This is a genomic window from Natrinema versiforme (genome assembly GCF_005576615.1).
GTDB classification, from domain to species: Archaea; Halobacteriota; Halobacteria; order Halobacteriales; family Natrialbaceae; genus Natrinema; species Natrinema versiforme_A.
This window is the reverse complement of sequence record NZ_CP040330.1, coordinates 3,361,868-3,747,116: the sequence shown is the minus strand read 5'-3', so window position 1 is coordinate 3,747,116 and position 385,249 is coordinate 3,361,868. Positions and strand designations below refer to the sequence as shown.

At 65.0% G+C, this 385,249-nt stretch carries 361 protein-coding genes, 12 tRNA genes, 1 other RNA gene and 6 pseudogenes (1 of these 380 only partly in view); 183 read left to right on the top strand and 197 right to left on the bottom strand.

Going from position 1 to position 385,249, the window contains the following annotated elements:
* Positions 1 to 111 precede the first annotated feature (111 nt).
* The 5 genes from FEJ81_RS18550 (at position 112) to FEJ81_RS18535 (ending at position 3,366) form a co-directional block, all read left to right on the top strand.
* The gene (locus tag FEJ81_RS18550; protein WP_138246677.1) at positions 112 to 750 is read left to right on the top strand and encodes an Era-like GTP-binding protein; all 639 of its coding nucleotides are present in this window, start codon (positions 112 to 114) and stop codon (positions 748 to 750) included.
* A 5-nt stretch (positions 751 to 755) separates the two neighbouring features.
* On the top strand, positions 756 to 1,157 hold the full coding sequence (locus FEJ81_RS18545; RefSeq protein ID WP_090618424.1) for a DUF2073 domain-containing protein: 402 nt from the start codon (positions 756 to 758) through the stop codon (positions 1,155 to 1,157).
* Positions 1,157 to 2,182: an OapC/ArvC family zinc-ribbon domain-containing protein gene (locus tag FEJ81_RS18540; protein ID WP_138246676.1), complete on the top strand. Its 1,026-nt coding sequence runs from the start codon at positions 1,157 to 1,159 to the stop codon at positions 2,180 to 2,182. Before FEJ81_RS18545 ends, FEJ81_RS18540 begins: the two co-directional genes overlap by 1 nt.
* 309 nt (positions 2,183 to 2,491) lie before the next feature.
* Positions 2,492 to 2,581 carry a hypothetical protein gene (locus FEJ81_RS24540; protein ID WP_463605658.1) on the top strand — a complete coding sequence of 30 codons (90 nt, stop codon included), beginning with the start codon at positions 2,492 to 2,494 and terminating at the stop codon, positions 2,579 to 2,581.
* Positions 2,581 to 3,366, top strand: coding sequence for a DUF7089 family protein (locus FEJ81_RS18535; RefSeq protein WP_138246675.1), 786 nt, complete (start codon positions 2,581 to 2,583; stop codon positions 3,364 to 3,366). The genes FEJ81_RS24540 and FEJ81_RS18535 overlap by 1 nt, the downstream gene beginning before the upstream one ends.
* A 195-nt stretch (positions 3,367 to 3,561) precedes the next feature.
* Here FEJ81_RS18535 and FEJ81_RS18530 read toward each other — a convergent pair whose 3' ends face one another.
* Positions 3,562 to 4,140 (bottom strand): DUF7090 family protein, encoded by a 579-nt coding sequence (locus tag FEJ81_RS18530; RefSeq protein ID WP_138246674.1) that lies wholly within the window; start codon positions 4,138 to 4,140, stop codon positions 3,562 to 3,564.
* 337 nt (positions 4,141 to 4,477) lie between these two features.
* Between FEJ81_RS18530 and FEJ81_RS18525 the strand changes: the two genes are divergently transcribed.
* Entirely contained in the window at positions 4,478 to 5,158 is a 681-nt protein-coding gene (locus FEJ81_RS18525; protein WP_138246673.1) for a class I SAM-dependent methyltransferase, read from the top strand.
* 183 nt (positions 5,159 to 5,341) lie between these two features.
* Here the strand turns inward: FEJ81_RS18525 and FEJ81_RS18520 are convergent, their stop codons facing one another.
* Both FEJ81_RS18520 and FEJ81_RS18515 read right to left on the bottom strand, forming a co-directional pair.
* Positions 5,342 to 5,917 carry a DUF1684 domain-containing protein gene (locus FEJ81_RS18520; protein ID WP_138246672.1) on the bottom strand — a complete coding sequence of 192 codons (576 nt, stop codon included), beginning with the start codon at positions 5,915 to 5,917 and terminating at the stop codon, positions 5,342 to 5,344.
* Positions 5,918 to 6,065: 148 nt separating this feature from the next.
* Positions 6,066 to 6,302, bottom strand: a complete 237-nt coding sequence (locus FEJ81_RS18515) for a DUF7127 family protein (RefSeq protein WP_138246671.1) — start codon at positions 6,300 to 6,302, stop codon at positions 6,066 to 6,068.
* 214 nt (positions 6,303 to 6,516) lie between these two features.
* Between FEJ81_RS18515 and FEJ81_RS18510 the strand changes: the two genes are divergently transcribed.
* Together FEJ81_RS18510 and FEJ81_RS18505 are read left to right on the top strand one after the other, a co-directional pair.
* Positions 6,517 to 8,892 carry an ATP-dependent DNA helicase gene (locus tag FEJ81_RS18510; protein WP_138246828.1) on the top strand — a complete coding sequence of 792 codons (2,376 nt, stop codon included), beginning with the start codon at positions 6,517 to 6,519 and terminating at the stop codon, positions 8,890 to 8,892.
* Positions 8,893 to 9,065: 173 nt separating this feature from the next.
* Positions 9,066 to 10,937, top strand: coding sequence for an SLC13 family permease (locus FEJ81_RS18505; RefSeq protein ID WP_138246827.1), 1,872 nt, complete (start codon positions 9,066 to 9,068; stop codon positions 10,935 to 10,937).
* Positions 10,938 to 10,943: 6 nt separating this feature from the next.
* Here the strand turns inward: FEJ81_RS18505 and FEJ81_RS18500 are convergent, their stop codons facing one another.
* The 5 genes from FEJ81_RS18500 to FEJ81_RS18480 all read right to left on the bottom strand — a co-directional run bounded on the left by FEJ81_RS18500 (position 10,944) and on the right by FEJ81_RS18480 (position 15,743).
* Positions 10,944 to 11,132 carry a hypothetical protein gene (locus FEJ81_RS18500; RefSeq protein WP_138246670.1) on the bottom strand — a complete coding sequence of 63 codons (189 nt, stop codon included), beginning with the start codon at positions 11,130 to 11,132 and terminating at the stop codon, positions 10,944 to 10,946.
* A gap of 154 nt (positions 11,133 to 11,286) precedes the next feature.
* Positions 11,287 to 11,598 (bottom strand): DUF4198 domain-containing protein, encoded by a 312-nt coding sequence (locus FEJ81_RS18495; protein WP_138246669.1) that lies wholly within the window; start codon positions 11,596 to 11,598, stop codon positions 11,287 to 11,289.
* Positions 11,599 to 11,669: 71 nt separating this feature from the next.
* Complete coding sequence (locus FEJ81_RS18490; RefSeq protein WP_138246668.1) at positions 11,670 to 12,707, bottom strand: ABC transporter ATP-binding protein; 1,038 nt, start codon at positions 12,705 to 12,707, stop codon at positions 11,670 to 11,672.
* Entirely contained in the window at positions 12,704 to 14,617 is a 1,914-nt protein-coding gene (locus FEJ81_RS18485; protein ID WP_138246667.1) for an ABC transporter permease, read from the bottom strand. The genes FEJ81_RS18490 and FEJ81_RS18485 overlap by 4 nt, the downstream gene beginning before the upstream one ends.
* 4 nt (positions 14,618 to 14,621) lie before the next feature.
* Positions 14,622 to 15,743 carry a thiamine ABC transporter substrate-binding protein gene (locus FEJ81_RS18480; protein WP_138246666.1) on the bottom strand — a complete coding sequence of 374 codons (1,122 nt, stop codon included), beginning with the start codon at positions 15,741 to 15,743 and terminating at the stop codon, positions 14,622 to 14,624.
* Between the two features lie 108 nt (positions 15,744 to 15,851).
* On the opposite strand from FEJ81_RS18480, the gene FEJ81_RS18475 reads away from it, so the two are divergent.
* From FEJ81_RS18475 to FEJ81_RS18465, 3 genes are all read left to right on the top strand, one after another.
* Entirely contained in the window at positions 15,852 to 16,976 is a 1,125-nt protein-coding gene (locus FEJ81_RS18475; RefSeq protein ID WP_138246665.1) for an AI-2E family transporter, read from the top strand.
* Positions 16,977 to 17,084: 108 nt separating this feature from the next.
* On the top strand, positions 17,085 to 17,297 hold the full coding sequence (locus FEJ81_RS18470) for a hypothetical protein (protein WP_138246664.1): 213 nt from the start codon (positions 17,085 to 17,087) through the stop codon (positions 17,295 to 17,297).
* A gap of 85 nt (positions 17,298 to 17,382) precedes the next feature.
* Positions 17,383 to 17,961, top strand: a complete 579-nt coding sequence (locus FEJ81_RS18465) for a DUF5518 domain-containing protein (protein WP_138246663.1) — start codon at positions 17,383 to 17,385, stop codon at positions 17,959 to 17,961.
* A gap of 36 nt (positions 17,962 to 17,997) precedes the next feature.
* On the opposite strand, the gene FEJ81_RS18460 is transcribed toward FEJ81_RS18465, so the two are convergent.
* The 3 genes from FEJ81_RS18460 to FEJ81_RS23425 are packed head-to-tail and all read right to left on the bottom strand — an operon-like array spanning position 17,998 to position 20,243.
* Positions 17,998 to 19,326 carry an ABC transporter permease gene (locus FEJ81_RS18460; protein WP_138246662.1) on the bottom strand — a complete coding sequence of 443 codons (1,329 nt, stop codon included), beginning with the start codon at positions 19,324 to 19,326 and terminating at the stop codon, positions 17,998 to 18,000.
* On the bottom strand, positions 19,323 to 20,084 hold the full coding sequence (locus tag FEJ81_RS18455; protein WP_138246661.1) for an ABC transporter ATP-binding protein: 762 nt from the start codon (positions 20,082 to 20,084) through the stop codon (positions 19,323 to 19,325). The genes FEJ81_RS18460 and FEJ81_RS18455 overlap by 4 nt, the downstream gene beginning before the upstream one ends.
* A 21-nt stretch (positions 20,085 to 20,105) precedes the next feature.
* Positions 20,106 to 20,243: a hypothetical protein gene (locus FEJ81_RS23425; protein ID WP_175416474.1), complete on the bottom strand. Its 138-nt coding sequence runs from the start codon at positions 20,241 to 20,243 to the stop codon at positions 20,106 to 20,108.
* A 135-nt stretch (positions 20,244 to 20,378) separates the two neighbouring features.
* On the opposite strand from FEJ81_RS23425, the gene FEJ81_RS18450 reads away from it, so the two are divergent.
* Genes FEJ81_RS18450 through rpiA form a run of 3 tightly spaced genes read left to right on the top strand, consistent with a single transcriptional unit; the run spans position 20,379 to position 22,908 of the window.
* Positions 20,379 to 21,317 (top strand): ABC transporter ATP-binding protein, encoded by a 939-nt coding sequence (locus FEJ81_RS18450; RefSeq protein WP_138246660.1) that lies wholly within the window; start codon positions 20,379 to 20,381, stop codon positions 21,315 to 21,317.
* Positions 21,314 to 22,150, top strand: coding sequence for an ABC transporter permease (locus FEJ81_RS18445; protein ID WP_138246659.1), 837 nt, complete (start codon positions 21,314 to 21,316; stop codon positions 22,148 to 22,150). The genes FEJ81_RS18450 and FEJ81_RS18445 overlap by 4 nt, the downstream gene beginning before the upstream one ends.
* Positions 22,151 to 22,200: 50 nt before the next feature.
* Complete coding sequence (gene rpiA / locus FEJ81_RS18440) at positions 22,201 to 22,908, top strand: ribose-5-phosphate isomerase RpiA (RefSeq protein ID WP_138246658.1); 708 nt, start codon at positions 22,201 to 22,203, stop codon at positions 22,906 to 22,908.
* A gap of 26 nt (positions 22,909 to 22,934) precedes the next feature.
* Here rpiA and FEJ81_RS18435 read toward each other — a convergent pair whose 3' ends face one another.
* The 3 genes from FEJ81_RS18435 to FEJ81_RS18425 all read right to left on the bottom strand — a co-directional run bounded on the left by FEJ81_RS18435 (position 22,935) and on the right by FEJ81_RS18425 (position 24,131).
* On the bottom strand, positions 22,935 to 23,357 hold the full coding sequence (locus tag FEJ81_RS18435) for a hypothetical protein (RefSeq protein ID WP_138246657.1): 423 nt from the start codon (positions 23,355 to 23,357) through the stop codon (positions 22,935 to 22,937).
* An 18-nt stretch (positions 23,358 to 23,375) separates the two neighbouring features.
* Positions 23,376 to 23,831, bottom strand: coding sequence for a hypothetical protein (locus FEJ81_RS18430; protein WP_138246656.1), 456 nt, complete (start codon positions 23,829 to 23,831; stop codon positions 23,376 to 23,378).
* A gap of 132 nt (positions 23,832 to 23,963) precedes the next feature.
* Positions 23,964 to 24,131 (bottom strand): DUF1931 family protein, encoded by a 168-nt coding sequence (locus FEJ81_RS18425; protein WP_004267503.1) that lies wholly within the window; start codon positions 24,129 to 24,131, stop codon positions 23,964 to 23,966.
* A 289-nt stretch (positions 24,132 to 24,420) separates the two neighbouring features.
* Here FEJ81_RS18425 and larB point away from each other — a divergent pair, with 289 nt between their 5' ends.
* The 4 genes from larB to FEJ81_RS18410 all read left to right on the top strand — a co-directional run bounded on the left by larB (position 24,421) and on the right by FEJ81_RS18410 (position 26,858).
* Positions 24,421 to 25,179 carry a nickel pincer cofactor biosynthesis protein LarB gene (gene larB, locus FEJ81_RS18420; RefSeq protein WP_138246655.1) on the top strand — a complete coding sequence of 253 codons (759 nt, stop codon included), beginning with the start codon at positions 24,421 to 24,423 and terminating at the stop codon, positions 25,177 to 25,179.
* A 119-nt stretch (positions 25,180 to 25,298) separates the two neighbouring features.
* Positions 25,299 to 25,448 (top strand): DUF7563 family protein, encoded by a 150-nt coding sequence (locus FEJ81_RS23420; protein WP_175416473.1) that lies wholly within the window; start codon positions 25,299 to 25,301, stop codon positions 25,446 to 25,448.
* Positions 25,449 to 25,520: 72 nt separating this feature from the next.
* A complete protein-coding gene (locus tag FEJ81_RS18415; protein ID WP_138246654.1) occupies positions 25,521 to 25,769 on the top strand; it encodes a GIY-YIG nuclease family protein in 249 nt (82 codons plus the stop codon).
* Positions 25,770 to 25,868: 99 nt separating this feature from the next.
* Positions 25,869 to 26,858: a hypothetical protein gene (locus FEJ81_RS18410; protein ID WP_138246653.1), complete on the top strand. Its 990-nt coding sequence runs from the start codon at positions 25,869 to 25,871 to the stop codon at positions 26,856 to 26,858.
* 51 nt (positions 26,859 to 26,909) lie between these two features.
* Here FEJ81_RS18410 and FEJ81_RS18405 read toward each other — a convergent pair whose 3' ends face one another.
* Positions 26,910 to 27,503, bottom strand: coding sequence for an NADPH-dependent FMN reductase (locus tag FEJ81_RS18405; RefSeq protein WP_138246652.1), 594 nt, complete (start codon positions 27,501 to 27,503; stop codon positions 26,910 to 26,912).
* 149 nt (positions 27,504 to 27,652) lie between these two features.
* Here FEJ81_RS18405 and FEJ81_RS18400 point away from each other — a divergent pair, with 149 nt between their 5' ends.
* Both FEJ81_RS18400 and FEJ81_RS18395 read left to right on the top strand, forming a co-directional pair.
* On the top strand, positions 27,653 to 29,047 hold the full coding sequence (locus FEJ81_RS18400) for a phosphoglucomutase/phosphomannomutase family protein (RefSeq protein ID WP_138246651.1): 1,395 nt from the start codon (positions 27,653 to 27,655) through the stop codon (positions 29,045 to 29,047).
* A 161-nt stretch (positions 29,048 to 29,208) separates the two neighbouring features.
* Positions 29,209 to 29,883: a TIGR00266 family protein gene (locus tag FEJ81_RS18395; RefSeq protein ID WP_138246650.1), complete on the top strand. Its 675-nt coding sequence runs from the start codon at positions 29,209 to 29,211 to the stop codon at positions 29,881 to 29,883.
* 44 nt (positions 29,884 to 29,927) lie between these two features.
* Here FEJ81_RS18395 and cysE read toward each other — a convergent pair whose 3' ends face one another.
* The 3 genes from cysE to FEJ81_RS18380 all read right to left on the bottom strand — a co-directional run bounded on the left by cysE (position 29,928) and on the right by FEJ81_RS18380 (position 32,032).
* Entirely contained in the window at positions 29,928 to 30,443 is a 516-nt protein-coding gene (gene cysE / locus FEJ81_RS18390; RefSeq protein ID WP_138246649.1) for a serine O-acetyltransferase, read from the bottom strand.
* A gap of 255 nt (positions 30,444 to 30,698) precedes the next feature.
* Positions 30,699 to 31,367 carry a metallophosphoesterase family protein gene (locus FEJ81_RS18385; protein ID WP_138246648.1) on the bottom strand — a complete coding sequence of 223 codons (669 nt, stop codon included), beginning with the start codon at positions 31,365 to 31,367 and terminating at the stop codon, positions 30,699 to 30,701.
* A gap of 77 nt (positions 31,368 to 31,444) precedes the next feature.
* On the bottom strand, positions 31,445 to 32,032 hold the full coding sequence (locus FEJ81_RS18380; RefSeq protein WP_138246647.1) for an IMP cyclohydrolase: 588 nt from the start codon (positions 32,030 to 32,032) through the stop codon (positions 31,445 to 31,447).
* A gap of 115 nt (positions 32,033 to 32,147) precedes the next feature.
* Between FEJ81_RS18380 and FEJ81_RS18375 the strand changes: the two are divergent.
* From FEJ81_RS18375 to FEJ81_RS18370, 3 genes and pseudogenes are all read left to right on the top strand, one after another.
* Positions 32,148 to 32,943: pseudogene (locus FEJ81_RS18375) on the top strand (homing endonuclease associated repeat-containing protein).
* Positions 32,944 to 33,070: 127 nt separating this feature from the next.
* Positions 33,071 to 33,143 (top strand) — tRNA-Gln (locus tag FEJ81_RS23415).
* Positions 33,144 to 33,271: 128 nt separating this feature from the next.
* The gene (locus tag FEJ81_RS18370; RefSeq protein WP_138246646.1) at positions 33,272 to 33,982 is read left to right on the top strand and encodes a rhodanese-like domain-containing protein; all 711 of its coding nucleotides are present in this window, start codon (positions 33,272 to 33,274) and stop codon (positions 33,980 to 33,982) included.
* Between the two features lie 3 nt (positions 33,983 to 33,985).
* On the opposite strand, the gene FEJ81_RS18365 is transcribed toward FEJ81_RS18370, so the two are convergent.
* From FEJ81_RS18365 to FEJ81_RS18340, 5 genes and pseudogenes are all read right to left on the bottom strand, one after another.
* On the bottom strand, positions 33,986 to 35,347 hold the full coding sequence (locus FEJ81_RS18365) for an oxidoreductase (RefSeq protein ID WP_138246645.1): 1,362 nt from the start codon (positions 35,345 to 35,347) through the stop codon (positions 33,986 to 33,988).
* Positions 35,348 to 35,423: 76 nt separating this feature from the next.
* Positions 35,424 to 35,936, bottom strand: coding sequence for a KEOPS complex subunit Cgi121 (gene cgi121 / locus FEJ81_RS18360; protein WP_138246644.1), 513 nt, complete (start codon positions 35,934 to 35,936; stop codon positions 35,424 to 35,426).
* The gene (locus tag FEJ81_RS18355; RefSeq protein ID WP_138246643.1) at positions 35,936 to 38,308 is read right to left on the bottom strand and encodes an ATP-dependent DNA helicase; all 2,373 of its coding nucleotides are present in this window, start codon (positions 38,306 to 38,308) and stop codon (positions 35,936 to 35,938) included. The genes cgi121 and FEJ81_RS18355 overlap by 1 nt, the downstream gene beginning before the upstream one ends.
* 534 nt (positions 38,309 to 38,842) lie before the next feature.
* Positions 38,843 to 39,292: pseudogene (locus FEJ81_RS18345) on the bottom strand (inorganic phosphate transporter); the annotation flags it as partial.
* 79 nt (positions 39,293 to 39,371) lie between these two features.
* Entirely contained in the window at positions 39,372 to 40,328 is a 957-nt protein-coding gene (locus tag FEJ81_RS18340) for a class I SAM-dependent methyltransferase (protein WP_229504739.1), read from the bottom strand.
* A 114-nt stretch (positions 40,329 to 40,442) separates the two neighbouring features.
* On the opposite strand from FEJ81_RS18340, the gene FEJ81_RS18335 reads away from it, so the two are divergent.
* Positions 40,443 to 40,688 (top strand): ferredoxin, encoded by a 246-nt coding sequence (locus tag FEJ81_RS18335; RefSeq protein WP_006432085.1) that lies wholly within the window; start codon positions 40,443 to 40,445, stop codon positions 40,686 to 40,688.
* A gap of 66 nt (positions 40,689 to 40,754) precedes the next feature.
* Here FEJ81_RS18335 and mdh read toward each other — a convergent pair whose 3' ends face one another.
* Positions 40,755 to 41,669 carry a malate dehydrogenase gene (mdh, locus tag FEJ81_RS18330; protein ID WP_138246642.1) on the bottom strand — a complete coding sequence of 305 codons (915 nt, stop codon included), beginning with the start codon at positions 41,667 to 41,669 and terminating at the stop codon, positions 40,755 to 40,757.
* A 236-nt stretch (positions 41,670 to 41,905) separates the two neighbouring features.
* Here mdh and FEJ81_RS18325 point away from each other — a divergent pair, with 236 nt between their 5' ends.
* The 4 genes from FEJ81_RS18325 to FEJ81_RS18310 all read left to right on the top strand — a co-directional run bounded on the left by FEJ81_RS18325 (position 41,906) and on the right by FEJ81_RS18310 (position 45,364).
* Positions 41,906 to 42,382 carry a TIGR00725 family protein gene (locus FEJ81_RS18325; RefSeq protein ID WP_138246641.1) on the top strand — a complete coding sequence of 159 codons (477 nt, stop codon included), beginning with the start codon at positions 41,906 to 41,908 and terminating at the stop codon, positions 42,380 to 42,382.
* A gap of 71 nt (positions 42,383 to 42,453) precedes the next feature.
* Positions 42,454 to 43,140 (top strand): helix-turn-helix domain-containing protein, encoded by a 687-nt coding sequence (locus tag FEJ81_RS18320; RefSeq protein ID WP_138246640.1) that lies wholly within the window; start codon positions 42,454 to 42,456, stop codon positions 43,138 to 43,140.
* A gap of 239 nt (positions 43,141 to 43,379) precedes the next feature.
* Entirely contained in the window at positions 43,380 to 44,132 is a 753-nt protein-coding gene (locus tag FEJ81_RS18315) for an Sjogren's syndrome/scleroderma autoantigen 1 family protein (protein ID WP_138246639.1), read from the top strand.
* A 374-nt stretch (positions 44,133 to 44,506) separates the two neighbouring features.
* Positions 44,507 to 45,364, top strand: coding sequence for a phosphatase PAP2 family protein (locus tag FEJ81_RS18310; RefSeq protein ID WP_138246638.1), 858 nt, complete (start codon positions 44,507 to 44,509; stop codon positions 45,362 to 45,364).
* Positions 45,365 to 45,447: 83 nt separating this feature from the next.
* On the opposite strand, the gene FEJ81_RS18305 is transcribed toward FEJ81_RS18310, so the two are convergent.
* On the bottom strand, positions 45,448 to 47,898 hold the full coding sequence (locus FEJ81_RS18305) for a DEAD/DEAH box helicase (protein ID WP_138246637.1): 2,451 nt from the start codon (positions 47,896 to 47,898) through the stop codon (positions 45,448 to 45,450).
* A gap of 42 nt (positions 47,899 to 47,940) precedes the next feature.
* Between FEJ81_RS18305 and FEJ81_RS18300 the strand changes: the two are divergent.
* Positions 47,941 to 48,249, top strand: a pseudogene (locus tag FEJ81_RS18300) (TspO/MBR family protein); the annotation flags it as partial.
* Between the two features lie 37 nt (positions 48,250 to 48,286).
* Here FEJ81_RS18300 and FEJ81_RS18295 read toward each other — a convergent pair.
* The 4 genes from FEJ81_RS18295 to FEJ81_RS18280 form a co-directional block, all read right to left on the bottom strand.
* Positions 48,287 to 49,507 carry an MFS transporter gene (locus FEJ81_RS18295; RefSeq protein WP_138246636.1) on the bottom strand — a complete coding sequence of 407 codons (1,221 nt, stop codon included), beginning with the start codon at positions 49,505 to 49,507 and terminating at the stop codon, positions 48,287 to 48,289.
* 120 nt (positions 49,508 to 49,627) lie between these two features.
* Positions 49,628 to 50,212, bottom strand: a complete 585-nt coding sequence (locus tag FEJ81_RS18290; protein ID WP_138246635.1) for a diacylglycerol/polyprenol kinase family protein — start codon at positions 50,210 to 50,212, stop codon at positions 49,628 to 49,630.
* Between the two features lie 350 nt (positions 50,213 to 50,562).
* Positions 50,563 to 52,341 (bottom strand): glycine--tRNA ligase, encoded by a 1,779-nt coding sequence (glyS, locus tag FEJ81_RS18285; protein WP_138246634.1) that lies wholly within the window; start codon positions 52,339 to 52,341, stop codon positions 50,563 to 50,565.
* Positions 52,334 to 53,188, bottom strand: coding sequence for a CBS domain-containing protein (locus tag FEJ81_RS18280; protein ID WP_138246633.1), 855 nt, complete (start codon positions 53,186 to 53,188; stop codon positions 52,334 to 52,336). The genes glyS and FEJ81_RS18280 overlap by 8 nt, the downstream gene beginning before the upstream one ends.
* Before the next feature lie 132 nt (positions 53,189 to 53,320).
* On the opposite strand from FEJ81_RS18280, the gene FEJ81_RS23410 reads away from it, so the two are divergent.
* Both FEJ81_RS23410 and FEJ81_RS18275 read left to right on the top strand, forming a co-directional pair.
* The gene (locus FEJ81_RS23410; RefSeq protein ID WP_175416472.1) at positions 53,321 to 53,482 is read left to right on the top strand and encodes a DUF7556 family protein; all 162 of its coding nucleotides are present in this window, start codon (positions 53,321 to 53,323) and stop codon (positions 53,480 to 53,482) included.
* A gap of 237 nt (positions 53,483 to 53,719) precedes the next feature.
* Positions 53,720 to 54,232 carry a hypothetical protein gene (locus FEJ81_RS18275; protein ID WP_138246632.1) on the top strand — a complete coding sequence of 171 codons (513 nt, stop codon included), beginning with the start codon at positions 53,720 to 53,722 and terminating at the stop codon, positions 54,230 to 54,232.
* A gap of 171 nt (positions 54,233 to 54,403) precedes the next feature.
* On the opposite strand, the gene FEJ81_RS23405 is transcribed toward FEJ81_RS18275, so the two are convergent.
* The 6 genes from FEJ81_RS23405 to FEJ81_RS18250 all read right to left on the bottom strand — a co-directional run bounded on the left by FEJ81_RS23405 (position 54,404) and on the right by FEJ81_RS18250 (position 60,988).
* Complete coding sequence (locus FEJ81_RS23405; protein WP_175416471.1) at positions 54,404 to 54,559, bottom strand: hypothetical protein; 156 nt, start codon at positions 54,557 to 54,559, stop codon at positions 54,404 to 54,406.
* Positions 54,560 to 54,752: 193 nt separating this feature from the next.
* Positions 54,753 to 56,087 (bottom strand): ABC transporter ATP-binding protein, encoded by a 1,335-nt coding sequence (locus FEJ81_RS18270; RefSeq protein WP_138246631.1) that lies wholly within the window; start codon positions 56,085 to 56,087, stop codon positions 54,753 to 54,755.
* Positions 56,080 to 57,261 (bottom strand): ABC transporter ATP-binding protein, encoded by a 1,182-nt coding sequence (locus tag FEJ81_RS18265; protein WP_138246630.1) that lies wholly within the window; start codon positions 57,259 to 57,261, stop codon positions 56,080 to 56,082. Before FEJ81_RS18265 ends, FEJ81_RS18270 begins: the two co-directional genes overlap by 8 nt.
* A gap of 2 nt (positions 57,262 to 57,263) precedes the next feature.
* Positions 57,264 to 58,298 (bottom strand): ABC transporter permease, encoded by a 1,035-nt coding sequence (locus FEJ81_RS18260; protein ID WP_138246629.1) that lies wholly within the window; start codon positions 58,296 to 58,298, stop codon positions 57,264 to 57,266.
* Positions 58,299 to 58,300: 2 nt separating this feature from the next.
* The gene (locus FEJ81_RS18255) at positions 58,301 to 59,302 is read right to left on the bottom strand and encodes an ABC transporter permease (RefSeq protein WP_138246628.1); all 1,002 of its coding nucleotides are present in this window, start codon (positions 59,300 to 59,302) and stop codon (positions 58,301 to 58,303) included.
* 105 nt (positions 59,303 to 59,407) lie between these two features.
* Positions 59,408 to 60,988, bottom strand: a complete 1,581-nt coding sequence (locus tag FEJ81_RS18250) for an ABC transporter substrate-binding protein (RefSeq protein WP_138246825.1) — start codon at positions 60,986 to 60,988, stop codon at positions 59,408 to 59,410.
* Between the two features lie 376 nt (positions 60,989 to 61,364).
* Between FEJ81_RS18250 and FEJ81_RS18245 the strand changes: the two genes are divergently transcribed.
* Together FEJ81_RS18245 and FEJ81_RS18240 are read left to right on the top strand one after the other, a co-directional pair.
* Positions 61,365 to 61,784 (top strand): PPC domain-containing DNA-binding protein, encoded by a 420-nt coding sequence (locus FEJ81_RS18245; RefSeq protein ID WP_138246627.1) that lies wholly within the window; start codon positions 61,365 to 61,367, stop codon positions 61,782 to 61,784.
* A 1-nt stretch (position 61,785) separates the two neighbouring features.
* Complete coding sequence (locus FEJ81_RS18240) at positions 61,786 to 65,427, top strand: DNA polymerase II large subunit (RefSeq protein ID WP_138246626.1); 3,642 nt, start codon at positions 61,786 to 61,788, stop codon at positions 65,425 to 65,427.
* Between the two features lie 228 nt (positions 65,428 to 65,655).
* On the opposite strand, the gene FEJ81_RS18235 is transcribed toward FEJ81_RS18240, so the two are convergent.
* Positions 65,656 to 66,567 (bottom strand): alpha/beta fold hydrolase, encoded by a 912-nt coding sequence (locus FEJ81_RS18235; RefSeq protein ID WP_138246625.1) that lies wholly within the window; start codon positions 66,565 to 66,567, stop codon positions 65,656 to 65,658.
* Positions 66,568 to 66,882: 315 nt separating this feature from the next.
* On the opposite strand from FEJ81_RS18235, the gene FEJ81_RS18230 reads away from it, so the two are divergent.
* Together FEJ81_RS18230 and FEJ81_RS18225 are read left to right on the top strand one after the other, a co-directional pair.
* Positions 66,883 to 67,221 carry a DUF7130 family rubredoxin-like protein gene (locus tag FEJ81_RS18230; RefSeq protein WP_138246624.1) on the top strand — a complete coding sequence of 113 codons (339 nt, stop codon included), beginning with the start codon at positions 66,883 to 66,885 and terminating at the stop codon, positions 67,219 to 67,221.
* Between the two features lie 276 nt (positions 67,222 to 67,497).
* On the top strand, positions 67,498 to 68,406 hold the full coding sequence (locus tag FEJ81_RS18225; RefSeq protein ID WP_138246623.1) for a ketopantoate reductase family protein: 909 nt from the start codon (positions 67,498 to 67,500) through the stop codon (positions 68,404 to 68,406).
* Between the two features lie 118 nt (positions 68,407 to 68,524).
* Here FEJ81_RS18225 and FEJ81_RS18220 read toward each other — a convergent pair whose 3' ends face one another.
* The gene (locus FEJ81_RS18220; RefSeq protein WP_138246622.1) at positions 68,525 to 68,890 is read right to left on the bottom strand and encodes a NifU family protein; all 366 of its coding nucleotides are present in this window, start codon (positions 68,888 to 68,890) and stop codon (positions 68,525 to 68,527) included.
* A gap of 95 nt (positions 68,891 to 68,985) precedes the next feature.
* The gene (locus tag FEJ81_RS18215) at positions 68,986 to 69,303 is read right to left on the bottom strand and encodes a DUF5783 family protein (RefSeq protein WP_138246621.1); all 318 of its coding nucleotides are present in this window, start codon (positions 69,301 to 69,303) and stop codon (positions 68,986 to 68,988) included.
* A 217-nt stretch (positions 69,304 to 69,520) separates the two neighbouring features.
* Here FEJ81_RS18215 and FEJ81_RS18210 point away from each other — a divergent pair, with 217 nt between their 5' ends.
* On the top strand, positions 69,521 to 69,910 hold the full coding sequence (locus FEJ81_RS18210) for a hypothetical protein (protein WP_138246620.1): 390 nt from the start codon (positions 69,521 to 69,523) through the stop codon (positions 69,908 to 69,910).
* 42 nt (positions 69,911 to 69,952) lie between these two features.
* Here FEJ81_RS18210 and FEJ81_RS18205 read toward each other — a convergent pair whose 3' ends face one another.
* Positions 69,953 to 70,753 (bottom strand): DUF7260 family protein, encoded by an 801-nt coding sequence (locus FEJ81_RS18205; protein WP_138246619.1) that lies wholly within the window; start codon positions 70,751 to 70,753, stop codon positions 69,953 to 69,955.
* Positions 70,750 to 71,682 carry a DUF7551 domain-containing protein gene (locus FEJ81_RS18200; RefSeq protein WP_138246618.1) on the bottom strand — a complete coding sequence of 311 codons (933 nt, stop codon included), beginning with the start codon at positions 71,680 to 71,682 and terminating at the stop codon, positions 70,750 to 70,752. The genes FEJ81_RS18205 and FEJ81_RS18200 overlap by 4 nt, the downstream gene beginning before the upstream one ends.
* Before the next feature lie 1,260 nt (positions 71,683 to 72,942).
* Here FEJ81_RS18200 and FEJ81_RS18195 point away from each other — a divergent pair.
* Entirely contained in the window at positions 72,943 to 73,698 is a 756-nt protein-coding gene (locus FEJ81_RS18195; RefSeq protein WP_138246617.1) for a PHP-associated domain-containing protein, read from the top strand.
* Between the two features lie 37 nt (positions 73,699 to 73,735).
* Here the strand turns inward: FEJ81_RS18195 and FEJ81_RS18190 are convergent, their stop codons facing one another.
* From FEJ81_RS18190 to hemC, 4 genes are all read right to left on the bottom strand, one after another.
* Positions 73,736 to 75,316, bottom strand: a complete 1,581-nt coding sequence (locus FEJ81_RS18190) for a single-stranded-DNA-specific exonuclease RecJ (RefSeq protein WP_138246616.1) — start codon at positions 75,314 to 75,316, stop codon at positions 73,736 to 73,738.
* Between the two features lie 93 nt (positions 75,317 to 75,409).
* Positions 75,410 to 76,153 (bottom strand): uroporphyrinogen-III synthase, encoded by a 744-nt coding sequence (locus tag FEJ81_RS18185; RefSeq protein WP_138246615.1) that lies wholly within the window; start codon positions 76,151 to 76,153, stop codon positions 75,410 to 75,412.
* Positions 76,150 to 76,953 carry a uroporphyrinogen-III C-methyltransferase gene (gene cobA / locus FEJ81_RS18180; RefSeq protein WP_138246614.1) on the bottom strand — a complete coding sequence of 268 codons (804 nt, stop codon included), beginning with the start codon at positions 76,951 to 76,953 and terminating at the stop codon, positions 76,150 to 76,152. Before cobA ends, FEJ81_RS18185 begins: the two co-directional genes overlap by 4 nt.
* A gap of 14 nt (positions 76,954 to 76,967) precedes the next feature.
* A complete protein-coding gene (hemC, locus tag FEJ81_RS18175) occupies positions 76,968 to 78,107 on the bottom strand; it encodes a hydroxymethylbilane synthase (RefSeq protein ID WP_138246613.1) in 1,140 nt (379 codons plus the stop codon).
* Between the two features lie 183 nt (positions 78,108 to 78,290).
* Here hemC and FEJ81_RS18170 point away from each other — a divergent pair, with 183 nt between their 5' ends.
* From FEJ81_RS18170 to FEJ81_RS18160, 3 genes are all read left to right on the top strand, one after another.
* Positions 78,291 to 78,656 (top strand): group I truncated hemoglobin, encoded by a 366-nt coding sequence (locus FEJ81_RS18170; protein ID WP_138246612.1) that lies wholly within the window; start codon positions 78,291 to 78,293, stop codon positions 78,654 to 78,656.
* A gap of 209 nt (positions 78,657 to 78,865) precedes the next feature.
* Positions 78,866 to 81,184, top strand: a complete 2,319-nt coding sequence (locus tag FEJ81_RS18165; RefSeq protein ID WP_138246611.1) for a nitric-oxide reductase large subunit — start codon at positions 78,866 to 78,868, stop codon at positions 81,182 to 81,184.
* Positions 81,185 to 81,305: 121 nt separating this feature from the next.
* Positions 81,306 to 82,505, top strand: a complete 1,200-nt coding sequence (locus FEJ81_RS18160; protein ID WP_138246610.1) for a sensor histidine kinase — start codon at positions 81,306 to 81,308, stop codon at positions 82,503 to 82,505.
* Between the two features lie 5 nt (positions 82,506 to 82,510).
* On the opposite strand, the gene hemL is transcribed toward FEJ81_RS18160, so the two are convergent.
* The 3 genes from hemL to hemB form a co-directional block, all read right to left on the bottom strand.
* Complete coding sequence (hemL, locus tag FEJ81_RS18155) at positions 82,511 to 83,857, bottom strand: glutamate-1-semialdehyde 2,1-aminomutase (protein WP_138246609.1); 1,347 nt, start codon at positions 83,855 to 83,857, stop codon at positions 82,511 to 82,513.
* Positions 83,858 to 84,196: 339 nt separating this feature from the next.
* Positions 84,197 to 85,897, bottom strand: a complete 1,701-nt coding sequence (locus FEJ81_RS18150; RefSeq protein ID WP_138246608.1) for an ammonium transporter — start codon at positions 85,895 to 85,897, stop codon at positions 84,197 to 84,199.
* A 493-nt stretch (positions 85,898 to 86,390) separates the two neighbouring features.
* Positions 86,391 to 87,404 (bottom strand): porphobilinogen synthase, encoded by a 1,014-nt coding sequence (hemB, locus tag FEJ81_RS18145; RefSeq protein WP_138246607.1) that lies wholly within the window; start codon positions 87,402 to 87,404, stop codon positions 86,391 to 86,393.
* A gap of 244 nt (positions 87,405 to 87,648) precedes the next feature.
* On the opposite strand from hemB, the gene FEJ81_RS18140 reads away from it, so the two are divergent.
* From FEJ81_RS18140 to FEJ81_RS18130, 4 genes are all read left to right on the top strand, one after another.
* Complete coding sequence (locus FEJ81_RS18140) at positions 87,649 to 88,821, top strand: MFS transporter (RefSeq protein ID WP_138246606.1); 1,173 nt, start codon at positions 87,649 to 87,651, stop codon at positions 88,819 to 88,821.
* Between the two features lie 106 nt (positions 88,822 to 88,927).
* Positions 88,928 to 89,077: a hypothetical protein gene (locus tag FEJ81_RS23400; protein WP_175416470.1), complete on the top strand. Its 150-nt coding sequence runs from the start codon at positions 88,928 to 88,930 to the stop codon at positions 89,075 to 89,077.
* 64 nt (positions 89,078 to 89,141) lie between these two features.
* Positions 89,142 to 89,942 carry a TrmB family transcriptional regulator gene (locus FEJ81_RS18135; RefSeq protein WP_138246605.1) on the top strand — a complete coding sequence of 267 codons (801 nt, stop codon included), beginning with the start codon at positions 89,142 to 89,144 and terminating at the stop codon, positions 89,940 to 89,942.
* A gap of 121 nt (positions 89,943 to 90,063) precedes the next feature.
* Positions 90,064 to 90,387 carry a 4Fe-4S dicluster domain-containing protein gene (locus FEJ81_RS18130; RefSeq protein ID WP_138246604.1) on the top strand — a complete coding sequence of 108 codons (324 nt, stop codon included), beginning with the start codon at positions 90,064 to 90,066 and terminating at the stop codon, positions 90,385 to 90,387.
* A gap of 8 nt (positions 90,388 to 90,395) precedes the next feature.
* Here the strand turns inward: FEJ81_RS18130 and FEJ81_RS23395 are convergent, their stop codons facing one another.
* Positions 90,396 to 90,560, bottom strand: coding sequence for a DUF6757 family protein (locus FEJ81_RS23395; RefSeq protein WP_006183007.1), 165 nt, complete (start codon positions 90,558 to 90,560; stop codon positions 90,396 to 90,398).
* A 307-nt stretch (positions 90,561 to 90,867) separates the two neighbouring features.
* On the opposite strand from FEJ81_RS23395, the gene FEJ81_RS18125 reads away from it, so the two are divergent.
* A complete protein-coding gene (locus FEJ81_RS18125) occupies positions 90,868 to 92,103 on the top strand; it encodes an RNA-guided endonuclease TnpB family protein (protein WP_138246603.1) in 1,236 nt (411 codons plus the stop codon).
* A 72-nt stretch (positions 92,104 to 92,175) separates the two neighbouring features.
* On the opposite strand, the gene FEJ81_RS18120 is transcribed toward FEJ81_RS18125, so the two are convergent.
* Complete coding sequence (locus tag FEJ81_RS18120) at positions 92,176 to 92,955, bottom strand: PHP domain-containing protein (RefSeq protein WP_138246602.1); 780 nt, start codon at positions 92,953 to 92,955, stop codon at positions 92,176 to 92,178.
* A 157-nt stretch (positions 92,956 to 93,112) separates the two neighbouring features.
* Between FEJ81_RS18120 and FEJ81_RS18115 the strand changes: the two genes are divergently transcribed.
* A complete protein-coding gene (locus FEJ81_RS18115) occupies positions 93,113 to 93,400 on the top strand; it encodes a DUF5789 family protein (protein ID WP_138246601.1) in 288 nt (95 codons plus the stop codon).
* Between the two features lie 245 nt (positions 93,401 to 93,645).
* Here FEJ81_RS18115 and FEJ81_RS18110 read toward each other — a convergent pair whose 3' ends face one another.
* Positions 93,646 to 94,653 carry a DUF5784 family protein gene (locus FEJ81_RS18110; protein ID WP_138246600.1) on the bottom strand — a complete coding sequence of 336 codons (1,008 nt, stop codon included), beginning with the start codon at positions 94,651 to 94,653 and terminating at the stop codon, positions 93,646 to 93,648.
* Between the two features lie 180 nt (positions 94,654 to 94,833).
* Here FEJ81_RS18110 and FEJ81_RS18105 point away from each other — a divergent pair, with 180 nt between their 5' ends.
* Entirely contained in the window at positions 94,834 to 95,007 is a 174-nt protein-coding gene (locus tag FEJ81_RS18105; RefSeq protein WP_229504785.1) for a DUF5786 family protein, read from the top strand.
* A gap of 148 nt (positions 95,008 to 95,155) precedes the next feature.
* On the opposite strand, the gene FEJ81_RS18100 is transcribed toward FEJ81_RS18105, so the two are convergent.
* A complete protein-coding gene (locus FEJ81_RS18100) occupies positions 95,156 to 96,244 on the bottom strand; it encodes a YkgJ family cysteine cluster protein (protein WP_138246598.1) in 1,089 nt (362 codons plus the stop codon).
* Between the two features lie 121 nt (positions 96,245 to 96,365).
* On the opposite strand from FEJ81_RS18100, the gene FEJ81_RS18095 reads away from it, so the two are divergent.
* Positions 96,366 to 96,611, top strand: a complete 246-nt coding sequence (locus tag FEJ81_RS18095; protein WP_138246597.1) for a DUF7561 family protein — start codon at positions 96,366 to 96,368, stop codon at positions 96,609 to 96,611.
* A 151-nt stretch (positions 96,612 to 96,762) separates the two neighbouring features.
* On the opposite strand, the gene FEJ81_RS18090 is transcribed toward FEJ81_RS18095, so the two are convergent.
* Positions 96,763 to 96,851, bottom strand: a tRNA-Gly gene (locus tag FEJ81_RS18090).
* A 199-nt stretch (positions 96,852 to 97,050) separates the two neighbouring features.
* On the opposite strand from FEJ81_RS18090, the gene FEJ81_RS18085 reads away from it, so the two are divergent.
* On the top strand, positions 97,051 to 98,916 hold the full coding sequence (locus FEJ81_RS18085) for a helicase C-terminal domain-containing protein (RefSeq protein ID WP_138246824.1): 1,866 nt from the start codon (positions 97,051 to 97,053) through the stop codon (positions 98,914 to 98,916).
* A gap of 74 nt (positions 98,917 to 98,990) precedes the next feature.
* On the opposite strand, the gene FEJ81_RS23390 is transcribed toward FEJ81_RS18085, so the two are convergent.
* Genes FEJ81_RS23390 through FEJ81_RS18075 form a run of 3 tightly spaced genes read right to left on the bottom strand, consistent with a single transcriptional unit; the run spans position 98,991 to position 101,647 of the window.
* On the bottom strand, positions 98,991 to 99,167 hold the full coding sequence (locus FEJ81_RS23390) for a hypothetical protein (RefSeq protein ID WP_175416469.1): 177 nt from the start codon (positions 99,165 to 99,167) through the stop codon (positions 98,991 to 98,993).
* Positions 99,151 to 100,521, bottom strand: a complete 1,371-nt coding sequence (locus FEJ81_RS18080) for a class I SAM-dependent methyltransferase (protein ID WP_138246596.1) — start codon at positions 100,519 to 100,521, stop codon at positions 99,151 to 99,153. Before FEJ81_RS18080 ends, FEJ81_RS23390 begins: the two co-directional genes overlap by 17 nt.
* Positions 100,514 to 101,647 (bottom strand): 60S ribosomal export protein NMD3, encoded by a 1,134-nt coding sequence (locus tag FEJ81_RS18075; protein ID WP_138246595.1) that lies wholly within the window; start codon positions 101,645 to 101,647, stop codon positions 100,514 to 100,516. Before FEJ81_RS18075 ends, FEJ81_RS18080 begins: the two co-directional genes overlap by 8 nt.
* Positions 101,648 to 101,854: 207 nt before the next feature.
* Here FEJ81_RS18075 and FEJ81_RS18070 point away from each other — a divergent pair, with 207 nt between their 5' ends.
* On the top strand, positions 101,855 to 102,814 hold the full coding sequence (locus FEJ81_RS18070; RefSeq protein WP_138246594.1) for an AEC family transporter: 960 nt from the start codon (positions 101,855 to 101,857) through the stop codon (positions 102,812 to 102,814).
* A 243-nt stretch (positions 102,815 to 103,057) separates the two neighbouring features.
* Entirely contained in the window at positions 103,058 to 103,516 is a 459-nt protein-coding gene (locus FEJ81_RS18065) for a hypothetical protein (RefSeq protein WP_229504738.1), read from the top strand.
* A gap of 74 nt (positions 103,517 to 103,590) precedes the next feature.
* Here the strand turns inward: FEJ81_RS18065 and FEJ81_RS18060 are convergent, their stop codons facing one another.
* The 6 genes from FEJ81_RS18060 to rpl18a form a co-directional block, all read right to left on the bottom strand.
* A complete protein-coding gene (locus FEJ81_RS18060) occupies positions 103,591 to 105,327 on the bottom strand; it encodes a Coenzyme F420 hydrogenase/dehydrogenase, beta subunit C-terminal domain (protein ID WP_138246593.1) in 1,737 nt (578 codons plus the stop codon).
* Positions 105,317 to 107,017, bottom strand: a complete 1,701-nt coding sequence (locus tag FEJ81_RS18055) for a nitrite/sulfite reductase (protein ID WP_138246592.1) — start codon at positions 107,015 to 107,017, stop codon at positions 105,317 to 105,319. Before FEJ81_RS18055 ends, FEJ81_RS18060 begins: the two co-directional genes overlap by 11 nt.
* A gap of 364 nt (positions 107,018 to 107,381) precedes the next feature.
* Positions 107,382 to 108,017 (bottom strand): hypothetical protein, encoded by a 636-nt coding sequence (locus FEJ81_RS18050; RefSeq protein WP_138246591.1) that lies wholly within the window; start codon positions 108,015 to 108,017, stop codon positions 107,382 to 107,384.
* Positions 108,018 to 108,084: 67 nt separating this feature from the next.
* Positions 108,085 to 109,767: a signal recognition particle-docking protein FtsY gene (ftsY, locus tag FEJ81_RS18045; protein WP_138246590.1), complete on the bottom strand. Its 1,683-nt coding sequence runs from the start codon at positions 109,765 to 109,767 to the stop codon at positions 108,085 to 108,087.
* Between the two features lie 28 nt (positions 109,768 to 109,795).
* On the bottom strand, positions 109,796 to 110,248 hold the full coding sequence (gene pfdA, locus FEJ81_RS18040; RefSeq protein WP_138246589.1) for a prefoldin subunit alpha: 453 nt from the start codon (positions 110,246 to 110,248) through the stop codon (positions 109,796 to 109,798).
* Positions 110,245 to 110,421 (bottom strand): 50S ribosomal protein L18Ae, encoded by a 177-nt coding sequence (gene rpl18a / locus FEJ81_RS18035; protein ID WP_006432150.1) that lies wholly within the window; start codon positions 110,419 to 110,421, stop codon positions 110,245 to 110,247. Before rpl18a ends, pfdA begins: the two co-directional genes overlap by 4 nt.
* Positions 110,422 to 110,572: 151 nt before the next feature.
* Between rpl18a and FEJ81_RS18030 the strand changes: the two genes are divergently transcribed.
* Positions 110,573 to 110,884: an ASCH domain-containing protein gene (locus FEJ81_RS18030; protein ID WP_138246588.1), complete on the top strand. Its 312-nt coding sequence runs from the start codon at positions 110,573 to 110,575 to the stop codon at positions 110,882 to 110,884.
* Between the two features lie 19 nt (positions 110,885 to 110,903).
* Here the strand turns inward: FEJ81_RS18030 and FEJ81_RS18025 are convergent, their stop codons facing one another.
* The 6 genes from FEJ81_RS18025 to thpR all read right to left on the bottom strand — a co-directional run bounded on the left by FEJ81_RS18025 (position 110,904) and on the right by thpR (position 114,290).
* Positions 110,904 to 111,215 carry a hypothetical protein gene (locus FEJ81_RS18025; RefSeq protein ID WP_138246587.1) on the bottom strand — a complete coding sequence of 104 codons (312 nt, stop codon included), beginning with the start codon at positions 111,213 to 111,215 and terminating at the stop codon, positions 110,904 to 110,906.
* Between the two features lie 166 nt (positions 111,216 to 111,381).
* Positions 111,382 to 112,047 carry a translation initiation factor IF-6 gene (locus FEJ81_RS18020; protein ID WP_138246586.1) on the bottom strand — a complete coding sequence of 222 codons (666 nt, stop codon included), beginning with the start codon at positions 112,045 to 112,047 and terminating at the stop codon, positions 111,382 to 111,384.
* Positions 112,048 to 112,049: 2 nt separating this feature from the next.
* The gene (locus FEJ81_RS18015) at positions 112,050 to 112,328 is read right to left on the bottom strand and encodes a 50S ribosomal protein L31e (protein ID WP_138246585.1); all 279 of its coding nucleotides are present in this window, start codon (positions 112,326 to 112,328) and stop codon (positions 112,050 to 112,052) included.
* A gap of 2 nt (positions 112,329 to 112,330) precedes the next feature.
* Complete coding sequence (locus FEJ81_RS18010; protein WP_004267621.1) at positions 112,331 to 112,483, bottom strand: 50S ribosomal protein L39e; 153 nt, start codon at positions 112,481 to 112,483, stop codon at positions 112,331 to 112,333.
* 126 nt (positions 112,484 to 112,609) lie between these two features.
* Positions 112,610 to 113,593 (bottom strand): hypothetical protein, encoded by a 984-nt coding sequence (locus FEJ81_RS18005; RefSeq protein ID WP_138246584.1) that lies wholly within the window; start codon positions 113,591 to 113,593, stop codon positions 112,610 to 112,612.
* Between the two features lie 139 nt (positions 113,594 to 113,732).
* Entirely contained in the window at positions 113,733 to 114,290 is a 558-nt protein-coding gene (gene thpR, locus FEJ81_RS18000) for an RNA 2',3'-cyclic phosphodiesterase (protein ID WP_138246583.1), read from the bottom strand.
* Positions 114,291 to 114,422: 132 nt separating this feature from the next.
* Between thpR and FEJ81_RS17995 the strand changes: the two genes are divergently transcribed.
* The 3 genes from FEJ81_RS17995 (at position 114,423) to FEJ81_RS17980 (ending at position 117,552) form a co-directional block, all read left to right on the top strand.
* Positions 114,423 to 116,195, top strand: a complete 1,773-nt coding sequence (locus FEJ81_RS17995) for a hydroxysqualene dehydroxylase (protein WP_229504737.1) — start codon at positions 114,423 to 114,425, stop codon at positions 116,193 to 116,195.
* Positions 116,196 to 116,282: 87 nt separating this feature from the next.
* Positions 116,283 to 117,254 (top strand): tetratricopeptide repeat protein, encoded by a 972-nt coding sequence (locus FEJ81_RS17985; protein ID WP_138246582.1) that lies wholly within the window; start codon positions 116,283 to 116,285, stop codon positions 117,252 to 117,254.
* 4 nt (positions 117,255 to 117,258) lie between these two features.
* The gene (locus FEJ81_RS17980; RefSeq protein WP_138246581.1) at positions 117,259 to 117,552 is read left to right on the top strand and encodes a DUF424 domain-containing protein; all 294 of its coding nucleotides are present in this window, start codon (positions 117,259 to 117,261) and stop codon (positions 117,550 to 117,552) included.
* Between the two features lie 56 nt (positions 117,553 to 117,608).
* On the opposite strand, the gene FEJ81_RS17975 is transcribed toward FEJ81_RS17980, so the two are convergent.
* From FEJ81_RS17975 to FEJ81_RS23385, 3 genes are all read right to left on the bottom strand, one after another.
* Complete coding sequence (locus FEJ81_RS17975) at positions 117,609 to 118,484, bottom strand: ABC transporter permease subunit (protein ID WP_138246580.1); 876 nt, start codon at positions 118,482 to 118,484, stop codon at positions 117,609 to 117,611.
* Entirely contained in the window at positions 118,481 to 119,452 is a 972-nt protein-coding gene (locus FEJ81_RS17970; RefSeq protein ID WP_138246579.1) for an ABC transporter ATP-binding protein, read from the bottom strand. The genes FEJ81_RS17975 and FEJ81_RS17970 overlap by 4 nt, the downstream gene beginning before the upstream one ends.
* An 82-nt stretch (positions 119,453 to 119,534) precedes the next feature.
* A complete protein-coding gene (locus FEJ81_RS23385; RefSeq protein ID WP_175416468.1) occupies positions 119,535 to 119,789 on the bottom strand; it encodes a hypothetical protein in 255 nt (84 codons plus the stop codon).
* Between the two features lie 334 nt (positions 119,790 to 120,123).
* Between FEJ81_RS23385 and FEJ81_RS17960 the strand changes: the two genes are divergently transcribed.
* From FEJ81_RS17960 to sufU, 4 genes are all read left to right on the top strand, one after another.
* Entirely contained in the window at positions 120,124 to 121,371 is a 1,248-nt protein-coding gene (locus tag FEJ81_RS17960) for an aminotransferase class V-fold PLP-dependent enzyme (RefSeq protein ID WP_138246578.1), read from the top strand.
* A gap of 201 nt (positions 121,372 to 121,572) precedes the next feature.
* Positions 121,573 to 122,022 (top strand): response regulator, encoded by a 450-nt coding sequence (locus FEJ81_RS17955; protein ID WP_138246577.1) that lies wholly within the window; start codon positions 121,573 to 121,575, stop codon positions 122,020 to 122,022.
* Positions 122,023 to 122,210: 188 nt separating this feature from the next.
* Positions 122,211 to 122,459, top strand: a complete 249-nt coding sequence (locus FEJ81_RS17950) for a hypothetical protein (protein ID WP_138246576.1) — start codon at positions 122,211 to 122,213, stop codon at positions 122,457 to 122,459.
* 208 nt (positions 122,460 to 122,667) lie between these two features.
* Positions 122,668 to 123,090, top strand: coding sequence for a Fe-S cluster assembly sulfur transfer protein SufU (gene sufU, locus FEJ81_RS17945; protein ID WP_138246575.1), 423 nt, complete (start codon positions 122,668 to 122,670; stop codon positions 123,088 to 123,090).
* Between the two features lie 92 nt (positions 123,091 to 123,182).
* On the opposite strand, the gene FEJ81_RS17940 is transcribed toward sufU, so the two are convergent.
* The 12 genes from FEJ81_RS17940 to htpX all read right to left on the bottom strand — a co-directional run bounded on the left by FEJ81_RS17940 (position 123,183) and on the right by htpX (position 139,396).
* Positions 123,183 to 125,069 carry an IucA/IucC family protein gene (locus FEJ81_RS17940; RefSeq protein ID WP_138246574.1) on the bottom strand — a complete coding sequence of 629 codons (1,887 nt, stop codon included), beginning with the start codon at positions 125,067 to 125,069 and terminating at the stop codon, positions 123,183 to 123,185.
* A 3-nt stretch (positions 125,070 to 125,072) separates the two neighbouring features.
* The gene (locus tag FEJ81_RS17935; RefSeq protein ID WP_202979389.1) at positions 125,073 to 126,617 is read right to left on the bottom strand and encodes a lysine N(6)-hydroxylase/L-ornithine N(5)-oxygenase family protein; all 1,545 of its coding nucleotides are present in this window, start codon (positions 126,615 to 126,617) and stop codon (positions 125,073 to 125,075) included.
* Positions 126,610 to 127,275, bottom strand: coding sequence for a GNAT family N-acetyltransferase (locus tag FEJ81_RS17930; RefSeq protein WP_138246573.1), 666 nt, complete (start codon positions 127,273 to 127,275; stop codon positions 126,610 to 126,612). The genes FEJ81_RS17935 and FEJ81_RS17930 overlap by 8 nt, the downstream gene beginning before the upstream one ends.
* Positions 127,272 to 129,188, bottom strand: a complete 1,917-nt coding sequence (locus tag FEJ81_RS17925; RefSeq protein WP_138246572.1) for an IucA/IucC family protein — start codon at positions 129,186 to 129,188, stop codon at positions 127,272 to 127,274. The genes FEJ81_RS17930 and FEJ81_RS17925 overlap by 4 nt, the downstream gene beginning before the upstream one ends.
* Positions 129,185 to 130,783: a pyridoxal phosphate-dependent decarboxylase family protein gene (locus FEJ81_RS17920; RefSeq protein WP_138246571.1), complete on the bottom strand. Its 1,599-nt coding sequence runs from the start codon at positions 130,781 to 130,783 to the stop codon at positions 129,185 to 129,187. The genes FEJ81_RS17925 and FEJ81_RS17920 overlap by 4 nt, the downstream gene beginning before the upstream one ends.
* Positions 130,780 to 132,153 (bottom strand): diaminobutyrate--2-oxoglutarate transaminase, encoded by a 1,374-nt coding sequence (locus FEJ81_RS17915; RefSeq protein ID WP_138246570.1) that lies wholly within the window; start codon positions 132,151 to 132,153, stop codon positions 130,780 to 130,782. The genes FEJ81_RS17920 and FEJ81_RS17915 overlap by 4 nt, the downstream gene beginning before the upstream one ends.
* A 481-nt stretch (positions 132,154 to 132,634) precedes the next feature.
* Positions 132,635 to 133,666, bottom strand: a complete 1,032-nt coding sequence (gene radA, locus FEJ81_RS17910; RefSeq protein WP_138246569.1) for a DNA repair and recombination protein RadA — start codon at positions 133,664 to 133,666, stop codon at positions 132,635 to 132,637.
* 208 nt (positions 133,667 to 133,874) lie between these two features.
* Complete coding sequence (locus tag FEJ81_RS17905) at positions 133,875 to 135,083, bottom strand: outer membrane protein assembly factor BamB family protein (protein ID WP_138246568.1); 1,209 nt, start codon at positions 135,081 to 135,083, stop codon at positions 133,875 to 133,877.
* A gap of 102 nt (positions 135,084 to 135,185) precedes the next feature.
* Positions 135,186 to 136,805, bottom strand: coding sequence for a receiver/sensor box histidine kinase (locus FEJ81_RS17900; protein ID WP_138246567.1), 1,620 nt, complete (start codon positions 136,803 to 136,805; stop codon positions 135,186 to 135,188).
* A gap of 440 nt (positions 136,806 to 137,245) precedes the next feature.
* Positions 137,246 to 137,896: a PspA-associated protein PspAB gene (pspAB, locus tag FEJ81_RS17895; RefSeq protein ID WP_138246566.1), complete on the bottom strand. Its 651-nt coding sequence runs from the start codon at positions 137,894 to 137,896 to the stop codon at positions 137,246 to 137,248.
* Positions 137,897 to 137,979: 83 nt separating this feature from the next.
* Positions 137,980 to 138,351: a hypothetical protein gene (locus FEJ81_RS17890; RefSeq protein WP_205522422.1), complete on the bottom strand. Its 372-nt coding sequence runs from the start codon at positions 138,349 to 138,351 to the stop codon at positions 137,980 to 137,982.
* Positions 138,352 to 138,508: 157 nt separating this feature from the next.
* On the bottom strand, positions 138,509 to 139,396 hold the full coding sequence (gene htpX / locus FEJ81_RS17885) for a zinc metalloprotease HtpX (RefSeq protein WP_138246564.1): 888 nt from the start codon (positions 139,394 to 139,396) through the stop codon (positions 138,509 to 138,511).
* A gap of 611 nt (positions 139,397 to 140,007) precedes the next feature.
* On the opposite strand from htpX, the gene FEJ81_RS17880 reads away from it, so the two are divergent.
* From FEJ81_RS17880 to FEJ81_RS17865, 4 genes are all read left to right on the top strand, one after another.
* On the top strand, positions 140,008 to 140,613 hold the full coding sequence (locus FEJ81_RS17880; protein WP_138246563.1) for a GNAT family N-acetyltransferase: 606 nt from the start codon (positions 140,008 to 140,010) through the stop codon (positions 140,611 to 140,613).
* 77 nt (positions 140,614 to 140,690) lie between these two features.
* Positions 140,691 to 141,356: a thiamine phosphate synthase gene (gene thiE, locus FEJ81_RS17875; protein WP_138246562.1), complete on the top strand. Its 666-nt coding sequence runs from the start codon at positions 140,691 to 140,693 to the stop codon at positions 141,354 to 141,356.
* Positions 141,353 to 142,183 carry a hydroxyethylthiazole kinase gene (gene thiM, locus FEJ81_RS17870; RefSeq protein ID WP_138246561.1) on the top strand — a complete coding sequence of 277 codons (831 nt, stop codon included), beginning with the start codon at positions 141,353 to 141,355 and terminating at the stop codon, positions 142,181 to 142,183. The genes thiE and thiM overlap by 4 nt, the downstream gene beginning before the upstream one ends.
* A 94-nt stretch (positions 142,184 to 142,277) precedes the next feature.
* A complete protein-coding gene (locus FEJ81_RS17865; protein ID WP_138246560.1) occupies positions 142,278 to 142,550 on the top strand; it encodes a DUF7553 family protein in 273 nt (90 codons plus the stop codon).
* A gap of 185 nt (positions 142,551 to 142,735) precedes the next feature.
* Here FEJ81_RS17865 and FEJ81_RS17860 read toward each other — a convergent pair whose 3' ends face one another.
* The gene (locus FEJ81_RS17860) at positions 142,736 to 143,368 is read right to left on the bottom strand and encodes a rubrerythrin family protein (protein WP_138246559.1); all 633 of its coding nucleotides are present in this window, start codon (positions 143,366 to 143,368) and stop codon (positions 142,736 to 142,738) included.
* A 154-nt stretch (positions 143,369 to 143,522) separates the two neighbouring features.
* On the opposite strand from FEJ81_RS17860, the gene FEJ81_RS17855 reads away from it, so the two are divergent.
* On the top strand, positions 143,523 to 144,743 hold the full coding sequence (locus FEJ81_RS17855; protein WP_138246558.1) for a polysaccharide deacetylase family protein: 1,221 nt from the start codon (positions 143,523 to 143,525) through the stop codon (positions 144,741 to 144,743).
* Positions 144,744 to 145,381: 638 nt separating this feature from the next.
* On the opposite strand, the gene FEJ81_RS17850 is transcribed toward FEJ81_RS17855, so the two are convergent.
* Positions 145,382 to 146,248: a sulfurtransferase gene (locus FEJ81_RS17850; RefSeq protein WP_138246557.1), complete on the bottom strand. Its 867-nt coding sequence runs from the start codon at positions 146,246 to 146,248 to the stop codon at positions 145,382 to 145,384.
* Between the two features lie 279 nt (positions 146,249 to 146,527).
* On the opposite strand from FEJ81_RS17850, the gene FEJ81_RS17845 reads away from it, so the two are divergent.
* A complete protein-coding gene (locus FEJ81_RS17845) occupies positions 146,528 to 147,331 on the top strand; it encodes a sulfurtransferase (protein WP_138246556.1) in 804 nt (267 codons plus the stop codon).
* A 73-nt stretch (positions 147,332 to 147,404) separates the two neighbouring features.
* Positions 147,405 to 148,215, top strand: a pseudogene (locus FEJ81_RS17840) (aldo/keto reductase).
* A gap of 67 nt (positions 148,216 to 148,282) precedes the next feature.
* On the opposite strand, the gene FEJ81_RS17835 reads toward FEJ81_RS17840, so the two are convergent.
* The 3 genes from FEJ81_RS17835 to FEJ81_RS17825 form a co-directional block, all read right to left on the bottom strand.
* Positions 148,283 to 149,743: a dihydrolipoyl dehydrogenase gene (locus tag FEJ81_RS17835; RefSeq protein WP_138246555.1), complete on the bottom strand. Its 1,461-nt coding sequence runs from the start codon at positions 149,741 to 149,743 to the stop codon at positions 148,283 to 148,285.
* A gap of 88 nt (positions 149,744 to 149,831) precedes the next feature.
* Positions 149,832 to 150,338, bottom strand: a complete 507-nt coding sequence (locus FEJ81_RS17830) for a hypothetical protein (RefSeq protein ID WP_138246554.1) — start codon at positions 150,336 to 150,338, stop codon at positions 149,832 to 149,834.
* A 76-nt stretch (positions 150,339 to 150,414) separates the two neighbouring features.
* Positions 150,415 to 150,636: a type II toxin-antitoxin system HicB family antitoxin gene (locus FEJ81_RS17825; protein ID WP_138246553.1), complete on the bottom strand. Its 222-nt coding sequence runs from the start codon at positions 150,634 to 150,636 to the stop codon at positions 150,415 to 150,417.
* A gap of 138 nt (positions 150,637 to 150,774) precedes the next feature.
* Here FEJ81_RS17825 and FEJ81_RS17820 point away from each other — a divergent pair, with 138 nt between their 5' ends.
* Both FEJ81_RS17820 and FEJ81_RS17815 read left to right on the top strand, forming a co-directional pair.
* On the top strand, positions 150,775 to 152,169 hold the full coding sequence (locus FEJ81_RS17820) for a signal recognition particle protein Srp54 (protein ID WP_138246552.1): 1,395 nt from the start codon (positions 150,775 to 150,777) through the stop codon (positions 152,167 to 152,169).
* Between the two features lie 129 nt (positions 152,170 to 152,298).
* Positions 152,299 to 153,303: a hypothetical protein gene (locus FEJ81_RS17815; RefSeq protein ID WP_138246551.1), complete on the top strand. Its 1,005-nt coding sequence runs from the start codon at positions 152,299 to 152,301 to the stop codon at positions 153,301 to 153,303.
* Positions 153,304 to 153,425: 122 nt separating this feature from the next.
* Here FEJ81_RS17815 and FEJ81_RS17810 read toward each other — a convergent pair whose 3' ends face one another.
* Both FEJ81_RS17810 and FEJ81_RS17805 read right to left on the bottom strand, forming a co-directional pair.
* A complete protein-coding gene (locus FEJ81_RS17810) occupies positions 153,426 to 153,839 on the bottom strand; it encodes an RNA-binding domain-containing protein (RefSeq protein ID WP_138246550.1) in 414 nt (137 codons plus the stop codon).
* Positions 153,836 to 154,420 (bottom strand): AAA family ATPase, encoded by a 585-nt coding sequence (locus FEJ81_RS17805; protein ID WP_138246549.1) that lies wholly within the window; start codon positions 154,418 to 154,420, stop codon positions 153,836 to 153,838. The genes FEJ81_RS17810 and FEJ81_RS17805 overlap by 4 nt, the downstream gene beginning before the upstream one ends.
* Positions 154,421 to 154,834: 414 nt before the next feature.
* Here FEJ81_RS17805 and FEJ81_RS17800 point away from each other — a divergent pair, with 414 nt between their 5' ends.
* From FEJ81_RS17800 to FEJ81_RS17780, 6 genes are all read left to right on the top strand, one after another.
* Positions 154,835 to 155,233 carry a hypothetical protein gene (locus FEJ81_RS17800; protein ID WP_138246548.1) on the top strand — a complete coding sequence of 133 codons (399 nt, stop codon included), beginning with the start codon at positions 154,835 to 154,837 and terminating at the stop codon, positions 155,231 to 155,233.
* A 168-nt stretch (positions 155,234 to 155,401) separates the two neighbouring features.
* Positions 155,402 to 155,476 (top strand) — tRNA-Arg (locus tag FEJ81_RS17795).
* 171 nt (positions 155,477 to 155,647) lie between these two features.
* A complete protein-coding gene (locus FEJ81_RS23830) occupies positions 155,648 to 155,887 on the top strand; it encodes a DUF7563 family protein (protein WP_138246547.1) in 240 nt (79 codons plus the stop codon).
* Positions 155,880 to 156,014, top strand: a complete 135-nt coding sequence (locus tag FEJ81_RS24245) for a hypothetical protein (protein WP_267877917.1) — start codon at positions 155,880 to 155,882, stop codon at positions 156,012 to 156,014. The genes FEJ81_RS23830 and FEJ81_RS24245 overlap by 8 nt, the downstream gene beginning before the upstream one ends.
* Positions 156,011 to 156,307 carry a hypothetical protein gene (locus FEJ81_RS17785; RefSeq protein WP_138246546.1) on the top strand — a complete coding sequence of 99 codons (297 nt, stop codon included), beginning with the start codon at positions 156,011 to 156,013 and terminating at the stop codon, positions 156,305 to 156,307. The genes FEJ81_RS24245 and FEJ81_RS17785 overlap by 4 nt, the downstream gene beginning before the upstream one ends.
* A gap of 2 nt (positions 156,308 to 156,309) precedes the next feature.
* On the top strand, positions 156,310 to 157,929 hold the full coding sequence (locus tag FEJ81_RS17780; protein WP_138246545.1) for a DUF7845 domain-containing protein: 1,620 nt from the start codon (positions 156,310 to 156,312) through the stop codon (positions 157,927 to 157,929).
* A gap of 458 nt (positions 157,930 to 158,387) precedes the next feature.
* Here FEJ81_RS17780 and FEJ81_RS17775 read toward each other — a convergent pair whose 3' ends face one another.
* On the bottom strand, positions 158,388 to 158,996 hold the full coding sequence (locus FEJ81_RS17775) for a hypothetical protein (RefSeq protein WP_138246544.1): 609 nt from the start codon (positions 158,994 to 158,996) through the stop codon (positions 158,388 to 158,390).
* Positions 158,997 to 159,397: 401 nt separating this feature from the next.
* Here FEJ81_RS17775 and FEJ81_RS17770 point away from each other — a divergent pair, with 401 nt between their 5' ends.
* Both FEJ81_RS17770 and FEJ81_RS17765 read left to right on the top strand, forming a co-directional pair.
* Complete coding sequence (locus FEJ81_RS17770; RefSeq protein ID WP_138246543.1) at positions 159,398 to 159,610, top strand: hypothetical protein; 213 nt, start codon at positions 159,398 to 159,400, stop codon at positions 159,608 to 159,610.
* A 216-nt stretch (positions 159,611 to 159,826) separates the two neighbouring features.
* Positions 159,827 to 160,087: a DUF7386 family protein gene (locus FEJ81_RS17765; protein ID WP_138246542.1), complete on the top strand. Its 261-nt coding sequence runs from the start codon at positions 159,827 to 159,829 to the stop codon at positions 160,085 to 160,087.
* Here the strand turns inward: FEJ81_RS17765 and FEJ81_RS17760 are convergent.
* Together FEJ81_RS17760 and FEJ81_RS17755 are read right to left on the bottom strand one after the other, a co-directional pair.
* A complete protein-coding gene (locus FEJ81_RS17760) occupies positions 160,084 to 160,671 on the bottom strand; it encodes a hypothetical protein (protein WP_138246541.1) in 588 nt (195 codons plus the stop codon). The two genes, FEJ81_RS17765 and FEJ81_RS17760, sit on opposite strands and share 4 nt — an antisense overlap.
* 427 nt (positions 160,672 to 161,098) lie before the next feature.
* Positions 161,099 to 161,365: a winged helix-turn-helix domain-containing protein gene (locus FEJ81_RS17755; protein ID WP_138246540.1), complete on the bottom strand. Its 267-nt coding sequence runs from the start codon at positions 161,363 to 161,365 to the stop codon at positions 161,099 to 161,101.
* Between the two features lie 343 nt (positions 161,366 to 161,708).
* Here FEJ81_RS17755 and FEJ81_RS17745 point away from each other — a divergent pair, with 343 nt between their 5' ends.
* Positions 161,709 to 162,761, top strand: a complete 1,053-nt coding sequence (locus FEJ81_RS17745; protein WP_175416466.1) for a site-specific integrase — start codon at positions 161,709 to 161,711, stop codon at positions 162,759 to 162,761.
* A 546-nt stretch (positions 162,762 to 163,307) separates the two neighbouring features.
* Here the strand turns inward: FEJ81_RS17745 and FEJ81_RS17735 are convergent.
* Positions 163,308 to 164,297 (bottom strand): hypothetical protein, encoded by a 990-nt coding sequence (locus FEJ81_RS17735; protein ID WP_138246538.1) that lies wholly within the window; start codon positions 164,295 to 164,297, stop codon positions 163,308 to 163,310.
* Between the two features lie 665 nt (positions 164,298 to 164,962).
* Here FEJ81_RS17735 and FEJ81_RS17730 point away from each other — a divergent pair.
* On the top strand, positions 164,963 to 166,162 hold the full coding sequence (locus FEJ81_RS17730; protein ID WP_138246537.1) for a C45 family autoproteolytic acyltransferase/hydolase: 1,200 nt from the start codon (positions 164,963 to 164,965) through the stop codon (positions 166,160 to 166,162).
* Between the two features lie 97 nt (positions 166,163 to 166,259).
* Here FEJ81_RS17730 and FEJ81_RS17725 read toward each other — a convergent pair whose 3' ends face one another.
* The gene (locus FEJ81_RS17725; protein ID WP_138246536.1) at positions 166,260 to 167,369 is read right to left on the bottom strand and encodes a glutamate--cysteine ligase family protein; all 1,110 of its coding nucleotides are present in this window, start codon (positions 167,367 to 167,369) and stop codon (positions 166,260 to 166,262) included.
* Between the two features lie 324 nt (positions 167,370 to 167,693).
* Here FEJ81_RS17725 and FEJ81_RS17720 point away from each other — a divergent pair, with 324 nt between their 5' ends.
* From FEJ81_RS17720 to FEJ81_RS17710, 3 genes are read left to right on the top strand one after another with little or no spacing between them, the layout of a single operon-like run.
* Entirely contained in the window at positions 167,694 to 168,302 is a 609-nt protein-coding gene (locus FEJ81_RS17720) for an NAD(P)/FAD-dependent oxidoreductase (protein ID WP_138246535.1), read from the top strand.
* A gap of 55 nt (positions 168,303 to 168,357) precedes the next feature.
* Complete coding sequence (locus FEJ81_RS17715) at positions 168,358 to 168,981, top strand: VOC family protein (RefSeq protein WP_138246534.1); 624 nt, start codon at positions 168,358 to 168,360, stop codon at positions 168,979 to 168,981.
* The gene (locus FEJ81_RS17710) at positions 168,978 to 169,631 is read left to right on the top strand and encodes an alpha/beta hydrolase (RefSeq protein ID WP_138246533.1); all 654 of its coding nucleotides are present in this window, start codon (positions 168,978 to 168,980) and stop codon (positions 169,629 to 169,631) included. The genes FEJ81_RS17715 and FEJ81_RS17710 overlap by 4 nt, the downstream gene beginning before the upstream one ends.
* An 18-nt stretch (positions 169,632 to 169,649) precedes the next feature.
* Here FEJ81_RS17710 and FEJ81_RS17705 read toward each other — a convergent pair whose 3' ends face one another.
* The 5 genes from FEJ81_RS17705 to FEJ81_RS23825 form a co-directional block, all read right to left on the bottom strand.
* On the bottom strand, positions 169,650 to 170,069 hold the full coding sequence (locus FEJ81_RS17705) for a universal stress protein (RefSeq protein ID WP_138246532.1): 420 nt from the start codon (positions 170,067 to 170,069) through the stop codon (positions 169,650 to 169,652).
* 81 nt (positions 170,070 to 170,150) lie between these two features.
* The gene (locus FEJ81_RS17700; protein WP_138246531.1) at positions 170,151 to 170,663 is read right to left on the bottom strand and encodes a hypothetical protein; all 513 of its coding nucleotides are present in this window, start codon (positions 170,661 to 170,663) and stop codon (positions 170,151 to 170,153) included.
* Between the two features lie 352 nt (positions 170,664 to 171,015).
* Positions 171,016 to 172,161 (bottom strand): aminopeptidase, encoded by a 1,146-nt coding sequence (locus FEJ81_RS17695; RefSeq protein ID WP_138246530.1) that lies wholly within the window; start codon positions 172,159 to 172,161, stop codon positions 171,016 to 171,018.
* Positions 172,162 to 172,245: 84 nt separating this feature from the next.
* Positions 172,246 to 173,064: a hypothetical protein gene (locus tag FEJ81_RS17690; protein WP_229504736.1), complete on the bottom strand. Its 819-nt coding sequence runs from the start codon at positions 173,062 to 173,064 to the stop codon at positions 172,246 to 172,248.
* 66 nt (positions 173,065 to 173,130) lie between these two features.
* Positions 173,131 to 173,319, bottom strand: coding sequence for a hypothetical protein (locus tag FEJ81_RS23825; protein ID WP_229504735.1), 189 nt, complete (start codon positions 173,317 to 173,319; stop codon positions 173,131 to 173,133).
* A gap of 151 nt (positions 173,320 to 173,470) precedes the next feature.
* Here FEJ81_RS23825 and FEJ81_RS17685 point away from each other — a divergent pair, with 151 nt between their 5' ends.
* Positions 173,471 to 174,487, top strand: coding sequence for a threonine aldolase family protein (locus FEJ81_RS17685; protein ID WP_138246529.1), 1,017 nt, complete (start codon positions 173,471 to 173,473; stop codon positions 174,485 to 174,487).
* A gap of 15 nt (positions 174,488 to 174,502) precedes the next feature.
* Here FEJ81_RS17685 and FEJ81_RS23380 read toward each other — a convergent pair whose 3' ends face one another.
* Both FEJ81_RS23380 and FEJ81_RS17680 read right to left on the bottom strand, forming a co-directional pair.
* Positions 174,503 to 174,649: a DUF7859 family protein gene (locus FEJ81_RS23380; protein ID WP_175416465.1), complete on the bottom strand. Its 147-nt coding sequence runs from the start codon at positions 174,647 to 174,649 to the stop codon at positions 174,503 to 174,505.
* Between the two features lie 401 nt (positions 174,650 to 175,050).
* Positions 175,051 to 175,572 (bottom strand): metallophosphoesterase, encoded by a 522-nt coding sequence (locus FEJ81_RS17680; protein WP_138246528.1) that lies wholly within the window; start codon positions 175,570 to 175,572, stop codon positions 175,051 to 175,053.
* A 157-nt stretch (positions 175,573 to 175,729) separates the two neighbouring features.
* Here FEJ81_RS17680 and FEJ81_RS17675 point away from each other — a divergent pair, with 157 nt between their 5' ends.
* Complete coding sequence (locus FEJ81_RS17675) at positions 175,730 to 176,674, top strand: cation diffusion facilitator family transporter (protein WP_138246527.1); 945 nt, start codon at positions 175,730 to 175,732, stop codon at positions 176,672 to 176,674.
* Between the two features lie 25 nt (positions 176,675 to 176,699).
* Here FEJ81_RS17675 and FEJ81_RS17670 read toward each other — a convergent pair whose 3' ends face one another.
* Positions 176,700 to 177,119, bottom strand: a complete 420-nt coding sequence (locus FEJ81_RS17670; RefSeq protein ID WP_138246526.1) for a hypothetical protein — start codon at positions 177,117 to 177,119, stop codon at positions 176,700 to 176,702.
* A 160-nt stretch (positions 177,120 to 177,279) separates the two neighbouring features.
* Between FEJ81_RS17670 and FEJ81_RS17665 the strand changes: the two genes are divergently transcribed.
* Positions 177,280 to 179,430, top strand: coding sequence for an ATP-dependent DNA helicase (locus FEJ81_RS17665; protein ID WP_138246820.1), 2,151 nt, complete (start codon positions 177,280 to 177,282; stop codon positions 179,428 to 179,430).
* A 14-nt stretch (positions 179,431 to 179,444) separates the two neighbouring features.
* Here the strand turns inward: FEJ81_RS17665 and FEJ81_RS17660 are convergent, their stop codons facing one another.
* From FEJ81_RS17660 to FEJ81_RS17640, 5 genes are all read right to left on the bottom strand, one after another.
* Positions 179,445 to 179,762, bottom strand: coding sequence for a rhodanese-like domain-containing protein (locus FEJ81_RS17660; protein ID WP_138246525.1), 318 nt, complete (start codon positions 179,760 to 179,762; stop codon positions 179,445 to 179,447).
* Positions 179,762 to 180,055 carry a sulfurtransferase TusA family protein gene (locus FEJ81_RS17655; protein WP_138246524.1) on the bottom strand — a complete coding sequence of 98 codons (294 nt, stop codon included), beginning with the start codon at positions 180,053 to 180,055 and terminating at the stop codon, positions 179,762 to 179,764. Before FEJ81_RS17655 ends, FEJ81_RS17660 begins: the two co-directional genes overlap by 1 nt.
* Positions 180,056 to 180,104: 49 nt before the next feature.
* Positions 180,105 to 181,277, bottom strand: coding sequence for a YeeE/YedE family protein (locus tag FEJ81_RS17650; RefSeq protein ID WP_138246523.1), 1,173 nt, complete (start codon positions 181,275 to 181,277; stop codon positions 180,105 to 180,107).
* 228 nt (positions 181,278 to 181,505) lie between these two features.
* Entirely contained in the window at positions 181,506 to 182,006 is a 501-nt protein-coding gene (locus FEJ81_RS17645; protein WP_138246522.1) for a 2'-5' RNA ligase family protein, read from the bottom strand.
* A gap of 72 nt (positions 182,007 to 182,078) precedes the next feature.
* Positions 182,079 to 182,273: a DUF7554 family protein gene (locus tag FEJ81_RS17640; protein WP_138246521.1), complete on the bottom strand. Its 195-nt coding sequence runs from the start codon at positions 182,271 to 182,273 to the stop codon at positions 182,079 to 182,081.
* 86 nt (positions 182,274 to 182,359) lie between these two features.
* Here FEJ81_RS17640 and FEJ81_RS17635 point away from each other — a divergent pair, with 86 nt between their 5' ends.
* The 13 genes from FEJ81_RS17635 (at position 182,360) to FEJ81_RS17575 (ending at position 196,139) form a co-directional block, all read left to right on the top strand.
* Positions 182,360 to 183,496 carry a helix-turn-helix transcriptional regulator gene (locus FEJ81_RS17635; protein ID WP_138246520.1) on the top strand — a complete coding sequence of 379 codons (1,137 nt, stop codon included), beginning with the start codon at positions 182,360 to 182,362 and terminating at the stop codon, positions 183,494 to 183,496.
* Positions 183,497 to 183,869: 373 nt separating this feature from the next.
* Positions 183,870 to 185,102 (top strand): argininosuccinate synthase, encoded by a 1,233-nt coding sequence (locus FEJ81_RS17630; RefSeq protein ID WP_138246519.1) that lies wholly within the window; start codon positions 183,870 to 183,872, stop codon positions 185,100 to 185,102.
* A 1-nt stretch (position 185,103) separates the two neighbouring features.
* Positions 185,104 to 186,660, top strand: coding sequence for an argininosuccinate lyase (argH, locus tag FEJ81_RS17625; RefSeq protein ID WP_138246518.1), 1,557 nt, complete (start codon positions 185,104 to 185,106; stop codon positions 186,658 to 186,660).
* Positions 186,661 to 186,838: 178 nt separating this feature from the next.
* Complete coding sequence (gene lysW, locus FEJ81_RS17620; protein ID WP_006432226.1) at positions 186,839 to 187,003, top strand: lysine biosynthesis protein LysW; 165 nt, start codon at positions 186,839 to 186,841, stop codon at positions 187,001 to 187,003.
* An 88-nt stretch (positions 187,004 to 187,091) separates the two neighbouring features.
* Complete coding sequence (lysX, locus tag FEJ81_RS17615) at positions 187,092 to 187,967, top strand: lysine biosynthesis protein LysX (RefSeq protein WP_138246517.1); 876 nt, start codon at positions 187,092 to 187,094, stop codon at positions 187,965 to 187,967.
* A complete protein-coding gene (gene argC, locus FEJ81_RS17610) occupies positions 187,967 to 189,043 on the top strand; it encodes an N-acetyl-gamma-glutamyl-phosphate reductase (RefSeq protein ID WP_138246516.1) in 1,077 nt (358 codons plus the stop codon). Before lysX ends, argC begins: the two co-directional genes overlap by 1 nt.
* A 1-nt stretch (position 189,044) precedes the next feature.
* Positions 189,045 to 189,917: an acetylglutamate/acetylaminoadipate kinase gene (locus tag FEJ81_RS17605; protein WP_138246515.1), complete on the top strand. Its 873-nt coding sequence runs from the start codon at positions 189,045 to 189,047 to the stop codon at positions 189,915 to 189,917.
* The gene (locus FEJ81_RS17600; RefSeq protein ID WP_138246514.1) at positions 189,914 to 191,062 is read left to right on the top strand and encodes an aspartate aminotransferase family protein; all 1,149 of its coding nucleotides are present in this window, start codon (positions 189,914 to 189,916) and stop codon (positions 191,060 to 191,062) included. The genes FEJ81_RS17605 and FEJ81_RS17600 overlap by 4 nt, the downstream gene beginning before the upstream one ends.
* Positions 191,059 to 192,126, top strand: coding sequence for a [LysW]-lysine hydrolase (locus FEJ81_RS17595; protein ID WP_138246513.1), 1,068 nt, complete (start codon positions 191,059 to 191,061; stop codon positions 192,124 to 192,126). The genes FEJ81_RS17600 and FEJ81_RS17595 overlap by 4 nt, the downstream gene beginning before the upstream one ends.
* A 27-nt stretch (positions 192,127 to 192,153) precedes the next feature.
* Positions 192,154 to 193,083 carry an ornithine carbamoyltransferase gene (gene argF / locus FEJ81_RS17590; protein ID WP_138246512.1) on the top strand — a complete coding sequence of 310 codons (930 nt, stop codon included), beginning with the start codon at positions 192,154 to 192,156 and terminating at the stop codon, positions 193,081 to 193,083.
* A gap of 307 nt (positions 193,084 to 193,390) precedes the next feature.
* On the top strand, positions 193,391 to 194,656 hold the full coding sequence (gene thrC, locus FEJ81_RS17585; RefSeq protein WP_138246511.1) for a threonine synthase: 1,266 nt from the start codon (positions 193,391 to 193,393) through the stop codon (positions 194,654 to 194,656).
* A 138-nt stretch (positions 194,657 to 194,794) separates the two neighbouring features.
* Positions 194,795 to 195,145: a hypothetical protein gene (locus tag FEJ81_RS17580; protein ID WP_138246510.1), complete on the top strand. Its 351-nt coding sequence runs from the start codon at positions 194,795 to 194,797 to the stop codon at positions 195,143 to 195,145.
* Positions 195,146 to 195,239: 94 nt separating this feature from the next.
* Positions 195,240 to 196,139: a transcription initiation factor IIB gene (locus FEJ81_RS17575; RefSeq protein WP_138246509.1), complete on the top strand. Its 900-nt coding sequence runs from the start codon at positions 195,240 to 195,242 to the stop codon at positions 196,137 to 196,139.
* A 160-nt stretch (positions 196,140 to 196,299) separates the two neighbouring features.
* Here the strand turns inward: FEJ81_RS17575 and FEJ81_RS17570 are convergent, their stop codons facing one another.
* On the bottom strand, positions 196,300 to 198,942 hold the full coding sequence (locus tag FEJ81_RS17570) for an ATP-binding protein (RefSeq protein WP_138246508.1): 2,643 nt from the start codon (positions 198,940 to 198,942) through the stop codon (positions 196,300 to 196,302).
* Positions 198,943 to 199,355: 413 nt separating this feature from the next.
* Positions 199,356 to 200,006, bottom strand: a complete 651-nt coding sequence (locus FEJ81_RS17565) for a DUF502 domain-containing protein (protein ID WP_138246507.1) — start codon at positions 200,004 to 200,006, stop codon at positions 199,356 to 199,358.
* A 342-nt stretch (positions 200,007 to 200,348) separates the two neighbouring features.
* On the opposite strand from FEJ81_RS17565, the gene FEJ81_RS23375 reads away from it, so the two are divergent.
* Positions 200,349 to 200,525, top strand: a complete 177-nt coding sequence (locus tag FEJ81_RS23375; RefSeq protein ID WP_175416464.1) for a hypothetical protein — start codon at positions 200,349 to 200,351, stop codon at positions 200,523 to 200,525.
* A 911-nt stretch (positions 200,526 to 201,436) separates the two neighbouring features.
* Here the strand turns inward: FEJ81_RS23375 and fdhF are convergent.
* The gene (fdhF, locus tag FEJ81_RS17560; RefSeq protein ID WP_138246506.1) at positions 201,437 to 204,832 is read right to left on the bottom strand and encodes a formate dehydrogenase subunit alpha; all 3,396 of its coding nucleotides are present in this window, start codon (positions 204,830 to 204,832) and stop codon (positions 201,437 to 201,439) included.
* Positions 204,829 to 206,433, bottom strand: coding sequence for an NADH-ubiquinone oxidoreductase-F iron-sulfur binding region domain-containing protein (locus FEJ81_RS17555; RefSeq protein ID WP_138246505.1), 1,605 nt, complete (start codon positions 206,431 to 206,433; stop codon positions 204,829 to 204,831). Before FEJ81_RS17555 ends, fdhF begins: the two co-directional genes overlap by 4 nt.
* Positions 206,434 to 206,457: 24 nt before the next feature.
* Here FEJ81_RS17555 and FEJ81_RS23370 point away from each other — a divergent pair, with 24 nt between their 5' ends.
* The gene (locus tag FEJ81_RS23370; RefSeq protein ID WP_175416463.1) at positions 206,458 to 206,601 is read left to right on the top strand and encodes a hypothetical protein; all 144 of its coding nucleotides are present in this window, start codon (positions 206,458 to 206,460) and stop codon (positions 206,599 to 206,601) included.
* 442 nt (positions 206,602 to 207,043) lie between these two features.
* Here the strand turns inward: FEJ81_RS23370 and FEJ81_RS17550 are convergent, their stop codons facing one another.
* The 4 genes and pseudogenes from FEJ81_RS17550 to FEJ81_RS17540 all read right to left on the bottom strand — a co-directional run bounded on the left by FEJ81_RS17550 (position 207,044) and on the right by FEJ81_RS17540 (position 210,241).
* Entirely contained in the window at positions 207,044 to 209,167 is a 2,124-nt protein-coding gene (locus FEJ81_RS17550; RefSeq protein WP_138246504.1) for a KAP family P-loop NTPase fold protein, read from the bottom strand.
* 441 nt (positions 209,168 to 209,608) lie between these two features.
* Positions 209,609 to 209,852: pseudogene (locus FEJ81_RS17545) on the bottom strand (DUF7845 domain-containing protein); the annotation flags it as partial.
* On the bottom strand, positions 209,806 to 209,946 hold the full coding sequence (locus tag FEJ81_RS24535) for a DUF7563 family protein (RefSeq protein ID WP_463605657.1): 141 nt from the start codon (positions 209,944 to 209,946) through the stop codon (positions 209,806 to 209,808). The pseudogene FEJ81_RS17545 and the gene FEJ81_RS24535, both read right to left, overlap by 47 nt.
* A gap of 222 nt (positions 209,947 to 210,168) precedes the next feature.
* Positions 210,169 to 210,241 (bottom strand) — tRNA-Pro (locus FEJ81_RS17540).
* Positions 210,242 to 210,323: 82 nt separating this feature from the next.
* Between FEJ81_RS17540 and FEJ81_RS17535 the strand changes: the two genes are divergently transcribed.
* Positions 210,324 to 210,578, top strand: a complete 255-nt coding sequence (locus FEJ81_RS17535; protein ID WP_138246503.1) for a pro-sigmaK processing inhibitor BofA family protein — start codon at positions 210,324 to 210,326, stop codon at positions 210,576 to 210,578.
* Between the two features lie 11 nt (positions 210,579 to 210,589).
* Here the strand turns inward: FEJ81_RS17535 and FEJ81_RS17530 are convergent, their stop codons facing one another.
* Together FEJ81_RS17530 and FEJ81_RS17525 are read right to left on the bottom strand one after the other, a co-directional pair.
* Complete coding sequence (locus FEJ81_RS17530; protein WP_138246502.1) at positions 210,590 to 211,285, bottom strand: DUF7504 family protein; 696 nt, start codon at positions 211,283 to 211,285, stop codon at positions 210,590 to 210,592.
* A gap of 147 nt (positions 211,286 to 211,432) precedes the next feature.
* Positions 211,433 to 213,499 carry a DEAD/DEAH box helicase gene (locus FEJ81_RS17525; protein WP_138246501.1) on the bottom strand — a complete coding sequence of 689 codons (2,067 nt, stop codon included), beginning with the start codon at positions 213,497 to 213,499 and terminating at the stop codon, positions 211,433 to 211,435.
* 184 nt (positions 213,500 to 213,683) lie between these two features.
* Between FEJ81_RS17525 and FEJ81_RS17520 the strand changes: the two genes are divergently transcribed.
* On the top strand, positions 213,684 to 216,032 hold the full coding sequence (locus FEJ81_RS17520; protein ID WP_138246500.1) for a methyl-accepting chemotaxis protein: 2,349 nt from the start codon (positions 213,684 to 213,686) through the stop codon (positions 216,030 to 216,032).
* Positions 216,033 to 216,135: 103 nt separating this feature from the next.
* On the opposite strand, the pseudogene FEJ81_RS17515 reads toward FEJ81_RS17520, so the two are convergent.
* The 9 genes and pseudogenes from FEJ81_RS17515 to FEJ81_RS17480 form a co-directional block, all read right to left on the bottom strand.
* Positions 216,136 to 217,362 (bottom strand): annotated as a pseudogene (locus FEJ81_RS17515) (ABC transporter substrate-binding protein).
* A gap of 67 nt (positions 217,363 to 217,429) precedes the next feature.
* Positions 217,430 to 218,545, bottom strand: coding sequence for an ABC transporter substrate-binding protein (locus FEJ81_RS17510; RefSeq protein WP_138246499.1), 1,116 nt, complete (start codon positions 218,543 to 218,545; stop codon positions 217,430 to 217,432).
* Positions 218,546 to 218,618: 73 nt separating this feature from the next.
* Positions 218,619 to 218,741 carry a hypothetical protein gene (locus FEJ81_RS24240; RefSeq protein WP_267877916.1) on the bottom strand — a complete coding sequence of 41 codons (123 nt, stop codon included), beginning with the start codon at positions 218,739 to 218,741 and terminating at the stop codon, positions 218,619 to 218,621.
* 34 nt (positions 218,742 to 218,775) lie between these two features.
* Positions 218,776 to 219,639 carry an ABC transporter ATP-binding protein gene (locus tag FEJ81_RS17505; RefSeq protein WP_138246498.1) on the bottom strand — a complete coding sequence of 288 codons (864 nt, stop codon included), beginning with the start codon at positions 219,637 to 219,639 and terminating at the stop codon, positions 218,776 to 218,778.
* Entirely contained in the window at positions 219,639 to 220,748 is a 1,110-nt protein-coding gene (locus FEJ81_RS17500; RefSeq protein WP_138246497.1) for a FecCD family ABC transporter permease, read from the bottom strand. Before FEJ81_RS17500 ends, FEJ81_RS17505 begins: the two co-directional genes overlap by 1 nt.
* A gap of 137 nt (positions 220,749 to 220,885) precedes the next feature.
* Complete coding sequence (locus tag FEJ81_RS17495) at positions 220,886 to 221,251, bottom strand: cupin domain-containing protein (RefSeq protein WP_138246496.1); 366 nt, start codon at positions 221,249 to 221,251, stop codon at positions 220,886 to 220,888.
* 93 nt (positions 221,252 to 221,344) lie between these two features.
* Positions 221,345 to 221,821, bottom strand: a complete 477-nt coding sequence (locus tag FEJ81_RS17490; protein WP_138246495.1) for a hypothetical protein — start codon at positions 221,819 to 221,821, stop codon at positions 221,345 to 221,347.
* Between the two features lie 194 nt (positions 221,822 to 222,015).
* Complete coding sequence (locus FEJ81_RS17485; RefSeq protein WP_005554588.1) at positions 222,016 to 222,210, bottom strand: cold-shock protein; 195 nt, start codon at positions 222,208 to 222,210, stop codon at positions 222,016 to 222,018.
* Positions 222,211 to 222,308: 98 nt separating this feature from the next.
* The gene (locus tag FEJ81_RS17480) at positions 222,309 to 222,527 is read right to left on the bottom strand and encodes a hypothetical protein (protein WP_138246494.1); all 219 of its coding nucleotides are present in this window, start codon (positions 222,525 to 222,527) and stop codon (positions 222,309 to 222,311) included.
* Between the two features lie 84 nt (positions 222,528 to 222,611).
* Here FEJ81_RS17480 and FEJ81_RS17475 point away from each other — a divergent pair, with 84 nt between their 5' ends.
* The 3 genes from FEJ81_RS17475 to FEJ81_RS17465 all read left to right on the top strand — a co-directional run bounded on the left by FEJ81_RS17475 (position 222,612) and on the right by FEJ81_RS17465 (position 227,291).
* The gene (locus FEJ81_RS17475; RefSeq protein WP_138246493.1) at positions 222,612 to 223,076 is read left to right on the top strand and encodes an Lrp/AsnC family transcriptional regulator; all 465 of its coding nucleotides are present in this window, start codon (positions 222,612 to 222,614) and stop codon (positions 223,074 to 223,076) included.
* A gap of 278 nt (positions 223,077 to 223,354) precedes the next feature.
* Positions 223,355 to 224,851: a proton-conducting transporter transmembrane domain-containing protein gene (locus tag FEJ81_RS17470; protein WP_138246492.1), complete on the top strand. Its 1,497-nt coding sequence runs from the start codon at positions 223,355 to 223,357 to the stop codon at positions 224,849 to 224,851.
* Positions 224,841 to 227,291, top strand: coding sequence for a DUF2309 domain-containing protein (locus FEJ81_RS17465; protein ID WP_138246491.1), 2,451 nt, complete (start codon positions 224,841 to 224,843; stop codon positions 227,289 to 227,291). The genes FEJ81_RS17470 and FEJ81_RS17465 overlap by 11 nt, the downstream gene beginning before the upstream one ends.
* A 12-nt stretch (positions 227,292 to 227,303) precedes the next feature.
* On the opposite strand, the gene FEJ81_RS17460 is transcribed toward FEJ81_RS17465, so the two are convergent.
* Positions 227,304 to 228,026: a carbonic anhydrase gene (locus FEJ81_RS17460; RefSeq protein ID WP_138246490.1), complete on the bottom strand. Its 723-nt coding sequence runs from the start codon at positions 228,024 to 228,026 to the stop codon at positions 227,304 to 227,306.
* Between the two features lie 132 nt (positions 228,027 to 228,158).
* Here FEJ81_RS17460 and FEJ81_RS17455 point away from each other — a divergent pair, with 132 nt between their 5' ends.
* Entirely contained in the window at positions 228,159 to 229,175 is a 1,017-nt protein-coding gene (locus tag FEJ81_RS17455; protein ID WP_138246489.1) for an NADP-dependent oxidoreductase, read from the top strand.
* 46 nt (positions 229,176 to 229,221) lie between these two features.
* Here FEJ81_RS17455 and FEJ81_RS17450 read toward each other — a convergent pair whose 3' ends face one another.
* From FEJ81_RS17450 to FEJ81_RS17440, 3 genes are all read right to left on the bottom strand, one after another.
* Positions 229,222 to 230,025, bottom strand: a complete 804-nt coding sequence (locus tag FEJ81_RS17450; protein WP_138246488.1) for an ABC transporter permease — start codon at positions 230,023 to 230,025, stop codon at positions 229,222 to 229,224.
* Positions 230,025 to 231,035, bottom strand: a complete 1,011-nt coding sequence (locus FEJ81_RS17445) for an ABC transporter ATP-binding protein (RefSeq protein WP_138246487.1) — start codon at positions 231,033 to 231,035, stop codon at positions 230,025 to 230,027. Before FEJ81_RS17445 ends, FEJ81_RS17450 begins: the two co-directional genes overlap by 1 nt.
* Positions 231,036 to 231,132: 97 nt before the next feature.
* Entirely contained in the window at positions 231,133 to 232,365 is a 1,233-nt protein-coding gene (locus FEJ81_RS17440; RefSeq protein WP_138246486.1) for a site-2 protease family protein, read from the bottom strand.
* 196 nt (positions 232,366 to 232,561) lie between these two features.
* Here FEJ81_RS17440 and FEJ81_RS17435 point away from each other — a divergent pair, with 196 nt between their 5' ends.
* The 3 genes from FEJ81_RS17435 (at position 232,562) to FEJ81_RS17425 (ending at position 234,594) form a co-directional block, all read left to right on the top strand.
* The gene (locus FEJ81_RS17435) at positions 232,562 to 232,792 is read left to right on the top strand and encodes a helix-turn-helix domain-containing protein (protein ID WP_138246485.1); all 231 of its coding nucleotides are present in this window, start codon (positions 232,562 to 232,564) and stop codon (positions 232,790 to 232,792) included.
* Positions 232,793 to 232,895: 103 nt separating this feature from the next.
* Positions 232,896 to 233,426 (top strand): 50S ribosomal protein L16, encoded by a 531-nt coding sequence (locus FEJ81_RS17430; protein WP_138246484.1) that lies wholly within the window; start codon positions 232,896 to 232,898, stop codon positions 233,424 to 233,426.
* A 295-nt stretch (positions 233,427 to 233,721) separates the two neighbouring features.
* Positions 233,722 to 234,594 carry an ATP-grasp domain-containing protein gene (locus FEJ81_RS17425; RefSeq protein ID WP_138246483.1) on the top strand — a complete coding sequence of 291 codons (873 nt, stop codon included), beginning with the start codon at positions 233,722 to 233,724 and terminating at the stop codon, positions 234,592 to 234,594.
* Between the two features lie 29 nt (positions 234,595 to 234,623).
* Here FEJ81_RS17425 and FEJ81_RS17420 read toward each other — a convergent pair whose 3' ends face one another.
* The gene (locus FEJ81_RS17420) at positions 234,624 to 235,025 is read right to left on the bottom strand and encodes an Hsp20/alpha crystallin family protein (RefSeq protein ID WP_138246482.1); all 402 of its coding nucleotides are present in this window, start codon (positions 235,023 to 235,025) and stop codon (positions 234,624 to 234,626) included.
* A gap of 201 nt (positions 235,026 to 235,226) precedes the next feature.
* Positions 235,227 to 236,240, bottom strand: a complete 1,014-nt coding sequence (locus FEJ81_RS17415) for a type II glyceraldehyde-3-phosphate dehydrogenase (protein WP_138246481.1) — start codon at positions 236,238 to 236,240, stop codon at positions 235,227 to 235,229.
* A gap of 238 nt (positions 236,241 to 236,478) precedes the next feature.
* Between FEJ81_RS17415 and FEJ81_RS17410 the strand changes: the two genes are divergently transcribed.
* The 5 genes from FEJ81_RS17410 to FEJ81_RS17390 all read left to right on the top strand — a co-directional run bounded on the left by FEJ81_RS17410 (position 236,479) and on the right by FEJ81_RS17390 (position 240,566).
* On the top strand, positions 236,479 to 237,483 hold the full coding sequence (locus FEJ81_RS17410) for an aminopeptidase (RefSeq protein ID WP_138246480.1): 1,005 nt from the start codon (positions 236,479 to 236,481) through the stop codon (positions 237,481 to 237,483).
* A gap of 138 nt (positions 237,484 to 237,621) precedes the next feature.
* A complete protein-coding gene (locus FEJ81_RS17405; protein WP_138246479.1) occupies positions 237,622 to 238,203 on the top strand; it encodes an LURP-one-related/scramblase family protein in 582 nt (193 codons plus the stop codon).
* 126 nt (positions 238,204 to 238,329) lie between these two features.
* Positions 238,330 to 238,983, top strand: coding sequence for an HVO_0476 family zinc finger protein (locus FEJ81_RS17400; RefSeq protein WP_138246478.1), 654 nt, complete (start codon positions 238,330 to 238,332; stop codon positions 238,981 to 238,983).
* Positions 238,984 to 239,062: 79 nt separating this feature from the next.
* A complete protein-coding gene (locus tag FEJ81_RS17395; RefSeq protein ID WP_138246477.1) occupies positions 239,063 to 239,707 on the top strand; it encodes a protein-L-isoaspartate(D-aspartate) O-methyltransferase in 645 nt (214 codons plus the stop codon).
* Between the two features lie 88 nt (positions 239,708 to 239,795).
* Positions 239,796 to 240,566: a protein-L-isoaspartate O-methyltransferase family protein gene (locus FEJ81_RS17390; protein WP_138246476.1), complete on the top strand. Its 771-nt coding sequence runs from the start codon at positions 239,796 to 239,798 to the stop codon at positions 240,564 to 240,566.
* A 698-nt stretch (positions 240,567 to 241,264) separates the two neighbouring features.
* Here the strand turns inward: FEJ81_RS17390 and FEJ81_RS17385 are convergent.
* From FEJ81_RS17385 to FEJ81_RS17370, 4 genes are all read right to left on the bottom strand, one after another.
* Complete coding sequence (locus FEJ81_RS17385; protein WP_138246475.1) at positions 241,265 to 243,418, bottom strand: bacterio-opsin activator domain-containing protein; 2,154 nt, start codon at positions 243,416 to 243,418, stop codon at positions 241,265 to 241,267.
* Between the two features lie 84 nt (positions 243,419 to 243,502).
* The gene (locus tag FEJ81_RS17380) at positions 243,503 to 243,952 is read right to left on the bottom strand and encodes a group I intron-associated PD-(D/E)XK endonuclease (protein WP_138246474.1); all 450 of its coding nucleotides are present in this window, start codon (positions 243,950 to 243,952) and stop codon (positions 243,503 to 243,505) included.
* 168 nt (positions 243,953 to 244,120) lie between these two features.
* Positions 244,121 to 244,193: transfer RNA gene (locus FEJ81_RS17375), tRNA-Asp, on the bottom strand.
* A gap of 436 nt (positions 244,194 to 244,629) precedes the next feature.
* Positions 244,630 to 244,702, bottom strand: a tRNA-Asp gene (locus tag FEJ81_RS17370).
* Between the two features lie 329 nt (positions 244,703 to 245,031).
* Between FEJ81_RS17370 and FEJ81_RS17365 the strand changes: the two genes are divergently transcribed.
* The 7 genes from FEJ81_RS17365 (at position 245,032) to FEJ81_RS17335 (ending at position 254,938) form a co-directional block, all read left to right on the top strand.
* A complete protein-coding gene (locus FEJ81_RS17365) occupies positions 245,032 to 245,259 on the top strand; it encodes a DNA-directed RNA polymerase subunit H (RefSeq protein ID WP_138246473.1) in 228 nt (75 codons plus the stop codon).
* Entirely contained in the window at positions 245,260 to 246,840 is a 1,581-nt protein-coding gene (locus FEJ81_RS17360) for a DNA-directed RNA polymerase subunit B'' (RefSeq protein WP_138246472.1), read from the top strand.
* A 3-nt stretch (positions 246,841 to 246,843) separates the two neighbouring features.
* Positions 246,844 to 248,673, top strand: coding sequence for a DNA-directed RNA polymerase subunit B (rpoB, locus tag FEJ81_RS17355; protein ID WP_138246471.1), 1,830 nt, complete (start codon positions 246,844 to 246,846; stop codon positions 248,671 to 248,673).
* 3 nt (positions 248,674 to 248,676) lie between these two features.
* A complete protein-coding gene (locus tag FEJ81_RS17350) occupies positions 248,677 to 251,604 on the top strand; it encodes a DNA-directed RNA polymerase subunit A' (protein WP_138246470.1) in 2,928 nt (975 codons plus the stop codon).
* Positions 251,597 to 252,793, top strand: a complete 1,197-nt coding sequence (gene rpoA2 / locus FEJ81_RS17345) for a DNA-directed RNA polymerase subunit A'' (RefSeq protein ID WP_138246469.1) — start codon at positions 251,597 to 251,599, stop codon at positions 252,791 to 252,793. The genes FEJ81_RS17350 and rpoA2 overlap by 8 nt, the downstream gene beginning before the upstream one ends.
* Positions 252,794 to 252,796: 3 nt before the next feature.
* A complete protein-coding gene (locus tag FEJ81_RS17340; protein WP_138246468.1) occupies positions 252,797 to 253,222 on the top strand; it encodes a NusA-like transcription termination signal-binding factor in 426 nt (141 codons plus the stop codon).
* A gap of 204 nt (positions 253,223 to 253,426) precedes the next feature.
* Positions 253,427 to 254,938: an aldehyde dehydrogenase family protein gene (locus FEJ81_RS17335; protein ID WP_138246467.1), complete on the top strand. Its 1,512-nt coding sequence runs from the start codon at positions 253,427 to 253,429 to the stop codon at positions 254,936 to 254,938.
* A 67-nt stretch (positions 254,939 to 255,005) separates the two neighbouring features.
* On the opposite strand, the gene FEJ81_RS17330 is transcribed toward FEJ81_RS17335, so the two are convergent.
* Entirely contained in the window at positions 255,006 to 255,659 is a 654-nt protein-coding gene (locus tag FEJ81_RS17330; protein ID WP_138246466.1) for a 4-vinyl reductase, read from the bottom strand.
* A gap of 444 nt (positions 255,660 to 256,103) precedes the next feature.
* On the opposite strand from FEJ81_RS17330, the gene FEJ81_RS17325 reads away from it, so the two are divergent.
* The 3 genes from FEJ81_RS17325 (at position 256,104) to FEJ81_RS17315 (ending at position 258,369) form a co-directional block, all read left to right on the top strand.
* Entirely contained in the window at positions 256,104 to 256,532 is a 429-nt protein-coding gene (locus FEJ81_RS17325; protein WP_004267302.1) for a 30S ribosomal protein S12, read from the top strand.
* A gap of 2 nt (positions 256,533 to 256,534) precedes the next feature.
* Positions 256,535 to 257,143, top strand: a complete 609-nt coding sequence (locus FEJ81_RS17320; RefSeq protein WP_138246465.1) for a 30S ribosomal protein S7 — start codon at positions 256,535 to 256,537, stop codon at positions 257,141 to 257,143.
* Between the two features lie 236 nt (positions 257,144 to 257,379).
* On the top strand, positions 257,380 to 258,369 hold the full coding sequence (locus tag FEJ81_RS17315) for a hypothetical protein (RefSeq protein ID WP_138246464.1): 990 nt from the start codon (positions 257,380 to 257,382) through the stop codon (positions 258,367 to 258,369).
* A gap of 100 nt (positions 258,370 to 258,469) precedes the next feature.
* On the opposite strand, the gene FEJ81_RS17310 is transcribed toward FEJ81_RS17315, so the two are convergent.
* Complete coding sequence (locus FEJ81_RS17310; protein ID WP_138246463.1) at positions 258,470 to 259,225, bottom strand: DUF5781 family protein; 756 nt, start codon at positions 259,223 to 259,225, stop codon at positions 258,470 to 258,472.
* Positions 259,226 to 259,361: 136 nt separating this feature from the next.
* Positions 259,362 to 260,804, bottom strand: coding sequence for a hypothetical protein (locus FEJ81_RS17305; protein WP_138246462.1), 1,443 nt, complete (start codon positions 260,802 to 260,804; stop codon positions 259,362 to 259,364).
* 350 nt (positions 260,805 to 261,154) lie between these two features.
* On the opposite strand from FEJ81_RS17305, the gene FEJ81_RS17300 reads away from it, so the two are divergent.
* On the top strand, positions 261,155 to 263,341 hold the full coding sequence (locus FEJ81_RS17300; protein ID WP_138246461.1) for an elongation factor EF-2: 2,187 nt from the start codon (positions 261,155 to 261,157) through the stop codon (positions 263,339 to 263,341).
* Positions 263,342 to 263,495: 154 nt separating this feature from the next.
* Here FEJ81_RS17300 and FEJ81_RS23365 read toward each other — a convergent pair whose 3' ends face one another.
* On the bottom strand, positions 263,496 to 263,642 hold the full coding sequence (locus tag FEJ81_RS23365) for a hypothetical protein (RefSeq protein WP_175416462.1): 147 nt from the start codon (positions 263,640 to 263,642) through the stop codon (positions 263,496 to 263,498).
* Positions 263,643 to 263,717: 75 nt separating this feature from the next.
* The gene (serS, locus tag FEJ81_RS17295; protein WP_138246460.1) at positions 263,718 to 265,097 is read right to left on the bottom strand and encodes a serine--tRNA ligase; all 1,380 of its coding nucleotides are present in this window, start codon (positions 265,095 to 265,097) and stop codon (positions 263,718 to 263,720) included.
* Positions 265,098 to 265,220: 123 nt separating this feature from the next.
* On the opposite strand from serS, the gene FEJ81_RS17290 reads away from it, so the two are divergent.
* Together FEJ81_RS17290 and FEJ81_RS17285 are read left to right on the top strand one after the other, a co-directional pair.
* Positions 265,221 to 266,429, top strand: a complete 1,209-nt coding sequence (locus tag FEJ81_RS17290) for a potassium channel family protein (protein ID WP_138246459.1) — start codon at positions 265,221 to 265,223, stop codon at positions 266,427 to 266,429.
* Between the two features lie 521 nt (positions 266,430 to 266,950).
* Positions 266,951 to 267,583, top strand: coding sequence for a hypothetical protein (locus FEJ81_RS17285; RefSeq protein WP_138246458.1), 633 nt, complete (start codon positions 266,951 to 266,953; stop codon positions 267,581 to 267,583).
* Between the two features lie 232 nt (positions 267,584 to 267,815).
* Here FEJ81_RS17285 and FEJ81_RS17280 read toward each other — a convergent pair whose 3' ends face one another.
* From FEJ81_RS17280 to FEJ81_RS17265, 4 genes are all read right to left on the bottom strand, one after another.
* Positions 267,816 to 268,397, bottom strand: coding sequence for a magnesium transporter (locus FEJ81_RS17280; protein WP_138246457.1), 582 nt, complete (start codon positions 268,395 to 268,397; stop codon positions 267,816 to 267,818).
* Positions 268,397 to 268,972, bottom strand: a complete 576-nt coding sequence (locus FEJ81_RS17275; protein ID WP_138246456.1) for a magnesium transporter — start codon at positions 268,970 to 268,972, stop codon at positions 268,397 to 268,399. The genes FEJ81_RS17280 and FEJ81_RS17275 overlap by 1 nt, the downstream gene beginning before the upstream one ends.
* Positions 268,973 to 269,103: 131 nt before the next feature.
* Positions 269,104 to 269,523, bottom strand: a complete 420-nt coding sequence (gene crcB / locus FEJ81_RS17270; RefSeq protein ID WP_138246455.1) for a fluoride efflux transporter CrcB — start codon at positions 269,521 to 269,523, stop codon at positions 269,104 to 269,106.
* Positions 269,520 to 269,927, bottom strand: coding sequence for a CrcB family protein (locus FEJ81_RS17265; RefSeq protein ID WP_138246454.1), 408 nt, complete (start codon positions 269,925 to 269,927; stop codon positions 269,520 to 269,522). Before FEJ81_RS17265 ends, crcB begins: the two co-directional genes overlap by 4 nt.
* A 229-nt stretch (positions 269,928 to 270,156) precedes the next feature.
* Between FEJ81_RS17265 and FEJ81_RS17260 the strand changes: the two genes are divergently transcribed.
* The 4 genes from FEJ81_RS17260 to FEJ81_RS17245 all read left to right on the top strand — a co-directional run bounded on the left by FEJ81_RS17260 (position 270,157) and on the right by FEJ81_RS17245 (position 276,329).
* Positions 270,157 to 271,077 (top strand): cation diffusion facilitator family transporter, encoded by a 921-nt coding sequence (locus FEJ81_RS17260; RefSeq protein ID WP_138246453.1) that lies wholly within the window; start codon positions 270,157 to 270,159, stop codon positions 271,075 to 271,077.
* A gap of 85 nt (positions 271,078 to 271,162) precedes the next feature.
* Positions 271,163 to 272,083: an MBL fold metallo-hydrolase gene (locus FEJ81_RS17255; protein ID WP_138246452.1), complete on the top strand. Its 921-nt coding sequence runs from the start codon at positions 271,163 to 271,165 to the stop codon at positions 272,081 to 272,083.
* Positions 272,084 to 272,302: 219 nt separating this feature from the next.
* The gene (locus FEJ81_RS17250) at positions 272,303 to 274,249 is read left to right on the top strand and encodes an AMP-dependent synthetase/ligase (protein WP_138246451.1); all 1,947 of its coding nucleotides are present in this window, start codon (positions 272,303 to 272,305) and stop codon (positions 274,247 to 274,249) included.
* Between the two features lie 190 nt (positions 274,250 to 274,439).
* Complete coding sequence (locus FEJ81_RS17245; RefSeq protein ID WP_138246450.1) at positions 274,440 to 276,329, top strand: cation:proton antiporter domain-containing protein; 1,890 nt, start codon at positions 274,440 to 274,442, stop codon at positions 276,327 to 276,329.
* A gap of 27 nt (positions 276,330 to 276,356) precedes the next feature.
* Here the strand turns inward: FEJ81_RS17245 and FEJ81_RS17240 are convergent, their stop codons facing one another.
* The gene (locus FEJ81_RS17240; protein ID WP_138246449.1) at positions 276,357 to 276,959 is read right to left on the bottom strand and encodes a magnesium transporter; all 603 of its coding nucleotides are present in this window, start codon (positions 276,957 to 276,959) and stop codon (positions 276,357 to 276,359) included.
* Positions 276,956 to 277,528, bottom strand: a complete 573-nt coding sequence (locus tag FEJ81_RS17235; RefSeq protein ID WP_138246448.1) for a magnesium transporter — start codon at positions 277,526 to 277,528, stop codon at positions 276,956 to 276,958. Before FEJ81_RS17235 ends, FEJ81_RS17240 begins: the two co-directional genes overlap by 4 nt.
* A 96-nt stretch (positions 277,529 to 277,624) precedes the next feature.
* Between FEJ81_RS17235 and FEJ81_RS17230 the strand changes: the two genes are divergently transcribed.
* Positions 277,625 to 278,824, top strand: coding sequence for a potassium channel family protein (locus FEJ81_RS17230; protein ID WP_138246447.1), 1,200 nt, complete (start codon positions 277,625 to 277,627; stop codon positions 278,822 to 278,824).
* Positions 278,825 to 278,850: 26 nt separating this feature from the next.
* Here the strand turns inward: FEJ81_RS17230 and FEJ81_RS17225 are convergent, their stop codons facing one another.
* A complete protein-coding gene (locus FEJ81_RS17225) occupies positions 278,851 to 279,264 on the bottom strand; it encodes an EamA family transporter (RefSeq protein WP_138246446.1) in 414 nt (137 codons plus the stop codon).
* 234 nt (positions 279,265 to 279,498) lie between these two features.
* Between FEJ81_RS17225 and FEJ81_RS17220 the strand changes: the two genes are divergently transcribed.
* Together FEJ81_RS17220 and FEJ81_RS17215 are read left to right on the top strand one after the other, a co-directional pair.
* A complete protein-coding gene (locus FEJ81_RS17220) occupies positions 279,499 to 281,184 on the top strand; it encodes an aldehyde ferredoxin oxidoreductase family protein (protein WP_138246445.1) in 1,686 nt (561 codons plus the stop codon).
* 321 nt (positions 281,185 to 281,505) lie between these two features.
* Positions 281,506 to 282,495, top strand: coding sequence for a hypothetical protein (locus FEJ81_RS17215; protein WP_138246444.1), 990 nt, complete (start codon positions 281,506 to 281,508; stop codon positions 282,493 to 282,495).
* 65 nt (positions 282,496 to 282,560) lie between these two features.
* Here FEJ81_RS17215 and FEJ81_RS17210 read toward each other — a convergent pair whose 3' ends face one another.
* The gene (locus tag FEJ81_RS17210) at positions 282,561 to 283,736 is read right to left on the bottom strand and encodes an MFS transporter (RefSeq protein WP_138246443.1); all 1,176 of its coding nucleotides are present in this window, start codon (positions 283,734 to 283,736) and stop codon (positions 282,561 to 282,563) included.
* A 187-nt stretch (positions 283,737 to 283,923) separates the two neighbouring features.
* Positions 283,924 to 284,241, bottom strand: a complete 318-nt coding sequence (locus FEJ81_RS17205) for a hypothetical protein (protein WP_138246442.1) — start codon at positions 284,239 to 284,241, stop codon at positions 283,924 to 283,926.
* 381 nt (positions 284,242 to 284,622) lie between these two features.
* Between FEJ81_RS17205 and FEJ81_RS17200 the strand changes: the two genes are divergently transcribed.
* A complete protein-coding gene (locus tag FEJ81_RS17200) occupies positions 284,623 to 285,039 on the top strand; it encodes a hypothetical protein (RefSeq protein ID WP_138246441.1) in 417 nt (138 codons plus the stop codon).
* 260 nt (positions 285,040 to 285,299) lie between these two features.
* Here the strand turns inward: FEJ81_RS17200 and FEJ81_RS17195 are convergent, their stop codons facing one another.
* The gene (locus FEJ81_RS17195) at positions 285,300 to 286,436 is read right to left on the bottom strand and encodes a thiolase family protein (RefSeq protein WP_138246440.1); all 1,137 of its coding nucleotides are present in this window, start codon (positions 286,434 to 286,436) and stop codon (positions 285,300 to 285,302) included.
* A 172-nt stretch (positions 286,437 to 286,608) separates the two neighbouring features.
* On the opposite strand from FEJ81_RS17195, the gene FEJ81_RS17190 reads away from it, so the two are divergent.
* Together FEJ81_RS17190 and FEJ81_RS17185 are read left to right on the top strand one after the other, a co-directional pair.
* The gene (locus tag FEJ81_RS17190) at positions 286,609 to 287,343 is read left to right on the top strand and encodes a DUF5806 family protein (RefSeq protein WP_138246439.1); all 735 of its coding nucleotides are present in this window, start codon (positions 286,609 to 286,611) and stop codon (positions 287,341 to 287,343) included.
* Between the two features lie 115 nt (positions 287,344 to 287,458).
* The gene (locus FEJ81_RS17185; protein ID WP_138246438.1) at positions 287,459 to 287,893 is read left to right on the top strand and encodes a hypothetical protein; all 435 of its coding nucleotides are present in this window, start codon (positions 287,459 to 287,461) and stop codon (positions 287,891 to 287,893) included.
* Positions 287,894 to 287,914: 21 nt separating this feature from the next.
* Here the strand turns inward: FEJ81_RS17185 and FEJ81_RS17180 are convergent, their stop codons facing one another.
* The 7 genes from FEJ81_RS17180 to FEJ81_RS17150 all read right to left on the bottom strand — a co-directional run bounded on the left by FEJ81_RS17180 (position 287,915) and on the right by FEJ81_RS17150 (position 295,448).
* Positions 287,915 to 288,169 carry a hypothetical protein gene (locus tag FEJ81_RS17180; protein WP_138246437.1) on the bottom strand — a complete coding sequence of 85 codons (255 nt, stop codon included), beginning with the start codon at positions 288,167 to 288,169 and terminating at the stop codon, positions 287,915 to 287,917.
* Between the two features lie 390 nt (positions 288,170 to 288,559).
* A tRNA-Leu gene (locus FEJ81_RS17175) sits at positions 288,560 to 288,643 on the bottom strand.
* A gap of 304 nt (positions 288,644 to 288,947) precedes the next feature.
* Positions 288,948 to 289,289, bottom strand: a complete 342-nt coding sequence (locus FEJ81_RS17170) for a ferredoxin (RefSeq protein ID WP_138246436.1) — start codon at positions 289,287 to 289,289, stop codon at positions 288,948 to 288,950.
* Positions 289,290 to 289,363: 74 nt separating this feature from the next.
* Positions 289,364 to 290,314, bottom strand: a complete 951-nt coding sequence (locus FEJ81_RS17165; protein WP_138246435.1) for an oxidoreductase — start codon at positions 290,312 to 290,314, stop codon at positions 289,364 to 289,366.
* A gap of 84 nt (positions 290,315 to 290,398) precedes the next feature.
* Positions 290,399 to 294,016 carry a PAS domain S-box protein gene (locus FEJ81_RS17160; protein WP_138246434.1) on the bottom strand — a complete coding sequence of 1,206 codons (3,618 nt, stop codon included), beginning with the start codon at positions 294,014 to 294,016 and terminating at the stop codon, positions 290,399 to 290,401.
* A gap of 117 nt (positions 294,017 to 294,133) precedes the next feature.
* The gene (locus tag FEJ81_RS17155) at positions 294,134 to 294,742 is read right to left on the bottom strand and encodes a peptidylprolyl isomerase (RefSeq protein ID WP_138246433.1); all 609 of its coding nucleotides are present in this window, start codon (positions 294,740 to 294,742) and stop codon (positions 294,134 to 294,136) included.
* Positions 294,743 to 294,929: 187 nt separating this feature from the next.
* Positions 294,930 to 295,448 carry a peptidylprolyl isomerase gene (locus FEJ81_RS17150; RefSeq protein WP_138246432.1) on the bottom strand — a complete coding sequence of 173 codons (519 nt, stop codon included), beginning with the start codon at positions 295,446 to 295,448 and terminating at the stop codon, positions 294,930 to 294,932.
* Between the two features lie 124 nt (positions 295,449 to 295,572).
* Between FEJ81_RS17150 and FEJ81_RS17145 the strand changes: the two genes are divergently transcribed.
* From FEJ81_RS17145 to FEJ81_RS17135, 3 genes are all read left to right on the top strand, one after another.
* Positions 295,573 to 295,917, top strand: coding sequence for a MarR family transcriptional regulator (locus FEJ81_RS17145; protein WP_138246431.1), 345 nt, complete (start codon positions 295,573 to 295,575; stop codon positions 295,915 to 295,917).
* A gap of 2 nt (positions 295,918 to 295,919) precedes the next feature.
* Entirely contained in the window at positions 295,920 to 296,252 is a 333-nt protein-coding gene (locus FEJ81_RS17140; RefSeq protein ID WP_138246430.1) for a type II toxin-antitoxin system PemK/MazF family toxin, read from the top strand.
* 97 nt (positions 296,253 to 296,349) lie between these two features.
* Positions 296,350 to 297,321, top strand: coding sequence for a succinylglutamate desuccinylase/aspartoacylase family protein (locus FEJ81_RS17135; protein ID WP_138246429.1), 972 nt, complete (start codon positions 296,350 to 296,352; stop codon positions 297,319 to 297,321).
* Positions 297,322 to 297,354: 33 nt separating this feature from the next.
* Here FEJ81_RS17135 and FEJ81_RS17130 read toward each other — a convergent pair whose 3' ends face one another.
* Positions 297,355 to 298,113, bottom strand: a complete 759-nt coding sequence (locus tag FEJ81_RS17130) for an SDR family NAD(P)-dependent oxidoreductase (protein WP_138246428.1) — start codon at positions 298,111 to 298,113, stop codon at positions 297,355 to 297,357.
* Between the two features lie 227 nt (positions 298,114 to 298,340).
* On the opposite strand from FEJ81_RS17130, the gene FEJ81_RS17125 reads away from it, so the two are divergent.
* Positions 298,341 to 299,723, top strand: a complete 1,383-nt coding sequence (locus tag FEJ81_RS17125; RefSeq protein WP_138246427.1) for an MATE family efflux transporter — start codon at positions 298,341 to 298,343, stop codon at positions 299,721 to 299,723.
* 529 nt (positions 299,724 to 300,252) lie between these two features.
* Here FEJ81_RS17125 and FEJ81_RS17120 read toward each other — a convergent pair.
* From FEJ81_RS17120 to FEJ81_RS17110, 4 genes are all read right to left on the bottom strand, one after another.
* Positions 300,253 to 301,266, bottom strand: a complete 1,014-nt coding sequence (locus FEJ81_RS17120; protein ID WP_138246426.1) for an FAS1-like dehydratase domain-containing protein — start codon at positions 301,264 to 301,266, stop codon at positions 300,253 to 300,255.
* On the bottom strand, positions 301,256 to 301,426 hold the full coding sequence (locus FEJ81_RS23360) for a hypothetical protein (protein WP_175416461.1): 171 nt from the start codon (positions 301,424 to 301,426) through the stop codon (positions 301,256 to 301,258). Before FEJ81_RS23360 ends, FEJ81_RS17120 begins: the two co-directional genes overlap by 11 nt.
* Positions 301,419 to 302,669, bottom strand: a complete 1,251-nt coding sequence (locus tag FEJ81_RS17115; protein ID WP_138246425.1) for an acyl-CoA dehydrogenase family protein — start codon at positions 302,667 to 302,669, stop codon at positions 301,419 to 301,421. The genes FEJ81_RS23360 and FEJ81_RS17115 overlap by 8 nt, the downstream gene beginning before the upstream one ends.
* 100 nt (positions 302,670 to 302,769) lie before the next feature.
* Entirely contained in the window at positions 302,770 to 303,936 is a 1,167-nt protein-coding gene (locus tag FEJ81_RS17110; protein WP_138246424.1) for a CaiB/BaiF CoA transferase family protein, read from the bottom strand.
* Between the two features lie 147 nt (positions 303,937 to 304,083).
* Here FEJ81_RS17110 and FEJ81_RS17105 point away from each other — a divergent pair, with 147 nt between their 5' ends.
* The gene (locus FEJ81_RS17105) at positions 304,084 to 304,821 is read left to right on the top strand and encodes a 3-hydroxyacyl-CoA dehydrogenase family protein (RefSeq protein WP_138246423.1); all 738 of its coding nucleotides are present in this window, start codon (positions 304,084 to 304,086) and stop codon (positions 304,819 to 304,821) included.
* Between the two features lie 505 nt (positions 304,822 to 305,326).
* On the opposite strand, the gene FEJ81_RS17100 is transcribed toward FEJ81_RS17105, so the two are convergent.
* Positions 305,327 to 306,124 carry an enoyl-CoA hydratase/isomerase family protein gene (locus FEJ81_RS17100; protein WP_138246422.1) on the bottom strand — a complete coding sequence of 266 codons (798 nt, stop codon included), beginning with the start codon at positions 306,122 to 306,124 and terminating at the stop codon, positions 305,327 to 305,329.
* Positions 306,125 to 306,230: 106 nt separating this feature from the next.
* Positions 306,231 to 307,349, bottom strand: coding sequence for an anthranilate phosphoribosyltransferase (locus tag FEJ81_RS17095; RefSeq protein ID WP_138246421.1), 1,119 nt, complete (start codon positions 307,347 to 307,349; stop codon positions 306,231 to 306,233).
* A 169-nt stretch (positions 307,350 to 307,518) separates the two neighbouring features.
* Between FEJ81_RS17095 and ahbB the strand changes: the two genes are divergently transcribed.
* Positions 307,519 to 308,559, top strand: coding sequence for a siroheme decarboxylase subunit beta (ahbB, locus tag FEJ81_RS17090; protein ID WP_138246420.1), 1,041 nt, complete (start codon positions 307,519 to 307,521; stop codon positions 308,557 to 308,559).
* Positions 308,560 to 308,595: 36 nt separating this feature from the next.
* On the opposite strand, the gene FEJ81_RS17085 is transcribed toward ahbB, so the two are convergent.
* The 4 genes from FEJ81_RS17085 to FEJ81_RS17070 form a co-directional block, all read right to left on the bottom strand.
* A complete protein-coding gene (locus tag FEJ81_RS17085) occupies positions 308,596 to 308,796 on the bottom strand; it encodes a helix-turn-helix transcriptional regulator (RefSeq protein WP_138246419.1) in 201 nt (66 codons plus the stop codon).
* Positions 308,797 to 308,823: 27 nt separating this feature from the next.
* Positions 308,824 to 309,477 (bottom strand): hypothetical protein, encoded by a 654-nt coding sequence (locus FEJ81_RS23610; RefSeq protein WP_202979388.1) that lies wholly within the window; start codon positions 309,475 to 309,477, stop codon positions 308,824 to 308,826.
* A gap of 200 nt (positions 309,478 to 309,677) precedes the next feature.
* A complete protein-coding gene (locus tag FEJ81_RS17075) occupies positions 309,678 to 312,755 on the bottom strand; it encodes an FAD-binding and (Fe-S)-binding domain-containing protein (protein ID WP_138246418.1) in 3,078 nt (1,025 codons plus the stop codon).
* Positions 312,756 to 313,430: 675 nt separating this feature from the next.
* Complete coding sequence (locus FEJ81_RS17070) at positions 313,431 to 314,315, bottom strand: 3-hydroxyacyl-CoA dehydrogenase family protein (RefSeq protein WP_138246417.1); 885 nt, start codon at positions 314,313 to 314,315, stop codon at positions 313,431 to 313,433.
* A gap of 663 nt (positions 314,316 to 314,978) precedes the next feature.
* On the opposite strand from FEJ81_RS17070, the gene FEJ81_RS17065 reads away from it, so the two are divergent.
* Positions 314,979 to 316,115 carry a thiolase family protein gene (locus tag FEJ81_RS17065; RefSeq protein WP_138246416.1) on the top strand — a complete coding sequence of 379 codons (1,137 nt, stop codon included), beginning with the start codon at positions 314,979 to 314,981 and terminating at the stop codon, positions 316,113 to 316,115.
* 418 nt (positions 316,116 to 316,533) lie between these two features.
* On the opposite strand, the gene FEJ81_RS17060 is transcribed toward FEJ81_RS17065, so the two are convergent.
* From FEJ81_RS17060 to FEJ81_RS17045, 4 genes are all read right to left on the bottom strand, one after another.
* Positions 316,534 to 317,673, bottom strand: coding sequence for an acyl-CoA dehydrogenase family protein (locus FEJ81_RS17060; protein ID WP_138246415.1), 1,140 nt, complete (start codon positions 317,671 to 317,673; stop codon positions 316,534 to 316,536).
* Positions 317,674 to 317,808: 135 nt separating this feature from the next.
* On the bottom strand, positions 317,809 to 319,428 hold the full coding sequence (locus FEJ81_RS17055; protein WP_138246414.1) for a long-chain-fatty-acid--CoA ligase: 1,620 nt from the start codon (positions 319,426 to 319,428) through the stop codon (positions 317,809 to 317,811).
* Positions 319,429 to 319,536: 108 nt separating this feature from the next.
* Entirely contained in the window at positions 319,537 to 321,750 is a 2,214-nt protein-coding gene (locus tag FEJ81_RS17050; protein ID WP_138246413.1) for a TRAP transporter permease, read from the bottom strand.
* Positions 321,751 to 321,758: 8 nt separating this feature from the next.
* Positions 321,759 to 322,832, bottom strand: coding sequence for a TAXI family TRAP transporter solute-binding subunit (locus tag FEJ81_RS17045; RefSeq protein WP_138246412.1), 1,074 nt, complete (start codon positions 322,830 to 322,832; stop codon positions 321,759 to 321,761).
* Between the two features lie 208 nt (positions 322,833 to 323,040).
* On the opposite strand from FEJ81_RS17045, the gene FEJ81_RS17040 reads away from it, so the two are divergent.
* The 5 genes from FEJ81_RS17040 to FEJ81_RS17020 all read left to right on the top strand — a co-directional run bounded on the left by FEJ81_RS17040 (position 323,041) and on the right by FEJ81_RS17020 (position 327,529).
* Positions 323,041 to 324,204: an acyl-CoA dehydrogenase family protein gene (locus tag FEJ81_RS17040; RefSeq protein WP_138246411.1), complete on the top strand. Its 1,164-nt coding sequence runs from the start codon at positions 323,041 to 323,043 to the stop codon at positions 324,202 to 324,204.
* A 182-nt stretch (positions 324,205 to 324,386) separates the two neighbouring features.
* On the top strand, positions 324,387 to 325,163 hold the full coding sequence (locus FEJ81_RS17035; RefSeq protein ID WP_138246410.1) for an IclR family transcriptional regulator: 777 nt from the start codon (positions 324,387 to 324,389) through the stop codon (positions 325,161 to 325,163).
* Between the two features lie 819 nt (positions 325,164 to 325,982).
* Positions 325,983 to 326,381, top strand: a complete 399-nt coding sequence (locus tag FEJ81_RS17030) for a hypothetical protein (protein WP_138246409.1) — start codon at positions 325,983 to 325,985, stop codon at positions 326,379 to 326,381.
* A gap of 165 nt (positions 326,382 to 326,546) precedes the next feature.
* Positions 326,547 to 326,906: a hypothetical protein gene (locus FEJ81_RS17025; RefSeq protein WP_138246408.1), complete on the top strand. Its 360-nt coding sequence runs from the start codon at positions 326,547 to 326,549 to the stop codon at positions 326,904 to 326,906.
* A gap of 440 nt (positions 326,907 to 327,346) precedes the next feature.
* Positions 327,347 to 327,529 carry a hypothetical protein gene (locus FEJ81_RS17020; RefSeq protein WP_138246407.1) on the top strand — a complete coding sequence of 61 codons (183 nt, stop codon included), beginning with the start codon at positions 327,347 to 327,349 and terminating at the stop codon, positions 327,527 to 327,529.
* 1,233 nt (positions 327,530 to 328,762) lie between these two features.
* Here the strand turns inward: FEJ81_RS17020 and FEJ81_RS17015 are convergent.
* Both FEJ81_RS17015 and FEJ81_RS17010 read right to left on the bottom strand, forming a co-directional pair.
* Entirely contained in the window at positions 328,763 to 329,569 is an 807-nt protein-coding gene (locus FEJ81_RS17015) for an IclR family transcriptional regulator (protein WP_138246406.1), read from the bottom strand.
* Positions 329,570 to 330,001: 432 nt separating this feature from the next.
* Positions 330,002 to 330,901 (bottom strand): polysaccharide deacetylase family protein, encoded by a 900-nt coding sequence (locus FEJ81_RS17010; protein WP_138246405.1) that lies wholly within the window; start codon positions 330,899 to 330,901, stop codon positions 330,002 to 330,004.
* Positions 330,902 to 331,035: 134 nt separating this feature from the next.
* On the opposite strand from FEJ81_RS17010, the gene FEJ81_RS17005 reads away from it, so the two are divergent.
* The gene (locus FEJ81_RS17005; protein WP_138246404.1) at positions 331,036 to 332,349 is read left to right on the top strand and encodes an extracellular solute-binding protein; all 1,314 of its coding nucleotides are present in this window, start codon (positions 331,036 to 331,038) and stop codon (positions 332,347 to 332,349) included.
* 26 nt (positions 332,350 to 332,375) lie between these two features.
* Positions 332,376 to 333,299, top strand: coding sequence for an ABC transporter permease (locus FEJ81_RS17000; protein ID WP_175416460.1), 924 nt, complete (start codon positions 332,376 to 332,378; stop codon positions 333,297 to 333,299).
* Between the two features lie 197 nt (positions 333,300 to 333,496).
* Here FEJ81_RS17000 and FEJ81_RS16995 read toward each other — a convergent pair whose 3' ends face one another.
* Positions 333,497 to 335,257, bottom strand: coding sequence for a TCP-1/cpn60 chaperonin family protein (locus FEJ81_RS16995; RefSeq protein WP_138246403.1), 1,761 nt, complete (start codon positions 335,255 to 335,257; stop codon positions 333,497 to 333,499).
* A 124-nt stretch (positions 335,258 to 335,381) separates the two neighbouring features.
* Here FEJ81_RS16995 and FEJ81_RS16990 point away from each other — a divergent pair, with 124 nt between their 5' ends.
* The 3 genes from FEJ81_RS16990 (at position 335,382) to FEJ81_RS16980 (ending at position 338,174) form a co-directional block, all read left to right on the top strand.
* Positions 335,382 to 336,215: an ABC transporter permease gene (locus tag FEJ81_RS16990; protein ID WP_138246402.1), complete on the top strand. Its 834-nt coding sequence runs from the start codon at positions 335,382 to 335,384 to the stop codon at positions 336,213 to 336,215.
* 91 nt (positions 336,216 to 336,306) lie between these two features.
* Positions 336,307 to 337,275, top strand: a complete 969-nt coding sequence (locus FEJ81_RS16985; protein WP_138246401.1) for an asparaginase — start codon at positions 336,307 to 336,309, stop codon at positions 337,273 to 337,275.
* Between the two features lie 125 nt (positions 337,276 to 337,400).
* Entirely contained in the window at positions 337,401 to 338,174 is a 774-nt protein-coding gene (locus FEJ81_RS16980; RefSeq protein WP_138246400.1) for an SDR family NAD(P)-dependent oxidoreductase, read from the top strand.
* 81 nt (positions 338,175 to 338,255) lie between these two features.
* On the opposite strand, the gene FEJ81_RS16975 is transcribed toward FEJ81_RS16980, so the two are convergent.
* Together FEJ81_RS16975 and FEJ81_RS16970 are read right to left on the bottom strand one after the other, a co-directional pair.
* Positions 338,256 to 339,440 carry an ABC transporter ATP-binding protein gene (locus tag FEJ81_RS16975; protein ID WP_138246399.1) on the bottom strand — a complete coding sequence of 395 codons (1,185 nt, stop codon included), beginning with the start codon at positions 339,438 to 339,440 and terminating at the stop codon, positions 338,256 to 338,258.
* On the bottom strand, positions 339,437 to 340,561 hold the full coding sequence (locus tag FEJ81_RS16970; RefSeq protein WP_138246398.1) for an ABC transporter ATP-binding protein: 1,125 nt from the start codon (positions 340,559 to 340,561) through the stop codon (positions 339,437 to 339,439). The genes FEJ81_RS16975 and FEJ81_RS16970 overlap by 4 nt, the downstream gene beginning before the upstream one ends.
* Positions 340,562 to 340,893: 332 nt before the next feature.
* Here FEJ81_RS16970 and FEJ81_RS16965 point away from each other — a divergent pair, with 332 nt between their 5' ends.
* Positions 340,894 to 341,646 carry an SDR family oxidoreductase gene (locus FEJ81_RS16965; protein WP_138246397.1) on the top strand — a complete coding sequence of 251 codons (753 nt, stop codon included), beginning with the start codon at positions 340,894 to 340,896 and terminating at the stop codon, positions 341,644 to 341,646.
* Between the two features lie 53 nt (positions 341,647 to 341,699).
* Here FEJ81_RS16965 and FEJ81_RS16960 read toward each other — a convergent pair whose 3' ends face one another.
* The 3 genes from FEJ81_RS16960 to FEJ81_RS16950 form a co-directional block, all read right to left on the bottom strand.
* Positions 341,700 to 342,944, bottom strand: a complete 1,245-nt coding sequence (locus tag FEJ81_RS16960; RefSeq protein ID WP_175416459.1) for a M20 family metallo-hydrolase — start codon at positions 342,942 to 342,944, stop codon at positions 341,700 to 341,702.
* Positions 342,945 to 344,082: 1,138 nt separating this feature from the next.
* A tRNA-Ile gene (locus FEJ81_RS16955) sits at positions 344,083 to 344,156 on the bottom strand.
* A 77-nt stretch (positions 344,157 to 344,233) separates the two neighbouring features.
* On the bottom strand, positions 344,234 to 344,833 hold the full coding sequence (locus FEJ81_RS16950) for an FxsA family protein (protein ID WP_138246395.1): 600 nt from the start codon (positions 344,831 to 344,833) through the stop codon (positions 344,234 to 344,236).
* 137 nt (positions 344,834 to 344,970) lie between these two features.
* Between FEJ81_RS16950 and FEJ81_RS16945 the strand changes: the two genes are divergently transcribed.
* Both FEJ81_RS16945 and FEJ81_RS16940 read left to right on the top strand, forming a co-directional pair.
* Positions 344,971 to 346,623, top strand: a complete 1,653-nt coding sequence (locus tag FEJ81_RS16945) for a DUF255 domain-containing protein (RefSeq protein WP_138246394.1) — start codon at positions 344,971 to 344,973, stop codon at positions 346,621 to 346,623.
* A gap of 82 nt (positions 346,624 to 346,705) precedes the next feature.
* Positions 346,706 to 347,509 carry a TrmB family transcriptional regulator gene (locus FEJ81_RS16940; RefSeq protein WP_138246393.1) on the top strand — a complete coding sequence of 268 codons (804 nt, stop codon included), beginning with the start codon at positions 346,706 to 346,708 and terminating at the stop codon, positions 347,507 to 347,509.
* On the opposite strand, the gene mptA is transcribed toward FEJ81_RS16940, so the two are convergent.
* Both mptA and FEJ81_RS16930 read right to left on the bottom strand, forming a co-directional pair.
* Positions 347,506 to 348,432, bottom strand: coding sequence for a GTP cyclohydrolase MptA (gene mptA, locus FEJ81_RS16935; RefSeq protein ID WP_138246392.1), 927 nt, complete (start codon positions 348,430 to 348,432; stop codon positions 347,506 to 347,508). The genes FEJ81_RS16940 and mptA overlap by 4 nt on opposite strands.
* Before the next feature lie 243 nt (positions 348,433 to 348,675).
* Entirely contained in the window at positions 348,676 to 348,879 is a 204-nt protein-coding gene (locus FEJ81_RS16930) for a hypothetical protein (RefSeq protein ID WP_138246391.1), read from the bottom strand.
* A 192-nt stretch (positions 348,880 to 349,071) separates the two neighbouring features.
* Here FEJ81_RS16930 and FEJ81_RS16925 point away from each other — a divergent pair, with 192 nt between their 5' ends.
* From FEJ81_RS16925 to FEJ81_RS16915, 3 genes are all read left to right on the top strand, one after another.
* Positions 349,072 to 349,992 carry a nucleotidyltransferase domain-containing protein gene (locus FEJ81_RS16925; RefSeq protein WP_138246390.1) on the top strand — a complete coding sequence of 307 codons (921 nt, stop codon included), beginning with the start codon at positions 349,072 to 349,074 and terminating at the stop codon, positions 349,990 to 349,992.
* A gap of 362 nt (positions 349,993 to 350,354) precedes the next feature.
* Positions 350,355 to 351,122, top strand: coding sequence for a DNA-directed RNA polymerase subunit epsilon (locus FEJ81_RS16920; protein WP_138246389.1), 768 nt, complete (start codon positions 350,355 to 350,357; stop codon positions 351,120 to 351,122).
* A gap of 126 nt (positions 351,123 to 351,248) precedes the next feature.
* Positions 351,249 to 351,917 (top strand): DsbA family oxidoreductase, encoded by a 669-nt coding sequence (locus FEJ81_RS16915; protein ID WP_138246388.1) that lies wholly within the window; start codon positions 351,249 to 351,251, stop codon positions 351,915 to 351,917.
* A gap of 11 nt (positions 351,918 to 351,928) precedes the next feature.
* On the opposite strand, the gene FEJ81_RS16910 is transcribed toward FEJ81_RS16915, so the two are convergent.
* Positions 351,929 to 352,765, bottom strand: coding sequence for an NAD(+)/NADH kinase (locus FEJ81_RS16910; RefSeq protein WP_138246387.1), 837 nt, complete (start codon positions 352,763 to 352,765; stop codon positions 351,929 to 351,931).
* 393 nt (positions 352,766 to 353,158) lie between these two features.
* On the opposite strand from FEJ81_RS16910, the gene FEJ81_RS16905 reads away from it, so the two are divergent.
* The 5 genes from FEJ81_RS16905 (at position 353,159) to FEJ81_RS16885 (ending at position 357,023) form a co-directional block, all read left to right on the top strand.
* Positions 353,159 to 353,398 carry an amphi-Trp domain-containing protein gene (locus tag FEJ81_RS16905; protein ID WP_138246386.1) on the top strand — a complete coding sequence of 80 codons (240 nt, stop codon included), beginning with the start codon at positions 353,159 to 353,161 and terminating at the stop codon, positions 353,396 to 353,398.
* A 1-nt stretch (position 353,399) separates the two neighbouring features.
* Entirely contained in the window at positions 353,400 to 353,762 is a 363-nt protein-coding gene (locus tag FEJ81_RS16900) for a hypothetical protein (RefSeq protein ID WP_138246385.1), read from the top strand.
* A gap of 80 nt (positions 353,763 to 353,842) precedes the next feature.
* Complete coding sequence (locus tag FEJ81_RS16895; protein WP_138246384.1) at positions 353,843 to 354,271, top strand: universal stress protein; 429 nt, start codon at positions 353,843 to 353,845, stop codon at positions 354,269 to 354,271.
* A 190-nt stretch (positions 354,272 to 354,461) separates the two neighbouring features.
* Positions 354,462 to 355,949: a hypothetical protein gene (locus FEJ81_RS16890; RefSeq protein WP_138246383.1), complete on the top strand. Its 1,488-nt coding sequence runs from the start codon at positions 354,462 to 354,464 to the stop codon at positions 355,947 to 355,949.
* Positions 355,950 to 356,057: 108 nt separating this feature from the next.
* Positions 356,058 to 357,023 carry a transcription initiation factor IIB gene (locus FEJ81_RS16885; protein WP_138246382.1) on the top strand — a complete coding sequence of 322 codons (966 nt, stop codon included), beginning with the start codon at positions 356,058 to 356,060 and terminating at the stop codon, positions 357,021 to 357,023.
* 89 nt (positions 357,024 to 357,112) lie between these two features.
* On the opposite strand, the gene FEJ81_RS16880 is transcribed toward FEJ81_RS16885, so the two are convergent.
* Positions 357,113 to 357,183: transfer RNA gene (locus FEJ81_RS16880), tRNA-Gly, on the bottom strand.
* Between the two features lie 422 nt (positions 357,184 to 357,605).
* Between FEJ81_RS16880 and FEJ81_RS16875 the strand changes: the two genes are divergently transcribed.
* The gene (locus FEJ81_RS16875) at positions 357,606 to 358,400 is read left to right on the top strand and encodes an NAD+ synthase (RefSeq protein WP_138246381.1); all 795 of its coding nucleotides are present in this window, start codon (positions 357,606 to 357,608) and stop codon (positions 358,398 to 358,400) included.
* Between the two features lie 16 nt (positions 358,401 to 358,416).
* On the opposite strand, the gene FEJ81_RS16870 is transcribed toward FEJ81_RS16875, so the two are convergent.
* Together FEJ81_RS16870 and FEJ81_RS16865 are read right to left on the bottom strand one after the other, a co-directional pair.
* The gene (locus FEJ81_RS16870; protein ID WP_138246380.1) at positions 358,417 to 358,947 is read right to left on the bottom strand and encodes a GNAT family N-acetyltransferase; all 531 of its coding nucleotides are present in this window, start codon (positions 358,945 to 358,947) and stop codon (positions 358,417 to 358,419) included.
* Between the two features lie 70 nt (positions 358,948 to 359,017).
* Positions 359,018 to 359,722: an enoyl-CoA hydratase/isomerase family protein gene (locus FEJ81_RS16865; protein ID WP_138246379.1), complete on the bottom strand. Its 705-nt coding sequence runs from the start codon at positions 359,720 to 359,722 to the stop codon at positions 359,018 to 359,020.
* 60 nt (positions 359,723 to 359,782) lie between these two features.
* Here FEJ81_RS16865 and FEJ81_RS16860 point away from each other — a divergent pair, with 60 nt between their 5' ends.
* Positions 359,783 to 360,544: a DUF7114 family protein gene (locus FEJ81_RS16860; protein WP_138246378.1), complete on the top strand. Its 762-nt coding sequence runs from the start codon at positions 359,783 to 359,785 to the stop codon at positions 360,542 to 360,544.
* A 97-nt stretch (positions 360,545 to 360,641) separates the two neighbouring features.
* Positions 360,642 to 360,713: transfer RNA gene (locus FEJ81_RS16855), tRNA-Thr, on the top strand.
* A gap of 27 nt (positions 360,714 to 360,740) precedes the next feature.
* On the opposite strand, the gene gfo6 is transcribed toward FEJ81_RS16855, so the two are convergent.
* Complete coding sequence (gfo6, locus tag FEJ81_RS16850; protein ID WP_138246377.1) at positions 360,741 to 361,820, bottom strand: D-xylose 1-dehydrogenase Gfo6; 1,080 nt, start codon at positions 361,818 to 361,820, stop codon at positions 360,741 to 360,743.
* A 204-nt stretch (positions 361,821 to 362,024) separates the two neighbouring features.
* On the opposite strand from gfo6, the gene nadA reads away from it, so the two are divergent.
* From nadA to nadC, 3 genes are read left to right on the top strand one after another with little or no spacing between them, the layout of a single operon-like run.
* Positions 362,025 to 363,158, top strand: a complete 1,134-nt coding sequence (gene nadA / locus FEJ81_RS16845; protein WP_138246376.1) for a quinolinate synthase NadA — start codon at positions 362,025 to 362,027, stop codon at positions 363,156 to 363,158.
* Between the two features lie 2 nt (positions 363,159 to 363,160).
* Positions 363,161 to 364,747 carry an L-aspartate oxidase gene (locus FEJ81_RS16840; protein WP_138246375.1) on the top strand — a complete coding sequence of 529 codons (1,587 nt, stop codon included), beginning with the start codon at positions 363,161 to 363,163 and terminating at the stop codon, positions 364,745 to 364,747.
* Positions 364,748 to 364,752: 5 nt separating this feature from the next.
* Positions 364,753 to 365,568: a carboxylating nicotinate-nucleotide diphosphorylase gene (gene nadC, locus FEJ81_RS16835; protein ID WP_138246374.1), complete on the top strand. Its 816-nt coding sequence runs from the start codon at positions 364,753 to 364,755 to the stop codon at positions 365,566 to 365,568.
* A gap of 6 nt (positions 365,569 to 365,574) precedes the next feature.
* Here nadC and FEJ81_RS16830 read toward each other — a convergent pair whose 3' ends face one another.
* The 3 genes from FEJ81_RS16830 to FEJ81_RS16820 all read right to left on the bottom strand — a co-directional run bounded on the left by FEJ81_RS16830 (position 365,575) and on the right by FEJ81_RS16820 (position 367,705).
* Positions 365,575 to 366,153: a DUF7529 family protein gene (locus FEJ81_RS16830; RefSeq protein ID WP_175416458.1), complete on the bottom strand. Its 579-nt coding sequence runs from the start codon at positions 366,151 to 366,153 to the stop codon at positions 365,575 to 365,577.
* A gap of 175 nt (positions 366,154 to 366,328) precedes the next feature.
* Positions 366,329 to 366,883: a methyltransferase domain-containing protein gene (locus tag FEJ81_RS16825; RefSeq protein WP_138246373.1), complete on the bottom strand. Its 555-nt coding sequence runs from the start codon at positions 366,881 to 366,883 to the stop codon at positions 366,329 to 366,331.
* A gap of 99 nt (positions 366,884 to 366,982) precedes the next feature.
* Positions 366,983 to 367,705 carry a lipoate--protein ligase family protein gene (locus tag FEJ81_RS16820; RefSeq protein ID WP_138246372.1) on the bottom strand — a complete coding sequence of 241 codons (723 nt, stop codon included), beginning with the start codon at positions 367,703 to 367,705 and terminating at the stop codon, positions 366,983 to 366,985.
* Positions 367,706 to 367,761: 56 nt separating this feature from the next.
* Between FEJ81_RS16820 and FEJ81_RS16815 the strand changes: the two genes are divergently transcribed.
* Positions 367,762 to 368,655: a hypothetical protein gene (locus FEJ81_RS16815; protein WP_138246371.1), complete on the top strand. Its 894-nt coding sequence runs from the start codon at positions 367,762 to 367,764 to the stop codon at positions 368,653 to 368,655.
* 9 nt (positions 368,656 to 368,664) lie between these two features.
* On the opposite strand, the gene FEJ81_RS16810 is transcribed toward FEJ81_RS16815, so the two are convergent.
* Positions 368,665 to 370,110, bottom strand: a complete 1,446-nt coding sequence (locus tag FEJ81_RS16810; RefSeq protein ID WP_138246370.1) for a serpin family protein — start codon at positions 370,108 to 370,110, stop codon at positions 368,665 to 368,667.
* A gap of 161 nt (positions 370,111 to 370,271) precedes the next feature.
* Between FEJ81_RS16810 and FEJ81_RS16805 the strand changes: the two genes are divergently transcribed.
* Together FEJ81_RS16805 and FEJ81_RS16800 are read left to right on the top strand one after the other, a co-directional pair.
* Entirely contained in the window at positions 370,272 to 370,763 is a 492-nt protein-coding gene (locus tag FEJ81_RS16805) for a PaaI family thioesterase (RefSeq protein ID WP_138246369.1), read from the top strand.
* A gap of 191 nt (positions 370,764 to 370,954) precedes the next feature.
* Positions 370,955 to 371,173 (top strand): hypothetical protein, encoded by a 219-nt coding sequence (locus FEJ81_RS16800; protein ID WP_138246368.1) that lies wholly within the window; start codon positions 370,955 to 370,957, stop codon positions 371,171 to 371,173.
* Positions 371,174 to 371,734: 561 nt separating this feature from the next.
* On the opposite strand, the gene FEJ81_RS23355 is transcribed toward FEJ81_RS16800, so the two are convergent.
* Together FEJ81_RS23355 and FEJ81_RS16795 are read right to left on the bottom strand one after the other, a co-directional pair.
* Positions 371,735 to 371,899 carry a hypothetical protein gene (locus tag FEJ81_RS23355; protein ID WP_175416457.1) on the bottom strand — a complete coding sequence of 55 codons (165 nt, stop codon included), beginning with the start codon at positions 371,897 to 371,899 and terminating at the stop codon, positions 371,735 to 371,737.
* 208 nt (positions 371,900 to 372,107) lie between these two features.
* Positions 372,108 to 372,680, bottom strand: a complete 573-nt coding sequence (locus FEJ81_RS16795; RefSeq protein ID WP_138246367.1) for a cysteine hydrolase family protein — start codon at positions 372,678 to 372,680, stop codon at positions 372,108 to 372,110.
* A gap of 121 nt (positions 372,681 to 372,801) precedes the next feature.
* Between FEJ81_RS16795 and FEJ81_RS16790 the strand changes: the two genes are divergently transcribed.
* From FEJ81_RS16790 to FEJ81_RS16780, 3 genes are read left to right on the top strand one after another with little or no spacing between them, the layout of a single operon-like run.
* Positions 372,802 to 374,523 carry an Hvo_1808 family surface protein gene (locus FEJ81_RS16790; protein ID WP_175416456.1) on the top strand — a complete coding sequence of 574 codons (1,722 nt, stop codon included), beginning with the start codon at positions 372,802 to 372,804 and terminating at the stop codon, positions 374,521 to 374,523.
* Between the two features lie 54 nt (positions 374,524 to 374,577).
* The gene (locus FEJ81_RS16785) at positions 374,578 to 376,107 is read left to right on the top strand and encodes an Hvo_1808 family surface protein (RefSeq protein WP_138246366.1); all 1,530 of its coding nucleotides are present in this window, start codon (positions 374,578 to 374,580) and stop codon (positions 376,105 to 376,107) included.
* 30 nt (positions 376,108 to 376,137) lie between these two features.
* Complete coding sequence (locus tag FEJ81_RS16780; protein WP_138246365.1) at positions 376,138 to 377,298, top strand: nicotinate phosphoribosyltransferase; 1,161 nt, start codon at positions 376,138 to 376,140, stop codon at positions 377,296 to 377,298.
* Between the two features lie 530 nt (positions 377,299 to 377,828).
* On the opposite strand, the gene FEJ81_RS16770 is transcribed toward FEJ81_RS16780, so the two are convergent.
* Complete coding sequence (locus FEJ81_RS16770; RefSeq protein ID WP_138246364.1) at positions 377,829 to 378,428, bottom strand: TIGR00296 family protein; 600 nt, start codon at positions 378,426 to 378,428, stop codon at positions 377,829 to 377,831.
* A 248-nt stretch (positions 378,429 to 378,676) separates the two neighbouring features.
* On the opposite strand from FEJ81_RS16770, the gene rnpB reads away from it, so the two are divergent.
* Positions 378,677 to 379,125, top strand: an RNA gene (gene rnpB / locus FEJ81_RS16765) — RNase P RNA component.
* A gap of 84 nt (positions 379,126 to 379,209) precedes the next feature.
* Complete coding sequence (locus FEJ81_RS16760; protein ID WP_138246363.1) at positions 379,210 to 379,605, top strand: hypothetical protein; 396 nt, start codon at positions 379,210 to 379,212, stop codon at positions 379,603 to 379,605.
* A 322-nt stretch (positions 379,606 to 379,927) separates the two neighbouring features.
* Here the strand turns inward: FEJ81_RS16760 and FEJ81_RS16755 are convergent.
* Positions 379,928 to 380,000 (bottom strand) — tRNA-Arg (locus tag FEJ81_RS16755).
* 391 nt (positions 380,001 to 380,391) lie between these two features.
* Between FEJ81_RS16755 and FEJ81_RS16750 the strand changes: the two genes are divergently transcribed.
* From FEJ81_RS16750 to FEJ81_RS16740, 3 genes are all read left to right on the top strand, one after another.
* Entirely contained in the window at positions 380,392 to 381,885 is a 1,494-nt protein-coding gene (locus FEJ81_RS16750; protein ID WP_138246362.1) for a single-stranded DNA binding protein, read from the top strand.
* A gap of 66 nt (positions 381,886 to 381,951) precedes the next feature.
* Positions 381,952 to 382,383, top strand: coding sequence for a histone (locus FEJ81_RS16745; RefSeq protein ID WP_138246361.1), 432 nt, complete (start codon positions 381,952 to 381,954; stop codon positions 382,381 to 382,383).
* A gap of 4 nt (positions 382,384 to 382,387) precedes the next feature.
* Entirely contained in the window at positions 382,388 to 383,419 is a 1,032-nt protein-coding gene (locus FEJ81_RS16740) for a histone deacetylase family protein (RefSeq protein WP_138246360.1), read from the top strand.
* An 18-nt stretch (positions 383,420 to 383,437) separates the two neighbouring features.
* Here FEJ81_RS16740 and cca read toward each other — a convergent pair whose 3' ends face one another.
* Positions 383,438 to 384,877 (bottom strand): CCA tRNA nucleotidyltransferase, encoded by a 1,440-nt coding sequence (gene cca / locus FEJ81_RS16735; protein WP_138246359.1) that lies wholly within the window; start codon positions 384,875 to 384,877, stop codon positions 383,438 to 383,440.
* A 95-nt stretch (positions 384,878 to 384,972) separates the two neighbouring features.
* On the opposite strand from cca, the gene FEJ81_RS16730 reads away from it, so the two are divergent.
* Positions 384,973 to 385,078 (top strand) — tRNA-Asn (locus FEJ81_RS16730).
* Positions 385,079 to 385,205: 127 nt separating this feature from the next.
* Positions 385,206 to 385,249, top strand: partial view of a MogA/MoaB family molybdenum cofactor biosynthesis protein gene (locus FEJ81_RS16725; RefSeq protein WP_138246358.1) — the start only. Its footprint extends 541 nt past the window's final position; 44 of the gene's 585 nt are visible here — the first part of the coding sequence; the start codon lies at positions 385,206 to 385,208; its stop codon lies off the right edge, out of view.

Sequence of the window (385,249 nt, the reverse complement as noted above, 5' to 3'; positions counted from 1 at the left end):
CGGCTACTAACAACTCTTTCACATCGAATTGTCTACATGTCTGACGTAGGCTTAAGTGAGTCCAGTTTGTAGTACGCGCAACTGCACCCCGCGGTGCTGGAGGCCCCCACGATGGGACTGTTCACAGAACTCAAAGATAGTATCTCTCGGGCTACGGATCGCCTGTTTTCGGAACAGGAGCCCAAACGAATCGGTATCTACGGTCCGCCGAACGCCGGCAAGACGACGCTCGCGAACCGGATCGCGCGTGACTGGACTGGTGACGCGGTCGGCGCGGAGAGCCACGTCCCTCACGAGACGCGTCGCGCACGCAGAAAAGAAAACGTCGAGATCGAACGGAACGGGAAGACGGTGACCATCGACATCGTCGACACACCGGGTGTGACGACGAAGGTCGACTACGAAGAGTTCACCGATGAGATGGAGAAAGACGACGCCATTCGACGCTCCCGCGAAGCGACCGAAGGTGTTGCCGAAGCGATGCACTGGCTGCGGGAGGACGTCGACGGCGTCATCTACGTGCTAGACAGCGCGGAGGACCCGATCACACAGGTCAATACGATGCTAATCGGCATCATCGAGTCCCGCGATCTCCCCGTCCTCATCTTCGCGAACAAGATCGACCTCGACGAATCGAGCGTCAAGCGGATCGAGGACGCCTTCCCGCAGCACAAGACGGTGCCGCTGTCCGCGAAGGAAGGCGAGAACATGGACGAAGTGTACGACAATATCGCGGAGTACTTCGGGTGATTACGATGCCAAAAGCTACCAATGCGGATGATTCGGACGCACCCGACGGCGTGCAGATCGACCTGATCAGCGGCGAGCGCATGGACGGGATGGCGACGATGGAGAAGATCAGGATGATCTTGGACGGCGTCCACGACGGCAACATCGTCATCCTCGAGGAAGGGCTCACTCCCGACGAGGAGAGTCGGCTCATCGAGGTCACGATGGCCGAGATCAGCCCCGACGAGTTCAACGGGATCGAGATCGAGACGTACCCCAAATCCGAGACCCGCGACTCGTCGCTGCTCGGCCGCATCATGGGGGGTGACGAGACGGAAGCGAAGCTGACGGTGATCGGCCCGGCGAATCAGATCGAGACGCTCCACAAGGACGAAACGCTCATCAGCGCGCTCGTGTCCCGTAACTAATGCCGCATCAGTGTACGAACTGCGGCCGGACGTTCGCCGACGGCTCCAAGGAGATGCTGTCGGGCTGTCCCGACTGCGGCGGGAACAAGTTCCAGTTCGCGCCGACCGCGACGGCCGCAGCCGAATCGTCCGCCGGAACCGAGACGGACACCGACGACTCGGGATCGGTCGACACCGCGAGTACTTCGGCACAATCCTCGGCCGGCGAGTCGGACGGCGTCGCGACTCGAGCCGCGGAGACGGTTCGCGACTGGATGTCGACCGGTTCCGGCGACGAGCCGACGACCGACGCCGCCGAGCGATCGCGTTCGGACGACTCGACCGCGACGTCGGCAGCCGCAGCGAATCAGTCGTGGCCTGCGAGCGAGGACGCCGCCGCTCCGGAGTCGGACACGTCGCCGGACGGCGAGTTCGACGAGTGGCCGGAGACGGCTCGACGCCCCGAGGATCGATCCGGGTCGCCGGACGAGACGGCCGCTGACGCGGCGACCGAGGCGGGGTCGGCCGATCGAACGCGGTCCGACGGCGACTGGCCGGACCAACCCTCGAGCGGGCCGACGGCTACGATGGCGGACGACGAGAATTCGGCACAGGCCGACGCCCGGAGCGCAGTCGTTCCCTCGGACGATCTTCCGTCACATTCCGAGACGCCCGGTCGTGATTCCGAGACGTCCGGCCGAGACGGGTCCGAACGCGATCCCGACGCCGGACGTATCGCCGATACGCACACCGAAACCGGACCCGAGACCGAAGCCGCGACCGGAACTGGGGCCGACGACGACCAGCCCCCGGAGCACGGGCGCGTCGTCAGCGAACCGAGCGGCCAGCGCCCGTCGATCGAAGAACTCCGGGCGGAGCTCAACGAGCAGTTCGAGAGCATCAAGATCGTTCGCCCGGGACAGTACGAACTCAACCTGATGGAACTCTACAACCGCGACGAGTACATCATCTCCTTGCAGGAAGACGGGCGGTACGTGATCGACGTGCCGGATTCGTGGCACGCCGGCGACGACGGCGAGGACTGAGCGGCCCGGTTCACGCTCCGCTCGCTGCCCGCATCAACTTCGCCGCGGACGCCGTCGTGTCTCCGGACGGCTCGTGAGAACACCGGAGCGTTTCGACTGCGCTTCTCCGTTGATCGATCGGGACAATCCGTCTCCGCAAACGGTTCGCTCCACACGAAATGACGGCCAGTTCACATCGCCGACTCCCCTGCGTCCGACTCGCTCGAGCGCTCGAGCGAAACCGAGGAGAGCGCTCTCGTGGCGCACGGAGAGGCGGCACACTGAGCGGAGACAGATGGATTTAAGCGACGCGGAGACGACCCCACGCACATGAGCACCGCAACCAAGGTCGTTCTCACCACGGTCGCCGCATCGGCGCTGCTGTCGATTCTGCTCGTCTTCCAGAACGCGTTCGCCTGATGTTCGAGGCTCGAGCGCTCTCGGACCGGGTCGAGGCTGTCCGGGAGGCCCGCGTCCCCGACGTACAGGTCCTCGACTGCGAGCGCGACTTCGAGACGCTGAACCCGGCGCTCGCCGAGGATCTCGGGCTTCTCGTCGACGCACTCGAGCCCGCGAGCTATCCCGCCGAGTGGTTGCCCGACGACGCCCCGGCGTTGCTCGCCCGCTACGCCGGGTCGGATCTCACGATCGGGATGCCGGGCGACGGCAGCGTCGTCTGGACCCGACAGACCCAACCGCCGGTCGTGCTGGTCAAACCGCGCGTCGAGGGCTCTCCCGACGCGTTCGTTGACTTTCTGATCGCCGAGGCGCTCGTCCAGGTCGATCTCGATCTTCCCGAACACTTCGTCGGCTTCTTCGAGGAATCGTACCGCGACTTCGACCGGGCGGTCGAGCTCGATCCCAACGGCACCTATCAGGTCGCCGCGGCGCTGTACGACGGCTGGGTCGGGCTCCAGACCCGCGAGGTCTTCGCGGAGTGGCACGACGACCATCCCGAACTCGCCGACGCGTGGCAGGACGCGGGGACCCGACTCGAGGACCGCGTCTCGGGGCTTCCGCGTGCGGTCGCGCGCGGCGACACCGAGTTCGCGGACGCGACGGAACTCGCGTGTGCCGCGATCAAACACGCGATCGAACTACCGGCCCCCTTCGCCGCACTGGACACCGAGGCCTATCTCGACCACGGCCCCGAGTACGCGATTCGGTGGGCCGAGAAGACGTTCGACTCCCTCGCGGACGAGTAACCGACGACAGTTCGCCGTTTCTATCGTCGTTTTTCGACCGGGCGTATCCGAGCACCGACGATCTGTGAGTCCAGTGTTCTCGTACGGATCGCACTCGGAAAACGGGACTCTCGCTATCGTGGTGGCGGAAATCGCTACGGGGTAGATTCAGTTGCCGTGGCAGGTCGGACCCTGAGAATCGCGTGGCGCTCGCGTTCAGAACTCGGCGTCGACGCTGCCGTCCTCGTCGAGGTCGATGATACCGTCGAACAGTCCGCGGAACTCGTCGACGACCGCCTCGTCGTGGGGTTCCTCCGAGAGATGAAAGAGACCGACCGCGTCGTGGTCCGCGAGCAGTTCGAGAATTCGCTCGACGGCCTCGAGCGCCTGTTCGTCGCCGGCGTAGTAGGCGAGTTCGGTGACGGAGTCGAAGCTGATGCGGAGTTTGCCGTCGTGGTCGTCGAGGAAGCCGTCGATGTGTTCGACGATGCCGTCGATGTCGTCGGGTGCGGCGACGTAGTGGACGGTCTCGCTCGAGCGCCGCGAGTAGCCGCGTTCGATGCTGAGCGTATCCAAGATTTCGGCGCACTCCTCGTCGACGTCGTAGTGCTCGAGTTTCTGTCTGACTTCGCGGGCGGTGGTTCGCGTGGAGATGACGAGGAAGTTGTCGGTATCGGTCTTGAGGAAATCGGTGTCGATGCGGTCGGTCTCTCCGGTGCTCGGGTGGAGGAGGAGCACGCCGGTCCCGCCCGGTATCGTGTCCGGGGTGCCGTCTATTTCAAGCGTGTAGTCCATATTGGCGTCAACAACTTTGGGAACTCCCTTAAGCGTGCGGATGTCCGTTCCGACGGAGTCGCGGCTGACGGTCGGCGTGGGAACTCCGGTGAGTGGAGGAAGGGTCTGAAAAACTGGCGAGGGGTTGGGACAGCGGACTCACCGAGCGTGACACGAAATCCGGATGCCCGCGGATTTCGAGTACCGACGACCCTTCACCTCCTAGTTTTTAGGCTAGCCTAAAGTATCTATCGGTGGTTCTCCGCTCGGTGAGAACGGTGGGGCTGACTCGAGTGGCGCGGCCGAGTGGCGCGGCCGATGGGAACGCGTTTAGGCCCGCGGGGCCCATGTTTTCCATATGAGCGTACGCGAGGAGTTCGACGACTGGGCGGCGAGCGGCCGCGATAGAGGAATGGAGGAGCGCCACTGGCACACCGCAAAATACGCGCTCGCCCGGATGCCCGTCGAGTCCGGCGACACCGTGCTCGATCTCGGCTGCGGGAGCGGCTACGCCGGCCGAGCGCTCCGGGATACCAAGGGCGCCGGCCGGATCTACGGCCTCGACGGCTCGCCGGAGATGGCCCGCAACGCCGCGGGCTACACGGACGATCCGAACGTCGGGTACCTCGTCGGCGACTTCGACGAGTTGCCGTTCGCTGACGACTCCATCGATCACATTTGGAGCATGGAGGCGTTCTATTACGCGGCGGACCCCCACCATACCCTCGAGGAGATCGCCCGCGTCCTCCGACCCGGCGGCACGTTCTACTGCGCCGTGAACTACTACGAAGAGAACGTCCACTCCCACGAGTGGCAGGAGTTCATCGCGATCGAGATGACCCGCTGGGATCGCCGGCAGTACCGCGAGGCCTTCCAGGATGCGGGGCTGGCCGTCGCCGAACAGGACAATATCCCCGATCGAGAGATCACTATCCCCAGCGAGGCCGAGTTCCCCACTGAGGACTGGGACAGTCGCGAGGACATGGTCGAACGCTATCGCGAGTTCGGGACGTTGCTCACCGTCGGCGTCGCCCCGTGAGCATTTCGTACTCGGTCGTTGTCACCGACCTGTCAGCGAAAACCCCCTGATTTCGACTCGAGCCTTCGATTCGCCGCGTACAGCCCGTAACACGTCCGGTGGTTCGAGTCGAAACGCCCCTCGCACACACGTAATCGAGAGTCACTCGAGTTGCCGTCTCGTTCCCGAGGCCGGTCGCTCGCGCTAGTCGTCCCGTTCGCCGGCCGGAATCGTTACCTCGAGCCAGTTCTCCTCGGGAGGGAGCGGACAGTCGAAGGTATCGCTGTAGGCGCAAAACGGGGAGTACGCGAGGTTGAAGTCCACGACGATTTCGTCGCCGTCCGCGAGGTCGCCCGTCGGCTCGAGTTCCATGTACCGGCCGCCCTGGTAGGTCTGCTGGCCCGTCGTCTTGTCGCGGAACGGGACGAACAGCGGCTGTTCGTTCGGGCTCTCCTGCCGGTAGGCCGCCAATTCGAACGTGCCGTCTTCTAGGTCCTCGTTTTCGCGGTCGAGGTCGAACTCCAGCGTCGCGACGCGGAGATAGCGCATCTCGCGGCCCGCGGTGGTGTCGATCAGCACGACCTCGGGCTCTTCGTGGACTCGCGCCGTCGCGGTCACGCGGTAGGTCGGGTCCGGGTCGAAGTAGTCGAGCCCCTCGAAGTCCTCGCGCTCTTCGGGCGGGATCGGCGACTGGGGATGGTCGGCGAAGAACTCGTCTTTCTCGGCGCGTTTCGACTCGAGTTCGTCGCGCCAGCGGTCGACGTCGATAGAATCGCTCATAGCCGAAGTAGTCGACGGACCGGGGAAGGCGTTGCGCTTCGGTCCCGTTTCGAAATACCAGCCGGCTCGGTCACGGGTCGACCCGGTCAAAACACAAAACAGTGGCCAATCGATCGCTCGTCCTCGCCGCAGTCGGTCGTAGCGGTCGCTACTCTTCGATCGTGAGGACGCCGTTTCGCGCGGAGACATCGCTCGCCTCAGGCGGGAGCTCGAACTCGAACTGCTCGCCGTCCGCCACGATGATCGCGGTCGAGCCGACGATGTCGACCGAGGTGTCTGCGGCCGAACTACCGAAATCGACCGCGATGATGCTACCGTCGCCGTACTCGAACGTACGGATGACCGCGTCTTGGTCGACGTTCTCGAGGGATTGGGGAACCTTCACAGACGGCCGTAGGAACTCTGGTGGTTAAAGGGTCACGCTGGCAGCAACCGGTGCGTGGCGTCGGTGGTACTGTCGGACCGTCGTTTCGAGTCGCCCGAGCAACCGCCGACAACTCGATACTCGCTCCCGACATCCGCTCCGGACATTTATCCCACATGACGCGGCTATTCGAGTCCGTCAACGCTATGGACGACCGACGATGAGTACGGAGAGAATGACGAATTGGCGGACGGTGTTCGGCCACACCCAGCCCTACGAGCCGCAGGTCGACGGTATCGAGACGGCCATCGACACCGGCCGAGAGGGCGGCTACACCGTCATCGAAGGGGCCTGTGGCACCGGGAAGACGATGATCGCGCTCACCGCGGGGATCGACCTCGTGCGCGATCCGGACACCGACTACGAACGCGTGCTCGTGCTCACGAGCGTCAAACAGCAACTGCGCCAGTTCGAAGCGGATCTCGAGACGATCAACGACAACCTGCCCGCCGACTGGGACCCGATTTCGGGACTCACGCTCGTCGGGAAGGCCGATGTCTGTCCGTACAACCGAGAGAACGCGGCGGGGATCGACGACGGCAACGTCTACGACCGCTGTGAGACCCTGCGGGACCGAACCCGCGATCTCACCGGCGAGGCCGGCGACACGACGGCCAAAAACTTGGCCGCCCGCGCCCGGAGCCAGCAGATCGGGCTGGCCGACAGCGGTAGCCGGTCGAAAAACACGTTCCTCGAGACGGCGGGCGAACCCACGCCGTACCCGCCAGATCTTCCGGAGTACGGCGAGGGCGGCCCCGTCGGGGCCGAAACCGAGTACTGTCCGTTCTACGCACAGTATCTCGAGGACCTGCCCGAAGAGGAGGAGGACGGCTCGGCCGCGGAAGCGGTTCCCTACGATTTCACCGACGCGGGAATGGTCACGCCCGAGGAACTGGTCGCTCGCTCGGTCAAACACGGCACTTGTCCGCACTCCGTGATGGGGGCCGCCCTCGGCGAGGTCGAGGTCGTGATCGGGAATTATTATCACGCCTTCGATCCCCGGACGGTCGGCTCCTTTACTGGCGCACTACTGGACGAGTCGACGTTCGTCGTCTGCGACGAAGCCCACATGTTAGAGCCCCGCGTTCGCGATCTGGTCAGCGAAGGGATCGCCGACCGCACCCTCCGTGACGCCGAAACCGAACTCTCGCGGGTCATCCAGCCGATCACGTTCGAACGCGAGGGCCGACAGGCCGAAGGTGGCTCGAAAACCGCCGATGCCGACCTCGTCCGCGGGGAACTGAACGACAGCGACGTCTCGTTCGAGGAACTCAATCGAACCCTCGAGTTCGTCCAGGACCTCCGCGAGGAACTCGACCGGCGGGTCACCGCACACCTCGACCGGAACTACCGGGGCTGGCAGTCGAACCTGAACGATCTCCGCGACGAGGAGATCCCGCTCCGCGATCCCGGTGTCCCCACCGAAGACGAACTCACGGAGTGGGCGAAGAACGCGGGACACGGCGACGCGGAGTGGGTCCGCGCCGAGGCCGTCGGCGCGGTCGTCGAGCGGGTCCTGAACGAGGCCGAAGACGAGGACCGAACCCGCGCCGCGCCCGCCGTCGGCCGCGTGCTCGGCGAGTGGTACCGCCGGGGTCACACCGACTACTTCCGGGAGATCGAACTCGAGCGGACGTGGGACGACACCGAGCCGCCGGACTCGTGGCGACGAGCCTATAACGCTCGGCTCGCCCTGCACAACTGCGTGCCCAGCGACGCGATCGGTGACCGGCTCGGCATGTTTGGCGGCGGGATTCTGATGAGCGCGACCCTCGAGCCGATGGACGCCTTCACCGAGGTGACCGGACTCCAGTACCTCGAGCGTGAGGAAGACCGGCCGGTCGTCGAGCGCCGATACGGGCTCCACTTCCCCGCGGAGAACCGCGAGAGCTTCGCCGTCGCCGCGCCGAAGTTCACCTACGACAATCGCGGCGGCCGGGACGAAGACACGCAGACGCGCCGGTCCTACGCGAACGCGATCGCGAAAGTCGCAGGGCTCCCCGGGAACGTCCTCGTCGGGATGCCCAGCTATGCCGAAGCCGAGTGGGTCGCCGGCGAACTCGAGGACCGCGTCGACAAGCCGGTCCTGCTCGACGCCGCCAGCGACGACGAGACCACCCAGTCGCTCAAAGACGAGTTCTTCGCCGGCCAGGGGAAGGTGCTCGTCACGAGTCTCCGGGGCACGCTGACCGAGGGCGTCGACTACAGCGGCGACCGCCTCGCCGCGGCCGTCGTCTGCGGTGTTCCGATCGTCAACACCTCGAGCCCGCGGACCAAGGCTGTTCGCCGGGCCTACGACGACGAGTTCGGCGACGGTTTCACCTACGCGCTGACGGTCCCCGCGGTGCGGAAGGCCCGGCAGGCGATCGGCCGCGTCATCCGCAGTCCCGACGACGTCGGCGTTCGCGTCCTGCTCGACGAGCGCTACGCCCGCGATAGCTGGGACTCCGTTCGGCCGTACCTGCCCGAGGACAGCGAGTTCCAGCCGGTCAGTCCCGACATGCTCGACGTGGGCCTCGAGCGGTTCCGCTCGCGACTCGCCTCGCAGTAGCGGGCATCGAACCGCGGGCCGGGCTTAGGCCCGGCTACAGCCGTCTCGAACCGGGGGCTTCAAGCGGGGCCGGCAGGGAATCCATCCTGGTAACTGTGTCCGGACTGCCCCCGTCAGCTATCGGTGTCGCTCCGCTGGTCGCCGATTCCGGCGGCCTCGAGGTGACGCCCCAGATGCTGGTCGTGTTCGGAATTATCGCCATCGCGCTGGTGCTGTTCATTACCGAGTGGCTGCCAATCGACGTGACCGCCATCCTGATCATGGTCCTGTTGATGGTGCTCGGGGCCGACGGCGTGGTGAACTTCACCGAGATTTCGACGGGCGAAGGGACCTCGGGGTTTTCCAATTCGGCGACGATCACCGTCCTCGCGATGCTCATTCTCAGTTCGGGGATCAGCCAGACCGGCGTCGTCCAGATCCTCGGCCGCAAGATGTCCGCGTTCGCGGGCGACGACCTCGACAAACAGCTGCTCGCGACGATCAGCGTCAGCGGTCCGATCTCCGGTTTTATCAACAACACGCCGGTCGTCGCCATCCTCGTGCCCGTCATCTCCGATATCGCCCACAAGGGGAAGACCTCTCCCTCGAAGCTCCTGATTCCGCTCTCCTACGCCTCGATGTTCGGCGGGATGCTCACTCTCATCGGCACCTCGACGAACATCCTCGCGAGCGACGTCTCCGCGCGCCTGCTCGATCATCCATTCTCGATGTTCGAGTTCACCAAACTCGGAATCATCGTGTTGCTCGTCGGCAGCGTCTATCTCATGACGATCGGCCACCGACTGTTGCCCGAGCGCGTCCCCGTCGAGGAGGACTACGTACAGGAGTACGCGATCGAGGAGTACCTGACCGAGGTCGTCGTCAACGACGACTCGCCGATCGTCGACACGACCGTCGCGGACGCCATCGATCACGTCGAGTTCGACGCCGACATCATCCAGGTCGTCCGCGACGACGAGGAGTTCATCGAACCGATCGGTCAGAAGACGATCCGGGCCGGCGACCTGCTCCGACTGCGGGCCGACCGCGACACCGTCCAGCAGTTCGTCGACCGGGAAACGCTCACCCTCTCGGGCAGTCCCGAGACCGCCGACGACTTAGAGCCCGACGAAGTGCCGGATCGGACCCTCGTCGAAGTGGTCGTCCCCCGCGGCTCGTTCCTCGTCGGCGAATCCCTCGAGAGTTCGACGTTCCGCCAGCGCTACGATGCGACCGTGCTGGCCTTCCGCAGCCGGGGCGAGACGGTCCGCGAGGACATGGACGAGCGCCGCATTCGCGTCGGCGACACGCTGTTGGTGCAGGCAGCCCCGGACAGCATCGATCGCCTCTCGCAGAACGACGACTTCATCGTCGCACACGAACCCGAAGAGCCGGACTACCGGACCGAGAAGATTCCCCACGCGGCGGCGATCATGGCTGGCGTCATCGGCTTCGTCGCCGTCCCGTGGGGGGCGGTCGGCGCGACCCTCGCCGGCGCGACCGGTATCGCCGGGCTCGAGGCGATGTCGTCGCTCTCCTTGCCGATCCTCGTGACCGCGCTCGCGGGCGTCGTGGCGATGGTCGCGACGGGCGTCCTCAAGCCGACCGAGATCTATGACGCCGTCGAGTGGGACGTGATCTTCCTGCTGGCCGGCATCATCCCCCTCGGCATGGCCCTCGAACAGACCGGCGGCGCGGACCTACTTGGGAGTCTCGTCGCCGCAACGGGGGCCTATCTGCCGGTCCTCGGCGTCCTCTGGGTGTTCTACCTCGCGACGGGGCTCATCACGGGCGTCATCTCCAACAACGCGAGCGTCGTGTTGATGCTCCCCGTGGCCGTCGAGACCGCCGACCAGATCGGCGCGAACCCCTTCGCGTTCGTGCTGGCGGTGACGTTCGCGGCCTCGACGGCGTTCCTCACGCCCGTCGGCTACCAGACGAACCTGTTCGTCTACGGCCCCGGCGGCTACAAATTCATGGACTTCGTCCGCGTCGGCGCGCCGCTGCAGTTGCTGCTCTCCGTCGTGACCGTCTTTGGAATCGCGTTCTTCTGGGGCCTGACGTAGCGACTCCTACTCCTCCGTCGCATCCTCTTCGTCCCGCTCATCTCCGTCGGAGTCGACGTCTGCCTCACGCGTCTCCTCGTCGAGCGGCGGCTCGTCCTCGTCGTCTCGCTCGAGGGCCTCCTCGAGTTCCCGCTCGCGCTGACGCTCTTCGGCGTCGTCGGCTTGATCGTTCCGACTGTCCTTGGTGTCTGCCATGCTATCGTATACGGTGGCGGCCGGGATAACGGTGTGCCATGCCAATCCGTCGCTCATCCGAGACGGGCGTTCGACCGTCTGCTCGTGTTCGGACGACTGAACGCGTCTCGAGCCCCGAGACGAGTCGCTGGGCCGGTCGCGCGATGCGATCACCTCATCGGGAACCCACGTGCCGACGCGGACGGCGTCTGGACGCGCTCGGCACCACCCGAACGAGCGTCGACGCCGGCTCGTACGCGACGCGCTCGCTCGGGGACTTCGCCGCGACGAGCTTCCAGTATCCGGGCGAGTCGATCCGCAGTCGACACAGCCCCCGCTCGTCCGTCCGTATCGATTTCGTCTCGGTCGTCACGAGGGCCCCTTCGACGGGCTGTCGCCGGTCATCGCGGACGCGAACGGTGACTTCGGTCCCGACCGCGATCTCTCTCCGCTCGACGGCGATCCGGAGCTGACGAGTGATTTTCATGCGGGTGTATAGCACACTCGAGCGGAAAAGCGATCACCTGCGAGTTCCGGCGAGCGTCTCCCTGCGCCGGCTCAGCGCCGAGCGACGACGTGTGCGCCCTCGGGCGCGAACCCGACCGTCAGTTCGTCGCGCTCCGGGACGGACGGCCGCTGGAGGACGATTTCGGTGCCGTTCCACCGGCCGTTGACGCGGACGGTTTCGCCGAGGAACTCGCTGGTCTCGACGCTCACCGTCAGCCGGTTTCGCTCGGCGGACTGCGAGAGCGCGCCCGGGCGCACGCAGATCGTGACCCGGTCGGTTCCCTCAGGGAGCGACGGCACCGCGAAGGTCTCGCCGCCGATATCGATCTGTGAGTACTCGCCCTCGCGGCTGCGGACCTCGCCGTCGAAGACGTTGTTGTCCCCGACGAACTCGGCGACGAACCGGGTCGCGGGCTCGCGATAGATCTCTTGCGGTCGGCCGACCTGCTCGACTCCGCCGTCGTTCATGACCGCGAGCCGGTCCGAGATCGCCAACGCTTCGGCCTGATCGTGCGTGACGTAGACCGTCGTGATCTCGAGCTCCGACTGAATCCGCTTGATTTGCCGGCGTAGCGACTCCCGAAGTTGCGCGTCGAGCGCGCTCATCGGTTCGTCGAGCAAGAGGAGATCCGGCGCCGGGGCGAGCGCTCGAGCGAGCGCCACCCGTTGGCGCTGGCCGCCCGAGAGCTGCTCGGGGCTGCGCTCGCCCATCTCCTCGAGATCGACCAACTCGAGGAGGTCGGCGACGCGGTCGTCGACCGTCGCCCCGTCCGGCGGGTCCCGGAACTGGAGCCCATAGCCGACGTTTTCGGCGACACTCATGTGGGGGAACAGCGCGTAGCTCTGGAAGACCACGCCGACGTCTCGCTGCTCGGGCGGTACGCCGGTCATCTCCCGGCTATCGAAGCGGACCGCGCCGTCGGTCGGCTCCTCGAAGCCGGCGATCGTCCGCAGCGTCGTCGTCTTCCCGCAGCCGGAGGGCCCGACGAGGGTGAAAAACTCCCCGTCGCGAACGGTGAGATCGACGCCCTCGAGGGCGACGGTGTCGCTGTAGGCCTTCGAGACGCCCTCGAGGCGAAGCGCTGTCATCGTTCGAACCTCCCGCCGACGCGGTCAACGACGACGAAACTCGCGGCCGTGACGGCCAACAGCACCGTCCCCATGGCGATGGCGGGGCCGGAGCGGTGATCGAGGTAGCGCTCGACGGCGACGGGCATGGTGTAGGACTGGCTGCCGCCCGCCAAAATCACCGTCGAAGAGAACTCGCCGATCGAGATGGCGAAGGCGAAGGCCGCGCCGGCGACGATGCCGCTAGCCACGAGCGGCAGTTCCACGTCACGGAGTGCACGGTACCGAGAGGCTCCGAGCGCGCGTGCGGACTCGACCATCGCCGGGTCGAGGGTCGACAGGAGCGGCGAGACGTTCCGGGTGACGAAGGGGTAGGCTGCGACGGCGTGGGCGAAGACGATGGCGACCGCGCCCGTCACCTGAAACCGCCAGCCGCCGGGCAGCGGAATCCCGAAGACGAGCCCCTGCAGGAGTCCGATCCCGAAGACGACCCCGCTGACCGCGAGCGGCACCATCGCCAGCGTGTCGACGATCGCGCCGCCGCGGCCGGCACGCACCGTCACGACCGAGACGACCACGCCCATCGGCACGGCCACGGCCAGCGTCGCAACCCCGAAGACGAGCGAGTTCCGGATCGCGACCCACGGCAGCGTCTGGTAGTCGGCCCCCTCGAGTTGGCGCTCGAGCAGGAACGCGTAGTGATCCAGCGTGAACCCGTTCCCGCCGGTGACGCTTCCGATGACGAGACTCGCCATCGGGCCGACGAAGACGACGAGGGCGACGAGCCCGTAGCCGACGATCGCCAGCCGTCGCGGCGAGAGCACAGTCCAGAAATCCGGAAACAGCGGCTCTCTGTCGGGGTTGCTGGCTCCGCGAGCCAGCCCGGACCGGGCGGATTCGTACCGGAGGTAGGCGTAGGTCAGGGCAAGCGAGAGGATCGTCTCGAGGACCGCGAGCGTCGCGGCCTCGGCGTAGGCCAGCCGGCGGACCCGATCGTAGATCCAGACCTCGACGGTCGCGAGCTGTAGCCCGCCCAGCGCGAGCACGATAGGGAAGGTCATGAAGGTGAAAATGAACGTCAACAGCGCGCCGGTCAGGACCGCCGGCAGGAGCTGCGGGACGACCACGTCCCGGAACGCGCGGCGCGGACTCGCCCCGAGGCTGCGGGCGGTTTCGACGGTCCGAGCGTCGACGGACTCCCACGCGGCGACGGTGACTCGCGCCACCAACGGCGCGTTGTAGAACGCGTGGGCGACGATGACGATCGCGAGCGGATTCCACTCGATGAAGGGGTACGGCCCGAGTCCGGCGACGCCGAGCAGTCCATTGAGCGTTCCCGTGCGACCGAACATCGCGTAGAAGCCGACCGCGACCATGATCCCCGGCAGCACGAACGGCAGGATCGTCAGCGAGCGCAGCGTTCGCCGCCCCCGGAACTCGTAGTTCGCGAGCACGTACGCCGCCGGCAGGCCGAGCGCGACGCTCGCGACCGTCGACAGCGCGGCCTGATAGGCGGTGAAGCCGAACAGCCCCGTCCGCACCCCCGGCGTCTCGAGGCCTGGCACTGGAACCGGGAGCGGGACGCCGGGAAGCGGGTACTCGAGCGAAATCGACACCGAGACGGCCGCGAGCCAGCCGGTGATCGACTCGAGGTGGTGCCGGACCGCAAGCGGCTCCGCGAAGACGTCCGCGAGCGCCCCGACGTAGAACGGATCAGTGAGGACCTCGCGAAAGAACGCGAGCGTCGCCCCGCCGTCGTCGACCACGGCGTTGACGAAGACGACGCCGATCGGGAGATAGAGCATGACGGCGAGGACGGCGGCCGTCGCGAGCGCCGTCAGGGAAAGGGCGTGGCGCTCGAGCCAGCCGCGAGCGGCGGCGGACCCTCGTCGAAGCCGGGCGAACCGGCCGGACCGATCCGATCGGAGCACGGGCCTATCGGCCGGCGAACTCGCGGGCCCAGTCCTCCGTCCAGCCGTCGAGGTTCCCCCGAAGGTCGTCGTAGCCGACCGTCACCGCCTCCGGCGGAACGTGGGCGTACTGGTCGAACTCCTCGTCGAGGTCGACGTATGCCGACTCGACCGCCGGGAACTGGACGTTGCGCTGGGCGATGACGGCCTGGGCGTCGTTCGAGAGGGCGAAGTCGAGGAATTCGTAGGCGAGATCGAGTTCGCTCGCCCGTTCGAAGATCCCCATCCCCTCGGGGTTGGCGTACCCCTGATCGTTTGGGAACGCGATCTGATGACGGCTCATGTCGTAGCCGTACTCGTTGGCGAACACTTGATCGGTCGAGTAGGAGACGACCATCGGCCGCTCTCCGTTCATGTAGGACGCGTTGTACGATTCTCGCCAGTCTTCGAGGATACGAACGCCGTTGTCCTCGAGGTCGCGCCAGTAGTCGAGATAGCCGTCCTCGCCGGCGGCGTCGATCGTCCACAGCAGGAACGCTTGGCCCGGATCCGAACGCTGTGCGTTCTGGGCGAGCAGCGCGTCTTCGTAGGCCGGTTCGGTCAGCGCCTCGAGCGTCTCGGGTTCGTCGACCACGTTCTCGTCGTAGACCAGACAGATGTAGCCCGTGTCGTAGGCGAGCACACGGCCGTGTGGATCGCCCATATCGAGTCCGTCCCGGATGCGCTCGGCGTTGTCGATCCGGTCGATGTTGAGTTCTCGGAGGAGGCCGCCGTCGTCGAGCGTGTCGTCGATCCGGACGAGGTCGTCGATGTTGGCCCCGAGATAGACGTCGGCGTCGAGATCGGCGTTCTGCCGTTCGCGATCGATGTAGTCGTTGATGCCGTTCTCCGGGAGCGTCCAGGTCAGTTCGGCGTCGGGGTAGGCCTCCTCGAAGGCCTCCTTCAGCCACGGACCGGCCGGATTCTCCCCGTTGACCATCGAGTCGTACGTCGCGATCCGAAGCTCCCCCTCGAGGTCCGGGTTCTCCGGTTCTGGATCGCCGTTTCCGCCCTCGTTCTCCGAACCGTCCCCATCGCGAGTCAGACAGCCGGCGACGCCGGCGACCGCGCTTCCGCCGACCGCGCCGACGAACGTTCGTCGTTTCATTACGCGGTGGTTGTACCGGGTGGTCTTAAGGCCCCTGATCGACGCCGTTCCGTTCGGTCGCCGTCGCTCGAGCCGAAAGACTTTATTCTCCGGGTAAGATTCACTGCTGTGACTGGACCGACGACCGGGACAAACTCGAGCGCGAACGGACGCCGCCGGTACATCCTCGCGGGAATCGTCGTCCTCCTCGGCGCCATTACGGCCGGTATCCTGCTCGAGGTCCTCGGGACGATCCTGTTCGCGCTCACGGTCGCCTACGTCCTCATGCCCGTCCAGCGCTGGCTCGTCAGGCGGGGCCTCTCTGAGTGGCTGGGCGCGCTCGCGGCGACCGTCGTCGGCTTCGTGGCCGCGATCGCGGTCTTCTCGCCGATCGTCGTGACCCTTTACTTCCGCACCGAGCAGGTGCTCGACGCCGTCGAGGGGCTCCCGCGGGAGCTGTCGATCACCGTTCTCGAGGCGACGTACTCGATCGAGGCCGGCGAGGTACAGGCGCTGGCGGTCGGCTATCTCAGGGACGCTGCAACCACGTTCGCGCTGGCACTGCCGGTGCTCGCGATCAAGTTCGCGCTGTTCGTCGTCCTCCTCTTCGGCCTTCTGCTCAAGGGCAAAGAGGCGGGCCGGGCCGCCGTCGCGCCGATCCCCCACGACTACCGGGATGTCGTCTACGCGCTCACGACGCGGGCCCGCGAGACGCTGTACGCGATCTACGTCCTGCAGGTCGCGACCTCGATCGCGACGCTTCTCATCGCCTACCCGCTGTTCTGGGTGCTCGGCTACGAGGGGGCCCTGACCCTCTCGATCGTCGCCGCGGTGTTGCAGTTCGTCCCGATCATCGGTCCGAGCATGCTCATCGCCCCGATCGCCGTCTATCACGTCGCCGCCGGCGACATCGTCGCGGCGACCCTGATCGGCGTCTTGGGGCTCGGACTCGTCGCGTGGCTCCCCGATATCGCCGTCCGGCCGCGGCTCTCCCGCCGCTCCGCCGGCCTCCCCGGCAGCCTCTACTTCGTCGGCTTTACCGGCGGCCTCTTCACGCTCGGTCCGATCGGAATCGTCGTCGGGCCGCTGCTCGTCGCGGTCTTCGTCGAGGCCGTCGACCTGCTCGCCGACGAGGTCAACAGCGACGCCACGTTCGGCGAGATCATCGAGTCCGACCTCGAGGACCCCCCGAACGAGACCGCCGACACGGAGACGACCTTCGAGGAGTCGAGTTCGTCGGTCGCCGACGACTGACCGTCGAACGCTCCGATTCCCGTCTCGGCTCCGTGCGACCGGCCGAGATATGAATATGGACTCACTTATGTCCATTAAATTAATGGCCTCAGAAGAGAACGTCCACGTATGCGCCGCCAGACCTCGTTCCCGGTCGCCCTCCTCGTTACGGGGATCGCAGTTCTCTGTATGGTCGTGATCGCATCCGGCTTTCTCGACCCCGACTGGATGCTCGAGACCCTCGGGTTGGAGGCCTATCTCGGTGCGATCGTCGTTCTGCTGATCTGTACCGTCCTGTCGTTCCGGTTCGATCTCGCCGGGGCACTCCGACGGAACCCGTAGTCGGCGACACGACGTTGGGTTCTCGATGTCGGATAGCGATCCCGTAATCCCCCTCTATTTTCACGCTCCCCACCGTTCGTTCAGTATGGCCAGCAGTCGAACGCTCATCAACGCGATCATCGGAGCCGTTGTCGGCGTCGTCCTCTCGTTCATCCCCTTCTCGACCGTGCTCGCCGGGGCGATCGCCGGCTTCCTCGAGGGGCCGGACGGCCGAGCGGGGGCGATCGCCGGAACGCTGGCCGGAGCGATCACGTTCCTTCCGATCGCGGGTGGCGCGGTGCTCGTGTTCGGGTTCCTCGGGTTGGGACTCGGCTTCGGTGTGCCGTTCGAGGGCGTCGCGTTCCTCTGGGTCCTGCTCGTCGGCGGCATGCTGTTCCTCCTCTTCTATACCGTCGGCCCGGCGCTCTTGGGCGGCTATCTCGGCGCGTACCTCGCACGCGAGTATCCCGACCAGCGACGGCGCACGCGGGAGACGATCCGGCTCGATACGGAATCGAGGCGGCCGTCACGTCCGACCGAGACGACGGGTGTCAGCGGTCGCGAGCGGGATCAGGGTCGGGGTCGGGATCGGGATCGAACCACGTCGGGCGGTCTCGAGGGCGACCGTTATCCGGACCGCGACCGGGACCGAGAGCGCGGTCGCGAACCCGATCGGGAGTCATAGGCGGGGCGGTCCACGTCGGTGGCGTCGGCGCTCGAGTCACTCGTATCTGAGCGCGTCGATCGGGTCCGTCCGCGCCGCCCGCCACGCGGGATACAGCCCCGCGAGGATCCCGACGAGGACGCCGACGGCGATCGCGAGCGCGACGTACTCGAGGGGGTAGACGAGCGGAATTTCGATATACTGCGCGCCGAGATAGCCGGCGAGGAGTCCCAGTCCGGTCCCCAAAATCGCACCGATGACGCCGAGGATCACCGCCTCGGTCAGGAACAGGCCGAGCACGTCGCGGTTCTGCGCGCCGACGGCTTTCATGATGCCGATCTCGCGGGTCCGCTCGGTGACGCTGACGAGCATGATGTTCGCGATGCCGATCGAGCCGACCAGCAGGGAGATGGCCGCGATGCCGACGATGAAGTTCCGCAGGAGATCCAGGATGTCCTGCAGCTGTTGGAGTAGTTCCGTACTCGTCTGGAAGGTGACCGCGAGGTCGTCGCCCAGCAACTCGCTCGCGTCGGAGTCGTCGCTCTCGAGGTAGGCGGTCGCGCTCTCCCGGGCGGCGTCGATGTCGGACTGGTCGGTCGATTCGGCTTCGACGATGATCGCGAGGAAGCGGGCGTCGTCGCCGCTCTCGTCGGTACTCTCACCACCACCAGCGCCGCCATCGCCACCGCCGTCTCCGCCGTCTCCGCCCTCTCCGCCGCCGATCCCCAGCCCGGACGCCTGTTCGGCGTAGTAGGGATCGGTCGGCACGTAGACCCGCGGCGAGGACTCGAACCCTTCGAACGGGCTCAGTCCCTCGTTGGTGTCGGTGATGCCGACCACCTCGAGGGTCGTCCGCTCGCCGCCGAGGATCGTCACCGCGAGTTCGTCGCCGACGGTGACGTTCTCCTCGAACTGGTTCGCCGCCGCGGGGTTGATCACCGCCTCGCGTTCGCCCATCTCGAACTGTCTGCCCTCCGTTACCCGTTCCTCGCGGATGTACGACGGCCCCGAGGCGATCAGTCCGTTCCCCTGTGCAACCTGCTCCTCGCCGTTCGAGATCGCCTGCGTCTGAATCGTCGCGTAGCCGTAGGCTGCCTCGACGTCCTCGAGGTCCTCGACCGCCTCGAGGTCGTCCTGCGTGAAGACGGGTTGCGCGCCCGCCAGCGGGCCGCCCTCGGTGTCGGGGTCGGCGGCCCACCCGTAGACGTTTCGCTGGTCGTCGGGACTGATGTCGCCGATGAGTCCCGCCTGCAGGCTCGCCCCCAGCGTGACGAAGGCGATGACCGCCGCGATGCCGATCACGATCCCCAGCGTCGTCAGCGCCGACCGGAGCTTGTGGCCGCGAATGGATCGCCACGAGAGGCGCAGGCTCTCGAGCGGGTTCATTCGGCATCACCGCCCGACTCCGACTCTCGACCCGTCGCCGGATCCGTCGTCGACGCGCCGTCGACGGCTCCGTCGAGGGCTTCGATCCGCTCGAGTCGCCCGTCGAGCAGGTGGACGATCCGGTCGGCTCGCTCGGCGACGTGGCGCTCGTGCGTGACGACGAGCATCGTCGTCCCGCCCTCGTGAAACTCGTCGAAGAGGTCCAGAATGTCCGCTTCGGTGTCGGTATCGAGGTTTCCCGACGGCTCGTCGGCCAGCACGATCGCGGGATCGTTGACCAGTGCCCGCGCGAGCGCGACCCGCTGGCGCTGGCCCCCCGACAGTTCGTTCGGCAGGTGATCAACCCGATCACCCAGTCCGACGCGCTCGAGCAGGTCCCGCGCCCGCTGCCGGCGCTCCGTCCGGTCGACGCTCTGGAACAACTGCGGGAGCGCCACGTTCTCGAGGGCGTTCAGCCGCGGCATGAGATTGAACGTCTGGAAAACGAAGCCGACCGCCGTTCCGCGGAGCCGGGTTCGCTCGCGGTCCCCGAGCGCCCCGACTTCGCGACCCCCCACGACGACCTCGCCCGCCGTCGGCGTGTCCAGACAGCCCACCAGGTTCATCAGCGTCGACTTTCCGGAGCCGCTGGGCCCCATGATGGCGGTGTAGGAGCCCTGCGGGACCTCGAGGGAGACGCCGTCGAGCGCGTGGACGGGCTCGCCCAACTGGTAGGTCTTGCGGACGTTCGAGAGGCGGACCGCCGTCTCCCGTGCCATGCTGGGTCGTCCACGGACGGTTCAAAAAAGGTTCCCCGCGACGGAACGCCGCTCTCGACGGACGATAGAGATGCGTAGCGGGACCGCTATTCCCGCGTCGTAGTACGGCATCGTCTCCTCGCTGACCGCCTGCAGCGGGACGAGCGCCACCTCCGACATGGTCTCACCCCGCTCGAGCCATAGATTCGTTCGGAACCCCGCTCGAGTCGTCGGTGGATCGTCCGGAACCAAGTAGTGATAGTTTCCCAACAAGATATTTGTGTGAGGGAATTGAATAGTGTTTCAAATCAAACTATGGCCGCAATCGATATCTCCGGTGTGACGAAACGGTACGGGAGCGAAACGGCGCTCGACGGTTTAGATCTCTCCGTCGAAAACGGAGACATCTACGGCTTCCTCGGCCCGAACGGTGCGGGGAAGTCCACGACGATCAACCTCGTGCTCGATTTCATTCGGCCGACACAGGGAGACGTGCGGGTGTTCGACCTCGACGCGCAGGCGGACAGCCTCGAGATCCGCAACCGAACCGGCATCCTCCCCGAGGGTGCCGAACTCTACGATCGCCTGACCGGCCGCCAGCACGTCGAGTTCGCGATCGAATCGAAACGGGCCGACGACGACCCCGACGAGTTCTTAGCGCGGGTCGGTATCGCCGACGCGGCCGAGAAGAAAGCCGGCGGCTACTCGAAGGGGATGGCCCAGCGACTCATGCTCGCGACGGCGCTGGTCGGCGAGCCCGACCTGCTGATTCTGGACGAGCCCTCCACCGGACTCGATCCGAACGGGGCCCGCGAGATGCGCGAGATCATCCGCGAGGAGAACGAACGGGGCGCGACCGTCTTCTTCTCCTCGCACGTCCTCGGGCAGGTCGAGTCGGTCTGTAACCGCGTCGGCATCCTCCGAGACGGGCACCTGATCGCGGAGGACACCGTCGAGGGCCTCCGCGACTCCATGCCGAACCAGACGCGACTCCGGGTGACGCTCGACCGAATCCCCGACGACTCGTCGGCCGCCCTCGAGACGATCGAGGCCATCGAGGGCGTCTCGTCGGTAACGCCGGAGGGGAGAACCCTCGTGGTCGCCTGCGAGGACAGCGCGAAGACGCGCGTGTTGCGGGCGATCGAGGACATCGGCGTGTCCGTCGAGGACTTCGCAACCGACGAGTCCTCGCTCGAGGACCTGTTCCTGGCGTACACGTCCGACGGTGCCAACGGGACGGAGGTGGTCCGATGAGTTCGATCGTCGTCGCGAAGAAAGACTTTCAGGACGCCATGCGATCCCGCGTGCTGATCGCGCTGACCGTCGTGTTCGCCCTGTTTACCGCCGGCGGTTCGTTCCTCGCGTCGCGGGCCTCGTCGCTGTTCGGAGCGGGCGGCGGCGATTCGACGGTCGATCTGATCCTCGCGTTGCAGACGCCAGCGAGCTTTCTCGTGCCCGTCATCGCGCTTGTGGTCGGCTACGGCGCGATCGCCGGTGAACGGGAGAGCGGGAGCCTGAAGTTCCTGCTCGGTCTTCCCCATCGCCGCCGCGACGTCGTCCTCGGGAAGGTACTCGGGCGGACGGCAGTGGTCGCCGTGTCGATTCTGATCGGCTTCGCCGTTGGGCTACTCGGCCTCTTCGCGTTCGTGGGTGAGGTCGCGCCGGGTACGTACGTCCTGTTTACCCTCGTGACGGTCCTGTTCGGGTTCGTCTACGTCTGCATCGGCGTCGGTCTCTCCTCGATGACGCGGTCGACGACCCGGGCGGCGGTCGGTGCGTTTGGCCTGATCATCTTCTTCTGGTTCCTCTGGGGCGTCATCGGGCAGCTCTTGCTCCGGGTGATCGAAGGCGAATTCCTCGTCCAGTCGTACCCCGACTGGTATCTGGCCTACCTCTCGCTGACACCGGACACCGCTTACGGCTCCGCGATCGGGGCCGTTCTCGGCGAGAATCAGCTCACAATGGTTACCAACATCGAGAACATTCCGCTCGTCGCCGAGCCGTGGTTCGGCTTCGTCCTCCTCGCTCTCTGGGCGCTCGTGCCGCTCGGACTCGGCCTCTTGCGGTTCGACCGCGTCGACCTCTGAACCGCGGCCGAGTTACAACGTTTTTCACGTCGCCGCTCGCTTGAGAAACCATGAAGACGGAGGGCGGTTCCGACGCAGCGAAGCGCCACGCCGGCGAACGCGCGGCCGAGGCAGTCGAGGACGGGTTCGTCGTCGGGCTCGGCACCGGGTCGACGACCGCCCACGCGATCCGGGCGATCGGCCGGGCCGTCGACGACGGCCTCGAGGTCCGCGGGATTCCGACCTCGTTTCAGTCCCGTCAGGTAGCCCTCGAGGTCGGCATCCCCCTGACCGAACTCGACGCGGTCGACGGCGTCGACCTCGCGATCGACGGCACTGATCAGGTGGTCGACGACCCCGACGCCGCCGCTCACGGCGCGCTCATCAAGGGCGGCGGTGCGGCCCACGCGCGCGAGAAACTCGTGGATACAGCGGCGGACCGGTTCGTCGTCGTCGCCGATCCCTCGAAGCTGACCGACCGGCTCGAGCGGTCGGTGCCGGTCGAGGTGCTTCCCGATGCCCACACCACCGTGGCGGGCCGAATCGAAGCGATGGACGGCGAACCGGCACTTCGAACCGCAGAGCGAAAGGACGGCCCGGTCGTGACCGACAACGGCAATCTGGTGCTCGACTGTGCGTTCGGTCCGATCGACGACCCCGACGCGCTGGCGACGCGGCTCTCGGGACTCCCGGGCGTCGTGGAACACGGCCTGTTCGTCGGGGTGGCCGACGCGACCTATATCGGCACCGACGACGGTGTCGAGGTCCGCCGCTACTAACAGTTCTTCGCCCGTCGCCGACCGGCTCAGACTCGGTCGTCGCGTCGCGTTGCTTCGTCTGCCGGTGTGCCGACCGGCCGTGCGAACAGTCCGGCGATCACGTACATCGCCCCCAGTAGGCGGGTCGCGGGCACGACCCATCGTTTCAACTCGAGCTCGTCTGCGTTCTCGTAGGTCACCTCAAGACTGCGTTCGACGACCGTTCGCGGGACCAGCGCCAGTACGAACCCGACGACCGCGAGCGCGGTCTCGATACGTGCTGGGACGCCGTCGTCACGACTGAGCAGCCAGACGAACGCCACCCCCTCGAGTCGAGCCATCGGAACCGTCCACGGTCGCAGCCGTCCTGCGTCGGAATCTGTGAACGCGATCCGCTCGCCCATCTCGATGATCGGTCTCGGGGCGACGATCTCGAGGACCGCGAACCCGATCGCCAGTAATCGTCGCATGGCTCGTGACGATCGTCGTCAACTCGAGCGGAGCCGTAGCCGGCTCGAGGACGGGTCCGCGTCGGTCTCGCTCGCGGACGCCGTCGGCTCCTCGCCCGTGCTCCGCGAGAGCAGGGTCACAGTAAGATAGAGCACGCCGAGCAGCCGCGCCGCGGGCACGACCCACGGCTGCAGTTCGAGATCGTCGGTGTTCGCGTAGACCAGATACTGACTGAGTTCGATGATCGGCTGCGGAATCAAGACGAGCGTCAGGCCGGCGAGCCCGAGCACTCCGGTGACGAGCGTCGATCCCTTCCGGCCGCGGACCAGCAGCCAGACGAAGAGCAATCCCTCGAGTCGCGCGCCGGTACGCGCCAGCGGTCGTCGCCGGGTTTCCGACGGGTTTCGCAGTCCGATCCGTTCGCACAGTCCGATGATCGGTTCCGGCTTGGCGATTTCGGCGAGTCCGAAGCCGATCAGGAGTTTGCGCAACATGTATCGCACCTACCACGGCGAGTGGCAAAAAACTCGAGCCGGCAGCCGGGTGCCAGACCGCCGAACGTCCCGTGGCCGACTGGACGCGTCGCTATCCGAGTAGCGTCCGAAAAAATCGCAAGCGATCGTGCCTTACAGGTCGCGGGGCTGGACCGTCTTCCGGTCGTTGGCCTCTGCGCGTCGGGCAGCGTCTTCGAGCAGTTCGTCGACTTCCTCGTCGAGTGCGTCGTAGAAGTCCGAAGCTACGTTTTTGTCATCGAGCGCTTCCTTGACGGCGGCTTTGACGATAAGATCTGCCATACGATGTACCCGTTTCGCGCTACCTCATATAACGGTTTTGGTTAGTCGTGGAAATACGGGGGTTGCAGCGGTTGATTCGCCTGTTTCGGGTACCAAAACCACCGGAAAGTATATGTCGGATGAATTGCCGCCCCAAATTTCGGGCCGATCGAGCCTCGGCATTCGGGTCGCGCGCGGGCCTCCGGGGCTGGCGCGCACGTTCAGCGATCCGTACGATTGGGAACGAGTACCGTCCGAGGTGCCGAGCCCGGGTCGACGGATTCGAGTGCGTCGACCGCCGAGGACGACCATGCGCGAACTCCTCGAGGCCGTGGCCGACGGCTCGCTGTCGCCGGCACAGGCCGAAGCCGAACTCAGGGGGTACGTGGTCGGCGAGGCGGGTCGATTCGACGCCGCTCGCGAGCAGCGCCGCGGGATTCCGGAGGCGATCCTCGCGGAGGGCAAATCGGCCGAACAGGTCGCCGCACTCGCCGAGACCGCCCTCGAGACGACGGGTCGGGCGTTGCTTACCCGGCTCTCCGACTCGCAGTTCGACGCCCTCGAGTCCCACCTCGGGGACGCCGTCCCCGACGCGACGATCGATCGCCGGAGCGCGACGGTCCGCATCACGACGCCTGACTACGAGCAGCCGTCGCTGGACGCGACGGTCGGGATCGCCACCGGCGGAACGGTCGACGGGCCGGTCGCCGACGAGGCGGCGGCCGTCTGTCTGGACGCCGGCGCGACGGTCGATCGGGTCGACGACATCGGGGTCGCGGCGCTTTCACGGACCCTCGACCAACTCGACCGGCTCCGCGAGGCGGACGTCCTCATCGTCGCCGCCGGCCGAGAGGGGGCGCTGCCGACCGTCATCGCCGGCCTCGTCGACACGCCGGTCATCGGGGTGCCCGTCTCGAGCGGCTACGGTCACGCCGGCGACGGCGAAGCGGCACTGGCCGGACTGCTCCAGTCCTGTACCGTGCTGTCGGTCGTCAACATCGATGCGGGGTTCGTCGCCGGCGCGCAGGCGACCCTGATCGCGCGGGCGATCGATGCCGCTCGCGACTGACTCGGACACACTCTTTCGGAAAAATCCTTTTCATAACCGAAAAGCCAAACAGTGTATGGAGAAGGTTATTTATTCGTTCGCCCAGTAGTCCGAGGTACCGGCTTCGGCCGGTGTGACCAATGCCCAAGTGTGATCATTGCGGCGCGCACGTCTCCGAACGGTTCGCACGCGTCTTCGCCGACGAACACGGCGAAATCCACGCCTGCGTGAGCTGTTCGGCCAACGCCGGAATCGCGGAAGCCGCAAAAGAGCGCGCCCGCGGCGCCTGACGCATCGCGACCGACAACCACACGCCCCCTCGGACGAGTCGCTTTTTACCGTCCCACACCTGCCCACGAGCGATGGCCGATCACGTCGTCTACGTCCTCGAATGTGCCGACGGCTCGCTCTACACCGGTTACACGACCGATCTCGAGCGACGCGTCGCCGAACACGACGCCGGCGAGGGCGCGAAGTACACCCGCGGACGGACGCCGGTCGAACTCCGATACCACGAGCGGTTCGACTCCAAATCCGCCGCGATGTCCCGCGAGTACGAGATCAAGCAACTGAACCGCGCCCGGAAGGAACGACTCGTCGGCCTCAAGTGAGGCTCCGCTCGCTCGAGGGATGAAGCGCCGCTGTCCGCTATTATATCATCCATTACATCCGAAAAATAGATGTGATCCCGGTGTGATAGGTACCCTGAGATGGAACCCGACATCGTCGACGATCTCAAACAACCCGAGTACACCGGCGAGAACCGGTGTGAACCCTGTACCGTCCTGAACCTCGGTATCGCAGCGGTGGTCAGCACTGCCATCGCGCGCAAATCCCGAGTCGGTGGCCTCCTCGCCGCCGGCATCTCGATCGCGCTGATCTACCTCCGCGGCTACCTCGTTCCGGGCACGCCGACGCTGACCAAGCGCTATCTCCCGCCCGAGGTCCTGCGCTGGTTCGGCAAGGATCCCGAACCCGATGTCGCGAGCGGCCTCGGATCCGTCGATACCGTCTCGGCTGATGCCCCCGAGCCCGCTCGATCCGCCGGCGAAACCGACGCGACGAGCGGCACCGATGCGGCCGACGACGTGACCTCGTTCGACGGGAGCGGTGTTGCCGATACGCCCGACGCGGACGATGCGACTGTCACCACCAGCGATCCCGCTGGCGAACGAGCGGCCCTCGACCTCGAGACGTTCTTCCTCGAGCACGGCGTTCTCGAGCCGTGTTCGGACCGAGACGACCTCTGTCTCACCGACGATTTCGAGACCGCCTGGTTCGACGAAATCGAGCCCCTCGAGGAGTCGGACGTCGACGCCGTGGCGGCCGTCGATGCCTTCGGGTTCGACGCCGATCCCGACGCGTTCGAACTCGAGACCCGTGGCGAGGGCCGCGTTCTCCTATCGCAGTCGGGTGCGGCCGGGCGGTGGCCCTCGCGTGCCGCACTGATCGCTGACGTCGCCGCGAGCCGAACTCTCGAGACGTGGGTCGACGACTGGGATGCCTTCGACCCCGAGACGAAAGGCGAGGTCCTGAACGGTCTCCGCATGTTCCTCGAGACGTGTCCGTCCGGCGGCGACGTACGGATGGGCGAGGAGGTCGTCGAATCCTGCTGTAGCTCCCACGAGGTCGTCGCGGTCACCTGCGAGGAGACGGGCGAGCGACTCTTCGAACAGCGCCTCGCCGACGTCGACGCCTGACTCGCACTGGTCGACCGCTGCTGACCAGTGACCGGCGACTCGAGCCGGAACTCAGTCGTCGGCTGCCGCGGATCGCGACGACGTGACGCTGGGATCGATAAAGGCGTACTCGGCGATCATCCGGCCGAGTTTCTCGACACGATCCCGAAGAGCGGGGTCGCGGAACCGGCGGCCGTCGATCGCGTCCGGATCGGTTTCGAACTTTTCGGACGCGTTTCGGAGCCCGACCTGATGGGGGAGGACCCAGCCGTGGACGCCGCGGACGGTGATCCGGAGGTGATCGAGCGTCGAGCCGTAGCTCCCGCCGCCGGCGGTCGCCAGCAGCCCGACGGTCGTCTCCTCGTACTCGTCGAAGCCGCAGTAGTCGTGGAAGTTCTTCAGTGCGCCCGAGTACGAGCCGTGATAGACCGGCGTCCCGAGGACGACGGCGTCGGCCTCGCGAACGAGGCGGGTCACCGCCTCGCTGTCGCCCTGTTCGCCGATATCGGGATCGTAGACGGGGAGGTCGTACTCTCGCAGGTCGAGGAGCGTCGTCTCGGCACCGGCTTCCTCGGCCGCTCGGAGGACGTACTTCAGCGCCGTTCGCGTGTAGCTCTCCTCGCGGAGGCTGCCGCTGACGGAGACGACGGATGGGGAGGGCGTCATAACCCGCTGTACGCGACCGATTCGGAAAATACTATTGCCGACGTTGTGACGATGCGGACCGACCCATCGAATCCCTCGCGTCACAGTGTCGCTATCGCGTTCTGCCCGCCAGCGTCGCTTTTTTCGCGCCGGCCATCGACCACCGGAGTATGGAGACGATCAGCTTCGGCACCGACGGCTGGCGGGCGACGCTCGAGGAGTTCACCGCTCCCCGTGTTCGGATGGTGGGGCAAGCGGTCGCGACGTATCTCGCGGACGAGGGACTCGAGGGGCCGGTTGCGGTGGGGTACGACGCCAGAGAGACCTCGCGCGGGTTCGCCGAGGAACTGGCGCGGGTGCTGTGTTCGAACGGCTTCGATGTCCTGCTGTCCGATCGCGACCGGCCGACGCCGCTGATCGCCTACGCGATCGTCGACCGCGACCTCGCTGGCGGGCTCGTGATCACCGCCTCCCACAACCCGCCGGAGTACAACGGCGTGAAGTTCATCCCCGAGGACGGCGCGCCGGCCCTCCCCGCCGTCACCGACGCCATCGCGGACCGACTCGCCGAACCCGACCCGCTCCCCGAGGCCGAGCACGGGACCGCTCGCGAGGTCGACTTCGCCGAGCCACACGCCGACGCCGCCCTCGAGTTGGTCGAGTCGATCACCGGCAGCGCCGATCTCTCCGGACTCGGCGTCGCCTACGACGCCATGCACGGCAGCGGCCGCGGGACGACCGACGCCCTCCTCGAGCGCGCCGGCGCCACCCTCGAGCGCTATCGCTGCGAGCGCGATCCCGAGTTCGGCGGCGGCTCGCCCGAACCCGCCGCGGAGAACCTCTCGGACCTGATCGCGGCCGTCACCGACGACGGGAGCGACGCCGATCTCGGAATCGCTAACGACGGCGATGCCGACCGGATCGCCATCGTCACGCCCGAACGCGGCTATCTGGACGAGAACCTGTTTTTCGCCGCCCTCTACGACTACCTGCTCGAGGACGCGTCGGGCGCGGCGGTCCGGTCCGTCTCGACCACCTTCCTGATCGACCGGGTCGCCGAGGCCCACGGCGAGACCGTCCGCGAAGTCCCGGTCGGCTTCAAGTGGGTCGCCGAGGCGATGGCCGACGGCGATGCACTGGTCGGCGGCGAGGAGTCCGGCGGCTTCACCGTTCGCGGCCACGTCCGCGAGAAAGACGGCGTCCTCTTGGCCGTACTCGCCGGCGCGATGCACGCCGCGGAACCGCTCGACGACCGGGTGGACCGGCTGCTCTCCGAGCACGGCACCGTCGTCCAGGACAAGATCAGCATCGACTGCCCCGACGACGAGAAATCGCGGGTGCTCGCGGACCTCGAGGACGTGATCCCCGAGACCGTCGCCGGAACGGCGGTCGAGGGAATCAATACTGCAGACGGGTTCAAACTCCAACTCGCCGACGGCTCGTGGCTGCTGGTCCGGCCGAGCGGCACCGAGCCCGTGTTGCGGGTCTACGCCGAAGCCGCCGACGAGGATCGGGTAGGGGAGTTGCTCGAGGCAGGCGAGGAGTTGGTCGAACCGCTGATCTGAGCGGCCCACGGTGGATAGCAGTAGGGAGTAGCGCGATTTCGGTATTCAGAAACGGGCTGGCACTCGATCCGATCCCGGCGTGTGTAAACTGTTCAGTGGTCGAACCGGGTAGTCGGTAATTTAATTAACACTACGGCGAATCGCTCTGGCAAGACCCTCCAATGGACTACGAGTTCACACATCGACCGTCGTACACACATTTGATCGTGACACTGGAGCCGGGTGAGTCGGTCATCGCTGAACCAGGTGCGATGGTCGGTCACTCTGTGAACATCTCGATGGATACCGGAACGAGTCGAGACGGACTCCTCAGTTCGGCGAAGTCGCTGCTGGGTGGGGAGTCGGCGTTCGCCAACGAATTCACCGCCGAAGACGAACCGGGGACGGTGACATTTGCTCCGCCGTCACCGGGCGACGTCATGCCTCACGAGCTTCGGGACGAGACGCTGTACTCCACTGACGGGGCGTTTCTCGCGGCGACTGCGGGGATCGACATCGACTCAGAGATCGGTGGCCTCAAGTCGATGTTGGGTGAGGCCAGTGTGACGCCACTGGCACTGAAAGGGACCGGAACGGCCTTCATCGACGCATATGGTGGCCTCGAGAAGCTCGAACTGGCGGCCGGCGAGTCCTACGTTTTGGACAACGAACATCTGATCGCCTGGGACGACGAGGTCGACTACTCGGTCCGGCGGGTCGGTAATCTCAAATCGACCCTACTGAGCGGTGAGGGTCTCGTCTTCGAGTTCACTGGCCCGGGGACGGCCTGGTACCAGACGCGTGACATGGACGCGTTGGTGTCGGTCCTCGCTCCGCGCCTGCCCAGTGATAACTGAGAACTCCAAGTCTCGAATCGATAACGGTTGCCGAGAGCATTCGGTTAGTCGACTCGCTCCGCCGGCACGCCGACGACGGTCGCGCCGGGTTCGACATCTTGAGTGACGACCGAACCGGCACCGACGGCGGCATCCTCGCCGATCGTGATCTCGCCCAACAGCGTCGCGTTCGCGCCTAACTGCGCGCCGTCCTCGACCGTCGGATGGCGCTTGACCGGCGCGTTGGTGTCGCCGCCGAGCGTGACGCCGTGGTACATATGGACGTCGTCGCCGATTTCGGCCGTCTCGCCGATGACGACGCCCATTCCGTGGTCGATCGTCACCCGCCGGCCGAGCTCGGCGGCTGGATGGATCTCCACGCCCGTCAACAGGCGAACGAGGTGGGAGAACAGCCGCGCCAACAGGCGACGGCCGGCCCCGCCGCTCCAGCAGCGGTGAGCGAGCCGGTGGGCCCAGACCGCGTGCAGGCCCGGATAGCAGAGGCAGACCTCGAGCCACCCCTGCGCAGCGGGGTCGCGCTCGCGCATCGCCCGCACGTCCTCACGCACGCGTTCGAACATCGCTCTCGATCGGCCTCACAGGAGCGGTCTCGATGCGACGCTGGCCGCGAGTCGACGGACGAGTCGGCGAGCGACAACACCGGCCCACGGCGTAACGAGGACAGTTCCTGTCGGGACGCCCGGTGGGGCCGGTAGATACCATATCCGAACGTAGCAGTGGGGGTAGTGTAAAAAGATTCGTTTCCGGCATCCCGCGGATTCGCGCTCGTACGGCGGGGTCCCGTCCTCGATCTCGTCGGCCTCGACCTCGCTGGGTTACTTGCCTCGAGCGAGTCGCGTCCCGATGCGTTCGGGCAACCCTGCCTCGTCGACCGCCGCTTGGACCGCCTCGATGTCGTACTCGACGCGATAGGTGTCGACGGTCAGCGCGTCGAGATCGAGCACCGCATAGCCCGCTCGCGGATCGCCGTCGCGGGGCTGGCCGACGCTACCCGGATTGACGACGATCCCCTCCGTGAACTGCTTTGCGCCCTGCACGTGGGTGTGGCCGAGCACTAGCACGTCCTCGTCGCCGAGCATCCGCGGCGAGAACTCCTCCGGATACGTATACCGGGTGTACCGGTCGGGATCGTCCGGGTGGCCGTGGACGAGTTTCACCCGGCCGTCACACTCGAGTCGCTCCGCCGGCAGGGAACCGAGCCACTCGAGTCGGTCGTCCGAAAGCTCCTGCTCGGCGTAGTCGACACCTGCCTTTGCCATCCCGTTGAACCGGAAGGGCGTCTCCGCGGCGACGGCGGCGTCGTGGTTTCCCATCACCGTCGGCACGCCCCGCTCTCGCAACTCGTCGACGCAGTCGGCGGGCCACGGGTTGTAGCCGACGACGTCGCCCGCACAGTACAGTTCGTCGACCGGCGGCATGTCCTCGAGGACGGTCTCGAGCGCGACCCGGTTGCCGTGAATGTCCGAAACGAGTCCGACCTTCATGCTCGAGGATAACTGCCTCGAGGGGTTTGTAGGTTAGTCGTTGCCTCGAGCGAACCGGCCGAGCGCCGTCGCGTCGATCAGTCGCCGTTCTCGATCGCCGTTTCGAACCCGTCTTCGGTCCGGGCGACGCCGGCCGCACAGACCGCGTGTTCGAACTCGAGGTCGTAGGCCTCGCTCGCGGCCGCCGCCGCATCGTCGGCCTCGAACTCGAACGCCTCGGGCGAGTCCGTCTCGTAGGTCGCGACCAGCGTCGGCTCGTCGACGGTCTCGACCAGCAGGGCGTCCTTGCGAACGGTTCCGATCAGCGCCTCGCCGTCGCCGATCGTCGCCGCGATCCGGGGCGTGTCGTAGTCGTCTTTCTCGTAATCCAGCGCCAGCAGGCTCTCGGCCAGCGCGTCCCGGGCGGGATATCCCAACTCGAGTTTCTCCGCGATCGGATCGACGTGCGAGCCGTTGCCGAACGCGGCCGTCTCGCCTGTCGGCGTCTCGACGATCCGCAGGCAGTTGTAGGAGACGTAGGGGTTGTCGGTCTCCGGGGCGTCCTCAGTGGGACCCACGGTGAGCGCCTCGTCTCGAGCGGTGAGCTCTCGGTTCGGGAACGACCGCGAAGAGACGCGATACGCGCCAACTTCGGGGCCGACGACGACGAATCGTCCGATGTACATACTCGCAGGTGCGCGAGAGAACGGAAAAGGGGTATCGATTCGCGTTCGCTCTCTCGCTGGTCTCGGAGCGTAGCGCGGACGAGGGTTTATACGGGATGCCGCGGCCAACGGGCGCATGACCACCGAGGCGGAGTGCCTCGAGGCGCTCCGGGAGGCTGCTGAGCGACTGGACGAGTCGCCGACGAAAGCGCAGTACGAGGAGTTAGGCCTGACGCCGGCGTCCGCGACGATCATTCGGACCTGTGGCGGCTGGAACGACGCGAAAGAGATGGCAGGGCTCGAGACGGCTCCGTCTACCGGATCCCGTGTGGAGCCGAAACCGGACGATGTCGAACTGCCACCCGGGCTCGTCTGGGAGGAACTCTCGGTCGACCAACGGTGGCACTACCGAAACGCCGACTGGAATACGGAGCGATCGTTACGCCGCCGTTCACGGCTTCGTTCGTGGCTCAATGATATAAAGAAAGAGCGAGGTTGTTTCCGATGTGGGGCCGACAGCGTTGCGTGCCTCGATTTCCACCATATCGAGACAGCGACGAAGGAGATGGCAGTTGGGAAAATGGTGACCTACGGCTACGGAAAAGACCGGCTCCGTGACGAGATCGAGAAGTGTGAGGTTCTCTGTGCGAACTGCCACCGGAAAAATCCATTACTCGCAGCCGACTCGGGAGCGCCGTCAGTGGATTCACGATCGGAAACGAGAGCGGGGGTGTAACCGCTGTGCGGAGTCCGATCTTGGGTGTCTGGACTACCATCACGACGACACTACGAAGGGGGCGAGCGTCACGAAATTAGTCGCAGACGATCGGCCGAAAGCACGGATACGAGCCGAAATCGAACGGTGTAGCGTTCTCTGTGCGAACTGCCATCGAGCGGAACATTACGAACCACCGATGGTCGACACGTCGTGAACGGCGGCGCCGACTCGAGATGTACTCGACACGCGACCCGTTCTCGGTCCAGTTCGTAACACTCTAATATGCACTCCCACTACTATCTGGTACCTCGTCGGAAATCGGAGACCGGCGAAACATGTCAAGTCCATTAGGGTAGTGGCCAATCCTCCGAGCTTCTGGGGCTCGGGACGCTGGTTCGAATCCAGCATGGACTACTTCTCTGCCGTTTCGACTCGAGTACTTCGCCAGCCCCGTCTCTCGGTTTCCAGTCGAAACGAAGGGGTCTCACGGTAACTCTCGCGTCACCAGAAGTCATATCTCCCTGTCCTCGTTAGCTGTCCGTATGAATCGACGGACGTTCCTCGCCGTTAGCGGGACGACGACGGTCGGCGTGGTCGCGGGCTGTCTCGGTGGCAATAGCGACGCGACAGCGGCCAACGAATTCGACTACGAACTGAACTCGACGCCCAGCGGAGTCGACGTTCCGCTCGTGCCAGTCGAGGATACCTACGAGTGGTACAAAAACGACGAGGCGAAGTTCGTCGACGCGCGCACTCGAACTCAGTACGATGAACGGCGGATCAAAGGCGCCGTCTTCTCGCCGGCAGCGGACGCCGGCGACATCGAGGACGATCCGGTCGAGGAGTGGTCGACCGATACCCGGGTCGTCACCTACTGTGCGTGTCCGCATCACCTGTCCTCTCAGCGTGCCGCCTCCCTGATCGACGCGGGATACGAACACACGTACGCGATCGACGAGGGACTCGGCGGATGGATTAACGGCGGCTACCCGCTCGAGGGGTCGGCCATCGACGCCGAATGGGAACTATACGAGATTGACGGCACGACTGATTCCGAGTACGCCGGTGAGATGGTTCGACTCGATCAGATCGGTGAGAACCGCGTCGAAGTGGCGCCGATCCAGGACGACGGCTCGTACACGCTCCAGTTACACTATGCGGGGTCGACGGACTCGCAGTTCAAAGTCGAAGCGCCCGACTATACCGTCGAGGGAACCCTCGCGGAACTGACCGACGGAACCCTCTCCGGCTGACCGTCACGGCTCGGAGCGGTCGTACGCGCCCTCGCGCTCGAGGTCGCCCCGTTTGCGTAGCACGGCTGGCGTCCGGCAGATCCCCGGCGCGTCGGTCACCTGCGGCACCGTACAGTTGTTGCAACTTTCACAGAGTACGCGCGGATTTTCGGTCTCGGACCCGGTCTCGAGCAGCCGCGCACCAAGCCGCGGTTCGGCGTAGAAGGGCCGGGCCATGCCGACCATGTCGCAGGCCGGTGTCTCGGGATTCTCACTCTTGTTGATCGCACCTCCCAATAGCTGGTCCATCTCTTCGCGCTCGCGAATACCACCTTCCGCCAGCACAGGAATCGAAACCTGCTCGCGAACCCGCCGACAGAAGTCGGCGTTCCACGCGGGTTCGAAATCGTACTGCAGCGACTGAATTCGGTTGGCCAACGAGACGAGTCGCTTTCGCGCCGCGCCGCCGAACGCCGCGTCGTACTCCGCTTGCAGCCCCTCGTTGGTCCACGCCCGCTCGGGGTACTCCCCGCGGACGATGCTCATGTCCCAGACGACGGAGGTCTGGACGGGGACGACCGCGTCGTAGCCGATTTTCTCGAGTCGACGGGCGATCTCGACGCCGTCCTCGAGCGACAGCTTTCGATGGACGACCGGCCGCGGCGGTGCCGGGGTCTCCGCCGGTACCTTGGTCAGCAGCGGAACGTCGCCGGCGCGGTCGCGGATCTCGTCGTGGACGACCGCGAGGAACTGCAGGCGGGCCTCGGGCGAGCCGCCGAACTCGTCGTCCCGGCGGTTGTAAAAGGGGGAGAGGAACTGCTGAACGATCCCCATATTCGCCCCGGCGAGGTGGACCCCGTCGTAGCCCGCCTCGACGGCGCGGGCCGCCGCGCGCCCGAAATCGGCCGCGAGCTCGTACACCTCCGCGGTCGTGAGGACGTGCGGGTCGTACTCGAGGAATCCCAGCCGATCGAGCAGCCGCAACTGCCACGGCGGGCGCGAGACGGCGAGTTGCTCGAGGTCCGGGTGCTCCGCGCGGTATTCGGCGTGCCACGTCTCCATGCTCCGGAGGCCGCCGTGCTCGAGTTGGATGACGATCCGGCTCCCGTGGTCGTGAATCCGATCGGTCAGCCGCGACAGTTGCGAGACGAACGCGGGGTCGTGGACGCGGGTCATCCCCGGCGCGGCACAGCCGCCGTCGCCGCGGACGATCGTCGCGCCCTGACAGATGAGGCCGACACCCGACGCCGCCGCGGGCTCTAAGTCGTCGATCAGCGCGTCGACCGCGTCGGGGCCGTTGCCCGCACACTCGAGCAGCGGCGCACGATAGAGCCGGTTCGGAACCGTCATGCCGCCGATCTCGAGCGGATCCTCGAGGGTGGCCATAGCTAGATGTCGGCAGGGTCGCACAAGAGCGTGCCGTCGACTCTCTCGAGCCGCGGCGGCCGCTCGTCTCCGCCGGCTACTTCTCGACCTCGAGCAGCGCGACGCGCTCGCGGACCAGCGCCGACAGTCCCGCGTCGGTCGCCGCCCGTTCGGCCGCGGGAATCTCGAAGAAGTTGCAGAGTGTCTCGGTATCTCGCGTCTCGAGGGTCGGCGCTCGCCCTTCGAACGCCTCGAGGCGTTCGACCGCGTCGAGTGCGGCCGCTTCATCGGCGTCGCCGTTCCCATCGCCGTCGACGAGCACGACCGCCCGGGTCTCGCCCTCGCCGACGCCCATCTCGAGGGCGCGGTCGATCTGTCGGCGACCGGCGGCGTACAGCAGGATTTCGACGGCGCGGTCCCGGGCGACGTTCTCGCCGCGCTCGATGGCGCGGTCGGCGAACTCGACGGCCCGCTCGAGGTGGGCGCGGTCGGCGACGTAGCGGGCGTCGAACGCTTGAATCGTCACGCCGTGGCGGTCGCCGATCTCGCCGAGGTCGGCCACGAACGCGTCCAGATCGCCGATCTCGAGGCGGCAGTCCAGTAGCTCCATCAGAAATCACCCAGACTCGCCTGACTGTCGTCTTCCGTCGGCGTCTCCTCCGCCGTTCCCTCGGTCTCCGCGTCGTTGCTCGAGTTCGCCGTCGCGCTCTCGCCCCTGTTGTTCGACCCAGCGGATTCCGGCTCGACGCCGTCCATCGAGGGGTCCTCCCGGCCGGCGTTCTCGAGGATGGTCTCGGCCGTCTTCTCGCCTTTGAGGACGGTGAGAACGACCCCTTTGTCTGCAGTCCGGAGGTCGGCGGGTTCCTCGATTCCCGCCGCGTAGAGCCGGCGGGCGCGCTTGCGGCCCACGCCGCCGACCGAGACGAGTTCGAGCAGTTCCTCACCGACGCCGTGTTCGACGCGGGCACGTGCTTCGCGGACGGCGACGGTCCACTCGCTGTCGATTTCGGCGGCCAACGATTCGGCCGCACCGAGCAGCCACTCCGCGGTATCGACCTTGCCGCGCAGGTCGCCCGGCCCGATCTTGTACCGGTCCGTGATCCGCTCTTCGTCCGTTTCGTCGGCCCAGTCCTCGAGCAGTTTGCCCGTCTTGAGCGCGGCGAGCCAGTCCTCGAAGCGCTCTTCCTCGTACTCGCTGGGCGCGTCGCCGAGCAACTCGGCCTCGCGCTCGTAGTAGAGCTCGCCGAATTTCTCGTCCTCGCCCGAGCGCAGGTAGAGTTCGTACATGTCCGGCGTCCGCGAGACGAGCTGGTAGAGCCCCAGCGCGGTCGGGCGTTCGTCGGCGTCCTCGAGGCCGTGGACGATCTCCGCGGCGCTCATCGGATCGAGATAGAGCCGCGAGACGGTGTGACCGAGGCTGGTCGCCTCGAGTTCTTCGTCGCGGCCGCCGCTCTCGCTCTCGAGGTCGGCCGCGGTGGTGAACGCGCCGTCGGCGGCGTCCTCGCCGCCGTCGGTCCCCCCCTCGCGTTCGATAAAGTCGTTCGACTCGAGGTACTCGAGTACCGTGTCGGTGACCGTCTCGAGCCGACCCGGTTCGCTCGACTGGCTGGCATAGAGAGTAGCCTCGAGGAACTCGAGCAGTCCCTCGCGCGTGCGAGCGAAGCCGGAGGCGATGGTCGCGAGGACGTGGGTCCGCAGGGCGGGTTCGGCCGCCAGCTTCGACCGGACAGGTTCGGGATCGGCCCAGATGTAGCGGTCGAACAGTTCCTCGCTCTCGTCGTGGCTCTTGGCGAGCAAGACGGCCTCGCCGTAGGGGTCGAGCCCCGGCCGACCCGCCCGACCCATCATCTGGTGGACCTCGAGGACGTCCAAGGGTGCCATGCCGCCGGCGCTGGGGTCGAAGCGCCGCCAGTCGCGGACGATCACGCGGCGGGCGGGGGTGTTGACCCCCGCGGCGAGCGTCGGCGTCGCCGAAATCACCTTCAGCAGCCGGTCGCGAAAGGCGTCCTCGACGATGGTCCGCTGGCTGCTCGAGAGGCCGGCGTGGTGGAAGGCCGACCCGTGTTCGACGGCCTCGGCCAGATCCCTGCTCGTCTCGGTGTCGCTGTCGTCTCGGATCTCGTCGGCCAGTGCCGCGAGTTCGGTCCGCTCCTCGGCGGTCAGCTCGTTCCGCGAGACCTTCCCTAACCGCCGCGCGGCGGCCTCGGCGTTCCGCCGGGAGTTGACGAACACGAGCGAAGAGCCTTCCTCTTGGAGGATATCGCGGACGAGTGCGGCCTCTTGCTTTTCGCTGCCGTCGACGGGTACCTCGCGGGTCGAGCCGTCGTCGAAGTTCAGGGCGTTGCCGTAGTGGACTCCCATCTGGAGGTCGATCGGCCGCCAGTCGGTGTCGACCAGCGCGGCGTCGAGCCAGTCGGCAATCTCGTCCGCGTTGCCGACCGTCGCCGAGAGCGCGACGACCTGCATCCGCGGGTTGAGCTTCCTGAGTTTGGCGAGGGTCACCTCGAGCGTCGGCCCTCGATTCCGGTCGTCGATCAGGTGGACCTCGTCCGAGACGACGCAGGTGAGATCCGAGAGCCAGTCGGCTCCGTTTCGCACGAGCGAGTCGACCTTCTCGCTCGTGGCGACGATGATGTCCTTCGTCGCGAGCCAGTCGCTGGTACTCTCGTAGTTGCCGGTCGTGACGCCGGTCGTCACGCCGAACTGCTCGTAGGCCTCGAACTCCGCTTTCTTCTCGCTGGCGAGCGCTCGCAGGGGGACGATGTACAGCGCCTTCCCGCCGCGTTGGACCGCCGACAGCATCGACAGTGCGGCGATCATCGTCTTCCCGCTGGCAGTCGGGACGGCGGCCACGAGGTTCTCGCCCTCGGTCGCCCCGGCCTCGACCGCCTCGGCTTGGGGCGGGTAGAGCTCCTCGATGCCCTCGCTCCGGAAGTGGTCGACGGCACCGGGCGGGAGCCCCGTCAGCTCCTCGGTATTCATTATCCGCCCTTGGCGCGTCCCGCGGTTTAAACTATCGTCTCGCTCCACGGCCGGGGCGCTCGAGCCCTCTCACGTCTCACCCAACACCGGCCACCAGCCCGCAGTGGCGCGCGCCGGACCGCGGTGAGCGGTGCGAGGGCGAACGAAGTGACCCCTCGAGAAGCGAACGGGAACGGAGCGACCCGTGAGCCGCCGGTAAACCGCGATTCGATGCCTTGCGACACCCCTTCGCGAGTAGTACGAGTAAAATCTCGAAGGAAGCGATTCTACGGCTCCAGCGGGTCGACGGGATTCCTGCGGCGGTTTCTCGGTCGCGGCATCGCCGCGACGTCGTCGAACGCACCGCGCAACCGGTGACGGTCCTCGAGTAGCCGCCGGCACGCTCGAGGACGAACCCGCGCCCGGATCAGCCCCCGATAACCGTCGCGAACAGTCGGTACAGGCCGTAGCTGACGAGGACCGAACTGCCGAGGGTGAGCAACCAGAAGGTGACCGTGACGCCGATTTTTCGCCGCGAGACCCCGGAGAGCCGCCGGCCAGTCCGCCGGACATGATCGGTACCAGCAGCCAGAAGGACCCGAGCCGCCGGTAGGTCGCCATCGCCGGATCGCCGCCCAGCGAGAGGCCAACGCCGACCATCGCACCGGTCGTCGCGAACGCGGCGGGGATCGGATACCGCGTGTAGATCCCGATCGCCATGAAGCTCGCCGCGGTCAACAGCCCAGCGGTCGCGGCCAGCGGCGTAATCGTGGCACCGTTGATGAGATCCGCGCCGACCGTCTCGGAGATGCTCCCGCCCTGCATGAGTGCGCCGGCGGCCGCGAGGATCCCGATGACGAACGCGGCTTGCCTCGTCGAAATCGCGTTCGCACCGCTCGCGGGGGCAAAGGGCGGCGAGTTGCTGTTGGCTCCGAGCACCCACACCATGAACAGACAGGTCAGGATAGCGACCCCGACGAGGACCCCAAAGGAGAGTGCGACCATTCCGTCTCTCGTACGCCGTCTCCACGACCCCGCGGAAAAGCGTTGGCTCGGCAGACGATCCGCGATCGGAATTCCGTTGCTATCCGGGTTCGGTGCCCGCGGGACCCTGTTTCTCCAGAACTGCGCTGTAATGGCCCGTCCCGTCGGTTCGGCGGACATCGCGGACGGACCACGGCGTCGAGTTCGTCGCCTCGCGGAGCCGTGCAGGCGAACACAGCAGGAACTGGAGCGTCCGCCCGACCTCCCGGTATCGCTCGCCAGCCCTCTCGCGTTCGAACTCGAGGTGGAAATACCGGTGGGCGAGGCCCTCGCGCGGATCGGATCGGTAGCCGAGGAAGTCGTCGTCTAACCGTTTCGGATCGTAGTTGTCGACGACCGCCACCCCGTCGTCGCCAGTGACGCGAGCGAATTCACCGAGTAACTCGCGGATGCCGGCCAGCGACCGGCCGAGCCCGAGCTGGGTGCCGACGGCGTGGACGGCCCCGAACGCGCCCGACTGGATTGGGAGGTCGAACATGTCTCCGACGAAAACGTCCTCGAAGCCGCGCTCCGCGGCTTCGCCGTCTTCTCGCGGGCTGGGGGACGGCGAAGCCGTCCCGTTCGAGGCGGCATCGCCGCCTCGCAGCCCGCTCGAACGGTACGTGGAGCGTTGCTCCACGCAACTTCGCCTCGAGGTCCTGCGGACCTCGCACCGCTCCCGGGCCGTCAGGACGGCGTTCGGGCTCACGTCGACGCCGATGGCTTCGACCCCGTGCTCGGCCCACCACAGGAGGTGTTTCCCCGCTCCGCAGCCCACGTCGAGGACTGGTTCGTGATCGCACAGGCGCTCGAGTCGGTCGACCGTCTTCGGCTCCCACGACTCGGGGCTCGAGAAGTAGAACTCGGCGACGTTACCGTCCTGTGTCTCTGCCCCGTCGCGATAGGTCACCCGTCCCGGATCGTCCCGCCAGTGTGCGAGCATCGCCCGTCCCAGCGGGTCCGCTCGAGTAGACTGTCGGTTCGGTTCTGCGGACGACTCGGTCCGATCCTGCGCCATGTTCGTGTCGATACCGTCTCCGGTAATAACTCTGTGCTGATAAATGATTCCGACTAACACACCACACGGTCGACGACCGCTAACGATTTACCGCGATCGACCGAACCTCCGGCCATGAAAGTCGAATTCGACGAGGACACCTGTATCGGGATGTTCCAGTGCGTCGCGGAGTGGGATGCCTTCGAGAAGGACAAATCGAAGGGGAAAGCGATCCTCGCCGACAGCGAGGAAGTCGAGGACGGGATGTTCGTCCGGGAAGTCCCCGAGGACGCGGAACTCGACGCGAAGTTCGCCGCCCGATCCTGCCCCGTGGACGCGATCGTCATCTACGACGACGACGGCGAGCAACTGATTCCGTAACGACGACTCGAGCGGCGCGAGAAAGAACGAAAGCCGGTCTCTGTCTCGGTCTCGGAACGCCGACGTCTACGAGATTTTGTCGTACTGTTCGGAAAGCTTCTCGGCGGCCTCGCCGAGCTGATTGCGCTCGAACTCGGTGAGGTCCCACTCGACGATCTCCTCGACGCCGTCGGAGCCCAGCTTCACGGGGACGCCGAAGGCGGTGTCCTCGTGGCCGAACTCGCCCTCGAGTTTCACGCTGCCGGGGAGCACTTCGCCGGTGTCGCGCAGGATGGCCTCGACCATGTGGCCGACGCCGGTCGCCGGCCCCCACTGGGTCGCGCCCTTCTTCTCGATGACGTTCATCGCCGAGGTCTGGAGCTCCTCGAGCAGGTCCTCGCGCTCGTCCTCGTCGAACTCGGGGTCCTGCCCGTTGACGCGGACCTTGGAGAAGACGGGGACCTGTGCGTCGCCGTGTTCGCCGAGGATCGTCGCGTCGACGTTCTGGACCGGCGCGTCGAAGCGCTGGGAGATCACGTAGCGAAAGCGAGCGGAGTCGAGCCGACCGCCGAACCCGATCACCTTCTCGCGGGCGCGGTCGCCCGTCTCGTAGAGGTGGCGGTTCAGCAGGTCGACGGGGTTCGACGTCGTCACCGTGATGAAGTCGTCGTTGTGCTCGGCGATCGAGGAGCTGATGTCCTCCATGATCGGGGCATTGTCGCCCGCCAGATCGATCCGCGTCTGGCCCGGCTGGCGCGGGATTCCGGCCGTGATGACGACGACATCCGAGTCTTCGGTGTCCTCGTACCCGCCCTGTCGGATCGTCGTGTTCGAGTCGTAGGCCGCGCCGTGGTTGGCGTCGGCGGCCTGTCCGATCGTGTCGTCTTCCTTGTCCGGAATGTCCACGAAGACGAGCTCGTCCGCGATGTCCCGAAGCGCGATGTTGTAGCCCGCAGCGGCCCCGACGGTGCCGGCCGCGCCGACCACGCTAACTTTCGTCATACCGCGTAATGCTTCCCCATCCCACACGTTAAATCCGTCGAAACCTCTGACTTCGAACCGGTTCGGCGAGAAATATTTCGACGACTGTCGTATCGCGTCCCGATCTCGACGGGCCGATGCGCTGACTCGACCGCGTGGTTCGATATCTCACCTCCGAAACAGGGAAGCGGTTCTCCGTCGACCCGCCGCGACTCGAGACCGAACCGATCATGATCGGCGCTCACGCCTCTCCGTGTATGCGCGTCAGCGTCATCGGCGGCGGAACGATCACGGAGGAACAGGCGGCCCGCGCGGAAGCCGTCGTGCGGGAACTCGGCGCTCGAGGCCACACGGTCGTCTGTGGCGGCCGCGGCGGCACGATGGCAGCGGTCTGTCGCGGTGCCAAGGCGGCGGGGGGCACGACCATCGGGATCCTGCCAAGCGAGCGCCGCGAGCAGGCCAACGACTACGTCGACGTGGCGATCGCGACCGGGCTCGGCCACGCCCGGAACGCGCTCGTCCCGCTGAACGGCGACGCGGTCATCGCGCTCACCGGCGGCGTCGGCACCCTCTCGGAGATCGGCTTCGCCGGCATCTACGACCGCCCCGTCGTCGGCCTCGAGACTCATGATGTCTCCGACCTCGGCATCGATCACGCGCTCGAGATCGAGACCGTCGAGACGCCGGCGGCAGCGGTCGACGCGGTCGAGGCGGCGCTCGAGCGTCGTTCCTGAACGGGCGCCCGGCGGGTCCGAGCGGCGATCTGATGGAACTGATATAGCTGCGGAACTGACTACCGGCCGGTATGGGGCTCGTGGCCGAATTCGACATCTCCTGTGAGCAGCTTCCGCTCGTCGGCGTCGCAGCGGCCGTGCCGGACGCGGCGCTAACGCTCGAGTTACAGTACAATCACGGCGAGCGGCCGCCGTTTCTCGCTACCGTGACCGGTGGCTCGCCGACCGCGATCGAACGCACCCTCGACGACGCCGTCGATGTTGCCGAGTGGACGCTGGTGGGTGAAGCCGGCGACACGCGGCGCTATCAGGCGTTACCGGCGCTCAGCTTCGAGGAGCAACTCGGGGCTCACCTCGACGATCTCGAGGGGCTGAAGGCGCTTGCGACGGCCGACGCCATCATCGAACGAATCGAAGTGACTAGCGAGGGGTGGACGCAGACCGGCTGGTTCGCCGACCGCACGGCGTTCGACGCGTTCCGAGAGTTCTGGCAGCGCAACGACTATTTCCGGCTCCGTCGGCTCACTCGAGACGGTGACCCCGAACCGCCCGGCGACGGGCTCACCGACCCCCAGCGCGAGGCGCTTCGGACGGCCTACGAACTGGGCTATTTCGGCGTTCCGCGGGGTGCGTCGCTCGAGGACGTCGCGGCGGAATTGGGCGTTTCGGCGTCGTCGGTCTCCGAACGCCTGCGCCGCGCCCAGACGCGACTCATCGAGGAGTCGGTCGCCACGATGTGGCCGCCGCTGCACCACTGAGGGCGTCGGTCACGTCGGTATCCAGACGACACCCGACCGGGTCGCGACGGAGCGTCGGACCTTCCGGCAGGAGCAACCGTCACGGGCTTGATCGGCGCTCGGACTGAAACTCGCTTTCGAGGATGTATCGTCGAACTGCGTAGCACTCCGCTCGCCGCCGTTCGGGTGCCGCAGCGTCGACCGTTCGTCCACCCGGCCCCTTCGCAGCTTTTTCGACGGTCCGCCGTCTCTAGACGAATATGAGCGACTTCGACAAGGAAGCCGAGCGCGAGAAACTTCGCGAGAAGTACGAACAGGACAAGGAAGAGCGCGAGGCGACCCAGCGGATGAGCGACCTGCTGCTCAAGGGCGCGACGATGACCAATGCCCACTGTGGTACCTGTGGCGATCCGCTCTTTCAGGAGAACGGCACCACCTTCTGTCCCAGCTGTCACGGGAACCCCGACGCCGTCCAGGGCACCGACCTCGAGGCCCAGCCGGCCGAGGGAGGACAAGCGGGGGCGGCCGACGACGGTGCCGACGCCACGGCGACGGCTCCCGATCAGGCGGATCCAAACCCACCGGCCGACTCTACAGCCGATATCGAGTCGGGGTCCGGGTCGGGGAACGCCGGCCGCGCTGACTCCGCGGTCGACGTCGAGCCGACGACCGATCCCGCGTCGGCGACCGGCCAACGAACCGACGAGCGAGCGCAGTCGACGCGAACTGACGCGGACGCCTCGAACGCTGCGACCGACGATCGACAGCCGCGCTCGACGGCCCGGCCGAACGCCGCGAACGCCGCCGACACCGATTCCGCACGACCCTCCCGCCGCGCCCCCGCCGCGAGTCCGCCGTCGGTCGACGGCGACCTCGAGGCCGCCCGCGACGCGCTCGTCCGGAGCCTCGAGAAGTTCGCTGAAGAGGCCGCCGCGACGGACGATCCCCGCTACGCGACGGAGTGTCTCGAGGCGGCCCGTGAGGCCGGTGAGGCGCTGTCGACGCTGCGCTGACGGCGGGTAACGCCGATCTGCGCTGTTGTGTCGCCCGATCGGGTACGCAACCGGTGGTGCTTCAATTCCGATTATATCCGCTGTTCTCCCGGATATCGGACCTGTCACTCGAACCAGCGTCGCGTTCGACTCGAGTGTCACGCCAGACCAATAGATATAAATTAAATTAAACTACACGTATCGATAACGGACATGCGGTGCTGGGTCGCCACATGGCGGACACCGGATGCAACGACGCCGGTTCCGAGGGTGACTGGACGGGTCGTCCAGTCTCTCGGAACGGTTCATCGCCCTCCCGCGATATCCGGTTCCGCGGCCACCAGACCAACGGCTCGCGACCGCTTGCCACCCTGACTCATGGAGGACCCCTACTGATGGCACTGGGCTACGTCACGTTCATCACAGCGGCGATCGTCTGCATCGGCATCGGAGTCACCTGTACCCTCTGTGTCTCCCCCTCGGCGTTCCGTCGAACGGCCGCTGATCTCAAGAATCGTATCCGCACCGTCGCGCCGTACGTCGGGGTGACGGTGCTGGTGTTGCTGCTCAAACGGTTCACGCACGAACCCCGTCTGGAACTCTCGTATGCGCTCGATTGGGATATCACCGAGGAGATTTATGCCGTCGAAGGACTGTTCGTTGCCCACCTGCAGACGATCGTCCCCGACGCCCTGATCGGGTTCTTCTCCGCGATGTACATGTTCGGGTTCCCGTACCTGCTGGTGACTGCACTCGTACTCTACTTCCTGTTGCCGACCCAGCGCCACTTCAAGGAGCTACTGATCGCCTACGCGCTCAACGCCGCGGTCGGGTCGCTCTTCTACACGCTGTTTATCGCCTACGGCCCGCGAAATCACCTGTCGGCCGTCAGCGGGTTGATGTACGAGTTCTATCCGCAGACACAGGAACTCACGGCGGAGGTCTCGGCGAACACGAACGTGTTCCCGTCGCTGCACACGTCGCTCGTAGTCATCGTCGCGCTGTTCGCGTGGCGGTCGCGCCGGGACTACCCGCAGTGGTTCTCGATCGCGTCGGTCGTGGCGACCCTCGTCGTCATCTCCACGATGTATCTTGGCATCCACTGGTTAGTGGACGTCCTCGCGGGCGTCGTCCTCGGGATCTGGTGTGTCCTCACCGCCGAACGGCTCGTCGCTCGCGCGGAGGGCGAGGCCGACCGCGTTTCTACCCCCGGCGACGGCGAGGAGAGCATCGCGTCCGATATCAGCGATTGACCTGCGCCGAGCCGGGTCGGAGCCATCGTCCGATCTTCGTTCGGTTCCCTCGAGCGCCGACTCGAGCCGATTGCGATCGCCGACTAGCCCGTATATTCGCTCCCGATGACCTCTCGGATGCGCTCGGCGGTCACCGTCCCGACGCCGTCGGCCGCCTGTAACTCGTCCTCGCTTGCGATCATCATCTCCTCGACGGTGCCGAACTCCTCGAGCAGCGACCGCGCGGTGACGGGGCCGATCTCGGCGATCGAGGCGACGACGTACTCCTGTTGCTCGCTCAGTGTCTTGCTGCCTTTCTCGCCGTGGACCGACACCTCGCGGTCGGCGGTCTCCTGTTCGCGACCGCCGATCACCGCCAGCAGGTCGGTCGTGTCGTCCTCGCTCTCGGTCCGCAGGACGCTCGCGCCGAAGTCGACGGCGAGACTCGAGAGCGCGCCCCGGACCGCGTTCGGGTGGATGTCCCGCTGTTCGTACAGCCCCTCGCCCTCGACGACGACGATCGGGCGCGAGTAGTGGCGGGCCATCGCGCCGACCTGCTCGAAGACAGACCGGTCGCCCCCGACCAGCGAGTCCACGAAGTCTGCGACGGATTTGCGCTCGACGACGACCCGATCCGACAGCACGTAGTCGCCCACGTCGAGCGTCTCGAGGCGCACGTCGATCTCCTCGCGTCTCGAGAGGTCCCGCGCGATGTTGGCGTCCATCTCGCGCTGGTCGGCGACGATTTCCACCGTGTCTCCCTCGGCGTGGGGTTCGTGGGTTTCGCCCTCGTCGTCGGCTCCGTCGGAGCCACCCTCGCCGTCCGCCTCGCCGCTCGAGTTTTCAGGGACGAACTCCTGCAGGCCGGGCCGATCCTCGACCCCCTCGCTTCCGCTGGAAGACTCGCCGACGGCGTCGCCTTCGTTTGCGTTTCCGTCCACTTTCACTCCGCTTTCCCCGTCGCCGAAATCGGTCAGCGACTGCTGGGAGTCGTCGAGTTCCTCGGCGAGTTCGTCGGCCATCCCTTTCAGTTCCCGCAGCTCGTTTTCCATCTCCTTCTCGCGGCGGCGCGAGATCCAGAAGTAGGCCTCGTCGCGGGTGTCTTCGGCCATCAGGACGACGACGCGCCCCTCGGACTGGCGGCCGGTTCGGCCCTTTCGCTGGATCGATCGGATCGCGGTCGGGACGGGCTCGTAGAAGAGCACGAGGTCGACCTCCGGCACGTCCAGTCCCTCCTCGGCGACCGAGGTGGAGACGAGCACCTCGAACTCGCCCGCGCGGAACTCGTCTAACACTTCCTGTTGCTGTTTCTGGGTCATACCGTCCGACCCCTCGCGGTCGCCCTGCCCGACGAACCGCTTCGCGTCGAAGCTCTCCGAGAGGAAGTCGGTTAGCGCCTCGGCCGTGTCGCGGGACTCGGTGAAGACGATCACCCGATCGCCGCCCTCGAGCCCCAGCGTCTCGGCCAGCAGCATGCGCGCCTTGCTGTACTTGGGGTGGATCTCGTCGAAGCTCTCGGCCTTGCGCATGGCCTCGCGCACCCGCGGATCGGAGACCATCCGCTGGCTCGCCTTCGACGCGCCCGACGACCGGGCCTGATTCCGTTGGCGCTCGAAGTAGCGACGCAGCGCCTCGACGCTCTGTGTCTCGACGAGGGTGACGGCCTGCCGGAGTTTCATCACTTCCGCGTGAATGGACATCCCCTCGAACCCCTCGGACTGGTCGTTGTTGATCAACTCCTGCAGTTCGGCACGCATCCGATTCAGGTCCTTCTGGGACTGATCGGGCTGGGTCGAGCTCGCGACGCCCAGTTCCTTGAGCTTCTCGAGGCGCTCTTTGATCACCTCGTTCAGCGCGTCACGGATCTCGAGGACCTCCTCGGGGAGGTCGATCCGCTCCCACTCGACGTCGGTATCGTGGGTGAACTCGTCGACGTCGGCGTCCTCCTCGGTCATCACCTCGACTTCGTCCAGCCCGAGGTTCTCACAGACCTCGAGGATGGCCTCCTCATCGCCGCCGGGTGAGGCCGACATTCCGGTGACGAGCGGCCGCTTCGCGTCGGCGTGATAGCGCTCTGCGATGTAGTTGTACGCGTAGTCGCCGGTCGCGCGGTGGCACTCGTCGAAGGTGATGTGGGTCACGTCCGACAGCGAGACGCGGGAGCCGACGAGATCGTTCTCGATCACCTGCGGCGTCGCCATCACGACCGTCGCTTCTTCCCACATCTCGGCGCGGTCGTCCGGGCTCACGTCGCCGGTAAAGACGACGATCTCCTCATCGGGGATCTGCAGGGCTTCGCGATAGAAATCCGCGTGCTGCTGGACGAGGGGCTTGGTCGGGGCGAGCATCAGGGACTTGCCGCCGACCTCCTCGAGTCTGCGCGCCGTGACGAGCAGGCTCACCGTCGTCTTCCCCAGCCCGGTCGGGAGACAGACGAGCGTGTGGTGGTTCGCCGCCGTGCCGGCGAGTTTCAACTGGTAGAGTCGCCGCTCGAGAAAGTCGGGCTCGAGGAGGGGGTGCTCGATAGACGCGATTTCCTCGTCCGTCGTAGCCATTACCGGCCGTTCACCGCCGCCGCGAATAAGGGTTCCCGTACCGCGGTGAAAGTGGTCTCGCGGTCCGACGGGGCCGGGCGCGCCGGGAGGGGAGTGTACGTCCGCCGCCTCGCGCTAGGGTCGTTCGTCGTTCAGATGGCGTTCGACGTCGCGTGGACGCCCGCCTTTTTCGCGCTCGAGGCACCGCTCCTCGCGCTCGGCGTCATCGTCGCGCTCTGGGGACTCGTCGTCGGCACGATCGTCGCGTTTCGTCGGGTCGACACGTGCGCTGCGGCGTTGCTGGTCCCCTCCCTCGCGTGGGTGACGTTCGCGGCCGTGCTCGATTTCGAACTCTGGCGGCTGAACGCCTGACGGCCGCGTAACCGGCCCCATCTGAACCCCGCCGTGGTCACTGCTCCGAGAGCGGCGGGAGCCACCATGTCAACGCCACCGCGACGGCGACGAACCCGGCCAGCACGAGATACGCCTCGTCGAAGTAGCCCCGATCGGCGAGCGCGCCGAACAGCACCGGGCTCATCGCCCCGACGGTCATGTAGACGGTCCGCAGGAAGCCCAGCCCCGTCCCCTGCATGTCCGCCGGGAACGCCGCGGTCATGTACGGCAGCGTGATCGTCCCGTAGCCGAGGATGCTCGAGAGGAAGGCGGTCCCGACGACCACGGGCCAGAATCCCTCGAGGAAGGGGAGCGCGACCAGCGACGCGGCGGCGACGCCCAGCACGGGCGGCAGCGCTTTCCGAATCCCGAACCGGTCGTACAGTCGCCCCGTCAGCGGCTGGACGAGGATACCGGTCGCGAAAAACGCGCTGAACAGCCCGGTCGCGACCCCCTCCGAAAACCCCTTGCCCTCGATCAGATAGGTCGGGTAGAAGCCCGTAAACGACTGCCAGACGCAGTAGGTCAGGATCTGGATCGCGGCCACGGTGACGATTTCGGGTCGGCGGAGCTCCCTGCCGACGTAGCGGACCGTCTCGAGGGAGACGCTGTCGACGGCACTTTCCGCGCTCGAGGTGCGCCCGGGGACGGCGAGCCGGAGTCCGATCGCCACGAGCACGAACGCTGGCACCGCGAGGCCGAAGCCGTACTGCCACGCGAACGCCGAGGCGAGGCCGCCGGCGGCGAGCGGCAGGAGCGTGTTACCGGCCTGTCCGGCCGCCATCGTCACGCCGATCGCGGTGCCGTCGTTGTCGGGATAGATATCCGAGAGCGTCGTAAAGCGGGCGACGCCGTACAGCGCCGTTCCGAACCCGAACGCGCCGGTCGCGACGTACACCACGGGCGCGGAGCCGGCGACGGCAACCAGCCCGAGCGTCACCGCTGAGATCACCGTGCTCGCGACGAGGACGTTCCCCTCGCCGAACCGGTCGGCGAGCAGCCCGCCCGGAAGCTGTCCCAGCGCGTAGCAGAGCCAGAGGGCGGTCAGCAGGAAGCCGGCCGTCGTCAGGTCGAGCCCGTACGCGTCTCGGAGATACGGCAACAAGACGGGGTAGGCGAGTCGAACGCCGATCGAGAGAAACCAGCCGGCGGCGACGGCGATCAGAATGCCGCTGCGGTCGTCGGTCACGACCGATCGCACGGTCGCCAACCGGTTGCGCGTTCCCAGTAGAGACACGAGTAGATTCACCCGTTCGTCGGCGACGGCCTTGAGCGGCCCAGAACGGTACGGCCTTGCCGATATCGGAACCGGCCAGCTTGATCCGCGGTGATCTCCCGACTCGAGCTCGGCTCGGGCCTACACCGGCGCGAACTCGAGTGCGAGAAACGCCAGACAGGCGGCGTAGATCGGGATCGTCAGGTTGTCGTCGACGATGTAGGTCCGGATCTCGAGGGTGATGCCGTCGGCCAGCGTCGCGCCGAGGGCGGCGACCAGCGCCGCCACAACGGGCAGGAACGGGATCGCGATCACCGTCGACACGAGGAACATCGTGCCGAGCACCTTCGGCGGCTTGACTCGCTTGAGCGTGTTGTCCGAGACCGTGCCGCTGATCGGGTCGCCAAGCGCGAGCATCAACATCGCAGGGAGGGCGATATCCGGCTCGAAGACTACCACGACGGCGGCCATGCTGATCAGGTACAGCGCGTAGGCGGCGGGGTTGTCCTGCTCGTACTCGCGGGTGAGCACGTCGTAGAGCCGCCAGTCGAGCCCGACCCGGAGCCGCAGGAACTCGAGGACGAGCGCGCCGGTCGCGAGGACGAGCATGAGAGCCTGAAACCGGGCCCACGTGAGCCCGAGCTCGAGATAATTGGCGAGCAGATAGAGGGCGACCAGTCCCGAACCGCTGGCGTGGACGAGTCGCCGCTTCAGTTCGTCGGCCATCATATCGTGCCTCGAGAGAGGTGACCTTCAGTCCGTCGATCAGTTTCGACCTTTTACGCTGTCGTTCGAGAGAGCTTCGCTCTCTCGTGATCACGAGACGGCTCCGCCGTCTCGAACGACGGTCTGCCGCGCTGACGGCAGCGTAGCTGCCGCACAGCGCGGCGTCCCTCGGTAAAAGGTCGATCAAAAGCACTCCTCCCTCCGTTCACTCGCTGACTCGCGGTTTCACCGCTCGTCCGTTCGCGGCGCGTAGCGCCGCGCAACCGCTCGCTCACATCAGTCGTCGGCCCGCTCGCTCGGCCTACGGCCTCGCTCACGGTCGTAATCGGTGACCTCCGCGGCGAAACGGCCTACAGCTCCTCGAACTCGAGGTCGCCAGCCCGGATCGCCGACAGCGTCTCGGCGAGGTCGTCGATCGGCAGCCGTTTCTGGTCGGTCGAGTCGCGCTCGCGGACTGTGACGCCGCCGTCCTCCTGTTCGATGCTCTCGAAGTCCACCGTCACGCAGAAGGGCGTCCCGACCTCGTCCTGCCGGCGGTAGCGCCGGCCGATGTTGCCCGACTCGTCGTAGGTGACCGACAGCCCGGCCTCTCGCAGTTCCGCCGCGATCGCTTCAGCTTCGGCCTCGAGTTCGTCGTCGGTCTGGAGCGGGAAGACGCCGACGAAGGTGGGGGCGACTTCGGGCTCGAGTTCGAGGAAGGTTCGGTCTTCGCCGGCGACTTCGTCCTCGCGGTAGGCGTGGTGGAGGACGGTGTAGACGAGCCGATCCACGCCGAAGGAGGGTTCGACGACGTGGGGCGTGATGTGCTCGCCGGCCTCGGTCTGTTCCTCGACCGCGAAGCCGGTCTTTTCGACGGGGATTTCGTGGCTCTCGCCCTCGAGGTCGATCTCCACCGTCTCGCCGTCGAATGCGGAGCGATCGCGGGCCGCGAGGGCCTCGAGTTCGTCGACTACCGCTTGAGCGTCGCCGCCGAACTCCGGGCCGAGGTAGCTCATGTCGGGGTCGACGGTGGCGCGCTCGACGGTCTTGGGTTCGTCGTACTGCCGGAAGACGGTAAAGCGGTCGCCGGAGTGTTCGGCGTGTTTCGAGAGGTCGTAATCGCTCCGGTAGGCGAAGCCGGCCATCTCGATCCAGTTGCCGTCGATCTCGCTCTCGGCGTCCCAACAGTCCGCGGCGTAGTGGGCGCGTTCCCCCGAGAGGTGCTGGCGGAACCGGAACCGGTCCATGTCCACGCCGACCGCCTCGTACCACGGCTTCGCGACGCCGAGGAAGTAGGCGACCCACGGGCTGGTGATGACGCCCTCCTCGACGGCCTCGCCGATCGTCGTCTCGATCTCCTCGCCGTCGTTGGCGTTTTGCTCGCTGGCAGGGTACAGCGTCACCTCGACGTCTTCGACCGCCTCGAGGTCGGGTTCGTCTTCCTCGGGGTCGATGAAGTACTCGAGTTCGGCCTGTGTGAACTCGCGGGTGCGGATGATCGAGCGCCGGGGACTGATCTCGTTGCGATACGCGCGGCCGATCTGGGTCACGCCGAAGGGGAGCTGGTTGCGCGCGTACTCCTTGAGCCGGGGGAACTCGACGAAGATGCCCTGTGCGGTCTCGGGGCGCATGTAGCCGGGGTCGGAGTCGCCGGGGCCGATGTTCGTCGCGAACATGAGGTTGAAGGTCTCGACGGCCTGGCCCGCGAGCCCCGCGCCGCAGTTCGGGCAGACGAGTTCGTACTCGGCGATGACCTCCTCGACCTCGGGGATGGGGAGGGTCTCGGCGTCCTCGTACTCCGTATTGTCCTCGACGACGTGGTCCGCGCGGTGGCTCTCGCCGCACTCCGGACACTCGACGAGCATGTCGTCGAAGCCCTCGAGGTGGCCCGAGGCCTCGAAGACGGGTTCGGGCATGATCGTCGGCGCGTCGATCTCCATGTTGCCCTCCGCGACCGCGAAGCGGTCCCGCCACGCGTCCTCGACGTTGCCCTTCAGGGCCGCCCCCTGCGGGCCGAAGGTGTAGAAACCGCCGACGCCGCCGTACGCGCCCGACGACTGGAAGAAGTAGCCGCGCCGCTTGGCCAGTTCAACCAGTTTCTCGCTCGTCGGCTCCGCCTCGCCCGCGTCCGCCTGTGGGTCGTCACTCATACAGCGCCTCCAGTAGATCGACGTCACAGACGATGCCGACCAGTTCCTCGCCCGTGACCAGCGGAATCTGTTCGATGTCGTTGCTGATCATTCGCTGTGCGGCCTCCTGGACCGTCGTGTCCGCCGCGACCGTCACCACGTCGTCGCTCATGAACCCCCGGACCGGCCCCGCCGGGATCTCGATGTCCCGCGTGGGGAGATAGCGGCTGCCGACGGCCTTGATCCCCTCCCACGACCACTCGTCGTCCTGATCGCCGAAATTGTCGCCCGTCTCCTCTTCGCCCTCGACGATGCGAGCGACCTCGAGGATGTCGACTTCCGTGAGGACGCCGCTCATCCGGCCGTCGTCGTCCAGCGCGACGGTGTAGGGGACGTTCGCGTAGGAGAGTTCCCGCTCGGCGACGGGCAGGGGCGTGCCCTCGTAGGTCGTGTTCACGTCCTCGCTCGCGTAGGAGTCGACGGTGCCCTCGGTCGCCTGATCGCCGGCCGCGATCGCGTGAATCACGTCCGTCACCGTGATGATGCCCTCGAATTCCCCGTCCACGACCGGCACGCGGCGTGCCCCTTCCTCGACCATCGTCCGCGCGACGTCCTCGAGCGCGGTCCCGGCGGTCGTCGTCGGAACGTCCTCCTCCATCAGCATGACAAGCTGGTCCTCGTCGGGCTGGTCGATGAGCGTCTCCCGGGAGATCAGCCCCCGGTACTCGAGGCCGTCGTCGGTCGCTTTGACGACCGGGACGGACGAGAACGACTGTTCTTGGATGTACTCGAGGACGTCCGAGCGGGTCCCCGGCAGGTCGGCGGTCACCACGTCTTCGCGGGGCGTCATCGCGTCGGCTACGTTCATATCCCCATGGTACGGCGAAAATGAGTATAAACCCAGTGTTTCACACCCGGTATCGGTTCGATTTCCGATCGGTATCGCGAGTGGACAGTCAAATTCGATGAATTTATATGTAGGTGGGTGTCACTCTCTCACATGGCGACGAACCCCCACGCCATGATGTCCGACGACACGATCGTCGGTTCGATCGATTCGACGGCCGCGAGCGACGAGTACGTCATTGCGGATATCTCCGCGGACGGTGCATGGATGTCCATGCAGGCGGACGACGCACCGACGCTACCGGCCTGGCGATAACTGGGGGTGGGAAATGGGATCGTTCTGCAACGAGTCCGGTCGCGACTCCCGTCGCGGCCGGCAACGGCATACCGACAGTCGCTGCTGACGCCCGCGCGGTCCACCGTTCGTCCGTGCCGGGCGACTGGACGGCTCTAATTACCGGACGGATCACGGCGTCGGCGTCCTCGAGCCGGCGGTTCTCACTGCGGTATGTCACACCCTACCGTTTAGTACGCCGCGCTGGTCGTTTCCCTTATGGGACGGTCTCGACCGCGACGGGGAACGGACGCCTCGAGCGACGAGTTCGGATTCGATCGCGACGCGTCCCGACCGTCCGTCGTCACGTTCCTCGCCGCGCTGGTCCCGGCGGCGCTCGCTCGACGAGCCGTTTCCGTCTCCGTCGCGACCGATCAGGGTGTCTACGAGCGCGACGAACCCGTCGAAATTACCGCCGAATTCAAGAATCGACTCCCGGTGCCCGTCGAACTACCCACGGCCGGACAGCGCCGCTGGGGCTGGCGCGTCGACGGCGATCTCGAGGCCAGCGACGAGCGCCGCTACACCCGCAGTCGGCCCGCGACGTTCGACTTCCGCGGCGGCGAGCGAAAGCGCGTCTCGGTGACGTGGAACGGCCGCCTCGAGCGGACGGCCGACGGGCGACACGAGTCCGTGGTTCCGGAACCGGGCGAGTACGAGATTCGAGCGTTCGTCGCGACGCGAGAAAAGCGGGCTCGGCCCGGCGATTCAACGACGATTACGATCCGCTAACGGGTCGAACGTGGTGTACGGAAGAACGGATCTCGGTCGGAAGCGGGGGCGGACCATCCCCGGACAACCGCTGCGTGGCGTCCGCAACTCGCCGTGTGATTTCGAGCCCCGATTTCGACGGGGGCAACCGGTGGCATCCGGTCGATACGGTCTGGGTGGCTCCGCGCCGGCTTATCCGGTCAGGAACCCGCCGGGAGAGACCTGCGTCGCGGGGCGGCCGTCATCGCTCGTCTGAACGCCCGAGAACGACGGCGAGTGTTCGATCGTTCGCTGTACCTTCGCGCCGAATTTCGTGTGTGCTGCCAGAACGGCGAGTATCTTACTCATACACGAGTTAATAGTTGCGGCAGCCTTGTAAGCCTTTTTGCGATGATAATCCGTGTTGGATAATCGCCGATCGGACCATTAGCGAACGACTCTCACGATCTCGTTGTGTGATGCGATCTCTCGGTCGAACACCGCCAGAAACGTGTTCAGTTCCTCGAGGTGAAATCGGTCTCTCCGCGGCGCTCGCCGGCTCTCACCGGTGGAGGTGACAGGCCGCGAAATGGGTCCCGTCGCCGCGATCGGACTCGAGTTCGTAGGCCGGTCGCTCGCGCGCACAGATGCTTTCCTCGGCGAAAGAGTCGAGCAGGAGGTCGGTCGCCGCTTCCCAGCGGTCGGAGTCGTCGTCGGCCTCGCGACCGGCCCCGCCGTCGGTCGCGACGAGGTCGATCGCCTCCTCGACGATCGATCCCGCCTCGCCCCGCGGCAGAACTCCGTCGAAGAACTCGGCCTCGATCCGGGCGGCCGACATCGACTCGAACGACCGCCGCTTGACCGCTCGCATGAACGCTCGCGTCTGCGCCCATTTCCCCTCGCCCCAGTCGTACGCGTCGGGGGCGATCAGTCGCGGACACCGCGTCCGGAACCGACACCCCGAGGGCGGATCGACCGGGCTCGGTACCTCGCCCTCGAGCACGCCGCGCGCGCCGTTCTCCCGCGGGTCGGGGACGGGGATCGACTCGAGCAGGGCGCGAGTGTAGGGATGTTGTGGGTTCTCGAACAGCTCTTCTTTCTCGGCGAGCTCGACGATGTGACCGAGGTACATCACCGCCACGCGGTCGGAGATGTGGCGGATCACGGAGAGGTCGTGGGCGATGAAGAGGTAGGTCAGCCCGAACTCGTCTTGGAGTTCGTCCATCGTGTTCAGCACCTGCGCCTGAATGGAGACGTCCAGCGCGGAGACGGGCTCGTCACAGACGACGAAATCGGGGTCGACCGACAGCGCCCGCGCGAGGTTGATCCGCTGGCGCTGCCCGCCGGAGAAGGCGTGTGGATGGCGGTTGTAGTGGCGCGGATCGAGCCCGACCTTCTCGAGGAGGTCCTTCGCCCGGGCCTCCCGGCCCTCGTCGTCGAGCAGCCCGTGGGCCCGCATCGGCTCCTCAATGATCTGGCCGACCTTCATCCGCGGATCGAGCGAGGACTGGGGGTCCTGAAAGATCATCTGCATGTCCGAGCGGGTCCGCCGGAGTTCCTCGCCGCTCAGGTCCGCCAGATTCTCCCCCTTGAAGTAGATGTCCCCCTCGGTGGGCTCGAGCAGGCGCAGGATCGTCCGCCCGAGCGTGCTCTTCCCGCAGCCGGACTCGCCGACGAGCCCGAGCGTCTCGCCGGGCCGCACCTCGAGGGAGACGTCGTCGACCGCCTTGACGTGTTCCCGATCGACGCTGATCGGCGGGAACGTATCCGGATCGAACTGCAGGCCCGCGAGCAGTCCCGACTCCTGCGAGAAGTACTTCGTGACGCCCTCGAGTTCGAGCAGCGGCCCCTCCCGGTCGTACCTGCGCTCCTCGTCCAACCGAATGCCGCTACTCACGGCTCCCACCCCCGCTGTCGTCGCCGGTCGGGTTGGCCGCGAGTTCCGAGTCCGCGCCCGAGTCGCCGCTCCCCTCGTCTCTCACGGTCGACTCGCCGCCGTCGGCCCCCTCGAGCGGCGGGCTCTCGTCGTAACCCACGTCGAAGGCGTCGTGTTGCACGCAGGCCGCGCGGTGGGGTTCACCGCCGGCGTCGTCGACCACCTTCGCTTCCGGGTGGACCCGCTTGCATACCTCCCGCGCGTCGGGACAGCGCGGATGGAACCGACAGCCCGACGGCGGGTTGATTGCTTCGGGCATGACCCCCTCGATCGCCTCGAGTTCCGTGACGGTCCGATCGGGGCGAGGGATCGAGTCCAGCAGGGCGTCCGTGTAGGGGTGTTTGGTGTCGTAGAACAGTTCGTCCACCGGCGCTTGCTCGACGATCTCGCCGAGATACATCACGTTCACCCGGTCGCAGATCTCGGCGACGACGCCCAGATCGTGGGTGACCCAGATGAAGCTCGTCCCGTACTTCGCTTGGAGGTCGTCGACCAGATCGAGGATCTGGCCCTCGACGGTGACATCGAGGGCCGTCGTCGGCTCGTCGGCGATGATGAGGCTGGGCTCGCAGGCCAGCGCCATCGCGATGAGCACGCGCTGGCGCATCCCGCCGGAGAACTGGTGTGGGTACTCCTCGTAGCGCTCCTCGGGGTCGGGGATGCCGACCTCCCGGAGCATGTCGATCGCCTCCGCTTTGGCCTCGTCTTCGGCCAGTCCGCGGTTGAGTTCGATGAACTCCCGCAGTTGGCCGCCGACGGTGAAGACCGGGTTGAGCGACTCCATCGGGTCCTGAAAGATTACCGCGATCTCGTTGCCCCGGATTCGGGTCCGTATCTCCTCGTTCGAGAGCATGTCGTCTCGTTCCCGGAGTTCGCCGTCCGGCCCCTCCTCGAGGCCGAAGAGGGTCTCGCCCCGGTAGGTGATCTCGCCGGCGACGATCTCGCCGGGGTTCTCGACGAGACGAAGCAGGCTCATCGAGGCGACCGATTTGCCGGCCCCGCTCTCGCCGACGAGGCCGACGATTTCGCCCTCGCGGACCTCGAAGGAGATGCCGTCGACTGCGCGTACTGTACCGGCTTCGGTGAAGAACTGGGTCTTGAGGTTCTCGACGCGGAGTAGTGGTTCGGAACTCATTGTTAGTCGTCGATTCGCGGGTCGAGGGCGTCCTGCAGGCCGTCGCCGAACAGGTTGAAGCCCATGATGGTGATCATGATCGCGATACCCGGCCAGATCGAGAGCCAGACGTTCGAGTGCATGTAGCCGTGTGCGATGTTGAGCATCTGGCCCCAGTCGGGGGTCGGCGGCTGTGCGCCGTAGCCCAAAAAGGAGAGCCCGGCGACGATGAGGATCGTCACGCCGATCTGGAGCGTCGCGTACACCAGCACCGGCGCGAAGCTGTTCGGCACGACGTGGCGCATGATGATGTGTCGGTCCTTCACGCCGGCCGCCCGCGCCGCCTCGATGTAGTCCATCTCGCGGATGCTCAGGACCCGGCTCCGGATGATGCGGGCGAAGACCGGCACGAACGTGATCCCGACGCCGAGTACGGCGTACCAGATGTTCGCCCCGCCGACGAAGACGGTGAAGACGATGATGAGGATCAGCGGCGGGATCGAGTAGACCGTCTCGACGGCTCGCATCAGGATGTCGTCGGCTCGCCCGCCGTAGTAGCCGGCGACGGCACCGATGACCGTCCCGCCGGCGAGCCCGATGAACGTCGAGACGAGCCCGACGAACACCGACACCTGCGTGCCGTAGACGATCCGCGTGAAGTAGTCTCGTCCGGTGTGGTCCGTACCGAGGGGATGCTCGAGCGTGCCGCCCGCGGGCAGCGGGTTCCACGCCTGCTCGGCGAGCGGGAAGTACGGCGGCATGTGCTGTGTCCCCTCGCCCGGCGGCGGGATGTGGGTCGGGTGATCGAAGATCGGCAGCAGTCGCGCGAACGTGAAGTCCGACAGGAGCCCGAACGTGAGCAGGGAGAGGTTGCTGTCCACAACGGCGTAGATCGCGACGAACAGCACGAGCGTCACGACGTACAGCCCCCAGCGGGCCGTCGTGTCCCGTTTGATCCGCGCGACGGTGTAGCGCCAGCCGACGCGGGCCTCCACTTCCTCCTCGTCCTCGGACGCCGGTTCTCGGCCGCTCTCGAACTGTGATTCACTGACTGCCATGGTTACTCTCGCTCACCGTAGGTGACTCGCGGGTCGACGTACGCGTAGGAGATGTCGGTGATGATGACGCCGATCACGAACAGGAACCCGAGCATCATCGTGATCCCCATCACGAGCTGGTAGTCGTTCGTCGAGATCGCGTTGACGAACAGCCGGCCCATCCCGTTGATGTTGAACACCGTCTCGACCAGCACCGCGCCGCCGATCGCCGTCGACAGGTTCAGTCCGACGATGGTGATGATCGGGAGCTGGGCGACGTTGAAGGCGTGCTTTCGCAGGATCGTCCGCTCCGGTACGCCGTAGGCGCGAGCCAACTTGACGTACTCGCCCTGCAGCGACTCGATCATCTGGGTGCGCTCGACGCGCATGATCGTCGCCATCTGTAAGGTCCCCAGCGCGATCATCGGCAACAGGAGGTGTCTGGCCGACTCGTAGTAGAGCTCGAGGTGACCGTCGATCCCCCGGTAGGAACCCGGCGGCCGCCACGGGTAGATGAGCCCGCTCGAGGGGAGCCAGCCGAGTGTGACCGCGAAGATCAGGATCAGGACGATGCCGATCCAGAACGACGGGGTGCTGACGCCGACGAGCGCGGCGATCCGCGAGACGTGATCGGTCGGCTCGTTCCGCCGGTTGGCGGCGATGATCCCGAGCGGGATCGCCGTCGCCAGCGCGAACGCGTAGGCTGACAGGACCAACAGGAGCGTCGGCCCGATCCGGTTCACCATCAGGTCGGCGACCGGTCGCTGGTGGTGGATGCTCTGTCCGAAATCGCCCTGAAGCAGGCCACCCATGTAGGTCAGGTACCGCTCGTGGAGCGGCCTGTCGAGGCCGTACCGCCGCTCGATCGTCCGGACCAGTTCCTCGCTGTGTTCCTGTCCCTGCAACATCAGACTGACCGGGTCGCCCGGCCCCAGATTCGCCAGCAGGAACGTGATGACGGAGATCCCGATCAGGACGGGGATCGCCTGCAGGAGCCTGTATATCGTGTACTTGAGTAGTTTCATCGGTTCGCGAGTCGGGTTGTCGTCTCGTCGCTACGCTCGGACCACTTCGGACCGTCCGTCGGATCGATTCGCCGACCGCCGAACTCGACCCAACGGTCGGTGTGCTCACTCCATCGACACGTTCGCGTGATCGGCGATGAGGTCCGGGTTTCGCGTGACCTCCGGGTGCGCTTGGAGGTCCTGGACGTAGTCACGGGACGCCATCGTGTTGTCCTGCGTGAACGCCGGAAGCGCCGGCAGTTCCTCGACGATCTCCCGGATGACGGGTTCGTAGAGGTCGTATCGTTCGTCCTGATCGGCCGAGTTACGCGCCTGCGCGATGTCGTCGTGGAAGCCGTCGCTGCCCTCGTAGAAGTGGCCCTGATTGACCTCTGCTTGGCTCTCGTGGAAGAGCGAATAGAGGTAGAAATCGGGGTCCGGGCCGCCGGTCCAGCCCAGCAGGTACATCTGGTAGTCGTCCGCGCTGCCGGTCGTGTACGTGTCGACCAGCGTCGCGAAGTCGAGCACTTGGACGTCCGCCCCGTAGCCGATCTCGTCCAGCCGAGTGGCGATCCGCTCGGCGAGTTGCGCCCGGATCCCCTCCGGGGTGATGATCGTCGGCTCGAAGCCGTCGGGCGCGTGTTCCTCGAGCAGCGACTGGGCCTGGTCGGGATCGTAGTCGGGGAGGAGGTCCTGATACTCGTCCGCGGGGAAGCCCCAGACCTCGTTGACGACCGGCGGGATCGGGCTGTACATCGGCGAGGTCACGTTCGCGCCGTTGGACTCGATGAAGTCCTGCATCGAGAACGAGTGGGCGATCCCCCGCCGCACGTCAGTGTTGGTCGTCGGCCCTTCGTTGCAGTTAAACGCCATGTACATGAACGTCGGGCTCTCCGCCGAGTGGAGGGTCACGCCGTCCTCGCCCTCGAGGACGTCCCAGTCGTCGTTTGGAATGCCCGCGATGGCGTCGGTGTTCTCCGAGCGGATGTCGGAGACGCGGCCGGCCTCGTCGTCGTGGGCCTCGAAGCGGACCCGCTCGAGGTTCGGGTCCAGGTCGCCCCAGTAGTCGTCCCACCGCTCGATCTCGACGTACTCGTTTTCCTGCAGTTCGGCGAAGGTGAACGGCCCCGACCCCACGGGGTCCGTGTTGAACGCGTCGCGGTCGTCGGTCCGGACCGATTCGGGGACCACGGTCACGCCCATCGTCTGGAGTTCGAACGGGCCGTACGGATCCTCGCCGAGGTCGACTTGCAGCTGATAGTCGTCGACGACCTCGGTGCTCTCGATCATGTCGTACTCGGCGGCGTTTTCGGTCTCCTCCTCGACGGGCGCGGTAAACGAGTGTGCCACGTCGGTGGCGGTCACGTCGTCGCCGTTGTGGAACTCCGCGGCTTCTTCGATCTCGAAGATGTACCGGGTGCCGTCGCGCTCGACGGTCGGCTCGCCCGTCGCGAGATTCGGCTGGAGCTCGAGGCCCTCGTCGAACTCGTAGAGCCCGTCGAAGACGAGCTGTATCACCTGAAAGCTGTAGGCGTCGTTCGAGATGACGGGGTCGAACTGCTCCTCGCGCGACTGCTCTTGCGTGAAGTGGAACGCTTCGCCGTCGCCGCTGCCGCCCCCACCGATACACCCTGCGACCACTGCCGCGGAGACGGCGGCCCCCGAAGCGAGGAGTCGCCGCCGCGTCGTTGACTGATTGGACACCATCCTGATGTGTGGTAGCATCCCACCTATTTTGGTATCAACAGGGTAAAACGTGCAAATCGCTTTTTACTGCTCGATAATGAATTCGTACTCTCTCGTGTGAGATCGATTTCTGTACACTAATGCGTCATACTGTACATATTAGCCGATTTCTCTCGCGGCCGAGCGACCGCCGGTCGATTATATAACTGGCTACTAGTTGTACTAGTGACTATTGTGCGTGAGATCGAGGCCGCCTCTCCGGGCACCTGCCCCGAACTCGCGTCGCGCGCAGTCGCTCGCAACGGCGGGCAACCCGACACTGCCGCGATCGACCGCGCTGCACTCGGCCGCGGCGCGACCGGTGGGCTTTTTCTGCCGGCCGTCACAGTAGATGCGTATGAACTACCGAGCCGTCGAAACCACCGAGGAGTACGTCGCCACCCTCGAGCACGGTGCCGACTGGCGGGCCGAGATCGAGTCGCTCGCGGACGAGGTCGAGGCCGACGCCGCCTGGTTTACCGCGCTCGGCGCGGTCCAAGACGCCGAACTCTGGTTCTACGATCAAGAGGAGTGCGAGTACTACCCGATCGAGTTCGACGAGCCGCTCGAGGTCGCGAGTTGCGTCGGGAACGTCTCGCGGCTCGACGACGAGCGCTTCGCCCACACGCACGCGGTCCTCTCGGACGACGAGGGAACCGCCTACGCCGGCCACCTGAACGAGGCCACCGTCTGGGCCGGCGAGGTCCACATGCGCGTCTTCGAGGAGCCCCTCGAGCGCGAGTACGACGAGACCACCGAACTGGACCTCTGGCTCTGATATGCGGCCGGAAGACGAACGGTACTTCGAGGGGCTCGAGGACCAGCTCGACGAGGCCTTAGACGTCGCCGAGCGAGCCAAAGAACGGGGCGGCGATCCGAAACCCGAGGTCGAGATCCCGGTCGCCAAGGACATGGCCGACCGCGTCGAGAACATCCTCGGGATCGAGGGCGTCGCCGAGCGAGTCCGCGAACTCGAGGGGCAGATGAGCCGCGAGGAGGCCGCCCTCGAACTCGCGGAGGACTTCGCCGAGGGGCGCGTCGGCGACTACGAGACGAAAGCGGGCAAGGTCGAGGGTGCGGTCCGCACTGCGGTCGCGCTCCTGACCGAGGGCGTCGTCGCAGCGCCCATCGAGGGGATCGACAGGGTCGAAATCCTCGAGAACGACGACGGGACGGAGTTCGTCAACGTCTACTACGCCGGCCCGATCCGCTCGGCCGGCGGGACCGCACAGGCCCTCTCGGTGCTCGTGGCCGACTACACGCGCGCGCTGGTCGGCATCGAACAGTACAACATCCGCCAAGAGGAGGTCGAACGCTACGCCGAGGAGATCGCCCTCTACGACAAGGAAACGGGGCTCCAGTACTGTCCCAAGGCCAAGGAGGCCAAGTTCATCGCCAAACACCTCCCGATCATGCTCGACGGGGAGGCCACCGGCGACGAGGAGGTTTCGGGCTTCCGTGACCTCGAGCGGGTCGACACCAACAGCGCCCGCGGCGGGATGTGTCTCGTCCTCGGCGAGGGGATCGCGCTGAAAGCACCGAAGATCCAGCGCTACACCCGCAACTTAGACGAGGTCGACTGGCCGTGGCTGCAGGACCTCATCGACGGCAACTACTACGACGACGAGGACGACGCCGCGGACGACACCGATGATGCCGACGCCGACGACACGGACGAGGAGGCTGCGGAGAGCGACGAAGACGAAGTTGCGGAGGACGATGCCGACGGCGACGCGGACGAACCCGACGGCCCGCCCCGCGTCGAAACCTCCGAGAAGTTCCTCCGGGACCTGATCGCCGGCCGCCCCGTCTTCTCTCACCCCTGCGCGAGGGGCGGTTTTCGGCTCCGCTACGGCCGAGCGCGAAACCACGGCTTCGCGACTGCGGGCGTCCACCCCGCCGCGATGCATCTGGTCGACGACTTCCTCGCGACGGGCACGCAGATCAAGACCGAACGCCCCGGGAAGGCCGCCGGCGTCGTCCCCGTCGACTCGCTGGAGGGGCCGACGGTCAAACTCGCCAACGGCGACGTTCGGCGGATCGACGACCCCGAAGACGCCCTCGAGATTCGAAACGGCGTCGAGGCGATCCTCGACCTCGGCGAGTACCTCGTCAACTACGGCGAGTTCGTCGAGAACAACCACCCGCTCGCACCCGCCTCCTACACCTACGAGTGGTGGGTACAGGACCTCGACGCCGCGGGCGCGGACGTTCAGGCCCTCGAGGACGACCCCCGGATCGACCTCGAGTTCCCCGACCCCGAGGAAGCCGTAGCGTGGGCCACCGAGTACGACGCGCCGCTCCACCCCGAGTATACCTCCCTCTGGCACGACATCTCCGTCGACGCGTTCCGGTCGCTGGCCGCGGCCGTCGCGGACGGCCGGATCGAGGGGGACCTCGAGGGCGACTCGACGCTCATCCTCGAGTACAGCGACCCCGTCCGCGAGGCCCTCGAGCGGATCGTCCTCGAGCACCGCCAGCGGCCGGACGAGGACCGCATCGAAATCGACGACTGGCGGCCGTTCGTCCGCACGGTCGGCTGCGAACCGCGACGCACCGCCGCCGACGGCGCGGCACTCGAGCCCGAGGCCCGCGAGCCCGCCGTCGAACTCGAGCGCACGTGGGCCGACGCCGACCTCTCCGAGCGCGCCCGAACGTGGGGCCACGAGGCCGAGGGCGACAACGCCATCGAGGCGGTCAACGAGGTCGCGCCGTTTCAGGTGCGCGAACGCGCCCCGACGCGCGTCGGCAACCGAATGGGGCGACCGGAGAAGTCCGAGCGCCGCGACCTGAGCCCGCCGGTCCACACGCTGTTCCCGATCGGCGAGGCCGGCGGCGCACAGCGCAACGTCGCCGACGCCGCCAAACACGCCGAGACGATGTCCGATACCCCCGGCGTCGTCGAACTGCAGATCGGCCGCCAACGCTGTGAGTCCTGTGGCACCGAGACCTTCAAGAACCGCTGTCCGGACTGTGACGCCCGGACGACGCCGGACTACCGCTGTCCCGACTGCGATCAGCGCCTCGAGCCCGACGAGGCCGGTCGCGTCGAGTGCGACCACTGCGAGCGCGAGGGGACCTGCGTCGAACCCCGCGAGATCGATGTCCACGAGGAGTACCGCGACGCCCTCGAGTCGGTCGGCGAGCGCGAGAACGCCTTCGAGATTCTGAAAGGCGTCAAGGGACTCACGTCGTCGACCAAGATCCCCGAACCCATCGAGAAGGGGATCCTGCGCGCGAAACACGACGTTTCCTCGTTCAAGGACGGCACCGTCCGCTACGACATGACCGACCTGCCGGTCACGTCGGTCCGGGCGAGCGAACTCGACATCGACGTCGGCCAACTCCAGGCGCTCGGCTACGAGGAGGACATCCACGGCGAACCGCTGACCCACGAGGACCAGCTCGTGGAGCTGAAAGTGCAGGACATCGTCCTCTCGGACGGCGCCGCCGAGCATATGCTCCAGACCGCCGACTTCATCGACGACCTGTTGGAGCAGTACTACGGCCTCGAGCCGTTCTACGAGTTCGAGGACCGGCAAGAGCTGGTCGGCGAACTCGTCTTCGGGATGGCGCCCCACACGTCGGCGGCAACTGTCGGGAGAGTGATTGGTTTCACGAGCGCGGCGGTCGGATACGCGCATCCGTACTTTCACGCCGCTAAACGGCGGAACTGCGACGGTGACGAAGATTGTGTTATGCTTCTTCTCGACGGACTTCTCAACTTCAGTAAGTCCTTCCTCCCCGACCAGCGCGGGGGGAAGATGGACGCCCCGCTGGTCATGTCCTCCCGCATCGACCCCTCCGAGATCGACGACGAGGCCCACAACATGGACGTCGTCTCGCAGTACCCCCGCGAGTTCTACCTCGCAACCCGCGAGCAGGCCGACCCGGAGGACGTCGATGTCGAGATCGCCGAGGACACGCTGGGCACCGACACGGAGTACACCGGTTTCGAGCACACCCACGACACCACCGACATCGCGATGGGGCCCGACCTCTCGGCGTACAAGACGCTCGGCTCGATGATGGACAAAATGGACGCCCAGCTCGAGCTCTCGCGCAAACTTGCGGCCGTCGACGAAACGGACGTGGCCGAGCGGGTCATCGAGTACCACTTCCTGCCGGACCTGATCGGCAACCTGCGGGCCTTCTCCCGGCAGGAGACGCGCTGTCTCGACTGCGGCGAGAAGTTCCGGCGGATGCCCCTGACCGGCGACTGCCGGGAGTGTGGCGGCCGCGTCAACCTCACCGTCCACAAGGGGTCGGTGAACAAGTACATGCAAACCGCGATCCAGGTCGCCGAGGAGTACGACTGCCGGGACTACACGAAACAGCGGTTAGAGGTCCTCGAGCGCTCGCTCGAGAGTATCTTCGAGAACGATAAGAACAAGCAGAGTGGGATCGAGGATTTCATGTAGGAAATTTTGCCCTGCGGGCGCGGCTTCGCTGCGCCCTCGGCAAAATTTCCATCAAAAGCACTCCTCCTTCCGTTCGCTCGCGGTGCTCGCTTACATCAGTCGTCGGCCCGCTCGCTCCCTGCGGTCGCTCGCGGCAGATTCGGTGAACTGCCTGCCCTCCCCCGGATCGCACGGCTCTCGCGTTGCTCGAGCCGTGCTCCCGGCCGAACACAGATGAGACGAACGAAACTAGTCGCCGCTGGCTCGAGTCACGCCGGGCATTCCGTCCTTGGTGTACTGCGGCATCGGCGCATCCTGCGGGTCCGGCAGCCACTCGCGGAGCCGCTCGTTGAACCGCTCGGGTCGCTCTCGAGGCGTCCAGTGGCCGCAGTCGTCGATCAGTTCCAGTTCGCTGTTCGGAATCTTCTCCGCCGCGCGGATCGACCACTCGACGGGGACCAGCGGGTCCTGTTTCCCGTGGACGAGCAGCGTCGGGACCGACAGCGACTCGAGGTCGTCGACGAAGTTCGTCGCGACGCGGCCGCTGAAGGAGAGTTCGTTGTCCTGAAACGCCTTGAACGCCTGTATCGAGCCCGGCTCCATCAGCTTTCGTCTGGCGTCGTCGACGAAGCGATCGGGCAACGCGTCGGCGTCTGCGACGAGCGAATCGAGGACCATGCGGACGCTCCTCGTCGTGGTACTGGCGGCGATCTTCCCGAATTCGGTCATTCCGGGGACCTGTGAGAGGGTCTTCCAGGCGAGGGCGCTGGGCAGCCGCCCGCCGAGCCCGTAGCTGTCGACGAGCGCGAGTCGCTCGACGCGGTCCGGGTGCTCGAGCGCGTAGCCGAGGGCGACGCCGCCGCCCATCGAGATGCCGGCCAGCGAGACGCGCTCGAAGGGGAGCGTCTCGAGGAAGCCCTCGAGGATGTCGACGTACGTCTCGACGGAGTGTGTGACATCTCCCGTGCTGTTCCCGTACTCCGGCCAGTCGAGCGCGTAGACTCGATAGTCGTCCGCGAGGGCGTCGATAGTGTGTCGCCACGAGACGGTCGCGTCGTCGATACCGGCACCGTGACAGAGGACGACGGGCGGACCGCTCGTCCCCGCCCGCCGGTAGGCGATCCGACAGTCGCCGACGGGAGCGATACCGGTCCCGCTCATGATCGAATCACGTCATCGTTGGAACGGCCTGCATCCGTATTAGCACACGGATTGCGACTGAGGGGTGTGTCGGGCGGGACGATACTGAGACGAACTATCATAGCACGTGTCTCTCCGAAGACTGTATATTGTTTTCTATTACCACGATGAGAGCTATCATACTCTCGGAGTCCGAGAGACAGCTCATGTGTGCGCTCACGGTATCGACAGACTCCCTCATCTGAAAGCTCCTCTATCGCGCGACTCACACCCTCGAGCGGCCGCTCGCACAATGCGCGCTGTGTCTTTATCGACGTTGCTGGCGTGGACGTTCCCATGGTCGAGACTGGCGAGACACCGACGAAGGAGGGTGACGAGGAGGCCCTCGAGGCGATAGAACACCTCAATTTCGGACAGACGGTCTACGACGAGGACGGGAACGAAATCGGACGCATTCGCGGCTTCGAACAGAGCGGCTTCTTCGTTACCACTCGCGAGGGAGCCGAGGCGATGAGCGTCGAGCACGCCCGTTCGGGCCACGAATTCGGCGAGGCCCACTTGATGTGGCGCTGTATGGAGTGCGGCGAAATGGGCGACATCGAGGGCGGTCTCCCCGACGAATGTCCGAACTGCGACACGCAGCGGGAAAATCTGATGTACTGGACCGAGGACTGACTCGAGGCGGCATCGACCGATCAGTTCGGTGCTCACCCTCACCCACCAATTCTATATATCGAAATAGGATTTATTCTCGCTCGCGGCGTCGATTCGTGCGGGCAATTCGCACGCTCCGCGAGCAGCGACGATTGGGGCTCGAGACGGACACTGTAACCGAAGACGGGCGACACCGGCCTCGAGGACCTGTGTACGGATCGAGGACTGAGCACGGCCGCCTGCCTTCCCGACTCCCAGACGACAACCGTTTTTATTCCGCTCGTTCCACCTCGAGCCATGGACATCGTCGTGTTCGGCGCGGGGAGTCTCGGCAGTCTCGTCGGCGGGCTGCTCGCGCGCGAACACGCGGTCACGCTCGTCGCTCGAGCGGCCCACGCCGACGCCGTTCGCGAGTCGGGACTGCGCCTCGACGGGGTCGGGGACGAGTATCCCGACCGCGTGTTTCCGGCGGCGACGACCGACGGAACGGGTCTCGAGGCGGACCTCGCGATCGTGGCGGTCAAATCGTTTGACACCGCCGCGGCCGCGGAGGCGCTCGCGACAGGGTCGTTCGAGGCCGTGCTCTCGCTGCAGAACGGGATGGGAAACGAGGCGACGCTCGCGGCGCGACTCGAGGCCCCGGTCCTCGCCGGCACGGCGACCTACGGCGCGATCCTGCGGGAACCGGGCGTCGTCGACTGTACCGGCGTCGGCGAAGTCGTGCTGGGCGCTCGGGACGGCGGCCCCTCGGACACCGCGGATCGGGTCGGCGAGGCGTTCGCGACCGCCGGCCTCGAGACGACCGTCGCCGACGACATGCCCCGCCGCCTGTGGGAGAAACTCGCGGTCAACGCGGCGATCAACCCGGTGACGGCCCTGACCGCGACGGAAAACGGTGCCGTCCTCGCGGAGCCGGCCACTGACCTCGCCCGTAGCGCCGCCCGCGAGACGGCACGCGTCGCTCGCGCCTGCGACGTTACCCTGTCGGACCGCGACGCGCTGGCCGCGATGGAAGGGGTCGCCGAGGCGACGGCCGCCAACACGTCCTCCATGCGCCAAGACGTGCTGGCCGACCGCCGGACCGAGATTGACGCAATCAACGGCTACGTCGTCGACCGCGCGGCCGATCACGTCCTCGAGGTACCGACGAATCAGATACTCGCGGCGCTGGTCAGGACCTGGGAACGCGGTCGAGACGTGCGGTGATCCGTCTTCGCTTCTCGCGGCGATCAGAGACTGAGCGACCGAAGTCGGTCACACCCGGCGCCGGTGCTATGCGGCTAAAATAGCAAAACCGTCGGTTCGGAACCGCGCGGACGAGGCGTTAGAACGGTGCTTCCGGGCCTTCGTCGGCTTCGCCGCCGTCGTCGTCGACGGTCTCGCCGGGGAAGGAGGGGCTCATGCCGTCCATCTCCTCTTCACCGCCGTCCATGCCGGTGGAGGCGTTGACCTTCTCGACCTCGGGGATTTCCTTGACCATTCGGCTCTTGATCGCCTGAATCGTCATCGGCGAGATACCGCAGCCACTGCACGCGCCACCGAGGGCGATGCTGACTTCACCGGTCTCGCGATCGATATCCTGAATCGCCGCGCTGCCGCCGTGCATCTGAATCTGCGGGAAGTTCCGTCGCAGGAAGTTCGTCACGCGGTCCTCGAGGTCGTCCCCGTCGTTCTGGGTCTCGGTGCTCATAGAAATGCATTGGGTATCAGCCCCCCTAAACCTTCCGTCCTCCATGTTCGGCTGCCGGCGACCGCGACGCGCGGACGGACGAATCGGTTTTCGGATTACTGGAACCCGAAGACGCGCTGCAGTTCGCTTTCGATCTCCTCGACGTGGGTCTCGAGTACCGTTTCGAACCGGTCTTCCTCGACGAGCACGCCAGAGACCCGTCCGTAGGGGTCGTCGGGGAGTTCGACGCGGAACTCGCCGTCCCCTTCGTAGAACGGCTCGCTCTCGTTGAGGACTTGCTGGTCGATCGCGTGGACCAGCTCGGAGTCGTATTGGTCGTTCATACGGTTGAACGCGTTCTTGTACGCCTGCTGCAGTTCGGGGAAGTAGTTGGCGTACTTGTCCTCGAACTTCTCGGGATCGAAGTCGGCCATACCGTAGTCCAACGGTAGCGACACTAAAAGTCGGACGATTGCCCCCGCTCGGTGGGTCCTCTTCCGGATCGATCAGCTCTGGTAGGATCGCGTTGCGTTCGGACCCGACTCGCGGCTCGGAGACGTAACACACAGTTGATGCTGTAGGGGATCCCTATATAGGAGCGTGCGCTTGCAAGCGGAACGGACACTCCCGTTCTGGGCGATATCGACGCACATGGCTGCTGATCAGGACCCCATTCCGCGCGAGGCGTTGCCGCCGAGATGGGGGCTCGCCGAACTCCGAAACGATCGGTTCACCTATCGTCACAGCCGGCCGCCGATCGAACTGATAGCGGAGGCGACCATCGCCGACCGATCCCACCCGGGTCTGGGCATCTGTCGGTGCTGGGAGCTCCGATATCGGTACTTCCTCGCGGACCGGACGATCACCGAGTCGATCGGCCGCGTCTCGACGCAACGGGCCGCCGTCGACGGCCTGCTCGACTGTATGCACCGCATTCACGACACCGTCTCGGCGGCCGACGACGCACTCGAGGTGGGCGAAGTACTCGACAGCGTCTCCCTCACCGATCTCGTTCCGAACGGCCTCTCCCGGCCGAAATAGTGCCGACGGCACCTCGATACCTGGCGACCGCACCCGGGACCGTCACACGCGCCGGGTCAGGTGCGCTCGAACCGTTTCCTGACAATCCCCACAGATTCCGTACAGCCGCGTCGTACTTGAGAGGAGCGGATACCGGGCCGAACACGCCGAGTAAAGCGATGCTACCACCGTTCGATACCGAGTCCCGCCCGGACCGTAGCGATTCGTCGACCCGGTAAACTGTGCTTGCCGCGCTTCGGTCCGCGCCTCGAGTCGCTCCCGATAGGTCGCGAGCCGCTCGTGTTTCGCCCGCAGCGTCTCGAAGTCACACTGTAAGAGTGACTCGTCGGCCGTCGACTGCAGCCACGCGACGATCTCGTCGATTTCGTCGATCGCTGCCTCGAGCGTGTCCCGTTCGTTTTGCAGGGTGTCTTGGAGCGCCGTCACCTCCCGTTGTCTGTTCCCGATCTCCGCGAGAACGGCCCGTTTGAGCGGCGGCGTCCACCCGGTTTCGGTCGCGAGCGCGACGGCGATGTCCTCGGTCAACTCCGCCGCGATCGTCTCGGCGAGCGATTCCTCGTCCGCGAGGTCGGCGGTGCTGTGTGGCCGGACCGTTTCGGCGAACGCCTCCCGGACGGTGACACAGCGGTCTCCGGACACTTCAGGGGTCGATCCCTGTACGCCCGCCGTCGCCACCGGTGTCGCCGCGGTCGCTTGTTGGATTCCCGCCGACGCGGGGGGTTTCGCCGGCACCGCCCGCACGCGCTCCGCGAAGGCCTCGAAGGCTTCCCCGCGCTCCGCAACGGCGTCTTCCTCCGCGTCGAGATGCTCGAGCGCCCGGTGGGCCGCCGTCGACCCGGTCATTGCTCCGCCTCCCGCGTACAGACGAGTCCGCCGGTCGCCTCCGTGTCGCTCGTCAGGACGAACTGCCAGTCACCGTCGCCGAGTGCGGTGACGTCGGTCACGCCGAGCGCTGCGGTCGTCGTCGCCGACCGACGCAGGATATCGATCCCGATCGGCAGCGTCGGGAACCGTTGCTCGCCGCACTCGATGGCGTATCCTCGCAGGGAGACGGTCCAGATGTCGCCGGTCGCGTCGGCCGAATCCCGCGTGACGCCGTACTCTCGGACCAGCGACAGCGAATCCAGGAACGCGAGGCTCTCGTCGACCGGATCGTCCGCCGGCTCGACCGGTGAGAGATTCGCCGCTGCCGCTTGCAGCACCTCGGTCCGTTCCGTTGCGCTCAGATGCGCCTCGAGTTCCGACGCCATCGCCTCGAGTAGGACCAGACAGAGCGTATTCCGGTCGCTCGTCGCTTCGGCGGCGGCCATATACGTCTCCATGATCGCCCGCTCGGCGTCCTCGTGTTCCCGGACCGAGAGCGACTCGAAGACGGCCCCCGAGACGTCGTGACAGAAACTGATCAGCGGGTCGTCCCGGCTCCCTTGCGTTCCGCTGGCCGACGGCTGCGCTTGGGTTTTCGGTCCTGCTCGAGCGGAACCGTGAGTGGCCTCGTCCGTCTTCGTGTCCGCATCTCCGTCCGCGTCGGCCGGTCGCTCCTGACAGGCGACCGGATCGTAGTAGGGTAACTGCGGATCGTACCGTCTGAGCGCGGCGCGGTACTGTTCGGTGGCCCGTGCGGCGTCGGCCGCGTCCGTGCGGGTCGCAAAGCGCTGGCCGGCGACCGGGACGGGCCGTTCGCCGGAGCGAGCGCAGACGACGTAGTACGACCCGTCGTCGCTGGCCAACTGTTCGATGTGATGGCGAATCTCTCTGAGTGTGGTTCCGACCATGGGTTTCCTCCAGTCGTTGCTCCGCCGCGGGCTCCGCGCGGACCGTGCTCGACGGACGAGTGCCGTACTGCAACCCCGCCGAACGGCCCGTCTCCGCGCTCCCGTCGTCGGATCAGTTATTGTTTAGGCCAACCTAAACCATGATAAGTCCATCGAAGTTTAGGCTGCCCTACCAATTCGCCACGGCGACCCCTCGTCCGCCCGTTGGTCGAATTTAGTATATCGTTATATAATTTATTCCTTGAATGCGCACGGTGTGATTCGGCCCGCTCGAGTCCGCGAACGCCAGCAGACGAACAGGTCGACACATCGATCTCGAGCGACTGAGCTATCACTGGCCGCGTGATGTGGTGTGGCGTTCGAGGGACTCCGCCGCTTTCCGAACCAGTCGGGTATGACGGTCTCGCTCCTCGGCGCGAGCGGGTGAGTTGACGACGAATCACCGGACGAACTGCTCGAGCGGAGGATTGGCGTCTCGTGAAGCGGCGAAATCGCCGGTATTGACCGCTCGAACTTCGAGGCCATCGCCGGGGACGACCGATCCGAACGAGATTGCGAACCGCTGCCGGCCACGACGCCGTCTCGCCGTCCTCGGACCGGAAGGATGGAGGACATTGACGTGCTCACCTCTCCAGCCTCCTCGAGGACCGACGCCGACGGCTGTCGTTCGACTGCTCTGGTCCTCCGGTGGGTCAGACTCGCAGTCGGAGCAGATGGGGGACTCCTCGCAACCGATTCGTTTCACGATTGCATCCCACTCGCGCGAATCTCCATCGACGCGCTCGAACTCGCTTGCGAGGCCGACGACCTCGGTCGTTTTCTTGCCCGCTCGCGGCCATCGCACCCGGGACGTGAACAGGGAGTACCGGATTGCCGAGAGCGAGCTCGCCGACAAGGACGGGGAGAGTTACGATTCGATCGCGGTGCTTGCAATCGTGTTCCGCTGAAAACTCGAGCGCAGTGCTGTTGATACCAGCTCGATAGTCGCTCCTGATCGCCGGTCGTCCGCGAGATCGCTGTAGAGTCCGCTCGAGACTCGTCTGATCTCCAACCGCTCATTTCGCCGGTTTTTGCCGTATTGCTGTGTCTTCCGTTCGAACTCGGTCTCTCTCACGACTGCCCGACTCGAGTCACAAACCACATAACGATATATTGAATTCCGAACAGCGCGCTACTGCCGGTCAGCAGCGCAGTGTTTATGCGCGACAACGAGCTATTGGTGGTAGCGACTTCCGCCGCACCTGATACCTGGCATCCCCCATGACCACTCAGATTCCGTTCGCGATCGACTTTCACGTCCACTCCGACGACTCCTACGACGGGCACGAACCGATCGAACTCATCCTGGAACACGCCGCCGATATCGGACTCGACGGCGTCGTCATCACCGACCACGACGAGATCGACGAATCGCTGCGCGCCGCCAACCTCGCACCGAAATACGGGTTGATCGGCATTCCCGGCGTCGAGGTGTCGACCCAACAGGGTCACCTGCTCGCGATCGGCGTCGAGAAGCGTCCTGATCCCGGCCGGCCGTTCATGGAGACCGTCGAGACCGTCCGCGAACTCGGCGGCGTGGCGATCGTTCCCCACCCCTTTCAGCGCAGCCGTCACGGCGTCCGGAAACGCAATATCGACGACGCCGACGCTATCGAGACCTACAATTCGATGGTCTTTACCGGCTACCGAAACCGGCGTGCTCGCACCTTCGCGACGCGTCGCGACTATCCCCAGATCGGAGCCAGCGACGCCCACTACCTGCCGAACGTGGGTAAGGCCTTCACCGAGGTTCTCGTGACCCCCGACACGGCGAACCCGACGAAGGTCGATATCGACGGCGACGACCTCGTCGATGCGATCCTTGAGGGCCGGACCCAGATTCACGGCAAGCGCACGCCGATCCGCAAGAGCGCGGTTCAGTACGGCAAAGGTGCGGTGCGGAAGACGGCGTACATGTTCACCTCGCGCGCGCCGTTGCTGCCGACGGTGCCGGCCTCAATGGACAGATCGACGTAATCGGGTCTCGAGTCGGCAACGCTGGGAATCGTGTCCGTTACGAGAGTTGCTCGCCGACGATTTCGTCGGCGTGCTCGACGAACGCCTCCTCCGTACCTTTCGGCACCGTTGCTCCCGCTGCAACATCGTGGCCGCCGCCGTCGCCGCCTACAGCGCGGGAGGCCTCGCCCATCACGACCGAGAGGTCGAGCCCCTGTCGGACGAGCGAGTGGGTGCCCCGCGAGGAGACTTTGACCTCGTCGTCGTCCTCCGCGGCGTCGCCGCTCCGGTTCGCGGAGCCGTGCCCCGCGCTCTTCTCTGCGAAGGCGATGATCGGCTTCGAGCGGCTGATTCCCTGATTTCCCATCGCCATGCCCGCGACGATGCCGACGATGGTCTCGCGGATTTCGTCGCCCGCGTGGAACCACTGGACGTGGTCCTCCTGGGTCGCGCCCTCGCGAGTGACGAGGTCGATCCCGTTCGAGAGGTTCCGCCGGTGTTCGCGCAGGAGTTGTCGCGCGCGCTCGAGCGCGCCGTCTCGATCGCCGAGACAGACGCCGAGCCCCACGTCGGCCCGTTCGTAGCGGGCGGTCGCGTTCAGCAGGGTCGAGAACTCGCTTGCGTCCCGGAGCTCGGTGCCGACGGGCTCCTCGCTCAAGACGTAGGCCGTACTCACGAGTTGGTCGATCTTTTTTGCTGGGACGCCGCTCGAGACGGCTCGTTGGACGAGCGCGCTGGCGACGGTCTGTTTCTCGTCGTTGGTCAGCCCGGCCCAGCGCCGCCACTCCCCGTCGCGTTTCAACTCGAGATCGAGGCCGTCGAGGAATCGCAGCGCGCCGTTTTCGTCGTTCGAGATCCCCGGAATGTGAACGTCGGTCGCGTACTCGAGCAGTTTCGGGAGCGGCCGGGTCTGTTTCCCGTAGAGTGCGAGATCCTTGCCCGTCTCGAGGACGCCGGCCGCGACGCCCTCCTCGACGATGCCCGCGTTCGCGCCGTGGAGTTCGCCGCCGGAGGCCTGCATGTCGCCGACCGCGCCGACGACCGCGAGGGCGGCGAGGTCGCGGTTGTCGGCGCGGACGTTCGTCGCCCCCGATGCGGTGACGATTCCACCGTCGGAGCGGGGTTCCGACGAGGCTCGCCTCGTTTGACTCGGCTCACCACCATCCGCCGCGACTGCGGGATCCGGTTCGTTGTCAGAAACAGACGCCAGCGCCCGCGCGAGGACGTAACTCGCCCCGGCTCCGGACAGCTCCGAGGCCCCGTTGATCCCGAACAGCAGCGGATTGAGGTGGTACTCCGTCTCCCGGTCGGCGGGCTGGTGGTGGTCCGCGATGACGGGCGTGAAATCGCCCGCCGCCTCGTGGTCGCCGATGATATCGAGCTGGCCGCTTCCGAAGTCGGTGAAGAGAACGGTGTCGTAGTCGGTCGCCGCGATCGCGGCGATCGCGTCCTCGTCGAGTTGTTTCTCGAAGACGGTCTCGAACGGAATTCCTGCCCGCTCGAGGGCCTGTGCGGCGATCGCGGCGCTGGTAAGCCCGTCGGCGTCGATGTGCGAAGCGAGCAGCACGCGATCGGCGTCGCACAGCCGTTCGGCGCACGTTACCGCGCGATCCTCGAGTTCGGGAACCGGCCCTGCCATCGGGGAACAGTGGGGCGGCTTCGCTCATAAACCCGCGGATCGTTCGACGCGCGGCTCGAACGAGACGGCCGAAGCGATGCGAAAACGCGGTCGTTACTCCTTTGGAACCGGCGTCGCTGTAACCGTCTCCCGCGCGAGCGCCTCGAAGGTCGCTTCCTCGGGTACCACGTCGACCTCGATCCCTCGCTCCGCTGCGGTTTCGGCCGTCGGCTCGCCGATGACGCCGACGGTCGCGTCCGCGAGCCCCGCGAGCGCGTCCTCGCGGATCCCCCGCTCGGCGGCGGCCTCGAGGAAGTGTGCGACGGTCAGCGAAGAGGTGAAACAGGCCGCGTCGAGGTCGCCGTCGGCGGCCAGTCGCGCCGAGTCGCCGCTTCCCTCGGGACGGGCGAGTCGGTAGAGAATCGTCTCGTGGACGTACGCGCCCGCGTTCTCGAGTCCCTCGAGCAAGACCGGGCTGCCGTGGTCGCTGCGAGCGACTTCGACGCGCGCGCCGTCGACCTGACTTTCGAGGGCGGAAACCAATCCGCTCGAGGTGAACTCGTCGGGAACGAGATCGACCGCGTACCCCTCGTCGCGGAGCGCGTCGGCCGTCGCGGGGCCGATCGCACAGACGGTCTCGCCGTGCGGCTCCCAGCCCGCCGCGGAGACGAGTTCCGCGCCGGTCTTGCTCGTGAAAACGACGTAGTCGGCGTCGGTCCGGGGCGTCGCGTCGGTCGCCTCGACCGCGAGCATCGGATCCGGAACCGGCTCGGCACCGAGATCCGCGAGCAGGTCGGCGGCTCGCTCGAGGCGGTCGTCGTCGGGGCGAAAGACGGCGACTGTAGGCGTGTCAGTCATCGGTACTCCTCCCCTTCGGCCGCGCCGTAGTCGTTTTGCAGGAAGTCGACCACCGACTCGCGGGTTCCCGCCACGTCGCCGATCACGGTCACTGCGGGCGGCGAAATCCCCGCCTCGTCGCGGGCGTCGACGATGGTCTCGAGGGTGCCCGTCGCGACCTGCTGGCCCGGCCACGTGCCGCGCTCGACGAGCGCGACCGGCGTTTCGGGGGCCATGCCGGCCTCGCGCAGCGCTTTGGTGTAATCCGGCAGGCGGCCGACGCCCATCAGGACGACGATGGTGCCGCCGGTCGCGGCCAGCGCGTCCCAGTCGACCGCGGACTCCTCCTTCGTGGGGTCCTCGTGGCCCGTGACGAAGGAGACCGAGGAGGCGTGATCGCGGTGTGTCACCGGGATGCCCGCCACCGCGGGCGCGGCGATCGCCGAGGTGACGGCGGGGACGACCTCGAAGGGGACCTCGCGGGCCGCCAGATACTCGGCTTCCTCGCCGCCGCGGCCGAAGACGAAGGAGTCGCCGCCCTTGAGTCGGACGACGGACTTGCCCTCGCGAGCGAGTTCGACCAGCCGCTCGTTGATCTCGGACTGGGGGGTACGCTCGCCGCCGGCGCGCTTGCCGACGTCCTCGCGGCGGTCCTCGGGGAGGGTCTCGATGATCTCCGGACCGGGGAGCTTGTCGTGGAGGACGACGTCCGCGGCCTCGAGCAGGCGCTTTGCCTTAACGGTCAGCAGGTCGGGGTCGCCGGGGCCGCTGCCGACGAGGTAGACGGTGCCCGGTTCGGCGTCGATGGTGTCTCCTGACATTTGGTACTCGCTAGCTACTTCCCCTCGGGCTTATTTTCCTCGGAGACGCCCTCGTCGTCGCCATCGGCGTCTTCGCGGGCCGCCGCGATGAGGTCCGCCGCGCCGCGGTCCGCGAGATCGCGCGCGAACTCGCGGGCGGCCTCCGCGTGGGTCTCGACGGGCAGATCCCGGCTCCCGGTCACCGACTCCTCGCCGTCGCGGTCGAAGACGGTGACGGTCGTGCGGACGTACTCGCCCTGCAGGATCGCGTAGATGCCGACCGGGGCGATACAGCCGCCGCCCAGTTCCGCGAGCACCGTCCGTTCGACGGTCGTCTCGACGCGACTCCGCGGATGATCGATGGCGGTCTGGATATCGCGGGCCGTCTCGCCGTCCCGTGCGGTCACCGCGAGCGCCCCCTGTCCCGGTGCGGGGACGAACGTCGCCGTCGGCAACTCCTGATACTCGACGTAGTGTGCGAGCCCGCTGCGCTCGAGGCCCGCCTGCGCGAGGACGATCGCGTCGTACTCCGTTTCGACCTCGCGGCCGAGCGCGCCCTTCTCGAGTTCCGAGAGGTCGTCGAACCACTCGTCGGTGGTGCGGTCGTACTCGGGTTCGAAGTCGTCGTCTCCGGTGTTGCCCTTCCGCTCTTTATCGGCTTCCGTCCGTTCCTGATGCTCCTCCTGTAGCGCGGGCGCGAGCAGCTTTTCGATGCGCGTATCGACGTTTCCGCGCAGGGGCTCGACCTCGAGATCATCTCGTTCCGAGAGGAGTTGGGCGCGCCGTCGCAGACTCGAGGTGCCGACGGTCGCGCCGTCGGGCAGTTCCGAGAGCGTCGCGCCGTCGGGCGTGATGAGGAGGTCACCCGGCTGCCCTCGCTCGGGAACCCCGGCGGTCACGAGTTCCTCGGGCTGTTCGGTCGGCATGTCCTTCATCGAGTGGACCGCGGCGTCGAGGTCTCCCTCGAGGACGCGCTCGTCGAGTTCGCGGACGAACGCGCCCGTCTTCCCGAGCCGGTGAATCAGTTCGTCCCGGATCTGGTCCCCCGTCGTCTCCACGGTGACGAGTTCGACCTCGTACCGGCGTTCCTCCAAGGCCTCCTGTACCAGGGCGGCCTGTCGCCGGGCGAGTGCGGACCCCCTCGTCGCCAGTCGCAGCGTCCCGCGCGTTCTCATAGACAGCAGTCGGTGCCTCGAGTATGAAAAGCGCACGCTTGTCCGACGGCGAGTGCGATTCGCCCTCGTGGCGCGTGAGGTGCCCGACCGGGCCGTTGGATTCGACGGGACTGATAAATACCCGTCTTCGGTCGAACCGGTTCGGCCCGGATTTTATCTATCTCACTTTAGTACACACGCCCGATGAGCGGAACCCTCTACGAACGACTCGGTGGCGAAGACGCGATCACGGCCGTCGTCGACGAGTTCTACGACCGCGTCATGGCGGACGAACAGGTCGCAGGCTACTTCGACGATGTCGACATGCAGAAACAGCGCGCCCATCAGGCCCAGTTCATCAGTTCGGTCGCCGGCGGCCCGGTCGAGTACTCGGGCGGCGAGATGGCGGCCGTCCACGCGGACATGGGCATCACTCCCGCTAACTTTCAGGCGATCGCGACCCACCTCGACGAGGCGCTCGTGGAGTTCGACGTCGGCGAGGACGACCGGGAGGCTGTCCTCGAGGAAATCGCGAGTTATCAGGACGATATCGTGACGGCGGCCGACTGAGGCGTCGCCCGATCGAACCGGCGATTGAACACTTCGCAGAATCCTTTGTCCCGACGGACGAGACAGCAGTCTCCAGCCGAGACCGCACGGACGAGACGACTACGAACGTCTTCCCCCTAACTGCTGTCCCGAACCGATTCGTCCCTTTTTCCAGATCGTAGGAATTCACGGGCCGTTTGACGGGGCGTAGGGTCCGAGTTGGGGATGTCATGCAGATATCCAGAAAGCAACTCGCCGCGTTCCTCGCGACGATTTTCGTCGTGAACCTCATCGTCATGGGTGGCGGAGCGTGGCTATCCTACGCGAACGAACCGGAAATCCCCGACACGATCGTCGGCCCGGACGGCGAAACGGTCGCGACGGGCGACGACGTCCAATCCGGGAAGGCGGTCTTCCAGGAGAACGGCTTGATGAACCAGGGTTCGATACTCGGCCACGGCAGTTACTACGACACCGACTACACCGCCAACGCGCTCGAGTTGAAGACCGAGCACATGCGCGAGTATTACGCGCAGGAGCGTCACGGCCAGAACTATTCGCAACTGAACGCGTCGGTACAGGCCGGGATCGACCAGGAGGTCCGGCAGGAACTCCAGTCGAGTAGCTACGAGCCCGACCAGGTCGAGTACTCCGACGCGGAGGTCTACGCCCACGAACAGGTCCGCGAGGAGTACGTCGAGCGCTACCATGAGGGCGACCGCGAGCGCGGCGTGCCCGCGGGACAGGTCCCGAGCGTCGAGGAGGCCGAGGAGTTCGCCGACTTCGCGCTGTGGACCGCCTGGATCTCTCACACTGAGCGCCCCGGCTCCGAAGCGTCGTTCACCAACGACTGGCCGTACTCGCCCGACGCGGGCAACGAGGCCGGCGGGCCGGTGATGACGTGGAGCGTCATCGCGATGGTGTTGCTGGTCGCCGGGGCTGGGGTCGCGATCTGGCTCTACCAGAGCGTCGAACTCCCCGAACCCGAGGTCGCCGGCGTCTCGATCCCCCACCCGCGGGAGATCGATCTCACGCCGAGCCAGCTGTTGAGTACTCGATTCGTCCTCATCGGCGCGTTACTGTTTGCCGCCCAGACGTTCCTCGGCGGCCTGCTCGCACACTACTACGTCGAGCGCGACGGCTTCTTCGGCCTCAACGAGTTGATCGGGTTCGACATCCTCCAGTGGCTCCCGTGGTCGATCGCCCGGACGTGGCACGTCGACCTCGGCGTCCTCTGGATCGCCACGATGTGGCTCGGTGCCGGACTCTTCCTCGCACCGCTGCTGACCGGCCGCGAACCGCCGAAACAGGCCCGCTACGTCAAGGGGCTGATCGGCGCCCTGCTCGTCGTCGCGGTCGGCGGATTGGCCGGCATCTGGCTCGGCATCAACAACGTCTTCGACGGCCAACTGTGGTGGCTGCTGGGCAACGAAGGACTGGAGTACCTCGAGATCGGCCGCGTCTGGCAGTTCGGCCTGCTGGTCGGCTTCCTCGGCTGGACCGCCCTCGTGGCGCGCGGGTTCAAGCCGCTGCTCGACCGCGAACCCCGCTACGGATTGGGCCACATGATCGTCTACGCCGGCGGTTCGATCGGCCTGCTGTTCATTGCCGGCTTCCTCTACACCCCCCAGACCAACATCGTCACGACCGAGTTCTGGCGCTGGTGGGTCGTCCACATGTGGGTCGAGGGCGTCTTCGAGTTCTTCATCGTCGTCGTCATCGCGCTGACGCTGGTCTCGATGAACCTCCTGACGAAGAAATCGGCCGAGAAGGCGGTCATCTTCCAGGCCGCGCTCGTCATGGGCAGTGGCATCATCGGCGTCTCCCACCACTACTGGTGGGTCGGCCTCCCCGAAGCCTGGCTGCCCATCGGCAGCGTTTTCTCGACCCTCGAGTTCATTCCGCTGCTGTTCATCCTCTACGAGGCGCTCGGCCAGTACCGCGCGATGGACACCGCGGGGACCGACTTCCCCTACCGGATGGCCTTCTACTTCATCGTCGCCTCGAGCGTCTGGAACTTCTTCGGGGCCGGCGTGATCGGCTTCTTCATCAACCTCCCGCTGATTAGCTACTACCAGACCGGGACCTACCTCACCGTGGCCCACGCCCACGGCGCGATGTTCGGCGCCTTCGGCCTGCTCGCCATGGGGATGGCCGTCTACATCCTCCGGCTCACGACCCGTGACTCCCACTGGACGAACCGGCGACTGCGCTGGTCGTTCTGGCTCTGTAACGTCGGGCTGGCGGCGATGATCTTCCTGTCGCTGCTCCCCATCGGCTTCCTCCAGCTCGAGACGGCCTTCACGCAGGGCTACGCCGCCTCGCGCAGCCTCGAGTTCTACAACGGCGGGCTGGTGCAGGCGCTGTTCTGGCTGCGCATGCCCGGCGACACGCTCCTGATCTTGGGCGCGGTCGTCTTCGCGTGGGACGTCGCCGCGAAGTTGCTCTTCCAGCGGAAGGCGACCGCCTCGGACACGAGCAGTCACGTCATCGCGGACCGCATCTTCGGCGACCGCGACACCGTCGACACGGTCAGCGACGACGACTGAGTCGCGGTTCGCGTTCGCGGTTCGTTTTTGCGTTTCGGTCGATACTGCAATCCAGCCGAAACGGGGCAGCGAGGCCGCGATGGCCGGAACTGCTAACCGATTCGATCGTGACCCGCAGGGTATGCAACGGTCAGAGAACGCCACCACCCCCTGTGCAGTCCGGATCCCGATGTCTCTGATCGGGTTCGGCCTCGGACTGGCGTTCGTCGTGCTCTGTGAAATCGCCCTCCTCGTCTCGACCGACTCGGCGCTGGTCACCGACGGGGAATTTCTGGTCGGAGTCGTCACATCGGCCCCCTTTCTGGTCGGGATCACGTACGCCGGCTACTGGCTCCGTTCGGGCGCGCTCTCGTCGGACCGGTACCCGCGGATCGGGTGGTGGTGTCTCGGCGGTCTCGCCACCTTTCTGCTCGTCAATCTCGCGCTCATCGCCGTCACGCAGACGGAATCGCGGGCAATGGTCTTCTCGTGGATTCGGTGGGCCGTGGCCTTCGGTGCCGGAACCGGGTTGCTCGTCGGCTGTATCGAAGGCCGTGCCATCGACCGCGCGCTAACCGCCGAACGCGCCGCACTTCGAGCGGAACACGTAGAGGAGCAACGGGAGTATCTCAGCTATCTCAACAGCATCCTCCGCCACGAGGTGCTAAACGCCGCAACGATCATCAACGGCTACGCGTCGCGGCTCCTCGCGGAGGGATCACTCGACGAGCGCAACCGGGAGTGGCTCGAGATCGTCATCGACGAATCGGAGGACATGTCGACGGTGATCGACGACGTTCGCGTGCTGTTACAGACGACCGAGCGGAACTATCGACCCGAGCCCGTCGACGCCGCTCACGTGGTTGCCGACGAAATCCGAAAACTGGAGACCACGTTCGATTCGGTCGTCGTGGAGGCGTCGATTCCGGAGCGCGCGGTCGTCCGCGCCGACGACCTGCTCGCCCGCATCTTCGCGAACCTCCTCTCGAACGCGGTCGAACACAACGACGCCGCGACGCCGCGGGTTTCGGTGACGGTCGACCCCGGTCCCGACACCGTCCGCTTCGAAATCGCGGACAACGGCCCCGGTATCCCCGATTCGGAACTCGAGTCCCTCTTCGACCGGGTCGAGAGCCGCGGGAGCACGCACGGGTTAGGGCTCTATCTGGTCCGCCGACTGACCGCCCGCTACGACGGAACCGTCGAACTCGCCGAAACCGGCCCGGAGGGGAGCCGCTTCGCGGTCGAACTCCCGGCGGCCTCGAGCGACGGGGACGCTGAACCGCTCGAGAGCGAGAACACGTCGGCGACCGCGCGTACTGCGTCTACACAGTCGCTGTGATCCGGCTACAGCGCTTCCTTGTAGGCCTCGAGCGTTTCTTCGACGTCTTCCTCGGTGTGGCCGTAGCTGACGAACTGGCACTCGAACTGGTTCTGCGAGAGGAAGACGCCCTGCTCTTTCATCTTCCCCCAGAAGATGCGCCGCCAGCGCTCGGTCTCGGCGTTTTTCACGTCGCCGGCGTTTTTGGGACTGTAATCGTAGCGCGGACAGGTCGGGTCCTGCCGACAGCCCGCCGGACACTGCTCCTCGAGGGAGTCCGGGCCCGGCCCCTCCCGCGTGAAGATGACCTTGAACATGCTGTCGGTCCCGGTGACGGTGTAGCTGGGGGCCTGATCGGCGACGATGTCGGTCAGCCCGCGACGGAGCCGGTCGCCGAGCCCGTTGACGTGGGCGTAGACGTCGTTTTCCGCCGCGAACTGCAGGGTCTCGAGGCCGGCGGCCATCGTGACGGGGTGGCCGGAGAAGGTGCCGGCTTGGAAGACGTCGCCGGAGGGGGTGAAGTGCTCGATAATTTCGGCGCGGCCGCCGATCGCACCGACGGGGAAGCCGCCGCCGATGATCTTTCCGAAGGTGGTCAGGTCGGGGGTGACGCCGAACTCGCTTTGGGCACAGCCCAGTCCGCCGACGCGGAAGCCGGTGATGACCTCGTCGAAGATCAGCAGGGAGCCGTGCTCGTCGGTGATCTCGCGGAGGAACTCGTGGTAGCCCTCCTCGGGGTAGACGATGCCGTAGTTGCCCAGAATCGGCTCGGTGAGGACGGCTGCGATGTCGTCCCCGTGTTCCTCGAACACCTCGCGCATGGCGTCCTCGTCGTTGAAGGGAACCGGGAGCGTGTGCTCGGAGAACGACTGTGGAATCCCCGCGGAGGACGGTTTCGGATCGTCGGCGTCGCCCTCGACCAGCGTCGACTCCTGTGCGCCGTGGTAGCCGCCCTGCATGACGACGATCTTGTTTCGCCCGGTGTACCCCCGCGCGAGCCGCACCGCGGAGGTGGTCGCCTCGGTGCCGGAGTTGACGAAGCGGATCTTCTCGACGCTGGGGACGTGGCGGACGACGAACTCAGCGAGGTCGACCTCGACCTCGGTCGGGGTGCCGTACATCGGCCCCTCGCTGGCTTTCCGCTGGATGCCCGCCTGCACGGGGTCGGGTAGATCGTGGCCCAAGAGCAACGGACCGAGCCCGAGCACCCAGTCGACGTAGCGGTTGCCATCGGCGTCGATGACGTGGCCACCCTCACCTTTCTGGACGAAGAACGGATAGGGTTCGATCGCTGCGCGGACCGCCGAGTTGACGCCGCCGGGCATCACCGACAGCGCCCGGTCATACAGCTCGCGTGAGTTGTCCTCGGTCATGCGCGTGACTTGTAGTTCGGACGGCAAAGTAGTACCGAGGTCCGTCTCCGAACCGCCGGTCATCCCCCGAACGTGTGCGCCTCGAGGAATCGTAACGGACCGCGAGAAAAGCGACGAAATCGAATCGAACCCGGTACAGCGTCACGATCGAACCTACGAGAACTGCACTGGGCGTCGGCCGCGAGCCGAGACGGCTCCGGCCGACGGTGACGCCCGAGTAGGCCGAGCGTCGAGTCGCCGACTGTGGTTGCCAGCAGCCTCGAGCATGTCGGTCGCGTGAGTCATCACGTCGCGGTCCATCGGCGTGTGGACCGCGATGGGCGACCGCGTGTCCCGATCTTAGACGGCGTCGGGGCCGGTCTTGCCGGTCCGGATCTGCGTCGCGCCCTCGACGGGCATGACGAAGATCTTGCCGTCGCCGGGTTCGCCGGTTTCCGCGCCCTCGCGGATGGCGTCGACGACCTCTTGGGCGGGGATGTCGGCGACGACGCACTCGATTTTGACCTTCTGGTGGAGGTCGACCGTGTACTCCTCGCCGCGCCATTGGCCCTTCTTCGCGGGCTGGGAGCCGCGGCCGGAGACGTTGGTAACCGTCAGCGACGGTGCGCCGGCTTCGGCCAGCGACTGCTTGATCTCGCCGAGTCGGTCGGGGCGGACGATGGCGGTGACCATCTTGATCTGTCCGTCGTTGGGTTCACCGCCGTCGGTACGGATGATCTCGTCGGAACCGCCGTCGGTGGCGACGTCGGGCTGGCCGAACTCGGGGTAGGTGTCGACGCCGTGTTCGGAGACGTCGAGCCCGTCGCGTTCGTGTTCCGGCGAGACGCGGGCCTGTCCGACGGCCTTGAACGCGCCGAAGACGATCGCGGTCGCGGCGACCGTCCAGACGGTGATGACGACGACGCCGGTGAGCTGGGCCGCGAACGCGGTCCCGATGTTGCCGACTTCGCCCGGTGCCGCAACGAACGGGAACATGAGCGTTCCGAGAATTCCTGCGGACCCGTGGACGGGGAAGACCGCGCAGACGTCGTCGATCTTCAGGTTGCTCTCGACGAATCCGAAGACGATCGGGAGCTGTGCACCGGCAAGCAGACCGACGAGGAGCGCGCCCCACCACGCGGTGGTGTCGGGGATCGCGGTGATGCCGACGAGCCCGGCCAGCAGTCCGTTCGCAACGTAGAGCGTGTCGACCTTGTCGGTCTTGAGCCACGCGACGAGTCCGGCTCCGATCGCACCGCAGGCCATCGCGAGCGTCGTCGTCAGCGCGACGCGGCCGACGGTGGCGAAGTCACCGAGGACGAGTTCACCGGCTTCGGTGACGGTGAACACGCTCGCAGCGGTCCCGACGTTGAAGCCGTACCAGCCGAAGGCGAGGACCAGCGTGCCGAGCACGGCGAAGGTCAGCGAGTGGCCGGGAATGACGTTCACGGAGCCGTCGTCGTTGTATCGGTCCATGCGCGGGCCGAGAATCCACGCCGCGGTGAGGCCGGCGATGCCGCCCATCCCGTGGACGATCATCCCGCCCGCGAAGTCGTGGAAGCCGACGCCGTCGAGCATGTCTCCGAGCATGCCGGCACCGGTGAGCGGGCCTTCGGTCCCCCAGCCCATTCCGGCGACAACCGGGTAGATGACCGCGGCCAGGACGACGGTGTAGCCGACGTACGCGCGAAGTTTCGCGCGGCCGGCAACGGCACCCGACACGATGGTCGCAGCCGTCATCGCGAAGACGGCACCGAACAGCCAGTCGACCCAGGCGTTCGGGTTTTCAGCCGTCGCCGTCAGAGAGAATCCGTCACCGCCGACGACGCCTGAGATCGCGGCACCGATCAGGAAGAAAACGGTGACCCCGACGCTCCAGGTTAGCAGGTTCTTCGTCAACTGATTCGCGACGTTCTTCGAGCGCACCTGCCCCGCCTCGAGCATGGCGAAGCCGGCGTGCATGAAGAAGATCAGGAAGGTCGCGACCAGTACCCAGACGAGGTTGACCCCGTCGGCGATGACCTGCGGATCGATTTCGGTCTGCAGGAGCGTCGGCTCCATCAGGCGCTCACCTCGAGTTTCCATCCACTGGTGCTCCCATCGACCATACGAACGTCGTCTTCTAGTGCAATCTCGTTCATGTTCGTCCTCCTAATCACGTTCGAGTCCGTTGTACTTGTATCATTTAAGGGTTAGCCTTTACAAATACGCGAAATTGTGGCTATAATAGGGTCATCCGTTCAAAGCTAAATCAGGTATAATGTGTATAAGGGCATTGAAAATCACGTCCTTTTCGAGTAGCGGTTATATTTTTCCCGTTTGTCAACCGCTATTGAGCGACGAACCCGTTCGGAATCGATATAATTACCGCGACAGTGGCCCCCATACGGGGCCTACCGGCCTATATTTGCTCGCGCGCGGCAGATATTGCCCCTCCACCGCTGGGGTCCGAACTGATATTGACATTCGTCTAATCACCCGTCCGGCGCGAGAGAAAGTGGTCGGTTTGGATCGAGTTGATTACACGACGAACCTATCTCGGACGCCCTCGGTCCTATAGCCGTTGTGCGACATCCTCGGCGAAGTAGGTCAGAATCAGATCCGCACCGGCCCGCTTGATCGACAGCAGCGACTCGAGGCCGACCGCCTCGAGGTCGAGCCACCCCTTCTCGGCGGCGGCGTGGAGCATGGCGTACTCGCCGGAGACGTTGTAGGCGGCGACGGGGTGGTCGAACTCCCGGCGGACGGCGCTGACGATGTCGAGATACGGCAGCGCGGGCTTGACCATCATCACGTCCGCGCCCTGCTCGGCGTCCAACCGGACCTCTCGCATGGCTTCGCGCGAATTCGCGGGATCCATCTGGTAATGTCGGCGGTTGCCGAAGGAGGGAGCGCCGTCGGCGGCGTCCCGGAAGGGACCGTAGAACGCGCTCTCGTACTTGGCCGCGTAGCTCATGATCGGGACGTGTTCGAACCCCGCTTCGTCCAGCGCCGACCGGATGGCCCCGACCATGCCGTCCATCATCCCGCTCGGGGCCACCATGTCCGCGCCCGCACGGGCGTGAGACGTGACGATCTTCTCGAGGGCCTCGAGCGTCGCGTCGTTGTCGACGGTCATCGTCGGCTCGCAGGCGGGGCCGTCTGCGTCGACGACGTCCTCGCTCCGGAGTTCCTCCTCGAGCGGGCCGCAGTGGCCGTGGTCGGTGTACTCACAGAGGCAGACGTCGGTGATGACGTAGGCGTCGGTCTCGCTCGTGATGCGGCGCAGTGCCTCCTGAATGACGCCGTCTTCGGCCCACGCGCGGCTCCCCTCGGGGTCTTTCGACGCCGGAATCCCGAACAGCATGACCGCCTCGACGCCGGTCTCGAGGACTTCCTCGACCCGGTCGACGATCCCGTCGATCGGCACGCGGTCGTGGCCGGGCATCGACTCGATCGGCCGGCGTTCGTCGGTCGTCGCGTCGACGAACACCGGTGCGATGAGATCGGCGGGCTCGAGGCTCGTCTCGCTGACGAGGCCGCGCACCCGGTCCTGTCGAAGCCGTCGGGGACGATGAGTGAGATCCATAGCCGTGTATTCGGCGGGAGTCGCAAAAGCGATGCGCTCGATGTCCCGCGGGCCGTCCGGCGTGACGGCGCGCCGTGAGTGACTGGAGGTCCCACCGGCGCTCGACGGTCGTCGCCGACCGCCATCGAACTGCGATCCAGCGTCGCCTGCCGGGAGCAATACCCTCATCAGTCGGAATCGATGAGCCACGAGTGACTACAGCCGACGTGATGATTTCGATAACAGGACTACTCGAGGTCGACTGATGCGCTGGCGATACAAGGAAACCGTCCTCGCGATGTGTACGCTCGCCTTTCTGGCGACGATGGCCGGCAGGCTGGTGATCAGTCCGGTGGTGCCACAGATCACCGCGGAGTTCGGCATCTCGAACTCGGTGATCGGCCTCGCGCTGACGGGGATGTGGATGGCGTACTTCTGCTCGCAGTTCCCCAGCGGCGTCTTCGCGGACAAGTACGGCGAGCGGCGGATCATTCTGGTCGCCGTCGGCGGGACGGCCGTCGCGAGCGCCTTCCTCGCGGTCGCGCCGCTGTTTCCGGTCTTCGTCGTCGGAACCATCGTGCTCGGGGCCGTCGCTGGCCTCCACTACAGCGTCGCGACGTCGCTGCTGACCCGGACCTACGACGAAATCGGGGCCGCGATCGGCGTCCACAACAGCGGCGGTCCGATCGCGGGACTCGTCGCGCCGCCAGTCGCCGCGTGGATCGCCGTTCGGTACGGCTGGCGCGCCGCGATCGCGGTCGGCACCGTCGTCGCCGTGCCGATCTTCGTCCTGTTCGCCCGCTCGGTTCGGCCCACCGCGCCCCAGCGGCCCGACCAGCCGATGGCCTCGCGCTTCGAACTCGCGCCGCTCGTCGAACTGCTCTCCCGACCGAAGATCGCCTTTACGTGCGTCCTCGCGATTCTGGGCGATTTCGTCTGGCAGGCGACCTCCTCGTTCCTGCCGACCTTCCTCGTCGCCTATCGCGGCCAGTCCGCGACGACGGCGAGTCTCGTCTTCGGCGGCTACTTCGTCGTTCAGGGGATCACGCAGGTGGGCGTGGGGGCGGCCTCCGATCGGTACGGCCGCGAGGTCACCACGGCGGCCTGTATGGTGCTCTCGGTCGCCGGCTTCGGCCTGTTCATCGCCGTTCCGGGGCCCGTCTCCGTCGTCGCGGGGACCACCCTCCTCGGGATCGGCCTCGGCTGGGGCGCGGCGCTCCTGCCCCGGTTCATGGACGAACTCTCCGCGGCCGAGCGCAGCGCGGGGTTCGGACTCGTTCGCACCGTCTACGGCTTCGTCGGCGCACTGGGGTCGGTGATAACCGGCACGCTGGCGGATCTGTTCGGTTGGGGCGTCTCCTTCGGCTTTCTCGGTGCGTTGCTCGCCCTCGTCTTCGCCGCACTGGCGGTTAACTGGGCGTTCTCGCTGGGCTACTGACTCGCGCTCGAGGCCCGCGCGGCTGTTGTTACGGCGGGAGTAGGCGTCCGCCGACTCGCATTGAACTCACAGACTGCTTATATGCTGTGCGGACGAAGAACGCTCTATGGAAGCACAGTCACGGCGGAAGGGCGCAGCACGATGTACGGACTGTGGCCGGGCGCTTGCGGTCTGGCTCTCGCCGGACGAGGTTCGGCCGATCGGCAGCTCGGACGGCTGTCCCTGCGGTAGCACCTCCTTTCGCGTCTTCTCCTGAGCGGTGATAACGGGGCGGCGCTCGAAAGCCGCGCTCTTTCCTCCGCTCTGGCCATGTACCTACCGTGTCAAACGCCGAGGAAGCGGTCACGACCCTCGAGGGGCTGGGGCTGACGGAGTACGAGTCCCGCTGTTTCGTAGCGCTCGTCCGCCTCTCGAAGGGGACCGCAAAGGAAATCAGTCAGGTCGCGGACATCCCTCGATCCCGGGTGTACGACACCATCGAGCGCCTCGACCGAAAGGGACTGGTCAACGTCCAGCAGACCGAACCGCGCCAGTACAAGGCCGTCCCGGTCGAGACGGCGTGTCGGCGGATCCGCGAAGACTACGACTCCCGCATCAACGCCGCCGAGAACGCGCTCGGCCAACTCGAGGAGCCGGACTCCAAGGATGACGAGGGGATGTGGGCGATCACGCAGAAAGACCACATCACCGACCGTATCGTGATGTTCCTCGAGGAAGCCGAGGAGACGGTTCACTATCTCGTTCCGGCGACCGAGGTCGTCGACCAGCAGATCCTCACGGAGCTCCGGTCGGCCGCCGAGCGCGGCGTCAGCGTGTACATCGAGGTCGCGGCGGACGACGACCGCGCGGAGTTCGCGGACGCGGTTCCGGACGCGGACATCGAGATAATCTCCGCGCTCCAATCGACGAACGAAGTCTACAACGAGTGGCCGGCCCAGTTGCTCATGGTCGACCAGCAAGCGATCGTCGCGGCCGGCATCAAGGAGAGCGACCTCCCCGACGTGGTCAACGAGATGGCCGTCTGGACCTACGGCCGCGATCACGGCTTCGCCGTCTGGATACGCGAACTGCTCGACGACAGGCTCGCGGAACGCGACGACGACCGAACGACGGACGACTGAGGGCTCTCCGCTCTCTGTAACGATCGCGTCCGATCGAAACTGCCTTCCTCGATTCCGCCGTCAATCGAACGCCGACGAGTACGCACTTTTAAGTGCGCGACCCGCGTTTAATCTGCTAGCAATGGCCATAGACCCACAGTTCCACGAGAACCGCGAACAGGTCGACGAACACGAGGGACACTCGGTCTGGGGGCCCGTCGACGAACCCGAAGAACTCGGCATCCACGGCACGCACGTCGCCGTCGACTTCGACATCTGTCTCGCCGACGGCGCCTGCGTCGAGGACTGTCCGGTCGACGTTTTCGAGTGGATCGACACGCCGGGACACCCCGAGAGCGAAGAGAAGGCCGACCCCGCGAACGAAGCGCAGTGTATCGATTGTATGCTCTGTGTCGACGTCTGTCCGGTCGACGCCATCGACGTCGACGCCGGACGAACGGCCTAACGGACGCCTTATTCGGCGCGGTCGACGTCGACTTTCTCCTTCAGGCTCTCGAGCCCGTCTGCCTCCGCGAGCTCTTGCAGCCGCTCGCGAAAGTGCTCCTCACAGAGGCCAACTTTGAGCCCGTCGGACTCCGCGGCGAAGGCAGCCTCGCGGTCGCAATAGTGGCAGTTCATACTCCCTCGTTAGGACCACGATGCATTGAACCCTCCGCTAGCGGCCATCTTTAAGCAGCGAGGGAACCCCGGCCTTTAGGCCGGGTGGGGAATCGCGTCACTTGACTACGCTGTCCACCGATCAGTTGCCTCTCTCGGAATCCAACTGCTCTTGCGCGTAGAGCATCATCCCCTTCCAAGTCAGCCCGTGGCGCTTCTTTGTCTCTTTTAACCGTTCGTGCTGGTCGTCTACCTCGAAATTGATGTTTGGTACAGATCATTCTCGTACTCCGTTACACTTAACTTTATATAAGCTCTACCTAAATATGTGTCCGATACGGTGACGAAAACACTACAGGCCACGCTCGCTACACCCACTGCGGGCAAAGAGCAACGCCTGCAGCACCTCTTGGACACGTACCGCGACGCACTCCACGACGCCTTTGACGCCCGAGCAAAAACGATGTCTGCGGTTAACGATATCGTCACACCCTACGACCTGCCCTATCAAGCCAAAGACGCGCTCAAGTCGTACGTCCCGAAGCTTCGGGACACGTACAACGCCCGTGAGCTTGACGACGAACATCCGCTCCGACTCGTCAACCGGGCCGCGAAATTCGATCACACCGACGAGCGTGAACACGGCTTTGTCTGGCAGGTCCCGCAACCCGGTCGCGGGACGAACTTCTGGATTCCGCTTCGGATCAATCCTGAGCAAGAGTCCTTGTGGTTCGACCTGCTCAATGACAACGCCAAGGCAGGCGAACTGCGGCTGCAGCGTCATCGAACGTCGTGGGAGTTACACGTCACCATTGAGTTCTCGGTCAACGAACCGGCTGAGTCTAACGATATAACGTACATCGGTTTCGACGTAGGCGAGAGCGCGTTAATTACGGGCTGTGCCCTCAAACGCGACGTACCACGGAAGCCAATGCTCGAGAGTGGCAGTCGTGCGCGACACCTCCGCAAAGAGATGTTCACGACCCTGAAGCGCCTGCAGGAACGTGATACTGCCGAGTGGCGGATCAACGAACGCTTCGACCACTACCAGAACGCGCTGACAGATATTGTCGAGAATGTGTCTCGACGTGCCGTCAAGTACGCCAAGTCGTTCGAGGACCCAGTTATCGTACTCGAGGACCTGTCGTACATCCGGGAACGACTCGACTACGGCAAGTTCATGAATCGGCGGCTTCACGCGTGGGCGTTCGCTCGTCTTCAGGGTCGTATCGAAGACAAAGCGGCCGAAGACGGGATTCGGGTCGAGTACGTCAACGCGGCGTACACCTCGCAGACGTGCCACGCGTGCAACCGCCTTGGGCGGCGAGACGAACAAGCGGAGTTCGTCTGTCCGCACGACGACTGCCACGTAACAGAGTTCCAAGCAGATATCAACGCGGCGGCAAACATCGCCGGACGCGTCAATCCGTGGGGAGAGAGCGTTCCTTGGGAACCGGAACGCGATGACTCGCCTCGGAACGGGAGCGCCAGTGACAGCGCCACAGTTCACCGCGAGACGAGCGAGAAATCCTCGCAGATGACGCTCACGGCCTACTCGGACTGAAACCTGCCAGATCGGATTCCCGTTGTAGGGGAAGCCCCGCCGTGAACGGTGGGGAGGATGTCACGCTTTGGGTTACTCGACTGTCAACTCGAGTCGGTCGTAGGCCTCGGGGGAGAGCCCGTCGACGCCGAGTCGCTCGTCGTGGGCGTCGCTGCCACCGGTCGCGAGCAGGTCGTGGCGCTCGATCGCCCGCTCGACGGATTCGCGATCGACCTCGCGGCCGTAGGGGTACTGCAGTTCGACGGCGTCGAGATCGGCGGCCAGCGCGAGGGCGCTCTCGGGGTCGCGGTACCGCAACGGGTGGGCCAGCGAGACGAGCCGACACGACTCGGATAACGCCGCCTGCCCGCGCTCGAACGACGGGACGTCTCGAGGGACGTAACACGGACAATCGGAGCCGATAACGTGATCGAACGCGCCCTGATAGTCGTAGTCGGTCCCGGGATGGGCCTCGATCGCCCGCGCGATGTGGGGCCGCCCGAACCCGCCGTCGATGGTCACGTCGAGATCGATATCGAGTCGCGACTCGACGCAGTCGACGATCGCCCGACCGCGCTCGATGCGGTTCTCCTGAATCTTCCCGAGGATCGCCTCGAGTTCCGTGCTCGGCTCGAGGCCGTAGCCGAGCAGATCGATCCGCTGGCCCCCCGGCGTCTCGACGCGCAGCTCGATCCCGTGGACGAGGGTCACCCCGTCGCGCTCGACGACCGGTCCGTCGAACGGCTGTACCCGATCGTGGTCCGTCACCGCGACGACATCGACGCCGCCGCGACGGGCGGCTTCGGGGACGGCCTCGAGCTCGAGGCTCCCGTCCGAGCGCGTCGTGTGGACGTGTAAATCCGCATACAGCATACGGTATCCGAACGGGCCCGCTCGTAAAGGCGTTACTCTGATTCGCACCCGTCGTCCTCTATCTCTAGGGTAATATTAGGTGTATAAGGTGTCCAGTGCTACTAGGAAACATACGTGGACAATGTTTATAATTATCGTTCACAGAAGATAGGGTGTAATGCTGCTCAACGGCACCGGCGACGTCATCGACGACCACGAGTATCCCGCCACGACCGAGGAACTGATCGAGGAGTACGGCGACCGTACCCTCGAACTCCCGAACGGTAGCGAGACGGTCGGCGATGTACTCGCCCGCCTCGAGCCCGAAACCTTCGACAACTCCGAGGACGCGCGCTTTGCCGTCTACTCCGCCGTCAGCGACAAGGCCGTCGGCCGCGTCGGCTACAGCGACCGCGACCCGACCCCGGTCGGCAGCCCGTACTCGCCCGACGCCGTTTCCTTCTAAAGAACGAAGTTTTTTACTCTCGGGTCGGCCGAAGGCCGACCGCTCGAGCAAAAAAATTCGATTAAAAAAGGCCGAGCGTTCGCTTCGCTCACGCTCGGTACAACTGCTTGTACTTCCCACTGGCGGAGAGGCCCCTATTGGCACCCGCGAGCGACCAACGGGAACTATGGCATGCTACAACTACGTCACACTCCGTTGCAGGGTGTGAGAGCACAGACGACAGTCTCGAGCACGGTCTCGATGACTCAGTCCAGAAATTCCATCGCGTCGCCCAGATCGAGGGGGACCGCGCCCTTCCGATACCCCTCGACGTGGCCGTTCGGCCGGACACGGTAGACGACCGCGGGCCGGTGGCGAACGTCGGGTTGTTCGCCGCGGACCGCACTCCACGAATCGTCTCGGAAACTCGAGCAGTCGACGAACAGCACCGCGCCGCCGCCGTGTTCGGCCAGCTGGCCGTTGGTCTTGGTCTCGGCGGTGTCGCGGACGGCGGCTACGGGACCCGAGGCGGCGCGGTTGCCCGGCGGTTGCGGGCGAGTGACTTCGACGAGGACGTTCGTGTCGGCGCTTTCGGCCCGGAAATCGAGCGAGTGACCGGTCGTGACCTCGATCTCCGGGACGACGCCGTAGCCCGCGTCGGTGAGGATCTTCGCGGCGATGAACTCGGCCATCGCGGCGCTCATCCGGACGCGGTCGACGTGGTCGCTGGTCCCGAGTTTCCCCGACATGACGTGTCGGTACTCGTCGAGAATGCCGGTCTGCAGGAACGCCTCGAAGAAGCGGGTAGCTTCCCGACGGCCGGCGTCGGGAAAGCCGGCGGCGTGCTCGCGGAAGAATGCTCGAGTCGAGTGACGGCCGTCTTTGGACATGAAAACCGGCAGGAAGAACCACGAGAGGTGCGGGTAGTCGGCGAGCCACGGGTCTTCCTCGTGGAGCGTCGCGGTCAGTTCCCGCTGGGCCCACCGCGAGACGTGATGGGGGACTTCCTGCCAGCCGAACTTGTTTGTCTTCCAGAGCGCGGAGGGCGTTTCGGTGTTGCCCATCCAGTAGGCCTCCGAGTCGGTGCGCGCAAAGAGGGCGACATCGCCGTTTTGCATCTCGAAGCGGTGTGTCTGCCAGCCGCCGCCGATCTTGAACCACGGCGAGACTTCCTGTGCGCCGATATTCGACTGGAGCGGCTGGAGAATATCGTGTTGTACTCGCCCGTCGCTCCACGACTGGGGCGAGTAGCGAAAGCGAAGCGGCCGTGCCACGCTCGGTATTAGGCCGCGGGGGTGCATATATCGTTCGTTGTCACCTGTCGAACGAATCGTCCGATTCGTCGCCCGATTCGTGTAATCGTTACAGGAAACGGGATTCGTTTTACGCGATCAGCAGATGTGATGGACCGTTACATTAATAGTCGCGACGCCCCTACCGTGTCTATACTTACCATGTCAATGGGTGCCTATGACGAGGACGAGCACGAGCGCCGCGAACAACAAGCATCGAAGGTCGACACCGATTTCGACGACGAGCGGACGATCTACCGCGGCGAGGTCGAGTACGACTCCGGCGATTCCACCGAGGAACTCCTCGACCGGTTCGAACAGATGAAATCGGACTAGCGCCGACCGGCGGTGCGTTTCTCCTCTTTTGGCAGGGGTTTCCGCGGGTCCAGAGTGCAGTCCGTCCGTTCGAACCCCCTCGACTCGTCCGCTCTCGTTCGCACGCCATCGAATTCGTACGACTTCGAACGCACTCGCGCCGAACCGGTCACTCGAGGGCGTCCCAACCCGGCGTTTCGGGTGCGCCGCGGGCCGTTTCGACGGCGTCGGCGACGGCCGGTGACGGAACAGTCTCGCCGGCCGCCCGGTAGCGCCGGTTCCAGTCGCGGATCGCTGGCCCGACCCAAGACCTCTCTTCCGAAGCGGTCGATTCGTCGTCTCCGCCCTCATCCTCGAGCACCCGCGCTTTCGCCCGCTCGTAGTGGTGGTCGGAGGTCGCCAGCGTTCCGGGGCTCGAGGCGGCGGCGACCGCGATCACCTCGGCTCGATCCGCCTGCGTGAGGTCGCCGCTCGCGGCTCGCTCGACGATGCCCTCGAGATCGGCCGGCCGCGGATGGCAGAACAGTTTCGCGCCGATCGCCTGCGAGCCGAGCAGCAGTCCGTCCGGGTCGTCGTGATCGGCCCCGCACAGCCGGTCGCCGCCGAACGCCGCCTCGACGCGCTCGCACTCGGTCGCCTGCTCGAGCGCGAGGTTGCGTTCGGGGTAGGCCCCGCACTCGTCGGGATAGCGGTCGCTCCCGTGAATCCGACACTGCAGCGTCGCCGGATCGAGAAAGACGCAGATCGGGAGCCACGTCGGCTCCTCGCGACCGAACGGGGCTACCGGCTTCGGCGGTTTTCGGAGGCCCACGAAGAAGACCGGCCGGCCCGCGACGGCGGCGACGGTGTGGCCGTCGATGTCGACGCCCTCGTCGTCGGCCCCGTTCCCTCGCGGCGCGCCGCTCGCGGGTCCTTCCTCCTCGTTCGCTCCGTCGGAGCGCTCGCCGCGGGCGTCGCGGGCGTACCAGAACCGCGGCGTCAGCGCGTCGGCCATCCCCGCGTCGAGGAACGCCCGTACCTCGTCGCGGGTCAGCGGGACGAAGTTCGCGTCATCGTCGAGCGGCTTCCGGGACGATCCCTGCTCGTCGCCGCCCTCGGTGAACGGGTCGCGCGACCGCTGGCGTCGGTGGTCGGCTTCGCCGTCGCCTCCGCTTTCGGCGTCGGCGTCTCGAGCCGCGGCCGTCGCTCCGTCCTCGCGTTCGAGCAGCGGTCGCCAGTCCATGCAACAGCCCGCACAGCCCTCGCAGTTCACCTCCATGTGCGGCGCTATGCCGCTGTGGCCTATAACCGCTGTGCGGGCTCCCGCCGTCCGGGACTCGAGAAGCACGACCGAGTCCGACGGGAGAACGACTTTGACCGTCGGGCACCCACGCCAACGTATGTCGAAGGACTCCTGTGACGGCTGCGGCCGAACGGTCACGGTGTCGGGCGGGATCGCCAACCTCTGGTCGTTCGGCACCGACGCCGGCACCGTCGGGACCGCGATGACGCTGGAACTCGAGGACGGATCGTCGCACCTGCTGTGCTATCCGTGTATCGAGGCGCTGCCGGACTACCCGACCGTCGAGGACATCGAGCGGTTAGAACGGGTCGACGAGGAGACCTCGCGACTCGGCGTGCTATAACGTCGATCCGGGCGACTCGGCGACGGTCGTCGGCACAAAAAATGTCGGGCGTCGGAGAGTGGAGGCGAGTGTGACGGTCACGGCGCACTGCGCCGTGTCGACGCGAGCACGATGGCTCGCAGCCGCGTCCACGGCATACCGTAACCGTGAGCGGAAGGGGTGGGATTTGAACGCCACGGGGCGAAATGCCGCCGCGGAACCAAGTGGCACCGCGGTGCTCTACCGCTGAGCGACCCTTCCGCACGTCGATCCGACGGCGGATTTCGTATTTGTAATCGGCCGGCTACCCCCTCGTCGATAGCCGCTCGTTTCCCGTAGGTGCGTGATACTCGACGGTAGCCGGCGGTTTCGACGCCGCTGCGGGTCCGTCCCTCCGGAACGCTGCAGCGGGCGCAACGGTCCGCAGCATTTAGGACGCGGCCGCCCCGTGAGACGAACGGTGAATCCCGAGCGGATCTTCGAGGAGTTTCCCGCGCCGAGTTACCGCGGGACCCAACAGCAGGCCCTCCGTGACATTCGCGACGCGTTCGCGGCCGGTAACGACGTCGTGCTCGTTCGCGCGCCGACGGGCAGCGGCAAGTCCCTGCTCGCCCGCGCCGTCGCCGGCTGCGCCCGCCGCGCGGACGAGGGCGATCCCAGCGACGCCACCGGAGCGTACTACACGACCCCGCAGGTCTCCCAGCTAGACGACGTGGCGGCCGACGACTTACTGGCCGATCTCAACGTCATCCGCGGCAAGTCGAACTACACCTGCATCCTGCCGGAGGAACGCGACACGCCGGTCAATCAGGCCCCCTGCGTGCGAGAGCGGGGCTACGACTGTTCGGTCAAACACCGATGTCCGTACTTCTCGGACCGGGCGATCGCGTCGAACCGCGAAATCGCGGCGATGACGCTGGCCTACTTCATGCAGACCGCCGGGAGCGAAGTCTTCCGCAAACGCGACGTCGTCGTCGTCGACGAGGCCCACGGCCTCGCCGAGTGGGCCGAGATGTACGCGACCATCCAACTCGGCCCGCGGACCGTCCCGTTCTGGGACGACCTCCGCGTCCCCGAGATCGACGGAATCGAGCGTGCCGTCCGCTACGCCGAAAACCTCGCCGGTACCTGCGAGCGCCGCAAGGACGACCTGCTCGCACAGGACTCGCTGTCCCCCGGCGAAGTGCGCGAACGCGACCGCCTCCAGGAACTCATCGGCGAACTCGAGTGGTTCGTCTCCGATTACCGCGATCCTCAGAGCCCGACGACGTGGCTGGTCGACCAGTCCGAACTGCGGTCGGGGTCGCGCGATACCGATGATGAGGGCGACGAACCGCAGGGCGGCCCGCTGACGATCAAACCGATGAACCCCGAGAAGTACCTCCAGCACACCGTCTGGGACCGGGGCAACAAGTTCGCGCTCCTCTCGGCGACGATCCTCAACAAGGCCGCCTTCTGTCGCCAGGTCGGACTCGACCCCGACGATGTCGCGCTGGTCGACGTCGAACACACCTTCCCCGTCGAGAACCGGCCGCTGTACGACGTGACACAGGGGAAGATGACCTACGAGGAGCGCGACGAAACGACGCCGAAGATCGCCCGCACCATCGTCCGCCTGATGCAACACCACCCCGACGAGAAGGGGCTGGTCCACGCCCACTCCTACGACATTCAGGAGCGACTCACCGACCTCCTCTCGGATTTCGGGGTCGGTGACCGGATTCGGCTCCACGACCGCGACGGCCGCGACGCCGCCCTCGAGGAGTGGAAAGCGAGCGACGACCCCGACGTCTTCCTCTCGGTGAAGATGGAGGAAGCGCTGGATCTCAAGGGCGACCTCTGTCGCTGGCAGGTCCTCTGTAAGGCCCCGTTCCTCAACACCGGTGACTCGCGGGTGGCCCACCGACTCGAGGAAGGCCAGTGGGCGTGGTACTACCGCACGGCGCTCAGAACCGTCATTCAGGGCTGTGGCCGGGTCGTCCGCGCGCCCGACGACTACGGGGCGACGTACCTCGCGGACTCGAGTCTGGTGGACCTGTTCGATCGCGCGAAGACGGACATGCCGGACTGGTTCGAGGCGCAGGTCGACCGCATGGAGCGGCCGGACTTGCCGGCCTTCGAGCCGCGGTCAGCGCTCGACGGGACGGCGTCGGGAACCGGCGGCCGATCCCGTTCGGGCTCCGGAACTGGTACCACGAACCGGGGACGAGCCGACGGCGCCGACTCCGGCGGCCGCGATGGGGGGTCGTCGCGCTCGAGTCGATCCGGATCGGACCGCTCTTCCCGCTCGAGTCCGCTGGCGGACGTCTGGGACACGGACGAATAGCGGCGACCGGATAATCATTTTATTGATACTACGTCGGACTGCGTCGCGTCGGAGCCCGTGAGCCCGGCGGCCCGTTAGAAGATCGCCGTCGCGCCCCACGCGACCATCGAGGACACCATGAGGACCGCGAAGACGAGTGCGATGAGCTGATTCTTGTCCATAGACGACCGGATTCGCTCCGCGTGTATCAATCCCACGACCGCCGCCGCGAGCCGTCGGGCCGTTGGCGCCTCGCTACTCGAACCGAGCATCGACGACGACGTGTGCGACGCCCGCGCTGTGGCTCTTCACTCGGCGCTTCTCGAGTACCTCGAGTTCGCGCCCGGCGGCGGTTCCGGCGGCCTCGAGTCGCTCGAGCGGCCGGTCCCAGAGCCGCGGTTCGGGGGTCGCCTCGTGGTAGTGGACGACGCCGCCGGGGACGAGCGCCGCGAGGGCGTCGTCGAGGAAGTCGTGCGCTTCGTCGGTGCGCGCGCCGTGGTCCGGGCTTTCGTCCTCGTCGCTCGAGCCGTCCGAACTGCCGTAGTAGCCCATGACGACTCGATCGGCCTCGATCTCCCCGGCGAGATCGCGGCAGTCGGTCATGTAGGCGTCGACCCGGTCGCCGACGTCGTTGAGCACGGCGTTCTCGAGCAGGTAGCGGAAGGCGGTCGGGTTGATCTCGGTCGCGGTCACCCGCGCGCCGGCTCGGGCCATCGGGAGGGTGAAGTAGCCGATGCCGGCGAACATGTCGAAGACGTGTTCGTCGTCGCTTCCGATGTCGCCCATCCGAGCGCGCTCGGCCTGATTCCCCGGCGAGAACATCACCGTCGCGGGGTCGAGTCCGTACCGCGTTCCGTGCTCGGTGTGGATCGTCTCCGTATCCTGCTGGCCCGCGATCAGCCGGGTCCGGGGCTCGCGGTAGGTGCCCGCCGGCCCGTCGTTTGCGATCCCGTCGTCGGCCAGCACGCTGTCGGCCTCGCCGTGGAGTTCGAGCAGGGCCTCGCCCAGTTCGGCCTCGTCGGGACAGCCCTCGGGCACCGTCACGAGGATCACCGACCCGATCACCGCCCACGAGCCCGGGACCGACTCGAGGTCGGCCTCGCTCCAGCCCCGATCGGCAAGTAGGTCTTCCAGGTCCGGATTCCGCGGCTCGGGCTCGAGTTGCCGGACGACCTCGAGCACCCGCGTCTCGGTCGGCGGTTCCGTGACCGGCAGGGCGACGCTGTCGGGGTCGTCCTCACGATCACCTTCGGCTCGCGTTGCGGTGGCGTCCTCACGATCACCTTCGGCTCGCGTTGCGGTGGCGTCCTCACGATCACCTTCGGCTCGCGTTGCGGTGGCGTCCTCACGATCACCTTCGGCTCGCGTTGCGGTGGCGTCCTCACGATCACCTTCGGCTCGCGTTGCGGTGGCGTCCTCCCGGTCGCGTTCGCCTCGCGCCTCTCGGACGCGCCGCGTCTCGTCGTAGACCCCCTCGGCGCGAAGCGACTCGATGGCGGTCTCGGCCCGGTCTTTCGCGACGATCGCAGCCAGCGGGGCGTCGGCCTCCGCTCGCTCGAGGACCTCGTCGACCGCGGGCTCGAGGGCGTCGTCGGCCGACGGCTCCGGCGCGTCCTCGTCAGTCATCGCTCCCGTCGTCCTCGTCGGGTAGAATGTGCAGTCCGGCGCGGCTCTTCAGCACGGGCACGGTCTCAGCCTCGGGATCGAAGTAGTCCGGCCGCGAGACCGTTTTGGCCTGAAACGTCTCGGGGTCGAGTACCTGCACCGCGTTGTCGTCTTCAACGGTGACGACCGTCGCTTCGGCCGCGTCCTCGAGGTCGCCGAGCCTGCGCGCGTCGGGCGAATTCCCCTCTTCGTAACTCGCCTCGTAGCGCTCGCCGGTCGTCACGCGGACGCCCTTGAGGTTGCCGCGGGCGCTGCGGACGAGGACGGGGCCGCCGTCGTCGTCCGCGAGTTCGATGATCTCCCCGGGAGTGTAGGGCGGCAGGCGGACGGCGAAGGTGACCCGATAGACCTCGTTGCCGTCCTCGTCCTCCGTGACGAGGGTTTCGGCGTCGTTGACGGTGCCGCCGAACTCCTCGATCATCTTGTTCGAAATCTTCTTCCCGATCTTGTTGGTCGAGACCTTGACATTCAGCCCGTCGTCGACCTCGCCGACCTCGGTGACGAAGGCGTTGCGGTCGCCCGTGGCCTCCATGTCCGCCACGATCTGGTTCGCGATCTCTTTCGCTCGGTCCGTCTCCTCGGTCGTCGGGGTCCGATCCTCGGCGCGGATCTGGACGATGCTGGCGTAGTAGTCGCCGGCGATCCGTCCACAGCGGGTACAGGTCTGGCGGGCGATCTTGACGGGCACCGTCACCTGCTCCTCGACCGGCGTTCCGCGTACCACGCCCGTGAAGTAACAGTGCATCCGGATCGTGTTCTGGTCGACCTGCTCGGGGTCGATCTGCCACGCGACATCCTCGACGTCGACGTGGACGCCGAGCGCTTCGCTGACCTCCTCGATCGCGATGTCCGTGTAATCCTCCGCACCGACATCGACCCACCGGTTGCCGCGGTAGACCGCACCGCACCGGGAACAGACGCGAACGTCGATCCGGTCCGGGGCGTCCACGAAGTCGAAGTCCTCGAAGTAACACGCGTCACAGAGTTCGACCTCCGCACCGGGCCGCAACGGGTCGTTCGCGTCGCTCGCCGACCGCTCGGGAACTGGGTCCCCACACCGGGGACAGAACGCACGCGATTCACTCATTGGCCCCGTTTGGGGTCTCACGGAGTTAAGGAACCCGTTCTCCCGGCTCGAGGCGGCCGTCCGCGCGGGCACCGCGTAGCGCAATCGCAAGCCACATATCACGTTCGGGGAGTATCACGCCGCGTAATGCAGATGCAGGACGCGACTGTCGCCCGATCGATGGCTCGCTCGAGTCGAACGCCTCGTCGTGAGGGTGAGCGCTGATCGATGGCTGACCTCGTCGCGATCTTCGGCTCCGCGGTCGGCCCGATCGTCGCCATCGCGGCCGTCGGCTACGTGCTGGCCACGGTCAAGGAGATCGATCCGGAGCCGTTGAACACGGCCGTCGTCTACGTGCTGGCACCCGCGCTGGTGTTTCACAGCCTCGCCGTCACGGAGCTCGCGGCGTCGACGCTCTTGCGAGTGACGATCGGCATCGCCGCCTTCACCGCGGCGATGTGGGGGATCGCGGAAGCCGTCGGTCGCACCGTCGGCGAGCGAGAGCCGGCGTTGAGCGGGCTCGTCCTCGTCGCCATCTTCTGTAACTCGGGGAACCTCGGCATCCCCGTCTCCGACTTCGCGTTCGGCGAGGTCGGCCGCCAGACCGCGGTCCTGTTCCTCTCGGTTCAGTCCGTGCTGATGTACACCGTCGGCGTCTACGTCGCCTCCCGTAGCAGCGGGTCGGCCGGCCTCGAGGGCGTCCGTCGGGTGTTCTACATCCCGCTCGTCTACGCCGTTATCGCGGCGCTGCTCGCGCGGGCGCTGGGTCTGGTGCCGCCCGCGGACGCGGCGGCGATGGAGACGATCCAGCTCGTCGGCGACGCCTCGATCCCGCTCATGCTTTTGATTCTGGGCGTTCAGCTCGCGAGGGCCGATACCGCGTCCGCAGTCTCTCGAGCCTGGCCCGCGACGGCGCTCAAGATGGGCATCGCACCCGTCATCGGACTCGGCATCGCGCTCCTCATCGGCTTCGAGAATCCGACCGTCGCGCGCGTGTTCGTGCTCGAGACGGCGATGCCGGCCGCCGTGACGCCGCTGATTCTGGTCATCGAGTTCGCCGGCAGCGCCCGCACTGACGGGGTGCTCGTCTCCGAGTACGTCTCAACCTGCGTCTTCCTCACAACGCTGCTGGCGATTCCGGTGTTGACCGTGCTGATCGCGATCCTGCAGTCCGGGGTCGTCATCTGAGCACGTTGCGGATCCGTCCCAGATCAGAACGGAACGACCGGTCCACCGAGAGCTATTGATTCTCTCATTCGAAGACGTACTGTGTCATTCGTCGACGGCAGTACCTGTCATCCCGTTGTTATCCGTGCGATAGCCCGGTTTACCAGTAGTTGGTAAGACGGGCTCGTTATTCAGAGGTGACCACACGACTCGCGTTCGATATAGACAAGACGTTTATCAGAGTCGAGTGACAGATATCGTACGATGGGCAGACCGACGACGGCGTATGTCACCGCGACGATTGTCGCGGCTGTGATAGGGGTCGTTGGGGTGTGGCTCCCGTGGGTTCGAAAGCGCCCGGCCGGCTACAGAGATGGCCGACCGATCTATACCGCGGAATACGTGTCGGGCTTGGAAACCGGCCTTCGTGGTATCGACCCGTTCGTCATTGTGCTCGTCGTGGCCGTCGTCGGCGTCGCCGTACTAGCACGATACCGTACGTGGCGACCGGATATTGCACTCATCAGTGCCGGTTGTCTGTTACTCGTGGTATCCGGTAATACCCTTCGCAATTACTGGTCAGTTGAACGGTATGCGGTCGAACCGGGGCTATATCTCCTGCTTGCCAGCGGTCTCCTTTTCGTTCTCATCGGAGCAGGCGCACTGCTCAACCGGCGCGTTATACCCGGTACAGATGAGAGCCCTGACCCGCGAGTCGAGTAGTTCGAACACGTAGCTACCGGAAATCGAACGGCGAAAAATCGACGAAGCCGAAATCCGACTCGAGTCCGCTCCGATCAGTGACCGTCGTCGTGCGGGTTCAGCGTGGTCCCGTAGTTCTCGGCGTGGTCGGTGTACTCGATGAACCGCGGTGCGTCGGGGTCGAAGGGCCGCTCGAGGCTCTCGAAGGCCTTCTTCTTGTCCCACCCCTGCAGCTTGCCGACCGCGGACTTGTCCTCGAGATCGTGGTAGTCGAGCTTGGGCTCGGTCAGCTCCCACGCGTCCATCCCCTGCTCGGTGCGGACGATGACGCTCGAGTACTCGTCGGAACTACCGACGGAGCCGACGGTAATATCCGAACAGAAACCGGTGAAGTCGGCACACTCGTCACAGCCCTTGAGCGCGGCGTCGTGGAAGTTCTCGATGTCCTCCTCGACGATCATCTCGCCCTCGTGGCCGTAGACCATCATCTTGCCGTTGAGGACATCCATCTTGCCGATTTCCGACGGCGAGATGCCGCGTTGCTCCTCGAGTTGCTCGCCCATGAGGCTGTGGTAGTTGAAGTTCTTCGTACACATCAGCGCGATGGTGTAGTCCACAGCCCGAATACCCTCGTTCTGGGCCTGATAGTCCCACTCGAAGTCCTGCAGGGCGCGGATGCCCTCGATCTCACACGGCGTGCCGACGATCGCGATGCTGAGCTCGTCCCAGGACTTGTCGGGGAGCTTGTGCTCCCACTGGCCGAGGTCGAGGTTGCCCAGCGCCATCGTCTGGTTGTAGACGGTGCCGGCGTTTGCGATGAGTTCCTCGGTCGTCGTCGCGAGGTAGCTCTCGGCTTTCCACTCCTGTTCGTCGCTCTCGGTCGCGACGAGCGCGCCGTCGATCTCGCCCTCCTCGAGCAGCGTCGAGAGGATGCCGGTGACGACGCCGCCGTCCTGGGCCTGATCGGTCCAGTCGTCCTCGACCTTCGCGGAGAACTCCGTGATCGGGTCGCCCGCGCCCTTGACGTTGTCCTCGCCGCCGGTGATCTTCCACTGGCGCTCGTAGCGCAGGCCGCCGCGGGGACAGAAGTCCCAACACATCGAACAGCCCGTACACATCTTGACGAGTTCCGGCCTCCCGTCGTCGCCGATGCCGATCGAGTCCGACGGGCAGGCGGCGACACAGGTTCCACACTGGATACAGCGACCCTCGTCGATGACGGCCTCGTCCAGTTCCATGAACCAGGTCTTCTCGTCCGGCGTCTCGATGTCGTTCATCCGGGACCGGATCGAGTACTCCGGCGTCTCGAGTTCGACGCCGTCGGGTATCCCGACGCGTGCGTCGGGCGAGCCGTTGTCGACGTCCTGGCTGACGTTCTCGGCGGGCTCGGTGAACTCGAGGTCGCCGAGTTCGCCCATCTCGTCGACGTTCGCTGCACCGGCGCCGTCCGTGGCGACGCGCTTGTCGCCGGTCGATTCGGCTGCGGGTTCAGCGGTCTTCTCACCGCAGGTACAGGTGTCGGGCGAGCAGCTGTCGCCCTCCGCGTTCGCGCCGCCGTCGGTCGCGATCGCGCCCTCTCGAGCGTGGTCCGTTCCCTCTCGGGAGCGAGACCCACCGCTGCCGGCTTCGGGGACCATGACCGCGTCGTCATCGTCGTCCGAGTCGGGAACGCGGGGGAGGCGACGCTCGTCCTCGCTCCCTCGCGGGTCGCTTCGCTCCCCGCTCGATTCGTCCGAGGCCTCCCGTCGGTCGGCCTCGCGGCTCGCGTGTCGCTCCGCTCCCGCTCGCTTACTCGAGGACTCACTGCGTTCGTCCTCGCTATTAGTCCCCATGGGCAACACCTCGTGCGACCGGTGCATCGGCGTCTTGCATGATCGTCCGCAGTTCGCCGTTGTCGACGCCGCGACACCACTCGTAGAACTTCTCGCCCTCGTCGCGGTCCGCCGAGTAGGCATCGAACAGTTGCTCGAGCGCCGGGATCACGGAATCGGCGGGGACGGCGTTCTCGACCCAATCGAGGAACTCGTTGTCGGCGCCGAGCGAGCCGCCGAGTCCGAAGTCCATGCCTTCGACGATGTTGTCGCCCTCGGCGTTGGTGGAGTTCTCGTCCTCGAGTTTGACGGTCTCGCCGCGGAAGCCGATGTCCGCGATCTGCGGTTGGGCACAGGAGGCCGAGCAGCCGGACATGTGCATCCGGATGGCCTCGATGTCGTCGGGCACGTCGATGCGGTCGTCGAGTTGGCGGGCCCAGCGTTTGGTGCGCTTTTTGGTCTCGATGATGGCGTAGTTACAGAACTCGTTGCCCGTACAGCCGACCGCGCCACGGGAGAACGGTCCCGGATCGGGGCTGTACTCCTGTGCGAACGGCTCGGCCAGCAGGTCGTCGACGTTCTCGTCGGGGATGTGGGTGATCAGGAAGTTCTGATCGGTCGCCAGACGCACGGAGGCGTCTTCGGTCCCGTACTTCTTTGCGGCGCGGGCGGCCGCGGCGAACTCGTCGCCGCCCATGCGGCCGGCGATCACGTTGAAACCGACGTAGTTGAGCCCGTCCTGTTTCTGCTCGTGGACGCCGACGTGGTCGCCCTGATAGCCGACGGTCAGGTTGTCGCCGCCGGTCGGCAGGTCGAGCGTACAGCGGTCGCGGATGGCTTCCTCGAACTTCTCGGGGCCCATCTGCTCGACGAGGTAGCGCATGCGGCAGACGCCGCGGTTGTTGCGGTCGCCGAGTTCCTTGAACGTCTGGGCGACGGCGCGGCAGAACTCGACGGCGTCTTCGGGTCGGATGAAGACGTCGAGTTCGGAGCCCATTCGCGGGCCGTCGGAGAGGCCGCCACCGACGCGGGCGTGGAAGCCGTAGAGGTACTCGCCGTCGATCTCTTTCTTCGCGGGGACGAGTCCGACGTCGTTGATCTGGGACTGCGCGCAGTCGTGGGCGCAGCCGGTGATCGTGATCTTGAACTTCCGCGGGAGGTTGGCGTACTCGCGGTTCTCGGTGAAGAAGTCCGAGACAGCCTCGATGACCGGCTGTGCGTTGAAACACTCGTGGTCGTCGAGTCCGGCCGCGGGGCAGCCCAGCACGTTCCGGGCCGAGTCACCGCAGCCCTGGACCGTCGTCAGGCCGACCTCGTCGTAGCGCTCCCACATCTCGGGTACGTCCTCGACGCGGATCCAGTGTTTCTGGATGTCCTGTCGGGTCGTGATGTCGAGGTAGGCGTCGCCCCAGAGTTCGTTCTGTTCCTCGCCGCCGTACTCCTCGGGGGCGACGGCGTAGTCCTCGGTGACTTCGCCGATCACTTCGGCCTGCTCCGGCGTGAGCTTCCCGCCGGGAACCTTCGTCCGGATCATGAAGTAGCCCTCCTGCTTCTGGGCGTACATGCCGGCCCACTTCAGGCGCTCCCACTCGCCGCCGCCGGCGCGCTCCTCGATCTCCTCGAAGGAAAGCTCCTCGTCGGCGTAGTCGTAGACATCGTCGATAACGTCGAGCGGGTGCTTGTTCTGTTTGTATTGTTCCGTCGTATTCACGCGAACCACCTCGTGGTTCGTGCGGAGCCAGAAGTACCTACGCTTTCGGCATCCTGCATGCTCTTTTGAAGGACCATTGTTTAGCGGCTAATACCACCCCACACCTATACACCCCCGTAACTCGGCGAATCATGACGTTGGTCGTTTCCACCAGAAAATATTACCGCATTATCCAACCACCGACGACGGTGCCGGCGAAAAACCGCCGGCAGTACGTCGAAACGCGCCCTCGAGAACGACTGTCGGTACCATACGTGTCGGGGATACCGGCAACTGTGACCGGTAACGGCGGAGCGCAGCGAGCGCACAAGCGCCGCTCTCGTCGGATGATTGACCGGTCTCGAGACCTGTGAGACGATATCGATCAGTCGAAACACGCGACGAGTTCGCCCCGCGTTCGCGGGTCGGGATCGAACGCCAGACCCTCGGCGACGCCGTTGTACCGCGCTCGGAGCACGACTCGTTCGTCGATATAGTAGGTGACGCGGACGCCCCACTCGTCGCGCGGAGCCACGTCAGCCGGCCGTGTCGCCATCGCCACGTTGTACTGGATCGCCACTAACACGGCGTCTCCCGTCGCGTCCGAGTCGATCGGGGCCGTTCGATACGCCGTTCGGTGAAGGTCGACGGTTCGCGCTGCGGACTGATATCGGTCGAGAAACGCGTTCCGTCGATACGCCCGTTCAAACGCCGTGACGTACCGGCTCGCACCGTACATTATCGACGAAGGTGTGTCGTCCGATGGATCACCGTCCGCATCGGTGCTCGTCTCCCACGGCGGTGACGGGTACTCCTGTGGCTCGAGCGCATCCTCGTCGGCCGGCGGCTCCGGGTCGGGGCGATCGACATCGCTGCACTCGTATCGGTCTGCGGGGACGATTCCGTCCTCGAGATTCGTCCCGGTCGCGCCGCTCGAGTCGTACTCGAACCCGCCCGTCCCAACCGCTGCGGTCGTCGCTATCGACGCGAGAAGCGTTCGCCGAGAGCGGGGGCGGTTCATACGCTAACTTCTCAAACGGATAATAAGTGTCTTCTGAAATCGCGGACCGTTGACGGGACGACGGGCGCTAGTCCTCCTCGGCCAGCAGGCGGTCGACCATCTCGTCGGGATCGAACCGCTCTAAGTCGTCGTACCCCTGCCCGACGCCGAGGAACAGGATCGGTTTCCCGGTGACGTGGGCGACCGAGATGGCCGCACCGCCGTTGGAGTCGGCGTCGGCCTTCGTCAGGATCGCGCCGTCGATCTCGGCGGCCTCGTTGAACTCGCGGGCGCGGTTGACCGCGTCCTGTCCGGCGACGGCCTCGTCGACGAACAGCGTCATGTCGGGGTCGACGACGCGGCCGATCTTCTCGAGTTGGTCCATCAGCCCCTCGTCGGTGTGGAGCCGCCCCGCCGTATCGCCGAGGACGACGTCGATGTCGTTGGCCTCGGCGTACTCGACGGCGTCGTACAGCACCGCCGCGGGATCGCCGCCCTGTTCGTGGCTAATACACTTCGTGTCCAGGGCGTCGGCGTGTTCTTGGATCTGCTCGTTGGCCCCGGCGCGGTAGGTGTCGCCGTTGGCCATCACCGTCGAGTAGCCCCGCTCCTCGAAGTAGCGGCTCATCTTGGCGATCGAGGTGGTCTTCCCGACGCCGTTGACGCCAGTGAAGATGATGGTGACGGGCTTGTCCTCGACGGCGATGCGCTCGTCGAAGTCGAACTGCCCGACGCTGATCACGTCGTAGATCGCGTTGTGCAGCGCCTCCTCAACGACCTCGCCGGTCGAGGTCGTAAACGTCCGCGTCTCGCCGACCAGTTCGTCGCGGATGTTGTCGAGGATCTCCTCGGCGACGCCCATCTCGACGTCGCTGGAAAGCAGCGCCATCTCGAGTTCGTGCAGCGGGCCCTCGAGGTCCTCCTCCTCGATGACGAACTTCCCCTTGACGAGGGATTTGGCCTTGGCACCGAAGCCGGTGCTGCCGTTGTCGGCCTCCTCGGCCGCGTCGTCAGCCGCTGTGTCGGGCGACGCCTCGTCATCGACTGCGACATCGTCGGGTTCTCCGTCGCCGGTCGCCGCATCGACTTCCTCCGTATCGGAAGCCGCCGCGCCGGCCGACGCGTCGTCCACGGTCGCCGTCTCGGCGGCCGCCTCGTCGACAGCGGGCGTCTCGTCCGGCTCTTCGTCGGGAGTCGTCTCGTCGGATTCCGGTTCGGCGTCGTCGGACGAGCCCGAAAAGAGGGAACGTGCTCGAGCACCGAGCCCGGTCCGACCGCCGTCATCGTCCTCGGCCTCGTCGACTTCCTCAGTCTCGTCGGCTTCGTCGGCCGATTCGTCGTCGGGAACCGTCGCGTCGGCTTCCTCCTCGTCGGAGACCTCCGCTGCCGACGGCTCCGGATCGTCGGACTCGAGGAAATCGGGTTCGGATTCGGCCGCCGGCTCCTGGCCGGCGGATTCGGCCGCGTCCGTGGTCGCGGAGTCGGTCGTCGCCCCCGTTTCCGATTCGGGTTCGGGTTCCGGCTCTAACTCCGCCTCCGGCTCGACGTCGGCCGACGCCGGGGCTGCCGATTCGGCGGTCTCGGCCGCCGCCGGTTCGGGGGTAGTATCGGTCGCTTCCGCGTCCGTCGAGGCCGCCGCTGTATCCGGATCGACCGCCTCGAGATCCTCGTCCTCGAGGTCGTCCTCGTCGACTTCCTCGACGTTCTCCTCGGCGGCTTCTTCCGCGTCTTCGCGGAAGCTACCGAGCTTGTCCTTCAGGTTGTCGAACATGGGTATCGATGGGAGTCCCTACGCCGCGTTATTCGTCGGGCTGACCCTGACCCTGGCCCATGCCCTGCATCTGCTGTTGCATGGCCTGCTGCTGGAGCTGCTGGGCCTGCTGCTCGAGTTCGCTGCTCTCGGTCTCGAGTTCGGCGATCTCTTCGTTGAGCTCGTCGATCTGGTCGTCGAGGTGCTCCTTCTTGTTCTCGAGGGCGTCGACGGCGTCGTCTTCCTCGAACTCCGCGGCGTAGTCGGCACCGAGATCGACGATGACCTCGTCGATGTCCTCGATCGTCGTTCGGAGGTACGCGCCGCCGCCGAGGGGCATCTGCACCGTCGAACCGGTCTCGAGCGAGCCGAGCGCCTCGATGGCCTCGTCGACTTCGGTCTTCTCCTGCTGGACGGCCTCGACGTTCGCCTGAAGGCCTTCGATCTGTTCTTCGATCTCCTGAAGCTCCTGGGACAGTTGCTGAAGTTGCTGCTGACTCATTGTTGGGTTACCTCCTCGAGTTCGATTTCGGTACGCTTGAGCCCGTGCTGGCTGCCGAGCTGGGTATAGGTGTGTTCGCGGGCGACGTTCTCGTTTTCGGCGTCGATCGACGTCTCGAACTCCGCGAAGCCGTCGCGGCTCTTGAACCGACCACTGACCGTAAATTGACTCATGTCTGTCCTTCCGGCAGGCAGTCGGAAGAATCTTCCCTTCCCATTCGGACGGCCACAGTTCCCGCAGGCCGTCGTGAGAACCGCCCCGGTCGCCGGTTTCCCGACGTGCGGAGGGTCAAGGATTTTACCGCGCCGAATCGAAGCCGCGGCCATGAGCGAACTCGAGCCCGGCGAGCTGTTGCCGAGCGATCGGATGCAGAATCAGGTCCTCGAGGGCGAGGTCACCCAGATCCACCGCGGCCACCGGTACGCCGAGGAGGGGGACACGTTCGCGATCGACGGGACGACCTTCGAAGTGACCGACGTGACCGAACGGACGCTCGGCGACCTGACTGACGAAGACGCACAGGCCGAAGGGATGGAGAATCTGGACGCGTACGAGCGCCTGCTCGAGCGGGCCCACGAAAATTTCGAGTGGGACGACGATAGCGAGGTCGTGTTACATCGGTTCGAACGGCAGTAAGAGCGCGGCGTCGATCCGGTCAGTCGTCGAACGCGAGGGGTGGTTTCCCCTCGTGGGACATCGAAACGGAGTGCCGAGTGTGCGGTGACGCTGTCGCCCGCGGCGAGCGGTACGCCGCGAGCAGGCCCCACATGACGCCGGTGGCCAACAGGCCGACCGCGGCGAGGGGCATTCCCATCGTGGCGAACGTCGCCGCGTAGACGGCCCCCAGCGCCATCTTGGGTCGGCTCGTCGCGACAGGGATCCGCGCGGCCGCGTCTCGGAGAGCGGGCACGAGAAAGACGACTGAGAGCAGACTACCGGCCATGAAAACCACGTCCTGCCAGAGCATACACCGTATACTCGATATCGAGTAAATATAGATACCGGTCAGCGGCCGGTTCAACGGGGTGATTTTCCCGATTCCGATCGATATTCCGGTCAGCCTCGCCGCTGGAGTCAAAGTGCAGACCGCGCCGAGAAACGGGCGGCGACGCCGAGAAACCGACGCGCTGGGGTCAGTCGAGATAGCCCAGCGCGTCTTCGATCCGGCCCAGTTCGGGCCCGGTCGTGTCCTCGCCGACCACGTAGCCGGCCTCGTTGGCGATCAGCCCGGAGCCGACCAGCGGCGCGCCGTAGTTGACCGTGCCGACGTCCGCTCGGACATCTAGCGCGTCTTCGAGGATATCGAGTTCCTCGTCGGTCGCTTTCGGGTGACAGAGCACGCCGGTGTTGGTCGCCACCGCGGCGGTGCCGACGGTTCGAACGCCAGCGAGGTCGCCGCGTTCGACGGGCACCTCGAGCGTGTCCTTGACGATCTGGGTCGCCTCGCGGGGCAGGTCCGGATGGACGTAGGCCCCGTAGTCGTTCGCGAGCACGACGTTGCCGGCGGCGTTGATGTTGCCCGGCAACTCGTCGACGGGCACGTCGACCGATTCCTCGAGGGCTTCGCGTTCGTACTCGAGGACGCGGGAACTGACGAGCAGCCCGTTCTCGTTACCCGTCGCTAGCGCGCCGACCGTCGAGGACCCACCGACGGTCGTCTGGATGGCGGGCACCTCGAGTTCGTCGGACAGGTCGGCGGCAACGTCGTCGTCGACGTCGTGGCGAACGAGTACGCACGAGTCGGTCGCACGGGCGAAGACGCCGACGTAGGCCGACCCGGCGAATGCGAGGCGCTGCAAGTTTAGTCTGCGACCTCGGCCTCGACGACGGCTTCACCCTCTTCGTCGAAGCGGGCTGCGCGGACGCGCAGCTTTCGCGGCGGATTGGAGCGCCCGTTCGACCAGACCGTCTCGTTGATCGAGGGGTCCAGACGGATGGCGTCCTCGTCGACCGCGAAGTGTTTCGCGAGGTGCTCGCGGACCAGTCGCATCGCGTAGTCGGCGGCCTCGTGGTTGGCTCCCTTCTTGACGTCTCGCAGGGGAACGGTAACGACGCGTTCCTCGAAATCACTTGCACTCATCGTTACTCGTCGGTGTCGTTACGCCGCCAGTTGCGTCGCTTCGGGTTCCGCTGGACTTCCATGTCCGTCTTCATCATAACCCAAGCCGGCACGCGGCTGTTCTGGTTCTCGAGTTTGGCAAGTCGCTTCTTCTTGCCCTTCGATTTCTTACCCATAGTAGCCCGACGTAGCCCGTGCTGGCTTAAAATCTTGTCCATCTTGCAGGGCAAGCGGGGCGAAACGGCGACAGATCGGTTCGAATCGCCGGCGAAATCGTGATCGGATCGCCCACGAGAGCGGTCTCAGGGCTCGAATCGCCGCTCGAGAAACCGGGTAACCCCCTCGCACGTGGCGTCGCTGAGTTCGGTCGTGTAGGTCCAGTTTTCGATACCGTCGGTGCCGTCGTGGCGAACGAACCGGCTCCGATCGCAGCAACCGGTGCCGTGAAAGCGGGTGCCGCCGCCGATTCGGTCCGGGCCGGCGTAGGCGGTCGCGATCGGCGATACTTCCAGCGTCTCCGCGTCGGTCCGAACGGCCGTCCCGAGTTCGTGATCGCAGTATGCGTCGCCGATCGACTCGACGATATCGTTCGGGAGAAACGTGTGAATCGTCTCATGGATCGCCATATTCTGTGTCACCGCCCGGGAGTCCCAGACCTCGGTCGCGCCGACGTTGGCGACCGTCTGCGCGTCGCCGCCCGCCCGCTCGTCACTGCTGTCGCCGTCGGCGGCCGCGCCGGTGACGGAGTTCGGCGACAGCGTTCCCCCGTAGCCGACCCGGTAATTCAGCGGCGACCAGCACAGGAGGACGTGGCAAGCCCGGCCGGTGAGCGCGTTGCGGTTCCGTAATCGCTTCCGAAACCGCTCGAGCAGCCCCCCGAGCGAGGGGAGCACGGCGTCGGTCGACAGCGGCGTCTCCGAAGGCGGAAACCGGATCGGGTCGCCGCGCTCGACGCTGATCTCGAGGGACTCGAGGCGTTCGCGCTCGCCGGCGTACGCGAGCACCTGCTCGAAGGCCGCGTCGATGGCCGAACGCGCGTCGCGGAGCGGGGTCGGCCAATCGCGACGCAGTTCGTCGAGTCCGTAGCGCAGTCGGGCCTGCAGCGGTACATCGCCGGGATAGACTCGGACGCGAACGGGTGCGTCGTCGCGGTCGGTCGCCGTCTTCGATGCGCCGACCGACGAGGCGAGCGCCGCGCCCCCGACCGCGGCGAGTGCCTCCCGCCGCGTAACCCGCCACCGACCGCCTGCGCGCTCGGTCGGTCGATCCTCGAGTCCGGTGCCCATGGTACCGGATTCGCTACGCCGAACGCCGTCTTGATACCCAGTTCTGTATTTCCTGACTATCGGCCGGAACGGCGGTCTAATGGTCAACTTCGGGAGACTATCGCCTCGCTAGAAACGGCCGAGAGTGAGGAGTACCGCGTCACTCGAGCGGGAACGATGCGACCGTCGAGTAGACCGGGCCCTCGTCGGTGAGCGTGCTCTCGGTCAGTCGGATCTCGTCGACTCGCGTCTCGCCGACCGTCGGTTCGCGCTCCCGGACGAGTTCTTGGACCAGTTCCTTCCCGCCGGCGTGTTCCATCCGCGCGAGCGTGACGTGAGGGGTGAAATCGTGGTCCTCGGCGTCGAATCCCATCGCAGTCGTCCGACCCTCGATGGCCTCATGGAGTCGCGTGAGTTCCTCGCCGCCGCGCTCGACGCCCAGCCAGACGACGCTGATGTAGTCGAGGTTCGGAAAGACGCCCAGCCCGCCGTAGCGGACGGGAAACGGGTCGATATCCGCGTCCTCGACGGCGGCGGCGAGTTCCCGCTCGAGGTCGGGCAGCCGATCCTCGTCCACGTCGCCGAGGAACTTCATCGTGATGTGGGCCTGCTCGGGGTCGGTGAAATCGAGTCCGCCGGCGTCGGCGAACTCGTCTTGCAGGTCGGTGACCGGTTCCGCGAGGTCGTCGGGCAGGTCGACGCTGACGAACAGTCGCATACGCGAGTGCTCGTGAGCGGCGTACTCAAGGGTAACGGGGTAGGGGAGCGGTTCGTCTCCAACGACGGCAGATCGGGGCTCGATTCGTGGTTAGGGGCACCCGTTATTTCCGTCGCGCGCTGAGAGGGGTCAATGACCGACGTTGTCGTCCTCGGCGGCGGGATCGGCGGCCTCTCCGCGGCCCACGAACTCGCCGAACGCGGATTCAACGTAACCGTCTTCGAGGCGAACGACCGCTTCGGCGGGAAGGCCCGATCGATGCCGATCGCGGACGAGCCGGACGCGTTACACGGCGAACACGGCTTCCGGTTCTTCCCGGCGTTCTACCGGCACGTTATCGACACGATGGAACGAATTCCGGACGGGACTGGGACCGTCGCGGACAACCTCGTCGAGACCGAGGCGACGCTGATCGCGAGTTCGACGGGGCCGAGCCGGATCGCCGAGACGCGCACGCCCGACACGGTGCGGGGCTGGCTCGAGGCGCTTCGCCCCGCGTTCGCCGAGGACCTGCCCCGAGAGGACGTTCGCTTCCTGCTCGAGCGACTCCTCTACCTGCTGACCGCCTGCGAGGACCGCCGCGAGGACGAACTCGACGACATCTCGTGGTGGGCGTTCATCGACGCCGAGCACCGCTCGCAGGCGTTCCGCGATCGGCTCGCCGACGCCACGCAGGCCCTCGTCGCGCTCCGACCGCAGGTCGGCAGCGCCCGCACGGTCGGCGCGATCTACCTGCAGTTGCTCTTCGGCCAACTCGATCCGACCTCGCCGACCGAGCTCGTCTTGAACGCGCCGACGTCGGAGGCGTGGATCGAGCCGTGGCTCGACTACCTCGAGCGCCTCGGCGTCGAGTTTCGGCCGAACACCCCCGCACGGGGGCTCGAGTTCGACGGCCGGCGGGTTACCGGGGCCGCGCTGGCCGACGGGCGGACGGCGACCGCGGACGACTACGTCCTCGCGGTGCCGGTCGAGGTCGCCCCCGAGTTCGTCACGCCGGAACTGGGCCGGGCCGCGCCCGAACTGGCCCGAATCGACCGGCTCGAGACGGCGTGGATGAACGGGATCCAGTTCTATCTCAGCGACGACATCGAACTGACCCGCGGCCATCAGGTCTACACCGACTCCCCGTGGGCGCTGACCTCGATCTCGCAGCGGCAGTTCTGGACGGGCTACGACCTCGAGAATCGCGGCCCCGACGCGGTCGAGGGCGTCCTCTCGGTGATCGCCTCGGACTGGGACACGCCGGGAATCCGCCACGAGAAGCCGGCTCGAGCGTGTACGCGCGAGGAAATCGCCGAGGAGATCTGGGCGCAACTGACGGTCCACCTGAACGGGCCCGACGACCGATTGACCGACGACATGCTTGTGGAGTGGTTTCTCGACCCGTCGATTGTCGAGAGCGTTGCGTCTCCGACGCAACGAGCGGACGGCGATCACGCGGAGCGAAGTCGAGGGAACTCGCCGAGTTCCCGACCATTGGAAGACGAAGTCTTCCAAGACTCCGCGGACCGTTCGAGCGGGCAGCGCCCGCGAGAAGAAGCCGTCGACGCTGCCGGCGTCGAAAACCGCTCGCCGCTGCTGATCAACACCGTGGGCTCGTTGCGCAACCGCCCGCCGGCCGATGTCGGCGTGCGGAATCTCGCGCTAGCGAGCGACTACGTGCGAACGAACTCGGATCTGGCTTCGATGGAGTCGGCCGCGGAGGCCGGCCGGCGCGCGGCGAACGCCGTCTTCGAGCGCCACGGGGTTCGGGACCGGGCGGCGATCTGGGACCTCGAGGAGCCCGCGGTGTTCGAGCCGCTCAAGCGGCAGGATCGGCTCCGATACCGACTCGGGCTTCCCCACCCGGCGGAAGTGACCCAGTCGTTGCGGGGCGTCACCAGACGACTCGGCGGACGGGTGTGAGTCGTCTCGGCCGCAATCCGAACGGCGACACAATGCGGTGCTACCCGGGTCGCAGGCCTTAACAGTCGTCACCGCCACATTCGGGTAATGACCGACCGAGACGACGACCGCGACCATCGCTTCTCCGAAGGAGAGGGGTTCGGCGATCCGTACGACGATTTCGATCTGGATCCGCCGGAGCTCGGCGTCGACCCGTCGAAGGTCGACCCCGTCGACTCCCGCGTCGTCACCGACACGCTCGACCAGCACAACATCGATCAGGACGCCGTCGACGCCAGCGAACTGCTCGATGTCGGCCTGAACTACATGCAGATCAACCGCTACGAGCAGGCCACCGACGCCTTCGATCGGACCGCCAGCTACGCCGAAGACGAGAAACTCGAGCAGGAGGCGTGGGTGAACAAGGGCGTCGCCCACGGCGAACTCGAGGAGTGGGACGAGGCCATCGGGGCCCACCGCGAGGCGCTGCGGATCGACGAGGAGAGCGAGCACGCCGCGACCGCTGAAACCAATCTCGCCTACGCCCTCTGGGAGTTCGGCGAGACGACCGAGGCCCTAGAGCACGCCGAACGCGCCATCGAGATCGACGAGCGCTTCGCCGCAGGCTGGTTCAACCGCGCGTTCTTCCTCTCGGAGCGGGGCCTCTCCGAGGAGGCGTTGAACTGCGTCGACAACGCGATCCGGCTGGGGCTGCGCAACGCCAAGGTCCTCGAGACGAAAGCCGAGATCCTCGAGGAGCTCGGCGAGTTCGATCAGGCCGAAGAGATCGCCGACGAGGCGAACGAGATGCGTGAGCAGGCCGAACAGGAGATGATGGACGACCGCGAGGAGATGTACGGCCAAGGGCAGGGCGGTGCGGGTGCCGGACGCGGCGGTGCGGGTGCCGGGCGCGGTGGCGCTGGACGCGGCGGTGCGGGTGCCGGAGCCGGACGCGACGGCCGCGGCATGGGCGGCCAGTCGCCGCCTCGAGGGGGTGACATCGGCTTGGACGACCTCGGTGTCGCCGACCTCGGCATCGGAACCGACGACGAGGACGAAAGCGAGCGGGAACGCGAGTAATCGGATGATCGTCAACGAACGCGAGACACAGGAAGGGCTGCTGGTCGCCGTCTGCGACGAGGACGTCCTCGGCGAGACCTTCGAGGAGGGCGAACTCTCCCTGACCGTCACCGAGGAGTTCTACGGCGGCGACGCGGTCGACGAGGACGCGGTGGTCGAGAGCCTCTCGCGGGCGGCCGTCGCCAACATCGTCGGCACCCGCGCCGTCGAACTCGCCGTCGAGGAGGGGTTCGTCGACGAGGCGAACGTCCTCGAGGTGGACCAGACGCTACACGCGCAGTTGCTGCGGATGTCCTAAGCGGTCGACCACACCGCGAGCGCCGCGATCGATTTTCTGCGCTCGGCTCGAGCGACCTACAGGTCCGTTCGCTGGAACCGGTAGTAGCCGATGGCGACGGGCACGACGAGCCAGCACAGCAGGACGACGACCCCGAACCAGTCCTGGAGGTAAAACGGCGCGTCGCCCGGATAGCGCTCGGCCGGGGTCATCCCGTAGGCCTCGATCGACTGCAGGCCGTACTGGAACTGGAAGGGGAAGATCGAGCCCTCGACGATGGCGCTGGCGAGATTGGTATACGCGAAGATCGGATTGAACTGCTCGAGGAGTAGATACCACGTCTCGGGCTCGACCGGCACGGACCCGTCGTAGATCAGGTAGTACGGCCCGGCGGTAAGCAATTCCCACAGCGCGATGAGCACCATGTAGAGTCCGACGACGATGGCCATCGACTTGCCCCGCGTGGCGACGCCGGCGGAGACGCCGACGGCCAGCCCGACGAAGGTCGTTCCGAAGAGCAGCGACACCGCGGCGAAGCCGAGCCAGTCGAGGAACGGGACCGAGCCGAAGAAAACGGCCCCGAGGACGAGCGAGACGAGGAAGGCGAGGCCGACGGCGAGCCCGACGACGGCCGTGCGGCCGAGCAGTTTGCCGAAGACGATGTCGGTCCGGTTCGGCGGGAGCCCCAACAGGAGCTTGATGCTCCCCGAGCGCCGTTCCCCGACGACGGCCATGTAGCCGGCGATCAGCGCCGCGACCGGGAGGATCACCTGCAGCGGTGTTCCGAGGAAACTCAGCACTTCGGCCGCGGTCACGTCGTCGACCGTGTACCAGATCGCGACGTAGCCGACGACGACGAGGCCGACGAGCAGGCCGATCAGCCCCCAGAGGAGCTTCGACCGGCCGGCGTCGTCGAACTCCTTGCGGGCGACAGTAGTGATATGCGAGGTCATCGCGCCGCCTCCGTCTCGGCGGTCAGAGCGCTCCCATCGGCTGTTTCCGTCTCATCCACGTCGCCGTCGGTCAACGCGGTAAACAGCGACTCGAGGGAGACCTCCTCGATCCGCAGGTCGTCGATCGTCGCCCCCGCGCCTGCGAGCGCGGTCACGACCTCGGCTTTCGCCGCCGGATCGGTGATCGTACACTCGAGGGTGCGCCCGGACGCGGTGACCTCGGTGACGCCCGGCACCGAGCCGGCGATCTCCCGTGCCTCGGCCGTCCCGTCCGCGAGCGCGAGGGTCATCGTCGCGCCGCCGCCGATCTCCTCGCGGAGGCCTTCGATCGTGTCGACGGCGACGAGTCGCCCCTCGTTCAACACGCCGACGCGGTCACAGACCGCCTCGACGTGCTCCAAGATGTGACTCGAGAAGAAGACGGTCGTGCCGCGTTCGGCCTCGCTGTGGACGAGGTCCTGCATCTCGCGGATGCCGTGGGGGTCGAGCCCGGTCGAGGGCTCGTCCATGATGAGCAGGTCGGGGTCGCCGACCAGCGCCATGCCGGTCGCGAGCCGCTGGCGCATCCCCTTGGAGTAGTCGCCGGCCGGGCGGTCGGCGTCGTCGGCCGAGAGCCCGACCCGGCGCAGGATCGACTCCGGATCGTCGCCGGCGGCTTTCGTCTTGATTGCGAACTCGATATGCCGACGACCGGACAGCCGCGGGTAGATGTCGAACCCCTCTGGAAGCACGCCGACTCGCGGGCTGATCGCGTCCGGTTCCGCCTGTGTATCGTAGCCGAGTACCGTCGCCGACCCCGCCGTCGGACGGGTAAAATCCAGCAGCATGTTGATCGTGGTCGACTTCCCCGCGCCGTTCGGGCCGAGAAAGCCGAACACCTCGCCGTCGGCGACGGTCAGATCGAGGTCGTCGACGGCCGTGAGATCGCCATACTCCTTCGTTAACCCGGATATCTCGATTGCGGACATCTCGAGAACTGCTTCACCGGCCCGCTGTATAATCCACGGGCCAAGATTTCACCACCGGAAAATGTGGGACGGTTCATACTTTTCAGCAGACGAACGACGCGATGACCGACGATGAGGACCGAGAAGTGCCGCCCTGCTCGAGGACGAGTATGCGCGTCGCACCCTCATCGCCGCCAGCGAGGGACCGCTGTCCGTCGACCGACTCACCGAGCGCTGTGACGCCTCGCCGCCGTTCTACCGGCGGATCGAACGGCTCGCAGACCGGGGGCTCCCCGACGAGTATCAGGGTCACGTCTCGATGACGCGAGACCGCTCGCGTCTCACTTGTGGCGGCCATCACTTATTTGACCATCAATTCGGTGGATACCAAAATTGTTTGGAGATACTGGTTTCCCTGACACACTCCAATGAACAGTTGCGGCAGGGCACCCACCAGGGTACCCCCACCACTCCCCCCTGCCGTTCACCTCCCGAAACCCCGTCCCCATCCTCCCCTCCCCACCTCCCCCCCTTTCCGTTCTCACGCTCGAGCAGCCGTCGCTATTCGACTCGCCGCTCGCGGACCGGGATCGCCGCAACTCGGCAAGACAGTCCGGTTCGACGCGGTTCCGGAAAAATCGGCCACGTCTGGACCGAAGGAGTGTTTTGTGTGCGGTCCCTGGTAGCCACCAATGAGTCACCAGGACCTCGAGGCGCTCGACGTCGGAGCGATCCGAGAGGAGTTTCCGATCCTCCAGCGGGAGTTCGACGGCGAGCAACTCGTCTATCTCGACAACGCGGCGACGACGCAGACGCCCGATCCGGTTATCGACGCGATGAGCGACTACTACCGCGAGTCGAACGCCAACGTCCATCGGGGGATCCACCACCTGAGCCAGGAGGCCTCGATCGCCTACGAGGACGCCCACGACCGCGTCGCCGAGTTCATCGGCGCGAGCGGCGGCCGCGAGGAGGTCATCTTCACCAAGAACACGACCGAAGCGGAGAATCTGGTCGCTTACTCGTGGGGCCTGAACGAACTCGGCCCCGGCGACGAGGTCGTCCTCACGGAGATGGAACACCACGCCTCGCTGGTCACGTGGCAACAGATCGGCAAGCGAACCGGCGCCGACGTGAAGTACATCCGGGTCGACGAGGACGGCCGCCTCGACATGGACCACGCCCGCGAGCTCATCACGGACGACACGGCGATGCTCTCGGCGGTCCACGTCTCCAACACGCTCGGCACCGTCAACCCCGTCTCCGAACTGGTCGATATCGCCCACGACTGCGACGCGCTGGCCTTCATCGACGGCGCGCAGGCCGTCCCCAACCGGCCCGTCGACGTCGAGGCAATCGACGCCGACTTCTACGCGTTCTCCGGGCACAAGATGGCCGGCCCAACCGGCATCGGTGCCCTCTACGGCAAGAAGGCCCTCCTCGAGGAGATGCAGCCCTATCTCTACGGCGGCGGCATGATCCGCAAGGTCACCTTCGAGGACTCGACGTGGGACGACCTCCCGTGGAAGTTCGAGCCCGGGACGCCCCAGATCGCCGAGGCCGTCGGCCTCGTCGCCGCCATCGACTGGCTCGAGGAGATCGGCATGGACCGAGTGCAGGCCCACGAGGAGGAGATCGCCCGCTACGCCTACGAGCGGCTGACCGCGGAACCGGACGTCGAGGTCTACGGCCCCGAACCGGGGCCGGAACGCGGCGGCCTCGTCGGCTTCAACCTCGAGAGCGTCCACGCCCACGACCTCGCCTCGATCATGAACGACCATGCGGTCGCGATCCGCGCCGGCGACCACTGTACCCAGCCGCTGCACGACAAGCTCGGGGTCGCAGCCTCCGCTCGAGCATCCTTCTACGTCTACAACACGAAAGAAGAGGTCGACAAACTGGTCGACGCCATCGACGACGCACGGCAGCTCTTTAGCTGACGTGCGAGGGACGTCTTGCCGAGCGCAACGAGGCAAGGCTCGAAGCGGCTTCGCCGCTTCGTAGACGCACGGCAGTTGTTCGCGTAAACGAACGGTAGCGATTCCCTCTCGGAAAACACGCTTACTCGTAACTTCGAGAAAACGGACTGTTCACTGGGGCTTACCTCGATGTTTTACCCGCGGATACGATAATTGGTTCAGATGACTACGGAAGACGAGCAGGTGAACGAGCCGATTGACATCCTCTTGGTCGAACCGAACCCCGGCGACAGTCGGCTCTTCGAAGAGAAGTTCACGGACGCGAAACTCCTGAACACCATCCACACCGTCTCCGACGGCGAGGCCGCGCTCGATTTTGTCCACCAGCGAAACGACCACGCGGACAAACCGCGCCCGGATATCATCCTCCTCGAGCCACAGCTCCCCGGCAAGAGCGGCATCGACGTCCTCTCGGAGCTGAAAAACGAGCCGGCGCTCGACGAGATTCCGGTCGTCGTGCTCACGAGTTCCGATGCCGGCGAGAAGGTCGTCCAATCTCACGGGCTCGAGGCGGACACCTACATTCAGAAGCCGGTCGAACCCGAGGACTTCGTCGAGTTCGTGCAGTCGATCGAGGACTTCTGGTTCGCGATCGTTCAGAAGCCGGCGTAGTTCCCTGTCCGACTCGTCTTCCGTACTCGCCCGGACGCCGCTCGGACGAACCGATTCCGCCTGCCGTTCGTTCCCGGCCGCCTGATCCGGCTGTCGAATCTCGACTCGCGTCTTCTCGGAAGAAACAACAAACCGGAAAAGAGTTTTTAGCGTCGCGCTCCTACCGGCGTCCGCCGAGGTGAGAACGCATGTACGAGAACCGAATCGGCCATCCCGGACGCGATCCGCTCGAGGCCCTGGTCGACGTTCTCACCGCGGCGAGCCGGTACGATCTCCTGTTGGGGATCGTTCCGCTCGCGTTCGCGGTTGCGCTGGTCGCCGCGACCGTGCTGGGCGTGTCGGAGGTGCAGGCGCTGTCGGTCGCGGCGGGCGTCGGTGTCGCCGCCGTCATCGACGCCTGCTACCTGCATCCGCCCGTCGACCGAGGGTCAGCGTAGCGCCACCGACTCTCGACCGTTCGCGAACGCTCGACGGTCCGCGACCCCGACTGCCACACTCGATGAATCCGCGTTCAGCGACTCGGTGACCGGACCGTCGGCCTTCCGGAAATCGCGGGCGGACACCGAAGCCGCGGAACGGTGACGTGACCGCCCGTGTCGCCCCCCGGAACCCTTTTACAACTCACTCACTTATCCGTATCCAACGATGGGACTGGGCTCCGATATGTACCGACAGCAGATCCTCGACCACTACAAGAACCCCCGTAACTACGGGGAACTCGAGGATCCCACCTTCACCCACATCGGCGAGAACCCGATGTGCGGCGACGAGATTCGCATGGACATCGTCCTCGACGACGACGAGGAGACGATCGAACGGGTCGCGTTCAAGGGCGACGGCTGTGCGATCAGTCAAGCCTCCGCTAGCATGCTCTCGGGCAAGCTCGCCGGCAAGACCCTCGACGAACTCCACGAGATGGATCGCGACGACGTGATCGACATGCTCGGCGTCGATATCTCGCCGATGCGGGTCAAGTGTGCCGTTCTGGCCGAGAAGGTAGCACAGGACGGCGCGGAGATCTATCAGGGCGAACTCGACGTGGAGAAGACGACGACCGAGGACGACTGACGCCGCTTCGTCTCCGACGGAAACCAAAATCGAGAGCCGCGTTCTCTTTTCCCGATCGTCGCCGTCGATCTCGGAACGTGTCGCTGGTGCCGTTACCGCTCAGGTCCGACCTCGTACAGCGGGTTCGGAACGGTGCCGTGCTCGACCGCGTGGGGCCGCTCGGGACGGTCGCCGTAACCGATGTCGACGATCCGGTTGCGGTTCAGCGTCAGCTTCGGGACCGTCGGCTCGAGTAGGTCGAACAGTTCGAACCGCTCCTCGAGGTCGGGGAACCGCGCGTGGTAGTCCTCGACGGCGTCCCGGACCTGCCTCCAGAAGCGGTCCTCCGCGTAGTCGTGGTGGCGGGCCAGCAGGTCAGCGAGGTATCGATAGACGCCGACGAACAGGCCGTAGACGATGAACAGGCGCAGTTCTTCAGGCGGCACGGACAGGAGTACGTCCTCGAGGTCCTCCGGCAGCCCCTGTAGTTCCTCGAGGGGTGCCTCGGCCACGTTGACGTCGTCGACGAAGTCCTTGACGGCGAGCCGCGACGGCCGGTCGTCCTCGAGGACGAGAATCGTGTTCTCGCCGTGGGGCGAGAAGGCGGTTCCGTACCGGTAGAGGTAGTGCAACAGCGGCGGGAGCATCGTGGCGAACAGTTCGTCGAGCCACTCGGAGAGCTCGAGGTCAGAGCGTTCGACCAGTTTCGAGATCACGGGTTCGCCGTCCTCGACGTGTAGCAGGGCGGAGAGGGTCATCGCCCGCTCGCCCTCGTCGATCAGGTCCGTGACGCTCTCGCGCCAGACACACCCCAGCAGTTCGTTGTACTGGTAGGCCGGGGCCTCGAGCGCGTCGAACGTCGGGTGATCGAAGTTCACGCCGGCGATTTCGCCGGGGAGGACGACCTCGCACTCGTCGCGCAGGAACGGGTCCGAGTCCCGCACGTCCTTGACATACTCCGTGACCAGCGGCGCGGCTTCGGTCCGCTCGCCGGGGAGCCCGCGCCAGACGAGCGTGTTGATGATCTGCATCGGGAGTTTGACGTTGTGCTTCGTCGGCTCGTCGGCGTTGACGAAGGTCCGGACCGACTGCATGGGCAGGTAGTCGTCCGGCCCCTCGCCCAGCGGGACGATGTCGTCCGTCGCGAGCTGTCTGCCGAACAGTGGGACGATGGCGTTCTCCCACTGCCAGTCGTGAACCGGCAGGAAGAGATACTCGTCGGGGTCGAGTCCCCGGTCCTCGAGTTCCGCGCGGAACCGCCCGTAGCGGCTCCCGAGTTCCGACTCGAGCAATGCCTCGCGGTCGAGCCCTTCGACGCTGACGAATTCGGCCGCCTCGCGCGAGACGGCACACCACGAGAGCCGGATCGGCTCGGCGCGCTCGGGCGCGTAGTCGCGGTAGTCGTCGTACCCCCAGCCGACCCGGCCCTTGTTGAACGTGAGCCACGGGTGGCCGGTCATCTCGCCCTCGATCTCGGGGTAGGACATGTCGAGGACGGATTTGTCGCTCCCGGCCGCGCTGCCGTTGCCGTCGCCGTCGTCATCGATGTGTGCGTCCGCGAGCAGCGTGTTCGTGTACTCGCGGACGAGGTGGCTGGCCGTGATCGAGTCCATGTCGATCGTCGGCTCGAGGTCGACGACGAACTCCAGCGGGTCGTCGGCCGGTTCGAACCCGTCGCCCGCGTCGCGTTCGATCGAGTCGACGCGAACGCTGAGGCTGTCCCAGAACCGCTCGACGGCCTCGAAGCGGTAGCGCGTTCCGTCGAGGTCGACCTCGTAGGTGGCCCACTTCGTCGAGTCGGCATCCGGGTCGTTCGAATCGTCCGCGACCCGTTCCGGCTCGAGGATGCCCTCGTAGGTGAACTCCCGAAGGATCTTGGCGAGCAGGTCCCGCCCGGCGTCGGCCCAGCGGTCCGCGGTCAGCACGTCGTCTAGCGTGTCGATGCCGTCGAGTCCGTACTCGATCTCGTCTCGGTCGATGTTGCGTGGTGTGTTCTGCATGAATTACTCCGTATCGAGCGGTCGCGGTCGCGCCCCGTCCGTGCGAACCGGCGCGTGGTCGGCGAACTGTTCGACGTCGAAATGCTGGAAGACGGTGTCACGGTCGATCGGATACACCTCGCGGCCGGCGAGCCGATCGATGATGACCGCGTTCCGGTAACAGCCCAGTCCGAGATCCGGCGTGCCGACGCCGTGGGTGTGCATCTCGGCGTTCTGGACGAACACGCGACCGCCGGCGTCGTCCGCCCCGCCGAGGTCCCCCTCGAGGCGGTAGTCCTCGCTCACGCGGAACCGGCCCCGGTCGTCGAACGCGATACGGTCGGCGATCGGCTCGAGGAACGTCGGCGTCGGCCGCTGGTAGCCCGTCCCGAAGATCACGGCGTCGGTCTCGAGGGCGAACTGCTGTTCTTGTTGTCGTTGCTCGCACTCGAGCCAGTAGCTGCCCTCGATGCGCTCAAGGTCGCGGACCGCGGTCGTCGCGAGCATGCCGAAGTCGGGGTCGCGGTCGCCGATCGAGCGCTCGTAGAGTGTGTCGTAGATCCGCTCGCTGGTCTCGGGATCGATTCCCTTGTACAGCAGGTCCTGGTCGGCCAGCAGGTCGTCTTTCCGGGACTGGGGCAGATCGTAGAAGTACGCCGCGTACTCGGGCGTGAAGTGCTGGAGCCCGAGCTTCGAGTACTCCATCGGGAAGAAGCCGTCCGAGCGGGTGAGCCAGTCGAGTCGGAACCCGTTCGCGGACTGGCGCTCGAGCAGGTCGAGGACGACTTCGGCGGCGCTCTGCCCGGAGCCGACGACGGTGATCGAGTCGGCTTCGAGGACGTCGGCGCGGCGCTCGAGGTAGTCGGCGGTGTGGAACACCCGATCACCTCCCGGCACGTCGGCGTCAGCGTACTCGCGGGCGAACTCGGGCACGGCGGGCCGGGAGCCGACGCCCATCACGAGGTCGTCGGCGCGGTAGCGATAGCGTTGGCCCGTCTCGGGGGCGACAGCCTCGACGACAAACGTCCCGCCGTTGTCCGTTCCGTCGGTGTCCATCTCGTCGGACTCCTCACGCCCGCCGTCCGCGTCCGCCTCGACGTACTCGACGCGCGTCACCTCCCGTCCGAACTGCGTCGTCGGCACGGTCTCGGCCACCCAGCGCAGGTACTCGTCGTACTCCCGGCGCGGGAGCTGGAACGTCTCGTAGAAGTAGAACTCGTAGATCCGATCGCGCTCGCGGACGTAGTTGAGGAAGCTGTAGGGGTTCGTGGGATCGGCCATCGTCACCAGATCCGCGAGGAACGGCACCTCGAGCGTGACGCCCTCGATCAGCATCCCCTCGTGCCACGCGAACTCGGGGTCGCGCTCGAGGAATATCGCGTCGAGCTCGAGGGCCGGCTCCGCGCCGTCGAGCAGCGCCGCGAGGCCGAGGTTGAACGGGCCGAGGCCGACGCCGAGCACGCCGTAGCGCCCGCGGTCGATGACGGTGTCGGAGTCGTCACGGTCGACGGCGTCCCCGTCGTCTCGAGCGCCGTCGACGACGGTGATGGACTCGCCCCGCTCAGTCATCGCCGCTCACCTCGGCGCGGTCCGACGGTTCGCCGTCGACGGTCGGCGGCCAGATTTCGCGTTCGAACCGCTCGCGTGTACAGACGACGAGGTTCGCCGTCTTCTCCTCCTCCGAGAACTCGAACTGGCGCTGGGTCTCGCACCCGCATCGCTCGAAGACCGTCAGAACCGCGTCGTTGCGGGCGTCGGGTTCGGCGACGACTCGATCGGTCTCGGGATGACTGAACTGGAAGGCCACCATTGCGCGGAGGAGGGCCACCCCGTATCCCTCGCCGACGTACTCCGGCGGACCGAACAGGAGGTGAATCCCCTGATCGGTCGGCTCGGCGTCGTAGTACGCCGCCAGATCGTCCTCGGCGGCCCAGTAGCGCTCCCAGTAGCTCATCGGGACGTGATCTAGACAGCCGATATACAGCGTCTGGTGGTCGTCCGCGAGTTTCTCGCGGAGCGTTTCGCGGAACGCGGGTAACGGCTCATCGAGATCCCACGAGGGCTTGACGTGGTCAGAGCCGAGCCACGCGTGCAGCCGGCCGAGATCGCGCTCGAGCGAGACCGGTCGGAAGCCGATGTGCCGGTCGATCGTCTCGTCGTAGTACTCGAAATCGTACTCGGAGACGACCGTGGCGTGCGGGCCGCGGGACGGTTCTCGCGCCGTCATCGATCCACCTCCCCGGCGTCGCCGGTCGCGGTCGAACCGTGCGACCCCGCCGCTTCCGGCGTCTCTGCGTCGACGAGCGGATTCCGCACGTCGGCGTAGACCGACTGCTCGTCGAGCGAGGGCGCGTCGAGCTCGTCTAACCCCCGGAAGCGGGTCAGCAGGTTCGCCTTGCACGGCACCGTTTCGGACTCGAGCAGCGGGTCCAGGATCGACGTGCCGGGCCGGTCGAACTCCCGGAGCGACTCGAGTTCCGCCCGGAGGACGGCGAGCAGCCGATGCTCGTCGACCAGTCCCGCGGTTCCGAAGGCGTTGATCACGCCGAGCGCGTTGTTGAGGACGACGTAGTAGCGAATCCGCTCGTCGGCGACCGCGTCGGGACAGACGCTGCCGGCCCGCTCGCCGACGCCGGGCAGCAGGGACTCGAGCCGCTCGTAAGCGCTCTCGGGGAAGTAGTAACCCTGATTGTCCCGGTAGCGGAACTCGTCGGGGTAGCCCGCCTCGTCCAGCGTGAGCACGCTGTTTTGCTGGTGGGCCTCGAGGCCGATCCCCCGCTCGAGGTAGAGCCACAGCAGCGGCCGTACCGAGATCGAGAGGTAGCGCCGGAACCACTCCTCGCTCACCGCGGCGGCGTCGCGGCCCTCGCGATCGGCGATGGCGCGGACGACGCGGCCGAGCCGCGAGTCGCTGTCACCGATCCCGTCCTGACAGAGCGCGACGACCGGCGTCGCCCGCCGGGCGGCCTCGCCCCGGAATGGGTTCTCCCGGAGGACGACCTCGAAGCCCGATTCGTCGCCCTCGAGGCCCAACGCGTCCGGATCGATCGTCAGGTAGGCCGGGTCCCGGATCACGTCGAACCCGGGGTATCGCTCGCGCAGGTCGTCGCCGAGGTCGGTCGCCAGCAGGTCCGAGATCGCGACCCCGCGCTCGAGTTCCGGCCGCTTGTTCGTCCGCAGCGAGTTGGTGATCTCGACGGCGAGCGACCCCTTGACCATGAACGGCGAGTCGGGCGCGTACAGCGTTCGCACGGATGTCGTCGGATGGAACCCCCGGCCCAGTTCCCCCAGCGACTCGAGTTTCCCCGCGGCGACCAGTTCCCGTACTGCGTCGCGCTCGAACAGCCGCTCGGCCTGCCACGGATGCACCGGCAGGAGGACGTCGTCCTCGGCGAGGTATCCCTCGAGGACGGACTCGGCGACGGCCGGGTCCTCTCGCAGCGCCTCATGGACCCACTCGGCCGCGGAGTCCTCGCGGGCGGACTCGCTCTCGACGATTTCGGGATCCGCGCGAACGTAGTGCAGTTGGAACGAACCCTCGAGTTCGGGGGCGTAGCGTTCGGCGTCGCGCTCCATCCCGCGGCGGCTCTTCGGCGTCGGGTGCCGGAGGTGGCCGAAGACCAGCGACTGCTCGGCCTCGCGGAAGGTGAAGTCAGTGCCGTACAGGACGTCTTCGTCGCCCGCGCGGGCGTCGACGTACCGCTCGATGCGCCGGCAGGACCGCACGACTCGCTCGAGGAGGTCGTCGCGGCTCCCGTCCGCGCCGCGTTCGATCTCGAGTTCCTTCGTCGCGAGCGCCGCGAGCGTGGCGTAGTCGAGTTCGACCGGGTCGCCGCCGTCTTCGGCCCGGTAGGACGCGGGCAGATCGAACAAGTGGCGGCCGGTCGGGGAGCGGTACGCCACGGGAACGAAGCATTCGATCCCCTGATTCGGCAGCGGACACCGCAGGACGAGCCCGCTCGCCGGCTGGCGGTCGATCGGGGCGTCCGCGGCGGCGACGAACTCGTCGGCACCGGTCTCGTGGCAGTAGCAGTTCAGGAAGCTGTGCACCGTCGCCTCGCGGGCGACCCGCGCCGCGTCGACATCGCGCTCGTCGGTCGCCGTCGTCGGTGTGGGTGAGTGTGAGTGTGGGTGTGTCATGCGGAATCGATCACCTCGCGTTCAAGGGCCTCGCCGCGGTCGGTGATCGCCGCGAGGGCCTCGCGGAGGTCGGAAACGGTCGTCTTCGGGTTCAGAAGGGTGAACTTCAGCGCGGCGGTGCCGTCGATTTCGGTGCGGGCGAGGACGACCTCGCCGTCGGCCAACAGTTCGTCGCGGATCGCGCGGTTCACGCGGTCGACGCGGTCGACGGCGTCGCCGGTCGCGGTGGCGGACTCGCCGGTCGCGTCCCGCTCGCTCGCTCGAGTCAGTCGGTCCGAGCGGTACCGGAAGACCACCGCGCTCAGTTCGGGGTCACAGCACAGTTCCAGCGCCGGCTCGGCCCGGATGTCGGCGGCGACCGCGTCGGCCAGGTCGCAGACGTACTCGACGCAGTCGGCCACGCCGGACCGGCCCAGCGCGTTGAACGTCACGAACGGCTTCAGCGCGTCGAACCGGCGCGTCGTCTGCGTCGATTTCGAGACGAGGTTCGGCACCCCCGCCGCGTCGTCGCGCTCGGGGTTGAGGTAGGCCGCGTTGCGCTCGAGGAACCGATACTCGTCGCCGTCGCGCAACAGAAACGCGCCGCAGCTGATCGGCTGGTAGAACAGCTTGTGGAAGTCGACGGCGATCGAGTCGGCGCGGTCGATCCCCGCGAGCTTCGGCCGGAGGCGGTCGCTGATCGCACACGCGCCGCCGTAGGCGGCGTCGACGTGAAACCACAGGTCCCGATCGGCGGCTCGATCCGCGAGCGCGCGGAGCGGGTCGATACTGCCGAAGTCGGTCGTCCCGGCGGTGCCAATGAGCGCGAAGGGATGTCGACCCTCGGCCTCGAGTCGCTCGAGCGTTTCGTCGAGCGCCGCGAGATCGATGCGATGGTCGCCGTCGGTCGGCACCGCGACGACCGCGTCCTCGCCGAGCCCGAGGTGGTGGGCGGCCTGCTCGGCCGTGAAGTGCGCCGCGTCCGAACAGAGCACGCGGAGGTCGGACGCCTCGGGCGGCAGCCCGTCGGTCTGGACGGTCCGATCGAACGCCGTCTCGCAGTACCAGTCGCGGGCCAGCAGGAGTCCGAGGAAGTTCGATTCCGTGCCCCCGCCCGTGAAGACGCCGTCCGCGCCGGCCGGATACCCGAACAGCGCACAGCAGGCGTCGACGACGCGCTCCTCGAGGACCGACGCCGCGGGCGCCTGATCGAACGAGTCCATCGACTGGTTCGTCCCCGAGAGCAACAGTTCGGCGGCCAGCGCCGGGATCGCCGGCGGGCAGTGGAGGTGGGCGACGCAGCCGGGGTCGTGGACCCGAACCGAATCCCCGAGCACCTCGTCGGCGACCGTCTCGAGGACGCTCTCGAGGGAATCTCCCTCATCGGGGAACACCGCGAGGTCGTCGATGCGCTCGCGCAGCGTCTCGTGGTCGGTCCCCTCGTAGGGGTCCGTCGCAGTCGCGAACGACTCGACGAGGTGCTCGCGCGCCCGGTCGATCGCATCCTCGTAAGCGACGTTGCCCGCTTCGTCGCCGAGGAACGCGCTCGCGGCGTCCGGCGGCGTCGGTTCGTCGGAGGCCGGGCGGACCCGGCCTGCAAACTCGTTGCCCGTCATGCGGGTGCCTCCGCCCGGCGTTGCCCGCCCTCGACGGCCGCGCGAACGCTCTCGTGAACGATTTCGCCGACCTCGTCGATCCGCGACCCCGAGATCGTCAGCGGCGGGAGGAACCGAACGACGCTCCCGCGACGACCCCCCGTCTCGATCACGAGCCCGCGATCGAACGCTTCCGACTGGACGGCCGACGCGAGGTCGCCGTCCGCGGGGAAGTGGCCCAGCGAGTCCGGGTCCCCGGCGGGATCGACGATTTCCATCCCGAGCAACAATCCGCGCCCGCGAACGTCGCCGACCGCCTCGAACGTCGCGGCCGTCTCCTCGAGGTGAGCCCGGAGCCGGTCGCCCATCGCCGCCGCGTGGTCCGCGAGGTCGTGCTCGAGGACGTGTTCGATCGTCGCGGTTCCGGCGGCCATCCCGAGTTGGTTGCCCCGGAACGTCCCGGCGTGTGCACCGGGCTCCCAGATGTCGAGCGACTCGTCGTAGACGACGACCGACAGCGGGAGCCCGCCGCCGATCGCCTTCGAGAGCGTCACCACGTCCGGGACGATGTCGGCGTGCTCGAACCCGTATAACTCGCCGGTGCGCCCGAGCCCGGTCTGGATCTCGTCGACGATCAGTGGCACGTCCCGCTCGCGGGTCACCCGGCGCATCTCCCGGAGCCACTCGGCGGGTGCCGGAATCGCGCCGCCCTCGCCCTGCACGGGCTCGAGGATCATCCCCGCGGGGTCGACGATCCCGCCGTCGGGGTTCGACAGCGTGCGGTCGACGTATTCCGCGCTCGTCCGCCAGCAGTCCTCCCCGCCGAGCCCGAACGGACAGCGGTACTCGTAGGGGTAGGGCAGGTGGTGGACGTCCGGCATCAGCCCCGGAACCGGCTCCTTCGCCGCCGTATCGCCCATCAGGCTGAGCGCGCCGTTGGTCATCCCGTGGTAGCCGCCCTGAAACGCCAGCATCGACCGGTTCCCCGTCGCCGTCTTGACGAGTTTCAGCGCGGCCTCGACGGCGTCGGTCCCGGCCGGGCTACAGAACTGCACCCTCGCGGTCTCGGCGAACTCGTCGGGCAGACTCTCGAGCAGTCGGTCGACGAACCGCTCCTTGACCGGGGTCGTCAGATCGAGCGTGTGGACGGCCCGATCGCGCTCGAGCAGGTCCTCCATTCGCTCGACGACCGCGGGGTGGTTGTGGCCGAGCGCGAGCGTTCCCGCACCCGCCAGACAGTCGACGTACTCGTTCCCGTCGACGTCCTCGAGGATGGCCCCCTCGGCGCGGTCGATCGCGAGCGGCAGCGAGCGCGGATAGGTCCGCGCGTTCGACTCCCGCCGCGCCTGCTGTGCGAGGAGCCCCTCGGCCGACGAACCGTCGTCGGTCACGGCGACTCACCGCCGTCCGGCCGCCGATCACTGGTTCGGTCCAATGGTGATTGTCTCTGCGACATGCGGATTTTAGGCTAGCCTAAACAAATAAAAGCGTGTCGGATTTTAGGCTAACCTAAAACTTATGTCCGCGGCGCGGAGCGGGTCGAATTCCGCGTGTAGCGACGCGGTACGGCCGCCGCGATCGTGCTCGAAGGGGAACTCGATCATCGACGGATCGGGTACTGACGGATCGACATCACCGCCGGCACCGGGACGAACAGGCGTCGATGCGCGGAAAACGACCGTAATGGGGGCCGAAACGAACGACGTATGGACTGACAGAACTACCCATGTGACGGGGATTCGTTTAACCCGCCAGCATCGCGAGCGGCGTCGACGCAGGAGAGCTGTACTCGGATCAATAGCTACCGCTCGCGGGAGTTACACTCTCGAGCAGAACAAACGAAATCGGGAATCCGCCGAGCCCGGTCGCGCTCTATTCGGGCTTCAGGCCTTCGTCCTGAACCCGCATGATCGCCTCCCCGTCGGCGAGGTTCGGCGCGTCGACCAGTTTGACGATCCGCTTGTCGCCTTTGGACTTGCGCAGATACATCCGGAACGTGGACTTGTGGCCGAGGATGTTACCACCGATCGGCTGGGTCGGGTCGCCGAAGTAGGAGTCGGGGTTCGAGGCGACCTGATTGGTGACGATGACGGCGGCGTTGTAGAGGTTGCCGACCTTGTCTAAGTCGTGGAGGTGCTTGTTGAGCTTCTGCTGTCGGTCCGCGAGTTCGCCGCGGCCGACGTACTCAGCGCGGAAGTGGGCGGTCAGCGAGTCCACACAGAGCAGTCGAACGGGATACTCCGAATCCTCGTGTTCGCCCGCAAGTTCCTTCGCCTTCTCGGCGAGCAGCATCTGGTGGTTGGAGTTGAACGCCTTCGCGACGTGGATCTTCTCGAGGACATCCTCGACGAGCGCGTCGACTGCCTCCTCGTCGTCGGCCGAGCCCTCGATCTTGCGGTCCTCGAGGGTCGCGTCAATCGCGTCGTCGGGCAGGCCCCGGACCATGTCGTCGACCCGCTCGGGGCGGAAGGTGTCCTCGGTGTCCACGAAGATGGCGCTGCCGTGGAGCCCGCCGACCTCTTGTGGGAGCTGGACGTTAACGGCCATCTGGTGGGTGACCTGGGACTTGCCGGCACCGAACTCGCCGTAGACTTCGGTGATCGACTGGGTCTCGATCCCGCCGCCGAGCAGGTCGTCGATCTCGTCGATGTGCCAGCTCAGCTTGCCGATTTCGTTCCGTCGCTCGAGTACGGTCGAGCCGGTTTCGAAGCCGCCGATGTCGGCGGCACCGCGGGCGGCGCGAACGATGTCCGAAGCCGTGGACTCGCCGACATCGGCCGTGTTCGACAGTTCCGACGGGGCGGCGACGGCGAGGCTCTGATAGGAGTCGAAGCCTGCATCGTGGAGTTTGTCTGCGGTCGCCGGTCCGACGCCGGGGAGTTCCTCGAGATCTGATTCGGGCATACTCCCTGCTTGTGCCGGACCCTCCATAAACCCTCGTTAACAGGGAAGTGAAAGTGAAAGTGCCGGAAAGCGGTGGGGTGAACTGAGACGGCAGCAACGGATTTAGGAGGAAAGGCGCGTGTCGGCGGCACGAATCGGTGCCGCTCACTCAGTACGGCGGAGTGTGGCGACCTCGCGTCGGACCGCGAACCGCCGGCCGGTCAGGGGATCAGTGGAGTTGCTCGTCGGCGTCCCACTCGAGGCAGTAGAGGCGTTCGTCGTCGCTGCCGACGTAGAGCCGCTCCGGGGCGATCGCGGGCGTTCCCCTGATAGCGCCGTCGGCGGCGAAGTGCCAATAGGGGTCGGGATCGGTGACATCGATGCCGTAGAGCGACCCGCTCGCGTCGCCGACGCAGAGCACGTCGCCCGCGATGACGGGACAGGAACTGGCCGCTCCGTCGAGTTCGATTCCCTTGCGCGAGAACAGCCAGCCGCGCAGTTTGCGCCGGCCGACGGTCGTATCGGTGACGTGGAGATAGCCGTCCGCGGCTCCGATAAAGGTCGTCTCCGCGGCTGGGAGCACGGTCGCGGAGGTGGTAAAGCCGTCGCGGATCTCGTAGGTGAACCACGTCTGGCCCGTGGCGGCGTCCAGCGCGACCATCGTCCCCTCGTCGTCGCCGACGTAGACCCGGCCGTCGGCGATCGTCGGCCCGGCCGCGACCGTCCCGCCGACCGGTGCCGTCCAGACTTCCTCGCCGGCCTCCGCCTCGAGCGACACCACCGTTCCGTCCGCGGTCCCGACGAAGGCTCGCTCCGCCGTCGTCGCCCACCGCCGATCCGGCTCCTCCCCGCGCTCCGCCGCGAGCAGATCCGAATCCATCGACTCGAGCAACTCCTCGCCCGGCTCTCCCTCCAGCGCCGATCGCCGCTGTTCCCCCTCCCGTCCGTCGGCGATCGCGGGCGAGCCGACGACGGCCGACTCGGTCTCGTGGGTCCACAGTTCGGTTCCGGTCTCGGCCTCGAGCGCGGAGAGACCGGCCGCGTGGCCGGCGTAGAGCCGCCCCTCGGAGAGCGCGAGCGGGGACTCGAGCGCGCCCGGTAGCTCTACGTGCCACTGCGCCTCGCCAGTGCTGATATCGAGCGCGTGGACGGTGCCGTCCGCCGTCCCACAATACAGCCGATCGCGGTCGACGACCGGTGCCGCGTCGGTCGCGGCCTGCGTCTCGAACACCCACCGACGGCGACCGGTTCCCCGCTCGAGTGCGTAGCAGTTGCCCCCTGCTGTGCCGACGTAGACGGTGTCGCGGTCGAGTACCGGCGACCCGACCGGGCCGACGAGGTCGGCCGTCCACGCCGCCTCGATCCGAGCCGGTCCCTCGATGTCGCGCCGGAGCCCCGAGTTTCGCGAATCGCCCTTGTACTGATTCCACTCCGTCACTGGCCGGGAGTACCGACCGAACCGGCATAATGGATGTGGAACGGCGACCGTGCTGCCGGTCGGATGGGTGGCTGATCGGGCAGGAGACTCGAGACGAAGCCGTCAGGCGGCGTGTGCCGCCGAGTCGGCCGCCTCGACGCCGGAGAACTCGAAACGGACACCGCCGTCGGCGCTCTCGCCGACCGAGACGTCCCACCCGTGGGCGTCGGCGATGGTCCGGACGATATTGAGGCCGAACCCGGTTCCGTCGTCGTTCGTCGTATACCCCATCTCGAACACCGTCTGTCGCTCCTCAGGCGGGATTCCGGGGCCGTCGTCCTCGACGACGAACCCCGTGTCCGTTCGGCGGACAGTGACGGTCGCGCCCGGCCCCGCGTGTTCGATACTGTTTCGAAACAGGTTCTCGAGCAGTTGTCGAAGCCGTTTCCGGTCGCAGGATATCGTCCCGAGGTCGCCGTCGACGTGAAGCCGTGCTTCCGAGGACTCGATCGTCGACCACGCCCTGTCGACGGCGGTTTGGAGCGAGACGGGACGGGATTCGTCGACAGTCTTTCCCTGTCTCGAGAGTGTCAACAGATCCTGAATGAGATCTTCCATGCGGTCTAAGGCCGCCGCGACCCGGGACAGATTCTCGTCCACTCGATCGCCGTCCCCGTCACCGCCTCGCTGTTCGCGCGCGAGGTCGAGATGGCCCGTCGCGACGTTCAGCGGGTTCCGGAGGTCGTGGGAGACGACGCCGGCGAACGCGTCCAACCGCTCGTTCTGTCGGGCGAGTTCGCGCTCGTGGTCCGCCAGCCGTCGCCGGGCTTCGATCGATGCGACGGCGTGGCCGATCGTCTCGCCGAGTTCCGTCAGTACTTCCTGTTCGTATTCGTCGAACACGTTCCATCGGTCCGCGTAGATACTGAAGAAGCCGTAGACGGTCTCGTCGTGGACGATCGGGACGACTGCCAGCGACTGTACGCCGCGGCTCTCGAACAGGTCCCACCACGGTTCCATCGTCGGGTCCGCGAAGACGTCCGGGACGCACTGTATCTCTCCCGTCTCGATGGCGCGACCGCCGGCACCGCCACCGGTCGGACTGTCGTCGACGGTGACGGTAATCGACTCGACGTACTCGTCGTCCAAGCCGGCCCACGCCACGGGACGAACCCGCTCCATACCGTCCTCGTACCGTCCGATCCAGACGCCTTCGTAGGGTTCGGACTCGCTCAACCGGTTACAGACGGCCTGCTCGAGGTCGGCTCGGTCGGTCTTGTTCACCACTTCTTGGGTCGCGATTCGGATCGTATCGTTGATGCGGTTCAATCGCTCGATGGACTGCTGTCGTTCCAGCCCTCGTACGTCGTAGACGCCGACCAGCAGGCCGACGAGGGCACCGAACGTCGCGACGTTGAGCATCGGGACGAACGGGTTGACCAGCGAGAACCCGATCACGACGACCGTCCCGAGCAGCCACGCACCCAACGCCGAGACCGCCAGCACGCCGGCACCCGCCCACGCCAGCATCCGGCCGACGAACTGGTTCGAGACCAACCGATCTCGAGCGAGCAACGCGCCGACGACCGCCACGACAATCGAGAGGGCAATCGGGGCACCGTCGATGAGCACCTGCGCGGGCGTCGTCTCGAATCGAATGACGTTGACGAGGTGTAAAAGAGAGAGGAGGGCGCCGATCACGGTGATCAGCCGGCCGACGAACCGATTGGAAGTGACCCTCATCGAACTCCTCAGTAGTTAGTCGGACATGTGGCGCCGCGAGTATAGGCTCTCCGGCCTGCTGTCAAGCGAGCGTGAACGAACGCGCGACTCACCGCTCCCAGACTGGGAGCGGCGAATCTGTCCGAGTCCGGGACTGGTCGGAATTGAGAGGGCGGCAGGAAAAGGGAGCAACTGGTGTATGGCGCAGTTGTGATGATGTGGTTTTGATGTGGCTTCCTGCCGCGTACTTCCCCGTATGCGAGGTACCGCAATACCAGTGACTCCTACACGATTTGGGAGTCCGCCGACCGGACGCACGAAACCGAGAGACGGGACGCTATCGGAGCCACTGAACCGATTTCCCACTGATCGCACGGTCGTCCGGTGATCCGATGCGTAGTGAGTTTCCGTGGCTACGATAGTCGTGTCCGGTCCGAATACTCACTTCGAATCGCGAGCCGTCACTCCCACGGATGAGTCCCGCCCTCGCTGGGCCAGAGCGGGTACCAGTAGTCCTTCTCGCGCTCGATCTCGAGTTCGCCGTCTAACGCCGACTCGAGGGTGAATTCCGCGCTCGAGTCCCGCTCTCGACCGGATTTCGGGACGAAGGGGTAGAAGCGCCCGCGACGGAAGGAGTAGATCCAGTACGCTGACTCGCCCGCGCCAGTGGTTTCGCCACCGTCTCGGTTGCCCAACGCGCCGCCGCGCTTTTCGTACGCGAAAACGGCCGCCAACAACCGCGAGCCGTAGCCGTGCTCGATGAACGTGTCCGCCGCGAAGTGCATGCTCGTGATCAGGTCCTCCGGATCGTCGTCCGCGAGGACGACCCAGTGGTAACCGTGGTCGTCCACGGTGACCGAAAACTCCGTGCCCGTCTCCTCGCGACCGGCCTCGAGGATCGCTTCGACCTCGTCGACGGCCTCCCGGAAGTCGCTCGAGTCGACGCCGGAAAAACAGAGCGCGCCCACGTCGAGCGACTCGTAGCCGAGATCGGCCTCCATCGTGAGGTAGGCGGTGCTCATCCCGAAGAGGTCGTCCGGGTCGGCGTCGCGTCCGGCGTCGGTCTCGGCGCGCGACCCGAGGATGGCGCGGAGTCCGTCGAGTAGTCCCATATCTCGAGTAGCGACGGCCACCCCTTAGAAGGTCTGCATTTCGCGCTCGATCGACGCCGCGCTCGGGTGCGGCCCGCGATAGGCTATCTCGACTTGACGACGACCGTTGCGATCGTGCTCACGAGGACACCACTACTGAACGCGAGTGCGAACCCGATTACGAGCGGTGCCGCGGCTCCGTCCGCGGTGAAAATAACCCCCAGTAGGGCGAAGACCGCGAGGCCGGCGATGACCCAGTACCCCCGCTCGAGTGCGCGATTGAGGGGATCGATATCATCCGCAACGCCCGCGATGAGCCCCAGAACGGCACTGAGTACGAGAACGAGACTGGACATCGACTCCGGATCAGTGCTCGTCTCGAGTGCGGCCGCGATACCGACCCCGCCGAGTACGATTCCCGCGAGTAATTTTATAGCATTCGGAGGGACGTACTGACTATTGCTGTTCGCAGACATCTGGATGATGTCATCTACTACTTATTGGTATAAAATCACTTCGTTCGACGGAGTGGTTCTACTCCCGGACTGGCTGACCACTGACCCCTGAACCCGCCAGCTGTCGTCTACCGCCGATTCGAGGAGCAATCCACACTCGAGTGGCAAGAGCCGACCCTTAGACGGCCTGCATTTCGCGCTCGAGGCTCCGGAGCTGTTCGACGCGCTTCTCCGTCGGTGGGTGCGTCGAGAAGAGGCGACCGATGACGCCGGACTTGATCGGGATGATGAAGAAGGCGTTCATCTCGGCTTCCTCGCGCATGTCGTCTTTCGGGACCTTGTCCATCTCGCCCGAAATCTTCAGGAGTGCGGAGGCGAGCGCGGACGGATTGCCAGTGATCGCGGCCGCGCCGCGGTCGGCGGCGTACTCGCGGTACCGCGAGAGCGCCCGGATGAGCAGGTAGCTGATGATCCAGACGACCAGCGAGACGAGGATGGCGACGACGATGCCGCCGCCCCCGCCCTGCCGACCGCGGCCGTGGCCGCCGCCGAAGAACGCGCCCCAGCGGACCATCATGAACGCGATGGTCGAGAGGAACGAGGCGATGGTCATCACCATCATGTCGCGGTTTTTGACGTGGGCCAGTTCGTGGGCGAGGACGCCGTCGAGTTCGTCCTGCTCGAGCGTGTTCAGGATCCCGGTCGTCACGCAGACGGCCGCGTTGCGCTGGTTGCGCCCGGTCGCGAAGGCGTTCGGGACCTTCGAGTCGACGACTGCCACCTTCGGCTTCGGGAGGTCGGACTGCTGCGAGAGCCGTTCGATCGAGCCGTGCAGTTGCGGGTACTCGTCGGCCGAGACCGTCTTCGCGCCCATGCTCCGGAGGGTGAGCGTGTCGCTGAAGTAGTACTGCACGAGCGAGAACCCGCCGAAGAACAGCCCGAAGAGCAACAGTCCGCCGCCGACGTAGAGCGTGATCACGCCGGCGAAGACGATGTACAGCGCGAACAGCAGAAACATCGTCACGAACATTCGAAGTCGCAATCCCCAGTCCGCCTGCCAGTTCATATCCGCGCCTACGGGACGCGACGGAATAAGTATCACCAATGGCACAGCACGTAATCTGTCTGGTCACAGACATTCACGGCGACCGATGAGTGTACCCCTTCGTTTCGCATGGAGACCGTGTGACGGTGTCACGTCTGACGGTCGCGAAACGGCGTCCGTCTGACGAGCGTCTGACTGTTTCGAACCCCTTCTTCTGGTTCGCGTCGCGAAATCCGCTCGTCACGAAGCGGTCGGCGCGCAGTCGAGTACGAGTGTCCCCTTCGGAGTCGACTCGAGTCCGATCCCGTCTCGCCCACGCCACCGCTCGTTCTTTAAGTGCCTCTGGTCACAAGGTGGAGCTATGACGGGAAGACGTCGTTCTCGGATGCACTTCACGAATTTCGCAGTCACAACGCTTTCTCTCTCAGTCGGCATGTCCGCGCTCCCCGCGATCGTCCTTTAAGTGTTTCTGGTCACAAGGTGAAGATACGACGGACGAGCGCCCTTCTCGAGGCAGTTACGATCCACCAGCGACCAGTAGTGCGTTCGTTGCTATCCTCCAGTGCCGACTCTCGACGGGCCCTCGAGCCGGCTTCAGCGAACTTATCTTCCGCGCACGGGAACCGGCGACCATGGAGTCCGACACGCGGATTCGCGTCGCGACCGCGGCGGACGCGGCCGCCGTCCGAGACATCTACGCTCCGTTCTGCGAGTCGACGGCGGTCACGTTCGAGGAGGCACCGCCCGATGAGGCCGAACTGGCCGATCGGATCGATTCGACCCTCGAGGACCACCCGTGGCTGGTCTGCGAGATCGACGGCGAGGTCGTCGGCTACACCTACGCGGGACCGCTGCGCAAGCGCCGTGCCTACCAGTGGGTCGTCGAACTGTCGGTCTACGTCGCCGAGTCGGCTCGCCAGTCCGGGGTGGGTCGCGCGCTCTACGAATCACTGTTCGCCGTCCTCGAGCGGCAGGGGATTCGGGACGCCTACGCCGTGACGACGGTTCCGAACCCCGAAACGGAGCGCTTCCACGAGCGGATGGGGTTCGAACGACTGGTCGATTTCCCCCGGATCGGCTATACGCAAGCCGACTGGCAGGACGTGGCGTGGTGGCGACGACCCCTCGCCGAGAAGTCCGACGCGCCCGACCGGCCGCGCCCGTTTCCGGCGGTCCGCGAGGACGAGGACTGGGACTCGCTCGTGCGGACGGGCATCGAGTCCCTCGAGCGATCGTAGCGGGATTCTCTGGGCGAGCGATGCGTCCGACTCTCTCGACCGAAGCCGCTTAGTGTGACCACCGACTGGTATCGGGCGTGAATCCCTCGAACTGGCGGACCTACCTCGTGACGCAGGCGTCGCTGTCGGCCGACCGGTCGACGCCCGACACCGTCCGCGCGGCTATCGACGGCGGTATTGACGCCGTCCAACTGCGCGAGAAAGAGACGAGCGCCCGATCGCGGTACGAACTCGGCCGCGAGTTGCGCGAGCTCACGGCCGAGGCGGGCGTCGACCTGATCGTCAACGACCGCGTCGACATCGCGCGGGCGATCGACGCCGACGGGGTCCACGTCGGCCAGTCCGACCTGTCGGTCGCGGTCGCCCGCGATTTACTGGGGCCGGACGCGATCGTCGGCTGTTCGGCGTCGACGGTCGCGGACGCCCGGAATGCGGAAGCCGAGGGGGCGGACTACCTCGGCGTCGGCGCGGTCTACGGAACGTCCTCGAAGGACGTCGATCCGGACGAGGACGGGATCGGGCCGGAACGGATCGCCGACATCGCCGACGCGGTCTCGATCCCGATCGTCGGGATCGGCGGCATCACGGCCGACAACGCCACCCCGGTCGTCGATGCGGGTGCGGCGGGCGTGGCCGTCATTTCCGAGATCACGGCGGCCTCGGACCCGAAAGCCGCGACTGAATCGCTTGCTCGAGCCGCCGAAACGACGAAGGCGGTCGACGCCGGAGGCAACGGACGATGAGCGTTACAGACACGGCCGCCGCCGACCTCGCGGAGTCGGTCCGTGCGGTTCGGGAGACGGAGCCGCTCGTCCAGCACCTGACCAACACGGTGACGATCAACGACGTGGCGAACCTGACCCTGCACTGGGGCGGGCTCCCCGTGATGGCCGACTCCTTCGGGGACGCCGGCGAGATGGCCGAACTCGCGCGCGCGATCACGATCAACATCGGACAGGTCCCCGACGCCCGCGTCGAGGCCATGCACGAGGCCGCCCGGAAAGCGAACGAGCGGGGGATTCCGGTCGTCCTCGACCCCGTCGGCGTCGGCTCGACACCCTCGCGCGAGGCGGTCGCCGAGAGCCTCCTCTCGGAGATCGATTTCACCGTCATCAAGGGCAACTACGGCGAGATCAGCGCGCTCGCCGGTGTCGAGGCCGACGTGAAAGGCGTCGAATCCGTCGGCGACTACGAGGAGATCGAGAAGACGGCACAATCCCTCGCGGAATCGACCGGCGCGATCGTCGTCGCCTCGGGCGTCACGGACGTCGTCGCGGACGCCGACGGCGCGGTTCGAGTTGCCGCCGGCCACGAGATGCTCGGCGAGGTCGTCGGCACCGGCTGCATGCTCGGCGCGACCGTCGCGACCTTCTGTGGCGCGCTCGAGGACGACCGCGAAGCCGCCGTCCACGCCACGCTCGCGTTCGGCATCGCCGGTGAGCGTGCCGCCGAGATGGACCACGCGGGCCCGGGAAGCTACCGAACGAACTTCCGCGACGCGGTCGCCGGCGTCACCGGCGAGGTCGTTGCTGACCTCGAGCTCGAGGATCGGCTCGAAGAAATCCTCTGAAACGGGGGTCGAGTGGACCGTCTGTCCAGCCGGAACTTCCAGTTCCCGGGATCGTACTGAAACCGTTTTAATACCGCCGCGTGAACTGTCGACTATGGCTCGAGACGAACTCGAGAACGCGGCCGAGTCGATCGAGGAGGCGGCGACGGCCGCGTCCGACGACGAGGCACGGGACCGGCTCCAAAACCAAGCGGCGAAGTTCGAGGATTACGCCACGGCCGATAGCGGCCCGGACCACGGCCAACTCGCGCGCCACGAACACATCCTGAAAGACATCGCCGACGACGAGGGTGGCGACGCCGCGGCGTCGATCGACGACGCGCTCGAGGCGATCACGGCGTTCCGTTCGACGCTCGAAGGCGTTTGAGGGCGCGAGAAGGGTCGTTTTTTGCGGGTCGGGAGATCGCAGATACCGAGCGACGGTATCGGAACTCGAACTGCGACCCGCGACCCGCGACGCTGCGCTCCGAATCGAGTCTGCGCTGGAGTACATCCGATACCAGCGAGCGGCCCGCTTTCTACGCTCGCGGATGGAAACGCACTACTCTCGCGTTAGCAGACCGGCTTCGGGTTCGCGCCCATCCCCTCGAGCGTCTCGACGTACTCGTCGTAGGCGGCCTGAATCGCACCCGTCGCGGCCTCCCGTGCGCGCTCCCAGTCCTCGTCGCTCTCACAGACCGTCTCGAGGAGGGCCGTCGCGCGCTCGAGTTGGTCGTCCAGATCCTCGCCGAAGCCGCGGAACAGGCTCGCAGTCTGGGGATCGGCGTCGCCGACGAAATAGCCGACGACCTGCTCTTTCGAGCGCTGGCTCGCGAGGATGCGGCCGACGAGCGCGCCGGCGCGGGAGACGGTGTCTTCCTGCTCGCGGAGGAACTCGTGGAGCTGCGGGGTGTCGGTCGGTTCGTACTCGTCGTCGAGTTTCCCGTCGACGGTCTCGTAGTGGTCCTGCTCCTCGTCGGCCGTGGCCTCGAAGGCCTCGCGGGCCTCGTCTACGGCCTCGTCGTCGGCCCACTCGAGGAACGTCTGCCACGCGGCGTACTCGGCGTCGGCGGTCGCCTCGAGGACGGGTTCGGTGTCGATCTCGCCACTGGTGTCGGCGTACAGCGACTTCGAGGAGCCGAGTCGCGAGAGCGCGGTCTGGTTGTCTTCGCTGACGGTCTCGACGAACGTGTCCGAATCGCTCATACGGTAGGTTTCGGGCGGCCATGGGTTAGGTTTATCGTGACGGCTCCGCGGGTCCGGCCGTCGTCTCGGGCGTCGATATGGGCCGGTTACTGTTCGACCGTTGAACCCCAATGCCAGCATAACAATTACCGTACTCGGATTTTCCTCGATCGGAATGAAACGACGAGCGTATCTCGTGACGGCCGCCGCAGCGACGCTCGGTGGCTGTTCCGCCCTGAGCGATTCGGAAACATCGGACGACCCCGACGACGAGGACGAGACCGACTCCTCCGACTCCTCGGACACGATCGACGAGGAGCCCGGGTCGTTCGATCAGTTCGACGACCTCTCGATGTGGGAGGTGATGGAAGGCTCGCTCGAACTCGACGACGAGCGGGCATACGTCGGCGACCAGTCCGGCCGCATGACGGCCGACGAGTCCGAAGAGCGGGTCATGATCAAACGCCGGTTCGACTCGCTGCGGGATCTCTCCGACGAGTTCCCCGCGCTGGCGTTCGCGACCGAGGACGACGTCGATCCGGTCGTCCAACTCTCCGATACCGACGGGAATCGGCTGCTCCTCCAGTGCAACGTCGAGCCCGGACTCCCGTTCGCACACCACGACCTCGGCGTTATCGACACCGTCGGCGATCCCGACCTGAGCGCGATCAAGCACATCAAGATCTCCGTGTGGACGAGCGAGGACCAATCGGCCACGCTCTGGGTCGACGACCTCCAGTTCGTCTCCCGACCGGAGACGGGGAAGGTCCTCATCCAGTTCGACGGCGGCACCGAAACGGCCTACACGCAGGCCCGCTCGACGCTGTCGGAGTACGACTACCCAGCGACGGCCTTCGTCCCCACCGACCGCGTGGGCGCGAGCGGCTATCTCGATCAGGACCAGCTCGAGACCCTCCAGAGCGACGGCTGGACGATCGGCAGTCAGGCGACGACCGGCAGCGGGCTCGCCGGCGACAGCGAGTCCGCCCAGCGCGACCAGATCGAGGGCGCCGTCGAGTGGCTCGAGGACAACGGCTTCGAAGACGGGGCCGATTACTTCTCGTACCCACTCAACCGCTACGACGAGACGACCCTGAGCATCGTCGAGGAGACCCACGACGTCGGTTTCGTCGGCGGTTACGCCGGCCACGGCAGCCTGCTTAACCCGGCGCTCGCGCCACGGACGGTCAGCCCGTCCGCCGACGAGGCACAGCAACTCCTCGAGTGGACGGCCCAGTTCCGGACGATCACGACGCTCACCTACACCGATCTCTCCGGCGACTCGGCGGCGGCGTTCGAGGGGATGGTGTCGGCGCTCGACGACCTCGAGTCGGCCGGCGACCTCGAGGTCATCACGCCGGACGACCTCGCCTCGGACTACATCCAAGAGGAGTAGTCGGCCGACAGACGGTCTGGGTTGAGAACGCGGTCCGTTTCGGATTGACCGACCTCTATTTTATGCGAGTCCGTTGCCAGCAAACAGCGCAAGCGCTTCGGTTGGTATCTGTTAGTCGCCACAGTGGGCGAAGATGACTCTTTGCGGGCTCTCCGCTCGAGTGCAGCAGAAACGGGAATCGGTGCCGCTTCACTCCGCTCGCTCACGGCGTCCGCCGTTCACGCAAACCGAGGTCTCCCTGCGGTCGACCTCGCGTCAGTCGTCCGCTTCGCCCGTTCCGCGGTTCGCCTGACGGCTCACCGCTCCACTACGAGGCTTTGACTTCGCTACGCTCAGTCGTCAGCCTCGCCCTGCTCCACGGCTCACTTCGTTCGCCGTTCCGCCACGAAGCGAACTCCGTCGCTACGCTCAGTCGTCAGCCTCGCCCTGCTCCACGGCTCACTTCGTTCGCCGTTCCGCCACGAAGCGAACTCCGTCGCTACGCTCAGTCGTCAGCCTCGCCCTGCTCCACGGCTCACTTCGTTCGCCGTTCCGCCACGAAGCGAACTCCGTCGCTTCGCTCAGTCGTCCGCTTCGCCTGTTCCGCGGCTCGCCTGACGGCTCACCGCTCCACTACGAGGCTTTCGACCTCGCTTCGCTCAGTCGTCAGCCTCGCCCGTCTCGATCGGCGCGTTGACGAGATTACCCCACTCGGTCCAGGACCCGTCGTAGTTGACGGTGTCATCGTAGCCGAGCAGTTCGTGGAGCGCGAACCATGCGACGGACGAGCGCTCGCCGATGCGACAGTAGGCGACGGTCGTCTCGTCGCCGTCGATGCCTTCCTCGGCGTAGAGCTCCTCGAGCTCGTCGCGGTCCTTGAAGGTGCCGTCGTCGTTGGTCACGGCGGCCCACGAGATGTTCTGTGCGCCGGGGATGTGGCCGCCGCGCTGGGCGGTCTCCTGCAGGCCGGAGGGCGCGAGGATCTCGCCTTTGAACTCCTCGGGCGAGCGAACGTCGACCAGCGGCACGCCGCGGTCGATCGCGTTCTCGACGTCCTCTCGGTACGCGCGGATGCTCTCGCGCGGACCGGCGGCGTCGTACTCGGTCGCCGAGAAGTCGGGCTCCTCGTCCGTGGTCGGGTAGTCGTTCTCGAGCCAGTATTCACGGCCGCCGTCGAGCAGGTAGACCTCGTCGTGACCGTAGTACTTGAACTGCCAGTAGGTGTAGGCAGCGAACCAGTTGGAGTTGTCACCGTAGAGGACGACCGTGTCGTCCTCGCTGATACCGTGACTGCCGAGGAGGTCCTCGAAGTCCTCCTTGTCGAGGATGTCTCGCTGGGTCTGGTCCTGAAGCTGGGTTTCCCAGTTGAACCCGACCGCGCCGGGCGCGTGTTCGTCCTCGTAGGCTTCCGTGTCGACGTCGACCTCGACCAGTCGGAGGTCGGAATCGTCGTCCTGGAAGTCGTCGAGTCGGTCGGCGACCCAATCGGCCGTGACGAGTACGTCGTTGGCGTAGTCGTTTGCCATACCCGTGCCTTCGACGCCGACACACAAAGGGACTACTTAACCGGTCAATTCGGACACCGATCGACTCTGGCGGAAATACTTGCCGCATCCATCAAAGCCGATCACAATCACCGTTCGTACAGGGGCTGTATTCGTCGGATTCGCGCGGTATTCGATAATATAGGACGCTACACAGGTCAGATACCCCACCAAAAACAAGCAAGAGTTGCCACTGTCCCGGTACCCGAAACCGGGACGAAACCGGTGCGTACTCGAGTCTCCGTTCCGAACGACGGCCTAATGGACGACTCCGTCGTCGTTTCCCCCGACTGGCTCGCATCGCGTCTGGACGATCCGCAGGTCCGCGTCGTCGACGTCAGAGACGCGTGGGAGTTCGACGGGATCGGGCACCTGCCCGGCGCGGTGAATATCCCGTTCGATAGCTACCGCGACGAGAGCGACGTCGACCGCGGGACGCTGCCGGGCGCCGAGGCCTTCGCGGACCTGCTCGGCGACGCGGGGATCAGCGAGGATGACACGATCGTCGCCTACGACGACACCCACGGCGTCTTCGCCGCCCGGTTCGTGCTCACCGCCCTCGAGTACGGCCACGACGACGTGCGCCTGTTAGACGGCGACTACAGCGCGTGGAACCAGTCCCACGAGACGACCAGCGAGACCCCCGAGATCGAACCGGTCGAGTACGAGGCCGACCCGCTCTCCCCCGAGGAGAGTCCGCTGGTCGGCTACGACGCCGTCGCTGATGCCCTCGAGCGCGACGCCGTGTTCGTGGACACGCGCGAGCAGGCGGAGTTCGAGGAGGCCCGCCTGCCGGGCGCGGTGCTGTTCGACTGGCGCGAAGTCGTCGACGACGAGACGCGGCGGCTCAAGCCCGAGGCCGAACTCGAGGAACTACTGACAGACCACGGGATCACGCCGGACCGCGAGATCGTGCTCTACTGCAACACGGCCCGGCGGATCAGCCACACCTACGTCGTGCTCAGAGCGCTCGGCTACGAGAACGTCCGCTTCTACGAGGGGAGTCTCACGGAGTGGCTCGCCAACGACGGCGAGGTCGAGAGCGGCCCGGTCGCGTCCGAGTGAGCCCCGAATCGGTAGCGGGAATCCGTGCGGGTGATCGGAAGACCCATCCACCGGTATCGAGTACGCCGCACCGATGGCCCGCGATTCCGTGCCGAGCATCGGCCTCGGCACCTATTCCGAGGACGACCGCGAGCAGTGGCGTGACACCGTCGAGACGGCGCTGAACGTCGGCTACCGCCACGTCGATACGGCCAGGTGTACGAGAACGAACGGTACGTCGGCGAGGCGCTCCGATCCGCGTCCGTCGACCGCGAGGATGTCTTCCTCTCGACGAAGACGGTCCACCACGACGTCCCGCCCGAACCCGCGGCCGTTCCCGACGCGATCGACGGTTGCCTCGAGCGCCTCGGCGTCGAGACCGTCGACCTCCTGTACGTTCACTGGCCCTCCGGCATCTACGACCACGAGGCGGTCCTGCCCGCCTACGACGAGGCCTATCAGGCGGGGAGACTCGCCGCGTCGGACTCTCGAACTTCACGCCCGACCTTCTCGACGAGGCGCTCGAGGTCCTCGACGCACCGCTGTTCGCCCATCAGGCCGAGATGCATCCCCTGCTGCCACAGGAGGAACTGGTCGCTCACGCACAGGACCACGACTACCAGTTCGTCGCCTACTCGCCGCTGGCGAACGGCGAGATACTCGACGTGCCCGAAATTCAGCGGGTCGCCGAGAAACACGACGCGACGCCGGCGCAGGTGTCCCTCGCGTGGCTCCTCGATCACGACAACGTCGCTGCGATCCCGAAAGCGAGCAGTCGCGAGCATCTCGAGCAGAACCTGGCTGCGCGAGCGCTCGAACTCGACGACGACGACATCGAACTGATCGACTCGATCGATCGTCGACAGCGCGTGATCGACCCCGATCACGGGCCGTGGAACTGGTAAGTCGCGGCGACTCCCGGGGAGACGGAGCCGTCGGCGGCTGTCCTCGGGTCGCCCTCCGTCGGGGCGATCACGAGATGTCTCGCCAGTCCGGTGCCGTCGAGTACGCCGCGTCCGAGAGGTCGTCGAACGCCGCGTAGACCACCTCGTTCAGCGCGGGATGGACGTGAACCGGCTCAGCCACGTCGTCGACGGTGCCGCCGCCGTCCATCGCGACCACCACCTCGTGGAGCAGCGTCGCGGCCTGCGGGCCGACGATGTGACAGCCCAGAATCTCGCCGTCCGGTGCGGCGATGGCCTTCACGAACCCCTCGTCGGCCTCGAGGATCATCCCCATCGGCGCGGTCTCGTAGGGAACCGTTACGGCGTCGTAGTCGCGGCCTTCGTCCTCGAGTCCGCCCTCCGTTCGGCCCACGCTGGCGACCCGCGGGTCAGTGAAGATCGCGTGGGGCACCGCCTCGTAGTCGACCGTTCTCCCGGCGTCGTCGAGGACGTTCGCCGCGACGGTTTTCGCCTCGTAGTCGGCCGCGTGCTTGTACGGCTGCTCGCCGAGTACGTCGCCCAGCGCCCAGACGCCGTCAGCGGTCGTCGCGAGCGTCTCGTCGGTCTCGACGTACCCCTTGTCGTCGCTCTCGACGCCCGCGGCCTCGAGGTCGAGCGTGTCAGTGTTGGGTCGCCGACCGGTCGCGAGCAGGAGTTCGTCGGCGGTGAGTTCGACCGTCTCGCCCCCATTACCGTCGTCGCCAGTATCGCCATCGCTATCGCCGTCGCTCGGCTCCGCGGTCACGACGACTGCGTCGTCGCTCTCTGCGACCGCGGCCGCCTCGTAGCCGGTGTAGACGTCGCAGTAGGCCTCGAGCGACTCGGTCACGGCCGCGCTGACGTCGACGTCCTCCCGCGGAACGAGCCGGTCGCTGCGGCCGACGATCGACACGTCGGTTCCGAGCGCGCCGAAGAAATAGCCCAGTTCGGCACCGATGTAGCCGCCGCCGACGATCGCGAGTTCGTCGGGTCGCTCCTCGAGGAAGAGCGCGTCGTCGCTCGTGAGAAAATCCACGTCCTCGAGGCCGTCGATCGGCGGGACCATCGGCCGGCCGCCGACGGCGATGACGACGGCGTCGCCGCGGATTCGGTCGTCCCCTCTCTCGCCGTCCGCTGCGTCGATTTCTATCGTTCGGTCGTCGACGAATCGGCCCTCGCCGCGGTAGAGGGTAACGTTCTCGCTGTCCTGTAGGCTCGATTCTTGGTGCTCCGCCTTCTCGTACACCGTGTCGTGGATCGAGGCCGTGATCTCGCCGTACTCGTGGTCGTGCAACTCCGCGGGGATGCCGAACGTTTCGGCCCCTCGGACCTCCTCCATGATATCCGCGCGGTGGATGAGCGCCTTCGAGGGCACGCAGCCGCGAGTGATACAGGCACCGCCGAGCGGCCCGGGTTCGACGACGGCCGCCTCGAGGCCCCGGTCGGCGGCCGCGGTCGCGACCTGACTGCCCGAGCCGCCGCCGAGCACGACGATATCGTACGCGTCCATACCCCACCCGACCACGGACGGCCGCCTAAAACGAGCGCCTGCTATGCCCGACACCCTCCTCGTTCGCCAGTGGGGGCGACGGGCAGCGCTACTTGCTTCGTCGACCGACGATGGTTATGGGCGCAGTGCCGGCGTATCCGTGGCTCCCGTCGTCGCTGCGTTCCCATTCGAGTCGTCCCATCGATTCGTCGCCGTCGAATCCCGTCTCGTCGGTCCGGAAGTGCAGGAGACGATCCTCCTGACCGTCGCCGGTCACGTCAGCGACCGTGTCGTGGACCGGTCGCGCACCGCCGCCGTCGGCGACGATGTCGGGTGCGCCGAACCGGTACCGAACGGCCTCGCTCGTCGGGTCGAACTCGTCAGTCTGTACGACCGCGACGGGAACCATGCCGCAGCTGTCGGGATTGATCGGTGCCGTGTCGCTGCCCGGCCTGACCTCGATCTCGAGTTCCGGCGGGAAGTGTGCGGCCGCCTGGCCGCCGAGCGTCGCGATTCCGAGACCCGTTGCTATAAGCCCCGTTCCCGCTCGAAGGACGCGTCGACGAGCGATCGAGGACGCAGTTCGTTCCGTCGAAGCCTGTCGTGAGTCGTCCATACGTCGGGCTATCGTTCGCTGCACTATCCGATAGTCACTCTGGTCCAATCGTAGAAAACACGGCCCGTTAGCCGTCTTACAGCCAGTCGTCGCCCGTATCGTCCGCCGATGCCTCCCGGTAGGACTCGACCGCCGCCGCGAGGTTCTCGAGGGCGTCTTCCGGCGTCTGGCCCTGACTCGAGACGCCGGTGGCCTCGTCGTCGGCGATGTGGAGCCCGTGGTCGTTTTGTCGCATGGTCACGTCCGCATCGGCGAGGGCCTCGTACTCCGAGGGGTCGACGTCTGCATCGGAACTCATGGGCGGGGATTGGCCCGCTCGAGTGAAATACGCATCGACGACGCACGCGGTCCGCCGTGTCTCGGTCCCGTTCGAACCGGATCGTTCGTGTCGGTCGTAGAAAAAGCCTTTAACGCCATCGCCACGTATACCGAGCAAATGGTACTCGACGATCTCGGGACGTCTCTGCGGGGGACCTTGGACAAGCTCCGCGGGAAGTCGCGACTCAGCGAAGAAGATATCGAGGAGATCGTCAAGGAGATCCAGCGATCGCTGCTCTCCGCCGACGTCGACGTCTCGCTCGTGATGGAGCTGTCGGACAACATCGAGGAGCGCGCCTTAGAGGAGGAACCGCCCGCCGGCACGCCGGCGCGGGACTTCGTGCTCCGCATCGTCTACGAGGAGCTGGTCGATCTCATCGGCGACTCCACGGAGTTGCCCCTCGAGGAACAGACGATCCTCCTCGCGGGACTGCAGGGGTCGGGGAAGACGACCTCCGCCGCGAAGATGGCGTGGTGGTTCTCCACGAAGGGGCTGCGACCGGCGGTCATCCAGACGGACACCTTCCGCCCCGGCGCGTACGATCAGGCCGAGGAGATGGCCGAGCGCGCCGAGGTCGACTTCTATGGCAACCCGGACAACGACGACCCGGTCGAGATCGCCCGGAAGGGACTCGAGGAGACGAGCGACGCCGACATCCACATCGTGGACACGGCCGGTCGCCACGCGCTCGAGGACGACCTGATCGACGAGATCGAGCAGATCGAGGGCGTCGTCGACCCCGATACCTCGTTGCTCGTCCTCGACGCGGCGATCGGACAGGGCGCGAAAGAGCAGGCCCAGCAGTTCGACGAGTCGATCGGCATCGACGGCGTCGTCATCACGAAGTTAGACGGGACGGCGAAAGGTGGCGGCGCGCTGACTGCCGTCGACCAGACCGATTCCTCGATCGCCTTCCTCGGGACCGGCGAGGAGGTCCAAGACGTCGAGCGCTTCGAGCCCGACGGCTTCATCTCGCGGCTGCTCGGCATGGGCGATCTCAGCCAGCTCGCCGAGCGCGTCGAGCGCGCGATGGAGCAGACGGACATGGAGGAAGAGGACTGGGACCCCGAGGACATGCTGCAGGGCCAGTTCACCTTAAACGACATGCAAAAGCAGATGGAGGCGATGAACAACATGGGGCCGCTCGATCAGGTCATGGACATGATCCCCGGGCTCGGCGGCGGGATCAAGGACCAACTTCCCGAGGACGCCATGGACGTCACCCAAGAGCGGATGCAGACGTTTACGGTGATCATGGACTCGATGACCGAGGCCGAAAAGGAGTATCCGAAGGCCATCGGTGCGAGCCAGATCCAGCGCATCGCCCGCGGCTCCGGCACCGAAGAAGAGCAGGTCCGCCAACTGCTCCAGCAGTACAAGATGATGGAACGCACGATGAAGCAGTTCCAAGGCATGGGCTCCGAACAGGAGATGCAGCGCATGATGCAGCAGATGCAACAGGGCGGCGGTGGCGGAGGCGGTGGCATGGGCGGGATGGGTCCGTTCGGGTAATCTACCGCCCGTTTTCGACTCGAGGCATCGATTCCCTCGCTTTCACCTCGAGCGCACAGTCCGGTCGCGCCGAGTGACACTCACTGTGCCACTACGTTAATGCACCTCTAGACGTACCCTCGAGTAGGAATGAACCGTCGACAGTATCTCGCTCGGACCGGCGCGGCCGGCGCGAGCACCGGACTTCTCGCGGGACTCGCCGGCTGCCTCGACGACCTCGGCGGGTCGTCCGAGACGAACGACGCCGATTCCGGCGATACCGGCAGCCGGACCGGCGAACGCGCGCTCGATCGGGCCGCCGGCAGGCTGAACGAGGCCGCCCAACCGCTGGACGAACTCGGCGACCTCGAGGACCCCGAAACGGTCGAGTTCGATCCCGAGGAACCGCGGACGGGGATCGCCGACGCCAGAGACCACCTCGAGACCGCCGAGTCCGAACTGGGTGACGACCGGCAGGCCGACATCGACACGCTCCGGGCGTACGCGGACGCCATCGAGGGGCTGGTCGCTGTCACGGCGACGGTCACCGACGAGGGAATCTCCGCGGACATCGAGGAGGTCACCGCAGCGATCGAAGACGAGGGCGATATCGAGGGCGCGAGCGAAACCGTCGGCGAGCGCCACACCGAGATCGCCGACGCCCACGAGCGCTGGGACGAGGCGAACGCGACGATCCAGGGCCTCGACGGCGACAGGCTTAACGACCTTGCTGGCATCGATATCGCCGACTTGGAGGCGGGAGCCGCCACTCTCGGCGATGTCGTCACCTCGCTCGAGACGCTGGCCGCGGCCTACGACGCGACGCTGGACCCCGACGAGGGGTACGGCGCGCTCGAGCAGGGCCGAGACGACTTCGAAAACGGTGCGTACGAGGACGCACAGGCGGCGTTCGAAACCGCCGACTCGACGTTCTCGACGGCACACCAGCAACTCGAGGACGGCACGGCGAACGCGCCCGACGGACTCGCCGGCCATTTCGACACGGCGGAGTGTCAGACCCGACACCTGCGGGATGCAGCGTCGGCGTTCGCCGAGGCGGCGGGGGCCGCGGCCGAGGGCGACGCGGTCACTGCGAAACGCCGGAAGGACGACGGCGAAACCGCTCTCGATAACGTCGGGAACTGTACGAGCTAATCGCTATCGAGGCTCCGCAGTATCGTCCCGAGGCGACGCTCGAGCCGAACCGGAACGGAGACCACCGATTCGAAACAGTCGACGAGAAACGCAGCCACGCGCAACCGATAACCCGAGCCGATTCAGGCGTCGACCGGCCGCCCGTCCTCCGTCGGCGGCGCGATGTGGTCGACGTACTCCTCGAGGGTGGGCTCCTCGACGCGGACCCGAACGGCGATCTCGCCGAGTTCGTCCGGCTTTCCGACCGAGAAGTTCACGTACTCCTCGAAGGCCGCCTGCTTTTTCAGCGCGAAGGTGAAGGTGTCGCCCTCGCGGTTGGCGAAGAACTCGCCGCGGGCGGTGTCGAGGATCTCCTGTTTGTGGAGCAGTTCCGAGAAGTGATCGAGCGCGTGGGCTTCGCCCCTGACCTCGCCGAACTCCTCCTCGAGGTCGGCGTTGGGGAAGATGTTCGCCACGGCGTCGATCACGCGGTCCGTGACCTCGGTATCGTAAACCGGGGCCGTGATTTCGACGTCGACGCGGTAGATCTCGCTCATGAGTCAGCATCCGCTTCGGCGGGTTTCCGTCCATCGGTTCCGTTCCGAACGATCGCGCGGATTCGCTCGTGGAAGGCCTCGAGCGAGTCGGTGTTCTCGACGACGACGTCGGCGCGGTCCATCGCGTCGTCCATCCCGAAGCCGCGTTCGCGCTCGTCGCGAGCGGCCAACCCCTCGCCGCCGTCGGCCTCGTTCGCGTCCCGGCCGCGTTCGTCGATCCGCTCGGCTCGGGTCTCGAAGGGAGCCTCGATACTGACCAGCGTGAACGCGTCGCCGAACCGCTCCTCGAAGACGTCGATCTCGGTGTCCGAGCGGATGCCGTCGACCAGCACCGTCTCGTGGGTCTCGAGGCGGTCCTCGATCATGGGCAGCGACCGCTCGGCGATCGCCGCCGGGCCGTTCTCCTCGCGCAGCGCCTGCGCGACCGTCCCGTGATCCTTCGCGGGGTCGAGCCCGCGGTCGGCCGTCTCCTGGCGGACGACGTCGCCCATCGTCACCACCGGGATTCCGTCCTCGCGTGCGACGGTGGCGGCCTCGCCCTTGCCGCTCCCGGGGAGTCCCACCGTTCCGATGACGTGCATCGAGTCCACGTACCGGCGAGACGTGCATAAACGCTGTGCTCGCCGTTCACCGTTTCCGAGTGGGCGTCGGGGATTGTCTCCCGCGGGTCTCGAGCACCGTTTCCGACGAACTCGTCGTTTCCCTCTCCCTTGTCTCGCTGCAACGGTTTCGCAACGATTGTTGCGTGTCGCATTTCGGGTCGAACCGCCGCTCGAGACGGGATCTGTGGGACTGGAGCCCGCTCGAGGCGGCTCGCCTTACCTGTCGGCTATCGGTCGCCGCTCCGGCCGATTTCACGCGCCGAAACGGTGGTCGCGTCGGCAACGATTCGTGCAATCGTCGGAACTCGAGCCAATCCGAGTGAATTCGAACGAATCGCTGAAACGGACTCTCGGCGTTATGTGGTCGTCCGTTGCCGAGACAGGTGTCGCATCATGACAGACACGACTCTCAACAGGCGTCGATTCACGGCCGGGCTCGGTGCCGGGCTGGTCGCTGCGGTTGCGGGATGTATGGACCAAGGAAGCGACGAGTCGTCAGAAAACTCCGACGACGGAAGCAGCGACGATCTCGGCTCCGATGGCGGTGGCGAGTCCGACGGCGGCGCGGGCGGCGACACCGACGCCGGAACCGGCAACGAGACGGACACCGAGTCCGATGACGGCATGGGTGAGACCGGCAACGAATCCGACGACGGAATGGGCGACGCGGGTAACGAGTCCGACAGCGAGACCGGCAACGAGTCCGACAGCGAGACGAGCGATGGCACGGACACCGAATCGGACGACACTGACAACACCAGTAGCGACGAGGATTCGACCGTCGAATTCTGACGGTCGGCAGTGACGGTCACGCTCAGGGGCACCTTCTTTTTTCAGCGCGTCTCACACAGCGGTGACTTCCGCCCGGAGTGGTGCCCTTCGATCGGTTCTGCAACCCGCTGCGAACCGTGACCGGAAATCCCAACCGCTTATGCCGTTCCGTCGTGGATTTCGACTCGAGGGCACGTAGCTCAGTCCGGAAAGAGCGTCGGACTTCTAATCCGACGGTCGTGGGTTCAAATCCCATCGTGCCCGTACGAAAACTATCGTTTTCGGACTTCTACCCAGAAGTCCGTATTACGAACGGTACCGTTCAGATTCAACGGATTACCGATTCGGTAGCCATTCTGAGAATGGGGATTCCGTTCAACAGTTGAACGCACCCTCTCGCCCGCGTGCGTTTTCCGTTGTTGTTCAACTCACGGGGTGGTCCGCGTGACGGTCGCTCCGTGGCCGTCGGCTGATCGATCGACGTGCCAGCACTGCGGAGCCTACGTCACGGATCAGTTCCGTCGGGTCTTCGGTGACGATGACGATCGAGCCCATCGCTGTGGCGAGTGCGATACGTACGCTCGACTGAGCCGCGGCTCCGGTGCTGGCGTCGACGTATCGATTCCGGACCCGGAAACGTCGCCCGGCCGTCACGGCGGTGAGCCCGATGTGTGATCGGCCGTTCGTCCGGGCGAGCGAACTGTACGACCTCGAAAGCCGGACGCCCATCACCCATCCCGCGGCGCAAGCTACTGACGAGCAGGTCCGGCGCGCGCTCGAAAATCAGGGTGAGTCGCGATGAGTGCCGACGCCGATCGTGACGATCGCGACCTCGAGGCCGACCCCGGCACTTCGACGTCCGGTCGAGTCCGTGTTCCCGTCGACGCAGTCTGCGTGGGCTGTGGGCGAATTCGAGTCACGCGGACCAGCCTCGAGGCGATGGAGATCGACCCTCGGGCTGCTCTCTCGGATATTGATGCGGCGGACTGCACGTCGTTCAAGCACGTCTGTCGCTCGTGCCGGGCCATCACGTGGTGGAACCCGATCGCCATCCTCACCGGCTTGCTCGAGAGCGAACGCGAGCGAGGTGAGTAGCGGTGTCGCAGGTCGAGACGACGCCGCACGAAATCGAAGGGCGCTGGAAGTGGCCCGATTGGGGCCGCGGTCCGTACGACGCGCTCTCGTCGGTCATGCTCGGACCTCCCTTCGAGGGCTACCTCGAGATCGACACCGAGATCGACGGCGAGCCCTGGCACCTCGAGGTCCGGTACAGCAAGTCGGGATTCGCTCCGCGACTGTCGGACGGAATCAACGCTGAACGGCTCTACGAGTGGGATATTGTCGGTCGCGGGCGCGGTGAGCGGAAAGCATCGTTCAATATCTCCCCCCGGTTCCCGGATATGCGCCACTGGGAGAGCGGTGAGCGACTGCAACTCCCGTGGGAGAATCAGGTCGGCGAAGTCGACGGCGTCGATGTTGAATTCCATCTGAGTAACCTCGAGCCCGAGCGCGGACTCGAGTTGCTGCCGGAATTCTTCGCGGCGGCGTTCGATCACGCTGGCGAGCGCGTTCACTCGGAGTATTTCCGGACGGAACCACACCCGGCGAGCCGGATGTGGGCGTACGAACGCTACGTTCGAATCCGTCGCGAGTGGGCGGAAAAGCTCTCGTCGGCCGGTGTACTGCAGAAAGTCGCGCACTACCTCTCCGACCTCGAGGGCGTGAAAGCCGAACTCCATATCGACAACCGGGAGGTCGTTAATCACCAGAACCGGCTGTTCCTGAACCCTACGTCGGCCAGCGAACTACTCCCCGGCCACACCTACGGACGAAAGTTCGAGATCTACCAGTTGAAAGACCCGGACGCGGTGTCGAAAAATCACCCGTCTTACCATCCGAAAGTGGAGGTCTTAGTGAACAAGTCGATGAACGACGGCGAGGCGTGGGCGTGGGCTGACCGCCACGAGGTGACCGAGCAGATCGAGGAGACACTGTTGAATGCGCTCCACTGGGAAGATATTCCGCTTGGTCCCGACGGCAGCGGTGTGTACGTCGCGGACGATCACTTCGACGCGGTCGCCCGTGACGATCTCGTCGAACTCTACGAGGACCCGACGCCGCGCCTCGAGGCGAAGTCGGACCACCTGTTGATGACGACGCTGCGAGATATGGGCGAGACCGCTCGCGATATCACGGAGACGGTCGCGACCGACGGCGGTGCGACCGTCGACGATCTCGCCGACCAGCTGGGGAAACATCCCGCGACGATCTACCGGGCGATCGAAGATCTCGGTGAAGTCCTAGATCTCGATCAAGGCGACGTGTCGTTCCGGGCCCGGAAGTATCGCGAGGAGCTTCGAGCGCTCGTCGAGTCAGCCGAGTACGCGATCGAGAGTTACGCCGATCGAATGCAGCACATTATGGGACTGGCCGACCACGTTGCCGAGTCGTCGCCCTTCCAGGAGTGGCTCGCGAAGAACGGCGCTGACCTCGAGTTCGACGAAAACGGCGATCCTCGGCAGATGCGGATCGATACGATTCTCTCCCGACTGAAGTCGGACAGCTTTGAGAACGTCGCGACGATCGCGAGCGAGGCCCTCGAGAAGTGGTCGAAGTCAGGCAACGATCCGACGGCACTGCGCGGGATCGAGTTGACCTGGAAGACTCCCGGCGGTGGGACTGAAACAGGGTTCGTCGGCGCGGTCGCCGATCGCTGAAGCGGCCCAGATAGTGGCAACACTGCCGTTCCCACTCTTTTCTACAAGTTTGCTTGAATACCACCGTTGCGTATGAAACCTAGGTTGTAGCCAGCGCCTCGAGGGCGGGGTCGGCACGGCGATCGCACCGCAACGCCGGCGGGGTCGTTTCGCGCTTCGCGCGAAAACCCCCTTGGCGGGTGTCCCCAAGGGGACTGCGCCAAAAATTACAGCGCCCCACCCCACCCCTGCACGCAGATCTCCAGTTGAAACAGACGAAACAGGGTTCATTGGAACCCTATCGGAATTTTGAGTAGTTATTTGACAACAACCTATCGCAGACGAATTCTGCTTACTGAGTACGAATAAATGAATTGTGAGTCGATATTTCGGTCTTTGCTCACGAGAGCCAAATTGCCAAACTCAATGAACAACTTGAGAATGCTGACAATATTAACTGTATTTCTTTATCTGGTTGTTCAATCTCCGAATTCGTCCTTGGCATCTTGAACCAATTCTGCTAGTATTTTCACATAGTATTTCAGATCTTCTTCGGCGTCTGTAATTTCGGAGTAAGGAATATCCTCTGAACCGGATTGGTCTTTGAAGAATAAACCAGTCTCAATATGCATATTTGCGTCAGAAAAATCATAATAAAATTTGGCTTGTTCTCCACCGTCTTTTTCGATATAGAATCCAGACCCCCCATATTGATCTCCGATGAATGCACCGTCTGCCCATGGCGGCATAACTCTATAAATTTCACTAGAATTGCCGCTGATCGATGCGTAATTGCTTACGCTTTCATCCCCTTCATGTACGATATTTGTCCGCACCTCATTCATTCGACTGCAAACCGGGTCTTCCTTGAGAACAGCTTGACGTTCTTGATACCACTCTTCGAATCCTTCCGCTTCACCTTTCAGATTCTTCTGTAGAGCAAACGTCACATTTCTCCCATTTGAAACAGAATTCATTAACCCGATAATTTTCTCTTCCCCCTCCGACTTTTGAAATTGATTCAATCCAGCATAAGACGCTTTGAGCATTCTCTCAGCACGGTCCAGTCCCTCTTCCACATCTGTCATGGTTCCTGATATGTAGATTGAGTTCATATCTATTTCGCATCCTATCATATTTCTTCCGTATAACCATCAAAATCACTCAGTCATAGTTTGAAATACATGTATTGCTGGCCAAGTCAAACGATTCACGCGGACTACGCGCGTTGCGCGCTGTTATATATACTCCTCCGCTGACCTCACACTGTGCGCCCATCGTTCGAGTCACTCCCGATCGGGAGCGCGATGGGCCAGTGTTCACTATACTAAAGGGGGGTTGCTGAACGGTTACACCTGAACATCACCGCGCAGTCGTGCGATTTCCGGTTCGACAGTGTTCAGGAAACTCAACCAATAGTCTCTCACCGTTTCAATCGGAAAGGCAAGGCTCAGAAAATTTTATACCAAGGCGGGTTGCCGCCCGCTGCATGGCGCTGAACAAGCTCCGGAAGTTAGACCGAAGCTCGGCCGGTGTGACGTTACCGAAAGACGACCTCCGACTCGAGGGTCTTCTCGACGAGGATGGCGACCTCGAGGGAGAACATCACGTTCATATCCGTCACGTCGACGACGGGGAGTGGTCGCTCACGCTTGTCGACGAGATCGACGATCAATCCAAGCCGCCGAAACAGGGTGTTTGAATCCGACCCCGTGGGGTCGCGCTCAGATGTATCGGGAGACCTCAATGTATGCATCCTACCGTGGGCGATGGGCTCAAAAGGTGCATAGAATCTGAACCAATCCAGCCGTCACGCTGTGATCATGCCGGACTCCCAACCGCTGTTCATAAAGAACCGGCCGGTCGCTCACCCTCGAGCGACGCGAACCGGCCCCCCGTGCATACCATCAGTTAAAACATGACCAAGCGAACCAGTCTGAAGCTCACCGATGAACGACAGCGAAAACTTGACCGTGCTAGTGCGATCGTAGCCAAAGACGAGTACGACGACCCTCCGATGTCCGTCGTGATCGACGCGGCACTCACGCACCTACTCGAATCAGAGGAGAACATCGACGATGCTCGAGGAGAGTACGACCCCGAGACAATCCAGATGATCGCGAACACCTCAGTAATCGGTCTTCGGTATCGGACGAGTATTGAGAGTCGCTATCGTTAATCGAGATCGAGTGCCGAGTCTATAACTTCTTGATCTTCAATACCCATCTCAACATCCTCTAGAGCTGCGTTACTTTTGTCTGATTTACTATCAGCTGCTGCGAAAGATCCTTCGCCAGCTAACTCTGCGGCTTCGTTTAAGAGTTCTGCTGCTTGCCGATATGCACTTGATGTTTCTTTCGCTTCCTCAAGAATAGAGATAGCTGCAGCGTGGTCAATATCCATCGCAATATCAAGAGCTTCCGAGAAGTCATCTTCGGCGCTCTCTAAGTCGGATGTAGTAGTAACTAACTCTACTTGTGCTCGGCTGAATTCCTCAGCATTGTACCATCGAACGGCGTCCATATAGGCGACAAAGCCGCTTGTATATGATCGATCACCACTCTCATACAAACTCGATATTTCTTCGTGTTTCTTTGGACCGTCAGTTGTCTGGTCTTGAAGCCTCTCAGTGTAACTCGTTTCTTGTTCCGAAGGGTTGGTATTTCCGTCTTCACTGTCGTTTTCAAGTTCGTCAAGACAACCGGCCACTACTGACGCCGTTAGAACCCCTGTTCCTCCGAGTATTTCCCGTCTTGAAGCCATAGCTAGATCTAGCCTTAGCTTAACTTCTAGCTTCTGGACAATATCAGAAGTGATAATTATCCGATATCGGAATTGAGACCACTGTAAGCGGACTGAGCGGGAACGAAAAAGAAAAGTCTACGCCGTCCCCGACTTCTGAGTTTTCCGTTCATTCTATCCGTTTTCCGCTCACCGGAATAGAGACACTGTACCGGCTATTATCTCCCCTCAGAACGGTTTTCGGATGTTTTCCGTTCATCTCCGCTCTGGTCTTATCTATATCTGCGACTTTCACTCGACCATGTCTGTTCGAACAGGCCAGTCGAAACCGAGTGAATGGCGGTTGAGTCCGGAACTTGAGGCTGTTCAATCCGTTAACGAGAGCTCCCGCTGGCTTGAGCCGCTGCTCCGACGGGGCGGTCGTAAGGAGAATCGAAATCTGACGAGCTTAGTCCTCGATCGGATCAATCTCACTCGCATCGAGTTCTCCGGCGAGATATTGCGCACCGGGCTCGGCAATCTCATAATACCCGCGCTCGACTCGAGTGACAAAACCATATTCGACGAGAACAGTCAGTCGGCGAGTGACTTCCTCTCGGCTTCGATCGATATTCTTTGCAATCACCGCTGGCGACAGGATCATTCCCGACGATTGCAACGCTTCGAGAATTCTCTCATCGGTGGGCATCTGCATCCAATCGCCAGGATTGCGCATAATCTCGTTCTATTAAAACGGCTCAATACGCCTATCGATACGCTATTGCAAAGACAATGTAAATTGAGATATAGCTCAACGACTAGTGAGAGAATTTATTACAGTGGACTCGAGATTGGTCGGGTAACGCGAGTTCCACGTGGGCCCGACTGTCCGTTGGGTCCGTTCAGAAAATGCGGGCCGGTGCTGATGACACCGGGTCCGCGCGGCTCGCGTAACTGTGGTACGCAAGCCATGTATGATGGCAATTTACGGGGCCTTGAAAGTCCCGACACGACCGACGTATCGACTGTTTCTGATCAGCGGCTCGTAGCTGATGGTGGCACGACGTGGGGCGATCGCGATGAGTGACGACCTCGAGCCCATTCCGCCGCACGAAGCGGTCGAAATGTATCACGATGCGATGCGCGACGAGCACGCGGATTCGACTCGTGAGAGCGAGCGATACCGACTCGAGGCGTTCATTCAGTTCTGCGATGAGAACGACATAGCGGATCTAACAACCCTCTCCGGGCGGGATTTGTACAAGTACCGGACGTGGCGTCGCGAGGGGAAAGGCGACGGTCGCGGTCCGATCAAGCTGGTCACGCTCAAGGGTCAACTCGCGTCGTTACGTCGATTCCTGCGATTCGCGGCGAACATCGATGCCGTCCCCGCGGAATTGTACGAGCAGGTCACGTTGCCGACGATGAAAAACGGCGAGGACGTATCGGAAACGACTCTGAAGCCCGAACGGGCAATCGAGATCCTCGACTACCTCGAACACGCACAGCCCGCGTCTCGCGATCACATCATCGTTCTCCTGCTGTGGCGGACCGGCGCTCGAACCGGTGCCGTCCGTGGACTCGATCTCCGTGATCTCGATCTCGACGGAAGCCACCCGCGGGTGACTGGTCCCGCAGTGCAATTCGTTCACCGTCCCGACACCGGGACGCCGCTCAAGAATCAGGATAAGGGGACGCGCTGGAACCGGATTAGCGAAAAGACGGCCAGCTACCTCGAGGACTATATCGAGTACCACCGTCACGATGTGACCGACGATCACGGCCGTGAGCCGCTTCTCACGACCGAGTACGGTCGTCCGGCCAGCAACACGTTCCGGACGACTCTGTACCGCGTTACCCGTCCCTGCTGGCGCGGTGAAGCGTGCCCGCACGACCGGGATGTCGAGACCTGCGACGCGACCCATCTCGATCACGCGAGCAAGTGCCCGTCGTCGCGGTCGCCGCACGATCTCCGAAGCGGCCGGGTGACCTTCTACCGACGCGAGGACGTTCCTCGACGAGTCGTCAAAGATCGCCTCAACGCGAGCGAGGATATTCTCGATCGGCACTATGACCGCCGGTCGGACCGCGAACAGGCTGAACAGCGTAGCGATTACCTCCCCGACCTGTAATTCCCATGATTGCCACTACTAACGTCGCGAATCCCGAGGTGCTCCGATCCCATCGTGCCTGTGTGTCACACCCTCAACAATATGTTGGGTGGACTGATTGACTGTGTCAGATTACAAGCAGAGATTCGGCTCATTGCCTCCTCGAACGAGGAATTTTGTCCTATTTTATATATTTTAAAATATCGGATAAGCTATTCTGATGAAGCTAGCTTAAATAGAATTGATGAAGATACACCAATTATGACTGTAATAATACCATATATGTATGGTAGTGTTCCATTGTATATTATTAATCCACCTGAAATAAGGATTGGGACGCTAATTGCCAGCTGAAATTGGTATTCTTCCGCCCCCTTAATTGAAATCAATATCGAAGATAGGATAAGAGATAAAATAATGATCTTGAAAGATATAGGAAATGTATTATCATAGACGGAGATAACACCTAGTAAAATAATCAGAGACCCAAATACATGAGGAATGCGTATCTTATCAGTTATGCCCATATCTACTCAAGATTAATCTAATAATATTAATCTTATGATATTATCCTGCAGTCCCCGATAGAATCTCTACTACGAAAATAATAGCCACCACGACTAGAAGGAGAAGAGCAAGGAAAGAATTTGACGCTGTTCCCTTATTTGGCCCCCCGTGTTTCTCGATCCATTCTTGTAGATCTACCTCAATGTCATCAAGTGAATCAATGACATCATCAATACTCGCACCAGGATTTGGTGGATCTACATCATACCTAGCACATTCTCCATCTGGAGCACCAACCCAAACCGTCTTACCATCTTCTTCAACACCAGCCCATATATCCATATCTGTTTCAAGACTCCATCCATCCAGACTGAGTTTTTCTTGTTGAAGATGAACCGTTGACGAAGCAAGTGGAGGGGTCTTTCCTTGATTACACTCCCTCGGTTTACCAACAGCGAGATCTTCAGCTTGCACACACCATTTTGACCTCCCAAATGGAACACAGATATTAAATGGGAGTGAGGTGGGTACTTTGGGTAGACTTCCGAGGGAGAAATCTGCTGTAATCTCGTTCCTCTCCACAACATTCTCTTCTAATACCTTTTCATCATTTACAACATATGATTGTGGTATTTTAAGTGAATATCGTGTTAGATTCTTTTGGAACAACAGATGGTCTTCATTATACCATTTTGGATCATATACTCCCGCCTTCGGTGAATCTGTAATGCGGTAAACTTTATCTGCTTTATCTGTGGATGATTGAATTCCCTCGGCAACAAATAGGTTGAGTGTACCTTCTCCATATGGAGAAATGAAAGCCACTCGATTTTGCGTTAGATGTTTATCCACTCCGGGTACACTATCAAATCCATCAGTATGTGATGCAATTTCCCGGACCGTTTCATTATAGATCGTAACATCAACTTCTGGATGTTTTTCTCCAGTATCAGCTGCCAGTACTCTCCCAGAACCTGCTGTTAGTATCGCACCTGCTGATCCGATTACTCCTAGCAACTTCCGACGGCTATTGCCAAGTTCATGTGGCATACTTCCCATTATAAGTTATTATTATATGAATGTTTCTACTTGTATAATTATAAAGAAACCAAAACAATATAAGTTTGTCACATAAAAATTGAGTCTGGATTAGATGGACTGATTTTCCCGTGAGTGGATTGATGACACTGTCTAATTATGTAGATCGGGATTATAATCGTGTTTTAGCGTCTATATATCCTCAATAAAATAAGTCGAAAAATAAAATAATATAGTGTAAGGCAGCCCAATTCCGGCCGCTTGTGAGTTAATCACTCTTTCACTCGTATTTCTGTCATCTATATCATAGGCCGTATCGTCTTCCTATCTACACAGTGGCCTTATTGATACTGCTCATTCGAAGCAACGTATCCTTCCTATATTTGTTACTATTTTAAGAGTATCCGATACACTAATGTCGGCCACTAACGTTAAATAGAATGTCGGCAGAGCCGACCGATGGCATCACAGGGGATATGGGGGACACGGATCATCGCCACGCGACGATCACCATCCCTGCTGCCGACGTGTACACCCTTTCCGTACCCGACAGTTACCCGGAAGCGACGGCTATCGCCTCGAGCGATCCACACCCCCTCTAACGAACCCCTCGCCATTGACCACCGGACGACACATTCAGGCCGGCGATACAACCCGTTGCACCTCCTTTTGCCCGTATGGAGGACACGGACCTCGAGTCGACCGTCTACACCGGCCCCGACGCGACGGCCGAACCGGACACGTACGTCGAGCAGGCGCGCCGGCGCGCCGAAACCGAACGTGAGGCCATCGAGTGGGCCGTCGCCGAACTCGAGTCATTGATCGCCGACGCCGATGTCGACCTCGAGCCGCTGCTCGATTATGCGCGGCGGAGCCGAGAGAGCCTCCCGGACCGGCATTTGCGAGCCTACGAGGCGATGGCCGAGACCCTCGACATCGATCCGGCCGTCTACGAGGTCTACGCCCTCGCGTACAGCGACCTCTGTGACGAACTGGCCGACGAGCCGGCCGCCGATCCCTCCCGCGGGTGTACGAACGCGCTCGTGTCGCCGCCGCGGACCGGCCGGGACGGCTCGCTCGTGCTCAAGAACCGCGATATCGCGGGGCGGGGTGCCCGGCCCAAATCGATCGTCGAACAGCCGCCGATCGACGACTACTACGGCTTTCTCACGGTCGACACCTGCGGCACGGTCATGCTCTACAAGGGCGTCAACGATCGGGGGCTGGTCGCGGCGAACACCTATATCGATGCGAACCGGGACGATATCGAACTCGAGGACCAGTACCGAAACGGCACGGTTATCCGACGGGTACTCGAGGAGTGTGCCACCGTCGCGGACGCCCGGACGCTGCTCGAGTCGATCCCGACGCGACAGCTGATGGCCCAGACGCTGTTTTTGGCCGACGAAACCGATGCCGTCTTGCTCGAGGTAAACCCCCTCGAGGAGCGGATCGCGGTCGACGACGGGGACGCCGTCACCCGGACGAACCACTTCGTGCAGTCGCGGTCGGCCGAGACCGAGAGTTCGCGCCGCCGGCGGCGGCGAGCGATGGAGTTGCTCGCGGACGGCGGCGACGAGATCGATCGCGAGTCCCTCTGGCGGTTCGCGGCGGATCACGCGAACGGGCCGGGCGATAAGTCGATCTGCCGGCATCCGGAACCGGAAACGGACGACTACGCCTTCGGCCAGCTCACGACCGCGAGCGCGGCGGTGTTCGAGGGCGGGTCGCCGACGGTCGAGGTCGCGATGGGCAACCCTTGCGAGACCGAGCCGACGCGGTGTTCGTTCGGCGACGAGGTTCCGATGGCGCTGCGGACTGGCGACCGGTGGCTCGAGCGGCTGCGATCGGACCGCGAGGTCCCGTCGAATCGCTGACCGAGCGGGGGCTCTCCGCGTCGGCGTCGCTCTGGACTAGCTTCGATGAGCTGACCGCTATTTCACCACAGAAATCTGGGACTCTCGTCGCTGATCGTCAGGCCCGGACGCGGCGCTGCTCGAGGTCGGCCTCGAGCTGATCGGCAGCCCGAAGTCGCAACTGCTTCGCGCGCCGCTCGGAGAGCCGATCGTCAGGCATGCGGTCGACGAGCGGATCGTACTCCGCGGGCGTAACGCCGAGTCCGCGCAGGTAGTTTCGAACCGCGGGGTTCTCGAGCCCGTCGCGGATGGCCGCGTCGGTGATCGTCTCGACGGTCTCGAAGTCGGGGAGGGAGAGCGGTTCGCCGGCCGCGTTCGAATCGATGATCGCGTCCGACCGACTGGGTGAGTCCGACCCGCCGATGACCGTCCCGCAGTCGTCCGCGCGGGTGACGATCGAACGGACCGCTGCTGCGAGTTGGAGCACCTGACCCGGCAGGGCCGCGTCGGGCGAGCGCCACTCGACCGTCGGCATCGCCTCTCGCAGCCGGACCGGGTTCCACGCCGCCTCGTAGGGACTGAACTCGTCTTCGACAGTCCCCGGGGCGACGCCGCGCTCGAGCGCGCGCTCGCGAAACGAGTCGAAATCGTGCTCGAGTCGCTGCTCCCACTCGGCGACGCTGTCGACGTAGGGCTGAAGCTGGCCCTGTTCGGGACAGGCCGCGTAACACGAGCGCCGGTAGAGGTACGGACGGGCGCACTCGAGGATGCGTTCGCCGCGGTGGTGGGCGGCGCTGGTGACCAGCGAGAAGGCCGGATCGATCGCGGTCAGGGCGTTGAGTTGGTCGGCGACGTTCGACTGTTCGAAGTGGATATGCGTCCCGGCACAGACGCGGGCGTCGTCGAAGGCCGGCCCGACGATCCGCCGCTGGAGGTCGGTGCTCTCCTTCTCGCGGTAGGGGATGTCGTCGGGCGAGGCGTACAGCGGCGTCGCCAGCGGGACGAGTCGCTTGTCTTGCTCGCGTGCCGCGTCGACGACGCGACCGATCCGACCGCGGAACTCCTCGCGGAGCTCGGCCATCGACCGGCAGGGGGTTGTCTTGATCTCGAGCATCGGCTCGACGAACTCGGGATCGACCTGATCCGAAACGTCGAGCAGTGTGTCGGGCGGGACGAGATCGCCGTCGATATCGACGACCCAGTACTCCACCTCGAGGCTTGTGTTCATGGATGTCTCTCTGGAGCGTGGCGAACGGCCCTCGAGCAAGCCGTCACTGGGCCGTGACTGGCGGACGGCGGTCGGCGACCGAACACCCGAAGAGGGTCGGGGTCACCGGGCTGCCCGCCGGCAGTTCTCTCGTTGGATGTGATCGTAGGGCCGACCCGAGCGAATGAATTGAGCCTGCGTGCGCAGGTCGTGCGATTCGGTCACAGCGTGACTACAGCCGTCCGCTCGGATCGCGTTACGTTCAGGGCCACTAACATCGATGTCACCCGGTTGCTCGAGGGTTGCTACTGGATTGATACTTCTGTGGTAACATCGTGTAACTACATGAGCGACGAAGCGACTGCGGACGATGCGTCAGTGATCGTTGTCGGCGGCGGCCCCGCCGGACTGAGTGCGGCTCTCTTCGCCCGGAAGAACGGGCTCGAGACGACCGTTTTCGATACAGACGAGACGTGGATGCACAAGGCCCACCTGTTCAACTACCTCGGCATCGGCTCGGTCGGCGGCAGCGAGTTCATGGCGACGGCCCGCCAGCAGGTCGACGACTTCGGCGTCGACCGACGACAGGGCGAAGCCGTGACCGGCGTCAGCGAGACCGGCGACGGCTTCGCGGTCGAGACCGAGGAGGACCAGTACGAGGCCGACTTCGTCGTCCTCGCGACGGGTGCGAACCGCGAACTCGCGGAGGACCTCGGCTGTGAGCTCGCCGAGGACGGCACCGTCGACGTCGGCGTCGAGATGGAGACCAGCGTCGAGGGCGCGTACGCGACCGGCGCGATGGTCCGTCCCGAGGAGTGGCAGGCCGCGATCGCCGTCGGCGACGGCGCCGCCGCAGCACTCAACATCCTCTCGAGCATTAAGGGAGAACACTACCACGACTTCGACGTTCCCGCGGACGCCGAGCGCGTCTTCGGCGAACACGTCGCGGAGTAATCGCGGCGACGACCCGCGATCGAGCAGCGCTGATCCACCACCGATTCGATTCACCATGTCTAACGAACCCACCAACCCAGTCACGCCCGAACTGCCCGACAGCCCCGTCCACACGAGGGGGACCGACCACATCACCATCTGGGGGAGCAACGAGGCGGACACGATCGAGTTCTACCAGGATATCCTCGGGATGCCGCTGGTCCTTCGCCAGCCGAACCTCGACGACCCCTCGCAGACCCACCTCTTCTTCGATACGGGCGACGGGCGCATCCTGACGTTCTTCGTCAGCGACGACCGGCCGTCGAACCGCCGCGGCCAGCGCGGCGGCACCGGTGCCGTCCACCACCTCTGTTTCAGCATCGATCCCGACGAGTACGAGGACACGATGGAGGCACTCGAGGAGGCGGGCCACCAGTACAACGTCTTCGATCGGGGGATCTTCCACTCGATCTACACCACGGACAACAACGGCCTCGTCATCGAACTCTCGACGGACAAGTACGAGTTCCCCGACGAGCGACGCGGCGAAGTGCTTGCGAAGGCACAGGAACTCCGCGAGGCAGATGGGGCCGAATACGCCAAGGACGAACACCTCCGCGGCGCGATCGAGGCACTCGGCATCGAACTCGTCGAACACGATCTTCCCGAGGCCAGCGCCGGCGTCGGTGGTGTCGAATGAGCGCCGACGACCGCGTCGACGGCCCCCACCAGAACCAGCAACTCGTCACGGGCGGGACCGATCTCGCGGACGCCGAGGCGGCGCTCGTGCTCACCCACGGCCGCGGTGCGACCGCCCGCGGGATGATCCAGATGGCCGGCGAGATCCATCGGGACGGCGTCGCCCTCCTCGCCCCGCAGGCCGCTCGCCAGACGTGGTATCCGAACTCGTTTCTCGCACCGGTCGAGCGCAACGAGCCCGGCCGTTCCTCGGGCCTGCAGGCGATCAGCGACGCGATCGCCGAGGCCAACGACGCCGGTATCCCGACCGAGCGAATCATGCTGGTCGGCTTCTCGCAGGGCGCCTGTCTCGCCAGCGAGTACCTCGCGCGAAACCCGCGACGCTACGGCGGCCTCGCCGCCTTCTCCGGCGGGCTCATCGGCGAGGACCTCGACGACGAGTACCCCGGCGACCTCGAGAACACCCCGGTCTTTCTGGGCTGTAGCGATGTCGACCCGCACATCCCCGCAGAGCGGGTCCACGACACGGCTGACATCCTCGAGTCGATGAACGCCGACGTGACCAAGCGCCTCTACGAGGGGATGGGCCACGGCATCAACGAGGACGAGATGGAGTACGTCTCCGGCATGGTCGCCGAATTGGTGGACTGACCGCGATCTCCCACCGACTCAGCGCATTACTGTGACCGGGACGGGCGAGCGACGGACGATCGTTTCGGCGACGCTGCCGAGCAGGACCCTCGAGAGCCCCGACCGGCCGTGGCTTCCGATGACGATGTGATCGATGTCGTCGTTATCCTCCGCGAAGCGAACGACTTCGCGCGCGGGTTTCCCGACCGCGGTCTCGGTCCGAAAATCCCGATCCGGATCGCTGACGATCGCCGCGATTTCCTCGGGCAGTTCCGTCGAGACTTCCTCCTCGCGGTCTCGGAGCCACTCCTGTGCGGCCATGATCCCGGCTCCCGTCGAGCCGTCCGCGGCCTCGATGACGCGCAACAACACGATCTCGTCGTCGGGATACGTCGTGAACGCATGTTCGACCGCCTTCTGTGCGGGTTCCGAGCCGTCATAGGCGACGAGGATTGCCATACGTATAACTGGTCTTTCACGAGTATAAATTCGACCGGTAGTGAGCGGTCACTCACGACGGCTCGAGTCGATCGCGCCCCGTTAGTGGCGGAGGACCGGTTCCGATTGCTTCTGTTGCTCGGCGTGGATGTACCACAGGAATTCGTCGACCTGATCGCCGCTCGAGATGGTTAACGAGAACGAGGCGGACCCGCTTGCAGACACCGCCAGGACCTGTCGGCGACGATAGTACGCGTATCCGATACTCGCGGCCCCGATGAGAAGGAAGAGGACGCCCGCATCACTCGCGTCCGAGAGGACGCCGGATAGTCCGATGAGCGCGGCGATGGAACCCAATATCAGGGCCGGGAAATTGAGTTTCGTTCCGTATTCGACCGAACTGATTTTCTCGAGGGGGATGTACTGGAAGTTGAATCCGCCCCCGACCTCGGTCTGTTGAATCAGTCGCTCGTCCGTGAGATACCACGTCGTAACTCCGAACCCGAACAGGGACTTGATCCAGTTCAGGAGGCCCCGCGGACGGAACGAGAGTTGGTACGAAATCTCCTCGCTGTTCGTCATGTACCGTTGCACGCGGTCGGTACTCTGTGACATATCTCAGACTCGAACTGGTCAGTGAAGGAGATTGTGGCCGGTTTGGGTCGGGCTAGTCGGGAAAGCGGTACGCTTCGGCGATACGTCCCGGTTTCTCAATCGCGGTCTCGCCTCCATCGATGAGCGAATCACTCCGACCTTTTCGACTAGGCTTGCTCTCCGTTCGCTCCCGCTCGCGCAAAAACTTCGATGAAAAAGGTCGCGGCCTATTCCTCTCGTCGCGGTTATTACGCTTCGAAGCCGTCCTCGAACCGGAACGTCCCAGTTCGAACTTTTTCCGCTCGGGTAGCTCACTCCGTTCGCTACCACTCGCGCAAAAACTTCGATGAAAAAGGCTGCTCGCTCGCGGTCGTTACTCTTCGAACCCGTCTTCGAACCGGAACGTTCCGTTCCGCTGGACGACTTCGCCGTCGACTTCGATGTACGAGTCCTCGCTCATGTCGACGATCATGTCGACGTGGACCGCGGAGTCGTTGGCCTCGTTGCCCTCGCCGACGGTATCGTCGTAGGCGCGGCCGACGGCCATGTGGACGGTGTCGCCCATCTTCTCGTCGAAGAGCATGTTGTATGTGAACTGATCGATGTCGCGGTTCATTCCGATGCCGAGTTCACCGAGGCGGCGCGCGCCGTCGTCGGTGTTGAGGACCTCCGTGAGGACATCCTCGTTTTTCGCCGCCGAGTGGGAGACGACTTCGCCGCCCTCGAACTCGAGGTACACGTCTGTGATCTCCCGGCCCTGATGGTACAGCGGCATGTCGAACAGCACCTCGCCCTCGACGCTGTCGGGCTGGGGTGCGGTAAAGACCTCGCCGCCGGGGAGGTTGTGTTCGCCGTGGTCGTTGAGCGTCGGGTTGTTTTCGACGGACATCGTCACGTCCGTGGTATCGCCGCTGACGATGCGGACCTCCTCGGCGGGGTCCATGATCTCGACCATGTTCTCCTGGTGTTCGCGCTGTGCGTCCCAGTCCTTGTTGACGGCGTCCCAGACGAAGTTCTCGTAGCCCTCCGTGCTCATCTCGGCGAGCTGGGCGTTGGCCGGTGCGGGGAACTGCGTGAGACACCAGCGCTTCGAGAGCCGGTCCTCGAGGATCGGGCGCTGGGCCTGCTGGTAGGCCGCGCTGGTTTCGGGGTCGACATCGCTGGTCTGGGTGGCGTTGTCCGTCGCCCGAATGGCGATGTAGACGTCCGTGTTCTGAATGAGCGCGAGTTCGTGTTCGGGGGTCTCGAACTCGATACTCGCGGCGTCACCGCTCGTTTCGTCCGAGGCGCTTTGCGCCTCGCTCCCGCCGAACGAGCGGAGGTACGCGCGCTGGCTGCGCTTTCCGGTCCGCTGGCTCGTGGTGACGGGGTTCGCGCCGTGTTCGCCGATCACTTCGTGGAGCGCGACGACCAGATCCTCGGCGACGGGGTGGGCGTCGACGACGACGTTGTCCCCCTCCTCGAGGTCGACCGAGTGGTTGGCGATGATCTGGGCGTGTTCGCGAATTCGCGGGTCCATGCCCCGGTATTGATCGGGGGAGGAAAAAACGGTTCGTAATGGAGAACCCGCCGACCGGGGGCGGGTCGGCGCTCGCCGACCCCGTCAGTCGGCGACCCACCCGTAGTCGTCGGCTTCGGCTGCGGAGTCGTCGCCGAATCCGCCAGCCGATGCCGTGCCCTCGTCTTCGGTCTCTTCACGGAAGAACGAGACCGTCGCGGCGGTCAGGACGAGCGACAACGGGGCCGAGACACACAGCGCGAGCAGGAAGCCCGCGCCGCCCGCGCTTACGAGCAGGGAAAGCACCAGCGAGGCGGCGACCGCCGCGACGAGGTGCCAGAGCCCGAAGCTGAGGACCTGCCCGCCCGCCGTCGTGAGATCGGCCGACCGGCGAAACGCCTCGAGCAGCGACGCGTCGGCCGCGACGAACAGGAACGGGACAGGATAGAAGACGTAGCTGAGGGCGACGATTACCGGAATCGCGAGCAGGATGAGCGGCGGCGCGAGCACGAACAGCGGGAAGACGAGCAGAAACGCGCCGGCGACGACGAGATTGTACAGGATGTATCGGGGCGCGTAGGTCGCGATGCACGTGCCGACGGCGATCGGCTCGCCGCGGAGCCGCCGGTCGATCCCGCCGACGTACGCCGCCATCAGGATTCCCGAGAACGTCACGTACGCGACGATCGCGAGTCCGATCCAGCCCAGCATTCCCATGCTGAGGGCCTCGAGGGGCATCTCGACGGTGCCGACGGCCGTCTCGATCGTCACGTCGGTGCCGCCGGCTCCGGTCGACCCGACAGAGCCCGGCGAGCCGCCGGTCGGAGCCGGCTCGCCGGGTCCCCCACTGAACGGCTCCCCGTACCCGGACCGCGTGGTCACTGCGGGCGGCTCCGGCGGGTCGGCCAACTGCCAGAGGGTCACGAGCGGCGTCGGAAAGGCGAACTCGAGGTTGATCGAGAACCCGCGCCCGGTCGGACCGAGCGCCCGTCACACCTTCTCGAACTCGAGCAACGCGGCGAACAGGGGGACCGAGGCAAACGGCCAGAGGTCGTCGAACCGATCGAGGACGCGGGAGGCGTGGCGCGTGAACGGGCTCGAGCCCTCGTCGCCGGACCCACTTGCCGTCGGCGGCGGGTCGTCGCTCGGAGGCGATCCGAAACCGGGATCGGGAACCATACGTCGCCGTACTCATGACGGGATATTGAACGTTTCCGTCGGAGGGGCCGGCCCGCTCGAGAACGGCGATACTGGCCGTCCGGTGAGACGCCGATCGAACCCCGCCGCAGAGATGACGGGCTATTTTACCGTCGTGGCGGTATCGATACGCGTGATCGACCTTCGCTCAGACACCGTGACGAAACCGGACGAGGTGATGCGCGAGGCCGCCGCGACCGCCGCGGTCGGCGACGACGTCTACGGCGAGGATCCGACGGTCAACGACCTCGAGGCCCGGGTCGCCGACCGGTTGGATACCGAGGCCGCGTTGTATTTCCCGACGGGAACGATGGCGAACCAGACCGCCGCGCGGGTGCATACCGAGCGCGGACAGGAGGTGCTCGCCGACCGCCAGAGCCACGTCGTGAAGTACGAACTCGGCGGGCTGGCACAGCACGCGGGACTGCAGGTGCGGATGCTCGACGCCGACCGCGGGGTTCCTTCGCCCGAGCAGGTCGCAGCGGCGACCGTCGCGGAAGACCTGCACCGGCCCGGGACCGGTTTGCTCTGTCTCGAGAACACGCACAACGCCCGCGGCGGGCTCGCGATCGACCCCGAGAAGATCGCCGCGGCGGCGACGGCGGCACGCGAGCGCGACGTTGCGGTCCACCTCGACGGCGCGCGGCTGTTCAACGCCGCGACAGCGCTCGAGGTGCCGGTCACGGACCTCACGGAGCCGGTCGACTCGGTCATGGTCTCGCTCTCGAAGGGATTGGGTGCGCCCGTCGGCTCGATGCTCGCGGGCAGCGAGGAGTTCATCGAGCGCGCCCGCCGCACGCGCAAGCTGCTGGGCGGCGGGATGCGCCAAGCCGGGATTCTCGCGGGCCCCGCGCTCGAGGCCCTCGAGAACGTCGACGACCTCGAGACGGATCACGAAAACGCGCGCCTGTTGGCGGACGGTATCGACGGCGTCGACGGGTTCGACGCGCAGGAACCGGAGACGAACATCGTCCTCGCGGACGTGTCCGAAACGGGACTCGAGCCGGCGACCGTCGTCGAGCGACTCCGCGAGCGGGACGTGCTGGCGACCCAGCTCGGTCCGACGACGGTCCGGTTCTGTACGCACCGAGACATCGCTCGCGAGGATATCGATGCGGCGCTCGAGCGACTCGAGGACGCGTTCGACTGACGGCTCGGTCGCTGGTTACCGGTCGCCGCGCATTCCGTCGCGGAACTCGAGGACGGTCCGGCGCACGAGGAGATAGCCGAAGAAGACGAGCGACAGCAGGATCACGACGACCGCGATGATGACGGGGTCGTCGGGGATGAGACCGATGATGGGATCCAGCATACGTCGCGGCTACACTGTCAATGTGGTTAACCGTTTCGACCACGCTCGGTCGCCCCCGTGCCGGCGTCTCACGACCGAAACGGTAACTAAAACCGGTCTTTCAGCTTGCGCTGGCTATAACGTCGCCCGGCGTCTCGATTGCGATAGGCCTCGATCGCCTCCCCACCACCGATTCGAGGATCACCCTCGAGATCGAGGCCGCCGTCCCCGACGATCACCCCTCCACCCACCCGATCGCGCGGCCGCTCGTGCCCGTTCCCGTCTGACAGTCTGGCTCGACGCGGGCGGCCGGAACCGATCGATACCGATCGCCGATCCGCCGGTCCCCGCTGGCGCTGCTGCTCGTTCCGTCGCACTCTTCATACCGACTCGACACGTTCTCCTTGAGAGTCCCCGTCGAGCTACGCCGTCGGCACGTCGAACGCCTCGAGCACCGTCCCGTCCGGTTCGCGAATCTCGCCCTCAAGGGCCTCCTCGCCATCATCGCGCTCCTCGAGCACGGCAAAGCCCGGCCGATTGCCGCGCGGATCGGCGTGGCTGCCGGGATTGAGCAGGACGGCCTCGTCGGTCTCAACGATCGTCGGCCGGTGGGTGTGACCGGAGACGACGACGTCCGCCCCTCGCGAGCGGCCGAACATCGCGAGGCCGGTCTCGCCGCCGTCCCGCCGGTGCGTGACGGCGAACCGGACGCCGCCCGCCTCGACGACGCGAGCCGTCGGCAGGCGGTCCCGAACCGCCGCGCTGTCGGCGTTTCCGTGGACGGCAAACAGGCGGTCGCATTCCGATTGGAACGCCTCGAGCGCCGCCTCGCTCGTGAAATCGCCCGCGTGGATGACGGTATCCGCTTCCCGGGCCGCGGTCAGCGCATCGCCCTCGAGTTCGTGGTCCCGGCGGCTGTGCGTATCGGAGAAGATCGCGATCATAGTCGCCGTTTGCCCGCCACTGACAGGTTCCTTTCGGATGCGGTCGCCGCGGCCGTCCGGATCGGGGTCGGGAACGGTGCCGACCGGCTCCGGATCGGGTCCGAACCGGCTCTAGAACGGCTTACACTTTAGGACCGCCGGTTCGTAGTCCCCGTCGATGGCCAGTAGTACCTCCGTCGTCCTCGCCGCGCTGTTCGCGAACGGCGCGATCGCGATTCTGAAGTTCGGTGGCTTCGCGCTGACTGGGAGCCCCGCCATGCTGTCGGAGACGTATCACTCCATCTCGGACACGGGAAACCAGATCTTCCTGCTGATCGGGATCAAATACGGCGCACAGGAGGCAACTCGCGAACATCCGTTCGGCCACGGGAAGGCGCAGTTCTTCTACAGCCTCCTCGTGAGCGTCATGCTCTTCGGCATCGCCGGCTGGGAGAGCGCTCGCCACGGCTACAGTGCGCTGCGAGAGGGCGGCGTCCACCGGGCCAGCGAGGACATCACGCTGCTTGGCGCACAGTTCGACCCGATCCTCGTCAACTACGCCGTGTTGCTCGGCGCGATCGCCTTCGAGTCCTACGCGCTCTGGAAGGCCTATCAGGGTATCAGCCGCCAGATGGACGAGCACGGCTGGACGAGCCTCCGCGAGGCGTTCAGCAAGACCAGCGACGTGACGACGCTGACCGCGCTCACCGAAGACACCATCGCGCTCGCCGGCGCGGGGATCGCCCTCTTCGGCGTCTACCTCTCCCGGACCACCGGAAACCCGATGTACGACGCCGGTTCCGCCCTGCTGATCGGGATCATGCTCATGGGATTCGCGATCGCGCTCGCGTGGGAGAACAAGCGACTCATCCTCGGCGAGAGCCTCTCGAAATCCGCCGAGGACGAACTGCGACGGATCGTCGCCGACGCTGACGGCGTGGCCGAGCTCGTCGATTTCCGGACCGTCTACTTCGGGGCCGAGGAACTGCTCGTCACCGCCGACGTGGCGTTCGACCCCGGACTCGACACGGCGTCGATCGACGACCGAATCACCGAGATCGAACGCGCGTTACAAGCCCACGACGATCAGGTACAGAAGGTCTACATCGAACCCGAGACCTGATCGGCCGGATTCAGTTCTGATCGCACTACGTCGCCGAATTGCCGCTCTCTCCGTCCGTGTCGTCGTACCCCGCGACGACCGTCGTTCCCGGCGGCCGGTCGTTCAAGACCGCCGTGACCGTCGTCTCCCCCAAGTCCACCGTCGACTCGAGCGGCTCCCAGCCGTCGTCCGCGTCGACGGCGACCGCCACGTCCGTCGGACTCGCGCCGGGGGGAAGCCGGGACGGATCGTAGACGAGCGCGATCCGGACGGCTTCGATCGCCTTCAGTTCCTCGCACGCGACGAGGTCGACGGGATCGCCGAGGGCGTCGACCGGCGGTTCGCGGCCGCTTTTCGCGAGACCGAACGCGTCGGGAACGACGCCCGCCACGAGTTCGACGCGAGCCCCTGCCTGCTCGAGCGTGTATTCGGCGACGCTGCTGGAATCGTATCCCGGAATGGCCATACCGGGGGCAGGCACTCGAGACACATGTCCCTGTACCGCGCGTTCGCCGGCCGGTGGACCCCGCCGTCGCCGGCCAGTTTTTAAGGGCAGACCGAATCGAGACGAATCCTTTTATCGTAGCGCGAACCTATCATACGCTGTGTCCGAGACAGCCGGGTACATGCGCTTTTTCCCGTACGACCAGCCGTACGAGAACCAGCGCGAGGCGATGGACCGCATCCACAACTCCCTCCATCGGGGGCAGAACGTCCTCTTCGAGGGGGCCTGCGGGACCGGCAAGACCCTCTCGTCGCTGGTCCCCGCGCTCGAGATCGCTCGCGAGCAGGACAAGACGGTCGTCATCACGACCAACGTCCACCAGCAGATGCGCCAGTTCGTCGCCGAAGCCCGCGCGATCACCCGCGAGGAGTCCATCCGCGCGGTCGTCTTCAAGGGGAAGTCCTCGATGTGTCACATCGACGTCGGCTACGAGGAGTGTCAGGCGCTCCGCGATAATACGCGCGCCGTCGTCGACGCCGAACGCGACCGCGACCAACTCGAGCGCCGCCAGCGCGAACTCCTCGCCGAGAGCCAGGACGGCGACGGCTCGGCGGCCGACGCCCGCTCGGCGGTGATGGACGAACTCGAGGACATCGAGGAGCGCCTCGAGGACCTCGAAGACCAGAACGTCTGTGACTACTACCGGAACAATCTCACGCAGGATACGGACGACTTCTTCGGCTGGCTTTTCGAGGACGTCCGCACGCCCGACGATATTTACGACTACGCCGAGCAGCAGCAGTTCTGTGGCTACGAACTCCTGAAAGAGGGGATCGAGGGCGTCGATCTGGTCGTCTGTAACTACCATCACCTGCTCGATTCGACCATTCGGGAGCAGTTCTTCCGTTGGCTCGGCCGCGATCCCGACGACGTGATCGCCGTCTTCGACGAGGCCCACAACGTCGAAGACGCCGCCCGCGAGCACGCGACCCGGACCTGCTCCGAGCGGACCTTCGACTCCGCGCTCGACGAGTTGGCCGATACCGACGACCCGCGCTCGGAGGACGCCGCGAACGTCCTCTCGGCGTTTCACCGCGCGCTCGTCGAGACCTACGAGGACTCCTTTGGCTTCGGCGACCGCGAGTCGATCACCGAGAACTGGTCCGACGTGCCGATCGCCAACGAGGACCGCAAGGACGACCTCACGCTCGAGTTCCTGCAACGGTACTCCGGCAGCGGGATCGACGACGACCTCGAGGCCGCGATGAAGCTGGGACAGGAACTCGACGAGCAGTACGAGGAAGCCTACCGCGAGGGTGAGACAGCGACGCGAACTGAGTGTCAGACCCTGCAGGCCGCCGGCTTCGTCAGCGCGTGGATGGCCGAGGGCTCGGCGGAGGGGCTCTACCCGGTCGTCTCCGTCACTCGGGACGCCGGCACCGACGAGATCTACGGCCGCGCGGAGCTGTACTCCTGTCTCCCGCGGCAGGTGACCGGCCAACTGTTCGACGAGATCTACGCGACCGTCCTCATGAGCGCGACTATCCAGCCGTTCGAGGTCACCGGGAACGTCCTCGGGCTCGAGGACGTAGTGACGATGGCCTACGGGCTCCAGTTCCCCGAGGAGAACCGCCGGACCTTCGCCGTCGAGACGCCGCCGCTCTTCTCCTCGGATCGGGACGACCCCGCGGTTCAAGAGGACGTGACCGAGACGATCCACGACGCCGTCCGGATGACTCCGGGTAACACGCTCGCGTTCTTCCCCAACTACGGCGAGGCGAGCCGGTACGCCGACCGACTCGAGCGCCGCAGCGACCGGACGGTCTATCTGGACGAGCCGGGCGAGTCCGTCGAGGACCTCCGGAAACAGTTCGTCGCGGACGACGGCGCGGTGCTCTGTACCTCGCTGTGGGGGACCCTCGCGGAGGGGGTGAGCTTCGACGGCGACGACGCCCACACGGTGCTGGTCGTCGGCGTTCCCTACCCGCATCTGGACGACCGCGCCGAGGCGGTCCAGGAGGCCTACGACACGGCCTTCGACGGCACCGACACCGGCTGGCGCTACGCCGTCGAGATCCCGACGGTCCGAAAGACCAGACAGGCGCTTGGTCGCGTCATCCGCTCGCCGGAGGAGGTCGGCGTTCGCGCGCTCCTCGATCGGCGCTACTCGCGGTCGGCGAAGTCGGACCTGGGCAGGTACAGCGTCAACGGGACCTTCCCGCACGAGGAACGCGAGGAACTGATCGACATCGCGCCGGACAAACTCAAGTTCGCGATGCGCAACTTCTACGGCGGCCACGACGAGTACGACGGCGAACCGCCGGCACCGTAGGCTCGAGTTCGAATTCAGTCGTTGGCCGACGCTTTCTGCTGCTCCCACGCGTCGTAGCCGCCGGCCATGCTCGCGACCCGCTCGGCGTCGCCGTACTCCTCGATGAGCCGTGCGGCTTGGACCGAGGTCTGACCGATGTAACAGTAAACGACCACGTCGTCGGCCCAGTCCCGGTCGACGACGGTCTCCTCGAGTTCGTCGACGGTGACGTGTTCGGCCCCGGGGAGGTGGCCCTCGGCGTAGTCCTCATCGCCGCGGATGTCGATGAGGTCGAACTCGTCGTCGCGCTCGATTCGTTCGCGGACCGTCTCGGGGGTAAATTCCTCGACCATTATCGTTTCCGGAGGTAGATGCGGTAGACCGCGTCGCCGCTGCGCCAGACCTGCGCGTCGGCATCGTCGCCGACGGCTCGCGGCACATTTTCGGTACAGGGGACGTGGTCGGTCTCCTGGACGAGCAGATCGCCCGACTCGATCTGCTGGAGCCCCTTCTTGGCCTCGACCTGCGGGTACGGACAGACCTCGCCCATCATGTCCTGGACGAGGTCCGCCTCCTCGAGGAGTTCCTCGGCTCGGTCGTCGCTCAGTTCGTCCGGTGCGTCGGTAACGTCGTCGATGGATGGCATTGTCTCGTGTCTCTGTTGTCGCGGTTTGTAGTTGGCGAACGATTCGATCTCAGATCGCACAGCCGACTTCGCGGTAGATCCAGTGGGTCATCACGTAGACGCCGGCGACGATGCCGACCGCCGCGATGAAGGAGTGGACCGAGAGCTCCGCGATGCCGGAGTAGATGTTCCCGATGTTACAGCCGGGCGCGAGTCGCGATCCGGTGCCCATCATCAGGCCGCCGACGACGGCGTTCGGTAGCCGCCGGCGCTTCGGGACCCGAACCGAGAAGTCCCCGCTCCAGAGGGCGGCGAGGAACGCGCCGACGATGACGAACCCGATCATCACCATGTCGACGGTTACCCCGACACCCTGGCCCTGAAACAGGACCGAACCCCAGTAGTCGAACGAGCCCGCGTCGACGCCGACCTGCGAGAGGAGGTAACCGGTCCAGCGGGCCTCGGGACCCGTGACGCCGACGATCGAGACTTGGCTGAACCAGAGCACCGCGGCGGCGGTGATCCCGAGCGCGGCGGTGCGGGGGTCCCACGGCTGCTTGCTCGAGGCGATGGGATGTCGCCACGCCCGGGCGAGACCGCGGAAATACGTTGCCGTTCCGCGGACGAACCCGCGGAGGCCGACGACGGGCGCGAGCAGCGCCGTCGGGTTGAGTTGCGCCACGTCCGCCCGCTCGCCGAACTCGGCGGCGCTCGCCGAGCGCCCGACCAGCGTGGCGTAGACGAGGACGGCGGCGGTCGCGACCCCGAGCGCGAGGAGGCTCGCCGGGACCGACGTGAGTTCGAACAGGCTCGCTCCGGTCCCGAACGTGAGCCCCTCGAAGTACGTGCTCTCGAGCGTCGGGAAGGCGACGGTGAAGCCGGCGTAGCCGACGCCCATGAACAGCAGCGTGAGCCAGAACTGCAGGTACCCCTCGCCGGCGCGGTAGAGCGTGCCGCTGGCACAGCCGCCGGCGTAGGTCATCCCGACCCCGAAGATGAAGCCGCCGACGAGGCCCGTCAGCCCCCAGTCGGGCGTCCAGAATCCCTGATAGTAGCCGAATTGGTAGGCGATACCCCAGAAGACCATCGTCAGAAGCGTCGCGGCGAGCACGCCCTTCGTGACCCGGGAGTCCTTGTAAGCGAAGAAGTCCCGGAAGGCGTTGACGAAACAGAACCGCCCCTTCTGGAGAAAGGCTCCGAGGGCGATTCCGACGATCGCTGCGACGAGTAGCGTTGAGACCACACCGATGCCAAGGGCCTCGACGACTTAACCCGCGGCCAGCCGGACGACGCTACCCCGACCGTTGACGCGCTCGATCCCCGACGACGGCGGATCTGTCGCCAGAGCAAGCCGCTATTGCGGAACGACCGCTGTAGTCGGTCGCGGAGATAGCAGCGGTATTTGCAGCCGCCGAAACCGCGTCAGGCCCGGAGGTTTCGCCCCGCTGTCAGTACTCCCAGGACACGGGCGCTAGGCTGGCAGCGAGACGCGACTCACCGGCAGCTTGTACGTCCCGTCCCAGAACTCGAGTTCGCTGACCGTCCACCGGATCGGCTCGATCTCGCGGCTGGCCAGTCGCTTCGCGGTCTCGAGGTCGCCGCCGCGGGCGAGGGTCACGTGCGGGACGTAGTCGCTCCCCTCGAGTCCCTCGACGGTCTCGAAGGCCTCGGTGAGTTCGGCGTGAATCCCCTCGAGTCCGGGGCTCTCGACGGCGAGGTAGACGACCGGTGCCGAGCCCAGCGGCGGGTCGTCGAAGTAGTCGATGCCCGTGATTTCGGCTTCGACGGCGGGGGAGCCCTCGAGCGCGCGGTGGGCGCGGTGCTGGAGCTGTGCGACGTGGTCGGCCTCGCCGAGTCGCTTGAGCAGACACGAGTGGTCCTCGCGGACGGTCTCGAATCCGATGAGGTCGGGATGGAGCCGGTTCGCGAGTTGGCGAACGCGACCGGGGACCGGAACGTTGACGCTGTACACTTCGGTCGGTATAGGGCCAGTATCGCTATCAGTCTGGTGGTCTCGCGAGCCGAACGGCCGCTGCGGCCCGTCTCAGAGCTGGTCGAGCAACCAGAGAATAATCAGGACGCCGATCGCGAGCTGGATGACGGGGACGAACAGGCCGAACACGCTCGCGAGCGTGCCGAGTATCGCTTCGAGGACCTCGATCACGAGCAAAACGGCGATCAGACCGAGGACGATTTTCAGGAGCGTTTCGACCTCGAGTTCGCCGCGCGTATCGGACATACGTTCACGTACGGCTGACTGTTTGAAAAACACGTCGCTACCGCGGTCGGAAAGACCTATTTAGACGGCTACGGCATGTCATGGTAATGGACGTGAGGGGGTTGCGAGCCCTGATCTGCGTGCTCGTGGTGGTTGCGTGTTCGTTCGCGTTCGTTCCGGCCGCGACCGCTGGTGTGGCGGACAACGGTGTCCAGCGAGCGGCGCTACAGGCCGATTCGGGCGGTGAACAGACCGATGCGAACGAAAGCCCGCAACTCGAGGACGCCGATGAGATACACATCGATGTCTTCATCGCCGAGGACGGATCGGCGCGGGTGACTGTCGACTATCAGTTCCATCTCTACGGCGAGAACAGTTCCGCGCCGCAGTGGGAGCCGCTGTCTGAAAACATCTCCGACGACCCGGACCAGTACGTCGCCGCGGAGCGGACGAAGTGGAACGATACTCTCACCGACGGCATCAACGCGACTAATCGGGAGATGGAACTCTCGAACATGTCGATCACGACGGAGACGGACACCGCACCGCGGGAGGTCGGCCACGCGGTCGTCACCTTCGATTGGTCCGACTTCGCGCTGGTCGAACTGAACCGAATCGAGGCCGGGACCGCGCTGTCCGGACTCACGCTCGAGGAGGGGACGTCGCTGCAGTTCCGCTGGCCCGAGGGGTATTCTATCCACGAGAGCGAGGGGACACCGCAGGTACAACCGTCGCCGGACGACCGATCCAACAGTTCGGTCACGTGGACGGACGAGTTGAACACGCCCGACGGCGGACCACAGGTCGTTCTGATCAAGAACGACACCGTGAACGCGGATCCGGCGACGACCGACGAGGGGCCGGCGATGCCGTGGGTAATCGTCGTCTTGGCCCTCGCGTTGCTCGCGACGGTCGGCGTCGCCGGCTGGTTACTCGGGCGCGATCGCTCCGGCGGCGGGGCCGCCGGCGCCGAACCGCAAACCGCACGCCGGGCCGACGGCTCACCCGAATCCGAGCCGAACGGGGCCAACGGTCCCCCGACGGAACTGCTGAGCAACGAGGAGCGAGTCCTGCGCCTGCTCGAGGAACGCGGCGGTCGAATCAAACAACAGGCCGTCGTCTCGGAGCTGGGGTGGACCGAGGCCAAGACGAGTCAGGTCGTCGGCGAACTGCGCGAAAACGACGAGATCGAAGTGTTCCGGATCGGCCGGGAGAACGTGCTGTCGTTGCCCGACGAGGAGTAGGCCGGGATCCGATTGTCCCGTTTCCGTTGCTAGATATCGATCATAATCTCCCCAGGAGCGACCGAACGCCGCGCTGACGACGGGAGCGCGCGATGTAGCAGGATTTAATACTGTGGCTTCGTAGGTTCATCACAATGAGCCAGTCCGTCGGCACCGTGGTCGCCGTTCCCGGTACCGACGGGTCCGTCGCTCGGCGGCGACCGCGACGACTCCGACCGGGCCTTTGAGCCCGCACTATACTACTCCCCTTGTTCCGGTTCGTTTCAACGTTCCCGAAATCCCAGTATTTTCGGCTAGCGGCCGCTCTACCCTTTATTTACGATACTGAAACCAACGAGCTTAAGTCTCTCCTTTGGCTTCACTCGAGTACGACATGACACGCGTTGCACTCGCGTTCTCGGGCGGCCTGGACACGACGGTCTGTGTCCCGCTGCTCGAGGAGGAATACGGATACGACGACGTAATCGGCGTCACGGTCGACGTCGGCCAGCCGGCCGAAGAGTTCGACGAAGCCGAAGAGACCGCCGAAGCGCTCGGCCTTGACCACTACGTCGTCGACGCGCGAGAGGAATTCGCTCAACTTTGTCTCGAGAGCGTTCGCGCGAACGCGACCTATCAGGGCTACCCGCTGGGAACGGCGCTCGCCCGTCCCGTGATCGCGGAAGCGATCCTCGAGGTCGCCGAGGAACAGGACTGTACCGGTATCGCCCACGGCTGTACGGGTAAGGGCAACGACCAACTGCGCTTCGAGGCCGTCTGGCGCAGCTCGGATCTGGAAGTCATCGCCCCCGTGCGCGAACTCGGCCTGACCCGCGAGTGGGAACAGGAGTACGCCGCCGAGCGCGACCTGCCCGTCGAGGGCGGCAGCGGCGGCGACTGGTCGATCGACACCAACATCTGGAGCCGCTCGGTCGAGGGCGACGACCTCGAGGACCCCAACTACGTCCCGCCGCGGGACATCTACGAGTGGACTGACGAGCCCGGCAGCGAGACCGAGGAGATCGAGATCACCTTCGAGCAGGGCTACCCCGTCGCCGTCGATGGCGAGGAGTACGAGCCGGTCGCGCTCATCGAGTCCCTGAACGAACTCGCCGGCGGGTACGGCGTCGGCCGCACCGACACGATGGAAGACCGCATGCTCGGGCTGAAGGTTCGCGAGAACTACGAGCACCCGGCCGCGACGACGCTGCTGAACGCCCACGAGGCCCTCGAGGGCCTCGTCCTCACCCAAGAGGAGCGCCAGTTCAAACAACAGATCGACCAGCAGTGGTCCCAGAAGGGCTACGAGGGCCTGATCGACGCCCCGCTCGTCAGCGCGCTCGAGGGCTTCATCGACGAGACCCAGAAACGCGTGACCGGCACCGTCACGATCCGCTTCGAGGGCGGACAGGCCCGTCCGGTCGCACGCGACAGCAAGTTCGCGGCCTACTCGGCCGAGCACGCCTCCTTCGACACGGAGACGGTCGGGAAGATCAAGCAGGAAGACGCCACCGGTGTCGCGAAGTACCACGGCTTCCAGCGCCGCCTCGCGAACGAGGCGATCGCCGCCAACGCCGACGAGGAAGTCGAACTCGCGACCGACGGCAGCGGCTCCGACGAGGAATAAGATGACGGAGGAGAGCGCTCACGACGGGTCCGAACTCGAGTCGGACGTCGCTACCGACGGCGGTTCCGACGATGAGGGCGGTGAGCGATCCACCGGATCGCGATCCTCGTCGGATCTCGGATCCGACGGCGTCGTCCGCCGGGATCGCTTCAGCGGCGGCCCCGCCCGGAGCTTCCTCTCCTCGCTCGCAGCGGACGAACGCATTTTCGCGGCCGACCTCGAGGTCGACCGCGCTCACACGGTCATGCTCGCCGAACAGGACATCATCGCGGACGATGTCGCGGGGCAGATCCTGACCGCCATCGACGCGATCGAGGTCGACGGCCACGACTCCCTGCCCGACGGCGAGGACGTCCACGAGGCCATCGAGACGGCCGTCATCGAGCGCATCGGCGCCGAGGGCGGCAAGATGCACACCGCGCGCTCGCGCAACGACGAGGTCGCGGCCTGCATCCGGTATCGCCTGCGCGATGACCTTCTCGAGGCCATCGAGACGACGCTCGCGCTGCGCGAGTCGCTGGCAGCCGTCGCCGATGAACACCGGGAAACGATCATGCCCGGCTACACCCACCTCCAGCCCGCCCAGCCGACCACCGTGGCCCACTGGGCGCTGGCCTACGAGGGGGCCGTTCGCCGCGACACCGAGCGCCTGCTCGCGGCCTACGACCGGGTCAACGAGTCGCCGCTCGGCGGTGCCGCCTTCGCGGGCACGACGTTCGATATCGACCGCGAGCGCACCGCGGACCTGCTCGGCTTCGAGGGCGTCGTCGAAAATTCGATGGACGCCGCCTCAAGTCGGGACTTCCTGCTCGAGGCGACCCAAGCGCTGTCGACGCACGCGACGACGCTGTCGGGGCTCGCGGAGGACGCGATCATCTTCGCGAACCGCGGCTTCGTCGATCTGGCGGACGACTACTCCTCGACGTCGTCGATCATGCCCCAGAAGAAGAATCCCGACACGCTGGAACTCGTCCGCGCGGTCGCGGGCGACGCGGCGGGCGGGGTACAGGGACTGACGACGACGCTGAAGGGACTGCCCCGCGCGTACAACCGCGACTTACAGCGGGCGACGACCCACGCGTGGGAGACCGTCGACGCCGTGACCGAGGCGAGCGAGGTCGCGGCGGGTGCGGTCGCGACGGCCGACTGGAACGAGGAGACGCTGGCCGCGGCGGCCGGCGAGGGCTTCTCGACGGCGACCGGCGTCGCGGATCTGCTCGCGGCCAACGGCCTTCCCTTCAGGACGGCCCACGAACTCGTCGCGATCGCGGCCGAAAACGGGGCGGACTACGATGCCCTCGAGTCCGCCGCCCAGGAGGTGCTCGGCGAGTCGCTCGCGGCTCACGTCGACCCGGCCGCCGTCGGAGACGCGCTCGATCCCGCGAAAAGCGTCGCGAGCCGCGACTCGCAGGGCGGTCCCGCGCCCGAGGCGGTCGCCGCCCAACTCGAGTCGGCCCGCGAGGCGCTTACGGCTGACGAGGAAGCGCTCGCGAACACGACAAACGCGCTCGAGGCGGCCCACGAGACGCTCCGCTCGGCGGTGAACGGCTATGTCTGAGCCGGTGGCTCGAGCGGTTCGCGATCCCCGCGAGGGGATAATATACCGACTTCATGATATGTCGAACTGATACAGCGGGATAGTAGGGTTCTCGGTCCGTTAGAGTGGAGTGCGGAAGTATAATTTTGCTGTTAAGTTCGAAGGCTTTAAGGGATCCCGGCCCCCACGTGCGAGTACAATGACCGAATGCGTCGAGTGTGGGGCTGAGGTGTCCCTGCACGACGATCTGGAAGTCGGAGAGATCATCGATTGTACGACCTGCGGTGCCGAGCTCGAAGTCGTCGATACCGAGCCGCCGGTCCTCGAGCAGGCCCCCGAGCTGGAAGAGGACTGGGGTGAGTGACCTTGCAGACGGCTGGGATACTGCCGTCCCCCGCCGCAACGCTCCGCGGAGCGCGTAGCTCCGGGGCCCCCAATCAGAGGTGGCTCGCGTGAACGTCGGAATACTCTACTCACGGATTCGCAAGGACGAGAAGCTCCTGTTGAGCGAGCTTCGCGACCGCGATCACGAGGTCACGAAGATCGACGTCCGCAAGCAGACCTTCGACATCAGCGAGGCCCCCGCGGCGTTCGCGGACCTCGACATCGTCGTCGACCGCTGTCTCGCCACGAGCCGGAGCCTGTACGCCACGCAGTTCTTCGAGGCCTACGGCATCCCCGTGGTCAACAGCCACGAGACCGCGGATATCTGCGCGGACAAGGTGAAAAACAGCCTCGCGCTCGAGAAGGCGGGGGTCCCCACCCCCGCGACGAAGGTCGCCTTCACGAAGGAGACGGCCATGGAGGCCATCGAGGACTTTGGCTACCCCTGTGTGCTCAAACCCGTCGTGGGGTCGTGGGGTCGCCTGATGGCCAAGATTGACTCCGAGTCGGCCGCCGAGGCCATCCTCGAACACAAGGCGACGCTCGGACACTACGAGCACAAGGTGTTCTACATCCAGGAGTTCGTCGAGAAACCGGGCCGCGACATCCGCGTGCTCGCCGTCGACGGCGAGCCAATCGCCGGCATGGTCCGCTCGTCGGATCACTGGATCACGAACGCCGCCAAGGGAGCGGAGACGGACGTCTTCGAACCGGACGAGGAGGCGCTGGAACTCGTCGAGAGAGCCAGCGACGCCGTCGGCGGCGGCCTGCTCGGTATCGACCTCATGGAGACTGACGATGGGTATACCGTCCACGAGGTCAACCACACCGTCGAGTTCAAAGCTCTCGACGAGGCCGTCGAGACCGACATCGCCGGCACCGTCGTCGACTGGCTCGAGGAGAAAGCGAAAGCGGCGGATCCGGACCTCGAGGTGACCGCCTGATGGCGATCAGTACCGAGACCGGCGCGGACGAAAACGCCGAGACGGTCACCGCGACCGTCATCGGCGGCTCCGGATTCACGGGCGGCGAGTTGCTGCGACTGCTCGCCGGGCATCCCAACTTCGCGATCACTGAGGTTACGAGCCGATCGAAGGCCGGCAAGAGCGTCGGCTCCGTCCACCCGCCGCTTCGCGGGTCGGATCTGCGCTTTACCGAACCCGACGACCTCGAGCACGTCGATGTCCTGTTCGCGGCGACGCCCCACGGCGTCTCGATGGGCCAGATCGACGAGTTCTTCGAGGTCGCGGACACGGTGGTCGACCTCTCGGCGGACTTCCGCCTCGAGAGCGAGGTCCAGTACGAGGAGTGGTACGACGGCCACGAGGCACCTGAATACCTCGAGAAAGCCGAGTACGCACTGCCCGAGATCAACCGCGAGAACCTCGCGGGCGCGGACCTGATCGCCGGCGGCGGCTGTAACGCCACCGCGACGATCCTGGGCCTCTACCCGCTGTTCGAACACGACATTCTCGAGGGCGGCGAGCAGATCGTTGTCGACGTGAAAGTCGGCTCCTCCGAAGGAGGCGCCGGCGGCGGCGAGGCCTCGAGCCACCCCGAGCGTTCGGGCGTCGTTCGTCCCTACGCGCCGACGGGCCACCGCCACGAGGCCGAGATCGAGCAGTTCCTCGACACCTCGGTCGCCTTCACCTGCCACGCCGTGGACATGATTCGCGGTGCGAGCGCGACGAACCACGTCTTCCCCTCGGGACCGGTCTCGAAGGGCGACCTCTGGCAGGCCTACCGCGGCTGCTACGAGGACGAACCGTTCGTCCGCATGGCCGCGGGCGGCTCCGGCGTCTACCGCTACCCCGAACCGAAGGCGGTCGCCGGCACCAACCTCGCCGAGGTTGGCTTCGAACTCGACCCGTCGAACAAGCGCATCGTCGTCTTCTCGGCCATCGACAACATGATGAAAGGCTCCGCGGGACAGGCGGTCCACGCCGCAAACGTCGCGCTGGGTCTCGAGGAGACGGCCGGACTCGAGTTTACGGGGCTCCACCCCGTGGGGGCACCCTGAGATGACCACTGTGGTCAAGATCGGCGGCGCACGCGCCGTCGATCCCGAAGGCGCTCTCGCCGACGTGGCGAGCCTCGTCGAGGACGGCGAGGACGTCGTTCTGACTCACGGCGGCTCGACCGCCGTCGACGAGACACTCGAAGATCTCGGCGAGGAGCCCACCTACGTCGAGACGCCCGGCGGCGTCGTCGGGCGCTTCACCGACGAGCGCACGATGGACGTCTTCAAGATGGTCATGCCGGGCAAGTTGAACACCGATCTGGTCGAGAGCCTCCACAACGAGGGCGTCGACGCGGTCGGCCTTTCGGGTACCGACGGCAAACTGCTCGAGGGCAAGCGCAAGTCCGCCGTCCGCGTGAAAGAGGACGGCAAGAAGAAGATCAAGCGCGGCGACCACTCGGGCACGATCGAGTCGGTCAACGCCGACCTGCTCGAGACGATGCTGTCGGGCGGCTACACGCCCGTCGTCTCCGTCCCGGTCCTCGGGAAGGAGAAGTCCGGCGGCTACACGGCGGTCAACGCCGACGCCGACCGCGCGGCCGCAGCCATTGCGGGCGCACTCGAGGCTGACCTCGTCGTCCTCACGGATGTTTCGGGGATCTACGAGGACCCCGACGACGAGTCGACCAAGATCGATTCGGCCGCGACCCCCGAGGAGTTCGAGGCCGTCAAGACGGCCGCGGAAGGGTTCATGACGAAGAAGGTCATGGCCGCCGAGGAAGCGCTCGAGGGCGGCGCGGCGTCGGTGATCGTCGCGACCGCCAACGCCGACGCACCGATCAGTAGCGCGCTCGCGGGCGAGGGGACGACCCTCGAGCCCGGCGCGCTCGAAGACGAGACCGACGGCGAAACCGCACAGGAGGCCCAACAATGAGCGATCTCGACTTCGTCTCCGGCAGCAAGCCGATCGGACTCGAGCGCGGCGAGGGGCCGTACCTCTACACCGCCGACGGCACGGAGTACATAGACGCCGGCGCGAGCTTCGCCTGCACGCCGCTGGGGCACTCCCATCCCGCGGTTGTCGACGCGGTGCAGGAGCAGGTCGGCGAGCTGACGTTCGTCGACTCCTCCTATCCGGTCCAGTCCCGCGAGGACGCTTACGCCTCGTTCGTCGCGGCCGCACCCGACGGACTCGAGAGCGCGTGGTTCTGTAACTCCGGAACCGAAGCCAACGAGGCCGCGCTGAAGTTCGCCCGGTCCGCGACGGGGAATTCGAAGATCGTCGCCGCGACCCGCTCGTTCCACGGGCGGACGATGGGATCGCTCGCGGCCACGTGGAAGGACAAGTACAAGGAGCCCTACGAGCCGCTGGCCGGCGACATGGAGTTCGTCCCCTACGGCGACGGCGAGGAGCTCGCGGCCGCCGTCGACGACGAAACCGCGGCCGTCATCCTCGAGCCGATTCAGGGCGAAGGCGGGATCAACGTCCCGCCAGCGGGCTACCTCGAGACCGCCCGCGAGTGCACCGAGGAGGCCGGCGCGGCGCTGGTCTTCGACGAGGTCCAGACCGGCATGGGCCGCACGGGCTCGATGTGGGCCTGCCAGAACGCGGGCGTCACGCCCGACGTGCTCACGACGGCGAAAGGGCTGGGCAACGGCCTGCCCGTCGGCGCGGTCGCAGTGCAGGACTGGATCGCCGACGGCGCGGCCTCGCACAACGCCACGTTCAGCGGCGGCCCGGTCGTCGGCGCGGCGGTCCACGCCACCGTCTCGACGCTGGTCGAAGAGGAGTGGCCCGCCCACGCCGCCGAGATGGGCGACTATCTCACGTCGGAACTCGAGTCCGCGCTGGGCGATTCGGTCCGCGAGGTCCGCGGCGACGGACTGCTCGTCGGCATCGAGTTGAAACGCGGCGCGAACCGCGTCGCCCGCGATCTGGCGATGAACGAGCAGGTACTGGCGCTGCCCGCGGGTCGGACCGTCCTGCGGCTGCTGCCGCCGCTCGTGATCGACGAGGCGGAGGCGGACCAGCTCGTGGACGCGCTGACCGCGGTCGTCGCACCCGATACCGAATCATGACCACGAGCTCGAGCGAACCGATGGACGTAACGGCCGCGGACGCCCGAGAGCTGCTGATCGATCTCGTTTCGATCCCTTCGCCCACCCGCGAGGAACGCAAGGCAGCCAAACGCCTCGTGGACTTCTTCGAGGCCCACGACCGGGAGGTCTGGATCGACGCGGTCGGGAACGTCCGCGCGCCGGCGGACGACGCCGTGTTGCTGACCTCCCACATCGACACCGTGCCGGGGGACATCCCCGTCGAGGTCGAAGAGACCGGCGACGACGAGGTCCTCTGGGGCCGCGGCAGCGTCGACGCGACGGGGCCGCTGGCCGCGATGGCGGCCGCCGCGGTCCGCACCGGCGTCTCCTTCGTCGGCGTCGTCGGCGAGGAGATCGACTCGAAAGGGTCGCGCTATCTGGTCGACGACCGCGAGGAGTCGCCGGCTGCCGTCGTCAACGGCGAGCCATCCGGCGCCGACGGGATCACGCTCGGCTACCGCGGCCTGATCGCCGGCACCTACGTCGCGACCAGCGAGTCCGGCCACACGTCCCGGCCGGACCCGAACGCGATCCAACACGCCGTCCGCTGGTGGTCGGCCGTCGAGGAGTACTTCGAAGGCGACGAGTACGAACCGGTCTTCGAGCAGGTGACGACCAAGCCGGTCGACATCGAGGGCGGCGTCAGCGAGGACGGCCTCTCCGTCGAGGCGACGATGGACGTCCAGTTGCGCGTGCCGCCGGCCCTCGACGTCGGAACCGTCCGGGAAGCCGCGGAAGCCGAACTCGAGGTCGGGACCGTGACCTGGAAGGACAAGGTCCCGCCGGTGATGATGAGTTCGCGAACCGAGGTCGCGCGGGCGTTTCGCGTCGCCATCCGAAAGGAAGGCGGCGACCCCCGCTTGGTGCGAAAGACCGGGACGAGCGACATGAACATCTACGCCGGGGCCTGGGACTGCCCGATGGTCACCTACGGGCCGGGCAACTCGGACCTCGATCACGCGCCCGACGAACGACTGCCGCTGTCGGAGTTCGACCAGTCGGTATCGGTCCTCGAGCGCGTCGCGCGGACACTCAGTGAGTAATCGAATTTTCAGACGAGTTATCAGACCATGACAACAGCAACGAACGAGACGCAGCCGAGACATTTCCTCGACGTCGACGACCTCTCCGAGGCGGAACTGTTCACAGTGCTCGACAGGGCCGACGAGTACAAACGCGCCGTCGAAGCCGGCGACGACCATTCCGATCTATCCGGACAGACGCTGGGAATGCTCTTCCAGAAGGCGAGTACCCGGACTCGGGTCTCCTTCGAGACGGGCATGACCCAACTCGGCGGGCACGCGATCTTCCTCGGGGAAGACGACATCCAACTCGGCCGGGGCGAACCGCTGAAAGACACCTCGCGTGCGCTCTCGCGGTACGTCGACGCCGTGATGGCCCGCGTCTTCAAACACGAGAACGTCGAGGTGCTCGCGGAGTACTCCTCGGTACCGATCGTCAACGGGCTCACCGACGACGCCCACCCCTGCCAGACGCTCGCGGACCTGCTGACGATCCGCGAACACGAAGGCGGGTTCGAGGACGTGTCGGCGGTCTGGATCGGCGACGGCAACAACGTCGCCCAGTCCTTTGCGCTCGGCTGTGCGCTGACCGATATCGACCTGACGATCGCCACGCCCGAGGGCTACGAGGTCGACAACGCGGTCCTCGAGCGGGCCCGCGAACTGGGCGGCGATCCGACGGTCACGACCGACCCCGTCGAGGCGGCCACCGACGCCGACGTTATCTACACGGACGTCTGGATCTCGATGGGACAGGAGGACGAACGCGACGTCCGCATGAACGACTTCGAAGGCTTTCAGGTCTGTTCGGACCTGCTCGAGCACGCCCCCGAGGCCTCGGTCATGCACTGTCTGCCGGCCCACCGCGGCGAGGAGGTCACCGACGACGTCATCGAGGGTGAGCGTTCGATCGTCTTCGATCAGGCGGAAAACCGACTCCACGCACAGAAGGCGTTGTTGAGTTGGTTACTGGAGTAGCACCGACCGCGAGTGAAACGAGCGGGCGGCTTTTTGGTCCAGATTTTTTCGTGAGTGGTGAGTGGACGAACCCGAACGAAAAAAGGTGGGCTGTAGAACCGCCTGCACGCCCAGAAGGCGCTGTTGAGTTGGCTGCTCGAGTAATCGCCGCAAGCGAGCACGAGATTACAGCGGAACCGATACTCGAGGCCGGCGCTTCTGACGGCGACAGTGTACGACTGGGTGGCGTAACGGCGACACCGCTCGCTGCGATGGCCCACCGTCAAATCCACTCACTTTTTCCCCTTTGCGGCCTTCCCGACTGACAATGAGTCTCAGTCTCTCGGCCGACCAGCCGGAAGAACCCGCCGACGCCGACGACGGCGTCTGGCTCGAGTGCATTGACTGCGGCGAGACGTTCGCACCCTTCGACGACGTCCGCTACACCTGCGACGAGTGTGATAGCCTGCTCGAGGTCCGCTACGCCGACCTCCCCACCTTCGACGACTTCGAGGGACAGGGCGTCTGGCGGTACGCCGACGCGCTCCCCTTCGAGGCCGGCGTCTCGATTCAGGAGGGCGCGACGCCGCTGTACGAGGTGCCGTCCCTCGAGGACGAGATCGGCCTCGAGGCCCTGCGGATCAAACACGAGGGGATGAACCCCACGGGCTCGTTCAAGGACCGCGGGATGACCGTCGGCGTGCGGGTCGCGACGGAACTGGGCGTCGGCCGACTCGCCTGCGCCTCGACCGGAAACACCAGCGCCGCACTCGCCGCCTACGGCTCCCGCGGCGGGATGCAGACGCTCGTGCTCCTCCCCGCCGGCAAGGTCGCCGCGGGGAAAATCGCACAGGCGAGCCTCCACGGGGCCCGCATTCTCGAGGTCGACGGCAACTTCGACGCCTGTCTCGACATCGTCCAGGAACTCGCGGGACAGGGCGAGGCCTACCTGCTGAACTCGCTGAACCCCTTCCGGCTCGAGGGCCAGAAGACGATCGGCCTCGAGATCCTCGAGGGCTTCCTCGCGGACTACGATACTGTGCCGGACCGGATCGTGCTGCCGGTCGGCAACGCGGGCAACACGTCGGCGCTGTACAAGGCGTTCCGCGAACTCGTTCAGGCGGGCGAACTCGACGAGGACGATGTCCCCAAACTGACCGGCGTGCAGGCCGAGGGGGCCGCGCCGATGGTCGAGGCCATCGAGAACGGTGCCGACGAGGTCCGCCGCTGGGAGGACGTCGAGACCCGCGCGACCGCGATCCGGATCGGGAACCCCGTCAACGCGCCGAAGGCCTTGCCCGGCATTCGCGAGACGGACGGTACCGCCGTCGCTGTTTCCGACGAGGAAATCACCGAGGCCCAACGCGACATCGCGGCCGAAGGGATCGGGGTCGAACCCGCTTCGGCGGCCTCGATCGCCGGGTTGCGGAAACTCCGCGACGAGGGGATCGTCACCGACGACGAACGCGTCGCCTGCCTCACCACCGGACACCTCCTCAAGGATCCCGACGCCGCGGCCGCCGCCGGCAGCGAACCGGAACCCGTGCCGGCCGACACCGACGGGGTTCTCGAGCACCTCGCGAGCGAGGAGTAATCGGCTCGGATCGATAGAGCCGACAGCCTTCTTGAGCAACCTTCGAAAACGTCGTTTGCCGTCTGCCCCGCGTCGGACGCGTCTGACGCCCGACTGACTGACCTTTTTCCGAACCTGTGTGGTAGTCTGTCTCGAGCCATGTCCGCCGAGCAACGAGGCCCCACTCCCGTCCGCTCCGTCGATGACCGGATCCGGATCTCCCCGCACCTGACTCCCGGGTCGAACGACCGAACCAGCAGTCCGCTGCGACGACCCGATGCCGGTCTGGATCGACGAGAACCGCCACTTTCCTACCGAATCGAACGCACGCGACTCCTCGCCCGGATCGCCGCGCTCGAGTGTGCGTTAGAAACGAGCGAGCATCGCCGACAGACCGTCATCGATCGGTACGAACGGCTCTTGGCCGATCGGGACGACTCGTCCGAGTCGTCACCCGACATGTCGGACTCGCGGTCGCGGTCCCTGCTGGCGCAGTTGATCGATCGGTAGCCGCCCGCCCGTTCGCTTCGCCTTCCCGTTCCTTCCCGACTCCCAACAGTTTATATACTAAGGGGAGACAACTGAATATAGAGAACAATAGCCAATGGCAGATATCGATTCGTCTGCGATCTGCCCCGAGTGTGACGGCAGATTACGGAGGAGGGGTACCGAAACCATCTGCGAAGAATGTGGACTTATCTCCGCCGAGGATGCGATCGATCACGGTCCCGAATGGCGGTCGTTCGAAGATGATGACACCGACCGGCGACGAACCGGTGCACCGCTCACTCGCTCGAGACACGATCGGGGACTCTCGACGGAAATCGGCTACGGCTCCGGTTCCGACTCGAGCTACAGTTCGCGGCTCACCGGTCGAAAACGCCGCCAGATCGCCAGGTTGCGTCGGGAGCACAATCGCGCTCGAATCTCGTCGAAAGCCGAACGGAATCAGGTCTACGGGTTCGCCGAAATCAGGCGGATCACCGCGTTGCTCTCGCTACCGGACTCCGCCAGAGAACAGGCCTGTGCTCTCTTCGAATCCGCCCAGTCCGAGGGGCTCTTTCAGGGCCGCTCGCTCGAAGGGTTCGCCGCCGCCGCGATCTACGCGATCTGTCGAACCCGATCGGTCGCCCGCACGAGCGAGGAGATCGCCGACGTCGCTCGCGCAGATGCGGATGAACTCACCGTTGCCTACGACGCCTTGAACCGCGATCTCGGACTCCCGACGGGGCCGATCGATCCCACCCAGTACCTGCCGCGATACGCCTCGAAACTCGAGGTCGGCACCGACGTCGAACGCCGCGCGAGCGAACACGTCGCCGATCTGCTCGAGGCGGGAAAAGTCGTCGGCCGCAATCCAAGCGGCGTCGCCGCGGCCTGTCTCTACAAGGCCGCCGGCGAGCGCGAGGAGTGGCCGACGGTAACTCAAGCGAGAGCCGCCGATGTCGCCGACGTGGCAGCGGTGACGATCCGGTCGACCGTTACGACCATCGAGGACCGCTGAGGACTCGGTCTCAACGGACCGTTCTCGGCGACGAAAGTTGCTTCCGCAACAGCGTGGGGTCCGATATCCGTTGGTCGTACAGCCCCGCCCCACTTCGAGCCCTCTAACAGATCTTGCTGTGGGTCTCGAACCGTGCTCGAGCCGAGTCGACGTACAGTATCTACGTCGTTCGGAGCGTGTCCGTACTCGGCTCGTAAACCTCGCCTTTCTGTTTGAGCTTGTCGATCTCGTGTTCGGCCTTGGAGTGGTCCATCCCGATCTCCTCGGCCCGCTCCATGACGATATCGACCGGCGCGCCGTCGTCGTACTCCTCCTCGATATCGCCGATCAGCTGTTTGAGGTTCTTGATCCGATCGCGCTGGGACTTCGAGGTCCCGGCCTCGACGATGTCCGCGTCGAACTCGCCGGTCTCGGGATCGACCCCGACGTCTTGCAGACACGAGCGCACGATCTCGATGACCCGCTCGGCGTCGCTCTGCTCGACCGTATCCGACAGCCGAACCCGGGCGCTCGCCTCCGAGAGCCGAACTAGCGCCTCGAGCTTTCGGGCCGTCACCGGCACCGCCGCGTCCTCGTCGGTCCCCTTCGATCGCAGATCGACGTAGAAGTCCCGGATCGCGTTGCGGGCCGCCTCGGTCATCCGCGGATGGCAGTTCTGTTTCGAGTACGCGATGTACTTCCGCAGGAGTTCCGCATCGATCTCCGGATCGACCTGATCGGTCATCTCGTCGATCTCGCCCTGACTGACCTCGAGTTGGTTCATCTCCTCGCGCTGGGTGGTCAACTCGCCAGCGTAGTTGGTCGTGATGATGTGTTCTGCGAGGTTACGGTCTTTCTCCTCGTCGGGCGTGTCCGTGACCGTAAAGATCAGATCGAACCGCGAGATCAGCGCCGGCTCGAGGTCGATCTGCTCGCTGATCGGCTCGTACTGGTCGAAGCGGCCGTACTTGGGGTTCGCCGCGCCGAGCAGCGAACAGCGGGACTTGAGCGTGGCGTTGATCCCCGCCTTCGAGACCGAAATCTTCTGTTGCTCTAAGGCCTCGTGCATGGCACTCCGATCCTCGCTTCTCATTTTATCGAGTTCGTCGATGGCCGCGATCCCCTGGTCTGCGAGGACGAGCGCGCCGGCCTCGAGGCTCCACTGCTGTCCGTCGCCGAAGTCGTCGCGAACCGCTGCGGCAGTCAGACCTGCCGAGGACGAACCTTTCCCGGAGGTGTAGACCGAGCGGGGTGCGATGTTCTCAATGTACCCCAGCATCTGGGAGTTATGCGAAACGACGCCGTTCGAGATGTAGTTGTGAGTCCCTTCGACCTCGAGGTCGTACACCCAGTTGTACTCGGGTTCGACGGTTTCGATCGAGACGATTCGACTAGATTCGACGGTGTCTTTCGAACCTGTTACTCCGCCGTCGGTCACTGCGTTTTCCGTGGTCGGTTGGCTGACCGATACCGTTTCGGTCTCGGCTACGGCGACGCGGTCTCCGACCGATACCGCTTCGGCACGGACTGGCTGAACGTCATCACCGGCCGTGATGAACAGAGGATGCGACGGCGTCACCTCGAGTTCCCGCCCGCCTGCAGTCCGGAGTCGATACATCCGGTCGGGAGCCTCTCGTTTCCAGACCTTTGTCGCACGCTGTGCATCGATCTCTCCGTTTTCTTGCAAGGAGGGTACGTCGATATCGATCTCGTCGTACCAGCCGTCGTCGATCGGTTTCGGATCGTCGAGGTTCGATTCGACGAGGTCGCGAATGGGCACGTCACGGCCGTCTGCGAGCGTGATCTTCGTATCGCCGCGGACGCACTTACCCGTCCCGGGGTCCCCGATCAGGAGCATGTGCAGGTCGCCGCGGATCCGCGAGCCGTCGGGCAACTGTTTCGTCACGCCGGAGAACAGTTGGAGGATCATCGCGAGTTTCTCCTGATCGTAGCCGTAGATCGAGGGCGCGATGGAGGCGACCATCTGCTCGTAGACGCCGTCTCGGTTCGAAATTTCGTAGATCGCCTTCTTGTCCTCCTCGGTGATGTCCATGTCCTCGAACTGCTCTTCGTCGATTTCGACGGACATTCCCTCCATGTAGAAGTCGAAGACGGGCGATTTCTCCTGTTGGTCGCCCTGTTGCTCGAGGCGGAGGACGCCGGTCGCGGAGACGTGGTCGCCGGGGGTGACTTCGCCGGTGATGTCGTCCTCGATGTTGATGTCGAGCGCTTGCGGGGTCTCGCCGCCGCGGAGCCCTTCGGGGCTCTCCTGAATGCGGAGCTTCTGCGAGTCGACGAACTCGGACTGGTCGAAGTTGACCCGGAAGGGGCCTTGCCGTTCACAGCCCTGACACTCGTGGGGTTCCTGAAAGTCGCCGCTGGACTGGGGGACGCGGCTGAGGGTGCCACAGAGCTGGCATTCGAAGGCGGCCTCCTCGATTTTCGGGCGGACGTCGGTCGCCTTGCGGACGATGCCGTGGACCTGCACGAGGGAGTTCATGTCCCGGGCGCGGATCTCCCGAATCTCGGGGGACTCCGTTTCGGGGAGGTTCCGGACTCGAACGTGGGCCTGCCCGAGGCTCACGTCGATCGGAAGGTCGTACAACCGCAGCGCCTCCTCGGCGTAGCGCTGGAGCTGTTCGGGCTGGTTGATGAAGTCGTCGGCGAGGTCGGGATCGAACCGGTAGAGGTCCTGCCAATCGATGTGCAGCGAGCGTTGCTCGTTGGGATACTGCTGGGCAAGCTGCTTGATCTCGTTATCGTAATAGTTGCGGAAGAACTGCTCGAAAGAGTCGACGAGTTCGGAATTTCCCGCTTGCGCCATTGCACTCTCCTAGGACTGCCATCGGGTATAAATGGTCGTATACCGGGGCGAAACTGATTCACCGGTCGTTCGAACGGCGGCGAGTCGCGTCTCGACGACCGAGCGTGATACTCGGACTCGAGTCGCTCGCGGTCGCTGTCACGGTCGCAGTTGCTGCTCGAGAGAGTGGCTGCGATTCGAGAAACCGCTGTGACTACGCGGACAGCCACCACCGAGAAACCGGTCGATTTCGGGCCGCGTCGACCCGGTCCCTGTTTGCCGGGTCGCTACGGAGTCCGACACGCCGTGTCCCGTATTCCCGTTGGCCGGGTACGTGTCCACAGACGTACTTTCCGTTCCGACGTAATGTAGCCACGGCCAATCTGTTTTGGGTGGGTTCCTCGAGCGAGCGGAAGCGGCCGTGCCGGCGTCGTTCAGGTATCGTTGTACTCGCCATCGCCCAGCGTATCGGCCGCAACGCCAAGCGTTGCGATCGATCGGAACGCTTCTTCGACGGTCAGATCGACTTCGTGGACCTTCTCGGTGGGCATGTGCATCACGTAGCCGTTCGTCGCCGGGTTCGGTGCCAGCGGCACCATGATCGTCACCATCTCGTCTTCGCCCGCGCTGGCTTCGACGACGGGTGGTGTCTCCGCGGTGAGAAAGCCGAGCATGTACGCTCCCTCGTGGGGAAATTCGACGAGCTTTACGTCTTGGAACTGATCGGTCTCGTCGTCGATCAGGAGTTTGCTGGCTCGCCGAACGCTCTCGTAGACGGTGCTGACGCCGGGAATCGTCTCCATCGTCGCGTGGACGCGTTTCGAGATGTACTTCCCGGGGGTGTGCTCGGCGATGATGCCGACCGCGAGGAAGAACCCGACCACGGACAGCAGCGTCGCCAGTTGGATGACCGGAACCGGCGGCTCGTCGGGCCAGACGTACGTCACGCCGGTAATAATCGGCGAGAGCGCGCCGAGGATAAAATCGAGGACGACGAGGACGACGAGCAACGTCGCGACCAGCGGAATCGTAATCACGACTCCGTTGATGAGCCAACGCTGGACTCTCGAGGCGGAATCGGCCATGTGTTCTGACAATCGGGATGAGTCCGAAACCGTTGGGCTTGCGGGCGGACTCGTCGCCGACCTCTCGCGGGAACGGCGTGTTAGTCGGGACCGTAACGGGTGTCCGTCTCCGAGTCCCGTCTCCTCTCTCGACGACAGGTACCTCGAGTAGTCACAGCGAGGGACAGTTCCGGTCAGCACCTCATACCGGAATTCGATTCAGTTTCGTTGAGACGCTTGGAGATCGCCGCCGCTCGAGCCGAACGACGCTCGGATCGGCGGATCGAGCAGCGGGTATCACGTCGGACACCTTCACACTTTGGAGCGACAGTGATAGCCGCGTAGGGGCATCATTTAGATCCTATGTCAACCCAATCCGATCAGACGCGAGCCGCGGTCCGATGCGAGAGCTGTGGTGCAATTCTCGTCGCTGAGATCGAGCCGGACGGTTCCGTCCGCCCGCTCGGGACGAGCGAAGACTGCGTCTGCGGTGACGGCACCTTCGCGCAACTCGAGCAGCCCGCTGCGTCCATCCAGTGAGCGATCCGTGGTCCGTCGAGCGGCGCGAGCGGGTCTCGAGTCGCTCGAGTCCGGACAGCGATTTCTCGATGCTGTCCGAAGTGACTGTCCGTCTGGACGACACCGGTCGTCGGTGGACGATCGGCGACGTCAATCGGCACTGCCGATCGCTGTATCGTTCGGCCGCTGAATGATAACTAGCCACAATTTAGCTGGCATCGGATCGAATAGTGAAGATACTCGAACCACTCGTGCATATATGGTTCTGTATGTCCTATTCTAGACGAGTGTGTATAGCAATTACCCCGACGATAAGCTTTATTGTTGGACGTACGCTAACTGGTTATGAGGTGATGAAAACGAATACCGAACCCACCCCGACCACAAGTGACCCTCTGTGGCTATTGTGACCATACGTCTGTGCGACCCCTGCCATGGCGCACATCGGACGATTGCTGTTCCCGCCACCGATATACCTCGATCCTCGGCGTTCGTTTTTACGCAGTCATAGCGCGATAGTGATACTACACACAATACGCGGTCATTCTACCCGATATCTGGGATAGAATCGTACCTGTCTGTTCGCGCTGCACTCACGTATCGAGTTTCGTAGACGGACGCCGATCGCCGTTGGACGGAGGTCGTGTCCGTGTCCGATCCCGGAAGCGCTGCCGGCGGTCAGAGCGACCGATTCGGCGAACTCTTCCGCGCGCTCGCCGGATCGCGGCATGGTCACAGCAACGTCTCCTCGATGACGTTCCGGACGGCGTCCTCGACGACGAAATCGGGCGGCACCACACGCTTCCGAAACTGCACGCCGCGAACGTCCTCGAGTACTGCCTCGACTACTTATGGACCGAGACATACCCGTCTGATACGGCGTAGAGGGTACTTACAGCGCCGCTGCGGACCTGACGTGAGTCCGTCCGCGATCAGTCGTCGGCCTGGCGGCCGCCGACGTCCTCGGTGTCGCCTTCCTGTCCCTCGAGCTGGCCGGGCGTCGGGTGAACGTCCGCGTTCACCTCCTCGGGATCGGCGTCGAGCGGCGAGATACGGACGCTCGTCACCTTGTACTGCGGGATGAACGACGTCGGGTCGAGTTCGTGCTGGGTGAGCTTGTTGATCGCTCCCTGCGGGAAGTGCATCGGGATGAAGACGACGCCGGGATCGGAGGTGTCCTCGACGGTGGCCTTCACGACGATCTCGCCCTGTCGCGACTCGACGCGGACGTACTCCTCATTTTCGACGCCCAACTCGTCGGCCATCTCGGGGTGGATCGTCACGAAGCTCTCCGGGACGTGATCCATCAGCGTCCCAACCCGGCGGGTCATCGTGCCCGTGTGCCAGTGGTACAGCACCCGTCCCGAGGAGAGCGTGAGCGGATACTCCTCGTCCGGCATGTCCGGCGGCTTGGCGTAGTCGGCGGGGACGAACCGCGCTTTGCCGTCCTCGAAGTTGAACTCGTCCTCGTAGAGGTAGGGGGTGCCGGGGTCGTCCTCGTCGAAACAGGGCCACTGGATCCCCTTCGTCTCCTCCTCGAGTCGGTCGTAGGTGACGCCGCCGTAGATGGGGACGAGGTCGTTGATTTCGTCCATCACGTCGGCCGGACCGTCGTAGTCCCAGTCGTAGCCGAACCGGCGGGCGAGCTGGATGAGAATCTCCTGGTCCGGTTTCGCCTTTCCGGGCGAGTCGACCGCGGGACGGACGCGCTGGATGCGCCGTTCGGTGTTCGTGAACGTGCCCGACTTCTCGGCGGCGGAGGCGGCCGGGAGGACGACATCGGCGTACTCGGCCGACTCGGTCAGGAAGATGTCCTGGACGGCGAGGAAGTCGACCTTCGCCAGCGCCTGCTCGGCGTTGTCGAGGTCCGGCTCCGAGAGGACCGGATTTTCGCCCATGATGAACATCCCGCGGAGGTCCCCGTCGTTGATGGCGTGGAACTGCTCCGGGAGACGGAGGCCGACATCGTTCGGCGGGCGCTCGCCCCACTCGTCCTCGAACTTCTGGAGGACCTCCTCGTCGCCGAGGTCCTGATACCCCGGGAGCGTGTGCGGCGCCGGTCCCATGTCGCCCCCGCCGCCCTGGACGTTGTTCTGTCCGCGGAACGCCGAGAGCCCGGCGCGGGGCTTGCCGAGGTTGCCCGTCACCAGCGCGAGGTCGGCGATGGCCAGCACGTTCCGCGTGCCGGTGGTGTGCTGGGTCAGCCCCATCGCCCAGCCGAAGATGCAGGTGTCGGCGGTGGCGATGGTCTCCGCGGCCGTCTTCAGTTCCTCGGCGGGGACGGCCGTCAGCTCCTCGACCTGCTCGGGCGTGAACGGCTCGACCTTCTCGACCAGTTCGTCGAAGTGTTTCGTTCGCTCCTCGATGAACGCCTCGTCGTGGAGGTCGTTCTCGATGATGTACCGGATCATCCCGTTGATCCAGGCCACGTCCTCGCCAGGCGTCGTCCGGATGTACTGGTCGGCGTGCTCGGCCAGCCCCATCTCGCGCGGATCGATGACGATGAGGTCCGCCCCGTCGCGGACGTTCTGCTTGATCCGCGTCGCGAGGACGGGGTGGGACTCGGTCGTGTTCGAGCCGGTGATGAGATAGCAGTCGGTCTCCCCGATGTCCTCGTTGATCCGGTTGGTCATCGCGCCGTAGCCGACCGTCTGCTGGAGGGCCGCGACCGTCGAGGAGTGACAGAGCCGCGCGCAGTTGTCGACGTGGGGCGTCCCCAACACCTGCCGGGCGAACTTCTGGTTGAGGAAGTTCTCCTCGTTGGTCGTCTTCGACGAGGAGATGACCGAGAGGGACTCGCTGCCGTGTTCCTCACGGATTTCGGAGAGACCCTCGTAGACGCGCTCGAGGGCTTCCCTCCACGACGCCTCGCGGAACCCGTCGCGTCCGACCGGGCCGTCGCCCGCGTCTTCTTTCCGGACCAGCGGGGTCTCGAGGCGGTCGTCGGCGTCCACGTAGTCGTAGCCGAACTTCCCTTTCACGCACGTCGAGAAATCGTTGGCCGGCGTCGACTCGGGGTCTGCGGGTCGGACGCCGAGTATCTCGCCGTCCTTGCCGTAGAGTTCGAAGCGACAGCCCACCGCGCAGTAGTTGCAAGTGGTCTCGGCCTTCGTGACCCGCGAGAGGCGCGCGTCGCCGACGGTCGTCGCGACGTCGAACAGCCGTCCTGCCGGCATCGCCTCGCTGGCGGCCCCCTCGGCGACGTGTTCGGCCCCTTTGATCGCCCGATCGCCGGCCTGCTTCAGCGTGTCGCTCGCCCGTCGTTTCGTGTCCCCGGCGCGCGCCTTCGCTTTCGCCATGTAACGGGCGACGCCCGACAGGTCCTCGACCTCGGCCCCGCTCGCCTCCCGTTCGCGCCGCCCGTCTGGTACGTCGCGGTTCGGTGCCTCGGTCTGATCGGCCGTCTCCGCCTTCGGGCTCTCGAGGACCTTCCCGACGGAGTTCTCCTGCGTGAACCCGGGCAGCGGCAGCGTCGCGGCGTCGACCAGCCCCTGCTCGACCAGCGAGCCGGTGGGACAGACGGTGGCGCAGTGACCGCAGGAGACGCAGGTGGACTCGTCGAACGTCTCCTCGTCGTTCTGGAAGGCGATGCGGGTCTCGTCGGCGTTGCCCTCCATGCGGAGGACGCCCTCGACCTGCACGTCGTTGCAGGCGTCGACGCAGCGGTTACAGAGGATGCACTTGTTGCGGTCGATCTGGATGGCCGGCGAGGTGTCGTCGAGCGGTTCGTACTCGTCGCGGTCCTCGAAGACGCCCCACCGGGGCTCTTCGACGCCCTGTTGGATGGACGCGTCTTGGAGTTCACAGCGGCCGTTCTGTCCGCACGTCGTACAGCGTAGGTTGTGTCCCGACAGCTGGAGGTCGAGGTTCACGTCCCGCGCCTCGGCCGCGGCGTCCTCGTCGGTCCGGACCGTGAGGTCGTCCTCGGCCGGGAACGAACAGGCCGGCACGAGACCGTGTTCGTCCGTGTGGACCGTACAGGTCCGACACTCGCCGCGGGGACCGATGTCGTCCGCCTGTTCCGTCTCCCGGTCGTAGTAACAGAGCGCGGCGAGCTCGTCGGCCGGCTCCGTCGACTCGATCGCGTCGATGATCGTCGACCCCGGCGGTACCGCGACGGGCGTGCCGTCGATCGTGAGGTGAGTCATCCGGTCCCCGTCGGTGCCCACGTCGGGGTCGTTTGCCGTCCCGGTCTCGAACTGCTCGGTGAGAGGGGTACTCGGTCGCGGATCGGACACGTCCGGTACCGACGGGAGTCGTTCGACGGCGGTCGGCCGCCGCTCGGTCTCCGCGTCGTCGACGTGACTCGCCGGATCCTCGCCGCTCATCGTCGCCCCCCGGCCTCGCACTCGCCGCTGGGACAGCGCCCCTCGGCGTGAGCGGTCACTTCCGTCTCGAACTCGCGCATCCCCGTGACGGCCGGGCGGACCGCCGAGCGACCGAAGCCGCAGATGCTCGTCTCGCCCATCACGCGGGACAGTTCGCGGATCTTCGCGTCCTCGTATGCGCCGTCGTAGACGTCTCGAAGCATCTCCGTGAGCTGGATCGTTCCCTGCCGGCAGGTGACACAGCGACCGCAGTTTTCCTCCTTCGCGAATCGGGCCCGCCGGCCCGCCGTCGCGAGGACGCACCGCTCCTCGTTCAGCAGTTCGATCACGCCCTCCGTCCCGAGCCCCGCCCCCTCGAGGGCGGGCGCTGACGGGGAGTGCGAGAGCGACCGGGTAAGCCCGCCGAACTGGCCGCCGACGCAGGCCATCTTGAACCGCCCCTCGAGGTCGACGGCCTCGCGCACGTCCTCGAGACTCCCGCCGGTCGGCAGCTCCACGGTCGCCGTCGCGTCGACGTCGCCGGTCGCGGTGAGGAGGCGAGTGCCGGGATCGGCGTCGTCGGCGTCGAACTCCTCGGGATGGAGCATCGCGCGGCGGACCTGCGCCACCGTTCGCGGCGTGTGGACGACGGTCGGCCGTCCGTAGAGCCCATGCTCGGCCGGCGAGGGCGGGCTGAGGCGGGCCTCGAGCCGGTCGTTGCCCTCCATCGCCTCGAGGGCCATCGTCGGCTCGCCGGCGATGTACCGGTTCGGTCCGACGACGACCTCCGGCCGCGCCGCGCGACCGAGTCGGTCCTCGGCCGTCTCCGCGACGTTGCGCGCGGCTTCGTGGACGCGTTCGCGCGCCTGATCGTCGGCCTCGTTACAGTAGACGACGACATCGTCGGCCCCGATCAGTTCCCCGACGGCCAGCGCCCCGTCGAGTACCTCGCCCGGCGCGGCCTCGAGCAGGAGGCGATCGGTCTCGTTGCGATCGTCGCTGTCGTTGGCGTTGACGACGACGACCGGCGCTTGTGCATCGTCGGCCGTCGTTCCGCCGCCGTCCCCGCTCTCGGCTGCCTCGCGGGCGAGGTCCCACTCGGCGGCGACGGGATCGTCGGCGCTCCAGTCCCCCCGGCCGCGGCCCCGGATTCCGATTTCGCGGACGCGACCTCGCGCCGCCTCCGGCCGCTCGGTCGCCAGTTCGGCCGCCGACTCGTCGGGCACCGCCGCGGGGTCGACCCAGCCACACCGGCCGAGGACGCGCCGCCGGCCCACGGAGAGCGGCCCGTCGTCCGGCGTCGGAAGCGACGCCGGCTCTGATCCGTGTTCGACGACCGCCGCCGCGCCGTCGGTCGGCAGCCCACCCCGCTCGAGCGTCTCGACCAGCGACTCGAGCCGTCCCGCGACCGGTGCCGGATGGAACGCCGTCCGCCCGTCGCGAGTCAGCAGGACGAGCGGTTCGTGACTCCGGACCCCGGTCGGTCCCGTCTCGAGGACGCGAGCGTCGGTCGCCGCCGCCCGAATCTCGTCGAGCGCGCGCTGTGCCCGCCGTTCGCGCCGCGACCCCGCCGCAACGCGGACCGCGGGCGCTCCGTCCGCCGCACTGCTCCGTTCGCTCATTACCTGCCAGTCCCACAACCTGCCATGAAAAGCTACGGGTGGGGTTGGCAGGTTCCGGCCGGTCGAGGGCCCTCAGAAGGGCGGCTCGAGTCGCGGCTCGTCGCGTCGACGGAGCCGATACACGAGCGCGACGAGGAGGGCGACTCCCGCGAGGAGTACCGGTTGTAACAGTCGTCTCCTCCGGCGCGTCTCGGATCGCTCGTTCTTCGCTTGCTGCGTTTGGTCTCTGATCATGCGTTCCCGTTTGCTAGCGTTGTGGATAGTCCTTTTCGGGGTTCTCGCTCGAGGGCTCATTGGTTTTGGTGGGTGGGCTCGAGGCGCTAGTGGAACTTCTGATTCGCATATTCGTACACACGACCTCCAATATCCTTGCTTCCGGCTTATGAACGGTCCATTCCGGCTTCCAATCGGGAACCGTATCGGTCATCCAGAAACGAACAGCGGTTCAAACGATGGGCCGACTCGAGCGATGCACACGATGAGCCGCACCTTGTGTGCATATTCAGGAACTAGATTCTATCGACGAACAACCCAGGGGTGGTTGCGCTGAACCCCAGTTCTGAATTAATGACAATGAGGAGAGATAGTCGGACTCACGGAAAGTTCGGTTTCAATTGAGTCTGTCACCGAATATCCAATTCTCAGTGGTAGATGGATCTTTCCCGTTTTCAATCATCTCGACTGCAGTCTCGTATCTTTCGATCACTTCATTTGCCATCTCAATTTCCTCTGTATCGATCGATTCGAGTCTTTCTTCGAGCGTGTCTCTCTCTATATAATCATATAGCCACTTCGGGTCGAGATAGAAAACGGGTTGAGACATATTGACGATTGTAATGCCACTCATCTTATGAATGAATTTCACAAGTCCTTCATCTGATTCGGTGAGATCATCAACCCACTCTTGGGGTGCGTCTGTATCACCAAATTCTACCCATATGCCCAAAGGCTTCCTCAAACTTGGTATATCTACAAGTTTATCATTTCCGGCAGCAGTAGAAATGGACTCAATTACTGCAGGTTTCAATTCCTCTATTTGCGTCTTCGAGATCCATTCTGGTTTCCTTGAATAGGTTTCTGAATCCTCTTCTTCTAAATCTCGGAGGTATCGTTTGAGACACCAAGAGGACAAATAGGGGGAATTGCCTTCTGAAATGGCTGATTTGAGAAGTTCTATTTCATCCTCATCCAATTCACCGATTAGGGTCTCAACTAATAATGTGAGATGACGTACCTCATTAACTTGGGCGTTCAACGGCTGACAAGAAACCATTTTGTCCCCAAGTTCGAAAATTGCCCGGATAAAATTCTTCTTACCTTGGTCAGGAATTTCGTCCATCCGTTCTGGAAGCCGTCTGAAGAAGGTGCTTGCCTTCGTTGCTTGTTCTCTCCCTGGCTCATCCAAAAGTTCCCTCAATTCACTCTCAAGTTCATTATAGTCTGTGGCTATTGAGAGAATAGTGCCGATCTCAGGAGTCGCTAATTCACCCTCGGGAATATCTAACCGGAAATAAACTGGGAATCTATCTCTATGACAAATTCGCCGTTGTGCCCTTTTCTTATTCCAATTATCATATGACGAGAATTTATTATTGAGGTTATCAGAGACATTTGGAAATAGAGTAGTCATGATTGATTGTACTGCTTCTTTCTCCTCCTCCTCATTAGGCAGTATATCCACATATTCGTCGGGGTCCTCATTTCGGCGGTAACCAGAACTCCGATAGCCCACAAACCGCTGTGGGGTTGATCGTATTTCCTGATAGACATCATTGTAGAACACACGAAGCGCTTCAAGTCCTACTAGATCAACAAAGTCAACCTCTGTCCCTATCGTGGCTGACATCACGCTCACTGTATTAGAAAGTCGAATCACATCTCTAGGCGTATCTAACATCGGTAGCAGTCCTTGATGTAGTAGTACACTCCAACGTTCCGTATCAACACGATGCTCTTCAGAGATCGACTTGAGGCTATCCAAAAATAGGGATTCTAAGGCTTCGCTTCTCTGGGTTGGAATGTGGAGAGGCAACTGGATGATTTTGTCCAGATACAGATATCCATCTTTAATATTCCCCTCTTCTTCAAGAGCATCCACGACGACGGAACGGTCAAAGGCAAGCAAATAGGTTACATTAGGGAAATTCGCTATACTTTTGATGATTTGAAACATCTGGAGTGTCTCCTGAGGATTAAGACGATCAATATCGTCTATTACAACGACAATAGTTCCGTCCAACTCTCGTAAGTCCGATTCAATCTCCTGCTTAATCTCGTTTACCGACCCTGGCTCTTCATCTAATAGTTGGTGGGCAGTTCCAACAAGTTGGTCTGCCGGGACACCCGTGAAGGCATTTAATGGGAGTGTAGAGAGAGCTCCGGACAATTTGGTTAGGTTTTCGCGGATATTCGTCATATCACTGTCCGATTCTAGACTGGCCCCTAGCTGCGTTAGGAACTTTTCAATTAAGTCCGCTTGACCAGTGAACCACCAAGGATTAAATTTTACTGTTGTGATTTCAACATCTCTCTTCTCTATTTCTTCTCCAACGAAGTTGAGAATCGTGCTTTTCCCGGAACCCCACGGACCATATATTCCGATTGTATATCCGTCGGAAGGAGTTCTTGATATGATGGTCTCCGCTAACTGATCAGCAAAACTACCGTATCCAAGCCGGTCTTCAGATACGGATTCTAGTGGCGAATCTGACTGAAGTTTAGCGTCTCCTTTCATTGTGGTTAGTTAGTAAGGAGAAATCCATATCAATATTGGTTAGCCAACTCTACGCTGGAATAGGGCTGAATCTATACCATGTTTCACCTGTCGTAGAGAGACTGAACCCCTGTTTCATGTGCTTCAACTGGAAATCTGCGTGCGGAGGCGGGGTGGGGCGCTGTAATTTTTTGGCGCTGTCCCCTTGGGGACACCCGGCAGGGGGCGTTTCGCACGCAGCGTGAAACGACCCCGCAGCTGTCGCGGTGCGATCGCCATGGCGACCCCGCCCTCGAGGTGCTGGCTACAACCAGTGTTGCAAAAGAAACGGAGGTAGTCAACCAAACTTGCAGAAAAGAGCGGGAATGACAGTCTTGCCACTATCTGGGTGGCTTCAGCGATCGGCGACCGCGCCGACGAATCCGGATTCGGTCCCACCGCCGGGGGTCTTCCAGGTCAACTCAATGCCGCAGAGTGCCGTCGAATCTCGGCGAGATCGTCGACGGTCGCACCGCCGTCGGTCGCGACCGTCTCGATCACATTCCGGGTGATCTCACTCCATGTCTCGGAGCGTCGTCAGCAACAGGTGGTCCGACTTCGCCTCGAGGCGCGGCGTCGGGTCTTCGGAGAGTTCGACGTGACTATCGCGAGCGACGGCGTCAGAGTGATCGTCTGCGACGGACACACCGCTGCCGTCGGGCCCGACCATCATCGTCACCGAAAACGCGCCGAAATTGCTCCGTAACGTGAACATTACAGTGACAGCACTGCGAATCAGCGGAGCGCTTGGATAGCTCCACCGACAGTATCGCCAACCTCCGTTAGCGGTCGCTAAGTGGTGGGGGAACGGCCGAGCAAAACGGCAACAGCAGCCGCTTTGCTTTTATACAGTATGGGGTTGCCCGGATTTGAACCAATGGAAGACGGTCGCTCTCGCTTCGCTCGAGCGCTGCGACTTCCGAGGTTCAAATCCGGGCTCTTTCCGATTCCTGCTGCTCGCGGTTTTGCTCGCAGCAGTAATATGGGATCGCCCGGATTTGAACCGGGGTCACGGGCACCCAAGGCCCGAAGTATACCAAGCTAACCCACGATCCCGTACCTACCTTACCGCCCGCACATCATAAAGGGTTTCGTTACGAACCGAACGGTTTTCCGGGATGCTGTGGTAGCGCCGGCTATGACCGGCCTCGAGATCCTGCTGTTAGTTATCGTGCTCGTGCTCGTCCTCGCCGCGGCACAGCTCGTCCGGGCGGTCAGTCCCTTCATCATCAACGCGGTGGTCGGGCTGGTGGTGCTGTACGTCGCGCAGGTCGTCTTCGGGCTCGGGATCGTCGTGACGCCGATCGTGATCGCGATCGTCGCGATCGGCGGCGTCCCGGGCTCGGTGCTCGTCCTCGCGCTGTCGCTGTTCGGTGTCGCGTTCGTGCCCTAAGCGCCGCCGACTCACTTCCCGAGCGTCTGTGCGATATCCTCGTCGGTCGCTTCGGTCACCGGGTCCGGATCCGGCTCGAGTGCGATCGCCGACTCCTCGTCCCACTCGGCGAGTAGCGCGGCGACCTCCGCGTCGGTCGCTTCCGGGAGCGAGCCGTCGTCGTCGTCGGCGACGACTTCGTCGAAGATGGTGCCGAAGGTAGAGACGACCCGATCCTCGTAGCGCGTCGGATCGAAGTGGAAGTGCGCGTAGGCGTCGACGCTCGAGAGGCGGTTCGTGAGAACGTGTGCGAACTGGAAGGTGTCTTTCGGCGAGGCGTGCCGAAGGAGGGCGTCGAGCGAGTCGAAACAGACCGTGATCTCGTCGTCGGAGTCGGCCCAGTGCTTGCAAAAGCGGCTCACGGCGACGCCGATCTCCGAGAGGTCGGTCGGGTCGGTCACCGAGTCGGTGACGATCGGTCCGGTGAAGTCCGGCACCGGCTCGCCGCCGTCGGTCAGGACGTTCCCGACGGTGAGCAGCCCGTGTTTCCCGTCGATCGTCTCCTCGTCCGGCCGGTCCGGCTCCTCGTCCGCGAAGGTCACCGTCAGATGGGCCGTGCCGCCGTCGTCGTGACACAGCTCCTCGCAGGCGGCCGACTCGTCACAGCTCGGGTGGACGAGCAGGACGTTTGCCGGCGGATCGATCGCGGCTGGCGTACTCGGTTCCATAGTGACAGTCTCGGGGACATCCCCGCGTTGGACATCGATTGGTTCCTCTCGCTCTTTACCGTTCCGGCCGCCGACAGGTCAGTAAAAACGGTTGTGGCCGCGAAACGGGTCGCCATCGGTCGGTCCCGATTCGATCTGAATCGAGCGTTACAGATCGGTATCGCGAAGCTCGAGGTCCGCGACGAGTTCGTAGGGGTGGGCGTCCTTCCGGATACCGTCGAGGATCATGAAGGCCTGTCCGGGCTCCAGGAAGTGTTCGGTGACGACCTGACCCAGCGGCGTGGGCTCGAAGCCGTCGATGAAGTCGTACTCGAGGAGCTTCCCGATGGCGTGTTTCGTGGGGACTTCGCCGAGCATGCGGTCGTTGAGCGCCTTCGCGGCCTTGCCGCCGACCGTGATGTTCGCAAGCGTTTCCTCGACGGCGGCGGCCTCGTCGTAGTGGGTCATGACCGACTCCATTTCTCCTTTGAGTAACTTGAAGGCGACCTCGTCTTCGGTCATCTCCATCGAGTTGTGGTAGGCCGTGTCGGGTTCGACGAGGACGTACACCGTGCCCTTGTCGTGGTAGTCGGGCCGGCCCGCGCGGCCGAGCATCTGGTGGAATTCCTGGACCGAGAGCCACTCGATGCCCATCGCTAGCGAGTCGAAGATCACCTGCGAGGCGGGGAAGTCGACCCCCGCCGCGAGCGCGGCGGTCGTGACGACCGCGGACAGTTCCTGCTCGCCGAACTTCCGTTCGACCTCCTTCCGGCGCTTGTAGTCGAGGCCGGCGTGGTAGGGCGCGGCCGAGTAGTCGAGTTTCCGCGAAATCTCGTGACAGCGCCGCCGGGAGTTGGTGAAGATAATCGTCTGGCCGCGATACCCCTTCGAGGACTCGCTGTCGAACTCGCGTCTGACGAGTTTGTTCTCGACGCGGACCTTCTCCTGGCCGTCCGCGAAGGTGACGTGGCGCTCGATCGGCACCGGTCGCTCCTCGAACTCGATGAGCGTCGCCTCGAGAGCCTCCGTGAGCTGTTCGGGATTGCCGACGGTCGCTGAGAGGTAGACCCACTGTGCGCCGCCGTAGTCGTCCCGGCGCGTCGCCCGCTGTTCGCAGGTGTACTTGAGCCGGGAGATCAGGCCGTCGAGTCGGTGGCCCCGGTCTTCCTCCTTGAGCGTGTGGACCTCGTCGATGACGACGGTCCCGATGTCGCCCATGTCCTTGCCCGTCCGCAGGGCATGGTCGATCCCCTCGTAGGTGCCGACGATGACGTCGGCGTTGGGGTCGAACCGCTCGCCCTCGTCGGCGACTCGGCTCGCGCCCACCCGAATGGAGACGTCGACGAGGTGGCCGTACTCGTCCTGAAAGTCCTCGTACTTCTGGTTTGCAAGCGCCACGAGGGGAACGAGAAAGAGCATCGTCCCCTTGTTGTTCAACACGCGATTGATCCCTGCCAGTTCGCCGACGAGGGTCTTCCCGGTCGCCGTCGCGGAGACGACCAACTGGTCGTCACCATCGAAAAGGCCGTGCTCGACGGAGAGGCTCTGGACCGGCAGCAGGGTATCGAACCGGTCCTCGAGCAGGTTCTGGAGCCCCGGATGCAGGTTCAGCGAGTCGGTGCGGACGGGATCGACCTCGTCCGTCGTCGCCGAGATGGTATCGAACTTCGTCAGATCGGGATCCAGCTGGCCCTTGAGCAGATTGACGATCCGCTCGAGATCCTGGACCTCCATCATGAGATCCTCGAGTCGTTCCTTTGCGGCGCCCGATACCGCACCGCCGCCGGAAAACGAGAGCTGGCGCTCGAGTTCCTGCCGGGCGCAGTCCCGACAGATCCAGTCGTTGTCGTCCTTGACGGCAGTTTCGGTCGTGATCGGCGAGTATCGGCCCGCGGAGGCGCAGTAGCGACAGGTCCTGACGGTCTTTGCCTTGTCCTCGAGTTGGTAGCCCTCGAGCATCTCCCGTAGATCCCGTCGTCCGGCGGCGGAGGTCTGTTCGGAGATGCGGATCCGCTTCGCTCGGCGGGCGAGTTCGACGAACTCGTCGGGCTGGCGCGGCTCCTCGCTCGAGCCCTGCTTCAGCCGGAACTTGGCGGGGCGGGGGCCGGCCGAGGTTTCGGAGAGTCCGAGTTTCGCACGGAACAGCCGTTTGCCGTCACGTTCGACGACGACGAGGTAGTCGTCGCCCGTTTCGTGACAGAATATCGTTTCGACCTGCTGGACCTGCTTCGACACGAACCCCACTAGGATGGGACGGTATTTCAGCGGTTCGGACTGCGCTGACCCGCCGATCGATCGCCGTCCGCTCGGCGGTCGGATCGGTATCTAACCGTACCGGTATCGAGCGGTAATTGTGGTCTATAGCAGTATATACCGCTCTTAGCGACTTACATACGAGGGTGGTCGAATTTCCAACTCGATGGGTCCGAATCCGTGGGAGGGAATTCCGGGTGTTCGTCGCAGCTACGCGTTGCGATTCCTCGCTGCGCTCGTCGTCATCGTCCTCATCGTGGGGCTGTTCGGCGGCAGTATCTACGCACACACCGGCAACGAACTCCAATCCGACGTCGAATCGCAACTCGTCACCGATGCGGAGCAGGACGCGAACCGGCTCGACATCTGGTTCACGTCGACCGAACGGTATCTGGGATCGCTGCCCCGATCGACGGCGTTTCGCAACGACGAGCGGGTCGCGATCGCCAACTCCTTACACCGGGTGACCGACCGGACCGCGTTCGAGGGGGCATACTACGTCGACGCTGAGACGGGGACCGTGCACGCGAACGCCGGCGCGAACGAAATCATCGCCGACGACACCACTCTCAGTGCCACAGTTGAGGAACACGTTTCGGCTGCAACGGCCGACGGGTCACAGGTCGTCTTCTCCGAGCCGTTCGAGACCGATGACGGCCGGCCCGCAATACTTGCCGTCAGTCAGGTCCCGGGCGAGTCCGACCGCGTCGTCGTCGGGTTAGTCGATCTCGAGTCGCTGTCCCGATACATGATCGGCACCGACGAGACGGCCGATGTCATCGTCGCCGACGAGGACGGGACGGTCGTCCTCGCCGAGGACCACTCGCTGCTGCTCGAAGACGACGTCCTCGAGTCGAGCGAGACCGCGGCCGAATCCGGGACGATCTCGCTCGAGGAAGATGACGGCGAGACCGTCGTCGGCTACGCGGCCGTCGGGAACGAAGGCTGGACACTGACGACCCGCGTCCCCGCCTCGGAGGCCTACGCGCTCCAGTCGAGCATCTCGAACTGGATCCTTGCGATGCTCGCCGTTACGTTCGGCGGCATGCTCGTACTCGGCCTGACGGTCGGCCGGAACACCGCCGGTGAGTTGCGGTCGCTCTCCGCCCGCGCGGCGGCGATCGAGGACGGCAAACTCGACGACCCCGTCGAGTCGGAGCGACGCGACGAACTCGGCGACCTCCACCGGTCGATCGACCGGATGCGCCGGTCGCTGCGCGACCGTCTCGAGGAGGCCGAGATGGCCCGCACGGAGGCCGAACAGGCGCGATCCGAGTCCGAGCAGTTCTCCCGCCACCTCGAGCGGACGGCCGACGAGTACGGCGAGACGATGCGGGCCTGCGCCGCGGGCGATCTCACGCGGCGACTCGAGCCCGACGCCGAGAGCGAGGCCATGGAGACGGTCGCCGCGGAGTTCAATGAGATGATGGACGACATCGAGGCGACGGTGGCCGCGGCGCGGGCCTTCGCCGACGCGGTCGACGAGACGGCCGATTCGACGGCCGAGGGCGTCGTCGAGGTGCGGTCGGCCTCCGAACAGGTGACCACGTCGATCCAGCAGATCGCCGACGGGGCGGAGCGCCAGAGCGACCAGTTCGCCGCGATCAGCACCGAGATCGACGACCTCTCGACGACGACCGAACAGATCGCCGCGACCGCCTCGCAGGTCGCGTCTCTCGCGGAGCGGACTGCCACGACGAGCGCGGACGCTCGCGAGTCCGCCCGCCGTGCGATCGACGGCATGAACGCCATCGAGGACGAGGCCGACGAGGCCGTCGCGGAAGTGACGCGGCTCGAGGACGAGATCGACGCGATCGACGACCTCCTCGAGTTCATCGGCGACGTGACCGAGGAGACGAACATGCTCGCGCTCAACGCGAGCATCGAGGCCGCGCGCTCGAGTTCGGGAGACGCGGAGTTCACCGCGGTCGCCGATCAGGTCAAGTCGCTCGCCGAGGACACCCAAGAGGCGGCGACGACCATCGAGGAACGGCTCGAGCGGGTCAGCACCCGAACCGAGCGGGTCGCGACCGTGGTTCGGGAGACGGACGACCGGATCGCGGACCACCGCAGCGCGGTCGAGTCCTCGGTCGCGGCCCTCGAGGAGATATCGGCGTTCGCCGAGGAGACCAACGACGGGGTTCAGGAGATTTCGGCGGCGACTCAACAGCAGGCCGGCGCGACCCAAGAGGTCGTGACCATGACCGAGGACGTGACGGCGATCAGCGAGGAGACCAGCGCCGAGGCCGAGACGGTCGCGGCGGCCGCCGAAGAACAGACCTCGTCGCTCGTCGAAGTCTCCCACACCGCTACGTCGCTGTCCGACCGTGCGCGAGATCTCTCCGACGCGCTGTCGTCCTTCGAGGTCTCGAGCGAGCCGACCACTGATCTCGAACCGGCTCACCGCGGGGGAGATGAGGCAGGGTCTCGCAATGCGGACGAATCAACGGCTGACGGGACTGGCGAGTCATCAGGGGACGATCGGGAGGAATTCACGTGGGCCGAGTCGCAGTAACCGGCTGCGGTCGACGCTGTTCGTAGCTAGGGAGTTGAGAGATCGGCCCCAATAGTTCGAGCGGGGCCTCGGGTCACTGCTCGAGAAGCCGGTCGACGGCCGTTCAGAAGGTACCGTTGACGATGTCGCTGACCCGCTGTCGATCGAACAGTTCGTCGTCGACATCGTAGAGCTGTCCGGCCGCGCGCTCGGTAACGACGAGGTTGCTGATCGGACCCTGATAGAGCGGGCCGCCGCGGTAGACGGCATCGTTCCGAACGGCCGTCAGCTCGCTCCCGGTGTCGTGTCGCTTCATCCGTTCGACGACCGTGTTCCAGAACTCTTCAGCGCTCTTGTCCTCATTTCCGCGGAGCAACAGCACGTCGGGATCGATTCGGAGCAACGGTTCGTAGTCGATCGATCCCGCCAAAGCGGCGCTATCGACCGCGTCGGCCTCGGCGAAGGCGTCGCGAACGCCGAGGTCCCGCCACTGTTTGAAACTCGTCCCCTCGTTGATCACGTACGGGAGAAACTCTGCTTCCGTGACCGGCCACAAGATCGCGACCTCGGGCCGTTCGTCCACTGGTGGGACGATCTCATCGAGACGAGACTGGAACTCGGCGTGGAGTGACTCGAACGCCGCGTACCGATCGCTCTCGTCGAAGACCTGCGAGAGCTTCTCGAACGCCTCGTACAGTGAGAGGTGCTCGTAGTCGTGCCACTCGTAGCCCCGCGAGAAGCTGCTGTTCCCGAAAAAGGGTGTCCCCGTCGACTCGATTACGTCGATGCCATCGTCGCTCCAGCCGCCTCATTGTACGAGGAAATTCGGGTCCATGACGAAGACATCCACATCCTCGCTCAACGCTAGAAACTCCTCGATGGTCAGTTCGTTGTTCCAGAGTGAGTCGGTCTCACCTGAATCGACGCTCACCTTGGGGATTTCGTCGTAGTACTGCGTGTGGTACCGATTGGCGAGATAGACCGCTTCGGGCGGGTCCTGTCCGAGCGCGATCCCCATGTCGGCCCAGGAGCCGTTGTTCGCGGCCCACGTCTCGGGGATTGACTCGAACGCGACCTCGCCGACCGGCGGCATCGATACCGTGATCGCGGCGTCCTCGTCGTCTTCCGTGTTCTCGTCGTTTTCTTCTCTCTCAGCGCTACTGATGTCGTCAGCATCGTCGACCGCACCGCTGTCCTCGTTGTTCTCGTAACCGGTGGCGTTAGTATCGTCGCTCTCGCCGTCGTTTTCATCGCTGTCACCGCTGAGACAGCCCGCCACTGCGCTTCCACCGGCAACGACTCCACCCGTTCGAAGGAGGTCGCGTCGCTTCCACCCGCGATCACCATCCATTACTGATAAATGTATTTAGACCATCAAATGCGTTTTGAAACGTATCGGGCCCGCTCGAGCGGGCCGTTCAGAAGTCGCCGTTGACGATGTCGCTGACTTCCTGTGGGTCAAACAGGGCATCCTCGACGCCGTAGAGCTGCTGGGCCAACCGCTGAGTGGCGACGAGGTTGATGATCGGGCCCTGATAGAACGGGAGCGCCTTGGAGATGTTGCCGTCCTGGACGGCCGTCAGTTCCCGACCGACGTTGTGGTTTTCCATCGGTCCGACGAAGTTCTGCTGGAACTCCTCCTCGGTGAGGTATTGTTCGGTGCGAAGCAGGATATACTCCGGGTCGACCTCGAGCAGGGTCTCGTAATCGATCGCCCCGCGGTCGCTGTGGAAGTCCTTGACACCGGTGTTCGCGAGCGCGTCCTCGACGCCGAGGTCCCGCAGGTGTTTGTAACTCGTCGACTCGTCGATGACGTAGGGGAGAAACGAGTCGTCCTCCATCTGCGGGTACAGGACTGCTGCCTCAGGTCGGTCGCCCGAGGGAACGACGGTCTCGAGTTCCGACTGGAACTCCTCGTGCAGCGTCTCGAACTCGTCGTAGCGTTCCTGTTCCTGAAAGACTTCGGCGAGTTTCTCGAAGGCCTCGTACATCGTGAGGTAGTCGTAGTCCTGATGCCACGAGTAGTCCCGAGAGGTGATACTGTTCCCGAAGAACGGTGTCCCCGTCGCTTCGACCTGCTCGATGTCGTCGTCGCTCCAGTCGGCCCGTCCCTTGAGGAATTTCGGATCCATGACGAAGAGATCCACTTCCTCGGCAAGGTTTAGGAACTCTTCGCGCGTCAGTTCGTCGTCCCAGAGCGAATCGATCTCGTCCGGATCGACGCTCACGTCGGGAATATCTTCGTAATACCCCGTATGGAGCCGCCGCGTGAGATAGAGGTCCGACGGCGGCTCCTGACCCAGTGCGATCCCCATGTCGGCCCAATCCGCGGTGCCGGCGGCCCATGTCTGGGGAACCGACTCGAACTCGACATCGCCGACCGGTTGCATCGAGACCGTGTACGGATCGACATCCTCGCTGTCGTCGTTGTCCGATCCGTCACCGCTGATACAGCCGGCCAGTGCGCTCACGCCCGCGATGGTCCCGCTCGTTCGAAGCACGTTGCGTCGCGTCCACGTCCGTTCGTCACTCATTATCTTTAGGCTAGCCTAAAACAACAAAAGTATTCCGCATCCGATCGCGACGGCGGCTCGACCCGCTCGAGCGCTACTGATCGCCGATGACGATATCGGCGGCGGCCCGTCGGTCGAACAACCCCTCGTCGCCGAACTCGTCCGGGTAGATACCCCGCGCCGCTCGCTGAGTTGGTAGAGATGGATGGTCGGTCATGCCGTCGTAGACGATGCGATCGTCCTAAACGGCGCTACGTCCGGCTCTCCGGCAGCGCTCGCTTGGGCAGCACCTGCAGTTCGGGCTCGTACGTGACCGTCGCCTCGACGCCGAAGACGTCGGCGAGCAACTGCTCGGTCACGACCTCTTCGGGCGGCCCCCAGTCGTAGAGTTTGCCGTCGCGCATCGCGACCAGATAGTCCGCGAAGCGGGCCGCCTGCGAGATGTCGTGGAGGATGACGGCGACGGTAACGCCTTTCTCCTCGTTGAGTTGGCGGATCGTCTCGAGGACCCGGAACTGGTGGTGGACATCGAGGAACGTGGTCGGCTCGTCGAGCAGGAGGACGTCGGTGTCCTGTGCCAGTACCATCGCGATCCAGGCCAACTGCTTTTGCCCGCCGCTCAGTTGGCCGAGTTCGGTGTCCCGGATCTCCTCGATTCCCGCCAGTTCGATCGCCCGTTCGACCGCCTGATGATCCGCTTCGCTGACGCCGTCGAAGAAGTCCCGATGCGGGTAGCGACCGTGATAGACGAGGTCTTCGACGGAGATCGAGCTGAGCGAGTCGTTCTCCTGTGAGAGGACGCCCAGTTCGCGCGCCAATTCCTTCCGATCGAAGGTGTCGAGGTCCTCGCCGTGGATCTGCACCGACCCCGTATCCGGCTCGAGGTGGTTCGAGAGCGCTTTGAGAAGCGTACTCTTGCCGCTGCCGTTCGGACCGACGAGGGCGGTCACCGCCTCCTCGGGAACGTCGAGGCGAGCGCAGTCGACGATCGTCTCCTCGCTCGTCGGATAACTGAGCTCGAGACCGTCGCCGACCAGTGCGCTGTCGATCGCGACGCCGTTGTCGTCCGTGATCCGCTCCCGTTCTCGGTTCGTGTCCTGCTGTGTGCGTGACATTATAGCTCACCCATCGATTGCTGCTTTCGCATCAGATAGAGGAAGTACGGGCCGCCGATCAGCCCGGTGACGACGCCGACCGGAATCTGGGTCCCGCCGAGTGCGAGCCGCGCGCCCACGTCGGCGGTCACCATCAGTGCGGGACCGGCGAAGAGACAGCCGACCATCAGTCGTCGGTAGTCCCCGCCCACCGTGTTCCGGACGATGTGGGGGACGACGAGGCCGAAGAAGCTGACGACGCCGGCGACGGCGATCGCGACGCTGGCGGCCAAGATGGCGACGGCCGAGAGGAAAAACCGGACTCGTTCGACGCGCATGCCGAGCGATCGCGCGGTGCTCTCGCCCAGCATGAGGACGTTCAACTGTCGTGCGCCGGCGAGCGCGATCGCGATCGCGACGGCCGCCGGCAGGATCGCGATCCGAACCTCTCCCCAGCCGGTACCGGTGAGCGATCCCGTGAGCCACGCGATCGCCGTCTGGACGACGCCCAGATCGTCCGCGAAGAAGAACAGTCCCTGCTGGAGCGACTGGAAGACCATGTTGACGATCACGCCCGCGAGCACGAGCCGGACGGGGTTCGTGCCGCCCTTCCAGGCGATCGTGTAGACGATCACGAACGCGATCGTGCCGCCTAACGCGGCGATCAGCGGAAGGAATGGCGCGAGCCCGCTGAAGACGACGAGCGTCGCCAGTACGGCGAATCCGGCCCCGGAGCTGACTCCCAGCACGAAGGGACTCGCCAGTTCGTTCCGCGTCACGGCCTGAAAGATCGCTCCGGAAATCGCGAGCGTCGCACCGGCGATGATCCCGACGAACACCCGCGGCAGCCGGAGGTTCCAGATGACGATGCTGCCGGTGCTCATCTCCGGCAGTTCGGTTCCGAACAGGAACGCCGACCACGCGTTGAGGTTGAAGACCACCGCGGGGTTGAAGACGGCCTTCCAGGCCTCGACGAACGTCATCGAGTACTCGCCGAAACTCACCTGTATCAGTCCGGCAACGACAGTGACGATCGTACTCCCAAGACAGAAGAGCACGAGCGCCCCCGTGACCCATCCCTCTCGCTCCCGGGCGGACCCGTGCCCATTGACCGACTGCGCTTCTCCCATCGTCATTTAGGTAGCCCTAAAAAGCGTATAGTAGTTGCGGTTGCGAGACGATATGGCAACGACCGACGAAGGCGTTGGCGTCGATACGCCGAGACAGCATCAGCGCGCGTATACGGTCTCCTATCCTGCGAACGCCGTTACTCGAGCAGGTCGATTTCGTCGTCGCCGTTCGGAACCGCACAGATGAATGCGCCCGGCTCGTCGCCCTCGTTGCGGTACCAGTGGACCGTCCCGGCAGGGATCAACAGCGAGTCGCCGGGCTCGACCGCGTGTTCTTCATCGCTGATCCCGACCGTGTACTCGCCCGCGAGGACGTACTGCTCGTGTTCGATGTCGTTCGTGTGTTTCGGCACTTCTGCGCCGGGCTCGAGGGTGAACCGCCGGATCGCGAAGTTCGGCGCACCGTGATCGTCGGCGATCAAAACGCCCTTCTCGAGGCCGTCGGCGGCGGAGACCGTTTCGTACTCGATTTCCTCGCCGCGGCGAAGCAGTGGCTCGGTCATACTGCGAGTCGGCGTCCGAGCCACAAAACCGTCCGGGTCGCCGAACGCTGACCCCACTGGGAAGCGACGGTCGGTCGCTCGAGCGCAGTCGAGTCAGGGCCTTCGAACGGCCAGCGCAAGGAACGCGGCTCCGAAACAGCCCGCAAGCAGAGCGACGTACAAGAGGATCACGAGCGCATCGCCGCCCCGCTCGAGGCCGATGAACGTAGCACCGACCGCACCGGCGAGCGCGCCGACGAGGACGCTCGTCGCCAGCCGGGACAGGCTCAGCCGATCGTACCCTGCACGCACCATCCAGTCGCCAACCGCGGATTGCGCCGTTCGGTCCTCGAGCAGCGGGAGGAGATAGAGCAGCGAGAACGGGCCGCCGATCAGCAGGAGCAGGGCGAACACTGCGAGCCCTTCGTACGCCCCGCTCGCGACGGAGAGGACGACACCCATGACGACGAAGCCGGCGACCAAGACCGCCAGTCCGCCGAAAAACCCTACCTGTACGTACCGGCAGAGACGGCCAGCCGTTGACGCTGACGCGCTGCGTGACCACGTGACCGCGCTGGGGCGATCCACCACGTGACGCCCTTCGTGTCACCAGGATATAAACTCCCGCTTGGGAACTACTGTTATTTCAAAATCATCCTGTGGTGCTACCGGCGATGCGGTCGTATTGGGTGGGTAACCGATCACCGTCAGTAGCGACGGCGCTGTCGCTCAGGGGTAGTAAAATACTGCAGTCAAGTGCCGATACCGTTACGAATCGATGAACCTTACAGGCGCTCGACGTTCGTCGCGCGCGGGCCCTTGGGGGCCTGCTCGATGTCGAACTCGAGTTCCTGTCCTTCTTCCAGGTCCGGGCCGCCGATGTCTTCCATGTGGAAGAACACGTCGTCGTCCGCGTCCTCAGTCTCGATGAATCCGTAGCCGCCAGTGTCGTTGAAGAAATCAACGGTTCCTTTCGCCATTGCTTCTAAAGAGAGGCGCCGAAAAGTCATAAACCCTCCGAATCGGGTTCTCCCCCGCTACTGGCCCGCTCGAGCCGGTATCTGTGGGCAATGCGGTCTCAAATACTGTCCCCGTCCTCCAGCCGCTGGATCGAGATTGCGATGAAGTAGACGAACATGAACAGGAAGAATCCGCCCGAGAGCCCGACGAGTTCGACGGTCCCGACGCCCCCGGGGTTGAACACGGCGAAGGCCGCCATTCCGACGACGAACACCGCGATGATGAAGACACCGACGGCGTAGTAGAAGGCGATATCCGACTCGAGGCGTTCTCGCATGCGTGTCCCATTCGGTTCCCCGTATAAGTATTCGAAGTCTTGGGAGCCGAAGTATCTTATAGCTGCCACGACCAACGGGAGCGTATGGCGGACTACGACCTCGACGCGGTCGATCGGGAAATCCTCTATGCGCTCCAAGAGGAGGCGCGGAACCTCTCCTCGAGCGAGATCGCCGACCGGACCGACGCCTCCTCGAGTACGGTCCGCAAGCGCATTCAGCGACTGGAGTCGGAAGGGGTCATCAAGGGCTACAGCGCGAACATCGATTACACGAAGTCCGGCTATCCGATCCGGATGCTGCTTTTCTGTACGGCGTCGATTCCCGAACGCGGGGAGTACATCGACGACCTGCTCGAGATCTCGGGTGTCGTCTCGGTGCAGGAACTGATCACGGGCGAACAGAACCTCCTCGTGACGGTCGTCGTCGAAAACGACAGGGACGTCACCCCGATCGCACAGCAGCTCGCGGACATGGGACTGACGATCACGGACGAAGTACTCGTTCGCAGCCACCAATCGACCTCGTTCGACGAGTTTTCCTCCCGCTGATATCGTGGGCGACAGTCTCCCGGCACCGCGTCGCCGACGGTACGAGACGCCGCTCGTTTTCCTGTTCGTTGGGTACAGCCGCTCTATGCACCATCCATAGATATGCAATGGTATAACATGACGTTCGTATTTGGCGATATTCGAACGAATTGTTCGAACCAAAGGCTATAATAACCGCTCTGTTCATATATGGGGTAGAGACGACCAGTTGGGCAATTGTTGCCGCGAACGACACGTCACGACGGGAGCCGGTGACGGGCTGGTCGCCGCTACGACACATGACCGAGGACACAGCAACGATCGACGACGACATCGCACCGCGCCCCGAACCGACGCCGCCGAGTTCGGCCGTCCCTCGAGCGTCGACCTGGACGGTCTGGACGCTCTTCATCGCCAGTCTCGGCGTCCTCGCGCTGGCGATCCGGGGCGGAGCCGGCTGGGAGTTCCCGACGCTCCTGCGGATCGACGGGCTGACCGCGGTCATGTGGGTCGTGGTCACGTTCTTCAGCGGGATCGTCCACAGCTACTCGCGGCGCTACATGGCCGGCGATCGCGACCTCGAGCGGTTCTTCGGTCGCGTCTTCGGCTTTACCCTCGCCGTCATGACGATGACCGCGGCGAACCACGTCGCGCTGTTCGTGGCCGCGTGGCTGGCGATGGGGCTGCTGATGGCCGGGCTCATCGGTCACGTTCGCGACTGGCCGCAGGCCCGCGCCGCCGGCCACATTGCCCGCCGCTACTTCCTCGCCAGCACCGCGTTACTCGCCGGCTCCGTGGCGCTGCTCGTCTGGGCGACCGGCGCGACCACGCTCACCGGCCTGCTTGAAGGTCTCGAGGGCGTCTCGCCGACGGTCGGGCTCGTCGCCGCCGCGGGGATCGTCCTCGCGGCGATCATCCAGTCTGCACTCTTGCCGTTTCACGGCTGGCTGCTGTCGTCGATGACCGCGCCGACGCCGGCCTCCGCCCTGATGCACGCCGGGTTCGTCAACGCGGGCGGGATTCTGCTGACTCGGTTCGCGCCGCTGATCGGGGACCAACTGGTGATCATGTCGGCGATCGTCCTCGTCGGCGCGGTCAGCGCCCTGCTCGGACAGGCGATGATCCTCGTCCAGACGGACATCAAACGCAAGCTCGGCAGTTCGACAATCGCCCAGATGGGTTTTATGATACTCCAGTGCGGGCTCGGCTTTTTCGCCGCCGCGATCGCCCACCTCATCCTGCACGGCTTCTACAAGGCATACCTCTTCCTCTCGTCGGGAGCGGGCGTCGAACGCGCGGCCCCGAAGGACGCGGCCCACACCGAACTGGGCTTCTCGGGGATCGCCGTCAGCTTCCTGACGGCCGTCGGCGGCGGCGTGCTGTTCGGCGTCCTCACCGGAAAGGCGACGAGCCTGACGCTGAACAGCGGCACCATCCTGACGCTGGTCGTGGTCCTCACGACGCTGACCGCGGCTCGAGACATCCTCCAGCGGTCGACCCTGCCGACGGCGGTCCGGTTCGTCAGCGTCCCGCTGATCGTCCTGACCGCGATCGGCGGCTACGCCGTCGCGTTCAACGCCGTCTCGTCGATGCTCTCGGGCGTCCCGATGACCCACGTTTCGACCGCGATGACGCCCGTCCACTACCTCGTCGTCGCTCTCTTTATCGGCGCGTATCTCGCGGCGGAACTGGGCTGGCTCCGCTCGAGCGAACGCCTCTACGTCGCCCTGCTGAACGTCTCGCAACCGGACCCGACGACCGTCCTCACCAGTACGGAGGAATACAATGACGCGTAAGGAACCCGACGACACCCGTCGCATCGAGGAACACATCGACAGCGCGGCCGAACGCATCGGCTCGGTCTGGCCGCTGCACTCGTTCGTCACGGCAAACCCCCTTTCGGGGTTCGAGGACGAGCCGTTCCACCGGGCCGTCGCCGAGGCCGAGGACCTGTTCGGCGGGCGGGGGTATCCCCACCCGTCGGTCTTCCGCCGCGCGTGGGAGTCGGGCCGGATCGATGTCGACACGCTCCGGGTCGAACTCGAGGCCCACGGGATCGACCGCGATCCCGAGACGCTCCTCGAGGCGATGGCTGAGGCCGAGTCGGAGCGCACCGCCACCGAGCCCGACGACGCGACCGAAGCCGTCGATCGGGTCCTCTCGAAGTGGCTCGCGGCCTTCCTCGACGAGGGACAGGCCAAGTGGCCGATGCCCAACCGCGAGGACGGGTTCTATCGGGCGTGGCGCACGATAGCTCCCCACGACGCTGACATCCCGGGCTGTGACGCCGACGACCTCCCGGCGACGGCGCTCGAGGCCCTCGAGTCGGCACTCGGCGACTACCCCGAGGAGCGCTGGGATGAGGTCCTCGAAGCGCACCTCGCCGCCCTCCCGGGCTGGAGCGGGTTCATCAAGCAGCGGACCGACGACGACGTCGACCCGTGGCAGGAGGCGTACCCGATTACGCTGGCCCAGTACCTCGCGGTGCGGCTCACGCTCGCGGACCTGCTGGCCGCGCCGATCGACCTCGCCGAGGGCTCCGAGACCGCCCAATCAGATGCGGACGGCGACGACGTTCCCCTACCCGAGATCTGGCTGACCGCGTGGGAGAAGAGTTATCGCGAGCGACTTCTCGAGGGAATCGACGACTCGGTGACCGAGCCCGGCGACGCTGCCGCCGACCGGCCGGCCGCCCAACTCGTGTTCTGTATCGACACGCGCTCGGAGGTGATCCGCCGCCACATCGAGGCCCAAGGCCCCTACGAGACCCACGGCTACGCGGGCTTTTTCGGCGTCCCGATGCGCTACCGGGGCCACGAGGCCGCGGCCGACACCGACGCTTGCCCGCCGATCGTCGACCCCGAACACCGGATCGTCGATCGGCCCGACGACGCCGAGGCGGCCGCCGATCGCGACCGCTGGACCGGGCTCGCCACGGCGGCCCGCAAGCACTTCAAGACGCTCAAATCGAACCTCGTCGCCGCCTTTACCTTCGTCGAGGGGGCCGGCAGCGCCTACGGCTCGGCGATGACCGCGCGGACGCTGTCGCCGTCGTCGATCGCGACACTCGAGTCCGCCCTCGAGGACCGCGTCCCGAGCGTTCCCGAGGTCGCCGCGCCCGCCATCGACTACGACGCGTACGACGACCACGATCACGCCGACCACGACCTCCCGCAGGGGATGAGCCACGAGGAGAAAGTCGAGTACGCACAAACCGCCTTCGAACTCATGGGCTGGACGGAGTTCGCCCGACTGGTCGTCTTCGCGGGCCACGCCAGCGAGACGACGAACAACCCCTTCGGCTCGAGTCTGGACTGCGGGGCCTGCGCCGGCAACCCCGGCGGCCCCAACGCCCGCGTGCTCGCGACGATCTGTAACGACGAGGACGTGCAGGCCGAACTGCGCGAGCGCGGGATCGACATCCCCGAGGACACCGTCTTCCTCGCGGGCGAACACAACACGACGACCGACGAGATCTCCCTCTTCGACGATTCGGTGCCCGAGAGCCACCGCGCGGACCTCGAGTCCCTGCGCGAGAACCTCGACCGCGCCCGTGCCGGGGCCGCGGCCGAGCGCACCGCATCGGTCGAGAGCGAGGCGGCCGTCGACGAGGTCGAGCGCAAGGCGGCCGACTGGGCCGAAACCCGCCCCGAGTGGGGGCTGGCCGGCAACGCCTCCTTCGTCATCGGACCGCGCGAACTGACCGCCGACCGGAACCTCGACGGTCGCGCGTTCCTCCACTCCTACGACTGGTCGACCGACCCCGACGGCGACGCCCTCGAGGCGATTTTCACGGGCCCGCTCGTGGTCACCCAGTGGATCAACAACCAGTACTACTTCGCGACGGTCGACAACGCCGCCTACGGGAGCGGCTCGAAGGTCACCCAGAACCCGGTCGGCAACGTTGGCGTCGTCCAGGGCAACGGCGGCGACCTCCTGACCGGCCTCCCGCTGCAGTCGCTCAATCGCGACGACGAGCGCCCCTTCCACCAGCCGCTGCGGCTGACCGCGGTGATCCACGCGCCGGTCGAGCGCGTGACCGAGATCCTCCGCGAGCACGAGGACGTCCGCGAACTCCTCGAGAACGGCTGGATCGGCGATCTGACCGCCGTCGATCCCGAGCAGGACAACGAGGCGTTCCACTACGCGGGCGACCTCGAGTGGGCGAGCGAGACGACGGACGCGACGGTCCCGGAACCGACGACACCGGTCGCGGAGTCGGCGGCCGACGACTGACCGCCCCGACGGTCAGTCGGTCGAGACCTCGCCGCCGTACAGCAGGCTCTTCACCGTCGATTCGTAGCCGTCCGGCACCAACTCGATGAGCGCGTCGGGGTCGGTTTCCCCGTCGACGCTGACGAGGTAGGTCCGGCCGGGGCGGTCGCCGTAGACGCCCTGAAAGTCGTAGACGAAGCCGTAGACTGAAGCAGTGTCTGGGATCTCGTCGGCCTCGCACAGCGAGCGGGCCTGATAGCCGACGTTGTATTCGACGAGTTGGTTGATCACCCGCTTGTCGTGGGCGTCGGCGTCGATCAGACCGCTCTCGAGGGCCTCCTCGACGACGGGGACGAGCATGTCCACCCACTTGTCGACGCCCTGCGGCCCCGGTGGCTCCGCGCCGGCCGCGACGTGGGAGGCCGCGGTGACGGCCCCACAGCCGGTGTGGCCCACGACGGCCACGGCGTCGGTGCCGGTGTGGTGGATCGGATAGAGGACGCCGCCGTCGATGATCCGCTCGCCGTCGTCTTCGTCCCAGACCTGATTGCCGATGTTGCTCGGCGTAAAGATCCCACCCGGCCGATCGATCCCCCACATCCCCTCGTGGGAGACCCGCGAGTCGGAACAACAGACCGCGACCACGGTCGGGTGCTGGCCGATCTGAACGTCCGCGAAGTACTCGTCGGGCAGCGACTCGACGTGGCGCCGGTTCCCGGCGAGGAGCCGCTCGAGAGTACTGCGATCGGGTCCCATACTCGACCTACACGAACGGTGAAGAAAAAGGTTCGAGCCCGCCGAGCCGGACGGGAGACGGCGATCGACAGCACCGCCGTCCCGAGGTTCCGCGAAGCCAATCTTCACCTGTTGGCGGGTTCATGTATGTGTATGGCAGAAACCAGACAGTGGCGACTCGCCAGCCGTCCCGTCGGCGAACCGACCACGGAGAACTTCGAACTCGTGACTGTCGACCGGCCCGAGCCGGACGACGGCGAGGTCCTCGTCAAGACGCTGTACCAGTCAGTCGACCCGTACATGCGCGGGCGAATGCGTGATGCGGAGTCGTACGCCGAGCCGTGGGACGTCGGCGATCCGATGCAGGCCGGCGTCGTCGGGGAAGTCATCGAGTCCGAAGCCGACGCGTTCTCGGCGGGCGATGTCGTCACCGGCGACCTCTATTGGGCGGAACACGCGGTCGCCGACGCGGACGAACTCCAGCGAGTGAACCCCGAACTCGGGCCGATCTCGACGGCCCTCGGCGTCCTCGGCATGCCCGGCGTGACGGCGTTCTGGGGGCTGCTCGACGTCGGCGACCCGAACCCCGGCGACACCGTCGTCGTCTCCGCCGCCGCGGGCGCGGTCGGCTCCGTCGTCGGCCAGCTCGCCCGGATCAACGGCGCGCGAGTGGTTGGTACCGCCGGCAGCGACGAGAAGACCGAGTGGCTCACCGAGGAACTCGGCTTCGACGCCGCGATCAACTACAAGGAGACCGACGACCTCGGCAGTGCGATGGCCGAGGCCTGTCCCGACGGGATCGACGTCTACTTCGACAACGTCGGCGGCCCGATCACCGACGCCGTCTGGCCCCAGCTGAACGTCCACTCGAGGGTCGCGGTCTGCGGCCAGATCGCGCTGTACAACGAGACCGAGGTACCGACCGGTCCCCGAAAGCTCGCCAAACTCATCGAAACCCGCGCGAAAGTCGAGGGCCTCCTCGTCGGCGACTATCAGGACCGCTGGGGCGAGGCGCTTCAGCGACTCTCGAAATTCGTTGGGGAGGACGAGATCCGCTACCGCGAAAACGTCGTCGAGGGCTTCGAGAACGCGCCCGACGCGTTCCTCGGGCTGTTCGAAGGCGAGAACATCGGCAAGCAACTGGTCAAGGTCGCCGAGCGCAGCGACTGACTCCTCGGCCTCGAGTTCGAGGGCCGCCGACCGCTCCGACCGCTCCTCAATCGGTCAGCCCGTAGCCGGTCTTGAACAGGTAGACGTCGATTCCCAAAACGAGAAGCGTACACGCCGTGAGCACCGCGAGCGAGGCGAGCGGCGCGAAGTCGGTGTAGGGTTCGGGGAGGACGCCGACCGAGATCAGGTCCGAGTAGCCCAGAAGGCCGAACCGGACGCTGTCGACCATGTAGACCATCGGATTGAGCAGGGAGAGGTTCACCTGCCACGCCTGCTCGAACGTCTCGAGGGAGTAGAAGACCGCGCCGAAGAACACCAGCGGGCGGAGGATGAACTGGTTCATCACGGTCAGATCGTCGAAGTCTCGAGCGACGAGCCCGCCGATGATCCCGAAGCCGGCGAACAGCGACGTGATGACGACCATGGTGGCGACGAGATAGAGGCCGTGCTTGATGCTGATCGGCACGAACAGCCGGCCGACGACGGCGATGATGACGCCGACGATGAGTCCTCGGACCGCGCTGGCACCGACGTAGGCGACGACCATCTCGACGTACGACAGCGGCGAGGTCAGCGTCTCGTGGATGTACTCGTTCCACCTGCCGTGGAAGATCGAGAACGAGGCGTTCTCGAAGGCGTTGGAAATCGCGCCTAACACGACGAGACCGGGCACGATGAAGAGGATGTAATCGAAGCCCGCGATCTTGTCGATCCGACCGCCGAGGATCAGCCCGAAAACGGCGAAGTAGAGCACGTTCGTGATCGCCGGCGGCATGAACGTGTTCTTGGGCCGGCGGACGAACCGCAGTATCTCCCGCCGGAAGAGCGCGCGAAAGCCGACCGACAGCATCAGGCGACCCCCTCCTGTTCGCGCTCGGGTTCGCGTCCATCGGTCGCGGTCTCGCCGTCGTCCGAACTCTCCGCTGACGACCGCGTCACCGTCCGATCCTCGCTGCGGGTGAGATCGACGAAAATCTCCTCGAGCGACGTGCGCGTGATCTCGAGGTCGGCGATCTCGTGGCCCATCGCCTCGAGGTCGTTGAGCAACCGCGGCGCGGTCGAGCCGCCGTCGTCGACGCGGACCTCGAGCCGCTCCCCGGAGACCGTCGTTTCGTGTGCGTAGGCGCCGAGATCGGGCGCGCTGGCGGGTGCCGACTCGAGGCGGACGGCGATAGTGTCGGTGCCTCGCCCCTTCAGTTCGTCCGGGGTCGCGACGGTCACCTTCCGGCCCTCGTTCATGATCGCCACGCGGTCACAGAGGCGTTCGGCCTCCTCGATGTAGTGCGTCGTGAGGAGAATCGTCGTCCCCTCCTCGTTGAGTTCGGTGACCAGCTCCCAGAGGTCGTGGCGCAGTTGGACGTCGACGCCGGCGGTCGGCTCGTCCAAGATGAGCAGATCCGGCTCGGTGACGAGGGCTCGAGCGAGCAGCAGCCGGCGTTTCATCCCGCCGGAGAGCCAGTCGAAGCGCTCGTCGCGCTTGTCGTAGATCCCGACCCGCTTGAGCACCTCGTCGGCCCGTTCGGCGGCTTCGCTTTCGGGCACGCCGTGATAGCCGGCCTTGTGCTTCAACACTTCCCGAATCGAGAAGAACCGGTCGACGTTGAACTCCTGCGGTGCGAGGCCGATCGCATCGCGGGCCTGCTGGTAGTCCTCCTCGACGTCGTAGCCGAAGACCCGCGCGTCGCCGCCGGTCTTGCGGACCAGGCCGACCAGCGTGTTGATAAAGGTCGTCTTCCCCGCGCCGTTGGGGCCGAGCAGGCCGAAGAATTCGCCCTCCTCGACGGTCAGCGACAGCTCTTGGAGGGCGCGCAAATCACCGTACTCCTTCACGAGGTCGACGGTCTCGATGGCCGGTGGCATCGCCGAATCGTCGGCCCCGGTCGCGGTTAAGAATGTTGGTCTCGGCACTCGAGCCGGCCGTTACTGCCGGTATCGATTCTCACACTGCCTCGGGGACTCAGTCCGCGGTTCGCGGTCGGCCCGACGGCGCGATCGCACCGCTTTGCTGGACGATGTCGAAGGCGGTCATCACGTCGGTCCGCGAGATCAGTCCGACGAGATCGGCGTCGTCTTCGCGCGGCGTCTCGCCGCGCGAACGGTCAGCGGAACGATGTTCCGCGCTATCGACGACGAGTAGCCGTCCGATATTGTGCTCTCGCATCCGCTCGATCGCGGTCATAGCGTCCGAGTCGGGCGAGATCGTCTGTAGGTCCCGCGTCATCACGTCTTCGACGGAATAGGTGTCGCGCTCGACCGGGTCGATCTCACGGGCGTCGCTCAGCGTCACGAGCCCGACGAGCCGCTCGCCCTCGAACGCGTTGGTGTCGATGACCGGATAGCCGGTGTGGCGCTCCGTGAACATCCGCTGGATCAACGTCGCGACCGTCGTATCGGGTTCGACGGTGTGAAGCTCGCTCGCCGGCGTCATGATATCGCCGACGGTGACGTCCTGAAAGGCCGCCTTCATCGTCACCTGCTGGGCCTCGCTCGAGGCGGCGATGTAGACGAAGAAGGCGACGCCGATCAGGAGCGGGTTGAACGTGACGAACAGCCCGAACAGCCCCATGCCGACCGCGAAGAGCTTACCGACGCTTGCGGCCTGCTGGGTCGCCCGCGCGTACGGTTGGTTGCGGGCCAGCAGCGCTCGCAGCACTCGCCCGCCGTCCATCGGGAAGGCTGGTACCATGTTGAAGATGGCCAGTGCGACGTTCAACACGGCGAGATAGCCGAGGACGAACCGCACGCCGCTGAGGCTCTCGGGGGTGACCACGAAGAGCAGGTACGATCCGACGCCGACCAGTACGCTGACGATGGGACCGGCGACGGCGATGTTGAGTTCCTGTCGCCAGTCTTCGGGCATTTCCGAGAAGGCGGCGATCCCGCCGAACAGCCAGAGCGTGATCGATTCGATCGGAAACCCGTACCGCTGGGCGGTCAGCGAGTGGCCGAGTTCGTGGAGTACGACGCCGACGAACAGGCCGACCGCGGCGGCTAACCCGAGTAGCCACGGCATCGCGCCGCCGGTGATTGCGCCGACGTCGATTCCGGCCATCAACCCCTCGTTCAGTATCGTCGCGACGCCCTCGATCTGGGCCCCGATGAGATACGCGAACAGCGGGAGCACCAGCAGGAACGTCAGGTCCAGTTTAATCGGGATCCCGAACAGGGACCCGATCCGAAAACTCCTCATGGGAACCCGTTTCGGCGGCGGAACCTTAAACACGCCGCCGAGATGCGAGTTCGACCGCGAATTCGCGTGCCCGAATCGCGTCCTCCGTCGCTCGCGTTCACTCTCATGCGGCATATATACACAATAATATCTACTAGCGTCTATATACCCACTCTCCCATAGGCTTATACACGAGTTCGTGGTCGCCGTTCGTACGATGTTGCGAGACGCGCAGACGACCGATCGACTCGAACAGCTCCCGACCGAACTCGACTCCGCCCAAAGCAAACTCGTCTACCTCACCCTCGAGGCGACCGGGGGAGCGACGACCGCAGACCTGAGCCGGCTGCTGAACATGCAGAAACTCACGATTCTGAGCGTGCTCTCCTCGCTCGAGGGCGAGGGGCTGATCGAGCAGTCCGACGCCGAATACGTCCCCGCGAACTGAGTTCCGGTTACGGTCAGTCACCGACTGTCGGCGGAACGGACTCGACGCGGCGCTTCGAAGCCTTTATCCGCTCGGTGGGCTTCCGTTTTCGTAAGTAACCACCATGTCCGACAAACCTGCCTCCATGTACCGGGAGATCAGTAAGCCGGCCTACACGCGCCGCGAATACATTACTGGCATCCCCGGATCGAAGATCGCACAGCACAAGATGGGCGACGCTCAGGCGAACGCCGAGGACTACCCCGTCCAGATCAGCCTGATCACCGAGGAAGAGGTCCAGATCCGCCACGGAAGCCTCGAGGCCTCGCGCCTTTCGGCGAACCGTCACATGCTGAAAAACGCCGGCGAGAACAACTACAAGATGGTCCTGCGCAAGTTCCCCCACCACGTCATCCGGGAGAACAAGCAGGCGACGGGTGCGGGTGCGGACCGTGTGTCCGACGGGATGCGACAGGCCTTCGGGAAGATCGTCGGCACCGCCGCTCGCATCGACGCCGGCGAGCGCATCTTCACCATCTGGTGTGACGTCGACGACGCCGAGTTCGCCAAGGACGCGCTTCGACGCTCCTACAACAAGATCTCGCCGCCGTGTCGCGTCGTCATCGAGCGCGGCGAGGAACAGCTTATCGCGTAAAACGAATTTTTGCTCTGCGTGCGGTCGCTTTGCGACCGCACGCAGAGCAAAAATTCGATTAAAAGCACTCCTCCCTCCGTTCACTCGTTCCTGTTAGTCACTCGTTCACATCAGTCGTCGGCCCGCTCGTTCGTGCCTTCGGCACTCACTCGCGGTCGGTTCGGTGAACCGCCTGCCCTCCCCCGAGTCGTACGTCTCTCGCCGATGCTCGAGACGCACTCCCGGCCACCGAACCCGCGATTCGAGGACGGCCGTCTCGAGCACCTTTTTGCTCGTCTCCTCCCGAGTACCGGGTATGATCGATCTCGCGGTTGCGAACGACAAGGAGACGTTCGAGCGGATGGGGGAGCCGCTGGCCGAGCGGGGGATACGGGTTCATCACGTGCCCGTGCGCGAGCGCACGGTCGCGCTCGACGACCCGCCGTGGGAGCCCGACGCGTACGATGTCGGCTTCGTCTACCCCGGCCGACTCATGGAGGGAGGGGTCGCCGACGCCTTGCTCGAGGTGCCGTGGCTCAACGATCACGAGACGGTGCTGACCTCGCGGAACAAGGCCGAGGTGCTGGCGCGGCTCGGGCGGGCCGAGCTGCCGGTCCCGAAATCGGTCTATGTCTCTAACGATGTCGGAGCGGACGAGTTGGCCGACGTCTTCGAGCGGTTCGAGCCGCCGGTCGTGGTCAAGCCCAACTCGACGACGCGGGGGGTCGGCGTCGCGAAGGCCCACGATCTGGACTCGTTTCTCGGCATCTGTGACTACCTCTCGCTGGTCCACGATTACAAGGCGACGGGCGACCAGTCGTTTCTCGTCCAGGAGTACCTCCCGAACGCGACCGACTACCGGGTGATGATACTCGAGGGGGAGTACGTCGGCGCGGTCGAGCGCCGGCTACCCGACGCGGCGGTCAGCGAGGGCCAGTGGAAGCACAACGTCCACCGCGGCGCGGAGGCGACGGGCGTCGAGTTGCCCGATGAGTACCGCGAGTTGGCCGAGCGGGTTGGGGCGGCGCTCGAGATCCCGTTCCTCGGCGTCGATCTGCTCGAGACGGACGACCGGCTGGTGATAAACGAGACGAACGCGCGGCCGACGATCGACGAGGAGACGAAGTACGAACCGGACTTCTACGATCGGCTGGCGGCCGCGATACGCACCGCTGCGGGGGACCGGTAGTCGGAAAAACTACGACCGCGACGGCCCGACTACTCGAGGCTGATGTCCGAGGACTGTTCGGCGCGATCGAAGACGACTTCGAGGACGCCGTTGTTGTAGGTCGCGGATGCGGTGTGTTCGTTGACGCGGGTCGGCAGGGAGACGCGCTCGTCGTACTGGCGGTGCTCGCTTTCGGCGGAGATAGTCAGCGTCTTGCCGTCGCACTCGAGTTCGATGTTGTCCTTCTCGACGCCGGGGAGGTCCGCGACGACGCGAACCTCCTCGTCGGTCTCGTGGATGTCGACGTGGGTGTCCATCCCGAAGCCGTTGTCGACGCTGCTCGAGGAGTCAAAATTGACGTTGCCGTCCGCGCCGCTCATCATCTCGTTCATCATTCGTTCGATTTCGCGGAACAGATCGTCGAAGGGTTCGTCGCGGTCGTCTCGGCGCATGGGGGTGTCTAGGGTATCGCGTGGCAAAAACTTTCTGTCGTTGCTATACGATCCGAGAACCGTCGTCGCCGTCTGTGGTTCTCGAAACGGGCCGTTTGTCCGGTACTCGGCTCGAGCGGCGCGAGAACGGAACCGGGACGATTTCGCGAAACCGGAAGCAATCAACCGCACGAAACGAGACTGCGACGCGCGCGAGACCCTCTACAGCCCGATTCCGAGGGACTCGTTGGTCGTCTCGATGCTCTCCTCGGCGTCGGCGGTCCCGGTCACGGCGCGGATGGCATCGACGTTCTCCGGAACCACGTCGCTCTCTTGGTGGATGCCCTGGAACAGGTAGAAGTCCCGTCCTTCCGTCGAAACGGACTCCTCCCAGATGCAGTTCTCCCAGATGTCGCCCCGCGGCCGACCCGCGTCGAGGGCGTACTCCTTGAGTTTCCCGCTGCCGTCGATGTCCATCCGCTCGGGGATCAGGAACAGCCGCGACTCGTCGGCGAACAGGTCGCGGACCTCGGCGGCGTCGACCTCCTCCTCGAGCGTGACATTGAGGCTGTGCATGTGCATCAGCGTCGCGGGCACCTTCATCCCGAGCGTGTCGATGTCCAGATCGGGGAAGATGGTCTCGACGTCGGGACCGTGGTGAGAGGGGATCGTCACCGGGTTCGGCAGGATGTCGTTGATCGGCCCGCGAGAGGTCTGGCCGGGGTCGCCGCCGCGCCGGACGAGCGTCGCGCGGACCTTCTCGACGCCGTACTCCTCGCGCAGCGGCGCGATGACTCGGGAGAGTCCGGTCGTGTTACAGGAGACGACGCGGACGTGGTCGGCGTCGACGGCGTTCTCGAAGTTCGAGCGCGCGTTGAAGCTCACGTCGACGAGGTCGGCGTCCTCGCCGCCCTGATAGAGCGCGGGCGTGTCGTGTTCCTCGTAGAGGTCCTTGTTCTCGGCCCCGATGCCCGAGGGCGTGGCGTCGACGACGACATCGGCGTCGGCGACGAGGTCGTCGACCGGCCCAGCGATGTCGAGACCGGCCTCGGCGAACAGCTCCTCGCGTTCCTCGACGGCCGCGTAGAGCGAGAATCCCTTGTCGATGGCCGTCTCGGCCTCGAAGTTCGGGCGCGTCTTCGCGACGCCCAGCACCTCCATGTCGGGCTGCTGTCGGACGGCGTCCGCGACGCGCTTGCCGATCGTGCCGTAGCCGTTGATGGCGACCTGTTGCATATACCCGAGAGTGACTCACCGAGCGGGATAATCGTTTCGAGGCCTCTCAGCCGATATTCACTCGGATCGGAGTTCTCAATCGGTCTCGAGCCCGATCTCGACATTCAGTCGCACGGATCTCGAGCCGGCGACTCGAGCCGTCGCTCCCGTCGCTGGCACCCTCACGGAGAAACCGGCAGAGCGCCCGCGATCGCGGCCGAGGGCAAGACATATCGGTCCGCTCGCCGCACACGCACGTATGACAGCACTTCGAGCCGCGGCGGAGACGGCGGTCCGCCAGTGTCTGAATCTCGAGGGGGAGGAGTCGTGTGCGGTCGTGACGGACGACGAGCGCGAACCGATCGGGGAGGCGATCTACGAGGTTGCGAGCGAGATCACCGACGACGCCGTGATCGTCCGCTATCCGCCGGGCGAGACCCACGGCAGCGAGCCTCCCGAGCCCGTCGCGGCCGCGATGGCGGCGGCTGACGTGGTCCTCGCGCCGACGACCAAGAGCCTGAGTCACACCCGCGCCCGGACTGAGGCAAACGAGGCTGGGGCACGGGTCGCGACGCTCCCGGGGATCACCGAGGACGTTTTCACGACCGGGTTGGCAGCCGACTACGAGTCGATCGCGGCCCACTGCGAGGCGGTCCGGGAACAGGTCGCCGGAGCCGACGAGATTCGGGTGACGACCGACGCCGGAACCGATATCACGTTCGGCGTCGCGGACCGCGAGTGGCTCTCCGATACCGGCATCGTCCACGAGCCCGGCGAGATGTCGAACCTTCCCGCGGGAGAGGTCTTCATCAGCCCCGAGACCGCCGACGGCACCTTCGTCGTCGACGGGACGATGCGGCCCCACGGGCTGCTCGCGGACGGTCACCGGCTCACCTTCGAGGTCGAGGACGGTCTCGTCACGCACATCTCGGACGACGAGATCCGCGAGACGGTCGAGAACGCGGCGGAGGAAAGCGAGGCGCGAAGCGCCTCGGAACGGAGCGGCGAAGCCGCGGAGACGGTCGGCGACGCCGCGTACAACCTCGCGGAACTCGGCATCGGCACGAACGTCGCCGTCACCGAACTCGTCGGCTCGGTCCTGTTGGACGAGAAGGCGGGTGGTACCGTCCACATCGCGATCGGCGACAACGCGGGGATCGGTGGCGAGACGGAAGCGCCGATCCACCTCGACGGCATCCTCCGTGAGCCGACGGTCTTCGCCGACGGCGATCCGATCGAACTGCCGACGCCGGAATCCGACTGACCGGAACGCGCTCTCTCAGCGCCTCTCGAGCGGACCCGGTCTCGAGCCGGAGAAGTCCTCGTATCGGCTCGTCTAACACATCAGTATTCCTGTCTGAACCTGGTAGATTCAAGTATGGGCATTGTCTGAGTGAGGACGATGAGCGACACTCGAGGGTACGATATCGAGGGTATCGAACTTACGGACGACCGCTACACGGTCGAACAGGGCTTTATTCGAAACAAGTACCGAGCGCTCGACCGCGACGGGAACGTCGTCCTCCGGGGGAAACAGAAGATGCTGAAGATGAAAGAGGAGTTCCCCTTCGTCGACGCCGACGGCGACGAGGTGTTCACGGTCAAAGCCGGTGGCATCATCGACGTGGCGGGGAACTACGTCCTCACGGACGCCCGAACCGGCGAGGATCTGATCATTCTGGACAACGACTACTCGCTGCTCCAGGATACGTGGAAGATCCGCGACGCGACGACCGAGGAGAAACTGGCCGAGATCAACTCCCGCGGCGCGATGGTGACGCTGGCTCGGAACGTCGTTCCGTTCGGCGGCTTGATTCCCCACAAGTACGAGATCACCGACCAGACGGGCGATCACGTCGGCTCGATCGACGGCCAGTTCTCGCTGCGGGACCGCTACGAGATCGTCATCGACGACGCCAGCTCCGTCCCGAAAGAGCCCATCGTCGCCGCGGCGATGGTCATCGACGCGATTCAGGGGAACTAACCGCGTCTCACGCCCGCCTCCCGAACCGAACCCGATGCAGTCGGCCGGTTCGGTCGACAGTCGAGGATCGCAGGCGGCGACGACCGGTTCAATCGGCTTTTAGGTGCGTAGCCGCTACGATGGGTTATGAGCGAAATCCCGGATCGGGTTCCGACGCCCTGTCCCTCGTGCTCGCCGGACCTCGAGACGGTCCACGAGGTACTCACGGAAGGCGGCGGTACCCTCACCGTTCGGTGCAGCGAGTGTAGTCACGTTCACAAAGTCCAGCCCGACCGCGAGAGCGAGGTCACGGTCGACGTGGTCGTCTCGCAGGGCGGCGAGTCCTTTACGGCGAACGTCACCACGCCCGAAGACGAGACGATCGAGGTCGGCGACGAGTTCATCCTCGAGACCGAGGAAGTCCTCTCGACGGTTCGCGTAACGAGCGTCGAACTCGACGGCCAGAAGCGAGTCGAGGAGGCTCCCGCGGACGAGATCGAGACCGTCTGGACCCGCGAGGTCGACAACGTCGGCGTCAACGTCACCGTCCATCCCCAAGACGGCTCGAGAGACGACAGCCGGAGCATCACCGTCCACGTCCCCGGCGACTACGAGTTCGAGGTCGGCGCGGTCGAGTCCTTCGGCGACGACGAGTTCGAGATCGACGCCTTCGTCGTCCGCGGCGACGCCGAGGGCTACCGACGGGACCGCTTCGACGAGGGCGGCGACACCGCCTTCGCGAAGGACGTCAAGCGCGTCTACGCCTACGACGAGCAGAGCAGCGCCTGGTCGGCGTGGTAAGCGGTTCTCCCGGTTTCTGACACCGCCCCGTATTTGCTACCCGGTACCATACGGTTCTCGAGGGCGTACTCGGTCACCCATGTTCGACAATTCCGACAGCGACGAGGCTCCGCGCCAGCGGATGGTCGAGACCGTCGCACCGCGGGTAGACGACGACCGCGTCCTCGAGGCGCTCGAGGCGGTCCCGCGCCACGAGTTCGTCCCGCCCGACCGCCGGGACAGGGCCTACGCCGACCGCCCGCTGCCGATCGGCGATGGCCAGACGATCAGCGCGCCGCACATGGTCGCGATCATGGCCGATCTGCTCGCGGTCGCCCCCGGCGACGATGTCCTCGAGATCGGGACCGGCTGTGGCTATCACGCCGCGGTCACGGCGGAACTGGTCGGCGACGAGGGCGTCTACACCGTCGAATACAGCGAGGAACTGGCCGATCGGGCCCGCGATCGACTCGCGGAACTCGGCTACGACGGCGTCTCGGTCCGCGCCGGCGACGGCCGCGAGGGATGGCCCGACCGCGCGCCCTACGACGCGGCCTACTTTACCTGCGCGGCGTCTTCCGTTCCCGATCCCGTCGTCGAGCAGGTCGGAACCGGGGGTCAGATTCTCGCGCCGATCGGGGCCGGGATCGGGAGTCAGCGACTCGTCAGTGCCACGAAGCGGGCGGACGGCTCGCTCGAGCGGACCGAGCACGGCGGCGTTCGGTTCGTTGAGATGCGGGGCTAAGTCGGCGCTGCGACGCCGCCGACTCGAGCCCCGTCGTGGGTGACCGCGCAAGCGCGTCATTCATAACAGCCGCCCCGATAGCTGGGGTATGGACCCCGCGGTACTGCGAGAGGATATGGTCGACGGCCTCGAGTCCCCACCGAGGGACATCCTCGCGGACGAGGATCTCGCCGTCGCGATGCGCGACGTGCCTCGCCACGCGTTCATCGACGAGGAACGGACGGCCTACGCGGACCGCGACCACGAGGCGCTCGGCACTCGCGTCCTCGCGCCGCGGACGGTGGCGCGACTGCTGCAGGCCCTCGCCCTCGAGGACGACCAGTCGGTACTGATCGTCGGCGTCGGCGTCGGCTACACCGCCGCCGTGGCGGCCGAAATCGTCGGCGAGACGAACGTCCACGCCGTCGACATCTCCCGGCCGCTCGTCGTCGAAGCGCGAGGGAATCTCGCCGAAGCGGGCTACGACGGCGTCCTCGTCGACCGTCGCGACGGCGCGGACGGCCTGCCCGAATACGCGCCGTTCGACCGCATTCTCCTCGAGGCCGCCGCCGTCGATCCGCCTCGCGCGCTGCTCGAGCAGTTGACTGACGAGGGGCGACTGGTCTTTCCGCGCGGCACCCACCAACAGCGACTCGAGGCGGTCTCGGCCGACGGTGAGATCGATCGCTTCGACGCCGTTTCGTTCGATCCGCTGTTGGTCGAGGGCGAACAGTCGGGTGCCGTCGAACGCAACCGAATGGCCCGCGAGGATCGCGAACGGGCACAGCGACGCGCCGAATCCCGCCGCGGCTGGGAACAGGACTGGATCGAGTGGGACGAGACGATCGACCGGCAGTCCCAACGGAGCCGATCACAGTAGCACAGCCGCTCTCTGGCGAGTGTGAGAGCGAGAGCCGCGTTCGGAACCGATTCTGACGGGTACTTCTCGATGGATTTCGTCCAGAAGACGCGAGTCCCGACGACTGGCGTTTCTCGAGCGCACAGCAGACCGTCGTCTCAACGGGTAGCGCGACGGACCGATGCCACTCACAGTTTCAGTACGTCGGAAAGTGGGGGTGGGGGAAAGGGGGTGGCGACAGTCTGTCTCAGATCGCCACTTACGGGTACACACTGGTGGGGGTTAAACGTAATTTCTAATTCTTTAGTGGCGTTTGACGAGTGGCACTAATTAATTAGTACCTACTCACCCAATTTGCTACGGTGATCGCTTTCCGATACCCATAGTAACTCAGCCGACGCGTGAGATCGATAGCGGATCACGCGCTCATCGCGCTCTCGAGACCGCAGTGACGATTGTCTCGACCCACAGGTACTCGGTTCACGAATCGGTCGCGGGACCCATCGTCTCAGTCTCGGTCGCCAGCCGCGGCTGTCCGGGTTTCGCTACCGAGGCCTCGAGCGGATCGAAGAGAACGCCGTCGCTATCGGAAATCGGTTCGGAAAGGGGTGGGGATGAGGGTGGCGACGAGTGGTTTCAGATCGCCACTATTCGGTAGGAACCGATGCGAAATAAGAATACGTCCTACCTGTTTGTAGCCGCTTCCCTCACGGTACTACTTACGTAGAATACCCGTCGAAGGCCAGCGTCACGAGTTTCCGCTCGGCCGCCCGCAAGTGGTAGTGATACGTCGGCGGCGACACGCCGAGCGCGTCCGCGAGATCCTCGCCGGTACTCTCTCGGGGCCACTCGAAGAAGCCGCTGTAGTGTGCCGCCTGTAACGCCTCGAACTGCTTGTCGGTGAGCCGCTCCGCGAGGTAAGCATCGAGCCGCCGCGCCGATCGCGTGTGCGTCGTCTCCCGTTTCGCCACCAGTTCCGTCTCGGGGTACTCCGCCTCGATCGCCTCGACCAGCGACCGCGTCTCGACGCCCTGTGGCACCTCGAGGACGAGCGTCGAGGCACCGTCTTCGGCCGTCGCCAGCCGTATCTGGACGTCGTACGTTCGCAACACGTCGAGGAACGGGGTCGACGTGACCGTGAGTTCGAACAGCGTCTCTTCGTCACCGTCGGACACTACCGACAGCGTCTCGATCGACGCCCACTCGGTCTCGAGGTCGGTGAGCGACGCCGTCGCCGGCGCGCTGACGAACAGGACGATCCCGTCTTCGCCGCGGTCGATGACGCCCTCGAGCGTGATCGGGGCCGCCGTCTCGACGTACGCCGAGAGCCGATTGAGCAGCAGCCGCGAATCCCTCACGGCGAGCTCGAGTTCGAGGCGACTGTCGGTCACCATCGCCCGTGTCCGCTCGACCGACCGGATCGCGTGCCCGGTCGTCTCCCCGAGTTCAGCCAGTACCTCCCGCTCGCTCTCGCCGACCGAATCGGCCCCCGAGACGTGGACCACCAGCGCGCCGTACCGGCGGTCGTCGGCGATCAGCGGAATCCCGAGCACCGTCTGATAGCCGTAGGTCAACGCCGCTTTGCGCCGTGATTCCCAGCGGCCGTCCTCGAGGACGTCGCGTACCAGTTGCACCCGCCCGGTCTCGAGCGTCTCGCGGGCCAGCGTGATCTCGGGCGCGCACGCGCCGTCGCCGCGGATCCGGTCGATGTAGGCCGCGTCGATCCCGGACCAAGCGGTCGGTGCGGGCGGCTCGTCGTCGTCCGCGGCGATCCAGGCGAAGCGGTACCGGTCCGTCTCGGCGAGGCGATCGCACACCGTCTCCTCGATCGCCGCGCGCGTCGATGCCTGCGCGATCCCGTGATTGATCTCCCGGACGATCTCGTTGGTGTGGTTGAGCCGCGTCAGCTCCTCGTTTTGCCGGGTCAGGGTGCGATCGTGATCCCGAAGCAACTGCTCGCGTTCGGCCCGATCCAGTGCGGCCTCGGTGTTGGCCGCCAGAATGTGCAACAGCTCGATCATCGTCTCGTCGAACCCGTCGACCTCCTCGCGACCTGCGACCAAGACGCCGTGGGTCCCGAGCGGAACGATCAGCTCGCTCCGGCCCAACGTCTCGGCGGGTTCGATGCCGTCCTCCAGCGGGGCCGATGCCTCCGCGCCGTCCTCGCACGTCACGTCCTCGTAGTAGGCGCTCTCGCCCTCCGAAAACGTCGCCCAGACCAGTCCTTCGCCCCGCTCGAAGGTCTGCTCCGGATCGCCCAGTTCGGGGGATCGCCCCGTCGAGGCCGCGTGCTCGAGGCTGCCGGCCGTCGGCTCGAACGCGTAGGCCGCGGCGACCGTCACGTCGAGGATCTCGCCCGCCGTTTCGACCGCCGATCGATAGATCTCGTCTTTGGTCTCCGCCCGCATCAGGTCCCGCGTCGTCTCGTGTAACGTCGTCAACGTCCGCTCGTAGCGGCGCTCGCTCTCGCGGAGTTCCGTTTCCGTGCGATACTGCGCGACGGCGTTCCTGATCTGATTCGCCAGCAACGCGTACTGCTTCTTCCCCGACTCCTTCTGGAGGTACTGGGTGACGCCTGCTGCGATCGCCTCGCTTGCGATCTCCTCCGATCCCCGCCCCGTAAACAGGATGAAGGGCAGATCGGGATCGTCCTCGCGAACGCGCTCTAACAACTCGAGACCCGTCATTTCGGGCATCTCGTAATCGCTGACGATACAGTCGACATCGCGGCGCTCGAGTACGTCAAGCGCCGCCGTGCCGTCCGTCGCCGTCTCGGCGACGATCGAATCGCGCTCTCGCTCGAGCATCTCTCCGGCGAGATCGGCGAATCCCGGTTCGTTATCGACGACGAGTACGGTGATCGGTTCCGTCATTGATCTGAATTCCCACGCGAGCGTTTCCTGACGTACTGATGAGGAGTGACTAAACGATTAGCATTCGACTATCGTTCGTTCGAATTACCTAGTCGTCTCGTTTGGGCCGGATTCGGGAGTGCACGGGATACAGCCGTCGAATTCGTAGTCCATCGCCCAGTTTATCGATGGGTGATCTATTTCGGACTCGAACCGAAGTTCCATCTTCTGTCCCGTTGCGTCGGCCGCACGGATCCAGTAAAACTGCTCGTTTTCAGGATAATAGACCAGAAACGCGTCGATCAACCCGTGATACGTCTCTTCGTGATAGGTACCGTCTTTCGTCGTCTGTGAATGCGTGTTGAATCGGAGCGTTTCCGGTTTATTCGACCACCCTGTTTTGCACTGAATTCGGTACAGGTCGGTCCCGTCGTCGACGATCAAATCGTACTTGTCGTTATCGCCAAACGGAATCGAGACGCTGTAGCCGGACGCGATGAGTTCGGAAATCGCTCTCGCTTCGGTTTCGTCGCCGACCGCTTTCGAGTTCCGCATATCGAGATACGCCGCGGGATCGGGTAAGAACAATTGGGCGGCAAACCAGTCGTAGCGGTGCTGTTCTAGCTGCAGTTTTGTTGAAACCACCGCTTACTTCGCTCACGGAGTGCCGCTTCGTTTTCGTACTGCCGCACGAAACGCTCATCGGTTTGATCTTCGAAAAAGCGCCCGAGGCGGGATTTGAACCCGCGTCACAACCGTGACAGGGTTGTATGATGGGCCACTACACCACCCGGGCTTGCAACTCTTGGTTTCCCGGTCACAGTATTAAGGGTTTTGTTCCAGGATCGTTTGGACGGTTCAGTGACAGAAACTGGTCCATCAGGCCGAATCATTTCCGAGCGGCATCCACGATTTTGTGCGTTCGAGATTGCATCATCACATCGACAACTCAGCATAGTCGGAGCGAATATTCTTCCCGGTGAGAATACGAGACGCGACGTTTTCATTGTCCAATCCGATCACGGACTCTTCTCGTCGGTACAGTATTCACTCGAGGAGTAACGTCGACAGAAAGCGCCCGAGGCGGGATTTGAACCCGACAGAGACGTTCCGGGCTGCGGTCTCACTTCGTTCGACCGTTCCGTGCATGCGTCTCTTTGTTTTCAAATCCTTCGTTCCGTTTTTCGAGGAACAGCGACTCGCTCCGCTCGTCGATTTGTTCCTCGAAAAAGCGCCCGAGGCGGGATTTGAACCCGCGTCACAACCGTGACAGGGTTGTATGATGGGCCACTACACCACCCGGGCTCCATCACATCGTTGCCCGCTACTGGTATTAAGGCTTTTCAATTAAACGCCGTATGGTACGGGCAGCCGCCCCGTGATTATCGGCTCGAGCCCGTCACAGATTCCAGATCCGTGATACCGAACCCCACGACCCACAAGGAATATAACTGAGAACCGGATACTCTCGAGTGTGATCGACGGTTCCGGTCAGGTTCGCCCGGCCGGGTAGCCCTGCTTGTGCGTCGAGTTAGTAACCGTTAAATGCCTCCCGCCGCTACCTGCCTGTAGTATCTCGTGACAGCCGCTTCTCTCCCAATAGCCGACACGCACACCCACACACACACCAATACATGGTAGACGTAAGCCAACACGAACTGGTTCCGGAGCACACCATCCTCGAGGAAGAGGCCCTCGAGGAGGTGCTCGAGGAATACGATATCGACCGTACAGATTTACCGAAGATCAAGCGCAACGATGCCGCGCTGCCGGACGACGCGGAGATCGGCGACGTAATCAAGATCGTTCGCGACTCGCGGACGACCGAGCAGTCAGTCGTCTATCGATACGTGGTGGAATAAATGGCAACAGAACTCAACCGCGACAAACGACGAGAGATCTCGCGCGAATACTTCTCGAAGGAACGGATCGCCGAACATCACTACCGCTCGTTCAACGCCTTCCTCAACCGGGGGATGCAGGAGGTCGTCGACGAGAAGGCGACGATCGACACGGATATCGGCGACAAGGAAGGCGAGGAACCGGTCCACGTCGAACTGGGCGATGTCCGCGTCGTCACGCCCCGCGTTCGGGAGGCTGACGGCTCCGAAGAACTGCTGTACCCACAGGAGGCTCGACTCCGAAACATCACCTACTCCGCGCCGGTGTTCATGGAGATGTCCATCGTCAAGGGCGAGGAAGGCGACCAGCGGGTCGTCGACTCGACCGAGACGAAGATCGGCCGGATGCCGATCATGGTCGGCTCCGACAAGTGTAACATCGCCGGCTTCTCCGACGAGGAGCTGATCGAGATCGGCGAGGACCCCGCCGACCCCGGCGGCTACTTCATCGTCAACGGCTCCGAGCGAGTCCTGATGACGAGCGAGGACCTCGCACCGAACAAGATCCTCGCGGAGTACGACAGCAAGTACGGCGACGAGATTCAGGTCGCAAAGACCTTCTCGCAGCGCCGTGGCTACCGTGCACTGGTGCTGTGTGAACGGAACCGCGAAGGGCTGCTCGAGGTCTCGTTCCCGTCGGTCTCGGGATCGATCAACTTCGTCACCCTCGTGCGTGCACTCGGGCTCGAGAGCGACGAGGAGATCGTTCACAAGGTCTCGAACGATCCCGAGGTCGTCAAGTACATGCTGGAAAACCTCGAGGAAGCGGAGGTCCAGACCGAGGAGGGGGCCATCGAGGAACTCGGGAAACGCGTCGCCTCCGGCCAGGGGAAAAACTACCAGCTCAAGCGGGCCAACTACGTCATCGACCGCTATCTGCTGCCCCACCTCCACGAGGACGGCGTCGAGGAGGAAGACGTGCGGATCAACAAGGCCCACTACCTCTGTCGGATGGCCGAGGCCTGTTTCGAACTCGCGCTCGGTCGGCGCGAGTCCGACGACAAGGACCACTACGCGAACAAGCGCCTGAAGGTCAGCGGTGACCTGATGAAGGACCTGTTCCGGACCGCGCTGAACAAGCTGGCGCGGGACGTGAAATACCAGCTCGAGCGTGCGAACATGCGTAACCGACAGCTCTCGGTGAACACGGTCGTCCGCTCGGACGTCCTGACCGAGCGCCTCGAGCACCCGATCGCGACGGGGAACTGGGTCGGCGGCCGCTCCGGCGTGAGCCAGCTGGTCGACCGGACCGACTTCATGGGCGTTCTCTCGCACCTGCGCCGGCTTCGCAGCCCGCTTTCGCGCTCGCAGCCACACTTCGAAGCGCGGGACCTGCACGCGACCCAGTGGGGTCGCATCGGGCCATCGGAGACGCCGGAGGGACCGAACTGCGGACTGGTGAAGAACTTCGCGCAGTCGATGGAGCTCTCCCAGAACGTCGAGGACGAACAGGAACTCAAACGCGAACTGGCATCCATGGGGGTCGAGGGCATTCCCGGCCTCGAGGGAATCGAACGAACGGCGGCCTCAGGGGACGACTAAATCATGAGCAGCCAACAACGAGAGGCGAAAGTCTACGTCAACGGATCGCTGGTGGGGACACACCCCGATCCGCACGAACTGGCAGAACAGATCCGGGAAGCGCGACGCATCGGCGATGTCAGCGAGATGGTCAACGTCTCGGTGAAAGATCGCACCCGCGAAGTGATCGTCAACGCCGACGCGGGACGGGCCCGACGACCGCTACTGGTCGTCGAGGACGGCGAGCCGCGCATCTCCGAGCAGGAGATGGACGCGCTCCAAGAGGGCGACCTCGAGTTCGAGGATCTGGTCGATCACGGCTACATCGAGTTCATCGACGCCGAGGAGGAAGAGGACATCCTCGTCGCCGTCGACGAGGGCGATCTGACCGAGAAACACACCCACCTCGAGATCGACCCGTCGCTGATCTTCTCGATCGGTGCGGGGATGATTCCGTACCCCGAGCACAACGCCTCGCCCCGCATTACGATGGGGGCCGGGATGATCAAGCAGTCGCTGGGGCTCCCCTCGGCCAATTATCGGATCCGGCCGGACACGCGCCAGCACCTGCTGCACTACCCGCAGCTCTCGATGGTGAAGACCCAGACCACCGAACAGATCGGCTACGACGAGCGGCCGGCGGCACAGAACTTCGTCGTCGCCGTGATGAGCTACGAAGGGTTCAACATCGAGGACGCGCTGGTCATGAACAAGGCCAGCGTCGAACGTGCACTCGCGCGCTCGCACTTCTTCCGTACCTACGAGGGCGAGGAACGCCGCTACCCCGGCGGACAGGAAGACCGCTTCGAGATCCCCTCACAGGACGTCCGCGGTGCCCGCGGCGAGGAAGCGTACAACCACCTCGACGAGGACGGCCTCGTCAACCCCGAGACGACGGTCGACGAGAACAGCGTCCTGCTCGGGAAGACCTCCCCGCCGCGATTCCTCGAGGAGCCCGACGACATGGGCGGTCTCTCGCCACAGAAACGGCGCGAGACCTCCGTTACCATGCGATCCGGCGAATCCGGGATCGTCGACACCGTCACGCTCATGGAGGGCGAGGACGGCTCGAAGCTCTCGAAGGTCTCAGTGCGCGACGAGCGGATCCCCGAACTCGGGGACAAGTTCGCGTCGCGACACGGACAGAAGGGGGTCATCGGCCACCTCGCACCCCAAGAGGACATGCCCTTCACCGAGGGGGGCGTCGTTCCGGACCTCATCGTCAACCCGCACGCGCTGCCCTCGCGGATGACGGTCGGTCACATCCTTGAGATGATCGGCGGCAAACTCGGCGCGATGGAGGGTCGCCGCGTCGACGGGACGCCGTTCCTCGGCGAGGACGAGGACGAACTCCGTGGCGGACTCGAGGAGTCCGGCTTCGATTCGGCCGGCAAGGAGACCATGTACTCCGGCGTCACCGGCGAGAAGATCGAGGCCGAGATCTTCGTCGGCGTCATTTTCTACCAGAAGCTCTACCACATGGTCTCGAACAAGCTGCACGCCCGCTCTCGCGGGCCGGTGCAGGTGCTGACCCGGCAGCCGACGGAGGGGCGCGCCCGCGAGGGCGGACTCCGTATCGGGGAGATGGAACGCGACGTGTTCATCGGTCACGGGGCCGCGATGACGCTGAAGGAACGACTCCTCGACGAGTCCGACCGCGAGTTCATCCACATTTGTGCGAACTGCGGGATGAGCGCGGTCGAAAACGTCGAACAACGGCGTGTCTACTGTCCGAACTGCGACGAGGAAACCGATATCCACGAGATCGAGATGAGTTACGCCTTCAAGCTCCTGTTAGACGAGATGAAGGCGCTGGGTATCGCACCGCGACTCGAACTGGAGGACGCCGTCTAAACCATGCAAGACACGACACCAAAAGACATCGGACAACTTTCCTTCGGGCTCATGGAGCCCGAGGAGTACCGGGAGATGAGCGCGACGAAGATCATCACCGCCGACACCTACGACGACGACGGATTCCCCATCGACATGGGGCTGATGGACCCGCGTCTCGGCGTGATCGACCCCGGCCTCGAGTGCAAGACCTGCGGGAAGCACTCGGGCTCGTGTAACGGCCACTTCGGCCACATCGAACTGGCCGCACCCGTCATCCACGTCGGCTTCACGAAGCTCATCCGGCGGCTCCTGCGAGGGACCTGTCGGGAGTGTTCGAAGCTCCTCCTCACCGAGGACGAACGCGACGAGTTCCACGGCCAACTCGACGAGTCCCGGAAGCTGAGCCGCGATCTCAACGACGTGACGAAGGCGGCGATCCGGCAGGCTCGCAAGAAAGACCGGTGTCCGTTCTGCGGCGAGATCCAGTACGACATCGACCACGAGAAGCCGACCACCTACTACGAGGTCCAGCAGGTTCTCACGAGCGAGTACTCCCAGCGCATCGCCGGCGCGATGCAGGGCGACGAGGAGGAAGGCGTCGAGCGAACGACGCCGGACGAACTCGCCGAGCAAACGGAGATCGAACTCACTCGAGTCAACGAGATCCTCTCGGGCTCGTTCCGCCCGCGGGAGAGTCAGCGCAAGGCCATCGAGAAGGCGCTGGATATCGACCTGACCGAGGAGGACACGAACAAGCTGATGCCGAGCGACATCCGGGACTGGTTCGAGAACATCCCGGACGAGGACATCGAGGTACTGGGGATCAACCCCGAACGCTCCCGGCCCGAGTGGATGATCCTCACCGTCCTTCCGGTACCGCCGGTCACCGCACGACCGTCGATCACGCTGGATAACGGTCAGCGCTCCGAGGACGACCTGACACACAAGCTGGTCGACATCATCCGGATCAACCAGCGGTTCATGGAGAACCGCGAGGCCGGTGCGCCCCAGCTGATCATCGAGGACCTCTGGGAACTGCTCCAGTACCACGTTACCACCTTCATGGACAATGAAATCTCGGGGACGCCGCCGGCGCGACACCGCTCCGGCCGGCCGCTCAAGACCCTTTCCCAACGGCTCAAGGGCAAGGAGGGTCGCTTCCGGGGCTCGCTCTCGGGCAAGCGCGTGAACTTCTCCGCCCGAACCGTCATCTCGCCGGACCCGACCCTCTCGTTGAACGAGGTCGGCGTGCCGGACCGCGTCGCAAAGGAGATGACCCAGACGATGAACGTCACCGAGCGCAACGTCGCGGACGCCCGCCGGTTCGTCTCGAACGGCCCCGAGGGCCACCCCGGCGCGAACTACGTCCGACGACCGGACGGTCGTCGGCTGAAGGTGACCGAGAAGAACTGCGAACAGCTCGCCGAGAAGATCGAGGCCGGCTGGGAGGTCAACCGCCACCTCATCGACGGCGACATCGTCATCTTCAACCGCCAGCCGTCGCTCCACCGGATGTCGATCATGGCCCACGAGGTCGTGGTCATGCCGTACAAGACGTTCCGGCTGAACACCGTCGTCTGTCCGCCGTACAACGCCGACTTCGACGGCGACGAGATGAACATGCACGCGCTCCAAAACGAGGAGGCCCGCGCCGAAGCGCGCGTCCTCATGCGTGTCCAAGAACAGATGCTCTCGCCGCGGTTCGGCGAGAACATCATCGGGGCCATTCAGGACCACATCAGTGGGATGTACCTCCTGACCCACGACAACCCCCGGTTCAACGAGACACAGGCACTGGACCTGCTGCGTGCCACCCGGATCGACGAACTGCCCGAACCCAGCGGCATCGACGACGAGGGCGAACCGTTCTGGACCGGGTACGACGTCTTCTCCGAACTGCTGCCAGACGATCTGAACCTCGAGTTCACCGGCACCGTCGGCGACGAGGTCGTCGTCGAGGACGGCCAGTTGCTCAAGGGGACGATCGCCGAGGACGAGGTCGGCGAGTTCGGCGGCGAGATCGTCGACACGATCACGAAGGTCTACGGCAACACCCGCGCCCGGATCTTCGTCAACGAGGTTTCGACGCTGGCGATGCGTGCCATCATGCACTTCGGGTTCTCGATCGGGATCGACGACGAGACCATCCCTGGCGAGGCACAGGACCGCATCGACGAGACCATCGAGGACGCGAACGACCGCGTCGAAGAGCTGATCGAGGCCTACGAGAACAACGAACTCGAGAGCCTTCCCGGTCGGACCCTCGACGAGACCCTCGAGATGAAGATCATGCAGACGCTCTCGCGTGCCCGCGACAACGCGGGGAACATCGCGGACGAGCACTTCGACGACGACAACCCGGCCGTCGTCATGGCGGACTCCGGTGCCCGCGGATCGATGCTCAACCTGACCCAGATGGCCGGTGCAGTCGGCCAGCAGGCGGTTCGGGGCGAGCGAATCAACCGCGGTTACGAGGACCGCACCCTCTCTCACTACGAGCCTAACGACCTCTCGGCCGAGGCACACGGTTTCGTCGAGAACTCCTACACGAGCGGGCTCACGCCGCGGGAGTTCTTCTTCCACGCGATGGGTGGCCGCGAGGGCCTGGTCGACACGGCAGTCCGGACCTCCAAGTCCGGGTACCTGCAGCGGCGGCTGATCAACGCCCTCTCCGAACTCGAGACGCAGTACGACGGTACGGTTCGGGACACCTCGGACACGATCGTTCAGTTCGAGTTCGGTGAGGACGGCACCTCGCCGGTCAAGGTCTCCTCCGACGAGGACAACGACATCGACGTCGAGCACATCGCCAGCCGTGTGCTCGACTCCGAGTTCGACTCGGCCGAGGAGCGAGAGGAGTTCCTCGGGTCCAGACCGCGACCGACGAACCTCTCGGAACACGCCGACGATCGACTGACCGAGGGCACGGAGGTGACCTCCGATGACTAACGTCGAGTACGCCGTCGACGACGACACGATCGCGGTCGTCGAGGACACCGACCTTCCCCGCCGGCTCAAAGACGAGGTCTACGAGACGCTCGAGGCCCGCGATGGCGCGACGGTCGAGGAGGCCGACGAACTCGCGAAGGCCGTCGAGACCCGCTATCTCGACACGCGCGTTGACCCGCTCGACCCCGTCGGGACGGTCTCGGCCCAGTCGATCGGCGAACCCGGAACGCAGCTGACGATGAACACGTTCCACTACGCCGGCGTCGCGGAGATCGACGTGACCCAGGGGCTGCCCCGGCTGATCGAGCTGGTCGACGCTCGGAAGACCCCGGACACGCCGATGATGACCGTCTACCTCGAGGGCGAGTACGCGACCGAACGCGAGAAGGCCCACGAGGTCGTCTGGAACATCGAGGCGACCCAGATTCTCGCGCTGGGCGACGTTTCGACGAACGTCGCGGACATGCGCGTCCAGATCTCGCTCAACGAGGACACGCTTCAGGAACGGATGATCACGGCCGAAGAGGTCGCCGAGATCATCGAGGACTCGCTCGGCGTGAGTACGGTCCAGCAGGGGTCCCAGATCGAATTCGGCCCCGAAGAGCCGTCCTACCGCGATCTCCTCCAACTCGTCGAGGAGCTCCGCGACATCACGTTCAAGGGAATCGAGGAGGTCTCGCGGGTCGTCATCCGCCGCGAGGAACTCGATAACGGCAACGAGGAGTTCGTCCTCTACACCGAGGGATCGGCCTTCGGGGATGCCCTCGAGATCGAGGGCGTCGACGCCTCGCGGACGACGTGTAACAACATCCACGAGATCCACCGCGAACTCGGGATCGAGGCCGCCCGCGAAGCCATCATCGAGGAAACGAACAACACGCTCGCCGAACAGGGCCTCGACGACGTGAACGTTCGGCACCTGATGTTGGTCGCGGACATGATGACCAACCGCGGCGAGATAGAGTCGATCGGTCGCCACGGCATCTCGGGCTCGAAGGAGTCCGTCCTCGCCCGCGCGGCGTTCGAGGTGACGGTCAATCACCTGCTCAACGCCGCGATCCACGGTGAGGTCGACGAACTCGACGGCGTGACGGAGAACGTCATCGTCGGCAAGCCGATCAAGCTCGGGACCGGCGACGTCGACCTCCGGATGGGATCGACCACTTCCGGTAGCAGTCAGGCCGACTGATCGATGGGCGTTACCCTCGATGACGACGCCCGTCGATATCTCGCCGCCTTCGAGGACGTGACGGGTGTCGACGGCCGGGACTGTCTCGTCACCGAGGGCGATGACAGGCTCCTGATCGTCGTCGAACGCGGCGGCATGGGCGAGGCGATCGGCCCCGGCGGCCGCACGGTCGAGCGCCTCGAGGACCGAGTCAACGCGCAGGTTCGCCTCGTCGAAGGGGCGGACACGGCCGAGGAGTTCGTCGCGAACCTCCTCGCGCCCGCGGCGGTGTACAACGTCACCATCAGCGAGAACAACGATACCGTCGCCTACGTCGAAGTCGCGGAAGACGACCACGGCGTCGCGATCGGCACGAACGGGCGGACGATCGACGCCGCCCGAACGCTCGCGGCGCGCCATTTCGGGATCGACGACGTGCAGCTGATCTGAGCGTTCGTTCTCCCCCTCCCTTCGTTACCGTCCGTCGATACACAACACTTGGTAGCGGTTAGTGACTGGCAGCTGAGATGCTGCGCGACCAGTGATCGGTTTCACCTCGACGCAGTAGCGCCTTCCTGCGAGTCTGTCCTCCCATTTCTGCTCGAGACTATCATAACCAAACCAATAAACGGACGCCACCTAGAACGAATTCGTATGACGGGTACGGAGACGCAATCTGCTGACGAGCGAGACGTAGACGAACTCGATATCGCACCGGAAGACGGGTGGAACGCACTGTATCTCGACGGGGAGTGGGTTCCCGCTGGCGACCGCGACTCGATCGATGTCGAAAATCCCGCGAGGCGGACGACCGTGACCACGGTGCCATCGGGAACCGAGGACGATGTCGACGAGGCGTACGCCGTCGCGGCGGCAGCCCAAGAGGAGTGGGCTGAGCGACCCCCACAGGAGCGAGCCGCGATCGTCTCCGAGGCCTGTGAGCTACTCGGCGAGTACGCCGCCGACCTCGAGACGCTGTTCGCGGTCGAGTGCGGCGGCGTCCAACTGAAGGCTGGCTTCGAGACCCAGCTCGCACAGGGGACGATGGAGGTCGGTGCCGGGCTGGCGATGCGCGACGGCGGCCGCCGCAAGGATTCGGTCACGCCGGGCAAGGAGAACCTGCTCGTGCGCGAACCGGCCGGCGTCGTCGGCGTCATCACGCCGTGGAACTTCCCGCTGTATCTCTCCAGTCGTGTCGTCGCACCCGCCATCGCGCTGGGCAACAGCGTCGTGCTAAAGCCCGACGAGCACACTCCGCTGACGGGCGGGCTCGTGCTTGCGAAGGTCTTCGAGGAGGCCGGTCTTCCCGAGGGCGTCCTGAACGTCGTCCCCGGATACGGCCACGAAATCGGCGATCACTTCTCGGGCCACGACGTTCCGTCGGTGATGTCGTTTACCGGCTCCTCGGAAGTCGGACGCGGCGTCGGCCAGCGCGCCGTCGGCTCGTACACGGAGCCCGCGCTGGAACTGGGCGGCAACAACGCTCACGTCGTGCTCGAAGACGCCGACCTCGAGCGGGCGATCGACGCCGGCGCGTTCGGGTCGTTCACCCATCAGGGACAGGAGTGTATCTCTATCAATCGCCACCTCGTTCACGAGTCGCTGTACGACGAGTACGTGGCCGGACTGGCCGACCGCGCCGAGCAGCTCCCCATCGGCGATCCGCTCGAGGAAGGGACTCTCGTCGGACCGGTGATCAACGAGAGCCAGCGCGACAAGATCGTCGGCTTCGTCGAGAAGTCGGTCGAGCGCGGTGCGACGGTCGAGACCGGCGGGAACCACGACGACCTGTTCGTCGAACCGACGGTGCTATCGAATGTCTCCAGTGACATGCCGGTCGCCTGCAACGAGCACTTCGGACCGGTCGCGCCGGTTATCCCATTCGAGAACGACGAGGAAGCGATCCGTATCGCCAACGACACCGAGTACGGTCTCTCGGGATCCGTTCACTCGACGGACGTGGCTCGAGCGCGCGACGTGGCTGACGCGATGGAGACGGGCATGGTCCACATCAACGATCAGCCGTTAAACGACGAGCCACACGTCGCGTTCGGCGGCGTCGGCGCGTCAGGGATGGGGCGGTACAACGACGAGTGGATCATGGATACCCTGACGACGCTGAAGTGGATCTCGATCCAGCGCGAGCCGCGGGAGTACCCGTACTGACCCTGGGTTCGACACCCGAGACTGGAGAGCTGTTCGAGACTGATTATCCGTTGTGACGGGGGCGCGATCAGATCCAGTCGACGCGATACTTACAGTGTTGCCCGCCGTCCGATCGACACTGGTCGCCGACTTCCTCGACCTCGACGGGACTGTCGGCGAACTTTCTGGCGACCCCTTGAATGAGTCCCTTATCGAACTCGCACGGATAGGGGTTCTCACAGGTCATCACGCCTTCGGTTTCCCCGTCCAGCTGGAACTCGTAGGACCCGATCCCGCTGCCGCGGTGGTTTTGGTGGTAGGCCTGATCGATCCCTCGTAACGCGTTCTCGACGTCGGAGAGCTCCGGCGGGAATTCGACGTGCTCGGGGACGTTCTGTCCCATGTTTCGCATCCTAACCCCGCCGTACTCGTCACGCATATCGTACAACATGGCCAGCGGAATGGCGAGCGGATACCACTCTTCGGGCTCGATGTCCTCGAGTCCGTGTTCGGCGAGTTTGTTGGTGATCTGTTTTCCGACGAACGACGAGACCGATTCGCCCGCGGCGATATACGACACGGGACTCCGCCCGATCACTTCCGCGTCCTCGAGCGATCCGTCGTAGCCGATTCGGTCGTTCACAGCGGGTAATTCGGTCTCGGACTGGGACTCTTCGTCGCCGCCTCCGAGTAGTCGCTTGAGCCAAGACGTGGTAACTAATACCGTAGTGATTGTACTCATAGCGAGTACAGAATATGAACCATATAACTAATATCCTCTCGTTACTGTTCGGTATGAGAGCAGGCTGTCAGTATCCGGGAGCCGATTCGCTGTCCGTGGGACCTCTGTGTCTCGGTCGATGGATCAGATCGAAGACGGCAGTTTCCGATTCGACGTGCCGATCGGAATCGGCCGTCGATTGCTTGTCCGGAGCAGTCTGCATCCATGAGACTCGAGAACGGCACCTCAGCGATCGAACGAAATGATCGCCGAATCACCCGCTCTCCCTATAATTCCGCACTTTCGGCTGGGTTCCGGACAGGAGACTGCAGCGGACAGCCCGAGAGCTGCCGTGCGGTGGTGAAACCGTCTCATATCCCTTCGTTGACCCTGATCGACCGTTCTCGAGCCGTAACGCCGGGTCGAAACAGGTCGCTTAAGTGCCTTCGACGGATAGCGGCCCCTATGGCAAACGGCAAATACGCCGCGCGCAAGCTCAAGAAGGACCGCCAGAATCAGCGGTGGTCCGACTCGGACTACGCGCGCCGCGCCCGTGGACTTCGCGAGAAGTCCGACCCGCTCGAGGGCGCACCTCAGGCTCGCGGTATCGTACTCGAAAAGGTCGGCATCGAAGCCAAACAGCCCAACTCGGCGATCCGAAAGTGCGTCCGAGTGCAGCTGATCAAAAACGGGAAGCAGGTCACCGCGTTCTGTCCCGGTGACGGTGCGATCTCGTTCATCGACGAACACGACGAAGTCACCATCGCCGGCATCGGTGGGGCGAAGGGTCGTGCGATGGGTGACCTCTCCGGTGTCAACTACAAGGTCGACAAGGTCAACGGCGTCGCGCTGAAGGAACTCGTTCGCGGGAACGCGGAGAAACCGGTGCGATAATCATGGCTGCAGAAGATCAACCAGATCCGGACGCGCCGGCCGGTGGTGCAGACGTTTCGGCGAAGCTCTTCGGCACGTGGGACCTCGTCGAGATCGAGTACGCCGACCCCTCGACCGAGCGCTACATCACGGTCTCGCCCGTCGCTCACACCGCGGGTCGCCACGCCAGCAAACAGTTCAAGAAGTCCGAGATCTCTATCGTCGAGCGCTTCATCAACCGCTTGATGCAGACCGAGGAGAACACGGGCAAGAAACAGCAGTCGCTCAACTACGTCCGCGACGCCTTCGACATCATCAACGAGCGTACCGAGGACAACCCCATTCAGGTGCTCGTCACGGCAGTCGAGAACGCGGCCCCGCGGGAGGAGACCGTCCGCCTGAAATACGGTGGCATCTCGGTCCCGAAGGCCGTCGACGTTGCGCCCCAGCGCCGCGTCGACCAGGCGCTGAAGTTCCTCGCGGAGGGCGTCTACAACGACTCGTTCAAGACGACGACCGACGTCGACGAGGCCATCGCCCGCCAGCTCATCGGCGCGGCCAACTACGACGTCCAGACCTACGCGGTCAGTCAGAAAGAAGAGAAAGAACGCGTCGCGGCGGCCGCCCGCTAAGCGGAGCGTCTTTCGGTTGTTTTCTCTCGAGGTTGCGGCTCGCTATCGACATTTCCAGCCGTCGGTCCGACTCGCGGTCGAGAACCGATGCTTCGAGCGCCGACTCGAGGAGTATCGATCCCTTCCGGAACCGTCACTCACTGAGCGAGGATGAATCAGCTGTGCAGTCGGATAGATAAACACTCAGTTCTGACGATACTTATATCTGGGATGACAATGACAGTGGCCGACACGTCATGTCTGACGACTCCACGCCGCTCGAGTTGGACCGCCGATCGCTGTTGCAACGCGCGAGCGCGACGTCGTCGCTCGCACTTATCGGGACGGCCGGCGTTGCCGCCCGCGACCACGACCGGCACGACCGATCGGCGGACGAGACCGTGCTCACCGAACTCGCCGTCGAGACGGACGGGCACCCAGCGGTCGAACGCGCATCCGTCACGTTCCTTCGGCGCGGTCGACAGAACGTCGTTCGCGGGGAGATCAAAGCCAGTCACGAGATCGACGCGTCCGAGACGCGCAGCGACGCCGATCTCACGAAAGTCAGTCACTCCCTCTCGCTCGAGCCGGACTCGATTCGACCCGACAGCGACGAGACGACGTGGAGCGACGCGAGCATCGCCGATCTCGGTTCGGATGCGGTCGCGCTCGAGCGGGACGTAGACACCGTGGACCCGGCCGAGCAGTTCGACGGTACCGACCGCGATCAGACGGGTCAGGTCAGTACGCAGGGGCTCGACGAGCCGGCCTTCGAACACCTCGGCGACGCGGTGACGGCAGTCGAGACGAGCTCGAGCGAGTGTGGACCGCTCTGTCGGACCAATCTGGTGGTCGATATCGACCGAAGCGACGCGACGGACTATTCCATCGCGGACTCGACCGGCCGCTTCGAAACGGTGGACGGCTCCACGTGCGACGGCGAGGAGTTCGGCGATCGGTTCCCCTGTGCGGAGATTCCGTCGCTCTATGACTGTTCGATCCCGGATGCGTTCAACACCACGTGGCACACCGACGACCGGGACTACGACCGCACGTCCGCCGCCGCGGACTACTACAACATCGACTTTCCCGTTATCCCGGAGACGAGGGTCTCACACTCCCAGTCCACGAGCGTGTCGGGAACGACGCTCGAGGTCAGCGGGCACTGGGAACACTCCGGGACGCTCGGCTTCAGAACTGCGATCAGGTACCTCCTCAAAGGCGGCGTCACCGCGATGTACTACTGAGATGGGCAGTCGGATGTGCGATCGGCGTCCGATTCGTCGGTCGCCGTCGGCTCGTCGGTCGCATAGGGTCAGGCCATCGGCGACGACTCCTGCCGCCGAGTCAGTCCGCGGCGCGACTCCCGCTGCCGACGTAGGAGCGCGTCGCGTCGACGAGCACCTGCCGATACGTGCTCGTGTCGGGTTCCCGTGCGAGCTCCCGAAACCGGCGTTTGAACCCGTCGAAGTCGATTTCCGGGGCGTCCATCGCAGCCGCGTGCGCGAGATCGTACAGCCGGTGGTCCTCGTCGACCAGATCGTGTCGCTCGGCGAGTGCGAGCGCGAAGGCCGCGTTCACCGCCGTGATCTCGGGATCTGCGCTCGCGGAGAGTCGCTCGAATCCCGGTCTGGGCGGCGTCTCCGGCCGGTCGGCGACGGCCGCTGCGAGACTCGACTCGAGGAAGGAGAGCAGCTTCTCGCCGGGGCCGACCGAGAGCGTGATGTCGTCGGCGTAGATGTCTTTCATGTGGTTCGCGATCTGGTAGCAGTGTGAGAGCTTGCGCCGCTCGACGCTCTTCCCGGCCAGCGCGAGGTAGAGCACCTCTTCGGTGGACTGGGTGTGGGAGGGATGTTGTTGTTCGTGGCGGGCCATGTGGGCGAACTCGTGGAGCGCGAGTTCACGGGCCATCGCCGACGAGGCGGCCTGCCTCGAGATGTTCAGGACGTGGTGGTCGTCGTAGTGGGCGGCCCACGTCCGCTCGTCGGGGTCGTCCCGCAGGCGGACGTGGACCGGCAGCGAGAGGTCCTGTTCGGTTTCGAAGAGGTCGCGGGCGCTGAGGAATGGAGAAGTCGGTCCCGGTCCCTGTACGCGAATATCCATGTGTAGCAGTACCAAGAGTCCGACGGGATTTGACTCTTTTGTGCGGTTGCACGGAACCGAACCGTTCTCCACCTGCCGGGGACTCCCGGTCGTCAGCGGAGACCGGTTCCCGTCCGGTCGTCGACAGGGTTCGTCGTCACTGGGACCGCGGCACCGACCAACTCGCGAGGATTTCCCCTTCGACTTGCCAGCCGACGAAGATGGACTCGCCGTAGTCGTCCTCGGTCAGATCGACCGTGACGGAATCGCCCGCTTCGACGGTCTGCTCGTTCGATAGCTTGGGCCAGTTGAGCGTTCGTCTATTGATGACGATATCGAGTTCCGCGGCGGGTATCGAATCACCGCCCGTGTGCTGGACGGTCGCGGTATCGAGAGTACGATCGAATTCGATCTCGAACGACGCGTCCGGGACGCGACTCGTCTCCTCCGGAAGCGTCTCGGCGTGGAGCACGGTCGGTCCGGGCGTCCACACGATTCGGAGGTCCGACCCCGGGTCAGCGTCGCCGACCGAGACGCTCGCGGTGTGGCCCGCCTGCACCTCGTCGGCGCTCGAGAGTACGCCGAAGGGAATCGTCCGAGTCCGCCCACCGGTCTCGATCCGCACCTCGAGTTCGTCGGCGAGGATCGAATCGCCGGAAGTATGCGTGATTTCCGCCGTGTCGCCATCGATTTCGACCTCGAACCTCGCCTTGGGGCCCGACCGCTCGTCGCCGGAGTCGGTCCCGTCCGCGGTGCGTTCTACCTCGTACGTGAGTACGACCCCGTCTTGCGTGACCGACGGCTCGTCGACCCGCTCGAGAACGGGGAGATCAGCGGCCAACCCGTCGGGGTCCTCGACGGGCTCTTCGGTGATCACGGTTACCCGGTAGCGGCTGCCCGATTCGTCCGCGTCGACGCTAAAGCCGGCGGCTTCGACCGACGGCGTGTCGGTCCCGTCGCCGCTCGAGGGTTCGAACAGCGATTCGGCGCGGCCCTGCAACGTCGGCGCGCCGAAAACGACCGCCCGCTCGTCCTGTCGACGCAGGAGTCGCGCGGCAGTCTCGTCGCCCTCGTGGAGCCGCGTTGCGGTCCCCGCTCGCGCGTCGATCATCGCCTCGACGATGTCGCGACCGGTCGCCTCACGATCCGCGTTGGCGCTCCCGACGAGGTACGTCGCGGGAGTGCCGTCGCCGATCGCGACGGCGTACTCCTCGTCGAAGTACACGTCGTGGGACGCGTACGTTTCCGTTTCCACGCCGTCTTCGTCGGTGATCGCGTCCTCGAGTTCCGACCGCATCGTCGCCGGGTCGAACCCGTCTACGACGGCGAGCCCGAACGTAGTTCGGTCCTCGCGGTAATCGATCGAGACGGCGTGATCGATGCCGTCGAACTGCTCGTTGTCGACGTAGGTGACCGTCTCGGTCGCCCAGTCGACGTTCCGAGACGGCAGTTCGCGACTCGAGTCCTCGAACCGGTCGTCGACGTACGTGTAGGTGTACGACCCCATCCCGATCGTCTCGGGCGCGTACAACCAACTGTGAAACGCCGGCAACGCCGGCCCCTCGTCACCGTCGCCGTCGTCGGTCTCGTCCTCACTCAACCCGGGTATGTCGCCCGTACACCCGGCTATCCCCACGCTTCCCGCTGCGATACCCCCCGCAAGGAACGCCCGTCGGCTCGAGTCCACCATGTCATCCTGCGTTTCTGTCACAGATTGATGAATGTTGTTACCGGTGTCGGGCTTCAACCGCCGTCTTCGACCCGAACGCCGGTGATCGATCGCGACCTCGGCGGTCGCGGCGGATCGTGGCGGTCCGACCGGTCGCGGAATTATGAGAACCGTTCACTCACTCAAACTGGATATTCAAACGCTCGGACCGGAAAGAACGACGAAATCCGGCGGCGACGAAACACTACCCTTTTGACCCCGCTGGCGGTATTGGGGGGTATATGGGCCGACGCAAGAAGATCGTCCAAGAGTGTGAACGGCTGATGGACGACCCGGAGAACATCCGGAACATCGCCATCGCCGCTCACGTTGACCACGGAAAAACGACCCTTACGGACAACCTCCTGGCTGGTGCCGGCATGATCTCCGACGAGACTGCCGGCGAGCAGCTCGCGATGGACACCGAAGAGGACGAACAGGAACGCGGGATCACCATCGACGCGGCCAACGTTTCGATGACCCACGAGTACGAGGATCAGAACCACCTGATCAACCTCATCGACACGCCGGGCCACGTCGACTTCGGTGGCGACGTCACGCGAGCGATGCGCGCCGTCGACGGTGCGCTCGTCGTCGTCGACGCCGTCGAAGGGGCCATGCCCCAGACCGAGACGGTGCTGCGACAGGCACTGCGCGAGGGCGTCAAGCCGACTCTGTTCATCAACAAGGTCGACCGCCTCATCTCCGAGCTCCAGGAAGGACCCGAGGAGATGCAGGAGCGACTCCTCTCGGTCATCCGCGACGTAAACGAGCTCATCCGCGGGATGACCGAGGACATGGACGACATCGACGACTGGACCGTTTCAGTCGAAGAGGGAACCGTCGGCTTCGGTTCCGCACTCTACAAGTGGGGCGTCTCCATGCCCTCGATGCAGCGCACCGACATGGACTTCGCCGAGATCATGGAACTCGAGCGCGCCGACAAGCGCCAAGAGCTCCACGAGCGAACCCCGCTGTCGGACGTCGTGCTCGACATGGTCTGTGAGCACTTCCCGAACCCGGTCGACGCCCAGCCCCGTCGTATTCCCCGCGTCTGGCGTGGCGACGACGAGTCCGAGATCGCAGAACAGATGCGTCTGGTTGACGAGGACGGCGAAGTCGTCCTGATGGTCACCGACATCGCGATGGACCCCCACGCGGGCGAAGTCGCCTCCGGCCGCGTCTTCTCGGGCACCCTCGAGAAGGGCCAGGAGCTGTACGTCTCCGGGACAGCGGGCAAGAACCGCATCCAGTCCGTCGGCGTCTACATGGGCGGCGAGCGCGAGGAAGTGGACGAAGTTCCCGCCGGGAACATCGCCGCCGTCACCGGCCTCAAAGACGCAATCGCCGGCTCGACCGTCTCGGGCGTCGAGATGACGCCGTTCGAGTCGATCGAGCACATCTCCGAGCCGGTCATTACGAAGTCCGTCGAGGCGAAGAACATGGACGACCTGCCGAAGCTGATCGAGACGCTTCGACAAGTCTCCAAGGAAGACCCGACGATCCAGATCAACATCAACGAGGACACCGGCGAGCACCTGATCTCCGGACAGGGTGAGCTTCACCTCGAGGTCATCACCCAGCGTATCGAGAAGAACCAGGGCATTCCGGTCAACACCGGCGAACCGATCGTCGTCTACCGCGAGCAGCCCCAGCAGGCGAGCGACCAGGTCGAGGGTATCTCGCCGAACCGCCACAACCGCTTCTACATCTCCATCGAGCCGATGAACGACGAGCTCGTGGAGACGATCCAGCGGGGCGAAGCCTCGATGGACATGCCCGAGCAGGACCGCCGTGAGGCCCTGCAGGATGCCGGCATGGACAAGGACGACTCCCAGGAAGTCGAGCACATCCACGGAACCAACATCCTCATCGACGACACGAAGGGTATCCAGCACCTGAACGAGACGATGGAACTCGTCATCGAGGGGCTCGAGGAAGCTCTCGATAACGGTCCGCTGGCCAACGAGCCGGTGCAGGGATCGCTCATCCGCCTGCACGATGCCCGACTCCACGAGGACACCATTCACCGCGGTCCGGCACAGGTCATCCCCGCGACCCGCGAGGCTGTCCACAAGTCGCTGATCGACGGCAAGATCAAGATGCTCGAGCCGATGCAGGACGTCCGTATCGACGTGCCCAACGACCACATGGGCGCTGCCTCGGGCGAGATTCAGGGCCGTCGTGGCCGCGTCGACGACATGTATCAGGAAGGCGATCTGATGGTCGTCGAGGGTATCGCGCCCGTCGGCGAGATGATCGGCTTCGCGAGCGACATCCGCTCCGCGACTGAGGGCCGTGCCTCCTGGAACACCGAGAACGCCGGCTTCGAGGTCATGTCCGACTCGCTCCAGCGCGACAAGATCATGGAGATCCGCGAGCGCAAGGGCATGAAGCTCGAGCTGCCGCCGAGCATCGACTACATCTAAACGCCGTTCTCACCGCTTTTCTTCGGGTGCGCTCGCTGCCGTTGTGCACTTCTCGGAGACTGATCGTCTCGGAACGCGTCGTCCGCACGCGTCGCGAGCGGCTCTTCGTCTTCTTTCGATAGGTCACTGAGCGGTGGTTCGCCTCGGTACGTCGTCACGCCGTCAGCACCTTCATGAAGAAGGGGAGTATGACGAAGAAGACCAGCAACGCGAGCCACCACGAGAACAGTACGAACGCACCGACGACGAACAGCACGCCGATGACCGAGGCGAGTACCTTCTGACGGAGATCGATGTACATACCCGTAGATCCGATTTCACCACTATAATCGTTCTCGTTGACAGAATTGGACGATCCGCGAAACGACGCCCCAGTCTACTCCCGCTCGCCTGCACCGAGCGCGCTCTCGCCGACCTTTTCGTGGCCTTCGATGACCTCTTTCCCGCCCATGTACGGCTGCAGCGGCTCGGGGATGGTCACCGTGCCGTCCTCGTTCTGGTAGTACTCGAGGATGGCGACCATGACGCGGGGAATCGCCAGTCCCGAGGCGTTCAGGGTATGCAGGTATTCGGCCGACTCGTGGCGCTCGGGCCGGTAGCGCAGGCCGGCGCGCCGGGCCTGAAAGTCCTCGAAGTTCGACGCGCTCGAGACCTCGAGCCAGCGGCCGCCGTCCTCGGGGCCGTCGTCCATGTCGTCGCCGGGGGCCCAGACCTCGATGTCGTAGGTCTTGGCGCTGGCGAAGGTCAGGTCGCCGGTACAGAGCTCGAGGATGCGGTAGGGGAGCCCGAGCCGCTCGAGGATGTCCGCGGCCTCCTCGAGGAGGTTCTCGAGGCGGTCGTAGCTCTCCTCGGGCTCGACGAAGTTGACGAGTTCGACCTTGTTGAACTGGTGGACGCGGACGATCCCGCGGGTCTCGGTGCCGTGCTCGCCGGCCTCGCGCCGGAAGTTCGGCGTGTAGGCCTGATGTTTGAGCGGGAGGTCGTCGTCCAGCAGGATCTCGTTCGCGTACATGTTGGTGACCGGCACCTCCGCGGTGGGACAGAGCCAGAGGTCTTCCTCCTCGTACTCCTCCTCGTTGCTCCCGCCCAGTCGGTAGGCGTCGTCGGCGAACTTCGGGAGCTGGCCGGTCCCCCGCATCGAGGCGCTCTTGACCGGCACCGGCGGGAAGAGATCGACGTAGCCCTGGTCGCGGTGGACGTCCATCATGAACTGGATCAGGGCGTGCTCGAGCTGTGCGCCCTCTCCCTTGAGGAAGTAGAAGCCGGCACCGGTCGTCTTGGCGGCGCGTTCCTCGTCGATGATGTCCATCTCCTCGCCGAGGTCGTAGTGGGGGGTGACCTCGTCGGGCAGGTCGCGCAGGTCGTCGAAGCCCCAGCGCCGATCCTCCTCGTTGTGGCGTTCGTCGACCCCCAGCGGGACGCTCTCGTGGGGTATCTGCGGGATCTCGAGCATCCGTTCCTGCAGTTCCTCCTGCAGTTCGGCGGCCTCGTCCTCGACATCTTCGATTTCGGCTTTGAGTTCCCGCGACCGCTCGATGGCCTCCTCCCGCTCCTCGTCTTTCCCTTCGGCGACGAGCGTGCCGATCCGCGTTGTGATCTGGTTGCGGTCGTTGCGCAGGTCGTCACCGCGGGCTTTCAGCTCCCGCCAGCGTTCGTCGAGTTCGAGTACCTCGTCGAGATCGACATCGGCCCCGCGGGCGTCGAGGGCGTTGCGTACCTCGTCGGGATTCTCGCGCAGATAGGTCCGGTCGAGCATTGGTATTGGTCGTGCGTTCTTTGCGCCCGGGCAAAACCGTGTCGGAAGGCCGCGTCGTCCCATCCTCGGCCGCGGCCGGCGCAGCGGGAAACGCTTTTTCCGCGGGCCCGCCTCTCTCGAGGTATGGACCCGCTCGAGGGCGAGACATCGTCGGCCCCGATCGAGTACGAGCCCGTCAGCGTCAAGGACGTGCTGGTGGAGATGAAAGACACCGCCGAGCTGTTGATCGACCTCTCGTACTCGGCCGTGCTCCACCAGAGCGAGGAGCTCGCGACGGAGGTGCTCCGACTCGAAGAGCGGATGGACGTCCTCGAGCTTCGCGCGCGGATGAGCCTCTTGATGGCCGCCCGGAAGCCGGCCGACGCGGAACAGCTCGCCCCCGTGCTGGGAATCGTCGGGGCCGCCGACGGCATCAGCGACGCCGCGGGCGACATCGCGAAGATCGTCCTCGAGGACATGGGCCTGCCCGAGGCGATGCGAGCGGCGTTGCCCGACGCCGCCGAAGCGCTCCTCCGGGGCGTCGTCGCGCCGGACTCGTCCTATGCCGGGCGCACCCTCGAGGACATCGACCTCGAGTCCGAGACGGGCGTGCGCGTGATCGCGCTCCGGCGGGGCAGCGACTGGCTGCTCAACCCGGGGCCGACGACCTGCGTCGAAGCCGACGACGTCGCGCTCCTCCGGGGCCCCGAGTCGGCGATCGGCGATGTCTGCGAGGAGCTGACCGGCGAGGTCTACGAGGCCCCGAGCGTCGAGACACCCGATATCGACGACCTCGAGCGAGCCGTGGACACGATCGTCCACATGAAGGACTTCTCCGAACTGGCGGTCGATCTGGCCTACAGCAGCGTGCTGTTCGACAGCGAGGAACTCGCCGAAGAGGTCCGCAACCTCGAGGTCGAGGTCGACGCGATGCAGTCGCGGTTCGAGGCGTGGACGCTTCGGGCGGCCGCGGACGCGGCCGATCCGGTCGTCCTGCGCGGGCTGATCCAGCTCGGCAACTGTACGGAGCGGATCAGCGACGCCGCGATCGAGATCAGCGAGGGAGTCCTTCGGGACATCGATGTCCACCCGGTCGTGCAGGTGGCCGTCCAGGAGAGCGACGAGATCATCACCCGCGTCGAGGTCGGCGAGGGGAGCGACCTCGACGGCACCGCGGTGACCGCCGGCGTTCCCGACGCCGATTCGACGATGTCGGTGATCGCCATCCGCCGGCCCGGCGACGGGTGGCTGCTGGTCGCGGACGCCGACGCCGAACTGCGCGGCGGCGACGTGCTCATCTCGAAGGGGACTCGCACCGCTGCAGCGGATTTCCGGAATCTAGCCGCAGCATAACCAGCACGGTTTCTGTAGTCATTAGATGAATGATTTCGACCATCTATAAATATTATCTATACTCTTATTAGGAATCAAAACGCCGTAAATGATAGGTGTTCTGAAACATCTCTACATCTCGTCACTCAAAATATCAGTACTCGACCTCTTCCTCGCTTTCGTTTAGGAAAATCATCATCATAAACATTGATAGAATTGCGATTCCGATTAGCGCTTGGGTATACACTACTGGAGAGATGCCCACTGATTTGAGTGTACCATTTAATCCTCCTACTGTGTATTGTGTCACCATGGACATAAATAGAAGCAAAAATGCTATCAATCCGATGTTGGCCCATGTGCGCCAGTGACCTATCCTACTCATGCAAATCAATCCATATACCAACAACAAAAAATCTGTTGAGTTTCTAATCAGATATGTCTCAGATATATGATGGGGAATAAATCACTGGTTAGTATGGTATAATTTTGAGTGTTAACGAGATAAATATCCAATCGCAATTGCGAGAAGTAATAGCCGTATGGGGTCAAATGAGGAACAGTACTCGGGAAAACGACATCGATTACTCCGTAATCTAGCGATTGGTGCGGCTTCCTCAATTGGCCTTAGCGGATCTGCCTCAGCAGTTGTAGGCCACGATGAAAAACCAGATGATACTGACGTTGAGCCTCTCTCCGTTGACTTTGAAACTGCAAGGGAAAATATTGAGGAGGTAATGTCCTCAAGGTTATTTGATAGCCTAGAAGCTGATGGATATCTTTCGGAGCCGTCAGTTGAAGCGATCCCCTTCAAGACGTTAGCCGACGAATCAAAGTCAGGCGGTATTGAACGGATTCGGGTCAATGGAGAGTTTGAACAGTATAATTACCACATTCCTATCGATGGAGACAGGCTGGAAATTATGTTGCCACTCTCTGATTTCACACCTACTGCCTATCTCCATCAAGAAAACGGTCCCGAAATCATCTACGCACCGGACAATTACTACCAGGGAGAGGAATTCCAAGAAGCAACTCTCAGTGCAGATCGAAGTGAATGTGGGCCACCGTATTACCGGAGTTGTACGAGCTGTGTGGCCTGCTGTGGTCCGCTCGGCTGGAGTAGGAATGAGGAAACGGTTGAATGCCCGAACTGTATTGTGAATGGCTGTTAATAGGTGAAAACGAGTTGTTGCTAACCATATCTCGATTGTTTCCCGGAATGACCATACCGCTCTCTCGGAAATTATGATACAAGATTCCGGAGCGTATTTTATATAAGTTCATCTATCTAAATTAAAAACCCAGTCCGACACGACACTTGAACGGTTGCGGCAGATTTCTGCAACCTCTCGTCGGCGTAAGAACGCGCGAATCGTAGCGTGCTCTGTATGTGCTCTCGGCGACTCAGTTCAACACGACGATGGCGACTCCTGAGAGGACGATCACGCCGAGGATGTCACAGACGTTCGTCACCACCGGGATCGTCGTGTCGTCCGGATCCAGCCCCTGCGTATAGGAGACGTAGGTCGCGGCGATGCTGAGAACGGTCGCGATCGCGGCGAGTAGCATGCCGCTGACGACCGAGATGAGCATGAGATCGGCGAGTGCCATCGGTGCGGCGATGGTTTGACCGACGACCCACGCGATGAGTCCGAGCGCCGAGAAGATCGTGAGCGCGAGGCCCATAATTGCGATCACGTTCGTCCATAACACCTCGTCCCGCAGATCGAACTCGAGTAAGCCCAGATGGAGTCGCGTCGAGAGCCGCGAGGAGAGGATCGCGCCGAGGTTCCCGCCCATCCCGATCATCACGGGGACGAGCACCAGCAGCGTCGGATTGGAGAGGTAGGTCTCCTCGAGTTCTTCGAGGACGTAGCCCGACCCCATCTCGAGCATCGAGAGGACGACCAGAATGGGGAACATCGTGGCGACGATGTTGCGGATCGACCACGAGTCGAGCGAGTCGTCGGGCTCCGTCGCCGCCATCAGAAGATCCCCCCGACGACGGTGATCGCGACGAAGAGGAAGACGACGCCGAAGATGTCGCCGAGCGTGGTGACGATCGGGCCGATCAGGTTGTCGGGGTCGAGCCCGTACTCGTAACTCGCGAACACGAGCGCCAGCAGTCCGAAGATCAACGTCACGGATGTCAGCACGCCGGAGACCAGCATGATGCCGACGAGTTCGACGAGTCTCGCGGATTCGCGCCCTAACACGTGCAAGATCCCCCACGAGAGCACGGCGATGAACACCGAGATACCGATGCCGTTGATAAAGGAGGCAGCGACCGCGTTGACCAGCCGTCGGTCCCACGAGAACGACGGATCGATCATCCCCTGATGGAGTCCGCTCGAGATCCGCGCCCCCATCGCGCCGTAGACGTTCCCTCGAGTCGCGAGGAAGGCGGGGAGCAACAACAGCAGTCCGGGAAACCGCTCGAACCCTTCCGTCATCCCCTCCGATCCGAGGACCGACCCCGCGAAGATCCCGCCGGCGAGGCTGACTGCGAGAATCGGGAGTGACTCGCGGTAGATGCGCCACGCCTCTTGGCGAGCCTCCATAGCGTCGCTTCACGCGCCCCGAACATAAACCTACCACGGATCGAACGCGATGCGATCGCTCGAGTGCGTGCGAACCACTACCGCACGTGACCGATCGCTAACGGGTCCCGACCGGGACCGCCGGTGCGGACTCAGACAGGGCCGACAGCGACGAGCGCCCACGCGACCCCGATCGCTGCGAGCGAACCCGCGAGATTGGCCGCGGCGTTGCCGACCGCGAGGGCCCGGTCGCCGCGCTCGTACAACTGGAGCGTCTCGACCGAAAACGAGGAGAAGGTCGTAAACGAACCGCAGATTCCGGTGCCGACGAGCGACAGCGTCGACTCGTTCGCGCCCGCAAACACCGCGAGCCCGAAGACGAAACTGCCGAGGACGTTGACCGCGAACGTCGGAAGTGGCAGTCGATCGCTCGAGGCCCGAGCGGAAAGCCACTGAGAGACCCAGTATCGGAGGACTGCGCCGATCGCGCCGCCGGTGCCGACGACGTGGGCGGGTTCGGGATCGATCGCGACGAGCGCGCCGACGATCGGATCGAACGCCGTCGCACTCACGCCGTCTCACCACCGGTGGGTCGCGGATCGCCGATGCGGCGAGCGAGCGCCCGCCCCGCGAGCACGCCGATGGTACCGAACCCGTAGTTGGCCGCGACGATACCGAGCAGCGCGAGCGGGGCCGACGCGAGCGCGGTCTGCAGCGCGAATGTGCTGTAGGTCGTCAGCGAGGAGAGGAAGCCGGTCGTGAAGACGAGTCGGGCCCGTGGTCCAACGTACCCCGCGTATTCGGCCTCGTAGACCAGAACGGCGAGCGCGGCGCTTCCGACGGCGTTGACGAGGACGATCGACGGCACGTCCGGGAGCGCCCCCATCGCGAAGAAACGGAGGTTCGAGCCGGCGAAGCCGCCGACGGCGATCAGTGCGAGCGTCTCGAGTCGGACGAGCGGGTGAGCGTCTGTCATGGCTGGCTGGTCGCAGGGACCGTCAGCCGACCGACGCTCGGCCCGTGCCGGCACGATGCCAGCGGGTCCGGCGTTCCTCCGGCGGTTGGATCAGGCGGGCCCCATCGCCCGGATACGGCGGCGTTCTCACAGGATCGAAATGAGCGTTGCGAAAGCCGTCCGGGCGGGCTCTCTCGGCTCGAGGCGGGGAAGGAAAAGATCCAAGGTTAGACTGGCTCTAAACCGATACATGTCCGAAGAGGGTGGCGCGGACGGCGACGGCGGGCGGGGCGCGTTCGCGCGGGCGTCGTGGGCGAACGTCCTCGGCAACGTCGCGAAGATCGTCGCCGAGGGCGGCGCGGGGCTGGTGTTCGGGAGCGTCGCGCTGCTCGCGGACGCGGCTCACTCGCTCGCGGACCTCGTCGCCAGCGTCGTCGTCCTTGTCTGGGGCCGGAGCGCGTTCGACGAACCGGACGACACCCACCCCCACGGCCACGCCCGGATCGAGCCCCTCACGGCGCTGTTCGTCGGTTCCCTCATCGCGCTGCTCGGACTGAACCTGCTCTATCGGTCTGTCCGGGGACTTATCGCCGAGCCCGACATCGAGTTCAGTGTCCTGCTCCTCGCGGCGCTCGGCTTCTCGATCGTCGACATGTATCTGGTCTATCGCTACACGGTCCGGATCAACGAGCGGCTACAGTCGACCGCCCTCGCGGCGCTCGCCAAGGACTGCCTGAACGACATCTACACCTCGGTCGCCGCCATCGTCGGCGTCCTCGGCGTGCTGGTCAGCTACCCGATACTCGACCCCGTCGCCGGCGGCCTCGTCAGCCTGCTGGTCGTCTATCAGGGCGTCGAGATCGGCAGGGAGAACGTCGATTACCTCATCGGTGCCGCGCCCGGCCCCGAGAAACGCGCCGAGATCACCGACCGCCTGCGGAGTCACGCGGCCGTCGAAGGCGTCCACGACCTGACCGTCTTCTACGACGGCACCGTCCTCGAGGTCGAAGTCCACGCCGAGGTCGACGGCGACATGCCGTTCCGGGAGGCCCACGACATCGAGTCAGAACTGGTCGATCGGCTGCGGGGCGTCGAGGACGTCGGCGACGCACACGTCCACCTCGATCCCTCCGGGATCGGCGAGTGGAAGGACTCGGCCGACGAGCACTGAGACGGGGTACCGGCCGATTCCCGCCGCACTCGCCTCGAGTCGCCGCGACGCGAGCTTTTATCCCGTCCGACGACGGGCTACCGATATGGAAGTCGGAGACGTCCGCGAAGTCACTACTGGCGACTGTTCGGACCTCTACTACCTCGATACGGGAATGTACGACACGAACGGGTACGGCGCCGTCTACATCCTCGACGACGAATGCCCCGCCGTCGTCGACACCGGTATCGGCACCAACTACGACCTGCTCCGCGAGGCGCTTTCCGAGGTCGGCATCGAGGAGGCCGACCTCGAGGTCATCGCGCTGACTCACATCCACCTCGATCACGCCGGCAGTGCGGGCTTTCTCGCCGCGGACTACCCGAACGCCGACGTCTACGTCCATCCCATCGGGGTCGATCATCTGGCCGATCCGTCGCGGCTGGTCGCGGGGACGAAAAACGCCGTCGGCGACCAGTGGGAGTACTACGTCGAACCCGAGCCGATTCCCGAGGATCGGATCGTCACGATCGAGGACGGCGACGCCGTCGACCTCGGCACCCACGAACTGCGCGTCCACACGGCGCCCGGCCACGCGCCCCATCAGGTCGTCTTCGAGGACCCGGTCAACGACGCGGTCTTCGTCGCCGACGCCGCCGGCATCTGGGTCCCCGAAATCGAGGCGATCCGGGAGACCTCGCCGCCATCGAACTTCGACCTCGAGCAGTGTCTCGCGGACCTCGAGACGCTTTCGGAGATCGATCCGGACGTGTTCTGCTATCCCCACTTCGGCCCGCGGTACGTCGACGACGACGTCGACCGGGCCCTCGAGGAGTACGCGGCCGTCCTCGAGGAGTGGGTCGAGGCGGTCGCAGAGCAGCGGGCGGCGCTCGGAGACGACGAGGCGGTCGTCGAACACTTCGCCGACGCGACCGAGATGACCGACGTCTGGGGCGCCGAGAAAGCGAGCGAGGAGGCGAAACTGAACACGCGGGGCGTGCTGGGCTATCTCGAGCACCGGGAGTGAGTCCTCGAGCGGCGAGTCGCGATTTGCGAGTTGGCGGGCGGCTGTCGGCAGTGCCGGACGACTCCAATCGAACTATCGATCAGTTGCTTCGGCTCCGTGTAACGGCCGGTAACCGGCCGCTCAGCCGTGTTTCGTGGCCTCGAGAGCGCGTGAGAAACTCAGCCGACGATGAAATCCGTTTCATCACGTTTTATCGCACGCGACCCATTCTCACAGGGTATGGACTGGCGGGACGCCGAACGAGAGTACGAGGACGAGGTAATCGGTGAGACGACCCTCGCGCGGCTGTTCGAGGACTCGGCCGAGCGAAATACAAACCGGCCGGCACAGCAGTACAAGGGCGGCATTTACGAGCGATCGCTGACCGAGTCGGTCCTCCCCGCCGCGACGCCCGGCGAGTTCCGAACGATCTCCTACGCCGAGATGCGTGACATCGTCCGCACGCTTTCGGCGGGCTTTCGCGATCTGGGCGTCGAAACGGGTGATCGAATCGGGCTCTTCTCGAACACCCGTATGGAGTGGGCCCAATCCGACTTCGCGTTGCTTTCGGCCGGTGCCGTCGTCACTACCGTCTACACGAGTTCCTCGCCCGATCAGGTCCGCTACCTGCTCGACGACCCCGATGCCGACGGCGTCGTCGTCGAAAACGAGGAGTTGCTCGAGGACGTCCTCGAAGTCGAAGCTGACCTCGACCTCGAGTTCATCGTCTCGATCGACGAGGTCGACGGCTACGACGACCGCGACGACATCCTGACCCTCGGCGAGGTCTACGCCCGCGGCGAGGAGACGTTCGACCTCGAGGCCTACGAGGAGCGGATCGCGGAGACGGAGTTGGACGATCTGGCGAGCCTGATCTACACCAGCGGGACGACGGGCCAGCCGAAGGGGGTCCAGTTGAGCCACCGGAACTTCCGGTCGAACGTCAACGGCATTCGGAAGCGGTTCGCGCCGCGGCCGGACAAGGACGACGACGTGCCGGTGCTAGACGAGGAGTCGGTGGCGATGTCGTACCTGCCGCTGGCACACGTCTTCGAGCGGACGGCCGGTCACTTCGTGCTCTTTGCAAGCGGTGCCTGCGTCGCCTACGCGGAGAGTCCGGACACGCTTCAGGAGGACTTCAGCATCGTCGAGCCGACGACGGCCACGAGCGTGCCGCGGGTCTACGAGAAGATTTACGACAGCATCCGCGAGGAGGCCAGCGGCTCGGCGGTCTCCGAACGGATCTTCGAGTGGGCCACCGATGTCGGCGTCGAGTATCAACTGACCGACTCGCCGGGGCCGATCCTATCGGCCAAACAGGCGGTCGCGGACAAACTCGTCTTCTCGTCGGTCCGGGAGGCGCTGGGTGGCGAAATCGACCTGCTCATCAGCGGCGGCGGGAGCCTCTCGCCGGAGCTCTGTCGGCTCTATCACGCGATGGGGCTGCCCATCTTCGAGGGGTACGGCCTGACCGAGACCTCGCCGGTCGTCGCGACGAATCCCCAAGACGCCGTCGAGGTCGGGACGATCGGCGCACCCTTAGTCAACGTCGACGTGAAAGTCGACGAGACCGTCGCCGATCAGGAGGCCTTCGCCGACGACCCCGGCGAGGCCGGGGAACTCCTCGTCAAGGGGCCGAACGTCACCGAAGGCTACTGGAACAAGCCCGGCGCGACCGAGGGCGCGTTCACGCAGGAGGGCTGGTTCCGCACCGGCGACATCATCCACCTGCGGCCCGACGGCTACCTCGAGTTCCGCGACCGGCTCAAACAGATCATCGTCCTCTCGACGGGGAAAAACGTCGCGCCGGGCCCGCTCGAGGACGCCTTCGCGGCCAGCGAGATCGTCGAACAGGCGATGGTCGTCGGCGACGGCGAGAAGTTCATCGGCGCGTTGCTCGTCCCCAACACGACCCACCTCCGCAAGTGGGCCGACGAGGAAGGCATCGACCTCCCCAACGACCTCGAGGCGATGTGTGACGACGATCGGGTCCGCGAGCACATCCAGCGAGAGGTCGACCGGGTCAACGAGAACTTCGAGAAACACGAGACGATCAAGCGGTTCGAACTCGTCCCACAGGAGTTCACCGAGGAAAACGACATGCTGACCCCGACGATGAAGAAGAAGCGACGGGTCATCCTCGAGCAGTTCGAGGACCGCGTCGACCGGATCTACGCGGACGACTGACCGCTCCGTTCTCGCCGCGGTGACGCCGGTCGCCCTCGCGAATCGCTCGCTGTGACGACTGGGGAACCCGTCTCGACCAAATTACGGCCGTTTCTCGCAGGAGTTAACCGATTGGACCGAGTGGATTCGCACGAATGGACGGACAAGCAGTAGCGATACGCCACCCGATCGCGGGGCGACGGCGACGACCATGACGGGGGCGGAAGGCGGTGCCGATCTGCTCCTCTTGGTCGCGTCGATCGTCGGTCTCGGTGTCTTCTCGCAACTCCTCTCGGCCAGATTCCGCGTGCCGAGTGTCCTCTTTCTCATCGCGTCCGGGGTCGCGATCGGCCCGGAAGGGCTCGGCGTGTTGACCATCGACTCCTTCGGCGAGAGCGGTCTCTCGACGATCGTCGGCCTCTCCGTCGCCGTCATCGTCTTCGAGGGGGCGTTCCACCTCAAGATCGAGAAGATCAAAGAAGCGCCGACAGCCGTGTTACGGCTGACTACGATCGGCGCGGTGATCGCGTTTCTCGGGACCGCCGGCGCGGTGCGTTTCTTCCTCGGGGCCGGCTGGGACATCGCGCTGTTGATCGGCGCGCTCCTGATCGCGACGGGGCCGACGGTCATCACGCCGATCCTGAAGGTCGTTCCCGTCCGCGACCGGGTCGCGGCGACCCTCGAGACGGAGGGGATCGTCAACGACGTGACGGCGGCGATCCTCGCGGTCGTGCTGTTCAAGGCGATGACCGTCGGGGAGGAGACGCTGACCACCGAACTCTACCTCCAGTTGTTCGCCGAACGGCTCGGCACGGGACTCCTCGTCGGCGTCGTCGTCGCCGCGGTCGTCTGGTCGGTGCTCCAGTACGTCGACCTCTCGCCGGATAACGCGCCACAAAACGCCCGGTTGCTCACGCTCGCGGGTGCGATCATCGCCTTCGGGATGGCCGATTACGTTTTCTCGGAGGCGGGCGTGGCGGCCGCGGCCACGGCCGGACTGATCCTCGGGAACGCCGGGCTCCCCTACGAGGACGAGATCGAGGCGTTCAAAGGCGATATTACGCTGATCGTCCTCTCCTTTGTCTTCATCACGCTCGCGGCGCTGCTCCAGTTCGAGCAACTGTTCGCGCTCGGACTCGGCGGCGTGGCCGTCGTCTTCGTCGTGATGTTCGTCTTGCGACCGCTCTTGGTCTTCCTGACGACTCGAGGGGACCGGTTTACGTTCCGAGAGACGCTGTTCATGAGCTTTGTCGGCCCGCGGGGCATCATCCCCGCGTCGGTCGCGACCCTGTTCGCGATCCGACTGCAGACTGAGACCGCACCGCAGAACGCGGCCGGTGCGGACCTGCTCGTCGGCACGGTCTTCCTCGTCATCCTCATCACGGTCGTCCTCGAGGGCGGGCTCGCCCGACAGATCGCGGAGAAACTCGACGTGATTCCAATGCGTGTACTCATCATCGGCGGCGGCCGCGTCGGTCGCTCGCTGGCAGAACGGCTCGAAGCGCGCGGTGAAAACGTAGTGCTGATCGAGGAGGATCCGACGATCCTCGAGCAACTCCGCAACGACGGCTTCACCGCTCGGCGGGGCGACGGGGCCGACGTCGAGGTGTTACGCGAGTCGGGTGCCGAAAACGCCAAGACCGTCGTCGCGGCGACCGGCGACGACGACGCGAACCTCCTCGTGGCACAGCTCGCGAAGTCGAACTTCGACGTCGAGAACGTGATCGCTCGAGCGAACGAGCCGTCGAACGCATCGGCGTTCGAGGACCTCGGCGTCCAGACCATCTCGGCGGCCGAGTCGACCGCGTGGGCGATCGACAACCAGATCGAACGGCCCGCGCTGTCGAACTGGATGTCCGAACTCGGCCGCTCCGGCGACGTCCAGGAGATCGAAGTCACCAGCGACGACCTCATCGGCAAGCCGATCGCCGACATCGGGAGCGAACTCCCTAACGGCGTCCTCATCGCACTCGTGAGTCGCAACGGGACCAGCGAGGTGCCGACGCCCGATGTCGAACTCCAGCGTGGCGATCACATCACGCTCATCGGCCGGACCGAGGCGGTCCGCGAGACGATCGAGCAGTGCGGAACGCCGGTGTAGATTCGGTCTCGTCGCTGCGCGGCCGACTTACAGCACGAGTCCGACGACGCCGAAGAGGATGAGCACGCCGGTGATGTCACAGACGTTCGTCACAACCGGGATCGTCGTATCGTCGGGGTCGTAGCCGAGCCGGTAGGAGGCGTAGACGGACACGGAGCTGACGACGACGACCCAGACCGCCAGCAGCATGCCGCTGACCATCGTAATCAACAGGAGCGTGCCGAGCCCGAGCGTCCCGCCGAGGGCGCGGCCGATCCCCCACGACGCGAGTCCCAGTAGCACGAACACCGTCGCCGCCAGCCCGAGGACCGCCCCGACGTTGGCCCGGATATTCGGATTCGACGGCGAGAACTCGAGCGTGCCCAGATGCAACTGGGTCGACAGCCGGGCGCACATGATCGAGCCGAGGTTGCCGGCGGTGCCGATCATCACCGGGACCAAGACGAGCAGCGCCGGGTTCTTGAGCAACTGTTCCTCGTAGCTCTCGAGGACCGTCCCCGAGACCATCTGGAGGACCGAGAGGACGGCCAGCAGGGGCACGAGCGTCGTGACGATGGACCTGACCGACCACTCGTCGAGCAGGTCGTCCTCGAGGTCCTCGCCGTGGAGGAGGTCGCCGCCGACGCTCACAGTACCGCCCCCGCCGCGGCGATACCGGTCAGCAGGAAGACCACGCCGAAGACGTCGCCGACGGTGGTCACGACCGGACCGATGACGTTGTCGGGATCGAGCCCCCGCCGGTAGCCCTTGAAGATCACGGTCAGCAACACGCCGAGCATCGCGACCGCGCTCAGCAGGGCGGCGACGAACAGGACGATGACCAGTTCGAGCAGGCTCGCCGGGCGACCGAGCGCGAGCATGACACCCCATGCGAGGACGGCGATGAAGACGGAGACGATCATCCCGTTCAGGAAGGAGGCGACGATCGCGTTTCGCAGTCGACCGTTCCACTCGAAGCGGGGCGCGATCACGCCCTGATGGAGGCCGCTCGAGAGCCGCGCGCCGAGCGAGCCGTAGACGCCGCCGCGGGTGGCGAGAAAGGCGGGGAGCAACAGGAGGATCCCGGGGACGCTCTCGATCCCGTCGCGCATCGTTTCGGTTCCCAGCAGCGTCCCGGCGAACAGGCCCGCGACGAGACTGACGAGAACGACCGGCAGCGCCTGCCGATACACGTCGAGGGCGGAGTCGTGACCCAACATCTGTCACAAGGTGTGTCGCCGATGCATTAAGCGTTGGTTCGCTGCCCCGTTCCCTGCGACCCAATCTTGATTAGGTATCCGGCCGACCGGAGTGTAATGCGCGAAATCACCTACGAGCCCCGGAACGTCCGGGAGATCCTCGTGGAACTCAAAGACTCCTCGGAGCTCGCGGTTGATCTCGCCTACTCCGCCGTTCGGTACGACGACCGGTCGCTCGCCGACGAGGTGCTCGAACTCGAGTCGCGGGTCAACTACCTGCAGTACCACGCCCGGATCGCGCTGATGCTCGCGGCCAAGCGCGCCGAGGAGGCCGAGCGACTGGTCGGCCTCTTTCAGGTCGCCGCGAGCGCCGTCCGCATCACCGAGGCCGCGGCCGACATCGCCCGGATCGTCCGCTCCGGCGACGGCGTCCCCGACGCCTTCGAGCGGGCTTTCCCCGACGCGGACGAGCGACTCGTCCGGGCGACCGTCGCCGCCGACTCCGACCTCGCGGGGGCCCGCCTGCGCGACCTCGAACTCGACCGCGAGACCGGCGTCGTCCTCATCGCGATCCGCCCCGACGGCGAGTGGTCGTTCGCGCCCGAGGGCGACGACCGACTCTCCGCCGGCGACGTGATCGTCGGCCGCGGCCCGCGCGAGGGGATCGAGGCGGTCTACCGGCGGGCGACCGGTGAGTCCTTTCCGACCCCCGAACCGTCGACAGCAGCGGCCGAGAGCGAGGCCATCGCTCGAGCGGCCGACACCGTCGTCGAACTCAAGGACATGGCCGAACTCGCGGCCGGGCTGGCCTACGGCGCGGCCCGGTTCGACAGCGACGCCCTCGCCCGGGAAGTGCTCACGCTCGAGGAGGCCTCCGACGCACACGAAACGCGCCTCGAGACGTGGGTCATCGAGGCCGACGACGATGTCGGGAGCCCCGAGCAACTCCGCGGGCTGCTCCACCTCGCGGCGGCCTCGGAGGTCATCTGTGACGCCGCGGTCGACATCGCCGAGGTCGTCCTCCGCGAGGTCGAACTGCCGCCGGTCTTCGGCGCGGCCCTCGCGGACAGCGAGGAAGCCATCGCGGCCGTTTCGGTCGGCGCGGGCAGCGACCTCGACGGGACGACGGTTGCCGCCCTCGAGTTCGAGGAAGGGACCGGCGTCGTCGTCCTCGCGATCCACGCCGACGACGGCTGGACGTTCGATCCGGACGCCGATCGCCCGTGTTCGGCCGGCGAGACGCTGCTCGTGCGCGGCCCGCCGCTGGGCATCGATCACCTGCGCGAGGTCGCGGGCAACGGCGACGAGGGGCTCTGAGATCGGGCGCTCGAGCGGGTCCCGAATCAGGCCGCGACGAGGCCGACGGCGACGACCGCGAGCGCCAGCCCGGCGACGTTCGTCGGGGAGAGCTGTGCCTCGAAGTAGAAGACGCCGACGATCGCCGGGATCACGAAGTAGAGGGCGGCGATGGCCGAGATGATCGCCATGTTCCCGCGGGCGAGACCGGCGTAGAAGCTGATGGAGGCGGCCGCGAGGAACGCCCCGGAGACGAGCGCGAAAACGATGTCCACGCGGGTTCCGGAGATGGGACGGCGCAGCGAGAGCACGTAGCCGCCGGCGATGACGATACTCGCGACGTAGGAGAGAAACACCGCGTTCACGGGCGAGAGCGACCGCGTCGCGACGCCGCCGGCCACCGCCCAGCCGCCGTACAGGAGCAATGCACCGAGCGCAAAGAGGATCGCCGTGTTGGCCATGCGGGCGGCTTCTTCGGTACTCGGATAAACGTTCCGCTCGAGCGAGAGTGAACGTGGGAGTGAGAGGCGGGGATAGGGCGTTCAGTGTCACCGATCCGCGGCCGAACCGGCGGGTCGGATGTCGTTCCAACGCCGTCGACAACCGCCTGTGACACGCTACGACGGCGGGTCGAACCGCGGCCCCGATCTCGAAAACCGATACCGTTTTGCGGCCGTGACCACCACTGTGTGACTATGAAACACGTACGGGGACCGCTGTATTCGATCGATGTCGGCGACCGAACGGCCGAGACCGAGGACATCGACGACCTCCTCGAGTCGTCGATCGGCGGGCGGGCGCTCGGCACGAAACTCGCCCACGACCGGATCCCGTTCGACGCCGACCCGCTGGGGCCTGAAAACCGGCTGTTCTTCGCGACGGGGCCGCTCCAGCACTCGATGATGAGCTTCACCGGCCGGATGTCGGCGACCGGCGTCTCGCCGCTGACCGACGGATTGCTGTCCTCGAACGCTGGCGGCTTCCTCTCGCGAAACTTCACCGGCACGGGCTACAGCGCCGTCGAGATCACCGGCGCGAGCGACGAACTCGTCATCGTCCACGTCACCGACGAGGGCGTCGAGTTCGAGGAAGTACCCGACCTCGCGGAGGCGACCGTCCCCGAGACCTGCGAGTACATCGAGGACGAACACGGCCTCGGCTCGGAGCACACCACCGTTATCGGGCCGGCCGGCGAGAATCGGGTCCGGTTCGCCTCGATCATGACCTCCGAGGAGCGAGCCTTCGGCCGCGGCGGACTCGGTGCCGTGCTGGGATCGAAAAACGTCAAGGCGATCACCTTCGACGGCGACTCGACCCGCGAGGTCGAGATCCCGTCGCTCCAGATGGAGATCCATGGCGAGGCCGCAAACTCCGACAGCCCGATGCGTGATCAGGGCACCACTTCCGTCGCGGAGTACGCAAACATGGTCGAGGCCCTGCCGAGCTACTACTTCTCGGAGCTCTCCTTCGAGGGCATCGAGGGGGTCAACGGCGACCGCGTCGAGGAGAAGAAGTACAAGAAAGGCACCTGCTCGTCGTGTGCCTTCGCCTGCAAACTGCCGACTCGAGACGAGGAGTCCGGCCTCGAGACCGAAGGTCCCGAGTACGAGACGCTGATGGCCTTCGGCCCGAACTCGGGCGTCGACAACATCGTCGACGTGATGAAGTCGAACAAGCTCTGCGACGAGTACGGAGTAGACACCATCTCGGCGGGCGACACCATCGCGGCCTACCTCGCCAGCGAAGACGAGTTCGGTAACGTCGACCTGATCCACGACCTCGTCGAGAAGATCGCCTACCGCGAGGGCGTCGGGGATCAGCTCGCGGAGGGCATCGACCGTATCCACGACGACCTCGGCGTCGAGAACTGGTCGGTCAAGGGCATGGAGTTCGCCGCCCACGACGGTCGCACCCTGAACGGACAGGGACTGGCCTTCGCCACCTCGAACCGCGGTGCCGACCACATGTACGCCGAGTTCTACCCCTACGAGTACCCGCTCGTCGACGCCGACGACGCCTTCGACAAGTCCGGCCTCGAGGGGAAACCGCCAAAGGTGGTCGAACTCGAGAACAGCAACGTCATCAAGGACAGCGCCGTCCTCTGTAAGTTCTCGCGGGACTTCATCACCGAGGAGCGCTTCGAAGGACTGCTCGACGCCGACTACGAGGAACTGCTCGCACTCGGCGGCGAGATCGTCTCCCTCGAGCGCCACTTCAACAATCAGCGCGGCTTCGACCGGGCCGACGATCGGCTCCCCTACGAGATTCCGGACTTCGAGCAGGGACTCGCGGAGTACTACGACGAACGCGGCTGGAACGACGACGGAACGGTCCCCGACGCGCAGTTCCAGAGCGGTCACGGCACGCCAGCAGACGACTGAAGTCGCGTTGCCAATGTCATCGTCGACGGGAACGGCGGTGGTGTCGTCCCGTCTTCGTGGTCGCTCAATTGTGATAATCTGGTTCCGTAACCGGTTTAGTGGGTTCTCGTCGTCGATCTCTAGCAATTTTTCTGTACTGTTCCGGCATTTTCCGATCCCCTCAAAAGATTCTGCCAGAATAGCGCTCTCCGGAACATGTCCGTATGTAAATGGGTGTGCCGATGAGGAAACAACTGCGTATTATGGGATACCTCGTGGGATACACGCATATCATAACAGCAGAAAAATATAAGTATGGGTGCTGAAATGTAAGGTTACAGTATGATGGGTAATTCGTATAACAGCGACTATAACGATGAACAATCAAACAATATCGCACGAAGAAAAGTCCTCAGTTCTCTTGGGGGTGGCTTAGCCGGTACAGCAGGGATAGTCGGAACTTCCAATGCCGTCTCTGCTACGTCGAACGCTCCCGTATCAAACGAACGCTCTGCAGAAGCGAGTGAGATTGAAGAGATGCTTAGCGATCCGACTGTGGAATCTATCTTAGAGACACTTTCCATCACTCCTGGAAAAATGTCCACGGATGATGCCACTGTATACTCTCTAGAAAAAGACGGCACAAAACTATCCAGTATCCTCTCTATACAGACAAAGTACGGTGTCCTGAGAAAGACATTAGACGAAAGTGACGGGATTGCGTATATCGATCTCGAGAAATCGAATATCCCAACAGGAATCGAAAAGAGAATTTCTGGCTCAATAGGATGGCCGAAAAATACAAATGCCAAGGTACTCTCGAAATCTGTCGACAAGCCACTCATTTTCGTCAGGGAACCGACTGATGCCGAACGCGAAAACGCTCTGCAGGTGACAGAAACAGAACAGCGCGATCAGACAAGCATCTCTGTCATCTCTGAATTGAAGGATTCACGTGGGCAGAGAGCAAAAAAGAAACGGGAAGGTCGGAACGAGATCGTGGTGTTCTCTGGGGAGACTATCACTCGAATTGATTATGATACCATGGCCGTTACAGAAACAACTCCCCTCTCGGATCAATTCACACAATCTGATGGAATTTCGATACAATCCCATCAGTCAAAAGAATGTAGTAAAATGGCGATATCCTGTGCTGCCGATTTGATAACGTCAGCGCCTAATTGTGGGCTGGCCGCCGCTGGATGTGGCTTTTTTGGCCCGATAGGCGCTGCTTGTGCCTTAACTATTATCAGTATTTGTCTCCCAGGTGTTGGTTTGACGATATTGTCCTGTCACCAATACACGTCGAGCTGCGACAATCCAACGCTTTAACGTGATTCGCTGAAACAGCAATCGTCTGATTATCTCGTTCTTGAGTCTCGTTGTCTATCTGGGATTTAATCCGACGCCGTCGCGACCGTCGGCGCGGTCGCCGTGCCGGTCCACAGCCACGTCGCTCCGATCGTGACGAGGAGCGCGCCCGCGATGGCGACCGCGAGCCACAGCGCGCGCCCGATGCCGTACAGTTCCGCGAGCGCGCCGACGGCGGCGGGTGCGGTCGCGATTCCCGCGTAGGTCGCGCCGGTCGTCAGCGCGTTGAGCGGCCCGGTGTACGACGGCGCGGCCTCGACGGCGTAGGCCGCCAGTATCGGGAAGCCACTCGAGAGGCCCGCGCCGGCGACGAAGACGGCGAGGAACAGCACGGGGCCGGTCGTCCCGGAGAACGCGACCGCGAGCGCCGGGATCGCGGGCAGGACGGCGACGAACAACAGCGCGAGATACGGCACGCGGTCGACGGCGAGCGTGTATCCGAACCGAGCGGGGATGTACGCGAGCAGGTACGTCGACAGCAGGAGGTTCGCTGTCGCCGTGGCGTAGAACTCGCCCGCGTAGTACGCGAGCCACGTGAACATGATCCCCTCGACGGCTCCGACGAGCAGCATGCCGACGCACGCGCCGACGACCGACGGTCGGCGGAGCAGGTCCGCGAGCGCGGCCCGCGAGAGCGACCGCTCGGCGGACATCGAGGGGAGCTCGAGGCGGCCGGCGGCGACCGCGGTCGGCACGAAACAGAGCGCGATGACGACGAAGACGGCCCGCCAGTCGGCGACCGAGAGCACGGCGCTGACGAGTTGCGGGCCGGCGACCGCGCCGACGGCCCAGACGAGCGCGTAGGCCGTGTACACCCGGCCGCGCCGGGCGGCGTGGAGGTGGCTCAATACGACGCGGTCGACGCCGCGAAACGCGCCCGCAGCGGCCCCCTGTGCGAGCAGCGCGAGCAGGAAGACCGCGTACAGGGGCGCGGCCGCCATCGCGACGAGCGCGCAGGCGACGCCGACGACCCCGACCACCAGCGTTCGTCGCATGCGGAGTCGGCCCGCGAGCAGCCCGGTCGCGACCACGGCGACCACGAAGCCGGCGGTCCCGGCCGGTGCGACCAGCCCCAGTGCACCCTCGGAGACGCCGAATCCGGCCTCGAGTTCCGAGAGGATCGGCCCCCGGGCCTGCATCGCCACTGCGTCGCCGAACACGAACAGAAAGATCGCGATCGTCCAGCCGCGGGCCCGGTCCATACTCGGGCTCCGCGTTCCCGGATAAAAAAGGTCGCCGCTCCGGTACAACGCATCGACGGACTCCGTCTCCTCCGACTATGTCTGTTGTTCACAACCACCGAGGGATATATGACCGATCACACATTTCCGGTCGGCAGCCGCCCCATGACAGTGGCTCGCCGTCCACCTCCCGCTCGACGGCGTTCGGCTACTCCTCCTCGTCTCGGTCGTCTTCCAGTGACAGTCGGTCGTCACCGCGCGACGGCAGCGAACTGTCGTCCGCCCGCGAGGGATGGATGTTGACGTTGTGTCCCCGATAGGGATCGGTCTCCGGATCGTACGACAGCTCGCTGCGCTCGAACAGGTAGATGAAAAAGCCGATCAGCGGGATGCAGAAGGTGATCGCCGCCCACTTCTTCGGCGGCTCGAGTCCGACCCGTCCGGCGTCGTAGTAGGCTAGGGCGGTCAGCCCGAGATGCCACGCGAGCGGGATCCCGACGATGATCGCGAGGAGGCCGGTTTGCATGCGCGAGCGTACGGCTCGAGAGTATAAAACGGTCAGCCGACGGCGGCGATCCGGACCGGGATCCGGTGTTCGTTCGCCGCCGCGGCGCGGCTCGACGGGGTCGTCCGGTAGGGACGGAATACGGGAACCGGCTCCCGCGGCGATACCGTCTGCTTTCGGTTCGTCGACCACTGGTAACTCGAGACTATTCCGTGCCGTGTCGCTGCCGTCCCCGTCTCCCCCACCGGTTCCTCGCCGCACCGCCGGCGTCGCCCGTCGCTCGCGTACGGTGTCCCGAACCCGATTTCACCGGCGAAACTCGCTGTTCGATCGGCGAACGGTTCTGTTGGTTTATCGTCACTAACCCCGATCGGACGGCCTGCCCATGAGGGCAGTACAACCATGACACGGAGGAGAAATCGGTTCGGAGCGGTACTCGTCGTCGCGATCACGATCGGCCTGCTCGCAACCGTCGCCGGGACGGGGGCGGTGGCGGCCGCCGAAGAACAGTCCGTCGAGGAAAACGTCTCGCAGATCAGCGAACGAGAGTCGATCAACGAGGTCACCCAGGAGTCACTCGAGGTCGAAGCCCAGAACGTCGTAGACGACTCCCAGAGTGACCCGCTCGACGACCTCGATCTCTCCGTTGACGTCCCGACCGACCTCGGAGACGTGTCGGAGGACCCCGAAGAAGCGCCCGACGATGAAGCGCCAACGGACGCCCCCGAGGACTCCGTCGAAACCCCTGAGGAACCCACGGACGCACCTGACGACCCGTTCGCCGGGATGCCGGAGTGGATCTCCGACGGTCTGTTCTAGGCCGCTTTCCCAGCCCATTTTTCGCCCCTGCAAATACCTCGAGCAGTTCAGTCTCGGCCACACTCGAGTATCGTCTCTCGCCGCTCACCTCTCGTCTCGGCCGGTTCGCGAAAAGACCAAAAAGGCTAGCGCAACCGTCTCAGTTGACGTCGAACTCGATCGCCGCGCCCTGACGCGACCACCTTTTGTCTCGGCCGACCTGCTCGCTTCACTCGGGTCGGCCTCGCAAAATCTGGACCAAAAGGTCTAGCGTACCCGTCTCAGTTGACGTCGAATTCAATCGCCGCGCCCTGCCCGAAGCCGACACAGAGCGTCGCCAGCCCGAGGCCGCCGCCGCGCTTCTGGAGTTCGTGGATCAGCGTCACGGGGAGGCGAGCGCCGGAGGCCCCCAGCGGGTGGCCGATGGCGATCGCACCGCCGTTGACGTTGAAGATTTCGGGGTCGATCCCGAGTTCGTCCCGGGAGTACAGCGACTGGCTCGCGAAGGCCTCGTTGAGCTCCACGAGGTCGTACTCGTCGATGTCGCGCCCGTTGCGCTCGAGCAGCCCCTTCGTCGCCGGGACCGGGCCGATGCCCATGACAGTCGGATCGACGCCGGCGACGTTGTTCTTGCCGACTTTGGCCATGATCTCGAGGTCGTGTTCCTCGGCGAAGGCCTCGCTCGTGACCAGCAGGGCCGAGGCGCCGTCGGAGATCTGGGAGGCGTTGCCGGGTGTCACGGAGCCGTCGTCCTTGAAGACGGTCGGCAGTTCGGCGAGCTTTTCGGGGGTCGTGCCGGGGCGGAGGCCCTCGTCTTCCTCGACGGTGCCGTCCTCGGTCTCGATCGGGACGATCTCGTCGTCGAAGCGACCCTCTTCGGTGGCCTCGACGGCGTTTTGCTGGCTCCGTGCGGCGTACTCGTCTTGAGCTTCGCGGCTGATGCCGTGCTCCTCGGCGACCTTCTCGGCGGTCATCCCCATCTGGAGGTCGCCGAGGTCGTAGAGTTCGGCCAGCCGCGGGTGGATCTCCGAGAAACCTTCGCCCATCGGGACGCGGCTCATGCTCTCGACGCCGCCGGCGATGATGGCGTCGCGGTTGCCGGCCGCGATGGCGTCGGAGGCGGAGATGACCGATTGCATCGAGGAGGCACACCAGCGGTTGATCGTCGTCGCCGGCACGTTCTCGCCGAGCTCCGAGAGCAGGGCGATGACGCGGGCGAGGTTGTTGTCCTGTTCGCCGCGTTGTTGGGCACAGCCCCACATCAGGTCGTCGACCTCCTCGCCGGAGACGCCGGTCTCGGCCAGAATCTCGTCGATCAGCGGCACCGAGAGGTCCTCGCTGCGAACGTCGGCGAACACGCCGTCTTCTTTCCCCTGTGGCGTCCGGACTGCCTCGACCACGACTGGCGTCTGTGACATATACTACCGAAGGTCCCTCACGACCTTAAATCCGGTCGAACTCTCGAGGACGGGAAACGTGTTTATGGCCGCCCGGCTAGCGTCTGAGCGCCCGTTGCCGGCGATCCGGCCCCGTCGCGGACCGCCACGGGGGAGGGGAATCCTTTTGCCCGCCGTTTGGTAATGGCCCTCCATGGACGGCAACGAGACGGTCGATCGGTCCGATTCCGATCGCCCGGAACGATCCGACGAGTCGGCCGGACCGGACGAGGACTCGAGCGGCGCGGACGCTGCGACGGGGACGGACGAGCCACCGGCGGGCGATGAATCGCCCGCGACGGGTAGCGACGAGCGGGCGGCGTCCGAGGGCGACGGCGAGGGATCGATGCCGGGCGTTCCGGACCCCGAACCCGAAGCAAACGACATCCCCGAAGACGTCCAGAAATACGCCCGCTTTACCAAGATGGACGGCGCGCAGTACGACCGGGTCAACGAGTTCCTGCGGGATCGGACCTACATCACCGCCCGCGAGTGGGCCATCGCCCGGCTCTGTTCGGACTTCCGGACCGAGACCGGCGTCGAGATGACCAAGATCGGCGAGAACCTGCCCGATCTGGTCCCCTTCATGACCGACACCTACACGCCGCAGGCGGTCAATCAGGCCCGTTCTTCCTTCGAGGACAAGGTCCGAACCGCCGGCGCGACCTTCCTCTATGGCGCGATGTGTGACTTCTTCACCGCCGAGGAGCTCGACGACGTGATGTACGAGGCCACCGAGGTCGCCAAGTTCCTCCTCGAGGTCGAGGGCGTCGACCTCTCCGTCGAAGACGAACTCGAGGCCGAGGAACGCATCTCGAGTGTCATGCGGGAGGTCCGGGAGGCCAGCGAGGAACTCCGCGCCGAGGACGTGGTCGACGGCGAGGAGTAAGCCGTCAGCAGTTCGCCGCGCTCCCGACGAGCGCCGCCGGATCACCGAGCGAGGTTTTCGCTTGAGCCGCGTGACAGCAACGTCATATGGCTGGGGTGAGTCGGTCGACGTACGAATGAGCGGGTCAGGTCGTCAGCAGTCGGAGTCAACCGCGGAGGGACAGCTCTCGCCCACGCTGATCGGGCTCGTCGCCGGAGCGCTGGACGTGCCGGTGTTCGCGTACGTCGGTCTCGAACTCTTCGGCGATCTGGCGTTCGGCGCGGTCGTCGGGTTCGTCGTCGGCCTCGGGATGTACCTCTCCGTTCCCGCTTTCATGGCGGACGACGATGACGAGCACAGCGAGCCGGCGCTGACGTCGGTGGAAGCGGGGAAGCGGCTCCGCCAGTTTCATCGGACGGCGGCCGGCCTCGCGCTCCCGCCCGCGGGGATTCTGCTGCTCTCGTGGCGGCTCGTCTCCGAGGACCTTCGCCTCGGTATCCTCATAACGCTCGTTATCACGGCGGCGATCTACGCCCCGCTCGCGGTCTTGCTCCCCCGACGCTACGCGTGAAGGGGCCGCTATCGACGATTCTCACTGGAGGAGCGACATCAACCGTCCCCAACTCCAGACCACGAGCCAGAGTAAGAGGGCCACGAACAGCAGATAGAACGGCAACGCGTCTACGGCGACCCCGCGAGCGACGAGGAACTCGAGCAGGCCGCGCCGGGCGAGCAACGCGATTGCGCCCGCGACCAGCAGCGATCCGACGGCAATAGCGGCCGCCGCTCGATTGGTCGCGATCCGTGACCCCTCGTCGTCCCGATTCGCGGTGTTCCGATCGCTCATCGAACGCCGTCGACTACCACCCGATCGGGTGAAACGGTTGTACCTGCGCGCTCCTGCACGGCAGCGCTAGCAGTTCTGACCCCGCTCGACCGCGCTGTATCTGCTAGCTATGCCGCCCTCGAGTTGCGTGCTCTTGCCGACCTCGCTTGCAGGGTTGGGATTTGAACCACGCTCGAGAACCTGCTCGCATTGCTCGCAGAACCTCGGTCTGGTTCAAGTCACGCGTTGCACACTCGTCACTCGCAGTGTGTTCGCGGCGACATGCGAGGGTTGGGATTTGAACAACGCGAAGACGTTCCGGGACGTTCGCGTTCGCTCACGTCCGGGCTGCGACTTCTCTCGTTCAAATCCCGCGTCTCACACTCGTCACTCGCGGGTGCTCGTGACGAGTGCGAGGGTTGGGATTTGAACCCAAGGACCCCTACGGGAGCGGGTCTTAAGCCCACCGCCGTTGGCCTGCTTGGCTACCCTCGCACAGAATGCAATCGATCGTTGTTCCGGGGTGGGGATGTGCGTTTCGGTGTGTACCGCGAGTGACCGACGGGAGCGAGCGGGCCGAGGAACCCCCAGCGGGGGTGACGACGGCTTTTGGTGGAGATTTTGCAAGTGGAGCGAGCGCTCGCGAGCGAAACGCAGCAAAAGGTCCCGGCGTGATAAGCCCACCGCCGTTGGCCTGCTTGGCTCCCCTCGCACAGAAGGCACTCGACCGTTGTTCCAGGGTGGGGATGTGCGTTTCGGTGTGTCCTCGAGCGGTCAGAGCTGCGCCTCGAGACGGGTGCTACCAGTCGACGCTCAGCGTGCCGTCGCCGTGGGGGTCCGGTGCGATCTCCTCGTCGGTCCGGCGGTCGACCACGTGGATACAGCCCTCGTCTTTCTTCGCGGGACAGATCTCCGCGGCGCGGACGTTGTGCTCGAGGTCCTCCTCACCGAAGAAGTACTCGTTGGGTTTGGCCATGCCCGAGGCGATGGACATCTCCCAGTTGGCGCTGACCTCGGCGCACTTGCCCGCGCCGAAGCACTTGTTGGCCTCGAAGATGATCTTGTACGGTTTCTCCTCGACCGGCGGCGCGTCGCTGGAACCGACGTCGCTCGCGCGTTGAATGCCGTCGTCGTCGCTCATTACGTAGGGGTTTGACTGTATCGTCTTTCGCGTTACGGTTGCCGCAGGTGACGACGAGCGCGGGGCCCCCGGCCCTACGCTGCGACCTCGGCTTTCGGTTCCGGCAGGTCGTACGTGACGCCGGTCAGTTCTTCCGAGACCGCCCACAGCCGACGGGCCGTCTCCTCGTCGTAGGACCGATCCGAGGAGGCCTGTCGCTCGGGCGTCCCGCGCATGTTCTGGAAGCCGCCGGGGCCGTAGTACGCGCCGCCCTCGACCTCGGGCGCGGCCGCGGCGTACAGCGTCGGTAGCGCGCCCATCTCGGCCGATTGGGCGGCCACCGCGTTCATCAGTTTCATCGCCGCCATTCGGAGCCGGCTTCCGCTCTGCTCGGGCCCGCGGACCTGTAGCTGCGTGTTGGCGTAGCCCGGATGTACCGCCATACTCTCCGCGTTCATATCCGCCGTGAGGAACCGCCGCTCGAGTTCGTACGCGAAGAGCACGTTCGCCAGTTTCGACTGGGCGTAGGCGTCCCACTTGTCGTAGGACGCCTCGCCCTGGAGGTCGTCGAAGTCGATCTCGCCGTTCTCGTGGACGCCGCTCGAGACGGTGACGACCCGCGCCGGCTCCCCCTCGTCGGTCGCCAGATTCTCGAGCAGTAGTCCGGTCAGCGCGAAGTGGCCGAGGTGGTTAACGCCGAACTGGGTCTCGAAGCCGTCTTCGGTCTCCGACCGTGGGATCGCCATGACTCCCGCGTTGTTGATCAGTACGTCGATCGTCTCGTCTGTGAGTCGGTCCGCGAAGTCCCGAACCGACTCGAGGTCGGCGAGGTCGCACTCCTCGACGCGGAGGTCGGCGTCGGGAACGTCCTCGAGGATCTCGTCGGCCGCGTCGTCGCCGCGCTCGGTGCTCCGCGTGGCCATGATCACCGTCGCGCCGTTGCGCGCGAGTTCGCGGGTGGCCTCGAGGCCGATGCCGCTGTTCGCGCCCGTGACGACGATCGTGCGTCCGCTCTGGTCGGGAATCTCGTCTGCTGTCCAGCCCATACCCGCAATATGACCGCGCGTGAGTAAAGTCCCGGGGCGTTGTCGTTTCGTCGTCGCGACGGGGGCCGGCGACTCGAGACCGTACTACTCCGCCTGCGAGGCGGGAAGGGCGACGAAGAACGTCGATCCCTCGCCGGGCTCGGATTCGACCCAGATGTCGCCGCCGTGGCGTTGGACGATGCGTTCACAGAGCGCGAGGCCGATACCGGTCCCCGAGTACTCCTCGCGGCTGTGGAGGCGATCGAAGATGGTGAACACCCGATCTTGATCCTCGTCGTCGATGCCGATTCCCTCGTCCGCGACCGAGATCACCCACTCGTCGCCGGCGTTCTCCGCGGCGTCGCCGTCCTCTCGCGGTGAGTCGGAAGTCGATTCGGGACTTCCGTCATCAGGAGACGGCTTCGCTGTCTCGAACGAGTTCGCCGCTCGCTCGTCCGCGGAACCCCGTTCCGTGCGCCGCCGGTCCGAGGCGCGTGGCGCCTCGCGGCGCTCGGCGCCGACGTGAATCCGCGGGGGCTCGTCCCCGCTGTAGGTGAGCGCGTTCGACAAGAGGTTCTGGAACACCTGCCGTAACTGGCTCGCGTCGCCCTCGAGGCGGGGTAACGCTTCGACGGTGACCTCGGCGTCGGTCTCCTCGATCCGGAACTGGAGGTCCGCCAGCACGTTGTCGACGACCGCCTCGAGGTCCATCGGCTCGAACGGGTCGCCGCGGGTCTCGACGCGCGAATATTCGAGGAGGCCGTCGATCATCTCTCGCATCCGGTCGGCCCCGTCGACGGCGTACGCGAGGAACTCCTGCCCGTCCTCGTCGAAGGCGTCCGCGTAGCGGTTCTCGAGCAGCGTGAGGTAACTCGTGACCATCCGCAGCGGTTCCTGCAGGTCGTGGCTGGCCGCGTAGGCGAACTGCTCGAGGCGCTCGTTGGAGTCCTCGATTTTCCGTTCGTACTCGCGGCGCTCCGTGACGTCCTGTGCCAGCACCATGCCCGCGAAGATCTCGTCGTCCTCGTTTCGGACGGGGAGCGTGTGGGCCAAAACGTCTCGGCCGTGGGCCCGGAACTCGAACGTGTTCGCCTCCCCGTCGAATACGGCCCGATAGTACGGCTCGACTTCCTCGAGGAGGTCGTCCGGGTACCGATCGGCGATCGTCGCGCCAGCGACCTCGTCCTCCGAGATCCCCAGATCGTCGAACGCCTCGCCGCCGACGACGATGTACTCGAGGTCCTCGTCGTAGAGCCCCACCGCGCCGTCGGGGAAGTTCTCGACGAGCGTCCGGTACCGACGTTCGGACTCCTCGAGCCGGCGCTTGCGTTCCGTGCGCTCGCTGATGTCTCGGGCGATCCCGACCCGGTGCCAGTCGCTGTCGTCTTCGGGCAGCGTCGCGAAGTTCGCTTCGGCGGGGACCGTCTCGCCGTCGGCCGTCCGGAGGTCGGCTTCCATCGTCGGCCACTCGTCGCCGCTCTCCGCGGTCGCCTCGAGCGTTTCGATTCGGTCGTGGATCTCGTCGTCGACGACCAACGAGACGTGCGCGCCGACGAGGTCCGCTGGCTCGTAGCCGAGCATCTCCGCGTAGGTCTCGTTGACCATCGTGAAGTAGCCGTCCTCGTCGACGACGTAGACGCCGTCGTCGACCACCTCGACGATCGTCTCGTAGCGCTCGAGGTGTCGCTCGCGGGCGAGCCGGTCGGTGATGTCGCGACCGATGCCCGCGAGGACGGTGTTCCCCCACGGGTCCTCGAGTCGCGACGCGTTGAACTCGAAGGGAACGGTGTCGCCGTCTTTCGTCCGAACCGCCAGCTCCGCGCTGGTTGATCCCGTCTCGAACCCGCGGCGAATGGCGTCGACGGCCGCTGCTCGGTCGTCCGTCGCGATGAGGTCCGTCGGCTCCATCGCGGCGAGTTCGGCCTCGGTGTAGCCGGTCACCTCGGCCACACTCCGGTTCCACCGCTGTAGCGAGCCGTCCTCACCGACGACGTAGAAGACGTCGTCGATGGCGTCGTGGATCTCGTCGGTGTACTCCTTGTACCGCTCGAGGCGGCGCTCGCGCTCGCGAAGCTTCCGCTCGCGTTCCTTGCGCTCGGTGATCTCTTGGCTCATGACCATTCCGCCGACGCTCTCTCCGTCGTCGTCCGTGACGGGGACCGTGTAGGCCATCCAGTCCCGGTTGTGAAGCGACATCTCGAAGGAATTGGGATCGCCCTCGAGGGCGGCCTCGAACGACGCTGCCATTCGCTCGGCCAAGTCGGGCGGATACCGATCCCAGACAGTCTTCCCGACGATCGTCTCCGACGAGTCCTCGAGTTCCTCGAAGGCGGTACCGCCAACGATCTGGTAGCGCAGGTCCTCGTCGAACAGCGCCACCGCGCCGTTCGGGAAGTTGTCGATCAGCGTCCGGTAGCGTCGCTCGGACTCCTCGAGTTGGCGCTGGGACTCGTGGCGCTCGGTAACGTCCTGGGACATGCCGAGCGCGGCGAACACCTCGCCGTCGTCGTCGCGGACGGGGACGACCTGAAAGTCGAAGACCCGGCCGTCGATGGTCGCCTCGAACGCGCTCGACTCGCCCTCGAGGGCGGCCTCGTAGCGCGGCACGAGGTCGTCGGCCAGCGACGACGGGACGGCCTCCGAGACCGGACGCCCCTCGACCTCATCGACCGTGGCACCGGCCGTGTCCGTGGGACTCCCACCGACGGTCCGGTAGGTGAGGTCCTCGTCGACCAGTGCGACGGCGCCATTGGGGAAGTGCTCGACCAGCGTCCGGTAGCGCTGCTCTGACTCCTCGAGTTCGCGTTCGCGTTCCGTGCGCTCGGTGACGTCGCGATCCGAGACGATCACCGAGGTGACGGTCCCCTCGTCGTCCGTGACCGGGCGGAACGCGCCCTCGAGCGTGTACCGTTCGCCGTCGGGTCCCGTGAGATCGGCCTCGAAGGGCACGTACTCGCCGCCGGCGGCCCGTTCGGTCCACTCCCGTACGTCCTCGCTCACGTCGTCGTCGTCCCCGCTCCACCACGGCGTCTCCCAGAACGGCTCGCCGGTCACGTCGTCGAGATCGGCGTCGATGTACTCCATTGCCGTCCCGTTGATATCGAGGACCGTTCCGTCGGGTTCGAGCAGTCCCACGAGGATGTTCGGATCCTCGAAGATCGCCTCGAACCGCCGTTCCGTCCGCTCGAGGTCGCGTCGCGTGCGGGCGTTTTCGATCGCCGATCCGAGGACGTCCGCGACGCGCTCGAGGAACGCGCCGTCGGCGTCGGAGAACGTCCGACCGTCGGTCGCGTACGCGCCCACGACGCCCCACGGATCGTCGCTCGACCCGATCCGGACGGTGACGCCGCCGGTAACGTCGGCGGCGGCGAGGGGCCCCGACCCGGAGAACGGCGATTCGTCGCCGTCGAGTTCGGCGACGACCGGCTCGTCGGCCCGGAGAGCGCGTCCCGCGGAGGACGACCGCTCCGCGGGTACGGTTGTCGATCCGATGCACGCCGTCGGCAGGTCGCTCCCCGCGCGCAGAACGGCCGCCGTGCCGTCGGTCCGCAGTTCGAAGATCGGACAGTACTCCACGGCGAGGGTCTCCGCGACGGCCGTCGCCGCGTCGTCCAACAACCCCTCGAGATCCCCCGTCTCGAGGGCCTGCTGACTGAGGTCCGCGATGACCTCCTGTCGGCGAATACGCGTCTCTTGGTCCGCGTCAGTGGACGACGATCCCATTCACCGAAATACAGCAGCGCATACGGTAAAACGTCTTGGTCCGTTCCGGTCGAACGGAACGGTCCGGCCCGTAGGCCGGTGATTCCGAGGTCCGTCGCCGCCTCCGCGGCGGTCACCCTACTCGCCGTCGACCGAGACCGACTCGAGCACGACGGCGTCCGTCGGCCGGTCGTTGCCGTCGGTTTCGACGCTGCCGATTTCGCGGACGATAGCCATTCCGTCGACGACTCGCCCGAAGACGGCGTGGCGGCCGTCGAGGTGGGGTTGGGGAGCGAGCGTGATGAAGAACTGCGAGCCGTTGGTGTCGGGGCCGGAGTTGGCCATGCTCAGAACCCCCGCGTCGTCGTGGCGCAGGTCCTCGTGAAATTCGTCGTCGAACCGGTAGCCGGGGCCGCCGCGACCGGTGCCGGTCGGATCGCCGGTCTGGATCATGAAGTCCTCGATGACGCGGTGGAAGGCGACATCGTCGTACAGCGGTTCGCCCTCGGCTTTTTCGCCCGTTTCGGGGTCGGTCCACGCGCGCTCGCCCGTCGCGAGCCCGACGAAGTTCTCGACGGTTCGGGGGACGCGGTCGCCGTAGAGTTCGACCTCGACGTCGCCCTCGCTCGTGTGCAGCGTCGCCGTGCGGTCGCCGCTTACTGTTGCAGTCGTCGCGGACTCGTCCGCGTCGGGAGTCGTCTCTTCGTCCGTCTCGTCTCCGCCGTCGCTCGCACAGCCCGCGAGCACGAGTCCGAGACTCGAGCCGATGCCGGCCAGTAGCGGTCGTCGATAGCGAGTGATACCGCTCGTGGGTGCGGGGTCGACCTAACGCTATCGGATTCGGGTCGCAAGCGGTGGGCGGTCCGCTCGAGTCGACTCGAGCGCGCGACCCACCGTAAAATCGATCGAAACGGCCGCGTTCGGCCGGCGACGATTACTCGTAGTCGACGGAGACCGACTCGAGGACGACCGCTTCTTTCGGCTGGTCGTTCGCGTTCGTGTCGACGGTGCCGATTTCACGGACGACGTCCATCCCGTCGGTGACCTTGCCGAAGACGGAGTGGCGGTCGTCAAGGTGGGGCTGGGCGTCGAGCGTGATGAAGAACTGCGAGCCGTTGGTGTCGGGGCCGGAGTTAGCCATGCTCAGAACCCCCGCGTCGTCGTGGCGGAGTTCGTCGTGGAACTCGTCGTCGAACTGGTAGCCGGGGCCGCCGCGACCGGTCTCGGTCGGGTCGCCGCCCTGAATCATGAAGTCCTCGATGACGCGGTGGAAAGCCACGTCGTCGTACAGCGGCTCGTCCTCGACCTCCTCGCCCGTCTCGGGGTCTTCCCAGGTCTTGCCGCCGGTCGCGAGCCCGACGAAGTTATCGACGGTCCGCGGCGCGCGCTCGTCGTAGAGTTCGACATCGATATCGCCCTTGTTGGTGTGCAGCGTCGCAGTAACGTCTCCCATAGGTTCCGGGACGGCGGGACGAGTGAAAACGCTAGTGGTCTCGCTCGGATGAGGCTGCCCGCGTGTAATCGCTTACTCCACTTACAGGAAAACATCTATGACTCTCTGTACACTACTGACGTCCATGCCGATCGACATCGAGACGTTCGATGAGAGTTCCAGTGACGAACTGAATACACTCACGAACGCCGAGATGGTCGTTCGATTCCTCGCGACGAACGACGATAAGGCGTACACCCCCTCCGAGATCGCTGAACGGATCGACATCAAGAAAAATTCGATCGGGACGGTTCTCAGCCGCCTCGAGGACCGGAACCTCGTTCGACACAAGGGAGACTACTGGGCGATCGGTGAACGAGAGACCGTTCGCGATGCATACCGCACACACCGGATCATGGAGGCGCTGGACGAGCGATACGGGGAAGAAGACCTCGAGGAGTGGCGAGAACACGCTGCCGAGGGCGAATAGCGATGAGTTACGAGCGCGGCGACGTCGTCGTCGCTCTCGATCCGTTCAGAGATGGCTCGAGCGGTCGTCCGTTTCTACTCATCGATTACGAGAAGACGCCGTTTCACGGGGAACAATATATCTCGCTCTCGCTCACGACTCGGACGTGGTACGAGGAACGAATCCCGCTGGACGAGGCGGACTGGGAAGAGGGAGGTGCGCCTCGATCGAGTTCGATCATGCCGTGGTCGGTCAATTCGATCGATTCGGACCTGATCGAGAGCTACCAGGGCAGATTGCGGAACGATATCGTCGACGAGGCGACAGCGCAACTCTCCGAATACGTTCACTGGTAAGCCACTGCTCTTCCTCCGCTATTTTCAGCTACGAATTCGGGTGATGGTGGCGAGGGGCGGCCGCAGGTACATACCGCGGGACGTAGAACGGCGGGACATGAGCGCAGGCACGCACACGGCCGAGCGGATCACGCTCGCCCGGTTGCCGTCGGGCGTGGAACTGACGACGACGGTCCACACCTATCGCGGCGACGAGCCGGGCCCGACCCTGTACGTGCAGGCGGCCCAGCACGGCCGCGAGATAAACGGGACGGAGGTACTCCGGCGGTTCCACGAGCGCCTGCCCCTCGAGTCGCTGTCCGGAACCGTGATCGCCGTCCCCGTCGCGAACCCGCTGACCTTCGATCGCGTCTCCTACACCACCCCGGAGCAACTCGATAGCGTCAACCCCAACATGAACCGGATCTGGCCGGGCGACGACGAGGGCAGCCTCCACCAGCGCATGGCCGCTCGTCTCTGGGAGTACGTCACGGCCGCCGACGCCCTCGTCGACCTCCACACGGGCAGCCCGAACATGCTTCCCCACGTCGTCTACCGCGAGGACGACGAGCGCTCGCGCAGCCTCGCCGACGCCTTCGGAACCGACCTCCTGCTGTCCGAGCAGGCCGACGAGGAGGCCCCCGACGAGTGGCACCGCCGCGGCTTCGCGGGAAAGCTTCGGGTCGCCGCCGCCGAGGAGGGGATCCCGTCGATCACGCCCGAACTCGCCCATAACAAACAGATCCTCGAGGAGGTCGTCGCGGAGGGGATCGAGGGACTGCTCGACGTCTGTCGGTACCTCGGTCTCCTTCCGGGCGAGGTTCCAGACCGCGATCCGATCGTCGCGCGGAACCACCTCGGACAGGTCACCGCCGACGACTCTGGACTCTTCCGGCCCGAGCCGGGACTCGAGATCGGAGCGTCACTCTCGGAGGGCGCGGCGCTCGGGACGGTCTATCACCCGACGACATACGAGCCGCTCCACGAGGCCCGCGCGGACCGGGACGGCGTGCTCTACGCGCTCACCCGCGAGGCGACCGTGACCGCGGGCGACCAGCTCGCGAGCGTGGCGCTGGTCCGCGAGGAGTAAGAAGTGAGCGAAACGGCGGCGTGACCGCTCAGTTCACGCCGAGAAGCCGCCGTCGACGACTAGCCCGTGGCCGTTGACGAACGACGACTCCTCGCTCGCCAGGAACAGGATCGCGTCCGCGATTTCCTCCGGCTCGGCCAGCCGCTTGAGCGGGTACTGTTCGATCATCCGCTTGCGGGCCGCCTCGGGGTCCTCTTGGTCCTCGAGGTACTGATCGAGCAGCGAGGTCTCGGTGAAGCCGGGACAGACCGTGTTCGCGCGGACGCCGTGAGGGCCGGCCTCGGCGGCGACGGCCTTCGTCATGTTCAACACTGCGCCCTTGCTCATCGAGTAGGCGGACTGCTTGGGGAGTCCGAGGATACTCGCCAGCGAGCCGACGTTGACGATCGCACCGTGGCCCTGCTCTTTCAGGTGGGGAAGCGCCGCGTGACAGCCGTTCCAGACCCCCTTGATGTTGATGTCGATGACGAAGTCCCGGACGTCGTCCTCGAGCGTCTCGAGGCTGCCGCCCGGGTGGCCGGTGCCGGCGTTGTTGATCATCACGTCGAGTCCGTGGGTCTCGGCGACCTCGTCGACGACCGCGTGGAACTGGTCGCTGTCGGTGACGTCGAGTTCGTAGAACGCCGCGTCGCCGCCATCCTCCTCGATGGCCTGTGCGACCGCCTCGCCGCCGTCGGTGTCGATGTCCGTGACGATGACGCGTGCGCCCTCCTCGGCGCAGCGCTCGGCCGTCGCTTGCCCGATCCCCGACGCTGCACCGGTGATGACTACCGTTTGATCTTCGAGTCGCATGAGCACAGCATCGGTCGGCTGCCACATAAATTCGTTCATGGTTATCCGACGCAACACCCCGACTGTTCCACAAAACGGCACCAGACTTTAACAATGATAAAATAGGGGTGCGGCATCGACTCATCGCACAGCTCTCGAACTACCCGCCCACGTCGGCCGCCGAGCGCGGCGTCGACCCCTATCGGGACCAACACGTTGATCCGCCGGTTGTCCGTCCTAGCCGCTGTATGGCCGAACACGGGACCCGCGTCCGGCGCGTCCGGCGCGTTTGGCGGCGGACGTTCTCCCTCTCGTGGCCGATCGCGGTCCAGCAGACGCTCAACACGCTGATGCGGACGGTCGACATCATCGTCACCGGGCTGTTCTCGCCCACCGCCGTCGCCGCCGTCGGGCTCGCGGATCTCTACGCCCAACTCCCGCTGCGGATCGGGCTCGGCCTCGGAACCGGCGCGATCACCCTCTCGAGTCAGGACACCGGCCGGGGTGCGGCGGCGACTCGAGACCGGGCGATCACGCAGGCGTTTCTCATCGGCTTTCTGCTTGGATTGCCGCTTGTACTCGTTGGGGTCTTCCTGTCCCGGCCGCTGATCGCCCTGCTGGGTGCCGAACCCGACGTGGCCGAGACCGGCGGGCGCTACCTCGCGCTGGTCTTCGCCGCTGCGCCGATGCGCATCGTCGGTCTCGTCGGCGCGCGCTCGCTGCAGGGCACCGGCGATACGCGGACGCCGATGGTGGTCAACGGTACCGCGAACGTGATCAACATCGGTGCGACGGCCGGGTTAGGGCTCGGTCTCGGCGGCCTCCCGGCGCTCGGAATCGTCGGCGTCGGGCTGGCGACGGCGATCGGCCGCACGGTCGAGGCCGTCGCGATCACGGCCGCGATCGCGGTCGATCGGACCGACCTCTCGTTCGCTCGCCCGCGGAGTCTCACGATCACGCGCCAACTCGTCGCGGTGAGCCTGCCGAACTTCGCCGAAGGAATGAGCACCTCGCTCGCGAACTTCCCCTTTAACGCGCTCTTGCTCACCTTCGGCACCGAAGTGACGGCGGCCTACCACATCGGGCGGCGGATCTACCAGCAGTTCAGCGGCCCGCTGTACCGCTCCTACAGCGTCGCCGCGAGCATCGTCGTCGGACAGACCCTCGGCGAGGGCCGGCCCGACGACGCGCGGTTCGCGGGACTGGCGATCACGGCGCTGAGCGTCCTCACGCTCGGACTCGCCGGAATCGTCCTGCTCGTCGGGGCGACCCCGATCGCCCGGCTGTTCACCTCCGACCCGGCTACCCTCGAGTACGCCGCGACCTTCGCTCGCGTCTTCGGCGTCTCGATGTTCTTCTTCGGCCTCTTCTTCCCGTTGTCGGGGAGCCTCCGCGGCGCGGGCGATACGCGCACCCCATTCTACGCCCGATTCACTGGAACCGCCGGCTTCCTGCTCGGCTTTTCGTATCTCGCCGGTGTGACCTTCGACTACGGACTCACCGGTGTTTACGTCGGGATCGTGCTCAGCTACGCGTGGTGGGCGCTCGTCGTCGCGATCGGGTTCGTCTGGGGCGACTGGGCGGCGACGGCCGCGTCGATGATGGCCGAGCGAGCGGACGAGGCCGGCTAACGGAGATGAAACGAACGACTTCGAACGAATCTGCTAACTCCCCCGTCCTATCGAATATCTCTCAGGTGGAGAACTGGCCCCGCAAAACGTCGTCAGTCCCCGAGTGACGTCTCGAGTTCGCGACGGAACCCGGACCGAAAGCGTGCCCGAGCCGATCGCCGATGGCGACGAAAACGGCGAGAAGGTCCAGTTTACTTCTCGACCCCAACGAACAGTTCGTCTCGAATCTGCGGTTGCGTTTCGTTCGGCGTGTGCGTTAGATCGGACTGCGAACCGATCCGTACTCTCACCTATGAGATATAGTTTTCCGACTGTCAATAACTCGCGTTCAACCGGGTAGTCGGCGACTCGACCACCCCGCGTTCGACTTCGAACGCGCGAAGACGAGTTGGCGCTATCTCCCCTCGAACCCGTCTCTCGAGGGATTACACGGCTAGGTGTGTAATCAACAAACGGCCAAACATCGGCCGTTCCGCGGCCGATACGCCGGATATTTCACCACTCGCCGGTCGGTATCCGGTCCCCCGCGCTACTCGAGGGCGGCCGTCGCGGTTCCGGTCAGCAGCGTCTCGCCGTCGGCCGTGGACGCCTCGAGTTCGGTTTCGACGGTTCCCGAATCCCGGTCGACGTCGACGACTTCGCCGGTCGCGACGACGGTGTCACCGGGGAACACGCGGGACTGGAACCGGACGCCGAAACTCGAGACGGCAGCGAGATCGAACCAGTCGGTGACGACTCTGGAGGCGACGCCGGCGGTGAACATCCCCTGCCCGAAGACGCTCTCGTTGCCCGCGGCCGTGGCGTATGGTTCGTCGTAGTGAATCGGATTGAAGTCGCCGCTCGCCCCCGCGTACTTGACGAACTGCTTGCGATCGAGGTCCTCGACGACGACCGTCGGCCCGGTGTCGCCGACCGCAAGATCGGCGGCGGTACGGACTCGGTCGAATTCGTCCGCCGCGGTCGATGGCACCGCCGACTCCGAGCCGGCGGTGCCGCCGTCAGGCTCGGTCGCGTCGGGGGCGTCGCTCGCGGAATCGTCGGGGTCGCTTTCGTCGTCGACCGCGCCCTCCGTTTCGATCGCGGTCGACCGGTCGGTGAGCACGAGTTCGCCGTCCCGGGTCCGGTACTCCGTCTCGAGGACGGCGAAGGTCATCGTCCCTGCGCGGCCGCCCTCGCGCTGGAAGACGTCCGCGAGGGTGGTCGTCCCCTCGAGCACGTCGCCGACGGCGACCGGGCGCTCGTACTCGTAGGCCTGCTCGCCGTGGAGGACGTACTCCGGTCGGAAGCCGAGGTCGAAGCCCTTCCCGTCGACGTCGGCGGGCGTGTACCGCGGGAACCGGCCGACCTGCGTGTACGTAAGCGGCGCGGGCACGTGGTCGTAGCCCCGTTCGGCGGCCGCCGCCTCGTCGCGGAAAACGGGGTCCTCGGCCGTGATCGCCCGCGCGAACTCCTCGACCTTGCCGGGTTCGATCCGGAACTCCTCGACGGTGACCCGCGAGTCGCCGACCATCGCCTCGAGGTCCGCGAGGGGCTTAGTCGGCACGGCGACCCCCCGCGGCGTCGGTCGCCGCGTCGGATTGTCGTTTCGCGTCGCTCGAGCCCCGGCCGGGACCGCGCTGTCCGCGTCTCATCGCGGCCGCGGTTCGGACACAATCGGCGTACCGGAACCGCTTCCGGGCCCCGGACTCCGTTCGGTCAGTCATCGAGGGCGTCGATCCGCAGGTCCTCGTCGAACTGGAGCGCGTTCTCGATCTCGGTCTCGTCGACGTCCTCGAAGGCCCAGCGGGCGATCGAGCGGCGGTGGACCTCGTCGGCCCCGTCGACGAGGCGGAACGCGCGGACGTTCTCGTAGAAGTGCGCGATCGGCAGGTCCTTGCCGATCCCGTTGCCGCCACAACACTGCAGGGCGAGGTCGATCGTTTCGTTGGTAACGTTCGCGGTGAACATCTTCGACATCGCGACCTCGATGCGGGCGTCGCTTTCGTCGAGTTCGCGGGCGGCGTGACGGACCATACAACGGGCGGCGTGCAGCCGCGTTTCGGCGTCGGCGATGCGGTGGCGCAGCGCCTGTTTCTCCTCGAGTTTCGTGCCGAAGGCCTCCCGTTCCTGCAGGTAGGCCTTGGCGATGTCGAGCGAGCGCTCGGCCATGCCGGAGTAGCGCATGCAGTGGGTCAGCCGGCCGCCCCCGAGTCGCATCTGGGCGATCCGGAACCCCTCGTTTTCCTCGCCGATCGTGTTCTCGACGGGAACCCGGACGTTGTCGAACTTCACTTCGGCGTGGCCGCCCTCGCGTTCGGTGATGCCGTGACCGCCGAGATGGGGGATGTTCCGCACGACCTCGACGCCGTCAGCGTCCCGCGGAACGAGGATGATCGAAGTGCCCTCGTAGGGGTGGGCGTCCAGATCGGTCCGGGCCATCACCAGATAGAAGTCCGCGTTCAACCCGTCGGAGGTCCACCACTTGTGGGCGTTGATGACCCACTCGTCGCCGTCCTTGACGGCGGTGCTCTGGAGCATCTTCGGGTCCGAGCCGCCGCCCTGTTTGGGTTCGGTCATCGCGAACGCAGAGGAGAGCTCGCCCTGGACGAGTGGGCGCAGATACTCCGCTTTCTGGTCCTCGGTCCCCACCATCTCCAAGGTGTGCATGTTCCCCTCTTGGGGCGCGTTCGCGCGGATCGACAGCGCGCCGATGAGCGAGCGCCCGACCTGTTCGAACGACGGCAGCATGTCGCTGAAGTCCAAGCCCTGCCCGCCGTACTCCTCGGGAACCTGCGGGGCGAACAGATCGCGCTCTTTGGCCAGCTCCCACATCTCCTCGATTTCGTCCATCGTGATCTCCTCGCCCGTGGCCAGCGCCTCTCGCTCGCGCGGAATGACGACTTCGTCCATGAAGTCTTCTACTCGCCCCGCAACGTCCGTCGCTTTCTCCGAGTCGTGGTATTCCATATCATCCATGATCGCATACAGCATTGTAAAGATATAGGTCGAAGAACTCATACACTGGCAATCGAGGTGGGACTGCTGCCGTGATGGGCCGACGTACCCTTCAGCGAATCGCTCCGGTCTCGCGGAGGTCGGCCCGCTCGTCCTCGTCGTAGCCGATCGAGGCGAGCAGTTCGTCGGTGTGTTCGCCGTGGGCCGGCACGGACTCGTCACGGCCTTCGGGTACGTCCGATCCCGCAGCGGGGAACCCAATCCGCGGCGGTGCGTCGGCCGGCCGCTCGATCAACCCGCGGGCCTCGAGTTGGGGATGCGCGAGGGCTTCGGCCGGCGTACACACCGGCCCGACCGTCGCCTCGTCGGACAGCGCCTCGAGCCACGCGTCCCGCGAGCGCTCCGCGAACAGCGCCGTCAGTTCCTCGCGCACGGCTTCGAGTTCGGCCGGGTCCTCGCTCCCGTGGGAATCGACGAGGTCCTCGCGGCCGACTTCCTCGCAGAAGGCGTCCCAGAACTTCGGCTCGAGTGCGGCGAGAGTCACGTACCGTCCGTCCGCGGTCTCGTAGATGTCGTACCACGGGAGCCGGCCGGTGAGCGCGGTCTCGCCGGGCCGCGGGTCGTCGCCGGTGAGCGCCTCGTGGGCGACCGCCTGCGAGAAGGAGGCGACGACGTCGGTCATGGCCACGTCGATGTACTCGCCGCCACCGTGGCCGAGTTCCCGCGAGAGGAGGCCGCCGACGATAGAAAAGGCCGCGAACAGCCCGCCGCCGAGATCGCCGATCTGGTAGCCCGGCAGTTGCGGTGCCATCGACTCGTCCTCGCGGGTCATATCGAGCAGTCCGGCGACCCCGACGTAGTTGAGGTCGTGGCCCGCGCGCTCGGCATAGGGCCCCGTCTGCCCGTAGCCCGACAGCGAACAGTAGATCAGGTCCGCGTTGTACTCGCGTAGCGTCTCATACCCGATCTCGAGGCGCTCAGCGACGCCGGGTCGGAACTGCTCGAAGACGACATCGGCCGTCTCGACCAGCCGGTAGAACGCCCGCCGCCCGGCCCCCGATTTCAGGTCGAGCGCGACGCTTCGCTTGCCGCGATTGACGCCGTCGAACAGCGCGCCGACGCCGCGATCGGTCGTCGGCGGCATCCGCCGCGCGCCGTCGCCCGAATCGACGTCCTCGACTTTCACCACGTCGGCACCCGCGTCGGCGAGCAACTGCGTCGCGTACGGTCCCGGGAGCAGGTGCGACAGATCGAGCACTCGCACGGAATCGAGTTGCATGGTATCACGTCCCTGCCGCGTTCCAAAAGCCTGCTGTCGGGGCTCACTCGGCGGACACCGGTCTCGTCCCGCGTCCGAGACCGATTTCGATTCCGTCGGTCGTCACCCTCGAGAAGAACTAAGTCCGTCCCCGTGAAGCGTGGTGGCATGGCACGACAGCGCGCTGCCGTCGTCGGCGGCGGTATCATGGGTGCCGGTATCGCACAGGTGCTCGCACGGAACGGCTACGAGGTCGCCGTCCGCGAGATCAACGAGGAGTTGGCCGACAAGGCCCGCGAGCGACTCGTCTCGGGCAACTACGGCCTCGAGGACGCCGTCGAGGGCGGGTATCTCTCCGAGGAGGAGAAAGACGAGGTACTCGAGCGGCTGACGTTCACGACCGACCTCGACGCGGCGACCGACGGAACCGAGTTCGTCATCGAGGCGGTCACGGAGGACCTCGCGATCAAGGGACAGGTCTTCCGGGACTTGGACGACGTCACGGACGACCAGCCGCTGTACTCGAACACGAGCGGCTTTTCGGTGACCGCCATCGCGAACGGCGTCTCCGATCCCTCGCGGGTCGCGGTCACGCACTTCTTCAACCCGGTGCCGATCATGTCGATGGTCGAGATCGTGCGGTCGCCGCTGACCGACGACAGCGTCGTCGAACGCGCCGAATCACTCGTCGACGAACTCGGAAAGACCAGCGTCACCATCGACGACGACCCCGGCTCCTACGGCTTTATCGCCAACCGCTGTCACGCCGCGATGCGCGAGGAAGCCCAGAAGATCGTCGACGAAGGCATCGCGACGGAGGAGCAGGTCGACAAAGCCCTCGAGGAAGGGTACAATCTCCCCGTCGGCCCGTTCTCGCTGCGCGGCATCGGCGAAGAGTGGGACTAGCGGGCAGCTCTTTCAGTTTCTCCACGAACTGCCGATCCGGTATTCGGACTGCCGGTCCGGCAAGCGGTGGCGCGCGCTGTCGCCCGTTCGAGTGCGACGAGGACGGGCGACGACATTGCGCGAGGGATGAGCGACCGACTGAAAAGAGGGAGCGAATCGGCTGGGGAGGGCGTGGAGTCCCTAGTTGCCACGATGGCAGCGCGCTCCCTCTCGGATGACATAATACGCTGACCGATAGGTAGACCCGACAACAGAGTGTGTCCTGCTATCGTGGCTGCACGGAATTGTTGCACCGGGATTACGCGATTCACGCCCGCCGTGAACGGCGGGATTCTCTCGCTGGAAGAAGATAGCCACATCCACCCCAGCCGATTCGCTCGTTGCACTCGCTCACCCCTCGCGCAGCGTCATCGATCGGCCGTCGCTACTGATCTGGCCGATCGACAGCGCACGCCACCGCAAGTCGACAATCAGCCCGGAGACAGCGGTCGGCCGCCTCGTCCGGTTACTTCCCGTCGAACTCGGGTTCGCGGTCCTCGGCAAACGCCGCCGCTCCCTCCGCGTGGTCCTCGGTCTCGAGGAGCCCCTCGAAGAGCTGGCGGTCGTATTTCAGCCCCTCCTCGAGCCCCGTCTGGACCGCCATGTTCGCGGACTTCTTGATCGCCTGAATCGCCAGCGGGGCTTGGCCAGCGAGGTCGGTGACGAACGCCTCGACCTCGTCCTCGAACTCGTCGTCGGCGTAGACGTGGTTGACGATTCCTTCCTCGCCCGCGCGTGCGGCGGGGATGTGCTCGCCGGTCATCGCGAGTTCCTTCGCGACCGCGGGGCCGGCGAGTTTCTCGACGTACTGGATGCCGCCGGCACCGGGGAGGATGCCGAGGGTGACCTCCGGGAAGCCGAACGTCGACCCTTCGCTGGCCAGTCGGAAGTCACACGCCAGCGCGGTCTCGAGGCCGCCGCCCAGACAGTAGCCGTCGATCTTCGCGATAACCGGTGCCGGGAAGTCCCGGATGACGTCGTAATGGGATCGCGCCGAGGAACCGCCCGCCGACTCGTCGGCAAAGCCACCGATGTCCGCGCCCGCACAGAACGCCTTTTCGCCGGCTCCCTCGAGGACTACCGCGCGGAGGGCGACGCCGTCGGCATCCTCGTTTCGCTCCTCGAGGAGTTCGAGCCCCGCGATGATGTCGTCTCTGAGCTGGCCGTTCAGCGCGTTCAGCGCGTCCGGGCGGTTCATCGTGAGCGTGCCGACGCCGCGCTCGTCGTCGAACTCCACCGTGGCCGCCTCCAGTGACTCGTCCATGGACGGTGGTCACGGGCAACGATCAAAAAGGACACTGTTCGTCGCCTCGCGTCCCCGAATTCCGTCCTCGAGTGCCGATCACCGACCGGAGACGAGTCCCGAGGACTCAGAACGCTCGGAGGTCCTCGAGCACTGCCTGCGCGCTGCCGTCCGCGATGACGTCGCGAGCCTGCTCGAGGCCGTCCTCGAGGCTCTCGACATCTCGGCGGGCGTACATCCGGAACGCCCCGTTGAGCGCGATGGCGTCGGCGAAGTGGTCATCGCGCTCGCCGGCGAGGATTTCCTCGGTGATCGCGGCCGAATCGGCGGTCACGTCCTCGACCTCGAGGTCCTCGGCTTCCATCGCCATGCCGTACTCGGCGGTCTCGATCTCGTAGTCCTCGAGCTCCTCGCCCGCTCGCGGCTCGTCGCCGCTCGCATTGTCCGAGGCGCTCCGCGCCTCGCTCTCGTCCCATTCGGCCACCTTCGTATATCCGGGTCGGATGTCGTCGTAGCCCTCCATCCCCTGGAAGAAGATGGCGCGGGAGTAGTCGAGTCGGTCGCTCGCTTTGAGGGTATCCGTCAGCTTCTTCGCGAACGCGAGGTGGTAGAACGAGCCGAGGTGGACGTCGGCGTTCGCGGGGTTGGCGATCGTCTCGATCGTGTTGACGAACGTCCGGACGCCCATCTGGTCGCGTCGGTCGTAGAGGTCCTGAACGCCGGGATTGAACGCCGGCTGGTAGTAGAAGCCGAAGCCGGTCTCGTCGACCATGTCCGCGCTCTCGCTCGGCTCGAGTTCGGTCTGGACGCCGAGGTCGTCGAGGACGTGCTTGTAGGCCGTAGCCTTCTGGGTCGGGACCCGGTCGCCGGAGTGGACGACGACGGGGGTGCCCGCGGCGGCGGCGACGACGCCGGCACCGACGCCGAGGACGGCGGAGGTGTGCTTGCCGTCGTAGTTCGCCCCGCAGTCGACCGGATCGGCCTCGGGCTCGGCGGTGACGACCGACTCCTCGCGCATGACGTCGGTGTAGGCCGCCAGCTCCTCGGGGTTGTTGCGCTTCCAGCGGTTGGCCAGCCAGAACGCGCCGAGCGTGGTCGCGTCGGGTTCGTCCGCCAGAATCCGCTGGAAGGCCTCGCGGGCCTGCTCGCGGCTCATGTCGTCGGCCGATTTGGGACCGGAACCGACTACGTCCGTCATCAGCCGTTTCAGCGGCCAGTCGCCGAACTCCTGTGTTGCCTGCGCCATGTGCACTCGTTCGGACGGACGGCGCAAAAACCCCCCGTTTCCGGTAGTTCCTCCCCCACCGAATAACGGGTTTTCCATCGCAGCGGGCCCCGAGTACCGGAAACCCAACCCGTCCCGTCGTTCGGGACGACCCGAAAACGATACGGTCGTCTTCTCCCTAGGGCAACCAATGAGTACCCTGTCGGGGAACTGGCGCGAAGCCATCGACGACGTGGACGCGGCCCTGATCGACGGCTATCAGAGCGGCTTCCCGATCGCCGAGCGCCCGTTCCGCAGCGTCGCCGCCGATCTCGGGATCGACGAATCGGCGGCGGTCGACCGCGTTCGCGCCCTCCGGGAATCGGGGATCGTCCGCCGGTTCGGTGCCGTCCTCAACCCGCCGGTCATCGGTTCGTCGACCCTCGCCGCGGTCCGAGCGCCCGCGGACCGCTTCGACGAGATCGCGGCCGTCATCAACGACTACCGGCAGGTCAACCACAACTACGCCCGCGACCACGAGTGGAACATGTGGTTTGTCGTCACCGCGGGGTCGCAGGACGCTCGAGACGACATCCTCGCCGAAATCGAGGACCGCACCGGCTGTGCGGTGCTCGACCTGCCGATGCTGACCGACTACTACATCGACCTCGAGTTTCCCGTCGTCAACGGCGACCGCTTTGCACGCGAATCGCTCGAGGACCGCACCGACGCCTCGGCGACCCGGATCAGCGAGGCGGCGACGGGCGACCTCTCCGCGCTCGAGGCCGAGTTGCTGCTCGAGATCCAGAACGGGTTCCCGCTGTCGGCGACGCCCTACCGCGACATCGCCGAAAACGTCGGCTACGCGGTCGAAGACGTCCTCGAGGCCATCGAGCGGCTCCGGGAAACGGGCTGTATCAAGCGGATCGGCTGCGTGGTCAACCATGTCGTGACGGGCTTCGACGCCAACTGCATGGTCGTCTGGGACGTGCCCGACGACTCCCTCGACGAGTGGGGCGAGCGCGCGGGCGGGCTCCCCTCCGTCACGCTTTGTTATCACCGCCCCCGCAGACCTGAGCAGGAGTGGCCGTACAACCTGTTCACGATGCTCCACGGCCGCGACCCCGAAGCCGTCGACGCGAAGATCGACGAACTCGCCGCCGACTACCTCCCCGTCGAGCACGAACGGCTCTACTCGACCGAGACGCTGAAACAGACCGGCGCGCGATACGAGGACCTGGTCGGACGGTGACCGGACGAAGACGGTTTTCGTGATGCCGAAGAACCGTCAATCGTCTCCCTTCGGATGGAAGAGTTCCTCGACGGCACAGTCGAAACACCGGGCGAGTTTGAACGCCAGCGTCAGCGACGGATCGTACTTCGAGTGTTCGATCGCGTAAATCGTCTGGCGGCTCACGCCGACCTCGTCGGCCAGTTCCTGCTGGGTGAGGCCGTGTTCCTCGCGCCGTTCCCGGAGTTCGTTGTCCATCGCTCGGTCGAATATCGGGTTCGAACATCAAATACGCTGGCGAATCTCGGTCGCACCGAGGACGAGCAAGACCGTGACGATGCCGACGGCGGCGAGACCGTCGACCTCCCGTGGAACGGTGGCGTCACTCACCGCATACCAGCCGTAGAGTCCCACCATCGATACGAGGAGGACGACACCGACAACGGCCAGCGCGAGATCGAGGTTCCGGACGTCGCGCTCGTCGACGATGCCGCCCGAACCACGGCGCGTCCGCCCGTAGTACCCGACGTTGAAGAGGACGACCAATATCATCGGAGACACGAGGAGGTCCCCGAGCGACGGGTCGGCGGGCGCGGTCCCAGTAGCGACTTCGAACGCCGGGATAATCAGCGCCGGCACGAGAAACAGGAGCACGTTGTACTGCAGGGGGAGCAGCGACCCAGTCGACCCGTCGGCCGGCGTGGGTTCCGGCCGGTCGGCACCGAAGAATTCCTCCTCGAGGGTTCCTCTGAGATCGATGGCCAAACCGACGAACGCACAGACGACCATCACGCCGACGGCCCCGAGGTAGCCCCAGACCGTGATCGTGTCGAGAACGACATCGATCGCGACGAATCCGGACGCGATGACGAGACCACTGGTGATCGCTGCAACGAGGACCAGGAGGGAACCGTACGCCCTGAGCGGGTTTTCAGGCATGTGCGACACTTGTGGCTTGGACTACATAAATGTAAAGATATCTTTGCATCCAGTCGGCCATCGGTCGTGGAGCGGCGACTCGAGCCACCTCGTCAGTCGAGGGAAGCGTCGGATGACGGATGAAGCGTCTCGGCGGCAACAAAGACGGACCGGCGCCAAAACCGACCGTCTCCGTCAGACGGTGCTACCGCGGGCCGCGATTACTCGAGCGCCTCGGCCATGACTTCGATCGGCGTCGGTGGTTCCTCGGGCGCCCCCGGCCGATTCTCGAGTTGGGTGCGACAGGAGGCACCGGGGGCGACGACGCGGTCGCCCGCGCTCTCATCGACCTGCTCGTACAGGATCGAGGCGATGGCGTCGCTCATCGAGGCGTGTTCGGACTCGTAGCCGAAACTGCCGGCCATCCCACAGCAGCCCGAATCGAGCGGGTCGACGGCGTAGCCGGCCCGCCGGAGCACGCCGACGGCGTGGTGGTCCTTCGCGACCGACTTCTGGTGGCAGTGGCCGTGATAGACGAGATCCTGCGCCGCCGAGCCGGCGTCGAACGCGATCGTCTCGTCCAGCCGGAAGGTGTCGATGTACTCGCAGACGCCGTAGGTCGCGCCGGCGAGCGTCTCGGCGGCCTCCGAGGAGAGCAGGTCGAGGTAGTCCCCCTGGAACATGACCGCGTCGGAGGGCTCGATGACGACCACGTCCCAGCCGTCGGCGACCCGCGGCGCGAGCGCGGTGACGTTCTTGCGGGCGGCGTCTTCCGACTTGTCGAGGAACCCCTTCGAGAACGCCGGCCGGCCGGTATCGCCGAGGTCGTCGGGGACGGCGACGTGGACGCCGGCGGCCTCGAGCACGCGGACGGCCGCCTTCCCGGCGTCGGGATGGCTGTAGTTGGTGTAGCTATCGGGGTAGAGGACGGCCTTGCGGTCGGCCTCGGCCTCGCTGACGCGAGCGCCGCCCCGCTGGTGGAACCAGTCACGAAAGGTCGTCGCGTGGAACGTCGGCAGCGGCCGGTCCGAATCGATTCCGACGACCACCTCGAGGGCCTTGCGCGCGCCCGGGAGCTTCGGCAGGGCGTTCGACAGCGGGGCGAGCTGGCTCCCCACCTTCGAGAGCGTCGCGACGTTGGCGAAGAGCCGGTCCCGGAGCGTCGCGCCGTTGCGCTGGTGGTACTCGTGGGTGACTTCGGCCTTGAGCTTCGCCATGTCGACCTCGCTCGGGCAGTCGATGGCACAGCCCTTGCAGCCGATACAGAGCCCCATCACCTCCTCGACGAACTCGTCGGAGACGGCCTCGTCGGGCTCTAAGTCGCCGCTCATGGCCTGCCGGAGCGCGTTCGCTCGGCCGCGGGTCGCCGTGATCTCTTCCTGACTTGCCCGGTAGGTCGGACACATCACGCCGCCGGTAGTCTCCTGTTCGCCCCGACAGCCGCCACAGCCGTGGCAGAGTTCGACCATGCCCTGCATGCCGTTGTCGTTCTCCCACTCGAGGGCGGGCTCGAAGCCGGCCTCGAACTCGTAGTCGGGGTCGAACCGCAGGTGCTCGCGCAGATCGGTGGGGTCGTCCTCCCGAAACACGACCTGTCCCGGATTCAGGAGCCAGTCGGGGTCGAACGCCGTCTTGAGGTCCTGAAAGCTCTCCCAGAGGTCGTCGCCGTAGAGCTTGTGATTCCACTGGGTGCGGGCGCGGCCGTCGCCGTGTTCGCCCGAAACCGAGCCGTCCAGATCCACGACGAGATCGGTGACGTCGTCCGCGATGCCGTGTAACTGGTCCAGCCCGATTTCGGTCTTCGTGTTCACGAGCGGCCGGACGTGGAGCACGCCGGGCCCCGCGTGGGCGTAAAAGGCGGCGTAGGTGTCGTGAGTCTCGAGGATCTCCTCGAAGCGCTCGACGAACTCCGGCAGGTGTTCGGGCGGAATTGCGGTGTCCTCGATGAAGCTGATGTGTTTGTCGTCGGTCGTCCGCGAGAGCAGGATCGGGAGCCCGGACTTCCGGAGCTTCCACAGCTGGGCGCGCTCGTCCGCGTCGTAGGCCTCGAGCGCCTCGAGGGCGAGCGTCTCCGCGCCGTCGGTCCGCGGCGCGTCCGCGGCCGGTTCGCCGGCGGGGCTCGCCGAGGGGACGCGGTCCGCGAGCAGGCCGGAGACCTGCTCCTTCCCGTGGTCGGCGTCCTCGGCGTAGAACTCGACCAGCAGCGTGGCGTTGGTGCCCTCCGGGAGCATCTCCGTGACGGGGCCGAACTCGGCAGTGTCGCGAGCGAGGTCGATCAGCACGTCGTCGAGCACCTCGACCGCGGCGGGGTCGTGGGCGAGGATCGGTTCGATGTCCCGCATCGCGTCGTGGAGTTCCGGATAGCAGAGGAGGGCGACGGCCTTCGTCTCGGGAACGGGCTCGAGCGAGACGGTCGCCTCGGTGACGATCGCCAGCGTGCCCTCGCTGCCCGCCAGCAGGCGCGCGAGGTTGACGGTCCCCGAGTCGCTGGCGTCTTGGCCGCCCGGCATGGGTTCGCCGCGCGCTTCGGCCACCAGTCGGTCGAGATTGTACCCCGAGACGTTTCGCTTCAGGTCGGGATACGTCTCCTCGATCAGGTCGGCGTCCTCCTCGAGGATGCGGTCGACTTCGGCGTAGATCCGGGCCTCGAGGTCCCCGTCGAGATCGGCGCGGTCGGCGATCTCCTCGAGGGTGACCTCGCCGAAGGTCGTCACGGTCCCGTCGGCGAGGACGGCTTCGACCCGCTCGACGTAGGCGTCGGTCTTGCCGTACTTCAGCGAGTGGGCGCCCGTCGAGTTGTTGCCGATCGCGCCGCCGATAGCGCTCTTGTCCCCCCACGCCGGGTCCGGGGCGAACTTCAGGTCGTGGGGAGCGAGGGCCTCGTTCAGCGTGCCGAGGATCGTCCCGGGTTCTACCGTCGCCGTTCGTCCGTCGGGATCGAGAGTGCGGATCTCGTTCATGTGCCGCGTGAAATCCAGCACGACGGCGCGGTTGACCGTCTGCCCCGCGAGGCTCGTTCCCCCGCCGCGTGGCAGGACCGGGATCTCCCGCTCCGCGCAGTACTCGACGATAGCGGCGACGTCGGCCGTCGACTGCGGGAAGGCGACGGCGATCGGCGTTACCTCGTAGGCGCTCGCGTCGGTCGCGTACAGTTCTCGGGAGTAGGAGTCCGCGCGGACCTCACAGTCGACGACGGCCTCGAGATCGGCGACCAGCGCCGGGCGATCCACCTCGTCGCTCCGGTAGTCGTAGTTCGCACGACGGTCGGCGGCCGGGTCGCCGCTCGGCTCCAGTGACATACTGCTTCCTTACGCAGGGGCGGCCAAAAGCGTCGGCATTGCCAAACCCAGCCTCGCGGGCCTGGGCGACGAACGACCGTCGAGAACCGTTCGGACCGAGGGTGTCGGCGGGGAGGTGTCCCCTGCCGAATGCGTGAGGTGTTCGAACTGGTGGTGATCGAGTGGTCGTGCTCCGTGTCGTGTTCGCAGGTACGCCCCCGGGGCCACCGTCCGCCCGTCGGACGGCACGTAACCGTGCGCAGGCCAACAGAACGAGCGCTCTGCCTACCTAGTTGGGACAGAGTAGCACACGATACTCCCAGCCGATTCTCGAGGCGCGGAAACGCGCGATCCGGTCGAGATCGGTTCGATACGACAGCGTCTACCCTAACTCGTACACTGTCTCTGACCCATACACATCAACTACACAACTACCGTGGGTGTAGAGGGAGAAGCGAGAGAATTGTGGGGAATCTGGCCCACGTACAGCCATTCTAGGGTCGTCTCGCGATCGGGAATCAGTCGCGTCGATAGCGATCCGGAAATCCGTATTTTGGCGGCGTTATCCGTCGATACCCGCACGAAAGTCGCTCCGGCGTCGAGAGGATAACGAGACTCGAGTTACTATTTGATATCAGATAGATCCGGTCTCAATACTGAAATCCGATATCTCTGCCGACCGGCCGTCCGCGTCGGTCAGTCCTCGCCCCAGTCGCCGCTCATCCCGACGCGCTCGCCGTCCTCCCAGACGTAGTAGCCCTCGCCGGTCTTCTTGCCGAGGTTGCCCGCCCGGACCTTCCGGCGCAGCGACTGGGGCGGCTTGAACCGCTCGCCCAACTCCTCGCGGAGGTGTTCGGCGATGTGCAGGCGCACGTCCAGTCCGACGTGGTCGGTCAACTCGAGCGGTCCCATCGGGTGGCCGTAGCCGATCTCCATCCCCTCGTCGATGTCGGCCGGGCTGGCGACGCCCTGCTCGACCATCCGGATCGCCTCGAGGCCGAGCGCGAGGCCGAGTCTCGAGGTGGCGAAGCCGGCCGTATCGCGCACGACCACGTCCTCCTTCTCGATGCCCCGGACGTAGTCGACGGCGAACTCCTCCGTGCGGTCGTCGGTCTGCTCGGCGATGACGATCTCCACCAGATCCATGATGTGGGGCGGGTTGAAGAAGTGCAGTCCCACCGCCCGCTCGGGGTGCTCGAGGACGCTCGCCATCTCGGTCACGGACAGCGAGGACGTGTTCGAGGCGATCACGGTGTCCTCGCTCGCGGCGGCTTCGATATCGGCGAACACGTCCTGCTTGAGGTCCATGTCCTCCGGGACGGCCTCGACGACGAGGGCCGCGTCCGCGACCGCCGCCTCGAGGTCCGTCGTCCCGTCGATGCGCTCGAGCGTTTCCACCATCTCCGACTCGCTGAGTTTGTCCCGGTCGACGCCACCTTGGAGGTTGGTTCGGATTCCCTCGAGACCGTCCTCGACGAAGTCCTCCTCGATGTCCCGCAGGACGACATCGTGGCCCGCCATCGCGGAGACCTGTGCGATTCCGTGGCCCATACTGCCGGCTCCGAGGACTGCGATTTGCATGTACGGGGAGACAGACGAAGCGATCAAAAGCGTTCCCTTTCGAACAAACAGCACTACTGCGACCGAGACGAAGTCCCCGCCTGTCCCGTCTCCGAACCAACTCACGGCGCGCGCTGTCGATCGTGCTCGAGTCTTGCGAGGGCCGATCGACGCCACTGTGCGAGGGACGAGGACCGCAGCGACCGAAAGCGCGGCGCGAAGCGTTCGAAAATCGCGTCGCGATTCTCGAACCCATCAGAAGTGCTTTGCACTTCTGAGGACGCCGCGGAAAGGCGAGCGGCAACGCCGCGAGCCGGGGAGCGAGGACCGCAGTCGGTTGGGGAGGGTGTGGTGCTGGTCGGGCGGGACTGAAAGGGGCGAGAGGGCTCGCGGAAGGCGGACGACGGAAGCACCGCAGGCCCACGGCCGAGGAGCGAAGCGAGTCCCCCGAGTCGAGCCGTCTCGGGGCTTTCTGGGCACCGATAGTAGCCACTGAAAGTCATTGCACATCTGATCGCACGACCGCGTTGCGATCAGTATGTAAATCGTTTCAGTGACTACTATATTTTCTACCCGTGTGGCACCTGTCTATTCACGACAACGAAATGCCTACTTCTGTAAACCGACGACCGAACCCGAAGAACGGAGTGCCTTTGGTTCCCGAGTGCGAGCCACTCAGTACCAATGAGCGATCGGCAGCCAGTTATCGTGCAGGCAGTCCGGACTCCGCAGGGGAAACACGGCGGCGTCTTCGCCGACACCGGCAGCGAGGAGCTTTCGGTCCCGCTCGTCGACGCGATGCTCGAGCGGACCGGCCTCTCGGGCGAGGCCGTCGACGACATCCGGTGGGGCTGTGCCAAGCAGGTCAACAAGCAGAGCAACAACATCGCGCGGGTGATCGCCCTCCTGTCGGAGCTGGGCGAAAGCGTGCCCGGCACCACCATCGATCGGCTCTGTGCCTCCTCGGCGGAGGCGATCATGAGCGCCAGCGACGCCGTTCGAGCGGGCCAGCGCGAGGTCATCGTCGCCGGCGGCGTCGAGAACATGTCTCGCAACGAGCGCCGAAAAGGGATCGACTCCTACGCGGGCATCGCCGAGCAGTACGACGCGGCCGGGCTCGCGATGGGCCAGACCGCCGAGACGGTCGCCCGCGAGTACGACATCTCCCGCGAGGCCCAAGACGAGTACGGGGCCCGAAGCCAGCAACGCGCCTGCGAGGCCACCGAGGCGGGCAAATTCGACGACGAGATCGTCCCCATCGACACGGCCGAGGGCACGATCACCGAGGACGAGGGACTCCGTCCCGGGACGACCGCGGAGAAGATTGCCGGCCTCCCGCCCGCCTTTGAGGAAGACGGCACCGTCACCGCGGCCAACGCCTCGCAGGTCTCCGACGGCGCTGCAGGAGTCCTGATCACGAGCCGAGAATTCGCCGACGAGCGGGACCTCGAGGTCATGGCCGAAATCGAGGATCACAACGTCGCGGGCGTCGATCCAACGGTGATGGGGATCGGCCCGGTGCCGGCGGTGCGGGGCATCTGGGAGCGAAACGGCCGCGACGCCGACGACTACGACCTCGTGGAACTCAACGAGGCCTTCGCCAGCCAGACGATCTACTGCCGGGACGAACTCGGCTTCGACGACGAGACGTTCAACGTCAACGGCGGCGCGATCGCCATCGGCCACCCGCTGGGGGCCTCCGGCGCTCGCCTCCCTGTGACGCTGATCCACGAACTACAGCGCCGGGGCGGCGGCCTCGGGCTCTCGACGATGTGCGTCGGCTACGGGCAGGGTGCGGCTATCGAGTTTACCGTCGCCTAAGACGGTTGAACGAGGCTTTTTGGTCCAGATTTTGCGAGGGAGGAGCGCAAGCGACGACCGAGACAAAAGGTGGACGTGGCAGGGTGCAGCGATCGAATTTACCGTCAACTAGACGGGTCGTCTAGGCCTTTTGGTCCAGATTTTGCGAGGGCGACGCGTCAGCGTCGGCCGAGACAAAAGGTGGATGCGTCAGGGTGCTGCCGTCGAACTCCGCGCGTGCCGGAGCAGTAGGCGAGCGGCGCTCCGCTCGCGTCTCGAGCTAGCTTCGTCGTTGGTTTCGCGACTACTCGAGAGCGGACTCGAGTGGATTTCACGCTCGGACATCTCGAACACTCGGCTTACGAGACGAGTCTCGAAACGGATCGGAAAGAGCTGCGAAAACGACAGAGAAGATCGATTTACGCCGCAACGCGCCCTATCAGAGGATCTGGTCGGCGATGATGTTCTTCTGGATCTCGCTGGTGCCCTCGTAGATCTTCGTGATGCGGGCGTCGCGGTAGTAGCGCTCGGCGGGGTAGTCCGTCACATAGCCCGAGCCGCCGTGGACCTGAATGCCCTCGTCGGCGACTTCGACCGAGATCTCGCTCGCGAAGTACTTCGCCATGCTCGAGTACTGCGCGGCGATGTCCTGGTTCTCCTGCTCGACCTGGGTCGCGGCGCGGTAGGTCAGCGAGCGGGCGGCCTCGACCTTGGTGGCCATCTCGGCGATCTTGTGCTGGATGGCCTGGAACTCGGAGATCTTCTGGTCGAACTGCTCGCGCTGGTTGGCGTACTCGATGGCGGCGTCGAGCGCGCCCTGGGCGGCGCCGACGGCCTGTGCGGCGACGTTGGCACGACCGGCGGCGAAGAACTCCATCAGCTGGTAGAAGCCCTTGTCGACCTCGCCGATGACGTTCTCCTCGGGGATGCGCACGTCGTCGATGACGACCTCCGCGAGGTCGGAGGCGCGGATCCCGAGCTTGTTGTTGATCTTATCGGTCGTGATGCCGTCCCAGTCCATCTCGACGAGGAAGGCGGTGATGCCCTTGTGGCCCTCGCCGGGGCTCGTCTTGGCCATGAGGACGCCGATGTCGGCGACGGTGCCGTTGGTGATCCACATCTTGTTGCCGTTGGCGACGAACTCGTCGCCGTCCTTCTCGGCGACCGTCTCGATGCCGGCGACGTTCGAGCCGTGTGCGGGCTCGGAGATCATCGACACCGACGCGATCTCTCCGTTCGCGATCTTGGGCAGCCACTCCTCTTTCATCCACTCGTCGCCGAACTCCATGATCATGTTCGAGCCGAAGCCGGCGCTGCCGATCGCGGAGCCGATCCCCGGATCCGCGCGCCAGAGTTCCTCGGTGACGATCGTCGAGGAGATTTTGTCCATCCCGGCACCGCCGTACTCGAGCGGGATACTCGGCGCGACGAAGTCGTACTCGGCGGCCTTCCGGCGAAGGTCCTCGGGATACTTGCCCTCTCGATCGTGTTCCTCGGCGACCGGTGCCATCTCGTTTTCACCGAACTCGCGGACGGCCTCGCGGATCGCCTCGTGCTCAGCTGACAGCTGGAATGCCATATCGTTTGCTTGGTGTCGTCTTACAAAGTATCTTCGGATACGCTCGAAATTTGTTTTTGTTAATCTTCCGTCGGGCGGCCCGTAAGCACGGAAACGAGCGGATCGCAAGAGACCGAGCGGCGAGTGGGCTCGCGATTACTCGCCGATGTCGTCGGCGTCGTCGCCGCGAAGCTCGAACTTCTGGACCTTCCCCGTCGTCGTCCGCGGGAGTTCCTGAACGAACTCGACCTCGCGGGGATGTTTGTACTCCGCGAGGTTGGTCAGACAGTACTGTTTGATGTCTTCCGGCGTCGCCTCGGCGTCGGGCGTGGTCACGATGAACGCCTTGACGGTCTCGCCGCGGCGCTCGTCCGGAATCCCGACGACGGCGGCGTCGGCGACGTCCTCGTGTTCGAAGAGGAGTTCTTCGACCTCGCGCGGATAGACGTTGTAGCCGCCGGTGACGATCATGTGCTTCTCCCGGTCGACGACGTAGAAGAAGTTATCCTCGTCCCAGTAGCCGATGTCGCCGGTGTGGAACCAGCGCTTGCCGTCCTCGTTGGTAAAGGCCTCCTCGTTGGCCTCGGGCAGCCCGTAGTACTCCTTCATCACGTTCGGCCCGTGGATGACGAGTTCGCCCGTGATCTCGTGGATCGCCGCCTCCTCCTCGTCGATCGGCCCCTCCTCGACGCGGGGCACCTCGTTGAACTCCTCGTCGACGATCTTCGCCTCCACGCCCTCGAGGGGCTGGCCGATGCTGCCCTTCCGGCGGGCGTCGTTCGTGTTGGCGTGGGTGACCGGACTCGTCTCGGTCAGGCCGTACCCCTCGTTGAGCTGGACGCCCCAGAGCGATTCGAACCGCTCTAAGACCTCGAGCGGCAGGCTCGAGCCCCCGGAGTTCGCAAAGCGCAGGGCCTCGAACTCGTAGCTCTCGGCGTCGGGCTGGTTGATCATGTCGTTGAACATCGCGGGGACGGCGAACATGATCGTGATCTCGTCGTCCTCGAGTTGGTTCATCACCGTCGGGGCGTCCCACTCGGGGACGGGGTAGTAGGTCCCGCCGCTGTACATCGCGCCGTTCATCACGACGGACATGCCGTAGATGTGGAACAGCGGGAGCGTGCCGATGAGACGGTCGGAGGCCTGAAACCCGCCCGGCGGCACGCTCGCGTTGGCCCGCGTCGTAAAGGCGAGGTTGTGGTGGGTCAACAGCACGCCCTTCGGCGTGCCGGTCGTCCCCGACGTGTACGGCTGGACCGCGACGTCGTCGTCCGCGCGATCGACGGTCGCCTTGGTCTCTGCGGCGAGGAACTCGTCGAACGCCGTCGCGCCGTCGACGTCCGCGCCGACATCGCGAGACGACGTCTCGCTGCCCGGTGAGCTTTGCTCACCGACGCTGACGACCTGCTCGACGTCGGTGTCGTCCTGTACCTCGAGGACGTTGGGAACGAGATCGGCCAGCGCGACGACGGCCTTCGCCCCGCTGTCGCCGAGCATGTGGCGGATCTCGCGGGCCTTGTACTGGGGATTCATCGGGACGATGATCCCGCCGGCACGCAGGGTGCCGTAGAACGCCGTCACGAACTGTGGCAGGTTCGGCAGGTAGATCCCGACGCGGTCACCCTCGCCGATCCCGCGGTCCTCGAGTGCCTGTGCGAACTGTCCGGCTTGCGTCCAGAACTCCTCGTAGCTCAGTTCCGCGCCGTCGTAGGCGATCGCAGCCGAATCCGGGTTCGCATCGACCGTCGCCCCGACCTCCCGAACGAGATTTGTCATACTTTGTGTACGGTCGTCTGAGGGCCACAAAAGGGTTGTTACTCATCGATCCAATTTATTTCGGTTGTTCGAGAAACGGGGGCGAGTGGCCCGGCCGGCGGGCCGCAGTCAGTCGCTGGTCGACGACGTGTCGATACCGGAGCCGCCCTCGGTCGGCATCTCGTAGCCGACGACGAAGCGGGCGTGGAGCAACACGCCGATGATGGCGGCCGCGGCGACGATCTGGACCGCGACGTGGACGAGCGACCCGAACATCGCACAGAACGCAGCGGCGATGTAGAGGCCCCGGACCGGGACCGAGAGGTCTCGAGCCCCGTCGAACCCGATCGTCGCGACGATCAGTGCGACGGTACCCGCCAGTACGACGGGGAACGCGATCAGCGTCTCGCTCGACCAGTAGATGAGGCTGTCGTTCGCGATGAAGGCGTAGGGGATGACGAACCCGGGCGCGCCGAGCCGAAGCGCCTGTTGACACGAGCGCATGAAGCTGGCACCCGCGATCCGAGAGCCGATCGCGACCGAGATCGCGACCGGCGGGGTGATCGCCGACAGCATCGCGAAGTAGAACACGAACATGTGCGTCGCGATCGGGGGCGTCCCGAGTTCGGTGATCGGTTTGGCGACCAGAATGGCCACGAGGATGTACGCCGCGGGCGTCGGCATCCCCAGCCCGAACAGGATGCTGGCGATCATCGCGAGGAAGAGGACGACGAAGAGCCCCCCGCCGAAGCCGAGAATGCTCACGTCACCCAGTCCGACGATCGTCGTCGCGACGCGGGCGGTCAGTCCGGTGCCCTCGAGCATTTCGACGATCACGCCCATGGCCGCGAGCACGCCGACGAGCGGGGCCATATCGAGGCCGCCCTGCTTGAACCCGTCCGCCGTCTGTTTGATCGTTGCGAGGACGTTCCAGAGAACGTCGTCTCCCTGAATTTGCCGCTCACCGATATCGAACGTGACCTCGCTCGAACCGATGTTCAGGACGCCGACGAGAAAGTTCCGGACGAACATCACGCCGACGATCGCGAAAATGGTGTTCATGCCCGCCGAGAGCGGGGTGTACCGCAGGTAGACGAGCGTGTACAGGAGCACAGCCATCGGTACCACGAAGTGGGCTCCGTTGAGGAGGAGCCGCCAGTTGAACGACGTGAGATCGTTCGAGATCCAGCCGAACTTGAGGATCGTGAAGTGGACGGCGAGACAGACGCTGAAGTAGAACAGCGCCGCCGGAATGACGCCCGCCTGAACGATGTCCAGATACGGAACTTGGAGGATGTCGGCCATCAGGAACGCGGCGACCCCCATCACCGGCGGCAGCATCTGGCCGCCCGCGGAGGCGACCGCCTCGATCGAGGCGGCGACGTCGTCGCGGACGCCCTGATCCTTGATCATCGGGATCGTGAAGGAGCCGGTCGTCGCCGTGTTCGCCGCGGCGCTGCCGGTAATCGAACCCATGATCATACTCGAGATAACGGCGATCTGGACGACGCCGGTTCGTAGACTCGTCCCGAGTTCGCTGCCGACCTCGCGGACGAAGTCCATCAGCCCGTAGGCCTTGGCGATCCCGGCGAACATGATGAAGATCGCGACCCACGTCGAGCCGATCCCCATCATCGTGCTGTCGTAGACGCCGCTGATAGCGATCGCGCCGTTCTCGGTGATCTGTTGCCAGCTCTGGCCCGAGTGCTCGAAGACACCGAACAGTCGGGGGCCGACCGCCGAGTGAGCGTACGCGATCGCGACGACGGCGACGGCCGCGATGGACGTTCCGAACGCCCGACGGGTCGTGTCGATCGCCACCGCGATCAGTATCGCACCGACGATGTGATCCGTGGTGTTGTAGCCGAGGATGAACGCGTCACCGTCGAGTCGACTGAAGTTCGTGTAGACGTAAACCGTCGTGAGGATCGCCGCCATGGCGAACACAATTGCGATGTACGGATCGATCGCGGCGGAGAGACGACGCACGCGCTCGAGACCCGGCACCCGTCCTTCCTCGTCCGGCGACGATGTCGACTGCGGGACTTCGGTCGCTGCCGATCCGTCGACAACGTCCGCCTCGGATCCGTCGCTATCGAATTGGCTCTTCGCGTAGTCGAGGTAATAGAGCGCGATCCCCCACCCGAGGAAGATGATCATGTACAGTTCGTCCCGATCGACCCATCCGGGTTTATCGATGATACCCGAGAGTGGCCATCCGCCGACGAGGGAGACAGCATACAAGACGGTGTATGCCGTAAAAAGTGCTCCCAACGCGTAGATGACAAAGCCGAGAGCTAGCTGTGGAAGCTCCCGCTCGGAATAATAACTGGTTGTAGACATCGGTCCTCCTAGTTACCGCCGTCTGCGATGAAGAACCACGGCAGGTCGTAGAAGTGAACTACCTGTGCCATTTCGAAGTCGAGTTCGCTGTAGTTACCGGCCCCTTCTTGGACCTCCTGTGCCGACCAGTTCTGGATGTACACCATCTCGGCCGTCTCGTCGTTGAGTGCACCGAGGTTCGCCTCGGTGCCCTGGCTCGTCTGTGCCTCGACGAACAGGTCGTCAGTGCCGTCGTTGACCGCGCTCGCCATTCCCTGATTCGCGGAGTACGCGGTCGTCGTCGAATCCGAGGTCCGCATTCGGACGGTCGTCTCGCCGCTCCCACCGCTGCCACTGGAGCTGCCGTCGGCGCGCTCGTACTCGTCGCTCCACACGCCGATCTCCTCGTAGAAGTCGGCCGCAGCGGGATGGAAGGGAACGCCGTCGTACATGTTCTTGACCCAGAACTCGTCCTCTTCGAACGTCCCCAGCAGGCCGTGGTAGTCCGCCAGCTGCTGGCGCTGTTCGTACATCGTCTCGAGGAACGTGTAGACCGTATCGTACTCGAGGTCCCCTCGGCAGACGAAGTTGTACGCGAAGGTCGGTGCGGGAACCTCGCCGGGCGTGTCCACGTTGTCAATCTGGCTCGTGTCGGCCGACTGGATCAGCAGTCGGTCGTCGTCGTTCCACGCCTGCTCGGTTTCGTCCGACACGTCGAGCACGCGAAGATTGTCGACGGTGCTCGCGGTCTCTTGCAGCCAGCTCGGAACGATCCCGAAGTTCATGAGCGTCCCGACGCCGACGTCGAGTTGGTTCTCGTTCATCGCGTTGCCTTGCTCGCCGTACGACGTACTCACGCGTTCGTAGTCGTCGGTCGCGTGATCGAGCGCCCGTTCGAGCGCCGGAGCAGTACCGGAACCGCTCGGTGTCGGCGACACTCTCGTGTCACTATTGATGTCCGACAGCGACTCGAGGTCTTGGTCGCTGCCGCTCGACTGACCGCCGATACAGCCGGCGAGTGCAGTCGCGGTTCCGACGCCGGCCGCTGCGAGAAGTGATCGTCGAGTCGTATCCTTAGAGATGTAAGTCCGCTCTTCCACCATGGGACACTCCTTCATACTTAGGTATTATAATCCTTCCGCTATCTCGCGAAATCACCCGTCGGATCCGAACGGTCGCTCGAATCGATATCCGCGATCCATCTGCTCCGATGAACGCGTAACCGACGGTTCGATGCCGGAGTTACGAGCCGACCTGACGCTTGATACTACGTACCGCAACGCCTATTGCGCCCTTGGCGAAGTATGACGTATGCTGGATTTCGTTCAGCTCGAGGCGGACCTCGACCAGGAAGAGCGGATGATCCGGGACACCGCCCGGGAGTTCGTCGACGAACACGTCAAACCCGATATCGGCGAGCACTTCGAGAACGGAACGTTCCCGAAGGAGCTCATCCCGAAGATGGGTGAACTCGGCTTCTACGCGCCGAACCTCGAGGGCTACGGGTCGCCGAACGTCTCGGAGACGGCCTACGGGCTCTTGATGCAGGAACTCGAGGCGGGCGACTCGGGGCTGCGCTCGATGGCGTCGGTCCAGGGCGCGCTCGTCATGTATCCGATTCACGCCTACGGGAGCGAGGAACAGAAAGAGGAGTGGCTGCCGGCGATGGGTCGGGGCGAAGCGATCGGTTGTTTCGGCCTGACCGAGCCCGAACACGGCTCGAACCCGTCGGCGATGGAGACCTCCGCCGAACGTGACGACGACGGCTACGTCCTGAACGGCTCGAAGACGTGGATCACGAACTCGCCGATCGCCGATGTCGCGATCGTCTGGGCGCGGGACCGCTCGGCCGAAGACGATCCGGTTCGCGGCTTCCTCGTCGAGACCGACCGCGACGGCGTCAGCACGAACAAGATCACCGAGAAGCTCTCCCTGCGCGCCTCGATCACGGGCGAAATCGGGCTGAACGACGTCTACGTGCCGGAGGAGAATGTCCTGCCCGGCGTCTCCGGGATGAAGGGACCGCTGTCCTGTCTCACGCAGGCCCGCTACGGGATCGCGTGGGGTGCCATCGGCGCTGCCCGGGACTGCTTCGAGGAGGCCCGACAGTACGCGACGGATCGCGACCAGTTCGGCGGTCCGATCGGTCAGTTCCAACTTCAACAGCGCAAGCTCGCGGAGATGGGCACGCAGATCACGCTGGCCCAACTGCTGGCCTACCGCCTCGCCGAACTCAAGGAACGCGGCGACATGCGGCCCCAGCACGTCTCGATGGCGAAGCGAAACAACGTCCGGACGGCCCGCGATCAGGCCCGGATCGCTCGCGAGATGCTCGGCGGCAACGGCATCACCACCGATTACTCCCCGATGCGTCACATGTCCAACATGGAGACCGTCTACACCTACGAGGGTACTCACGACATCCACACCCTCGTTCTCGGCGAGGAGTTCACCGGCATTCCCGCCTACCAGTAACGACCCGATCCGGCAGTTCGTCTCCGCTTTTCGCTTTTTCTCGCTTCGCGTTCTCCGATCGCGGACCGACTCGAGGGGACTCCTCGTCGACGCGAATCCGGTGACGGAATGTTCGTCCCGTCAGGCGACACCTCCGTTTCAGTATCCGGAACATTGATTGCGACGTGTGAATATCATCGGATATGGATACGGATCGGGACGAAACCGAGGTCGACGCCAACGCCGTGGGCGTCTCGACGACGCGGAAAACGTTCGCGCTCCTCGAGGCGCTCAAAGCCGAGGAGGGCGTCACGATCGCGGACCTCACGGAACGGACCGACCTCCCGAAGAGCACCGTCTACCGACACCTGCAAACGCTTACTGATCTGGGCTACGTGATCGAGCGCAACGGGAACTACTACGTCGGGTTCCGCTTCGTCGAACTCGGCGAACAGGCTCGATCCCGAAAAGTGGGATACACGGCCGCCAAGCGAGCGGTGTTCGAACTCGGACAGGAGACCGACGAACGAGCGGTGTTCATCGTCGAAGAGGACAACGAGGCCGTCTACGTCCACCGCTACGGAAGCCTCTCGAACACGATGATCGGTCAGCGGCGGCCGCTGCACTCGATGGCCTCCGGCAAGCTCATTCTCGCGGAGTGGGACGACGAGGCGGTCTCCGGCTACGTCGACGAGGTCGGACTCGAGCCGATTACGTCGAACACGATCACTGACCCCGACGCGCTGTTCGACGAACTCGAGACGATCCGCGAGCGCGGGTACGCGGTGAACAATCAGGAGCACATGGACGGACTCCGCGGCGTCGCCGTCCCCGTCTACACGCCCGACGACGAGTTCCTCGGCTCGCTGGCCGTCTTCGGGCCGACCAGCCGATTCACGGACGAGCGCGTCCACGACGAGCTCCCGACGCGACTCCGGGACAAGGCGGGCGAAATCAGGGTCACCCTCGCGTACGGCTGACGGACCCGAAATCGGAGTGACGAACCCGGCAGTGCCTGATCGACCGCGTCGTTCTCGCTGACCGGTGCATCGGACCGTTATCCGAGAACGGCATTTTACTGGATGAAACACTGGTCGGACGACTCGACATCGTCGAGCGAACGGACACGGATATTCACCACACTTTCCGCATGCTGGAACGCTCGCTTCGAAACACGTCGAACTCATCCCGCATAGTGAATTCCTTCATCTCCGCATCGAAACGACTGTCTTCGGCTTCCGAGACGGATCATTCGATGATTGAACCGCAGACGGGTCCGGGATAGAGCCGACGTGCAGTGCCTCTGTGCGGTCTGTGTTCGACAGTACGACACTGCCACGCTGCTCGAGACGGATGCGTGCGACTGCGATGGTTCGTCAGTCGACTAGCGTCGAACGATTCTCACTCTCGACAACCATAACAATCGTACTACTGTTATGGGATGTCGGCCTCCTCGCTATCTATCGTTAATACATTATAACTAGTTATCTGTCATCTACTGGCTACACGAGGAGACGGCGACAGGCAACCCGCTGTTCCTGTCTCCGAGGAGTATCTCCGGTCCCGGGCTATCAGCGTCAGTAGATCGGCTTTAGTCGGCCCTATTGCGGACGGGTCGCTCGAGTGTCGATACTCTCGAAATCCAATCCGGCATATCGACTTACGATTTATTAAGGATAAATAAAAAGTACCGATAGTTGGGGTACGAGACGTCCAGTCAGTAGCGAGTCCAGTCAGCCGGCTGAGCGGTGGGGCAGACCGTCCGAGGGTTTATCAGGGAATCCGCGGCCAACGGGGGTATGTCGGAACACTCCCGACGACCGCGACGGACAGTCCTTCGAACGCTCGGTGCGCTCGGCACGGGCGGGCTCGCCGCAGTGACGACCGCCGGTGCGAGTACCGGCGACTCGTCTGAGCCAACGGATAACGCGACCGACGACGTCCTCGACGGCACCGATCTGTACATCGGGGTCGTCGATCGGATCGTCGACGGCGAACACGTCGTCCTCCTGCTCGAGGACGGGGAGGCAGTCGTCGACCAACTCGTGCTTTCGGTCGATCGCTTCGACGAGATCGCGGCGGACGACATCCTGTTGACTGTCGCCGCGGACGACGAGTTGCGCGCGTACCGACACGTCCCGTCGAAACCGAACGGCTGTCCTGACCCAGACTTCGGACGCCTCTCGTCCGCCGGCTGAATCGAACGCCGGAGAGCACCGGCCGAAACGGACCCCGTGGACGCCCCTCGAGCGGCCGTTTCCGACAGTGTCATCTCCGCCGATATCGATAGTGTGAACCCCTCACAGTGCCCGGAAACAGCAAGTCAAAGGCGTAATGCTCGGAGTCCGCTCTATCCGAACATCATGGTGGAAACATCCTCAATCGGGATCGGGTTGGACAGACCGGGTACCACCAGCCTTCGCGCCGCGTTTTTCAGCGTCTGGTTCGTCGATCTCGTCGCGACGATCCTGTTCTTCGTCGTGCCCTACGCGTACGAACTGAATCCCGTGACGGTGTTTCTGTACGACCTCTTTGGACTCGCCGGCGTCGTACTCGCCGCCGTCATCTACGCCGGCTTCGTGATCGCGATCGGTTACGTCCTCTCGCGGCCGTTCGACATCGGCTTCGTGGCCACGGTCGTCGTCATGTACGCCATCTTCGCGAGCAACAACGTCGTCCTCTTGGTCTCCCGTGAACCGCTGCTCACGCCGTTGATGCCGTGAGTCCTATCCGACGCGAACCGTCGTCGCGTTCCAGCCGGGGTTCCGTTCGTCTCGAACGTGACCCCCGTCCGGACGGTACTCTTTCCCTTACACACCTACGGCCGTATAATTCGACGCGAGTGATAGGACGGCTTCGCCTCGGATCGGTCGTTTCAGGCGTGATCGATCGGCCCAACGGTTCGGTAATGACGAATGGATGTTCGACGGTGCGGCCGAGAGCCAGTGGTTTCCGTGGGCCAGCACCGTTTCTCGCCGATCGCAATCGCCAATACGTTCCGAAGAGTGAACACTATACGATTTCGTTCGGTCGGCCACAGTCGCATCAAAATGCGACGTACAAGCGATTCACGGGCCATATCTGCGGTTCGATAGGTCGACTGGCGCGTTCTAGGTTTTATCCTTCGATAAAATTATTGAATATATATGTGCAACGAATTCGTATGGTTGACAACCACAACCACCTAGATATCGATAGACGAACCGTCCTGAAATCGATCGGCGTCGGCGCGTTCGTGACCGGAACGGCCGGATCAGTCACGGCGACGACGGACGACCCTGGTAATCCGCGAGCGTCGCCCTCGAGGGCCCCCTCGAAGCTTGCCGTCCTCACTCGAGAGCCGTGACCGCGACACTGGCGGCGTTCACGAATCAGTTCGTTGGTACCGGCCGGTCGTGTTTCGGTTGTCACACCGGGCAGAATGACGACGGCTTAGAGCTCCGATTCGGGAGTGATGGTTGTCCGTAACTGAACAGTTTGCGATCGAAGAGGTCTTTCGATTTATATCTCTGAAGATACGTTCGGTGATGTTCCGATACCCCTGATTCTCGTCTCGAAATGGTGCCCGCGTCGGCAGAGTACCCGACTGGAAACGCCGTGCTTTATCGACGAGAAACACGACCTCGACGACGCCACGTTTCTCGACCGACGCTGGAAGAGTGAGATCAGTTACTGCTACCGTAGTCGCCGGAAACAGCTGTATTCGATGGATTCTGTTCGTTTTGAATCGACCGCAGCGTACAGTCAGTACTGCCGATAGTCGATTCGAATCACGGTTTCCTCGAGTACAACGTGATTCGGCTCGCATCAATGGTGGGCTGTCGGTCGGCCTTCTCTCCTCACTCGCGAACGGCCTCTCGCGAGCGCTCGAGACACTACTTCTAGATGTATTGAACTACACTCCAAAGTTATACTTCTGCTAAATGGTGTGGAAAATTCACTTGCATCAGTTCCCACGGTATCGCCTCTCGCTTCGCGAAACCCAATCGGACCGGTGCGTGAGAATCGTTGAGGCGGTCGATTTCTGGAATGAACCACGACAAATTGCACCGACTCACCTGTCGTCCGACGCCGAACGGCATCCTCGGCTCGGGCCAAGATTGAAACACCCCCATGCCAATGCACCGGTCGGTTCAAATAGGACGTTGCTACGCAGGTTTTTTCGTTGAGAATGACAACAGCATCGTCTCGACGATGGGACTGCTCGAGGATATCGAGAGTGATGTCGATCGCGGGATGAGTCGACTGTCCCGTTCTTCATATCCACAGATGCAAGCATCGAGTCATTGTCGACTGTGTGATCTCAGTAGCATAGCGTACTGCTATCGGACGAAAACGGAACTCGATGGTTGCGCTGCTACCGACTGGAAATTCGCTACTGCCAGTGCGATTCTCCTCTCTGATGAATTACAAACACATACTTGTAATCACATATGTCCTAATTCTGGACGCGAAGGCGAGCAGAGTAGGATGCTCGCATTGGATGGATAACGACCATATGGTTGTAAATTTGGCTGTGGATCAAGAGAACGGTGTCGATCGGACGCACGAAACGGGAAGTAACAGTCTCTGTTCGCTCTCAAAACTGCGTCGACTGAGCGTGCATGTTGATGTTGACCTCGATGACATCGGCGGCGTTCATCACCATTTCCGGAAGTTCTTCCTCGAATCGTTCGCCCTGCATTCGGCTTTTCGGGCCCGAGAGGCTTACCGCGCCGAGAATATTCCCGTCCGGGCCTTTGATGTCCGCCCCGACGGCTCGGAGCCCTTCGACCTCTTCTTCGATGTTGTAGGCGTACCCTCGCTCGCGGACTACCTCTCGCTCTTCGAAGAGTTCGTCGATGTCCGTAATTGTGTTCGCAGTTCGCTTTCGGAGCCCGTGTTGGTCAACGATTTCTTCGACCCGTTCGTCCGGCAGATGCGCGAGGATCGACTTCCCCGCAGCCGTGTGATGCAGGCCGAGCGGCTTCCGTTCCATCTGATCCGGATAGTCGCTGCCGATTGCCTTCTCACCGCGTTTCAGGTAGAGAACGATACCGAGTCCGTGCTTTTCGGTCACCAGTTGTGCGTACTCGCCGGTTTCTTCGATGAGCTTGTCGATCTCCTTCTTGCCGAACCGATACAGGAGGTTCTCCTGACGGACGTGTTCCCCAATCAGGATGAAGCGCGGGCTGAGGTCGTACTCGTCGCCGTTCTTGATCACGAACCCGTTCTGCCTGAGCGTCGTCAAGTGATTGTATGCCCCGCCTTTCGAGAGGTCGAGATGAGACGCTAACTCGGTGACAGTCGCGCCGTTTAATTCCTTTAACGCCTTGATCACGTCCAGCGTTCTCGTGACCGTCTGGAGCGTTCGGGGCGAGTCGGGGTCGGATGGGGTCTCTGTCATCGTGATGTCTTACCACGACTGAGCCTATATCGTTTGTGGCCTGCAAACGTTACAACTGACATTCATTCTCTGAACGACCTCTGAATTTTTCTCGGGTCGCTTCAGCAGTGTGGTTTTCTACAAATCGTGAAACTAGTTAACGATGCTCGCGTTACTACGCCTTTCACCCACGTTTGCTATTTACAAACGAATCTCCACGGACTCCCTCTCACTCGTACGCGTTTCTGCTATTGTGGCTGTAATAATTTTATATTTTGACTATTATATCGATATTAGGGACTCATATGGTCGCTATCTCGAAGATATGTTTGCGGTGTACAAACCGAACGGCGATGCGAACCACTCGTCCGATGGCACGGCTATCACGGCTCCTATCGAACGTACCGAGTAAAACGCGCAAAAATAACGGAGTGTTTCGGTCGGAACGCGGCGCTAGATGTACTCGCCTTCGCTCTCGTAGACCGACGGATCGTCTTCGTACTTGCGAGCGATCTCTTCGATCGTCTTGAACTCCGCGTTCTCGTGGCTCTTGACGTACTGGATGAAGTCCTCGAACAGCGGGATCATGTGCGGGAGCCCGTGGATGTCTGGGTGAATGGTAAAGGTGTACACGCCGGCGCCGCGTCGGTTGTACAGGTAGTCGAACTGCGCCTTGTAGTACTCCTCGTACATCATCACGGGGCTCTTGTAGCCGGTGTTGTACGACGGCTGCTTGATGAACAGCATCGGCGGGATGTCGTCGCGGTACCAGCTAATCGGTACCTCCACGATGTCCGTTTCCTCGCCGTATTCGTAGGGCGTCATCCAACTCTCCGGCTCCTGATCGTATTTGATCGGCTCCCAGTCGTCGCCTTTGCGCATGTACCCCGGCTCGAACTCCCGCTCCATCAGGCTGCTGTCGTACAGGAAGTCATGCTTTTCGACGAGTTCCGGCGTGTTCTCACTGAATTCCCACCAGCTCGCACGGTGGCCGACGGGTTCTTCTCCCGTGACGTCTTCGATGAGATCCTTCGAAACGGCGATGATCTCGTCTTCTTGCTCGCGCGAGAGGTCCGTCGGGTTCTCGTGGGAATAGCCGTGGACACCGAGTTCGTGACCGGCGTCGGCGACCGCTTGGACTTCTTCCTCGAAAGTCTCGATCGAGTGGCCCGGGACGTACCACGATCCCTTCACTCCCTCGTCCTCGAGGAGTTGGAGCATCCGCGGGATGCCTTCGTTCCCTGCGCACAGTCCGCGCGAGAGGTCTGCCGGCGAATCTTCGCCGCCGTAGGAGCCGAGCCAGCCGGCGACACAATCAACGTCGATCCCGATTGCTATGTCTATGTCTCCCATAGTGCGATCGGATGACCTCTTCGGAGTGAGTTAAATACTTTCTCTCCAGTAATATTGGCCGGAGTCGGTCGCCACGTCCCGCCGTCGGCGGCACCACCGATACCTTTATAGTATCTCGCACCACCCTCAGAACCATGTCTGGTATTAACAGACGAAACTTTGTCAAGGGTGCAAGTGCAGCTGCCGCAGCCGGCCTCGCCGGCTGTATCGGCGGCGGTGGTAGCGATGACGGCCTCCGCTGGATCGGTCCCGCGTGGTCGGCCCGCGACGAACAGGCGGCGAAGTACAGCGAAATGACCGGCAACGAGATCGACGTCACGACGGCGACGATCCCGACGGTCCAGCAACGGTTGCTCGGTGGCGAGAACTCGTCGATCGACGCGTACAGTGTCGAGACCTCGGGCGCCGGTGCGCTGGCCGACGTCACAATCCCGACGCCGACCGACGAGTTAGACAACTGGGATGAAACGCAAGTCTCCGACGCCTTCACCAACCCCGGCGAGCGCCTGAGCTACCTCGGTGCGCAGACGGAGACGATCAACGATCTCCTGTGGGCGGACGACGAGCAGACGGAACTCCAGTTCCCGCCACACGCGTACAACTTCGACGCGGTCGGGTACAACCCCAAGTTCGTCGACGAGGCGTCGCGCTGGAGCGCCCTGTTCGACGAGCAGTACGAAGGGCAGTCGGTCATCGGGGAAACGGCGGCGATCACCATCCCGCAGGCGTTGATGCACATGGTCGACACCGACATGGTCGACGGGGACATCGGCGACCTCAACAACCCGACCCAGGAGCAACTCGACGCCGCCATCGATTTCCTGACCGAACAGAAAGAGGCCGGCCAGTTCCGGACGACGTGGGAGGCCTACGGCGAATCCGTGACGCAGATGGCCGGCGAGGAGGCGGTGATCGGCGACCTCTGGCAACCGGCGGCGATGGACGTCCGGCGCGAGGGAACGCCGTGTACGTACGCGACCATGGAAGGCGGCATTCAGGGCTACCGCTACTGGTTCGGCGGCATCGCGTCGGTCGACCCCGGCGCTCGAGAACGCGACAACCTCGGGGCGGTCCGCTCGCTCCTGAACGACGTTCACTACGGCGCTTGGTACCCCGGGTTCGTTCAGGGATGGGGATACTCCGTTCCCCACTACGAGAACGAGGAACTCGTTCGCGACGGCTCCGACGACTCCGGCGAGGGGATGGGGCCCGAATACTACGACTGGGCGTACCGCGGCGAAAGCACCTACGACGCGGTCGACGAGCCGGCGCTGTTCGATCCCCAAGAGTACGACTGGTCCGACGAGGAGGGCGATCCGAACTCGGACGGTTCGACCCGTGACAGCGGCCCCATCGAGGAGCGCTTCGATAACATCGGGTTCTTCCAGATCTGGCCCGACGAGGCGGACTACATGCAGGACCGCTGGGGCGACTTCCTCGCCGCGTAATCTGATAGCAGGTACTACACTTTACAATGACAACCGATACCGCGGCCGATTCCGCCGATGATAGATCAGTATCGGACCGAGCGACGAGCAAGGGTTCGCGGCTGCGCTTGAGCGAGCCGTACGCGCTGTCACTGCCGACGGTCGCGTGGTTTACCGCGTTTCTCCTCCTGCCGCTTGCCGTGATCGGCTTCTACAGCTTCATGTCCTACTCGAGTTTCAGCGTGATATACGAGTTCACGCTGGATCCGTGGACCCGCGTCTTCACCGACGGGACGGTCCGTGCGGTCTTCGTCCGCACCATCGGAACCGGCATCCTGGTGACGCTCCTCACGCTCGTGTTCGCCTATCCCATCGCATACTACCTCCGGTTCTACACCAGCGAGTTGGGCGGGATCATCCTGCTATTGTTCCTCGTGATTCCGTTCTGGACCTCGGAGCTCATCAGGACGATCGCGTGGTTCCCGATTCTGGGTCGATCCGGGGCCATCAACTGGGTCCTCCTCTCGATCGGGATCATCGACGAACCGCTTCGGTGGCTCATCTTTAGCCTCTTCTCGCAGGTCGTCGGATACCTCCAGAACTTCCTCGTGTTCATGGCAGCGCCGATCTACATCTCGCTGTCCCAGATTGACGAGGATCTGCTCGACGCCTCGGAGACGCTGCGCGCTGATTCGATCGCGACGTTCCGCAACGTCACGTGGCCGCTCAGCCTGCCCGGCGTCGCCATCGGCTGCATGTTCACCTTCGTCCTCGCGATCGGGAACCTCACCATCCCGCAGTTCCTCAGTTCGGGCTCTGCGACCCTTACCGGGCTCATCTACCAAGAGGTCCAGCGCGGACTCCACTACCCGAACGCGTCGGCGATGTCGATCATGCTACTGGTCGTGATCTTCGCGTTCGTCTTCGCGCTGTTCCGCGTCGTCGATATCAGCGAGATCGCACAGAACTAGCGCCGCCGTCTCCGTTTTCGACTCGAGTTCTACCTTCCAATCCGATACAGTTGGCCAGTGAGACTCCGCGGATCGAATCGTTGGTCGTTGCATCCGATTGCAGTTGAATTGCTGTAACCAATGGCTCCCTCGTCGGTCAAGCAGTTCCGGCGTAATACGCCTGAAAACCGATACCGGCGCGCCGTCAGTAACCGAATCTACTCCCAGACGGTTCCGTCCGTGCCATGTTCGTCCAGGTGATCTTGGTGTTTCTCGGCGTGATCATCGAAGATCACGTCCCCCTCGTCGGCAGGCTCTCGAGACGTTTTGGCGTCGATGGCGTCGTCGATGCGGAGGACCGCTCCGGCGACTTCGACTGCGGTCACGTAGCTCCACGTCTTCAGAGCGAACGGATCGAGGACGCCGCGTTCTTCCACGTCGGTGACGACTCCCTCAGGAAGCACCAGTCCGGTCTCATACCCCGTGTTACTCGCCGCCTCTCTGAGGTCGGCGAGCGTCGAGATCGGATCCAGACCTGCGTTTTTCGCGAGCCCGTAGGGAATCCGTTCGACGGCGTCGGCGAAGGCGTCCATCGCGAGTTGGGAGCGAGAGCCAGTCTCGGGTGCCGCCGCCCGAACGTCCCGCGCGACACCGATGTCGGCCGCGCCGCCGCCGGGCACCACGCCAGCCGACCGACCGTGTTCGCCGCGCGCCGACGCGACTGCGGCGGTAGCCTTACGGAGTTGCCGCGCCGCCTCGGAGTTGAGTTCCCCCCAGTTTCCGCGGAGGAAGACGGTCATCGAGTCGGGATTCCGACAGCCGTCGAAGACGACGATCCGCCGTCGACCCCGCCGCCTGCTCCGTTTCTCGGCGCGTTGCTGCTCGACTCGTCCCGCGTAGCCGAGGTCGTCAGCGCTGATGTCGCTCGGGTCCCTGACCTGATTCGCCCCTGTCGCCTTGGCGATCCGTGCAAGTTTGAGTCGGTTCACGCCGCGAACGGCGAGGATACCGGCGTCGGCGAGCTGCCGGCGGTAGCGATCGTCGATCCCGAGTCGGGTGACGACGACGTCGACATCGTGCTCGATGAGCGCCCGTATGATCTCGCCCCGCCGCTCCGCATACAGATCTTCGTACCCCACGATATCCCCCGGCTCGGAGACCTCGATCGTTGCCTCCTGTGTGAGTTCGGGGTTCCGGAGACCGCCGACGCGGCCGTCCCCCGCATCCCCGCGTTCGAAGCCCGACAGGACGAGGACGGTCGCGTCGTCGACCGCGGTCGGCATCCGCTCGGAGGTGATCTCGTTTCTCGGGAGGACGGTCCCCCGGAGCAGCCTCGAGTCCTCGATCGAGCCGGTCGACACTCCCTCCACGCCGAACGTTTCCGGCGTCGGATATCCGACCTCGGCGGCCGCCTCGCACGCGAACTCGGCCCATCGGTCGGCCATCCCGCCCACGTCGTTGCCGGTCATCGCGGTTCGTGCGACCGCCAGCTCGGCCGCCGCGGGGTCCGAAAACGAATCCAGCCGTTGGCACGAGTCGCGCAGGGAGTCCGTCGCGATCGACAGCGCGTCGACGTACCCCTGTCGCACGGTCGTCGGGTGAACGCCCTGCTCGAGCAGCGTCTCGGCTTCGTCGAGCAGCGACGCGAGCAGCAGGACCGTCGACGTGACGCCGTCGGTGACGTGTTCGCCGACCGTTTCGGTGTCCTCCGGAAACTCGTCGCCTGCGACTCGTCTGACGACGGGCGCTATCGGGTGTTCCAGCGGCAGCGCGTCTAGAATCGTTCGTCCGTCACCGGTGACGACGTACTCGTCGTACGCGACCCCGCCGGGCGAGGACGCCCCCTGCGAGGCGGTCCGTTCCCCGATGAACTTGTCGTGTGACACGGGGCCGAGCGACGGAGCGAGAACACCTGCGATCCCTTTGATCGCTGCGATGTTTGCTTGCGGAAAAGAAATCTCACTTTCGTCTAGGGACATGATCTGATCTGAAATCGGTTTTCGAGCCTTATGACTGTTGTTGCAGCGGCGACGAAGTCGCCAGCAGGCGAGGCCGTCCCGTAAAAAACCATGTTTTATGTGTGATGGGGTACCACATTGGGTGATGGCTACTCGCCAGAGTTCAACAGACGGATCTACAGTAACGGGGCTGCTGAATCGGCTCAATACCAAGCGACTAGTAACGGCGTACTTCGTCCTGATGGCGATCTACATCTACGCTCCGATCATCTCCCTGCTGGTGTTTTCGTTTAACACCGGCGGTGTGACGGCGCCCTTCGCCGGCTTTACGCTCGAGGCCTACGAGTCCCTGTTCGCGAACGGCACGATGTGGAGTGCGATTTCCCGGTCGATCCAGCTCGCGCTGGTCGTGACCGTAATCACGACGCTACTCGCGACGGCGACCGCCCTCGCGTACCGGTACGATTTCTGGGGGCAGCGCGGGATGTTGTATCTCATTATTCTCGGCATCATCACGCCGGGGATCACGTACGGCGTCGGCACGCTGCTACTGCTGACACAGGTGTTTCAGCTCAACCGGGGGCTCATGCTCGCGATTCCGGTCCACGTCGTCTGGACGCTCCCCTTTGCCGTGATCGTGTTGCTCGCCGGCTTCCCGCCGAACCTGCGGGAAAACGAGCGGGCGGCGCAGGTGATGGGTGCCAGCAAGCTCACCAGCTTTCGCAAGGTCGTCCTGCCGCAGATTCTGCCGACGGTGCTCGGGGCGGCGGTGTTCGCGTTCACGCTCTCGTACAACGAAGCCGAGCGAGGGCTGTTGCTCGTCGGCCGGGAAACGACGATGCCGATTCAGGTGTTCTCGGTGGCGTCAGCCGATCGGGCCACGCCGGAACTGTTCGCCCTCGGCAGCGTGACGACAGTCTTCTCGACGGTCCTCCTGCTCATCGCCGGCTGGCTCGTCATCCGCAATACGGCAAACTAACCGATGTCTCCGATCTCCACTCCCACTTCCGTCCGCTCTCGCTTCTCGCTTCGAAACGATTAGGTGCAGCAAATATCATCCCACAGATAGCATGAATTCAAACGTTCATATACTCAGCACAGGTGGCACGATCGCAAGCACCGGCAAGGATGACGGTGCCAAGCCGGACAAGCAGGGGTCCGAACTGCTCGCGGACATTCCCGAGATTGACGACTACGCGTCCGTCTCGGTCGAACAGGTCGCACAGATTCCGAGTTTCACCATGGACTTCGAGACGATGGTGACGATCGTCAGGCGAGCCGAGGCGGCGATCTCGGCGGGTGCAGACGCGATCGTCGTAACTCACGGAACGGACACCTTAGAGGAGTCGGCGTTTTTCGCCGACCAGACTCTGGGCGGCGACACTCCGATCGTGTTCACAGGCGCACAGCGCCGACCCGACGAAATCAGTCCCGACGGGCCCGCGAACATCGTTACCGCGGTCCGAGCCGCGGACCACGACGCGGTGCAGGCGGCCGGCGGCTCCTATGTCGCCTTCGACGAGCAACTCCACGAGGCGCGGTCCGTCACGAAGGCCCACACGAGCCGCCTCGATACGTTCCGGTCGCCCGACTCGGGGCCGGTCGCCTCGCTCGATCACGGCGGCTTCCGGTTTCACTACTCGCCGCCCGAGGCGAACGCGCTCTTCGACCCCGTCGTGCCGGACGCGGCGGTCCGGATCGTTCCGAGCTACGCCGACTGTCCGCGCGATCCCGTCGACGAGGCGGTCGATGCCGGCGTCGACGGCCTCGTTATCGAAGGCACCGGTCTCGGTAACACGACCGCAGCCCTCAGCGACGCGATCGCCGACGCGCTCGACGCGGGCGTCCCGGTCGTCGTTGCCTCGCGCTGTCTCGGCGGAGCCACGGCCCCCGTCTACGGCAACCCGGGCGGCGGCGAGACGTTGCGCCAACAGGGCGTCGGGTTCGCCGGCGACCTCTCCGCACAGAAGGCGCGAATCAAACTCGCACTCGCACTGACGGCCACGGCCGACCCGCTAGAGCAATTTCCGGCGGAGTGACCGACGGAGTTAGTGCCGCGCTCGCAGTGACCGTTCGAAGCACGCGGGCAGCGGCAGGGCTGCAGCCGATCGGACCGGCGGCATCGATACCATTATTATTATCGAACTACTGAGGTATGGGTGTAATGGCCTCACAACGGTTACACGGACGGACAGCATTGGTTACCGGAGCGAGCTCCGGCATCGGAAACGCCATCGCGGCGGAATTCGGCCGACAAGGTGCGAATGTCGTTGTCGCGGACATCCGCAAAGAACCGAAACTCGAGGACGAACGACCGGTGTTCGAGAAACTCGAGGAAGCGGGTGCGGACGCGACGTTCGTCGAAACCGACGTCTCGAGCGCCGACGACGCGGAAGCGGCGGTCGAAACCGCCGTCTCCGAGTACGGCGGACTGGACATCCTCGTCAATAACGCCGGGATCTATCACCAGTATCAGGCCCACGAGACGCCGGACGAGGCGTGGAACGACATTATCGACGTCAACCTCGGCGGGACGTTCCTCCTCACGCGGGCGGCGATACCCGCGCTCCGGGACAGCGACAACGCGAAGATCATCAATCTCGCGTCGATCTACGGCCTCGTCGGCGGCGAAAACAGCGCGGCGTACTGCGCCTCGAAGGGCGGCGTCGCGAACGTCACGCGACAGCTGTCACTCGACTACGCCGACGACGAGGTCAACGTCAACGCACTGGCACCCGGAATCATCAAGACCGCACAGAATCACGAGTGGCGCGAAACCGATGAAGACCTGCTCGAGGACTGGGAAAACCGGACCCCGTGGCCGCGCTTCGGCGAACCCGAGGACATCGCGGACGCGGCGCTGTTCCTCGCGAGCGACCGGAGCGACTTCGTAACCGGTCACGTTCTCTCCGTCGACGGTGGCTGGACCGCTCGATAGCGCGATCGCTTACGATATTGGCGACGGCTCGCCGGACGATCGCCGCGAATGAGAAATAGAGACGCGACCGAGACGACTCCGTTATTCTCCCAAGACGTCCTCGCTGAGGTCGACGTCGGGCAAGACGCTGATCTGCTCGAGGAGCGTGGCGTGTTCGGGCCGCCACGTGATGTCGACGGTATCGGTTTCGACATCGATGATCTCGTGGCTTTTCAACTGTAGTTCCGTGGTCTCCCCGGCGTCGTTCGTCGCCGTGAGCAGGACCTGCGTCCCGGCTCCGGGCTGGTGGATGACGTCATTGGTGTCACACGCGAGCACGTTCTCGCCGTCCGCGCCGATCTCGAGGTACTGCGGGCGCACCGAGAACGGAATCTGCTCGCCCAAAAGCGAGTCGGGCGCGGAGTGGAGGTTCGCCGTCGACGCGGTGAACGCGCCGAAGGGGGTCTGGAGCGTGGCTCGAGTGCCGTCGTCGCTGATATCGACCAGCTCGCCGGTGAACACGTTCGAGTCCCCGACGAACGTGGAGACGAACGCGGTGTTCGGCGCGTTGTAGACCTCGTCGGTCGAGCCAGAGTGTTCGATCTTCCCGTCGTTCATGACGATGATCTGGTCGGCCAGCCGCATCGCCTGCGTCTGGTCGTGGGTCACGTAGACGAATGTCGTGTCCATCTCCCGGTGGATCCGGAGCAGCTCCCGCTCCATGCGCTTTTGAAGCTTGTAGTCCATGTCGCCGAGCGGCTCGTCGAGCAACAGTAGCTGGGGCTCTAACACGAGGCTTCGCGACAGCGCCACCCGTTGTTTCTGCCCGGCCGAGAGCTCCTCAGGCGACCGGTCGCGCATCTCGTCGAGCCGCATGATCTCGACCATCTCGTCGACGCGCTCGGTCTGCTCGTCCTCGGGGAGACCGAGTTGCTCGAGCCCGTACCTGATGTTCTCTTCGACCGTCAGGTGAGGGAACAGCTGGAAGTCCTGAAAGACGAGGCCGATGTCGCGCTGATGGGTTTCCGCGTGAGTGATGTCCTCGCCCGCGAGGATCACTTCGCCCTCGGTGATCGGGAACCGGCCGACCAGCGAGTGAAGCGTCGTGGACTTCCCGCAGCCGCTCGGACCGATCAGGACGCAGAAGTCGCCCCGTTCGATCTCGAAGCTGATGTCCTCGACGGCGACGGTCCCGTCGGGGTACACCTTCGTCAGATCGTTTACCTCGAGTATCGTGTCGGTTTCCGTCGACTCGGCCGCGGACATCGCGTTTTGTGCTACGGTCATAGTTTCAGAATATCGCTGGCGGTTTCGGTCTCGGTGACGCTCATTTCGGTGAAGAACTGTGCATCCTCACGGTCCCAGCCGACTCGAACCGTCTCGTCGTACTCGCCGACCTCGGCCTTTCCGGGAACGATGGCGTAGAAGTCGTTCTCCTCGATCGAGACGGCGATCTCCGTCGTCTCGCCCATGTACGTACTCCCCATCGGGGTCGCCTCGAACTCGTTATCGAGGCCGACCGCGTCGTCGCCGATCGCGACGTTGACCGGGCGGATCTGTAGGAGCCCCGTATCGCCGCTCGCCGCGTCGTTGACGTTCTCCGCCGCGACGCGGCCGAAGGCGGTGTCGACGGTACAGCCGTCGGAATCGGTCTCGGCGACCTCCCCGTCTACGGCGTTGTTGTCGCCGAGGAAGCGGGCGACGAACGCCGTTTTCGGGTGGTGGTACACGTCGGACGGCGTTCCGATCTGTTCGATGCGACCCTCGTTCATCACGACGATCTTGTCCGCCAATTTCAGCGCTTGGTCCTGATTGTGCGTGACGTAGACGAACGTACTCCCGAGATCCTCGTGGAGCCGACGGATCTCGAGTTCCATCTGCTTCTGGAGTTTGTAATCGAGGTCGGCGAGCGGGTCGTCGAGCAACATCGTGTCACACTCGCGAATGAGCTGCCGCGCGAGCTCGACCCGCTGTTGTTGCCCCCCGCTGAGTTCCGAGGGCGGGTCGTCTTTCGTGTCCCCGATCGCCAGCAACTCGAGCATCTCGTCGATCTTCCGCTGGAGTTCCTCCTCGTCGACCGCCTCGTCTTGTTGCCGGACGCCGAAGGCGACGTTCTCGCCGACGGTCATGTGCGGGAACAGCGCGTCTTCGAACTCCTGAAACACGTATCCCAGTTCGCGGTCTTGGACAGATAGCTCCGCCGCGTCCGTGCCGTCGATGAAGACGCGACCGCGATCGGGTTCCGTCAGCCCGGCGATGCTCTGGAGGAGCGTGCTCTTGCCGCAGCCGCTCGGACCGACGATGACGCAGAACTCCCCCTCGTCGACATCCAGATGGACGTCCTCGAGGACCTGCTCGTTCCGGAACGAGATGTCTACCGACTCTAATCGAATGTCTGTCGAGCCCATAGCATGTGATGTATTACCGAACCATATGGGTGTATCGGATTCGGCCGAGATTTGCCGGTGTCTCGTCGCGGGATCGAGACCAATGAGAGCAATCACGTCGAATCTCCGGCATCTACCGCGGACCGTACAGATCGAAACGAACGTCCTGATGGATCGTCCGGACGCCGCCTCGCCCGCCGACTGCCGCCGTTTGCTCTCGACTCGGAGCGGTAACCCGAGTCGAAAGCCAGTTTCGGGTCTCGAGCCGGCCTTTCTCTCGTGGAGGTGCCAGCGGCACGGTACGATTCGACGGACCCGTAACTATAAGAGACAGACTAGCATGGACACTCGTAATGGGAGAGCTCAGCGACAAGTCAGCGTTGGTTACCGGCGGGAGCCGAGGTATCGGCCGCGGCATCGTCGAGGAATTAGCGGACGCGGGTGCGACCGTCGCAGTCAACCGCCACCCGGACGAATCCGCGAAATACGGCCGGGAGGTCGTCGAGAGCGTCGAGACGACAGAGGGCGATGCGTTCGTCTTACCGGGCGACGTCAGCGACGAAGACGACGTTCGTGAGATGATCGACGAGTTCGAAGCGCGGGAGGGCGCCGTCGACGTGTTGGTGAACAATGCCGGAATCCTCACGCAGTCGGAACTCGTTGGGATGTCGGTCGACACGTGGGACGAAACGATCGCCGTCGACCTCCGCGGCGTGTTCCTGACGACCCGATTCGCGCTGCCGGGCATGCTCGAGCAGGGAGATGGCCGGATCATCAACGTTGCCTCCCAACTGGGAATCAAAGGCGGCGAGGAACTGGTCCACTATTCCGCCGCGAAGGGGGGCGTCATCGCGATGACGCGGGCGCTCGCGCGGGAAGTGTCTCCCGCGGTCACCGTCAACGCCATCGCGCCCGGCCCGGTCGAAACCGACCTGCTCGACGACATTTCCGCGGAGTGGCGCGAGAACAAGGAAGCGGAGCTCCCGATGGGCCGACTGGGACAGGTCGAGGATATCGCACCGACGGCTGCTTTCCTCGCCGGCGACGGAGGCGACTACTACACCGGACAGACGCTCAGCCCGGACGGCGGCGACGCGATGCACTAGTTCGAGCGGGGGGTCGGGGACGTCCACCTCGAGACAGCGCGGGTACTATCGACTCACGCGTCGTCGTTCGCCAGCGCGAGCGCGGCCGACGCAAGGGTGTTCGCGGCGCTGTAACAGTCGTCCCAACTGGTGAACTCGTCTTCGGTGTGGCTCTTACCGTCTTCGCTGACGGCGAACACCATGCCGGCGTCGCACACCTCGGTAGCGTGGGTTGCGTCGTGGACGCCGCCGCTGAACAACCGCCTCGTCTCGTAGTTGTGCGCCGCCGCCGCGCGTTCGACCGCGTCGACGCACCGGTCGTCGAACGAGACGGGCTCGGCTCGCGCGCGGTCCTCGTGGTCGTACGCGACGCCTTCGCGGTCGGCAGCGGCGGCCGCTTCTCGTTGCACGCGTTTCTCGGCACGGTCGATCACTGATGACTCAGGATCGCGGAACCCGTAGCTGACCGTCACCTCGCCGGGAACGACGTTGATCGAGTTCGGCTGAACGTCAACGGAGCCGACGGTCCCGACGGTCCGTTCGCCGATCGCGTTGGGAATTCGACGTACCTGCGTAACGAGATCCGAAGCCGCGACGAGCGCGTCGCTGCGGTGGTGCATCGGCGTCGCACCCGAGTGGCTCGCCTCGCCGCGAAAAGTCACTTCGCCCCACGTGAGTCCGACGATACCGGTGACGACGCCGACATCCGCGCCGGTCTCTTCGAGAGACGGTCCCTGTTCGATGTGGAGTTCGAGATAGGAGTCGTACGCTTCGGCGGGAGCCGCCGGATGGTCGCCCTTATACCCGATCCGCTCGAGCTCCGACTCTACTGTCCGCCCGTTCTCGTCAGTCTTGGCGTACTCCTCCTCGAGGTCGATAACGCCGGCCCAGACGCCGCTGCCCTGTAACACCGGCTGGAACCGCGATCCCTCCTCGTTCGTCCAGTTGACGATCTCGACGGGACGCTCCGTCTCCACCTCTCGTTCGTTCAGTTCGCGGACGAACTCCAGCGCGGCGACGACGCCTAACGCGCCGTCGTAGATCCCGCCGTTGGGCTGGGAGTCGAGGTGCGATCCGACGAGAACGGGCTCGACGTTCCGGCGCCCATCTCTGCGGCCGAATATATTTCCGAACTCGTCGATCCGAACGGCGAGGCCGGCGTCCTCGAGTTGTGTTACGAACCAGTCGCGGACGGCTTTATCCTCGTCGCTCAGTGCCACTCGATGAAGGCCGCCGTTGTCGGTCCCACCTATTTCGGCCTGTTCTCGCATCGTCCCTACGAACCGATTGCGCTCGAGCGGGAATGTCACACGCCACATGACGACCAACTCTCCAATGAATGTTAGCAGAATAGTTAGAAAACCTATATCTATGATCTGTTCTGTCTGTACTGTCTCGAGCGGAAGTTGTCTAATCGATCACCTTGCATCGGGACTATGACGGATTGCTATCGACTGTCAGTAAGAAGGAATATCGGGACCGGTCCACGGTTGGTAGCGCTGCGGATTTGAAAAGTATGTAATATGGTATGTAGTCAGTAATATCTACTCAAATATATAGGCAACAGTACTACTGTTCCAGTATTTCATCTCTCGAGGTCGAAATTCTTATCGATGGAATACCCTCTGAATCGGTTGCTCTCTCGGAGAGACGGACAGGATCGAAGCGAATCGTTTGCTGGACAAAATTAGAGAAAATCCCCCTTCCAATTCTATTTTGTTATTAAATACGGTATATATGCACCGCTCCATCCTATACATAACATATAGACGGCTTCACTGATCGTCTGCTCGAAGCGCGAACCGCCGCGTCTAACGCGATCCGGAGCGATCGATCTCCCGGACTTTCGATGGAACTCGTTCCCTTATTGTATCGTGCGTTTCGCGATTTCGGATATCAACCATATAGAAATCATATTGTACCTAATAGTGATAGGTCTGTGTGTATGGATCAGAACCGAGTTCCAGACATTAGTTTCACTACGTGTGACATGGCGGAGTTGATCGGTATACCCGATTGGATATCAACGACTGTGAGTCAGACCTGACAGTATCGAGTATCTACAAACTCTTCAGAAACTGAGCGGGCTCCCATCGGACCGACCCGGTTGCGGACGGCCCTACTGGCTGCGCTCGCGAGTGTACCTCTGCTGCTCACAGCTCACTACATTCACGTTGTTCGCAACAAAAATGGGCCAACTCGGATTTGAACCACCTCGAGACGTTCCGGGTCGCTCGTTACACTCGCTTCCCGGGCCTGCGACTCGTGTAATTCAAATCCTCGCGGCAGCACACACTCCCGGCTCACGAAGTTGTTCGCCGCGAGAAGTGGGCCAACTCGGATTTGACCCACCTGAAGACGGTCTCACTCGCTTCGCTCGTGAGCGTGCGTCTTCCGTAATTCAATCCGAGTCGGATTCCATATTTACGACTCGCGGGTTTGCTCGTCGTAAAAGTATGGGCCAACTCGGATTTGAACCGAGAGCCTCCACCTTATCAGAGTGGCGCTCAACCTAATTGAGCTATTGGCCCGCACTGCCTTCCTTCGCACTCGATAGTTGCTCGGTGGGACGTTTAAGCGTTTCTTTCTTTCGGACCCGTGCGAATCGCTACCGAGCGAGGGGATCGTCGTCTCGTTCGTCGTCCGCGTCGTCCGTGCGTTCGTCGCCGAAGTCGATCGTGTAAGCGTCTTCGGAGCCCTCGCCATCGACGGTGTACGCATCGTCGCCGAGGTCGTACGTCTCGCCGCCGCTCGAGGCGGTCTCTCCACCCGACGCGCCCTCGTTCGGGAAACCGAACGTCCAGACCTGTCCGCTGGCGAACCCGCCGGTTTTCTTGTCCGCGTACGGGACGATCACGTAGCGCTTGAGCACGGCGCGGATCGGAATTCGCGTTATCGGAACGGCGAGCAGGAAGCCGATGGCGTCGGTGACGAGCCCGGGGGTCAGCAGGAACGCGCCGGCGGCGATCAGGAGCCCGCCGTCGAGCAGTTCGTTGGTCGGTGGCTTGCCCTCGGCCATCGACCGCTGCATCTTTCGTATCGTCCGCCGGCCCTCGGCGCGGACGAGGAGCATGCCGATCAGACCCGTCAGGACGACGAGCAGGATCATCCCGACCCAGCTGAGGAAGCCGAACTGGGTGACGACGACCGCGAGCAACACGGCGTCGAGAAACGGAATGAGCAACAGCGCGAAGATCCACCGGAGCATAGTCCGATCTAGTCGCCGAACGGTGAAAATCTTTTACTCTCGTTCCAGAAACGGAGTCGCACGACTCGAGGCCGGAGCCGACCGGCCGTGGCGTGTACGAACGAAGGGCTTACCCTCGCCACGTTCGTCGGTCCGGTATGGACGATACGACCCGCGTCGAGTGGCGCGACTGGGGACCGGACGCCTTCGAGGACGCCGCGGCGGCCGACCGCCCCGTCTTGCTCTCGCTGACCGCGACGTGGTGCGATCACTGCCACGAGATGGACGAGGAGACCTATTCGGAACCCCGCATCGCGGCCAACCTCAACGACAGCTTCGTTCCCGTGCGGGTCGACGTGGATCGGCACCCGCGGGTCCGCGATCGGTACAACATGGGCGGGTTCCCGTCGACGGTCTTTCTGGCACCCGACGGCAAGGTTCTGACCGGCGCGGGCTACCTCGGCCCCGACGGGATGCGACAGGTTCTGGACAGCGTCCGGACCATGTGGGAGACGAAGGGAAGCGGCGCGGCCCGTGTTCCGCGCCCGCTCCGGGAGGACAACCCGCCCGCGGGCGAGCTGACCGCCGAGATCGAGCAGGGCATGCTCGGCCACCTCACTGACACGTACGACGAGACCGCCGGTGGCTGGGGACAGACCCCGAAATTCCCGCTGCCAGACGCCCTCGAGTTCGCGCTCAAGCGGGACCGCGAGATGGCGCTGCGCTCGTACGACGCGGTCGGCGCGAACCTGTTAGACGAGTACGACGGCGGCTTCTATCGCTTCGCGACCGACCGCGACTGGTCGGGACTCCAGCGCGAGAAGCTACTGGACTCCAACGGCGCACTCGTGCGCGCGTTCGCCAACGCCTATCTCCATACCGGGAAAGACGAGTACCGAGACCCCGCAGAGCGAACGGTCGAGTTCCTGACGACGACGCTGTGGAACGACGAGGCCGACGCCTTCGCGAACAGTCAGGCACCCGGTGAGGACGATGCGTACAGCCTCGACGCGACCGATCGGGCGGCCGCCGCCGAGCCGCCGGTCGACGGGGGCGTCTTCGCCGGCCCGAACGCGCTGGCGATCGAGGGGCTGCTCACGTACTACGCCTACACCGACGACGAACGCGCCCGCCGGTACGCCGAACGCGCGCTCGCGACGCTCCGCGAGGACCTGCTCGACGAGGATGGCGTCGTTGCCCACGCACGCGAGGCGGCCGTCGAACGCGACGCTGACGGCGACGCGGTCCCGCTCCTGACGAATCAGGCGCGTACGCTGTCGGCGCTGACGACGGCTGCGAGCACGCTCGAGTCCGACGCGATTGCGGACGCGAGGGCCGTCGCGGAGGCGACGATCGATCGGCTCCACGACGAGGACTCGTTCCTCGACGGTCCCGCCGAGGGCGTCGGCCTCTGTGATCGCCCGCTGCGACCGCTCGACGCGAACGTCGCGTTCGCCGACGCCCTGATCGATCTGGCGGTTCTCACCGGCGACGACCGCTACCGCGACTTCGCGCGGGAGACCCTCGAGGCGTTTGCCGGAGCCAGCGACCGATTCGGCGTCCAGATCGCCCGCTACGCGACGGCCGTCTCCCGGCTGCTCGAGGGGCCGCTGGTGATCCGGGTGGCCGCCGACCCCGGTTCGGATCTCCACCGCGCGGCGCTCCGACTCGCGGACCACGAGAAGGTCGTTGTCCCCGACGCGGACGACCTCGAGCCGGGGACCGCACGGGTCGAACGCGGCGACCACGTGTCGGCTCCCGCCGAAACTCCCGACGAGTTGAGTGAACGCGTCCAGACGATTCACGGCTGATACTCGGCATCGTACGGGCCGAAACCACCTCCTCGCCAAACTACCACAGCGTTTATGTTTCTCCAGTGGGTTGCGTTCCGACATGGCCACTCTCAGGGATCTCGGGCTCTCCGAGTACGAGGCTCGAGCCTATCGTTCGCTGCTTACCACCGGCCCCACAACGGCCAAGGAGTTGTCGCGGGCGAGCGACGTGCCGATGGGGCGGATCTACGACGTGCTCAACAGCATCGAACAGTACAACCTCGTCCGGAGCCAGACCGCGAGCCGGCCGAAGAAGTACGTCGCCGTCGAACCCTCGACGGCGCTCGATCGCTTGCTCGAGGACAAGAAACGCGAACTCGAGGAGAAGGCAGACCAGTACGAGTCGATCGTCGACGATCTGTCCGACGAACTCGACGCGGCCGAGCCGGTCGAAGAACAGTTCTGGACTGCCGCCGTCGGCCCCGAGGAGACGATGGACCTGCTCTTAGAGCGGTTGGCGGCCGCCGACCGCGACATCGTGATGGTGTCGTCCCACCCCTCCCCGCAGTGGGACATCCAGGCGGTTAGCGAGGAGATCAACGCCCAACTCGAGGACGCGATCGATCGCGGCGTCTCCGTCAAACTCCTGATGACCCGCGAGATGGTCGCCTCGATGTCCGAAGAGGTGGGCAAGCGCTACCGGGAGACCCTACAGCAACTCGACGACTTTGAGGTTCGCACGCACGACGACGTGACGGGCTCGTTCAACATCATCGACGGCATCGAGATCTGCATTCAGGTGCCGAATCCCCTTACCTCGGGTGAGGCCTTCGGCATGATCGATCTCAAAGATCCCGAGTTCGCGGCGAACGTCCACGACGAGTTCGTCCCGCGGTGGGACGAAGCGGACCCGCTCCAGTTCTAGTTGCCGACTTCCTCGCGCAGCGTCCCCATCTCGACGACGCGCTCGGCGTGGGCGTTGTGCTGGTGGATCGACTCGTCGTTGGACTGGCTCATCGTAATCACCGCGTCGTCGTCGAGGTGATCGAACTCGTCGACGACGCCCTCGGCTAACGCGCGCACGCAGTCCTCGACGAACTTCGCGTCGGCGTGGGCCGCGTAGGTCATGTGGTCCTCGTCGGGCCGCTTGGCGAGGTTGTAGATCCGGGCGCTCATCGAGTCCCGGGCGATGTCGATGATGTCGTTCAGATCGACCGATGGATCGCCGCTGGCTTCGACGGTCAGCGTCGCGTGCCCCCGCTGGGAGTGACCCGGCTGTGGCACCTCATCGAGGAACTCCGTGATCGTCTCCTCCTCGACGCCTAAGTCCTCGAGGGTCTGTTTTGCGCGGGCGGTCGACATCCCCTGCGAGCAGGGACAGACCGTCATGCCGGTGACTCGCGCGCCGATCTCCTCGCGGGTGCCCTCCTCGGTCGCCGTCGCCGCGGCCACGATGTCGACGGTGTGTTGGGTCTCGCGGTCGCTGGCGGGGGTCTGTTCACGGCGCATGAACTCGGCCTCCATCGAGACCTCCGCCTTCGAGGTGTAGTCGTGGCGCTCGAGCAGTCGTTCGGCGGCCTCGCCACAGACCTCTTCGACCTGATAGGCCTCCTCGCGGGTCGCGTCCTCGAGAATTTCGTCGATGACCTCCATGTTGCGGCTCATGTCCGCGCCCTTGCGCCACGCGGGCAGGTCGACGAAGACCTCGAACTCGGCGGTGAGGACGATCGGTCGCTTGTCCTCGCGGGCAATCTTGACGAGTTTGTCGACGCCCGTGACGCCGACCTGACTCAGGCCGACGGTCACGTCGGGCGACGTCGCTTGCACGTCCGGCAACTGATGACTCATTGCCCGCATTCAGGCGAGGGCGCGATTCAACCTTTCGGAACCAGTAGTTGTTGGCTCGGGAACGGGACGCCCTCGATACCGCCTCGGGCGACCCGTTGATTCTTTAAGTGCCTCTAGTCACAAGGTAAAGCTATGACGGGAAGACGGCCGTTCTGCAGTCAGTAACTCACACTCGATAGTCACGCCGCTGGGTTTCGATCTTCATTCGACTGGGAATAAGCGCCAGTCCCGGCGACAACGGGTTCACGAGTCGCTCGAGCCACCGACAATCCGTTTCGCTGCCTCCCACGCGACGGCGAGCACGAACAGGAAGAGCAACGTTGCACCCAATCCGGTGAGAAACCCGTCGGTGACGCGGCGTGCGAGGAAGACGGCAAGTCCGGCGACGAGTATTCTCGAAATCCGGTTCAGATCCCACTCGAGCAGTACGGATCGGAGGGCAGACATTATCTCATTCGTGTGTTGGATTAGATATATGTCTATGGGAAGCACAGCGAGTATCGGTTGAGATGTTCTAGTCGGCTACACCATCCGCGGGCCGACCGTTCTTTAAGTGCCTCTGGTCACAAGGTGAAGCTACGAAGGGCATTCGTCACCCGGCCTTCTCGGGTTTTACTTCCATACCCTCGAGTCACAGCTATGGCTTCCGTTCCGACCCACGTCCACGAAACCGTCGACGACCATCTGACGGTGATCGAACGCGAACACGACATCGCGGTCACGCTGGCAGTCGCCCGCGGGAGCCACGCGTGGGGTGCGGCGAGTTCCGACAGCGATTACGACGTCGGCTTCGTCTTCGCGCCGACGGATCTGCGCCGGTACGCCCACCTCGAGGGGGCGCCCGAAACCCTCGTCGACGACCGCGGCGAATTCGAGTATCAGGGCTGGGACGTGCGGACGTTCGCGCGCCTGCTCGCCGACTCGAACGACGGCGCGCTCGACCTGCTGCGGAGTCCCATCCGCTACCGGCTCGCGTACGACCCCGCCGACCTCGCGGCCTACGTCGAACGCGCGTACAACCCGATCGACCTCTATCACGCGTGGCGCGGGATCGCGACGAGCAACTACCGCAAGTACGTTTCGCACCATCTGGTCTCCACCGACGACGAGCTATTTCCGATCCGCGAGGCGAGCGACGAGGCGTACACCGTCGAAATCGACGACGGGACGATGACGGTCCCGGCCGACGACGACCGGTTCAGTGAGACCCAGACCAAACCGACGGTGAAGCGAAACCTGACGATCTGCCGGGCGGCTATGTCCGCTTACTACCTCAAAGAGACCGGCGAGCGCGGCACACACGACCTGCCCGCACTCGAGTTCGAGACCTTCCTGCGCGAGCAGGCACCCGCGGTGTTCGACGCCGAGCGGATCGACCGCGCTCGCGAGTTGCTCGAGCGGAAACTGGCGGGCGAGGGAGCGACCGAGATCCGCGACGCCGTCGGCCGCAAGTTCGCACATCCGCCGAAAGCGATCGATCCCGACACTCACGCTCGAGACGGCCCGGATACCGACCGATTGGACGATTTCATCGACGAGCTGATCGCCGCGGTCCGATAGCTCGTGCCGGCGTCGCTCCTTTAAGTGTCTCTGGTCACAAGGTGTAGCTACGACGGGAGAACGGTTCCTTCTCGACTGTGTCTCGACCGGATAGCGGCGCGTCTCGCTATAGCAGTGGTCGAACACCCACCCCCTCACGACGCCGACTGACTCGAGCGGTCGTTCTTTAAGTGCCTCTGGTCACAAGGTGAAGCTACGAAGGGCTTTTCGCGGACCGCCCGTCTCGAGCAGCGAGCGATAGCGCCCGGTATCGCTCGCGAGACGCGTTTCCCCCGATACCTGTTAGAAAGGGTGTCTGTCCGTCGAACTGGCGTACCGAACGGAGCGAGCCTTTTTCACTCTCCCTCTCCGAGCGACAGACGATGCAAGACGACGGTGCCGACCCTGGTCCAGATTCCGAGCGAGCCGTGCCCGCGGACGGTGTCGACCCCGCTCCCGAGCGCGAGCGCCGCCTCGAGACCCGGCCCGGGTCCGGGTCGCTCTCTCGAGCGGACGTCCAGCGCGATTCGACGGTCCGCCAGTGGGGCGTCGTCACGCCGAGCGCGACGGTCATCGGCCGCGCGGAATCGCCCGACGCGGACCTCTCCGAGAGCGTCCGTCGCCTCCACGACGAACAGCACGCGGCGACGCCGGGCTACAGCGAGCGCGCCCACCACCTCGACCGGCTGCGAACCACGCAGGCGCTGTGTAACGCCCTCGAGGTGACGCCGTGGCAGCGGGATCTCGCGCTCGGTGTGATGGACGAGATCGACCTCACCGAGTTCGGGAGCCAGCGCGCGATCGAGAAGGTCGCGCTGGTGGTGATCCGCCACGTCGTCGACGTCGACCGCCAGCAGTACTTCGGGCTGGACGACATCGACGCACAGGAGCTCTCGGCCGACCGGATGGACGAACTGTTCGGTCAGTACCGCGCTCACGACATCACCGACGAGGAGACGTTCAAGCGACTCGCGGCCGACTACGGGCTGGATACGACGAGCCTGAACCGGCTGCGCCGCGTGCTCAAGTCCCAACTCGAGGACGAACTGCCGGCCTACGGCCGCAATCCCTACCGGGATCCGAACCTGCCGGACGTGACGGACGCGGACACTGACGCCGCCGACGCGCCGGCAACCGGGTCGGAGAGCTAACGGGCGATGGCCGGTGGGTGTATCTCTCCTCCCCGGCGACTGACTGGGTCCGCACCTCGTCTCGAGCCACGTCCCGTCGACTGCCGGTGACCGGCGACTTTTCCGTCACGGATTCCTAGCGGCGCTATGGCCGACGCTGACACCGGATCGGCACCGGAGACGACCGACCGCATCGAAATCTACGCCGACTACGTCTGCCCGTTTTGCTATCTGGGGACGCGCTCGCTCGAGCAGTACCGCGAGGGGCGCGACGAGCCGCTGACCGTCGAGTGGCATCCCTTCGACCTGCGACACGGGAAACGGAATCCCGACGGGTCGATCGATCAGGAGGGAGACGACGGCAAAGACGACCAGTACTACGAGCAGGCCAGACAGAACGTCCGCCGGCTCCAAGAGGAGTACGGCGTCGAGATGGCCCACGAAATGGCGTCCGATGTGGACTCGTTCAACGCGCAGGTCGCGTCGTGGTACGTCAAGGAAGAGTACCCCGAGCAGTGGGCCGCGTTCGACGAGGCGATCTATACGGCGCTGTGGCAGGACGAACGCGATATCGGCGATGTCGACGTGCTGGCCGACCTCGCTGACGACATCGATCTGCCGACCGACGAGATCCGCGACGCGGTTGGAGACGAGGGCCTTCGGACGGAACTCGAGGACCTGTTCACCGAAGCACAGCAGAAGGGTGTCACCGGCGTTCCGACCTTCCTCTCGGACGGCCACGTCGCCCGCGGCGCGGTCCCGCCGGAGCACTTAGAACGACTCGTCGAGGGCGACGGCTCCGGCGGGCGTCGATAGGCGCGGCCGACTCACTCGAGTTTGTCGAGGGCGTCGAAGAAGTTCGCCTGCGGTCCGGCGAGCATGACGGACTCGGTCGCGAGCGAGACCGAGACCGTCGCCGGCGGCTCGAGTCGCTGTCGGTTGCGCCCGTCGCTGATCGCGTACGCGGTGTCGGTCCCGGTGACGGTGAGGGTTAGTTCGGTGTCCGGTTCGACCACCAGCGGCGGCATCGGCTCGGTCGCGGCCATCTGCGTGACGACGAGCGCGTCGGCCGTGGGGTGGAGCAGCGGTCCACCCTCGCTCAGATTGTAGGCGGTCGACCCCGTCGGCGTGGCCACGAGAACGCCGTCCGCGTGGCTCTCGGCGTATCGTTGGCCGTCGACGCCGATTTCGACGGTTGCCCCGCCGCCGTGACCCCGCCGGGGGCCGTGGATGACGATCTCGTTGAGCGCGGGCTCGAGCGTCCAGTCCCCGTCGACACCGGTCGCCCGCAGCCGCGATAGCTCTCGGCCGTCGACGGACCCCGTTCGGTCGAGTTCCGTCACGAGGTCGGTGACGACGCCGAGCGCGTCCGCGGGTGCGACGGCGTTGAGAAAGCCCACTTCGCCGAGATTGACCCCGAGGATCGGCGTCGAGCCGACCTCGCGGGCGACGAACAACAGCGTCCCGTCGCCGCCGATGCTTACGACGAGGTCCCGACCGGCCATCGCGGCGACCGAAACGGGGGTCGCCTCGACCGCCTCGCCGGTCGCCTCGTCGACGACGACGGCGGCACCCTCGCGCTCGAGGGCGTCGACGAGGCTGGCGGCGAGTTCCTGTGCACGCTCGTTGTCACGTTGGGCGACGATGCCGACGGCGACGTCCATCGTCGGCGGCTACCCGCCCCGTCGTCAAAAAGCCACGCTTGTCCGGCGAGCGCCACCGGAGTTTTCGGGCGGATCGACACCGAAGACGGAACTCCAGCGCTGGCCCTCGAGTCACGAGGGTGCCGTCTCCGTCTCGCGATCGATTTGGCCGGACGGCTTCCGCGAGACCGGTCTACCGCTCGAGACCCCGGACGGTCCGTCACGCGAACCGCTCTGGAAGACGAACCCGTCGGAGACCACGGTAAGTAATGTGTCAACAAGGAAATCTGTACTCGAATCGCATCGTCCCCTTTTCCGTCAATCGAGCGTTACAGTACGATTCCATCGAGTAAGAGCGACGTATCGACATGTTCAGGCTCCATACTTTTGCGGGTAGGTGTCCGATAGTGAGGTATGGCCCAACGGACGACAGCCGATGAAACACTGCCGCGAGAGGAACTCGCCGCATACCTCCAAGAGCTCGCGACGGAGTTCGAGGGCGAGAGCGAGGCGGTCTCGATCAGGGTCGGGAACAAGAACGTATCGCTCAACCCGCCCCACAACATCGACGTCTCGGTCGAGACCGTCGAGCGCTCCTCGATGCTCCGTGGGAACCGTGAGACAGTCGAAATCGAACTGAGCTGGAAACCCTAACATGGCTGCCGCGGACTCCGTCCTGATCTTCGTCCTGAGTTTACTGGTCGGAACGATCGGGATTCTGGCGGGCGCGCGGCTGGTGTTAGACAGGGACGCGAGCTTCGTGAACGCGGCGGTGACCGCGCTCATCGGCGCGGCCGCGTGGGCGATCACGAGCTTCTTCGTCGGATGGGTCCCCATCCTCGGCGTCCTGTTGATGTTGATCATCTGGGTCGGCGTCATCAACTGGCGCTATCCCGGCGGCTGGGGCTCCGCGGCCGCGATCGGGTTCGTCGCGTGGATCGTCGCGGTCGGGATCCTCTATGCGCTCGCCGTGGTCGGCTTCGTCACGCCCGACGCGCTCGGCATCCCGGGCATCTAAGCCCGCTGCCGGTATTCCCGCGCGGAAAGAACGTGGGTAACTGCTTTTGCCGTCCGCTCGAGACCATCGCATAGACAGCAATGTACGAGACGATCCTGTTTCCGACGGACGGCAGCGACCACGCGGCGACCGTCGCTGCCCACGCCATCGACGCCGCGGCCACGCGGGACGCCGCCCTCCACGTCCTCTCGGTCGTCGACGACCGCGCGTTCCTCGTGCTCGACGACGACCGCGTTGAGCGCGTCCGCGACGACCTCGAGGCGACCGCCCGCGAGGCGGCCGACGACGCGGCGACCCGCGCTGCGGACCGCGGCCTCGAGACGACGACGGCGGTCGATACCGGCAACCCGGCCGAGCGTATCGTCGACTACGCCGAGACCGCCGACGTCGATCTGATCGTCATGGGGACCAGCGGTGACGAATACGAACGTAACGTCGTCGGGAGCGTCTCCCAGCGCGTCGTCCGCGAGGCTCCGGTCCCCGTCACCACCGTCGGACCCGATGTCTGATCGCCGGCGGTTCGATATCCGATCGACGGGGTTCCGATGGCTGACCGCTGGTCGACTCGAGTGCGGTCGAAGACGATTTCGGCCGGCGCTGTGATCGGGGCCGGCACCCGCTCCGCCGCCGTTTTCGAGCGGGACACACCGGAACGGTAACGCATGGTTTGATGTGTGCTCCGTCACTAGTGACGTGGAGATGCGCCGTTCGATCGTCATTACAGCCGTTCTGCTCGTTCTCGCCTTCGTACTCGTCGGCGGGCCGTCGCTGTTGCTGTCGCTGTCGACCGAACAGGTCGCCTCCGAGCAGTCGGCCCAGACGAAACCAGCGCCCGAACTCGTGTCCTTCGAGGACTCGGAAAGCGGCTTCTGGGAGTATCTCAGCCCCACTCGAGGGTTCCAGAAGCGAAGCCCGGTCAACGTCGTCGTCCGCGGCGACCTCGCTGATGTCGAGCGGGTACTGACCGACGCTGACGATGGCGACTGGTCGGAGATCAACGAGTCCGAGGAGGAAGCGCTCCCGGAGACGTACTCGCTCACCGGCGGGAACGCCTCCGAGAACGAAACGCAACCGGCCAACGCGACCGCCGAGGGCGACCAACCCGCACCCGAACCCGACAACGAAACGGCGGCCAACGACTCAGCCGAGAACGCGACCGACGAGGACGCGACGGACGAACCGCGGGGCTCTCTCCCCAACCTCGACTGGGGCCAAGCCGACGGCGGGACCCGCTACGCCTACGTCGACCCCGGCCCGAACGAGAGCGGCTACTGGATGACCGAATCCCGCCAGCTCGAGGACGGCGACTACTACGGGCAGCGATACCACATCCGGCTCTACGAGAGTCCCAACGAGGACGACGACTGGGTCGCGATGCAGACCCACTCGGAGCACTTCGACTGGTTCACGCTCCGCCACCGCGTCCACGGCTCGCAGGACGCCCAGACGAAGGTCGAGAACGACTTCATGGAGCATCCGCGGGTCGACGTCCAGGAGGACGTGACCCGGATCTACCTCGACAACAGGAACTCCGCCGACGCCGACGGCTGGGCGACGCTCGTCGACCTCGCCGGACTGCTCGTCGTCCCCACGGTAGTCGGCGTCGGAGCCGGCAGACGCCGTCTCAGCGCGTCGAACGAGACCGAACAGTCCACGGGCGACCGCATCGCCCAGCGAGCACCGAACGCGATCGACGACCGCCTGACCGACGTTGATCGCCGCCGACTCGCCGCCGCCTACGCCCGACTCGAGGCCGGTCACGTCCTCCTCGTCTTCACCATCCTAGCGCTGTATCTCGGCGTTCGGATGGGAGGACTCGTCCTCGAGCGGCAGGCCACGTTCCTGACGCCCCACCAGATCGCCGCGTTGCTGTACCCGGTGATCGGCGTCGGCATTCCCGTCGCGACCTACCTGCTCGCACGGGGGCTCACGCGACGACTCGACGCCGCCGTCACCGCCGCCGCCTCGCTCGCGGTCGCGGTCTGGCTCGACTACAGCCTGCTCGGCGTCTCGTCGCTTCCCGTCGACGTCATCGTCCAGCGGATGCTCGTCGTCGTCGCGCTCGGCCTGATCGCCGGCGGCGCGGCCAAACGCGCGACGCGAAGTTCGAAGTTCAACGACATGCTACTGGTCGGCACGGTGATGTGGCTGCTCGTGCTGGCCGGGACCCTCCTCGGCTATCTCTGAGCCGCGGAACTGCCATATTTTGCCGCTATCACCGTAATCGAGGCCGATCGAAGCGCGCGTCTTCGGTGGCGAGCCCTTAAGTCCTTGCAACATCGTTATCTACATGAAATGGCAAGCCCCACCCGTCAGCGCGAACGCGATCCTGAAACGACAGAACAAACACAGGAGACAGAGCGCGAGCGGGTATGTGACGAGTGTGACGGCGGCACACTCGTCAAGAGCGAGGATCAGGGCGAACTCGTCTGCGACCAGTGCGGTCTCATCGTCGAAGGGACGAACATCGACCACGGGCCGGAATGGCGCGCGTTCAACCACTCCGAGCGCCAGAACAAGTCCCGCGTCGGCGCGCCGACGACCCAGACGATGCACGACAAGGGGCTGACGACCTCCATCGACTGGAAGAATCAGGACGCCTACGGCCGATCGATCTCCTCGGACAAGCGCAATCAGATGCGCCGCCTGCGGAAGTGGCAGGAACGAATCCGCACCAAAGACGCCGGCGAACGAAACCTCCAGTTTGCGCTGTCGGAAACCGACCGGATGGCCTCCTCGCTGGCGATCCCCCGCTCGGTCCGGGAAGTCGCCTGCGTGATCTACCGGCGCGCACTCGACGAGGACCTCATCCGCGGGCGCTCGATCGAGGGCGTCGCGACCAGTACGCTCTACGCGGCCTGCCGTATGGAAGGCATCCCGCGATCGCTCGAGGAAGTCGCCGCCGTCTCCCGCGTCGAGCGCAAGGAGATCGGCCGCACCTATCGCTACGTCGCACAGGAACTCAACCTCGAGATGGAGCCGGTCAACCCGAAGAAGTACGTGCCGCGATTCTGCTCGGAGCTCGAACTCTCCGAAGAGGTCCAAGTCAAGGCAAACGAGATCATCGACGTCACGACCGAGAAGGGGCTGCTCTCGGGCAAGTCGCCGACTGGCTACGCCGCGGCCGCGATCTACGCCGCGTCGCTGCTCTGTAACGAGAAGAAGACCCAGCGCGAAGTCTCGGACGTCGCGCAGGTGACCGAGGTCACGATCCGGAACCGGTACCAAGAGCAGATCGAAGCGATGGGCATTCACGAGTAACCCGGGTTTCTTCCGTTTCTACCGCGACCGGAGACGTTCCGTTCATCAATCGAACAGCCGCCGCTATCGGCGCATGAGGTCTCGAGAAGTGCGCCGGCCGGGAATTGAACCCGGGCCGCGAGCTTGGGAAGCTCGAGTCCTACCACTGGACCACCGGCGCGCATCGTCACTTCGTTCCTCGCGCGCCGAGGATCGCAGTTCCTCCGGAACTGCTCACCACCGGCGCTCGTTTACCGCGTTCGCTCTCACTCGTGCCTATCCGCCGCGCTCACTTCAACGTAGCGCTCTCGAGCGCTCCTCGCTTCCCACCGCATAAGAACCCGGCCTCGAGTTGCAAGAACTGCAGACTCTCCGTACATATTACGTATCCGCCGTGGTAGCGATAGATGCAGCAAGACAGTGTGTCCGGGTTGGGGTAGTGGCAATCCTTCAGCCCGTGGAGGCTGAGACGCGCAGTTCGATTCTCGCACCCGGACCTTTTCCGAGTCGTCTCGAGCCGCGAGCGGCCGCTGAAATCGACCGTCCGGTCAGTTTTTTCCGGAGAGGGGAGGCTATTAGGTCGTGCCGTCCGTATCCCGCCACATGATCGACCTTCGCTTTTCGGAGGCGGAACTCGAGTTGCGGCGCGAACACATCACCGACTTCATTCGGGAGCAGGTCGACGCCGCGGGGGCCGACGGTGCCGTCCTCGGGCTCTCGGGGGGGATCGATAGCACGCTGACCGGAACGCTCGCCGTCGAGGCGCTCGGAGCCGAGAACGTCCACGGGCTCGTCCTCCCGGCGACGGTCAGCAGCGAGGAGAACATGAGCGACGCCGAGTGGGTCGCACAGGACTTAGAGATTACCTACGACGTGATCGAGGTCGAGCCGATCGTCGACTCGCTGCTGTCTGCCTATCCGGAAGCCGAGGGCGACCGCGAGGCGGTCGGGAACGCGCGTGCCCGGGTCCGTGCGGTCCTGAACTACCTCGTGGCCAACCACGAGAGCCGGCTGGTCCTCGGGACCGGCAACCGCAGCGAGGCCGCCGTGGGCTACTTCACCAAGTACGGCGACGGGGCCGTCGACTGCCACCCGATCGGGAACCTCTACAAGGGACAGGTCCGCCAGCTCGCCCGCCACGTCGGCGTCTCGGAGGAACTCGCCGCGAAGACCGCCACCGCGGAGCTGTGGGCCGACCAGACCGACGAGGACGAACTCGGGATCAGCTACGACACCCTCGATTCGATTCTGGCGACGCACATCGACGGGCCGCTCTCCGCGGCGGCGACCGCTCGGCTGCTCGAGGTCGACGAAGAAACCGTCGAGCGGGTCCGCGGGATGTACGAGCGCAGCGAGCACAAACGGAACGCGCCGCCGGCACCGGAGCCCCTCGAGTGATCGGGATCGCGGGCGGTTACTCCCGCCACTCGTTCTCGAGTAGCCCGTACCAGTAGACATCCTGCCACTCGCCGTCGATGAATTCGCCGTCGCGATGGACCCCTTCCTGCGTGAAGCCGACGCTCTCGAGGAGTCGCTTCGACGGCTCGTTGAACTCGAACACGCGGGCGGCGATCCGGTGGAGTCCGAGCTGGTCGAAGGCGTACCGAACGACGCGCTCCGTCGCCTCGGTGCCGTAGCCCCGACCGTGGTGGTCGGGTGCGAGCCAGTAGCCGATCTCGGCCTTCCGGGTCTCCCACTCGATCGAGTGGAGACCGATAGTTCCGATCGGCGTCGAATCGGCGGCGATCAGGAAGTTCACGGTGTCGTCGCCACAGACCACGTTCTCGAAGAACTCCCGCTCCTGCTCCCCGTTGACGGGCCGGGACCGCCCGATCGCCCGCCAGATCCGCGAGTCGTTGATCTGGGTCTGCAGGAACTCGAGGTCGTCCTCCTCGATCGGTCGCAGCGTGACGCGGTCGCCGTCCAGAAACACCGGGCCGGGCATACCAGTCCACTTCGTGTAAGCGAATAAATTACTTTTGTTCAACCGTCTCCCGCTACTCGAGTCGGCGGCGTTACTCGAGTAACGCGTCGATATCGTCGGCGTGAGCGGCGACGAGGTCGGCGAAGGCGTCGGCCTCGCGTCGCTCCTGTGTGGCGCGCTCGCCGTCGTCGCGGATTCGGCGCTTCAACGCGGCCAGCGCGTCGTCCGCATTCCCCGCGATCTCCTCGGCGACCGATCGGGGCTCGTCCTCGAGCCGCGAGATAAGCCCCATTCGCAGGGCTTCCTCGGCGTCGACCGACCGGCCCGAAAGCGCGAACTCGAGGGCGTTGCCCTCGCCCAGCACTCGGGGCAACCTGACGGTTCCGCCCCACGCACCGAACAGGCCAAAGCCCACCCCCGGCTCGCCGTACGTCGAGTCGGGCGTGCCGACCCGCACATCACAGGCCAGCGCGAGCTCGAGGCCGCCGCCGCGTGCGGGGCCGTCGATTCCGGCGACGACGACCGCGGGCGAGTCCTCGATGGTCCGCGCGACGCGCTGACCCAGTCGCGCGAAGTCGGCCGCGCGGTCGCGGTCCCCTTCCAGTGCCGCGACCTCGTTCAGATCGGCTCCTGCCGAAAAGGCGGGGCCGCGCCCCCGCAGGTAGATCACCGGCTCCTCGGCATCGTCGACCGCCGTCTCGAGGGCCGCGAGGCCGTCGACGGTGAGCGCGTTTCGGGCCTCGGGACGGTCGATCGTCACGGTGCGAATCGGGCCGTCGGCGTCGCTGTCGATCATGTTCGCAGTCGATCGGGCGTTTCCAAAGGTCTTTGGCTCCCCCGTCGTAACCCCCCGCTAATGGAGAAGGCCGACAGCTGTCGGCGTGCCGCCGCCGAGGCCGTCGCGGACGTCGAACCACCACAGCTACACGACTACATCGAATCTACCCTCGATCGTGCATCGATGGTCCCCGGGGCGCTCACGCTCGAGAGCGCCGCGATGATGGCAGCCGAGGGGCGCGTCCTCGAGGACGAGTACGACCCCGGTCTCGACGACGGGGACGGCGGAGACGACGGAAACCGAACGCGAGCGGCCGACCGCGACCTCGACGGCGTCGCCACCCACGCGGCCGGTGTCCAACTCATCTACGAGGGGCTGCGACTGACGCGGTCGCTTGCCCACGAGGAGCCGTGGACGGCGGCTGACACCGACGCCGAGACCGACGGCGACCTCGCGATCCTCGCGGCCGACATCCTCGTCGCCCGCGGCTTCTACCTGCTGGCTCGCACCGACGCCGCCGACAAAGCGGTCCGGACCGTCCGGTCGTTCGGTCGCGATCAGACCCACCGCGCCGAGCGCGCCGCGAACGATGGGAGCGATCCCGCCTCGCTCGACGCTAACCTCGAGCGCGACGTGCTCGAACTCGCCGTCCTCACCGGCTCCGTCGCCGTCGGCGAAACTCCCTCGTCGCACCTGCTCGCCGTCGCCGAGGGACTCGCAGACGGTGTCGGCACCTCGTTTCCGCCAGTCGAGGACTCGCTCCGTGACCTCGAGCCCTCGGCTCGAGAGCACTCGCTCGAGGACCACGTCGACCGGGCGACGTCGGCGACCGATCCGTGAGCCGCTGCCAACTGTGGGACGGCACCGCGATAACCCGACGCACGGCCCGCGAGAATCGAAACCCATAAAGACATCTCCGGTCAACGAAGAAGTGCGCGCCTGGGTAGCTTAGCGGTAAAGCGCGTCCTTGGTAAGGACGAGAGCCCGGGTTCAAATCCCGGCCTAGGCTCTTTCTGATCTCTTCGCGAAACGTTCCTCAATAGGACACCTCGAGTCCCACTCGACACCCGGTCTCGGCTGACTCGTAAGCGGCCTCGATCGCGCGCAGGTCCGCGAGCCCGTCCGCACCGTCGGGCTCGGGGTCGGTTCCGGAGAGCACGCAGTAGCCGAAGTAGTCGAACTCCTCACGGACCTCGTCGACCGAGGGTCCGGTGTACTCCGTGCGCACGTCGCCGCTCTCGACGACCATCGCGTGGGGGACGACGCCGCCGAAGGGCGACTCGATGTGGATCTTCCCCTCGGTACCGACCAACTCGAGCTGGCTGCTGGCGTGTGCGTCGAGACTGGCCGTACACGAGGCCGTCGCGCCGGTCTCGAACTCGAGTTGGAAGGCGACGCGTTCCTCGACCCGATCGAAGGGCTCGCCGCTCGAGTGGCTGGTGGCGTAGACGCCCGTGGGCTCGCAGTCGAGGACGAACCGGGTCGTGTTGAGCGGGTAGATCCCGAGATCGACCAACGCGCCGCCGCCGGCCAGATCGGGGTCGAGCCGCCACGTCTCGGGGCTCGCGTGCTCGAGCAGCGGGTGCGAAAAGCCGCCGTGGACCTGCACCACGTCGCCGACCACGTCCCCGCGGACGAGCTCTCGAGTCCGACGGACCGTCGGCTCGGTCTGCAGTCGGTAGGCCGGCATCAGCACCACGCCGGCGTCGTCACAGGCGTCGACCACTTCCCGAGCGCGCTCGAGGGTGGTCTCGAGGGGCTTTTCGCAGATAACGTGTTTACCCAATTCGGCCGCCGCGGTCGCGTACCGGCCGTGCAGGGCGTTGGGCGTCGCGATATAGACGCCGTCGTAGGCGTCCGCACGCTCGCCCGCGAGGAAGGCGTCGTAGTCGATGACGTGTGACACGTCGTGCGCTTCAGCGATGCCCGTGGTCCGATCCGGTGAACTCGTGACCAACACCGTCGTCTCGCAGTAGGTGCCGTCGGCGATCGCGGGCAGCGCGCGCTGGCGGGCGAAGCCGCCGATCCCGATCACTGCGAGTCGAACGGTTCCCGCGATCGATTTCCGCTCCCAGTCCCGCTGCGTGAAGTTTGCGAAGCAGTCCTCGAGTGCCATACCGTCTCTAGGGCCCGCGACGAAAAGGCGGCAGTGATCGGGAGAGTGACAGTCAGCAGCACAAACTAGTTGGTTCCACCGAATAACCGATTCTCCGCCTTCGACTAGGTTATCCGCCGGTGGTATTCACCCATGCCAGCCTTTCGAAGGAAAAAGTTATTCAATAGTCGCCTGTGATATGCGATCACTCACAGGTGACGTAAGATGGTCAAAATGGAAACGGCGGAGCTGGAAACCGATCTGAGTTTGTTCAAATACGACAACCTCGAACAACTCCCGTCTCGGTATCGGGATCTCGAGGAAGCCGAACGAACGGCCCGGATCGAGGCGGCGCTGTCCGAACTCGGCGACGACGTGGTGATCCTCGGGCACAACTACCAGCGACGCGAGATCGTCGAGCACGCGGACTTCATCGGGGACTCCTACCAGCTCTCGAAGGAGGCCGCCGAGGCCGACGCGGAGTACGTGATTTTCGGCGGCGTGACGTTCATGGCCGAGAGCGCGGACATTATCACGGACGACGACCAGTCGGTGATCCTGCCGAGCATGGAGGCCTCCTGTCCGATGGCCGGGATGGCCGAAGCCCTGCAGGTCGACAGCGCGTGGGCCGAGATCACGGCCGCCGCGCCCGACGAGAACATCATCCCGATCACGTACATGAACTCCTACGCGGATCTGAAGGCGTTCTGTGCGAGTCAGGGCGGCCTCGTCTGTACCTCTTCGAACGCGCACAAGGCGTTCGAATACGCCTTCGAGCGGGGCGACAAGGTCCTGTTCCTGCCCGACAAGCACCTCGGTGAGAACACCGCCCACCGGCTCGGGATGGAAGACGAGATCGCCGAGTGGGACCCGTGGGACCCCGAGGGGAAAGACGCGGACGAGGTCGCCGAGAGCGACATCATCCTCTGGGACGGCTACTGTCAGGTCCACGAGCGGTTCCGCGAGGACCACATCGAGCGGGTTCGCGAAGCGAACCCCGGTGCAAAGGTCATCGTCCACCCCGAATGCCGCCGCGAGGTCGTCGAGGCCGCCGACAAGGCCGGTTCGACCGCGACGATCTGCGAGACCGTCGAAAACGCCGACCCCGGCGACACGTGGGCGATCGGCACCGAGATCCACCTCACGAAGCACCTCCAGCGCTGGCACCCCGAGGTGAACGTCGTCCCGCTCTGTGGCGACGCCTGCATGGACTGCAACGCCATGCGCCAGATCGACCCCAACTACCTCGCGTGGGTGCTCGAGGAACTCGCCGAGGGCCGCGAACACAACGTGATCGAGGTCGCGCCCGAGGAGAAGGAACTCGCGGGCGTCGCGCTCGATCGCATGCTCGAGATCTGATCATGACCGAGACCACCACCGGCACGGAGACGACGACCGACGGCGAACGCGCGGACGTGCTCGTCGTCGGCAGCGGGATCGCGGGCTGTGCGGCCGCGCTCGCGGCGGCCAGAGCGGGCGCGGACGTGTGCCTCCTGACCAAAGCGACGAAACCGGACGACGCCAGCACCGACTGGGCGCAAGGCGGCATCTCGACCACGCGCGGGAACCCCGACTCGCTCAAAGCGGACATCATCGACGCCAGCGACGGTACCGCGGATCCCGAGGCCGTCGAGACCCTCGTCGAAAACGCCGACGAGGCCGTCGAGGACGTACTCGTCGACACGCTCGGGGTCGACTTCGACGAGGGCGAGGATGGCTCGTTCGACTACACGCGAGAGGCCGCCCACTCCGAGCACCGCATCCTTCACGTCGACGCCGCGACCGGCACGCACATTCTGCGCCCGTTCCTGAACCACGTCGATGACCACGAGCGCATCGAGGTCCGACAGGATACCGCCGCGCTCGAGTTAATCACGGCCGAGGGTCGGGTTCACGGCGTGGTGAGCGACCGCGAGGGGCCACGCCCCTCGGATAGCTCGAGCGGGCGACGCCCGCGAGAGAAACCGGTGGGGCACCCGATCTACGCCGGCGCGACGGTGCTGGCGACCGGCGGAATCGGCGCGCTCTACGGCCGGTCGACCAACCCCGAGGACGCGACCGGCGACGGAATCGCCATGGCCGCCCTCGCCGGCGCGGATGTCGCGGACATGGAGTTCGTGCAGTTCCATCCGACCGCCTATGCGGGCGAGGATCCCTTCCTGCTCTCGGAAGCCCTGCGGGGCGAGGGTGCCGTGCTCCGTAACAGCGACGGCGAGCGGTTCATGGACGAGTACCACCCGCAGGGCGACCTCGCGCCGCGGGACGTTGTTGCGCGCGCAGTCGACACCGAACGCGAGGAAACCGGCGCGGTCGTCCTCGACGTGAGTTCCCTCGAGTTCGACTCTGCGTATCCGGGTATCGCCGAGAAGTGCCGCGACCGCGGGATCGAGGGCGACGCGATCCCGGTCGCGCCCTGCGAGCACTTCCTCTGTGGCGGGATCGACGTCGACGACCGCGGGCGGACGAGCCTCGACCGGCTCTACGCCGTCGGCGAGTGCGCCCGCACCGGCGTCCACGGCGCGAACCGACTGGCCAGTACCAGCCTGCTCGAGGGCCTCGTCTGGGGCCTCCGCGCAGGGACGGATGCGACCGGATTCGAGCCCGAGATCGTCGAAGCGCCGGAACTCCGCGACAGCGACCCCGCGCTTCCCGACCGCTTCGCCGCCGAGAAGTTCACCCGGCTCACGCGGACGATGGACGACTATCTGGGCCTCGAGCGCGATCCCGACGAGATCGCCCGCGCGAGCGCCGTCCTCCGGCGGCTCAAGGGCGAAGTCGACGCCTACGTCCGCACGCGGACCGCGCGGGACCTCTACGAACTCCGGAACGCCAGCGTCGTGGCCCTGCTGATCGCGCGGGCCGCGAGCGAGAACACCGAATCGGTCGGCTGTCACTACGTCGCGACCGAGCGCGACGAGTCGACGGCCGAACCGACGGCGGACGATTGAGTGTCATGATCACCGACGCACAGGTCGAGCGCTGGCTCCGCGAGGACCTCGGCCACCACGACGTGACGAATCAAGTTCCCGGCGAGACGGAGGGTCGACTCGTCGCGAAGGAGTCCGGTGTCGTCGCGGGCCTCGAGGCCGCGACGGCCGTCTTCGACTACCTCGGCGTCGATGTCGTCGAGCGGCTCGAGGACGGCACCGTCGTCGAACCCGGCGCGGATGTCCTCCGCGTCGAGGGACCCGCACGCGAGGTCCTGCGGGGCGAGCGCGTCGCGGTCAACCTCGCGGGTCACGCCTCGGGAATCGCCACGCGCACGCGGAAGGCGGTCGATGCCGCCCGCACTGAGAGCGAGACCGTCCGCGTCGCCGCGACCCGCAAGACCACGCCCGGTCTGCGCGACCTCGAGAAACGCGCCGTCGTCGCGGGCGGCGGCGACACCCATCGGCTCGACCTCTCGCACATGGTCATGGTCAAGGACAACCATATCGCGGAGATGGGGCTCGAGGGGGCGATCGAACGCTTCGCGGACCGCACCTCGTTCGCGACGAAGATCGACGCGGAAGTCGAGCGCGTCGCCGACGCGCCGCGGGCGGCCGAGGCCGGTGCCGATATCGTTTTGCTCGACAATATGTCTCCCGCGGAGACGCAGGCGGCGGTGGAAGAAGTCATCGACTACGAGGGGGTACTGGCCGAAGCCAGCGGCGGAATTACTCTCGACGACGTGCCCGACTACGCTGCGACGGGCGTTGACGTGATCTCGATGGGGTCGCTGACCCACTCAGCGCCGTCGCTTGACCTGTCGTTCCGGACCGGCGACTGAGTCCCCTCAGTCCGCGTTCCACGCGCGAACGTCTTCCGCCTCGAGGAACAGCGACGGGTCGTCGTGGGAGAAGCTGACCCACCGTTCCGTCTCGGCCGCGGTCACGTGCGTCAGTAGCTCCTCCTCGACGAGCGCCCGTTCGAAGACGGCTCTGCAGTCCGTGAGATCGTACGCCAGCGGCACGAAAATGGCCGTCTCGCTCGCTTCATCGCGCTCGACGGTCAGCGCGACTCGCCGGTCGCTGTCCTCGTCCGCGAGCGGCCGGTAGTATACGTCGGCCGCGGTGATCGTGACGTTGCCTTCCTCGATGAGGTCCTCGACGACGCCGTACGCCTCGGATGAGACCGTGACATCGAGTCCGATCCGCTCCTCGGTGTCGACCGGCGAGACGGCCGTCGGCTCGAGGACGACGGCGTCCCAGCCGTCCTCGCGGTACTCCTCGGCGATCGTCCGCGCGTCCGCGAGGAGGTCGTCCCACAGCGGCCCCGACGGCTCCGGATTGTCCGTCGGATCCGGGTCGTCCGCCTGCTCCGAACTCTCCGCCGGTTCCGAACCCTCCGCCGGTTCCGACTCCTCTGCCGTCATCGGAGCCCCTCCGGTCGCGTTCGTCTCGTCATACTCGAGGGCGACGACGCAGAGCGGAAAAACGTTACCTCACTCAGTCGGACTCGAGTCTCGAGGACACCCGACGGTACCAAACAACGGACGACAACGGCCGACGACGCCGAGATGTTCCTCACGAAACCGTCACCGCCGTCGATCAGTTCGCGTCGCCGCCTTCCGCGTCGGTTCGCGGCAGATCGAGTCGTTCCAGCGCGTCGCGCCAGATGTCTTCGCCGTCGGGATCACACGCCGCTTGCCACTCCGCCGGCGGCAGGATCATCGCGTCGATCTCCCCTTCTTGGGCCGCCACGGGCGGGTCTATCCGGACCTGATGGATCAGCGTCCCGACGCCATCGGTCTCGCGAATCCGGGCCAGCGTCTCCCTCGCCTCCTCGAGTGTCAGGAACGACAGCATGCACTCCGTGACGAACACGTCTATCACGTCGATTTCGAATGCCTCGCGCAGCGACTGGATGAGGTCCTCGTCGCGGATATCCGCCTCGAGCAGCCGCTCTCGAATCTCGGGCTCCGCCGTTTCCAGTATCGATTGCGACGCGTCGAAGCCGTAGGCCGTCACGCCGTGCTCGCGCAACCCCTCGACCGTCGCTCCCGCGCCACAGCCAGCGACGACGACCACCGGTTCCCGATCGGCGTCCGCGACCGCCTCGGCGAACGTGGCGATCTCCCGTACTTTGTCGAATCGCTCTCCCATGTTCTCCCACCGGCTCGCGCGTCGAAAACTCTCTCGGTTGGCGACTCTCGAGCGCGTTCCAGACGGCGTCTCGCTCCGTTTTTGGGACCCGAATGGTCGTTACTGCCCGTCGCCGAAGTGCTTGACAGACACGTCAGCCGTGTTGCTCGCGTCGCCGATTAGGGCATCCTCGATGGCTGCCCGAACAGTCTCGGGATCAGTGGGCCCGCCTGCCCCCGCGACGGTCCCGACCGTCGCCGGATCGAGCGCCACCCCGAGCGCGTCGTAAACCGCCTCGAGCACACTCGCGAGTTCCGTTCGATTCGCAACGAGCACGACCCCGGCGACGAGCGCCGCGTCGGCCCGAACGCGCTGGGCGATGCCGACGAGCTTCCGCCGTCGCCCGTCGGCGCTCGCGTCCGTTTCCGACAGCGAGTGCGTTCCGGGGCAGAACGACCCGTCGGGCTCGCCGCGGCTCGGCTCGAGGCCGAGCGTTCGAAGCGCTCGCTCGAGAGCGGCCGTAGCGCGCTCGTACCGGTCCGTCGACCCGGTGCGGAAGTCCGCGACCGGTTCGGCGCGGGCGAAGGCCAGCGTCGTCTCGCCGTCGTAAGCGACCGCCCGGCCGCCGACATCGCGCTCGATCGGCGGGAGCCCGCGATCGCGTGCGGCCTCGCGGGCGCGGTCGTACCCCTCGAGACGGGTGTCCCGGCGGCCGAAGGCGACCTGTCGGTGCGGGATCCAGACGCGGACGGCCGGCTCGCCGCCGGCGGCGATCGAGAGCAGCCGCCGGCTCGCGTCGCGATCGGCTTCGACGGACGACGCCCGGCCGCGAAAAACGCGCATAGCGGCCGTAGGTCCCGGTGGGCCTAAACGCTCCCGCCCCCAGAGACCGACAACGAATGGCCGTCACCCTCCCCGAGGCCGTGCTGTCCCAGTACGAGCGCTTCTCGCTGTACAACTCGCCGTATCCCGCCCACGACGGCGGCTGCGCGATCGATTGCTATCCCGGCACGCTGGTCGACGGGCGGACGACCGCCGCCCCGAGCCCGGTCGCCGGCACCGTCCGCGAGACCCAGACCGTCCGCGCACCGCCGAAACCCTACGCGCCCGACCACGACCACCTGATCCTGCTCGAGCCGGCGGACTCCGGCCCGTTCGCCGGGCTGACGATCCGCGTTCTCCACGTCGAGCCGTCGGTCGCAGCCGGTGACCACGTCGACCGGGGCGATTCGCTGGGTCGACTCGTCCGCGCGGGCTTTTTCGCCCCCTGGGTCGACAACCACCTCCACGTCGGGTTTCGCGGGCCGGATCAGAACCCCTATCGGGCGTCGGGTTCGCTCCCCATCGAGCTCGGGGTTCCGGTGCGCCCGCTCGAGTGGGACGGCACCGGCCGCGTCGTCTCGACTGGGGAGACCTACGCGGTCCTCGACGCGCCGACCCACCCCGATCCGGGCGCGGAATTCGTCGGCGTGCGAGCCGACGGCGGCGGCGTCCTCGACGGCGGACTCCCCCACTACGACGGCGGCGGACTGCTCGAGCAGAGCGGGTCAACGGAGCGGGACGGGTCGTCCGCAACGGTCGTCTCGCTGAACGGCGACCGCCTCGGCGTCGCCGACGGTCGCACGATCGCGTGGGACGACGTGACCGTCACGGCCGACGGCGAGCCGATCACCGGACTGTCGCTGTTCTGCGCTCGAGACGGCGACTTCGGCGCGAAGCTGATCTGTCCGGAGCGGTCGTTCGCGCGCGGCGAGCGGGTTCGAGTGCGGGTTCGCTCGAGCGGGGCCATCTGAGACGAGCCGTCAGTCGTCCTGCAGCGTCTCGCCGTCGACGACGCGGCCGACGAACAGCGGCGTCTCGGTGGGCCGATCTCGGATATAAAACAGGAACGGGCGATCGACGGTGAGTTCGACCGTTTCAGACGGTATACTCGTCACTTCCACGACGACTGCTGTCGCGGCCGCCGCTTCGGTCCCCTCCTCGTCGACGTCGACGAAGCTTTGATGGACGATATCGTCGACGACCAGTTTCGCGTTGTCACCCTCGACCATTCCGCTGAAGTCCGCGCGGGAGTCGAAGGCTCGCTCCATGCCCAATTGTTCCATGATGGCGACGAGGCTGAATTTCGACTCGATACCGAATTTCGGGAGTGCAAGGTCGACTCGGGTTTTCGAGCCTGCCTCGAGCATCGTCGCGAGCCGGTCGACGGACAGGTCGGCCTCGAACGTCTCGAACTCGCCTTCGGCGGGGAGGACGACAACCATGCTGGTATCGCCGTTGGCGTAGGGGAGTTCCACGAGCTGGTGGCCATCGATTTCGGCGTACTGGAAATCCGCGGTCTGGTGCATCATCTCGACGTCGGTTTCACTGCCGTCGAGACTCGTGAACGGTGCCGGTTCGGTTGCGTCCGGATCGAATTCGCGTTTCCAGGCCGCGAGGAAGTACACCGCGTTCGTCAGGACGAGCCGGGTCGACTGCTCGATCGAATCCTCTGGCAGGAGGTCCTCGATCCGGTCGTTCGTCCGCTCTTCGACCCACGTATTGATCTCTCGACGAGCTTCGTCGGGACTCCCTCTGAAGTCGACCAGCCGCTCGCCGGCCCCGTAGTAGGTCTCGAGCAACTCGAGATACGCCGCGTCGAAGTCGTAACTCTCCTCGGTCCAGACCGAGTTGGCACTCGAGAGTCGGAAGCCGAGTTCGTCTCCGTCTGCGTCCTCGGCGTCCCCATCGCCACTCTCGCCGCCGAGCGGATCGTCGACGTCCGCACCGTCCTCGTTGCGCCGCTCGAATTCGGCTTCGAGCGCGCCGAAGGCCGGGTGGAGGTCATCGCGCTCGAGTTCGCACCGGAGCGCGTCGGCCATCTCGGCGGCCGTCTCGCCGCGGGCACCGGCGTACGTCATCGCCAGCGCGACCGAGACGCTGTACGGTGAGCAAAACAGGTTCACCTCGGGTTGGTCGTCGCGGAGCTGTCGGAGGAGATCAAGCGAAAACGCGACGTTCCCCCGGACCTGCTCGGCGAGCGTGGCGGGCTCGATTTCGGGATCGGTAACGGGATCAACGGTCGGGAAATCGGACGTCGCGTACCCGTCGAATCCGCCGCCGTTCGTGTCCGGGTTATCGGTGTCGGTCTCAGCCGGATCGCCGCTGTCACGATCCGCTGGCTCGTGGCTCGCACATCCGGCGGCACCCGCGAGGAAGGCACCGGAGAGCGCCAGAACGGTTCGCCTGTCGTGTCCGTCAATTGCCATACTCGAATGGCCGCCGGGTAGCGATAAACCCTTTCTGGAGAGTGAAACGATCGTTTGAGTTTCCCCGCCGGTAGCGCCGTCGGGGTCCAGTCGATGAACGCCGGACAACGGACACGCCGGGAAACGTAGCTGTCAAGACCGTCGCCGGCGGACGGGTCGCCATGGCCGAGGACACGCCGACGATGGACGCGCTCGACGAGTTCGAGGACCTCGAGGGGATGCTCCAGTACTTCCTCGACGAGAACCAGGAGTTCCTCTCGTGGCTCGGGACGACCGTCGACAACGTCGGCGACGGGACGATGACCATGTCGATTCCCTACGACGAGAAGCTGACGAACACGCGGCCTAACGCCGCGCCCGACGAGCAGGGTGATCTCCACGGCGGCGTCGCGGCCACCCTCGTCGACACCGTCGGCGGCCTCGCGCTGCGGACGGCCATGGACGACCCCTTCGCGTCGCGGATCGCGACGATCAACCTGAACGTCAACTACCTCCGGCCGGCGACGAGCGACCTCGTCGCGACCGCGGACGTGATCCGAGTCGGTGGCAGCGTCGGCGTCAGCGAGATCACCGTCGAGAGCACGGCCCCCGACGGGGAGATCAAACCCGTCGCGATCGGACAGGGCGCGTACCGCGTGTTCCGTCCCGAGTAGCAGTCGTTAGCAATACGGTTTCTTTATTCGGAGTAACCCTGGAAAGTCACGGTCAGTGCGGGTGAGCGACGTATCGCCCTGGACAAGCTGGGAACATAGCATGCATTCAACTAAATCGTTGCTCTCTACTTTCTTGAACAAGTTTTGTTGGTAATAAGAAGAATTTTATACTATTGCGATGAGTTATACGTATGAATGCGAACCCGACAGGCGGATACAATGAAATGCAACTAGTCGTGTTGGGTGTTGTCGTCCTTGCCATTTCTATACCGCTCATCCTCTCCCTCCTCGCCGTTCCGCCGGCGTATCTCGGGACGATATTTGTCGTTCTGGTGGTCGGTCTGATGGTGCTGGCGTGGCCGCTCTTCGTCAAAGCCCACCCGCGAGAAGAGACCGCAACGTCAGACTGACAGCCGAGACGGTGAGACATCCACTACCCTAACCCGCAGGTGGTTTTGCAAGGCTAATCGGCCAATCCGCACACACAGTTACCGTGCTATCCAATTGATTCTCAGTCAGAGTTCTGGATGAAGAACCCGTGCTCCGATCTACCGGGAGAATCCGAACCTCGAGTTCCATCCCGCTACGCCACAAGCTGGGTCGTCAGGAATCGGCGGTCAGCCGTCGAAGCCGAACCACGAAAACGGCAAGTGCGATCCCGAACGCGATGGCCGGGAGGGAGGAACCGGACGTGACGAAATACCAGAGCGCGTACGCGCTGATTCCGATACCCGCTAAGTATACGGGTCGCAACTGTTGTTCGTTCAAGTGTCTCCCTCCGACGGCCTCGAGTCCCACCGCGGTCGATCGCTCGGCGCTGCGAGCCGCGGTCGCCGCTTTGCCATACCCGTGCATCGGTGCTTCGGTAGTAAAAAGTACTCACTCGAGGGCGACGCAGTGTCTCAATTCGTCTCCCGAGCCGCCGAGCCCTGCGGACGGCTCCACCCCTCGAGCCGGCCGCTCGCTCGAGGCTACGTATCGGCGGACAGCATCCGGAGGCGAAATACGAGGTAGACTGCGACGAACACGAACGCGCCGGCGTACAGCCACGTGCCGTTCGCTACGGCGTACGTGAACGCGACCGCGTTGAGCGCGATCCCCACGATGTAGATCGGTCGCAGCTGCTGTCTGTTCATTCGCGTTCACCGTCCGTCGTCGGCTCGAGGTGCGGTCGGCTCGTCGGTGCCAGCGGTCGCGAAAGGCGCGCGGTCATAGGAGGTCCTTGGAGCCGATCCGGTAAAACACTGCAACTCGAGCCCGGGCGTTCTTCGGACTCGTCCGGGTGCCGATCCGGACCCAATCGCTGTTTCGACCGATGCGAGCCGAACGGGACGGAGCGACCGCTCAGGCGAACTCGAGGTCCTCGCTCGGTTCGACCTCGCCGAACAGCCACGCGGCGTGCTCGAGGGCGTACTCGCGGTGCTCGTCCTCGATCGCGCCGATACAGTCCTCGACCATGATCGGGCGGAAGTCCCGCAGGCCCGCGCTGCCGCCGGTGTGGAGCACGCAGACGTTCGCGAGCGTGCCACAGATGACGAGATCGTCGATCCCGCGGGCGTTCAGCCAGCCCTCGAGTTCGGTGTTGTAGAACGCGTCGTAGGTGTGTTTCTCGACGACGTTGTCGGCCTCCTCGACGGGGAGTTTGTCGACGATTTCGGCCTCCCACGACCCCTCGAGGACGTGTTCGCCCCACTGGTCGAACTCGTCGTAGTAGTGGGCGTCGTCGAACTGTTCCGGCGGGTGGACGTCGCGGGTAAACAGTAGCCGCGCCCCGGCGTCGCGAGCGCGCTCGACGAGGGCCGCGATCGGCTCGATGACGTCCTCGCTGCCCGGCGCGTACAGCGAGCCCTCGGGGTGACAGAATCCGTTTTGCATGTCGACGACCACCACTGCCGTGCTGGCTGGCTCGATGCGCATGTCTAGGCGGTCGTACGGACGGAATCGTAAAAACGTTCGCGCCGGACTCGAGAGCGACGGCCACCGGTACAATCGTCGTTCTTTTTACACTGCCATTCGTACGGATAGCTATCCCTCCCATATGAGATCGATGCGCACCCGCCCGTCTGGGACCTTCCTCGCAGTGGCCCTCGCCGTACTGCTCGTGACCGGCGGCCTCGCCGGGCCGGTGATGGCGACCACGGCTGCGACGCAGACTGACTCCGTCACCGCGACTTCGGGTTCGACTTCCGTACCCGGTGCCGATTCGACCGCGGTCGCGAGTACGGCGTCGGCCGCGACCCAGGACGATCGCCCCGCGAATCCGACGACCGAGGACACCGTCGGCTACGTCGCGGGCTACTGGTACGACGACGACCTGCCAGTCGACGACCAGTCCGACGCGGTCGTCGACGAGGACGACCTCGATCCCGTCGTCTACCGGGCGATGGCCCGCGTCGAGCGAATCCGCAATCTCACCTTCGACGAGCGGGTCTCCGTCGATGTCATCTCCCGCGCGGAGTATCGTGAGACCAACCGCGACCGCTTTGCGAACATCTCGTCCGAGAACCGCCTCGAGCAGAACGTCGGCTACGAGGCGCTCTTTACGGTCGACCGGGACACCGCGGCGACCGACGCGGCCGAGACGGTCTACGGCGGTGCCGTCGCCGGCTACTACGATCCCGCGACCGACGAGATCGTCATCGTCTCCGAAAACCCCGACACGCCCGAACTGAACGAACTCACGCTCGGGCACGAGCTCGTCCACGCCTTACAGGACCAGCGGTTCGATCTGTCGCAACTCGAGGGGACGACCCAAGACGGCGAGACCGCGAAAAACGGGCTGGTCGAGGGCGACGCCAGCCGGGTCGAACGCGAGTACGAGCACCGGTGTGGCACCGAGTGGGACTGTCTCGAGCCCGTCGACGGACCGAGCAGCGGGGGGCTCGATATCAACTGGGGCATCTACTTCAGCGTCTACCAGCCCTACAGTGATGGCCCCGACTACGTCAACTACCTGCGCGATCAGGGCGAGGGCTGGTCGGCCGTCAACGCGGCCTACGACGACCCGCCGGCGACGACCGCGGCGGTGATCCACCCCGGCTCGGAGCGCGAACCGGCGAACGTCTCGGTCCCCGACCGCTCGAGCGGCGACTGGCGACAGCTCCGAGTCGACGGCGAGACGGCCAACGACACCGTCGGCGAGGCGGGCATGGTCGCGATGTTCGCCGCCGACGCGCTCGACTCCGACCAGCCATCGGTGATCGACTCCACTGAACTCCTCCAGAGCCCCGAGAGCTATAATTACAATCACTCGTACACGAATGGCTGGGCCGGCGACGAACTGGTCGTCTACACGAACGACGAGGCCGAGAATGCGAGCGACCCGGCCGCGGCGGCCGGTCGCGCAGGCTACGTCTGGCGAACCCAGTGGGAATCGAACGGGGACACCCAGCAGTTCGTCAACGGCTATCTCGAGTTGCTCGAGAACCACGACGCCGACGCCGTCGACGGGCGACAGGACACCTACGTGATCGACGACGGCGGCTACGCCGGCGCATACTACCTCGAGCGAACCGGTCAGACGCTGACGATCGTCCGCGCGCCCTCCGTCGACGAACTGCCGAACGTCGAGGCCGGTGCCGCACCCGAGGGCGAGGACCGTCTCGAAATCACCGACTCGAGCGGGACCGGGACCGACACCGTTCCCGGCTTCGGCCCGTTGGCCGTGGCGAGCGCGCTCGCGATTGCCGTGCTCGGCGCGGGGACTCGGATCGTCGTCGGCTGCGGCCGGACCGGCGGTGGCCCACGCGACCGTGACTGATCGCCCGCACGACCACCCGACGCTCATGTTACCGTCCCGCCGAAGAGTTACCCAATGAGTCGAGTCAGACTGTTCGCGGTACTCGTCCTCGTCGTTTGCTCGGGTTGTGCGCTCCCCGGCAACTCGAGCGGGTTCGATACCGACCGCGAACTCGGATACGTCGGCGACTACGCCCACGACGACGTCTTCGAGTTCGACGCGAGCGACGGCCTCACCGAGGACCAACTCGAGGCCGTCAAGTACCGCTCGATGGCCCGGATCGAGGTGGTTCGCGGCTTGAAGTACGAACGCGATGTCTCCCTCGAGGTGATCGATCGAGCCGAGTACCGCGACCGCCAGACGGCCGGGACCGAGAACGCGTCGGCGTTCGAGAATGAACTCTGGCGCGGCGCGTTCCTCGTCGACGGCGAGACGGACGTGAATCGAGCGTTCGACGACCTCTACGGCGACTCCGTGCAGGGCTACTACACGAACGATCGGATCGTCATCATCGCGGACGACGCCGACGACATCCGGATCGACCGCCGGACGCTGGTCCACGAACTGACCCACGCGCTGCAAGACCAGCGCTTCGGCATCGCTCGCCGGAGCGAGACGATCGACGGCCTGCGCGCCGAAAACGGGCTGCTCGAGGGCGAAGCGAACTACGTCCCCGACCGATACGATCGGCGATGCGGGACCGAGTGGCAGTGTCTGTCCGACCCCCAGCCAGCGGCGGCGTCGGGTGAAACCCTCACCCAGCGGCCGTTCAACGTCGGCCTCTTCCTCTCGATTTACGCGCCCTACGCCGAAGGGCCGCCGTTCGTCGCCGATCTCTACGACCGCGGCGGCTGGGACGCCATCGATCGGGCTCACGACGAGCCGCCCCAAAGCACCGCCCAGTTGATCCACCCCGACCGCTATCCCGATACCGACCCGATCGATGTCGACGTTCCCGACCGCTCGAGCGACGAGTGGCGGCCGATCACCGACGGCACTGGCGGCAGCGACGGCGACGAGATCGAGGGCGGCGAGCCCCGGACCGAAACCATCGGCGAGGCGACCCTGTTCGCGACGCTCTGGGCCAACGGGGTGATCGATCGGCCACTCACGGAGGGGACGACCGAGCGCTCGCAGTATAACTACTCCCACCCCGCGACCGCGGGCTGGGCCGACGATAGCATCCGCGTCTACCGACACGCGGACGACCCCGCTCGAACCGGTCACGTTTGGCGACTCGCTTGGGAGAGCCCCGCGGACGCGACGGAATTCGCCGACGCGTACCGCCAGCTTCTCGCGAACAACGGGGCCGAACGGACCGACGCCGCCGGGGACGGCACCTATCGGATTCCCGACGGCGAGCCCTTCGCCGGCGCGTATCGCGTCGCCGTCGCCGGTGACACGGTCGAAATCGTCGGCGTCCCGTCAGTCGACGACCTCGAGGGGATTCACGCAGCCGAATCCGAAGCGACCCCCGCGATCGAGTCACGCTCGTCCCTCGAGTCGGCGACCAACCCGCCAACTCCTGCCTCGCCGCGGCCCGAACCGGCGCCACTGGGAGCGATGTCGGCGACGCCGGCGGCGCACACGTCGGCAGACGGGTAGCTTTTTTGCCTCCCGCGGGAAACCGGCGATATGTCAAATCCGTTCGGAACCGTTCCCCCGGAAGCGATTCTCGCGGGGGAAGCCACGGACGCCTACTTCGAGCGCACGCGGGCCACGCTCGAGCACGCGGACAAGAATCCCCACGTCGTCGCCGAAGTGACCGCCGACCAGTTCCCCACCGGCAGCTTCGACGTGTTCACCGGCGTGAAAGACGTCGCGACGCTGTTCGAAGGGCGCAACGTCGACGTCGACGCGCTCCCGGACGGACAACTGTTCGACGGCGGCCCCGTTCTCCGGATCGAAGGCCCGTACCTCGAGTTCGCCGAACTCGAGACCTCGCTGCTCGGATTTCTCTCCCAGCCAAGCGGCTTCGCGACGGCCGCACTCGAGGCCCGACTGGCCGCGCCCGACTCGCTGGTCCTGTCGTTCGGCGCGCGCCACGTCCACCCCTCGATCGCGTCGACCGTCGAGCGAGCCGCGTTGCTCGCCGGACTCGACGGCTTCTCTCACGTCGCGGCGGGCGAGATTCTGGACCGCGAGGCGGGCGGGACGATGCCCCACGCGCTCATGTTCTGTTTCGGCGAGGGGAACCAAGCCGAGGCTTGGACGGCGTTCGACGAGGCCGTCGGCGAGGACGTGCCCCGGATCGCGCTGGTCGACACCTTCTGGGACGAGAAAAGCGAGAGCCTGCTCGCCGCCGAGACGCTGGGCGAGGATCTCGACGGCGTCCGCATCGACACCACGAGTTCCCGTCGCGGCGACTTCCGGCACATCATCCGCGAGGTCCGCTGGGAACTCGACGCCCGCGGCCGCGAGGACGTCGACATCTTCTGCAGCGGCGGCCTCAGTCCCGATTCGATCCGACCCCTGCGCGACGTCGCCGACGGTTTCGGCGTCGGCAGCCACATCACCGGTGCCGACTCGGTGGACTTCAGCCTCGACATCGTCGAAATCGAGGGCGAACCGATCTCCAAGCGGGGCAAGCTATCCGGAGTCAAAGACGTCTATCGCACGCCCGAGGGCGGCCACCACGTCGCGCTCGCCGACGGCGACGAGCCCGACGAGGGCGACTCCCTGCTCGAGCCGCTGGTTCGCGACGGCGAGGTCGTCCGGGAGTTCGATCTGGACGACGCGAGCGAGCGGTGTCTCGAGGACGCCGAGGCGGTCGATTTCGGCCGGGATCCCTCATAAGAACTCGAAGCTATTGCCGACCCGAGTGGGGACAGTCACGGAATCACATCGAACTGTTGACCTTTTACTGTAACGTGTTCAATGACTCGCTGATGGACCCCGCTCCTGAGGCTCCCTACTCGCGGATCGCGACTCAACTCGCCGTCCGCCTCGTCATCGTCTTCGCGATCGGCGGGTTCTGCACGATAGTCCTGTTGCCGTAGTCTTCGTTTCTTTCCCTGCCGCTGGTCCTCCTCGTCGCCTTGCTGGTCCTCTGGTTTACCGTCCACTACGTGTTCGCAGCGCTGAACGACCTGCTCGAGGTAAAACTCGAGGAGACGACCGATCACCGGTAGTCGCCTCTGCCCGTCGTCTCCCGTCGGGAAACAATCGGTATCGTACCCGGGGAATTAGTAACCGATCTGGTCCGGCTGGCGACTCCCTGTTCTTCCGGCCGCTCCCACCTGTACTGTACCGGGAAGTCGAGTCGCGCGGCTCTTCGGATATGGCTGAGATCGAGTCGCAATACGGTCGCAGTCGCGAATCGCGTCTTAGACTTCTTCGATACTGCCGTCGGCCTCGCGCTCGCGGAAGACCTGCCCCTCGAACAGCGTGACGATGACATCGTCGTCTTCCCACGCGCCCGGCGCGAGCTTCGCTTTGCGGCACGTCCGATCGAGGTACTCGCGAGCGCTCCAGTCGTTTTGAACCGGCACCGTCGGGTAGAGCCAGCCGCCCTCGCCGCCGTCGATGGCGACGCCGTGGGTGCCGAGCTCGAGGTCGGCGAGCGGATCATCGGTCAGGATGACGTTCTTGACGGTACAGACCGAGACCGTCAGGTTCGGCAGCTCCGAGGGGCTCACTTCGGAGCCACAGGAGTCCTCGCTGGCTGCCTCGATCGCCGCGTCGACGATGACGTGACCGAGCTGGTCGTCCGAACGGTAGCCACCCGCACAGCCTCGCAGGCTCCCCCGGCCGCGAGTCGACTCGAGACGGACGAACGCGCCCGTCCGCTCGTAGAAGGCTTCGCGCATGCTGCCCGGTTGTTCTCGCTGCCCGTGTTGTACATAGGATTCGACGGATTCACGCGCGAGTTCGACCGCGCGAGCACCGTCTTCGTAGGAGAGGTCTGCGCCCTGTCGCTGGGACATACAGATGGACAAGGGGATAGTCGTCCTAAAACGCTTCCATTCGCTGCGCGGCGCTTTTTGTGTCCCGACCGGGGGACTTATTCGCCCCACGTGCCTATACTGAGTGGGAGAGAGAGCCCGGTTGCCGCGATGGTCGTGCCGGCGACGGCGCGATCACCATGCCGTCGGCACCCATGCTGGTGACCGACGCGCACAACGTTGGCCACCTCTCCGAGGTGCCCAACGCACCTAACGTGGCCCATCTCTTCGAGATGCGCCACGCTCGCGAGGAAAGTCCCCCCACCTGTTCGGGCAGGTGACCGGACGCAAGTCCGGAGCGGGAGACCGCTGGCTCTGGAACAGAAACGACACGTCTCGGCCCGACCGATGATGCGTGCGAACCCGACCGAGAGGAAGGGGAGCGAACCCGCAGAGGGATGCGCGGTCCGATGGACCGCGAACCGTGAGGCGGTGCGAACCGCCGACCGAGCGAGCGGCATTCGCCGCGAGCAGTGTGCGGTTATCAAACCGCGGTTCGAATCCACGGGTCACGTTCGTCGTGATCGACCGCACACGGACGGCCGAGGAGCGATGGAACGGCGAATCCTCACCGGTGCAAGTCCGCGCCGTGGTAGCCCGAACGCGCCGCGGCACCGCCGCGGGCGGCGCGGACGCTCAGCCGAATGCCGGGACGAACAGAAGGGGGCTTACTCCTCTCACCCAGTTTCGTACTCGAGCGGTCGCTATCCTCGCAGAAACCTCTGACAGAAGTTATTTATTCGCTGTCACGCTCAGTTCTGATATGAACAGCCGCGAAGTCGTCGTCTATCTCGGGGCCATACTGCTGGCGTTCGTGGGGTTACTCGTAGCTGGTTTTGTGACGTATGTCCTCGAGTTCAACTCAGACATGGTGGAGATCGCAATGTTGCTCGTGTTCTACGGGATCGCACTCGGCGGCGGCCATCTGTACCTCGCGCTCCGAAACGAGGGCAGCGACGTGCCACCGTCCGCACGATGGCGATATCTCGCGGTTCTCATCATCCTCCTCGTCGCAGGTGCCGCACTCGCCGTTACCGGTGAGCAGACCATCGCAACGATCGAACTCAGGACGATCGGACGGGCCGTTATCGGCGTGACGATCGTCGGCTACGTCCTGACTGAAGCCGTCGACGGCTATCGGACGGTTCGCTCGAGTTGATTCGCCAATTTCCGCGGACAAGTTTCATGACATCAGCCGCTCGCTTCGCTCACGGTTTGGTGTCGGTAGATGCGTCCTGACGGAGTCCAACGCGAACGAAGTGAGCGTTGGGCAGTCAGGACCGAACCCGAGAGCGGGCGCTGAGCAATGCGAAGCGCCCGCGATAAGTGAGCGTCCTGACGGAGATTTGAACACGCCGAGACGTTCCGGGTCGCTCACTGCGTTCGCTCCCGGACTGCGACTCGTCTGCTCAAATCTCCGTATTAGAGGTTCCTTCAGTACGAACTGCTCGCTACGCTCGCAGTGTTGTGCTGAAGAGAAACGTCCTGACGGAGATTTGAACTCCGGTCCCTGGCTCCGCAAGCCAAGAGGATAGTCCACTACCCTATCAGGACTCATCTCTTCATACCCCGGTGAACATTAAAGCCCTTTCGAAAGGCTTCCGCCGGCACGGGGTTTCGCTGCAGTCGGTCGACAGTTTCGCCCGCTCGAGTTCGCATCGCCGTCTCGGAATCTCGCACGACCGCCGCCGGCCGGTCGCGTGCGTCGTAATTGCTGTCGTGACGACCCGCGGCCCGTACTGACGTTTATATACTGTGAGGCGGCCAGCGTGGTGTATGCTCCCCCGCTCGAGTCTCACCGAATCACAGCCGCGACGAGCAGTTTCCGTGCGGTCGGGACCAGTCGATTCGACCGACACGGCCGCCGCCTCCGTCGAACGCGGTACCGTACTGCGACACCGAATGGATAACGCTTATGCGCGGGCTACCCATGCACGAGCATAGAATGAGCGACATCGAGGGCGTATATGAGGACCTCGAGGCCGACGTTTCTCTCGAGGAGTTTCGCGAGGCCGTCGAGGCGAAAGTCGAGCAGATGGGGGGACTCGCGGACGAGGAGACGGCGGCGATGCTCGTCGCTCACGAAGTCGGCGAGAGCGAGGTCGGCGGCATCGCCGATATCGAACCCGGAATGGAAGAGGCGAAGTTCGTCGCCAAGGTGCTCTCGATCGGCGAGAAACGGACCTTCGAGCGCGACGGCGAGGACGAGGACGGACAGGTCGTCAACGTCGAAGTCGCGGACGAGACCGGCTCCGTGCGAGCCGCCTTCTGGGACGAACACGCCGAAGCCGCGATCGAGGAACTCGAGGAGGGGCAAGTCCTGCGGATCGGGGGCCGACCCAAGGAGGGCTTTAGCGGCGTCGAGGTCAGCGTCGACAACGTCGAACCCGATCCGGACACCGAGATCGACGTACAAATCTCCGATACGTACGCCGTCGACGACCTCTCGCTCGGGCTCTCGAACGTCAACCTCGTCGGCCTGCTTCTGGACACCGACAGCGTCCGCACGTTCGACCGCGACGACGGCTCCGAGGGGAAGGTCTCGAACCTCGTCCTCGGGGATTCGACCGGACGCATCCGCGTGACGCTGTGGGACGAGCAGGCCGACCTCGCCACGGAACTCGAGGCCGGCACGACCGTCGAGGTGATCGACGGCTACGTCAAGGAACGCGACGGGAGCCTCGAACTCCACGTCGGCAACCGCGGCGCCGTCGAGGAAGTCGACGAGGAGGTCGAGTACGTCCCCGAAAACACGCCGATCGAGAACCTCGAGATCGACCAGATGGTCGACATCGCGGGCGTCGTCCGCTCGGCGGATCCGAAGCGAACCTTTGACCGCGACGACGGCTCGGAGGGACAGGTCCGGAACATCCGCGTCCAGGACGCCACCGGAGACATCCGCGTCGCGCTCTGGGGCGACAAGGCAGACATCGACGTGGGACCGGGCGACGAAGTCGCGCTCGGCGACGTCGAGATTCAGGACGGCTGGCAGGACGACCTCGAGGCCTCCGCGGGCTGGCAGTCGACGATCACCGTTTTGGAATCCGACTCGACCGGCTCCGGCGGCTCCGAGGGCGACGCCGAGGACTCGAGCGACCAGAACGCCGGCCTGTCGGCATTCGCCGGTGACGGAGACGGGACCGACGCGGAATCGGCGACGGTCGACTCTGCCGACACCGAGTCGTCCGGCGGGGCTGACGCTGGGGCAGACAGTGCAGAGACGGCCAGCGCGGACGCTGACGCGGACTCCGACGACCCGTCCGACGGCGAGGAACTCGAGTTCACCGGGGTCGTCGTCCAAGCGGGGAACCCGATCGTTCTCGACGACGGCGAGACGACGATGAGCGTCGCGACCGACACCGACGTCGGGCTCGGCGAGGAGGTAACCGCCCGAGGGGTCGTCCGCGACGGCCGCCTCGAGGCAAACGACGTGTTCTGACGCCGCGAGCAACCTCATCGTCCGTCTAGGAAAAGCGTTAAGGGAGTTAGCTTCGCCTATCATGATATGAACGTCGAACTCCCGTTCGCCCCGGTGGATACGATCATCCGGCGGAACGCGGGCGATCTTCGGGTGAGTGCCGACGCGTCGAAGCAACTCGCAACGCGGATTCAGGAACACGGGAGCGAACTCGCGATCGACGCCGCCGAGGAGGCGACGGCGGACGGCCGCAAGACGCTGATGGCCCAGGATTTCGGCGTCGAACGCGTCGTCGACAAGGACGATCTCGAGTTGCCGGTCGCCCCGGTCGACCGCATCGCCAGACTCGAAATCGACGATCGCTATCGCGTTTCGATGGACGCCCGCGTCGCCCTCGCCGACATCCTCGAGGACTACGCGGACAACGTCGCCCGGGCGGCCGCGATCCTCGCGCACCACGCCGACCGGCGGACGATCACCGACGACGACATCGAGACGTACTTCTCGTTGTTCGAGTGAGTAGATGCAGTTCGGCTACAGCGAGGTCTGTCTCGCACACGATCCCGGTTCGCGCCACCCAGAGTCGCCGGACCGGCTACGAGCGATCCGAGAGGGGCTGAAGAAGAAACACGGCGTCGAGTACGTCGAAGCCGACCCCTGCGAACTCGAGACGATGGCGGCCGTCCACGAGCGCGAGTACCTCGAGTCCGTCCGAGAGTTCTGTGCCGACGGCGGCGGGAGTTGGGACCCCGACACCACGGCCGTCGAGGAAACGTGGGATGCAACTTGCCGGAGCGCTGGCCTCGCCTGCTGGGCCGCCGAACGGGCCCTCGAGGGTGCGACGGGCCGTAACACGCCCTTCTCGATCGGTCGCCCGCCGGGTCACCACGCCGTCTACGACAACGCGATGGGGTTTTGCTTCGTCAACAACGTCGCCGTCGCCGCCCAGCACGCCCTCGACTCGGACGCGTACGACGTCGATCGGGTCGCGATCATCGACTGGGACGTCCACCACGGCAACGGCACGCAGGATATCTTCTACGACCGGGAGGATGTCTTCTTCGTCTCGCTGCACGAACAGGGGCTCTATCCCGGTACCGGCGATGTCGACGAAACCGGCGAGGGCGACGGCGAGGGGACGACGATGAACGTTCCCATGCCGGCCGGAACCGACGACAGCGAGTACCTGGCCGCCCTCGAGGGGCCGATCGCCGCCGCGCTCACCGAGTTCGATCCCGACCTCCTCCTCATCAGCGCGGGGTTCGACGCCCACCGCCATGATCCGATCTCCCGTATCCGGCTCTCCACGGAGGCCTACGCCCTGATGAGCGACCGCGTTCGAACCCTCGCCGACGACACCGACGCCGCGCTGGCGTTCGTCCTCGAGGGCGGTTACGGGCTCGATGTCCTCGCCGACAGCATCGCTCTCGTCCACGAGACCTTCGACGGCCGCGAACCGATCGAGCCAGATGACGACCCCGACGACAAAGCGGAATCCGCGCTCGAGGACGTCCTCGAGGCACACGATCTCGACGTCGATCTGGACACCCTCTAGGGTTCCCGCCGGCCGCTTTCAGGGTCGGGGATCGAAGTACGCCGTGAGTTCCGTTCCGAACTCCGCGAGGAGGGACGTGATTTCGTCATCGATGAGCACGTCGTACCCGTCCTCGAGGGCCGTTTCGACGTGCGCGCCGAGCCCGACATCGAAGAGCCGGTCGCTCTCGAGGAACTCGCGAGCGCTGGTGAACTCCCGCTCGCGCTCGGTGACGTATCGGTCGCCCTCGATGAAGGGGCCGTAGGCCTCGGCGTCGTCCGCGTAGGCCTCGTAGAACCCCTCGGCGTGATCGCGGACGTGGATCGGCGGCCCGTCGTGGCGCTCGACCGCGGGACGCTCGCTGACCGCGAGTTCGGCGACGACGACGGCGCTCTCGTCCGCGATCGTCGTCGCCCGGAAGACATCGAACCCGCGGTCGTCGAGTCCTCGCGTGATCCCGTCGAGGGATTTCTGAAGCTGTGGGTAGAGCTGATCCTCGACGAGGTCGGGGGCGTCGAACCGGACCGCGACGGGAGTGGTTCCTCGCCGCTCGAGGTGAGCGCGTAGTTCGGATTCGGTCAGCGGCTCGTGCTCGTCGGGCTCGAAGTAGTCGGACCGCGGCGTTTCGAGAATCTCGCGGGCGTAGTGCTGGAAGCGGGCGACGTTTTCCCGCGAGCAGACGGCGGCGACATTGCGTTCGGGGTCCGTGGGGTCGATGACGACCAGGGGATCGTCGAACTGGCTGGCGGCGTCGCCGGCCGCCGCATTCTCTGTCTCGCGTGCGCGGCCGTGACCCTCGGGATCGATCTCGACCTGTGGATGCCAGTCGGCCGCGGCCTCGAGCAGCTGTCGAAACCCGCCGTACTCGCAGACGAGTAGTTCGGTGAGGTAACCGCTGAACCCGCGGGTCCGAAGATCGCTGCCGTAGACGCCGATCCCTTTCAGGAACTGCTTTGTGACCCGCACGTCGTCGGCGAGTTCGTCGTCGAGTCGCCGCTGGAGGTATCGGGTGTGGAACGGCGTGCGGTCGACCGCCGAGCGGATCTCGGTCGCCGACTCGAGCCGAAAGCAGGGGACGACGTCGATGTCGAACCCTTCGACTTCCCCTTTGACGTAGGGATGTTCGGCGTACTCCTCGTGGCCCTCGGGCAGCGTGGCGTGGCCGACCTCGAGGCCGTACTTCTCGAGCGTTTCGCGGTCGATCTCCGGCGGAAAGCGGACGAAGATATCGATGTCCCGATCGCCGCTGATCCACGTGTCGCGGGCGGTCGAGCCGACCTGCAAGACGTCGGCTCCGTCACACCGTTCCGTCGCCGCCTGTTCGGCTCGCTCCATGAGCCGGTCGGCGACCTCGCGGAGCCGCGCGCGTTCGTCCGCGTCGGGCGTGACCTGCGCTCGCACCTCGGCGACGACCCGCTCGAGGTCGCGATCACCGTCTCGATCGTCGGGCTCGTCGCCCTCGGCGTCCTCCTCGCTCATTGGGGACGCGTACTCGAGCGGTGCGTGAAAGGGTATCGAACCGCGGGAAGGGAAAACGAAAGCCCTATCAAATGCACTCGACTATCACGAGATGAGCCGAAGTAGCTCAGATGGTAGAGCACCTCGCTGTTACGGCGACTCAGGTACTGCCTGTCCGCCGCAGATACGAGGTTGTCCCAGGTTCGAGTCCTGGCTTCGGCGCTTCTTCCTGATTTACGAGCGAGACCGATCTGTCTCCGCTGTGTGTCGACGATAGCAGCCACGTCGAACTGCGAGTTCTCTCACCATCGGGGGAGGGATTATCGTCTTTCGGCAGTGACGTGGGGACATGACCAGCGATACCGACGACCGGCGGAGTACCGACGATCACGG

What these genes read in the sequence shown, in the direction of transcription:
- FEJ81_RS18520 (WP_138246672.1), bottom strand. Translation starts at nt 5,917, where the DNA reads ATGAGCGATTCTATCGACGTCGACCGCTGGCGCGACGAACTCGAGTCG.
- nadA (WP_138246376.1), top strand. Translation starts at nt 362,025, where the DNA reads ATGGTCAAAATGGAAACGGCGGAGCTGGAAACCGATCTGAGTTTGTTC.
- FEJ81_RS17985 (WP_138246582.1), top strand. Translation starts at nt 116,283, where the DNA reads ATGACCGACCGAGACGACGACCGCGACCATCGCTTCTCCGAAGGAGAG.
- FEJ81_RS18060 (WP_138246593.1), bottom strand. Translation starts at nt 105,327, where the DNA reads ATGGGGACTAATAGCGAGGACGAACGCAGTGAGTCCTCGAGTAAGCGA.
- FEJ81_RS23375 (WP_175416464.1), top strand. Translation starts at nt 200,349, where the DNA reads ATGTCAACCCAATCCGATCAGACGCGAGCCGCGGTCCGATGCGAGAGC.
- FEJ81_RS17385 (WP_138246475.1), bottom strand. Translation starts at nt 243,418, where the DNA reads ATGACGGAACCGATCACCGTACTCGTCGTCGATAACGAACCGGGATTC.
- FEJ81_RS17285 (WP_138246458.1), top strand. Translation starts at nt 266,951, where the DNA reads ATGGGGTCAAATGAGGAACAGTACTCGGGAAAACGACATCGATTACTC.
- FEJ81_RS17450 (WP_138246488.1), bottom strand. Translation starts at nt 230,025, where the DNA reads ATGCTGTCGGTCGGCTTTCGCGCGCTCTTCCGGCGGGAGATACTGCGG.
- FEJ81_RS17960 (WP_138246578.1), top strand. Translation starts at nt 120,124, where the DNA reads ATGAGTCACCAGGACCTCGAGGCGCTCGACGTCGGAGCGATCCGAGAG.
- FEJ81_RS18105 (WP_229504785.1), top strand. Translation starts at nt 94,834, where the DNA reads ATGTCAATGGGTGCCTATGACGAGGACGAGCACGAGCGCCGCGAACAA.
- FEJ81_RS17125 (WP_138246427.1), top strand. Translation starts at nt 298,341, where the DNA reads ATGGCCGAACACGGGACCCGCGTCCGGCGCGTCCGGCGCGTTTGGCGG.
- FEJ81_RS18460 (WP_138246662.1), bottom strand. Translation starts at nt 19,326, where the DNA reads ATGAACCCGCTCGAGAGCCTGCGCCTCTCGTGGCGATCCATTCGCGGC.
- FEJ81_RS16960 (WP_175416459.1), bottom strand. Translation starts at nt 342,944, where the DNA reads ATGTGGCGTGTGACATTCCCGCTCGAGCGCAATCGGTTCGTAGGGACG.
- FEJ81_RS18410 (WP_138246653.1), top strand. Translation starts at nt 25,869, where the DNA reads ATGGAACCCGACATCGTCGACGATCTCAAACAACCCGAGTACACCGGC.
- FEJ81_RS18335 (WP_006432085.1), top strand. Translation starts at nt 40,443, where the DNA reads ATGAAAGTCGAATTCGACGAGGACACCTGTATCGGGATGTTCCAGTGC.
- FEJ81_RS17475 (WP_138246493.1), top strand. Translation starts at nt 222,612, where the DNA reads ATGGCGGACTACGACCTCGACGCGGTCGATCGGGAAATCCTCTATGCG.
- FEJ81_RS18030 (WP_138246588.1), top strand. Translation starts at nt 110,573, where the DNA reads ATGAGCGAACTCGAGCCCGGCGAGCTGTTGCCGAGCGATCGGATGCAG.
- FEJ81_RS18230 (WP_138246624.1), top strand. Translation starts at nt 66,883, where the DNA reads ATGGTCGAGACTGGCGAGACACCGACGAAGGAGGGTGACGAGGAGGCC.
- glyS (WP_138246634.1), bottom strand. Translation starts at nt 52,341, where the DNA reads ATGAGTGACGACCCACAGGCGGACGCGGGCGAGGCGGAGCCGACGAGC.
- FEJ81_RS17325 (WP_004267302.1), top strand. Translation starts at nt 256,104, where the DNA reads ATGGCAAACGGCAAATACGCCGCGCGCAAGCTCAAGAAGGACCGCCAG.
- FEJ81_RS17835 (WP_138246555.1), bottom strand. Translation starts at nt 149,743, where the DNA reads ATGGACGCGTACGATATCGTCGTGCTCGGCGGCGGCTCGGGCAGTCAG.
- FEJ81_RS17595 (WP_138246513.1), top strand. Translation starts at nt 191,059, where the DNA reads ATGACCACGAGCTCGAGCGAACCGATGGACGTAACGGCCGCGGACGCC.
- FEJ81_RS16795 (WP_138246367.1), bottom strand. Translation starts at nt 372,680, where the DNA reads ATGCGCATCGAGCCAGCCAGCACGGCAGTGGTGGTCGTCGACATGCAA.
- FEJ81_RS17225 (WP_138246446.1), bottom strand. Translation starts at nt 279,264, where the DNA reads ATGGCCAACACGGCGATCCTCTTTGCGCTCGGTGCATTGCTCCTGTAC.
- FEJ81_RS18095 (WP_138246597.1), top strand. Translation starts at nt 96,366, where the DNA reads ATGTCGAAGGACTCCTGTGACGGCTGCGGCCGAACGGTCACGGTGTCG.
- FEJ81_RS17755 (WP_138246540.1), bottom strand. Translation starts at nt 161,365, where the DNA reads ATGCGCAATCCTGGCGATTGGATGCAGATGCCCACCGATGAGAGAATT.
- FEJ81_RS16820 (WP_138246372.1), bottom strand. Translation starts at nt 367,705, where the DNA reads ATGCGCGTTTTTCGCGGCCGGGCGTCGTCCGTCGAAGCCGATCGCGAC.
- FEJ81_RS23425 (WP_175416474.1), bottom strand. Translation starts at nt 20,243, where the DNA reads ATGTCGGAGGTGGCGCTCGTCCCGCTGCAGGCGGTCAGCGAGGAGACG.
- FEJ81_RS17510 (WP_138246499.1), bottom strand. Translation starts at nt 218,545, where the DNA reads ATGAGTGACGAACGGACGTGGACGCGACGCAACGTGCTTCGAACGAGC.
- FEJ81_RS17820 (WP_138246552.1), top strand. Translation starts at nt 150,775, where the DNA reads ATGGTACTCGACGATCTCGGGACGTCTCTGCGGGGGACCTTGGACAAG.
- FEJ81_RS17655 (WP_138246524.1), bottom strand. Translation starts at nt 180,055, where the DNA reads ATGCCATCCATCGACGACGTTACCGACGCACCGGACGAACTGAGCGAC.
- FEJ81_RS17220 (WP_138246445.1), top strand. Translation starts at nt 279,499, where the DNA reads ATGAAACACGTACGGGGACCGCTGTATTCGATCGATGTCGGCGACCGA.
- FEJ81_RS17700 (WP_138246531.1), bottom strand. Translation starts at nt 170,663, where the DNA reads ATGTCACAGAGTACCGACCGCGTGCAACGGTACATGACGAACAGCGAG.
- FEJ81_RS17135 (WP_138246429.1), top strand. Translation starts at nt 296,350, where the DNA reads ATGAGCGCAGGCACGCACACGGCCGAGCGGATCACGCTCGCCCGGTTG.
- FEJ81_RS17785 (WP_138246546.1), top strand. Translation starts at nt 156,011, where the DNA reads ATGAGTGCCGACGCCGATCGTGACGATCGCGACCTCGAGGCCGACCCC.
- FEJ81_RS17930 (WP_138246573.1), bottom strand. Translation starts at nt 127,275, where the DNA reads ATGACGGCGCGAGAACCGTCCCGCGGCCCGCACGCCACGGTCGTCTCC.
- FEJ81_RS17340 (WP_138246468.1), top strand. Translation starts at nt 252,797, where the DNA reads ATGGGCGTTACCCTCGATGACGACGCCCGTCGATATCTCGCCGCCTTC.
- FEJ81_RS18160 (WP_138246610.1), top strand. Translation starts at nt 81,306, where the DNA reads ATGCAACGGTCAGAGAACGCCACCACCCCCTGTGCAGTCCGGATCCCG.
- FEJ81_RS16780 (WP_138246365.1), top strand. Translation starts at nt 376,138, where the DNA reads ATGTCAAATCCGTTCGGAACCGTTCCCCCGGAAGCGATTCTCGCGGGG.
- FEJ81_RS16990 (WP_138246402.1), top strand. Translation starts at nt 335,382, where the DNA reads ATGGCTACTCGCCAGAGTTCAACAGACGGATCTACAGTAACGGGGCTG.
- FEJ81_RS16860 (WP_138246378.1), top strand. Translation starts at nt 359,783, where the DNA reads ATGGAGAAGGCCGACAGCTGTCGGCGTGCCGCCGCCGAGGCCGTCGCG.
- FEJ81_RS17350 (WP_138246470.1), top strand. Translation starts at nt 248,677, where the DNA reads ATGCAAGACACGACACCAAAAGACATCGGACAACTTTCCTTCGGGCTC.
- FEJ81_RS23610 (WP_202979388.1), bottom strand. Translation starts at nt 309,477, where the DNA reads ATGCCTGAAAACCCGCTCAGGGCGTACGGTTCCCTCCTGGTCCTCGTT.
- FEJ81_RS18265 (WP_138246630.1), bottom strand. Translation starts at nt 57,261, where the DNA reads ATGAGTTCCGAACCACTACTCCGCGTCGAGAACCTCAAGACCCAGTTC.
- FEJ81_RS17395 (WP_138246477.1), top strand. Translation starts at nt 239,063, where the DNA reads ATGTTCGACAATTCCGACAGCGACGAGGCTCCGCGCCAGCGGATGGTC.
- FEJ81_RS17275 (WP_138246456.1), bottom strand. Translation starts at nt 268,972, where the DNA reads ATGGAGGCTCGCCAAGAGGCGTGGCGCATCTACCGCGAGTCACTCCCG.
- FEJ81_RS17075 (WP_138246418.1), bottom strand. Translation starts at nt 312,755, where the DNA reads ATGTCACTGGAGCCGAGCGGCGACCCGGCCGCCGACCGTCGTGCGAAC.
- FEJ81_RS17775 (WP_138246544.1), bottom strand. Translation starts at nt 158,996, where the DNA reads ATGACAGATGTGGAAGAGGGACTGGACCGTGCTGAGAGAATGCTCAAA.
- FEJ81_RS17255 (WP_138246452.1), top strand. Translation starts at nt 271,163, where the DNA reads ATGGAAGTCGGAGACGTCCGCGAAGTCACTACTGGCGACTGTTCGGAC.
- FEJ81_RS17425 (WP_138246483.1), top strand. Translation starts at nt 233,722, where the DNA reads ATGATCGATCTCGCGGTTGCGAACGACAAGGAGACGTTCGAGCGGATG.
- FEJ81_RS16745 (WP_138246361.1), top strand. Translation starts at nt 381,952, where the DNA reads ATGAACGTCGAACTCCCGTTCGCCCCGGTGGATACGATCATCCGGCGG.
- ftsY (WP_138246590.1), bottom strand. Translation starts at nt 109,767, where the DNA reads ATGTTCGACAACCTGAAGGACAAGCTCGGTAGCTTCCGCGAAGACGCG.
- mptA (WP_138246392.1), bottom strand. Translation starts at nt 348,432, where the DNA reads ATGAGTCATCAGTTGCCGGACGTGCAAGCGACGTCGCCCGACGTGACC.
- FEJ81_RS18340 (WP_229504739.1), bottom strand. Translation starts at nt 40,328, where the DNA reads ATGGCGCAGGATCGGACCGAGTCGTCCGCAGAACCGAACCGACAGTCT.
- FEJ81_RS18205 (WP_138246619.1), bottom strand. Translation starts at nt 70,753, where the DNA reads ATGACCGGGTCGACGGCGGCCCACCGGGCGCTCGAGCATCTCGACGCG.
- FEJ81_RS23360 (WP_175416461.1), bottom strand. Translation starts at nt 301,426, where the DNA reads ATGACTGACCGAACGGAGTCCGGGGCCCGGAAGCGGTTCCGGTACGCC.
- serS (WP_138246460.1), bottom strand. Translation starts at nt 265,097, where the DNA reads ATGCTCGACCGGACCTATCTGCGCGAGAATCCCGACGAGGTACGCAAC.
- FEJ81_RS17085 (WP_138246419.1), bottom strand. Translation starts at nt 308,796, where the DNA reads ATGGACAACGAACTCCGGGAACGGCGCGAGGAACACGGCCTCACCCAG.
- FEJ81_RS17110 (WP_138246424.1), bottom strand. Translation starts at nt 303,936, where the DNA reads ATGCAACTCGATTCCGTGCGAGTGCTCGATCTGTCGCACCTGCTCCCG.
- FEJ81_RS17440 (WP_138246486.1), bottom strand. Translation starts at nt 232,365, where the DNA reads ATGAGGAGTTTTCGGATCGGGTCCCTGTTCGGGATCCCGATTAAACTG.
- FEJ81_RS18130 (WP_138246604.1), top strand. Translation starts at nt 90,064, where the DNA reads ATGGCCATAGACCCACAGTTCCACGAGAACCGCGAACAGGTCGACGAA.
- FEJ81_RS17925 (WP_138246572.1), bottom strand. Translation starts at nt 129,188, where the DNA reads ATGACACACCCACACTCACACTCACCCACACCGACGACGGCGACCGAC.
- FEJ81_RS17365 (WP_138246473.1), top strand. Translation starts at nt 245,032, where the DNA reads ATGGTAGACGTAAGCCAACACGAACTGGTTCCGGAGCACACCATCCTC.
- htpX (WP_138246564.1), bottom strand. Translation starts at nt 139,396, where the DNA reads ATGAACTGGCAGGCGGACTGGGGATTGCGACTTCGAATGTTCGTGACG.
- FEJ81_RS18150 (WP_138246608.1), bottom strand. Translation starts at nt 85,897, where the DNA reads ATGGAGCCGACGCTCCTGCAGACCGAAATCGATCCGCAGGTCATCGCC.
- FEJ81_RS16920 (WP_138246389.1), top strand. Translation starts at nt 350,355, where the DNA reads ATGCAAGACGACGGTGCCGACCCTGGTCCAGATTCCGAGCGAGCCGTG.
- lysW (WP_006432226.1), top strand. Translation starts at nt 186,839, where the DNA reads ATGACCGAATGCGTCGAGTGTGGGGCTGAGGTGTCCCTGCACGACGAT.
- FEJ81_RS17190 (WP_138246439.1), top strand. Translation starts at nt 286,609, where the DNA reads ATGGACGGCAACGAGACGGTCGATCGGTCCGATTCCGATCGCCCGGAA.
- FEJ81_RS16930 (WP_138246391.1), bottom strand. Translation starts at nt 348,879, where the DNA reads ATGTCTGCCCTCCGATCCGTACTGCTCGAGTGGGATCTGAACCGGATT.
- FEJ81_RS17140 (WP_138246430.1), top strand. Translation starts at nt 295,920, where the DNA reads ATGAGTTACGAGCGCGGCGACGTCGTCGTCGCTCTCGATCCGTTCAGA.
- FEJ81_RS17570 (WP_138246508.1), bottom strand. Translation starts at nt 198,942, where the DNA reads ATGGCGCAAGCGGGAAATTCCGAACTCGTCGACTCTTTCGAGCAGTTC.
- FEJ81_RS17235 (WP_138246448.1), bottom strand. Translation starts at nt 277,528, where the DNA reads ATGTTGGGTCACGACTCCGCCCTCGACGTGTATCGGCAGGCGCTGCCG.
- FEJ81_RS17485 (WP_005554588.1), bottom strand. Translation starts at nt 222,210, where the DNA reads ATGGCGAAAGGAACCGTTGATTTCTTCAACGACACTGGCGGCTACGGA.
- FEJ81_RS17465 (WP_138246491.1), top strand. Translation starts at nt 224,841, where the DNA reads ATGACGCGTAAGGAACCCGACGACACCCGTCGCATCGAGGAACACATC.
- FEJ81_RS18170 (WP_138246612.1), top strand. Translation starts at nt 78,291, where the DNA reads ATGAGCGGAACCCTCTACGAACGACTCGGTGGCGAAGACGCGATCACG.
- FEJ81_RS18510 (WP_138246828.1), top strand. Translation starts at nt 6,517, where the DNA reads ATGACGAATTGGCGGACGGTGTTCGGCCACACCCAGCCCTACGAGCCG.
- FEJ81_RS18115 (WP_138246601.1), top strand. Translation starts at nt 93,113, where the DNA reads ATGCTGCTCAACGGCACCGGCGACGTCATCGACGACCACGAGTATCCC.
- FEJ81_RS18480 (WP_138246666.1), bottom strand. Translation starts at nt 15,743, where the DNA reads ATGAAACGACGAACGTTCGTCGGCGCGGTCGGCGGAAGCGCGGTCGCC.
- argF (WP_138246512.1), top strand. Translation starts at nt 192,154, where the DNA reads ATGACAACAGCAACGAACGAGACGCAGCCGAGACATTTCCTCGACGTC.
- FEJ81_RS17055 (WP_138246414.1), bottom strand. Translation starts at nt 319,428, where the DNA reads ATGACAAATCTCGTTCGGGAGGTCGGGGCGACGGTCGATGCGAACCCG.
- FEJ81_RS17830 (WP_138246554.1), bottom strand. Translation starts at nt 150,338, where the DNA reads ATGGACGACTCACGACAGGCTTCGACGGAACGAACTGCGTCCTCGATC.
- FEJ81_RS17380 (WP_138246474.1), bottom strand. Translation starts at nt 243,952, where the DNA reads ATGCGGAACTCGAAAGCGGTCGGCGACGAAACCGAAGCGAGAGCGATT.
- FEJ81_RS17330 (WP_138246466.1), bottom strand. Translation starts at nt 255,659, where the DNA reads ATGAGTACAATCACTACGGTATTAGTTACCACGTCTTGGCTCAAGCGA.
- FEJ81_RS18430 (WP_138246656.1), bottom strand. Translation starts at nt 23,831, where the DNA reads ATGTTGCGCAAACTCCTGATCGGCTTCGGACTCGCCGAAATCGCCAAG.
- FEJ81_RS17165 (WP_138246435.1), bottom strand. Translation starts at nt 290,314, where the DNA reads ATGGGCTGGACAGCAGACGAGATTCCCGACCAGAGCGGACGCACGATC.
- FEJ81_RS17015 (WP_138246406.1), bottom strand. Translation starts at nt 329,569, where the DNA reads ATGACAGAGACCCCATCCGACCCCGACTCGCCCCGAACGCTCCAGACG.
- FEJ81_RS18380 (WP_138246647.1), bottom strand. Translation starts at nt 32,032, where the DNA reads ATGTACATCGGACGATTCGTCGTCGTCGGCCCCGAAGTTGGCGCGTAT.
- FEJ81_RS17890 (WP_205522422.1), bottom strand. Translation starts at nt 138,351, where the DNA reads ATGTCTGCGAACAGCAATAGTCAGTACGTCCCTCCGAATGCTATAAAA.
- FEJ81_RS17805 (WP_138246549.1), bottom strand. Translation starts at nt 154,420, where the DNA reads ATGCACGTCATCGGAACGGTGGGACTCCCCGGGAGCGGCAAGGGCGAG.
- FEJ81_RS17660 (WP_138246525.1), bottom strand. Translation starts at nt 179,762, where the DNA reads ATGGTCGAGGAATTTACCCCCGAGACGGTCCGCGAACGAATCGAGCGC.
- FEJ81_RS16825 (WP_138246373.1), bottom strand. Translation starts at nt 366,883, where the DNA reads ATGGGAGAGCGATTCGACAAAGTACGGGAGATCGCCACGTTCGCCGAG.
- FEJ81_RS16905 (WP_138246386.1), top strand. Translation starts at nt 353,159, where the DNA reads ATGGCCCAACGGACGACAGCCGATGAAACACTGCCGCGAGAGGAACTC.
- gfo6 (WP_138246377.1), bottom strand. Translation starts at nt 361,820, where the DNA reads ATGGCACTCGAGGACTGCTTCGCAAACTTCACGCAGCGGGACTGGGAG.
- pspAB (WP_138246566.1), bottom strand. Translation starts at nt 137,896, where the DNA reads ATGGGACTACTCGACGGACTCCGCGCCATCCTCGGGTCGCGCGCCGAG.
- FEJ81_RS16900 (WP_138246385.1), top strand. Translation starts at nt 353,400, where the DNA reads ATGGCTGCCGCGGACTCCGTCCTGATCTTCGTCCTGAGTTTACTGGTC.
- FEJ81_RS17205 (WP_138246442.1), bottom strand. Translation starts at nt 284,241, where the DNA reads ATGCAAACCGGCCTCCTCGCGATCATCGTCGGGATCCCGCTCGCGTGG.
- FEJ81_RS23365 (WP_175416462.1), bottom strand. Translation starts at nt 263,642, where the DNA reads ATGTACATCGATCTCCGTCAGAAGGTACTCGCCTCGGTCATCGGCGTG.
- FEJ81_RS17995 (WP_229504737.1), top strand. Translation starts at nt 114,423, where the DNA reads ATGACCGACGTTGTCGTCCTCGGCGGCGGGATCGGCGGCCTCTCCGCG.
- FEJ81_RS18080 (WP_138246596.1), bottom strand. Translation starts at nt 100,521, where the DNA reads ATGACTGACGAGGACGCGCCGGAGCCGTCGGCCGACGACGCCCTCGAG.
- FEJ81_RS18015 (WP_138246585.1), bottom strand. Translation starts at nt 112,328, where the DNA reads ATGAGTGCAAGTGATTTCGAGGAACGCGTCGTTACCGTTCCCCTGCGA.
- FEJ81_RS17940 (WP_138246574.1), bottom strand. Translation starts at nt 125,069, where the DNA reads ATGCAGAACACACCACGCAACATCGACCGAGACGAGATCGAGTACGGA.
- FEJ81_RS23405 (WP_175416471.1), bottom strand. Translation starts at nt 54,559, where the DNA reads ATGAGTAAGATACTCGCCGTTCTGGCAGCACACACGAAATTCGGCGCG.
- FEJ81_RS17410 (WP_138246480.1), top strand. Translation starts at nt 236,479, where the DNA reads ATGACAGCACTTCGAGCCGCGGCGGAGACGGCGGTCCGCCAGTGTCTG.
- rpl18a (WP_006432150.1), bottom strand. Translation starts at nt 110,421, where the DNA reads ATGAGTCAATTTACGGTCAGTGGTCGGTTCAAGAGCCGCGACGGCTTC.
- FEJ81_RS16910 (WP_138246387.1), bottom strand. Translation starts at nt 352,765, where the DNA reads ATGGACGTCGCCGTCGGCATCGTCGCCCAACGTGACAACGAGCGTGCA.
- FEJ81_RS17035 (WP_138246410.1), top strand. Translation starts at nt 324,387, where the DNA reads ATGGATACGGATCGGGACGAAACCGAGGTCGACGCCAACGCCGTGGGC.
- FEJ81_RS17530 (WP_138246502.1), bottom strand. Translation starts at nt 211,285, where the DNA reads ATGGAACCGAGTACGCCAGCCGCGATCGATCCGCCGGCAAACGTCCTG.
- FEJ81_RS17735 (WP_138246538.1), bottom strand. Translation starts at nt 164,297, where the DNA reads ATGCCACATGAACTTGGCAATAGCCGTCGGAAGTTGCTAGGAGTAATC.
- FEJ81_RS17720 (WP_138246535.1), top strand. Translation starts at nt 167,694, where the DNA reads ATGAGCGACGAAGCGACTGCGGACGATGCGTCAGTGATCGTTGTCGGC.
- FEJ81_RS18250 (WP_138246825.1), bottom strand. Translation starts at nt 60,988, where the DNA reads ATGGTGTCCAATCAGTCAACGACGCGGCGGCGACTCCTCGCTTCGGGG.
- FEJ81_RS18010 (WP_004267621.1), bottom strand. Translation starts at nt 112,483, where the DNA reads ATGGGTAAGAAATCGAAGGGCAAGAAGAAGCGACTTGCCAAACTCGAG.
- FEJ81_RS18505 (WP_138246827.1), top strand. Translation starts at nt 9,066, where the DNA reads ATGCTGGTCGTGTTCGGAATTATCGCCATCGCGCTGGTGCTGTTCATT.
- FEJ81_RS18455 (WP_138246661.1), bottom strand. Translation starts at nt 20,084, where the DNA reads ATGGCACGGGAGACGGCGGTCCGCCTCTCGAACGTCCGCAAGACCTAC.
- FEJ81_RS17430 (WP_138246484.1), top strand. Translation starts at nt 232,896, where the DNA reads ATGTCCGACAAACCTGCCTCCATGTACCGGGAGATCAGTAAGCCGGCC.
- FEJ81_RS17060 (WP_138246415.1), bottom strand. Translation starts at nt 317,673, where the DNA reads ATGGCATTCCAGCTGTCAGCTGAGCACGAGGCGATCCGCGAGGCCGTC.
- FEJ81_RS17810 (WP_138246550.1), bottom strand. Translation starts at nt 153,839, where the DNA reads ATGAGCGAGATCTACCGCGTCGACGTCGAAATCACGGCCCCGGTTTAC.
- FEJ81_RS16985 (WP_138246401.1), top strand. Translation starts at nt 336,307, where the DNA reads ATGAATTCAAACGTTCATATACTCAGCACAGGTGGCACGATCGCAAGC.
- FEJ81_RS18450 (WP_138246660.1), top strand. Translation starts at nt 20,379, where the DNA reads ATGGCCGCAATCGATATCTCCGGTGTGACGAAACGGTACGGGAGCGAA.
- hemB (WP_138246607.1), bottom strand. Translation starts at nt 87,404, where the DNA reads ATGGATCTCACTCATCGTCCCCGACGGCTTCGACAGGACCGGGTGCGC.
- FEJ81_RS17770 (WP_138246543.1), top strand. Translation starts at nt 159,398, where the DNA reads ATGGCGCTGAACAAGCTCCGGAAGTTAGACCGAAGCTCGGCCGGTGTG.
- FEJ81_RS17860 (WP_138246559.1), bottom strand. Translation starts at nt 143,368, where the DNA reads ATGAGCGATTCGGACACGTTCGTCGAGACCGTCAGCGAAGACAACCAG.
- FEJ81_RS16940 (WP_138246393.1), top strand. Translation starts at nt 346,706, where the DNA reads ATGGCCACTCTCAGGGATCTCGGGCTCTCCGAGTACGAGGCTCGAGCC.
- FEJ81_RS17815 (WP_138246551.1), top strand. Translation starts at nt 152,299, where the DNA reads ATGAACCGTCGACAGTATCTCGCTCGGACCGGCGCGGCCGGCGCGAGC.
- FEJ81_RS17865 (WP_138246560.1), top strand. Translation starts at nt 142,278, where the DNA reads ATGGCTCGAGACGAACTCGAGAACGCGGCCGAGTCGATCGAGGAGGCG.
- FEJ81_RS17825 (WP_138246553.1), bottom strand. Translation starts at nt 150,636, where the DNA reads ATGAGTTCCGATGCAGACGTCGACCCCTCGGAGTACGAGGCCCTCGCC.
- FEJ81_RS18065 (WP_229504738.1), top strand. Translation starts at nt 103,058, where the DNA reads ATGGGCAGACCGACGACGGCGTATGTCACCGCGACGATTGTCGCGGCT.
- cobA (WP_138246614.1), bottom strand. Translation starts at nt 76,953, where the DNA reads ATGTCAGGAGACACCATCGACGCCGAACCGGGCACCGTCTACCTCGTC.
- FEJ81_RS17250 (WP_138246451.1), top strand. Translation starts at nt 272,303, where the DNA reads ATGGACTGGCGGGACGCCGAACGAGAGTACGAGGACGAGGTAATCGGT.
- FEJ81_RS18545 (WP_090618424.1), top strand. Translation starts at nt 756, where the DNA reads ATGCCAAAAGCTACCAATGCGGATGATTCGGACGCACCCGACGGCGTG.
- thiM (WP_138246561.1), top strand. Translation starts at nt 141,353, where the DNA reads ATGAGCGTTACAGACACGGCCGCCGCCGACCTCGCGGAGTCGGTCCGT.
- FEJ81_RS18465 (WP_138246663.1), top strand. Translation starts at nt 17,383, where the DNA reads ATGGCCAGCAGTCGAACGCTCATCAACGCGATCATCGGAGCCGTTGTC.
- FEJ81_RS18280 (WP_138246633.1), bottom strand. Translation starts at nt 53,188, where the DNA reads ATGAACGTAGCCGACGCGATGACGCCCCGCGAAGACGTGGTGACCGCC.
- FEJ81_RS17900 (WP_138246567.1), bottom strand. Translation starts at nt 136,805, where the DNA reads ATGAGGGTCACTTCCAATCGGTTCGTCGGCCGGCTGATCACCGTGATC.
- FEJ81_RS17970 (WP_138246579.1), bottom strand. Translation starts at nt 119,452, where the DNA reads ATGTCCGCAATCGAGATATCCGGGTTAACGAAGGAGTATGGCGATCTC.
- FEJ81_RS16865 (WP_138246379.1), bottom strand. Translation starts at nt 359,722, where the DNA reads ATGATCGACAGCGACGCCGACGGCCCGATTCGCACCGTGACGATCGAC.
- FEJ81_RS18310 (WP_138246638.1), top strand. Translation starts at nt 44,507, where the DNA reads ATGGCACTGGGCTACGTCACGTTCATCACAGCGGCGATCGTCTGCATC.
- FEJ81_RS18530 (WP_138246674.1), bottom strand. Translation starts at nt 4,140, where the DNA reads ATGGACTACACGCTTGAAATAGACGGCACCCCGGACACGATACCGGGC.
- FEJ81_RS17935 (WP_202979389.1), bottom strand. Translation starts at nt 126,617, where the DNA reads ATGACTGAGCGGGGCGAGTCCATCACCGTCGTCGACGGCGCTCGAGAC.
- sufU (WP_138246575.1), top strand. Translation starts at nt 122,668, where the DNA reads ATGGGACTGGGCTCCGATATGTACCGACAGCAGATCCTCGACCACTAC.
- FEJ81_RS17730 (WP_138246537.1), top strand. Translation starts at nt 164,963, where the DNA reads ATGGAGGACACGGACCTCGAGTCGACCGTCTACACCGGCCCCGACGCG.
- FEJ81_RS16975 (WP_138246399.1), bottom strand. Translation starts at nt 339,440, where the DNA reads ATGACCGTAGCACAAAACGCGATGTCCGCGGCCGAGTCGACGGAAACC.
- FEJ81_RS16925 (WP_138246390.1), top strand. Translation starts at nt 349,072, where the DNA reads ATGGCTTCCGTTCCGACCCACGTCCACGAAACCGTCGACGACCATCTG.
- FEJ81_RS18005 (WP_138246584.1), bottom strand. Translation starts at nt 113,593, where the DNA reads ATGGGCACCGGACTCGAGGATCGACCGACCGAGCGCGCAGGCGGTCGG.
- FEJ81_RS17070 (WP_138246417.1), bottom strand. Translation starts at nt 314,315, where the DNA reads ATGCAAATCGCAGTCCTCGGAGCCGGCAGTATGGGCCACGGAATCGCA.
- FEJ81_RS23420 (WP_175416473.1), top strand. Translation starts at nt 25,299, where the DNA reads ATGCCCAAGTGTGATCATTGCGGCGCGCACGTCTCCGAACGGTTCGCA.
- FEJ81_RS17050 (WP_138246413.1), bottom strand. Translation starts at nt 321,750, where the DNA reads ATGTCTACAACCAGTTATTATTCCGAGCGGGAGCTTCCACAGCTAGCT.
- FEJ81_RS17265 (WP_138246454.1), bottom strand. Translation starts at nt 269,927, where the DNA reads ATGACAGACGCTCACCCGCTCGTCCGACTCGAGACGCTCGCACTGATC.
- FEJ81_RS18070 (WP_138246594.1), top strand. Translation starts at nt 101,855, where the DNA reads ATGGCTGACCTCGTCGCGATCTTCGGCTCCGCGGTCGGCCCGATCGTC.
- hemL (WP_138246609.1), bottom strand. Translation starts at nt 83,857, where the DNA reads ATGACCGAGGACAACTCACGCGAGCTGTATGACCGGGCGCTGTCGGTG.
- FEJ81_RS17100 (WP_138246422.1), bottom strand. Translation starts at nt 306,124, where the DNA reads ATGGACGAGTCACTGGAGGCGGCCACGGTGGAGTTCGACGACGAGCGC.
- FEJ81_RS17300 (WP_138246461.1), top strand. Translation starts at nt 261,155, where the DNA reads ATGGGCCGACGCAAGAAGATCGTCCAAGAGTGTGAACGGCTGATGGAC.
- fdhF (WP_138246506.1), bottom strand. Translation starts at nt 204,832, where the DNA reads ATGAGCGGCGAGGATCCGGCGAGTCACGTCGACGACGCGGAGACCGAG.
- FEJ81_RS18500 (WP_138246670.1), bottom strand. Translation starts at nt 11,132, where the DNA reads ATGGCAGACACCAAGGACAGTCGGAACGATCAAGCCGACGACGCCGAA.
- argH (WP_138246518.1), top strand. Translation starts at nt 185,104, where the DNA reads ATGACGGAGGAGAGCGCTCACGACGGGTCCGAACTCGAGTCGGACGTC.
- FEJ81_RS23390 (WP_175416469.1), bottom strand. Translation starts at nt 99,167, where the DNA reads ATGCTCGGTTCGAGTAGCGAGGCGCCAACGGCCCGACGGCTCGCGGCG.
- FEJ81_RS17710 (WP_138246533.1), top strand. Translation starts at nt 168,978, where the DNA reads ATGAGCGCCGACGACCGCGTCGACGGCCCCCACCAGAACCAGCAACTC.
- FEJ81_RS17975 (WP_138246580.1), bottom strand. Translation starts at nt 118,484, where the DNA reads ATGACCTCGCATATCACTACTGTCGCCCGCAAGGAGTTCGACGACGCC.
- FEJ81_RS17020 (WP_138246407.1), top strand. Translation starts at nt 327,347, where the DNA reads ATGGTTGACAACCACAACCACCTAGATATCGATAGACGAACCGTCCTG.
- FEJ81_RS17010 (WP_138246405.1), bottom strand. Translation starts at nt 330,901, where the DNA reads ATGGGAGACATAGACATAGCAATCGGGATCGACGTTGATTGTGTCGCC.
- FEJ81_RS24240 (WP_267877916.1), bottom strand. Translation starts at nt 218,741, where the DNA reads ATGACCGACCATCCATCTCTACCAACTCAGCGAGCGGCGCGGGGTATC.
- FEJ81_RS17245 (WP_138246450.1), top strand. Translation starts at nt 274,440, where the DNA reads ATGACGGGGGCGGAAGGCGGTGCCGATCTGCTCCTCTTGGTCGCGTCG.
- FEJ81_RS17675 (WP_138246527.1), top strand. Translation starts at nt 175,730, where the DNA reads ATGGCCAGTAGTACCTCCGTCGTCCTCGCCGCGCTGTTCGCGAACGGC.
- FEJ81_RS17600 (WP_138246514.1), top strand. Translation starts at nt 189,914, where the DNA reads ATGAGCGATCTCGACTTCGTCTCCGGCAGCAAGCCGATCGGACTCGAG.
- FEJ81_RS16870 (WP_138246380.1), bottom strand. Translation starts at nt 358,947, where the DNA reads ATGCCCGGCCCGGTGTTTCTGGACGGCGACCGCGTCACGCTGCGACCG.
- FEJ81_RS18365 (WP_138246645.1), bottom strand. Translation starts at nt 35,347, where the DNA reads ATGGCCACCCTCGAGGATCCGCTCGAGATCGGCGGCATGACGGTTCCG.
- FEJ81_RS16895 (WP_138246384.1), top strand. Translation starts at nt 353,843, where the DNA reads ATGTACGAGACGATCCTGTTTCCGACGGACGGCAGCGACCACGCGGCG.
- FEJ81_RS23410 (WP_175416472.1), top strand. Translation starts at nt 53,321, where the DNA reads ATGGCGACGAACCCCCACGCCATGATGTCCGACGACACGATCGTCGGT.
- FEJ81_RS18550 (WP_138246677.1), top strand. Translation starts at nt 112, where the DNA reads ATGGGACTGTTCACAGAACTCAAAGATAGTATCTCTCGGGCTACGGAT.
- FEJ81_RS17665 (WP_138246820.1), top strand. Translation starts at nt 177,280, where the DNA reads ATGCGCTTTTTCCCGTACGACCAGCCGTACGAGAACCAGCGCGAGGCG.
- FEJ81_RS17955 (WP_138246577.1), top strand. Translation starts at nt 121,573, where the DNA reads ATGACTACGGAAGACGAGCAGGTGAACGAGCCGATTGACATCCTCTTG.
- FEJ81_RS23370 (WP_175416463.1), top strand. Translation starts at nt 206,458, where the DNA reads ATGAAAAGCTACGGGTGGGGTTGGCAGGTTCCGGCCGGTCGAGGGCCC.
- FEJ81_RS23400 (WP_175416470.1), top strand. Translation starts at nt 88,928, where the DNA reads ATGGAAGCACAGTCACGGCGGAAGGGCGCAGCACGATGTACGGACTGT.
- FEJ81_RS17335 (WP_138246467.1), top strand. Translation starts at nt 253,427, where the DNA reads ATGACGGGTACGGAGACGCAATCTGCTGACGAGCGAGACGTAGACGAA.
- FEJ81_RS17180 (WP_138246437.1), bottom strand. Translation starts at nt 288,169, where the DNA reads ATGAGCGATCGGAACACCGCGAATCGGGACGACGAGGGGTCACGGATC.
- rpoA2 (WP_138246469.1), top strand. Translation starts at nt 251,597, where the DNA reads ATGACTAACGTCGAGTACGCCGTCGACGACGACACGATCGCGGTCGTC.
- FEJ81_RS17030 (WP_138246409.1), top strand. Translation starts at nt 325,983, where the DNA reads ATGTCGGAACACTCCCGACGACCGCGACGGACAGTCCTTCGAACGCTC.
- FEJ81_RS17435 (WP_138246485.1), top strand. Translation starts at nt 232,562, where the DNA reads ATGTTGCGAGACGCGCAGACGACCGATCGACTCGAACAGCTCCCGACC.
- mdh (WP_138246642.1), bottom strand. Translation starts at nt 41,669, where the DNA reads ATGACGAAAGTTAGCGTGGTCGGCGCGGCCGGCACCGTCGGGGCCGCT.
- cca (WP_138246359.1), bottom strand. Translation starts at nt 384,877, where the DNA reads ATGAGCGAGGAGGACGCCGAGGGCGACGAGCCCGACGATCGAGACGGT.
- FEJ81_RS17575 (WP_138246509.1), top strand. Translation starts at nt 195,240, where the DNA reads ATGGCAGATATCGATTCGTCTGCGATCTGCCCCGAGTGTGACGGCAGA.
- FEJ81_RS18240 (WP_138246626.1), top strand. Translation starts at nt 61,786, where the DNA reads ATGCGGCCGGAAGACGAACGGTACTTCGAGGGGCTCGAGGACCAGCTC.
- thrC (WP_138246511.1), top strand. Translation starts at nt 193,391, where the DNA reads ATGAGTCTCAGTCTCTCGGCCGACCAGCCGGAAGAACCCGCCGACGCC.
- FEJ81_RS17160 (WP_138246434.1), bottom strand. Translation starts at nt 294,016, where the DNA reads ATGGGATCGTCGTCCACTGACGCGGACCAAGAGACGCGTATTCGCCGA.
- FEJ81_RS17210 (WP_138246443.1), bottom strand. Translation starts at nt 283,736, where the DNA reads ATGGACCGGGCCCGCGGCTGGACGATCGCGATCTTTCTGTTCGTGTTC.
- FEJ81_RS17005 (WP_138246404.1), top strand. Translation starts at nt 331,036, where the DNA reads ATGTCTGGTATTAACAGACGAAACTTTGTCAAGGGTGCAAGTGCAGCT.
- FEJ81_RS16970 (WP_138246398.1), bottom strand. Translation starts at nt 340,561, where the DNA reads ATGGGCTCGACAGACATTCGATTAGAGTCGGTAGACATCTCGTTCCGG.
- FEJ81_RS23355 (WP_175416457.1), bottom strand. Translation starts at nt 371,899, where the DNA reads ATGAACAGACAGCAGCTGCGACCGATCTACATCGTGGGGATCGCGCTC.
- FEJ81_RS17520 (WP_138246500.1), top strand. Translation starts at nt 213,684, where the DNA reads ATGGGTCCGAATCCGTGGGAGGGAATTCCGGGTGTTCGTCGCAGCTAC.
- FEJ81_RS18415 (WP_138246654.1), top strand. Translation starts at nt 25,521, where the DNA reads ATGGCCGATCACGTCGTCTACGTCCTCGAATGTGCCGACGGCTCGCTC.
- FEJ81_RS17230 (WP_138246447.1), top strand. Translation starts at nt 277,625, where the DNA reads ATGCGCGAAATCACCTACGAGCCCCGGAACGTCCGGGAGATCCTCGTG.
- FEJ81_RS18525 (WP_138246673.1), top strand. Translation starts at nt 4,478, where the DNA reads ATGAGCGTACGCGAGGAGTTCGACGACTGGGCGGCGAGCGGCCGCGAT.
- FEJ81_RS17445 (WP_138246487.1), bottom strand. Translation starts at nt 231,035, where the DNA reads ATGCCACCGGCCATCGAGACCGTCGACCTCGTGAAGGAGTACGGTGAT.
- FEJ81_RS16805 (WP_138246369.1), top strand. Translation starts at nt 370,272, where the DNA reads ATGGCCGAGGACACGCCGACGATGGACGCGCTCGACGAGTTCGAGGAC.
- FEJ81_RS16885 (WP_138246382.1), top strand. Translation starts at nt 356,058, where the DNA reads ATGGCAAGCCCCACCCGTCAGCGCGAACGCGATCCTGAAACGACAGAA.
- FEJ81_RS18050 (WP_138246591.1), bottom strand. Translation starts at nt 108,017, where the DNA reads ATGAACCGCCCCCGCTCTCGGCGAACGCTTCTCGCGTCGATAGCGACG.
- FEJ81_RS17420 (WP_138246482.1), bottom strand. Translation starts at nt 235,025, where the DNA reads ATGCGCCGAGACGACCGCGACGAACCCTTCGACGATCTGTTCCGCGAA.
- larB (WP_138246655.1), top strand. Translation starts at nt 24,421, where the DNA reads ATGCGCGAACTCCTCGAGGCCGTGGCCGACGGCTCGCTGTCGCCGGCA.
- rpoB (WP_138246471.1), top strand. Translation starts at nt 246,844, where the DNA reads ATGAGCAGCCAACAACGAGAGGCGAAAGTCTACGTCAACGGATCGCTG.
- FEJ81_RS17845 (WP_138246556.1), top strand. Translation starts at nt 146,528, where the DNA reads ATGGACGACTCCGTCGTCGTTTCCCCCGACTGGCTCGCATCGCGTCTG.
- FEJ81_RS17310 (WP_138246463.1), bottom strand. Translation starts at nt 259,225, where the DNA reads ATGGATATTCGCGTACAGGGACCGGGACCGACTTCTCCATTCCTCAGC.
- FEJ81_RS23825 (WP_229504735.1), bottom strand. Translation starts at nt 173,319, where the DNA reads ATGGTTCCCGATCCCGGTTTCGGATCGCCTCCGAGCGACGACCCGCCG.
- FEJ81_RS16890 (WP_138246383.1), top strand. Translation starts at nt 354,462, where the DNA reads ATGCGCCGTTCGATCGTCATTACAGCCGTTCTGCTCGTTCTCGCCTTC.
- FEJ81_RS16800 (WP_138246368.1), top strand. Translation starts at nt 370,955, where the DNA reads ATGAATGCGAACCCGACAGGCGGATACAATGAAATGCAACTAGTCGTG.
- FEJ81_RS17555 (WP_138246505.1), bottom strand. Translation starts at nt 206,433, where the DNA reads ATGAGCGAACGGAGCAGTGCGGCGGACGGAGCGCCCGCGGTCCGCGTT.
- FEJ81_RS17725 (WP_138246536.1), bottom strand. Translation starts at nt 167,369, where the DNA reads ATGAACACAAGCCTCGAGGTGGAGTACTGGGTCGTCGATATCGACGGC.
- FEJ81_RS18075 (WP_138246595.1), bottom strand. Translation starts at nt 101,647, where the DNA reads ATGAGTGAATCGCGTGCGTTCTGTCCCCGGTGTGGGGACCCAGTTCCC.
- FEJ81_RS18260 (WP_138246629.1), bottom strand. Translation starts at nt 58,298, where the DNA reads ATGGCAGTCAGTGAATCACAGTTCGAGAGCGGCCGAGAACCGGCGTCC.
- FEJ81_RS16965 (WP_138246397.1), top strand. Translation starts at nt 340,894, where the DNA reads ATGGGAGAGCTCAGCGACAAGTCAGCGTTGGTTACCGGCGGGAGCCGA.
- FEJ81_RS17635 (WP_138246520.1), top strand. Translation starts at nt 182,360, where the DNA reads ATGGACGTGAGGGGGTTGCGAGCCCTGATCTGCGTGCTCGTGGTGGTT.
- FEJ81_RS16980 (WP_138246400.1), top strand. Translation starts at nt 337,401, where the DNA reads ATGGCCTCACAACGGTTACACGGACGGACAGCATTGGTTACCGGAGCG.
- FEJ81_RS18255 (WP_138246628.1), bottom strand. Translation starts at nt 59,302, where the DNA reads ATGAAACTACTCAAGTACACGATATACAGGCTCCTGCAGGCGATCCCC.
- FEJ81_RS17170 (WP_138246436.1), bottom strand. Translation starts at nt 289,289, where the DNA reads ATGAGCGACGACGACGGCATTCAACGCGCGAGCGACGTCGGTTCCAGC.
- hemC (WP_138246613.1), bottom strand. Translation starts at nt 78,107, where the DNA reads ATGAGAACGCGCGGGACGCTGCGACTGGCGACGAGGGGGTCCGCACTC.
- FEJ81_RS18100 (WP_138246598.1), bottom strand. Translation starts at nt 96,244, where the DNA reads ATGGAGGTGAACTGCGAGGGCTGTGCGGGCTGTTGCATGGACTGGCGA.
- FEJ81_RS17695 (WP_138246530.1), bottom strand. Translation starts at nt 172,161, where the DNA reads ATGGACCCGCGAATTCGCGAACACGCCCAGATCATCGCCAACCACTCG.
- FEJ81_RS18540 (WP_138246676.1), top strand. Translation starts at nt 1,157, where the DNA reads ATGCCGCATCAGTGTACGAACTGCGGCCGGACGTTCGCCGACGGCTCC.
- FEJ81_RS18290 (WP_138246635.1), bottom strand. Translation starts at nt 50,212, where the DNA reads ATGGCCGACGAACTGAAGCGGCGACTCGTCCACGCCAGCGGTTCGGGA.
- FEJ81_RS17455 (WP_138246489.1), top strand. Translation starts at nt 228,159, where the DNA reads ATGGCAGAAACCAGACAGTGGCGACTCGCCAGCCGTCCCGTCGGCGAA.
- FEJ81_RS18025 (WP_138246587.1), bottom strand. Translation starts at nt 111,215, where the DNA reads ATGCTCTGGCAGGACGTGGTTTTCATGGCCGGTAGTCTGCTCTCAGTC.
- FEJ81_RS17195 (WP_138246440.1), bottom strand. Translation starts at nt 286,436, where the DNA reads ATGTCACAGACGCCAGTCGTGGTCGAGGCAGTCCGGACGCCACAGGGG.
- FEJ81_RS17580 (WP_138246510.1), top strand. Translation starts at nt 194,795, where the DNA reads ATGTCCGCCGAGCAACGAGGCCCCACTCCCGTCCGCTCCGTCGATGAC.
- FEJ81_RS17980 (WP_138246581.1), top strand. Translation starts at nt 117,259, where the DNA reads ATGATCGTCAACGAACGCGAGACACAGGAAGGGCTGCTGGTCGCCGTC.
- FEJ81_RS17605 (WP_138246515.1), top strand. Translation starts at nt 189,045, where the DNA reads ATGACCACTGTGGTCAAGATCGGCGGCGCACGCGCCGTCGATCCCGAA.
- FEJ81_RS17290 (WP_138246459.1), top strand. Translation starts at nt 265,221, where the DNA reads ATGGACCCGCTCGAGGGCGAGACATCGTCGGCCCCGATCGAGTACGAG.
- FEJ81_RS17480 (WP_138246494.1), bottom strand. Translation starts at nt 222,527, where the DNA reads ATGCGAGAACGCCTCGAGTCGGATATCGCCTTCTACTACGCCGTCGGT.
- FEJ81_RS17360 (WP_138246472.1), top strand. Translation starts at nt 245,260, where the DNA reads ATGGCAACAGAACTCAACCGCGACAAACGACGAGAGATCTCGCGCGAA.
- FEJ81_RS18210 (WP_138246620.1), top strand. Translation starts at nt 69,521, where the DNA reads ATGGCTGCTGATCAGGACCCCATTCCGCGCGAGGCGTTGCCGCCGAGA.
- rpiA (WP_138246658.1), top strand. Translation starts at nt 22,201, where the DNA reads ATGAAGACGGAGGGCGGTTCCGACGCAGCGAAGCGCCACGCCGGCGAA.
- radA (WP_138246569.1), bottom strand. Translation starts at nt 133,666, where the DNA reads ATGCCCGAATCAGATCTCGAGGAACTCCCCGGCGTCGGACCGGCGACC.
- FEJ81_RS17880 (WP_138246563.1), top strand. Translation starts at nt 140,008, where the DNA reads ATGGAGTCCGACACGCGGATTCGCGTCGCGACCGCGGCGGACGCGGCC.
- argC (WP_138246516.1), top strand. Translation starts at nt 187,967, where the DNA reads ATGGCGATCAGTACCGAGACCGGCGCGGACGAAAACGCCGAGACGGTC.
- FEJ81_RS18445 (WP_138246659.1), top strand. Translation starts at nt 21,314, where the DNA reads ATGAGTTCGATCGTCGTCGCGAAGAAAGACTTTCAGGACGCCATGCGA.
- FEJ81_RS18490 (WP_138246668.1), bottom strand. Translation starts at nt 12,707, where the DNA reads ATGACAGCGCTTCGCCTCGAGGGCGTCTCGAAGGCCTACAGCGACACC.
- FEJ81_RS18470 (WP_138246664.1), top strand. Translation starts at nt 17,085, where the DNA reads ATGCGCCGCCAGACCTCGTTCCCGGTCGCCCTCCTCGTTACGGGGATC.
- FEJ81_RS16830 (WP_175416458.1), bottom strand. Translation starts at nt 366,153, where the DNA reads ATGACGGCAGAGGAGTCGGAACCGGCGGAGGGTTCGGAACCGGCGGAG.
- FEJ81_RS16785 (WP_138246366.1), top strand. Translation starts at nt 374,578, where the DNA reads ATGAGTCGAGTCAGACTGTTCGCGGTACTCGTCCTCGTCGTTTGCTCG.
- FEJ81_RS17745 (WP_175416466.1), top strand. Translation starts at nt 161,709, where the DNA reads ATGAGTGACGACCTCGAGCCCATTCCGCCGCACGAAGCGGTCGAAATG.
- FEJ81_RS17640 (WP_138246521.1), bottom strand. Translation starts at nt 182,273, where the DNA reads ATGTCCGATACGCGCGGCGAACTCGAGGTCGAAACGCTCCTGAAAATC.
- FEJ81_RS17040 (WP_138246411.1), top strand. Translation starts at nt 323,041, where the DNA reads ATGCTGGATTTCGTTCAGCTCGAGGCGGACCTCGACCAGGAAGAGCGG.
- FEJ81_RS16815 (WP_138246371.1), top strand. Translation starts at nt 367,762, where the DNA reads ATGGCCGTCACCCTCCCCGAGGCCGTGCTGTCCCAGTACGAGCGCTTC.
- FEJ81_RS17215 (WP_138246444.1), top strand. Translation starts at nt 281,506, where the DNA reads ATGATGGGTAATTCGTATAACAGCGACTATAACGATGAACAATCAAAC.
- FEJ81_RS18190 (WP_138246616.1), bottom strand. Translation starts at nt 75,316, where the DNA reads ATGGCAGGGCCGGTTCCCGAACTCGAGGATCGCGCGGTAACGTGCGCC.
- FEJ81_RS18215 (WP_138246621.1), bottom strand. Translation starts at nt 69,303, where the DNA reads ATGGCCGACTTCGATCCCGAGAAGTTCGAGGACAAGTACGCCAACTAC.
- FEJ81_RS18140 (WP_138246606.1), top strand. Translation starts at nt 87,649, where the DNA reads ATGCGCTGGCGATACAAGGAAACCGTCCTCGCGATGTGTACGCTCGCC.
- FEJ81_RS17200 (WP_138246441.1), top strand. Translation starts at nt 284,623, where the DNA reads ATGACACGGAGGAGAAATCGGTTCGGAGCGGTACTCGTCGTCGCGATC.
- FEJ81_RS18120 (WP_138246602.1), bottom strand. Translation starts at nt 92,955, where the DNA reads ATGCTGTATGCGGATTTACACGTCCACACGACGCGCTCGGACGGGAGC.
- FEJ81_RS17535 (WP_138246503.1), top strand. Translation starts at nt 210,324, where the DNA reads ATGACCGGCCTCGAGATCCTGCTGTTAGTTATCGTGCTCGTGCTCGTC.
- FEJ81_RS18395 (WP_138246650.1), top strand. Translation starts at nt 29,209, where the DNA reads ATGGACTACGAGTTCACACATCGACCGTCGTACACACATTTGATCGTG.
- FEJ81_RS16875 (WP_138246381.1), top strand. Translation starts at nt 357,606, where the DNA reads ATGATCGACCTTCGCTTTTCGGAGGCGGAACTCGAGTTGCGGCGCGAA.
- FEJ81_RS17065 (WP_138246416.1), top strand. Translation starts at nt 314,979, where the DNA reads ATGAGCGATCGGCAGCCAGTTATCGTGCAGGCAGTCCGGACTCCGCAG.
- cgi121 (WP_138246644.1), bottom strand. Translation starts at nt 35,936, where the DNA reads ATGGAGCTACTGGACTGCCGCCTCGAGATCGGCGATCTGGACGCGTTC.
- ahbB (WP_138246420.1), top strand. Translation starts at nt 307,519, where the DNA reads ATGAGTACCCTGTCGGGGAACTGGCGCGAAGCCATCGACGACGTGGAC.
- FEJ81_RS17115 (WP_138246425.1), bottom strand. Translation starts at nt 302,669, where the DNA reads ATGGAATACCACGACTCGGAGAAAGCGACGGACGTTGCGGGGCGAGTA.
- FEJ81_RS17550 (WP_138246504.1), bottom strand. Translation starts at nt 209,167, where the DNA reads ATGAAAGGAGACGCTAAACTTCAGTCAGATTCGCCACTAGAATCCGTA.
- FEJ81_RS24245 (WP_267877917.1), top strand. Translation starts at nt 155,880, where the DNA reads ATGTGTGATCGGCCGTTCGTCCGGGCGAGCGAACTGTACGACCTCGAA.
- FEJ81_RS17390 (WP_138246476.1), top strand. Translation starts at nt 239,796, where the DNA reads ATGGACCCCGCGGTACTGCGAGAGGATATGGTCGACGGCCTCGAGTCC.
- FEJ81_RS24540 (WP_463605658.1), top strand. Translation starts at nt 2,492, where the DNA reads ATGAGCACCGCAACCAAGGTCGTTCTCACCACGGTCGCCGCATCGGCG.
- FEJ81_RS17630 (WP_138246519.1), top strand. Translation starts at nt 183,870, where the DNA reads ATGACACGCGTTGCACTCGCGTTCTCGGGCGGCCTGGACACGACGGTC.
- FEJ81_RS16950 (WP_138246395.1), bottom strand. Translation starts at nt 344,833, where the DNA reads ATGCTCCGGTGGATCTTCGCGCTGTTGCTCATTCCGTTTCTCGACGCC.
- FEJ81_RS17850 (WP_138246557.1), bottom strand. Translation starts at nt 146,248, where the DNA reads ATGGCAAACGACTACGCCAACGACGTACTCGTCACGGCCGATTGGGTC.
- FEJ81_RS17705 (WP_138246532.1), bottom strand. Translation starts at nt 170,069, where the DNA reads ATGGCAATCCTCGTCGCCTATGACGGCTCGGAACCCGCACAGAAGGCG.
- cysE (WP_138246649.1), bottom strand. Translation starts at nt 30,443, where the DNA reads ATGTTCGAACGCGTGCGTGAGGACGTGCGGGCGATGCGCGAGCGCGAC.
- FEJ81_RS17260 (WP_138246453.1), top strand. Translation starts at nt 270,157, where the DNA reads ATGTCCGAAGAGGGTGGCGCGGACGGCGACGGCGGGCGGGGCGCGTTC.
- FEJ81_RS17045 (WP_138246412.1), bottom strand. Translation starts at nt 322,832, where the DNA reads ATGGTGGAAGAGCGGACTTACATCTCTAAGGATACGACTCGACGATCA.
- FEJ81_RS17565 (WP_138246507.1), bottom strand. Translation starts at nt 200,006, where the DNA reads ATGGCCGATTCCGCCTCGAGAGTCCAGCGTTGGCTCATCAACGGAGTC.
- FEJ81_RS18195 (WP_138246617.1), top strand. Translation starts at nt 72,943, where the DNA reads ATGACCACTCAGATTCCGTTCGCGATCGACTTTCACGTCCACTCCGAC.
- FEJ81_RS17400 (WP_138246478.1), top strand. Translation starts at nt 238,330, where the DNA reads ATGAGCGAAATCCCGGATCGGGTTCCGACGCCCTGTCCCTCGTGCTCG.
- FEJ81_RS18185 (WP_138246615.1), bottom strand. Translation starts at nt 76,153, where the DNA reads ATGACTGACACGCCTACAGTCGCCGTCTTTCGCCCCGACGACGACCGC.
- FEJ81_RS17320 (WP_138246465.1), top strand. Translation starts at nt 256,535, where the DNA reads ATGGCTGCAGAAGATCAACCAGATCCGGACGCGCCGGCCGGTGGTGCA.
- FEJ81_RS17760 (WP_138246541.1), bottom strand. Translation starts at nt 160,671, where the DNA reads ATGGCTTCAAGACGGGAAATACTCGGAGGAACAGGGGTTCTAACGGCG.
- FEJ81_RS18220 (WP_138246622.1), bottom strand. Translation starts at nt 68,890, where the DNA reads ATGAGCACCGAGACCCAGAACGACGGGGACGACCTCGAGGACCGCGTG.
- FEJ81_RS18275 (WP_138246632.1), top strand. Translation starts at nt 53,720, where the DNA reads ATGGGACGGTCTCGACCGCGACGGGGAACGGACGCCTCGAGCGACGAG.
- FEJ81_RS18200 (WP_138246618.1), bottom strand. Translation starts at nt 71,682, where the DNA reads ATGGTCGGAACCACACTCAGAGAGATTCGCCATCACATCGAACAGTTG.
- FEJ81_RS18435 (WP_138246657.1), bottom strand. Translation starts at nt 23,357, where the DNA reads ATGCGACGATTACTGGCGATCGGGTTCGCGGTCCTCGAGATCGTCGCC.
- FEJ81_RS17505 (WP_138246498.1), bottom strand. Translation starts at nt 219,639, where the DNA reads ATGTCACGCACACAGCAGGACACGAACCGAGAACGGGAGCGGATCACG.
- FEJ81_RS16750 (WP_138246362.1), top strand. Translation starts at nt 380,392, where the DNA reads ATGAGCGACATCGAGGGCGTATATGAGGACCTCGAGGCCGACGTTTCT.
- FEJ81_RS16760 (WP_138246363.1), top strand. Translation starts at nt 379,210, where the DNA reads ATGAACAGCCGCGAAGTCGTCGTCTATCTCGGGGCCATACTGCTGGCG.
- FEJ81_RS23385 (WP_175416468.1), bottom strand. Translation starts at nt 119,789, where the DNA reads ATGGCCGCCACAAGTGAGACGCGAGCGGTCTCGCGTCATCGAGACGTG.
- FEJ81_RS18405 (WP_138246652.1), bottom strand. Translation starts at nt 27,503, where the DNA reads ATGACGCCCTCCCCATCCGTCGTCTCCGTCAGCGGCAGCCTCCGCGAG.
- pfdA (WP_138246589.1), bottom strand. Translation starts at nt 110,248, where the DNA reads ATGAGTCAGCAGCAACTTCAGCAACTGTCCCAGGAGCTTCAGGAGATC.
- FEJ81_RS18320 (WP_138246640.1), top strand. Translation starts at nt 42,454, where the DNA reads ATGGGGCTCGTGGCCGAATTCGACATCTCCTGTGAGCAGCTTCCGCTC.
- FEJ81_RS17095 (WP_138246421.1), bottom strand. Translation starts at nt 307,349, where the DNA reads ATGGCGCAGGCAACACAGGAGTTCGGCGACTGGCCGCTGAAACGGCTG.
- FEJ81_RS18225 (WP_138246623.1), top strand. Translation starts at nt 67,498, where the DNA reads ATGGACATCGTCGTGTTCGGCGCGGGGAGTCTCGGCAGTCTCGTCGGC.
- FEJ81_RS17670 (WP_138246526.1), bottom strand. Translation starts at nt 177,119, where the DNA reads ATGGCCATTCCGGGATACGATTCCAGCAGCGTCGCCGAATACACGCTC.
- FEJ81_RS17415 (WP_138246481.1), bottom strand. Translation starts at nt 236,240, where the DNA reads ATGCAACAGGTCGCCATCAACGGCTACGGCACGATCGGCAAGCGCGTC.
- FEJ81_RS18370 (WP_138246646.1), top strand. Translation starts at nt 33,272, where the DNA reads ATGAATCGACGGACGTTCCTCGCCGTTAGCGGGACGACGACGGTCGGC.
- FEJ81_RS17680 (WP_138246528.1), bottom strand. Translation starts at nt 175,572, where the DNA reads ATGATCGCGATCTTCTCCGATACGCACAGCCGCCGGGACCACGAACTC.
- FEJ81_RS18535 (WP_138246675.1), top strand. Translation starts at nt 2,581, where the DNA reads ATGTTCGAGGCTCGAGCGCTCTCGGACCGGGTCGAGGCTGTCCGGGAG.
- nadC (WP_138246374.1), top strand. Translation starts at nt 364,753, where the DNA reads ATGATCACCGACGCACAGGTCGAGCGCTGGCTCCGCGAGGACCTCGGC.
- FEJ81_RS17715 (WP_138246534.1), top strand. Translation starts at nt 168,358, where the DNA reads ATGTCTAACGAACCCACCAACCCAGTCACGCCCGAACTGCCCGACAGC.
- FEJ81_RS17855 (WP_138246558.1), top strand. Translation starts at nt 143,523, where the DNA reads ATGAAACGACGAGCGTATCTCGTGACGGCCGCCGCAGCGACGCTCGGT.
- FEJ81_RS17500 (WP_138246497.1), bottom strand. Translation starts at nt 220,748, where the DNA reads ATGGGAGAAGCGCAGTCGGTCAATGGGCACGGGTCCGCCCGGGAGCGA.
- FEJ81_RS17025 (WP_138246408.1), top strand. Translation starts at nt 326,547, where the DNA reads ATGGTGGAAACATCCTCAATCGGGATCGGGTTGGACAGACCGGGTACC.
- thpR (WP_138246583.1), bottom strand. Translation starts at nt 114,290, where the DNA reads ATGCGACTGTTCGTCAGCGTCGACCTGCCCGACGACCTCGCGGAACCG.
- FEJ81_RS18235 (WP_138246625.1), bottom strand. Translation starts at nt 66,567, where the DNA reads ATGAGCGGGACCGGTATCGCTCCCGTCGGCGACTGTCGGATCGCCTAC.
- FEJ81_RS16790 (WP_175416456.1), top strand. Translation starts at nt 372,802, where the DNA reads ATGAGATCGATGCGCACCCGCCCGTCTGGGACCTTCCTCGCAGTGGCC.
- FEJ81_RS17495 (WP_138246496.1), bottom strand. Translation starts at nt 221,251, where the DNA reads ATGACCGAGCCACTGCTTCGCCGCGGCGAGGAAATCGAGTACGAAACG.
- FEJ81_RS17920 (WP_138246571.1), bottom strand. Translation starts at nt 130,783, where the DNA reads ATGACGGGCAACGAGTTTGCAGGCCGGGTCCGCCCGGCCTCCGACGAA.
- FEJ81_RS16915 (WP_138246388.1), top strand. Translation starts at nt 351,249, where the DNA reads ATGGCCGACGCTGACACCGGATCGGCACCGGAGACGACCGACCGCATC.
- FEJ81_RS18400 (WP_138246651.1), top strand. Translation starts at nt 27,653, where the DNA reads ATGGAGACGATCAGCTTCGGCACCGACGGCTGGCGGGCGACGCTCGAG.
- FEJ81_RS18495 (WP_138246669.1), bottom strand. Translation starts at nt 11,598, where the DNA reads ATGAAAATCACTCGTCAGCTCCGGATCGCCGTCGAGCGGAGAGAGATC.
- FEJ81_RS17130 (WP_138246428.1), bottom strand. Translation starts at nt 298,113, where the DNA reads ATGCGACTCGAAGATCAAACGGTAGTCATCACCGGTGCAGCGTCGGGG.
- FEJ81_RS17800 (WP_138246548.1), top strand. Translation starts at nt 154,835, where the DNA reads ATGACAGACACGACTCTCAACAGGCGTCGATTCACGGCCGGGCTCGGT.
- FEJ81_RS17150 (WP_138246432.1), bottom strand. Translation starts at nt 295,448, where the DNA reads ATGGGAGACGTTACTGCGACGCTGCACACCAACAAGGGCGATATCGAT.
- FEJ81_RS16840 (WP_138246375.1), top strand. Translation starts at nt 363,161, where the DNA reads ATGACCGAGACCACCACCGGCACGGAGACGACGACCGACGGCGAACGC.
- FEJ81_RS16945 (WP_138246394.1), top strand. Translation starts at nt 344,971, where the DNA reads ATGGACGATACGACCCGCGTCGAGTGGCGCGACTGGGGACCGGACGCC.
- FEJ81_RS18385 (WP_138246648.1), bottom strand. Translation starts at nt 31,367, where the DNA reads ATGAAGGTCGGACTCGTTTCGGACATTCACGGCAACCGGGTCGCGCTC.
- FEJ81_RS17460 (WP_138246490.1), bottom strand. Translation starts at nt 228,026, where the DNA reads ATGGGACCCGATCGCAGTACTCTCGAGCGGCTCCTCGCCGGGAACCGG.
- FEJ81_RS16995 (WP_138246403.1), bottom strand. Translation starts at nt 335,257, where the DNA reads ATGTCCCTAGACGAAAGTGAGATTTCTTTTCCGCAAGCAAACATCGCA.
- FEJ81_RS17185 (WP_138246438.1), top strand. Translation starts at nt 287,459, where the DNA reads ATGAGCGGGTCAGGTCGTCAGCAGTCGGAGTCAACCGCGGAGGGACAG.
- FEJ81_RS18305 (WP_138246637.1), bottom strand. Translation starts at nt 47,898, where the DNA reads ATGGCTACGACGGACGAGGAAATCGCGTCTATCGAGCACCCCCTCCTC.
- FEJ81_RS18325 (WP_138246641.1), top strand. Translation starts at nt 41,906, where the DNA reads ATGCGCGTCAGCGTCATCGGCGGCGGAACGATCACGGAGGAACAGGCG.
- FEJ81_RS17145 (WP_138246431.1), top strand. Translation starts at nt 295,573, where the DNA reads ATGCCGATCGACATCGAGACGTTCGATGAGAGTTCCAGTGACGAACTG.
- FEJ81_RS17765 (WP_138246542.1), top strand. Translation starts at nt 159,827, where the DNA reads ATGACCAAGCGAACCAGTCTGAAGCTCACCGATGAACGACAGCGAAAA.
- FEJ81_RS17950 (WP_138246576.1), top strand. Translation starts at nt 122,211, where the DNA reads ATGTACGAGAACCGAATCGGCCATCCCGGACGCGATCCGCTCGAGGCC.
- FEJ81_RS18355 (WP_138246643.1), bottom strand. Translation starts at nt 38,308, where the DNA reads ATGAATACCGAGGAGCTGACGGGGCTCCCGCCCGGTGCCGTCGACCAC.
- FEJ81_RS23380 (WP_175416465.1), bottom strand. Translation starts at nt 174,649, where the DNA reads ATGCTGGATCCCATCATCGGTCTCATCCCCGACGACCCCGTCATCATC.
- FEJ81_RS18315 (WP_138246639.1), top strand. Translation starts at nt 43,380, where the DNA reads ATGAGCGACTTCGACAAGGAAGCCGAGCGCGAGAAACTTCGCGAGAAG.
- FEJ81_RS16810 (WP_138246370.1), bottom strand. Translation starts at nt 370,110, where the DNA reads ATGGCAATTGACGGACACGACAGGCGAACCGTTCTGGCGCTCTCCGGT.
- FEJ81_RS18165 (WP_138246611.1), top strand. Translation starts at nt 78,866, where the DNA reads ATGCAGATATCCAGAAAGCAACTCGCCGCGTTCCTCGCGACGATTTTC.
- FEJ81_RS17405 (WP_138246479.1), top strand. Translation starts at nt 237,622, where the DNA reads ATGAGCGACACTCGAGGGTACGATATCGAGGGTATCGAACTTACGGAC.
- FEJ81_RS17105 (WP_138246423.1), top strand. Translation starts at nt 304,084, where the DNA reads ATGGCACGACAGCGCGCTGCCGTCGTCGGCGGCGGTATCATGGGTGCC.
- FEJ81_RS23395 (WP_006183007.1), bottom strand. Translation starts at nt 90,560, where the DNA reads ATGAACTGCCACTATTGCGACCGCGAGGCTGCCTTCGCCGCGGAGTCC.
- FEJ81_RS17280 (WP_138246457.1), bottom strand. Translation starts at nt 268,397, where the DNA reads ATGGCGGCGACGGAGCCCGACGACTCGCTCGACTCGTGGTCGATCCGC.
- FEJ81_RS16770 (WP_138246364.1), bottom strand. Translation starts at nt 378,428, where the DNA reads ATGTCCCAGCGACAGGGCGCAGACCTCTCCTACGAAGACGGTGCTCGC.
- FEJ81_RS18245 (WP_138246627.1), top strand. Translation starts at nt 61,365, where the DNA reads ATGAACTACCGAGCCGTCGAAACCACCGAGGAGTACGTCGCCACCCTC.
- FEJ81_RS17470 (WP_138246492.1), top strand. Translation starts at nt 223,355, where the DNA reads ATGACCGAGGACACAGCAACGATCGACGACGACATCGCACCGCGCCCC.
- FEJ81_RS18425 (WP_004267503.1), bottom strand. Translation starts at nt 24,131, where the DNA reads ATGGCAGATCTTATCGTCAAAGCCGCCGTCAAGGAAGCGCTCGATGAC.
- FEJ81_RS16740 (WP_138246360.1), top strand. Translation starts at nt 382,388, where the DNA reads ATGCAGTTCGGCTACAGCGAGGTCTGTCTCGCACACGATCCCGGTTCG.
- FEJ81_RS17315 (WP_138246464.1), top strand. Translation starts at nt 257,380, where the DNA reads ATGTCTGACGACTCCACGCCGCTCGAGTTGGACCGCCGATCGCTGTTG.
- FEJ81_RS17000 (WP_175416460.1), top strand. Translation starts at nt 332,376, where the DNA reads ATGACAACCGATACCGCGGCCGATTCCGCCGATGATAGATCAGTATCG.